The organism is Treponema rectale, assembly GCF_014202035.1.
Classification (GTDB): Bacteria; Spirochaetota; Spirochaetia; order Treponematales; family Treponemataceae; genus Treponema_D; species Treponema_D rectale.
Window position 1 is genome coordinate 403,701 of record NZ_JACHFR010000001.1, and the last position, 461,373, is coordinate 865,073.

General features: G+C 39.3%; 390 protein-coding genes, 11 tRNA genes, 2 other RNA genes, 1 CRISPR repeat array and 1 riboswitch (2 of these 405 running past the window's edge). Of the genes, 232 read left to right on the forward strand and 171 right to left on the reverse strand.

What is annotated here, in order from left to right; all coding sequences use genetic code 11:
* The 12 genes from HNP77_RS01705 to HNP77_RS01760 form a co-directional block, all read left to right on the forward strand.
* Window positions 1-394: the final stretch of a tyrosine-type recombinase/integrase gene (locus HNP77_RS01705; RefSeq protein ID WP_184651430.1), read on the forward strand. The gene continues 533 nt to the left of window position 1, outside the view; 394 of the gene's 927 nt are visible here — the last part of the coding sequence; its start codon lies beyond the left edge, outside the window; the stop codon is at window positions 392-394.
* Window positions 395-460: 66 nt separating this feature from the next.
* Window positions 461-1,003 carry an ATP-dependent protease subunit HslV gene (hslV, locus tag HNP77_RS01710; RefSeq protein ID WP_184651431.1) on the forward strand — a complete coding sequence of 181 codons (543 nt, stop codon included), beginning with the start codon at window positions 461-463 and terminating at the stop codon, window positions 1,001-1,003.
* Between the two features lies 1 nt (window position 1,004).
* Complete coding sequence (hslU, locus tag HNP77_RS01715) at window positions 1,005-2,576, forward strand: ATP-dependent protease ATPase subunit HslU (protein WP_184651432.1); 1,572 nt, start codon at window positions 1,005-1,007, stop codon at window positions 2,574-2,576.
* 58 nt (window positions 2,577-2,634) lie between these two features.
* On the forward strand, window positions 2,635-2,817 hold the full coding sequence (locus HNP77_RS01720) for a hypothetical protein (RefSeq protein ID WP_184651433.1): 183 nt from the start codon (window positions 2,635-2,637) through the stop codon (window positions 2,815-2,817).
* A gap of 274 nt (window positions 2,818-3,091) precedes the next feature.
* Window positions 3,092-4,639, forward strand: coding sequence for a hypothetical protein (locus HNP77_RS01725; RefSeq protein ID WP_184651434.1), 1,548 nt, complete (start codon window positions 3,092-3,094; stop codon window positions 4,637-4,639).
* A 517-nt stretch (window positions 4,640-5,156) separates the two neighbouring features.
* Window positions 5,157-7,004, forward strand: coding sequence for a DNA topoisomerase IV subunit B (locus tag HNP77_RS01730; protein ID WP_343042520.1), 1,848 nt, complete (start codon window positions 5,157-5,159; stop codon window positions 7,002-7,004).
* 28 nt (window positions 7,005-7,032) lie between these two features.
* Window positions 7,033-9,000, forward strand: a complete 1,968-nt coding sequence (locus tag HNP77_RS01735) for a DNA topoisomerase IV subunit A (RefSeq protein ID WP_184651436.1) — start codon at window positions 7,033-7,035, stop codon at window positions 8,998-9,000.
* Window positions 9,001-9,867 (forward strand): hypothetical protein, encoded by an 867-nt coding sequence (locus HNP77_RS01740; RefSeq protein ID WP_184651437.1) that lies wholly within the window; start codon window positions 9,001-9,003, stop codon window positions 9,865-9,867.
* Complete coding sequence (locus HNP77_RS01745; RefSeq protein WP_184651438.1) at window positions 9,864-10,448, forward strand: YigZ family protein; 585 nt, start codon at window positions 9,864-9,866, stop codon at window positions 10,446-10,448. Before HNP77_RS01740 ends, HNP77_RS01745 begins: the two co-directional genes overlap by 4 nt.
* Window positions 10,439-11,212 (forward strand): histidine phosphatase family protein, encoded by a 774-nt coding sequence (locus tag HNP77_RS01750; protein WP_184651439.1) that lies wholly within the window; start codon window positions 10,439-10,441, stop codon window positions 11,210-11,212. The genes HNP77_RS01745 and HNP77_RS01750 overlap by 10 nt, the downstream gene beginning before the upstream one ends.
* 73 nt (window positions 11,213-11,285) lie before the next feature.
* On the forward strand, window positions 11,286-13,532 hold the full coding sequence (locus tag HNP77_RS01755) for a GGDEF and EAL domain-containing protein (protein ID WP_184651440.1): 2,247 nt from the start codon (window positions 11,286-11,288) through the stop codon (window positions 13,530-13,532).
* A complete protein-coding gene (locus HNP77_RS01760; protein WP_184651441.1) occupies window positions 13,529-15,799 on the forward strand; it encodes a GGDEF domain-containing protein in 2,271 nt (756 codons plus the stop codon). The genes HNP77_RS01755 and HNP77_RS01760 overlap by 4 nt, the downstream gene beginning before the upstream one ends.
* A 78-nt stretch (window positions 15,800-15,877) precedes the next feature.
* Here the strand turns inward: HNP77_RS01760 and HNP77_RS01765 are convergent, their stop codons facing one another.
* Complete coding sequence (locus HNP77_RS01765; RefSeq protein WP_184651442.1) at window positions 15,878-17,377, reverse strand: glycine hydroxymethyltransferase; 1,500 nt, start codon at window positions 17,375-17,377, stop codon at window positions 15,878-15,880.
* A 161-nt stretch (window positions 17,378-17,538) separates the two neighbouring features.
* Here HNP77_RS01765 and HNP77_RS01770 point away from each other — a divergent pair, with 161 nt between their 5' ends.
* Window positions 17,539-19,944, forward strand: a complete 2,406-nt coding sequence (locus HNP77_RS01770) for a glycoside hydrolase family 2 protein (RefSeq protein WP_184651443.1) — start codon at window positions 17,539-17,541, stop codon at window positions 19,942-19,944.
* A 169-nt stretch (window positions 19,945-20,113) separates the two neighbouring features.
* Here HNP77_RS01770 and add read toward each other — a convergent pair whose 3' ends face one another.
* Complete coding sequence (gene add, locus HNP77_RS01775) at window positions 20,114-21,169, reverse strand: adenosine deaminase (RefSeq protein ID WP_184651444.1); 1,056 nt, start codon at window positions 21,167-21,169, stop codon at window positions 20,114-20,116.
* Window positions 21,170-21,309: 140 nt separating this feature from the next.
* Here add and HNP77_RS01780 point away from each other — a divergent pair, with 140 nt between their 5' ends.
* Window positions 21,310-21,573 (forward strand): RNA recognition motif domain-containing protein, encoded by a 264-nt coding sequence (locus tag HNP77_RS01780; RefSeq protein ID WP_184651445.1) that lies wholly within the window; start codon window positions 21,310-21,312, stop codon window positions 21,571-21,573.
* A gap of 54 nt (window positions 21,574-21,627) precedes the next feature.
* A complete protein-coding gene (locus tag HNP77_RS01785; protein ID WP_184651446.1) occupies window positions 21,628-22,530 on the forward strand; it encodes a M28 family peptidase in 903 nt (300 codons plus the stop codon).
* Here the strand turns inward: HNP77_RS01785 and HNP77_RS01790 are convergent, their stop codons facing one another.
* The 11 genes from HNP77_RS01790 to rsgA all read right to left on the reverse strand — a co-directional run bounded on the left by HNP77_RS01790 (window position 22,531) and on the right by rsgA (window position 37,940).
* Window positions 22,531-24,267 (reverse strand): methyl-accepting chemotaxis protein, encoded by a 1,737-nt coding sequence (locus tag HNP77_RS01790; RefSeq protein WP_184651447.1) that lies wholly within the window; start codon window positions 24,265-24,267, stop codon window positions 22,531-22,533.
* A gap of 9 nt (window positions 24,268-24,276) precedes the next feature.
* Complete coding sequence (locus HNP77_RS01795; protein ID WP_184651448.1) at window positions 24,277-26,010, reverse strand: methyl-accepting chemotaxis protein; 1,734 nt, start codon at window positions 26,008-26,010, stop codon at window positions 24,277-24,279.
* A complete protein-coding gene (locus HNP77_RS01800; protein ID WP_184651449.1) occupies window positions 26,007-27,869 on the reverse strand; it encodes a methyl-accepting chemotaxis protein in 1,863 nt (620 codons plus the stop codon). Before HNP77_RS01800 ends, HNP77_RS01795 begins: the two co-directional genes overlap by 4 nt.
* Window positions 27,866-29,650 (reverse strand): methyl-accepting chemotaxis protein, encoded by a 1,785-nt coding sequence (locus HNP77_RS01805; RefSeq protein WP_184651450.1) that lies wholly within the window; start codon window positions 29,648-29,650, stop codon window positions 27,866-27,868. Before HNP77_RS01805 ends, HNP77_RS01800 begins: the two co-directional genes overlap by 4 nt.
* Before the next feature lie 9 nt (window positions 29,651-29,659).
* Window positions 29,660-31,549, reverse strand: a complete 1,890-nt coding sequence (locus HNP77_RS12470) for an adenylate/guanylate cyclase domain-containing protein (protein WP_184651451.1) — start codon at window positions 31,547-31,549, stop codon at window positions 29,660-29,662.
* The gene (locus tag HNP77_RS01815; protein WP_184651452.1) at window positions 31,539-33,620 is read right to left on the reverse strand and encodes a hybrid sensor histidine kinase/response regulator; all 2,082 of its coding nucleotides are present in this window, start codon (window positions 33,618-33,620) and stop codon (window positions 31,539-31,541) included. Before HNP77_RS01815 ends, HNP77_RS12470 begins: the two co-directional genes overlap by 11 nt.
* 15 nt (window positions 33,621-33,635) lie before the next feature.
* Complete coding sequence (locus HNP77_RS01820) at window positions 33,636-34,928, reverse strand: CheR family methyltransferase (protein WP_184651453.1); 1,293 nt, start codon at window positions 34,926-34,928, stop codon at window positions 33,636-33,638.
* A complete protein-coding gene (gene cheB, locus HNP77_RS01825) occupies window positions 34,925-35,989 on the reverse strand; it encodes a chemotaxis-specific protein-glutamate methyltransferase CheB (RefSeq protein WP_184651454.1) in 1,065 nt (354 codons plus the stop codon). Before cheB ends, HNP77_RS01820 begins: the two co-directional genes overlap by 4 nt.
* Window positions 35,986-36,378 carry a hypothetical protein gene (locus HNP77_RS01830; RefSeq protein ID WP_184651455.1) on the reverse strand — a complete coding sequence of 131 codons (393 nt, stop codon included), beginning with the start codon at window positions 36,376-36,378 and terminating at the stop codon, window positions 35,986-35,988. The genes cheB and HNP77_RS01830 overlap by 4 nt, the downstream gene beginning before the upstream one ends.
* Complete coding sequence (locus HNP77_RS01835; RefSeq protein ID WP_184651456.1) at window positions 36,365-36,871, reverse strand: chemotaxis protein CheW; 507 nt, start codon at window positions 36,869-36,871, stop codon at window positions 36,365-36,367. Before HNP77_RS01835 ends, HNP77_RS01830 begins: the two co-directional genes overlap by 14 nt.
* A 106-nt stretch (window positions 36,872-36,977) precedes the next feature.
* Complete coding sequence (rsgA, locus tag HNP77_RS01840; RefSeq protein ID WP_184651457.1) at window positions 36,978-37,940, reverse strand: ribosome small subunit-dependent GTPase A; 963 nt, start codon at window positions 37,938-37,940, stop codon at window positions 36,978-36,980.
* A 166-nt stretch (window positions 37,941-38,106) separates the two neighbouring features.
* Between rsgA and HNP77_RS01845 the strand changes: the two genes are divergently transcribed.
* The 5 genes from HNP77_RS01845 to HNP77_RS01865 all read left to right on the forward strand — a co-directional run bounded on the left by HNP77_RS01845 (window position 38,107) and on the right by HNP77_RS01865 (window position 43,263).
* Window positions 38,107-38,188 (forward strand) — tRNA-Leu (locus tag HNP77_RS01845).
* A gap of 150 nt (window positions 38,189-38,338) precedes the next feature.
* On the forward strand, window positions 38,339-39,610 hold the full coding sequence (gene argJ, locus HNP77_RS01850; RefSeq protein ID WP_184651458.1) for a bifunctional glutamate N-acetyltransferase/amino-acid acetyltransferase ArgJ: 1,272 nt from the start codon (window positions 38,339-38,341) through the stop codon (window positions 39,608-39,610).
* Window positions 39,611-39,642: 32 nt separating this feature from the next.
* Window positions 39,643-40,551, forward strand: coding sequence for an acetylglutamate kinase (gene argB / locus HNP77_RS01855; RefSeq protein WP_184651459.1), 909 nt, complete (start codon window positions 39,643-39,645; stop codon window positions 40,549-40,551).
* Between the two features lie 13 nt (window positions 40,552-40,564).
* Window positions 40,565-41,722, forward strand: a complete 1,158-nt coding sequence (locus HNP77_RS01860) for an aspartate aminotransferase family protein (RefSeq protein WP_184651460.1) — start codon at window positions 40,565-40,567, stop codon at window positions 41,720-41,722.
* A gap of 59 nt (window positions 41,723-41,781) precedes the next feature.
* Window positions 41,782-43,263 (forward strand): pallilysin-related adhesin, encoded by a 1,482-nt coding sequence (locus tag HNP77_RS01865; RefSeq protein WP_184651461.1) that lies wholly within the window; start codon window positions 41,782-41,784, stop codon window positions 43,261-43,263.
* Window positions 43,264-43,289: 26 nt separating this feature from the next.
* On the opposite strand, the gene HNP77_RS01870 is transcribed toward HNP77_RS01865, so the two are convergent.
* The gene (locus HNP77_RS01870) at window positions 43,290-43,925 is read right to left on the reverse strand and encodes a hypothetical protein (protein ID WP_184651462.1); all 636 of its coding nucleotides are present in this window, start codon (window positions 43,923-43,925) and stop codon (window positions 43,290-43,292) included.
* 172 nt (window positions 43,926-44,097) lie between these two features.
* Here HNP77_RS01870 and HNP77_RS01875 point away from each other — a divergent pair, with 172 nt between their 5' ends.
* The 27 genes from HNP77_RS01875 to HNP77_RS02005 all read left to right on the forward strand — a co-directional run bounded on the left by HNP77_RS01875 (window position 44,098) and on the right by HNP77_RS02005 (window position 70,712).
* A complete protein-coding gene (locus tag HNP77_RS01875) occupies window positions 44,098-45,441 on the forward strand; it encodes a hypothetical protein (protein ID WP_184651463.1) in 1,344 nt (447 codons plus the stop codon).
* 79 nt (window positions 45,442-45,520) lie between these two features.
* A riboswitch (adenosylcobalamin-variant (AdoCbl-variant) riboswitch) is annotated at window positions 45,521-45,611 on the forward strand.
* A 66-nt stretch (window positions 45,612-45,677) separates the two neighbouring features.
* Window positions 45,678-46,232 (forward strand): hypothetical protein, encoded by a 555-nt coding sequence (locus tag HNP77_RS01880; RefSeq protein WP_184651464.1) that lies wholly within the window; start codon window positions 45,678-45,680, stop codon window positions 46,230-46,232.
* 154 nt (window positions 46,233-46,386) lie between these two features.
* Entirely contained in the window at window positions 46,387-48,225 is a 1,839-nt protein-coding gene (locus HNP77_RS01885; RefSeq protein WP_184651465.1) for a TonB-dependent receptor domain-containing protein, read from the forward strand.
* Window positions 48,225-48,860: a thiamine diphosphokinase gene (locus tag HNP77_RS01890; RefSeq protein WP_184651466.1), complete on the forward strand. Its 636-nt coding sequence runs from the start codon at window positions 48,225-48,227 to the stop codon at window positions 48,858-48,860. Before HNP77_RS01885 ends, HNP77_RS01890 begins: the two co-directional genes overlap by 1 nt.
* A 292-nt stretch (window positions 48,861-49,152) precedes the next feature.
* Entirely contained in the window at window positions 49,153-50,181 is a 1,029-nt protein-coding gene (gene aroF / locus HNP77_RS01895) for a 3-deoxy-7-phosphoheptulonate synthase (protein ID WP_184651467.1), read from the forward strand.
* A gap of 18 nt (window positions 50,182-50,199) precedes the next feature.
* Window positions 50,200-51,096, forward strand: a complete 897-nt coding sequence (locus HNP77_RS01900) for a prephenate dehydrogenase (protein WP_184651468.1) — start codon at window positions 50,200-50,202, stop codon at window positions 51,094-51,096.
* 17 nt (window positions 51,097-51,113) lie between these two features.
* On the forward strand, window positions 51,114-52,673 hold the full coding sequence (locus HNP77_RS01905; protein WP_184651469.1) for a DUF4832 domain-containing protein: 1,560 nt from the start codon (window positions 51,114-51,116) through the stop codon (window positions 52,671-52,673).
* Between the two features lie 115 nt (window positions 52,674-52,788).
* Entirely contained in the window at window positions 52,789-53,331 is a 543-nt protein-coding gene (locus tag HNP77_RS01910; RefSeq protein ID WP_184651470.1) for an adenine phosphoribosyltransferase, read from the forward strand.
* 194 nt (window positions 53,332-53,525) lie between these two features.
* Entirely contained in the window at window positions 53,526-53,783 is a 258-nt protein-coding gene (locus HNP77_RS01915; RefSeq protein WP_184651471.1) for a type II toxin-antitoxin system RelB/DinJ family antitoxin, read from the forward strand.
* A gap of 2 nt (window positions 53,784-53,785) precedes the next feature.
* Entirely contained in the window at window positions 53,786-54,049 is a 264-nt protein-coding gene (locus tag HNP77_RS01920; RefSeq protein WP_184651472.1) for a Txe/YoeB family addiction module toxin, read from the forward strand.
* A gap of 445 nt (window positions 54,050-54,494) precedes the next feature.
* Window positions 54,495-56,219 carry a hypothetical protein gene (locus tag HNP77_RS01925; protein WP_184651473.1) on the forward strand — a complete coding sequence of 575 codons (1,725 nt, stop codon included), beginning with the start codon at window positions 54,495-54,497 and terminating at the stop codon, window positions 56,217-56,219.
* A gap of 174 nt (window positions 56,220-56,393) precedes the next feature.
* Window positions 56,394-57,143: a triose-phosphate isomerase gene (tpiA, locus tag HNP77_RS01930; protein ID WP_184651474.1), complete on the forward strand. Its 750-nt coding sequence runs from the start codon at window positions 56,394-56,396 to the stop codon at window positions 57,141-57,143.
* A gap of 228 nt (window positions 57,144-57,371) precedes the next feature.
* On the forward strand, window positions 57,372-57,767 hold the full coding sequence (gene secG / locus HNP77_RS01935) for a preprotein translocase subunit SecG (RefSeq protein WP_184651475.1): 396 nt from the start codon (window positions 57,372-57,374) through the stop codon (window positions 57,765-57,767).
* Window positions 57,768-57,787: 20 nt separating this feature from the next.
* Window positions 57,788-58,240 (forward strand): PTS sugar transporter subunit IIA, encoded by a 453-nt coding sequence (locus HNP77_RS01940; RefSeq protein WP_184651476.1) that lies wholly within the window; start codon window positions 57,788-57,790, stop codon window positions 58,238-58,240.
* Between the two features lie 11 nt (window positions 58,241-58,251).
* The gene (locus HNP77_RS01945; RefSeq protein WP_184651477.1) at window positions 58,252-58,560 is read left to right on the forward strand and encodes a hypothetical protein; all 309 of its coding nucleotides are present in this window, start codon (window positions 58,252-58,254) and stop codon (window positions 58,558-58,560) included.
* 10 nt (window positions 58,561-58,570) lie between these two features.
* Complete coding sequence (locus HNP77_RS01950; protein WP_184651478.1) at window positions 58,571-59,578, forward strand: V0D/AC39 family V-type ATPase subunit; 1,008 nt, start codon at window positions 58,571-58,573, stop codon at window positions 59,576-59,578.
* Window positions 59,571-61,580 carry a V-type ATP synthase subunit I gene (locus HNP77_RS01955; RefSeq protein ID WP_184651479.1) on the forward strand — a complete coding sequence of 670 codons (2,010 nt, stop codon included), beginning with the start codon at window positions 59,571-59,573 and terminating at the stop codon, window positions 61,578-61,580. The genes HNP77_RS01950 and HNP77_RS01955 overlap by 8 nt, the downstream gene beginning before the upstream one ends.
* A gap of 17 nt (window positions 61,581-61,597) precedes the next feature.
* Window positions 61,598-61,969, forward strand: coding sequence for an ATP synthase subunit C (locus HNP77_RS01960; protein ID WP_184651480.1), 372 nt, complete (start codon window positions 61,598-61,600; stop codon window positions 61,967-61,969).
* A gap of 16 nt (window positions 61,970-61,985) precedes the next feature.
* Window positions 61,986-62,300, forward strand: a complete 315-nt coding sequence (locus tag HNP77_RS01965) for a V-type ATP synthase subunit F (RefSeq protein ID WP_184651481.1) — start codon at window positions 61,986-61,988, stop codon at window positions 62,298-62,300.
* 11 nt (window positions 62,301-62,311) lie between these two features.
* Window positions 62,312-62,950 carry a hypothetical protein gene (locus tag HNP77_RS01970; RefSeq protein ID WP_184651482.1) on the forward strand — a complete coding sequence of 213 codons (639 nt, stop codon included), beginning with the start codon at window positions 62,312-62,314 and terminating at the stop codon, window positions 62,948-62,950.
* Window positions 62,947-64,707, forward strand: coding sequence for a V-type ATP synthase subunit A (locus HNP77_RS01975; RefSeq protein ID WP_184651483.1), 1,761 nt, complete (start codon window positions 62,947-62,949; stop codon window positions 64,705-64,707). The genes HNP77_RS01970 and HNP77_RS01975 overlap by 4 nt, the downstream gene beginning before the upstream one ends.
* 12 nt (window positions 64,708-64,719) lie before the next feature.
* Window positions 64,720-66,114, forward strand: a complete 1,395-nt coding sequence (locus tag HNP77_RS01980) for a V-type ATP synthase subunit B (protein WP_184651484.1) — start codon at window positions 64,720-64,722, stop codon at window positions 66,112-66,114.
* Between the two features lie 5 nt (window positions 66,115-66,119).
* Window positions 66,120-66,743: a V-type ATP synthase subunit D gene (locus HNP77_RS01985; protein WP_184651485.1), complete on the forward strand. Its 624-nt coding sequence runs from the start codon at window positions 66,120-66,122 to the stop codon at window positions 66,741-66,743.
* Window positions 66,743-67,237: a universal stress protein gene (locus HNP77_RS01990; protein ID WP_221266506.1), complete on the forward strand. Its 495-nt coding sequence runs from the start codon at window positions 66,743-66,745 to the stop codon at window positions 67,235-67,237. The genes HNP77_RS01985 and HNP77_RS01990 overlap by 1 nt, the downstream gene beginning before the upstream one ends.
* 87 nt (window positions 67,238-67,324) lie before the next feature.
* A complete protein-coding gene (locus tag HNP77_RS01995; RefSeq protein ID WP_184651486.1) occupies window positions 67,325-68,002 on the forward strand; it encodes a response regulator transcription factor in 678 nt (225 codons plus the stop codon).
* The gene (locus HNP77_RS12475; RefSeq protein WP_184651487.1) at window positions 67,999-69,390 is read left to right on the forward strand and encodes a sensor histidine kinase; all 1,392 of its coding nucleotides are present in this window, start codon (window positions 67,999-68,001) and stop codon (window positions 69,388-69,390) included. Before HNP77_RS01995 ends, HNP77_RS12475 begins: the two co-directional genes overlap by 4 nt.
* A 98-nt stretch (window positions 69,391-69,488) precedes the next feature.
* The gene (locus tag HNP77_RS02005; RefSeq protein WP_184651982.1) at window positions 69,489-70,712 is read left to right on the forward strand and encodes an LL-diaminopimelate aminotransferase; all 1,224 of its coding nucleotides are present in this window, start codon (window positions 69,489-69,491) and stop codon (window positions 70,710-70,712) included.
* Between the two features lie 31 nt (window positions 70,713-70,743).
* Here HNP77_RS02005 and HNP77_RS02010 read toward each other — a convergent pair whose 3' ends face one another.
* Window positions 70,744-72,006, reverse strand: coding sequence for a hypothetical protein (locus HNP77_RS02010; protein ID WP_184651488.1), 1,263 nt, complete (start codon window positions 72,004-72,006; stop codon window positions 70,744-70,746).
* Window positions 72,007-72,156: 150 nt separating this feature from the next.
* On the opposite strand from HNP77_RS02010, the gene HNP77_RS02015 reads away from it, so the two are divergent.
* The 4 genes from HNP77_RS02015 to HNP77_RS02030 are packed head-to-tail and all read left to right on the forward strand — an operon-like array spanning window position 72,157 to window position 76,980.
* A complete protein-coding gene (locus HNP77_RS02015; protein WP_184651489.1) occupies window positions 72,157-74,601 on the forward strand; it encodes a chemotaxis protein CheA in 2,445 nt (814 codons plus the stop codon).
* A gap of 8 nt (window positions 74,602-74,609) precedes the next feature.
* Entirely contained in the window at window positions 74,610-76,013 is a 1,404-nt protein-coding gene (locus HNP77_RS02020; RefSeq protein WP_184651490.1) for a CheR family methyltransferase, read from the forward strand.
* A gap of 37 nt (window positions 76,014-76,050) precedes the next feature.
* The gene (locus tag HNP77_RS02025) at window positions 76,051-76,533 is read left to right on the forward strand and encodes a chemotaxis protein CheX (protein ID WP_184651491.1); all 483 of its coding nucleotides are present in this window, start codon (window positions 76,051-76,053) and stop codon (window positions 76,531-76,533) included.
* Between the two features lie 12 nt (window positions 76,534-76,545).
* Complete coding sequence (locus tag HNP77_RS02030) at window positions 76,546-76,980, forward strand: response regulator (RefSeq protein WP_184651492.1); 435 nt, start codon at window positions 76,546-76,548, stop codon at window positions 76,978-76,980.
* Between the two features lie 71 nt (window positions 76,981-77,051).
* Here the strand turns inward: HNP77_RS02030 and HNP77_RS02035 are convergent, their stop codons facing one another.
* Window positions 77,052-78,335 (reverse strand): deoxyguanosinetriphosphate triphosphohydrolase family protein, encoded by a 1,284-nt coding sequence (locus HNP77_RS02035; RefSeq protein ID WP_184651493.1) that lies wholly within the window; start codon window positions 78,333-78,335, stop codon window positions 77,052-77,054.
* Between the two features lie 28 nt (window positions 78,336-78,363).
* On the opposite strand from HNP77_RS02035, the gene HNP77_RS02040 reads away from it, so the two are divergent.
* Complete coding sequence (locus HNP77_RS02040; protein WP_184651494.1) at window positions 78,364-79,008, forward strand: 5-formyltetrahydrofolate cyclo-ligase; 645 nt, start codon at window positions 78,364-78,366, stop codon at window positions 79,006-79,008.
* Here the strand turns inward: HNP77_RS02040 and HNP77_RS02045 are convergent.
* Entirely contained in the window at window positions 78,998-81,814 is a 2,817-nt protein-coding gene (locus HNP77_RS02045) for a M16 family metallopeptidase (RefSeq protein WP_184651495.1), read from the reverse strand. The two genes, HNP77_RS02040 and HNP77_RS02045, sit on opposite strands and share 11 nt — an antisense overlap.
* Before the next feature lie 93 nt (window positions 81,815-81,907).
* Between HNP77_RS02045 and HNP77_RS02050 the strand changes: the two genes are divergently transcribed.
* The 3 genes from HNP77_RS02050 to HNP77_RS02060 all read left to right on the forward strand — a co-directional run bounded on the left by HNP77_RS02050 (window position 81,908) and on the right by HNP77_RS02060 (window position 88,007).
* Window positions 81,908-84,142 (forward strand): DUF4954 family protein, encoded by a 2,235-nt coding sequence (locus tag HNP77_RS02050; protein ID WP_184651496.1) that lies wholly within the window; start codon window positions 81,908-81,910, stop codon window positions 84,140-84,142.
* 76 nt (window positions 84,143-84,218) lie between these two features.
* The gene (gene fusA / locus HNP77_RS02055) at window positions 84,219-86,258 is read left to right on the forward strand and encodes an elongation factor G (protein WP_184651497.1); all 2,040 of its coding nucleotides are present in this window, start codon (window positions 84,219-84,221) and stop codon (window positions 86,256-86,258) included.
* A 21-nt stretch (window positions 86,259-86,279) separates the two neighbouring features.
* The gene (locus HNP77_RS02060; protein WP_184651498.1) at window positions 86,280-88,007 is read left to right on the forward strand and encodes a B12-binding domain-containing radical SAM protein; all 1,728 of its coding nucleotides are present in this window, start codon (window positions 86,280-86,282) and stop codon (window positions 88,005-88,007) included.
* A gap of 416 nt (window positions 88,008-88,423) precedes the next feature.
* On the opposite strand, the gene HNP77_RS02065 is transcribed toward HNP77_RS02060, so the two are convergent.
* A complete protein-coding gene (locus HNP77_RS02065; RefSeq protein WP_184651499.1) occupies window positions 88,424-90,094 on the reverse strand; it encodes an Ig-like domain-containing protein in 1,671 nt (556 codons plus the stop codon).
* Between the two features lie 580 nt (window positions 90,095-90,674).
* Here HNP77_RS02065 and HNP77_RS02070 point away from each other — a divergent pair.
* The 3 genes from HNP77_RS02070 (at window position 90,675) to HNP77_RS02080 (ending at window position 91,817) form a co-directional block, all read left to right on the forward strand.
* On the forward strand, window positions 90,675-90,857 hold the full coding sequence (locus HNP77_RS02070) for a hypothetical protein (RefSeq protein ID WP_184651500.1): 183 nt from the start codon (window positions 90,675-90,677) through the stop codon (window positions 90,855-90,857).
* Complete coding sequence (locus HNP77_RS02075; RefSeq protein WP_184651501.1) at window positions 90,854-91,435, forward strand: GNAT family acetyltransferase; 582 nt, start codon at window positions 90,854-90,856, stop codon at window positions 91,433-91,435. Before HNP77_RS02070 ends, HNP77_RS02075 begins: the two co-directional genes overlap by 4 nt.
* 205 nt (window positions 91,436-91,640) lie before the next feature.
* Window positions 91,641-91,817: a hypothetical protein gene (locus HNP77_RS02080; RefSeq protein ID WP_184651502.1), complete on the forward strand. Its 177-nt coding sequence runs from the start codon at window positions 91,641-91,643 to the stop codon at window positions 91,815-91,817.
* 99 nt (window positions 91,818-91,916) lie between these two features.
* Here HNP77_RS02080 and rlmJ read toward each other — a convergent pair whose 3' ends face one another.
* Complete coding sequence (rlmJ, locus tag HNP77_RS02085) at window positions 91,917-92,786, reverse strand: 23S rRNA (adenine(2030)-N(6))-methyltransferase RlmJ (protein WP_184651503.1); 870 nt, start codon at window positions 92,784-92,786, stop codon at window positions 91,917-91,919.
* Complete coding sequence (locus HNP77_RS02090; RefSeq protein ID WP_184651504.1) at window positions 92,780-94,780, reverse strand: NAD(+) synthase; 2,001 nt, start codon at window positions 94,778-94,780, stop codon at window positions 92,780-92,782. The genes rlmJ and HNP77_RS02090 overlap by 7 nt, the downstream gene beginning before the upstream one ends.
* A 269-nt stretch (window positions 94,781-95,049) precedes the next feature.
* On the opposite strand from HNP77_RS02090, the gene tyrS reads away from it, so the two are divergent.
* Entirely contained in the window at window positions 95,050-96,294 is a 1,245-nt protein-coding gene (tyrS, locus tag HNP77_RS02095) for a tyrosine--tRNA ligase (protein WP_184651505.1), read from the forward strand.
* A 93-nt stretch (window positions 96,295-96,387) separates the two neighbouring features.
* On the opposite strand, the gene HNP77_RS02100 is transcribed toward tyrS, so the two are convergent.
* From HNP77_RS02100 to HNP77_RS02145, 10 genes are all read right to left on the reverse strand, one after another.
* Complete coding sequence (locus tag HNP77_RS02100; protein ID WP_184651506.1) at window positions 96,388-96,819, reverse strand: ParB N-terminal domain-containing protein; 432 nt, start codon at window positions 96,817-96,819, stop codon at window positions 96,388-96,390.
* A gap of 18 nt (window positions 96,820-96,837) precedes the next feature.
* Entirely contained in the window at window positions 96,838-99,435 is a 2,598-nt protein-coding gene (locus HNP77_RS02105; protein WP_184651507.1) for a penicillin-binding protein 1A, read from the reverse strand.
* Between the two features lie 224 nt (window positions 99,436-99,659).
* Window positions 99,660-100,643 carry a hypothetical protein gene (locus tag HNP77_RS02110; RefSeq protein WP_184651508.1) on the reverse strand — a complete coding sequence of 328 codons (984 nt, stop codon included), beginning with the start codon at window positions 100,641-100,643 and terminating at the stop codon, window positions 99,660-99,662.
* Window positions 100,644-100,790: 147 nt separating this feature from the next.
* On the reverse strand, window positions 100,791-101,705 hold the full coding sequence (locus tag HNP77_RS02115) for a LysM peptidoglycan-binding domain-containing M23 family metallopeptidase (RefSeq protein ID WP_184651509.1): 915 nt from the start codon (window positions 101,703-101,705) through the stop codon (window positions 100,791-100,793).
* Window positions 101,687-101,908, reverse strand: coding sequence for a hypothetical protein (locus HNP77_RS02120; RefSeq protein WP_184651510.1), 222 nt, complete (start codon window positions 101,906-101,908; stop codon window positions 101,687-101,689). The genes HNP77_RS02115 and HNP77_RS02120 overlap by 19 nt, the downstream gene beginning before the upstream one ends.
* Before the next feature lie 233 nt (window positions 101,909-102,141).
* Window positions 102,142-102,309 carry a 4Fe-4S binding protein gene (locus tag HNP77_RS02125; protein WP_184651511.1) on the reverse strand — a complete coding sequence of 56 codons (168 nt, stop codon included), beginning with the start codon at window positions 102,307-102,309 and terminating at the stop codon, window positions 102,142-102,144.
* Between the two features lie 129 nt (window positions 102,310-102,438).
* Window positions 102,439-103,278, reverse strand: coding sequence for an exodeoxyribonuclease III (locus HNP77_RS02130; RefSeq protein WP_184651512.1), 840 nt, complete (start codon window positions 103,276-103,278; stop codon window positions 102,439-102,441).
* A 4-nt stretch (window positions 103,279-103,282) separates the two neighbouring features.
* A complete protein-coding gene (locus HNP77_RS02135) occupies window positions 103,283-104,257 on the reverse strand; it encodes an MBL fold metallo-hydrolase (protein ID WP_184651513.1) in 975 nt (324 codons plus the stop codon).
* Window positions 104,258-104,364: 107 nt separating this feature from the next.
* Window positions 104,365-107,082: a transcription elongation factor GreA gene (gene greA / locus HNP77_RS02140; RefSeq protein ID WP_184651514.1), complete on the reverse strand. Its 2,718-nt coding sequence runs from the start codon at window positions 107,080-107,082 to the stop codon at window positions 104,365-104,367.
* A 41-nt stretch (window positions 107,083-107,123) separates the two neighbouring features.
* Entirely contained in the window at window positions 107,124-108,077 is a 954-nt protein-coding gene (locus HNP77_RS02145; RefSeq protein ID WP_184651515.1) for a tetratricopeptide repeat protein, read from the reverse strand.
* A gap of 231 nt (window positions 108,078-108,308) precedes the next feature.
* On the opposite strand from HNP77_RS02145, the gene rpe reads away from it, so the two are divergent.
* From rpe to miaA, 16 genes are all read left to right on the forward strand, one after another.
* Window positions 108,309-108,941 carry a ribulose-phosphate 3-epimerase gene (gene rpe / locus HNP77_RS02150; RefSeq protein WP_184651516.1) on the forward strand — a complete coding sequence of 211 codons (633 nt, stop codon included), beginning with the start codon at window positions 108,309-108,311 and terminating at the stop codon, window positions 108,939-108,941.
* Window positions 108,932-109,789: a tetratricopeptide repeat protein gene (locus HNP77_RS02155; RefSeq protein WP_184651517.1), complete on the forward strand. Its 858-nt coding sequence runs from the start codon at window positions 108,932-108,934 to the stop codon at window positions 109,787-109,789. Before rpe ends, HNP77_RS02155 begins: the two co-directional genes overlap by 10 nt.
* Window positions 109,790-109,800: 11 nt before the next feature.
* Window positions 109,801-111,177, forward strand: coding sequence for a hypothetical protein (locus tag HNP77_RS02160; protein WP_184651518.1), 1,377 nt, complete (start codon window positions 109,801-109,803; stop codon window positions 111,175-111,177).
* Between the two features lie 11 nt (window positions 111,178-111,188).
* Complete coding sequence (locus tag HNP77_RS02165) at window positions 111,189-112,331, forward strand: tetratricopeptide repeat protein (protein WP_184651519.1); 1,143 nt, start codon at window positions 111,189-111,191, stop codon at window positions 112,329-112,331.
* Between the two features lie 87 nt (window positions 112,332-112,418).
* Complete coding sequence (gene recA, locus HNP77_RS02170) at window positions 112,419-113,666, forward strand: recombinase RecA (RefSeq protein ID WP_184651520.1); 1,248 nt, start codon at window positions 112,419-112,421, stop codon at window positions 113,664-113,666.
* Between the two features lie 2 nt (window positions 113,667-113,668).
* A complete protein-coding gene (gene folK / locus HNP77_RS02175) occupies window positions 113,669-114,202 on the forward strand; it encodes a 2-amino-4-hydroxy-6-hydroxymethyldihydropteridine diphosphokinase (RefSeq protein ID WP_184651521.1) in 534 nt (177 codons plus the stop codon).
* Between the two features lie 25 nt (window positions 114,203-114,227).
* Window positions 114,228-115,013 (forward strand): segregation and condensation protein A, encoded by a 786-nt coding sequence (locus HNP77_RS02180; RefSeq protein ID WP_184651522.1) that lies wholly within the window; start codon window positions 114,228-114,230, stop codon window positions 115,011-115,013.
* 200 nt (window positions 115,014-115,213) lie between these two features.
* Window positions 115,214-115,756 (forward strand): SMC-Scp complex subunit ScpB, encoded by a 543-nt coding sequence (scpB, locus tag HNP77_RS02185; protein ID WP_184651983.1) that lies wholly within the window; start codon window positions 115,214-115,216, stop codon window positions 115,754-115,756.
* 4 nt (window positions 115,757-115,760) lie between these two features.
* The gene (locus HNP77_RS02190; RefSeq protein WP_425506729.1) at window positions 115,761-116,504 is read left to right on the forward strand and encodes a pseudouridine synthase; all 744 of its coding nucleotides are present in this window, start codon (window positions 115,761-115,763) and stop codon (window positions 116,502-116,504) included.
* Window positions 116,505-116,531: 27 nt separating this feature from the next.
* Entirely contained in the window at window positions 116,532-118,889 is a 2,358-nt protein-coding gene (gene rpsA, locus HNP77_RS02195; RefSeq protein WP_184651524.1) for a 30S ribosomal protein S1, read from the forward strand.
* A 20-nt stretch (window positions 118,890-118,909) separates the two neighbouring features.
* Window positions 118,910-120,451, forward strand: a complete 1,542-nt coding sequence (locus HNP77_RS02200; RefSeq protein ID WP_184651525.1) for a sigma-54-dependent Fis family transcriptional regulator — start codon at window positions 118,910-118,912, stop codon at window positions 120,449-120,451.
* 79 nt (window positions 120,452-120,530) lie between these two features.
* Window positions 120,531-121,316 carry a tetratricopeptide repeat protein gene (locus HNP77_RS02205; RefSeq protein ID WP_184651526.1) on the forward strand — a complete coding sequence of 262 codons (786 nt, stop codon included), beginning with the start codon at window positions 120,531-120,533 and terminating at the stop codon, window positions 121,314-121,316.
* Window positions 121,317-121,350: 34 nt separating this feature from the next.
* Complete coding sequence (locus HNP77_RS02210; protein ID WP_184651527.1) at window positions 121,351-122,166, forward strand: hypothetical protein; 816 nt, start codon at window positions 121,351-121,353, stop codon at window positions 122,164-122,166.
* A gap of 64 nt (window positions 122,167-122,230) precedes the next feature.
* Window positions 122,231-122,305, forward strand: a tRNA-Arg gene (locus tag HNP77_RS02215).
* A 174-nt stretch (window positions 122,306-122,479) separates the two neighbouring features.
* Window positions 122,480-123,733: a class I SAM-dependent rRNA methyltransferase gene (locus HNP77_RS02220; protein WP_184651528.1), complete on the forward strand. Its 1,254-nt coding sequence runs from the start codon at window positions 122,480-122,482 to the stop codon at window positions 123,731-123,733.
* Window positions 123,718-124,704 (forward strand): tRNA (adenosine(37)-N6)-dimethylallyltransferase MiaA, encoded by a 987-nt coding sequence (miaA, locus tag HNP77_RS02225; protein WP_246428837.1) that lies wholly within the window; start codon window positions 123,718-123,720, stop codon window positions 124,702-124,704. The genes HNP77_RS02220 and miaA overlap by 16 nt, the downstream gene beginning before the upstream one ends.
* A 3-nt stretch (window positions 124,705-124,707) precedes the next feature.
* Here miaA and HNP77_RS02230 read toward each other — a convergent pair whose 3' ends face one another.
* The gene (locus HNP77_RS02230) at window positions 124,708-124,926 is read right to left on the reverse strand and encodes a hypothetical protein (protein ID WP_184651530.1); all 219 of its coding nucleotides are present in this window, start codon (window positions 124,924-124,926) and stop codon (window positions 124,708-124,710) included.
* Between the two features lie 50 nt (window positions 124,927-124,976).
* Here HNP77_RS02230 and HNP77_RS02235 point away from each other — a divergent pair, with 50 nt between their 5' ends.
* On the forward strand, window positions 124,977-125,756 hold the full coding sequence (locus HNP77_RS02235; RefSeq protein ID WP_184651531.1) for a TatD family hydrolase: 780 nt from the start codon (window positions 124,977-124,979) through the stop codon (window positions 125,754-125,756).
* On the opposite strand, the gene HNP77_RS02240 is transcribed toward HNP77_RS02235, so the two are convergent.
* Together HNP77_RS02240 and HNP77_RS02245 are read right to left on the reverse strand one after the other, a co-directional pair.
* Complete coding sequence (locus tag HNP77_RS02240) at window positions 125,729-126,508, reverse strand: class I SAM-dependent methyltransferase (protein WP_184651532.1); 780 nt, start codon at window positions 126,506-126,508, stop codon at window positions 125,729-125,731. The genes HNP77_RS02235 and HNP77_RS02240 overlap by 28 nt on opposite strands.
* 1 nt (window position 126,509) lies before the next feature.
* The gene (locus HNP77_RS02245; protein WP_184651533.1) at window positions 126,510-126,860 is read right to left on the reverse strand and encodes an Hpt domain-containing protein; all 351 of its coding nucleotides are present in this window, start codon (window positions 126,858-126,860) and stop codon (window positions 126,510-126,512) included.
* Window positions 126,861-126,908: 48 nt separating this feature from the next.
* On the opposite strand from HNP77_RS02245, the gene lepB (HNP77_RS02250) reads away from it, so the two are divergent.
* Window positions 126,909-128,759 carry a signal peptidase I gene (lepB, locus tag HNP77_RS02250; protein WP_184651534.1) on the forward strand — a complete coding sequence of 617 codons (1,851 nt, stop codon included), beginning with the start codon at window positions 126,909-126,911 and terminating at the stop codon, window positions 128,757-128,759.
* A 77-nt stretch (window positions 128,760-128,836) separates the two neighbouring features.
* Here the strand turns inward: lepB (HNP77_RS02250) and secA are convergent, their stop codons facing one another.
* On the reverse strand, window positions 128,837-131,626 hold the full coding sequence (gene secA, locus HNP77_RS02255; protein ID WP_184651535.1) for a preprotein translocase subunit SecA: 2,790 nt from the start codon (window positions 131,624-131,626) through the stop codon (window positions 128,837-128,839).
* A gap of 66 nt (window positions 131,627-131,692) precedes the next feature.
* Here secA and HNP77_RS02260 point away from each other — a divergent pair, with 66 nt between their 5' ends.
* The 6 genes from HNP77_RS02260 (at window position 131,693) to mtaB (ending at window position 137,021) form a co-directional block, all read left to right on the forward strand.
* Window positions 131,693-132,919 (forward strand): LIC_12708 family protein, encoded by a 1,227-nt coding sequence (locus HNP77_RS02260; RefSeq protein ID WP_184651536.1) that lies wholly within the window; start codon window positions 131,693-131,695, stop codon window positions 132,917-132,919.
* Window positions 132,920-132,941: 22 nt separating this feature from the next.
* Entirely contained in the window at window positions 132,942-133,502 is a 561-nt protein-coding gene (locus HNP77_RS02265) for a hypothetical protein (RefSeq protein WP_184651537.1), read from the forward strand.
* A gap of 125 nt (window positions 133,503-133,627) precedes the next feature.
* Entirely contained in the window at window positions 133,628-134,431 is an 804-nt protein-coding gene (locus HNP77_RS02270) for a helix-turn-helix domain-containing protein (RefSeq protein WP_184651538.1), read from the forward strand.
* Between the two features lie 60 nt (window positions 134,432-134,491).
* Complete coding sequence (locus tag HNP77_RS02275; protein ID WP_184651539.1) at window positions 134,492-134,854, forward strand: bactofilin family protein; 363 nt, start codon at window positions 134,492-134,494, stop codon at window positions 134,852-134,854.
* A 6-nt stretch (window positions 134,855-134,860) separates the two neighbouring features.
* Complete coding sequence (locus HNP77_RS02280; RefSeq protein WP_246428838.1) at window positions 134,861-135,499, forward strand: tetratricopeptide repeat protein; 639 nt, start codon at window positions 134,861-134,863, stop codon at window positions 135,497-135,499.
* Complete coding sequence (mtaB, locus tag HNP77_RS02285) at window positions 135,465-137,021, forward strand: tRNA (N(6)-L-threonylcarbamoyladenosine(37)-C(2))-methylthiotransferase MtaB (RefSeq protein WP_184651540.1); 1,557 nt, start codon at window positions 135,465-135,467, stop codon at window positions 137,019-137,021. The genes HNP77_RS02280 and mtaB overlap by 35 nt, the downstream gene beginning before the upstream one ends.
* Here the strand turns inward: mtaB and HNP77_RS02290 are convergent.
* The 14 genes from HNP77_RS02290 to HNP77_RS02355 all read right to left on the reverse strand — a co-directional run bounded on the left by HNP77_RS02290 (window position 137,005) and on the right by HNP77_RS02355 (window position 155,932).
* Entirely contained in the window at window positions 137,005-137,979 is a 975-nt protein-coding gene (locus tag HNP77_RS02290; protein ID WP_184651541.1) for an aldolase catalytic domain-containing protein, read from the reverse strand. The genes mtaB and HNP77_RS02290 overlap by 17 nt on opposite strands.
* Window positions 137,980-138,114: 135 nt before the next feature.
* Window positions 138,115-139,155: a GGGtGRT protein gene (locus HNP77_RS02295; protein WP_184651542.1), complete on the reverse strand. Its 1,041-nt coding sequence runs from the start codon at window positions 139,153-139,155 to the stop codon at window positions 138,115-138,117.
* A gap of 19 nt (window positions 139,156-139,174) precedes the next feature.
* Window positions 139,175-139,876, reverse strand: coding sequence for an iron-sulfur cluster assembly scaffold protein (locus HNP77_RS02300; RefSeq protein WP_184651543.1), 702 nt, complete (start codon window positions 139,874-139,876; stop codon window positions 139,175-139,177).
* 163 nt (window positions 139,877-140,039) lie between these two features.
* Window positions 140,040-144,692 carry a SpoIIE family protein phosphatase gene (locus HNP77_RS02305; RefSeq protein ID WP_184651544.1) on the reverse strand — a complete coding sequence of 1,551 codons (4,653 nt, stop codon included), beginning with the start codon at window positions 144,690-144,692 and terminating at the stop codon, window positions 140,040-140,042.
* On the reverse strand, window positions 144,685-147,330 hold the full coding sequence (locus HNP77_RS02310; RefSeq protein WP_184651545.1) for a hypothetical protein: 2,646 nt from the start codon (window positions 147,328-147,330) through the stop codon (window positions 144,685-144,687). The genes HNP77_RS02305 and HNP77_RS02310 overlap by 8 nt, the downstream gene beginning before the upstream one ends.
* Before the next feature lie 73 nt (window positions 147,331-147,403).
* Window positions 147,404-149,002: a 1,4-alpha-glucan branching protein domain-containing protein gene (locus HNP77_RS02315; RefSeq protein ID WP_184651546.1), complete on the reverse strand. Its 1,599-nt coding sequence runs from the start codon at window positions 149,000-149,002 to the stop codon at window positions 147,404-147,406.
* Window positions 149,003-149,035: 33 nt separating this feature from the next.
* Entirely contained in the window at window positions 149,036-149,638 is a 603-nt protein-coding gene (locus HNP77_RS02320) for a DUF4912 domain-containing protein (RefSeq protein WP_184651547.1), read from the reverse strand.
* A gap of 102 nt (window positions 149,639-149,740) precedes the next feature.
* Window positions 149,741-150,112: a transfer-messenger RNA gene (ssrA, locus tag HNP77_RS02325) on the reverse strand.
* Window positions 150,113-150,190: 78 nt separating this feature from the next.
* Window positions 150,191-150,736, reverse strand: a complete 546-nt coding sequence (locus tag HNP77_RS02330) for an ATP-binding protein (protein WP_184651548.1) — start codon at window positions 150,734-150,736, stop codon at window positions 150,191-150,193.
* Between the two features lie 20 nt (window positions 150,737-150,756).
* Window positions 150,757-151,095: an anti-sigma factor antagonist gene (locus HNP77_RS02335; protein ID WP_184651549.1), complete on the reverse strand. Its 339-nt coding sequence runs from the start codon at window positions 151,093-151,095 to the stop codon at window positions 150,757-150,759.
* Between the two features lie 41 nt (window positions 151,096-151,136).
* Complete coding sequence (locus tag HNP77_RS02340) at window positions 151,137-152,837, reverse strand: GAF domain-containing SpoIIE family protein phosphatase (RefSeq protein WP_246428839.1); 1,701 nt, start codon at window positions 152,835-152,837, stop codon at window positions 151,137-151,139.
* Window positions 152,838-152,913: 76 nt separating this feature from the next.
* Window positions 152,914-153,852 carry a transcriptional regulator gene (locus tag HNP77_RS02345; RefSeq protein ID WP_184651550.1) on the reverse strand — a complete coding sequence of 313 codons (939 nt, stop codon included), beginning with the start codon at window positions 153,850-153,852 and terminating at the stop codon, window positions 152,914-152,916.
* Window positions 153,818-154,567: a metallophosphoesterase gene (locus HNP77_RS02350; protein ID WP_184651551.1), complete on the reverse strand. Its 750-nt coding sequence runs from the start codon at window positions 154,565-154,567 to the stop codon at window positions 153,818-153,820. Before HNP77_RS02350 ends, HNP77_RS02345 begins: the two co-directional genes overlap by 35 nt.
* Before the next feature lie 3 nt (window positions 154,568-154,570).
* Entirely contained in the window at window positions 154,571-155,932 is a 1,362-nt protein-coding gene (locus HNP77_RS02355) for a tetratricopeptide repeat protein (RefSeq protein WP_184651552.1), read from the reverse strand.
* An 83-nt stretch (window positions 155,933-156,015) separates the two neighbouring features.
* Here HNP77_RS02355 and HNP77_RS02360 point away from each other — a divergent pair, with 83 nt between their 5' ends.
* Window positions 156,016-156,732, forward strand: coding sequence for a tetratricopeptide repeat protein (locus HNP77_RS02360; RefSeq protein WP_184651553.1), 717 nt, complete (start codon window positions 156,016-156,018; stop codon window positions 156,730-156,732).
* Between the two features lie 2 nt (window positions 156,733-156,734).
* Here HNP77_RS02360 and mutL read toward each other — a convergent pair whose 3' ends face one another.
* Genes mutL through xseA form a run of 3 tightly spaced genes read right to left on the reverse strand, consistent with a single transcriptional unit; the run spans window position 156,735 to window position 160,186 of the window.
* Window positions 156,735-158,627 carry a DNA mismatch repair endonuclease MutL gene (gene mutL, locus HNP77_RS02365; protein ID WP_184651554.1) on the reverse strand — a complete coding sequence of 631 codons (1,893 nt, stop codon included), beginning with the start codon at window positions 158,625-158,627 and terminating at the stop codon, window positions 156,735-156,737.
* 21 nt (window positions 158,628-158,648) lie between these two features.
* On the reverse strand, window positions 158,649-158,960 hold the full coding sequence (gene xseB, locus HNP77_RS02370; RefSeq protein ID WP_184651555.1) for an exodeoxyribonuclease VII small subunit: 312 nt from the start codon (window positions 158,958-158,960) through the stop codon (window positions 158,649-158,651).
* A 35-nt stretch (window positions 158,961-158,995) separates the two neighbouring features.
* Window positions 158,996-160,186 (reverse strand): exodeoxyribonuclease VII large subunit, encoded by a 1,191-nt coding sequence (gene xseA / locus HNP77_RS02375; RefSeq protein ID WP_184651556.1) that lies wholly within the window; start codon window positions 160,184-160,186, stop codon window positions 158,996-158,998.
* A gap of 63 nt (window positions 160,187-160,249) precedes the next feature.
* On the opposite strand from xseA, the gene HNP77_RS02380 reads away from it, so the two are divergent.
* From HNP77_RS02380 to HNP77_RS02430, 11 genes are all read left to right on the forward strand, one after another.
* Complete coding sequence (locus tag HNP77_RS02380; protein WP_184651557.1) at window positions 160,250-161,896, forward strand: spiro-SPASM protein; 1,647 nt, start codon at window positions 160,250-160,252, stop codon at window positions 161,894-161,896.
* Entirely contained in the window at window positions 161,871-162,839 is a 969-nt protein-coding gene (locus tag HNP77_RS02385; RefSeq protein ID WP_184651558.1) for a hypothetical protein, read from the forward strand. Before HNP77_RS02380 ends, HNP77_RS02385 begins: the two co-directional genes overlap by 26 nt.
* Entirely contained in the window at window positions 162,836-165,277 is a 2,442-nt protein-coding gene (locus tag HNP77_RS02390) for a cytidylyltransferase domain-containing protein (protein WP_246428840.1), read from the forward strand. The genes HNP77_RS02385 and HNP77_RS02390 overlap by 4 nt, the downstream gene beginning before the upstream one ends.
* A gap of 10 nt (window positions 165,278-165,287) precedes the next feature.
* A complete protein-coding gene (locus HNP77_RS02395) occupies window positions 165,288-166,916 on the forward strand; it encodes an ATP-grasp domain-containing protein (RefSeq protein ID WP_184651559.1) in 1,629 nt (542 codons plus the stop codon).
* A gap of 9 nt (window positions 166,917-166,925) precedes the next feature.
* Entirely contained in the window at window positions 166,926-167,969 is a 1,044-nt protein-coding gene (locus HNP77_RS02400; protein WP_184651560.1) for an N-acetylmuramoyl-L-alanine amidase family protein, read from the forward strand.
* Window positions 167,966-168,421, forward strand: a complete 456-nt coding sequence (locus HNP77_RS02405) for a GerMN domain-containing protein (RefSeq protein ID WP_184651561.1) — start codon at window positions 167,966-167,968, stop codon at window positions 168,419-168,421. Before HNP77_RS02400 ends, HNP77_RS02405 begins: the two co-directional genes overlap by 4 nt.
* 126 nt (window positions 168,422-168,547) lie before the next feature.
* Window positions 168,548-169,615 (forward strand): flagellar filament outer layer protein FlaA, encoded by a 1,068-nt coding sequence (locus HNP77_RS02410; protein WP_184651562.1) that lies wholly within the window; start codon window positions 168,548-168,550, stop codon window positions 169,613-169,615.
* A 248-nt stretch (window positions 169,616-169,863) separates the two neighbouring features.
* On the forward strand, window positions 169,864-171,117 hold the full coding sequence (locus HNP77_RS02415; RefSeq protein ID WP_184651563.1) for a tetratricopeptide repeat protein: 1,254 nt from the start codon (window positions 169,864-169,866) through the stop codon (window positions 171,115-171,117).
* 93 nt (window positions 171,118-171,210) lie between these two features.
* Window positions 171,211-171,282: transfer RNA gene (locus tag HNP77_RS02420), tRNA-Glu, on the forward strand.
* An 80-nt stretch (window positions 171,283-171,362) separates the two neighbouring features.
* Entirely contained in the window at window positions 171,363-172,085 is a 723-nt protein-coding gene (locus HNP77_RS02425; RefSeq protein WP_184651564.1) for an AzlC family ABC transporter permease, read from the forward strand.
* On the forward strand, window positions 172,075-172,383 hold the full coding sequence (locus HNP77_RS02430; RefSeq protein ID WP_184651565.1) for an AzlD domain-containing protein: 309 nt from the start codon (window positions 172,075-172,077) through the stop codon (window positions 172,381-172,383). Before HNP77_RS02425 ends, HNP77_RS02430 begins: the two co-directional genes overlap by 11 nt.
* 165 nt (window positions 172,384-172,548) lie before the next feature.
* Here HNP77_RS02430 and HNP77_RS02435 read toward each other — a convergent pair whose 3' ends face one another.
* The 12 genes from HNP77_RS02435 to HNP77_RS02490 form a co-directional block, all read right to left on the reverse strand.
* Entirely contained in the window at window positions 172,549-173,763 is a 1,215-nt protein-coding gene (locus HNP77_RS02435; RefSeq protein ID WP_184651566.1) for an aspartate-alanine antiporter-like transporter, read from the reverse strand.
* Between the two features lie 159 nt (window positions 173,764-173,922).
* Entirely contained in the window at window positions 173,923-175,566 is a 1,644-nt protein-coding gene (locus tag HNP77_RS02440) for an FAD-dependent oxidoreductase (RefSeq protein WP_184651567.1), read from the reverse strand.
* 122 nt (window positions 175,567-175,688) lie between these two features.
* Window positions 175,689-176,378, reverse strand: a complete 690-nt coding sequence (locus HNP77_RS02445; protein ID WP_184651568.1) for a 4Fe-4S dicluster domain-containing protein — start codon at window positions 176,376-176,378, stop codon at window positions 175,689-175,691.
* A 65-nt stretch (window positions 176,379-176,443) separates the two neighbouring features.
* Window positions 176,444-177,274 (reverse strand): FAD/NAD(P)-binding protein, encoded by an 831-nt coding sequence (locus HNP77_RS02450; protein ID WP_184651569.1) that lies wholly within the window; start codon window positions 177,272-177,274, stop codon window positions 176,444-176,446.
* A gap of 58 nt (window positions 177,275-177,332) precedes the next feature.
* Complete coding sequence (locus HNP77_RS02455) at window positions 177,333-178,364, reverse strand: 4Fe-4S dicluster domain-containing protein (protein ID WP_184651570.1); 1,032 nt, start codon at window positions 178,362-178,364, stop codon at window positions 177,333-177,335.
* Entirely contained in the window at window positions 178,364-179,341 is a 978-nt protein-coding gene (locus HNP77_RS02460) for a 4Fe-4S dicluster domain-containing protein (protein WP_184651571.1), read from the reverse strand. Before HNP77_RS02460 ends, HNP77_RS02455 begins: the two co-directional genes overlap by 1 nt.
* Window positions 179,329-179,769, reverse strand: a complete 441-nt coding sequence (locus tag HNP77_RS02465; RefSeq protein ID WP_184651572.1) for a hydrogenase iron-sulfur subunit — start codon at window positions 179,767-179,769, stop codon at window positions 179,329-179,331. Before HNP77_RS02465 ends, HNP77_RS02460 begins: the two co-directional genes overlap by 13 nt.
* Before the next feature lie 72 nt (window positions 179,770-179,841).
* Window positions 179,842-181,857 (reverse strand): CoB--CoM heterodisulfide reductase iron-sulfur subunit A family protein, encoded by a 2,016-nt coding sequence (locus HNP77_RS02470; RefSeq protein ID WP_184651573.1) that lies wholly within the window; start codon window positions 181,855-181,857, stop codon window positions 179,842-179,844.
* A 10-nt stretch (window positions 181,858-181,867) separates the two neighbouring features.
* On the reverse strand, window positions 181,868-182,263 hold the full coding sequence (locus HNP77_RS02475) for a 4Fe-4S dicluster domain-containing protein (RefSeq protein WP_184651574.1): 396 nt from the start codon (window positions 182,261-182,263) through the stop codon (window positions 181,868-181,870).
* A complete protein-coding gene (locus tag HNP77_RS02480; RefSeq protein ID WP_184651575.1) occupies window positions 182,256-183,065 on the reverse strand; it encodes a CoB--CoM heterodisulfide reductase iron-sulfur subunit B family protein in 810 nt (269 codons plus the stop codon). Before HNP77_RS02480 ends, HNP77_RS02475 begins: the two co-directional genes overlap by 8 nt.
* 227 nt (window positions 183,066-183,292) lie before the next feature.
* Complete coding sequence (fumC, locus tag HNP77_RS02485; RefSeq protein WP_184651576.1) at window positions 183,293-184,684, reverse strand: class II fumarate hydratase; 1,392 nt, start codon at window positions 184,682-184,684, stop codon at window positions 183,293-183,295.
* A gap of 161 nt (window positions 184,685-184,845) precedes the next feature.
* Window positions 184,846-185,763, reverse strand: a complete 918-nt coding sequence (locus HNP77_RS02490; RefSeq protein WP_184651577.1) for an L-lactate dehydrogenase — start codon at window positions 185,761-185,763, stop codon at window positions 184,846-184,848.
* Between the two features lie 257 nt (window positions 185,764-186,020).
* On the opposite strand from HNP77_RS02490, the gene HNP77_RS02495 reads away from it, so the two are divergent.
* The 12 genes from HNP77_RS02495 (at window position 186,021) to HNP77_RS02550 (ending at window position 199,812) form a co-directional block, all read left to right on the forward strand.
* The gene (locus HNP77_RS02495) at window positions 186,021-188,471 is read left to right on the forward strand and encodes a helicase C-terminal domain-containing protein (protein ID WP_184651578.1); all 2,451 of its coding nucleotides are present in this window, start codon (window positions 186,021-186,023) and stop codon (window positions 188,469-188,471) included.
* Between the two features lie 102 nt (window positions 188,472-188,573).
* Window positions 188,574-189,278 (forward strand): lysophospholipid acyltransferase family protein, encoded by a 705-nt coding sequence (locus HNP77_RS02500; protein WP_246428841.1) that lies wholly within the window; start codon window positions 188,574-188,576, stop codon window positions 189,276-189,278.
* Window positions 189,279-189,369: 91 nt separating this feature from the next.
* Window positions 189,370-189,543, forward strand: a complete 174-nt coding sequence (locus HNP77_RS02505; protein WP_184651580.1) for a hypothetical protein — start codon at window positions 189,370-189,372, stop codon at window positions 189,541-189,543.
* Window positions 189,544-189,699: 156 nt separating this feature from the next.
* A complete protein-coding gene (gene rpsT, locus HNP77_RS02510) occupies window positions 189,700-189,990 on the forward strand; it encodes a 30S ribosomal protein S20 (RefSeq protein ID WP_184651581.1) in 291 nt (96 codons plus the stop codon).
* A complete protein-coding gene (locus tag HNP77_RS02515; protein WP_281393456.1) occupies window positions 189,911-190,372 on the forward strand; it encodes an HU family DNA-binding protein in 462 nt (153 codons plus the stop codon). The genes rpsT and HNP77_RS02515 overlap by 80 nt, the downstream gene beginning before the upstream one ends.
* A gap of 63 nt (window positions 190,373-190,435) precedes the next feature.
* Window positions 190,436-190,852, forward strand: coding sequence for a bactofilin family protein (locus HNP77_RS02520; protein WP_184651583.1), 417 nt, complete (start codon window positions 190,436-190,438; stop codon window positions 190,850-190,852).
* A gap of 56 nt (window positions 190,853-190,908) precedes the next feature.
* Complete coding sequence (sufC, locus tag HNP77_RS02525; protein WP_184651584.1) at window positions 190,909-191,796, forward strand: Fe-S cluster assembly ATPase SufC; 888 nt, start codon at window positions 190,909-190,911, stop codon at window positions 191,794-191,796.
* The gene (sufB, locus tag HNP77_RS02530; protein WP_184651585.1) at window positions 191,797-193,221 is read left to right on the forward strand and encodes a Fe-S cluster assembly protein SufB; all 1,425 of its coding nucleotides are present in this window, start codon (window positions 191,797-191,799) and stop codon (window positions 193,219-193,221) included.
* Between the two features lie 12 nt (window positions 193,222-193,233).
* Complete coding sequence (locus HNP77_RS02535) at window positions 193,234-194,328, forward strand: SufB/SufD family protein (protein ID WP_184651586.1); 1,095 nt, start codon at window positions 193,234-193,236, stop codon at window positions 194,326-194,328.
* A complete protein-coding gene (locus HNP77_RS02540) occupies window positions 194,318-195,568 on the forward strand; it encodes a SufS family cysteine desulfurase (protein ID WP_343042507.1) in 1,251 nt (416 codons plus the stop codon). Before HNP77_RS02535 ends, HNP77_RS02540 begins: the two co-directional genes overlap by 11 nt.
* 57 nt (window positions 195,569-195,625) lie before the next feature.
* Window positions 195,626-196,096 (forward strand): Fe-S cluster assembly sulfur transfer protein SufU, encoded by a 471-nt coding sequence (gene sufU, locus HNP77_RS02545; RefSeq protein ID WP_184651587.1) that lies wholly within the window; start codon window positions 195,626-195,628, stop codon window positions 196,094-196,096.
* An 89-nt stretch (window positions 196,097-196,185) separates the two neighbouring features.
* Window positions 196,186-199,812: an NADase-type glycan-binding domain-containing protein gene (locus HNP77_RS02550; RefSeq protein ID WP_184651588.1), complete on the forward strand. Its 3,627-nt coding sequence runs from the start codon at window positions 196,186-196,188 to the stop codon at window positions 199,810-199,812.
* A 106-nt stretch (window positions 199,813-199,918) separates the two neighbouring features.
* Here the strand turns inward: HNP77_RS02550 and HNP77_RS02555 are convergent, their stop codons facing one another.
* Entirely contained in the window at window positions 199,919-200,197 is a 279-nt protein-coding gene (locus HNP77_RS02555) for an HU family DNA-binding protein (RefSeq protein WP_184651589.1), read from the reverse strand.
* A gap of 191 nt (window positions 200,198-200,388) precedes the next feature.
* On the opposite strand from HNP77_RS02555, the gene HNP77_RS02560 reads away from it, so the two are divergent.
* The 4 genes from HNP77_RS02560 to rpmE all read left to right on the forward strand — a co-directional run bounded on the left by HNP77_RS02560 (window position 200,389) and on the right by rpmE (window position 202,855).
* Window positions 200,389-200,462: transfer RNA gene (locus HNP77_RS02560), tRNA-Val, on the forward strand.
* Between the two features lie 7 nt (window positions 200,463-200,469).
* A tRNA-Pro gene (locus tag HNP77_RS02565) sits at window positions 200,470-200,542 on the forward strand.
* Between the two features lie 79 nt (window positions 200,543-200,621).
* The gene (rho, locus tag HNP77_RS02570) at window positions 200,622-202,451 is read left to right on the forward strand and encodes a transcription termination factor Rho (RefSeq protein WP_184651590.1); all 1,830 of its coding nucleotides are present in this window, start codon (window positions 200,622-200,624) and stop codon (window positions 202,449-202,451) included.
* 188 nt (window positions 202,452-202,639) lie between these two features.
* Window positions 202,640-202,855: a 50S ribosomal protein L31 gene (rpmE, locus tag HNP77_RS02575; RefSeq protein WP_184651591.1), complete on the forward strand. Its 216-nt coding sequence runs from the start codon at window positions 202,640-202,642 to the stop codon at window positions 202,853-202,855.
* A 79-nt stretch (window positions 202,856-202,934) separates the two neighbouring features.
* Here the strand turns inward: rpmE and HNP77_RS02580 are convergent, their stop codons facing one another.
* Together HNP77_RS02580 and HNP77_RS02585 are read right to left on the reverse strand one after the other, a co-directional pair.
* A complete protein-coding gene (locus HNP77_RS02580; protein WP_184651592.1) occupies window positions 202,935-203,651 on the reverse strand; it encodes a putative ABC transporter permease in 717 nt (238 codons plus the stop codon).
* A gap of 154 nt (window positions 203,652-203,805) precedes the next feature.
* Window positions 203,806-204,939, reverse strand: a complete 1,134-nt coding sequence (locus tag HNP77_RS02585; protein ID WP_184651593.1) for a class I SAM-dependent methyltransferase — start codon at window positions 204,937-204,939, stop codon at window positions 203,806-203,808.
* Between the two features lie 175 nt (window positions 204,940-205,114).
* On the opposite strand from HNP77_RS02585, the gene HNP77_RS02590 reads away from it, so the two are divergent.
* The 13 genes from HNP77_RS02590 to HNP77_RS12525 all read left to right on the forward strand — a co-directional run bounded on the left by HNP77_RS02590 (window position 205,115) and on the right by HNP77_RS12525 (window position 233,712).
* Window positions 205,115-206,707 carry a DEAD/DEAH box helicase gene (locus HNP77_RS02590; protein WP_184651594.1) on the forward strand — a complete coding sequence of 531 codons (1,593 nt, stop codon included), beginning with the start codon at window positions 205,115-205,117 and terminating at the stop codon, window positions 206,705-206,707.
* 40 nt (window positions 206,708-206,747) lie between these two features.
* Entirely contained in the window at window positions 206,748-208,388 is a 1,641-nt protein-coding gene (locus tag HNP77_RS02595) for an ABC-F family ATP-binding cassette domain-containing protein (protein WP_184651595.1), read from the forward strand.
* A 131-nt stretch (window positions 208,389-208,519) separates the two neighbouring features.
* Complete coding sequence (locus HNP77_RS02600; protein WP_184651596.1) at window positions 208,520-209,929, forward strand: hypothetical protein; 1,410 nt, start codon at window positions 208,520-208,522, stop codon at window positions 209,927-209,929.
* Entirely contained in the window at window positions 209,922-224,624 is a 14,703-nt protein-coding gene (locus HNP77_RS02605) for a hypothetical protein (protein ID WP_184651597.1), read from the forward strand. Before HNP77_RS02600 ends, HNP77_RS02605 begins: the two co-directional genes overlap by 8 nt.
* Before the next feature lie 201 nt (window positions 224,625-224,825).
* Window positions 224,826-227,978: a hypothetical protein gene (locus HNP77_RS02610; protein WP_184651598.1), complete on the forward strand. Its 3,153-nt coding sequence runs from the start codon at window positions 224,826-224,828 to the stop codon at window positions 227,976-227,978.
* A 15-nt stretch (window positions 227,979-227,993) separates the two neighbouring features.
* Window positions 227,994-228,926, forward strand: coding sequence for a hypothetical protein (locus HNP77_RS02615; RefSeq protein ID WP_184651599.1), 933 nt, complete (start codon window positions 227,994-227,996; stop codon window positions 228,924-228,926).
* Window positions 228,927-228,951: 25 nt separating this feature from the next.
* A complete protein-coding gene (gspG, locus tag HNP77_RS02620) occupies window positions 228,952-229,386 on the forward strand; it encodes a type II secretion system major pseudopilin GspG (protein WP_184651600.1) in 435 nt (144 codons plus the stop codon).
* A 146-nt stretch (window positions 229,387-229,532) separates the two neighbouring features.
* Complete coding sequence (locus HNP77_RS02625; RefSeq protein ID WP_184651601.1) at window positions 229,533-229,955, forward strand: PulJ/GspJ family protein; 423 nt, start codon at window positions 229,533-229,535, stop codon at window positions 229,953-229,955.
* Complete coding sequence (locus HNP77_RS02630; protein ID WP_184651602.1) at window positions 229,939-230,901, forward strand: hypothetical protein; 963 nt, start codon at window positions 229,939-229,941, stop codon at window positions 230,899-230,901. Before HNP77_RS02625 ends, HNP77_RS02630 begins: the two co-directional genes overlap by 17 nt.
* A complete protein-coding gene (locus HNP77_RS02635; protein ID WP_184651603.1) occupies window positions 230,885-231,889 on the forward strand; it encodes a hypothetical protein in 1,005 nt (334 codons plus the stop codon). The genes HNP77_RS02630 and HNP77_RS02635 overlap by 17 nt, the downstream gene beginning before the upstream one ends.
* Before the next feature lie 103 nt (window positions 231,890-231,992).
* Window positions 231,993-232,580: a hypothetical protein gene (locus HNP77_RS02640; protein ID WP_184651604.1), complete on the forward strand. Its 588-nt coding sequence runs from the start codon at window positions 231,993-231,995 to the stop codon at window positions 232,578-232,580.
* Window positions 232,581-232,675: 95 nt separating this feature from the next.
* Window positions 232,676-233,248: a hypothetical protein gene (locus tag HNP77_RS02645; RefSeq protein WP_184651605.1), complete on the forward strand. Its 573-nt coding sequence runs from the start codon at window positions 232,676-232,678 to the stop codon at window positions 233,246-233,248.
* Window positions 233,245-233,712: a prepilin peptidase gene (locus tag HNP77_RS12525; RefSeq protein WP_425506730.1), complete on the forward strand. Its 468-nt coding sequence runs from the start codon at window positions 233,245-233,247 to the stop codon at window positions 233,710-233,712. The genes HNP77_RS02645 and HNP77_RS12525 overlap by 4 nt, the downstream gene beginning before the upstream one ends.
* Here the strand turns inward: HNP77_RS12525 and HNP77_RS02655 are convergent.
* The 3 genes from HNP77_RS02655 to HNP77_RS02665 form a co-directional block, all read right to left on the reverse strand.
* A complete protein-coding gene (locus HNP77_RS02655; RefSeq protein WP_184651607.1) occupies window positions 233,663-234,742 on the reverse strand; it encodes a type II secretion system F family protein in 1,080 nt (359 codons plus the stop codon). The two genes, HNP77_RS12525 and HNP77_RS02655, sit on opposite strands and share 50 nt — an antisense overlap.
* 130 nt (window positions 234,743-234,872) lie before the next feature.
* Complete coding sequence (locus HNP77_RS02660) at window positions 234,873-236,207, reverse strand: GspE/PulE family protein (RefSeq protein ID WP_184651608.1); 1,335 nt, start codon at window positions 236,205-236,207, stop codon at window positions 234,873-234,875.
* Entirely contained in the window at window positions 236,204-238,327 is a 2,124-nt protein-coding gene (locus tag HNP77_RS02665) for a hypothetical protein (RefSeq protein WP_184651609.1), read from the reverse strand. The genes HNP77_RS02660 and HNP77_RS02665 overlap by 4 nt, the downstream gene beginning before the upstream one ends.
* Before the next feature lie 311 nt (window positions 238,328-238,638).
* Between HNP77_RS02665 and ileS the strand changes: the two genes are divergently transcribed.
* From ileS to HNP77_RS02685, 4 genes are all read left to right on the forward strand, one after another.
* Window positions 238,639-241,851, forward strand: a complete 3,213-nt coding sequence (gene ileS / locus HNP77_RS02670) for an isoleucine--tRNA ligase (protein ID WP_184651610.1) — start codon at window positions 238,639-238,641, stop codon at window positions 241,849-241,851.
* Window positions 241,852-241,924: 73 nt separating this feature from the next.
* Window positions 241,925-242,896, forward strand: a complete 972-nt coding sequence (locus HNP77_RS02675) for a hypothetical protein (protein ID WP_184651611.1) — start codon at window positions 241,925-241,927, stop codon at window positions 242,894-242,896.
* 18 nt (window positions 242,897-242,914) lie between these two features.
* Window positions 242,915-243,967 carry a uracil phosphoribosyltransferase gene (locus HNP77_RS02680; RefSeq protein WP_184651612.1) on the forward strand — a complete coding sequence of 351 codons (1,053 nt, stop codon included), beginning with the start codon at window positions 242,915-242,917 and terminating at the stop codon, window positions 243,965-243,967.
* Window positions 243,968-243,970: 3 nt separating this feature from the next.
* Window positions 243,971-244,624 (forward strand): tetratricopeptide repeat protein, encoded by a 654-nt coding sequence (locus tag HNP77_RS02685; RefSeq protein WP_184651613.1) that lies wholly within the window; start codon window positions 243,971-243,973, stop codon window positions 244,622-244,624.
* A 4-nt stretch (window positions 244,625-244,628) separates the two neighbouring features.
* Here the strand turns inward: HNP77_RS02685 and HNP77_RS02690 are convergent, their stop codons facing one another.
* The 4 genes from HNP77_RS02690 to HNP77_RS02705 are packed head-to-tail and all read right to left on the reverse strand — an operon-like array spanning window position 244,629 to window position 252,102.
* On the reverse strand, window positions 244,629-245,969 hold the full coding sequence (locus HNP77_RS02690) for a hypothetical protein (protein WP_184651614.1): 1,341 nt from the start codon (window positions 245,967-245,969) through the stop codon (window positions 244,629-244,631).
* Complete coding sequence (locus HNP77_RS02695) at window positions 245,959-247,386, reverse strand: motility associated factor glycosyltransferase family protein (RefSeq protein ID WP_184651615.1); 1,428 nt, start codon at window positions 247,384-247,386, stop codon at window positions 245,959-245,961. The genes HNP77_RS02690 and HNP77_RS02695 overlap by 11 nt, the downstream gene beginning before the upstream one ends.
* On the reverse strand, window positions 247,383-248,873 hold the full coding sequence (locus HNP77_RS02700; RefSeq protein ID WP_184651616.1) for a 6-hydroxymethylpterin diphosphokinase MptE-like protein: 1,491 nt from the start codon (window positions 248,871-248,873) through the stop codon (window positions 247,383-247,385). The genes HNP77_RS02695 and HNP77_RS02700 overlap by 4 nt, the downstream gene beginning before the upstream one ends.
* A gap of 28 nt (window positions 248,874-248,901) precedes the next feature.
* A complete protein-coding gene (locus HNP77_RS02705; protein WP_184651617.1) occupies window positions 248,902-252,102 on the reverse strand; it encodes a midas domain-containing protein in 3,201 nt (1,066 codons plus the stop codon).
* 281 nt (window positions 252,103-252,383) lie between these two features.
* Between HNP77_RS02705 and HNP77_RS02710 the strand changes: the two genes are divergently transcribed.
* Together HNP77_RS02710 and HNP77_RS02715 are read left to right on the forward strand one after the other, a co-directional pair.
* Window positions 252,384-252,887, forward strand: a complete 504-nt coding sequence (locus HNP77_RS02710; RefSeq protein ID WP_184651618.1) for an FtsB family cell division protein — start codon at window positions 252,384-252,386, stop codon at window positions 252,885-252,887.
* Complete coding sequence (locus HNP77_RS02715; RefSeq protein WP_184651619.1) at window positions 252,868-253,461, forward strand: L-threonylcarbamoyladenylate synthase; 594 nt, start codon at window positions 252,868-252,870, stop codon at window positions 253,459-253,461. Before HNP77_RS02710 ends, HNP77_RS02715 begins: the two co-directional genes overlap by 20 nt.
* Window positions 253,462-253,482: 21 nt before the next feature.
* On the opposite strand, the gene HNP77_RS02720 is transcribed toward HNP77_RS02715, so the two are convergent.
* Together HNP77_RS02720 and smpB are read right to left on the reverse strand one after the other, a co-directional pair.
* On the reverse strand, window positions 253,483-254,310 hold the full coding sequence (locus HNP77_RS02720; protein ID WP_425506731.1) for a TP0183 family DNA metabolism protein: 828 nt from the start codon (window positions 254,308-254,310) through the stop codon (window positions 253,483-253,485).
* Window positions 254,311-254,775, reverse strand: coding sequence for an SsrA-binding protein SmpB (gene smpB, locus HNP77_RS02725; protein WP_184651621.1), 465 nt, complete (start codon window positions 254,773-254,775; stop codon window positions 254,311-254,313).
* A 115-nt stretch (window positions 254,776-254,890) separates the two neighbouring features.
* Here smpB and HNP77_RS02730 point away from each other — a divergent pair, with 115 nt between their 5' ends.
* A complete protein-coding gene (locus HNP77_RS02730) occupies window positions 254,891-256,522 on the forward strand; it encodes a SpoIIE family protein phosphatase (protein WP_184651622.1) in 1,632 nt (543 codons plus the stop codon).
* Window positions 256,523-256,526: 4 nt separating this feature from the next.
* The gene (locus HNP77_RS02735; protein ID WP_184651623.1) at window positions 256,527-256,928 is read left to right on the forward strand and encodes an ATP-binding protein; all 402 of its coding nucleotides are present in this window, start codon (window positions 256,527-256,529) and stop codon (window positions 256,926-256,928) included.
* Here the strand turns inward: HNP77_RS02735 and HNP77_RS02740 are convergent.
* A complete protein-coding gene (locus HNP77_RS02740) occupies window positions 256,912-257,214 on the reverse strand; it encodes an STAS domain-containing protein (protein ID WP_184651624.1) in 303 nt (100 codons plus the stop codon). The genes HNP77_RS02735 and HNP77_RS02740 overlap by 17 nt on opposite strands.
* Window positions 257,215-257,377: 163 nt before the next feature.
* On the opposite strand from HNP77_RS02740, the gene HNP77_RS02745 reads away from it, so the two are divergent.
* From HNP77_RS02745 to truA, 10 genes are all read left to right on the forward strand, one after another.
* A complete protein-coding gene (locus HNP77_RS02745; RefSeq protein ID WP_184651625.1) occupies window positions 257,378-258,322 on the forward strand; it encodes an SUMF1/EgtB/PvdO family nonheme iron enzyme in 945 nt (314 codons plus the stop codon).
* Between the two features lie 60 nt (window positions 258,323-258,382).
* Window positions 258,383-259,078, forward strand: a complete 696-nt coding sequence (gene lepB, locus HNP77_RS02750; protein WP_184651626.1) for a signal peptidase I — start codon at window positions 258,383-258,385, stop codon at window positions 259,076-259,078.
* 32 nt (window positions 259,079-259,110) lie between these two features.
* A complete protein-coding gene (hemW, locus tag HNP77_RS02755) occupies window positions 259,111-260,310 on the forward strand; it encodes a radical SAM family heme chaperone HemW (RefSeq protein WP_184651627.1) in 1,200 nt (399 codons plus the stop codon).
* A gap of 247 nt (window positions 260,311-260,557) precedes the next feature.
* The gene (gene dxs, locus HNP77_RS02760; RefSeq protein ID WP_343042510.1) at window positions 260,558-262,474 is read left to right on the forward strand and encodes a 1-deoxy-D-xylulose-5-phosphate synthase; all 1,917 of its coding nucleotides are present in this window, start codon (window positions 260,558-260,560) and stop codon (window positions 262,472-262,474) included.
* A gap of 8 nt (window positions 262,475-262,482) precedes the next feature.
* Window positions 262,483-263,319, forward strand: coding sequence for a dihydropteroate synthase (gene folP, locus HNP77_RS02765; RefSeq protein ID WP_246428842.1), 837 nt, complete (start codon window positions 262,483-262,485; stop codon window positions 263,317-263,319).
* The gene (gene cdaA, locus HNP77_RS02770; protein WP_184651628.1) at window positions 263,316-264,119 is read left to right on the forward strand and encodes a diadenylate cyclase CdaA; all 804 of its coding nucleotides are present in this window, start codon (window positions 263,316-263,318) and stop codon (window positions 264,117-264,119) included. The genes folP and cdaA overlap by 4 nt, the downstream gene beginning before the upstream one ends.
* A 7-nt stretch (window positions 264,120-264,126) precedes the next feature.
* On the forward strand, window positions 264,127-265,143 hold the full coding sequence (locus HNP77_RS02775; RefSeq protein ID WP_184651629.1) for a CdaR family protein: 1,017 nt from the start codon (window positions 264,127-264,129) through the stop codon (window positions 265,141-265,143).
* Window positions 265,140-265,526: a holo-ACP synthase gene (gene acpS / locus HNP77_RS02780; protein WP_184651630.1), complete on the forward strand. Its 387-nt coding sequence runs from the start codon at window positions 265,140-265,142 to the stop codon at window positions 265,524-265,526. The genes HNP77_RS02775 and acpS overlap by 4 nt, the downstream gene beginning before the upstream one ends.
* 11 nt (window positions 265,527-265,537) lie before the next feature.
* Window positions 265,538-266,434 carry a DUF2225 domain-containing protein gene (locus tag HNP77_RS02785; protein ID WP_184651631.1) on the forward strand — a complete coding sequence of 299 codons (897 nt, stop codon included), beginning with the start codon at window positions 265,538-265,540 and terminating at the stop codon, window positions 266,432-266,434.
* Window positions 266,434-267,213: a tRNA pseudouridine(38-40) synthase TruA gene (gene truA / locus HNP77_RS02790; RefSeq protein WP_184651632.1), complete on the forward strand. Its 780-nt coding sequence runs from the start codon at window positions 266,434-266,436 to the stop codon at window positions 267,211-267,213. The genes HNP77_RS02785 and truA overlap by 1 nt, the downstream gene beginning before the upstream one ends.
* 3 nt (window positions 267,214-267,216) lie before the next feature.
* Here the strand turns inward: truA and priA are convergent, their stop codons facing one another.
* A complete protein-coding gene (gene priA, locus HNP77_RS02795; RefSeq protein WP_184651633.1) occupies window positions 267,217-269,223 on the reverse strand; it encodes a replication restart helicase PriA in 2,007 nt (668 codons plus the stop codon).
* On the reverse strand, window positions 269,220-270,059 hold the full coding sequence (locus HNP77_RS02800; protein ID WP_184651634.1) for a uracil-DNA glycosylase: 840 nt from the start codon (window positions 270,057-270,059) through the stop codon (window positions 269,220-269,222). The genes priA and HNP77_RS02800 overlap by 4 nt, the downstream gene beginning before the upstream one ends.
* A 59-nt stretch (window positions 270,060-270,118) precedes the next feature.
* On the opposite strand from HNP77_RS02800, the gene HNP77_RS02805 reads away from it, so the two are divergent.
* The 10 genes from HNP77_RS02805 to flgE all read left to right on the forward strand — a co-directional run bounded on the left by HNP77_RS02805 (window position 270,119) and on the right by flgE (window position 282,839).
* Window positions 270,119-271,345, forward strand: coding sequence for a glycosyltransferase (locus HNP77_RS02805; RefSeq protein ID WP_184651635.1), 1,227 nt, complete (start codon window positions 270,119-270,121; stop codon window positions 271,343-271,345).
* 32 nt (window positions 271,346-271,377) lie between these two features.
* The gene (locus HNP77_RS02810; RefSeq protein ID WP_184651636.1) at window positions 271,378-273,090 is read left to right on the forward strand and encodes a hypothetical protein; all 1,713 of its coding nucleotides are present in this window, start codon (window positions 271,378-271,380) and stop codon (window positions 273,088-273,090) included.
* A complete protein-coding gene (locus HNP77_RS02815; protein ID WP_184651637.1) occupies window positions 273,087-274,937 on the forward strand; it encodes a hypothetical protein in 1,851 nt (616 codons plus the stop codon). Before HNP77_RS02810 ends, HNP77_RS02815 begins: the two co-directional genes overlap by 4 nt.
* Window positions 274,938-274,962: 25 nt before the next feature.
* Entirely contained in the window at window positions 274,963-276,183 is a 1,221-nt protein-coding gene (gene thiI, locus HNP77_RS02820; RefSeq protein WP_246428843.1) for a tRNA uracil 4-sulfurtransferase ThiI, read from the forward strand.
* Window positions 276,184-276,187: 4 nt separating this feature from the next.
* Window positions 276,188-277,357, forward strand: a complete 1,170-nt coding sequence (locus HNP77_RS02825; protein ID WP_184651638.1) for a hypothetical protein — start codon at window positions 276,188-276,190, stop codon at window positions 277,355-277,357.
* Window positions 277,358-277,518: 161 nt separating this feature from the next.
* Entirely contained in the window at window positions 277,519-278,811 is a 1,293-nt protein-coding gene (locus HNP77_RS02830; RefSeq protein ID WP_184651639.1) for a hexokinase family protein, read from the forward strand.
* An 18-nt stretch (window positions 278,812-278,829) separates the two neighbouring features.
* Complete coding sequence (locus HNP77_RS02835; protein WP_184651640.1) at window positions 278,830-279,471, forward strand: periplasmic-type flagellar collar protein FlbB; 642 nt, start codon at window positions 278,830-278,832, stop codon at window positions 279,469-279,471.
* A 41-nt stretch (window positions 279,472-279,512) separates the two neighbouring features.
* Window positions 279,513-280,940, forward strand: coding sequence for a flagellar hook-length control protein FliK (locus tag HNP77_RS02840; protein WP_184651641.1), 1,428 nt, complete (start codon window positions 279,513-279,515; stop codon window positions 280,938-280,940).
* 15 nt (window positions 280,941-280,955) lie between these two features.
* On the forward strand, window positions 280,956-281,417 hold the full coding sequence (flgD, locus tag HNP77_RS02845; RefSeq protein WP_184651642.1) for a flagellar hook assembly protein FlgD: 462 nt from the start codon (window positions 280,956-280,958) through the stop codon (window positions 281,415-281,417).
* Window positions 281,418-281,447: 30 nt separating this feature from the next.
* On the forward strand, window positions 281,448-282,839 hold the full coding sequence (flgE, locus tag HNP77_RS02850) for a flagellar hook protein FlgE (protein ID WP_184651643.1): 1,392 nt from the start codon (window positions 281,448-281,450) through the stop codon (window positions 282,837-282,839).
* A 143-nt stretch (window positions 282,840-282,982) separates the two neighbouring features.
* Here flgE and HNP77_RS02855 read toward each other — a convergent pair whose 3' ends face one another.
* Window positions 282,983-283,129: a hypothetical protein gene (locus HNP77_RS02855; RefSeq protein ID WP_184651644.1), complete on the reverse strand. Its 147-nt coding sequence runs from the start codon at window positions 283,127-283,129 to the stop codon at window positions 282,983-282,985.
* 7 nt (window positions 283,130-283,136) lie between these two features.
* Entirely contained in the window at window positions 283,137-284,255 is a 1,119-nt protein-coding gene (locus tag HNP77_RS02860; RefSeq protein ID WP_184651645.1) for a hypothetical protein, read from the reverse strand.
* A 163-nt stretch (window positions 284,256-284,418) separates the two neighbouring features.
* Between HNP77_RS02860 and HNP77_RS02865 the strand changes: the two genes are divergently transcribed.
* From HNP77_RS02865 to HNP77_RS02900, 8 genes are all read left to right on the forward strand, one after another.
* Window positions 284,419-284,491: transfer RNA gene (locus tag HNP77_RS02865), tRNA-Phe, on the forward strand.
* Between the two features lie 280 nt (window positions 284,492-284,771).
* Entirely contained in the window at window positions 284,772-286,073 is a 1,302-nt protein-coding gene (eno, locus tag HNP77_RS02870) for a phosphopyruvate hydratase (protein ID WP_184651646.1), read from the forward strand.
* A gap of 252 nt (window positions 286,074-286,325) precedes the next feature.
* Window positions 286,326-287,483 (forward strand): UDP-N-acetylglucosamine--N-acetylmuramyl-(pentapeptide) pyrophosphoryl-undecaprenol N-acetylglucosamine transferase, encoded by a 1,158-nt coding sequence (locus HNP77_RS02875; protein WP_221266507.1) that lies wholly within the window; start codon window positions 286,326-286,328, stop codon window positions 287,481-287,483.
* On the forward strand, window positions 287,480-287,953 hold the full coding sequence (locus HNP77_RS02880) for a CvpA family protein (protein WP_184651647.1): 474 nt from the start codon (window positions 287,480-287,482) through the stop codon (window positions 287,951-287,953). Before HNP77_RS02875 ends, HNP77_RS02880 begins: the two co-directional genes overlap by 4 nt.
* Complete coding sequence (locus tag HNP77_RS02885; RefSeq protein ID WP_184651648.1) at window positions 287,953-289,197, forward strand: DNA polymerase III; 1,245 nt, start codon at window positions 287,953-287,955, stop codon at window positions 289,195-289,197. Before HNP77_RS02880 ends, HNP77_RS02885 begins: the two co-directional genes overlap by 1 nt.
* Entirely contained in the window at window positions 289,194-290,414 is a 1,221-nt protein-coding gene (locus HNP77_RS12480; protein WP_184651649.1) for a sensor histidine kinase, read from the forward strand. Before HNP77_RS02885 ends, HNP77_RS12480 begins: the two co-directional genes overlap by 4 nt.
* A complete protein-coding gene (locus HNP77_RS02895) occupies window positions 290,411-291,769 on the forward strand; it encodes a sigma-54-dependent transcriptional regulator (protein WP_184651650.1) in 1,359 nt (452 codons plus the stop codon). The genes HNP77_RS12480 and HNP77_RS02895 overlap by 4 nt, the downstream gene beginning before the upstream one ends.
* 12 nt (window positions 291,770-291,781) lie before the next feature.
* Window positions 291,782-292,222 carry a DnaJ domain-containing protein gene (locus HNP77_RS02900; RefSeq protein WP_246428863.1) on the forward strand — a complete coding sequence of 147 codons (441 nt, stop codon included), beginning with the start codon at window positions 291,782-291,784 and terminating at the stop codon, window positions 292,220-292,222.
* Window positions 292,223-292,414: 192 nt separating this feature from the next.
* On the opposite strand, the gene HNP77_RS02905 is transcribed toward HNP77_RS02900, so the two are convergent.
* Together HNP77_RS02905 and HNP77_RS02910 are read right to left on the reverse strand one after the other, a co-directional pair.
* Window positions 292,415-293,710 (reverse strand): glucose-1-phosphate adenylyltransferase, encoded by a 1,296-nt coding sequence (locus HNP77_RS02905; RefSeq protein WP_184651652.1) that lies wholly within the window; start codon window positions 293,708-293,710, stop codon window positions 292,415-292,417.
* Window positions 293,711-293,778: 68 nt separating this feature from the next.
* Window positions 293,779-296,028 carry an EAL domain-containing protein gene (locus tag HNP77_RS02910; RefSeq protein ID WP_184651653.1) on the reverse strand — a complete coding sequence of 750 codons (2,250 nt, stop codon included), beginning with the start codon at window positions 296,026-296,028 and terminating at the stop codon, window positions 293,779-293,781.
* A 162-nt stretch (window positions 296,029-296,190) separates the two neighbouring features.
* Between HNP77_RS02910 and flgF the strand changes: the two genes are divergently transcribed.
* The 8 genes from flgF (at window position 296,191) to HNP77_RS02950 (ending at window position 305,530) form a co-directional block, all read left to right on the forward strand.
* A complete protein-coding gene (gene flgF, locus HNP77_RS02915) occupies window positions 296,191-296,991 on the forward strand; it encodes a flagellar basal-body rod protein FlgF (protein ID WP_184651654.1) in 801 nt (266 codons plus the stop codon).
* A gap of 21 nt (window positions 296,992-297,012) precedes the next feature.
* Window positions 297,013-297,807 (forward strand): flagellar basal-body rod protein FlgG, encoded by a 795-nt coding sequence (flgG, locus tag HNP77_RS02920; RefSeq protein WP_184651655.1) that lies wholly within the window; start codon window positions 297,013-297,015, stop codon window positions 297,805-297,807.
* Between the two features lie 103 nt (window positions 297,808-297,910).
* Entirely contained in the window at window positions 297,911-298,462 is a 552-nt protein-coding gene (locus HNP77_RS02925; protein ID WP_184651656.1) for a rod-binding protein, read from the forward strand.
* Between the two features lie 220 nt (window positions 298,463-298,682).
* A complete protein-coding gene (locus tag HNP77_RS02930) occupies window positions 298,683-299,717 on the forward strand; it encodes a hypothetical protein (protein WP_184651657.1) in 1,035 nt (344 codons plus the stop codon).
* The gene (locus HNP77_RS02935) at window positions 299,707-301,218 is read left to right on the forward strand and encodes an HD-GYP domain-containing protein (RefSeq protein ID WP_184651658.1); all 1,512 of its coding nucleotides are present in this window, start codon (window positions 299,707-299,709) and stop codon (window positions 301,216-301,218) included. The genes HNP77_RS02930 and HNP77_RS02935 overlap by 11 nt, the downstream gene beginning before the upstream one ends.
* 18 nt (window positions 301,219-301,236) lie before the next feature.
* Window positions 301,237-303,030, forward strand: coding sequence for a DUF4959 domain-containing protein (locus HNP77_RS02940; RefSeq protein WP_184651659.1), 1,794 nt, complete (start codon window positions 301,237-301,239; stop codon window positions 303,028-303,030).
* Entirely contained in the window at window positions 303,030-304,826 is a 1,797-nt protein-coding gene (locus HNP77_RS02945) for a phage tail protein (protein WP_184651660.1), read from the forward strand. Before HNP77_RS02940 ends, HNP77_RS02945 begins: the two co-directional genes overlap by 1 nt.
* Before the next feature lie 128 nt (window positions 304,827-304,954).
* Entirely contained in the window at window positions 304,955-305,530 is a 576-nt protein-coding gene (locus tag HNP77_RS02950; protein ID WP_184651661.1) for a hypothetical protein, read from the forward strand.
* A 146-nt stretch (window positions 305,531-305,676) separates the two neighbouring features.
* Here HNP77_RS02950 and HNP77_RS02955 read toward each other — a convergent pair whose 3' ends face one another.
* The gene (locus tag HNP77_RS02955; RefSeq protein ID WP_184651662.1) at window positions 305,677-306,303 is read right to left on the reverse strand and encodes an outer membrane beta-barrel protein; all 627 of its coding nucleotides are present in this window, start codon (window positions 306,301-306,303) and stop codon (window positions 305,677-305,679) included.
* 129 nt (window positions 306,304-306,432) lie between these two features.
* On the opposite strand from HNP77_RS02955, the gene murC reads away from it, so the two are divergent.
* The 6 genes from murC (at window position 306,433) to rhaM (ending at window position 312,424) form a co-directional block, all read left to right on the forward strand.
* Complete coding sequence (gene murC / locus HNP77_RS02960) at window positions 306,433-307,938, forward strand: UDP-N-acetylmuramate--L-alanine ligase (RefSeq protein WP_184651663.1); 1,506 nt, start codon at window positions 306,433-306,435, stop codon at window positions 307,936-307,938.
* Entirely contained in the window at window positions 307,935-308,804 is an 870-nt protein-coding gene (locus tag HNP77_RS02965) for a YicC/YloC family endoribonuclease (RefSeq protein ID WP_184651664.1), read from the forward strand. Before murC ends, HNP77_RS02965 begins: the two co-directional genes overlap by 4 nt.
* A 73-nt stretch (window positions 308,805-308,877) precedes the next feature.
* Entirely contained in the window at window positions 308,878-310,137 is a 1,260-nt protein-coding gene (locus HNP77_RS02970) for a PcfJ domain-containing protein (protein ID WP_184651665.1), read from the forward strand.
* Between the two features lie 62 nt (window positions 310,138-310,199).
* Window positions 310,200-310,763 (forward strand): (d)CMP kinase, encoded by a 564-nt coding sequence (gene cmk, locus HNP77_RS02975; RefSeq protein ID WP_184651666.1) that lies wholly within the window; start codon window positions 310,200-310,202, stop codon window positions 310,761-310,763.
* An 82-nt stretch (window positions 310,764-310,845) separates the two neighbouring features.
* Complete coding sequence (locus HNP77_RS02980) at window positions 310,846-312,099, forward strand: L-rhamnose isomerase (RefSeq protein WP_184651667.1); 1,254 nt, start codon at window positions 310,846-310,848, stop codon at window positions 312,097-312,099.
* 4 nt (window positions 312,100-312,103) lie between these two features.
* Complete coding sequence (rhaM, locus tag HNP77_RS02985; RefSeq protein ID WP_184651668.1) at window positions 312,104-312,424, forward strand: L-rhamnose mutarotase; 321 nt, start codon at window positions 312,104-312,106, stop codon at window positions 312,422-312,424.
* Window positions 312,425-312,517: 93 nt separating this feature from the next.
* On the opposite strand, the gene HNP77_RS02990 is transcribed toward rhaM, so the two are convergent.
* The 6 genes from HNP77_RS02990 to HNP77_RS03015 all read right to left on the reverse strand — a co-directional run bounded on the left by HNP77_RS02990 (window position 312,518) and on the right by HNP77_RS03015 (window position 318,136).
* Window positions 312,518-312,739: an acyl carrier protein gene (locus HNP77_RS02990; protein WP_184651669.1), complete on the reverse strand. Its 222-nt coding sequence runs from the start codon at window positions 312,737-312,739 to the stop codon at window positions 312,518-312,520.
* Window positions 312,740-312,752: 13 nt separating this feature from the next.
* Window positions 312,753-313,928, reverse strand: coding sequence for a diaminopimelate decarboxylase family protein (locus HNP77_RS02995; protein WP_184651670.1), 1,176 nt, complete (start codon window positions 313,926-313,928; stop codon window positions 312,753-312,755).
* Window positions 313,915-315,426: an amino acid adenylation domain-containing protein gene (locus HNP77_RS03000; RefSeq protein WP_184651671.1), complete on the reverse strand. Its 1,512-nt coding sequence runs from the start codon at window positions 315,424-315,426 to the stop codon at window positions 313,915-313,917. Before HNP77_RS03000 ends, HNP77_RS02995 begins: the two co-directional genes overlap by 14 nt.
* 24 nt (window positions 315,427-315,450) lie before the next feature.
* The gene (locus HNP77_RS03005; RefSeq protein ID WP_184651672.1) at window positions 315,451-315,828 is read right to left on the reverse strand and encodes a hypothetical protein; all 378 of its coding nucleotides are present in this window, start codon (window positions 315,826-315,828) and stop codon (window positions 315,451-315,453) included.
* 113 nt (window positions 315,829-315,941) lie between these two features.
* The gene (gene thrC / locus HNP77_RS03010; protein WP_184651673.1) at window positions 315,942-317,357 is read right to left on the reverse strand and encodes a threonine synthase; all 1,416 of its coding nucleotides are present in this window, start codon (window positions 317,355-317,357) and stop codon (window positions 315,942-315,944) included.
* Window positions 317,358-317,467: 110 nt separating this feature from the next.
* A complete protein-coding gene (locus HNP77_RS03015; RefSeq protein WP_184651674.1) occupies window positions 317,468-318,136 on the reverse strand; it encodes a CPBP family intramembrane glutamic endopeptidase in 669 nt (222 codons plus the stop codon).
* Window positions 318,137-318,179: 43 nt separating this feature from the next.
* Here HNP77_RS03015 and HNP77_RS03020 point away from each other — a divergent pair, with 43 nt between their 5' ends.
* Genes HNP77_RS03020 through HNP77_RS03065 form a run of 10 tightly spaced genes read left to right on the forward strand, consistent with a single transcriptional unit; the run spans window position 318,180 to window position 327,188 of the window.
* Window positions 318,180-319,259 (forward strand): PilZ domain-containing protein, encoded by a 1,080-nt coding sequence (locus tag HNP77_RS03020; protein ID WP_184651675.1) that lies wholly within the window; start codon window positions 318,180-318,182, stop codon window positions 319,257-319,259.
* Window positions 319,260-319,314: 55 nt separating this feature from the next.
* Complete coding sequence (locus tag HNP77_RS03025; RefSeq protein WP_184651676.1) at window positions 319,315-320,469, forward strand: hypothetical protein; 1,155 nt, start codon at window positions 319,315-319,317, stop codon at window positions 320,467-320,469.
* Complete coding sequence (locus tag HNP77_RS12485; RefSeq protein ID WP_184651677.1) at window positions 320,463-321,728, forward strand: ComEC/Rec2 family competence protein; 1,266 nt, start codon at window positions 320,463-320,465, stop codon at window positions 321,726-321,728. Before HNP77_RS03025 ends, HNP77_RS12485 begins: the two co-directional genes overlap by 7 nt.
* 21 nt (window positions 321,729-321,749) lie before the next feature.
* Entirely contained in the window at window positions 321,750-322,622 is an 873-nt protein-coding gene (rsmA, locus tag HNP77_RS03035; protein WP_184651678.1) for a 16S rRNA (adenine(1518)-N(6)/adenine(1519)-N(6))-dimethyltransferase RsmA, read from the forward strand.
* 2 nt (window positions 322,623-322,624) lie between these two features.
* Entirely contained in the window at window positions 322,625-323,308 is a 684-nt protein-coding gene (locus tag HNP77_RS03040; RefSeq protein WP_184651679.1) for a YggS family pyridoxal phosphate-dependent enzyme, read from the forward strand.
* A 7-nt stretch (window positions 323,309-323,315) separates the two neighbouring features.
* On the forward strand, window positions 323,316-323,837 hold the full coding sequence (locus tag HNP77_RS03045; RefSeq protein WP_184651680.1) for a hypothetical protein: 522 nt from the start codon (window positions 323,316-323,318) through the stop codon (window positions 323,835-323,837).
* Complete coding sequence (locus HNP77_RS03050) at window positions 323,838-324,812, forward strand: RluA family pseudouridine synthase (RefSeq protein ID WP_184651681.1); 975 nt, start codon at window positions 323,838-323,840, stop codon at window positions 324,810-324,812.
* A 22-nt stretch (window positions 324,813-324,834) separates the two neighbouring features.
* On the forward strand, window positions 324,835-325,578 hold the full coding sequence (locus tag HNP77_RS03055) for a pseudouridine synthase (RefSeq protein WP_184651682.1): 744 nt from the start codon (window positions 324,835-324,837) through the stop codon (window positions 325,576-325,578).
* Between the two features lie 53 nt (window positions 325,579-325,631).
* Complete coding sequence (locus HNP77_RS03060; protein WP_221266508.1) at window positions 325,632-326,681, forward strand: glycosyltransferase family 4 protein; 1,050 nt, start codon at window positions 325,632-325,634, stop codon at window positions 326,679-326,681.
* Window positions 326,682-326,717: 36 nt separating this feature from the next.
* On the forward strand, window positions 326,718-327,188 hold the full coding sequence (locus HNP77_RS03065) for a GNAT family N-acetyltransferase (RefSeq protein WP_184651684.1): 471 nt from the start codon (window positions 326,718-326,720) through the stop codon (window positions 327,186-327,188).
* 118 nt (window positions 327,189-327,306) lie between these two features.
* Here the strand turns inward: HNP77_RS03065 and tnpC are convergent, their stop codons facing one another.
* The 3 genes from tnpC to HNP77_RS03080 form a co-directional block, all read right to left on the reverse strand.
* Window positions 327,307-329,043 carry an IS66 family transposase gene (tnpC, locus tag HNP77_RS03070; protein WP_184651685.1) on the reverse strand — a complete coding sequence of 579 codons (1,737 nt, stop codon included), beginning with the start codon at window positions 329,041-329,043 and terminating at the stop codon, window positions 327,307-327,309.
* 127 nt (window positions 329,044-329,170) lie between these two features.
* Window positions 329,171-329,518, reverse strand: a complete 348-nt coding sequence (tnpB, locus tag HNP77_RS03075) for an IS66 family insertion sequence element accessory protein TnpB (protein ID WP_184651686.1) — start codon at window positions 329,516-329,518, stop codon at window positions 329,171-329,173.
* Window positions 329,515-329,868, reverse strand: a complete 354-nt coding sequence (locus HNP77_RS03080) for a hypothetical protein (protein ID WP_184651687.1) — start codon at window positions 329,866-329,868, stop codon at window positions 329,515-329,517. The genes tnpB and HNP77_RS03080 overlap by 4 nt, the downstream gene beginning before the upstream one ends.
* 143 nt (window positions 329,869-330,011) lie before the next feature.
* Here HNP77_RS03080 and HNP77_RS03085 point away from each other — a divergent pair, with 143 nt between their 5' ends.
* The 4 genes from HNP77_RS03085 (at window position 330,012) to HNP77_RS03100 (ending at window position 334,148) form a co-directional block, all read left to right on the forward strand.
* Window positions 330,012-331,097 (forward strand): substrate-binding domain-containing protein, encoded by a 1,086-nt coding sequence (locus HNP77_RS03085; RefSeq protein ID WP_184651688.1) that lies wholly within the window; start codon window positions 330,012-330,014, stop codon window positions 331,095-331,097.
* Between the two features lie 10 nt (window positions 331,098-331,107).
* Window positions 331,108-333,018, forward strand: a complete 1,911-nt coding sequence (locus HNP77_RS03090; RefSeq protein ID WP_184651689.1) for a sensor domain-containing diguanylate cyclase — start codon at window positions 331,108-331,110, stop codon at window positions 333,016-333,018.
* An 83-nt stretch (window positions 333,019-333,101) separates the two neighbouring features.
* A complete protein-coding gene (locus HNP77_RS03095; RefSeq protein WP_184651690.1) occupies window positions 333,102-333,365 on the forward strand; it encodes a hypothetical protein in 264 nt (87 codons plus the stop codon).
* A gap of 117 nt (window positions 333,366-333,482) precedes the next feature.
* Complete coding sequence (locus HNP77_RS03100; RefSeq protein WP_184651691.1) at window positions 333,483-334,148, forward strand: hypothetical protein; 666 nt, start codon at window positions 333,483-333,485, stop codon at window positions 334,146-334,148.
* 61 nt (window positions 334,149-334,209) lie between these two features.
* On the opposite strand, the gene HNP77_RS03105 is transcribed toward HNP77_RS03100, so the two are convergent.
* From HNP77_RS03105 to HNP77_RS03130, 6 genes are all read right to left on the reverse strand, one after another.
* On the reverse strand, window positions 334,210-335,097 hold the full coding sequence (locus HNP77_RS03105; protein WP_184651692.1) for an SMP-30/gluconolactonase/LRE family protein: 888 nt from the start codon (window positions 335,095-335,097) through the stop codon (window positions 334,210-334,212).
* Window positions 335,098-335,148: 51 nt separating this feature from the next.
* Window positions 335,149-336,165: a DUF72 domain-containing protein gene (locus HNP77_RS03110; RefSeq protein ID WP_184651693.1), complete on the reverse strand. Its 1,017-nt coding sequence runs from the start codon at window positions 336,163-336,165 to the stop codon at window positions 335,149-335,151.
* A 128-nt stretch (window positions 336,166-336,293) separates the two neighbouring features.
* Window positions 336,294-336,890 (reverse strand): M48 family metallopeptidase, encoded by a 597-nt coding sequence (locus HNP77_RS03115; RefSeq protein WP_246428844.1) that lies wholly within the window; start codon window positions 336,888-336,890, stop codon window positions 336,294-336,296.
* A gap of 1 nt (window position 336,891) precedes the next feature.
* Complete coding sequence (locus HNP77_RS03120; RefSeq protein ID WP_184651694.1) at window positions 336,892-337,044, reverse strand: DUF4160 domain-containing protein; 153 nt, start codon at window positions 337,042-337,044, stop codon at window positions 336,892-336,894.
* The gene (locus HNP77_RS03125) at window positions 337,028-337,300 is read right to left on the reverse strand and encodes a hypothetical protein (protein WP_184651695.1); all 273 of its coding nucleotides are present in this window, start codon (window positions 337,298-337,300) and stop codon (window positions 337,028-337,030) included. Before HNP77_RS03125 ends, HNP77_RS03120 begins: the two co-directional genes overlap by 17 nt.
* Window positions 337,301-337,467: 167 nt before the next feature.
* Window positions 337,468-338,124 carry a Crp/Fnr family transcriptional regulator gene (locus tag HNP77_RS03130; RefSeq protein ID WP_184651696.1) on the reverse strand — a complete coding sequence of 219 codons (657 nt, stop codon included), beginning with the start codon at window positions 338,122-338,124 and terminating at the stop codon, window positions 337,468-337,470.
* Between the two features lie 97 nt (window positions 338,125-338,221).
* Between HNP77_RS03130 and HNP77_RS03135 the strand changes: the two genes are divergently transcribed.
* Window positions 338,222-338,956: an ATP-binding protein gene (locus tag HNP77_RS03135; RefSeq protein ID WP_184651697.1), complete on the forward strand. Its 735-nt coding sequence runs from the start codon at window positions 338,222-338,224 to the stop codon at window positions 338,954-338,956.
* Between the two features lie 30 nt (window positions 338,957-338,986).
* Here the strand turns inward: HNP77_RS03135 and HNP77_RS03140 are convergent, their stop codons facing one another.
* Both HNP77_RS03140 and HNP77_RS12340 read right to left on the reverse strand, forming a co-directional pair.
* Window positions 338,987-339,424 carry a 2-thiouracil desulfurase family protein gene (locus HNP77_RS03140; RefSeq protein ID WP_184651698.1) on the reverse strand — a complete coding sequence of 146 codons (438 nt, stop codon included), beginning with the start codon at window positions 339,422-339,424 and terminating at the stop codon, window positions 338,987-338,989.
* Window positions 339,421-339,630 (reverse strand): helix-turn-helix domain-containing protein, encoded by a 210-nt coding sequence (locus tag HNP77_RS12340; RefSeq protein ID WP_184651699.1) that lies wholly within the window; start codon window positions 339,628-339,630, stop codon window positions 339,421-339,423. The genes HNP77_RS03140 and HNP77_RS12340 overlap by 4 nt, the downstream gene beginning before the upstream one ends.
* A gap of 206 nt (window positions 339,631-339,836) precedes the next feature.
* On the opposite strand from HNP77_RS12340, the gene HNP77_RS03150 reads away from it, so the two are divergent.
* Window positions 339,837-340,313, forward strand: coding sequence for a very short patch repair endonuclease (locus HNP77_RS03150; RefSeq protein ID WP_184651700.1), 477 nt, complete (start codon window positions 339,837-339,839; stop codon window positions 340,311-340,313).
* Window positions 340,314-340,404: 91 nt separating this feature from the next.
* On the opposite strand, the gene HNP77_RS03155 is transcribed toward HNP77_RS03150, so the two are convergent.
* The 6 genes from HNP77_RS03155 to HNP77_RS03180 all read right to left on the reverse strand — a co-directional run bounded on the left by HNP77_RS03155 (window position 340,405) and on the right by HNP77_RS03180 (window position 348,574).
* A complete protein-coding gene (locus HNP77_RS03155; RefSeq protein WP_184651701.1) occupies window positions 340,405-340,659 on the reverse strand; it encodes a hypothetical protein in 255 nt (84 codons plus the stop codon).
* 42 nt (window positions 340,660-340,701) lie between these two features.
* Window positions 340,702-344,160 carry a DEAD/DEAH box helicase gene (locus HNP77_RS03160; RefSeq protein ID WP_184651702.1) on the reverse strand — a complete coding sequence of 1,153 codons (3,459 nt, stop codon included), beginning with the start codon at window positions 344,158-344,160 and terminating at the stop codon, window positions 340,702-340,704.
* 5 nt (window positions 344,161-344,165) lie between these two features.
* Window positions 344,166-346,061, reverse strand: coding sequence for a phospholipase D-like domain-containing protein (locus HNP77_RS03165; protein ID WP_184651703.1), 1,896 nt, complete (start codon window positions 346,059-346,061; stop codon window positions 344,166-344,168).
* Window positions 346,054-347,319, reverse strand: coding sequence for a DUF6361 family protein (locus tag HNP77_RS03170; protein ID WP_184651704.1), 1,266 nt, complete (start codon window positions 347,317-347,319; stop codon window positions 346,054-346,056). Before HNP77_RS03170 ends, HNP77_RS03165 begins: the two co-directional genes overlap by 8 nt.
* An 85-nt stretch (window positions 347,320-347,404) precedes the next feature.
* On the reverse strand, window positions 347,405-347,896 hold the full coding sequence (locus HNP77_RS03175) for a hypothetical protein (protein ID WP_184651705.1): 492 nt from the start codon (window positions 347,894-347,896) through the stop codon (window positions 347,405-347,407).
* A gap of 375 nt (window positions 347,897-348,271) precedes the next feature.
* Entirely contained in the window at window positions 348,272-348,574 is a 303-nt protein-coding gene (locus tag HNP77_RS03180) for a hypothetical protein (RefSeq protein WP_184651706.1), read from the reverse strand.
* A 106-nt stretch (window positions 348,575-348,680) separates the two neighbouring features.
* On the opposite strand from HNP77_RS03180, the gene HNP77_RS03185 reads away from it, so the two are divergent.
* Entirely contained in the window at window positions 348,681-349,667 is a 987-nt protein-coding gene (locus HNP77_RS03185; RefSeq protein ID WP_221266509.1) for a helix-turn-helix transcriptional regulator, read from the forward strand.
* A 97-nt stretch (window positions 349,668-349,764) separates the two neighbouring features.
* Here HNP77_RS03185 and HNP77_RS03190 read toward each other — a convergent pair whose 3' ends face one another.
* The 8 genes from HNP77_RS03190 to HNP77_RS03225 form a co-directional block, all read right to left on the reverse strand.
* Window positions 349,765-350,106 carry a phenylpyruvate tautomerase MIF-related protein gene (locus HNP77_RS03190; protein WP_184651707.1) on the reverse strand — a complete coding sequence of 114 codons (342 nt, stop codon included), beginning with the start codon at window positions 350,104-350,106 and terminating at the stop codon, window positions 349,765-349,767.
* A 72-nt stretch (window positions 350,107-350,178) separates the two neighbouring features.
* Window positions 350,179-350,418, reverse strand: coding sequence for a DUF1653 domain-containing protein (locus HNP77_RS03195; RefSeq protein WP_184651708.1), 240 nt, complete (start codon window positions 350,416-350,418; stop codon window positions 350,179-350,181).
* Between the two features lie 277 nt (window positions 350,419-350,695).
* Window positions 350,696-352,464: direct repeats of the CRISPR family, unit length 36 nt; unit sequence ATCTACAACAGTAGAAATTTAATATGAAGTTCAAAC.
* Window positions 352,465-352,582: 118 nt separating this feature from the next.
* Complete coding sequence (gene cas2 / locus HNP77_RS03200; protein ID WP_184651709.1) at window positions 352,583-352,858, reverse strand: CRISPR-associated endonuclease Cas2; 276 nt, start codon at window positions 352,856-352,858, stop codon at window positions 352,583-352,585.
* 4 nt (window positions 352,859-352,862) lie between these two features.
* Complete coding sequence (cas1, locus tag HNP77_RS03205) at window positions 352,863-353,840, reverse strand: type V CRISPR-associated endonuclease Cas1 (RefSeq protein WP_184651710.1); 978 nt, start codon at window positions 353,838-353,840, stop codon at window positions 352,863-352,865.
* An 18-nt stretch (window positions 353,841-353,858) separates the two neighbouring features.
* Window positions 353,859-354,440 carry a type V CRISPR-associated protein Cas4 gene (cas4, locus tag HNP77_RS03210; RefSeq protein WP_184651711.1) on the reverse strand — a complete coding sequence of 194 codons (582 nt, stop codon included), beginning with the start codon at window positions 354,438-354,440 and terminating at the stop codon, window positions 353,859-353,861.
* On the reverse strand, window positions 354,406-355,284 hold the full coding sequence (locus tag HNP77_RS03215) for a BRO-N domain-containing protein (RefSeq protein WP_184651712.1): 879 nt from the start codon (window positions 355,282-355,284) through the stop codon (window positions 354,406-354,408). The genes cas4 and HNP77_RS03215 overlap by 35 nt, the downstream gene beginning before the upstream one ends.
* Window positions 355,271-359,380, reverse strand: coding sequence for a type V CRISPR-associated protein Cas12a/Cpf1 (cas12a, locus tag HNP77_RS03220; RefSeq protein ID WP_184651713.1), 4,110 nt, complete (start codon window positions 359,378-359,380; stop codon window positions 355,271-355,273). Before cas12a ends, HNP77_RS03215 begins: the two co-directional genes overlap by 14 nt.
* A gap of 342 nt (window positions 359,381-359,722) precedes the next feature.
* Entirely contained in the window at window positions 359,723-360,178 is a 456-nt protein-coding gene (locus HNP77_RS03225) for a hypothetical protein (RefSeq protein WP_184651714.1), read from the reverse strand.
* A gap of 180 nt (window positions 360,179-360,358) precedes the next feature.
* Here HNP77_RS03225 and cysK point away from each other — a divergent pair, with 180 nt between their 5' ends.
* Window positions 360,359-361,288, forward strand: coding sequence for a cysteine synthase A (cysK, locus tag HNP77_RS03230; RefSeq protein ID WP_184651715.1), 930 nt, complete (start codon window positions 360,359-360,361; stop codon window positions 361,286-361,288).
* Between the two features lie 10 nt (window positions 361,289-361,298).
* Here the strand turns inward: cysK and HNP77_RS03235 are convergent, their stop codons facing one another.
* Window positions 361,299-364,673, reverse strand: coding sequence for a bifunctional diguanylate cyclase/phosphodiesterase (locus HNP77_RS03235; protein WP_184651716.1), 3,375 nt, complete (start codon window positions 364,671-364,673; stop codon window positions 361,299-361,301).
* 84 nt (window positions 364,674-364,757) lie between these two features.
* Window positions 364,758-368,414 (reverse strand): transcription-repair coupling factor, encoded by a 3,657-nt coding sequence (gene mfd / locus HNP77_RS03240; protein WP_184651717.1) that lies wholly within the window; start codon window positions 368,412-368,414, stop codon window positions 364,758-364,760.
* 32 nt (window positions 368,415-368,446) lie between these two features.
* On the opposite strand from mfd, the gene HNP77_RS03245 reads away from it, so the two are divergent.
* From HNP77_RS03245 to HNP77_RS03265, 5 genes are all read left to right on the forward strand, one after another.
* On the forward strand, window positions 368,447-369,403 hold the full coding sequence (locus tag HNP77_RS03245) for a hypothetical protein (protein ID WP_184651718.1): 957 nt from the start codon (window positions 368,447-368,449) through the stop codon (window positions 369,401-369,403).
* 1 nt (window position 369,404) lies between these two features.
* Window positions 369,405-369,797: a double zinc ribbon domain-containing protein gene (locus tag HNP77_RS03250; protein WP_184651719.1), complete on the forward strand. Its 393-nt coding sequence runs from the start codon at window positions 369,405-369,407 to the stop codon at window positions 369,795-369,797.
* A gap of 63 nt (window positions 369,798-369,860) precedes the next feature.
* Window positions 369,861-369,944 (forward strand) — tRNA-Leu (locus tag HNP77_RS03255).
* A 95-nt stretch (window positions 369,945-370,039) separates the two neighbouring features.
* Window positions 370,040-370,183, forward strand: coding sequence for a hypothetical protein (locus HNP77_RS03260; RefSeq protein WP_184651720.1), 144 nt, complete (start codon window positions 370,040-370,042; stop codon window positions 370,181-370,183).
* Between the two features lie 221 nt (window positions 370,184-370,404).
* Window positions 370,405-371,766 carry a leucine-rich repeat protein gene (locus HNP77_RS03265; protein WP_184651721.1) on the forward strand — a complete coding sequence of 454 codons (1,362 nt, stop codon included), beginning with the start codon at window positions 370,405-370,407 and terminating at the stop codon, window positions 371,764-371,766.
* 207 nt (window positions 371,767-371,973) lie between these two features.
* Here the strand turns inward: HNP77_RS03265 and HNP77_RS03270 are convergent, their stop codons facing one another.
* The 21 genes from HNP77_RS03270 to HNP77_RS03370 form a co-directional block, all read right to left on the reverse strand.
* Complete coding sequence (locus HNP77_RS03270) at window positions 371,974-373,341, reverse strand: MATE family efflux transporter (RefSeq protein WP_184651722.1); 1,368 nt, start codon at window positions 373,339-373,341, stop codon at window positions 371,974-371,976.
* 102 nt (window positions 373,342-373,443) lie between these two features.
* Window positions 373,444-373,884: a hypothetical protein gene (locus HNP77_RS03275; protein ID WP_184651723.1), complete on the reverse strand. Its 441-nt coding sequence runs from the start codon at window positions 373,882-373,884 to the stop codon at window positions 373,444-373,446.
* 20 nt (window positions 373,885-373,904) lie between these two features.
* Entirely contained in the window at window positions 373,905-374,498 is a 594-nt protein-coding gene (gene rpsD, locus HNP77_RS03280) for a 30S ribosomal protein S4 (RefSeq protein ID WP_184651724.1), read from the reverse strand.
* Between the two features lie 95 nt (window positions 374,499-374,593).
* On the reverse strand, window positions 374,594-377,305 hold the full coding sequence (locus HNP77_RS03285; protein ID WP_184651725.1) for a TIGR03960 family B12-binding radical SAM protein: 2,712 nt from the start codon (window positions 377,303-377,305) through the stop codon (window positions 374,594-374,596).
* 4 nt (window positions 377,306-377,309) lie between these two features.
* Window positions 377,310-378,611 carry a rod shape-determining protein RodA gene (rodA, locus tag HNP77_RS03290; RefSeq protein ID WP_184651726.1) on the reverse strand — a complete coding sequence of 434 codons (1,302 nt, stop codon included), beginning with the start codon at window positions 378,609-378,611 and terminating at the stop codon, window positions 377,310-377,312.
* On the reverse strand, window positions 378,608-380,512 hold the full coding sequence (mrdA, locus tag HNP77_RS03295) for a penicillin-binding protein 2 (RefSeq protein WP_184651727.1): 1,905 nt from the start codon (window positions 380,510-380,512) through the stop codon (window positions 378,608-378,610). Before mrdA ends, rodA begins: the two co-directional genes overlap by 4 nt.
* The gene (mreD, locus tag HNP77_RS03300) at window positions 380,509-381,018 is read right to left on the reverse strand and encodes a rod shape-determining protein MreD (RefSeq protein WP_184651728.1); all 510 of its coding nucleotides are present in this window, start codon (window positions 381,016-381,018) and stop codon (window positions 380,509-380,511) included. Before mreD ends, mrdA begins: the two co-directional genes overlap by 4 nt.
* A gap of 2 nt (window positions 381,019-381,020) precedes the next feature.
* A complete protein-coding gene (gene mreC, locus HNP77_RS03305; RefSeq protein WP_184651729.1) occupies window positions 381,021-381,872 on the reverse strand; it encodes a rod shape-determining protein MreC in 852 nt (283 codons plus the stop codon).
* Between the two features lie 2 nt (window positions 381,873-381,874).
* Window positions 381,875-382,912: a rod shape-determining protein gene (locus HNP77_RS03310; RefSeq protein ID WP_184651730.1), complete on the reverse strand. Its 1,038-nt coding sequence runs from the start codon at window positions 382,910-382,912 to the stop codon at window positions 381,875-381,877.
* A gap of 32 nt (window positions 382,913-382,944) precedes the next feature.
* Window positions 382,945-383,913, reverse strand: coding sequence for a tetratricopeptide repeat protein (locus tag HNP77_RS03315; protein WP_184651731.1), 969 nt, complete (start codon window positions 383,911-383,913; stop codon window positions 382,945-382,947).
* A gap of 17 nt (window positions 383,914-383,930) precedes the next feature.
* Window positions 383,931-384,322: RNase P RNA component class A (rnpB, locus tag HNP77_RS03320), an RNA gene on the reverse strand.
* An 8-nt stretch (window positions 384,323-384,330) separates the two neighbouring features.
* Complete coding sequence (locus HNP77_RS03325; protein WP_184651732.1) at window positions 384,331-385,188, reverse strand: zinc ribbon domain-containing protein; 858 nt, start codon at window positions 385,186-385,188, stop codon at window positions 384,331-384,333.
* An 80-nt stretch (window positions 385,189-385,268) separates the two neighbouring features.
* Window positions 385,269-387,344, reverse strand: coding sequence for an RNA polymerase sigma factor RpoD (rpoD, locus tag HNP77_RS03330; protein ID WP_184651733.1), 2,076 nt, complete (start codon window positions 387,342-387,344; stop codon window positions 385,269-385,271).
* Between the two features lie 2 nt (window positions 387,345-387,346).
* Window positions 387,347-389,161 carry a DNA primase gene (dnaG, locus tag HNP77_RS03335; protein WP_184651734.1) on the reverse strand — a complete coding sequence of 605 codons (1,815 nt, stop codon included), beginning with the start codon at window positions 389,159-389,161 and terminating at the stop codon, window positions 387,347-387,349.
* Window positions 389,161-390,243 carry an endolytic transglycosylase MltG gene (gene mltG / locus HNP77_RS03340; protein ID WP_221266510.1) on the reverse strand — a complete coding sequence of 361 codons (1,083 nt, stop codon included), beginning with the start codon at window positions 390,241-390,243 and terminating at the stop codon, window positions 389,161-389,163. The genes dnaG and mltG overlap by 1 nt, the downstream gene beginning before the upstream one ends.
* Window positions 390,240-391,184 (reverse strand): MBL fold metallo-hydrolase, encoded by a 945-nt coding sequence (locus tag HNP77_RS03345; protein WP_184651735.1) that lies wholly within the window; start codon window positions 391,182-391,184, stop codon window positions 390,240-390,242. The genes mltG and HNP77_RS03345 overlap by 4 nt, the downstream gene beginning before the upstream one ends.
* Before the next feature lie 154 nt (window positions 391,185-391,338).
* Window positions 391,339-391,420 (reverse strand) — tRNA-Tyr (locus HNP77_RS03350).
* A 21-nt stretch (window positions 391,421-391,441) separates the two neighbouring features.
* A tRNA-Thr gene (locus HNP77_RS03355) sits at window positions 391,442-391,514 on the reverse strand.
* 116 nt (window positions 391,515-391,630) lie between these two features.
* Window positions 391,631-393,217, reverse strand: a complete 1,587-nt coding sequence (locus tag HNP77_RS03360) for a glycogen synthase (protein WP_184651736.1) — start codon at window positions 393,215-393,217, stop codon at window positions 391,631-391,633.
* Window positions 393,218-393,231: 14 nt separating this feature from the next.
* Window positions 393,232-393,609 (reverse strand): chorismate mutase, encoded by a 378-nt coding sequence (aroH, locus tag HNP77_RS03365; RefSeq protein WP_184651737.1) that lies wholly within the window; start codon window positions 393,607-393,609, stop codon window positions 393,232-393,234.
* Between the two features lie 15 nt (window positions 393,610-393,624).
* The gene (locus HNP77_RS03370) at window positions 393,625-394,458 is read right to left on the reverse strand and encodes a hypothetical protein (RefSeq protein ID WP_184651738.1); all 834 of its coding nucleotides are present in this window, start codon (window positions 394,456-394,458) and stop codon (window positions 393,625-393,627) included.
* Window positions 394,459-394,509: 51 nt separating this feature from the next.
* On the opposite strand from HNP77_RS03370, the gene HNP77_RS03375 reads away from it, so the two are divergent.
* From HNP77_RS03375 to alr, 4 genes are all read left to right on the forward strand, one after another.
* Window positions 394,510-394,875 (forward strand): hypothetical protein, encoded by a 366-nt coding sequence (locus HNP77_RS03375; RefSeq protein ID WP_184651739.1) that lies wholly within the window; start codon window positions 394,510-394,512, stop codon window positions 394,873-394,875.
* A 37-nt stretch (window positions 394,876-394,912) separates the two neighbouring features.
* On the forward strand, window positions 394,913-396,313 hold the full coding sequence (locus HNP77_RS03380; RefSeq protein ID WP_184651740.1) for a CCA tRNA nucleotidyltransferase: 1,401 nt from the start codon (window positions 394,913-394,915) through the stop codon (window positions 396,311-396,313).
* Between the two features lie 82 nt (window positions 396,314-396,395).
* Window positions 396,396-397,487 (forward strand): tryptophan--tRNA ligase, encoded by a 1,092-nt coding sequence (trpS, locus tag HNP77_RS03385; RefSeq protein WP_184651741.1) that lies wholly within the window; start codon window positions 396,396-396,398, stop codon window positions 397,485-397,487.
* Between the two features lie 26 nt (window positions 397,488-397,513).
* Window positions 397,514-398,677 (forward strand): alanine racemase, encoded by a 1,164-nt coding sequence (gene alr, locus HNP77_RS03390; RefSeq protein WP_184651742.1) that lies wholly within the window; start codon window positions 397,514-397,516, stop codon window positions 398,675-398,677.
* Here the strand turns inward: alr and HNP77_RS03395 are convergent.
* Genes HNP77_RS03395 through HNP77_RS03405 form a run of 3 tightly spaced genes read right to left on the reverse strand, consistent with a single transcriptional unit; the run spans window position 398,611 to window position 402,396 of the window.
* Window positions 398,611-399,975, reverse strand: coding sequence for a bifunctional folylpolyglutamate synthase/dihydrofolate synthase (locus tag HNP77_RS03395; RefSeq protein WP_184651743.1), 1,365 nt, complete (start codon window positions 399,973-399,975; stop codon window positions 398,611-398,613). The genes alr and HNP77_RS03395 overlap by 67 nt on opposite strands.
* Window positions 399,972-400,832 carry a hypothetical protein gene (locus tag HNP77_RS03400; RefSeq protein WP_184651744.1) on the reverse strand — a complete coding sequence of 287 codons (861 nt, stop codon included), beginning with the start codon at window positions 400,830-400,832 and terminating at the stop codon, window positions 399,972-399,974. Before HNP77_RS03400 ends, HNP77_RS03395 begins: the two co-directional genes overlap by 4 nt.
* Window positions 400,813-402,396 carry a GldG family protein gene (locus HNP77_RS03405; RefSeq protein ID WP_184651745.1) on the reverse strand — a complete coding sequence of 528 codons (1,584 nt, stop codon included), beginning with the start codon at window positions 402,394-402,396 and terminating at the stop codon, window positions 400,813-400,815. The genes HNP77_RS03400 and HNP77_RS03405 overlap by 20 nt, the downstream gene beginning before the upstream one ends.
* 181 nt (window positions 402,397-402,577) lie before the next feature.
* Here HNP77_RS03405 and HNP77_RS03410 point away from each other — a divergent pair, with 181 nt between their 5' ends.
* On the forward strand, window positions 402,578-402,838 hold the full coding sequence (locus HNP77_RS03410; RefSeq protein WP_184651746.1) for a hypothetical protein: 261 nt from the start codon (window positions 402,578-402,580) through the stop codon (window positions 402,836-402,838).
* A 228-nt stretch (window positions 402,839-403,066) separates the two neighbouring features.
* Here HNP77_RS03410 and HNP77_RS03415 read toward each other — a convergent pair whose 3' ends face one another.
* Complete coding sequence (locus HNP77_RS03415; RefSeq protein ID WP_184651747.1) at window positions 403,067-403,813, reverse strand: ABC transporter ATP-binding protein; 747 nt, start codon at window positions 403,811-403,813, stop codon at window positions 403,067-403,069.
* The gene (locus tag HNP77_RS03420) at window positions 403,803-404,729 is read right to left on the reverse strand and encodes a ribonuclease Z (RefSeq protein ID WP_184651748.1); all 927 of its coding nucleotides are present in this window, start codon (window positions 404,727-404,729) and stop codon (window positions 403,803-403,805) included. Before HNP77_RS03420 ends, HNP77_RS03415 begins: the two co-directional genes overlap by 11 nt.
* A 109-nt stretch (window positions 404,730-404,838) precedes the next feature.
* Between HNP77_RS03420 and rfbD the strand changes: the two genes are divergently transcribed.
* Window positions 404,839-405,795 carry a dTDP-4-dehydrorhamnose reductase gene (gene rfbD / locus HNP77_RS03425; protein WP_184651749.1) on the forward strand — a complete coding sequence of 319 codons (957 nt, stop codon included), beginning with the start codon at window positions 404,839-404,841 and terminating at the stop codon, window positions 405,793-405,795.
* Window positions 405,796-406,015: 220 nt separating this feature from the next.
* Here rfbD and HNP77_RS03430 read toward each other — a convergent pair whose 3' ends face one another.
* The 11 genes from HNP77_RS03430 to coaD form a co-directional block, all read right to left on the reverse strand.
* Window positions 406,016-406,318, reverse strand: a complete 303-nt coding sequence (locus HNP77_RS03430) for a PG0541 family transporter-associated protein (protein WP_184651750.1) — start codon at window positions 406,316-406,318, stop codon at window positions 406,016-406,018.
* Window positions 406,319-406,320: 2 nt separating this feature from the next.
* On the reverse strand, window positions 406,321-409,521 hold the full coding sequence (locus HNP77_RS03435) for an efflux RND transporter permease subunit (protein ID WP_184651751.1): 3,201 nt from the start codon (window positions 409,519-409,521) through the stop codon (window positions 406,321-406,323).
* A 2-nt stretch (window positions 409,522-409,523) separates the two neighbouring features.
* Window positions 409,524-410,459 carry an efflux RND transporter periplasmic adaptor subunit gene (locus HNP77_RS03440; RefSeq protein WP_184651752.1) on the reverse strand — a complete coding sequence of 312 codons (936 nt, stop codon included), beginning with the start codon at window positions 410,457-410,459 and terminating at the stop codon, window positions 409,524-409,526.
* Window positions 410,456-411,880 (reverse strand): TolC family protein, encoded by a 1,425-nt coding sequence (locus HNP77_RS03445; protein WP_184651753.1) that lies wholly within the window; start codon window positions 411,878-411,880, stop codon window positions 410,456-410,458. Before HNP77_RS03445 ends, HNP77_RS03440 begins: the two co-directional genes overlap by 4 nt.
* The gene (locus HNP77_RS03450; RefSeq protein WP_184651754.1) at window positions 411,877-413,124 is read right to left on the reverse strand and encodes a TetR/AcrR family transcriptional regulator; all 1,248 of its coding nucleotides are present in this window, start codon (window positions 413,122-413,124) and stop codon (window positions 411,877-411,879) included. Before HNP77_RS03450 ends, HNP77_RS03445 begins: the two co-directional genes overlap by 4 nt.
* 102 nt (window positions 413,125-413,226) lie before the next feature.
* A complete protein-coding gene (locus HNP77_RS03455; protein ID WP_184651755.1) occupies window positions 413,227-413,718 on the reverse strand; it encodes a deoxycytidylate deaminase in 492 nt (163 codons plus the stop codon).
* Between the two features lie 105 nt (window positions 413,719-413,823).
* Window positions 413,824-413,896 (reverse strand) — tRNA-Gly (locus HNP77_RS03460).
* Window positions 413,897-413,978: 82 nt separating this feature from the next.
* On the reverse strand, window positions 413,979-414,725 hold the full coding sequence (gene rnc / locus HNP77_RS03465; RefSeq protein WP_184651756.1) for a ribonuclease III: 747 nt from the start codon (window positions 414,723-414,725) through the stop codon (window positions 413,979-413,981).
* Between the two features lie 124 nt (window positions 414,726-414,849).
* Window positions 414,850-415,083, reverse strand: coding sequence for an acyl carrier protein (acpP, locus tag HNP77_RS03470; protein ID WP_184651757.1), 234 nt, complete (start codon window positions 415,081-415,083; stop codon window positions 414,850-414,852).
* 22 nt (window positions 415,084-415,105) lie between these two features.
* Window positions 415,106-415,294 carry a 50S ribosomal protein L32 gene (gene rpmF, locus HNP77_RS03475; RefSeq protein ID WP_184651758.1) on the reverse strand — a complete coding sequence of 63 codons (189 nt, stop codon included), beginning with the start codon at window positions 415,292-415,294 and terminating at the stop codon, window positions 415,106-415,108.
* A gap of 157 nt (window positions 415,295-415,451) precedes the next feature.
* The gene (gene coaD, locus HNP77_RS03480) at window positions 415,452-415,937 is read right to left on the reverse strand and encodes a pantetheine-phosphate adenylyltransferase (RefSeq protein WP_184651759.1); all 486 of its coding nucleotides are present in this window, start codon (window positions 415,935-415,937) and stop codon (window positions 415,452-415,454) included.
* Between the two features lie 113 nt (window positions 415,938-416,050).
* Here coaD and HNP77_RS03485 point away from each other — a divergent pair, with 113 nt between their 5' ends.
* Both HNP77_RS03485 and HNP77_RS03490 read left to right on the forward strand, forming a co-directional pair.
* On the forward strand, window positions 416,051-416,608 hold the full coding sequence (locus HNP77_RS03485) for a hypothetical protein (protein ID WP_184651760.1): 558 nt from the start codon (window positions 416,051-416,053) through the stop codon (window positions 416,606-416,608).
* Between the two features lie 59 nt (window positions 416,609-416,667).
* Window positions 416,668-417,396, forward strand: coding sequence for a HEAT repeat domain-containing protein (locus HNP77_RS03490; protein WP_184651761.1), 729 nt, complete (start codon window positions 416,668-416,670; stop codon window positions 417,394-417,396).
* A gap of 81 nt (window positions 417,397-417,477) precedes the next feature.
* Here the strand turns inward: HNP77_RS03490 and HNP77_RS03495 are convergent.
* A tRNA-Arg gene (locus HNP77_RS03495) sits at window positions 417,478-417,551 on the reverse strand.
* Between the two features lie 83 nt (window positions 417,552-417,634).
* Between HNP77_RS03495 and HNP77_RS03500 the strand changes: the two genes are divergently transcribed.
* The 9 genes from HNP77_RS03500 (at window position 417,635) to HNP77_RS03540 (ending at window position 426,532) form a co-directional block, all read left to right on the forward strand.
* Window positions 417,635-418,222, forward strand: coding sequence for a Maf family protein (locus tag HNP77_RS03500; protein WP_184651762.1), 588 nt, complete (start codon window positions 417,635-417,637; stop codon window positions 418,220-418,222).
* A 147-nt stretch (window positions 418,223-418,369) separates the two neighbouring features.
* Window positions 418,370-419,239 (forward strand): 30S ribosomal protein S2, encoded by an 870-nt coding sequence (gene rpsB / locus HNP77_RS03505; protein WP_184651763.1) that lies wholly within the window; start codon window positions 418,370-418,372, stop codon window positions 419,237-419,239.
* Between the two features lie 27 nt (window positions 419,240-419,266).
* Window positions 419,267-420,100 carry a translation elongation factor Ts gene (tsf, locus tag HNP77_RS03510; RefSeq protein WP_184651764.1) on the forward strand — a complete coding sequence of 278 codons (834 nt, stop codon included), beginning with the start codon at window positions 419,267-419,269 and terminating at the stop codon, window positions 420,098-420,100.
* Window positions 420,101-420,189: 89 nt separating this feature from the next.
* Window positions 420,190-420,729, forward strand: a complete 540-nt coding sequence (gene frr / locus HNP77_RS03515; RefSeq protein WP_184651765.1) for a ribosome recycling factor — start codon at window positions 420,190-420,192, stop codon at window positions 420,727-420,729.
* 4 nt (window positions 420,730-420,733) lie between these two features.
* Window positions 420,734-421,444, forward strand: a complete 711-nt coding sequence (gene uppS, locus HNP77_RS03520; protein WP_287282308.1) for a polyprenyl diphosphate synthase — start codon at window positions 420,734-420,736, stop codon at window positions 421,442-421,444.
* A 1-nt stretch (window position 421,445) separates the two neighbouring features.
* Complete coding sequence (locus tag HNP77_RS03525; protein WP_184651766.1) at window positions 421,446-422,330, forward strand: phosphatidate cytidylyltransferase; 885 nt, start codon at window positions 421,446-421,448, stop codon at window positions 422,328-422,330.
* Complete coding sequence (gene dxr, locus HNP77_RS03530) at window positions 422,330-423,439, forward strand: 1-deoxy-D-xylulose-5-phosphate reductoisomerase (RefSeq protein ID WP_184651767.1); 1,110 nt, start codon at window positions 422,330-422,332, stop codon at window positions 423,437-423,439. The genes HNP77_RS03525 and dxr overlap by 1 nt, the downstream gene beginning before the upstream one ends.
* Before the next feature lies 1 nt (window position 423,440).
* Complete coding sequence (locus HNP77_RS03535; RefSeq protein WP_184651768.1) at window positions 423,441-424,553, forward strand: M50 family metallopeptidase; 1,113 nt, start codon at window positions 423,441-423,443, stop codon at window positions 424,551-424,553.
* 8 nt (window positions 424,554-424,561) lie between these two features.
* The gene (locus tag HNP77_RS03540) at window positions 424,562-426,532 is read left to right on the forward strand and encodes a WD40 repeat domain-containing protein (RefSeq protein ID WP_184651769.1); all 1,971 of its coding nucleotides are present in this window, start codon (window positions 424,562-424,564) and stop codon (window positions 426,530-426,532) included.
* Between the two features lie 86 nt (window positions 426,533-426,618).
* On the opposite strand, the gene HNP77_RS03545 is transcribed toward HNP77_RS03540, so the two are convergent.
* Together HNP77_RS03545 and HNP77_RS03550 are read right to left on the reverse strand one after the other, a co-directional pair.
* Window positions 426,619-428,097, reverse strand: a complete 1,479-nt coding sequence (locus tag HNP77_RS03545; RefSeq protein ID WP_184651770.1) for a glycogen synthase — start codon at window positions 428,095-428,097, stop codon at window positions 426,619-426,621.
* 41 nt (window positions 428,098-428,138) lie between these two features.
* Window positions 428,139-429,335 (reverse strand): pyridoxal phosphate-dependent aminotransferase, encoded by a 1,197-nt coding sequence (locus HNP77_RS03550; protein ID WP_184651771.1) that lies wholly within the window; start codon window positions 429,333-429,335, stop codon window positions 428,139-428,141.
* Between the two features lie 99 nt (window positions 429,336-429,434).
* On the opposite strand from HNP77_RS03550, the gene HNP77_RS03555 reads away from it, so the two are divergent.
* From HNP77_RS03555 to HNP77_RS03570, 4 genes are read left to right on the forward strand one after another with little or no spacing between them, the layout of a single operon-like run.
* Window positions 429,435-430,154, forward strand: coding sequence for a DUF6675 family protein (locus tag HNP77_RS03555; protein ID WP_184651772.1), 720 nt, complete (start codon window positions 429,435-429,437; stop codon window positions 430,152-430,154).
* Window positions 430,155-430,178: 24 nt separating this feature from the next.
* Complete coding sequence (locus tag HNP77_RS03560) at window positions 430,179-431,303, forward strand: mannose-1-phosphate guanylyltransferase (protein WP_221266511.1); 1,125 nt, start codon at window positions 430,179-430,181, stop codon at window positions 431,301-431,303.
* 12 nt (window positions 431,304-431,315) lie between these two features.
* The gene (metG, locus tag HNP77_RS03565) at window positions 431,316-433,676 is read left to right on the forward strand and encodes a methionine--tRNA ligase (RefSeq protein ID WP_343042521.1); all 2,361 of its coding nucleotides are present in this window, start codon (window positions 431,316-431,318) and stop codon (window positions 433,674-433,676) included.
* A gap of 7 nt (window positions 433,677-433,683) precedes the next feature.
* Entirely contained in the window at window positions 433,684-434,748 is a 1,065-nt protein-coding gene (locus HNP77_RS03570) for a lipid II:glycine glycyltransferase FemX (protein WP_184651775.1), read from the forward strand.
* Between the two features lie 4 nt (window positions 434,749-434,752).
* Here the strand turns inward: HNP77_RS03570 and HNP77_RS03575 are convergent, their stop codons facing one another.
* Genes HNP77_RS03575 through HNP77_RS03610 form a run of 8 tightly spaced genes read right to left on the reverse strand, consistent with a single transcriptional unit; the run spans window position 434,753 to window position 442,674 of the window.
* The gene (locus HNP77_RS03575) at window positions 434,753-436,720 is read right to left on the reverse strand and encodes an alpha-amylase/4-alpha-glucanotransferase domain-containing protein (RefSeq protein ID WP_184651776.1); all 1,968 of its coding nucleotides are present in this window, start codon (window positions 436,718-436,720) and stop codon (window positions 434,753-434,755) included.
* A 4-nt stretch (window positions 436,721-436,724) separates the two neighbouring features.
* On the reverse strand, window positions 436,725-437,270 hold the full coding sequence (locus HNP77_RS03580; RefSeq protein ID WP_184651777.1) for an RnfABCDGE type electron transport complex subunit B: 546 nt from the start codon (window positions 437,268-437,270) through the stop codon (window positions 436,725-436,727).
* Complete coding sequence (locus HNP77_RS03585) at window positions 437,267-437,818, reverse strand: hypothetical protein (RefSeq protein WP_184651778.1); 552 nt, start codon at window positions 437,816-437,818, stop codon at window positions 437,267-437,269. Before HNP77_RS03585 ends, HNP77_RS03580 begins: the two co-directional genes overlap by 4 nt.
* A complete protein-coding gene (locus tag HNP77_RS03590; protein ID WP_184651779.1) occupies window positions 437,819-438,433 on the reverse strand; it encodes a hypothetical protein in 615 nt (204 codons plus the stop codon).
* Window position 438,434: 1 nt separating this feature from the next.
* The gene (locus HNP77_RS03595; protein ID WP_184651780.1) at window positions 438,435-438,935 is read right to left on the reverse strand and encodes a hypothetical protein; all 501 of its coding nucleotides are present in this window, start codon (window positions 438,933-438,935) and stop codon (window positions 438,435-438,437) included.
* Entirely contained in the window at window positions 438,928-440,010 is a 1,083-nt protein-coding gene (locus HNP77_RS03600; protein ID WP_184651781.1) for an RnfABCDGE type electron transport complex subunit D, read from the reverse strand. Before HNP77_RS03600 ends, HNP77_RS03595 begins: the two co-directional genes overlap by 8 nt.
* Entirely contained in the window at window positions 440,000-441,286 is a 1,287-nt protein-coding gene (locus HNP77_RS03605) for an SLBB domain-containing protein (RefSeq protein ID WP_184651782.1), read from the reverse strand. Before HNP77_RS03605 ends, HNP77_RS03600 begins: the two co-directional genes overlap by 11 nt.
* Window positions 441,283-442,674 carry a hypothetical protein gene (locus HNP77_RS03610; RefSeq protein ID WP_184651783.1) on the reverse strand — a complete coding sequence of 464 codons (1,392 nt, stop codon included), beginning with the start codon at window positions 442,672-442,674 and terminating at the stop codon, window positions 441,283-441,285. The genes HNP77_RS03605 and HNP77_RS03610 overlap by 4 nt, the downstream gene beginning before the upstream one ends.
* A 54-nt stretch (window positions 442,675-442,728) precedes the next feature.
* Between HNP77_RS03610 and HNP77_RS03615 the strand changes: the two genes are divergently transcribed.
* Together HNP77_RS03615 and HNP77_RS03620 are read left to right on the forward strand one after the other, a co-directional pair.
* Window positions 442,729-443,700, forward strand: a complete 972-nt coding sequence (locus tag HNP77_RS03615) for an RluA family pseudouridine synthase (protein ID WP_184651784.1) — start codon at window positions 442,729-442,731, stop codon at window positions 443,698-443,700.
* Window positions 443,701-443,712: 12 nt separating this feature from the next.
* On the forward strand, window positions 443,713-444,645 hold the full coding sequence (locus tag HNP77_RS03620) for a hypothetical protein (protein WP_246428845.1): 933 nt from the start codon (window positions 443,713-443,715) through the stop codon (window positions 444,643-444,645).
* A 10-nt stretch (window positions 444,646-444,655) separates the two neighbouring features.
* Here HNP77_RS03620 and pcnB read toward each other — a convergent pair whose 3' ends face one another.
* Window positions 444,656-445,792: a polynucleotide adenylyltransferase PcnB gene (gene pcnB / locus HNP77_RS03625; RefSeq protein WP_184651785.1), complete on the reverse strand. Its 1,137-nt coding sequence runs from the start codon at window positions 445,790-445,792 to the stop codon at window positions 444,656-444,658.
* A 48-nt stretch (window positions 445,793-445,840) separates the two neighbouring features.
* Window positions 445,841-446,782 (reverse strand): alpha/beta fold hydrolase, encoded by a 942-nt coding sequence (locus tag HNP77_RS03630; protein WP_184651786.1) that lies wholly within the window; start codon window positions 446,780-446,782, stop codon window positions 445,841-445,843.
* Between the two features lie 90 nt (window positions 446,783-446,872).
* On the opposite strand from HNP77_RS03630, the gene HNP77_RS03635 reads away from it, so the two are divergent.
* From HNP77_RS03635 to HNP77_RS03645, 3 genes are all read left to right on the forward strand, one after another.
* On the forward strand, window positions 446,873-448,123 hold the full coding sequence (locus HNP77_RS03635; protein ID WP_184651787.1) for a class I SAM-dependent RNA methyltransferase: 1,251 nt from the start codon (window positions 446,873-446,875) through the stop codon (window positions 448,121-448,123).
* A complete protein-coding gene (locus HNP77_RS03640) occupies window positions 448,120-449,898 on the forward strand; it encodes a PQQ-binding-like beta-propeller repeat protein (protein ID WP_184651788.1) in 1,779 nt (592 codons plus the stop codon). The genes HNP77_RS03635 and HNP77_RS03640 overlap by 4 nt, the downstream gene beginning before the upstream one ends.
* A gap of 89 nt (window positions 449,899-449,987) precedes the next feature.
* On the forward strand, window positions 449,988-451,691 hold the full coding sequence (locus HNP77_RS03645) for a P83/100 family protein (protein ID WP_184651789.1): 1,704 nt from the start codon (window positions 449,988-449,990) through the stop codon (window positions 451,689-451,691).
* A 93-nt stretch (window positions 451,692-451,784) separates the two neighbouring features.
* On the opposite strand, the gene dnaB is transcribed toward HNP77_RS03645, so the two are convergent.
* The 5 genes from dnaB to rpsF all read right to left on the reverse strand — a co-directional run bounded on the left by dnaB (window position 451,785) and on the right by rpsF (window position 455,032).
* Complete coding sequence (dnaB, locus tag HNP77_RS03650; protein ID WP_184651790.1) at window positions 451,785-453,128, reverse strand: replicative DNA helicase; 1,344 nt, start codon at window positions 453,126-453,128, stop codon at window positions 451,785-451,787.
* Between the two features lie 114 nt (window positions 453,129-453,242).
* Window positions 453,243-453,779, reverse strand: a complete 537-nt coding sequence (rplI, locus tag HNP77_RS03655) for a 50S ribosomal protein L9 (protein ID WP_184651791.1) — start codon at window positions 453,777-453,779, stop codon at window positions 453,243-453,245.
* 67 nt (window positions 453,780-453,846) lie between these two features.
* Window positions 453,847-454,170, reverse strand: coding sequence for a 30S ribosomal protein S18 (rpsR, locus tag HNP77_RS03660; protein WP_184651792.1), 324 nt, complete (start codon window positions 454,168-454,170; stop codon window positions 453,847-453,849).
* Window positions 454,171-454,209: 39 nt separating this feature from the next.
* A complete protein-coding gene (gene ssb / locus HNP77_RS03665; protein ID WP_184651793.1) occupies window positions 454,210-454,710 on the reverse strand; it encodes a single-stranded DNA-binding protein in 501 nt (166 codons plus the stop codon).
* A 31-nt stretch (window positions 454,711-454,741) separates the two neighbouring features.
* Window positions 454,742-455,032 (reverse strand): 30S ribosomal protein S6, encoded by a 291-nt coding sequence (gene rpsF / locus HNP77_RS03670; protein WP_184651794.1) that lies wholly within the window; start codon window positions 455,030-455,032, stop codon window positions 454,742-454,744.
* Window positions 455,033-455,213: 181 nt separating this feature from the next.
* On the opposite strand from rpsF, the gene HNP77_RS03675 reads away from it, so the two are divergent.
* The 9 genes from HNP77_RS03675 to HNP77_RS03715 all read left to right on the forward strand — a co-directional run.
* The gene (locus HNP77_RS03675) at window positions 455,214-456,122 is read left to right on the forward strand and encodes a hypothetical protein (protein ID WP_184651795.1); all 909 of its coding nucleotides are present in this window, start codon (window positions 455,214-455,216) and stop codon (window positions 456,120-456,122) included.
* Window positions 456,046-456,840 carry an ankyrin repeat domain-containing protein gene (locus HNP77_RS03680; protein WP_184651796.1) on the forward strand — a complete coding sequence of 265 codons (795 nt, stop codon included), beginning with the start codon at window positions 456,046-456,048 and terminating at the stop codon, window positions 456,838-456,840. Before HNP77_RS03675 ends, HNP77_RS03680 begins: the two co-directional genes overlap by 77 nt.
* Before the next feature lie 9 nt (window positions 456,841-456,849).
* Entirely contained in the window at window positions 456,850-457,419 is a 570-nt protein-coding gene (rsmD, locus tag HNP77_RS03685) for a 16S rRNA (guanine(966)-N(2))-methyltransferase RsmD (protein ID WP_184651797.1), read from the forward strand.
* 25 nt (window positions 457,420-457,444) lie between these two features.
* Window positions 457,445-457,786, forward strand: coding sequence for a hypothetical protein (locus HNP77_RS03690; protein WP_184651798.1), 342 nt, complete (start codon window positions 457,445-457,447; stop codon window positions 457,784-457,786).
* Between the two features lie 11 nt (window positions 457,787-457,797).
* Window positions 457,798-458,949, forward strand: a complete 1,152-nt coding sequence (locus HNP77_RS03695) for a tetratricopeptide repeat protein (protein WP_184651799.1) — start codon at window positions 457,798-457,800, stop codon at window positions 458,947-458,949.
* Between the two features lie 17 nt (window positions 458,950-458,966).
* On the forward strand, window positions 458,967-460,004 hold the full coding sequence (gene rlmN, locus HNP77_RS03700) for a dual-specificity RNA methyltransferase RlmN (protein ID WP_184651800.1): 1,038 nt from the start codon (window positions 458,967-458,969) through the stop codon (window positions 460,002-460,004).
* Between the two features lie 83 nt (window positions 460,005-460,087).
* Complete coding sequence (locus tag HNP77_RS03705; protein WP_184651801.1) at window positions 460,088-460,288, forward strand: cation transporter; 201 nt, start codon at window positions 460,088-460,090, stop codon at window positions 460,286-460,288.
* A gap of 34 nt (window positions 460,289-460,322) precedes the next feature.
* Window positions 460,323-461,273, forward strand: coding sequence for a D-2-hydroxyacid dehydrogenase (locus tag HNP77_RS03710; RefSeq protein WP_184651802.1), 951 nt, complete (start codon window positions 460,323-460,325; stop codon window positions 461,271-461,273).
* Between the two features lie 74 nt (window positions 461,274-461,347).
* Window positions 461,348-461,373, forward strand: partial view of a 3-isopropylmalate dehydratase large subunit gene (locus HNP77_RS03715; protein ID WP_184651803.1) — the 5' end (the start) only. It continues 1,261 nt past the right edge of the window; only the first 26 of its 1,287 coding nucleotides appear in the window; it begins with the start codon at window positions 461,348-461,350; its stop codon lies beyond the right edge, outside the window.

Below are 461,373 nucleotides of genomic sequence, written 5' to 3' on the forward strand. Positions count from 1 at the left end.
AGGAAATAAAAGAAGAAGGGTGTTTTTCAGTGATAAGGCTGTTTCAGCCCTGAAAAAATACATTGCTTCAAGGCGCAGAAGGTTTCCTTCCAGATGGATAGGTGGAGCTGAATACGAGAGCCGCATTTTTCTTAATCAGAAGGGTGGTCCTCTTTCGAAAAAAGGCGTGTGGTTCATTGTAAGTGTGTACAGCGGACCGGAGGGAATAAACAGGCATGTTACGCCCCATACCTTCAGGCATACTTTCGCAACGCAGATGATGAATAACGGTGCCGATATAAGGAAGGTTCAGGCAATGCTGGGTCATGCGAGCATAAGTACTACCCAGTGCTATACCCATGTTACCAGTGAAAGGTTGAGGGAGATATATGATCAGGCTTTTCCTCATACTTAAATATAGATGCTGATCAAAAAAAATAAAGCCTGTGTCTGCAGTCATCGGGGCTTTAATGGAGTTAAAATGAGTGACGAAAACAAAATCAGAAGTACAACGGTAATTGCCGTAAAAAAAGATGGTAAAATTGCCATGGCAGGTGACGGCCAGGTTACCATGGGTAATACGGTAATGAAGGGAAATGCCCACAAGGTTCGTAAAATTTATGACGGTAAGATACTTACAGGTTTTGCAGGAGCCACGGCAGACGCTTTTACGCTTTTTGACAAATTTGAAGAAAAACTTAAGGCTTACAACGGGGATCTTACTCGTTCCGCAGTTGAACTGGCAAAATTGTGGAGAACTGAGCGTTCCATGCAGAAACTTGAGGCTCTGCTTCTTGTGGCAAGTGCAGATAAAATACTCCTTATTTCCGGAAGCGGAGATGTCATTGAGCCTGAAAATGATATTCTTGCCATCGGTTCAGGCGGAAACTATGCTTATGCTGCGGCAATGGCTTATATGGAATCAAGTTCATTAAGTGCAAGGGAAATTGCTGAGAAATCTCTTAAAATTGCCGGACAAATCTGTATCTATACAAATTCGCATATTACAATTGAGGAACTCTAAAATGGAAGGTATTGAAGTAAATCTTGAAGGTTTGAAAGACGGTCTTACTCCTGCTCAGATTGTTGAAAAACTTGACAGTTATATTATCGGTCAGAATAAGGCAAAGCGTTTTGTTGCAGTTGCCCTCAGAAACAGGCAGAGAAGGCTTAAGCTTCCTGAAGAAATCAGGGATGAGGTTGCACCTAAAAATATTCTTATGATCGGTCCTACAGGATGCGGTAAAACTGAAATTGCCCGCCGTCTTGCAAAACTTGTAAATGCACCTTTTCTTAAGGTTGAGGCTACAAAGTACACGGAAGTAGGCTATGTGGGCCGTGATGTGGAAAGCATGGTAAGGGATCTTATGGCGGTGGGAATCAATATGGTTAAGGCAGAAATGCAGGAACAGCTTAAGGAAAAGTGCGGTCCTATGGTTGAGGAAGACCTTCTTGACCTTCTGCTTCCAGGAAGTTCCGTAAAAAAGTCAAAAAATGAAGGCGGAAAAAAAGCCGGCATTCATGTTCTGGGAAATATTTTTGGCGACAATTCTCCTGTGAGGGGAGAACTTATTCAGATTGATATGCCTAAAAAGACAGCAGGAACTGCTGATAATGATTTTATTTCTGCAATGAATTCTTTTGCTGAATCAGCAAGCCGTCAGGCCGAGGATGAGGAAAAGCTTGAACAGGAAAAAGCTTCCGCTCAGGCAGAAGAAATGAAAGGCACCAGAGAAAAATTCCGTACTATGCTCCGGGAAGGAAAACTTGAGGACCGTACTGTAGAGATTACCGTTCATTCTGCTCCGAAGGTCGGTATGTTTGGCAGCGGAAATATGGAAGATATAGAAGAGAGTATTTCAGGACTTCAGGAAATGCTTTCCGGCGGAAGCGTAAAGAGAAAGACTGTTACAGTCCGTGAGGCAAGGGAAATTCTTCTCATGCAGAATCTGGAAAAAATTACTGATAAGGATAAGGTTGCTGAAGAAGCAAAGCGCCGTGTTGAACAGAGCGGAATTATCTTTATTGATGAAATTGATAAGATTGCAACAAGAGGCGGTGAAGGCGGCCGTGCAGAAGTCAGCAGGGAAGGAGTTCAGCGGGATATTCTTCCAATCGTTGAAGGTTCCAACGTAAATACGAAATGGGGCGTAATTAATACTACTCATATTCTTTTTATCGGAGCAGGAGCTTTCAGCGTGTCGGCACCAAGTGATCTTATTCCTGAACTTCAGGGACGTTTTCCTCTGAGGGTTGAACTTGAAGCCTTGAAGAAGGAGGATTTCAAGCGCATCCTTACAGAACCTAAAAATGCCCTTGTAAAGCAGTATGAGGCACTTCTTGCTACGGAAGGAGTAAAACTTGAGTTTGCAGAAGAAGCTGTTGACCAGATGGCGTTTATTGCAGAAGACGTTAATTCCCACGCAGAAAATATCGGTGCAAGACGCCTTCATACAATAATGGAAACAGTACTGGAGGATTTAAGCTTCTCTGCTGATACAAAATGCGGTCAGACTGTTGTTATTGACAAGGCCTATGTTGACGGAAAACTTCATGGCGTGGTTCAGGATCAGAATCTGGAGCGTTACATACTCTAGTCGTTTATGTGGAAATAAAAAAAGTTATTTATAAAAAAACTATTATGGAGGTAAGACTATGCACGTAAAATTTGGACTCAGTCAGGCTGAATTTACCAGTCTCGTTGATGCTCAGGATTACAAGACTCTGGAAGAAAAACTTCGCGGTGCCCTTAAGGCAGAAAAAATCCGTGAAGGAGATTTTCAGCAGTGCTATGACTGGCTTAAAAAAACTGCCAGCATGAACGGAAAGTCTCTGTAATACGGGGAATCTTTTTTAAGATAGACTGTATATTGAAAATCCTGACCGGTAATTTTTATATTGCCGGCCGGGATTTTTTTTATGTAAAATAGTTTTGTGAACATAGCAGAAAGTCTTCAGAGGGTAATGATAGGAGAACAGTCCCGCGCTGATGGAGTTGCTTTGAGGTTTTTTAACTGAGTTTTTTTTAAGAAATGAATTTATAATGAATTATTATCCGCAGTCTTTAAATTTTTAAGGATTAGGTACTTTTGTTTTTTTTATAATTTTTTTTATGAAAACAAAATTATTGATCCTGCGCCTTTTTTTTACAGCGGCAGTTTTTTTTACATTCGCCTGCAAAGAATCTTCCGGCATCAGTTATACGGAATACAGCGGGTCTTATACTCTGGAAGCTGAATCAGATGAACTTACAAATGCAAGTGTAAAGATCAGGCTTGTTACAGACAGTGTATTTTCTGATGCGGTCTGGTATAAGGGAAAATACAGCGGAACTGCATCAAAACTTTTTTCAAATTCCAGTGCGCAGGAAATTACGTATTGCGACGGAGAGTACAGTTTTGAAGTTACGGAAAACGCAACCTATTCTGTGGCAGCGAGGACTTCTGCTTCATCAACAACTTTGCTCAGGTACATAATAATTAAAAACATTGATACTGAGGGACCTCTTCAGGTAAGTAATGCCGGAGCTGTTTATGATGCTTCTTCTGGAACAATGACTGTTTCCTGGACTGACAGTGAAAGTGAGTCTTCGTATGACAGTCCTCTAAGCTGTATCAGAATTTCTTATTCTGTAAACGGAGGGGAATGGTTTTTTGATTCTGTTTCTGCCGGGGTTCAGAGTTATGAGTTAACTGGAGTAGGCGGTTCTTCTTCGGATTATTATACATTTCTGCTGACGGCGGAAGATGAACTTGGAAATTCAGGGCTTTCAAAAAAAATCGTACGATATCTGAAAGATTATTCAGATGCTGATACCGGGGATATTATTCTGGCGGACGGAAGTTTTGTTGAACCGGATTATTTTGATCCGGATACAATGAATGCAGTTGCCGTCGTTGCATTTAAGAATTTCAGCGGGGTTCCGGTGGGAATAGGTCTTTATGATTCGTCTGCAGATGAGTCTTCTGAAAATGGAAATTTAAAGTGGCTTACAACCGAAAGCGGCGGATATACCATGGATTTTAAGGAAACTGTATGTACTCCTGATGTGTCCGGTGGAAATTATCTGTCTGCTGACGGAACTTCAGTTTCAGTTTCTGGAAGCAGTTATGATACGGTAAAGTTTACTGACGTAAGTTTTACGGGAGATACAGATGGAAGTGATAACTGGGAATACATATCTTCAATGGATCCAGACTGTGCTGCGGAATGTGATGTTTATTATCCTGCCTATAACTTTATAGAAAATTACGGCTCGTATTCGGGACTTACAGGAAGTGACTATGAAAGCGGCTGGTACATGCCTTCCATAAGCGAGCTGTTTTCCATCATAAGCAATATGTCTGTAATAAATGAATCCCTTTTACTGTGCGGCGGTATGACGATTGGCGAAAACTGGTACTGGAGCTGTTCTCAGTCTGCTGATGCTGTTTTTGAAATATGGACTTTAAGGGTGTATGAATCTTATGATCAGATAATCACTGTCCTGGGAACAGGTACTGTTCAGAATGAATATGAAGAATCCGGAACTGATGAACGTTATGATGATACTGGTGATTCTGACGGGGATGGAACGGATTATGGTTCTGCAGTAACTTATGATGTGGTTTCATCAACAATGCTTAATGGTTTTTGTATTGCAGTAAGAGCCTTTGAGTGACCTTCATCCGTTCAATGTTGAAAAAAAGGGGTTTATCGTGTAAAATATACGTCTAATCATTAAATGGGTGGGATGTTTAATGGCAACTAAAAAAAGTGATGCTGCATCAAAAAAAACAGCGGCATCTTCTGCTAAAAAGAGTGAATCTAAATCTAAAACTGCCGCAAAATCCGGTGTAAAAGCTTCAAAGACTTCAGTTAAGTCTTCCGCAAAGGCTTCTGCCAGAACAGTTTCAAAAACCGCATCAAAGACTCCGGCTTCAAAAGCAGGAACAAAAGCTGTTTCAAAGACTGCCGCAAAGACGGTTTCAAAGACTGCCGCAGTAAAAACTGCTGCATCCAAAACTGTAAAAAAGGCTGCAAAACCTGTTGCCGGTATTGATGAAAACGGAACTTTCCGTGCATGGGATAATGCAAAGACTGTTGCAAAGGCAAAAACAACTAAAACTGAAAAAGCTGTGTTTGTTCCCGGAACAACTGAGGAACAGGTTGCAAAAAAACTTGCAGCTGCAAAAGCAATAGATCCGGGGGCAAAATCTGCTCCTAAGAAAGTTGCTGCATATACTGATGATCAGATTAAACATCTTGATTCTCTTGAACACATCAGGCTTCGTTCCGGTATGTATATTGGACGTCTTGGTGATGGTTCCAATCAGAATGACGGTATTTACGTTCTCCTGAAAGAAGTTATTGATAACTCAATCGATGAATTCATCATGGGCTTCGGTAAGAAAATAGAAGTTTCCGTAAAAGATAATCATGTAAAGGTTCGGGACTATGGTCGCGGAATTCCTTTAGGTAAAGTCGTTGAGTGCGTAAGCGAAATCAATACGGGTGCAAAATATAATGATGATGTTTTCCAGTTTTCTGTAGGAATGAACGGTGTAGGTACTAAAGCTGTAAATGCACTTTCGTCATATTTCCGTGTAGTTTCCGTGAGGGACGGAGAATGCTGTGAGGCTGTTTTCGAAAAAGGAAAACTTAAAAATCAGAGAAAGGGAAAACTTAAGGAAAAACAGGCTGACGGAACTTTTTTTGAATTTGTACCGGATGAGGAAATTTTCGGCAAGTATACTTTTAATATGGAATTTGTTGAGAAACGCATGTGGAACTATGCTTATCTTAACACCGGTCTTACGCTTAAACTTAACGGAGTTGACTTTGTAAGTAAAAACGGACTTCTTGATCTTCTTGAAAAAGAAATTGAAAGCGAAAGCCTTTATCAGATAGGAAGTTATACAGGAGACCACCTGCAGTTTGCATTTACCCACACAAATGCCTACGGTGAAAACTATTTTTCTTTTGTAAACGGTCAGTATACTTCTGACGGCGGAACTCACCTTAATGCATTTAAAGAAGGATTTATAAAAGGCGTAAATGATTTCTTCCAGTCTAATTTTAAAAGTGAAGATATCAGGGACGGAATAACAGCTGCTGTTTTAGTAAAGGTTAAGGATCCGGTTTTTGAAAGCCAGACAAAGAATAAGCTTGGCAATACGGATGTAAGGCAGTGGATTGTAGCGGAAGTACAGTCCGGTCTTGATGACTGGCTTCATAAGAATCCGAAAGCTGCGGAACGCCTTAAGGAAAAAATCGAGCATAACGAAAAGATGCGTGTGGAACTTTCAAGTGTAAAAAAACTTGTAAGGGATGCTGCAAAGAAAAATTCCATAAGGATTGAGAAACTTGATGACTGCCGCTTCCATCTTGAAGACGGAAATAAGGGTGAGAATTCAATGATATTCATTACGGAAGGACAGTCGGCTTCCGGCGTAATGACTCATTCCCGTGATGCAGATTATCAGGCAATCTTCAGCCTCAGGGGTAAACCTGAAAACATGTATGGCAAAAAGCAGAGCGACATTTATAAAAATGATGAGCTTTATCAACTTATGATGGCACTCGGTATAGAAAATTCTGTAGAGAACCTCAGGTATTCTAAAATTGTAATTGCAACTGATGCCGATAATGACGGTTTCCATATCAGAAATCTTGTGCTTACTTTCTTCCTGGGATATTTTGAGGAACTTATAACCAGCGGAAGGGTATGGATTCTTGAAACTCCGCTTTTCCGCGTAAGAAACAAAAAGGAAAACATTTACTGCTATACGGAAGATGAACGTGATGCAGCTCAGGCTAAACTCGGTAAAAACTGTGAGACTTCACGATTCAAAGGACTTGGAGAAATGAATCCGAGCGAATTCAAGCAGTTTATTGCTCCTGAAACCATTCATCTTACTCCGGTTGAAATAAGCCAGCTTAAGATTATTCCTCAGCTGCTGGCATTCTATATGGGAAAGAATACTCCAGAGCGGCGTAAGTTTATTGAAAATAACCTTCTGTCCAATGCTGAAATTGATGTTTAGGTTTGTCCTGTAGTTTTGTGGAGAAAAAATGGCTTTTGTAAAAAATTTATTTGATAAAAACTTTATTGAATATGCAAGTTACGTTATCCGTGACCGTGCTATTCCTGATCTTGAAGACGGTCTGAAACCTGTTCAGCGGCGTATCATGCACACTCTGTTTGAAGTAAATGACGGATACTTCCAGAAGGTTTCTTTTGTTGTCGGACGTACGATGAAATATCATCCTCACGGTGATGCTTCAATTTACGGGGCTCTTGTAAATCTTGCCAACAAAGAGATTTTCATAGAAAAACAGGGAAACTTCGGAAATAAATATACCGGAGATCCTGCTTCTGCCGGCCGTTACATTGAATGCCGCCTTCATCCTCTGGCAAAGGAATTCTTTGTAACTAATCCTGAGATTACTCATTTTGTTCCTAATTACGACGGTCGTGACCTTGAGCCTGAAGTTTACCGCTCAAAACTTCCGATTGCACTCCTTATCGGTGCTGAAGGTATTGCCGTAGGTATGAGTACAAAGATCCTGCCTTATAACCTGAAGGAAGTTCTGGATGCAGAGATTAAATGTCTGAAAGGTGAAAGTTTTAAAATATATCCGGATGTTTCTACAGGCGGTCTTATTGATGTAAGCGGTTATAATGACGGTAACGGAAAGATTGTTACCCGTGCAAAATTTGATACCAGCGATGAAAAGAAAATAATCATTACGGAACTGCCTGTTGATACTGATGCAAAGTCACTGCTTAAGTCTATTGATGCAGCTTATAAAGCCGGAAAAATTAAGATCAGTTCTGTTGATAACTTTACTACAAACAGCTGTAATATCGAGATAAAACTTCCCCGTGGAGTCTATTCAAAGGATGTAGTTGATTCCCTTTACGCATATACAGACTGTGAAAAGTCCATAACCTGTCAGATGCTTGTGATTAAAGACAATATGCCGGTTGTAATGACTGCTACTGAAATCATTAAGTATTATGCAAAGAAACTTGTAGCAATCATAAAGGAAGAACTTGAGTTTGAGAGGGGAAAGCTTACAGAAGAACTTCATCAGAGAACTCTGGAACGCATATTTGTTGAGGAACGTATTTATAAAAAAATAGAAGATCAGAAAACTGCTGAAGCTGTTCAGGCTGCAGTAAAGAAAGGTTTTGTTCCGTTTAAGAATGAACTCATCAGGGATGTAACTGATGAAGACGTTGAGCATCTGCTTCAGATTCCTATCCGCCGCATTTCGCTTTTTGATATTAACAAGAACAAGGATCAGGTTGCTGCAATAAATGCCCGGCTTAAAGAAATTGCAAAACGCCTTAAGCATTTAACTGCCTGTGCCGTTGAATATCTTGAAGGCATGATTGAAAAATTCGAAAAGCTTGCAAAAACTGCTGCTGAGGAAAAAAGAGATTTTGTTCTTGAACGCCGTACAAGCATTGCTTCATTCTCTGCCGTTGATGTCAAGGAAGTTGCAAAAAGAAATATTGCACTCAGATATGATGATAAGGGCTATCTGGGAACTTCAGTTTCCGGAGGAAGGGAGCTTTTGAAGGTTACTCCGTTTGACAGAATCTTTATCATCAGAAAGAGCGGCCTCTGGAGTGTATGTGACGTACCTGAGAAGCTTTTTGTTGACAGCGGCATGTGGTACTGTAATTATGCTGAAAAAGAAATAATTTCAAAAGAACTGTTCACGGTAATTTACCGGGATCCTAAAACAAGACAGTGCTTTATAAAGCGCTGCAGGGTTGCAGGATGGATCATGAACAGGGACTATAATTTTGCGCCGGATGGAATGGAAGTCCTGCACGTAGACACGAGAGAAAAATTTAAGTTCACCCTTCATTATGTACCTAAGCCTCGTCAGAAAATAAACGAAGCAGAGTTCAAGGCTCAGTCCTATGAAGAAAAAGGTCTTAAGACACTTGGAGTCAGGCTTGATTCCCGTGAGGTTGAATCAATTGAAGTACAGAGTGCTGATGCACAGGGAATGCTTTTATAAATGAGCGAGAAACTTACACTTGAGAATCCTGAGTATTATAAAATGCTTACAGTTACAAGAAGTGCCGTTCAGAAAAATCTGGGAAAGGCATATCTTGCTGCAATAGTACTCATGCTGATAAAGGGAGCTGTCAATTATTTCTGCGCGCGGCCTTTGAGTTTTGCAGCTGCCAGTACGATGCCGGGGATTTCTCTCATAGTTCTTTATGTTTTTGTTTTAATAGTGCTTCAGTTTGTTACAGGGCTTCTTACTTATGGAATGATAAAGGTATGTACTGATATGATTCTTAACAGGGCTGCCTATGTAAAGACGGTTCTTTTTGGTTTTAACAGAAAAGATGCCTGGAAACTTTCTGCATTTACGACTCTGCTGTATTTTATCTCGATTGCAGTTACAGTCGGAATTTCCATACCTGTAATTCTTTATATTTTTAAGCGTTACGGGCTTTCTTTTTCATCAGGTCACGTTTTTTCTTTTACGGTTTTAGCTGTAACGGCACTTCTTTTTATAATAAACATTGCCGTAAATCTTCCGTTTATGTTTGCCGTAAATATTGCTCTTGAAAACGACGGTATTTCCCTAAAAGAAAGCCTGAGACGGAGTTTTGAATTTTTAAAGGGACGAATGATTCATTTTGCAGGATTTGCAGTTTATTCAGTAATAAAAAATGCGGGAATAATCTGTGCCTGTATTTTCGTAACTCTTGCACTTCCTGCCGTTGCTTCACTTCTGGAGTTTATTGTAATAATCGAAGTACTTTCAATTGTGCTTAAACTTTATTTTTCCGTACCGGTGTATTATTATTCGCTGCTTGCGGTAAACGGTCTTCTCAAAAAGGATAATCCTGACAGCAGGGATACGGAATGAAAGTTTTACTGGGATATGAAAGTGCTGAACTTAACATAAAGAATTCCCGTTTTCTGGCAGAGGCTTTTATAGCAGAAAGTCAGGCACAGGCACGGGATATTCTTCATTCGCAGAAGCAGAAATATGCAGATGCAACTCATGTGGTTCATGCTTTTGTAACCGGTAAAAATGCAGAAGTAAACGGAATGAGTGATGATGGAGAACCTTCCGGTACTGCAGGCCGTCCGATGCTTGATGTTTTAAAAGGCAGCGGTATTACGAATATAATGGTTACCGTCACAAGATGGTTTGGAGGAACTCTTTTAGGCACCGGAGGTTTAGTCCGGGCTTATTCAGACAGCATGAAGGCTGTTATTGAAAAATGTCAGACAGAAGAACTTATCGAAAAAAAGAGTTTTTCTTTTACCGTTGATTATTCGCAGTACGAAAACGTAAGGCACTTGATTTCTTTTTATCATATTGGAGAATTAAAGGAAGATTTTTCTTCCGGTGTTGAAATTTCCGGAAATATCTGGCTCTCTGAATATGAAGAGTTTGCTCAGAAACTGAAAGATTTAAGCAGGGGGATGATATGCATCTGATTTTTGTAAGACACGGTGATCCTGATTATGTAAATGATAATGTTACTGAAAAAGGAAAAAAAGAACTTGAACTTTTAGCAGCCCGTACAAAAGACTGGAATGTTGATGAAGTATTTGTATCTCCCATGGGTAGGGCAGATGCCACAGCCAGGGCCTGTCTTAAAAACTGGAATGTAAAGCCTCAGACTGTTAAGTGGCTGAGGGAATTTGATTACCGCATCAAAGATGACAGGGGAAATGACAGAATTGCCTGGGACTGGCTTCCAAGGGATTATTTTTCTGAAAAAAAATATGCTGACATAAAGAAATGGTGGTCTACAAAAAGCATGCGTTCCGGAAATATTCTCAGACATTATAATGAAGTCTGCAACGGAATTGACAACATTCTTTCCTGTTACGACTATTCCAGGGTTTCTCCGGACATGCCGGTTTACAACTGCTTTCCTCATCTTACGGCAGAAGAGGCTGCTGTTGACACTCACCTGATTCCGGAGCAGAAGGATCTTGACTCAAAGAATATTGTGTTTTTCTGTCATCTGGGAGTGATGTTTACAATTTTAAGCCATCTTACGGGTATTTCTCCCGTACAGCTGTGGCAGGGATTTTTTGTAGCTCCTTCTTCCGTAACGATTGTTGGTGCTGAAGAGCGCATTCCCGGTGAAGTTGCCTGGAGAATACAAACCATGGGAGATACTTCACATCTTAAGGCAGGCGGTGAAAAGGTTTCTGCCAGCGGATTTTACGGCAGCTGTTTGAGTTATTAGTAAAAATAGTGTACAATCAACAGTGGAGTCTGAGTTGGTTTTACGTTATCTGTTATCACTGTTGATTTACATTATGATACTTCCTCTGGTTTTCTTCACGGTTTATTCCCTGAAAAAGAAAGAAAACGTATCAGCTTCTCTCGTAATAATGAATTTTATGTGTCTTCTGACCATGTATCTTTATGCATCCTCTTTGTGGGTCGAAGAATATAAATATGTTTTTGGATTTGCCAATTTTTATTATGCAAGTGTTCCCTGGCTCCTGCTGTCAGTCGTAAACTTTATGTTCATATTTACGGGAATCGCCGTAAAATCAAAAGCTTCAATCGTTATAAAAGTTCTCATTCTTATCTGCTGCCTTTTTGACTTGAATGGCTTTATCATGAACTTAAGCGGAAAGAAGACTCTTGATATCATTCAGAAATTTGATTCCACCGGAGAGTTAACCGGATGGGTTGCTTCCTACGGCTGGATTTTTAACATTCACCTTGCGGTTTCCTATATTCAGGTTGTACTTATTGCCGGTCTTCTTGTCAGGAAAATCATTGTATCTACAAAAATTTTCCGCATAAAATATGAGATTATTTTCGGAATGTTTCTGCTGATTATTGCAGTTAATGCAGTTTTCCTTACACTGATGCCTGAGTACGATTTCAGCATTCTCGGCTACGTCATCTGTGCGGTTTATCTTTGCTATTCTGCCTTGTATTCAATGCCTAAATATATGTCCTCCCAGATGATGAAGCTTATTTCAGAAAACATAAACCACGTTGTCGTATGTTTTGATTCTGCAGGAAATAAAGTTTATGCAAATAAAAAAGCTGTAGAACTTTATTCAGACATCGGCTGTGAAAGTCACCTGGATGAACTTATCCTTGAGACTGCCTCAGACAGTTTTATGAACAGTGAGATTTTAAAAGTAAATGGCAGGGAATATTTTTTTGACGAAGAAATTACAAGGGTAAAAGACAGTAAGAACAGGCTTGTAGGTGTATGTGCAAATCTCAGTGATAATACGAAAGTCATGAAGCAGATGCAAAAGGAGCTTTATGATTCGACTCATGATGAACTTACAGGTCTTTACAATAGAAGAAGTTTTTTTGAATATGCTTCGAAGATTCTTAGAAACAGCCGTGATACGGAATTTTATATTGTTGCAACAAACATAAAGGACTTTAAAATGATAAACAGTTGTTTCGGTACGGAACTTGGAGATGAAGTCCTTATTGCGCAGTCAAAGAAACTTCTACTTGCAGATTATCCTGATACGATTCACGGAAGGATTTCTTCTGATAATTTTGCAATGCTGATTCCTAAGAACTGTTTTAATCAGACTAAGGCTGTTGAGAATACCGGCTCTCTTCAGAAACTATTTGACAACCTTCACTATGAAATAAAAGTTTACATAGGAATATATGAAGTCTCAGATATCTATGAAAATGTTTCGTCCATGTATGATAAGGCTCAGATAGCCATGAGAAGTATTTATGGTTCTTACGACAGGACCTTTGCTTTTTATGACCGTTCCCTTATGGATAAGCTTTATGAAGAAAAGAATATAATTGCAGACTTTGATAAGTTTCTGAAAAACGGAGATTTCCAGGTCAGGCTTACGCCCCTCATCACCTGTTCTACAGAAAAACTTTGCGGTGCCCAGACGGTTGTTTACTGGATGAATCCTGTTAAGGGACTTCTCAGGGAGAATACGTTTGAACCGCTTCTGGACAGAACCATGATGCAGCATAAACTGGATTTATATGTATGGGATAAGGCTGCGCAGATTCTTTCAGGCTGGCAGAAAAAGGGAATTAATCTTTATCTTAATATAAAGGTCAGCCAGCAGTCTTTTTATTATACAAATCTTCCGGAAGTATTTACGGGACTTGTAAAAAAATATAATGTTAATCCTGAATTTATGGTTTTGGGTGTAAACGAAAACTGTTTTACAAGAGATGTAAAGATGCATGTTGATGTTCTGAATAAACTCCATGATGCCGGATTCAGAATTGAACTTGATGATTTTGGAAGTCAGTTCTCTTCCCTTAATATTTTGAAAGACATTGATGCTGATATACTTAAAATTAATTTTGACCAGTTTTATCAGACGGAGCAGACTGAAAGGACTCTTACTATAATTGAATCGATGATTACCATGGCAAAATCTGTGGGAATGATAGTAACAGCCAGGTGCATGGAGTTCCAGCATCAGAAGGATTTTCTGCGCAGTGCAGGGTGCGACATAATTCAGGAAAACTATTATGAAAATGTTGTCTCTGAATCAGAATTTGAACAGATGTATGCGGAGAAAAATTTGATATGAGTTTTGAATCGATGAAGATAACTTACATAATAGTCTCCTGTGCCATTCTTGCCGTAATTGCTTTTTACATAAGGCTTGTTTATTACAAGGCAGGTTCCATGCGCAGGCATGTAAACATTATTATGATTCTTGGAGCTCTTGCTGTTTTTTTCTATACATTATTTGCCGTATCGGATAATTATATAATTGCACTGCTGATGTGCAGCTGTTATTTTATATGTACGGATTATCTAACTTATTTTATGATAAATTTTTCCGTTCATTATTCCGGAAATAAGGATTCAAACCGGTTACTAAAGATAAAGCTTTTGTTTAAAATACTGTGTCTTGCTGATACGGTTTCGCTTCTGGTAAATACATTTACCCGTCATACCTTTGATCTTCAGCAGGCCGTTGCCTTTAACGGTGTTATATACTGGCTCGTAATTTTTTCTCCGGTTCATTACATTCATCTTGGTTTCTGTTACATTCAGTTTGCTACAGCCCTGATAATCCTTATACGTGCCTGTATACGGGTTGCTTCTCTCTATAAAGAAAAATTTATTACGGTAATTCTTGCTTACTGTTTTGTTATAATAGTAAACATGATCTGTTATTCTTCCGGACTCATAATTGATTTTTCTGTCTGGCTGTATGCAGTTCTTGCCGGTTTCATAAGCTATTATTCTATTTTTACTTTTCCTGAATCTCTTGTTGAGAAACTTCTTAACCGCATAAATGAAACTATCAGTGAAATAATTATATGTTTTGATACTGCCGGAAACTGTATCTATCATAACAAGGCTGCCGTCTATCTTTTTAATTCAAAGAATCATTTTGATAAGGTAAAGTGTCAGGCCTTTTACAATGAATGGAAGCAGCAGAACGGAACTTATTCATGTACCATCGACGGAGAAACTCATTACTTTATTGTAGAAAAAAATGTAATTGAATATTCCTCTGTTGTAATCGGTGATTATTTTTTACTAACTGATAAGACTGCAGAGATTAATGCGGTAAAGCGGGAGCAGTATAACTGTACTCATGATGAACTTACAGGACTTTTGAACAGGGAAGGATTCTTTAAGAAAGTTGATGAGACTTTTGCCAGAAGTGAAAATGAAGAATGGATTATGGTCTGCACCAATGTTCAGGATTTCAAAATGATAAATGAAATTTTCGGAACTGAAACCGGAGACAGAATGCTTGTAAGGGGTGCTGAACTTTTACGTTCTTTTACGCATAAAGGAACTGTTTACGGAAGAATTGCAGATGATAAGTTTTCCATGTTCTTTAAGAAAAAATATTTTAATGAAACAGAATTCCGTAAGTATTATTACGAAATAAAGAAGATGATTGAATCAGATGCCTATGATCTTCACATGCAGTTTGGTATTTATGAAGTAAAGTCTAAGGATGAATCAGCTTCAGGAATGGTAGAAAAGGCCATGTTTGCCATGGATGAGATTCACGGTAATTACATGAAGCTCTTCAGTTATTTCGATTCTGATCTTATGGATAAGAGGCTTTCTGAAAAAAATATAATTGCAGATTTTGATGACGCCGTAAAAAATGAAGAGTTTGAACTGTATCTTCAGCCTCTGATTACAAATAATAAAAAGGCTTTCGGAGCTGAGGTTCTGGTAAGGTGGAATCATCCCCGTCGGGGCGTAATACTTCCGGATACTTTTGTACGTATTTATGAACAGTGCGGGCTTATTTCAAAACTTGATCTTTATATATGGAGAAAGGCCTGTGCACTTCTTAAAGAGTGGAAAGACAGGGGATTGACCGAACCGTATTTATGCGTAAATGTTTCTCCCGGAGATTTGTATTATTTTGATATATATAAAATATTTACGGAACTCACAGAAGAATTCGGAATAGATCCTTCTCATCTTAATATTGAACTTACGGAAACCGTACTTCTTGCGGATTATAAAAAAGTTATGGAGCTTTTTAAGAGGCTTCAGGATTATGGATTTAAGATAGAAATCGATGACTTTGGTTCAGGTTATTCTTCTCTTAATATGCTTAAGGATATTAATGCTGATATTTTGAAAATAGACATGCTGTTCCTTAATAAAACTGCAAATTATGAAAAGAGCCGCAGAATTTTAAGTTCAATAATTTCTCTTGCAAATGAACTTAATATGAATGTAATTACTGAAGGGGTAGAGAATGAATCTCAGGTAAAGATGCTTACAGATTTAGGCTGCAATACTTTCCAGGGATATTATTTTTCAAAGCCCTTAACCGTTTCTGAATTCGAAAAAAAATATTTCTAGTCAGCTTTAATTTACAGTCAGCTTCAAAAAAAAACGGATTTCTGAAGTTTTTAGATTTCAGAAATCCGTTAATTTTGTTTATTTTACAAATTCTTTTTTAAGGAACTGAAGGTCAAGTTCCGGATAAAGAACATGCTTGCTGAGAAGGGATTGTACGCGCTTTTTAGCATCAGCTTCCACAGCCGGGTCAAGTTCAATCTTTCCCTTTGCAGGTTTGCCTTCTTTTGTAAGGCCTGGTTTTGTTCCTTTAAGTACAAGGTCAATGATTGAAGCAACTTCTTCCATATCCTTTTCGTTCATTCCCAGGGTTGTAAGACCTGGTGTTCCGATACGGATTCCGCTTGTCCACCATGCGCCGTTTTTGTCATAAGGAAGAGCATTTGCATTTGCAGTTACACCGCACTTGAAGAGGGCTGCTTCTGCCTGTTTTCCTGTAAGTCCGTATGTGGTAACGTCTATGAGCATAAGGTGATTTTCTGTTCCGCCTGTCTGGAGAATCATTCCTTTGTCCATGCAGGATTTTGCAAGTGCCTGTGCATTTTTTACGACGTTAGATGCATAGTCACGGTAAGCCTGTGTGTTAGCTTCTTTGAGTGCAACGGCTTTAGCTGCCATTACATGACCAAGCGGTCCTCCAAGAACCATAGGACAGCCTTTGTTTACATAATCAGTGAATTCTTTTTTGCAGAGAATGAGGGCTCCGCGTGGACCGCGAAGTGTTTTATGTGTAGTAGAAGTTACAACGTCTGCCCATTCAACAGGATTGTATTCACCTGTAAATACTTTTCCTGCAACAAGTCCGGCAAAGTGTGCCATATCTACCATAAGGACTGCACCGCATTTGTCTGCAATCTGGCGGAATCTTTTGAAGTTAATTTTTCTAGGGTATGCTGAGAAACCTGTAAGAAGAATCAGAGGTTTTACTTCCATTGCCTGCTTTTCAATTGCATCGTAGTCAAGAAGTCCGGTCTTTTCATCAACCCCGTAAGGATGACTTTCGAACATACGTGCACTGACATTCATTTTATATCCGTGAGTAAGATGTCCGCCGCAGGAATAATCAAGACCCATAAGGCGCTGGTTTCCGAATCTTTTTCTGAGCATGTCAAACTGTTCTCCTGAAAGTTCTGCAAGGGATTTTACTCCCAGCTCTTCAAGAGTCGGCATTTCTACAGTTTTAGAAAGAATTGCCCAGTATGCAACAAGGTTTGCATCTGCCCCTGAGTGAGGCTGAACGTAGGCATAGTCTGCACCAAAAAGTTTTTCTGCTTCACGGGCTGCCGTGTTTTCTACTGCGTCAATGTTAACGCATCCGCCGTAGTATCTGTGTTCCGGAAATCCTTCTGCATATTTGTCAGTAAGCAGGTTTCCCATTGCAAGCTGTGTGCTTAAAGAACAATAGTTTTCTGAGGCAACAAGCTTAAGGTGTGAACGCTGGTTTTCCAGTTCGTTTACAACATCTGCGGCAATCTCCGGAGCAACCTGGCTTACGGTCTGAAGGTTAGCGACATAAGCAGTCATGGCTGCATTCAAAGAAGATCCTGCTTCTTTCAAATAGTTTTCAAGTGGTGTGGACATACAAACTCCCCTTAAATAAAATTGCTGATATTGTAATTTACTCAGGCTAAACTTTCAATCTCTAAGCCCCGGGGTAAAGGTGTAAATTTTTCGGACGAATATCTTAAAGTTTTTTTATTTTCTATGGTAAAAATGGAAATGATTGTGTAGAATGTAAAGCTATGAAGAACAGAATTTATTTAAACAATGACTGGGAATTCAGTGATGAATTTAATGAAAAAATGCTTTCTCCTAAATTTAAGGGAAAATGGGAATCTGTACGCATTCCTCACTCTGTAACGGAAACTCCTTTTAATTCTTTTGATGAATCTATTTATCAGAAAATCAGTTTGTACAGGAAATCTTTTAAAACTGAAACAGAATGGGCAGGTAAGAGAATTATTCTTACAGTTGGCGCTGCAGCTCATATGGCGGAAGTTTATCTTAACGGAGAAAAACTTGCTGAGCATAAGTGTGGTTATACAGCTTTCAGTGTAGACCTGTCTGATCATCTTGCACCGGCAGGAAAGGCCAATATTCTTGCAATAAAAGTAGACAGCCGTGAATCTCTGGACATTCCTCCTTTTGGCTATGTAATTGATTATATGACTTATGGCGGTATATACCGTGACGTTTATCTTGATATTAAGAATCCTGTTTATATTCAGGATGTATTTGTAAAGACTTCATCAAATCATCTTGAATCAGAGATAACGCTCGAAGGCGGTGATGTTCCTGAAGGTTATACGGTTGAACAGAAAGTAGTCAGCGCAGCTTCTTTAGGGGGAGAACCGAGTGCCTGCATTACAACTGCTGCTGCAAAGAAAATCCTTACGGCCTGTGATGCTTCTCCTGTTGTTGCATGGACGCTTGAAAATCCTGCCCTGTATAATCTTGTTACAGTGCTTAAAAATGAAAAGGGAAAGGCTGTAGATACAAAGACTGTCAGGTTTGGTTTCAGGGACATTCGTTTTGATGAAACTGGATTTTACCTCAATAATAAGAAGATTAAGCTCCGCGGACTTAACCGCCATCAGAGCTATCCGTATGTAGGTTATGCAATGCCTAAAAACATGCAGACAGATGATGCGGATATCCTTAAATATGAGCTTGGCCTTAATTATGTAAGGACTTCCCATTATCCACAGAGTCATGCTTTCATTGACCGCTGTGATGAACTTGGACTTCTTGTGTTTACAGAAATTCCAGGCTGGCAGCATATAGGCGGCGAAAAATGGCAGGATCAGGCTGTAGAAAATGTAAGGGAAATGATTCTTGAATATAGAAATCATCCAAGCATTTTTATGTGGGGTGTAAGGATTAATGAAAGCCAGGATAATGATGCCCTGTATACAAGAACAAATGAACTTGCCCATAAACTGGATTCTACCCGTCCTACAGGCGGAGTCCGCTTCCTTCAGCACAGTCATCTTCTTGAAGATGTCTATACTTTCAATGATTTTGTTCATGAAGGAAACAACAGGGGTACCCGCTTAAAGAAGAATGTTACTGACACAAAGAAGGGTTATCTTATCAGTGAATATAACGGTCACATGTATCCTACAAAAACTTTTGATGATGAGCGTCATCGTACGGAACATGCCATCCGTCATGCAAATGTACTTGATTCTGTTGCAGGAGACGATGAAATAGCCGGTTCTTCAGGATGGTGCGCTTTTGATTACAATACCCATAAGGATTTTGGAAGCGGAGACAGAATCTGTTATCACGGTGTTATGGATATGTTCCGTAATCCGAAACTTGCAGCTTATGTTTACGGTATTCAGCAGGATAACAGCGTAACCGGAGACATTCTTGAGATAACAAGTTCCATGGATATCGGGGAATATCCGGGCGGAACAATTGACGGAATCTGGATTCTTACCAATGCAGACAGTGTTAAGCTTTATACCGGCAATACATTTATACGTGAGTACACTTCAGCTGACAGTCCGTATAAGAACCTTAAAAAGGGACCGATACCTCTGTTTGATGTAATCGGAAACCGTCTTGTTGATGAAGACGGAGTTAAACCATCTCATTCTGAGGCAATAAAGGAACTTCTTCGTGCTGCCCAGAAATATGGAATGGAAAAAATACCGTTTAAGTACAAGCTCAAGTTTGTAAAACTTCTTCTGTGCCGGGCTGTTACTTTTAAGAAACTTGAAAAGTTTTACTGGAAGTATATGGGAAGCTGGGGCGGTTCTCAGTCATCTCATAAATTTGAAGCTTATAAAGACGGAAAAATTGTAAAGACTGTCATAAAGACTCCCGGAAAGAAAACCGGAATTGAACTTAGTACCCGCAGGACGGAGCTTCTGGAAGAAGAAACCTATGATGCTGTTTGTGTAAATATCCGTGCTAAGGATGAGCATTTTAATCTTCAGCCATATTGTCAGGAAGCTGTCTCGCTTTCCGTAAAGGGACCGATAGCAATTATAGGTCCTTCTGTTGTTTCCCTTAAAGGAGGAATGGCAGGTACGTATGTAAAAACTCTTGGACGTGCAGGTAAAGCACAGCTTGTTGTTACAGACTGGCAGGGTAATGAGACTTACATGAACTTTACCGTAAAAGTAAAGAAAATATAGTATTATCCCGTGGAAAACTGAAAAAAGCCCGGTAAAACGGTTTTGAAACTGTCTTACCGGGCTTTTTTATTGAGGGGGTAGTACAAACCCTCAAAACGGCGAAGTCAAGGCTTTAAGCGTTAGCGTGCCTTGACTCGACGTATAAAACAAAGGCACATTTAAGTAATTTTTATGAAAGTTCCTTCTGACACTCAGGATGTTCGTCAAACCATTGGTTCCAGGCTTTTTCAACTTCATTGCAGTATTTTTTCTTTGCAGAATCAGAAATAAATGAATTCTTGAAACTGTTTTTTATTAAAGTCTTTAGTTCCTGCAGGGTAAATCCCAGTTCTTTATAAATGTTCCAGTATTCATCGATAAGGGAAACCTTAAAGAAGGTTGGATCATCCGTGTTTATCGTAACGTTTACTCCTTCATCGAAGAGTTTCTTTACAGGATGTTCCTTAAAAGATTTTACTATTGTATTTGTAAATACGTTGCTTGTAGGACAGATTTCAAGACAGGTTTGATTCTGTACCAGTTCTTTTATAAAATCTTCATCATTAACAGCTGTTATTCCATGTCCGATACGTTCAGCTTTAAGAATATTAAGTGCATCTTTTATTGACTGACTGTCGCAGACTTCTCCGGCATGGGCTACAACATGAAGTCCTGCTTTCCTTGCTTTTTCAAATACATCCTTGAAGTCTTTTGCAGGGCCTGAAACCTCATTACCTCCCAGTCCGATACCGATTATTTCTGGACAGTTTTCTTTCAGAACAAGATCCAGGTTATTCATTGCGTTTTCCGTTCCAAAGGTACGGCTTACGTCGATTATCAGCTTTACGGTTCTGCCATGTTCTTTTTTTATTTTGTTAAGGCTTCTGCAGATAAGTTCCATCATTTGTGAAAAATCCCATCCTTTTTTCAGGTGGGAAGTCGGACTTATGAAGGTTTCACAGTATACAATATTGTTTTTTTCAAGATACTCAGAAAAATCGTTAAAAAGAAGTTCAAGGTCGTTTATATTAGTAAAATATTTTTGTATCTTTATGAATGAATCGAGAAAACCAGCCAGATCATCGTATGCAAAAAGCTCGTCATACTCTGCTGCTGTCATTTCTTTATTGAAACTGCGCTTGTAAACGGTTTTTATAGTACTGCGGCTTAATACTGCTTCTTCATGTATGTGAAGTTCAGCTTTTGGAAGTGCAGTAAGCAAACTATAAAATTCTGTCTTTCTCATGCTATTTATTATAACATAAATGGTGGATAAATAACAGTCATTTGAAAAATATTCGGAAAGATATTAAAATAATGCTGTTCAGAAAGCTGCGGGAATGAGTTTTTTGAGTTTTTAATAGTTTTTAGTATGGAGAATGTTTTATGGCTAAGAAAGTTTATGCAGGTAATCTTAATTTTATTACAACTGAAGAATCTCTTAATGCGGCTTTTTCAAAATTCGGTCAGGTGAATTCTGCCGTTCTCATTAAGGACAGGGATACTAATCAGTCAAAAGGCTTTGGTTTTGTTGAATTTGAAAATGATGAAGATGCAGACCGTGCCATCGCTGCAATGAACGGAAAAGAGTTTGACGGAAGAAAAATTCGTGTAAGCGTTGCAGAAGAGAAAAAACGCAGGTCTTTTTAAGCTGTATTTTTTTTCACATTTGCATTTTATGGCACTGAGACTTATACTTTTTATATGAGTTTTTTGCCGGAAGAATTTTTAGAATACATTTCTCCTGACTGCAACCGCATGCAGTTTATCCGTGATTATCTGAAGAAATTCGGCGTTGAAAGTGCCGTATGTGCTATTGACGGAAAGAATCACATACTCGTTCAGTATGGAAGTTCTGCCTATAATCCTCAGTTTAAGATTAAGACTGTAATTGCCCATTATGACAGGGTTTCAGGCAGCCCGGGTGCCAATGATAACAGTGCTGCAGATTTTCAGCTTATGAACTGGGCTGTGACTTTAAAGGATTATCCGGGATTTCATAATGTCAGGATTTTCTTTACGGACGGAGAAGAACTTGGCTGGAATACCGGTGTAAGTGAACAGGGAGCATTTGGTATTGCAAAGACCTTCAGCAGGCTTGGTATAAAAAATGATGATGTCTATGTATTTGATGCCTGCGGTCGCGGTTCCGTACCTGTTTTATCCCGTACTTTAATAAACGAAAAGGCTCCGGCTTCTTTTAAGAAAAGTTTTACTGATCTTTTTAACAGGACTCAGGATTTATTGCGTTCAGTATGTCCTCAGGGATGGATGAGTCTTCCGGTTCCTTACAGTGATAATGCCTCTTTCATTGCCTGCGGAATTCCTGCCGTTGCCATTACGATGCTTCCTGCAGATGAAGCCTCCCTTTATGCAAGGGAGCTTTCTGTGAACCATGATCTGGAAAATGCTGTTTTAAACCGGGAGTCCAGTAAGAAAGAACGCATGGAGTCTCATGTTCCGGAGTATGCGTATAAGGAAAGAATTCCCCTTACATGGAGGCTGTTTCATACTCAGAAAGATAATGCCGCATCCCTTACAAGAGACAGTTTTGGCGTCATGTCGGCAATTCTTGCAGGGCTGGCAGCATTAAAGGTTCCTGTCTGATCAGAGTCTGTCCAGTACGGAAGAAAGTTCCTTCATCTTTTGTGCAGTATCACTTATTGTTTTAGTTGATACGGTAAAGCTTTCTATGCCTGAACTTATCTGCTTGAGGGTTATTACTATCTGACTGAACGAGGAAGTCTGCTGGTCAACGATTTCAGAGATGTTGTTGGCTTTAATGAAGGTAAGGGCCGATGTATCTTTAATCGTATCAAAATGAGATTCCAGCTGATGTGACAGCTCCGTTTCTTCTTTAATCAGGGATGTTTCATTTTGTGAAGAATCAATAAGTTTTCTAGAGGCTTCCTGAATGCTCTGGATGAACTGCTGGATTTCCTGAATGGAATTCATTGTTGAAGTAGCCAGTCTTCTGATTTCTGTTGCAACTATATGGAAATTTTTTCCTTCATTTCCGGCACTTACAGCCTCAAGTTCTGCGTTAAAGGCAATTATACGGGTCTGGTCCGCAATATTATTGATAAGCGTTACCACGTCACCTATGTTTTCTATCTGACTGCAGAGGTTTTTTATTCCGCTGATAATGGATTCATTAGAAACATTAATCTGTTCAAACTGAAGGACGTTCTGCTTGAGCAGTTCAAGACTTGATTCAATTTCTTTTTTTGTATTTTCAGCACCTTCGGAAACATTCAGGATTCTGTTTGCAATGTTTTTTGACAGGGAGTTTGAATCTTCCATGGTGCTGAGGATTTCCTTTACGTCTGTACTCTGTTCAAGAGAATTTTTTGACAGGGTTGTAGAAATTATGGACAGCTGGTTTGTCGTATCAAGTACGTTTTTTCCTACCTGAGATGCTTTTACGACAAGATAGCGGAATTTTCTGAGAATCTGGTTCATGATGTAGACGTTGCAGTCCATTTCGTTTGCCAGTGATGTCCGGGTGTATTTTTCTGATTTTGAATCTTTGAGAATTTCTTTTACAGAAACTTTCAGTTTGTTGAGTTCATTTTTTATGGTTTTGTAAAAGTTAAAGCATACATTAATCGTTATGAAAAGACTTGCGGAAGCAATGGTGATTATCCTGAAAATCTGCATGTAGGGAGAAAAATGCCTGTAGTTTATCGGTTTGTATCCCTGAAGAAGGACAAAAAAGGACAGGACGTTTGTTATAATTACAGGAACTATGATTTCGATGATGACTTTTACAGAGAGACTTGTTCCAAAGTTTTTCTTTGTGTTTATTATATCTGGATTAATGCCTTTTTCTACGATTTCTTCTGCATATCGGTTACATATTTTTTCAGTACAGCGCAGTGATCCTGTTGCACAGATGTATATTCCGAAGAAACATGCAAGATAAGAAAGAAGGGTAGAGCGCCAGTCAAGATTTATTGATGGAAAGTAATGATAGAAAAGGCTTAGAAGAAAAATAGCAATTGTATACAGAAAACTTTGCAGTGAGAAGATTTGTTTAGGAATGTTCATTACATCTTTAAAAAGATTCGTAAGATCTTCCTGATTTACCAGTGCACCGCTTTTGAAAATTTCAAGGCGTTCTGAAACGCTCCGTGTAAGTTTTCTGTTCAGTATCTGAAGTATACCGAAGATAAAAATCCCGAGAGCGATGAAGGTTATGATGGCAGCAGGAATAAGCTGTTCGATTGTCAGAAAGACGAACATCGTTGAGTAGAAGAATGTAAAGAGACTTGAGTAATAGTCATTTTTAACCTGTGCAAAAAATATTTCCCGGGTAAAAGTCTGCTTTTTTTTATTTTTCATGTTCATATTTTATTCCTTGCTTGATGTAAGCGATTTAAGAATCTCTGCATTCATCTGCAGGCCGGAAGTCGTATCTATAATGTTTTTAGTCGAAACGGAGAAGTCCTGGATGCTAAGGTTTATCTGCTGGAGTGTCTTAACAATCTGATCAAATGAAGTATTCTGCTGATTAATAAGATATTTGATTTCTGATGAAGAAAGTGCATTCTGCTGTGCAGATTTTTTTATGTTGGAGAAGGTTTCGCCAAGGAAGGTTGCAAGGTTTGTTCCCTGCTTTATAAGTTTTGTTGAACTTTGAGAAGCCTTAATAAGTTCATTTGATGAGGCCTGAATTACATTAATCTTGTCTTTGATTTCTTTTGTACTGTCCATTGTAGAATTTGCAAGACGGCGTATTTCGGAAGATACGTTCTTAAAATTCCTGTTCTCATTTTTTACATTCGTAGCTTCAAGTTCAGCATTGAATGCAATGATTTTTGTCTGGTCAGCAATGGAGTTAATCATGTTTGTAATTTCCCAGATTCGGTTAATTTTTGAGTTCAGGTCTTTAATTCCAAAAATTGTTTCTTCGTTTGATGAGGCTATCTGTCCGATTTTATCAAGATTCTGGTTAAGGAGTACTGAGCCTCCCGTTACTTTGTCAAAAGTTTCCTGTGCAAAGTCTGATACTTCCTGAATCTGATCTTCAATATCGTGAGAAAGCTGGGTAAGATCGACCATTGTAGCAACTATTTCCTTTGTTCCGGTAGACTGCTCGACAGACGTAGTTTCCGTTTCGTTAGAAATTTTTGTAAGTGAATTACCGATGTTGTTTATGTTGTCACCAATCTCAGTTGTCCTCGTAAGAATGTTTTTAAAGTGGGCGATGAGCTGGTTGATTACATAGTTTGAATAGGACTGTTCATTGGAAAGGTCACATTCAAGAAGTTTAATTCTGTCAATATCGGTAGTAAGAATCGTTTTAAGCGTCTGATTCATTTTTACGTTTACTCTGTAAATCTTGACGTAAAAGAAAACTATAAGGGCGCATTCGATTATTATATTCATGATGCATGTCCACAGCATTCTGTTTATCTGAATATCCTTGCTCTCCCAGAATACAGATTCGTGAATTGGAGAATATCCGGCTATGAGAATTGCACAGGATATTATTGTTGTAAAAATCAATGGCAGAATGACAAAAAGAATTATTTCTGTAAGCAGGGAATTTCCGAAAAAGTTTTTTTCTTCAACATAGTCTTTATCAACTCCTGCAGTAACTATTTTTTCTGCATATTCATTGCAGATTTTACGGCAGTAATTGTCTCCGAAAAGTGAAGCCATGAAGGATGCAAAGGAAAACTGCATGAGGATTAAAATAAGTATGTTTGAATGAAATTGAAATTTGATTGAAAAAAAGATTGCAACGATAATTGCACCGATTATGAAGTAAGTAAATGTCATTACCGCCGTAATGAAAGGCAGGTGATGAAGTTCTTCCAGAAGTTCAGTTCTTTCCTCTACAGTCGTTTCTTTGGTTTCAAAGAAATGGATGCGTTCGGAAATTCCTTTGTATACGAGACTGTCTGTAAAAAGTGCAACTGTAAACTGAAGAATGCAGAAAATGGCAAAGAGCATTATTCCTGTTTTAAAAACATATTGCTTCGATATTTGAAGGGTAATGGAGGTATACATGAAAATAAAAATGGAGGACAGGGCATCCGGTAAAAAACTCTTTACTATTATGCGCTTTCTGAAACTCATATGTTTTCTCCTTGCTGGTCAATGCTCTTTTTATTGATGTTAAAACTCATGTTCGTAATATCTGATGAACTTTTCTGAAGCTGTTCAATTGTTGAAGCAATTATTTTTGATGTCTCGCTGAATTCATTTACTCTTTCACTGGTCAGGTTGATGGAACTGCTTATTAAATTAAAATACTGTTCCTGATTGTTCAGGGAATTCATGATTGTCTGAGTATCTTTTACGCTCTTTGATGCAGAGTCCCTTATTATTGCAAAGTGGTTTATCAGTTCTGCAGAAAGTGAATTTCCTTCCTGAATTTTATTCATGCAGCTTTCTCCGGAGACTATAAGTTCCTCGCTGGAAGTCTGGATTTCCTGTATCTTCTCTTTTGCCTTTCCTGTAAGTTCGATAGTTGTTTCTGCAAGCTGGCGTATCTCTTCAGAAACATTATGGAGGTTTACATTGTCATGATTAAGGCTGTTTGCTACCAGCTCTGCGTTAAATGCAATGATTTTTGTCTGTTCAGCCAGAGAGTCAATCATTGTTATGATGTCATGAATGCTCAGTATTTTTGAAGACAGCTGTTCAATTTCAGTTATTGTCATCTGGTTTGTATCAGTAATTTCTTCAATTTTTGAAAAGTTCTCTGAAAAGTCAGAAAAGTTTTTCTGTGCGTTGCTGAGCGTCTTTTTTGCAACATTTATTACTTCACTCAGTTTCTGTTTAACGTCAGCAGAAACTTCTGTAGTTTTCTGGATTGTTTCAGTTATTTCTGAAAGGGACATGTTCTGCATTGCAACGGTTTCTTTTGTCTCAGCGGATATTTCATTCAGGTTTGCACCGGATTCTATTATCTCATTGTTTGCAGATTCCGTTTTGTTCTGAATGTCTCTGAAGATCATTATGATTTTATTCAGGAGATACATCGTATGAGAAATCTCAGTGTTAAGATCAACAGGGAAAAGCTTTACTTTTGTTATGTTTCCTATACTTATTGCAGTAAGGGCCTTTCCCATGCGGAATATGTAATATGCAATTTTTTTTATGTAAAGCAGAACATGAAGTATTATGATTACTGAATTTATTATTCCTGCCGTAATCATTCTTGAAGATGAAAAATCCTTAGGAAGAAGTCCGAATGTAAAATTACCCGAAAGTTCTTTCAGAGAAAGTTCCAGTGTTGATATTGTTCCTGTAAGAGGATGAATGGTGACAAAGGTTTTGCTGATGATGACAATTCCGAAGGTTGAGGCGGAAAAGAATACAACAGGAAGTAAAATATATAAAAAGAAAAGCGACATAAGGGAATTAACCGGTTCACTTACTCTTTCATAATATCTGGTTCCCTGAAGTTCGTTCATTATTGCTGCAATGTTTTTTCTGCATTCCAGTTCTGCATAACTGAAGGTTGTCATGACCCCGATATAAATTATGTTCAGCTGAAGAAGATAGTTTATTGTAATTATTCTTATATCTATATGATAGAACAGGTAATAAATCAGTGAAGCTGCAATTTGAAATCCATGATACAGGACTGAAGTCTCAAAGCCTTTGCGGGACGGATACATTTTCAGTTTCCGTATGATCAATTCTTTCTGGTGAGGGGTTGCCTTGTGGTTTTTCCAGAAATTGATCCTGCGGGCAAGAGTGAATGAAATCAAATTATTGAAAGTCGGCATTATGAGGATTAAAAATATTGCTGAAAGTATGAACTGCCATACGAAGGTTGGTACCAGATATTCAGCTGGAATATCAAAAAAATAATTGCTGTATAAAAATATAGATATGAACACGATAAAATTTATTATCGTGAACTGTCTTGAATTTTTTCTTTCGGGATTTTCATTTTTTGTAAAAAGGTATTTTTTTAGTTTCATTGCACATTCTCCCTGTTGTTGATGGAAGTAAGAATGTCAGAACTGCGGCTGATTTTATGTGAGATTTCGTATAGCTGCGTTGCAGATTCAGAAAGACTGCTGAAGCCTGAAGTTATTTCCTTTAAGGAAACAGTTATTTCATTAAAGAGATTGTTCTGTACTTCTGTTGTGTTTTGAATTTTCAATGCTGCTTCTGCCGTGATGTCGGAAGACATTTTTACTTCATTAAACTGCTCTTCAACAAGATTTATGTAAATGTCTGAACCTTCCCGTACTTTTTGAGTGCCGGCTTCTGAAGTAATTATAAGGTTGTCGGAAGAGTGCTGCATTGCAAGTATTCTTTCTTTTATTTCTTTAATGGAGTCTGTGATTGTTGATGCGAGCCTGCGTATTTCATTTGCAACAATGTGGAATTTTTCTCCGTTCTCGCCTGCATAGGAAGCTTCAAGCTCGGCATTAAAAGCGATTATTCTTGTTTTTTCTGCAATTGTTTCAATAGTGTTAATGCTGCTCCATACGTTTTCTATTTTCTCACTGAGTTTTTTTATTCCTGTAATTGTATCAAGGTTGGCATCTGAAATTTCCGCCATTTTATTAATGGTTGCCTTTAAAATCTGAAAACCGTCTGCTACAGTTTTCTTTGTTTTTTCTGCATTGAATCTTACGCTGGTAATTTTTTCTGCAATCTGGTTAAGAATGTAATTTGCATTGTTCATGTAATCAAGTGATTCTTTTATATAATCTGACTGCGATACGGATGCCTCCGCATTTTTTTCAGATATTACGGAAAGATTTGAAATACTTGCAGTCAGTTCCTTGCTGTATTTTGTCGTGTCTTTTGAAATTTCAGAAATAAAGTTTATGATTCTGTTTATTAAGAAAAAGTTGTAAGAAATCTCATTGTTAAGATCCACAGGAAGGGTAATTGATTTGTCTAAAGGTTCGCGGGTAAAGTTTTCAAGCAGGCTGTTTATCATTTTAAAAGCGTTTGAAATTCTTTTAATCGTAAAGAATCCTGTGGTAATGCAGATTATGCTGTTTACAAGAAGTACGAGACCCATTTTAAAGAACATCTGACCTGTAAGTTCATTATCAGCCATTGCAAGAACAAAATAAACTGTCTGTGTCAGTGTTGCCGAGTGACAGCAGCCGATCAGTGTCATCGTAACCCGTACGGTAAGTCTCGGACCGTAAAACTTATCGTGAAGAATCTGTTTTTCATCAAGTCCTTTTTTAGAAATATCAGCAGCCTTTTGAGAACATATGGTGCCGGCATAATTCATCGAGTAAATTGCTGCGGTAAAAATACACTGAATTCCAGAGACACATATGAAGGTTATTATTGAAGAACTTATGCTGAATCTTCCCAGCAGTGCAATCAGTTCTCCTGTAAAGGCAAAAATAAAAGTAACTACAGTTACAAAACATGCCTTATGAGGAATTGCTATTATGCTTTTGAGAAGATCAGTTCTTTGAACGGCATTTGTTTTTTTTGTGTAAAAGTTGAATATTCTCAAAGAAACGTCTTTTGTTACAAAGTAATTTGTAAAGGGACCGACGATGAACTGCGCACCAAAAACAACTATTGTTGAAATTAGAATAAAGTCTTTAAAATCCTGCTGTGAAAAACCTGAATCAAGCAGTCCTGAAATATAAAATATATACAGAAAAATTATCAGGCTTAAAAAAATATTTGGAATTATTCCCTTCATGTACATGTCGTGGGTAAAAGTAGAGGGTGTAATTTTTGCTGTAAATGTATTCAGTGTATTTTCAGTCATCAGCACATCCTATTTTATTGACAGCGAAAAACTTCCGTCCCAGTTTTCCGGTACGTTTACTGAAAATTCATCGCATCTTCTAAGCATCAGCCGGGCTGCCCTGTCAGTACTGCAGATTTCCAGAGCTTTGGAAAAATAATTTGCAGCAGTCTGAAAGTTTCTGTCAAAATAAAGATGAAGTCCTTTTGCATAGTTTTCAAGAAATTCATCTGTATATAGATTTACGTCTTCTATGATATCATAAATTTTTGTCGCAACGGATTTTCCCTTTACTTTTACATTGTCCAGGTGGCGCATTATAAAATTAAAGTCGGTGTCCTTTTTTTCATTAACCGGGTATCTGTTTTTTAAGCGGCTGTCAATGTCCCGCTTTACATTTTCCGTTACGATTATTTTTGAGCCGTATATTTTTGTCAGGCTTTCGATTCTTGATGCAAGATTAACAGAATCTCCAATAACTGTGTATTCTTTTTTTTCTTCGCTGCCTATAGCTCCTACAATTGAATCACCGTAATGAATTCCGATTCCTACCGTAAACTTGTAATCCTTCGGAAGAATGAGGTTGCCCGTATCAATTTTTTCGATTTCATTAATCATTTCTACAGCTGCATTTGCGGCTCTGCTTGCATTGAACCGGTAACTTTCCGGAGCACCAAAAAGAGCCATAATTGCATCACCCATGAATTTATCAATTGTTCCGCCGTGTTTTTTTATGATAAGGCCCATTTTCGAAAAATAATAGTTAAGGAATTTTACTACTTCTTCCGGCTTGTTTTTTTCGCTTATGCTGGTAAAGTTTCTGATGTCTGCAATAAGAATTGCTACCTGTCTTTTTTCTTCAATGGATGTCTGCTCGGATTCATTTGTTGAGATGATGTCATCTATGATTTTTGACGGAATGAATCTGCTGAATGCTTTGCGCATTTTTTCTTCAGCATTTGTTGCATTCTGAAACCAGATGGCCTTTTCAATTATCATTGAATAAATTGTCGTAAAGAAATCCAGCCGCTGCTCAAGTCTGGGGGTAAAAGCACCGCTTTTAAATGAGCCTATATGAATTGTTGCCGGATAAATTTTGTTTGAATCAAGAGGAAAACATTCATAGCTTTCAATTTTTGTATTCCTGCTGTTTTCCTCAACTTCGATAATTTCTTCCTGAATGAGATTTGTTTTCCAGTTGAATTTTTTTCTCGTATAGATTCTTTCCTCAAAATCGCTGTGACATACTTTCTTAAAGTCGTCCAGGTCTTCTTTGGACATGTTGCTGGGATAATCATAGTATTCCATTATAGGATCTGTATTAAGTATGATTGCCAGAGAATCATAGTTGTAGATTCCCGAAAGGGTCTGAGCCATTTTTTCAAGAATCTGTTTTAAGTTAAGAACGGAGCAGCTGGCCTGGAATGCATTCTTAATTACAAACAGTTCAAAAAGTTCTTTATCATAAGCCTTTGTAACGATATCAAGAATATCATCCGGAGAAATTTTACTGTGTACTGGTTCTGTTTCTTCTTTTCTTATCTGTTCATACTGTTCCGTTACTTTATTTACAAGTCCCAGTAATTCATGGATGTTGTCGGAACGGGGAATGAAAAATCCGTCACTTTTAGAATTATCTCCCCAGAACTGATAGACGCTGCCGTCTTCCGTAGAGCAGAGTATTATACCTGTGTTTTTGAGATATGGAGTATTCTTAATGATGCGGGCAAAACTGAATCCCGAAATCTGTGGAAGTTCCATGTAAGTAAGTACGCAGACAGGATTTTCTTCGCAGAGAATATTGAGGGCGTCAATTCCGTTGTCTGCCTTCAGAACTTCAAATCCTGCTTCGTCAAGGCAGTCACAGATGAGGGAAAGCATGGTTTTTGAATTAAATGCAACAAGAATTTTAGTTTTCACCTAAAAGCTCCTTTACGGTTCTCAAAAGCATTCCCCGTTCAAACTGTGACTTTACGATAAACGCCTGGGCTCCTGCCTGAATGAAATTTTCTTCAGCCTGTTTGTCATAGGCTCCGGATACAACTACGACTGGTGTTGAATGATATTCTGCTGACCTGCGTATATTATTCAGTAAGGTATTGCCGTCCATTCGCGGCATGTTGATGTCGATTATAAAAATATCAATGTTGTAGGTTTTCATTATTTCCAGAGCTTCAATTCCGTCTCCTGCAGTTTTTACGGTAAAACCGTCAGTTTCAAATATAGTCTGTTCAATCTGACGGGTTGTGCTTGAATCATCTGCAATAAGGATGGTCTGGGTTTTCTTTTTATTTCTGACATTGAATTTCTTCATGTCGTAGGCCAGAAGTCCCTTCATTCTCTGCATTATGTTCGGAATATTAAGGATTGGAATGATGGAATAGTTTTCATCATAAACAACCCCCTGCAGGGAATTCATGTTCCTCATTATCTGCGGAAGTGCCGTAACTACAACATTTTCATACTGTTCGATAGAGCGCACTGCAACAGCAATCTGCGTATCAAGATATTCGAGGACTATGATTGCATTATCCGTTTTGGATTTTTCCGTTCCAAGCAGGGAAGACAGATGGTAAATTGGAATAAACTGATTATGAACGCAGACATAGTTCTGTCCCTGGCTGATGATGAAGTTCAGGTTTTCTCCGTCTGCAATCTCATGAATGTAATGGGAAGGAATCATGAACTTCATGGAACCGCTCTGAACAAAAAGTCCCTGCTGGGTTGCAAGAGAAAGGGGAATCGTAAGCTTGAACTGGGTTCCTTTATTTTCTTCAGAAAAAATCTGAATCTTTCCCTTGATGCGTTCCATGTTGCTTCTTACGATATCAAGGCCCATGCCTCTGCCTGACATTTCTGTTGAAGAATCTTTTGTCGTAAAGCCCGGAAGAAAAAGATACTGCTGCAGCTGTTTTTCTGACATGGCATTTATTTCGTTTTTTTGCTGAGGATAAAGTAAAAGGGCCTTTTCTTTTATGCTTTTATACTGAATGCCTTTTCCGTCATCTCCCACTGTTATTATTATGTGGTTTGAGATCTGAGTTGTATATATGTATATTTTTCCGTTGGGACTTTTTCCTGCGGCAATACGTTCCTTTTCCGTTTCAATTCCATGATCCAGACTGTTCCTCATGAGGTGGAGGAGGATTTCCTTTAATTTTTCAAGAATGATTTTATCCATTGAGAAATTTGTCTGGGGTATGTCGAAGATTATGTTTTTTGAGGCTCTGGCTGCCTCGGTTTCAAAAGAAAGCTTCAGCGGTTCAAGAATAATGCTGAGGGGAAGCATGCGCAGGTTAAGAAGGGCATGCTGTGTTTCAAAAATTGAGTTTTCCGTAAGGAGCAGGTCTTCTTTCAGCTGTTTAGGCAGAATGCCGTTGCCTGCGTCTGAAAGTTTCTGCTCGAAGTGTTCCAGCTGATGCTTGAACCTGAACTGCCTTATGAGAAGGTCATCAAAGGAACGTATGATCGAATTTATTCTTGCAATGGGAATCCTGACGGAAGTCAGGTTTTCTATATCGGTATTTTCATCTGCGGTTTCGTAATCTGCAAAGGTGGTATAAGAGTTCTTGCTTATGGCATTAAGGTTTTCTATGTCAAAGAACAGTCCTTTTGAGGCTCTGTTCAGTGCGTCTGTAAACGGTTTTATGTTTTCTTCATCGGTGGAGGAAGTTTTTATCTTTTCAAGAAGTTTTTTTATCTGGTCTGTAGTGACAAAAGAAAGCTGCAGAAGTCTGTCCGTAAACTCAAATACGTTTTCCCTTACGCCTTTAAATATGTCTTCCAGACCATGCACAAGGGTTTCAATACTGGTAAAATCCATCATTCTTGATGAACCTTTGAGGGTATGCAGGTTTCTTAAAATCTCCGTAACGATGTCCTGACTGCCGGGATTATCTTTCAGCCGGATGATTTCATCCGTAAAGGCATTTATATATTCCTGAGACTCATCTATATATGTCTGTATAAAGTTTTCCCTGCTGAATGCCATTATTACTCCGAGTATTTACCCGTCCTGCATATTCCGGCAAAGTTCCAGTATATATTCCGGCGTAAAATCTTCTATTATTTGATTATAACATAAATTATTCGCTTCTACATATTTTTTAAGAACCTTTGCACAGTTTTTAAAAAGTCCGGAGGCTTCTGCCGTATGTCCCTCTGCCTTAGCAAGAAGGGCGGTCTGAAACAGTGCCGGCCAGAATTCAGGATTAAGAATGGCTGCTTTGTAAAAATTATCCCGTGCCAGCTGAAGGCTGTTTTTGTTCCTGAGGAGAAGTCCCTTAAAATAAAACAGAAGTTCCCTTGCTGTCAGTCCGAAAGGCCAGTTGTCCAGAAGTTCCTGAGTTTCTTCATGCCTGCCGGAATTAAGGCTTTCAAAAAAATCTCTTGAATAGGACTCAATTTTTGCGTTTATAAGCCATTTCTGCTGTAATTCCTGTTTTGCTGAACTTTGGTCAGGTTTAAATTCTTTTTTCAGCAGTTCAGGCTCTGCTTTTTTTTCCAGTTTCCTGAAATAGTAGACCCGGTCTTCGTGTTCCTTTTCCAGCTGTTCGGTAAGTTTTCCCCTGATGCTTACTGATGGAATTTCATTGACGGAAATGAAGAGAAGTCCGTCCGGCTTCAGCATGGAGGTCATGTTCTTAAGTATTTCATGGCGGAGTTCTGGCGTAAAATAGATGAATACGTTGCGTATAAAAATTATGTCAAAATATTCTGCTGTAAACCGGTGTTCCTCAGTTTTTGCAAGATTGTTGGTAAAAATTTCAATCTGCTTGAGGTGCTCTTTTTTTATGGAAAAACCGTCCGGAGTGTAGTTTCCCAGCGGTTCGAGGAGTTTTTTGTATTTTGCTCCGTCATTTCTGAAGGAATTTAACGGGAAAACTCCCGATTTGAATTTTTCAAGGGCTGACGTGTCTATGTCTGAGGCATATATTTTTGCATTTATTCCCAGACTTTTGCAAAGCGCATATATTGAAACCGGTTCCTGTCCTGTAGAGCATGCGGCACTCCAGATTTTTACCTGAGTATTTTTTTCCATGCTGTAGAGTTTTTTTGCAAGAAAAGCGAACTGATCTTCTTCCCTGAAAAAATAGGTTTCATTTATTGTTGCATTGTTTATCAGCATTCTTAATTCTGCCGGATTCTGCCTGAGCATGTAGAGGTAATCCGTTTCGCTGACAGAAAGTTCTGCAAGTCGTTTTTTTGCATAGCTTTCAACAAATGCAGTGTGGGCTGAACCTGTATTTATTCCTGAGTGTTCTTTTATGATGGAAAGAATCTGACGTGTAAAGTTCATAGGCTGATTTTTCTCCTTATGAATGGCGCAATTTCTTCAAGGGAAAGTATCTGCTTTATGCCGCCTTCCTTTATTGCAGCCTGAGGCATTCCGAATACCGTGCAGGTTTTTTCGTCCTGGGCAATAGTCAGGGCTCCGTTATCAAAGGCTTTTCTGCATCCTTCGGCACCGTCTCTTCCCATTCCCGTAAGTATGACTGCAATCAGCCTGTCCCTGTATGCTTCTGCGGCTGATGAGAAAAGTTTATCTACAGCAGGTTTAAGGTAATGAACCGGAGAGTCATCTGTTATTGTAATGATTTTCTGGCTTTCATAGTTTCCTGTTACCGTAAGATGCCGGTCAGCAGGGGCAAGGTAAAAAGTTCCCGGACGGGGAATTTCTCCGTTTTCTGCCAGCTTTATGTTCTGACCGGAATTCTTTTTAAGCCATTTTACAAGATGTACGTCAAACAGCGTGTCTATGTGCTGGGTAATAAGTACAGGCAGGGGAAAGCTGCTTCCGAATCCTGTAAGAAGTTCCAGAAGTGCGGCAGGTCCGCCTGTGGAAGAGCCTACGACAACAGCTTCGTATTGTTTTGAGGTGGAAAGACTTTTAAAATCCGTTAATCCGTAACTTTCTGCATTCTGCTCTATGTGAGTAAGCAGGGATTTTTTTCTTGGTTTCTGAATGTTAAACTTGTTTTTTTCTGCTATAAAATAAAACTGGTCAAGAAAAGACGATATGACGGACTGATTCATTTCTGCAAGGTCAGGTTTCTTTACAACATCCAGGGCTCCTGCTTCAAGGCATTTAAATCCGATGTCGGCAGAATCCTCGGTGGTAAAGGCAATTACTGCAGGTGATGATTGTGAAAGAATTTTTTTTGTTGCAGTGATTCCGTCCATGACAGGCATGTTTATGTCCATTATTATCAGGTCAGGCTTAAAAACTGCATTAAGTTCTACTGCCCTCTGTCCGTTTTCAGCTGTTGCGCACACTATGAAGCGCTCATCGTCATTCATCAGCTGCTTGAGTATTGCCCGGACAATTCCAGAGTCATCTGCAAGAAGAACTTTTATCATTGTACAGCCTCCGCTGTAATTTTTTCAGGATCAATCAGTATTTTCAGTTTTTCCTTATCAAAGCCCAGTGCCGCAATTCCTTTTTTATAAAAAAAGTCCCTTAAAAGTTTTGGGGGAAAATGAAAGTTTTTTATTTCTTCATGCTGTATTTCCGGATTTGACATGCTGGTAATGAAAAAAGTTTTTTTCTGCCTGATGAGGATTGAGTTACGTTTTTGGCTGTCCGGGGAGGGGGGTGTTTCTGAAAATATTTCGTCGATGCAATATCCGGGAATCTGCCCTGGTGGTGAACTTATATCCGAACAGGAAAAGTCTGCCACTGAATCATGAGGAATAAGGACATCTGTTTTTCCAAACGGAAATACCGCAAACCAATCATTCGTTTTCAAAATCCTGTCTGATCCTTGCCGTAATTGATTCAAAATTCAGTACGGGAACTGCAAGATGCTGAATACCGTCATCGTAATCAATGGCATTAGAAAAATATGCAGATTCTGCCGTTCTGGCTATAGTTTGAAGATAGTCTTCCTTCAGAGTCTGGAATTCCCTGACGTCACTGATTTGAATCGCAACGTCATTTTCATCGTTCAGTATAAGGAATAATTTGGAATTCTGCTGTTCATCATTCTGGAACAGGGAAAAGTCAACTGCCGCATATGGTCTTCCGTAGTAGTTGATGACTCCCTTTATGTATTTAGGAACAAACGGAACGGGAAAAATTTCATCGTTACGGAGAATTTCCCTTACTTTGGTCGCATCTGCAGCGTAAGTTCTGTTGCCTGCATCAAAAATGAGCCAGGTTCTGTGTTTTTCGTCTGCAGTGTTTTCTTCCTGAGAGACAGTGTCATTTTCTTCAATAGTTTTGAGTATGTCTTCATCCATAATACTAATAAAATTATACACTCAAAAAACTGAAATTGCCACTTAAAAGATTTGTAAATAAGGAGAACTTAAGGAATGAGAAAATAGGGAATACTGAAACAGGAAGTCAGTCTTCAAAACTTCCGCTTTTCATTTCTTCACATATGCGCATCCAGCTGTCATATCTGAGGGGACTGATTTTACCTTCTTCCACTGCCTGTATTATGGCACAGCCCTTTTCATGGGTATGAGAGCAGCTCATGCCGTAATTGCATTTTCCGATAAAGGGAACGAATTCCCTGAAGTAAAGGGCAAGGTTTTCCGGAGATATGTCATTAAGTAAAAATCTTCTTACCCCCGGAGTATCTATTATGTTTGCAGTAGTTCCTTTTATTCCGCCTACAAGGGCTTCGTCAATCTGCAGGTGAATGAGGGTGCCTTTTGTAGTAGTATGACAGCCTTTTCCGTATTTTTGAGAAAGGCTTCCTGTTTTAAGGACTACCGTATTGTCAAGGACGTTTATAATTGAACTTTTGCCGACTCCGCTCTGTCCTACAAAGGCACTCAGATGATTTTCTATAAGGTTTGCCAGTTCTTCCATACCTTCACCGGTTCTGGCACTGGATCTGATTACTTTATAGCCGGCGTTTTCCCATACTTCAAGACGGTCTTGAAATTCTTCTTCCCTTGCTGCGTTTATGTCATATTTGTTGCAGACAATTACCGGGGTTATTCCTTCATACTCTGCCTGGGCTATGGCTCTGTCTACAAAACGGGGCCTGAAGGGAGGATTATCCGGTGTGGTAACGATAAGAAGGTAGTCAAGGTTTGCTGCCAGAATCTGAGGTTCCTTTTTCTTTATGTTCCAGCGGACAAATCTGTTTTTTCTTGGTACCAGGTCAGTTATCATGCCTTTGTCGTCTTCAAGAGTTGAATCGTCAAGGGTAACTATATCGCCGGGTGCAAGAGGATTGTAATATCCTTCCGAGGCTTTGAGAATTTTGCCTTTTATTGCACAGTCCCTTATATAGCCGTCATCGCATTCGACTTCAAAAACATTTTTACTGCCACTGAGTATAAGCCCGTTCATATATTGCTGAATTCTGAAATAAATACTCTCACGTGTCAAGGGTTCCCTAGTGCTGCCGGTTAAAAAAAAATTCAAAAAAAAATAAAAAAAATTAAAAATCTTATTGACATAAAATCCTCAAAGATGTACTCTATTTAAGCATTCAGCGCTTAACGGTACTGAATATGCGGCGATGTTGGAATTGGTAGACAAGCAAGGTTGAGGTCCTTGTGCCGAAAGGTGTGCAAGTTCAAGTCTTGTTCGCCGCACATCTTTAATAAGGAATCAGTTTAACGACTGGTTCCTTTTTTTTTTGCCTGCGTTTATTTTTTTTCTGATAGATATGTATCCGCTTATATTGTATAATTAGTCAAACTTTATTATAATTATGCAAAAATTTGCAAAAGGAGTGCATAAAAATGCAGTTTATAGACGGTGGAGTTACAGCTCCTGAAGGATTTACGGCCAACGGAATGCTTTGCGGAATTAAGGCCGGAAGAACAAAGAATGATACTGCCCTTATTTATAGCGAGAAACCATGTACTGCGGCAGGTGTATTTACTCAGAACCGTGTAAAGGCAGAAAGCGTAAAACTTACTAAGAAACATCTTGAAAACGGAAAGGCTCAGGCGGTTATTGCTAATTCCGGAAATGCAAATGCATGTACCGGTGCCCAGGGTGCTGAAAATGCCCTCCGCATGGCAAAGGCTGCAGCCGGTGTGCTTGGAATTTCACCTGAGGATGTAGTTGTCTGTTCAACTGGTGTAATCGGACAGCAGCTTCCGGTTGAAGTTATTGAAAAGAATATTCAGACTCTTAAGGACGGATTGAGTAAGAAAGGTCATGCAGAGGCCCGCACTGCCATCATGACGACAGATACTCATTACAAGGAATGTGCCGTAGAAACCGAAATCGGAGGAAAAAAAGTCCGCATCGGTGCAATGTGCAAAGGTTCCGGAATGATTCATATTAATCTCGGTACCATGCTCAGTTTCATGACTACAGACTGTGCCATCAGTTCTGCCATGCTCGAAAAGGCTTTGCGCATGAGTATTGAAGGAACCTATAACTGTGTTTCCGTTGACGGTGATACTTCTACTAATGATACCCTTACCATTCTTGCAAACGGTATGGCCGGTAATGCAGAAATAGTTTCAGAAGGAAAGGATTTTGACGCTTTTTATGAAGCCCTTAATGCAATCAATACGCAGATGGCTAAAAAAATTGCAGGGGACGGAGAAGGGGCAACCCGCCTTATTGAATGCAATGTCAGTGGAGCCTGTGATGTTCCGACAGCCCGCCGTCTTGCCAAGTCAGTAATTTCTTCCAGTCTTGTTAAGGCTGCTTTTTTCGGTAAAGATGCAAACTGGGGAAGAATTCTCTGTGCTATGGGATATTCCGGAGAGCAGTTTACTCCAGAAACAACTACTGTTGCTTTTGAAAGTGCCGAGGGAGCTCAGCGTACAGGATTTACGGACTTTGTTGGTGAGCAGACCGGTAAAAAGACTTCAATTACAGTGTTTGAAAATGGAGTTCCATTGAATTTTGATGAGGATCTTGCAAAAAAGATTCTTTCAGAAGATGAAGTTGTAATCAATGTTACGCTTAAGGACGGAAATGCCTGCGGTACTGCATGGGGCTGCGACCTTACATATGATTATGTAAAGATTAACGGTGATTACCGTACATAAAAGGCTGTTTTAAGCCGGAAAGAGGTATTTTTATGGAAAATATTGATAACGAAATAGAAAAAAAATCGATTGATCCGAGACTTGATAATGCAGGATGGGCAAATGTTCTTGTTCAGGCACTTCCTTATTTCAGGCACTGGGTCGGAAAAGTCGTAGTTGTAAAATACGGCGGAAATGCCATGCTTAACGAAGACCTGAAACATGACGTTATGGAGGATATTGTTCTTCTTAATACGATTGGTATTCATGTTGTTCTGGTTCATGGCGGCGGTCCTGAAATTAACCACATGCTTGACCGTGTCGGTAAGGAAAGCAAGTTTATAAACGGTCTCCGCTACACTGATGCAGAAACCATGGAAATCGTACAGATGGTTCTTACAGGAAAACTGAACAAGGATATAGTAGGTATACTTCTTCAGCAGGGGGGTAAGGCTGTCGGTCTTTCTGGTGTTGATTCAGGTCTTTTAAGGGCTAAGAAAATCAGTAAGGACGGTACGGATCTTGGTTTTGTCGGTGAAGTTACTGAAGTTCATCCTGAAATAATTCAGTCGCTTCTTGCACAGAATTTCATTCCTGTTGTTTCTACTGTTGCTTTGGGTGAAGACGGTGATGATGCCCGCTATAACATTAACGCTGATACAGCTGCGGCAAAAATTGCCATAGCTCTTAAAGCAGAGAAATTCATTCAGCTTACAAATGTTCCTGGAGTTCTTAAGGATGTAAATGATCCTTCTTCCCTTATTCAGCGCATTCACATTCAGGATGTGGATTCACTTATAAAGGACGGAATTATTGCCGGCGGTATGATTCCTAAGATTGAGTGCTGCATGCTTGCACGTAATGGCGGCGTTCCGAGAACTCATATCATTGACGGCCGTGTTCCTCATTCCCTTCTTATAGAGATGTTCAGTGACCGCGGTATCGGAACTATGATTTATTAATGGAGAAGTTAAAATGGGAAATCCAAAAGTTCTTAATAATTACGGAAGTTTTGACGTTACTTTTGTAAAAGGGCAGGGCTCTGTTCTTACTGATGTTAATGGTAAGAAATATATCGATTTTCTTGCAGGTATTGCCGTAAACTGTCTGGGACACAATTACAAGCCTCTTGTAAAGGCAGTGGCTGCCCAGGCAAAAAAGCAGATTCATGTATGTAACTATTTTACAAGTGATGTGGGACTTGCCTTTGCAGATGAACTTCTTGCTGCAACAGGTTTTGAAGGTGTGTATTTCGGTAATTCCGGGGCAGAAGCAAATGAAGCAGCCATAAAACTTGCCCGCAAATATGGTCAGCTTAACGGCGGTTCTTCAAGAAAGACAATCGTTACACTGAATAAATCTTTTCATGGAAGAACGCTTGCAACCCTTACTGCTACAGGTCAGGACAGGTTTCATCCTGAGGATTTTGCACCTTACGTACAGGGGTTTAAAACAATAGAGCCTAATGATTATGAAGGGCTTGAAAATGCTTTTGACGAAACTACTGCAGCCCTTTTCTTTGAACCTGTTGAATGTGAGGGCGGAGTTATTCCTGTTGAAAAGGAATGGGCTCAGAAAGCTGCGGAACTTGCTCGTAAGGCTGGAGCTATCGTAATGTGTGATGAAGTTCAGACCGGTATGGGAAGAACTGGTGCCCTTCTTGCCAGTGATGCCCTTGGTATTAATCCGGAGGTTGTAACTCTTGCAAAGGCAATTGCGGGCGGTGTTCCTATGGGCGCATGTCTTTACCGCGGAAATGGAAATGTCTTTAAGGCGGGGGATCATCAGTCTACTTTTGCCGGAAATCCTTTAGCCTGTGCAGCTGGAAGAGTTGTACTTAAAACCCTTACTGCTCCCGGGTTTATGGAAGACGTTCTCAGAAAGGGTGAGTATATCCGTAATACCGTAAAAGGCTGGAATCTTCCGTGTGTAGTTGACGTCAGGGGAAAAGGTCTTGTAATTGGAATACAGGTTAATAAAGATCCTGCCGCAGTTGAAAAGAAATGTCTTGCTGACGGTCTTCTTTTTTCAACAGCTGGTTCTGATGTAGTCCGCCTTGTTCCTCCCCTCAATATTACGATGAAGGAAATTGATGCCGGTCTTGCAATTCTGAAGGCCGGGCTTGAAGCTTAAGTTTTTTAACTTTAATAAAGGCTGTTGAAAAATACACATGGGTCTAGTATTATTTGCTCATGCGTAGAAGATTAGCAGCCTTTTTGATTGTTATGACGGCAGCCTGCGCGGCTGTCGTTTTTTTTATAACAAAACAGTTTTCTAAAGATGATGCTTCATATAGATCCAGCGGTTTCTCTCTCAGTGACGGAAAATCAAAGTCCTCTGTAAAGTCACTTGATTCAGTTTCCTCTGTAGAAGAAACTGCCTTAGTTTCCCTTATTCAGCTTAAAACAGACGAAACGCTTATCGGAGTCGTCAGTATGGATTTTAACGGAGACGGGCTTGAGGATCAGGTAAATGCCGTAAAGTCTTCTTCAAGTCCTTATATTCAGCTTATTGTAGGAATATATAATAAGGCTGTTTCTGAATATGAACGCAAGGCTGTAATTGCTACACCGATAACACAGACAACTTCCTTTACGTATACCGGAATAGATCTTGTAGGAGAACATAAGAACGTTCTTGTTTATCAGGGATTTTCTGAGAATTCTGAAGCAGTCCTTCAGGCATTCATTATTACTGACAGAAGCGTAGGCGGAATAAATGTAAATCAGATTGCCGATTTAAGGGGTGACGGAACCATTTTCATACAGCAGGCGGACCGTTATGAAAACTATGACAGGTCCAATGCAAACGGTGCAAGTTATCCTATATGGGTTTATACTTCGGACAGTGCGCGCCCTGGCAGTATGGATCAGCTTCAGATCTGCTATGACTGGGACAGGGAATCCCGGCAGTATGTTCAGATAAAGACAATAAGGGTTGCAGGAAGCAATATTACCCGTAAGGAACTGGCAAAAATTCAGGATGGCACTGTAGAGACTTTTGCAGGATTTCTTGAGGGCCTCTGGTATAAAAGTGACAGTTCTTCCTTATATTATCTTTATTTTGATTATCTTCAGAAAGAAATTATTTTTGTCCGCTCAGACATAGAGGAAGTGTATAACTGGATTCGCAGCGATCTGCGCAGGAACGGAATTTATCTTTCCAGTGTAAATCAGGAAATTCAGAATCTTCAGAGGCGCATTGATATTTCTTTAAGAAGTGTTGATGAAATTAATATCCGTATTCAGGATGACGTGCGCATGCTTATTTCAGAAAACAATGTCTGGGATGGAGTTTATAAAAAGTTTTCTCAGGACAGAACCTATGATATGAATGTGTCAAAAAAATCCGAAAGCTTCATAAAGATTCTTGAAAGCGTTCCTTCCTGGAGAATGGCAGATGATACTGTTGTCGTGTTTAAGAATGGCTCCTATACTGCAGAAGGTGATATTATAAGTGACAGCGGCTTTTATACAAAAGTTACCCTGAAGGAACAGGATTACATTCAGTTCCGTTCCTCAGGAGCTTCTCCTTTATTTAAGGGAATGTATAAAATAACTTATACAGATTCTTCTAATTCGTCTCTTCTGTTTAAGCCTTACCGTGTGCTTCCGGATTCAGCCTATGCTACAGATGAACGTTCGGTTACCCTCCTGAAAGATTCGGGAGAGTAAAAGAAACTGCATTTTTGCGGGAACTGCTACCGGACAAGACGTATATTGTCAGTAAATACACTTCCGGTTTTTGTTTTACCCATAAGGATTATGCTGAGTTTTCTGACGTTTGTTATTTCCTGAATCTGAGGAATGGAATTTCCCTCAAGATCGGTAAGCTGGTGTTCCAGATCAAAATAGACATTTGTGTTTGTTCCTGTTCCGATTGCAACAGGGGCAGTAACGGCATATTCCACGGGACGCCTTCCGGAATCTATTTTCAGGTAAAGTTGAATTGTCTTTGATGTCGTATTGTTTATGTCAAGGATTATGGCCTTTGCACCTTCCCAGTTTCTGTCACTGAGGGCATCACAGTAATAAACTGCGGTTTCTGTTTTAGGTACTGCCTTGAAATTCCATTTTGCACTGGAAGCGCCTTCTGAATACCATTCTGAACTGAGGTCAGTTTCCATTGAATAACCGTCATCTGTAGAATTCTGCCAGAAGTTACCGTCTTCAAAACTGTCCAGAAGTTCAATTGTACCTTCAGGAACAGGATTGTTGATGGCAATTGCAAAAACTTCATCTTCTGTCTGAATTACATTTCCGTGACTGCCGGATGCACAGGATGCTGCTGCAATTGTTAAACTGAGAACTGCTGCTGTCTTGATTACGTTTTTCATTTTTATAATCCTTATTCGGTTTTTTAGATGGACTTTTAACTTTCCTTCGAATCAGTATACAGTATAAGATTGACTATTTCCAATAGAAACGCTTAAATTTGAACGTATTTGCAAAAAATTGCGGAAGTGATTTTATTGCACTGCTTTAAACTATAATTTCTGGAGTATTGAAATGAAAAAACTTTTACTTTGTGCTGCTCTGGCAGCTGTGATTTCTTCAGCTGTTTCTGCTCAGGTAATGACGGAAAAGGGAATGAAAAATACTGCCTGGACAGGTTTTGGATCTCCTCTGAATGCAGATACCATGTTTCATGGATTTACAGATACTTTTCAGGCAAGATTTGATGTAGCAAGCTTCACTATTGAAGGAATGCTAAACTGGAGTTTTCTTGCAAACTATGATAATGAAGGAGATGTAGATAATTTTGTATTTGGAACTTCAAATGCAAATCCTCTTACCCTTCATTACGGAACCCGCGGAGGAACCGCTTATGCCGGAGACAACAAGGTTTCTGCAGCAGCCCTTCTTTTAGGTTACAATGATCAGGTAAATGTAAGCAATGTCATTCAGGATTCATATTATGTAAACTTTATCTGGCATCCTTCAAAAAATTTTGATTTCGGTGTGGGAACAAAACTTAACTGGAAGGTTGGACCTGCTCCAAGTTACGGCGGCTGGCTTTGGGAAAGTTCCGCACATGTACGTCAGGGAGGATTTTCTACAACTTATGATGACCGCTCCGGATCAAGAGCCCAGACTTCTTCAGAGACTGCAAATTCCTATAAGTATTCTGTTGATGCACCGGGAAGTGCTGATGTTGTAGGTTTCGTTCACTATGCAAACAAATATGCAAAGCGTGCCATGGGTATCCGTTATTTTTATAACGGAGATTTTACATTCCAGCTTGGTGCTGCAATTCCTAACGGATTTAATACAGATGATCCTGCCGTTAACTTTGGAATTGAAATTGCTCCTGTTGACTGGCTCAGCATTTCTGCTGCATATGAAGGGGCTTTTGATGATCACGGAAACTTCTATACCGGAGTTACTTTAGGACATAAAAACTTTATTCTTGAAGGATATTTTGCCGCTGATTCCCTTAATACTGATGAAGATGAGGATCAGGCATACGGAACCGGTGCTGCAATTACTTTTGTAATTCCTAATACAGAAATTTCACTTCGTCCTGAACTTGGCGTAAACTTCTTTGAAAATGATAATTATACTTTTGCATGGTACACTGGAGCCCTTCTTTCTTTAAAGATTAACCGCGATTTTGGTTTGAGCGTATGGGGATCATTTGCAAACGGTTCTGATGACAAGAGATGGGAAGATAATGATGCTACAAAAGACTGGGACGGAGGTCACGTAATAAACGTACGTCCTGCAGTTGACATTGCCTTTGATGCACACACAAGCTTTACTGTTTACCTTAATCTTGAAGAACGCACTGCCTTTGACGGAGTAAGCCGCGGCTGCTGGTCAAGCGGTGTATATGTTACATATCTTTTCTAATCTGAACATATTTGACATAAGAAATTAACCGTGACAAAAAACACAGTGTTTTCAAACACTGTGTTTTTTGTTATATTGACCGTGCACTCAGAAAGGGAACAGTGTGAAATTCACTGGCTCGACGCGGAACGGTAACTGTTTTAAGCAGAAGTCCGAATGCTTTCTGACGGCAGCCTTTTGTATGAAAGGTTATTTTTCTTTATCCCTACGCAACACTCTGGGGAAATGAGGTTATTATGAAAAACGCACTTCGTGCTTTTGGACGCGCATTTTTGTCTGCGCTTGCTCTCTCTTTAGTTTTTGGTTTTGTCAGCTGTAAGACTGATGATGACAGTGAGATTGAAAATGTTTATGTATATGTAACTCCATTACAGTCTGACAGTCTTCTCTATGGAGTAAAGTGGGCTGATTCTGTTAAAAAGTGGAATACATATTCAACTTATGATGCTTATTGTTGTGCTGATTATATTCAGACTTCAAGTTATGGTATGCAGGAATCAACAGTTTACCAGAGGAAAATTTCTGATACAGAAGGATTCCTTTATTACAAGATTACTAATACAAGTAATTTTACATATTCAGATAAAGATGCATCAAGTTATCTTGGAAAATGGTATGGTGTTTACTATAAGAATTTAACATCTTCAAGCGTAACAATGTGTGATGCATATTATGCTGCAGACAGCAGTGACTATTATTGCTTTGATTCTCTTGAAGAAGCTGTTAATGGATTTACTCCGGATTCAGGTTATTTTACTTATCTTACTGATTTCACAAAAGTAACAGAATAATCAGCCAGCTTTGCGTATTTTTTCTCATAAGTCCGCCGTATTTTTCTTTACGGCGGCATTTGTTTTTTATCCTTTTTTTTCTCAGGAAAATTCTGTTTCTGCTTCCGTTTATGCTCAGAGGGGCGTTGAGGAAAATTCCTCCACAGAGGGGGTAGTGGCAAACGACGTGGACGCGCAGGGGGATTCGCAGCGTACCCCCCTTGAAGAAGAAGACATAAATCTGGGACACATTTATACATTTATTGAATCTCCTGAAGTGGAGCAGAGGCAGGTATTTAATTCACAGGACATACAGAAGTCTCATACGGAAAGTCTGGTAGATTTTCTTCAGTCTGAAGGAATGCAGCTTTTAAGTTACGGTCCCTATGGACTTGAAGCAAAACCTCAGATCCGGGGCTTTACTGATGAGACTGTACGGGTTGTAATAGACGGAATCTGCGTAAACAATGCTCAGTACGGAACTTTTGATTTTACTTCAATAGACATCAATGATATTGAGCGGATGGAAATTGTCCGCGGCGGATTTACTGAAGGGGTCAGTGACGAAGGCTCTGTTGCAGGAACAATTTATATTACTACAAAAAAACAGGCCCTGGGTACTTCCGTAACGACTGATTCTTTTGTTAAGAGTTTCTTTAATGAAAAATCCTTTGCCGATACCTTCAGCCAGAGTGCCGGAATTTCCCATCAGTTTTTAGACAGTACTTTTCTTAAGCTTAATCTCCGGGGTACTTATGCTCAGAACAGGTTTCAGTTCAGAAACTATATGAATAAGCTTGTTACAAGAGATAATGCTCTGGTAAAAGATTTTCACGGAGATGCAAAAGTTTCTCATTTTTTTGGAAACGGTTCTTCTTTTACAGGTGGAGTTCTTTTTTATGACGGAATAAAAAACTGTCCCGGAACTTCGACATCTGTTTCTGAAGGCGTGCAGAAAGACTTAAATGCAATGGTAAATTTTTCTCTCGTTAATCCTGCCGTAAAAAATGTTTTCCGGCTTGAAAACAGCGGGGCATGGATTTTTAACCGCAGAAACTATGATGAAAGCAATTCTTCCAGCCTGCATTTAATAAATACGTTCCGGTATGCTTCTTATGCGGAGGCTGATTTTAATGACTTCTATACCCAAAGTGCCGGCCTTACTTTAGATGCAGTTAATCTTGATTCCACTGATGACGGAAAGCATCTTCAGTTTTCTTTTACGGTAAAAGAAACATCTGTGTTCCGTTTTTCAAAACATGTAATTTTTACTCTTCCTCTTGCGGTAAAAACCTGCGGTTCAAATGCTGCCTTCATTCCTAAAGCAGGGGTTAAGATTGCTTCAGAGTATGCTGATTTTATTGTTAATGCATACCGCATGGTGCAGTTTCCTAATATGGACGATCTGTACTGGGAATCTTCCTATGCCCGGGGAAATCCTGATCTTAAGATTGAAGAAGGCTGGGGAGGAGAATTTACCGTTAACTGGAAAAAATTTATTCCTTTAAGTGCATGTTTTTTTACGAATTATTATGAGAATAAAATTCAGTGGGCTTCAAGTGAAGGAATATTGACTCCGCAGAATGTAGCCAGTGCTTTTTACTGCGGTCTTGATTTGAGGACTGAAAAAATTTTCTTTGACGGCATTCTTGAAGTAAAAGCCAGTGGAGAGTACCTGTATTCTGCTCTTCTGGATAAGGACAACGAACTCACATATAAAAAAAGAATTATGTGGACTCCTGACTGGACATGTGCCGTAAGTACTGTCGTTAATTTTTTTGATTTCCGTTTTGCTGCCGAATGGAATTACATAGGAAAAAGATATAAGTCAAATTTGAATGTTTCTTACATGGAGCCTTATTCACTGGTGAATTTAAATCTATCCTATGAGGGATTTGAGCATTTTACAGTTTATTTCAGGGCAGAGAATATTCTTGATACTGAATATGAAGCCGTGGACTCCTATCCAATGCCTGGAATAAGTGCTACCCTTGGACTCAGGACAAAGTGGTAATGAACAGGTGTGTTATAGTTTCAGCAGGCATTATAAACGATTATGCTTTTATCAAAAGCCTGCTGAAGAAGGATGATTTTTTTATATTCTGTGACGGCGGTCTCCGGCATGCAGATTTTCTCGGCGTAAAACCTGATGTTATGACAGGGGATTTTGATTCCGTTTCAGATGAGGATTATAAAAGGTGGTCATCTCAATGCAGGGTTATTTCTCTTCCCAGAGAAAAAGATGATACTGATACTCTTGCTGCTGTAAGGTTTGCTCTCTCTGAAGGATTTGATGATTTCCTTCTGACGGGAGCAATGGGATTTCGCTTTGACCATGCTTTTGCAAATATTGGAGTTCTTCTGTACCTGGATGATCTTCATAAAAAGGCTGTGCTGGCAGATGATTATTCATTGATGGAGATTGCAGGAAAAAATCCAATTTATATAGAAGATAATTATTCTTTTTTTTCCGTACTTACAGTGGATGGGGATGCAGGCGGTGTATGCATAAAAAATGCAAAATATCCTCTTGAAAATGCGGTGCTCAAAAGCAGTTTTCAGATAGGGGTAAGTAATGAAGTTCTTCCCGGAAAGACCGCATCGGTAAGTGCAGGGCAGGGGCGCGTTCTTGTGGTAAAAGTACGGTGATAAAAAATTCTTTACTTGACAAGTGTTACTGTCTTTAGTATCCTTTTGACTATGAATAACACAACGACCCGTCGGGCTCAGTCTAACTTTCTCTCCATGCTGGCTTACTTTTACTTTAGCTTTTATTATTTTCTCGGCATTCAGGAAGGTTTCCTTGCTAAAAGGCGGACTGCATAAAGGCTTGTGCGATTCTTAAAGCAAGAAATTACAGGAACCTTCCTAAAAAGAAGGTTCCTTTTTTTTTATTTGTCTTTGTTTCTAAGGCTGTCATGTAAATTAACGGAGGTGCAAAATGATAGTTATTTTGAAAAGCGGTGTGAGTCAGGACAGGATTGATTCTTTCATCTCGGATGTAAAGGAAAAGAACCTTGACGTACATGTTTCTAAAGGTGTGGATAAAACTGTACTTGGTCTTTTAGGTGATACTTCAAAACTTGATCCGGAAGATTTTCTGGCAAATGAGATTGTAGAAAGTGCAGAGCGCGTTTCTGCTCCTTATAAAATGGCAAGCCGTTCCTTCCATCCTGAAAATACAGTAGTAAAGATTGGCGGAGACGGCAGTACTGCATGTTTTATCGGTGACGGAAAAACAGTTCCGCTTATTGCCGGTCCGTGTTCTGTAGAAAATGAAAAACAGCTTATCGATGCAGCACTGGCCGTAAAAAAAGCCGGTGCCCGTATTCTCCGTGGCGGTGCCTACAAGCCGCGTACTTCTCCGTATTCATTTCAGGGACTGGGACCTGAAGGAATCCGTATTCTTGAAAAGGCAAAAAAAGAAACAGGACTTCCAATCTGTACAGAACTTATGAGTGCTTCGGAACTTAAGTATTTTGAAAACGTAGATTTAATTCAGGTTGGTGCCCGCAATTTTCAGAACTTTGATCTTCTTAAGGAAATCGGAAAATTCGGAAAGCCGGTCCTGCTTAAAAGAGGACTTTCCGGAACTATCCAGGAACTTTTGATGAGTGCTGAATATATTATGGCAAACGGAACTGAACAGGTTATCCTCTGTGAAAGGGGAATCCGTACTTATGACGGATATACAAGAAACTGTCTTGATGTAAGCGCCGTTCCTTATCTGCATAAAGTTTCTCATCTTCCGGTTGTTCTTGATCCAAGTCATGCCTGCGGAATCAGGTGGATGGTTGGAACTCTTGCATGCAGTGCAGTTGCAGCCGGAGCAGACGGTCTTGAAATTGAAGTTCACTGTAATCCTGAAAAAGCCCTGAGTGATGCAAGTCAGCAGCTTCCTCCTGTAATGTTTGAGGAACTTGCCGTAAAACTCAATAAATATGCAGCTGTTGAAGGAAAAACAATATAAATAGTAAACTGTAAAATCATGAAAAACTTAAAAGATCTTACTTACGGTATCGTAGGTCTCGGAATAATGGGCGGCTCTTTTGCAAAGGCCATAAGACAGAATATTCTCAGTCAGAGCGGTTCAAAGGGTAAAATTCTTGTATGCAACAGAAGTACGGCCTGTCTTTCCATGGCTGTTAATGAAGGTATTGCAGATGAGGCTTTTACTCAGGATAAAACTTCTGAACTTTTGAAGAAAAGTGACATTGTCTTTGTCTGCCTTTATCCTCATGCCACTCTTGAATTTCTAAAGAATTATAAAAATGATTTTAAGAGCGGTGCCATCGTAACTGATATTTCCGGAGTAAAGGGAATTTTTGAAAAGTCCCTTCCTGAACTTCTTCGTCCTGATGTTGATTTTATAATCGGTCATCCAATGGCCGGCGGAGAAAAGGAAGGCTATGCCGCAAGTAACGCAAAGTTTTTTGTCAATCATAATTATATTTTCTGCCGTCAGACATTTAACTCGGAAGAAAATTATAATCTGATGAAGACCCTTGTTACCGAACTGGGATTTACAAGGATTACTGAAACAACCTGTGATATTCATGATAACAAAATAGGCTTTACTTCTCAGCTGTGTCATGTTATTGCCAGCGCTCTGGTTCAGAGTGCCCGGGATCCTGAAATTACGGCATTTGGAGGCGGCAGTTTTGAGGACCTTACACGGATTGCAATGATAAACGCTCCTTTATGGACAGAACTTTTTATCAGTAATAAAGAAAAACTCTGTGCCCACATAGACAGTTTTCAGAAAAAAATGGAAGAGTTCAGAACTGCCATAATGGAAGAAGATTCTCAGAAATTAAAAGAAATGCTTGAAGAAACAAGAGAGAAGCGTCTGATGATGGGATCTGTCTGTACTGTAGCAAAATGATATGGCGTGAGGAAATCATGAAAAAGGTTTTGTTTTTTTTATCTTCAGTTTTACTCTGTTTCTCCTGTAAAACACAGGATTCTTCTGAAAAGGAAATTGTTCAGGAGAATACGACTTCAGTTTCTTTTGTCTGCGGAGAATTAAAAGACTGCAATGAAGTTATTTTTAATCCGGACATGGGCTTTTATTCGGTAATTAAGGTTAAGGTAACTCAGACTGGCGTTCAGGATAAAAGTGAAATAATTTCTTCAATAAAAGAAGATTCTAATCCTCTTAAAGGGGATTATCCTGAAAGTGATGAAGCTTTATGGGATTTATCCTATAATCTTCTGCATCTTGAATTTGACATAAGCGATTATTCAAAAGCTGTAAACGGCTCTTCCGACATTATGGAACTTTCTGAAGAGTCATTAAAAGGTGTAAGGGAAATCCTGTCTGCCTTCCGCGGAACAGAAAAGACTGCGGTTGTTCGTTTTGCCTATGATTCAGGTTTTGCCGGTAACAAAAATACTGAACCGGAGGATTTTTCCGTCATTCTTAATCACGTAAAGCAAATTTCTAAAATATACTCAGAATATGAAGATATCATTACGGCAATTGAGTGCGGTATTATCGGCCCATGGGGAGAGATGCATACTTCAAGTTATGCAGTTTCCGTTAAAGAAGGTACTGAGTGGAAACCTGATTATTATATCGTACAGGTCATGCATGAATATCTGGAAGGCTTAAAATCGGCAGACATTCCTTTTCTTGTCCGTCAGCCTAAGTTTATTTATGCATATCTCAATACGTATTGTGATGTTGACTATAATTTTAAGCTGGACAGTAAAAATGAATCGTATCCTGCTGCAATTCCGACATACATTCCTGTAACCGGAAGTGATGAATACAAATTTGGACTTTATAACGACGGATATCTGGGAAGTGAAAGTGATTCCGGAACTTATAAAAGTTCTGACAGAAGTGCAGAAATTGAATTTCTTTCGGGCTTTACGGACCATACCCCGTATGGAGGAGAATTAATCGGAAATTATGGTATCGGGAACGGAGAAAGTGTAAGTGTTGAAAATTTTACCAATGTTCACGCTTCGTTTCTTAACATCGGATGGAATACCTCTTATTTTTATCAGTTTAACAGTCTGAATTATTTCGGAGAAACGCTTTTTCAGTATCTGTACAGGCATTTAGGCTACCGCTATTTATTAAAGGATGCGGTTTTTACTCAAAAGGATGGGCTTAAATCTGTTCAGATGGACTTCACTTTTGAAAACACCGGATTCGCATCCCTTCCTTATCATCGCAAAAAGAACGTACAGCTCTTTTTTATTCCTTCTGAGTCAGCTGTCAGCGGAAATGAAGAACCTTTGAATATATCTTCAGAGCTGTTTACCGGTCAGAAAGTGCTGACTGTAACTGCAGATTTAAGTTCTTTAGACAGCGGAAGCTATGCTGTGTATGTAAAGTTTTCTGATTCAGACGGAACTCATGTCATCCGTCCGGCAAATACAGGCTGGAATTCACAATTAAAGGCTGTTAAAGCCGGAGTCTGTACTTTGAAGGCTTCAGAGACGAATTAGTTTAAATATTCTTTCTGCTGAATTGCATAGTTTTTGCTTTCGTTTTATACTAGGGAGCATTTGTGTTTTTGCATGGCTATGCATGAAGTGCACATAAATTTTATGGAGCTTTTTTATGGAAAAAAAAGATTTTGAAGTATTGGACAAAGTAATAGGCCGTGTGCCTGATTTTCCGAAGCATGGTGTTCTTTTTTATGACATTACGGGAATTCTCCGTCATCCGGAGGCTTTTAAGTATTCCATCGACCGTATGGTAGAGATTTACAAGGATAAGAAAATAGATGCTGTTGCCGGTATTGAGAGCCGCGGTTTTATTTTTGCAGCACCTTTTGCAGAACGCATGGGAATTCCCCTCATCCTTATCAGAAAAAAAGGAAAGCTTCCTGCAAAAACCTATCATTGCAAGTATGACCTTGAGTATGGAAGTGCAGAAATTGAAGTACATTGCGCTGATATTCAGGAGGGACAGAACATTCTTCTGGTAGATGATCTTGTTGCTACCGGAGGAACCCTCAAGGCTGCCATAAATCTTGTGCAGCAGGGAAAAGCCTGTGTTACTGACGTATTCGGTGTAGTAGGGCTTCCGTTCCTTAAATACGAAGAAAAACTCGGTACGGATGTTACAGTTACTACTTTAGTAAACTACGATAACGAGTAGTACTGATACTTAAGTATGAGTCATTGCCGTGCTCGACAGTTTGTCATTGCCGCACTTGATGCGGCAATCTCTTGCATTGTAATTAAATAGATTTTCGGGCAGCTTCCCAAAAGGGGAAGCTGCTTTTTTTGTCATTATGCAATTTTATTGCTTTTTCATTACTTTTGTATTACATTGTAAACATGGAGGCATATATGAGAACGGCAGTAATTCAGACAAGGGTTGATACAGCCTTAAAATATGATGCAGATGCTTTTTTCGAATCCATAGGAATGGATACAACAACGGCAATACGCATTTTTCTTAAGCAGACTTTAATCCAGCACAAAATCCCCTTTGAGATTGTTCAGGACAGCTCATTTTATTCTGAGAAAAATATAAAGGCTCTGGAACATTCAAAACTGCAGATGGAAAACGGACAGCATTCAATCCATGATCTTGTCGAGGTATAAGAATGCACAAGGATTTTTCAGATGATGCCTGGGCAGATTATACCTATTGGATAACGCAGGACAAAAAGACGCTCAAGAAAATAAATCAGCTTCTTGCGGATATTGAGCGAAACGGAAATGATGGAATCGGTCATCCAGAGCCATTGAAAGGCAATTTAACCGGATATTGGTCTAGAAATATAGATGAGAAAAACAGATTAGTTTATAAAATTGAAGATGAACTTATAAAGATTATTCAGTGTAAAAATCATTATGATGATAAATAAAAAGTGACAATCGATTTAAAGAGGGCTTGTCTTATGTACCGATTCTGTCGGTGTCTCGCCTGTTATATGTGTGCCGTCCGGGCTTTCAATTAGCGCAACGAAGTGGAACGGATTTAACAATTCAACTATTTTTCCGAAGGGGATGACCAATAAGTTCAAAAAGTGTCATTTTCGGGTTTGACCCGAAAATCCATTTAATTGCAATACAAGAGATTGCCGCATCAAGTGCGGCAATGACAAACTGTCGAGCACGGCAATGACTCATACTTATTGGACAGCCTCGCAACGATTTTCGGGCAGCTTCCCAAAAGGGGGAGCTGCTTTTTTTATGTGGTAGAAAAACTGACAGTCACTGCGGATTTTTTTTTTATTAATTTTTTTTAATAAAATTGTGTTATAATTCTTTAATGTACATTTTTTTTATTTTTTTAATTAGGAGGAAAAAATGAAAAAATTTATTAAGGCGATGGCTGCAGCTGTTGCTGTAAGTCTTGTTTTTGCCTTTATTTCCTGTGACGGTAACGGGGATGACGGTACAGATCCTGAGGTTTCGGCAAAGACAGATCTGGAACTTGCCTGTGATGCACTTTCTGTTACTGATGAAATTGCAACTGATTCTTTTGTGCTTCCGACCATTTCATCTCAGTATCCTTCAATAACAATAAGCTGGACGTCTTCTGATACTGAACTTATTACAATTGATTCCAACGGTTCTGCTTCTGTAACGCAGAAGGATGCTACTCTTGAAGAACAGTTTGATGTAGTTACACTTACCGCAACCCTTCAGAATGAAGAAGGGGAGATTTTAGAGAAAAAGATTGATGTAAAGGTTTATAGAAATGGTGCAGATCTTCCTGCCTCAAAGATTTTTGAAATTGCCGAAAGCCAGTTCTTAAATCTTGTAAAGGCACCGGGACTTGCCTGGGCTGAATATGATTTTGGAACGAAATTAAGCATCGGATCAAAGAATGTAACTGTAGTAGTTACAACAGAGAATGAAAATGCTGCAAAAATTGACGGAAATGGAAAAATTTCTGTTTACAGGGGACTTACAGACAGAGAAGTAAAATTTACCCTGAACTTTACAATTGATGGAAGCCAGTATGCAAAGACTTATGAGGAAACTCTGATCCTTCCTGCTCTTACAGAACTCAGTATGGATAGAGAGTATGAGGATTCTTATGGAAATACTTCCACTCATTATGTAAGCAGCCTGATTTTTAATCCTAAGGATAAGACTTTTGTGTATCAGTATGATAAGACTGAAAAATATCTTAAGAATGTCAGTGGACATACTGCAGGAGAGGTGAAAGAGAAATCAGACGGTGCAAAGGGAACTTATGTTCTTGATGAAAATGGTGAAACAGTTCGTCTTACTTTTTCTGAGATTTATACCGATGGACATGGCATGATGGAGGAATATCAGTGGGTGACTTCTAAAAAACTTATTGGAATGGTTTCTTCAACATATATCAGTGTATTCAAGATAATGGAAGCGTATGAAACAAATCCTACTATAGAGACTTTCTATGAATATATGAGTTTTATGAATGAAATGCAGGAGGGCAAGGCTCTCAGTGAAGAGGAGTTCTTTACACTTCTTGGAACGACAAAAACCGACTATGAGGCGATGACGGAAGAAAACAAACAGGCTGTGATAAAAAGTGGTCTTTCTAATCTTGCAGAGATGAAAGCACGGGCTGTCAGTATGTATGGTCTTCCGGAAGGTTCTGATTATAAGGATTTGTATGCAGCTCTTGAAGTGCAGACTGCAAAAATGATTGGAATTGACCAGATGTTCCTGAAAGATACTTTGTTCAGTGTTGATTTGGACTATAAGGCTCTGGATAAAAAAGATGATTATGCTTCCCTCGCATGGGCAACTTTTACCGGTATGTATGATTCGTCAAAGCCATGGTATTTGAATTACGGCGAGTATAATAACGGCAGCATAATGTATCAGAAACAGATATACATCAGATATGATCTGGGATGGATATGCTATTTAACTGAAGATTATGACGAAGGCAGCTGGAATGACGACTATACGGAATATAAACAGGATTCAACAGTTCTGACTGTAACTGATAACCATGACGGAACAATCCTGCTTAAAAGGAATGATGATGATCCTGTTACCCTTAGTTTTGACGGAGAACCATTAAACTGATTGTTACCTGTATGATTTTCAAATAATCAGCTGTATAAAGAAGCGGTGTTCTTAAAGAATGCCGCTTCTTTTTTCTGCATTTATGTTGAAAAATGAGTGTCAATTCATTAAAATCGTTTTCTGAAACAAACAGGGGCTGCAATGATTATTCTACGGCCCGCATAGGAGTAAAATATGGCACGTACACATTATATCGCCGGAAACTGGAAGATGAACACAACTAAGGCTGAAGCCGTTAAACTGGCTCAGGATCTTGTTGCAGCCCTCAAAGGAAAAACAAATAAATTCATGATTGGTGTTCCTTTCGTATATCTTGATGCAGTTGCTCAGGTTGTAAAAGGTTCAAACATCCTTCTTGCTGCACAGGACTGTGCTGCTACAGACAACGGAGCTCACACAGGTGAAGTTTCTACAGCAATGCTTAAGGATATCGGATGTCAGGCAGTAATCCTCGGTCACTCAGAACGCCGTCACGAAATCGGTGAATCTGATGAACTTATCAATAAAAAGGTTCGCAAGGCTCTTAATGACGGTCTTGAAGTAGATCTCTGCATCGGTGAACTTTTAAGCGAACGTGAAGCCGGTGAGGCAGAACAGGTTTGTGCATTCCAGCTTTCTGCAGGTCTTGCAGGTGTTACTGAAGAACAGATGAAGAACGTAACTATTGCCTATGAACCTGTTTGGGCTATCGGAACCGGTAAAACTGCAACTCCTGAAGATGCACAGGCAATTCATAAGTTTATCCGCGGATACATCGCTAAACTTTACAATCAGAAAGTAGCTGATGAAGTTATCATTCAGTACGGCGGTTCAATGAAAGCTTCAAATGCTCCTGAACTTCTTGCACAGCCGGATATTGACGGCGGACTTATCGGTGGAGCTTCCCTTAAGGCAGAAACATTCGTACCGATCTGTGAGTGCTAAGTATAGCTCTGAGATTTTATAAAAGGACGGCCGGATGCTGTTTTTTTGAATTACCTCTGCACTGAGCAGGGAATTCAGAAGGCAGACCGGCTGTTTTTTTTTCTGCTGATAATCTTCATTAATATATACTCTCAAAGTTAATTGACTTGTGAAGGATTATTGAGTATTATTTCAGCTACATATAAATAAATTAATTTTTGTCCGTTATGCTACGGATGGGAGAAGAAAATGGATATTGTAAAGGCAATATTGGTTGCAGCATTTGTTATTGTATGTATTCTGCTTGTTCTGCTTGTTCTTATTCAGAATGAAGACAGCAATGGCATGGGAAGTGCTTTTGGCGGCGGACAGAGTACAGCTTTTGGTGCACATGGAGCAAGTGTACTTACAAAGACAACAGGTGTATTGGTTGCATTGTTTTTTGTCATTACAATCGGAATTGCTTTGATTAACGCAAAATTCGGCACAAAGAAGGCTGCTGAAGAACTTGCCGGTTCACAGACTGCAGAAAGTACAGCAACAGAAACTGCAGAAGATTCCGACTGGGATACACTTCTTGGTGATGGTGCAGAAGCTTCTGAAGCTGCAGAAGAAAAGGCTGAAGCTGCTGTTTCTGCTGAGTAAGTAATACGGAGTTTTACAGCATGGTTTTGCAGCAGATTTTTTCAGAAAATACCATTATAATGAATCTTGAGAGCGAATCTAAGGATGAGCTTTTTCATGAAATGGTTCAGAAGATTGTAGATGCATGCCCTGCTGTGGACAGAAAAGCAGCCCTTGAATCTTTGTTTTCAAGAGAAGAAAAAATGACGACGGGCATTGTGTATCAGGTTGCCATTCCTCATGGGGTAATGGATAGCATTGATACTGCCTGTGGTGCCGTTGGTATAAGTAAAAAAGGTATTGAATACGGCTCTCTGGACGGTAATGCCGTTCATTATGTGTTTATGTTTTTGTTCAGTGCAGATGATAATTCCGGACACTTGAAAGCTTTGAAAGAACTTTCCTGTCTGCTTCAGAAGCCTGACTTCACTAGAAAACTTTCAGATGCTTCTTCACCGAAAGAAGTGTTGTCTTTGCTCAGGGATACTGAGTAGAGGAGATTTGTATGGCTGATAATCAGGATGATGTAATTCAGCATCTTCTTAAGATTGAGGACGAAGCTTCCGAGATTGTAAAAGAAGCTCAGGTGGAAGCAGAAAGTATTATTGCTGCTGCCAGAGTTCGTGCAGATTCTGCGTTTAAGGCAGGATTTGAAAAGATTGCAGATTCAATTGAAAAAAATGAAGTTTCCCTCCGGGAGCGTATTGCTTCTTCCCATAAATTAAAAATACAGGAATATCAGGATAGTCTTTCTTCCTTTAATAAAGATACGGATTCTTTTTCCAAACTTATGGATGGTCTTTTAAAGGCATAGAGGTGCAGGTATGGCAATGGACAAAACTGCTGCGCGTTCCTATGTTTACGCAAAATCATGTGCCGTTCTGTCACGTTCATTTATCGGAGAGAATGCGAGAGTATTGTTTAGTGCCCGATCTCTTTCAGATTTATGGTCCCTGGTGTTTAAATCAGAAATTCCAGCCGTACCTCAGGTTTTACTTACAAAAAAACTTCAGTCTGAGGCAGCTTCACGCTTTGTAAAGGAATTCCGTTCCCTTCTTTCCAATTATTCTGAACCGGATCCCCTTCTTGTAAAACTCATACAATCCTTTGAATATGAAAATTTTAAGACCGTAACAGGAGCCTTGTGCTACGGAGAAACTAAGCTTCCTGAACTTACGGATATTTCTCCTTTTGGATTCATAAAATATGGAAAATGGCCTTCTCTAAAAGAAATGACTGAAGAAACTGAATTTTCATGGTATAATACAGTACCTGAACCTCAGAAACTTCATGAGCAGGATTTTAAACTTGACAGTCAGTATTTAAAAACACTGTGGCTGCAGGTAAAAAAATCTTCTTCTGAATGCCGTTCAGACCTGATGAAGCTTATTGGGACAAAAATTCAGATTGATAATGCAGTCTGGGCTTTAAGACTTAGGATTTATTATAAGATGACTGATGAAGAGATTCTTTCTCATCTTGTATACGAGGATGAATCAAAAGGAGAGAAAGATTTTTTTGTCAGGGAAGCTGTTAATGTTTTAAGTTTTGAGCCGGACGATTATGAGCAATGGCGGAAATGGAAGTACAGGGAACTTCTGAATCCTCATGAGGACGGAGTTGTATGGACTGTAGATTCCCGCTGGATAAGTAATGCTTTTAAAGTCAGTTATGCCGGTTCTGCCAGAAAACTGTTTCATAAGCATCCTTTTACTGAATGTCCCCTTGTGTGTCTGTATATATTAAAGCGTCAGGAACTGGATAATATCTGTATGGCGGCAGAAGGTCTCAGGCTTAATGTAAATCCTGAAACGGAGGAAAAAAATGGCTAAGACAACACCTATGCGTCTTCTTGAGCTTATGGTTCTTAAGGATGACATTGATTCTGTTCTTACTTATCTTGGAAAACTGGGTGATTTTCAGTTCCAGCAGGATTTTAATGATTCAGCTGCAGAAGAAAAAAAGCAGAATGCTGATGCAGATATATTTGCAAGACTCCAGAGTGCCCGCAGCTTTCTTAATATAAAGGATCTTGATCATTTTACTGAGGCTGTGAGCCTGCCGACAGAAGAAGACAGGTCTGAGGCTGTAAGGATTTATACTGCGGCAGAAGATCTTCATAACCGTGAGATTGAGTGCGGCGAAAACGTAAAGAGGGTTTCTTCTTCATATAAGGAAGCAGCTTCGTTTTCTAATCTGAAAGTACCATATTCCCAGCTGGAAAGTTTATCCTTTTTGACCCTTAGAATCGGCCGTATCGAAGAGGGTGCTTATGACAGCCTGGCTTCTTCCTTTGGTTCGAATGCAATTCTTACGACTCTGGGAAATGACAAGACAAAAATTCTTGCTGCATCTTCGAAAAAAGGCCGCTTTTTTATGGACAGTGAATTAAAAAAGGCTGGTTTTGTTGAAATAAATCTTCCAAAGGATTTTAAAGGTGTACCGGATGAACTTCTTGGTGCCCTTGAGGGAGAAGTAAATTCCGTAAAAAAAGAACTTGAGGAAATTCAGGAACAGAGAAAAAACTTTGCTGAAACTCATAAAGACATGCTTCTTCACCTTCTGCAGGTTTTTTCAGTTTCCAGTCAGCTTAATTCAGTTAAGAACAAACTGGAATCTACTGATTTTGTATACAGGATTACGGGATGGATTCCGGCATGGGAAAGCCGTACTCTTATTCGTACTTTAGATGATCTTACTAAAGGCAGGGCAGGCATCAGGGAATTCTTGCCTAATGAAGTGCGTTCCGTTCTTGAAGGCAGGGAAAAGGTTCCTGTTCAGCTTAAGCACGGTTCATTAATAAAATCTTTCCAGAGGCTGATTTTCAGCTATGGTTCTCCATTATATGGTACCGTTGATCCTACACCTTTTGTAGCTGTATTCTTTACTGTCCTGTTTGGAATAATGTTCGGTGATGCGGGACAGGGGCTTGTGTTCTTTATTCTCGGCATCCTGATGACCCTTAACAAGATGAAACTTGCCGGATGGGAAAAGTTCGGCAGGATTTTCATATGTATAGGCGTGTCCAGCATGATAATGGGACTTCTTACCGGAGAATTCTTTGCATCTGAAGAAGTGCTCAAACCGTTTAACCGTTTTGTACATTCACTTTTCGGGGTTACGGATTATGAAAAGGCATCTGAACCTATACTCAAGCTTATGCCAAGCGGTACGGATCCGGGCTCAGTATTGAGAATGTTTATTTTCTTCGGCTTTACTATCGCTGTTGGTTTTATAATCAATACCTGCGGTATTATAATAAATATTGTAAATCAGTTTTCACTTCATCATACGGGACGTGCCCTTTTTGGAAAAACCGGTATTACCGGAGCTCTGTTTTTCTGGTATGTAATTATTTTTGCAGTACTTACTGCAGCCGGCATTCATCAGCCTGCGCCCTATGATTTCATAATAATTGCCGTTACATTGTTTTTTACGGCTTTTGGTGAGGTGTTTGAACGGCTTGTGGAAGGAGAGAGACCTGTTTTTGAAAACGGTCTTTTCAGTGCCATTATAGGTGCCGTAGTTGAAGTAATTGAAATTATTTCTTCATATCTTTCAAATACCGTCAGTTTTGTTCGTGTAGGTGCTTTTGCCCTTGCACATGCAGTTCTTGGTTCCATTATTGAAACTATGATGAATCAGGTACCTGCTGCTGCCGGAAAAATCGGAGTTCTTATTGCCGGTAATGCGATTGTTATTGTTCTTGAGGGAATGATTGTAGCAATTCAGGTTGTAAGGCTTCAGTATTATGAATTCTTCAGTAAGTTCTTCAGTGAGACCGGACGGGAATTCAAGCCTTTTGCATTTGTATATAACTGTCAGGGACAGTAATTATAGTGAGGTATATTATGACTAAAAGAATTATCGCTCTTGCTGCTTCTTTTTTAATTATGGGTGCAGCATCACTTTTCGCACAGGAAACTGCAGGTTATGAAGCAGAGGCTCAGGCTGCTGAGACTCAGACTGTTGAACAGACGGAACAGGCTCCTGCTCAGTCAGATTCAGGACTTTCTGGTGCCATTAAGTATATTGCTGCTGCTATTGCAGTTGGATTTGCATGTATCGGTGGTGCAATGGCCGTAGGAAAAATCGGTGCTGCAGCAATGGGTGCCATGAGTGAGAATGCAGAACTTTCAGGAAAAGCTTTGCCGTTTGTTGGTCTTGCAGAAGGTATCTGTCTCTGGGGATTCCTGGTTGCATTGTTCATTATAATAATGTAAACGGAATTTTTTTGTTTTGGAATATTATGTAATCGGAGAACGGGAAATTGTTCTCGGATTCATGCTTGCCGGCGTTAAAGGCTCTGTTGCAGATAACAGGTCTGCAGCTTTAGATGCCTTTAAAGCTGTAACAGATGATTCATCCGCAGAAAAAATAAAGGTTCTCATTCTTACAGAGGATGTGTCTGACATGCTGTCAGAGGAGGTAAAACTCTGGCAGATGAAGAGTAAGGCACCTCTGATTGTTGAAATTCCAGGTCTTCACGGTCATATTCCAGGCAGAAAGTCTCTGTCTGATTCTATCCGTGAGGCTGTTGGCATTCAAATATAGTGGTAAGGCTTATGGAAGAATTACGTTCAACAGAAATTCTTGATAAAGAAATACGTACTGACAGCGGGAAAAAGGCTGAGCTTATAAAGACTAAGGCTCTGGAAGATGCCAGGGCAATTGAAGAAGGCGTTGACTTACGTATTGCAGAAGCAAAGAAAAAAGCAGAAGAAGCATCGGCTCAGCGTATTGAATTGTTTGAAAAAAACACACGAAGCGCTCTTCCTCTGGAAAAGCAGCGTTATCTGGTTTCATATATATATTCTTCAGTTATGGAGGCCATAAACTCCTATTTTGATTCCATCGGTGAAAAAAAACGCATGGATGTAATTAAGTCTATGGCAGAACATGTAAAGCCTGTATGTAAAGGTAAAAAACTGAAGGCTGCTGTTTACGGCATGGCGTTAGAACCGGCAGAAAAAATGCTGAAGGAAGTATTGGGAACTTCTGTTACGGAAGTTTGCGAAGGTTCTGTGTCTGATTTGTATTCAGAAAGTGTCAGCGGCTTTAACAGAAGGGAAGGTATTGTTCTTAAGGCAGAAGATTCTTCCCTTACATGCCGCCTTACTCTTGATCAGAAAGTCAGGGAACTTCTTGAAAAACACAATTATGAATTGTCAGAAACACTTTTTGGCGGAAGGTTACCGGAATGATTAAAGGAAAAATTACTCGTATTTCAGGACCTATAGTTTATGCTGAAGGTCTGGAAGGCTGCGGTCTCTATGATGTAGTTGATGTAGGAGAAAAACGTCTCATCGGTGAAATTATCCGTCAGAAAGAGGGAATGGCAACTATTCAGGTTTATGAAGATGTTACCGGAATGCACATCGGTGAAGAAGTTGTCAGCAACGAGAGGCCTCTTTCCCTCAGACTCGGTCCTGGTCTTGTAGGTACTATTTACGATGGAATTCAAAGACCTTTAAAGGCAATGTATGAGGAATCAGGGGCATTTCTTCTTCCAGGTCAGAGAACTGAACCTATTGATACTGTCAGAAAATGGGAATTTACTGCTGCCGTAGAAAATGGTGCGGCTGTAAAGCCGGGCATGGTTCTCGGTACCGTGCAGGAAACTTCATCCATCCTTCATAAGGTAATGGTTCCTCCCTACATTAAGGGAACTGTCCTTAAGTCTTTTGCCGGAAGCGGAACTTATACAGTTGATGAGGTTATTGCAGAAACGGAACTTGGGGAACAGATAAAGATGAGCCAGTACTGGCCTTTGCGTAAGCCCCGTCCTTTTTCTCAGAAACTTGAGGTAAGCCAGCCGCTTGTAACAGGATTAAGAGTAATTGATGTGTTCTTTCCTTTAAGCAAGGGTGGAACAGCTGCCATACCTGGAGGATTCGGTACCGGAAAAACCATGACCCAGCATGCCATTGCAAAATGGTGTGACGCTGATTTAATCGTATATATCGGCTGCGGGGAACGCGGTAATGAAATGACTGATGTTCTTACGGATTTTCCGAAACTTATAGACCCGAGAACCGGCCGTTCCCTCATGGAAAGAACTATACTTATTGCCAATACATCAAATATGCCTGTCGCAGCCCGTGAAGTTTCCCTTTATTCAGGAATAACTCTTGCTGAATATTATCGTGATATGGGCATGCATGTTGCCATTATGGCCGATTCAACATCAAGATGGGCTGAAGCTCTCCGTGAACTTTCAGGCCGTATGGAAGAAATGCCGGCAGAAGAGGGATTCCCTGCTTATCTTCCAACCCGTCTGGCTGAATTTTATGAAAGGGCAGGCCGCATAACCTCTTTAAACGGACAGGAAGGTTCTGTTTCGGTAATCGGAGCAGTTTCTCCACCGGGAGGTGATTTTTCAGAACCTGTAACTCAGCATACAAAACGCTTCATCCGCTGTTTCTGGGCTTTGGACAGGGAACTGGCAAATGCAAGACACTATCCTGCAATCGGGTGGATAGATTCTTATTCAGAATATGCGGCAGAAATCAGGCAGTGGTGGGACAAATTTGATCCCCGCTGGGCTGATATACGTGTCAGGGCACTGGATCTTTTAAAGAGGGAACAGAGGCTTCAGCAGATTGTACGCCTTATTGGTGCGGATGCGCTTCCTGAGGCAGACCGTCTTGTACTTACAGTATCAGAAATGATAAAGAACGGATTTCTTCAGCAGGATGCCTTTGATAAAGTTGATCAGTTTTCAGTTCCTGAAAAACAGGTTCAGATTCTTCTTCTGATAATGAGTTTTTATGAAAGGGCTGCTGCTTTGATAAAGTCCGGCTGTCCTCTTTTAAGGATAAATGAACTTGCCGTTAAGAATGAAATCATCCGTGCAAAGGGTGTAGTAGAGAATACTCAGCTGGATAAGCTTTCTGTAATTCACAATCATCTTGAATCTCAGATGGGTGAACTTGAGCGTCTTTATCAGCGAGAATCTTAAGGGGTATCTGCAATGAAGGGAATTGAATATACAGGGCTTACTAAAGTTGACGGACCTATCATCGCCGTAAAGCGCAGTGAAAACTCAAGCTACGACGAAGTTGTCTATGTCCGTGATAAGAACGGAGAAAAACGTACAGGCCGTATCATTGATTTAAATGAAACGGCTGCCATTGTTCAGATTTTTGGCAGCACGACCGGCCTTGATCTTGAAAATACTACCGTTGAATTTCTTGAGCAGCCTCTCGAACTTACTGTAGGCAGAGGACTGCTGGGAAGAATTTTTAACGGACTTGGAGAACCGATAGACGGATACCCGCCTGTAATCAGTGATAAAAAAGTAAATGTCAACGGAAATCCTATAAATCCTTACGCCCGTGTATATCCGAGGGACTTTATTCAGACAGGAATTTCTTCTATTGATGGTATGAATACTCTTATCCGCGGACAGAAACTTCCTATATTTTCCGGTAACGGACTTCCTCATAATAAACTTGCAGCTCAGATTATACGTCAGGCAAAGCTTTTGAATAATGATGAAGAATTCGTAATGGTCTTTGCAGGTATGGGTATTAAATATGATGTTGCACAGTTTTTTAAGCATACTTTCGAAGAATCAGGTGTACTTTCAAAGGTTGTAATGTTTCAGTCTCTTGCAGATGCTCCTTCAATTGAACGAATTATTACTCCCCGCTGCGCCCTTACTGCAGCAGAATACCTTGCCTATGAATGCAACATGCATGTTCTGGTAGTAATGACTGATATGACCAACTACTGTGAAGCCCTTCGTGAAATTTCTACTACAAGGGGAGAAGTTCCGGGACGTAAGGGATATCCTGGATATCTTTATTCCAATCTTGCGGAATTATATGAGAGGGCCGGTAAAATTCAGGGCTCGTCAGGTTCAATTACACAGATTCCGATTCTTACAATGCCAAATGATGATATCTCACATCCGATTCCTGATCTTACAGGATATATTACGGAAGGACAGATTGTTCTTGACAGGGAAATGTCTGCAAAAGGCATGTATCCGCCGGTTTCCGGGCTTCCATCCTTAAGCCGCCTTATGAAAGACGGTATCGGTGAAGGCATGACCAGGGAAGACCATGCGGCTGTTTCAAGCCAGCTGTTTGCTTCGTACAGTAAGGTAAAATCCATCCGCAATCTTGCTTCGATTATCGGAGAAGAAGAACTGAGTGAACTGGACCGGCTTTATCTGAAATTCGGAAATGAACTCGAGGCAAAATTTTTTACTCAGGGTGAATATGAAGATCGTTCCATTGACCAGACTCTGGATTTGGGATGGAAACTGCTTTCAATTCTTCCCCGTGAGGAACTGTACCGCATTAAGGATGAGCTTATTGATAAATATCTTCCTTCTGAAACGGAAGGGGAGGCTCTGTAAATTTTATGGCTAAACTTAATGTCGCACCTACAAAGTCTAATCTTCTTGTAATAAAGGAGCAGCTTGCCATAAGTACGGAAGGATATGATCTTCTTGAACAGAAGCGCGAAATCCTTGTAATGGAACTTATGAAAGTTGTGGAGAGGGTCAGACTTTTAGAGGCTGATATTGATAAATGCATTGCTAAGGCATATCCCTCATTAAAAAACATGCTCATGAATGTTGGCGGAGAAAAAGCCGAGCGTATTGCAAAAAGCGTAAGCTATGATTTTCATATAGACAGTAAGCCTGTTGTTATAGGCGGAATGAATTTTACTACTCTGGATGTTGTTCTTCCTGAACGAAAACTTTTTTCATCCATAATCGGATCATATCCTGACAGTGACCAGGTTATGGAAGATTTTTTTAAATTGCTTTCTCTTTTGACTCAGCTGGCTTCTGTACGAACGATAGCCTGGCGTCTTGCGATGGAAGTAAAGAAAACCCAGAGGCGCGTAAATGCTCTTGATAAAATGGTAATTCCTCAGAATACGGAAACAGTAAAATATATAGAAAGTGTACTTGAAGAACGGGAGCGTGAAAATGTTTTTGTTCTCAAGGCCTTAAAAAACCGTCAGGATTTTGAATAATGAAAAAGCTTTTAGAAAAAGTTCTTGTTGCCTGTAACGGCTCTGATTCATCATTAAGGGCTGTAAAGTACGGGATAATTCTTTCCAGACAAACACAGGTTCAGGTGAAGGTTGTTTATATTGTTGACAGTGCTTCAATAAAGCAGCTTACATTATCCAGGTTTATGGATCCGGATGAAGCCAGAAAAATTTCACAGAGGCTTGAAGAGGATGGCAAAAATATTCTTGAGCATATAAAGCTTCTTGCAAAATCAAAAAAAGTTAATATTGAAACTGAACTTAGGGACGGGGCTGTATGGTCTCAGGTAATTTCTGCTGCTGATGAATGGGATGCAGATCTTATTCTTTTGGGAGGAACTTCAGAAGGAAACAACATGAGGGCATTGAACAGGGCTTCCGTTACAAAGCAGGACAGTGAAATAATCGGAAGTGCCCATTCCAGTGTCATGGTTGTCCGGGAACCCCACATCGATCAGTTATTTAAAATTTTATAAGAAGGAAAAAACAAATAATTATGAGAGATATAACAAGATTTTATAAATTTTCAAGAATTTATCAGTCCTCAGGTGTATAATTTAGTTATGAGAATATTACTTGTAGAAGATGAGGTCCGCCTCTCACAGGCGCTGGTTGAGATTTTTCAGAAGAATCGTTATGGAATTGACGCTGTTTATAATGGTGCCGATGGACTTAAGTATGCAAGATCAGGAATTTATGATGCAATCATTCTGGATATGATGCTTCCTGAAATTGATGGAATTACAATTTTAAAGACACTCCGTGAAGAAAAAAATCAGGTTCCGGTTCTTTTCCTTACAGCAAAGGATGATATTGATACAAAGGTAAGGGGACTGGATTGCGGAGCCGATGATTACGTTACAAAGCCTTTCAGTACGGAAGAACTTCTTGCAAGGGTACGTGCCCTTACACGCCGCAAGGGAGAAGTTATAGATTCCAGTCTTACTGTTGGTGATCTTGTCCTTAATAAAAGAAAATGCGAGCTTCAGAAAAAAGACGGAGAGTCGATTAAGCTTTCCCTTAAGGAGTTTCAGATTGTAGATCTTCTGTTTGAAAATCCCGGACAGATTATCAATAAGGAAAGAATTATTGAAAAAATCTGGGGCGGTGATTCTGATGCAGAATACAATAATGTTGAAGTTTATATTTCCTTTATTCGCAAAAAGATGGAACACCTTCAGGTTTCTACAGTTATTCGTACAGCCAGGGGCATAGGATATTCGCTGGAAGCTAAAAAGTGAAAAATTCTTGCCATGACCCTATATTCAGAAAGGTACACTTCAATCTCTTTATGACGGCGGGAGTTGCCGTCAGTCTGTTGTTCGCAGCTTTTTTTCTGCTGTTTAATATCTACATAATTGGAAATAATTATGCAGATACGGACGATTATTTTGAGGCTGTTTCACCTGAGAATTTTTTTCCAAAGTATCTGGATAATCCTCCCTATCAGAAAGATATAAGGGAAAATTTTGTTCCTGGTAACGGAGAACGAAGACGGCTGGACAAATTTGACAGTAAGGACTTCTCTGATGAGGAACCTTTGGAAGAAATGTCTGATACGGGGCCACGGCGCAGACCTCCTTTAAGGGAGGCCCGTCCTGTAGAATACAAAGATCATTTTGTTGCTCATGTAAATCAGGATGGAGATATTGTAGTTAATTTTCATAAATTTTCTGATGATCAGACTTTTTCTGATGAATATGTACAGGCCCTTGTAAAAAGGATGATGAAAGAAGGGCGCATTCAGAATTATAATTTTGAGGGATTTGCCTACAGATTTACCCCTCACGGAAACGGTTTTTCTGTCGTAATTATTGACAGAAGAAACGAAGTTTTTAATGAACACCATTATGCAGTTATTTCCATAATCATTTTTATCATGGCGTCAGTTTCAGGTTTTTTACTTGCATGGAAATTTACCTGGGACGCTCTTTCCACGGCAGAAGAATCTTACAGCAGTCAGAAACGCTTTATTGCTGATGCAAGCCATGAATTAAAGACCCCTATCAGTGTTATTGGTGCAAATATTGATGTTCTTGAACAGGAAATTCCGGATAACAAATGGCTCGGTTATATAAAAACTGAAAATACAAGAATGAGTCAGCTTGTAAAGGATCTTCTGTATCTTGCAAAAAATGATGCAGGTCAGATTGAATACACGAAAATGCCTTTTGATCTTGTAAATGCCTGTGCCTGCTCGGTTCTTGCATTTGAAAGCATTGCCTTTGAACAGAATAAACGGCTTGAACTTGATAGTCCAAATGAAAAAATATTCATTACCGGGGATGAATCAAAAATCAGGCAGGTAATAATCATTCTTACGGATAATGCCCTTAAAAACTCAGAAAAGAATGCTCTTGTAAAAGTGAGTTGTTATATAGAAGGAAATTATGCCTGTGTAAGGGTATGGAATTCCGGACATGGAATTGCTGCTGCTGACATTCCGAAGATATTTGACAGGTTTTTCAGAAGTGATGTGTCCCGCTCAAGAGTTACCGGCGGTTCAGGCCTTGGACTTCCTATTGCATTGAGTATAGCTAAAACTCATGGAGGAACGATTACGGTAGAAAGCAAGGTAAATGAATATGCCGTATTCATTCTGAAACTTCCACTCGAAAAGAACAGCTGATTTTTTTCTCATTTGTAAAGCATTGCTCTCAATATACTTGTATAATTTGATTCATTACTGCTATATTCTAATAGACCTAATTATCGAGAGGTGAAATGATGATAGAAAGAAACAAAGGTTTTGCAAATCTTGCAGCCGGTTATCTTTTTCCGGAAGTTGCAAAAAGAAGACGTGAATATCAGGCAAAGCATCCTGATGCAAAAATAATCAGCCTTGGAATAGGAAATACAACGGAGCCTCTTACTCCTCATATTGCAAAGGCTATGGCGGATTATGCAAAATCTTTGGGAACTGCAAAAGGTTATTCCGGTTATGGAGATGAGCAGGGAAATGCTGAACTCCGTGCAAAGATTGCAGAAGTTCTTTATCCAAAAATGGCAAAAGCTGATGAAGTGTTTATTTCTGATGGCGCAAAATGTGATATTGCCCGTATTCAGACTTTATTCGGCCGCAATGTAAAGATTTCAGTTCAGGATCCTGCATATCCTGTTTATGTTGATGGAAGTGTTGTTGTCGGTGCAGCCGGTGCTTCATCAAAAAAAGGATATAAAGGCGTAACTTATCTTCCATGTACTGCAGAAAACAAATTCTTCCCGGAACTTGAAAAAATTCCTGCAGATTCAATTATCTATTTCTGTTCTCCTAATAATCCGACAGGTGCCTGTGCTACAAAGGCTCAGTTAAAGAAACTTGTTGATTACGCAAATAAAAATGGCTGCATTATTATTTTTGATGCTGCATACTATGCTTTTATCCGTGATGACAAGCTTCCGCGTACAATTTACGAAATTCCGGGTGCCCGCAAGTGTGCCATTGAAATAAATTCTTTTTCAAAACTTGCAGGATTTACCGGAGTACGTCTGGGATGGTCTGTCGTGCCTTCTGATGTAAAATTTGCAGATGGAACGCCTGTAAAACAGGACTGGAACCGCGTAATGACAACTCTGTTTAACGGAGCAAGTAATATTGCCCAGGCTGGCGGACTTGCTGCTCTTGATAAGGAAGGACAGAAAGAAACAAAGGCTCTTGTTGATTATTACCTTGAAAATGCAAGGCTTATGGAAGCAGCCCTTACAGGAGAAAACTTTAAGAAAGCAGGCGTAAAAGTTTATTATACCGGAGATTCTCCATATCTTTGGGTTAATTTTCCAGGATGGAAGAGCTGGGACATATTTGACAAAATTCTTGATGAATGTAATGTAGTTACAACTCCTGGATCAGGATTCGGACCTGCAGGTGAAAGCTATCTGCGTTTCTCAAGCTTCGGTCATAGAAAAGACGTTCAGGAAGCCTGCAAGCGTCTTTCAAAGCTTGTACTCTAGTTCAGGCTTCCCTAAATAACTGCCGTTGATTTTAGAATCTTGTCTTAAATCCAAGACTGAAGTCAACGGCAGATTTCCAGTCATCCTTAAAGTCAAGAATGCTGGCGGCTAAACTGGCATTCATTGTTCCGCCAAGTACAGGCATGCTTACATACGGCGTAACATATATTTCATAATTCCAGTCCAGAACAACCTTAGGATCATCTTTAAGTGCCTCAAAGTCACTGTCAGTCAGTATAAGTGTTGAGTGAATTCCGAAAGTGAAGTTTGTGTTTCCTAAATATAAGTGATCTGTAACTACGTTGGCGTTTAATCCTAATAAATTAGTGATGTTTTCATCTTTGTCAGTTGCCCTCTTAAGGTACATCATATGTTCTGCGCTTTCTCTTGGAATGTTGAAGGCTGCAATGTTAAGCTGGAAGAGTCTGAGGGTAAGGCGTGGTTCTATGAGGAAGTATAAGTCTGCAAAGGTGATTTTGTGGGAAGTTTCATTATCCGATGAAAGTACGAATTTATTGAATCCTCCCTGCATGAAAAATGAAGTAGTGTAGCGGTTGCCCAAAAGAAAGTTCATACCTGCATGAAGCTGGATTTCCCTTACAAGAAGGAATACTTTGTTACCGTTTTCATCAGTATTTTCTACAGGGAATCCAAGACCGGCAGAAAAATCTACTGTCAGGTTTGAAAAAAGCTTTGCAAGGCGGAGGTCAAGGTTCATGACGTTTTTGGTCTCATCTTCCTCAGTCTGTTTGTTCATGTAAAAATAAAGTCCGAAGGCACCGCTTGATTCAGGATGATAGACATAGGAAATTCCTGAGCCGTAGAAAGGGTATACTGAAGCTCCGCTTAAACTGTGCCAGCTGGCTGTAAGTTTTGAAGTTATAGGCTGAATACCGAATTGTCTCTGAAGGAAAATATCAGAGCCTATAGGTTCGAAATTTCCGAGAAAGGCGGAAAAGTAATGGGAACTTGCTGTGGTGCTCATTTTATATGTGGCAGAAAGTTCTTCGATTCTGAAGACTGCATTGTTCTGTGTTGTTTCTTCAAAAAGATCGTTTTGTAAAAGATCTTCGCTGGAGATGTAGAATTCTCCCCTTGCAAGGAATTTTCCGCTGAAGTCAAGCTGTCCGGAAAAGAATGCTTCAATGTCTATGTCCGGGTCATAGCTGTCAGCATCCTTTTTACCCGTCATATTGCCTAGAAGTCCTGCATAGCCGTTAAAAAAAGGCATGTCCAGGGCAAAAGCGGCAGTGGTCATAAATGCTGCCATTAATATAGAAAGAAGTCTTTTCACGATGTCCTCCGGAAAAACTGTTTGATTGTATTTTACCCTTTGTATATCGGTTTTTTTAAGGCTGCACTTTATATGGTTTTACCTTTTTTACTCCGGGAAAAAATTTGCTTTTAACTTGACTTTGTTAAATAACGGATTAAAATATATTGTATGAGTGATTATCTTGACAGTAATAATGAAGAACTTCTCAAGGATTTTTTCGCTGAAGCTGAGCAGCAGGTGGAGACTCTGGAGAGCAATATACTTGTTATCGAGAACGATCCGTCTAATCACGACGCTATAGATGAAATTTTCCGTGCAGCGCATACATTAAAAGGTGGATCTGCTACAGTAGAGATGACGGAACTTGCAGAATTCTGTCATGATGTTGAAGATTTGCTTGATGCGGTGCGAAGTGATCTTGTAGAGGTTAACGAACCGATAGTAGACGTACTCCTTTCAGGTATTGATACCATTAAGGCTATGCTTGAAGCAAGAAGCAATGGTACTGTATATCAGGAAGATGTATCTCCTATTGTTGAAAAAATAAAATCATTTATTCCTGAAAAGGGTGGTAAAAAGAAAGAAAAGGCTCCTGTTCAGCTTCCGGCTGGAATGCTTGGTGCAAAACCGGCTCCTGCTCCTGCTGCAGCTCCGGCACCTGCTGCCGGTAACGGTATGCCTGCTTTACCTGCTCTTTCTGACAGTGATTACAATGAGCTTAAGGGTGCCCTTGAGGAAGGACAGCAGCTTTGGGCAGTAAACGTTACTTTTGATGAATCAAATCCTATGAATTCTGTAGGTGGTATTCAGGTTTTTGCAGCCCTTAAAAACTGTGGTTCAGTTCTTAAAACTGTTCCTGAGTTTGAAGCTCTTTATGAAGATGAATTCCATTTTCAGGTTGTATATTATCTGGCTTCGGCTTCTGAAGCTTCGGCTATCGAAGACGCAGCTTTTCTTGATGACGTAACGATAGGTGTTGATGCTTCTCTTGTTAAGGGTGGAGCAGCTTCATCTCTTCAGGCTGCGGAAGTTCAGGCACCTGCACCTGCTGCAGCTCCGGAACCGGTTGTTGAACCTGTAAAACAGGCTGCGGAAGTTCAGGCTCCTGCACCTGCTGCAGAAAAAGAAGAAGCTGCGTCAGAATCTGTTCCTGCTACTACAGCAAATGTTCAGCAGGCAAAGAAATCTGTTGCTCCGGCACATTCAGCAGTTCAGACTGGCTCCATACTTCGTGTAGATTCAAAGCGTGTTGATAACCTTATGAATCTTGTCAGTGAGACTGTTATTACTAAGGCTGCCTTTAACCAGAATGGACTTCAGATGGCTGACCTTCAGGTAAAACTTGCCAGCCTTAATTCTCAGTTTAAGGAAAAACAGAGACAGCTTCTTGATGCAATTCCAAAAATTGTTGAAGAAGTGCAGGGGGGTGCTTCCGTTAAGGATGTCCGCCAGAAATTCTCTGATGAATACGGTTCAATGGCATCATGGTTTGATTCCTTTGAAACTGAATTTAAGACTTCTTCTACAAAATATCGTGCAACTACGCAGAATCTTGGACGTATTTCCAGTGAACTTCAGGAAGGCGTAATGAAGATCCGCATGGTTCCTATTGGAACTATCTTCAACCGCTTCCCTCGTGTTGTACGTGACCTTTGCCGTGATTTAGGCCGTAAAGTAAACCTTATCATTGAAGGTGAAGATACGGAACTTGATAAGACTGTAGTTGATGATCTTCTTGATCCGATTATGCACTGTATCAGAAACTCAGTTGATCATGGTGTTGAACCTCCTGAAGTTCGTGTTGCAGCCGGTAAGGATGAGACAGGTACTGTAATTCTTCGTGCAGCTAACGAAGGAAATATGATTGTCATTGATGTTATTGATGACGGTGAAGGTATTAACGTAGAAAAGGTTAAGGAAAAGGCAATCAAGAAGGGACTTATCAGTCCTAATAAGGTTCTTACTAACCAGGATGCCTATAATCTTATATTCCTTCCTGGATTCTCTACAAGCGATAAAATCAGTAACGTTTCCGGACGTGGTGTTGGTCTTGATGTCGTTAAGACTATGGTAGAAAAACTTAAGGGTACGATTACTGTAACTTCAGAAAAGGATAAGGGTACGAAGTTCTCCATCAGGCTTCCGCTTACTCTTGCAATCATTCAGGGTCTGCTTGTACGTGTTGGAAAAGAAGTTTATTCAATTCCAATTACAAACGTTATTGAAAGCCAGCGGGTAAAACTTGATACAATAAATACTATCGATAATTATGAAGTACTTAATGTCAGAAATGAAGTTATTTCTATTCTCAGACTTAACCGCCTTTTCGGCATAAAGAACTCTCATAACGGCGAATATTGCTTCATCGTAATTGTTGGTTCTCAGGAAAAGAAAATCGGCGTTATGGTTGATGCTCTTATTGGTGAAGAAGATGTTGTTATTAAACCGCTTCATGATCAGTTTACTTCTTCTCCTGGAATTGCGGGTGCTTCAGTTTTAGGTGACGGTTCGGTTTCCCTTATTATTGATGTCAGCCAGCTTTTGGATTTGGGTGTTAAGCAGGAACTTAATGCACAACAGATTCGTGAAGAAGCCATTAAGAATTCTAACTGAGGTAAAGTATGGGAACTATACAGGATAAACTTAGCGTATTAGCCAGTACAACCGAAAGTGCAGAAAGCGGCCTCACAAACGAACAGCTCGATGAAGAAAAAAAGAAGGTTGCTGTCGTTGACTATAAGATGGTTACTTTCTCTCTTTGCGGAAAGGACTATGCAATCGACATTATGAAGGTTAAGGAAATTGCCAAGGCAGGTCGTTTTACTTATGTGCCTAACACTTTGCCTTTTGTACTTGGCGTTTATAACCTTCGCGGTGATATTATTCCGATTATTGACCTCAGGCTTTTCTTTAACATTGAAATTCCTGAGCGTGATGATAATGCACTTGAAAACATGCTTATCGTTACGGTTGGTGAACAGACTTTTGGTGTCGTAGTAGATGCAATTGATAAGGTTGTCGGTATTCAGAAAAGTACCATTCAGCCGCCTCATCCTCTTTTTGGAGATATAAACATTAAGTATATCTACGGTGTTGTTGAGGCAGAACGTCATCTTTACATTCTTCTTGACATTGACAAGATTTTTGGAGTCAGGACACCGGAAGAAGAGCGCGAAATGGCAGAAACAGCTACTGCGCAGATGAAAAAGCGTCAGGCAGCAGCTATTGCTATACAGCAGCAGAGAACGGCTTCTCCTGAAGGAGTGCCTGCACAGGCAGTTCCAGAAAAGAAAGAAGTTGATCTGAATTTCATTGCTGATTCATTGAAGAACTTTAAAAAGTTTTACCTTACAGACGTTAACAGAGACTGGGTAAAAAAGCGTTATGCAGAATGGGAAAAGACAAGAGGTGAGGATAAGACTCAGCTTCAGTCTGATTCTGATGCAGAACTCTTTTTGAAGCCTTTCTATTCAAGATGCAACGAAACCTGGTGGACGGAAGATTTTGCTGAGAGTGTTGCAAAGGCACTTCCTGAAAACAGTGCAAAAAATATTGTCGTATGGAATCCTGGATGCGGTAAAGGTTATGAAAGCTATTCTCTTGCCTGTCTTTTAAAAAAGCGTTATCCTAATGCTAAGATAAAAGTTTACGGACATGATGTAGACCTTCTTAGTGTTTCTAATGCACCTTTGATGAATCTTACTGATCAGGCCAGTGCAGACTGGTACCAGCCATATACTACAAAAACTGTGAGTGGTGATTTTACATTCAGTAAGGAAATCAAGGATTCGGTTATGTTTGAATATCATGATTGTGTTCATACTAATAACCTTCCGCCGATTGACATCATTTTTGCAAGGGACGTACTTTCGTTCCTGTCAGAAGACTCTCAGAAAACAGTTTTAACTGATTTTAACGAGAAAATGAAAGGAAATGGTGTTATAATAGTAGGTGATAATGAAAATATTGCTATCCCGGGCTGGAATAAAAAGCAGTCAGGTAGTGTTGCAGTATATTCAAAATAAATAAAATAAAATAGGAATACACTTAGGGGGATATTTAATGAGAGTAGAGTACATTAACCCATTTGTAGAGACTTCATACAAAATATTGAAAGAAGTTTTGGGTGGTGCTGACGTAAAAAGAGGTGATTTATACCTTAAATCTACTGCCATGCCTGTAATGGGTGTTGCTGCATTAGTCGGACTTGCTGGAGACGTTGAAGGTCGTGTTCTTTTTGACATGACTTTTGAGACTGCAATTAATATTGCTTCTCAGATGAACGGTGAAAAGCTTGCTGAATTTGATGATCTTGCAAAGGCAACCATCAGTGAACTTGCAAACTTGATTACAGCCCAGGCAGTAACGAAGTTGCACGAACTTGGATTTAAATTTGACCTGACCCCACCGGCATTGTTTGCAGGTGAAAAAATGGAAATAGCAGCTTTAAGCGGTACGAATCAGAGTGTAGAAGCTCTTATCGTTCCTCTTATTACTGAATTTGGTAAAATTGAAGTCAACGTCGCTATTCGCGAACGCGCATAAGGAGTACAAAGTATGAAAACTAGAGAGGATTTCCCGTCAATCAATGAACGTCCGCCTGAGGGAGTTAAACTTGATGGTACCAAATTCCGTGTACTTGTTGTCGATGATTCTATGTTCGTTGCAAAACAGTTGACCCAGATTCTTACCAGTGATGGTTATGAAATTGTTGCAACTGCACAGGATGGAAAGGACGGAGTTGACAAGTATAAGGAACTGTGCCCGAATGTTGACCTCGTAACGATGGATATTACTATGCCTCGTATGGACGGTATTACAGCCCTTGAGCAGATTATGGCATTTGATAAGAATGCTCGTGTTGTAATGGTTAGTGCTCTTGGTAAGGAAGAACTTGTTAAGAAGTCTCTTCTCAGCGGTGCAAAAAACTATATCGTTAAGCCATTGGATCGTAAAAAGGTTCTTGAACGTATTGCAGCAGCATTGAAATAGACGCTGCCTTATAAATGGTTTTATAATCCCCCTGACACTGGATTTCTGTCTGGTTTCAGGGGGACTTTTTTTTAGAAAGAAATTATTTCGTGATAAACCGTAATTGCAAACTGGTCTGTCATTCCGGATATGTATTCAATTACGCATTTTTCATAACTTTCATCATTGTTAATGTCAAAAACTTCTTTCGTACAGAAACGCATTATGCTCTTTTTTTCTGGATCGTAGTTTGAATATTTTGTGAGCCAGTCAATGAAAGTCTTTTTCAGATTAGGAGCATATTTAAAACACTGTTCCATTTTTCTGTTCTGTGCATAAACCTGAGTTTTCATCAGGGTGCGGTATATGCAGCCGAGAATATCCTGGGCGTAATGCTGAAATTCAATAAGCCGCCAGTTGTTGTAAATATTTGCATAGCTGAAGCGTTTCAGTTCTGTGATGAATTTGAAGTAGGGCTGACTGAAACAGATTCCGCTTTGAGGATCTGAATTCTGGGTTAAATCAACAATCATGTCGTTTATGAGGACGGTTGTATTTACGGCACGGCCTGATCTGTGGACTCCTGAAGTTGTATGTACTGAGTTTTTTTTATCCGGACCAAAACCTAATGTTGATGCGACAATTTCCCTCAGCTGACGGTAGCTTGCCATGTCAAGAAGGTGATAGGCTCTTGCGTCTTCTATATCCCTTCCTAAAAATGCAATTTTATCGCTGATTTTTACTATGCAGCCTTCCCATGTAAAAGGAGCTGTCATTCCAGGACGACGTATGTCATAAAGATCCATAGCCTGGTCTCTTGGTTTTAATCCCTGCTGGTCGATTTCTCCGCAGTGACAGATAAGGCCGTCCCTTACGGCATATGTAAGGTCAAGATTCTTTTCTGTTCCTTCCGGATCCTGAAGTGTTTCTATGAAATCAGCAAAAAAAAGACTGTTTCTTTCATGCCAGAACTTTTTAGGAGAATTCTGTCCATCGGATTTAAAACTTATAAGTGAATTCAATATGTCTTCACCTGTATGTCCGAAAGGGGCGTGTCCTATATCATGACCGATGGCTATAGACTGAGTAAGTTCTGCATTCAGTCCCAGATGTTTGGCAATTGTCGTACTGACGGAGGCAACATGCATTACGTGTTCCATTCGCGTGCATACGTGATCATTTTGAGGAGCAAAAAAAACCTGGGTTTTATGTTTTAACCGCCTGAAAGCAAGGCAGTGCAGGAGTCTTGTATAGTCCCTTTCAAATTCACTTCGTATTCCATTTCCCCGCGAATAGAGGGAGTTTTCACGCTTTATGCAATCCTTCCATTTAGGATTGTTTTCGTCTGTCCGTACTTGAATAAAAGAATCGTTCATGGTTTTATTTTAACTGCTGGAAAGAAAAATGGAAAGTGACGCTAAATTAAATTTGACTGCAGAATTAAAAAAAACTCTCAGAAAGAAATCAAAAGCTGCTGTGGCACAGTTGACTGAAAAAGAAAAATCAGAAAAAAGTACAGCTGCCTGCAGTTTTTTTTTAGAGAGCAGTCTTTATAAATCATCAGATGTAATTCTTTCTTACGCAGCCCTTAAATCAGAAATATCAACAGATCTGATAAATGCTGCCTGCAGTGAAAGTTTAAGAAAAATTGCTTTTCCGAGAGTTCATGAAAACAGTACCAGCATGGATTTTTACTTTTGGGATTCCCGCCTTAAAGAAGAGGCATTTGTAAGAGGAAGTTTCGGAATAATGGAACCGGAAGAAAATGAGCATTTTATTCTGGCTGGTGATTCATTTTCTGCTCAGACGAATGTAACGATGATTGTGCCTGGTCTTGCCTTTGATAAATCCGGCGGCAGGCTTGGAAAGGGAAAAGGTTTTTATGACAGGTATATTGCCCGGCTTTGCAAAATGCTTGAGGTTTCTTCTTCATCATTGTTTCTTCTTGGCATGTGTTTTGACTGCCAGGTGTGCAATTGTATTCCTTCAGAAGAACACGATGTAAAGATGAACGGCATTCTTACAGAATCAGGCATTGTTATTTTTTAGTATCTGCAGAAAAAACTTTTACTGCTTCTTCTTCGTTAAAATACTTATCAAGAATTTCCGTAAAGTCAGCAGCCGTTGCCTTTTCTATTGTGGTGTAGCTTTCCAGGTATCTGTAAGGATTGCCTGAAATCAGCCCTTTATGCAGGAGTTCAGCTGTTCCTTTCTGCGTACTGCATTTTTTCAGGGCTGTTACGGCCCACTGGGATTTTAGCAGCAGCAAGGTTTTATCAGATGTGTTTGCGTCAGTAAGGGAGGCTTTAAGTTCCCTAAGTGATTCGGTAAAAGCTTTTGTCAGCGTTGAAGTTCTGTCGAGTTTTAATACCGTTATTATTCCGGTTTTCAGTTCTGATGTAGAAAACTGCACGTCTGTCTGTGATCCGGTTTTTTTTGACATACGCAGGGAAATGTCTGTAAGCAGTGCATTAAAAATATCTTCTTCCATAGACGGTTCCGGTCCTTTAAGAACTATAAGTCCCGGATCTGTAAAAATTTTTGTAGGAACAAGAACCGGCACGTCTTTTGGCGCATCAGCTGATGTCTTGTCTGTGGTATAGTTATGTGAAAGCTGGATTTTGAAGCTTTTCTTCTTCAGGTCAGGTTTGGGAATAGAGTTTTCTTTTATCGTACTCTGTTCCTTTAAAAGACCGAAAGTCCGCTCAAGCAGGATTTCACATTCTTCTGCAGTTGTATCTCCTGATATTACTATTGAATATAATGATGCATCCAGCAGTTTTGTATAATTAAGGGCAATGGAATCATAAGTTGTGTTTTTTAATGCTTCTGATTTCAGGTCAAAGATTTTTTCATAGTCAGTTTTTCTGTATGCCTGATACAAAAAAGAAGATTTAAGCTGAAAATCAAGATACTGTTTTTTCATTGACCACTGGTAGTTCTGCTCGCTTACAAGGTGGTCTGCAGTAAGGGGTTGTATTTCTGCCCATATAAGTGAAGAAATAAAACTGTCAAGAACTTCATTCAGATCCTGCGGCAGGAATTCTATCTGGATGAATGATGAGGTTTCTTCCGTCCATGCTGAGATTTCTGGCGATGAGATTATCTGTCCCTGCATTCTTTTTTCATTCAAACTGCGGCTTATATTTATTGAAAGTGCATTTATAAGAACTGTCCGCAGCTGGTGTTCGTTTTGGGGAGATGCCGCTTCTCCTCCCTGTATTGCAACCGACAGTATGGCAGAAGAAGTTCCTTCAGTCTGTTTTACGGCACATCTGATTCCATTTAAAAGGGAAAAATTTTTTATTTCGGAATAATTCTTAAAGTAAAATATGTCGCCTGGAGAAAAATCTTCAGAACCTGTAATTGCGGCAAGAGTCTGCTCTACAGGTGTCAGCCGGGATTTTTTCTGTTCAAGGGCTTTTGCTTTTAAGAGTTCCTGATCGTACCAGAAGCCGGAGTTTTTTTCCATTCGTTCATATCCTGCTTCAGTAAAATCTTTTTCAAAACTGTCCCACAGAGAATCATTTATAATCAGAAATACATAAGGTTCTGCACTTAATATTTTTTTTGTGATTTCCCTTTCATTTTTTGTATAGACGGAGTGTGAGAATTCTGAAAACCGGGAACGAAAAGTCTGTGCCGTAACTTCGCTGTCCAGGGCCCAGAAATCTGCCAGCAGTTCCATTGCTTTAATTGAATTTCCTGCAGTTTCAAGGTATCTTCCGTTGACTGCATCCTGTGCATTGATGAACAGACTCCGGTCCATCAGGGCTGCATGTTTTACTTTCTCTGTAAAAAGTTCGGCCTGTTTTACCGGATTATTTTCTGTACTTTTTTCAAGAAGACTCTGTATTATAAGTCTGGAAGAGGAATTTTTTCTTGCAGATGAAGAAGATATGTAGGCTTCACTTCTTATGGCCAGGAGTTCTTCCTTTAACAGTTCTTTTTTTAGTGGTGATGGAACTGCATTGAAGGCTGCGCTTAAGATATCGCATTCCGGAGCATCCAGGTTAGTGTACTGAACTACAATTTGAGAAAGTTCCGGAGAAAAGTCTTTTGAAGTAATTGCAAATTTTCTCTGTGACTGAAGGGGAAGTTTTTCCGTGGAGTTTAAGTTTTTTACGGAACCTGTATTTTTCCAGTTAAAGAAGTTTTTCTGGCAGAGTTCATAAACTTTGTCTGCATCAATGTTTCCGGTTATGAAAAGGGCGCAGTTGTCCGGTACATAAAATTCTTTCTGTATGTTTTTAAGGATTGTACGGACTTCGCCTTTCGTGTATCCCATAAAAAGAGCAGGGTAAATACCGCTTTCCTGTTTCCACGGCTGTTCGGCAAATACTTTTGAGTCAATTGAAGTATTTATGAAACCGCTTAAGCTTTCCGCATATTCATTTATCTGTTCCCGGAATAAAGAAAGAGTCTGGTTTAACTGGGCATCAGTGAAGTATGGAGAAGACAGGCAGAGGCTCAGTGTGTTCAGGTACGAGTCAAGGCTTGCTTCCGGAACGTCGGCCGTGTATGTAGTACTGTCTGCATTGCAGAGGGACTCAACCTGAATGTAATCAAGAGGACTGTTTTCTTCAGAGGCGGCTGTTTTTGTAAATAACTGGGCATAAAGCGAAAAGAATCCCGTATTGCTTAAGTCCTGGCTGGAATATCCTGCCCTGCATATTAATTCAGTGTGAATCAGGGGAATGGAACTGTCCGTACGTACAAATACCGTAAGTCCGTTGGAAAGGGTAAGTATGCTTACGTCTTCTGAACTGCCTTCCGGCCTGAATTTTTCCTGAGTAAATGCTGCCGCCGTAATAAAAGCAAGTATGAAAAAAAATAGAAACCTCTGTCTTGTCATGTAATCAATAATACCTTCTTTATTAATCTGTTGAAAGTCTGATTAAAGGATATACTTTTATATTTTCATGTATTGGTCTATAATTCTATAACTATGTTGAAAGTAAATGTTTTGTCGGAAAATTTTAAGAATTCACAGCCGCCTGAAGAACTTCTGGTAAATAAAAGACATCTTACTCCAAGCGAGATTTATGTTCTTATCCAGAACAGGAATATTTCTTCAGATTCAGACTGGCAGAATGTTTACGTTTGTGATGGAGAAGGTGAGTTTAATCCTTCTCAGATTGTACAGAGTGAATTTTCAGGATGGGTAATTCTTGGAAAGATAAGAAAGGCCAGCCTTAAGTTTCATGATCTTGAACTTATGACGGGAATTTATTTTTCTCATCTTGAGAACTGTGTTACAGGTGATGACTGTGTCATAAAAAACGCAAGCTTTGTCAGCAATTATCATATCGGTAACAGGGTCATGCTTTTTAATATTCAGGAAATGAGCTGCACCTGTCATTCAAAATTCGGGGAAGGGCTTTTAAAAGAGGGAGAAGCAGAAAAGAACAGAATCTGGATTGGTGTGGGAAATGAAAACGACCGCAGGGCCGTCCTTGCCTTTAACCAGATGATTCCTGCAGATGCTTATTTCTGGAGCCGTTACCGGGATGATCCTGAGCTTATGAAAAAATTCATTGAGCTTACGGAGTATAACAAGGATAAGGCAAATAATACTTACGGTATTATAGAAGATGACTGCGTAATAAAAAACTGTACCTTGCTTAAGGATGTAAAAATCGGAAGCTGCGCATACATAAAGGGGGCGTTCAAACTTAAGAACATTACCGTACTTTCATCGGAAGATGAGCCAAGCCAGATTGGTGAAGGTGTAGAAATGGTAAACGGAATAATGGGATATGGCAGCCATGTTTTCTATCAGGCCATAGCGGTACGCTTTGTAATCGGAAGAAACTGTCATTTAAAATATGGTGCCCGTCTTTTAAACTCTGTTTTAGGAGATAATTCCGTAGTTTCCTGCTGTGAGCTTCTTAATAATCTCATATATCCTTTTCATGAGCAGCATCATAATTCTTCCTTCCTCATTGCATCAACTGTAATGGGACAGAGTAATATTGCCAGTGCTGCAACTATAGGTTCAAATCATAATTCCCGAAGTCCTGACGGAGAGATGATTGCCGGAAGAGGTTTCTGGCCGGGATTATGTTCTGATTTTAAATATGACAGCCGCTTTGCTTCTTTTGTTCTTGTTGCAAAGGGAAGCTATGAATATGAACTTAATATTACTTATCCGTTTTCGCTTGTGGCTGAGGATAAAAAAGATAAGGCTGTACACATTATTCCTGCTTACTGGTTCCTTTATAATATGTTTGCCATTGTCAGAAACAAGTATAAGTTTAAGGCAAGGGACCGCCGCGTAATTAAGGTTCAGCATATAGAAACAAATCCTCTTGCACCTGATACCGTACAGGAAATCGTAACTGCTCTTGAACGTCTTGTGGAACTTACCGGACGTTACCTGAAAAGTCCTGAAGAGAATTTTCAGAAAATGACCCTGGATAAGGGGGAAGGAAGTGTTTTAAGCGATTTCAGAAAAAAGGCGCTCAGTGTTTCTGATGATCAGATAAATCAGGTGGCAAAAGATTTTCTTCACCAGTGCAGGAATACGGAATTCATTTTAAGTGATGACCGCTGTCAGAAAAGATATGGAGCACTTATTTTTAAGGCAGCCCGTGCATATAAAGAATACCGCCGGGTCATGAAGTATTTTATTGCAGAAACATTCATGCAGTGGACTGAATCCCAGAATAAAGAAACTCTTGATTATGAGGATCTGGATGTAATTGCAAGCATTCCGCTGTACAGAAACTGGGTGAATGCAGGCGGTCAGATAATACCGGAAGAAAAAGTTAATGAACTGTTTTTCAAGATTAAGACAGGTGCTTTGAAGGATTGGGATGAAGTTCACGGTTTTTATGACGACTGTCAGAAGAACTATCCTGCCTATAAGGCCAGATACTGTCTTTATCTTCTTGAATGCCTCTATGAAAAATCCTTCAGGGAATTTACTCCTGAACTGTATACGGATTTCATGCAGGATGTTGCCTATGTTTCAATGAACATGTTTGAATCTTCCGTTGCTTCAAGGGAAAAAGACTATACTGATTTTTTCAGGTCGATTACTTTCAGAAACTATAAGGAAAAGGAAGCTGTGCTGGGGCCTTTGAGTGAAAACACCTTCCTGAAGGAACTCCGGGAATCAACTTCTGTTTTTGATTCAAATCTGGAAAAACTGTTCAGAAGACTTGCGGCAAAAGAATGATTATATGAAGAATAATTGCAACAGTAGTTTTTTTTCTTTATAATCAGAAAAGTTTATTTTTATTCAGGATTATATCATGTCATTAGAGAAAATGAGAAACATCGGCATTATGGCTCATATTGATGCCGGTAAAACAACAACAACAGAACGAATTCTTTATTATTCAGGAAAAATTCACAAAATCGGAGAAATCGATGACGGTGCTGCCACCATGGACTTTATGAAGCAGGAACAGGAGCGTGGTATTACAATCGGTTCTGCTGCCATTACGACAGAATGGAACGGTCACCAGATAAATATAATTGATACTCCGGGACACGTAGATTTTACTGCAGAAGTTGAGCGTTCCCTTCGCGTTCTTGACGGAGCTGTTGCCGTTATCTGTGCAGTAGGTCATGTTCAGCCTCAGACAGAAACTGTATGGAAGCAGGCTGATGAATTTAACGTACCGAGAATCTGTTTCGTAAATAAAATGGACCGTACCGGTGCTGATTTTTTTGGAGCAGTTGAAGACGTAAAAAAGAAATTCGGCTGTGAAACTGTTGCCATGCAGATTCCTCTCGGTCAGGGAAGTGATTTTGACGGTATAATTGATCTTCTTGAAATGAAAGAAATCCATTGGGATGCAGCAACGGAAGGTGAAAAATTTACCGTATCAGAAATTTCAGAAAATAACAGGGAACTTGCTTCTCAGTGGCGTGAAAAACTTATAGATACAGTTGCTTCCAATGATGATGAACTTGGAGAAATCTATCTTGAAGGCGGAGAAATTTCCAATGCACAGCTGAAGACTGCCGTAAGAAAAGCAACCATCAGCCGTACTCTTGTACCGTTCTTCTGTGGAACTGCACGGCGCAACCAGGGAATCCAGCCTCTTATGGATGCAATCATTGATTATCTTCCTTCCCCTGAAGAAATTCCTCCTGCAGAAGGTGTTCATGTAAAAAAGAATGCAGAAGAAAAAGTCAGCGTGCCTTGTGATGTTAATGCAAAGGCTCCTGTAGGACTTGTATTTAAGATTCAGTACGATCCTCAGATGGGAATGCTCTGCTATGTCCGCATGTATGCCGGAAAGATTTCTACAGGAACGATGATTTATAATGCAGGCAAAAAGAAGCGGGAAAGAGTTAACCGCATCCTCCGGGTAAATGCAAACCATATGGAACAGATGGACAGCGTAAGTGCCGGTGACATTGCTGTTTTTGTAGGTTTCAAACTGGCACAGACAGGAGATTCCATCGGCAGTGAAGGTTTCCCGGTTCTTCTTGAAAGCGTAAAATTTCCGGAACCTGTCATTTCTGTAGCCATTGAGCCGGAAACAATGAGTGACCGTGATAAGCTCATGGAAACTCTTGATGTTTTAAGTCATGAAGATCCGACCTTTACATTCAGGGATGATTCGGAAACCGGTCAGCTTGTCATAAGCGGTATGGGTGAACTTCACCTGGATGTTCTTGTTACAAGAATCCGTGATGATTTTAAGGTTCAGTGCCGCGTTGGTGCTCCTCAGGTTACATATCGCGAAAGCATCTCTTCTTCCTGTGATTATGCAGAAGATTACAGCCGTACTCTTGCCGGTAAGGATGTTACAGCTTCAATTAAAATTCATGTTGAACCTGCTGCAAACGGTGAAGGAAACTCTTATGTCTGCAATGTTAGGAAACAGGCAGATGTTCCTGATGAAATATATGATGCCGTTGAGCACAGTATTACAAGCTGTTTCGGCGGCGGAATAAAATACGGTTATCCTTGTGCAGATGTTAAAGTTTCTCTTGAAGACCTTAAGTATTCTCCAGAAACTTCTACGACCTTTGCTTTTGAAGCTGCGGCTGCTGAAGCTTTTGACAATGCCTGTAACCAGGCTCAGCCCCTCATGCTTGAACCGGTAATGGCTGTTGATATTGAATCACCTACAGAATTTGTAGGAGATGCAATGAGTGCCCTTACACAGCGTGGCGGAATCATTAACAGCATGGAAGATAAGGCTGATTCCAGTGTAATTCATGCTGAGGCTCCAATGGTAAAAATGTTCGGTTTTACGACTGCTCTCCGTTCTGTAACTCAGGGAAGGGCAAGTTTTGGAATGACATTTGCACATTTTCAGGCTAAGGCCTGATCTGTAACTGATCTTATTTTAATGAAAACGATACTTTGCTGTACGGCACTTGTAGAGACTTCGCCTCAGGCACTTCCTCTTGGAGCTGCCTGTATAGCAAGTTCGCTTTCTGCTTCTTCCGATATAAAAGCCAGTGCTTCAGTTAAGCTTGAAGCCTTTTCACTTGAAGACATAGGGGATTCTGTTCCAGAAACTGCGGCTGAGTTTATAGCTTCTTCCCTTCAAAAAAAATATAAGTCCATTGATTTTATACTTTTCAGCGTCTATGTCTGGAACAGACAGGTTCTTGAAGAATGTGCCGCTTTATTAAAAAAATCCTGCCCGTCTGCAGTAATTATCGCAGGGGGATGTGAAGTTACGGCTGATCCTCTGAGTTTTAAGAATTTTGATTTCTGTATAAGTGGTGAAGGTGAAGTGTCTTCTGTTTCTCTTATGAAAGAATTATTGAGACTTACTTCTTCTGAACTTTCTGAAAAAATAAAGGCCGGCTGTGATTTTGAAATACAGGGAGTTTATAATCTTAACCACTCTTATTCATCTGGAACATTGAGGTCTGTAATGCCTGATGTTTCCGTGCTGCCATCTCCCTATCTTGACGGTACTATAAATCTTTCTGAATACGGAGGCGCGCTCTGGGAACTGGCAAGGGGCTGTCCTTTCAAGTGTTCATACTGTTACGAAAGTAAGGGAGAAAAAAAGATACAGAGATTTTCCAGGGAACGTCTTGTAAAGGAACTGGAACTTTTTTCTAAAAGCGGTATTTCTCAGGTTTTTGTTTTAGATCCGACTTATAATGCAGATAAAAAAGCAGCTCTGGATATGCTGAAAGAGATAAGATTAAAAGCACCTGATATATTTTTTTATTTTGAAGCAAGGGCTGAGTTTATCGACAGGGAATTATCCCGTGCATTTTCAAAAGTAAACTGTGCCCTGCAGTTCGGTCTTCAAAGTTCAAACCCTGATGTCTTAAAAAAAGTAAACCGTACGTTAAACAAAGAGAAATTTACAAGGAACATAGGGTTTTTAAATCAGGATGGGGTAGTGTTCGGATTTGATTTGATATACGGTTTACCTGGAGATACCCTTTCCGGGTTTAAGAACAGCGTTGATTTTGCCCTGAAACTTTATCCTAATAATCTTGAGATGTTCTGTCTGAGTGTTCTTCCGGGAACAGATCTTTCGGATTCTGCAGAGTCACTGGGACTTGTCTGGCAGAAGGAAGCTCCTTATCATGTTATTAAGACTTCTGGTTTTTCTCAAAATGATATGAATGAAGCCGGTCTTTTTTCTTTTGCAGCTGATTTGTTTTATAACAAAGGGCGGGCAGTTCCATGGTTTATGTCTATGATTCAATACCTGCATATGAAGCCCTCTGTTTTTTTTGAAGAATTTGAGGCTTTTCTTAAACTTCAATATCCGGCTGCCATGGCAGAAAGAAACTGTTCAGCCTATTCTTTTGAAGATGTAAAGAAAATACAGAAAGAATTTATCAGTGATTTTTTCAGCAAAAGAAACTTCCTGAAGGCTGTTAAACTTGCCTTTGATCTTATTGAACTTAACGGTGCCTTCAGTATTCTTACGGCAGAAGGAAAGGAATCTTCCGTGAGTCTTTTTTATCACAGTGATGATCTTATGAGTGAAGCAGTATTGGACTGGAATTTCTTTATAAAGAATGCCCGGCCTTATAAGAATATCACCAGGGTATTTAAAACAAAAAACGGACCGGATTTTAAAATTGTAAAAAAATGATTGTCATCTTTAGATCCGATAAACTATTATTCAGATCATGCATAACACTCCCGTTATATATGCTCAAACAAGCAGCTCCCCCTTTTGGGAAGCTGCCTGAAAATCGTTGCGAGGCTGTCCAATAAGTATGAGTCATTGCCGCGCTAGACAGTTTGTCATTGCCGTGCTAGACAGTTTGTCATTGCCGTGCTAGACAGTTTGTCATTGCCGTGCTAGACAGTTTGTCATTGCCGTGCTTGTCTCCCCTGTCATTGCCCGGCTTGACCGGGCAATCTCATGCAGGGGGGATTTTCGGGTCATGCCCGAAAATGACACTTTTTGAACTTATTGGTCATCCCCAGCTGTGCCCCCCCGCCCGTGAAGGCGGCTTTCTTTCCCATGCCGTGTTTGCCTAAGAGTGCTGTGAGCCCGCGCCGCTAAAAAGCACGAACTGCACAAACCAAAATGCCGTTGTCCTTGGAGCTGGTGTTCAAGTAGTCGGGGTCGAAGTATACAGTCCAGGCACTGCTATTGTTGGAAGCGGCCTGACTAGATGACCAATAGTCTGCGTCCGCGATTTCCGTTCCGCCCGCCGCTTCGATCGAGGCGTTCACCGTGTCCTTTGCCCTGTATAGCATGGAAAGTTCTGCGACCGTGGGAAGATACCAGCCGCTTGCGTAGTCGTCTGTGAGATTGGCGGTCGTAGCATAGGCGTTCACCCATTCCCACGCGGGATAGTTTCCGCTTGTTTCTTCGTCGCTTACCGCATCACAGAGAGCCTGCCAGTTGTCGCTTCCGTCTGTGTCGCCCTTGAATGTCGCTTTCGCTGTTCTTCCGATTCCCGATTCGCTAGGCGTACACTGTATTGCCGTGATGTTCGTGCTGTAGCCGTTTACGCCATTCTTCGCCCATGCAAGAAAGGTGCTGTCAGTTACCGAGTTCTTCAAGCCCACGCCGAGTGTTTTTGCTCCGAGCGTGTCGCTTGCACTTCCAGCGTAGAAAATGACGGCGACCGCTTTTGATTTCTGCTCCTCGGTAAGGGTGAGGTCTTCCTCGGTAAGGGTGAGGTCTTCACTGTAAGGGGTGGCAGAGCCGTCCGAGAACACGATGTCGCCCACGGCTTTTGCCTCAGTCGGGGCTTTGGTGCCAATATAGGTTGTTGGGGTTGTGGCCTGTGTCACCGTAAGAGTGTAGCTTGCGGTCTTCGTGGCGTATGTGTAGCTTTCGCTGTCTGCTACAGTTGCTGTGATGGTCGTTGTGCCAGCCCCCTTGATGGTCACTAAGCCGGTTTGGGTATTTACTTCGGCTATATCTGTTTTGCTTGAAGTGTAGGTAACCGTGCCGTCGCCTGTCGTTGTAAGCACGTTAGTGAAAGCCCCGTCGGCTGTTGTCTTTTCTACGCTCGTGACGGCATAGCTGATGCTTCCTGCCGTCTTCTGTGGTGTGATATCGGCTGCCGTTACCGTAAGCGTGTAGCTTGCGCTCTTTGTCTCGTAGGTGTAGGTGTCGCTGTCTGCTACAGTTGCTGTGATTGTTGTTTCACCTGCTCCCTTGATGGTTACTAAGCCGGTTTGGGTTACTTCGGCTACATCTGTTTTGCTTGAAGCGTAGGTAACCGTGCCGTCGCCTGTCGTTGTAAGCACGTTAGTGAAAGCCCCGTCGGCTGTTGTCTTTTCTACGCTCGTGACGGCATAGCTGATGCTGCCTGCGGTCTTTTGCGGTGTGGTATCGGCTGCCGTTACCGTAAGCGTGTAGCTTGCGGTCTTTGTCTCGTAGGTGTAGGTGTCGCTGTCTGCTACAGTTGCTGTGATGGTCGTTGTACCAGCCCCCGCGATGGTTACTTCGCCAGTCGTTGCGTTTACGGTGGCTACAGTTTCTTTGCTTGAAGCGTAGGTAACTGTGCCGTCGCCTGTCTTGGTAAGCTCGTTAGTAAAAGTCCCGTCGGCTGTTGTCTTTTCTACGCTCGTGGTGGCATAGCTGATACTGCCTGCGGTCTTTTGCGGTGTAACCGTCGGGTCATCATCAACATTTTCCTTACACGAAGCAAGGCCAAAAGCAAGTGCAAGAATTGCACTCATTATTGTGAAAACTTTTGGAAATTTCTGCATAAATGCCTCCTGAAATGGTTTAAAATATACGTTGGTCAAGGCACGTACGCCTACGGCTAACTTAAAGCCTTGACTCAGCCGTTTTGCAGGTGGAAAAAAAATTATCCACTTGCAATTAAAGGCCCATGAGCAGTGTATAATTTTTCCTGCATCATGGGCGGTTTTTCTGTGTGAGAAAGTTGTAATGTCTGATTTAAAATGCATGCAGCCGAAATTTTGTTTTGGGCAGAGTTATAGCCGGTGCTGGTCGCAAGCTGCGCTTGCTTACTGTGCTGTGCTGTGCTGTGAATTTTGCGACAGTGCTAACTTATTGTCAAGCCCTGTCGGGCTTGTTGCGTAAGAGGAAATTATTGACCTTTGCGCCTTCGGCGCAGAAGCATCAAGCGGTTGTGAGAAAATTTGCTTTTTTCTGTGCAAATTACAGCTCATATCAGATATTATAATACGGAAAATTTGATTTTCGAGGAAATTTAAAAAAATTAAGGAAAGTGCTGATGGTATTACGGTTTTTCATCTGTCAATTGACGGCTTGGCAAAATCATAGTATATTTTTCTTAGATTAAGTCAAGGAGGTACGACAATGGCAACTTCAAGCATTTTTGCAAATTTCAACATAACAGACTCGAAAAAAGCTGAAAACTTTGTAAATGCACTTGATATTTCTGCAAAGGAAACATCAAAGAAATCAGCAGTGTCTAATAAATCTTTTGTTGTACTTCCGAATGACATAAAATCTTTGTGGGCTAAACGAAAAAGCAAATGAATTTTAATGTCGTAAACATAATTGATTTGCTTAAATCTGTTGGCGAAAAAGAAGTTCGTTCAGCTTTACAGGAATTTGAGTGTGAAAGAAATTCCGAAATTGAAATTTTTCTCAAAAACAATGCAATAGATTTTACAAAACGAAAGATTTCTGTAACTCACTTGATTTTAGATGATAACGGACAGATTGCGGCATATTTTACCCTGACTCATAAACCGTCAAATATATCATCTTTATCTTTAAGTAAGTCTGCGATAAAAACACTTTCCCGATATGCAATACTCGATAGAGATTCTAATTCTTTTAATATTTCAGCTTTTCTTATTGCACAATTTGGAAAAAACTCTGCCTATAATGGTTCCAGAAATATTTCAGGAAATAAATTGATGGACTTCTGTTTTGAAATCCTTGAATCTGTGCAGAAACAAGTCGGCGGTGGAATCGCCTTTCTTGAATGTGAGGATAAAAAACAACTTCTAAATTTCTATCAGAATGAAAACAACAGGTTCCGTATTTTTGGAGAACGTTTTTCTGAAAGTGAAGGGAAAAAATATATCCAGTTGTTAAGATTCTTTTAATAGCAGTATTGTTTTTGTTTGTGCCGAGTTCATCGTTGAGTACGGACATTACGTCTGTCATTGCGTTCATAGTGTGCGTGTGAACTATACAACCTTCCGTTTTCGGAAGGTGATACACCCGGTTTATTTTTTTCTTGCAATAGGGAACAGGGATTTATGAGAACAGCTTTTAATGCTATTCTATTTTTATCAAGGGAGGTATTTATTGAAGATAAAAGTTTTCATAATGAAAAACGGAATTTCTAAAGAAAGTTTTTATGAAAGGGAAAAATTTGATAAAAAGAAATTTAAATTTACCCTTGACATGGGACTGAAATTTAACAGATTCAATTCTTACCTTGTTATTGATAATGACAGCGGAAAAGAACTTTTAAGAAGTTAGTTTTTTGTTTCCAGCCTGACAGAAAAAAACTTGCAGGTGCTAAAGACATAGGGACACTATAAACTTATACGAAAACATCAGCCTGTATTTTTTACTGTCTTATCTGAATATACCGGTATAAAAAGCTGCGGCTTCTTCCAGATTTTCTTTCAGCTTCCACGGCGGATTCATGATGAAAATTCCCGAACCGTACATATGTGGACCGTCTTCCTGCTGCAGAGACTCAGGATCTTTCGTGATGAGTTCAGTTTTAAAACTTTCTGCAGGATTATTTCCAAGCTTTCCGAAGTCTTCAAGTTCCGTAAGCATTTGGGCTGTTTCATTTTTACGCCGTTTTAAAAGTGGATACCATAAAGCAATGACTGCAGTATTCCATTTTCTGCGCACGTTTTTTAATGCTTCCGTAACGTTTTTATAATCTTCTCCGTCTTCAAAACTCGGATCACAAAGAACCAGTCCTCTTTTTATAAGGGGCGGAATCAAAGAATTCAGGTTTTTAAATGCATCTTCACTGTGAATGTTTATTTTTTTTGAAAAGGGCAGGACTCCGTCTTCTTCTAAAAGAGGAAGAGCCATGTTTGTTTTAAGTTTTTTCATTGCCTGAGGATGAAGGTCATTTACATGAAGCTGGTCTGATTCCCTTAAAAAAAGACGTTCCAGTTCAGGACTTCCTGCATAAAGTCCGTGTTCAAGATAGGGGAACTCTTTTTCGATGTAAAGCCGTACTCCGTATGGTAAGACTGAATCAGCTTGAATTGAATCTTTCAGCTTGAGGATACCGTTTTTACTTTCTTCTGTTTTAAGACTTCGTTCGTCATTCAGTTCAAAACGACCTGCACCGGAGTGAGTATCAATAATTGTAAAGGGTTTATCTTTTCTGCACAGTGAATCAAGAATAAGGCAGAGGGCTGTATGCTTGAGGACATCTGCTGAGTTTCCGCAGTGGTATTCGTGCTGGTAACTTAGCATTCTTCTGCTTCCTTAAGCCATATAGTAGCCATTGCATCACTAGGCATTCTCCAGTCTCCCCGTGGTGAAAGATTTACGGTACCGACTTTAGCTCCGTCCGGCATGCAGCTTCTCTTGAACTGCTGCGAGAAAAATCTTCTGTAAAAGTTTATGAGCCATTTTTTTATGATTTCTTCACTGTAAACAATATCCGTTCCCTCGGCTTTTTTTCCGAGAAGAGACTGGCATGCAAGGAAAAATATTTTTTTAGGACTGAATCCGTAACGGAGGACATGATACAGAAAGAAATCATGAAGTTCATAAGGTCCGACCAGTTCTTCTGTTTTCTGACTTATTTTACCGTCTGCGTCCGGTGGAATTAATTCCGGGCTTACAGGAGTATCAAGAATGTCTGCAAGAACGTCATGGAGATCCTGCTGATGTTTTTCTTCAGCTTCTTCTGCAAACCATGAAACAAGATAACGCACAAGGGTTTTTGGAATTGAAGAGTTTACTCCGTACATGCTCATGTGGTCACCGTTGTAGGTACACCATCCCAGTGCAAGCTCGCTTAGGTCCCCGGTTCCGATTACGATGCCATTGGTTTTATTGGCATAGTTCATCAGGATAAGGGTTCTCATCCTGGCCTGACCGTTTTCGTAAGTTACGTCATGCTTATTTTTATCCTGACCAATCTGATCAAAATGAAGTAGTACGGAATCCTTTATATCAATTTCCTTTAGTTCTGCTCCTGTTTTTTCAGCAAGAGTGCAGGCATTTTTATAAGTCCTGTCCGTAGTGCCGAAGCATGGCATTGTGATGCAGGTGATGTTTTTTCTTTCGATACCGCATTTGTCAAAGGCTCGTGCAGTTACCAGAAGTGCAAGGGTAGAATCAAGCCCTCCGCTTAATCCTATGACTGCACTTTTTGCATTAATGTGGCGCAGTCGTTTTGCCAGTCCTTCTGCCTGAAGTTCTATGATGGAACGGCTTCTTATTTTTCTTTCCGCCTGATTTTCAGGAACAAAAGGATGTAGTGGAATAACTGCATAGAGTCTGTCATTTTTCATCCTAGAAGAATCACTGCTGAATGTGTTGTCTTCCAGAGAAACAAAAAGGGTAACGTAGGAAGAAGACTTTTCTTTTCTGGCTGCATCTGCAAAGGTTACAGTCCTGCATCTTTCGTTATCAAGTTTTTCTATATCAATGTCACTTATTATAAGAGTGCTGTCGTTTTCAAAGGGTGCTCTTTCTGCCGATATTGAACCGTTTGAAGCAATTATGCTGTGGCCTGAAAATATCATGTCAGTAGTACTTTCATCATGACCGGCATTTGCATAAAGGTATGCGCATATATTTTTTGCTGACTGCATGCTTACTAAGGAGCGTCTGTATTCAGCTTTCATTGCAACTTCATTTCCTGCACTTAAGTTGGCGATTACTGTAGCACCGTTTAAGGCATGTTTTGTTGAAGGAGACAGGGGAACCCATACGTCTTCGCAAATTTCTGCTGCGATTTTTATGCGGCTGTCATTTTCATCCTGAATAAGTATTGAAGTTCCGAAGGGAATGCTTTCAAAAGAACCTATGTCTATATATTCTACGGAGTCTGATTCATAAGCCGTAAACCATCGTTTTTCGTAAAATTCCCCGTAATTAGGAATATAGCTTTTTGGAATTACCGCAATGAGGCTTCCCTGATAGATGAAGGCTGCGCAGTTGTACAGGGCTCCGTCTTTTCTCATTGGGAATCCAACTGCACAAAGAACATCAGTTTCTCTTGTGGCATCGCAAATTTTTTCTATTGAATTGAGGGCACTTTCAAGAAGTTTTGTCTGAAGAAACAAGTCTCCGCAAGTATAACCGGTTACGGATAATTCAGGAAAAACAAGTACCCTTATGTTTTTATTCTGAGCTTCCTCAATAATTTCAAGTATCTTCTGTGTATTGAATTCTGTGTCTGCAACTTTAAGTTCTGGTACAGCGCAGGCACAACGTAAATAACCATATTTCATTCCTTCAGTTTATCACAAATCCCTTTATCGTGTCGAATGCTGATTGAAAATATCAGGTGGTTATAGTAAAATCCTCTATGTTTATTTTGTTCAGTAAGTAGCAGTATTTTACTTACAGAACTTTTGATTGAGGGGGTAGTACAAACCCTCAAAACGGCGAAGTCAAGGCTTTAAGCGTTAACGTGCCTTGACTCGACGTATTTCAGGATTATGTAATTCCTGCAGGTAAATAAAATAATAAATATTGCATAAATAAAAAGAGGATGATTATGAATAAGGCAATTGAAACATTAAAGGAACGCGGATTTTTTAATCAGTGCACGGATCTTGATGCGCTTTCTGCAAAAATGGATAAAGGTCCTGTTACATTCTATGTAGGATGTGATCCTACCGGTCAGAGTCTACATATCGGACACATGGTGCCTTTTTTTGCACTTAAATGGCTTCGTTCTTTCGGACATATCGGAGTAGCCCTTATCGGCGGCGGTACAGGAAGAATCGGTGATCCTTCCGGAAAAACTGAAATGCGTAAAATGCTGGATTATGATCAGATAGATGCAAATGTAGAAAACATTAAAAAGCAGCTTGATAAGTTCATCGGTTTTGACGGTAAGACAGCCTTTGCCGTAAACAATAAAGACTGGCTTGAAAACCTTAATTACATTGATTTCCTCCGGGACATCGGATCCTGTTTCAGCGTAAACAAGATGCTTACTTTTGAAGAATACCGTCTCCGTCTTGAAAGGGGACTTTCTTTCCTTGAATTTAACTATCAGCTTCTTCAGGCATATGATTTTTACATGCTCCATCAGAAGTATGGAACCTGTCTTCAGATTGGTGGTGCTGATCAGTGGGGTAATATTACAGCCGGAGTAGATCTTATCCGCCGCAAGCTTGGGGGTACAACTGAACTTAATGAACTCCATCAGTCTTTCGGACTTACATTCCCTCTCATCATGCGTGCAGACGGCAAAAAAATGGGTAAGAGTGAAAAGGGTGCAATCTTCCTTGATCCTTCCCTTACTTCCGTATATGACTTTTTCCAGTACTGGCGCAATGTACCGGATGCTGATGTCCGTAAATTCTTCCTGCTGTTTACATTCCTTCCTGTTGCAGAAATTGATCAGATTCTTGCGGGAGATATTAATGAGGCAAAGGCCCGTCTTGCTTTTGAAGTTACAAAAGAAATTCACGGAGAAGAGGAAGCTGTAAAGGCCCGTGAAGGTGCAAAAGCTGCTTTCTCCGGAGAAGGAGATAAATCTTCGATGCCAACTGTTGAACTTTCAAAGGCCGATGTAGAAAAGGGAATGGGAGTCCTTAATCTTTTCTCTTCTGCTAAGCTTTGTTCTTCTAACGGGGAGGCACGCCGTCTTGTTGAGCAGGGAGGAGCTTCCGTTAACGGAAATAAGATTACTGACGTTAAGGCCGTCATTACTCTTGCAGACTGTGATGCTGATGGAGAACTTACTTTAAAGGCCGGTAAAAAGAAATTCTGCCGTGTTGTTTTAAAATAGTTAATTTACAGAATATCATATAAAAAAAGCTTCTGACTGCCGGATACAGTCGGAAGCTTTTTTTGTCTGTTTTTTTATTTATTTTGCAACAGATTATTTTTTTGTTTTATTTGTTATTTTAGAAAACAGTCTCTTAAAGAACTGACCGATACGTACGAATATATCGCAGAGCCATTTAAGTATTTTCATCAGAAGTGAGGGATTTCTAAGGCGTTCAAGCCTTTTATATCCTTCCATAAGCTCTTCATCAGTAAATTCCTTGCGCTGATTATTTTCTTCTATTTCCATTTCAAGCTGGTGGACTTTATCAATTGGAGATGCAATAACTATGGCGTTTATGCTTTCCCAGCCTATGGCTTTTGCTGCTTCCAGCCGACGTTCTCCTGCGATAAGTTCGTGGTTGGAATTTATCGTAATAGGATTAAGCAGTCCAAATGAGCGCAGACTGTCTTTTAAAGAGGACAGATCCCCTAAATCTTTTCTGACTCTTTTTTTTACTTTTACGTCGCTTATTTTTATCAGCATAATCTCTCCGATTAGATTCTATTGCAAAAGCCAGTTATACATCAAGTCAGCATCTTCACTTTCTTCAGAAAGGTCTCCTTCATAAGAAGAAGCACGTTCTGCTGAAGTCAGGTCGTAATTAAGGAAGTCAATGTCATAGCCAAGTTCTTCGCCTGCTTCAAACTGGAACTGATATCCTGCCTGCATTCCCTCAATCTGAAGACGGGTTATACCAATCATGTTTGCCGTATTATTTGTATGGTATGTACATAATTCTCCCGGTTCCGTACCTGCAAGATAGTAGGCAGTAATTTTATGATCACCGCATTCAGGAGTTATAAGCCCGCCGCTTTTTGTACATACATCGTATTTTACAACACCTTCCGGAATGTCATTATTAAATGCTTTCCACCGTAATCCTTCATGTATGTAATTCATAAAGTCTCCCCATGCAACACCTGCAAGGGTTGAACCTGTGAGCCTCAAGCCAAGGGATTGTCCCGGTCTGTCAAATCCAAACCAGAATACTGAAGTGTAATATGGAGTAAAACCGACAGTCCATGCATCTGCCCAGTTCTGGGTTGTACCGGTTTTACCGGCGGCAGGCATAAGGAAGGTTTGACCTGTCTGTGAATCTGTAAAGCGGAATTTATTTCCTTTGCCCCTGCGTTCATTAAGGCAGTATGCTGTTGATTCCCAGTCTGAACCGAATCTAAGCGTTCCGGAATCAACAGTCTGTTTCAGCATTTCCTGCATGATGAAGGCTGTCTGATGTGAGATTACCTGGGCAGCGCTTCCTTTTGCCTTCAGGGCGATTTTAGCATCTTTTTCAGGATTGAGTATAATGTTGCCGTTCTGATCTTCTACAGTGCGTATTGCAATCGGAACTACTTCATAGCCGTTATTTGCGATTGTTGAGAATGCTTTTGCAACTTCTATAGGACGTACGGAACATACGCCAAGACCAAACGGATAGACTGGTTCAAAATTGCGTTCATCCAGTTCCTTCTGAGGAATTCCGTAGAGGGCGCTTGTTCTGCTGATTGCGGCACTGAAACCTATGCTGTCAAGTACTTTAAGTGAAGGAACATTCATGGAGTGAGCAAGGGCGTACCATATTTCTACGTCACCTTCCCAGACTCCCTTGAAGTCCTGAGGAATGTAAGGAGAGCCGTCTTCTTTATGGAATACTACCGGAGTATCACTTACAATCGTACTCCAGGTATACTGTCTTGAATCGATTGCTGCAGAATAGTAAAGAGGTTTTATTGTCGAACCCGGCTGGAGTTTAGCCTGAACAGCCCTTATGAACTGATTCTGCTGGTCATATTTGGAACCGCCTACAAGAGCGTTAATGTATCCGGTTGAATTCTGAACGGATATCATAGTTCCTTCAATAGTTGTTTTTTCGTCATTCTCACGTATCAGGGCATTTCCCTTTGTAACGATATTCGTTTTAAGAGATTCCATGCCGTTCATGAGGGCAACGAGGTCTATTATAGGATTTATATCTGTGCGGTATTTTTTAATTACAGTGTTTTTTGCCCGCTGGTCATTAACGTGAAGGTCAGGAAGATTGAATACGAGCATGCAGAGTTCTGAGAAAGGTGTATATTTTTTAAATGCATCCCTGTCTTTTACAGCCATTGAGTCCCGGTACCTGTCATTTGCATAATTTATATATTCATGCATTATTTTTTCAGCTTCCCGCTGATGAGACAGGTTAAGGGTAGTGTTAACGACAAATCCGCCTGAATACAAATCATTGCTTCCGTAAAGCATTCCGCTGAGTTCACGGCGTACATACTCACTGAACCACGGTGCCTCGTCCGTCCTCATGTCATAGGCAGATGTACTTGTACGCGTATAGTCAAAGGATCCCCAGTACTCTTCAAAAGAATCCTCGCTTTCCTGTTTTGTAATGTATCCTTCTTCAACCATCGCATTGAGGACGCTTATCTGCCTCTGCTGGGCTCTGTTCGGATGTTCAAAAGGATTATAGTAAACCGGGTTAGAAAGCTGAATAACAAGAATTGCTGCTTCTGCAGGCGTAATTTCCATAGGGCCGTGTCCGAAATAGTATTTACATGCTGCGTTTACTCCGTAGGTTCCTCCTCCGAAGTAGATTTTGTTCATGTAAAGTTCCATTATTTCATTTTTAGAGAAGCGGCGTTCCATCTGAATGGCCCACCACAATTCCTTCAGCTTGCGTTTTGCAGAAATTTCCGTACGGTCACAGTAAAGGGTTCCTGCAATCTGCTGAGTGAGTGTTGAACCTCCTCCCAGTGAAGAGCGGGTAAGTACACCGAATACTGCGCGGAAAAGAGCCTTTGTACTGAATCCCGGATGTTCGTAGAAAATGTGGTCTTCCCGGGTTATGAGGGCATCCTTCATAAGCTGAGGAAGATCATCCAGGGCTATAATCTCTCTTTTTTCATCGCTGGAAAACTCTGTAATAAGTTCTCCGTTTATATCTGTGATTCTTGTAGGAAGTGCTGTTTCGAATTCCGTGAAATTTTCAATATTTTCTATATTTTTTGTGGCAGAAAGAGCTAGTCCGAGCATTGAGCCTATGAGTAATGCGTTAAAAAACGAAAGGAAAATAACTGCATAAGGCCATATTTTTCTTTTATTCATAGTAAGATATTTTAATGATTATTGTGTTTTTTAGCAATATTCAGCAGCTTCTGCAAAAAAAAGACCGGCTTGAATAAGCCGGCCAGTGCCACTTGTGGCGCTTCGGGTGCCAATGGGTGGGAGGGGATATATTGACACCCGACATTTTTATTATCGGCCTTAAGTGCTGAAACTTTAATTATTTTTATGGAATTTATAAAAAACTGCTTGACAGAATTAAGAGGTTATTCTTCTGTTATCAATGCTTCCATGTTGATGAGGAATGTATAGCTCCTGCCGTTTACAGCTGTAAGGGTTTTTATTATTTCGTAGCCGCCCATCTGGAATTTTATGGTATGTTCACCTGCAGAAAGTATGATGTCATGGGTGAAGTCTTCTATCTGTTCGTCATCCAGGCAGATTATGCTGTCTTCAGGTACTGCAAGATGAAGGAGAGGCTTTATGTCATGAAATTCTATGGTAAGCTCCGTAGTTTTTGCCTGCTCAATGTTTATGGTACGCATTTCATTCCGGTAAAAATCACTGACGATGCTCACATTGTGCATGCCTGTTTCAAGTGTATACAGGTTTTTTATGGAAGGACAGGGAGTACCGTCAATGAAAACCGAATAGGGCAGTTCTGCCGAATCAGGGGGAAAGACTATGTTCAGATGCAGTTTTCCGGAATCCCTGTAGACAGGCCGTACGAAGACTTCTATTTTTTTCTGTAAGAGTTCCGCTGCAGTTTTGTCTGACACGGCAAGTGCAAGAAAAACATATCCGTCGTCTATGGACTGGAGCTTTTCTGAAAGGGCAGAAAGAGCGTCCTTTTTCATTGTATTTTCGTTTTCGAAAGGAATTCTGATTGTCAGTCCCAGCGAGTTTTTCAGCGTACCGCTCAGTGACGTGATTCCGCTGTAGTCAAACCTGTCTTCTGATGGAAAAGGTTTTACGCTTGAGTACAGGTTCCAGGTTATACTCTGGCTCATGGATGCGCATTCCTGCGGTACCTGAATATAAAGCTCCATTCCCTTTAAGAAAGTATCAGGGGAGGGAAGCGTCACCACCAGGGCTTCGTTTGCACTCATGATTATATGCTTTCGCTGGCTTCCGTTTTCGAGGCTGAGGGAATGTGTTTTCTGAACTCTGAAAGATTCTCCGGCTGCAAAAAAGGTTATCATGAAGGCTGCAATCGTAGTACAGAGTTTCTTTTTGTGAATGTCCATCATTTAAAGTTTATACTCATAAATTGAAAAATACTATAGCCAAGTTCGAAAAAACATTCATTTTTTTGAATTGTCTATAAAAAAATACCTGTGTATGCATTATTCTGCATGAATTTTTGTTTTAAAACCTTAAAATTCTGCCAGTTTTCTTTATTTTTTCAGTTCATGAAGATAATCTGACGGATCTCTGCTTTTGCCTCCGTTATGAACTTCAAAATGAAGGTGAGGTCCTGTTGTCAGTCCGGAAAGACCTACTTCGCCTATTTTTTCTCCGCCAGATACAGACTGTCCTTCCGTTACGGTGATTTTTCCCAGATGGGCATAAAGGCTTTCGAATGAATAGTCATGGCTTATTACTATATATGAGCCGTATACCGGGTCTTCCGATATGGTTTTTGTAACAGTTCCGTTTTTACAGCTGTATACGTCAGAGCCTGCAGGGGCTGCAAGATCAATTCCCTCATGTTTTTTCCATTTTCCGCTGATAGGACTGATGCGCATTCCATAGGAAGAGGTAACCGTAGCCGAACTTAGCGGAAGCCTCATTCCTGATATAAGAAAAAAAGCACGTGTAGAGGGAGAAAACTTCTCTCCTTCTAAAAACCAGTATTTTTTTCTGCCGACGGTGCATACCGGTGTTCTGTCAGTGAGTTTGCTGCTGTATTCTCCCCTCAGCAGTATTTCCAGTGTATTGGAAGGATTCTGATTTATGAAGATGCCGTTTATTGTTGGAAGTATAAGAGTCATTCCTTCTATATTTTGCTTTGCATCCAGAATTCCGTTTACGGTGGCAAGCGTTTCCTGTCTGAGCATGCATCTGGATGAAACTGTAAAGAGCGTATCCTTTTTCTTACATGTATACGTGTAAAATGAAAGCTCTGATTCCCTGTCGTTAAAAAAAGCCGTATTGTTGTCTTCTATCTGTTCCTGATACTGTTTGAAAATCAGGTTTCTGGAGGAAAGTTCAGGTATAGAAATGTACTGCTGGGCTGCTGTCTGTAATCCTGCAAGGAAAGTTACTGCCGTGATGGTCAGCAGCCGGAGTTTTAACTGTTTTTTCTGCATTTATTTCTTTTAATTTTCTTTATGATGGAGACTGCGACTGCAATTGCAGCGGCAGATGCTATGCCTGCAGTATAGGTTTCAGGTGATGCTGAAGCCCATTTCCAAAGGGGAAAGGTTATTAAAAGAGAAAGGACTGCGCATGATGCAAGAAAAAGAATTACGGCAGCAAGTCCTGCACAGGCTTTTTTTAAGGAAGTAAACATACTGATGATGATAACATTGCCGGATGAAAATTAAAAGTAGTGATGTGTAAAAGGGGTATTTTTAAATAAAAAAAATCAGCACCACTAAAACATCCGGAGTTACATCTTTTAAGCCCTGAGGCACGTAAAACCGAATAAATATTTTAGTCTGCTGATTATTTTGTGAAGTGTTCCCGGATCTTAATCCTTAAAATGAAGAACACTCTCTTATTACATGTGTAACAGACTTACTGTTACTCAGTAATTGCACCTACAGGACAAACTGAAGCGCATGAACCGCAGGAAACACATTTTTCTGCATCGATGGTTCTTTTATCTCCAGCTTCGCTGATTGCTTCTGAAGGGCATTCGCTTTCGCATGCACCACAGTTAATACATTCACTTCCAATTTTGTAAGCCATAATCTAACCTCGCTTATAAAGTATAATGAAAATTTATCATATAATCTGTCGAATTACAATTATTATTTCGTTATATGATAAAGAATTAGCTTATGCTAATATTAGTTAGTCATAACTATTGCCCTGCTGTCAGTCCTGTATTTCGAGAAGTACGGGGCAGTGGTCGCTTCCGGTAACTTCCTTCAATATGGTGCTGCTTTTAACTTTAGGTACAAATGAATTATTTACACAGTGATAGTCAAGTCTCCATCCGATGTCTTTTTCCCTGGCATGAAAACGGTAACTCCACCATGTGTAATGCTTCGGTTCCTTGCAGAAGATTCTGAAAGTGTCCGTAAAACCGTTTTGTGTAAAGAAATCCATCCATGCACGTTCTTCCGGAAGGTATCCTGCGTTGCCTTCATTCGCTTTCGGATTTGCAATGTCGTCCGGAGTATGGGCAATGTTATAGTCTCCGCAAAGTACGATATTATAGCCTTCCTTTACAAGTGCAGTACATTTTTTATATACCGCGTCACAGAAGGCAAGTTTGTAGTCCAGTCTGAGTCCGGGACCCTGACTGTTTGGAAAGTATGCGCTGATTATTACGAGTTTTCCGAAAAAAGCTATCGTAGTGCGTCCTTCGTCATCAAACTCCGGTATGCCCAGAGTTTCTACTTTATCGGGAGCTTTACGGGAATATATGGCCGTTCCTGAATAACCGGCTTTTTTTGCTGATGAAAAGTATGATTTATAGCTTATTCCCGTGTTCCGGGAAGAAAGGGCAGAGGCAAAAAGCGGGGTGTCTTCATCCGTATCTTCAAGGCTGTTGCTTGCACCCGGGTTAAGCAGGTCCGGGCCCAGCTGAGACGGGGTTGCCTTTGTTTCCTGTATGCAGACTACATCGGCACCACTTTTGAGAAGCCAGTCTGTAAATCCTTTTTTTTCTACGGCTCTTATTCCGTTAACGTTCCAGGATATAATCTTCATTTTCTTACTCCGAAGTGTTTATTGCGCTGTTTATAAAATCGCTGTCGCTGGTATTTTCATTGAACCAGAGCATCTGATTGTTTTCAAGTTTATATTTGATGAGCCCCCTGTCATGCAGGCATGAAAGATAGGACTGTATTGTAGTTCCAATAAGAAGGTACTGGATGAGCTGAGGTTTCATTCCTGCAAAGTCAAGAATTTTTTTCAGAAGCTGTTCATGAGTCATCGGGGTGTTTTTCAGAAGTTTTAGAATTTTCAGTTCTGCCTCAAGGGTCACGATTATGTTGAGCTCTGCAGCGGCATGGACAGTTTCTCTTGTGTATATTCCCCCGTGAGCTGCCACATAGAAATCACAGTCCGTATATTCTATTTTCTGAACTGATTTTCTGAATGCGTCTGCATCATATATGAATGGAAGCCAGGCTTTCTTCAGCATGTCTTTTCCAAAAAAGCCGTCTCCAAGATAGTAAACTTTCTTTTCTCCGTCATCGGCTATTATGCCGTAATGTCCAAAAAAATGGCCTTCAAGGGGAACGAAAGTAAAAGTAACTTCTTCACAGGTTATGGATGTTTCTTTCAGAAATTTATCTGCTTTACAGGGCTCGCTTTTAACCCTGCCATGTTCCTGGATTTCGAGGAGAGGTTTACCCCCTGAATATAAGTATCCCACAAGTTCCGGAAGTCTCAGTATGCAGTCTGCTTCCCTGGAACACCATACCTGGGCACCTGTAAGGCGGACGATTGCTGCGTTTCCGCCTGAATGGTCATTATGGGAATGGGTGTTTATTACTGCAGCAATTTTTTTGCCCGGAAAGAGTTCCGTTACCGCAGATACAATGTCTTCTCCGTCTTGTGGAGTAACGCCTGAATCAATTATATATACGGATGTTGATGTGCAGACAACGCCTGTTGCATTGGGTGTGTTAAAGTATCCGCAGCAGGCAGAAAGCTTTACGTAGTTTGAAGCCGTTACTGACATTTTAAACCTCCATAAAAAAGGGCTGCCCGTAAAAATCTGTGGACAGCCCGTAGTTTTTCATTATCTGCGCAAAATCATTTCAGGCATAAGTCTGAATGTCTTTAATCTTAGAATTTTGCAGCAGCGATTGCCTTTACGGTGTAGTCGTAATGGTGATCGTTGATTGTAAAGGTCTTCTCATCTCCTGCCTTGAGGTTGAGGAGAGAATCTCCCAACGGTGAAAGGTAAGAAATGATTCCTTCCTCAGAGTTTGATTCCCAAGGACCGAGAATTGTAAGAACTTCTTCTTTTCCTTCGATGTTGTTGAAAAGTGTAACTGTTGTACCGAATGATACGAAAGAAGTTGTAACTGTTGTCGGATCAAATACTGTTGCACGGGCAAGTTCTTCCTTGAGTTTGGCAAGCTTGCTGTTCATGCGGCTCTGAGCTTCTCTTGCGGAAATGTATTCAGCATTTTCCTTAAGGTCGCCTTTTTCTTTTGCATCACCGACTTCTTTTGCAATTTTCGGAAGCTGAACTTTTTCAATGTCTTCTGCAAGTGCGCGTTTGATTTCAAGCATTTTTGCAGTAACAAGAGTTCCTTTAGGTGCTTCCTGTTTTGTTTCAGTTTCCTGGAATTTAAAGTCAGGATAAGCTGCAAGAATTCCGTTGCGGAGCTGAGACTTGAATGTTGAATCAAGGTCGCGTACGTCATTGATCATTGTATACATTCTTGTAATGGTGTCACGGTCTTTAGAAAGCATGAACTCAAGCATTCTGTTTTCTACATCTCCGTTAACTTTATCTGCAAAGAGGAGTGTAGTTGCATTCTTGATAGTTTTCTTGTTGTCTACAGTGTTTACGTGATTGTTGATTTCGCGGTAACACAGAGAAATGATGTTTACCATTGTTACAAGCTGTTTTTCTTCGCTTACTGCAGCTTCCTTAAACCATTCCGTATCACGGCACTGGTCGTAAAGGTAGATTGCTGCGTCACGATAATTGCGGTATTCATTGAAGCAGTTCTGAACCATGTGAATGACTCTGTCTTTCTTTCCGGCGTTAATCATTTCATCAAGGAGACTCTTCTTAAGTACTACAGGGAAAAGGTGTGTATACTGTTTGTCCCAGTCTTCAAGCTGACGTACGTTGCTGAGGAACTGCTGCCTGAGGTTTGTATTTTTTGAATCCTTAAGTTTAGCATACATACCGCGGCGGCTGGAAATTTCTGAGTAAAGGTCGGCGAATGAGAATTTAATTGGAGATTCGATTGCCGGAACTTTCTTAGTGATATCCTGAATTATGAGGAATGAAGCAGTAACCTGTTCCGTGATATTTGAGAAGGCCTTTACATAGCCTGCAAAGTAGCTGAACATGTCGGCAAACTGTTCTTCCGTAGGATCAAAGTCATCAAGGTTGATGTAACGGGTGATGATGTCTACTTTTGCAAAGAAATTCTTTTCTGCCTTGAATTCATTTGCAAGACGTTCTGCCTTGCTGATTTCGTGGTCACGTACTGTATAGAAGTTGATGTCATTAGGATTTACGTCAAATACCGGATTTGATTCGAGAATCTTAACTGCCTTTGTGTGCCAGCTGGTCCATTCACCCTGAGTAAGGATTGAAGGTACGAGTTCAGCCTTAATCCTTTTATCGTCACAGTTATTGTTGAAACTGCGGATAATAGTCTTGAGGGTTCCTTCAATGTCATTTTTAACGAGTTTTACGAGTTCTTCCTTCTTTTTAGTAGCTTTAAGAACCCAGATGTGACCGCGGTCAAGAGGCTGAAGTGCTTTTACTGCCATTTCAAGATTCATCTGGCGTACTCCGGTTTTCTTTCCGAAGTTAATTGTAAGCATGTCGCCTTCAACCTTCATGATTTTTCCAACACCCCAGGTTCTGTGGAAGATGAAATTCTTTGCATCAAAAGCAATGTGCTTCTCAAAGTCATTGATTGCTTCGAAAACGTCGCGGTATGCCTGATTGAGGTTTGAAAGACGAATGTAGTCTTCAAGATGAGTATGATCGGCATATTTTGCACTGTAGCATTCCGTAATTTCCTTTCTTGCCCATGTGTCCTTTGGATCATGCTCAAGAATGATTTTAAGAATGGAGATGGCTGTATCCCACTTAGCAATATCCTTGTAGTACTGGTAAACTTCCTGCATGAGGGATGCTGCTTTGTATCCGTTGATGCTCTTTGTAACCTTGCGTTCTACACGGAGGAAGAAGTCAAGGTCTTCAGGAATGAGTTTTACGAGTTTTGACCATACTTCTTTTACTGCATTTGAATTTTTAGCAGTAACATAGCGGAGAAGGGCTTTTTTATAATAGCTTATGGCTGTTTCTTTGTTTTCCTGAGATTCATATCTTTCTGCAAGAATCTTTGCAATGTCAGCTTCTTCAAAATCTGCCTTAACTATTCTTTCGTAAAGTTCCCATACTTTGTCGTTGTTGGAATTCTTATAGAATTCGGCAAGCTTTCTGAGTGCAAACTTATTCTGGGAGTCTTCTTCGAGAATTGAATCACAAAGGTATTCAACAAGAGAATCCTTCAGGTTTTTTTCGAAAATTTCAATAAGAGTAACAAGTGAACTTGTATCTACGTCTCCGGAGCGTAATGCAATCATGCCTGAAAGGTAGAGTGCAACGATGCTGTCCTTTGAATGTGCGAGCTGTTCGTCACAGATTTCCTTTATCTGCTTCTCACAGTTTTCGGCCCTGGCTTTTTCAAGTGTTTCTGCCAGTTCCATAAGATTGTTTTTTGTAAAATCGTTGATGCCCGCTCTCGTCCATGATTCCTTTTTAAGCATTTCACGAACGGAATTTTCAAGTTCTTCAGCCATGTTTTTACTCCTGTTTATATGGTTGTGTTTTATATTGACTCTTACTCGTTTATATAAATCTTCCAGATGTTTCTGTCATGATCCCTTATTTTGAGCAGAACTTCATTTATGTTTGCCATGCTGTCCTTTGAAAGGGCATAGTGGTCAATCAGCCAGAAATAAAGGTTGATCAGCCTTGGCGTAATTACAGCACTGTTGCATGAAGGGTCTTTGAGCTCGTTTTCCCGTGAATATATTTCCTGCTTGAGACGAAGAACCTCAAGAAATTTCAGTTCACGTTTTTTGTTGAAAACCCCCAGAAGGACTCCGTATACAGGAATCCATTCATGAAGTGCATCTCCCTCATAACCTTTAGCCCTTACTTCATTTATAAGAAGGTTTATAAGCGGGGAATCAAGAAAATCAAAGTCTATCTTTCTGGCATTCATGAAGAATGCTTCCCTGAAAAGAAGCTTTGCATATTTTGTTTCTCCGCAAAGGGCAAAACAGTCTGCTTTTTCTGCTACGGCCGCTGCATTGTTCGGCAGTAACTGTACAGACTGAGTAAGACAGTCCAGTGCGTTTTCATAGGAACCAAGCTTCTTGTAGCACAGACCTCTTTTTCTGTTTATTTCTGCACTCAGGCTTTCATCTCCTGCAGTCCGGTCCAGTGCTTTTGTATAACATTCAAGAGCCAGTGAAAAAACTCCTTTTTTAAGGGAGTAAACTGTTTTTCCTAAGAATTCTGATTCCTTGAGAACCTTTTCAGGCTGTACGACCGACATGAAGTCTTTCCAATGATTCACCAGGTATTCTCCCTGGTCGAAACTGTCCAGTTTTGGAAGCTTTTCAAGGGTTTTCTGCCAGAAAGCGCAGTACTGTATGGAATAAACTATGTCTTTGTTGTCAAGATCCGAGGTGAGTGTGTCGTTTAACACGGCTCCTGCCTGATCCAGACAGCATATTTCCATAAGTTTGTATGCCTGTTCAAAGGCAGACTGCGACTGTATTCCCATGAAGAATATTATACTGAATAGAATTATTTAGTCAATGTAGGGTTTTTGATTTTTGGGGAATAGTTTATAATGGTTTTAAATATATTTGTCAACATTGTTTCTATGTAAAAAAACAAAAAATATGAAGCTTTTTGAGATTGTTTTCAGATTGCAGAAGATGCGGAAGGCTGTCTTTAATATTCTCTTCATTATATTGTAAAAATACGGCTCTTACGTTATCATATTTTTATTATGGATAATAAGATTGTTTTATCTCCGTCTCTTTTATCTGCAGATTTTTCAGATCTTGGCGGGGCATTGAAGGAAATAGAAAAAACAGACGGTTCCTGGGTTCATATTGATGTTATGGACGGACATTTTGTACCTCAGGTAACTTATGGTCAGCCGGTAATAAAGTCCATCAGAAAATGTTCCGCTCTGCCTTTTGACGTGCACCTGATGATAGAAAAACCGGAAATGTCAATTCCTTCATATATTGAAAGCGGGGCTGATTATATAACTTTTCATGCAGAGGCAACGGCACATGCTGATCTGTGCATTCAGATGATTCATAATGCCGGAAAAAAGGCGGGAGTAGCCCTTTGTCCTTCTACACCGGTTTCTGTTCTGGAAGAACTTCTGCCGTATATTGATCTTGTTCTGGTTATGACGGTTAATCCGGGGTGGGGCGGTCAGAAACTCATTCCGTATACAGTTGAAAAAGTCAGAAAACTTGCCGATATAAGAAGAAGGGAAGGCTTGGGCTTTCTCATTTCAGTAGATGGCGGCGTTAATTCAAAGACACTTCCGCTGGTACTGGAGGCCGGAACTGATGTTGTTGTTTCCGGATCATCTTTCTTTACAGGGGAACTTAAGTGGAATTAATAAAAAAAACATTCCGTTTTATAATTGTACCGGTACTCATCTTTACTTGTACTGCAGCGGCTTTTTCCCAGGAACTTGATGCCCGTGGCCGTTCGTATGTTCAGGGGCTGGAATCCTACAGAAACGGGGACTGGACGGGAGCAAGCCTTTTTTTGAGGCAGGCTGTGGCTTCTCCTGTTTATTCAACGGCAGACAGCTGGTACATACTCATTCTGAGTGAGATGTACGCAGAAAACTATACCGGCGTCGTAAATGATGCGGATTACTTTCTTTCGACTTTTGAAGATTCAGGACTTGGTCCTTATGTTTCATATCAGAAAGGCCGTGCCCTTCATTATCTTGGACAGAATGATGATGCCGTGATTGTTCTCAGTGATTACTGTCATCAGAATCCCGGAGATGCAATGTATCCGTCGGCTCTGTTCTGGCTTGGTGAGTGTTTTTATGATGATTATAATTTTGAGACGGCCAGGGCTCTGTATGAAAAGGTTGTGGCTGATTTTCCTGAAAATGAAAAGTCTCCTGACGCTCAGTTCAAGCTTGATCTTATAGCCCAGAGGGAACGGGAGCAGAAGCTTCTTTACCTTCTTAAAATGACGGGAGAGGAATATCTGAGTTCCCGTGAGGAATATGAGAAACAGCTTCGGGAGTATCAGACGGAAGATCTTGTTTCCCTTAGAAGGCAGTTGAATGCTGCAAACCAGCGTATTAAGGAACTGGAGGCCGGTGCTGCAAAAGTTCAGGTTCCTTCTGCTTCAAACGGTGTTTCTGATGAAGAAATGGCAGCACTGAAGGCAAAAGCCCGTCAGATTCAGGCTCTTCTTGATGAAAAGAACGGCGGCATGTGATTGGAGGCTTTATGAAAAAAACAGTAAAGATACTTTGTGCCGTTTTAGCGGCTGTATTGTGTTCACAGATATTTCTTTCCTGCTCAAGTTCCGGTCTTACGCCGGAGGAAAAAAGGCTTAAGAAACTTCAGGCAAAGCAGCGGAAGGATGCCTATACAGGCTGGATTTATGTTCCTGAGAGAAAGTTTTCAATTACTAAGGATGACATAAAAATTGATATGAACGGAAGTACGGGAACATTCGGTCTTTATGCAATTCCTGAACAGGGAAGTCCCGTACCGCTCCTTTCAAATTATGATTCATTTACCTCAACGTTCGTAAGCGTAAAAATCGGTCGCAAGGAATACCGCCTTAACAGGGAAAACGGTGTAAAAAGTGAAGCCCGCCGTACACCTTACGGGGCCCAGATGTGCTATACGATAGAAAAACAGGCTCAGGTTGTTGTGGATTTTAGTTTCCTGCCGTCCATTGCAACTTCATCCAGGGTAGACATGCTTCGCGTAACGATTTATACGATTAACCTTGGAAGAAGTACTCAGTCTTTTACCGTAAAGAGTGTCTTTGATACTGTTCTTGGAGAAAATACTGTTTCTCATTTTTCTACGGCTGCAAAGTCAAAAATTAATTCTGAAGTTCAGTATCTTTCCATGTCAAATGATTTATGGGTACGTTCATCGAATGAAAGTACTTCAGTTCAGTTCCTTCTTGATGGAAAAGGCATAACTTCACCGTCTCACGTAACGCTGGCCAATAAAGATTCACTCTCAACTACAAACTGGATTCCTCAGACTACAGAAGCAAAGAGTTTTAATTCTGTAATTTCATACAATAATTCTGCTGTTGGCATTAACTGGAAAACGGCTTATCTTGATCCGCTTAAAACCAGTGTAATTACATTCTATATGTCTGTGGGAATCAGCGGAAATGAACCGGCGGGAAAAGATTTCCTTAAGGCTCTGGAAGAAGGTCGTACCGCCCTTGCCGCATCTCTTCCGGATTTTGCACCTTATACGAATGTAGCTCCAAGTCCGTCTGAAATTTCTGAGGATGAACTGAAGACTCCTTATTATGAGAATATGCCTGTAATTCCGGGGCAGCAGGATACTGTTGCGGATCCGGAAACTTCTGCATCCGGTGAAAGTGATTCTCCTGAGGATTCTGCAGGACTTTCTCCGGAACCTTCGTCAGATTCTTCTAAGGAAAATGAAGTAACTGTGCCGGAAAAAGTTGTAGTTACAAAGATGCAGCTTAATCCTGAATATATACAGCAGCTTCTTGACCATATTGCAGAACTGGAAGCTGATGATCCTGGCATAAATAAGGCGGAAATAGATGCTTTGAATGCAGAACTTGACGGAATCCTCCTTATGCTTAAGTCAATGGAATAAGTTGAGGTTACATGGCCCGGTCTGCAGTTGAAAGAGCTCGTGCTCTCCTGAAACGAAGAAAGTTTTCTCTTGCCATAACTCTTCTGGAATCTTATGAAGAGTATTACAGGGATGATTTTGAATTTAATCTTGTCATGGGACATGCTTTTTTATATTCAGGGGATTTTGGATCTGCTTCTTCTTTTTATAAACGGGCAAGAAATATTCGTATCAATGACTCAGAATTAATTCTCGGACAGGCTGCGATTTTTTTACAGCGGGGGGATACTCAGAAAGCCATAGAATATTATCTTGATGTTCTTGATATAGATCCTGAGAATGCAGTAGCAAAAGCTGCCCTTGATTTTATAAGGGACTACGGGGAATATCCTGTTATTGTCAGATGGTATGAAACCGGAAAACTTCAGCGGTTTTTTCCACCTCTTGGACTTAATCCGCTTATTATAATTAAGTCCTGTGCGGCAGGAATTCTTGCAGGAATTGTTCTGGGGGCAGTTATATATGGGTTTGCTTCCGTTAAGCCTGCACGGGATTATATAAAGGGTCCCCGTATGAATTTAAGTTCTCTCGGACTGGAATTAAGCAGTGATGAAAGAGAATCTGCCCTTGCTCAGGATCTGTCGGGAACGGTGGTACATTTTATGCTCAGCAGGCAGGAGGCAAACAGAGCCTATGATGATGCCGTCATGTATTTTCAGGATGGCAGGGACAATGCCTGCCGGGTGGAAATAAACCGTCTGCTTCAGTCTAATGTTTCTGCGGAGTTTAAAGGCAAGGTCAATGTTCTGGAGTCGCTTTTGTTTCCTGAACCGCCGACTTTTGATAATCTTCTTGATAATGTTTCTTATGATACGATTGTTTCTTCAAAAGTTCCTGAGCTTTATGAAGGTTGTTACGTTGCATGGAGCGGCAGAATTTCAAGGGCTGAACTGCACGATAACGGAGACTGGTCCTGCACTCTTCTTGTAGGATATGAAAATCTTGAGAATTTTGACGGATATGTTCAGGTTAATTTTTCAAAAGGGCTTAATCCTGTTCCGGACGGAAAGAAAGCCGTTCGTTTTTTGGGAAGGGTAAAGTTTGATGACGGAAAATTAAAACTTGACGGTATATCTGTTTATCAGCCGTTAAAAGACGGTGTTCTTAAAAATTAATTTTTTTATTATTATTTTTGATAATTTGTGTAGATTTTAAAAATTTGATGAAAATATATATACGTAATGAATAATCGGGAGGTCATTATGGCTAAAGCGGCAGAAGAAAAAATGCCAGTAGAAATGTCTGAGAAGTTAAAGGCTCTTGAAGCTGCACGACTTCAGATAGAAAAGCAGTTCGGTACGGGCTCACTCATGAAGCTTGGAACAAAAACAGATGCAACTGCAATTGACGTTATTCCTTCGGGATCGATTCTTCTTGATGAAGCTCTGGGAATCGGAGGATATCCGAGGGGAAGAATTATAGAAATGTATGGTCCTGAAAGTTCAGGAAAGACGACTCTTGCCCTTCATGCTGTGGCAGAAGCACAGAAACTTGGCGGTATTGCGGCATTTATTGATGCGGAACATGCTCTTGATCCTGTTTATGCAAAGAACCTTGGTGTTAATATTGATGAACTTTATGTATCCCAGCCGGATACGGGAGAACAGGCTCTTGAGATTTGTGAGCAGCTGGTACGTTCCGGTGCTGTTGACATTATCGTAATAGACTCTGTTGCTGCCCTTACTCCGCAGAAAGAAATCGAAGGAGAAATGGGTGATTCTGTAATGGGTGTACAGGCTCGTCTTATGAGTCAGGCTTTAAGAAAGCTTACTGCTATCGTCGGAAAGAGCAAGTGTCTTGTAGTTTTCATCAATCAGATCCGTATGAAAATCGGCGTTATGTTCGGAAATCCGGAAACGACAACCGGTGGAAACGCACTTAAATTCTATTCATCAATCCGCCTTGAAATCCGCAGAATAGAATCAATTGACGGAAAGGGAGATGAAGATGCAATCGGAAACAGAGTACGCGTAAAGATTGTAAAGAATAAAGTTGCTCCGCCATTCAGAAAGGTTGAACTTGACATCTATTTCGGAAAGGGAGTTTCTGCTGCCGCTTCGATTCTGGATTCTGCCGTTAAGCATGGTCTTATTGACAAGCGCGGCGCATGGTATACCCGCGGTGACGAAAAGGTAGGTCAGGGTAAGGAAAATGCCGTAAATTATATAGAAAATAATCCTGAATACCGCATTCAGCTTGAGCATACTCTTCGTGAAAAAATCTTCCCGGGACAGGTTCTCCGTACGAAAGAGGGAGAAGTTGTAACTGAGGAACAGATAAAGGCTTACGAAAAAGAAATGCGTGCAAAGGGAGTTGGAGTTCCTGCCCAGACGGATGAGGCGGAACCTGCTTCTGAACCTGCTCCGGTAAAGGAAACTAAAACTGCTTCCAGGGCAGCAGGGCTTGCAAAGGCTGCCGCAGAAAAACCGTCAGTAGAGGATTTGTTCTGATTATGACTTGTACAGTGCTTGGTCTTGGCTCAAATAAAGGTTTTCAAAATCTTGCTCCCGGAAAAGTTCTGGATGAAGCCTGCAGGGCACTGTCGTCTGTTCTTAAAAATGCTGTATTTTCTTCAGTCTATGTAACAAAACCTATGTATTATGAAGATCAGGATTACTTTCATAACATGGTGTGTGCAGGCTGGTATGAGGGTACGGCATTTGAACTTCTGGATGAAATACATAGAATTGAGGCTTCTTTCGGGCGTGACCGTTCGAAAGAAATTCGTTACGGATGCAGATCTCTGGATATAGACATTGAACTTTTCGGAAAAGAAAAAATTTCTGAAGAAAATCTTGTCGTTCCCCATGAAAAATTTCTTGAAAGAAGTTTTGTTTTGACACCCTTTCATGAAGTTTTAAAAAAATATGCCGATATTGAATTTGAGGGTTGTCTTTTAAAAGACAGTCTTCCATTTTCAAAAGAATATATAAAAACACAGCTTGATTTGTTGAAGACTCAGGAAGTTGTACTGGAGCGGTCTTAAAACAGAATCAGCAGGGAGCATTTTTATGGAACAGACTCAGGTTTTAGAAACATCAGTAACGGACGATGTTCAGTCAAGACGTCAGAAATTCAGTGCAGGTATTTTTGAAGGGCCTCTTGATCTGCTTCTGAGCCTTATACGTGAAAATAAAATAAATATTTATGACATTCCTATTGCAGAAATTACAGATCAGTTTCTTGATTATCTTGACTATGCAGTGGAACTTGATCTTCAGGATTTGAGTGATTTTTATGCAATGGCATCCAAACTTGTTCATATAAAAAGCCTTATGCTTCTTCCTGTTGAAGTAAAATATGAAGAAGGCGAAAGCATGGAAGATCCTCGTGATGAACTTGTAGCCCAGCTTATTGAGTATCAGAAATTCAAGAAGCTTTCGGTTCTTATGGAAGAGCAGGAGGAACAGAGCGAGTGGAGCTTTGAGCGTAAGAAGATTGAAAGACTTCTTCCTTTTGATGATGAGGATTCAATGTGGGAAAAGGTTGATTCCTGGGCTCTTCTTCAGGATATGCAGAAGATTTTTAAGAATCTTACGAATGTTTCTCAGGACGACAGGATAATCAATATGAATGAGAGCATTACACCGAATGAAAAAATTGCGCTTATGAATGAACTTCTGGAGCGTAACGGTGAATGCATGTTTACTGACCTTATTACCCGCCGGGGTAACGAACTTGACGTTGTATGTGCATTTATGGCAATCTTAGAGGCCGTTAAACTCAAACTGGCAGATATATTTCAGAACAGAATGTTTGGAGACATAAAGATATGCAGGAAGAAGCAGGCAGCGTAAGCGAAGTTACCGAATCAGAAAATCTGGAAAAAAATAAAGAAAGTGCTGCTGAAAATACTGCAGTGGAAGAAAAATCTGAAAAACAGGTTTCTGAAAACGAGACGGAACAGGAAACTGCTGATGATGATTCCTATGAAGAAGAATCTGAAACGGAACTTTTAAGGGAAGAACAGACGGAACTTGATATCCGGCGCGAAAACATGACGCTGGATGGAGAAACGGCATTGCTTGAAACAGTACTTTTTCTTGAAAGTGAACCGCAGAATGTTGACAGTCTGTCCAGAATTACAAAATTATCACCTGATGTAATAAAAGAATGTCTTGAAAATCTTAAGGCAAAATATTCAGCCCCTGATTCGGGAATTGAACTGTCTCAGATAATCGGAGGCTGGATTCTTACGCCAAAAAAAGAGTGCTTTGATTTCGTAAAAGAGCGTTACGGCAAGAAAAATGACGGTAAGCTTAGTAAGGCTGCCGTTGAGACTCTTTCGATTATTGCATACAGTCAGCCTATTACCCGTGCAGAGATAGAAAGTATCCGCCATGTAAGCGTTGATAACATGATGAGGATTCTTCTTGAGCGTAATTTTATAAAGGAAGTCGGAAAAAAAGATATTCCTGGTAAACCTACTCTGTACGGAACTACTAAAGAATTCCTTGAATTTTTCCATTTGCAGAGTATTAGTGAATTACCGCAGCTTGATGAAAAAGAAAACGAGAGGTTTATTGAACTTGCAAGATAGTATTATGCGTTTACAGCAGTATATGGCCCGCTGTGGTGTGGCAAGCCGTCGCGCCAGTGAGGCAATTATTCTTGAGGGAAGGGTACAGGTAAATTCACAGGTCGTAACGGAACTGGGAACAAAAGTTGCTCCCGGTGATGTCGTTCTTGTTGACGGAAAGGAAATACATCTGGAAGAAACTAAGCGCTACGTGCTGCTGAATAAACCTCAGGGGTATGTATGTTCCCTGGCAGATGAAAAGGACCGGCCTGTAGCCGCAGATCTTCTGAAGGAAACTTATTCTGAGCGCCTTTATAATGTAGGCCGTCTTGATATGTTTTCCAGCGGACTTATTATTTTTACGAATGACGGGGATTTTGCTGCAAGGCTTTCCCATCCGTCTGCTGAACTTGAAAAGGAATATATAGTTGATACGAGTACGAGTCTTCCCCGCGGACTGGCAGAAGATTTTATGAAGGGAATCCGTATAGATAATGTTTTTTACCGCTGCAAGCAGGCTGTTGAACTTAACAGTCACCGCATGAGGATTGTTCTTGTAGAGGGAAAAAACCGTGAAATCCGAAGGGTTTTTGAAGACCGCCAGGTTGGAATAAGAAGCCTTATGAGAATCCGCATTGGAAGCGTAGGGGTTGGAGAACTTCAGTTCGGACAGTTCAGGGAACTTACGGCTCAGGAAGTAAAGACCCTTTTAAGCCTCTGCCATAATGAAGGAAAAAAGTTTAAGTCGGCTAGTTTTCAGGAATATTGATTATTCCTGATTCATATAGGAGATAAAATGGTAATCGCCATCGACGGACCGGCAGGAACCGGTAAAAGTACAGTTGCCCACAGGGTAGCTGAGGATTTAGGAATTGTTTATCTGAACAGTGGAAGTTTTTATCGTGCCCTTACGCTCGCACTTCTTGATGCAGGGGTAAATATTGATGATTCTGAAGCTGTAGTTGCTTTTGCTAAAAAACAGAAGCTTGATTATGTGAATGCCCGCCTTATTCTTAACGGAAAGGATGTGGACGACCTTCTTCATCAGGATAAGGTTGATGCAAATGTTTCAAAAGTTTCTGCTGTTGTAGAACTCCGTCACATGGTGAATGAACGCATGAGGCAGATTGTAAAGTCCCTCAGCATTATCTGTGAAGGCCGTGACATGACTACGGTGGTTTTTCCTGATGCGGAATATAAGTTTTATCTTGATGCCAGCATTGATGTTCAGGCACAGCGCCGCTTTGATCAGGGAGTAAGCAGTCTTACACTTGAAGAAATAAAAAATGCAATCATCGAACGGGACAAAATGGACAGAAATAAGGCAGAAGGTTCTCTTAAACAGGCACCTGATGCGGTCTATGTTGATACATCTAACTTGACCATTGATGAGGTTTGTGCAATAATCGAAAACAAAATAAAACATAAAGGGTTTGCTATGGAACAGAAGGAAGTGGTACAGAATGTTGGAAATGGTTCCGACGACATTCACACACAATTGGAAGCATCTATCAACAAGATGGAACCTGTTGAAAATGGATCAAATGTTCAGGGTACTGTAGTTCAGGTTACTGATGACCTCGTATTCGTGGACGTAAACTGCAAGTCAGAAGGAAAGATTCCTGTATCTGAATTTGCCGGAGAATTACCGTCAGTTGGCGATGTAATTACTGTTTATCTTGTGAATCAGTTTGGAAAGTATGGTCCAGAAGTTTCAAAGATCAAGGCTGACGAAAGAAGGCTTTGGGATGAATTTAAGGTTGCATTTGAAAAGAAAGAACCTGTAGACGGAACTATTTCTTCCGTTACTAAGGGTGGATATATGGTTAATCTTGGAGGTGGAATCAGTGCATTCCTTCCAATTAGCCAGGCAGACAGCCAGAAAGTAGAAAAAGAAGAAAAACTTGTAGGTCTTAAAGGTAAGTTCTATGTTGAACGCCTTTATTCAAACGGCAAGCGCAATGTTGTTGTTAATCGCCGCAAGTATCTTGAAGAACAGATGAACGTTAACCGTGAAAAGTTCTTTAACGAAGTAAAAATCGGTGATACTGTAAAAGGTGTCGTAAAATCGTTCACAAGCTTCGGTGCTTTCATTGATCTTGGTGGTTTTGACGGTCTTCTCCACATTAATGATATGTCTTGGGGTCATGTTACCCGTCCTAAGGATTTTGTAAAGAAAGGTCAGGAAATTGAACTTAAGGTTATTCGTCTTGATCAGGAAGGAAAGAGAATTAATCTTTCTCTCAAGCATTTCACTGAAGATCCTTGGATGCACTTCGAGGAAAAGTATCATGTTAATGATATCGTAAAGGGAAAAGTAACAAAGCTTACTGATTTCGGTGCATTCATTGAACTTGAAGAAGGAATTGAAGGTCTTGCACATATCTCTGAATTCAGCTGGACTAAGAAAATTAATAAGCCTTCTGACATGGTAAAAGAAGGGGACGAAGTTGAATGCATGGTATTGGGTTATGATATCCAGGCCGGCCGTGTTTCAATTGGTCTTAAGCAGGTTACTGCAAATCCTTGGGATACAATTTCAGAAAAGTATCCTGTTGGAACAAAAGTAAACGGTAAAGTTGTTAAGATTACAAACAGCGGTGCATTCGTTCAGCTTGAAGAGGGAATTGATGCCTTCCTTGCCGGTGAAGATCTTTCATGGACAAAGAAAGTTAAGCATCCTGGCAGTGAAATCAAAGTTGACCAGCAGCTGGATGTTGTTGTAATTGAATGTGATCCTGAAAATCACAGAATCCGTGTTGGTGTAAAACAGCTTACTGACAATCCTTGGATTGCTTTTGCAGAAGAAAATAAAGTTGGAAGTACACTTGAAGGTGAAGTAACTTCTATTACTGAATTTGGTATTTTCGTAAAAGCTCCTTGTGGAATTGAAGGTCTTGTAAATAAAGTAAACCTTTGTGAAGATCGTGAAACTCCATACGAAGAAGCTGTTAAAAAGTATAACGTTGGCGACAAGGTAAATGTTTACGTTGTTTCTGTTGATGTTGAACGCGAGAAGGTAGGCTTCTCTGTAAGAGAATATAAGAAGGCTCAGGCTCGTGCTGAAATTTCTCAGTACATGTCATCAAACAATGATGATGATGGAGCTTATACTATCGGTGACAGTTTGAAAGATCAGTCAGAAGATAAATAAGAGCCTTAAGTGTATCGTAGATGAGTGATTTAGAAGTAAATTTTATTGACAGATTAAAGACACTCATTTACGCAAATACCAGAATATCAGCTTCATATGAAAGTCCGAGGAAACTCCTTAGCGTAATCCTTGAGTCTGTAAAGACCGTGCTTTCGTGTGAAGCTGCTTCTGTTTTAACCGTAAACCAGGAAGATGGAAGTCTTACTTTTGATGATGTTCTTGGTCCTAAAGGTGCAGAAGTAAAAAAAATTCATGTCGAAAAAGAAAGCATTGCCGGCTGGGTTGCAGAACATATGGAACCTCAGATTGTAAACAGTGCTATCGATGATGAACGTTTTAATCCTTACGTTCAGAATTCCACAAATTACATAACTAGAAATATGATGGCTTATCCTGTCGTTGTAAACGGACGGAGTGTTGCCGTCATAGAGGTTCTAAATAAATCAGATAACCAGGATTTTACACAGGAAGATCTGGATGTTCTTGAGCTTATAGGAATGCAGGCTTCTGTTGCATATAGAAATCTTTCTGACTATCGTGGAAAGATGGATCAGATTGATCAGATGCAGCATTCATTTAAGAATGGTACGGAGTATCATTCTTTTGTTGCCAAAAGTCCTGCCGTTCTTGACATACTTAAGGTTCTTGATTCTGTTGCAAAAATGAATTCTTCCGTTCTTATTGTTGGTGAAAGTGGAGTTGGAAAGGAACTTTTTGCAGAGCAGGTTCACCTTCGCAGTGACCGTAAGGATATGCCTTTTGTTCGTGTAAACTGTGGAGCTCTTTCTCCGACACTTCTGGAGAGTGAACTCTTTGGTCATGTAAAAGGTGCTTTTACGGATGCCGTAAGCAATCATATGGGACGTTTTGAAGCTGCAGACGGTGGAACTATATTTCTTGATGAAATTGGTGAACTTCCCCTGGATCTTCAGGTAAAGCTTCTTCGCGTACTTCAGGAGAGAAAGTTTGAGCGGGTAGGTTCCAGTGAGACAATCAGCGTCAATGTAAGGGTTATTGCTGCAACAAACCGTAATCTTGAAGAAATGGTGGAAAACGGTTCATTTAGAAGTGATTTGTATTTCCGTCTGAATGTAGTTCCTATTAACGTTCCTCCGCTGCGTGACAGAAAAGAGGATTTAGAGGTTTTAAGCCAGCACTTTCTTGAAAAATTCAGGATGGAAGCCGGAAAGGATTTTAAGGGCTTTTCAGAAGCAGCTATGGAGGCTATAAATTCATATTACTGGCCGGGTAATATCCGCGAACTGGAAAATGCTGTAGAAAGGGCCTGCATTTTAGGAACGCCTCCGTATATTGAACCTTCTGACCTTCATCTTCCAACAGGTCTGGACAGGCATGAGACTCAGGAAAGTTCATGTGGAACTTCAGTTCTTTTTGATTCCGGACTTGAATTAAAAGATGCCGTAAATGAATTTAAGAAAGAATATATAACCAAAGTTTTAATAAAATCCAACTGGAATCAGACGGAAGCAGCCAGAAGGCTTGGAATTCAGAGAACATATGTTTCCCGTCTTCTGAATGAGCTTGATATAAAGCGTGTCTGAACGGTGCCATAAGTTTAGGTTTTGACAAATATCTATATTTGATATATAGTACGTTTCTAAATATATATTGGAGAAAAAAATGTCTGAAACAGTTCTTACTCTTAAGAAGTCAAACAAAGAAAATACAGGGGATTCTGCTCAGAAGGTAGAGTCATTCATTTCAAAATACCGCAAGATTATACTTGTTTCCTTTGCGGCTGTAGTTGTTGCTGCCGTAGCTGTATGTACAGTTGTTCTGTTAAGGAATAAGGAAAAGAATGATGCCCTTGCAGCAATTTATTCTGTAGAAACATCTTATATCGAGGATGTTGCTGCTGTTGAATCAAAATATACAGTTAAGGAAGAAGCTTCAGAGGATGAAGGAGAACCGGCTGTAAAAGAACTTACAGAAGAAGAGAAAGCTGCAAAAAGTGATGAACTTGCTGCTGCCGCTGCAAAAGCTATCGAGGCACTTGGTTCATATGTATCTGAATCTGGTGTAGTAGGCGTACGCGCAAATCTTCTTGCTGCAGAAATTCATTATGCTGCTAAGGATTATCTTAGTGCTCAGGACTGTTATCTTGCTGCTGCAGAAAAAGACGTTAAGGCATATACATATCCTGCCTGCTATTCAAATGCCGGATCCTGCGCCCTTGAACTTGGAAAATATGCAGATGCTGCTTCTTATTTTGAAAAAGCTTCATCTGTGAAGGGATATATTCTTGCATCTCATGATATGTTCCGCTTTGCAATGGCTAAGGAACTTTCAGAAGATTATTCAGGTGCAGTGAAAGTTTATCAGGAAGTTGTTGATAAGTATGATGATGAATGGGCAAATCTTGCACAGTCAAGCATTATCAGGCTTTCTGTAAACGGAAAGAATTAAGTTAAATACAATATTTATATTTTAAGATAGCTCCATGAAAAGAAGTGTAGGCGTTTATTTAATCAGAGTTTTGCTTGTACTTTTTGGAATGGGGCTCTTTTTTTTCTCTTCCTGTGGTCTTGAAACTTATTATTATCTTGATCCGCCGAATGTAGAGCATGAGCCTATTTACTCATCTTCAGATCCGCTGCAGTTTTATTTTTCTTTCAGAACTAAGGAAGATGGTGACAATAATACGGATCAGGGAACCTTTAAGTTTTTAGGAACTTATATTTATTACAAGATTTATAATAGTTATACGGAAATGAAAACCCGGGAAGATGCTGTATCTACCCTTAACAGCAGTACTAATTATACAGCAGCAGCGGATAAGATTATTTCTTCCTACGAGTATCAGGTTTTAGGCTTCAGTGCCGTAAGTTATGATCCTGATCCTACCATTGAAAGTTCCGGTTCAAGCCGTTATGTATACATCCGTCTTAATGATTATGGTGATGAAGAAGCTTATAAAGCCTCAATATGTGTCGGCAGCGAGCTCCTTTCTTCATATGACAGCAATTATGCCGTCAAGCTTGCAGATGGAACTGTTGTTGTTCCGAAGCGTAAAGATGGTGCAAATGTAAAGCACGGGTTTAATTTTAATTCTGCGGATTCCTCTTCTGATGAAAATCCTGTTCCTGTGTCAGGTGATCCTGATGTTTATTTAAATACATCTGCTTCAAGTGAGGGAACCTGGTATGTTGATATGTACGCCATTTCTGTAGGTCAGGATGAATCTCTCAGTAAGTCTTACAGTCAGGTTGCTTTTTTAGGTTCTGTTGCCATATATGAAAGTGATTATGAAGACTAACTCTGGTAAATTTTTTCAGACACCTATTGAAACAAAAATTACTTTGTAGTAATATCTTTGCCATGGCACTTTAGCTCAGCTGGATTAGAGCATCTGCCTTCTAAGCAGAGGGTCGCCTGTTCGAGCCAGGCAAGTGTCATTGATCTAAGTCTTTATTATGTAAAGATTTAGATCTTTTTTTTTGTTCTTTGTAAAAACATGCTGCAAATATGTAACGGCAGTGTTATTCGTATTGTATTGAGTAATGTTTTTTTTATGTTTATAATGCATTTCCTGTGGTGTAAAATCAGCCTTTAAGTATTCGGAGAATTATATGAACGATGTAACTCGTGTTTTTTTAAATCCAAAAGAGGATCTGGAAATTTCTCAGGGGTTTCCCTGGGTATATGATAATGAAATAAATTCTGTAAAATTTTATGATAAGAATTCGAAATCAGTAAAAACATCTTCCCTGAAGGATTGTTTGGTAAAGGACGGAGATGTAGTGGAAGTTTATGCTGCTGCCGGAGGGTTTCTTGGTACCGGTGTGATCAACCGTACATCAAAGATAACTGTAAGGATGATAGGCAGTGAACACGCCGACAGAATTTTAGAAAATCCGGCTGCCTACTGGAAAAATGTCGTTTTGAATGCCCTTAATATTCGCCGCGTTAATTTTTCTGAAACTGACAGCTATCGCCTCATTTTTGGAGAAGCTGATTTTATTCCGGGATTTATAGTTGAAAGGTTTTATTCTGATGGAAAGGTTTATCTTGTAGTTCAGTTCCTTGCCCTTGCCTGTGAAGTCTTTAGAAAAGAACTGCTTGATGCCCTGGAAGAGACTGTAAAGCCCTATGCGGTTTATGAGCGCAGTGATGCCTCAATCAGGGAAAAAGAAGGCCTTGAAGAGCGTGCCGGATGGATTGGCAGGACCGGAAGTGAAGTAATAAAAATCGAGGAAAATGGAATTTTTCTTGAAGTTGATATTGCCAGAGGCCAGAAGACCGGGTATTTTCTTGATCAGAAATTCAATAGAAGAGAAGCTGCCCGTTACTGTAAAGGAAAAAAGGTTCTGGATACTTTTACCCATACAGGAGCTTTCGGATTAAATGCATATAAAGCCGGAGCAAGGGAAGTAATCAGCGTTGATATTTCTCAGGAAGCTGTTGATATGGTTAATCGAAATATAACCATTAACGGCGCTCAGGAAAAGATGAAAGCAGTTTGTGCTGATGTATTTGATCTGTTGAAAAAATATGAAGCAGATGGAGAAAAATTCGATGTAATAATTCTTGATCCTCCTGCATTTACAAAAAGTGCAAAACTCATTCAGAAAGCATATGGCGGCTATAAAGAAATAAATCTTCGTGCCATGAGGCTTTTAAATGAAGGTGGAATCCTTATTACCTGTTCATGTTCTCATTATTTTGATGAGAATAATTTTTATTCAATGGTCATGCATGCAGCAAAGGACAGTCATAAGAAGGTTCAGATTCTGCAGAAACGGGGAGCAGCTCCTGATCATCCTGTTCTTTCCGGTTATCCAAAAAGTGAATATTTAAAATGTGCAATATGCAGAGTCCTGTAAATTGTGTTGTCCTTTTAGGACCGACTGCCGTAGGAAAAACTTCTCTTGCTGTTTCTTTAGCAGATTATTTTGACTGGGATATTATATCTGCTGACTGCCGGCAGGTTTATAAAGGACTGGATCTTGGAAGCGGAAAAGACCTTGATGAATATGTTGTTGAGAAAAAGAATCCTGACGGAAGTATAACAAAAAAAAGTATTCAGTATCACCTGATAGACGTAACTACTTTGGATACTGAGTATAATGTGTTTAATTTTCAGAGTGATTTTTATGAGCTTTTCAGAGACATTAATTCCAAAAATAAAATTGCTTTTGTTTGTGGCGGAACAGGAATGTATGTTGATTCCATAATACGGGGATATGATTTTGTACCTGTAGAGGAAAATAAAGAGCTTCGAAAGGAACTTTCTGAAAAGTCTCTGGAAGAACTTGATTCTATTTTGCTTAAATTAAAACCAAACCTTCATAATAAAAGTGATCTTCTGATAAGGGAGAGGGTTGTAAGGGCCATAGAGATAGAAACCTTCATGAAAAGCCCTGAATGTGAAGAATTAAGAAAAAAACTTCCGAAGAGACCGGAGTTAAATGTGCTGGTAATCGGTACGACACTGGAACGTCCGGTTTTACGAAATAATATTCTTATCCGCTTAAATGAACGCATCCGTAACGGTATGATTGATGAAGTTAAAAGACTTCATGATGAAGGATACAGTTGGGAACGGCTGGATAAACTTGGGCTGGAATACCGTTATATAAGTGACTATCTTCAGAAAAAAATTCCTACAGAAGAACAGATGACATCTTCTCTGTATCATGCAATCTGCCAGTTTGCCAAAAGACAGGAAACATGGTTCCGTGGAATGGAAAAAAAAGGCGTTACTATACACTGGCTTCCTGAAGTTACTGATAAAGAAACTCGGTTCAGTAACGCACTGGAAATACTTAAAAACTCAGGGATTCAAAAATCCTAGTTTTTATGCTCCGATTGCAATTTCTTCAGGATTTGCTATTTTTTCGATGTAGCCGGTCCTGAGACAGCTTTCAAATAATGCCTTCGAGATGAAGTCGTTTGTGATTTCGTTGTAACCGTCTTTGTCCCGAACGATACGTACTGCGTATCCTTCCTCTGTTTCGCGGGTGATTGTCATGTAATCAGTTGATTTGCCTATGCTTTTTAATGTGTAACTTTCCATTTGCATACTCCTTAAAACATGGTACTTTTATTTTCGGAGAATAAAAAAAAATGTTTAGACCTTTATTTTGTGATGCACATTTTCATCTTATTCCTTCCATTGAGAAGCAGACTGAATTGTGGACTTCCGGTTCCTCTTTTTACGGTGTTACCTGCGCTCATAGCCCTGAAGAGTATTTTGTACAGCATGACAGGGTTTCTTTATTAAAAAATGAAGGTTTTTGCATTTATGAAGCTTTTGGCATTCATCCCCAGAATCCTGTTCCGGAATATGCAGACTTTCTGGAAAAACTGCTGATGCAGAGAAAAATAGCTGCTGTAGGTGAGTGCGGATTCGATTTTTACGATGAATACTTTAAGAAAAACGAAATCCTTCAGAAAAAATGTTTTGAACTGTGTACTGAACTTGCTTTAAAATATGATGTTCCGGTAATTATTCATGATAGAAAAGCTCTAAATGAACTGTTTTTCTATAAGAAGGTTTTAAAAAGACTTCCTTCCTGCATTTTTCACGGCTTTGGTTTTAGTAAGAATGAAGCTTCTTCCCTTCTTTCGAATGGGATAAACGCATATTTTTCATTTGGAAAGAACCTGCTGCGAAACAGCCGTCGCAGTATTGAATGTTTGTGTTCGCTGGAACGGAAAAGGATTCTGCTGGAAACTGATGCTCCCTTTATGACTTTAAGGGAACAGGATTTTACGCCGTTGAGTGATATAAAAAAGGTATATGACGCTGCGGCTAAATATCTTTCTCTCGAAGCTGCAGCCCTGGAAGAACTTATACTGGAAAATTTCTCTGAGGCTTATTTTCTGAGGACGTCAACAATATGAGAGGACGCTCCTAAAAGTTCTGGTCTCAGGCAGTTCTTTTTCTGGTATTCGATGAACAGCCTGAAGGTTTCTTCATCCATAGCATTTAATTCCCGCCTTATGTAATCTGAAGGTCCGTCCGGAGAGAATATTTCTGTCTGAATAAGACCGGCATCGGAATCAAGCTGTTTTATGTCTTCCAGTGAAGTGTAGCTGTACAGTTCGTTTTCTTCATCCCTGCAGATAAATTCTTTTGATATGGAACCGTTTTCCAGGCATTTCTGTATGTTCCCCTGAATGAATCCATAGGTAATTACTGCATATTCATTGAGCAGGTGTGCAGTAAAAATGAGCCCGCCTTTTTTTGTAATTCTTTTGGCCTCGTTCAGTGCTTTTAGTTTTTCCTTTCCGTGAAGATGATACAGCGGACCGAAAAGTATAGTTACGTCAAATTTTTCACTGTCCAGAAACGAGAGGTTTCTTGCATCTCCCTGCCAGCATTTTACTTTTTCATGCCTGTTAAGGAGTTTGTTCAGGTTGTTTTTTACGAGTTCTACAGCCGTAACGTCATAGCCCATTCTGCTTAATGCGATGCTGTACCTTCCTGTTCCTGCTCCTATATCTGCAATCTTTATACTGTTTTTTTCCTGATTAAGCATTTCAAGGTGTTTTGTAATTCTGTAAAGGGCAACTTCAAATTCTACCGTTCCATGACGGGTTGTGAGACGGTGGTCTTCATTAAATTTATTGTAGTATTTTTCAAGTTCCGTCATGTTAATGTCCTTTACTGAGTGCTTCAACTGCTTTTTTTAATGCTTCCACAGCTTCTTTATGGCATTCAAGAAATTCTGAATTCAGTTTTGATATGTCGCCCTCTGTTTTTTTTCTGAGTACATCTTCCAGTTTCTGACCTGTGTGACTCAGCTTCTGAGCGGCCAGCTGTCTGGCAGCACCTTTGTAATAATGGACATAAGATGCGGCTTTGGATAAATCTTCGGCTTCCAGTTGCTGCAGTTTTTCAGCTTCAGGGGGAATATCGTTAATGAAGGCTTCTGCCAGTTCAATGAAAAATTCCGGTTCACCGCCTGTAAATTCAAGTGCGGCTTCTATATCAAGTATTTCCATGATATTCAGAGTGTAGTATAAGTAAAAAAAAGTTGCTATAATCTTTTTATGGAAAAGTTAAGACGTCTGATTGTAATCAATCTTTTTTTGAGCACTTTTTTTACATTACTTTGCATACCTTTTCATTTTGATGTGTCGGTTGCAGCGCTTCCTGTTTCTGCTGCATTTACTTTTCTGCTGTATGAGTTTTCTTTTAAGAAGCTTTTTAAGGAATCTTCTCCATCTGTCATCGGAATGGTGAGGAGATTCTTTCAGTATGAGCCTTTTGTATTTATAACGTCATTTGTACTTCTCAGGGCCGGTAATTTTGATGTTTATCTTGCTTTAGATATAATTTCGGCTGTTGTATGGACTGTACTTACAGTCTTTTCTTTTGTAATTCTTTTTTATCTTTCAGAAAAAAGGGTATGGAAGCTTTCTGAAAACTGGAAGCTTTATCATGAGAGTCATCCGTCTGTAAAACCCCAGGGGGCTGCCCGCATAGGCATAGAAATTCTTGAATGGGTTGATGCCCTCATTCAGGCAGTATTTACTATCGTCCTTATAAATATTTTTCTATTCCAGCTTTATGAGATTCCTTCAGAAAGTATGGTTCCGGAATTTCTCGTAAAAGACAGGGTCGTAGTATTTAAAACTCTTGCCGGTCCTAAGTTTCCCTTAAGCCGTGCCGGACTGCCGTATATCGAAAGCTATGACAGGGGTGACATTGTTGTATTCCGCAATCCTCATTATTCAAATGACAGAAAAAGTGAAGTAAAGACATTCATGAGTCAGTTTGTTTACATGTGTACGCTGACTCTGGTGAATATAAATACTGATGACAGGGGTGAAATAAAGGCTGATCCTCTTGTAAAACGCGTAACAGGTCTTCCCGGTGAGCAGATTATGCTTGTTGACGGGGAACTTTATGCAAGAAAGGACGGAACCCGTTTCAGTGCAGTAGGTGATTCTTCTTACGCCTGCTGGAATGCTGCTGCTGACAGAAAACTTTATGATTTGAATAAATCCATTCTGAAAATAGAAAAGCTTCCAATGTCTGGAATTACAAGAGAAGATATTTTTGATAAGAAGCGTATAACGCTGTCTGATGCTCTTCAAATTGAAAATTCCCTGGTGGAAATGACGGAAGAGGTAGAACGGCTCAGACGGAATCTTGATCTTGAAAGTGCAAAATTGGAATGCATGAGTCTTTCTGCTGAATTTTCAAGGTATGCGTCAGGTGGAAATGTAAAAGGAGATGTTTCATCTGTTATTGATTCATCAGCACTTTTAATGAATAATTTTTTCGATAATTCTTTTTTGTCATCCCTGGTCATAAAACTCAGACAGGTTGACGGCGGAAAAGAATGGTTTGATGCCTATATGAACAGCTGGCATAAGAATTTTACAAATCTTAATGAGTATAGGGAACTTGATGATAACGGTGAGCTTATTCTGGAAGGTCCTGCTCTTGCAGGAAGCAATCTGTATACGGATTCACTTTTGAGGCTTGACGTTATGATGAAACTTACAACAGGCCGTATAATGCTTGCCCGACTTAATGGAAATGTTTCTGTTTTAACAGAGAATATTAGCGTTCTTGAAAAACTTTGCAATTACATACTTTTTATGGATCAGAGAAATATGGGACTGTTCCCTGCAAATAATGGTTCGGAAAGAAAGTACATACCGGAAGACTGTTATTTTATGATGGGAGACAACAGGTATAATTCTTTAGACATGAGGCATAGTTACGAACATACGGAAAAGCCTCTGTCAGAATTTGATGAATATTCTATCCGTTATATGTCTAACCTGGAACCTCAGTATGTTCATCGCAGCAGGATTCTTGGAAAAGCCAGTTTCCGCTTCTGGCCTATAAATAGAATAGGCTTTCCTGGCAGTTCATTGAGAAAATAAAAAAAATCCGCAGTGAAAAGTTTTATTTTCATTGCGGATTATTTTTTATACTTTTTTTACACTAATTACAAACAGTATTAAGCATTCTTTCCATGACACTGCTTATACTTTTTACCGCTTCCGCATGGACAAGGATCGTTTCTTCCTACTTTTGGAAGTGTTCTCATTATAGTTACATTCTGTCCCTGTCTGCCGGTTTTCATGGCACTGTTTGCTGCCTGTGACCTTGCATCTCGTGCATTGAAAGCCCTCTGCGGGGTAATTGCAGACTGAGCTTCTTTATGCTCTGCATTCATATTCTGAATTGTTTTAGGAGCCTGTCTCTGCATTCCTGCCGGCTGAATCTGAACTTTAACCTTAAATATCCTGCTTGTAACTGAATCGCGGATGTTGTCAAGCATGGCATCAAACTGGTTGAAACCATCAATCTTATATTCTGTAAGAGGATTTTTGCTTCCGTAAGAGCGGAGATGAACGGCTTCTCTGAGGGAATCAAGATATTCAAGCTGGTCAAGCCACTGTTTATCGATACGCTGTACATACTGGTATCTGATGAACATATTGAGGTTTGCCTTGCCTACAAGAAGTTCCTTTTGTGTTATATCATTCTGCAGGGCGGCAATGACGGTTTCTTCATCGGTTGGAACAGTTTCGAATTCAAGACCGAATGTATTCTTAAGGTTTTCTGCAAGTGCGTTTTCTGCAGAACCGTCTTTAGAACCTCTGCGCTCGGATTCATAAATTTCAAATATTTCTGAAACTTTATCACGGGCGTTATTCATTACACGAGTGCTTAAATCTTCATCGAGAAGAATTTCATCCCTCTGTTCATAGATAAATGAACGCTGCTTGTTAAGTACGTCATCATAGTCGAGGAGGTTTTTACGGATCTCAAAGTTACGTTCTTCAACTTTATGCTGTGCGCGGGCAATTGATTTGTTGAGCCAAGGGTGATTGATAGGTTCATCATCCTTCATGCCGATACCGGCCATGATTTTTTTCATGCGTTCTCCGCCGAAAAGCCTCATGAGGTCATCATCCATGGAAATATAGAACTTACTTCTTCCCGGATCTCCCTGACGTCCTGAACGTCCTCTGAGCTGGTTGTCAATACGTCTTGATTCATGTCTTTCAGAACCGATGACATAAAGACCGCCGAGGTTTTTAACTTCCTCATAATCTTTCTGCCACTGTTCCTTTTCTATTGCCAGTGCTGCCTCATACTGTTCCTGAGTTGCTCCTGTACCGGCTCTCTTGCGTGCCCTCATTTCAGGTGAGCCGCCAAGTTTAATGTCTGTACCGCGTCCGGCCATGTTTGTAGCTACTGTAACGGAACCTTTTGCTCCGGCTTCTGCGATGATAAGGGCTTCCCTTGCGTGGTTCTTTGCATTGAGGACTTCATGCCTGATGCCTTTTCGGGTAAGGAGGGCAGAAAGATGCTCTGATTTTTCTACGGATATCGTACCTACAAGAACCGGCTGTCCTTTTTTATGAGCTTCCTCGATTTCCTTTACGATGGCATTCCATTTTGCATCTTCATTGAGGTAAACTTCATCATTTTCATCAATGCGTGCTACAGGCTTGTTTGTCGGTATAGCAACAACATCGAGATTATAGATTCTGCTGAATTCCACAGCTTCTGTCTGGGCTGTACCGGTCATTCCGGAAAGCTTGTCGTACATGCGGAAGAAGTTCTGGAAGGTTATGGTAGCAAGGGTTCTGTTGCGCTGTGCAATCTTAAGGTGTTCTTTTGCTTCGATTGCCTGGTGGAGACCGTCACCGTAACGTCTTCCTTCAAGAATGCGTCCGGTAAATTCGTCTACAATCTGAACCTGACCGTCACGGACTACATAGTCAACATCTTCATGATAGAGAACATGAGCACGCAGGGCCTGTGTAAAATAGTGTACGTATTCAAAGTTTTCTTCATCAAAAACACTTGTTCCTTCCGCGATAAGTCCATGTTTGTGAAGGATGTCGTTGATCTTGTTCATTCCTTTGTCAGTGAAAGAAATGCGCTTCGATTTTTCATCAATTTTGTAGTCCCCTTTAAGGGCAGCCCTTTCTTCAGGCAACATCTGGACTTCATCCGGATAATCCTTGGTCTTAGGGTCCTTTTCCATTTCCTCAAACTGATCAACGTATTTATCAACTTCGTGATACTTGTATGTATCATCTTCACCCTGACCGGAAATGATGAGAGGAGTTCTTGCTTCATCTATGAGTATGGAGTCGATTTCGTCAACGATACAGAAGTTGAATCCCCTCTGAACTTTACGGCTTGCATCAACCTGCATGTTGTCACGGAGATAGTCAAAGCCAAGTTCATTGTTTGTTCCGTAGGTAAGGTCGCAGGCATAGGCTGCTTTGCGGGCTTCATAGTCCATGTTGCTGAGAATGCAGCCGACGCTCTGTCCGAGGAAGCGGTATACCCGTCCCATCCACTGGCTGTCGCGTTCTGCAAGGTAGTCGTTTACGGTAACGATGTGGACTCCTTTTCCGCTTAAAGAATTAAGGTATGCGGCACAGACGCACATGAGGGTTTTACCTTCTCCGGTTTTCATTTCAGTGATGCGTCCGGAATTCAATACGAGGGAACCCATAAGCTGGCACGGATAGGCTCTTTCGCCTAAAACTCTTTTTGCAGCTTCTCTGGCAAGGGCAAATGCATCTATAAGGATATCGTCAAGGGTTTCACCCTTAGAAAGGCGTTCTTTTAAAATTTTAGTCTGTTCCGGAAACTGGTCATCCGTAAAGGACTGAGCCCATGCTTCACGTTTTTCAATCTCAGCAACCACAGGTCTGAGGGCTTTTACATCGCGTTCATTTTGTGAACCGAAAATCAGTGTAAGTAACTTATCAAACATAATGAAGAAATATACTCGATTTTATCTGAATTGACAATATAAATAGGTTTCTTTATTCTCTATTATATGCAATTAAAAATAAATGCGCTGTCAGTGATCGTAGTTCTCAGCTGTACATTTTTTTCCTGCAGCAGGGAAAAGGTTGTAGAAAATGTTCCCAGGGAGGAGCTGTTCAGCCTGAATTATGGAAATTTTGAAGATGAAATAAACCTGTTTTCTCTTTCTGATGTAGGAGAAATAAATACTTCCCTCGTTATGCACGAAGGTTTTTTCTATATTGCAAACGGTGAAGCCGGTAAAATAATGAAAATGAACAGTTACGGTGACCTGCTTACCCTTTATTTTAATGAAGATATTAATCCTGTTCCTTCAGTTCAGGCAGGAATTTCAGGATCAAATGCAACCAGAAAATCCATTTCATATCCGTTTAACAGCATTTCTTCAATAGCAGTTGATTCAAGACAGTATCTTTACGTTGTGGACCGTCTTCCTCCTGAAAGAGTTGAATATGATTCCAATACCAAAGAGATTCTCGGACAGGTTGTCCTCAGATTTGACGATGAGGGAAACTTTCTTGATTACTTCGGTCAGCAGGGCCGGGGTGCACTTCCGTTTGCTTATATCCGGAATATTTATGTAACACGGCATCGGGAACTTGTAGTTATCTGTAAATCTGACGACAGTAATGTGGGAGAAACTGTATACTGGTTTTCTTCGGAAGGCTTTCTTCTTACAAAGCTTCAGATAAATTCAAAAAATGTCCCTAACCCGGTTGATCCTGAAGGAAATGAATCTTTTGTAGCCATTGAAAATGTTGTTCCTGGATATGATGACAGGATGCTTTACCTGAGCATCAATTATTACCGTAATTATGTTGATGAAGCCAGTCGCGTTCAGTCTGGAATTGAATATATTTCCACGTATCTCTATTCCCTTGACGTTGAGACAGGAATCTTTGACGAGGGAATTGAAGTGCCGAGTGATTATTACGAAGTAGCCGGTGATTATTCAAAGCATGAATTTAACGTTCCCTATGAGTTTATGGGGGTAACTGCTACAGGCTGGGCTTTTTATGTTAACAGCATTGATGCCGGCCTTAATGTTCAGATGGTGCAGCTTAACGGCCAGCATATTCTTAAGCGCGTGCTGACATTTGACAGGTACAGAAGTCTTTTCTATGCCCTGAATCTCAGTGAGACTGGAGTAATATCTGCACTGATTGGTAATAAGGAAAAAGCTTCTTTCTGCTGGTGGAGGACGGATTCTCTTATAAAGGCTGCAATCAAGAATTGACGGCTTATTGAACGGATGTCTGATGGAACGAAAATCTGTTATAGAACAACGGGAAACATCGGAAGATGTTGTTTTTCACTATAAAAAAGGCTCTTTCAGGGAAAAGGAAAGCGAGGAAGTAAGGAATCTTGCTACCGGTAAAACTGCTATAAGCAGCGGTTTTTTTAAATCTCTTGTTGCAACGAAGGGAAACCGGTTTATGTTCATAGCTCTGGTTATAATGTTTGCCTTAAGCGGAATTATATGGTTTTTTAATTCTTCACCGGAAACTGACGTACTTGAAAAATTTACCGTAACAGTGTCTGCCTTCTCCTATGAGGATAAAGTTTTTGCTAAAGTTGAATTCAGACCGTCCCGAAATGGTAAGGTAACAGAGGATCAGAAGTTTTCAATTCATTATGATGCTGTTAATGTTGATGATGCCCTTCAGAATTCAGGCGACTGTGAGTTTGTATATACAGCCGGCGGTGAAGGCAGTCAGTATGCAACTTTCTGGCTCATGGATTATGACATAAAGAAAGTGCTTTGTACTGTATCAGACGGAGAAAGAAAAACAAATGTAAGCTGTACCGTGGTACGCTGAATCGTGGAGATTTTTATTGACAAGGAATATTGTTTTATTACATACTTTAAAGTGCACAACGACGTGAACGCCAGATATCAGGTCTGGTGTTTTCGTCGTTTTTTTATTTTATAAGGAGGTGAGCCATGTACGACGATGATGAGTTTCATATTGTTTCAGTTCAGCCTTACGTTGTATTCTGCGCTGGGCAGCTGTATCGTCATGTTACGGACTGCATAGGGCTCACGTATTTTTATTCCTTTGCAGCTGCCGAAAAAGACCTTCATATTCCTGTTCTGGCAGATGGCTGCAGTGACATACTTTTTATTTACAGGGACGGAAAAGTTTTTACTGAAGTTTTATATACTGCAGGCGGTACAAAGTTTATCGATGTAAAAAAGGGCAGTGACTGCTTTGGCGTCAGATTTATGCCTGGAGAAAACCCGTGCCTTGATTATTCCTCCGGAGAAAAACTGAAGGATTCAGGGCTTCTTTTAAGGCTTGAACAGAAAATGTCTCAGGAAACGACTTTTATTCCCAGAATGTGTGCTTTTCTTGAGGAGTACCGTACTGAGTTTAAGGATTCTGTTCCTGCTCAGAAAAAACTCTTCCGTCAGATAATCAGGCTTATTGCAGAAAAAAAAGGTATTCTTAAAATAAGCGAGCTGGAAGTTCTTACCGGATATTCTGCCAGGTACATAAACCACATTTTTGAAAATCAGGCCGGTATAAGCGCCAAACAGTTCTGTAAATGTATAAAAATGCACCTTATACTCCAGGCTTTAAGCACCGGAACAGAAATTTCATTTTCTAAAATTTCTTCTGAATATAAATTTTATGATCAGGCTCATTTCATTCATGAATTTAAGGAGTTTACCGGAAAAACTCCCGGAGAATATGCATCAGCCGTAGAAGAATCTTTGTATTCTGACTGTATAGTTGATGTATGACATACTGTCTGAGAGCCGCATTTAATTGACTTCAACGCTGATAACAATTAGAATGAATCTATGTTTGATGAAAAAGATATAGCACAGTTTGAGATAGAAGAAGAAGATTTTGATACGGTCATGGCAAGTGACATTACTTTTAACGGCCGCATCAGGTTTTCAAGACCTTTTATGATTAAGGGTAAAGTTACCGGTATCATAGATGCTACAAGTAATCTCCTTATAGATACAACTGCGGAAGTTAATGCAGATATTACGGCTGAGCGAATTCTTGTCCGGGGTAAGGTAAAAGGAAACATAACTGGAAATTCTCTTGTTTATGTAACTTCGTCAGGTTCTGTGGATGGTGATATTTCTTCTGCACAGGTTGTTCTTGAGCCGGGAAGTCAGTTTTCCGGAAAGTGTACGATGTCTTCAAAATAGGATTGCATGATGAAAATTAATTTCAGAAAGTTAGTATTGTCAGTTGTTCTTGTTTCTGTTGTTTCTGCCGCTTTTGCTCAGAATAAGGCAGATGCCCTTAAACTTTATAATGACGGTAAGTATAAGGAAGCCATTTCAGTCTGTGAAGATGAGATTGCTGTTAATCCTAATAATATGAATTCCTGGGTAGTCCTCTGCTGGGCTCTTGTTGCCAACAGACAGTATGCGGAAGCTGAGAGACGCTCAACGGAAGCCAGGCGTATTAATAATTATGACCTTCGTGTAATTGAAGTTCAGGCTGAGTCAAAATACTATATCGGAAAATATAATGAGGCTCTGGTTCTGTTTCAGCGTTATGTAGCTACGGTTCAGGAAAACGGAAACAACCGTCTTGGCCGTGCATATTATTTTATGGGAGAAATATATATAAAGCAGGAAAAATACCATCATGCGGATATTTCCCTTACGACAGCTGTTCATATAGAAGAATTGAGGGATCTGTGGTGGGGCAGGCTTGGTTATGCCCGTGAAAAAAGCGGCGACTGGAAGAATGCCATTGCAGCCTATGACAAGGCGCTTCAGCTGAATCCTTACCAGCAGATTGCAGTAGATGGAAAAGCCCGCTGTAAGACCCATGTACAGTAATACAATTCATTTTGAGACTCTCGGCTGCCGTCTTAATCAGGATGAAAGTGAAGGGGCTGCCCGTTCTTTTTTTAACTGCGGCTATTCCTGTACGATGGAGGCTGTTACTTCTTCTGCAGAAACTGATGAGAGTACGCTGCTGTGTATTATCAATACCTGTACTGTTACAAATAAGGCAGAGCAGAAAGCACGGCGTATAATAAGGATGTGTCTTGAAAAGTATCCCAACAGTGTAGTTTGCGTTACAGGCTGTTATGCAGAACTTGACGGAGACAGCATAAAGGCGATGTGTCCTGAACGTATTTCTATTATTCCCGGAACAAAGAAATATGTCCTTAATAAGATAGCAGAGAATTTAAAAAAACTGGTGGGAGCTGCCGGTTTTATTGATGATATAAGCAGGCTTGATGATTTTATTAAATTGCACTGTTCTGTATCTGCTTCACCTGTGCAGTCAGCACTTGTCAATCATAAGGATACTGTCGCTGGCAAAGTTTATATTCCCCTTCCGTTTACGCTTTATACTCCCGTATTTGAAAAACACAGCCGGGCTTCCCTTAAAATTCAGGATGGATGTAACAACAGCTGCACTTTCTGCAGAATTCATTTTGCCAGGGGAAAAGCTGTTTCTCTTGGAGTAGATGAAGTTCTTAACCGGGTGCGGGAAATAGAGGCTTCCGGTAAGGATGAGGTTGTTTTTACAGGCGTTAACCTCAGTCAGTATGCAGGAGATTTTTATGCCGGAGAAACACCTGTAAAAAAGGATTTTGCTTTTCTTTTAAAATATCTGATAGAGAATACAAAAAAAATTAAATTCAGGATTTCGTCTTTTTATCCTCAGAGCGTAACTGATTCCCTGTGTGAATCATTAAAAAGTGACAGGGTACAGCCGTTCTTTCATCTCAGTGTCCAGAGTGGAAGTGATTCTGTCTTGAAGGCAATGAAACGTCCTTACGGTCATGATGATGTAGTAAATGCCGTGAAAAAAATTCGCAATGCAAAAAAAGACTGCTTTATCAGCTGTGACATAATAGCCGGATTTCCCGGAGAATCGGATTTTGATTTCAACGAAACTGTCAGATTGTGTGAAGAGTGTTCATTCTCCTGGATGCATGTTTTTCCTTTCAGTCCCCGTCCTGGAACTGAAGCTGCCGTAATGAAACCTCAGATTACTGAAGCTGTAAAAACCCGGAGAGCAGCTGTTCTTGGTAAAATAGCTGTTGATTCTAAGATTAAGTATATAGAATCAATGAAAGGAAGGGAGTTTACTGCAGTAGTGGAGAATTCCCGTGCCCTCAGGCTTTCCCTCAGGATTTTGAAGAATACTTCTGCCGGCTCAGAATCTGGAATTTACCACGCAGTTACGGATAACTTCATTCATGTTGAATTTAAGTCGTCCCGATATATCGAAAGTTCCCGTTCTGTTCGTGTTAGAATTGACCAGGTTCTTGAAGATAATATCAGGACTGGAAAAGAAATAGAATGTCTTTCTTCTCTTGTTTCTGTTAACTCTCAGATGTAATTTCTTTGTAAAAGTTTGTAATGTCCTTGCGGTTGTCCTTTGTGTAGGCAATTGCTGTCCTTGGATGCTGATTGAGAATTCCTGTAAGAAGGTACTGCCAGTCGTAGCCCCATTTGCACTGTTCTTTAAGTGGAGCCATCTGTTCCTCAAGAAATTTTATTACCGGATATATGTTGAATTTAGGGTTTTTAAGGAAGCCTATAAGGTTTTCTATCGAGCAGTTTCCAGCGCCACGTCCCATTGAGGCATATGTGGCATCAAGATAATTTACACCGTCTCCGCAGCATTCAATTGTATTTGCAAAGGCGAGTTTCTGATTATCATGTGCGTGTATTCCGACCTGCTTTGAGTATTTTGCAGCAATATTCAGAAAAATATCCGCCAGACGGGCCATCTGTTCCGGGTAAATTGAACCGTAACTGTCAACAATGTACAGGATGTCTGCCGGAGATTTTGCTATTGTTTCAAGTGCAATTTTAAGATCTGCTTCCTGAGCATTTGATACAGCCATGATATTGCAACTTACTTCATATCCCTTGCTTTTTGCATCTTCAATCATTTCTACTGCTGCCGGAATCTGGTGAAGGTAACAGGCTACCCGGATAAGATCAATAGGACTGTTGCTTTTTTCCTGTATGTCTTTTCTGAAATCACAACGGCCGACATCTGCCATTACTGCTATTTTGAGAGGGGAGTTGTTGTCTCCTGTGATTTCTCGAATATGGTCGTCATCACAGAATTTCCACTTTCCAAATTTATTAACGTCAAACAGCTCTTTAGAGGCTTTGTAGCCGAATTCCATATAATCAACTCCGGCCTTTACATTTGTCTGATAAAGTTCTTTTACAAATTCATCTGTAAAATAAAAATCGTTTACAAGACCTCCGTCTCTAAGTGTTGCATCAACGACTTTAATTTCGGGACGAAATCCCATGAGTTTGGAAAGTTCTTTTTCCATACGGAACCCCTCTGCAATTTAAATTTTTGCAGAATACTAGCATTTAATGATTTTTTTGACAATACTATTGATAGAAACAAAAAAAAGAACCGCCCGATTTTCGAGCGGTTCTAATATTCAGCTTAACAGGTTATTTTAGAAACTTCCTGCTACAGCTACTGCACATGCTACAGTACATCCAACCATAGGGTTGTTTCCCATACCCATGAAGCCCATCATTTCAACGTGAGCAGGAACTGATGATGATCCTGCAAACTGAGCATCTGAGTGCATGCGTCCCAGTGTATCTGTAAATCCGTAAGAAGCTGGACCTGCAGCCATGTTATCCGGATGGAGTGTACGACCTGTTCCACCACCAGAAGCTACAGAGAAGTATTTCTTACCTGCAAGGAGACGTTCCTTTTTGTATGTTCCTGCAACTGGATGCTGGAAGCGGGTAGGGTTTGTTGAGTTTCCTGTAATTGAAACATCTACATCTTCATGCCACATGATTGCAACGCCTTCGCGAACATCGTCAGCACCATAGCATTTTACGATAAGACGGTCTGGATTGTTTCCGTATGGAACTTCCTTTACAACTGTAAGGGCTTTGTCTGTTCCTTCACCGTTGAAATAATCAAACTTTGTCTGAACGTATGTAAATCCGTTGATACGGCTGATGATCTGAGCTGCATCTTTTCCAAGTCCGTTAAGGATAACGCGGAGCTTGTTCTTGCGAACTTTGTTTGCATTTGCAGCGATTTTGATTGCTCCTTCAGCAGCAGCAAATGATTCGTGTCCTGCAAGGAATGCAAAACACTGTGTTTCTTCAGAAAGAAGGCGTGCACCGAGGTTTCCGTGTCCAAGACCTACTTTGCGGTCATCAGCTACTGAACCTGGAAGACAGAATGCCTGAAGTCCTTTACCGATGTTAGCAGCAGCAGTAGAACCTGTTTTGTCTCCTGTTTTTTCTGCTTCTTTGATGGCAATAGCGCTTCCGAGAACGTAAGCCCATTTTGCATCTTCAAAACAAATCTGCTGTGTTGACTGACAGATTTCATAAGGATCAAATCCCCGTGCCTTGCAGAGGTCACGTGCTTCATTCAATCCTTTTTCTCCTTCTGAGAAACCATATTCTTTAAGAGCCTTATTCACCTGAGGAATGCGGCCTTCGAAATCTTCAAATAATGTTGCCATGATATAAATTCCCCCTGAATTACTCTTTGCGTGGATCGATAAGACGAACCATACCCTGATCTGCAGTTACGCGACCGTAATGTGTACGTGCACCTTCGATAGCTTCCTGAGCCGGTTTTCCAGCTTTGAGAGCGTCCATAAGTTTTCCGAAGTTAATGCAGTTGTAACCGATAATCTGGTTGTCTTTATCAACAGCACATGTTTCTACGTAACCTTCTGTCATTTCAAGGTAGCGTGGACCAGTTTTGCGTGTTGCAAACATTGTTCCTACCTGTGAGCGGAGGTTCTTTCCAAGATCTTCAAGGGATGCACCAACTTTAAGACCGTTCTTTGAATATGCTGACTGTGTACGTCCATAAACAATCTGCATGAAAAGTTCACGCATTGCAGTGTTAATTGCGTCACAAACAAGGTCAGTGTTCAATGCTTCAAGAAGTGTTTTACCAATAAGGATTTCTGAAGCCATTGCAGCTGAGTGAGTCATACCTGAGCATCCGATTGTTTCAACAAGTGCTTCTTCAATGATACCGTCTTTAACGTTCAAAGAGAGTTTGCATGCTCCCTGCTGAGGTGCACACCAGCCGATACCGTGTGTGAATCCTGATACGTCTTCAATTTTCTTAACCTGAACCCATTCGCCTTCTTCAGGAATAGGAGCCGGTCCGTGATATGCGCCTTTTGCTAAAGGACACATATGTTCTACTTCTGCAGTGTAGATCATTTCTTTACCTCGAAAAAAGATATGATTAAGATTGCCTTTTACAAAAAAAACTTCTCTAAAAAGGCACGGTGAGTATAACACTAAAAACGAGCTAATTCAATATAATATAATGAGTTAGCAATAGCTAATATTTATTGACTATTGCTAACGTTATGAGGAGCACTTAAAGTTTTCTGATGCCGATTAAGGTAAGGTCATCATACTGCGGATCTTCAAGAATTCCTTTGTAAAGGATGCTGGTTGAATCATTTTCCACTTCCTGAACGGCAGAACAGTAAGTCGTATATTCGTTGAAATGTTCCCTTAAGAAGGCATCGATGTTTTTATCAGCCTTTACATGGTCTGTAGGTTTTGAATTTTTCTTGCAGTACATTCTGAATGCTTTTTCTACGGAAACCAGTGCCATGATTGCATCTTCAGCAGTGCCGGTACAGGTTGAGAAATCAAAATGCAGCTCTTCATTTTTATCTGCATTATGTTTTATCAGAGTGTATCTGCTCTTTGCGTAGACTGCTTCAATTATCTGGCTGACACGTTCTGCAGACAGTTCCTCGTTTGTTTCTTCTGCTGACTGACTGTCATTTAAGGAATTTACTGTTTCTCCGTTTTCATTTCTGAAATTTCGTTTGGCTTCTTCAATGCCGTCCGTGTAAAGGAACAGAACGTCTCCTTTGTTTAATGTAACTTTAGTAACCTGATAGCCGCCCTTCATTTCAATAAGGTCTGTACTGAACATTCCTGCGGCTGGAGTTTCCTGAAGCGAAATTGTTTTTTTCATTTTTGCCGCATTATCGTAAATCTGAATAAGATTGTCTCCTGCATTACAGAACCAGCATTCTCCCGTAATCGTATTCATGATGCAGAGGGTAAAGGCTGCAAAACGTCCTTTGAAACCTCTTGATTCCAGAAGGTCGTTTATCTGGCCGACAACAGGTGAAAGGTTTGTACCCTGACGTGGATTTTTCATGTCCCACTTCTGGAAATAGTTCAGGAAAAGTGTTGCAACCTCGACCATAATAAGGGCTGCCGGTACTCCATGTCCTGATACGTCACATTTTATGATTGCATAGTGACTTTCATCAAGTTTTTTGTAGTCAAAATAGTCACCGCTTAAATCATCGGCTCCGCTGTAAAAACTGAAAAAGTCTGCACCGTCGGCATGAAGCTTACCTGTAGAGAGGGTTGCACCGGCTTCGTTTGTCTGCAGCGGAATGAATTTTGTCTGAATGTCTTTTCCCAGCGTAAGATTTTTTGCCTGCACGGCAGCTTCTGCCAGACCTTCCGTCATTTCGTTTACAGTGTCTCCAAGAATTCCAATTTCGTCTTTTGTATTTATTTTGATTGTTTTACCGCTTAAGAGGGTTTTATCTGCTGTATCCCTGATCATTGCAACATGGGATGAAAGTTCAATAATAGGTTTTGTGATTCTTGAAGCAAGGATATATGTGCTTATGAAAGCAAGGATAATTGCAACTACAAGAAGAAGGAGTCCTGTCTGGAAAATAATGTTTCTCTGTTCCTGTATTGTTTTCAGGAGTTCTTTTGTTGATACTTCAATCAGTATTGTGCCGTGTACAAAGTTATTGTCGTTATCCTGTCTGTAAAGTATCGGCTTGTAAAAGATATACGTAGTGTTTTCTTCATTTATGTTTTCGCTGTCGAATACAGGGTAACTTCCGGAATGTTTTTCAGAAATCTCATCAAGTACGCTGTTGAGCTTAAGGAGCAGCTGATTTTTTTGAGTTTGAATTTCAGAGCGTCTCCATGAACTTTTTGAATCGATTTTTCCTGCCAGTGAATATGACTCAGTAAGCAGTTCACGGATCTGATTGTTTATATCTCTGGATTCTTTTGTGATTTCTTCATTTATATTCAGCAGTTCAGAGAAAATTTCGTTTAATTCAGGAATTGTAAGCCGGCTTGTTCCATTTTCAAATTCTGTGTCGTTGATTTTAGAATTGATGTTTTCGTCGTTTGTTGCCCATACAGTATTGAGGCTTCCTCCGTTTTCATCCGTCATAAAACCTGTCATGGTGGCATATCTGGCTTCATTAAGGGCATTAACCTGATTTGTAATGTCAGAAAGATCTGCTATAGACATCTGGTCATCCTTTCGGGCAAGCGGAAGATATATTTTTGCACCCCGTGAAAGAGAATCAAGCATTACGTTTACCCGCTGGGAAAGACTCTGACTTAGAATTCTTTTCTGGGAATGAATGATGTAAACACCTATGGTGATGAAAATAAGGATATCCATTATTGCGATAAGAAGGGTGGTGTTTAATATGAGCTTTGATTTCAGGCTTTTTCCTTTGTGTGAGAATAGGATGGCCTTTGATTTTTTTTCTTCAGGCATAATGTCTCCTTCTATAAGTGCATGAACTTCTTCTTTTATTTTTATCGATTCTTTCAGAGAACTTATAAGTCCTGCAAGGCATACTGCAAACCACACTGCTGCCAGTACGGAAAGTCCTGCTGCCAGAAGCTTTACGATATTTATTCCTTCTTCGTTAAGGCGGGCGGCTGCTTTCCAGAGCGGCTTGAATACATGCGCAATTTTATTTTTTATTGTTCCGTTTTCTTTTATGAATATGGTTTTATCTCCGGAAAAGTACAGGCCTCTGTCCGTGTGGAAGAGTCCTACCTGATATGTTCCGCTTTTTATGTTTGAAAGTTCAATTTCTGTGATTTTATAGTTTGAAAGAACTTTGTAATCTTTTCTGTCAAGCTTAAGTGTATAATCGTACGGGTAGCGTCCGTCTTCATCAATGTATATTTCTTTTATTGTACCGTCATATGTAAATCCTGTTCCGGAAATTTCTACGGCTGTATCTCCAAATTCATCAGTAGAAGTTTTTAATTCCGTAATGGCTGTGAAAGGATTGTATTTATTCAGTATGAAATAAATCTGATCACTGGCTTCTGAAATGTTTCCGCTGGAATCGACGGCTGTAACGGCAAAAACATATAGTCCGTTTCTTAAGTTTGAAATGCCGGCACTGTTTTTTGAAGAATTGATTTTTCCTGACAGAATGATTTTTTCTTCTATGAGTTCTTCATTTTTATCGAGCAGTTCTGAAACCATCTGCTTTTTCTGTTCTGTTCCTGCTCTGGAACGGTGGAACTTATTATCTATAAGAAGCTGAGGAATATCATCGATTTTTTTTATCGTCCATATGTAGCCGCTTACATCTTCATCCCGGGGACTATCCCATTGAATTGAAAAAGTATTGGAAGGAAGTAAGCCCTCTTCTGTTTCTTCCGGCGGAATAATACTTACAGCTCCAGGTGGAACTGTATCAAGTGTATAGGTGAGTCTGGATGAAGCAGACCAGTTGCCTGCATAATCGCATTCCCTTACTTTTATGAACCAGAGGCCGTCCCTGTTAAGTTCAGCTGTAATGTCGGTTGAGGAAGGATCCGCATTTATTACTGCAGGCGGTTCTTCAGAAGGATTTTGCGTAACAATCCAGGAGCAGCCTTTTATTCCTGAAGGATCTGCTGCATGAGTAATTTTAAAAGATACAGTTTTTTTACTGGAGCGCTGCCCGTCCTTAAAATCTGAGGCTTTCAGCATCGGTGGGTTTACGCTGTGATCCCATGTAAGAATTTCTATGGAGGAAGCCTTTGTTTTTAGATGGAATTTCTCCCAGATGAAGGCAAGATTTTTTTCTGCGTCTGAAATTACAGGATATGCGGCGGTTGAATTTGATTCGGAAATTATTTCTGCTTCGTTCCAAAGGTTTCCGTGTTTTTGAGACAGAAAGACTTTTTTATTTTCATTTTGATTCGTAAACCAAATGATGTTTGCCGTACCGTCAAAATTAAAAACAACCGGTTTTGAACAGAATCCGGTAGTGCTCAGTTTTTCTGAACTTGATGGTATGACCGTTCCGTTTTCAGACAGAAGCATCGTGTAGATATCGGAGTTTGTATATCCGGAGGCTGAACGTTCCCATGCCAGGATAAATGAACTGCCGTCATAGGCAAGACTTGGAGCCTGGTTAGAAAAGTTGTAAAAATCCTCCCTTCCGTTTTCAAAAGAACTGCTTCCTGTAATTAAAACAGGCTGAGACCAGCTTGAAGCCCCGTCTTTACTTGTACAGGCATAAAGCTGAAGCGAAATGAGGTTTTCCCTGTGATATTGAACCATGAATACGAGCAGGTCGCTCTTCTTTCCTGCTGCAAGAACCGGAACAATTGGATTTCCTGTTCCTGCAATTGATGATGCTGCATTAAGTTCCTTGAGGGGAGACCATTTTAGTCCGTCTTTTGAAAGTGAATATTTTATTATGAATCCAGCAGAAGAATTTGCCGTAGAGGAAGAACTTACAAACAGTATGAAGTTCCCGTTTGAAAGAGTGTAAAGACGTGGTGCTGCAAGAGTGAGGGTGGTATCTTTTATAGAGGAAACTTTTGTCGTGTTGAAGGAATCTTCTGAAGTGTATATTTCTATTTCATTTTCGTTTTTAAGGACAGCACACAGCTGCTTCTTTTTTGAAGATGTACAGCTGTAAAAAAGATGGGGTGTTTCATAAAACGTAATGCCTTCTGCAAGAAGTTTTTTTTCTGTCCAGTTGTATCCGTCTCTGGAGTTACGGGTGTATAGGGAAACTTGAGATTTTTTTTCATCTGCTTCTTCCCAAAAAACAACAGATTCTGAACTCTGTCCAGATGGCAGAGAAAAAGGATAGTAACAGTTTTTTTCTGACAGAGAAAAAGATTTTGGTGTTTCAAAATAATATGCTGCAGAATTAAAAATTCCATATGAGAAAATAAATAGTAATGCAAGAAGTTTTTTTATATTTTTATCCATTCAGTTTTCTCTCTATGTTTTCTTTAAGGCGTATTATTTTTGCAGACAGAGAATTGTTTTTATTTTCAAGCAGCCGGTTTAATTTAATTTTTGCATCGGCAAGATTTCCGTCACGATAGTCTTTAAGGGCTTTCTGATATAAATCTTCATCTGCTGCACTAAGAATCACTGCAGGTTTTTCGCCCCTGCGCCGTGCTATTTCATCAAGAACTTTTATGGCCGTATTATCATCGCTGTTGACGGCGAGCGCCTGGTTTGCAAGACTTCTTGCATGCTCAAGGAGAATTTCATCCCTTCCTGCTTCGTTTAAGGCTTTCTGTGCCTGCAGTGAAAGTTCTGATGCTTTTTTTATCTGAGAATTATTTGCAGGCCGCTGCCTGTATCCCAGTGTATATTCTGCTTCTGTAATTATTTTTTTCAGTCCCGGATAAGCAGGATTTAGTTCGTACATATCAAGCAGGTCACTGTATGCCTGCTGCGAAGAAATATCAGATGATTTTATTTCTGCTTTCAGTCTTTCGATTTTCTCCGGGAATGTTGCATCAAAACTTTCCTTATCGGTCAACTGGTCTATTTTCAGCCTTAAAAGGCCTGCCTCTTTATTTCTCGGGTAAAAGTTTTTTACAAGCTGAATTTTTTCTTCTGCAGTTTCAAGATAGGGAACAGCTTCGTTTTTCTTTCCTTCTTTGAAAAGAATTTCTCCTTTTTTGAAATTCATCTGTGCATCTGCAAGGTTCTGGAGAATTTCAGGAGCTTTTGAATCGTAGCGGGAGATTTCACGACCTTCCTTTATTGCAATGGCTGTATTTACAAAATCTTTAAGCCGTTCCAGCTCCATATCTGATTCAAGTTCATAATCCATCATTTTTGACCACAATCTTCTTTTTTCTTCTGCCTGTGAAAGAATATAGAAGGCGTTTTCAAAATTGCCTGAATCATAGGCTCTTCGTGCATCGGTCTTGTATTTACGCTGCTGGATTACGAACAGAGGTTTTTCCCCATTGATGATATCCTGCTTGAGTTTTGTAAGTTTCTGATAAAGATCGTTTCTTAAGTCTCCGTCATTTTTCAGTTCTGCTTCAAGGCTGTTGTAAAGAGCATCTGCTTTCTGGTATTGATTGAAGGCTTCAATAAAGTCATTCTTTTTATAAAGTTCATAGGCTTTGTCAAACAAAACTGTCACGGAATTTTCTGCAATTTTTGCAGTAAGGTATTTTTTTTCTGCAGTTTTTGAAATCGTATGTATCTTTTCCTGCAATCCGGATATTTTTTTTATTGATTCTTCAATTGAACGCTGCTCAGATATGAAATTTGTTCTGTATCCATAACCTGCATTCAGCTTTTTTATTCCGTCAGAAAGAATCTGGATGTCAGTGGTAAAACTCTGTAATGCATTTGCACATTCTGTTTTACATTTTCCGGCATATTTTGTTTCTTCCGTTTCATTTATATATGAATTGAGTACTGCTGTAATGCCTTCGTCTTCGGAAGTTATAAGGCTTGCAGCTTCTGCATAATATCTGGCGGTTTCAATCCATAAGTTGATGGAGCCTGATGTAGAAATGCGTTCGATTTCACTGCAGGCGGATGAAATACTGTCTGTGAGTTCGGATATAAATTCTGTCTTGCCGTTCAGGTTTTTCAGTGTGATTAAATTCTGTGAGGATTTTATGGATGACACGGTTTTTCCGTAGGTAAAAAGAGCTTCTGCATTTTTTACCAGAGTATCAGAGTAGGCATCATTTCTTGTCCGTAAAGAAAGCTTTATGTCTTCCGGTTTTTTTACAGTAAGATTCAGACTTGCTTTTATTTTCTGAATGATTTCAGAGAGCAGGTTTACGTCAGAAAGCAGCTGTTCTGTCATGTTCATCTGCTTTTCGTATTCTGTTTCTGATTTTTTTATAAGGGAACTGAGGGAATTTAATCTTTTGCACTGTTCGATATGAACATTAAGTTTAGAAACTGCATCTGTGACTTTTTCGTTGTCAAACTGAGTAAAAATATTTTCGGAAGAAAAATTATGCTTAATGTTTCTGGCACAGTCCAGGGCTTTCTTTTCCAGAGGATTAAGTGCGGATTTTAAAATATAATCAAACTGGCAGTCCATGACGCCGCAGATTCCTGAGTATTCTGCTTCTGGAACACCGTTTATAGAGGCTGAGAGATGCCTTATGTATACAGAACTGTCTATTTTTGAAACTGAAATTCCAGCCTCGTAAACCTGATTTCTGACTGATGAGATTTTTTTAAGTTTTTCAGTAAGGTCCGTTATATTGTAGTCACTGGAGACTTCTTTTTGTATCTGAAGATTAGCCTGAAGTGCTTCATAGTCTTTTATAAGTGATTTTATTTTTTCGATGTAGGGAGCAGCTGCTTTTACAGAAACTTCTGATGCTTCTGACTGAAGAATGCCGAATACGTCCGTCTTATTTTTTTCTGTTTTTGTGAACTGGGAGATTGCTGAGGAAAAATCCGCAGCTAACGCATCCGTGAGGGCAGCAGAGTGAATTTCCTGAAATCTTTGCGGATAAGACTTAAATAAGTCCCTGGCCGTGTTTTTCTTAGGTGCAGACGAAGCCATGTTCACTGCAGCAATGAGGAAGAATAAAAGAAATGAATACTTTTTAAACCACGACATTCCCTAAGAGAATACCATTTATTGATAAAATAAACAATAAAGTTCAGGTTTCGTTTTTTTTAAGCAGGATTTGTTACTTTTTGCGGCTGAATATCCTGTAATTCATCCATGGATACAGACAGTCTTCCTTTTCTTTTTCTGTCAGCCACTGCGTACTTACAGAATTGCTGGCGAGAGAATCATATATAGTTGTAAATGAAAGGATTGCTGACTTGAATCGTTCTTTTATGTATTCAGGAAGCTGGTTTGAGTGCAGCATGGCAGGCCATTCTCCGGACTGGGCGAGAAGTATTTCTTTAGCTGCCAGATTAAGCATTCTTCCCTTTAAGCTTGTTTCTGAAGGCAGGCGTTCTGTTAAGTCTATCATTCTTTCGCTGGCTTTTTTTACATAACGCATCATCCAGCTGTTTGTGATATCAAGCAAGTCTTCTCCGTATCCGGAATCATCTCCGGAACATGGATAGAGTTCTGCTTTAGGAAGAGTGTACTGATTTGAAATCAGGTTCTTGCAGGTGTTAAGCTCTATTTCATTTTCTTTTGAAATTATGCGGATTACCTGCTCAAGAAAGTCAATTCCCTCAAACCATTTCTGGCCGAAGAGTTCTGCAGAAAGGGGACATACGAGAACTGCATCATCTTCCGGAAGATATTCTTTTGCAGTATTCAGTTTTTCAGTTTTTGCCTGTACAAATTTTTCAGCATCTTCTTTTATCTGTTTTTGTGCGGCTTCATTATCGTACAGCGGCGCATCTTCATATTCATCTTCATCTTCAACATTGCACCAGTATCTGTAGCCGGTCAGAAAGCGTACGTTGTTTTTTCTTTCCAGAACAGTCAGATCTTCGTCTTTTAATTCAAATCCAATGTCTTTGTGCACAGAAAGATATACCGGATTAGAGACAAAGCCGTCATCTCCTGTAAAGCATTTTTCACTGTCTGGTTCTGCTGCAAATATTGCAAGAGAGTTTCCTGTTCTTACAGGACAGAAAATACCCGTCTCAATTTTTGGATTTGAGAAGAGAAGTGAGCGTGGATCAACTATAGTATAATTGACTCCATAGGGTTTTAAAATTTTCTCCAGTCCTTTTGTCCATCCCATGTATGGAATGTAAAAACCTTCTCCTGCTTCACCGAAGAAATATTTTTGTGAGTAAAGACCTGTTTCTACCTGTGCATTAATCGCTTCCGTCAGATCCTGGTAATGAGGAAGATAAGCGTATGTTGCTGCTGTAGGTATCAGTTCCAGGTATTCTTTCTGGGCAAGACTCTTAAACTGTTCTATAAGATTTCTGTGGTACTTTACAATGAAAGATTCTTTTATTTTTTTAAGTCTTTTAAGACAGTATTCTGCATTTTTTGCTTCAGGCTTTCCGTTAAGTCTTTTGAGTTCGTTTTCTCCAAGACTGATGCAGTTTTCAAGATAGTTTTCGTACTGCTGGATTATTTTTGAATCAGAAATAAGGGAACATAATGTTGATGAAAGAACAAGTCCTATTTTGTAGTTTATCCCGTCATCTGCCAGATTATTGAACAGATCCAGTAATGGTATGTAGGTATCGGTCATGGCAGAGAAAAGTATTTCATTTTCTGCTGAAAAATCTATTTTTTCATTAATGTTGCGTATGTAGCCCTGGTGTGCATTTATTATAAGTACAAGATTCTTTTTACACATTTTGTTTTCCTTTTTTACATCTGTATAATTTTTTTAATTTGAAAATGACTGACGGTGTGTCATATAGTGCTTGTAAAGTAAGTCATCCATACCAGAGATTTTTGTTAATTCGGACATCGGAAATTTCTTTCCCGGCTGAAGGTTTCTTACAGCTTCATCTTCCTGCGGAATCTCAAGTTTTTTTGTGAATGCCAGTGTTCTTGGAGCCTCACCAGAAACACGATAGGCGAGGGTTGCCATTACGAAATGCCTGTTTGCAGGAATAAGAATGTAAAGTTCGTTGTTGTCAAAATTCAGTTTTACATCAAAAGAATCAGATGATTTTTCATCGTTTTCGTTTTCAAAGAAGGAAACATGAATGAACAGTTCTTCAAAATCAAACTCTTCTTTCATAGTTTTTAAATCTGATGCTTTTATATCCCAATATGCAAAGAGCCATACAGGATTTCTCATAAAAATATGTATTGTTGTATCGTTGTAGGTTTTTGGAAGGACAGTTGCTATTCTGATGTCTGAATCTTCTACTGGAGTTGCTTCTTCAGGTTGAGCTGCTTCTTCAGTAATTTCCAGCAGTTCTCCGATGATAAAGTTTCTATTCAAATCGGAAGGAACGTTTATTCCATATGTTCTTGCCATTGCAATTAAATCTGCTGTTGACAATGTCTCTAAGTTTTGACGTGTTAAAGTAACTTCTTCCATAATCGTGTTTATAATTACGAAAAAAGCACTTTGTGTCAATATTGGAGATGGGGGGAATTGAACCCCCGTCCGGATAAGCTAACCAGGCACCTCTACAGGCTTATTGAAGCGAGGTGATTGTCGGGAAACGGTAGCAGCTTCAAAAGCGTCGTTTCCGTATCCTGAAAAAAGTCCTCCGTATAACTCAGGCGAAATACAGAGCAAGTCCCTGTTTGTGACAGCAGTTTATGATGTTAGGAACAGCACACCATAAGTGCCGGTCTCGCATTAAGCAGCGAGGCTAACTGCTTCGGAAGATTCCTCTTCACGACGTTTTGCAACTTTTGCAGTTATTGTGTTGTCAGTTCAAGGCACCTTCACGCCTGCCTGCAGTACAAGACTACTCTTAACCGTCGAAACCGGTGCACCCCCGATTTTGGTTCCCATGAAATTACCGCAAAATCCTGTAAAATTCAAGTCTCAGGATCTGCAGCTCATGGTTTTATTTTCTTACTCTACAGTAACACCGTGTCTTTTCTGCTGGAAATGCTTGAGCATGGCTACACCGTTGCGTTTGTCATTATAAACAAACCCGCCGTTCCAGTATTCCATTGCAGCAAAAAGGGCATTACCACCGTCCTGATCATCGGACTTCTTTGTTCTGAAGGTTACATAATTTGCAAGTTCTTCAAAATTTGAATTGTGAAGACATTCAAGACGCTTAGTATTAAACTCATTCCATTTTTCCAGATCTTTAAATCCTTCACCTTCGTCTTCTACAATAATATGAGCATGGGACGGGCTGAATGAGTACCATACATGGATTTTTTTGTTAATGTCGCAGTTGTTTCCGTGCTTTACACCATTCTTAATGATTTCGCTTATCTGCTGTTCAAGAAGGTTAATTTCCTTAATTTCAAGAGGTGCAGACTGAACTATCAGAAGAGTAAAGTATCTGATCTGACGGAAGTCTGAAGGAAACTCCTTGTAAAGCATGTTTGACTTATCGAAAAGCGGATCGTTGCCATCTGATCTTAACTGTTTAATTTCTTCCATAAATGCGAATTCCTCTGTTTTTATTCGTTAATCATAAGAAGTGCTTCTTCAACACTGTTTGCAATAGGGAAGTATCCCATAAGCTTTGTAAGTTCAATAACCTTTTTTACTGAACCATGGATATTTGAAATGTAAAGCTTAAGGTTCATTTTTTTGATTGTAGAGCAGATGTAAATAAGGGCACCGATTCCGGAAGAGTCGATGTAGTCTACCTGCTCAAGGTTGATGATGAACTGTTTTACATTTTTCTCAAGCATCTTCATTACGAGTTCCTTGAGTTTGTAAGAATTGTACAGGTCCATTTCACCATTTACATCAATGATATAGACGTCTCCATTCTTTCTGATTTTTAGTTCCATAATTTTTGCTCCTTAGACAAAATTTTCTATCTTATACAAAATTAAAACTTGATAACTAGAAGTGTCTGGTCATCATGCTGTTCAGTTTCTCCACAGAAATTCTGAATATCAGCCTTGACAAGGTTTGCAATGTCCTTGCCTGAAGAACCACAGTTCTTCTTAATTACATTAAGCAGTGATTCTACAGAATATTGCTGTCCCTGTCCATTCAGTGATTCAATAATACCGTCTGAGAACGAGACAAGTATATCACCTTTTTTGATTTCCTGCACGTACTCTTTATATTCACTTGCTTTTTCAACACCAATAGGCTCTGAAGTATGTGAGATACAGCTGAAGGTTTTTGCCGTACTGTCAAAGTAATAAACTGGTGTTGTTCCACATGTAGAATACTCGGCTTTATGGCTTACCGGATCATAATTTATGAGTGCACAGGAACCGAAATGGTCTGTACTGAATGATTCGGAAGCAATTCCTTTGTTAACCCAGGTAAGAATTGTTCCGGCTGTCTGCTTAGTGTTAACTACAAGCCTTGTCATAGCTCTGATCATTGTCATGATTATTACGCTGTTGATTCCTTTTCCGGCAATATCGCCTAAAACAAAGGAAATTCTGTCTTTTCTGGAAGGAATCACATCGTAATAGTCACCGCATACACCTTCGTTCTGTTCAAAGATAGTTCCAACCTGTATTCCGGGAAGAGGAGGAATCTTTGCAGGACGGAGAGTGTTCTGTATATGAGAAGCAAGGTCTGTTTCTTTTGTAATACCGTTCTGTTCAATTATTTCTTTTACGGAAATAACATTTTTTACTGCCGTTGCAGCAAAATCCGAAAGTTTTGTTGCTTTTTTAAAGTCATCTTCCGTAAAGCGTGGACTTGAGTGGTTTCTTGAGAGAGCTACAAGTCCTACTACAGAATCTTCAACCTTCATAGGAGCTATGATGTAACTTCCGCATTCAAGGAATTCTTCCGGTCCGTTCTGGAAAATACGGTCATCAAGTTCAGGTTTTGTTATGAGCTCTGCCTTTCCTGAAGATGCGATTTCACCAAAGAGGTTGTCTCGTAAAGGAAATGACGCAAATTTAAAGTTCGTAGCTACGCGAATCGGTTTGTGAGGCATGTCATTCGGCAGTTTATATGGTGGCGGAAAGTCGCCGTCAAAAGATTTTACTGCAATAACGTCTTCGAAATCGTCAACCATGAGGATTGCTCCTCCGTCGGCTTTTGTTTCTTCCCTGACAGTTTTGTTTATATAATCAAGGAGAAGGTTCATTCCGTTTTCGTCATTAAATGAAGAGGCAGCCTGATTCATGAATGCACGGCTTATGTTAAGTATTGTTTCATCGCCAGCGGACAGTTCTGCACGTTTTTTCTCTTCAATTGCATTTTCAGCAGCTTCTTTTGCCTGCTGTGCCTTTAAGGCTGCTTTATTTACGAATACAGGTACAAGTTTTTCAAACTTTTTCGGTTCAAAGGTGCAGAGCATGAGTGCATAGGGAATAAGAAGGAAGGATGCTGCAGCGATAACTGCAGTGAATATGAAAACTGCATCCGTATTGCCCCTCTGGTTAATTTTATATGCTGCATAGAGGCTTCCGATAAGGACAGTCAGGTCTGAAAGGAAGAGTATGAAACTTACTCTTGCCGTTTTCCGTTTTTTTATAATTATCAGCATTACAAAAAGAAGTGCCGCAACTATTGCAGTAGCTGCCATCGGTATGTATGCAACGTTGTTGTTCAAAATAAAATCTCCCTAATTTTGACCATTTTAGCATTGAAATATTCAGCAGTCAAGTTCACTTTTGTTTCTGGAAAATTCACGCCTGAGTGTGTTTTTTCAGTAGTTTCATCATTTGTATTTTTGCCTTGAGGTTTTTGATTATATGAAAAAATGTTTTTTTTCCGTATTTATTCTTGAAATCTTCTGCCGCTGCGTCCAGACTGAAGTCATTTCCAAGTTTCTGTTTCAGTTCATCCCAGTATTTTATGAGGAAGACATATATGTCAGATTCTGTTTTTCCTTTGAATTTTTTTCCTATCCTGTGTTTCCGCACGGCTTCAATTACGGGGAGGTAAACGTTTTTGTACCATGAAAGAATGGCATCTTCAAGAGGAATCTCCTCTTCTTTGTCCATGTTTATATAGTATTTGTGAATGAGAATATGGTTATAAATCAGGTCATACTGTCCCGGACTGGTAAAATCCAGACACCAGCAGTCCGTTATGTCTCCGAAATTCGTCTCGCTGTAAAAAACACGCTTTTCGTAGTTTATTACCTGGTGAATCATCTCATCTTTTGTTGAGCCTGGTTTCAGTTTTATTTCGCTCTGCAGGCTTACGACTTCTGCATCAATTGCTTCTATACCCTTCATTTTTGCAACGGAAACTCTGTGGTTTCCATCCCTTACAAAATAAAGGCCTCCCAGTTCGTAAAGAGAAATCGGGGGAAGGGTAACGTCTGTCAGGTGGGCCATGTCTACCCGTTCCCAGCGGGCTTTCAGGAAATTGCTTTTTGGCAGGAAATGATTGTCAAAGTCATTGTAGCGGCCTTCGCTTCCTGCAATAAGGTTTACCGGTACCACCTGCATGCCTTTATAGACTTCATTTTTTGGCTTTAGAAGTTTTTTTATATCTGTAAAAGAAATGAGGGTTGCCTCTTCGGGATTAAGTATGTGCTGAAGTTCGTTGAAAAATGCCTTGTTTCTTGCCCGATAGAAATCTTCATCTGTCTGAGATGATAGATATGTCTGACTCATGAGCGGCTCCTTTTGTGAAGTTTTTTTTCATTTCGACAACAATATGACTGTAGGCATTTACCACGGTTGTTTTTTCTGTTTTAGTACATCGTACGGCCTGAAGGTCGTAAAGGTGAATGTGTCCGTGTATCATGAGGGCCGGTGAAAATTTTCTGATGAACCAGTTGAAGCACTCGAAGCCTTTATGACACGGATCTTCCCTGTCATGAATATGGCGGGGGGAAGCATGTGTAAGGAATACATCCAGATATCTTCCGTACCTGATTTTGTTCCACAGGAGTTTAGGAACCATTTTCAGAAGGGTTCTGAACATCTGTCCTTCAGTAAACTGACATTTTCCGTTGTTGTAACGCATTGAACCATCTGCACCGGCGATAAGCAGCGGTGTTTTTTTACCAGAGGAATCGGTAAAGAAAAGGTGCTTTGAGGCAAATACTTTTTGCCCGGAATGGTCTCCTCCATGGCCGCGTGATGCCTGCTGAAACGGAGTCATGCTGTTGTTATGATCGCTTTTTGTATATAAATCATAGTCTTCAAGATTGTGGTTTCCGAAAACAAAGAAAGTAGGCTTTCCCAGGGCCGTGACGATAAAATCTACGTATTCAAGGGAAAGGTCTCCTGCACAGAATACTGCATCAACATCTCCATAGCGTTCCTTAAGGGTTGTTGAGTAGACTAAAGGATCTATCTGATCAGAAACGCACAGAAATTTCATTTATTAAAGACCGATTTTTGCAAGTACTTTTTCGAACTGTTCTTTCGGAACAAGTACGAGAGGGCGGTTTTCTGCAAATTTTACAGCTGCGGCAGAAAATTGTGATGTAGAACAGATGATTCCCTTTGCATGTCCCTGCGCTTTTATCATGTCTACAGTCTTCCGGACGACGGCTTCTTCGATAGGTTCTGTTTCCCTGTGATATTCAACAAGGGTAAGCTGCTGCCTGACGTTCATCCATGAATCACTCTTAGCCTCTGTTGCAAGAACCGCACAACCATAGCGGGTAGGCTCGATTTTCTGACATTCAAGCTTAAGACCTTCCCTTGTAATTTTTTTGCAGAGCTCAATAAAGTCTGCCCTTGAGGCTGTAAGAAACTCTTTTACACCGTCGTTTGTCTGAAGATCCTTGTACTGGCTTAATTTTGCACTTACATCCCTGAACTGGCGGTTTTTCTTGAATATGATGTTCCACTGTTCCAAAGCTTTGTCGATGAGCCTGTTTTTTTCGTAACAGGCAGCGAGAAAATAGCGGGCGTAAAGGCTTTCATTTGAGCTGTCATTTTTTGAAAGCTGAACTGCGTGTTCAAAATCTGCCTGAGCCTGGTCTACCTGATTTGCAATCATCAGGCATGAGCCTTTCTCAATCAGGGCTTTCTGTCTGTAAGAAGGATCTCTCTGTGCTTTTTCAAAGGCTTTGACTGCAGCCGGAAGTTCCTTGCATTCCTTGAATATCTTGCCCAGGTAATAATAGTTTGAGTAGTTTTCCGGAGAAAATTTTATTGCTGTCTCAATTTCTTTTTTTGCTTCATTATACTGCTTGCTTCTGAAAAGAAGATATCCCATTGCAGTATGGGCCTTGCCCATTCTTTTGTCGACAGTAAGTGCTTTCTGATAGAAACCCATGGCCATAGGAGCCTTTCCCTGGGATTCATAGAGTTTTCCGACGTTATAATCGTGTTCTGCATTTGAAGGATCAAGTTTTGTAAGAAGAAGGTACTGTCTTAAAGCATCTTCTGTCTGATTGTATTTCTGGTGAAGGGCACCGATCTGTTTTCTGAATTCAACTTCAGGAATGTCACCGTTAAAAATTGCATTTTCGTCTACGGTTTTGAATTCAATATACGCAAGTTCCGGTTTATTGTCTGCCATGTAGGCTACACCGAGCCAGTAATGAGCTACATAGTTTCTAGGTTCTTTTGCAAGTACAGATTTTGCAGTCCGCTGAGCCTGCTGTATTTTTCCTTCACGGATAAGTTTTCCAAGCGAATCAACTTTCTGAGGTGAAGAGAAAGTTTTAACAACAAAGACTGCTATTGTTATGATGATGGCGATTAAGATACCTATTAAGGCTGCATATAACATCTTATCTGAAAACTCCCATATGTCTATTATTGAAAGATTAACTTCTTTGTGAGATTATGTCAAACAAAGCATGGAGGTGCCGGATGAAAAAGAAAAACCTTTTTTATGCATTGGTTGCAGGCGGAATATTCTTATGTGCGGCTTTACAGTCCGGAGCTCAGACGGTCATGGATTCTCTGAAGGAAGGAGAACGGCTTTTCCGCCTTGACAGGACTGATGAGGCCATCCCTTTTCTTCAGAAAGCCTCTTCTTCAGGAACTGCACCTCAGGCTTTTAACTATCTGGGGCTCTGTTACCATAAGAAGGGGGAGCTGAAAATGGCACTTGATGTATTTGTCAGGGCTATGGATGTTCCCGGTACGGACCGCCGCGTTCTTGCTTTTAATGCAGGAAATGTTTGTTTTGACATGCTTGATTTTGAAAATGCGGAAAAGTGGTATGATTCTGTACTTTCAGCAGATGAATCTTATTCACCTGCAGTTCTCAACAGGGCAAACTGCCGCCTTAATATGGGAAAAATCAGGGAAAGCAGGGATGATTATAAAAAATATCTGGAACTGTGTCCTGAAGACGTGCAGAAAGAAGAAATAACCCTGCTGCTTTCCGTACTGGAAGAAGAAATCGTCAGGCTGGAACTTGAAGAAATGGAGAAACTTTCTCAGGAACAGCGCCTTAAGGAGGAAGAAGAGCGTCTGGCTGCAAAGAAAGCTGAAGAAGAAGCCCTTGCAGCGGAAAAAAGGCGTAAACTTCTTGAACAGATGGCTGCTGCCATTCAGGAAGCTGAAAACAACGCAAAGTAGACTCAGGTTCTTTTGACGAGGGCAAAGAGCTGATTCCTTGTTATTGTCGTGAATACAGGCCTTCCATGAGGACAGTGGGGGTCTGGAAGCTGAAGCGCTTTTTTTGCCAGGTCGGCTGCAGTTTCTTCATCAAGTACGGTTCCATCCATTACGGCCTGCCTGCAGGCTGTAGAGGCAGCCGTTGCATTGAGTATGTCTCTGGGGTTTATTCTCTTTGCAAGAAGATCGTTTTCCAGGTCTTTTTCAGTTCCCTTCCATCTGAGTGGTACGGTTGTAAACTGCCATTCTGATTCTCCCGTTCTTTTTACGGTAAAACCTGCTTCGCAAAGGCTTTCTTTTATTTCTTCCAGATAATTGTCATCCTGAGGACCTGAGGTTTTTATTACATATGGCACCAGCAGTTCCTGTTTCTGGCTTGCGTCTTCGAGAATCTGGTTGTACAGAATCCGTTCATGAGCTGCATGCTGGTCTATTATGTAGAGCGTATTGTTTTTTTCTGCAATTAAAAATGTTCCAAGTGCACTTCCTGTAAAATGAAATCCGTCATCTTCATCCGTTTTGGACGGAAGCCAGTTTTTCTTTGCGGTGATACTGTTTTCATATGTGGAATTCAGTTCTTCTGCCAGTTCCCGGGCATATGAGGAAGCCGTACTTTTCTTTTCAAAAAAAGAAGACCTGGTATCTGTACGGGAAGCAGTGTAGCTGTGCTTAGTTGAAGTTCCGGGGCTTGTAATGCTGTATGGAAGCCGGGTATATGGGGAATTGGAATTGTAACCGGAGGTAGAAGGAGTTGCAGAAGGAAATGCAGAGTCTTTTTTTTCTTCTGATTCTTCAGACTGCTGTTCCGGTTCTGAAAACTTAAGACTGAGGTTTTGAGGTGTTTCGCTTTCAGCCTGGGAATACATGCTTTTTACTGTATAATGACGGTAAAAATTTTTTACAGTCGTACTTACTCCATGATGGAGGGGAGCTATGTCCTTGAAACGGGCTTCTCTTTTTGCAGGATGAATGTTGAAATCTACCAGCGAAGGGTCTACTGTTGCAAAAAGGCATGCTACAGGATGGGTTCCGTTTGGAAAGTATCCGGTTGCTCCGTATTCAATTGCCTGAATCAGGGAATATTCCTGAATCCGTCTTCCATTGACGTAGATGTATATGTCTTTTCGAGAACTCCTGCAGACGGCCGGGTCTCCGAGTATTATGGTAAATTTCCAGGAACCGTCAGGGGCGCCTGCATGTTCTTCGTAAAAAAGATTTTCAGACTCAAAAAGTTCCATAGCCTGAACAAAACGCTGGGAAAGGCTCTGTCCTGAAGGAAAATTAAACTTTTCCTCTCCGTCAGAGGTAAAGGAAAATGCAATGTCCGGACGTGGAAGTGCTTTTTCCAAAAAAGTAGACCTGCACATCAGAGCCTCACTGGCAGGACGTTTTAAGAAGTGGCGTCTGGCAGGAAAATTTTCAAAAAGTCCTGATGTCTGAACGATTGTGCCGGCAGCAGAAGGGGCCGGTGTTATTATATGGTCTTTTGTTATCGATGCCTGCATTTTATATCCGCCGGAAATTATTTCAAGACGGCTTACGGCAGCCATGGAACTTAAAGCTTCTCCCCTGAATCCCAGTGTAGTAAGGTTCATCAGGTCTGTTTCTGTGGAGATTTTACTTGTTGCATGAGGCCGTGCACAGTTTTCCAGATCTTCCCTGGTCATCCCGCAGCCATTATCAATAACCCTGATCCGTTCAATTCCTCCCTGTGAGATTTCTACTGAAATTCTGTCTGCTTTTGAATCAACGGCATTATCCATAAGTTCACGGATAATTGCATTGGGTCTGTCTATTACTTCACCGGCTGCAATTTTTCTTGCAACTTCAGGATTAAGGGGTTTTACTGCGCTCATATTACTCTGCCATGAATAAATTTAAGATCTTGTTCCGATAATTTCTGTATTCGGCGTAAAAAGATCAAGAACAGGCTGTTCATTTTTCTTTGCCCTCGGTTTTTTTACGGACTGTTCTTCACTGGTATCGTCTGAAGGTTCTTCCTCAAGTTCAGGGGAATTCATAAGGATCTGAACTTTTGCTTCAATTTTATCAAGAGTTTTTTCAAGTCCTTTAGCAAGTTTTATTCCTTCCTCAAAATCTTTCAGTGCGTCTTCCAGAGAAATGTCACTCTGTTTTATTGCCGAAGAAAGCTCTTCAAGTCTCTTAAGATCCTGTTCGAAATTGTTCATGTTTTACTCCTTCCTTCAAAAATAAAAGTGCGGTATTAAAGCACTTTTGTCTGTATTGAGCCCTTTGCCGGACGTATAGTCAGTATTTCTCCGCTTTTTAAGGTGGAAGCATCCCTTAGGATTTTTCCGTCAGCCGTCGTTACCATGGAATATCCGCGGTCAAATATTGTCTGAGGATTGCAGTTTTCAAGATCCTGAATGCATTTTGCAACGGTCTGTTTTTTTTCTTCCACGATACGCTGCATGGAATCTTTCAGGCTCCTTACTGCATCATCAAACCTGTTCAGGTAAGGCTGTTCGATATTCCTGAAATACAGTTCCAGATTTTGAGGTGTAAAAGTTCTCAGGGTAAGCCTCAGTCTGGAAAGTGAATCAGTTATTTTGTGTATGAAATCATTTTTATACCATTGTATTGTTTCCGTAAACTCTGTAAGGACTGGAACTGCAAGTTCTGCAGCGGCACTTGGGGTAGGGGCCCTTACATCACAGGCAAAGTCACAAAGAGACCAGTCTGTATCATGTCCAATGGCACTGATGATTGGAATGTCAGATGCGGCAGCTTCCCTGACGACGTTTTCATCGCTGAACGGAAGAAGGTCTTCCAGAGAGCCTCCTCCTCTTGCAATTATAAGGGTGTCACACATCTTATAGGCGTTTGCAGTTCTTATCTGCCGTATGACGGTAGGTGCTGCATCTTCTCCCTGAACGATGGCCGGAAGGATGGTTACGTTTACTTTAGGGTTTCTTCTGGAGATTACATTGAGTATGTCGCGGAGTGCTGCCGTATTTGCACCGGTAATGACTCCTACCGTATCAGGAAAGAAAGGCAGCTTTTTTTTATTTTTTGAATCAAACAGACCTTCTGCTGCAAGTTTCTGTTTACGCATTTCAAGCATTTCCATGATTGCACCGGTGCCGGCTTTTTCCATGGAAGTAATGATTATCTGGTAATTACCGCGCTGGTTGTAAACTGATATTCTGCCGCGAACCTGAACAACCATTCCGTCTTTAGGTGTGAATTTGAGGGAAGCTGCATTTCCCCGGAACATAACGGCACTGATTACTGAATCTGCGTCTTTCAGGTAAAAGTATAAATGTCCCTGTCCGGAAGGCCTGTAGTTTGATATTTCTCCCATAAGGGTAACTGAGCTGAAACTGCCTTCAAGAAGTGTTTTTATGAGGTTTGTAAGCTGTGTTACGGTGAGAATATTGTTTTCCTGCTCCATAATTTTGCACTGATTCTAAACATTGTCTTTATTTTACTCAAGAGAATTCCGATAATGGTAAAGATGAAAAGTATTGTATTTTTATATGCAGGTTTTTGCACGAAAAGTGCCTTTGATAAAATTTTTGACTCACAGTCTGCTTTTGACCGCTGTATTGAATGGGCCGGAGCTGTTGAATTTTGTTCCAGAATTGTAGTGTTTGCTTCTGCCGTTACAAAAGACTCCGTTGAGAAGGCTGTAGCAGGAAAACCTGATATACAGGTGGAAGTTCAGGATGAATGGAACGTTGCAAAAGTTATAGAAAAGATGTCCGCCCTTACTCAGGAAAATGAATGCGATTTTGCCGTTTATTCTTTTGCAGACAGACCTTTTCTTGATAATGCCCTTACTTCTGAAATCATTTCAACTCATCTTAAGTATATTGCAGAATATACAACTGCGGATGGTTATCCTTCCGGTTTTGCCCCTGAAGTTATTGATGCAGGTGCCCTTAAAATAATGGCTTCTTTTGCCGCCGGCGTAAAAAAAGAGGAGGCGGAAGGTTTCGTTTTGCCTGGTAGTCTGTTTGAGATAATGAAGGGCGATATAAACTCTTTTGATATTGAAGCTGTTATTGCACCTAAAGACTGGCGTCTTCTTCGTTTTGAGTTTTCTGTATCCCAGAAAATAAAAAGGGAAGCCTGTGTTGCTCTTTATAATGCTGCGAAATCAGAAAACATCAGTTTTAAGGCAGAAGATTTGAGTATGCTTGCTGAACGTACGGAAAGCGTTCATAAAACGGTACCTGCATTTTATAACATTCAGATTGCAAGAAACTGTGCCGTAATAGACGACTTTACGCCTTATGCATATCAGTTTAAGAAAAAGTACGGGGCTCTTCCGCTTAAATACGGAAAAGGACACGGACAGAGGGATATGAGTCTTGAGGATTTTACTAAAATTGTTTCTCAGATTGCAGAATTTTCCGAAACTGCCGTAGTTTCTTTAAGCGGATGGGGGGAACCTCTTACTGTTGATAATATTGCAGATTATGTAAGTGCAGTTCTTTCATATACCGGACTTTCTGTATTAATAGAAACAGATGGCGTACTTCTCACTCCTCAGATTGCAGAGAGCATTGCTAACATTGCCCATATTGTTCCGGTAAGGGAAGATAAGGGCCCGCCTGTAAGCTGGATTGTACGTCTGGATGCTGCTACAGAAGAAAAATATGCAAAAATGCATATTAATACATCAGATTTTGATGAGGAAGGTAAAAGCGCATTTTCTAAGGCTAAAGATGCCGTTGCTGTTCTGAACAGTCTGTTTCCGGGAGATGTATATCCTCAGTTCATAAGAGTGAATGAAAATGAAGATGAACTTGAGCAGTTTTACCGTTACTGGCATGAAAAAAAATCACCGTCATCCGGAAACCTTATTATTCAGAAATATGATTATTTTTGTGGAAAACAGCCGGACAGAAAACCTGCAGATTTATCTCCTCTTCATAGAATTCCATGCTGGCATTTAAAACGGGACATGACGATTCTTGCAGATGGAAATGTTCCTTTATGCCGTGAATATGTACTGGAATCTCATGTAGGAAACGTTCTTGAGGAAGGTCTTGAAGCTGTATGGAAAAAGTTCAATGACAGATTGTCCGGTCATATGAAATGTCAGTATGAGGACAAATGTGAGTTGTGCGATGAATATTATACCTTCAATTTTTAATCAGAATCAGGTCGATTATACTCTTATCGGCGGAGGTGCAGACAGCGGAAAACAGGCGCTTCCTGTAACCTGTGTCCTCTTGAATTCCCATACTTCGACATTCAGGAATATTGTTTTTGAAAATCTGCTGTCAATAAATTTTGACAGCATAATAAGCATCGAAGAAAGTTCCAGAATGTTTAATACGGATCAGCTTGCGCATCAGTTTCCGCAGGTAAAATTCATGATGTTTCAGGAAGAAGTAACTGTTGGAGACAAGATAAATATTGCAATGAGCGAAGCTGTTACACCTTATGTTCTGGTTTTGCATTCAGATTTCTGTTCACAGAAATTCAAAGTTACTGAGAAACTGTTGAAGAGTCTTATAAAGCAGGACAATTTCTGTATCGTGCCTAAACTTAATGATTATGACGGTAAAACCATTCCTGTAAAATTTTCTCCAGATGTGAACAAATCTGTTTTTAACGTCCGTCCTGAACTCAGCTTTAATGACGGGGATCCGACATTATTTGCTTCAGACTGGTGCGGTCTTTATAACAGACAGAAGTTTACTCTTACCGGTGGATTTGATTATACGATAACAAGTCCATACTGGCAGAGACTGGATCTTTTTATGCGCAGCTGGCTTTGGGGAGAAAAGACCGTGATTTCATCCCAGCTGGAGTTTTCTTATTCTCAGGAATATGAAAGCTGTGAAAATACTATAGACCTTTCATATCTCAGGTTTTATTTAAAAAATCTTATGCCGGTTCATAAAGGAAACGGAGCTGTAATTCCGAAACTTAGTTTTATTCCATTTAAATTCAGAAATAAATGCGGTTTTACAGAATCTTTAAGTCAGTTTTCTGATGCACGACGCTGGGTTGCAGAGAACAGTACTCTTTTTAAAACTGATGCTGCAACTCTTATTCAAAACTGGTCATTGACGGGAGTACAAAGTTGAAAACAGTAGTTATTGCTCAGTGCAGGCTTTCTTCTACAAGACTTCCCGGTAAAGCCCTGCTGCCTCTTGCAGAAAAACCGGTTCTTGAATGGGTTCTGTCTGCAATGAAGAAAGTTCATGCGGATGATTATTATGTTGCCGTTGATTTTGACAGTGAACAGGCGCTCAGGCCTGTAATAGAAAAATGCGGCTGGAAAGTTTTTGCCGGTCCTCTTGAAGATGTTCTTGAGAGGTATTTGAAGGCTATAGAAGTTTCCGGTGCAGATCTTGTAATCCGGGCAACCTGTGATAATCCTTTTCTGTTTTATGAAGCTGCAGATTCTCTTTTGAATGAATTCCTGAGACGGGAACAGACTGTACCATGTGATTACATAACGTATTCCGGTCTTCCTCATGGAAGCGGTGTAGAAATATTCAAGGCTTCATCATTAAGGAAGGCTGCGGAAAATACGCAGGATCCCTATGATCATGAACATGTAGGTCCTGCCCTTTATAATCACAGGGAAAAGTTCCGCTGTGAGTTTATAAAAGCTCCAAAGCGCTGGTATTATCCTGAACTGCGGACAACGATTGATACTCTGTTTGATTATTTTAAGGCAGAAAATCTTGCTGAAGAAATAATTTCAAAAACAGGAAAAACAGGTCCGTTTACAACCGAACAGATTCTTGAAGGCCTGAATGCGGAAAGTGTAAAGAATCCTGTTCTTTTCGTTCCATGCGTAAAAAAAGGCTGCGGAACCGGTCATTTACGCCGGTGTCTGGAACTTACACTGGCAGTAAAAGGACGCATCTGCATTCCTGAAGATTCCGGACTGGAGGAAATTGCTGCTCTTGTGGATGAGTATAAAGCCAGGGGATTAAGGGACAGTCAGATAATTTCAGTTCTGTCTGATATTCATAATTATTCTCTTGTAGTGACAGATCCTTTTGTTTCTGATTCCGGAATGCTTAAGAAATATGCTTCTGAAACGAAACTTGCATGCATAGATGACGGAAATCAGAAAGCTTATGAGGCTGATTATCTTCTGACTGTGCTGCCTCCGCTTGATGTAAAAAGTGAAGTAAACTTTTCAGAACCGGCATTCATTCCCCTGCCTGAGAATAAACGCGGTAGTGCTCCTGAAAAAATAAGAAAAGTGATTGTTACTGTTGGTGGAGAGGATCCTGCCGGGCTTGCAGAAACTTCAGCTGCCATTATGGCCGGAGAAGGTTATGATGTAACGCTGGTAAAAAATTGTGCTGCCGGTGAAAACCTTTCTGCCGTAAGAGTTCTTGACAGGGTGGAAAATCTGAAAGAACATCTGGCGGAATATGATCTGTGCATTACTCATTTTGGATTTACTGCATTTGAAGCTTTGGGAGCCGGTATAAAAGTCGTGCTTCTTTCTTCTTCAGACCTGCATGAGAAACTTGCAGTACGCTATGGTTTTGCCTGTGTAAAAAAAGGACAGCTGAATAAAGACAGTCTCCTTAAAGCTGTTCATTATTCCTTTGATGCTTCTGTTTCTTTTAATTCTTCTGAATCAAAAAAGCTTTCATCCTTTATACGGGAACTTGCTGCCGGAAAGAAATACCGCTGTCCGGTATGCAGAAAGGAAGGAGCCTTTGAGGATGAGGTTGTATTCCGTACGGAGCACAGAACCTTCAGAAAATGCAGGCATTGCGGAATGCAGTATATTTCATATACGATGCAGAACATAGAAACTGAATACAATCATGACTATTTTTTTGATGACTATAAGAAGCAGTATGGAAAGACATATCTTGATGATTTCAGTTCCATAAAACAACAGTGCGTGCGGAGAATGCAGATTATTGATTCAATTTATAAAAAACGCCGTTCTTCTTCTGCACCGATGATACTGGATGTGGGCTGTGCCATGGGACCTTTTCTTTCTGCTGCAGCTGATTCAGGATGGTTTTCTTATGGAACTGATGTTTCCAGTGAAGCCGTAGAATATATACAGCAGAAACTGAATTTTCCTGCTTCCTGTTCAAGGTTTCCGGATTTTGATTCTGTACAGGAATTTGGAATAGAGCAGTTTGATGCCGTTACCATGTGGTATGTTATTGAGCATTTTCAGGATCTGGACAGCGTCCTTAAGGCTGTTTCTTCCCTTGTTAAGAAAAACGGAGTTTTTGCATTCAGTACGCCTTCTGCATCTGGAGTGAGTGCAAAGTATAGAAGGGAATCGTTTTACAGGAATTCTCCGGCTGATCATTATTCGCTGTGGGAGCTGGATAAGGCCGCTGGAATTTTAAGAAAGTACGGTTTTAAGATCGTACAGGTTGTATCGACAGGTATTCATCCTGAACGTCATCCGCTGGTTGAAAAAAACAGATGGACGGAAAAGAGTTTTCAGTTTGGAATGCTCAGGGCCGCAATGAAACTTCGTAAAACCGGTGATACGTTTGAAGTATACTGTAAAAAAATCTGAGGAAACGATTATGAATCAGGATAACGGATATATACTTGTTTTAGGTGCCGGACTTATGCAGCTGCCGGCAATTGAGGCTGTAAAGGAATTGGGCTACAAGGCTCTTGTTATTGATGCTGATCCTTCTGCAGTATGTGTACATGCTGCTGACAGGTTTGAGAACATTGACCTGAAGGACAGGGAAAAAATAGCAGAACTGGCTCTTTCCTTAGGTTCTTCATTGAAAGCCGTTTTTACTGCAGGTACTGATTTTTCTGCCTCTGTTGCCTATGCAGCAGAAAAATGTTCTCTTCCGGGACATTCTTATGAAGCATGCCTTAATGCCAGTAATAAAGTCAGAATGCGGAAATGTTTTGAAACAGCCGGCGTTCCTTCACCTTCTTTCATGCAGATAACCCGCGGAAGTATTGCTCAGTTTCTGTCTGAGGGAAAGCTTGAGGAAATGACTTTTCCAAAAGTAATAAAGCCTTCTGACAATATGGGTGCAAGAGGCTGCCGCCTGATACGAAGTAAAAAGGAATTCCTTCCTGCAGTAGAAGATGCCGTGCGGAATTCAAGGACTGCATCTTCAATTCTTGAGGACTATATGGAAGGACCTGAATTTTCCATAGATGCTCTTGTTTATGACGGTACGTTTACGATTACGGGATTTGCTGACCGTCATATATTTTTCAGTCCTTATTTTATTGAATTAGGGCATACCATGCCTTCTGCCGTAGCTGAAGAGAAAAAAACAGAACTCATAAAAACTTTTGCCCGTGCTGTAAAGGCGCTGGGACTTACAAGAGGTGCGGCTAAAGCTGATATTAAATTTACATCGTCAGGTCCTATGATAGGTGAAGTTGCAGCCAGACTTTCCGGGGGATACATGTCCGGATGGACATATCCTTATTCATCGGGACTTAATCTTACAAAAGAAGCCTTGAAACTTTCTCTGGGATTGAACCCGGATGAACTGGAAAAACGCCGGGTACCTGTAAACGGGATAACTGACGGGGATTTTAAGATTTATGAGGTTCCTTCTGAAAAGGTAAGTGCAGAAAGGGCCTGGATTTCCATTCCTGGAACTATAAGTACTGTGAATCAGGTTAATAAAATAGAAAGCCTGCCATTCGTAAAGAATGTTTTTTTTAGAAATCACGAAGGGGATCATGTGGATTTTCCCCGAAACAACGTATCAAAATGCGGAAATGCCATAAGTGTTTCAGCAGATTACAGTCTTGCTGTAAAGGCTGCGGAATATGCCGTGTCAAATATGGTCCTGAGGCTTCTGCCGGATTGTCAGGAAACTGAAATCTTTCTGAATGGCTATGAAAGACCTGATGAAGAAGGTTTTCCGTACAGTGCCTTTAGCCTGTCTGACACACAGAAACTTACTCTTGAACATTTTTCTGAATCTAATCCTAAGCTGAGGTCTTCTTCCCTCGGCAGTGTTTTTGAAAGTGAAGTTTCCAGTGATATACTCAATCTGAAGGATTTTAATCATAGAACTGTTTCAGAAACTTTAAGGATTTTCGGTTTGTTCTCAGATCCTGAGATGGAGTTTGATACTGCTGATTTTTGCAAAGCATTAATCAGGGGCGGTATTCAGGGAATCCTTTATCTTGCCGATTGTAAAGTAAGTAACAGACTCAAATAAGGAATTTAAATGTCAGTGAACGGTCGTATTTTTACAGCATCGGTTTCTCTTCTTCTTTTGTTTGCAGGAAATATTCATGCTTCAGACGTGAATGTTCTTGAGTATGCAGAAAAGTCCGGGGTTGAAGTATATTATAATCCTCTGAATGCAACCGGGGCTCTTGAAAAGGAAGGGCATTTCATCAGTTTTTCTACGGCAGGAGGAATTCCTTCTGTAAAAGATGAAGGAGAATTTCTGGATGGCGCAAATCCGAGGCTTGAAGGCAGTATTCTTTTAGCCGGTCAGAAGTATCTTGATAATGCTCAGGATTTTTTTAATGTTGAAGAAACCGGAAATCCCTATAGAATCGGTGCAATCCTCATAGATCCGGGACACGGCGGAAAAGATCCGGGAGCAAGTGCGACCCATAAAATAAACGGAAAAAACATAAAGGTTGTCGAAAAAGACGTGAATCTTTCTGTCGGACTTAAGCTTTATGACCGGCTTAGAAAGGCTTATCCTTCAAAAAAAATACTTATGACCCGCAGTACGGATGTTTTTCTTTCCCTGAGTCAGCGTACGGAGATTGCTAATTCCGTAAAGCTTGGAGAAAATGAAGCTATTCTTTATGTTTCAATTCATGTAAATGCCAGTCTGGACAAAACTGCCTCCGGATATGAGGTCTGGTATCTTTCTCCAGGCTACAGGCGTTCGGTCATTGATTCTAAAACCGTTGAGGGAGACCAGTCCCTGATACCTATCCTGAACAGCATGATGGAGGAAGAATATACTACGGAATCAATACTGATTGCAAAGTTTATTCTTGACGGAATTGCTTCTCAGGTAGGAAAACTCAGTTCTTCCCGGGGAATTAAGGCAGAAGAATGGTTTGTCGTCAGAAATGCAAAGATGCCGAGTGTTCTTATAGAAACAGGTTTTCTTACAAATCCTGAAGAAGCAGCCCTTCTTGCAGATGACGAGTACTTGAAAAAGCTTTCTCTTGGTATGTATAATGGATTAGAGGCGTTTGTAGAACATTTTGAACGCTCAAGAGGATTTACCGGAGTAAAATGAACGGTCAGAAGATAAAAAAAATGATACCCCTTGTTGCAATAGGGGTATTTGCAGGTTCGCTTATTTATTCTCTCATACAGTTTGGTTTTTCACCGCGCAGGGACAGAAGAGTGTTTTATTTTAATTCCTATGATAAAAGCTCAAGGATTGTTGAAGTTCGTTACCTTGCGGATAAGCCCGTGCAGGGGGAAATCTGCTGTTTTATCGATGACCTGCTTCTTGGTCCCCTTACAAACCGCAGCAGGCGCATTTTTCCAAGGGGAACTTCCGTAGAGTTCTGTCTGGAAAAGGGCAGGGACCTTCATGTAGGACTCAGCAGGGAAGCCTTGTCGTATTCCGGCGAGACTTTTGATGTTGAAAGCAACATCAGCCTGTTCAGATACAATATTGTGAAGAATTTCACAAATTTGGATAAAATTTATTTATATATTGATGGGCATGAAGTTCCTTAATCTGGAATTCAGCTTTTTTAGAAGTGCGGCATTTGATTCGGCTTCAAAAATAAGTTGACAAAAGTTTTCAGTTAAGAGATACTTACATAACAAGGCTACATCAATGTGTAATAAGAGGAGCTTCGAATGAAGAAGATTTTAGTTTTAACTGCCGCTGCTATGTTAGCAGGTTTCGGTTTCGCAAAGGAATCAACACTTATTGATTTCACACAGCTTGACGCTGATTGTTGTGCCGATGAAAACGGAAACTCTAAAGAAAATAGCAGAACTGTAATGGATTTTTCTGTAGCTGCTGGTGCAACATTTACCAGTGATCAGAAAGCACTTATGAGAACTTCTTTGGCTTTGCCTAACTGGGAAGTTGTTCTCAATTCATCAGCACAGAATGTTACAAGTGTTGCTCTTTCACAGGTTGTAGCAGCACCAGTAAAAGAAAGTGCAGATGTTCCTTTCGCAGGAAAGAACGTAATGGGTGTACGTGTTCTTTTCCCGACATGGAACAATAACGCTAATGCAAAAATCGTTCCACCGTTCGAAATTCAGGCATATGAACCATTAGCAGATGCAGATGCTGACGGAAACCGTGGTGAGCCAACTGATGAACAGAAAGGAAAATACCTTTTTGAAGATGGTTATGGTCTTGTAAAGAATGTAGGAACATTGAAATCTATAGCTGTAACAACAATGGGTATGAATTATCCACACCAGCTTTATGTTCTTCTTAAGGATAATGATAACGTTGAACGCCGCTATCTTATGGGTAACCTTTTCTTTGATGGTTGGAAGACTCTTGTATGGAACAACCCTGATTATATTTCAGAAGTTCGTACACGTGAAATCAGAATCTATCCAATCTATCCACGTGGACTTCCATTTGTAAAGTTCTGCGGATTCCAGGTTACACGTGATGCAAGCGATGATGGTGATAACTACATCGGTTACTTTAAGGATGTAAAGATTATTTATGACCTTGCAGTTCTTTCATCTGATCGTGATATTGATGATGAAGACCTTTGGAAGATCGTTACAAAGAAAGAACGTGATCGCCAGAGTTCAGAAATGAACAAGTTCGGTAGCAAGCAGGTTAACCGCTATATTGAAAAAGAAAAGATGGCTACAGAAAATGAATTCTCTTCTTCACTTGAAGAAAATTCAGATTCTAACGCTCAGTCTTCTACTGGTGCAGCAAAATAAGTTGTAATTTATATAAAGCCGTCCTTCCGGACGGCTTTTTTTTGTATCATCTGCATTTTAGCACAGACACTTTTTTTATTAAAAAATAAGTATTTTAAAAACAATATTTTTCTTTGTAGAATTAATTTCTTTTTGCAGTGGATTTTATTCTGAATTAGGTTATAATTTATTTTACCTGATAAAAATATAAGCAAATCATTTTAATCCGGTTATATAAAACCGGGTATTTTATTACGCGAGAAATAAATATGGACAGAAAAATTCCAAATAAAGAACGGCTTTCTTTAATTTACAGTTCTTATAATACCGTTTTTACGGAAGTTCTTACTAAAATTGAAGCACGGTTAAAGGACGTAATTCATTTAAATTCGAAACCGACATATAAAACCAGAATTAAATCTTTTGGAAGTTATTATAAAAAGATTTTGCGTCAGAAAAATGATCAGATTGGAGATGATAATCCAAATTTTGTTACGCTTACGGACATGATGGGGATTAGAGTTATCTGTGCATTTTTGGAAGATCTGGCTGATGTTCAGAATCAGATTTGTAAGAATTTCGACGTAAAGGAAATAGAAAAAAAAGGGGCAGAGCAGTCTTTTAGAGAATTTGGTTATGAATCAATACATATTCTGGTAAAGATTCCGGAAGACTGTATGCCTGATACCAAACAGCCTGTTCTTCCTGAAGATACAGTTTGTGAGATTCAGATAAGAACAATTCTTCAGGACGCATGGGCAGAAGTTGAACATGAACTTATTTATAAATCAGAGTTTAATCCTTTTGATAAACCTTTAAGAAGAAAACTGGCATCAATTAATGCAAGTCTTACACTTGCCGACATGATATTTCAGGAAATTCGTGACTATCAGAATAAGTTGCAGTATGAAATTGGAACAAGAAGGAATACTTTTTATGAAAAGGCAGATGATCTTACCAGTGAGGTACTGCTTCCTGGAAGTTCTGCTTCAAAGAGCAGTCCTTCAGATTCTGATGAGGTTAAGATAGATAAAAATGCCAGTATTGATGATCTTGTCCTTTCTGCACTTCACGAACACAATATCGGTAATTTTTCTAAAGCTCAGGTTATTTATACAAGGATTCTTGAGTCAGTTCCCGTACCTCCGCCAGTTGTTATGGGGGTCATCTTTAAACACAGGGGAATGGCGTATTTTGCTCAGGGAAAGTATGATGAAGCGCTTTCTGACTTTAAGCAGAGTATTTTAAGCGATCCAAAAAGTTTCCGTTCTTTATATTATGAAGGAATCGTCTACAGCATTCAGAATAAGCATGAAGAGGCAATAGACTGTTTTAATCGTTCTCTTGAGATTGATTCTTATCAAAGTCATGTTTATTACAGACGTTCTCTTGCATATTTTAACCTTGGCAATTATGTAGAAGCTCTGAAAGATATTGATAATGCAGAAAAGTTAGGCCTGAAGGATGATGATATTGTAAATCTTAAGAAGAAGATAATTGAAAAGTTTGATATGGGCATGTAAAAAAAAATGAAAAAAAATTTAATTTTTTTTCATTTTGCTATTGACTAAAATTATTAGAAAGTATATTATCTAATCATTCAGCAAGCGCTGTATGTCTCCTTCGTCTAGTGGTTAGGACATCGGGTTTTCATCCCGACAACATGGGTTCAATTCCCGTAGGAGATGTGATTACCGCTGGTTCTTTATTGAATCAGCGGTTTTTTTATTTTTATCCGGTATTACCTGAACTCTATTTTCGGTTTAATATGAAAGATAATGTACATTTTTATGTTAAAGGCTTAAAAGACGGTATTCCTGTTGCAGCAGGTTATTTTGCCGTAGCATTTTCACTGGGAATTGTTGCACGTAATTCAGGCCTGTCTGCTTTTCAGGGCTTTCTTGCAAGCCTTCTTAATACGGCATCTGCCGGTGAATATTCACTGTTTGCCTCGATCAGAGAAGGTGTTACATATGCAGAGCTTGCCCTGTCTATTTTCATAATCAATATCCGTTATTTTTTAATGAGCTGTTCTTTAAGTCAGAAGTTTTTGCCATCTGTATCTGTTATTCATCGGTTTTTTACAGGGTTTGGAATTACAGATGAGATTTTTGCACTTTCTGTTTCACAAAAAAACTTCAGTCCGTTTTATACATATGGTGTAATATCCCTTACTGTTCCAAGCTGGTCTGTGGCTACGGCACTGGGGGTCTGTGCAGGAACTGTATTACCTGTAAGGATTGTAAGTGCACTGTCTGTTGCGCTTTTTGGAATGTTCCTTGCTATTGTTATACCTCCTGCAAAAAAAGATCGCGTACTTGCTTTATGTGTTTTTTCCAGTTTTCTTTTAAGTTATTTATGTGGAGTACTTCCGTATATAAGGAATATAGGAGCAGGCATGAGGACTGTAATCCTTACTGTTACGGTTTCTGCCGTAATGGCTCTTGTAAAGCCTCTGAGAAATGAGGAGAATACTCAGGATGAAAAATAATATTTATGTATATATAATGGTTTCAGCAGCAGTTACATATGCAATTAGGGTACTTCCACTTCTGTTTATGCGGAAAAATGTTACAAATACTTTCATAAAGTCATTTCTGTATTATGTACCTTATGTAACACTTTCTGTTATGACTTTTCCGGCAATGATTGAAGCTTCAGCTTCTCTTGCTGCAGGTATAGCTTCATTTGCAGTTGGAGTACTTCTTTCTTTTTTAGGAGCAAATCTTTTTATAACTGCAGCCGGTTCCTGTTGTGCTCTTTATGTTCTTGAATTAATCTTGTGCTGATTTTATTAAATTTTATTTTCTAAAAAAAAAAGCCCCTGAAAACCATTTTCATAAAAAAAGTGGTTTCAGGGGTTTTATTGAGGGTTTAGTACAAACCCTCAAAACGGCGAAGTCAAGGCTTTAAGCGTTAGCGTGCCTTGACTCGACGTATTTATGTCAGGTATTTTAGAACACCATTATTACAATTTTTGCTGCAAGTACGATTGATACAAGAGCAAAAGGATAAGTTGCAGCGTAGGCAGAAGATACTTCATCTGTTCCTGCTGTTGCAATAAGCGTTCCTAATGCAGGTGTTGATGTCATGCCTCCTGTTATTGAACCAAGATTGTTAAGGATACTGAGCTTAAATACATAGCGTGCAATTATATATCCTACGATCATTGGAACTGTAGTCATAACTGCTCCATAAATGAAGTAAATCCACTTGAACTTAGAAATGAAGTTTACTCCTCCAGGAACTCCTGCACCAATAAGGAAGAGAACAAGACCAAGTTCCCTCATGAAATTAAGTGTTTCTTTTTTTATTCTGCAGTCAATTCCGCCTAAATGTGCAAAATGTCCTACAATGAGTCCACCTATAAGACAACCGCCGGAATTTCCAAGTGAAAAATTGATTACAGGAATCTTGATTGCTCCTATAAGGCATCCTAATGCAACTGCAAAAAAGAATGCAAAGAAGCCGAAAGGATCAATTGCTGTAAGTGCTTTTGCTGGCTGTGGGATCTGAATCTGATTTGCTGCCTGAAAGTGTGCTACTTCTTCAGCCATATTTACTTTTAAGATTTTTGGAACAAGCTGAACGAATAAAACTACACCCAATACACCATAAAGATATGCAATACCGTAACCAGCCGTTACATCATCTTCTATTACACCGATAACTTCCTTTCCGGCACTGAAACCAGGGGTTGAAGTAAGTCCTCCTGTAAGAAGGCCTACAGCCATTGAAGAACTCATGTTTTTATCGAGAAGAACAAAGAGAATTGCTGTTCCTGCACCGATTGCTATAATCAAAACTCCAAGAATAATGTAAGAGAGGGTACTTCTGTTGAATGAACGGAAGAATTTAGGCCCTGCAATAAGTCCTACTGCGGTAACGAAAAGTGCTGTACCGATTTTAGAAACGATTCCAAAGTTGTTTTTTACGGAATCTGACCACAGTGTAATTGTTCCGCCTCCATTGGAAGCTCCTATTGAAAAATGCGGGTAAAAATTTATAAGGACACCGTAAAGAAGGGCAATTAAAAGTACACCTGCTGTTCCAAGTTCAATACCTTTGATTTTTATTCCACCGATAAGGTAACCTAATGCTCCGATTGCGAAAACAATAAATATGAATCCCAATGCAGCATTGCATAATTGATACAAATAAGCTGTCATAATATAACCTCTGCAAATTATTATATATATATGAAGATTTTATTCAATAAGTGCTTTTTTTTACTTTTTTAGAGCCTGTGAATCTTTGATTTACATAAAAAAAATCCGTGAAGCATAGTACATAACCTGCTTCACGGATAAATAAATCATTTATTTATTTTATTTGCTTGCACCTGGAATTACTTTTTCAAATTCAGGATTTCCATGTGTATAGCGTGGAAGAAGTTTTGGAGAAACAACATCATCATTGATTCCTGCTGCTTCTCTTTCTTTTTCGAAAGCTTTTACATGGTCAAGATTCATTTTTGAAGTATCAGCAAGTTTAATTCCTGAGAACATTTTTCCTGCTTCAATACCTGCTTCACGTCCAAATACTACTACATCAAGAAGGCTGTTACCCATAAGACGGTTTGTTCCGTGTACACCTCCAGAAGCTTCACCGGCAACAAGAAGGTTTGCAACGTTTGTATGACAGGTCTTGTCGATTTCTACGCCACCGTTCTGATAGTGAAGTGTAGGGTAAACAAGAATAGGTTCCTTTCTGATGTCAATGCCGTATTTAATGAACATGTTGTACATTGCAGGAATTGATTTAAGGATAGTTCCTTCTCCATGAATCATTTCAATCATTGGAGTGTCGAGCCATACAGCAGGCTGTACGGGATTATCTACACCGCGTCCTTCTTTTACTTCACGGATGATGCCGGATGCGTTTACGTCACGTGTTTCAAGAGGGTGAATGTAAACAGTTCCATCTTTGTTAATAAGCTTTGCACCGAGGGAACGTACTTTTTCTGTTACAAGTTTTCCGAGAATCTGGCTTGGATAAGCAGCACCTGTAGGGTGATACTGAAGAGAGTCCTGATAAAGAAGTTTTGCGCCTGCACGGTATGCCATTACAAGACCGTCAGCTGTTGCTCCGTAGTGGTTGGAAGTTGGGAATCCCTGATAGTGCATGCGGCCGGCTCCACCGGTTGCAATAATTACAACCTTTGCTTTTGCAATGCGGAGTTCTCCTGTTTCCATATTGATGAGTACTGCACCGCAGGCTTCACCTTTCTCATTCTTGATGATTTCGATTGCAGATGTAAAGTCAACAACTGTAATTGAATCCGGACGGTTGAGAACTTCATCACGAAGGGTACGCATGATTTCTGCACCTGAATAATCTTTGCAGGCATGCATGCGCTTGCGGCTGGTTCCGCCTCCGTGAGTTGTAACCATTGTTCCGTCTTCAGTCTTATCAAATTCAACTCCAAGATCATTAAGCCATTTGATTACAGAAGGGGCTTTATTTACAAGTGTGTATACAAGTTCCGGTTTACCGTCAAAGTGTCCGCCTCCAAAGGCATCAAGATAATGCTGAGCTGGTGAATCATTAGGTTTGTCAGCAGCCTGGATTCCTCCTTCTGCCATCATTGTATTTGCATCACCTACGCGAAGTTTTGTAACGAGAAGAACTTTTGCACCTGCTTCTGAAGCCATGATTGCAGCTGAAGTTCCGGCTCCGCCGCCACCGATTACAAGAACGTCTGATTCGTAATCAACGTGGGTAAGGTCAATCTGTTCCGGTTCAAAACGTGGTTTTGCCTGAAGCATCTGTGTAAGTTCTACAGGTGCTTTCTGTCCTTTGTTTGGACCTATTTTAAGTTCAGAGAACTGGGAAGCAATGCGATCCGGATGGAACTTCTTAAGAAGATCATCCTTTTCGTCTGCAGTAAGACGTGCATGCTCGAATTTAAGGTTTTCATCGCGCTTTGCAGCTACGATTTTAGCTGCTTCGTCTAATTCGTTTCCGTACATAATGTTTATCTCCATAATGCGGGTCATTGAGCTCCACACTTCCTGTAAAGTATTTTGTCAGGAATGTCGAAATGACCGTTTGTATATCATTGTGGTTTCGACCTGCTCAACCACTGAAACATTTATTTTTCGATTTCCCTGTTATTGTACAGATTTTTAATCTGTTCCAAATCACCTGTGGACATTTCAACGAACTTCTTGATTGCTTCTTCGCATGCACCTGAATCAATTTCTGCAACGCGGTCAAGAAGATGCTGGCTCTGTGGCTGAAGATATTTACCGTTGATACGGCGGGCAAGTTCAGCAACCTGTGGATGACTGATTCCTGCAGGGCAGCGTGATGAACAGCATCCGCACATTACACAGTCAAATGAAAGGTCAGCACAAGCCTTGAAATCACCTCTCTGTGCATATGCAATATACTGCATTGTGTTAAGACTCTGAGGACATGCTCTGGTACATGCATTGCATCCTACACATGAGTAAATTTCAGGGTAAAGCTGCATCATTAGCTGCTGTTCCGGTTTAATCTTATTAATATCGTAAATCTGCTTTACAAGAGGGAAGAATGGAAGTGTTGCAACATACATTCCGTCGATAACCTTCTGTGAACATGCAAGACATGTCTTAAGTTGGTTGTCACCTTTTACACGATAAATTGTAGCACAAGCACCACAGAAACCGTTACGGCATCCGCATCCTCTTTTAAGCTGGTAGCCGGCATATTCCATTGCGTTCATAACAGTGAGTGCAGCCGGTACCTCATATTTTTTTCCAAAAAAATAAACAGTAGCCATTTCCTGTTCAGCCATTTTTATTCTCCTTACATAACAGATAGTTTTTCAGGTATTCAGCAACCGTGAATACCCGATATGGATTAATATTCTGGTGGAAGTTCTCCTAACTGGTCAAAACTGAATACCGGACCGTCTTTACATACGAACTTGTCACCGATATTACATCTTCCACATTTACCGATACCGCACTTCATTCTCATTTCCATCGTAGTGAAAACCTGCTCGTCCTTAAATCCGAGTTTTTTAAGTGCGTCCAGTGAAAGATGGATAAGAATTGGAGGTCCACACATGATAACGGTCATGCTTGGGTCCGGATTGCATTCTGTTACGAATGGAGGAACAAAACCAACGTGTCCGTCCCATCCGTCTTCTGCACGGTCAATTGTAAGATCAATGGAACAGTTCGGCTGTTTCATCCATACGTTTTTCATTTCATCAAGACGTACGAGGTCAGCCATTGAGCGTGAACCGTAAATAACCTGAATTTTTCCGTAGTCTGCACGATGATCCATCATGTAATTTACTACAGAATGAACAGGTGCAATACCGATACCTCCGGCAATAACAAGAATGTCCTTGCCTTTAAGCTTTGTATCTACAGGGAATCCGTTTCCGATTGGTCCGCGGAGACATATTGTCTGACCCACTTCTGCATTGTGAAGCCATTCCGTAACGTGACCGCATTTCTTGATTGAAAATTCCATATGAGTCGTAAGAGTAGGAGATGATGTGATTGAGATCATTGATTCTCCTACACCAGGTACGATGAGCATCGCACACTGACCTGGAATGTGTTCAAAGAGTTTTTTTCCGTCAAGACCTACGACACTGAAAGTTTTAACATCCGGAGTTTCCTGCCTGATGTCGATGATTTTTCCTACATAAGGAATAAATGATTCTTTAGTTTCCATACGCATTTCCTTAATTCAGTCAACGCATTCCCACTTTAACTGTGGGAATTGCAGCAGACTAAATGTCATCGGCCTCCTGTACAGCTTTGATAACCTTTACGATGTTCATGTTAATAGGACAGCTTTCGAGACAGCGTCCGCATCCTACACATGCAAATACATCTTCATGTGCCATAGGGTAGTACATGAGCTTGTGCATGAAGCGCTGGCGGCTTCTTTCTTTCTGTGTAAGACGTGGATTTGCAGCAGCCATCTGGGTGAAATCATGATACATACATGAATCCCAGCAGCGTACCTGCTTTACTTCATTTCCATTCTTGAAATCCCGAACGTCAAAGCACATACATGTAGGACATACATAAGTACAGGTTCCGCAGCCAAGACAAGTTTCTGATACTTTATCCCATATTTTTGAGTTAAAGATTTTAAGCATGTCTTTGCCCTGGAATTTTGACATATCCAGATGTGCAAAAGGAAGTTTTTCGATTTTAGCCTTGATGTCTTTTTTAAGCGTATCAACGGCTTTTTCATCTGCATCACTCAAAAGTGATTTTGCATTTTCAATGAATGCTTCACCTTTCTGTGTATTTGCCTTGAAATAGTATTTTCCATCAGCAAGCCATGCACTTACATCTCCGGCCGGTTCTGCTGCATCAATATTGTAGGTTGAGCAGAAACAGGTTTTTGCCGGTTCATTACATGCAAGGGTGATTACAGTGCCATGGTCACGGCGGTTCTTATAGTAAGAATCAACCGGATCCATGTTGAGGTAAACTGCATCGATGACAGAGAAACTTTTTGCATCACAGGCACGTACACCGAATACAACGAAGTCTTCTACTTCTTTTCTTGGATCAACAACTTCGAAGGTTGTTCCGTTTTTCTTATATTCAACAAGTTTTTCTGCTTTAGGGAAAAAGAAATCCTTTGCAGAACGAACGGTTTTAAGGGCTGATGAAAGTTTTGTTCCTGCAGACCATCTTTTGAAATCTGCAGTACCTTTGTCTGAATCAACCGGAATATAGAGTGCTTTTGAAGCTGAAATAAGCTCAAAAAGTGAATCGATTTTATCTTGCTGTAAAGCAAACATTATTCGTCACCTCCTTTTATAGGATCACGATCTGCAACAATGCTTGGTTCTGCGTCACCTGTTGTAAAGGTAAGCATAGGCGGTTTTGTTTCCATGTCACTTCCTGCCTGATATTCACCATAGATTTCATTTATGTCTTTGATGAACTTACGGTTGAGAAGATAGAGAGGAATGTTCTGAGGACATACTCTTGAACATTCACCGCAGTCTGTACAGCGTCCTGCAACATGCCATGCGCGGATGATGTGGAACAGATTTTCCTCAAAATCAGTCTGTGCAACTTTCTGGGATGTATACAGGTCATTATTGTCAAATACACATTTTTCACATGTACATGCAGGACAGATATTACGGCAGGCATTGCACCGGATACAGCGGGAAAGTTCGTTTCTCCAGAATTCAAATCTTTCTTTTGGATCCATAGCTTCAATGCGTGCAACTTCATCAAAGCGGTGTTCGTCTGCAACAATTCCATCTTCTCCGATGAGTTCATCATAGAGAATATGTTTCTTGTTGTGGCAGTGATCACAGCCTTCACCTTCCTTAACATTCTCATCAAGGGTACAGCTGCACGGAATACCGATTACGTAAACATCATCTCTTGAAATACGGTTTTCTTTAAGAAGCTGGGTAAATGAGTAGGTGTCACCCGGCTTAAGGAATACAGCTGCAACTTCCTGTGGAATAGGTTTGTCTTCTGCATTAGGATCACGCTGTTTAGCCATAGTGTTGTTCATGCGTGTCGTTGATTTTGCAGTTTCAATGTCTCTTGTAATCTTAACAAGGTACTTTGAAAGGTTTGCAGTACAGTACTTATTGAAAACAAAACCGTTTTCAAGTTCTTCTGCAGTTGTAAATGCTGCAGGTGTAACATCTTCATCAAAAAGACCTTTTTTCCATCCGATTACTTTCTGAACTTTTCCGGAAGAAAGGAGTTCTTTTGCCTTAGCGATTAAAGTTGAAGTTAATTCTTGCATCTTAAATCCTCCAGGCGTTTGTTCTCTCCGAGAGCAGTGATTTTTGCTACAAAATCGTTCATAAGGCCGGCAAAGCGTACGCCTTCTGCAGCTGAACACCATTCAACACGGGTTCTTTCCTTTTCTACACCAAGGAAATTAAGCATGCTGAATAAAAGAGTCATTCTGCGGCGGGCAAAATAATTACCGGTTGAGTAATGGCAGTCACCTGGATGGCATCCGCACAAAATTACTCCGTCTGCGCCTTTCTGAAATGCCCTGAGAATAAACATAGGGTTAAGACGACATGAGCATGGAATTCTTATGATTTTTACGTTGGCAGGATATTCAAGACGGTTGTTTCCTGCCAGATCTGCACCGGCGTATGAACACCAGTTGCAGCAGAACGCTACGATTTTAGGCGTCCAGTTTTTGTTTTCGTTTTCCATAATTTTCTTACAGAAATCAAACTGAGTAGGAAGCTGCCCTTTTGGAAAATACCATAAGGGCAGGGCTCACTGTCAGTTGAATACTGCATCAACCTCCGACATGATTTGAGCGTTGCTGAATCCGTGAAGATCCATTGCACCGGATGGACAGGCAACTGTACATGCACCACATCCATGACACATTGCACTGTTTACCTGTGATACGTGGCGCGTAATCGTTGTGCGGTTAGGGCCGCGGAAGTCCTTGTCAACGTAAGAAATTGCTCCGTAAGGACATACATTTGCACACTGTCCGCATCCATTACACATGTTTTCGTTAGGATGTGCAGTGCAAGGGTCACTCTTAAGCTTATCCTTAACAAGGAGGCAGATTGCTTTTGCTGCAGCTCCTGATGACTGAGCAACAGTTTCAGGAATGTCTTTAGGACCCTGGCAGCATCCGGCAAGGAATATTCCGGCTGTCGGAGATTCAACAGGACGGAGTTTTGCATGAGCTTCAAGGAAGAAGTCATTGTTGTCCATTGATGTGGTAAGCATCGTTGCAAGAGGGCGTGCACTCTTGTCAGCTTCAATTGATGCTGCGAGAACTACCATGTCAGCCTTAATGTGAACCTGGCGGTTGAGGATAAGGTCTGAACCCTGTACGTCTAAAGTTCCGTCTGAAAGCGGTGTTACTTTTCCAACCTGACCCTTGATGTAATGTACGCCATACTGCTCAACGGCACGGCGGTAGAATTCATCAAAGTTTTTACCAGGAGTACGTACGTCAATGTAGAATACATAACAGTTTGTATCCGGATAATGATCTCTGGTAAGGATTGCGTGTTTTGCAGTATACATACAGCAGATTTTAGAACAGTATTCATGTCCCTTTGTAGAATCTGCAGAACAGCGTGAACCTACGCACTGTACGAATACGATGTTCTTTGGTTCTTTTCCGTCTGACGGGCGGAGAAGATGTCCGTTTGTCGGACCTGATGCATTGCACAGACGTTCAAATTCAAGGGATGAAACAACATCAGGGCTCTGTGAATATGCGTATTCATCAAATTTCTTGAGATCAATAGGATTGTATCCCGTTGCGACGATGATTGCACCGTATTTTTCAGTAAGGATTTCTTCCTGCTGGTGGAAGTTAATTGCTCCTGCGGCACAGGCTTTTTCACAGAAACCGCAGACATTGTCTTTTCCGTTTGCAAGTCCTTTCATATGAAGACAGTAAGATGCATCAATTGCTGCAACTTTAGGTACTGCCTGGGCAAACGGAATGTCGATTGCTTTTCTGTTATTAAGGTTAAGATTGAATGCGTTAGGAACTTTTTTATTAGGACATTTTTCGATACATGCACCGCAGCCTGTACATTTTGTTTCATCTACATAGCGCGGATATCTCTTAATGTCAATTTCAAAGTTACCGATGTATCCCCTTACACCTACGACTTCAGAATAAGAGAGAATACGAATGTTCGGATTCTGGCTTACTTCCGTCATTTTTGGAGTAACGATACATGAAGCACAGTCAAGGGTAGGGAATGTCTTGTCGAGCATAGCCATTTTACCGCCGACTGTAGTTTTCTTTTCTACGATGTCTACAGGGAAGCCTGCGTCTGCAATATCAAGAGCAGCAGTGATTCCTGCAATACCGCCTCCGATTACCAGGGCGCGTTTTGTCATCGGAGTTTCACCTTCTGTAAGAGGTGTATCAAGAATAGCTTTTGCAACTGCAGCTTTACCTAATGCAATAGCTTTTTCAGTTGCTTTATCCATGTCTTTGAGAACCCATGAACACTGTTCGCGGATATTTGCAACTTCTACCTTGAACGGGTTCAATCCGGCTCTCTGCGCACAGGCACGGAATGTTTTTTCATGCATACGAGGAGAACATGAACACAGTACGACACCTGTGAGTTTGTCTTCCTTTATGCGGTCTTCTATCATTTTCTGTCCGGCAGAAGAACACATGTAAGTATAATGAGTTGAGTAAACAACTCCGTCTACTTTTCCAAGTTCTTCAGCCACTTTTTCTACGTCAACTGTTCCGGCAATGTTTGTACCGCAGTGACATACGAAAACACCAATTCTTTCCATCTGTCACTCCTTACTTCTTGTATTTCCTGAATGCACTGACAATAGCCTGCTGCGGCATATCTTCATCAAGTGCCGGCGGAACCATTTCTGCCTTAAGGTGAAGGTTTTCCTTCTTTCTTTCTACAAACTGTCTTACGGCTTCAATAAGTTTTACCGGTTCAACCTGACGCGGGCAGCGTTCAAGGCAGGCAAAGCAGCTCATGCATGCATAGATTGATTTTGATTCAAGGAGTTTTTCTATTTCTCCATTTTCAACCATTTGTACGAACTGATGCGGATGATATTCCATTGCATCATAGTTAGGACATGTACCTGAGCACTTTCCGCAGACCATGCATTTTTTTGGATTAACACCGCTGATTTCAAGAATCTGGCTTTTTGCAAGTTCGATTTCGCTTTTAAGCATTTGCAGCCTCCTTTACACCGAGTGCTTCAGCAAGAAGTTCAGTAAAGTAAACGACCTTGAGATCTGAGCCTTTTGAATTCTTTATAAGGTTGTAACGGCACAGAGGACAGCTTGTAACAAGAAGTTCTGCACCCTGATCCTGTGCGTTTGTAAGGATTGCATCTGCACGTTTTTCCGGAATTGAAGGATCTTCAAACATTGTATAAGCACCGCAGCATTCATTGCGCTGTGCATAAATTACCGGAGTTGCACCTATGGCTTTAATGAAGTCTTCGAGAAGCTGAGGATTTTCAGGATCATCCAGCTGAAGGACTTTTCCAGGTCTGAGGAGAAGACATCCGTAGTATGCACCGATTTTCTTTCCTTTCAGCGGATTTTTTACGGCAACCTTTACATTGTCCCATCCTACTACATCGCGAAGAATTTCAAGGAAGTGACGTACTTTTGTTTCGCCGTTGTACTGAATTCCGTCAGTTTTAAGATAATTGTTAACCTTAAGGATTACGTTTTCATCCGTAACCATGTCATTGTTTACCTGCTTAAGCACGTTGTAGCATGCTGAGCAAAGGGTAACCAGTTCCTGTCCTGCATCGCGGGAAGCAGCAAGTGCCCTTACAGATGAAAGTTTTGTTGCAATTTCATCTTTTGAGAGAGGGTATTCTCCTCCACAGCACTGCCAGTCAGGAATTTCCTGCAATGTAAAGCCTAAAGCCTCTGCAGATTTTCTTGCATACATGTCAAGATCAAGAGCTTTGTTTTTAAGCGTACATCCAGGGAAGTAAGAATAAGTGATGTTTTCCATCTTTTACATCCTCATAGATAATACTTGTGTATTATGCATATAAGGACATAACACACAGCCACATTATTTTTTTTACCTGAAAATGTATCCTTCTCCTTAGCAGATACAAAATCAGTTTATCCTTTTTCTGCCAGAGTTCCGTTCAGCCGGAGCGGAACAGACATGAAAGGAAAGTCAAGAAAACCTTTTCTCAGGCTTTGTACCGTAAAAAAGGTTTTCTTCAGGTATTATTTTTTAACACCAGCCATTTCTTCCGGATGGAATACTTCATCAAACTTTTCCGGTGTAAGGAAACCGAGCTGAACGCAGGCATCCTTCAGGGAAATGTTCTTTTCGTATGCCAGATGTGAAGTTTTGGCAGCGTTCTCATAACCGATATAAGGGTTGAGAGCTGTAACCAGCATAAGTGAATTATAAAGGTTATCATGCATTTTTTCTTTGTTTGCAGTAATTCCCACAGCACAGTTCTTATTGAAACTGATGATTACTTCAGCAAGAAGGCGTACTGACTGAAGGAAGTTATATGCAATAACAGGCATGAATACGTTAAGTTCAAAGTTACCCTGAGATGCGGCAAATCCTACGGCTGCATCGTTACCCATTACCTGTACGGCAACCATTGTCATTGCCTCACACTGAGTAGGGTTAACTTTTCCAGGCATGATTGAGGAACCCGGTTCATTTTCCGGAATATGAATTTCTCCAAGTCCGTCTCTTGGTCCTGAAGCCAGCCATCTTACATCATTTGCAATTTTCATGAGGTCAGCTGCAAGTGCCTTAAGAGCTCCGTGAGTAAAAGTGATCTCATCCTTTGAGGTAAGAGCATGGAATTTATTCGGTGCAGTAACAAAGTCTTTTCCTGTAAGTTCAGAAACTTTTTCTGCTACTTTTACATCGAATCCTGCAGGTGCATTAAGACCTGTTCCTACTGCCGTTCCTCCGAGAGCCAGCTGCTTGAGGTAAGGAAGACTTGCTGCAATCATTTCCTTATCTCTTTCAAGAGAAGTTCTCCAGCCGGAAATTTCCTGACTGAACTGAATCGGTACGGCATCCTGAAGGTGGGTACGTCCTGATTTAACGATTCCTTCATTTTCTTTTTCAAGGCGTTTGAAGGTTGCAACGAGAGTATCAATTGCAGGGAAAAGCTTGTCTTCAACTTCTACAACTGCAGCAATATGCATTGCTGTAGGGAAGGTGTCGTTTGAAGACTGGCTCATGTTAATATCGTCATTCGGATGACAGAGTTTTGCTCCTGCAATCTGGTTAGCCCTGTTTGCAATAACTTCGTTCGTATTCATGTTGCTCTGAGTTCCAGAACCTGTCTGCCATACAACGAGCGGAAAGTTTTCATTAAGGGATCCCGAAATTACTTCATCACAGGCCTGTGAAATTGCCTTGAGTTTTTCATCCGTCATTTTTTCAGGCTTAAGGGCATTGTTAGCCATTGCTGCAGCCTTTTTAAGATAGCCGAAGGCTTTTGTTATTTCCCTTGGCATGGTTTCGATTCCAACTCCGATTTCGAAGTTTTCATGGCTGCGTTCAGTCTGAGCTCCCCAGAGTTTGTCAGCAGGAACTTTTACTTCTCCCATGGAATCATGTTCAATACGATAGTTCTCCATAAAATTACTCCCGTTTTCTGAATCGTATTCATATACGCTAAAGAGGCTGTCCTGTATGAACAACCTCTCTGAGACTTATTGTTTATAATAGAATGCAGGCAGTATTAAAATCAATTGAATAATTTCTTAAAAATCTTAACATCTGCTAACTTTTCCCGGCTTTAGAAAGTAAGCTGCTTGATAACGTCTTTAAGACAGTCAGCGCTGTGTCTGAGGGAAGCAAGCTCTGTATCTGTAAGAGGTGCTTCAAGACGGCCCTGAACGCCTTTTCCGCATACTTTTGTAAGAATGCTGAGTGCAACATCCTTAATGCCGTATTCACCGTCAAGAACAGTTGAAACGCTTGTTACGCAGGTTCTGTCGTGCTTAATGATTTCACAAAGTTCTGCTGTCGTTACGCCGATAGCATAGTTTGTGCATCTTTTTGCTTCGATGATGATTCCGCCTGATTTGCGTACGTAAGTCTCAACATCATCTTTTTTTACCTGTGCAGGGAATCTGTCTACAGGAATTGATGCGATGTTTGCAAGGGACCAAGGTACGAATGAAGAATCACCGTGTTCTCCGAATACGTATGCGTGTACGTTTGGCTGTGCAACACCACAGTCGTCTGCAAGACGGGTACGGAGGCGTGCTGTATCAAGAAGGGTTCCTGTTCCGATGATGCGGTCTGAAGGAATGCCTGATGTTTTTGCAAACTGATATGTAAGAACGTCTACAGGATTTGCTACGAATACAAAGATTGCATCAGGACAGGCTTTTGTTACCTGAGGAATGATGCTTTTCATTATGTCTACATTTGTCTGAGCCAGTTCAAGACGTGACTGTCCAGGTTTGCGGGCAACACCTGATGTGATTACTACAATATTTGAACCTTTTGCGTCTTCATAGGAACCTTCGTGAATGTTTACAGGGTTCATGTAAGGTGTTCCCTGACGAATGTCCATTGCTTCTCCCATAGCACGTTTTGTATCAATGTCAATCAAAACGATTTCTGTGGCAGTTCCTTTAAGTGAAAGTGCATAAGCGATTGAGCTTCCTACCTGTCCTGCACCGATGATAGTAATTTTGTTAGCCATAAAATATCTCCTAAAACCTCATGAAATGTCGCATAATAAATAAGCAAACAACACCGCTATTGTAATTCAAAAAATGACGATTGTTAAGGGTTTAGTTGAAAAAAATGAACTTATATATCCCGCCTGACGAAATACTGAGGTTTTATGTGATATATTTCACAATGATAAATATTTCTTGTGAATATTATCACAGAATTCTTTTTTATTTTAAGTAACTCGACATTATTTTAAGAATAGATGATAATCATCTTTGAATTATGAATGTACACGAAAGGTTTGCCCGCCCGGTCATAACAGCGATGCAGCGGGATATTAAGGAAGCCGGAGGAAATGAAGTTTTCTGGTCCGGCATTATAAATGCTGATGGTCTTATAACTGGAGTCAGGGTCGGCTCAAGGGGAAATTCAGATTCCGTGATAGTCAACGATTCTGTTGCCAGGGAAGGTCACGTACTCATTCATAATCATCCCAGCGGAGTTCTGTTTCCCAGTGAGGCAGATCAGAATATAGCCCTTAATGCGAATGATACGTCTTTAGGTTTTTATATTGTAAATAATGATGTTTCTGATGTTTATGTCGTTGTAGAGCCTGTAAAGCCAAAAAAAACAGAGTTTCTTGATGAGGAACAGACTGCAGGGTATCTTTCAGAAAACGGACCTCTTGCAGCCTTGTCTGATCATTATGAAAAACGTCCGAGTCAGACGGAATTACTGAAAAGTATTGTCAGGGCCTTCAATGAAGCTAAAACCGGAGTTTTTGAGGCAGGTACCGGAGTAGGAAAGAGTTTTGCGTATCTGATTCCTTCAATTCTCTGGGCTGTAAAGAATAAAGAACGGGTTGTTCTTTCTACAGGAACTATTAATCTTCAGCAGCAGCTTTTTGAAAAAGACATTCCCATGGCTCAGAAAATCCTTGGAACTGATATAAAATCCATCCTTCTGAAAGGCCGGCAGAATTACATCTGTCTCAGAAGACTGGGGGAAGCCGGTAAGGAAAGGGATCTTTTCAGTGAGGATACTGAAATTTTTGACAGGATTGCAGATTGGGCTAAGACAACTTCTACGGGAAGCCGCTCTGATTTAAGCTTCATGCCGCCGGATTCTGTATGGACAAGGGTGAACAGCGAAAGTGATGCCTGTTTGGGAGGAAGGTGTCCGTACAGGGAACAGTGCTTTGTAATGAAGGTCCGGAAAGAGGCTGCGGATTCAAATCTCATTGTCGTAAACCATCATCTTCTTTTTGCAGATATTGAAAGCCGCATGAATGGCGTAGGGTATGAAGATGCCGCCGTTTTGCCTCCATACAAACGCATTGTTTTTGATGAAGCCCATGGAATAGAAGACAGTGCAACTTCTTTTTTCAGTGAAACGATAAACAGATTTAAAATCAGTAAGCAGCTTGGTCTTCTTCTGAGAAATTTCAGGGGAAATTCCGTCGGGTTTCTCGTACAGGCATCTGCTGTTGTTCCTGATCCTGAGTTTCTGGCCCAGGCAGGTGAGGATATTGAAAAAGTCAGGACAGCCCTGACAGCCCTTGATCAGTGTTCCATTTCTGCAATGAACGGTGAGTACACATGCCGTATAAATGAATCAGATTGCGGGCGTTTTACGGTTGTTTTCAAACAGATAGAAAAGCTTGCCTCTTCAGCTGAAATTTTTATTGCAAATATAAGGAAGGCACTTGAGGACCTGGATGACGATGAAAAGGAACTTCCTGCGGTTTGGGAAACAAAGACTGTATTAAGGCGTATAGAAGACATGGTTACGCTATGCAGGAATTTCATTTCCTGGAATGAGCATGATGACCAGGTGTTCTGGCTTCAGTTAAAAAAGATTCCTCCGAGAAATGCCGGTGAAGATATGCTGGAGTTCGTTCAGTTTACCCAGACTCCTCTTGATATAGCTCCCCTTATGAACGGAGGTGTTTTTGAACCTATGAGCAGTGTTGTATGTACAAGTGCAACTTTGCGGATAGGAGATACTTTTGATTACTGGAAACGCCGGACTGGTATTTCTTTCCTTGAAACAGATAAGGTTTTGGAAGGAGAGTTTCCGTCCCCTTTTCCTTACAGTACTAATGTTATTTTTGCCGTGCCTAATGATGCTCCAATGCCTGATGATCCTGCTTTTCAGAGTTATGTGGAGATGACTGTTCCCCGTTTGATTTTTGCAGCGGAGGGAAGGACTTTAGTTCTGTTTACTTCTCATGATTCTCTGAAAAATACTTATAACAGTGCCGGGCTTAAATTAATGGAAGCCGGTTTTACTGTTTTAAAACAGGGAGATGATGACAGGTTCAGGCTGCTGGAAAGGTTTAAGAATGAAAAAGAAAGCGTGCTGTTTGCCACTGACAGTTTCTGGGAGGGGGTTGATGTGCCGGGAGACAGTCTCAGTCAGGTAATAATAGTAAAACTGCCTTTTTCTGTTCCGAATGATCCTGTGTTTGCAGCCAGAAGTGAACTTGTCGAAAAAAGGGGCGGGTCGTCTTTTATGGAGCTGAGTGTTCCTCAGGCTGTCATTAAGTTCAGGCAGGGATTCGGACGATTGATGCGCAGGTCTGATGACAGGGGAGCTGTAGTTGTTTTAGACAGAAGGATAGTAGAAAAACGCTACGGCAAACTTTTTACACGGAGCGTTCCGCAGACAAGGCGGCTTTATAATCCTTTAGAATATATTGTAAAGGAAATAACGAAGCTTCTCGGAAACTAGGGATTCTATGTACTAAAAAACAGATTTTTGATAGGATTGAACATCATGATTTCATTATTCACATTGATTCTGGCATTTTCAGCGTTGAGTTTTCCGACTTTTATGCTGTGTTTATGTTATCCCTTCAGCCGCAGGGCAGCTGTTTTCTGGTCTGATTTCATAACGAACAGAACCTCCCGTATTTTTTTTGCCATCCTTAAAATGTATCGGAAATTCAGTTTTATCGGCGGGCCAAAGGATAATCTGCCTGAGCATTTCGTAGTAATTTCCAATCATCAGAGTCTTCTTGATATTGTTGTATTCCTTAAGTATTTTTATCCTGAACGGATAGTACGCTTTGTTGCAAAGGATGCTCTTGGAAAAGTTCCAATGGTTGGAAAAATGCTCAGAAGTCAGGGACATTGCATGATTCCGAGAAAAGGCGGAGCAGGAATTGCAATGCGTTCTATTGAAGATTTTGGAAAAAGAATGCTTGTAAGAAAGCAGAACCCGATAATTTTTCCAGAGGGAACCCGAAGTCGTGACGGTTCTTTGGGACAGTTTTATTCAGCCGGTTTTAGAAGGCTTGAAGAAACTGTACGTCTGCCTGTTGTAGTCTGCGCACTGGACGGAGGATGGAAACTTTCAAGAATAGATGATATTTTTAAGAACCTGCACAGAGGTGCGTATAGGGTGAAAATTCTTAAAATTTATGATGCACCTTCTTCTAAGGATGAGGAAAAAAAGATACTTGAGGAAGCTCCGGTTCTTATTCAGGCTCAGCTTGATAAGTGGCGGGGTATGGCAGAAGATTCTGCAGAACTTTAGGTATGGTATAACAGGGGCAGGATATTGACGAGGGTTCTTTAATCGTGTATATTCTGACGCAATATCGATATTTTTATTTTGGAGGATAGTCATGGCAGGAGCCAGTAAAAACTCTCGTACAACTGTTGCAACTCAGAAATTTATCTGTCCTGATTGTGGTGGTGAAATTGTAATGAAGACAATTTGTGACAACGGCAGGGTTAGAAATATTGCTGAATGTTCAAAGTGCAAGCGCACAGAACGCAGACCTAAGGATTTTAAATAATTCTTAATCTTTTACTAAAAGAAACAGATTGCAAACTGTAGAAAAGCCTTCCGTGATTAGGAGGGCTTTTTTTATTGTGGCCGGGTGCATGTTTGCTACTTGACCATACTTTTGCATTATTATATCATCATTAAAGTTTTTTATGGGGGTATTCCTTTGGCTACAAAAAAGACTTCTGCTGAAAAGAAACATGCTGAAAGTGAAGTTCGTCACCTTCGCAATAAGGCAGTTAAATCTGAAGTGCATACAAGCGTAAGAAAATATCTTGAAGCAGTTCAGAAGAAAGATCAGGAACTTGCTCTTAAAAATCTGAGAGCCGTAGAATCTGAACTTGATAATGCCGGACGCAAAGGTGTTATGAAGCGTAATGCTGTATCACGTAAGAAGAGCCGCATGGCAAGACTTTACAACGTTACATTCGCTGCTTCAGCTGCAGCAGCTGAGTAAGAATGAGAAGGATGCTGGTAACACAGCATTCTTTTTTTTTTATCCGGAATGGAGATTTGCAGTCGTTATGGCAGGAAAAAAGATAACCAGGGCTGATCTGGTTGAGTCAGTTTATCAGAATACATCCTGTGAGCGTAAAGTCATTCAGGTTATTGTAGAATCATTTATTGAACAGTTAAAAATCAATCTTGCGGCTGCGAATACTGTTGAACTTCGTGGATTCGGTTCATTTGACATTCGCCTCAGAAAGGGACGGGAAAAGGCCAGAAATCCCAAAACTGGGGAAATACTTTCTGTTGCTTCCCGATATACGGCTGTTTTTAAGCCCGGGCAGGAATTAAAGAAACAGTTGTCGGATATTCCTGTAGATTCTGATATTTGAAATATTTTAGTCCTTATATAGGGCATTATTGAAAGAAAAGCTGTAAATTTGTAGAATAGACTCATGTTAAAAGAAAGTGGAAATATAACCGTATTTGGGGAAGAAACTGATTTTGAAGGTGAACTCGAATTTACGGATAATCTCGTTATAACTGGAAAATTTACCGGTACTATAAAAGCTACGGGAGCTTTGGAAATTGACAGAAATGCAGTCTGTAAGGTTGATAAAATTTCTGCAGCTTCCGTTATTGTTTCAGGAACTGTAGAGGGAAATATTGAGGGTTCTGAAAGTGTTGAGTTGTGTTCCGGCAGTTCAGTAAAAGGAGATATCAGTACTTCAAGAATCCGTATTGCAGAAAATGTTGAATTCGAAGGTCAGGTTTCAATGCTTGAAAACGGAAATCCTGATGAAGATATATTTTCTCTTGCATCAGATGAATATAAAAATTCTCTTGTAATAAAAACATCTGATATTCACTGAAAAAAAATTGCTTGATGTTGTTTTTTTAGGTAAATTTCATGTGTAAGGAAATTAAAATGGCAGAAACTCTCTTAAAAATTGATAATTTGAGTACAAATATAGGTGATAAGTCTATTCTTCACGGAATTTCTCTGGATATTGCACCCGGGGAGACTCATGTATTGATGGGACCTAATGGTGCAGGCAAGTCAACTCTCGGTTATACCCTGATGGGAAGTCCTGAGTATTCTATTGCCGGCGGAAAAATTTTTTTTAACGGTGAAGATGTTACGGAGCTTTCTGCTGATGGACGTGCAAAAAAAGGAATTTTTTTGAGTTTTCAGGAGCCTCTTGAAGTACCGGGAATTTCTCTTGAAAGTTTTATCCGTTCATCCATGACTCAGGTATCCGGAACAAAGGTTAAGCTTTTTGCATTTCAGAAAGAACTTGAGCGCTGCATGGATATTTTGAATATGAATCATTCCTATGCGGAAAGAGACCTTAATGTCGGTTTTTCCGGTGGTGAAAAAAAGAAGAGTGAAATTCTTCAGCTTCTCATGCTTAAACCTCGTCTTGCCATTCTTGATGAAACTGATTCCGGTCTTGATGTTGATGCCGTACGTACGGTTTCAAAGGGAATTGAGGAATATCAGAAATCAACAGGCGGTTCGCTTCTGATTATTACTCATTCTACACGTATCCTTGAGAGCCTTAAGGTTGACAGAACCCACATCATGGTAAAGGGACGTATTGTTCATTCTGGAGACGGTTCTTTAGTTCAGAAAATAAATGAAGAAGGTTTCGACCAGTTTATTCCTCAGGAAATTAAAGATGCTGAACGCAGGGAAAAGCTGGCTGCTGCTGCAAAGAATGCTATGGATGCCGTAAAGGCAAATGCAGCCCGTGAACTGGAGGGCCTTTCTATGGATGAGGTTAAGAAAAGTATTAACGGAGGCTCAAACTAAATGAGTGAAACTCCTGAAAAAAAATCTCAGGTTGCTGATATAGACAGATCTTTGTATGACTTTCGTTATGAAGAAAGTGATGAAGATTTTTATAAGATTCGTGCAGGACTTGATGAATCTATAGTGCAGAAAATCTCGGAAGAAAAAGGGGATCCTGAATGGATGAAGGAATGGAGGCTTAAGTCTCTCCGTCTTTATAATGAAATCAGGGAACCTGACTGGGGTCCGGATATCCGTGATCTTGATATTCAGAAAATCGTAACTTATGTAAAACCTAAAACGGACATGGCTGCAAAATGGCAGGATGTTCCGGATGATATAAAGAATACTTTTGAAAAACTGGGGATTCCTGAAGCAGAGCGCATGAGCCTTGCAGGAGTTGGAGCTCAGTATGATTCAGAACTGGTATATCATAACGTAAAGGATGAAGTTCTTAAGCAGGGCGTAATTTATACAGATTTTGAGAGTGCCCTTAAGAGTGAAGAATGGGGACCGATGGTTAAGGAATATTTCATGCATCTTGTTCCTCCTTCTGATCATAAATTTGCAGCCCTTCATGGAGCCCTCTGGTCTGGCGGAAGTTTTGTGTATGTTCCAAAAGGAGTAAAAGTAGATATTCCTCTGCAGTCTTATTTCCGTCTTAATGCTGCCGGAGCAGGACAGTTTGAGCATACCCTTATTATCGTGGATGAAGGGGCAGACCTTCACTTTATTGAAGGATGTTCAGCTCCTAAATATAACGTTGCAAATCTTCATGCCGGTTGTGTTGAACTTTATGTTAAGAAGAATGCCAGATTAAGGTATTCAACAATAGAAAACTGGTCTAAGAATATGTATAACCTTAACACCAAGCGTGCTGTAGTAGAAGAAAACGGCCGCATGGAGTGGGTAAGCGGAAGTTTTGGAAGTCATATTTCCTATCTTTATCCGACAACAATACTTAAGGGAGATAATGCTTCCTGTGAATTTACAGGGATTACTTTTGCAGGAGAAGGCCAGAACCTTGATACCGGTGCAAAGATGATTCACATCGGAAAGAATACTTCTACAGTCATAAATACAAAGTCCATATCAAAAAGCGGCGGTATATGTACTTACCGGTCATCGATTCAGGTTATGGAAGGGGCGTCTCATTCTAAAGCCAGCGTTGACTGTTCCAGCCTTATGCTTGATTCTGAAAGCCGTAGTGATACTGTTCCTGCAATGGATATCCGTACTGATGACTGTGATATAGGTCATGAAGCAAAAATCGGACGTATTTCGAATAAGGCTATATTTTATCTTATGAGCCGTGGAATTCCTGAGGATGAAGCTCGTGCCATGATTGTTTCTGGTTTTGCAAATCCTGTAAGTAAGGAACTTCCTCTGGAATATGCTGTAGAAATGAATAATCTCATTCAGCTTGAAATGAAAGGTTCAATGTAGGGAGGCGGGAAAATGAGTATTAAACTTGACGTTGATGTAAACCAGTTTCCGAGCCTTACCTGGAATTTTTTAAAGATAAACAGGGCTCATCTTGATTCTTCCCTTGAGAGTGATGCAGGATTTACAGCTGTCGTATCTAATGATGAACTTTCTCTTTCAGAAATACCTTTTAAATCTGTTTCTTCCGAAGTAAAGGCTGTAGAAACCGGTTTAGGAAGCAGTTTTGATGAGTCTTTTGATAAGTTTGCATCTGACGGAAAGACTGTTCTGGTTGAAATTCCAGAAAGCAGGGGATGTTCTTCCTGTCAGAAAATAAAGATAGAAATGGTTCATCATGATGGAGAATCAAAAGCAAAAGATTATGTAATTCATGCCCGTGAAGGTTCTGATGCCGTTGTAATTTTTACATTTAAAGGTGCGGAACTGAATGAAGGTGTTCTTGGTGCCCGTATTCGTGTAATTGCTGATGAAAATTCAAAAGTCAGGCTTTCTGCTGTTAATCTTTTAGGAAAAAAGGCCCTTCATTTTTTGAGTATCGGATCTCTCGTAAAGGATAATGCCTGTGTTGATGTAACAGAACTTGAACTGGGAGGGGCAAAAGTTTATTCAGGAAACAGACAGTCTCTTTCCGGTTATAAGTCGGTCTGCTCCGGACATACCGGTTATGTTGTAGAGCAGGGCTGTGAAGCAGACTTTAATTACGTAGCCCGTCATACAGGAAGGGAATCCGTAAGCATGATGGCCGTAGACGGGGTATGTCGTAATTCCTGCCGTAAAACATGGCGTGGAACAATTGATTTCGTAAAGGGATGCATTGATGCTAAAGGTGATGAACAGGAAAATGTTCTTCTTCTGTCTCCTGATGTTGTAAATAAAACCCTTCCGGTAATTCTTTGTGATGAGGAAGCTGTTGAAGGACGTCACGGGGCTTCCATAGGCCGTCTTGATAAGGATATTCTTTTTTATCTTCAGAGCCGCGGGGTAGACGAAAAAGAAGCAGGCAGACTGATGGTTTCGGCAAAAATCCGTTCTGTGTGCAGGTATATTCCTGATGAAGAGGTAAATGCCGGTGTAAATGCTTTTTTGGAAAGGGAGTTTGGAAAATAAAATGGGTTCTATAGATTTTAGAAAGGATTTTCCTTTTTTTGAAAGCAGTATTAATAAAGGTCTGGTTTATTTTGATAATGCAGCTACTTCCCAGAGACCTGCCTGTGTAAACAGGGCTGTTGAAGATTTTAATAATTTTAATAATGCAAATCCTCTCAGGGGACTTTATGATCTGAGTGTAAGGGCTACGGATCTTTATGAGAATGCCAGGGCAAAAGTTGCAGCTTTTTTAAATGCACCTTCTGATTCTCATATTATTTTTACCCGTAATGCAACGGAAAGCCTTAATCTTGTTGCGTATACTTATGGAATGGCTTTTGTTGAAGAGGGAGATGAGGTTGTAATATCCGCAATGGAGCATCATTCCAATATCCTTCCATGGCAGATGGTCTGTTCTGCAAAAAAAGCAAGGCTTGTCTGGCTGGAATGTGATGCTTCCGGAATAATTCCGGCTTCTGAATGGCAGACAAAAATAACTGCAAAAACAAAAATTGTTTCTGTTGCCCATGTTAGCAATGTATTTGGAATTACAAATCCTGTTAAGGAAATTGCTTCCTATGCCCATAAAGTCGGAAACGGTGGAAAAGGTGCCGTGATGATTGTAGACGGTGCTCAGAGCGTTCCCCACATGAAAGTTGATGTTCAGGATATCGGGGCTGATTTTCTTGCATTCAGCGGACATAAGGCACTTGGACCTATGGGAATCGGTGCACTTTATGCCAGGGAGAAGTTTCTTGAACAGATGCCGCCTTTCCTTCGCGGTGGAGAAATGATTGAATATGTTACCAGGGAGAGTGCGACATATGCAGAACTGCCTCACAAATTTGAGGCTGGTACCGTAAATGCCGGTGGAGCTGTAGGCCTTGCCGCTGCTCTGGATTATATTGAAAAGGTTGGCTTTGACTTCATAGAAAAAAATGATAATGCTCTTGCAGCTTTTATTATGAATGGCATGAAGACTATACCTCACGTGCATGTAATTGGAAATGATGATCCTGACAGGCATTGCGGTATAGTAACTTTTACTATTGATGATGTTCATCCTCATGATATTGCTTCCATGCTTTCCAGTGAGAATGTTGCAATCCGTGCCGGACATCACTGTGCCCAGCCTTTAATGCAGAAGCTTGGTGTTGGTTCTACTGCCCGCGCCAGTGTCTATTTTTATAATACTCAGAAAGAAGCAGAGGTTTTTCTTGAAAAACTTTCTGGTGTCCGAAAATGGATGGGGCTCAGTTAAAACTGCCTGAGCCTGCTGAAAGTGGCAGCAGTTATATTTTTTTTACAGGAAGCGGATATGGATTTAAAGTCTTTATATCAGGAAATATTAAACGAACATAATCTTCATCCTACTCACAAGGGAATTACTGAGAATGCAACCCTTACTCTTCAGGGGGTAAATCCAAGCTGCGGAGACAATATTTATCTTCAGCTTAAAATTGACGACAACGGAATTATTACAGATGGAAGCTTTAACGGTTCCGGTTGTGCCATTTCTCAGGCAAGTGTAGATATGATGCTTGATGATATAATCGGTCAGCCTAAGGAAGAAGCTCTTCGTCTTGCAGGTCTTTTTATGGATATGATTCAGGGAAAAGAGACGGATGATTCAAAAATAGAGGAACTCGATGAAGCGGCGTCCCTTAAAAATATCCGTACCATGCCTGCCCGTGTAAAATGTGCCGTTCTCGGCTGGAGAACAATGAAGGACATGCTTGAAAAAAATCATACAGAAGGTGAAGGCAGTCAGAGTCATTGTGATCTGTAATTTTTAAGCTTGTTTTTATACTTTATTTGCTTTTTACTTTCTGGCGTGGTAGTGTATTACATCATATGCAGCCTTGTCAGGAGTAAAAAATGGCTTCACTTAATCTTAAAAAGTATTTCTTTTTGTTTACTATTTCCTTTATCATGCTTTCCGGTCTTTCTGCCGGAGATTTTAGGGGAGATATAAAAAAACTTGATTCCTATATCCTTAAATGCCGGGAAGGAAGTCAGGAAAAGCCTGAAAAATATCAGATTAAGCCTTCTTCCGGTAATATTGATGCTTCTTTCTGGAGTAAACTTTCAGAATCTTTAAAAGCAAAATCTAACTGTATTTTTTATATAGATCTTTCAGCCCTGTCTGTTGCTGACGGGCAGGAAAATGATGACATTCCATATGAATCAATTAATTCAGTTAAAAGCCTTGGTGGAATAAAGCTGCCTTCCGGGCTTACATCTGTTTCTTCCAGATCTTTTGCAGCCTGTCCAAATCTTGAATATGTTTATTTTCCTCAGAATACAATTCATCATATAGGGTACAGAAGTTTTTCGTCCTGTCCTCTTCTTAAAGAAGTTTATCTTTATGATTTTGACGGGTATCTGGACGAAGCATTTAAGGACTGCGACAGCCTTAAGGTAATTCATATGCCGGATCATCCCATTTACTGTTCTTCTTCAGGGGGCTATTATCAGTATTCTTTTGGAAATACGCCTGTAGAAACTGTTGTTACCGCATCAAAGACCTTTACTTATGATGAATGGGTTGCTTATAACAGGATTATGGTTCCTGAGTATGTGAGAGTAAAGGAAGTCAGGGCAAGTTCTGCTCTGGAAGATAAGTATAAGGCAGATAATATCTGTAATGCCAGTTATGAATGCTGGGTAGAAGGTTCTTCTGGCGACGGAAGGGGTGAATGGATAGAACTTATTCTTGAAAAGCCTGTTACAATTGAGATGATTACAGTTAAAAACGGCTTTGGAAATCTTGCCTACTACTGGAAAAATAATCGTGTAAAAAAAGCCCGCTTCATTTTTGATGATGATGAAAAAAAATCCGTTTCTGTAGAGTTTAAGGACGATCCTTCTGCCGATAGTATTTACTTTGGAAAATATGATTCCCTTTGTTCTAAGGTTAAAATCGTAATCGAAGAGGTTTATCAGGGTAGTCTTGCTGATAATGACTGCTGTATTGATGAAATCTGTATTAATGCTGCAATTGACAGGCAGAGGGAATATGGAGCTTATTATTCAAGTGCTGAAATGATTTTCCGTTATGATCCTGAACGTAAGAGAATGCTTAAAGGCCTTTATGAGCTGGATGTTGGTTCTGAAAATGTAATGGAAAAGGATGGATTTATTCTTGCAAGGGCAGTTGACTGGGAAAGCGGAGAGAAATACTGGACAAGACCGAATTTTTCTTTAAGGGGCACGATGCTTGATGATTTTTTTCCAGGAACCGGAGCAGGTCATTCTACAAATCAGTATGCAATGTTCCTGAATCCTGACGGCAGGCATTATCTTTTTACCTGGCATGAGGAAACTGCCGGTTTGCCTGTCTCTTATGATCCCCGTCTTAAATTTTATGTGTGGGAAAATCAGAACTGGAATATAAAGGAATCTCTGGCCGGGGAAAAGTCTCTGGAAAATGTTCTTTACGTTCTTAAAAAATTAGAGGGCCGTTCCCTTAACTTCAGGTTCGATATTTCTGACATCTATTATTCCGGGGATTATTCCATGATTTTTAATGTTTATCCTTTGGAAAAACCTTCTTTTGCAGTTACCATGGAAATACCTTATGAGGATAATATTTTTATGCCTTATAAAAAGACTGCTGAATCCATTGCTGCTTTTGGAAGTCCGGAAGAGTTTAAGAAAGATGACAGCCTTTATAAGGAACTTGAAAAGTGTAAGGCAGAAAATACAAATCTTCTTCTCTATTCTGCAGCCTTTAATGAAGACCCTGCTATGAGTGAATATCTCATTAAGTGTGGTTTTGCAGTTGCAGGCAGGACTGTTGAGGATGATTATTATGGGGAGAAGGGTATGTCTGCCCTGGAAGCTTGGAAGTATGGAGGTAATAATGAGCAGGTTGCAGCCATTCTTTTAAAACATGGAGCTTCCTATTCAGAAAAAATGCTTATTTCTGCCTTTACCATGGATGACAGGGCTGAGTTTGAAAAGACAGCTCCCCTTGTAACTTCCTACAATGAAACCCTGGATCATATTACCTTCCAGATAGGCCGGGAGGATAATGAAAAAATTAAGTATTATTTTTCAGTCCTTAATAAGCTTGGCCTTGATTTTGAAGGGGAATGTAAAAAGAATTCTTCGAAAAAGGAATATTCCAGAAGTCCAATGGGAGCTTCAATTAACATGCTCGACCTTGATATGGCAAAGTATTTTCTTTCTTTAGGAATGAAGATACCTGAAAATATTTATGATTATACCCCTTTGTTTTATCTGGCTGAAAGATATACAGAGTGTATGCGGGAGCGGGATTATTATCTGGCTGCAGGTTATTCAGCAGATGCAGCCTCTTATGCAGAGTCCGGTAAAAAAGCTATGGACATGATTTTCTGGCTTTTTTCTGAGGGAGTTTCTGCCGGAAGCTGTAATTCATCGGGTGAAAATATCCTTCATAAATTTGCGGAAGAAGAAATTAATGGCTATGTGCTTGAAATAGTCCGTCTTTATATTAAGCATGGCCTGGACCTGAATGCAGTTTCTAAGGCAGGAAAACATCCTCTTGAAGTATTCCTTGAAGAAACTTACAGGAAAAAGGTTTACAACTGGGACAGTGATGAAGATGATGATATTACGGAAGACAGTCAGGTATGGACAAAGGAAGAAATGGAATTTCAGAATCTTCTTCTTGATTCAGGAGCCTGGGCTGAATATGCCCTCTATTACCTGATTAAAGAATATGATGCAGCTGATCTTGTTAATAAAAACTGTATTACCGGCAGAAAATTTAACTGGTATTTTGATAAGGCTAAGGGAAGGAATATAATTGCTAATTCCATGCATTATAATGATACAAATGAAAAGTCTGTACTGCTTATTCTGCTGGAGAAATACAGATCTGATCCTGTTTCTTCTTCCATCTTAATAAAAAAATTCCTTGATGCAGGATATTCAACGGATGGAATTATATATTACAACAGGGAATGGACCTGCTTTGAGTATTTTTTCTTTAATAGTTTTAGTTTTTGTGATCTGACTGATGAAAATTCTTCACTTTACAAGGAAACATTCAGTCTTCTTATGGAACGTGAAGATAAAGCTAAGGTACAGGCTGCATTAGATAAAGTTTTTGAAGATTTACTGTCAAATATTTATTTTGATATTCTGCCTGAAGACCTTTTTGAAAAAGTTTCTTTTTTGATTGAATGTGGTGCAGACTGGAATAAGACTGTTGAAAAAAAGTATGAGGACAGAAAGGTTAAAAAATGTCCGGATCTTCTTGTATCCTGTGGTCCTGACATCTGGGATTTTCCTTTTGAGTATCTTGAAGAAATTGCCTATGATGACGATTACGAGTTTTATTATGATGAATCAAAAATGACGGAAGAGGATTTTAAACTTCTTGATGAAGGAGCCCTTCCTTATATAAAGACCTGCCGCTATCTTATAGAGCTTGGGGCAGGGGATGTACTTACGGAAAAGGCATTTAAAAAAGCCGGGGTTCCAGAAAGGGTTTACAGACGTATTTTTGAATAGGTTTTATCAGGACAAAAAAAAGCTGCAGATGTTAAAGTGTCCGGCAAAGGGGGCACTTCAAAAACATTACTGCAGCTTTTTTTATATATCTGTTTACAAAAGGTAATTATTTCTTGTTTACAGCATCCTTAAGAGCTTTTCCTGCCTTGAATTTTGGAGCTTTTGCTGCAGGAATATGAATCTTTTCTTTTGTGAGAGGGTTGATTCCGTCTCTTGCTGCACGCTCTGATACTGTGAAGGTTCCAAAGCCTACGAGAGCAACGTCATCACCTGAAGATATAGCTTTTGTTACGTTTTCGATAAAAGATTTAATAGCTGCGTCTGCATCTTTTTTTGTAAGACCTGTGTCTTTTGCAATAGCGTCAACTAATTCTGTTCTTTTCATTTTATTCTCCTAAATTATTAATTCCGGAAGAATCCTCCGAAGTCTGATTTTTCAATTATACATCAGTGCGGGCTAAATTTCTAGTCTAATTATAGATTTTGATATGATAAAACTTTTATTTATTTATAAAAAAAATAGTAATTGCTATTGACAAAAAAAATATAATTTTATATATTCTTCTTACTTCATTTGGAGGATTAGCTCAGTTGGTACGAGCGTCTGGTTTACACCCAGAATGTCGGGGGTTCGATCCCCTCATCCTCCATCTGTTACGGGATGTAGCGCAGCTGGTAGCGCATCTGGTTTGGGACCAGAGGGTCGCAGGTTCGAATCCTGTCATCCCGACTTTTTTTCCTTTCTTTTTTTACGGAATTTCTTTAAGTTTAATCCCATTAGATATTTTTAATTTTTAGATGGAGTTTATATGGCTATTATCAGACGCCGCTCTACGGAATCAAAGGAAACTGAAAAATCTCAGACTGAACAGGTAAATGGTTCTGAAACAGCAGATGCTGTGGAAGAAAAACAGGAAGAAGTAAAACCTAAGCGCCGCAGGGTTGTAAAAAAAGCTGCTGCGGAAACAGAAGAGGCTGCAGCTTCTCCTGAACCTCAGGAAGAATCTGTTGCTGCTGATTCCCCTGCTGTTGAGCCGGTAAGTGAACCGGTTGCAGTTGAAACTCCCGCTGAAGGAGAAAACACATCTGCAGAAAATACTGCTCAGGCAGAACACACGGAACATGCTGAACGTTCGGAGCAGGGAGAGGCTTCAGCAGAACCTGTCAGGGAGTATCAGCCCCGCCGCTGGCAGAATAACCGCTATCAGAATAACGGATATCAGAATAATTCTTATCAGAATAACGGACGTTATAACAATCGTCGCTATAATAATTATAGAAATAACGAACGGAATCTTCAGGAGCGTTTAGAGGCTGTTGAAGCTGCACAGAAAATAGAAAATCCTGAAGAATATGAATCAAAACCACGTCTTGAAATAAATAATCTGACAAAAATGAGTATGCCGGAATTGAGAAATCTTGCTACTCAGTATGGTCTGCTTGCAGATGATCTTGCTCCTATGAAAAAGCAGGATTTGATTTTCTGGATTCTGAAGGCTCATACAGAACACGGTGGAATTATTTTTGCCAGCGGAGCTCTGGAGATTCTTCCTGACGGTTATGGTTTCTTACGTTCGCCGCAGAACAGTTATCTTCCTGGATCTGATGATATTTATATTTCTCCAAGTCAGATCCGTCTTTTTAATCTTAAGACCGGAGATACTATTTACGGTCAGATTAGAAGTCCTAAAGAAGGTGAAAGATTTTTTGCACTTCTTCGTATTGAGACTGTAAATTTTGATGATCCAAGGGTTGCTCAGACAAGAGTTCCTTTTGAGAATCTTACACCTCTTTATCCGAATGAAAAACTCAGCCTTGAAACGGTTTCTACGGAATTAAGTACCCGTATAGTAGATTTGTTTGCACCTATAGGTAAAGGACAGCGTCTTTTGATTGTTGCTCCTCCTAAAGCAGGAAAGACAACCCTCATGCAGAAGGTTGCAAATGCAATAACTACAAACAATCCGGAAGTATACCTTATCGTTCTCCTCATTGATGAACGTCCTGAGGAAGTTACGGAAATGGAAAGAGCCATTAAGGGAGAAGTTATTTCTTCTACATTCGATGAACAGGCTACCCGTCATGTTCAGGTTGCAGAAATGGTTCTTGAAAAGGCAAAGCGTCTTGTTGAGCATAAAAAAGACGTTGTAATTCTTCTTGATTCCATTACACGTCTGGCACGTGCTTATAACCAGACGGTTCCTACATCAGGAAAGGTTCTTTCCGGTGGTGTTGATTCAAATGCACTTCATAAGCCGAAGAGATTTTTTGGTGCTGCCCGTAATGTAGAAGAGGGTGGTTCCCTTACGATTATTTCTACATCCCTTATTGAAACCGGAAGCCGTATGGATGAGGTTATTTTTGAAGAATTCAAGGGAACCGGTAACTCGGAAATCGATCTTGACAGAAAACTTGCTGAGAGAAGGCTTTTCCCGGCAATTAACATTAAAAAGTCTGGTACAAGACGTGAGGAACTTCTGCTTACTGAAGCTGAACTTCAGAAAATGTGGGTTCTCCGTAAAGTGCTGAACCCTATGGAAGATGCAGATATTCTTGAACTTATAATGGATAAAATGCGTAAGTCAAAGGATAATAATGCGTTCCTTTCAATGATGAATACCGGCACGGCCGGTGAATGACGGTCAGGTTTCTGACAGGCATTTATTGACTAAACGGAATGTTTCCCTTATATTTTAGGGAACAAATAAATTTTCTTGTGGCTGCAATTTGCTTCCTAACAGTGATGGAATGATAGATGTGCCTTTTTTTTGCACAAGCTAGTGGTGACTGGGGTTGCTTTGCTGTCGGGCAAGACAGGAGTTACATTATGAAAGAGGGAATCCACCCTGAGTACAAACTTACAAAGATTACTTGTGTATGTGGCAACGTAATCGAAACACGTTCAACTGTTGAGGATATCAAAGTTGAAATCTGTTCTGCATGCCATCCTTTCTATACAGGAAAGCAGAAACTTGTTGATACTGCCGGACGTATCGACCGCTTCAACAAGCGCTATGGCATGAAGACTGCTGAAACAAAATAAGTTTGTCTTGCATGACATAAGACCGCCTTTTATGCAATTATTCTGCGTAAAGGGCGGTTTTTTGTTTTAAAACATTTTTTTACTGCTTTGCATTGAAAATTTCTGCGAGCATTTCCCTGAGGGGCTTTTTTTCTGATTTTAGAGGGAAGAGAAATCTTGTTTTCTGAAGGAACTCTTCGTTTTTCTTTCTGAATGAGTTTTTGAGGTTTTCGTAACGGATGATTATTTTTTCTTCCTTTGCGTATTTTCTTATTTTTGCAGAGAGATTGAATGTATAGCACAGATCCATGAAGAAAATTCCGTAGAAAAATCCTACTGTAAAACTGAAAGTCAGATGGTTTGTAAACCAGTAAAGCCAGGAAAGAATCTTCGGGTGAATCAGAAAGTAATAAACTGCGCTTAGAATTATCCAGTAAAACGAATACTGAAGGCAGATGATTCCCTTTATGTTGAACCGGTTTCTGCTGTAATCCCAGAGTTTAATGTTCATTCCCTTGATGAAAATAAGACCTGCAACGTATTCGATACAGGTTATGCAGACTGCCATGAATATGAACAGTACGGTTTTCTGTAATCCTGGGGATTTAATGAAACTTACATCAGTGAAGGAAAGCAGAAAAAGAATTATAAGGCTTAGTCCGTAAAGCGGGAGGTATGGTCCCGTAAGAAAGCCGGGGTTTATCCATTTCTTTTCCGGGTTATTTTTTGAAAAGAATCTGCGCCAGAATACTTCCAGTATCCATCCCAGCGTGCTGCCGGTAAAAAAGAGAAAGGCCAGTACAAGTAAAATATTCATATTTTCTCCTTTAAAGCCGCAACGGCAGTTGTGCGACATGGATGTCGCAGACAGCGAATGCAGGCTTTAGAATGCATTCGCACAAGATAAAAAGTACAGGGAAGTACTTTTTATCTTGCCTCCTTATAAAGCCACAACTAAAGCAGTGCAAATTTTATTGAAGCGAGAGTTTCCAGCATCTGTGGATTTTTTTATTTCTGTAGTCTTCAGGAATGGTTGAAGCCGTTATGTCCTGTGTTTTTGTTTTTTCAGGAAGAAGAGTTTCATCAAAAATAAGTCGCCTGCTGTTTGTAGAAAAATATAGAATTCCGTCTTTGTTGAGAAGGTTCAGGCATTTTTTTACAAGTTCACTCCAGTCCCGGTTAATATCCAGGGTATGTTCCGTCCTTTTTGAATTGGAAAATGTCGGCGGATCAAGAATTATTATGTCAAACCTGTTTTTTCTTTCTGAATCAGGAACTTCTGCATTCATCTGGTTCAGAAAGCCATTTACGTCCTGTCTTATGAATGAGAAGCGGCTTTCGTCTGTAAATCCATTAGCTGCCATGTTTTTCTTCGCCCATTCAAGGTAAGTGTTGCTCATGTCAACGCTTGTTACTCTTTTTGCGCCTCCTTCTGCCGCATATACGGAAAAACTTCCGGTATAGCAGAAAAGGTTGAGGACTGTTTTTCCTTTGCAGGTTTCCCGTACTGTTTTTCTTAAAGGCCTGTGGTCAAAAAAAAGTCCCGTATCCAGATAATCTTCAAGATTTATAAGAAAAAGCTGCCCCTGTTCCTGGGTAAGGCGTAAAATGTTGCGGGACTGTTCTGTTTTTTCATACTGACTGCGCTTTTCGCCGTCACTTTGCTTTCGTCTTGTTTTTATTATTACTGATTCCCTGTTTATTTCCAGAATTTCAGATGCTGCTTCCGCCATGGTGTCAAGCCATACTTCTTCTTCCGAATCGTCTTTTTCGTAGGGACGTTCATAAAGGTAGAGGAGAAGGTATGTTCTCTGGTTTTCTTCCTGTATTATTCCTGCAGCCTCAGGAGAATTGTCAGAAATCATCTGGTTTCGTTTATTTATGTAAAGAAAAGCGTCTTCCTTTGATTCTGTATCCGGAGGAAGAAAGGTGTAAATATCTGCAGCCAGAGGAATTTCCGGTATGTCCCGGTCATAAAGTCTGTAGCAGCTTATTCTGTTTTTGCGGGCCCACTTTTTTAAGGTCTTGAAGTTTTTTGCAAGACGGTTTTTGAAAAGTTCAGCCTGCTGCCTGTTTTTCTGTTCTGTTTTTACGCTAGTATTCACACCGGTGATTATATCATATCAGGGGATTTTTGTTACAGTGGCTGCAGTAATATATGTACATAATGTGCTTAAAATGCTAAAATAGAAGCGGTGGGTAGTGAATTAGACTCAATTTTTTTTAATATATTCTGTTTGTTTATTTATTTTTTTGACCAATAAATTTTTAGGAAAATATATGAAATTTAGTGAATTTACGTTGAATGAAAATCTCCAGAAGGGGATTGACGGTGCCGGTTATGTTGATTGTACTCCGGTACAGGAACAGGTTCTTAATGCCAGTCAGCAGGGGCGGGATCTGTATGTTCAGAGCCAGACTGGAACTGGAAAAACAGCGGCTTTTCTTATTTCGGTTATCAATGAAATGCTGACGAGAACGGATCTTGCTGCCAGAAAAGCGCTTATCATGGTTCCTACAAGGGAACTTGCAGTTCAGGTGGAAGAGGAATGTGTAAAGCTTTCAAAAGATACAGGCCTTACATGTGCAAGTTTTTACGGTGGTGTCGGTTATGACAGGCAGGTAGCACTTCTTAAAAAAGGTGTGGATATTATCATAGGAACTCCTGGTCGTGTCATAGACCTCCATGAAGGTAATCAGATGAATCTGTCTGATATAGGTTTTCTCGTTATTGATGAAGCTGACCGTATGTTTGACATGGGATTTTATCCTGAACTCAGCAGGCTTATAAAGGTTCTTCCTTCAAGTGAAAGAAGACAGACCATGCTGTTTTCGGCTACCCTGAACATTAATGTAAAGAATCTTGCGTGGGAATATACCAGAAATCCTGCAGAAATTACCATTGAGGCTCAGAATATCACTGTAGATGAGATAGATCAGGTGCTTTATCACGTTTCCAGTGATGATAAGATGAAGCTTCTTCTTGGAATAATTTCCAGAGAAAATCCTGAAAGTCTTATTATTTTCAGTAATACTAAAAAATCCTGTGAAATCATTGCAAAGCGCCTGCGCATGAATTCCATTGAAGCAGAGTTTATTATTGGTGATCTTCCTCAGAAAAAGCGTCTGGCCATTATGGATTCGTTTAAGGCCGGAAAGACAAAATGTCTTGTTGCTACTGATGTAGCAGCCCGTGGAATTGATGTAAATGATCTTGCAATGGTTATTAATTATGATCTTCCGAATGAAGCTGAAAATTATGTACATCGAATCGGACGTACAGCCCGTGCCGGAAAATCAGGAAAGGCATATACTTTCTGCAGTGAACAGGATGTTTATTCTCTTCCTGCCATTGAGCGTTATATTGAAAAGCAGATTCCTTCCCAGGTAGCTGATTCATCTCTTATGGTTGAAGATAAAAGTGCCGGAACTTATATAAAGCTTGATTCATATCATGAAGACTATAATGATAAAAGCGAGTTTGGAAAGAGACGGCAGCGGGAATATGAAAAAAGCGGAAGAAGCCGTAACCGCGGTAATGACCGTTCTAAGGGAACCAGGGGAAGCGGCCGTTATTCAGCCAGAAATGATGATGCCAGAAAAGAATATAAACGGGACAGGCGTGTATTTAGTGAAGAAGAAACTGCAGCTCTTGCTTCTATGACTACGGAAGAAAGAATGAAACTGTACAAAGAAAAATTTGGAAAAGCATCATATTCTTCTGCCCGTACTTCAGGTAAAAAGAAGGGCGGAAACTATAAAAAGAATGGCGCTGCAAGGAAATCTTCAGAGAAAACTGTTTTGAAGCCTGTAAAAAAGACAGAAAGAAAAGGTCTTTTTGGCAGAATCAAATCTTTCTTTTCAAAAAAATAAAAAAAGATTCATCAGAGTTATTCAGGAGTAAAATAAAAAAATGATTACAGTAAGTGACGTAAGTCTTAAATTCAGTGAAAAGCCTCTTTTTAAAGATGTTAATTTAAAATTCATGAAGGGAAACTGTTACGGAATTATCGGTGCAAATGGTGCCGGTAAATCTACTTTCCTTAAAGTTCTTTCCGGAGAAATTGAGCATGATTCCGGTGAAATTTCCATGTCTGCAGGTGAGCGTATGGCAATCCTCAGTCAGGATCACTTTAAATATGATGAGTATTCCGTAAAAGAAACAGTCATGATGGGATTTCCTAAACTTTATGAAATCGGAAAAGAAAAGGATGCCATTTACGAAAAACCTGATTTTTCTGAGGAAGACGGTATAAGGGCTGCTGAACTTGAGGCTGAATTTGGTGAACTGGGCGGATATGAAGCTGAGAATCAGATTGAACAGATGCTTTCAGGTCTTGGTCTTGAAGAAGAGAATCATGATAAAATGATGAGTGAACTGGATGAAAGCCAGAAGGTTCGCGTTCTTCTTGCTCAGGCACTTTTTGGAAATCCTGATTATCTTATTCTTGATGAACCTACCAACGGTCTTGATCTTGAAAGTATCGGATGGCTTGAGGAATTCCTTCTTGAATTTGAAAACTGCGTTATTGTAGTAAGCCATGACCGTCACTTCCTTAACGCTGTATGTACTTATATATGTGATATTGATTACGGTAAGATTACTCAGTTTACCGGTAACTATGATTTCTGGTATCAGATGAGCCAGGTGCTTCAGAAGCAGGCTAAAGATCAGCAGAAGAAGCGTGAGGATAAAATGGCTGACCTTAAGGCATTCATTCAGCGCTTTGCTTCAAATGTTTCTAAGGCAGGTCAGGCATCCAGCCGTAAGAAGGTTCTTGAGAAGCTTGAGCTTGAGGAACTTCCTGTAACAAGCCGCAAGTTCCCTTTTGTTGGATTTACACCGGACAGGGAAATCGGAAACTTTGTTCTTACTGCAGAAAAAATCAATTCAAAGGATTCAGATGGAACTGTGCTTCTGGATAATTTCAGCATTACCGTTCATCCTGGCGAAAAGATTGCATTTGTAGGTATGGAACATAATTCCATAACTTCTTTCTTTGATATTATTGCCGGCGTAAAAAAAGCTGATTCCGGTGAATTTACATGGGGTCAGACAACAAGCCAGACTTACATGGGACGTGACAACTCTTCATATTTTACAAACGATATGAATATAACTGAATGGCTTAAACAGTTTTCAAAAGAACAGGATGATTCATATGTCCGCGGTTTTTTGGGAAGAATGCTTTTTACCGGTGATGATTCCCTTAAGAAAGTAAAGGTTCTTTCCGGAGGAGAGAAGGTTCGCTGCATGCTTTCTAAGATGATGCTTTCAGGTGCGAACGTTCTTATTCTTGATGATCCTACAAATCATCTTGATCTTGAATCAATTGAGAGTCTTAATGAAGGCCTTGTAAAATTCCATGGCGTTGTTCTTTTTTCAAGTCATGACCATGAGTTTATCTCTACGATTGCAAACAGAATCATTGAAATTACTCCTAAGGGTATAATTGACCGCATGATGAACTTTGATGATTATCTCAAGGATAATCAGGTTAAGGAACTTCGTAAGGAATATTATGCCGGTACGGATAAGAAAATACGCATCTGATTTTTTTATACTATAAAATATTTTTTTACTTTAACCGTTCTTTTCTTAAGAACGGTTTTTTTTTATTTAAAAATTAAAAAAAAATTTGAGAATTGTGTGGATTTTGAAAAAACGATTCAAATATATATGTAATGAAAAATCATTTTTTTAAAATCATCCTCATCATGCTTTATGGCATGATTTATGCAAATGAAGCTTCTTTTTTTGCGGGAAGTTCTTCTTCTGAAGTTATTTTAAGTCAGAATCTTGTTGCCGTCGTACAAAACGGAATGCCGGATTTTTTTGAATATAAAGGGAAATCTTTTGACAGAAAAATGGCTTGTTTTTACGATGGTAAAATTCTGTGTGGAATTAATGAAACTTCACAACCTTCATTTCTTGCTTTTCAAAACGGCTGCTTTGTAATTATTTCTTTTTCTGAAACTTCATATAGCGTTCAGAAAATAAAGGGTACTGAAGAAATAAAACTTTCTTCAGAAATAAAACTGTCTTCTTCCGTGAATGACATCTTTTTTGATTCGTCTCTCAGTGATTCTGGCATATTAAGATTTGTTTACAAAGATTTAAATCGCACCGGATATTTTGAAGTTGAGACCGGCGGTTTTAATTTGACGGCTTATTATGAACTTAATGAACCTTCTGAAAATATTGACCGGATTGAATGTAAAAAAATAAACGGACATCGGCTTATTTTTATTGAATCGGTACGGGATGAAAAAAAGTGTATCAGGGTATTTGAAGACGGTGTAAAGATTTTTGAGGAATATGGATTTGAAGGAAAATATATTTGTGAAGGAGAAACAAATATTTTTGTTTGTCTCTGTTCTGATTCCCTGATCCGTATATTCCCGCTTTATGTAACTGAGGAAGACGCGATTAGTGAAGGTTTTGAATTCCCTTCTGCCGGGGTCGTTAAGAAAATTATTTTTTATAAGGGATACTTTTATTCCGTTGTACGCCCTGATTCCGATGATTTTTCTGAAAAAGTCATTTCATTTAATGATTCTAAGGTTTTTGAGTTAGCAGAAGGTTTTAACTGTGATTTTCTGACTGGAGAAAAAGGCATTATCTGTTTTTATAGAAATGAAACTGATGAACTTTCGTTAGGTTTATGGCCGTATGTAAACGAGGGAAAAGGATCGGATTGCTTTAACCGCGTTTCTTTGGGAAAGTTCTGCTATCTCCTAACATTATATAGAAATAAATTTGTGTATATTGATATTAACGAACGTAAGTTAGTTACTGCTTCTTTTGAAAATGGACTGGTTAACAAATTATCGGAAGTAAGTATTTTCTGTTCTGAAGAAGCCTTTTCTTTATGCAGGAAAGGTTTTGAAGCTGATTTTATTTTTGTAAATGAATCTGTTCTGGCAGCCGGGATTAGTAGTGACGAAATTCTGTTTGCAGATCTGAATAACCAAACGCTGGGTATATATAAAGGAAAGCCTTTCTGCAAATGGGGCGACTGTGAAAACGGATGTTTTTTTATTTTGAAAAATAACGAAATTTCTGGATATAAAGGAGAATATTACGGTGAATAGTAGGAAAGTATTTTTATCTGTCTGTTCTTTTTTTCTGTGCTTATATTTAAATGCAAAGGATTTTTCAAGTTCCTGTTCGGCAGGTAAAGTTTGGGTTGATTTTGAAAACTGTACTGAAAAACTGCTTAGGTCTGAACCGGGATTTGTACGGGGAAAAAATGTTACTGTAAAAGGTCATTACAGTTCAGAATCTTCATGGAAACATAATTATACTGACGGCCCTTCTTATGATGAAAAAACCGGAAGGTTTTATTTTAAAGTCGGTTTTAAAAAGAAAGTTTCTTCAAAGTGGAAGAATAACGCTTCTGTTTCAGGTACTGTTTTTATTGATAATTCCCTGCCAGAAATATATTTTGAAGGCCTGGAAAATGTTCAGAATAAAAATGGTGCGTGGTGTTCTTCCTTTCCTGTATCTTTTCGTGCAGTCATTCCACCTGACGTAAGTGATTTTTCGGAAACAGGATGCGGACTTTCTGTCGTAAAATATTCTGTTGATGGAGGATCCTATACTGAGGTTTCTTTTGACAGTGACGGTGAAACTCCTTATTCATTTGAATTTGAAAATGAAGGAACTCACAGCATTAGTTTTTATTTGAAAGATAAACTGGGAAATGAAAGAAAATCAGTTTTTAATTTTGTAATTGATGTTAAGCCTCCTGAGATTACATTAAAGACTCTCCATGATGAAACGAAATGGTCAAGAGAATGCATTGTTGCTGCAGAAGCATTTGATGAAGATTCTGGAATTGATGAAGACAGCTGGTGCTATTCACTTGACGGAGGATTAACGTGGTCTGAAAAAGCAGCAGGCAATAATACCGTTTCAATAAAAAAAGAAGGTATAAATCTGGTTAAATTCAAAGTATCAGACAATGCCTCGAACGAAAATCAGAATGCTGTTCCTGTAAAGGTAATGATTGACAGAAGCGCTCCAAAAATATTTTTTGAAGATTATAGTATTTTTTCAATCTGGAATTCCAAAGACAGTATAAAAATAAAACCGAAGGCTGTTGATGAATTATCTGCTGTAGAAATCTCTTCATGGAAATATTCTTCAGACGGTGCTCAGATATGGAAAGCCTGTTCTTCCGGAGGAAGTGTGGAAATCTCGGAGGAAGGTAAAACTGCATTAATTTTCAGTGTTGAGGATAATGTCGGGAATATTGCCATAAGCGATGAAGTAGAAGTTTTTATTGACCGTACTCCTGGAAATATAATTGTTGAAAATCCTTTTGCTGGAAAATGGATTTCGAAGGGTTCTGTCAGTGCGGTTATGCATGACGATAATTCCGGATGTAATGACTGTTCATGGAAGTTTTCTCTTGATGGGGGTAAAACATGGAGCCTGAGTTCCCGGGAAAACAGCGTTGTTGATTTCTCTAAAAACGGTATTTATCAGCTTGTTTTTGCTGCAGAGGACAATGCAGGAAATGAATCTTATTCTGATATTCATGAAATAAAAGTAGATACTACGGGATGTAAGTTTTATACGGATTTTGATTTTGACAGGGTTTATTCTTCTGCTAATAATATTTCGGTAAAGTTTAGTGCAGAAAACAATATTTCTGGAATTGATGCAGGGAAATTTTTTGTAATACTTGATGATGAGAAAATCTCTTTGAAGAAAAATGAGTTTTCAATTGCCCCTGAAACTGGAAATGGAATTCATCAAATAAAATTCGGTGCCGTAACTAATGCCGGTGTCCTCTGTGAAAGTGAGGTTTTTACTTTTGAAAATGACGCCTCTTCTCCGGAATTATTTTTAGAAGTAGAGCCGGATGAGGAGCAGGTCAGGATAAAAATGTTTTTTTCTGATTCTGAGTCCGGCATAAAAAGTGCTGCTTATTCATTGAACGGGGAAGACAGTGTTCCTGTAATGCTGACTGACTGTTCTGTTCGTGACGGAAAATACGTTTATGAAATTTTGCTTCCTGCGGGGGAGAAAATAGATTTTACCGGAAGCTGCTGCGACTGTGCAGGTAATAAAAAGTTCAGTTATGTAAATGCAGTTTATCCGGTACCTGAAGTTGACATTGAAGTAACTGCTGAAAATAACTGTGACTGGGCTAAAAAAAATATATTAAAGGCTTTTTCTACCTCTGATATCATTGATGAATCTACCTGGAGACATGAAGTATTTTTAAACGACAGTTTTAGAAAAAGTGCACCCGGAAATACTCTCGTTCTTGATGAGCATGGCAGTTATGATGTCGTGTTTTCTGTGAATGATAAAAAAGGAAATAAATATTTTTCTCAAAAAACTTCGCTTTTAATAGATTGCAGGGGACCTGTTTTTGAAAACAATTATGTTCTCCAGGAGAATACACTTTCTGTCTGCATAAAGGATGATGAAAGCGGGCTTAATGAGAGTTCTGTCTGTTATTCTCTGGATGACGGAGCCACTTTCTTTTATGGAAGTACAGTTGAACTTGATGACTGTAAAAAAATTCCTGTTCTGTTTAAGGCTTCTGACAATGCCGGTAATGAAAGTATAAAAAAATATCTGGTAGATGTTGATACAACTCCGCCTGAATTGTACTGGTCTGATATCATCCTGTTTAAGAATAATATTCTTAAAATAAAGGACTTTACTTGTGCTGATAAAGTTTCAGGTATCAGTGCTGTAAAAGCAGCTGTTGATGACAAGTATTTTTTTGATATAAATGAAGCATTGTTTAATAAGGATAGTCCGTATGTTGAAATTGTGCTGGAAGAAAAACTGAATTCAGGTAATCATATTCTTAAAGTAAGTGCGGAAGATAATTTCGGAAACACTGGTGAAAGGACTTCAGAGTTTTATTGTGATTTAATTCCTCCTGTAATAAAAGGGGCAGTTTTCTCCTGTGGGGATGAGATTCTGAAAGAGAATTCCTTTGTTCCTGTATATAAATTAAATCATTGCGGTGAGATTACTGTTGATGTTGATGCAGTTGATTTTTATGATGATTCAGGGGACACCAGTTTAAAAAATTATTCATATATAGAAATATGTATTTCAGATGAAAATGTATTTAATGAGGATAACTCAAGTGTATTTTATCCTGATGAAAAAATTATAATTAATGGAAAGAAGATTTCTTTTGCTGAAGGAAAAAATTACGTACTGATAAAAGCCTTTGATGATTGTGGAAATGAAAGTGAATTATATTCATCTGTGTTTTATGGAGATCCGGTTGTTCCCGGAAAAGCGTTTCTTACTTCGGTAACACATAAGAAGGCCGTATGTAATTCAGACTCTGCAGCTAAATCCTCCGCGGTATTTTCAGTATTTCCGTCATGCAGCGGCGAGGGAGGAATTAAAGGATTTAACATTTCTATTTATGACTGTGTTTTCTCCGGTTCAGGCTATAATGTTCTTGATGCTGTACGGGAAGAATACTTTTTAGAAGAAAGATTTTCTGAATGTTTTACAGTGGATATTCTTCCTGATTCTAAAAAAGATCACTGCTATCTTTTATGTGCTGCAGCAGCCGGTAATAATGGTCTTACCGGTGAACCCGCATACTATTCGTTCAGAATAGATACAGGTGTTCCTGAACAACTTACTCTGGAATCTTTTCCATGTTTTGGTGAAACCTATACTAATGAAGAGGATATTATTCTTGACTGGAATATACCTGATGATTCTTCCGGTATCAGGGAATTTGAAATAGCTTTATTTGATAAAAATAATGTTCAGATTGCTTCTAAGACCTTTAACGGAAATACAAGATCCTGCATTCTGAAAGTCAGTTCTTTTGTAAACAAACTTGACGATGGAAAAGTTGTATTAAGACTTACAGCTGCTGATTATGCCGGAAATAAAACTTATGATGAAGGAGTTCTTTATTTTGATTTTGACAGTCCGGTTTTAAAAGATGAACTGACGGTTATGGAGGAGGACGGAAAATGTGCATTTAACTGGAAACGTCCCTATGATTTAAGAAGCGGCTTATGCAGAGTAGAGCTTTTAATTGAATCTATTGATGAAAAGGATTTTTACAGAAATATTACGCTTCCGCCTGATGCAGAAAGTTATGTTCTGTCTGATATACCGGGGAATGGTGCATTTTATGTACAGTTGAGCGTGTCAGACTTTGCCGGAAACTGTGCATGCGTTGAAAAAAAATTTACCTGTGGAACTGGAAGTATTCCTGAGGTTTATGAAAAGAATTTTTCGGAAGAAGTCAGGGGCTTTACTTTAAGCGGAACAATGATAATAAATGAAAAAAAATCTACAGCATATGGTAAGGACATGCTGCTTGGATTTTCCGGAGATAATGGCTTTTATGTAAGTGAAGACGGAAGTTTAAAAGAAAAGGAAAATTTTTATCTGAAAGACATGCTGTTTGAAAATTCACTGAAGTATTACGGTTCATTAAAATCCAGAAGTACAGGAGACTATATCTGGAAAAATGAATGTATCTCCATTTCATTTAATGATTATGAATTTTCAGATAGCGGAATGCTTTTATTGAAGCCGGAGATGGAATTCCCTGACGATGGCTTTAAGCTGCCTTTTGATTCCGTGCTTTTTTCTGATATCAGAAATACTTTGCTGTATTCATCAGTGCAGAATGACCGCGTTAGTCTGAGTAAACATGGATTTTCATTTGAGGGAATTGAATTCTATTCGCTTTCCGGCAGATATGTTGAATTTTCAGGGTCGAAGTCTAAGGGAATAAGGGTAAAATCTGACAGAGTTAATCTTTTTAATGAAGATGGTTCAGATTACACGCTGAAAGAAACTTTGAGTCTTTCTGTTCTGACAGATGAGATGATTGCCGATGTAAAAAATGCCGTCGTCCTTTTGAATGATCAGAAAATATATATTCTTGAGGGACGGATAAAAAACGACAGACTTTTTATTTTTGACTCTTATCTTGAAGTTAATGAATCAGTCTGCAGCAACGAAAAGGATGCCTCAAGGCTTATACTGAGAAATTATTATATTGATTCTCTGACAGGTGAGGTTTGTACCGGTACAGATTTTTATGCGTCAAAAGTTTCTGCGGATGGCGGTAAATATTTTTCTTCCGTGAAGTTTAATTCTTCAGGATGTTTATTAACGGACGGAAATATTGATCTCGGTGTATACGGACATTCAGTTCATGCAGAGGGATTTATCCTTACGGCAGATGGCTTTTCTCTTGATTCAGGAGTACCTGTTCCTCCGTTTGAAACTACTTTATTCGGATTCAGAATCTTCTGCGATGAGGCGGTGTACGGTTCAGAATGCCTTTTAGTAAAGAAAGGAAGAGCCCTGATACAGGAAAAGGAATTTAATTTTTCAAACCTTGGACTTTATGTTACTAAAAAAGATTATGTATGCCGGGAATGTTCGTTAGGAGATGTCACTCTTTATTTTGATTCTTATGGCGGAAACGGGCAGCTGAAAAATCTTTCAATAACAAAGAAAGGATTTATTTCTGTAATGATGTATCTTGACGGACCGGAAGGAAATGATCCTCTTGTTTTTGACTTTGTACAGCTTTATGGGGATGGAAGCGTTAAGGCATCCTCCTGTTATGAGCAGATGCTTGTATTTGGGAAAACAATTATTTATGCAGATGAAGCGGATTTTAACGGAAAAAAAATTGTTTTAATTAATCCAGAAATAAGTCTGCCTTCAGGTTTTACTATTGAATCCGTTCAGGTGAAGAAAATTGAATGTGATGCCGGAGGTATTATTTCTGATATAAAAATCAGTAAAGATATTACATATTTGTTTAGCGGCTGGAAGATTTATTTTGAGAGCCTTTCTTTATCATCAAAAGGGTTTTATGGAAAAAGCCGTATTGAAGGTAACGGTAAACGGAAAAATACTTTCTGGAATGTATTGTTCCCGAAAATATATGTGGGATTTAATGGTGAAATTGACGGGGAATCTGAATTTGACAACAGTGATTCTTTCTTTGTGTATTCCGGATATAAACTGAATATGGAAGGAGCGTATTTCATTCAGGAAAAAGAAAATCTCTGGAATATGAAATGTAAATCTCCTGAAGTTATTTTTCCAGGATTTAAGGTTGCAATCGGAATGCTGGAGTTTTCTTCAGACGGTAATCTTGTATGTTCGCAAGAGGGCGGTGAATCCTATGAATGTGTTACCCCTCAGGGAATTTCTGTTTTGCCGGAGAAAGCATTTTTTTCAGATGGTCTTTTAAATTTTACAGGAAGTATTAAAGCAGAATTTCTCGGGGATTACATTCCACTGGATGGAAAGGTTCTTCAATTTACTGAATCTGGTTTTATCGGAGGAGAGAAGATAGAGAGAGAGTTCGGTTTTACATTTGACAATCAGCAGATTAAGTCCCGCAGCCTGAAAATTGACGGATTAAAACTTACCCTTGGAGATTCTGAAGTCTCCTATAACGGGGAAGGAATTGAACTTGGCAACATTGCTTTATTCAGTGATGGACGGATATGTGATTCGTCCTGTGTCATGCAGAACAGAAGCATAATTATTAATGGAGTTGAATCAATTTTATATCGCGCAGGAATTGACAGTGAGGGTATAAAACTGGGAGTGAAATATCTTGCAGACACTTTTTTTGTAGCCGCCATATGTTTTGAAAACGCACGTTTTACAGAAGACGGAGGTATATTTTCCGATTATGTTTATGATGAACTTGTATATGATGCCGCCTTTGGTCAGGTAAAACTAAAAAATCTCAGGCTTGGACGTAAAGGTGTGGAGGCGGAGGAATTATCTCTTATTTTTTCTTCATTAGATGATGCCTGTATATCAGTTCATGGAGTTTCTTTTGACAGGAATGGAAATTTTACTTTAAAAGGACTTGAGTCTTCCGTTTTTGAATTATGGAATATGAGTTTCTGTATTAAAAACGTCAGTTATAAAAATTCAAAGTTTTTATTTTCAGGAACAGTTATTCTTCCTTCTGAACTTCCAGGAATTCTTGCCGGAAAGAGAATAAACCTGAAGGAATTCATAATTACTAAAAACGGAAATATTGAAAAGTTTGAGGCAACGCTGAATCAGAAAATTGTTTTCAACATTTTTGATAAATGGAATGTAGAAACTCAAAATTTAAAACTGGATATTAATGATGAGCATGCATGGATTGTATTTGGTTCTGCAAGACTTCGCTTTCCGCCGGGATTCGCATTGGCTTCAATAGGTGTTAAGGGACTTCGCTTTGATTTGAAAAATATGGATTATGACCTTGATAATGTTTTTGTTGAATCTGAATCAGAAGTGGAATATTGCGGTATAAGTTTCAAACTGGATAAGGTGACCCTTGGAGATGGAATAATATTCAAGGGCAGTGCGAGATTTATTTCTGAAAAATTTCCGCCATTTTTGAAAAATAAAAGCTTCAGGGTAAATTCTTTCCAGATAAAAAAGGACGGAAGTTTTGGTGATATTGATATGGAAATACAGGGCCTTTCCGGAAAAATTGCTGAAGGCGTTACGGCTCTGGAACTTTATGATGGCAGAATAGGGTTTGCAAATTCCAGAGATTCCGGACTTGAACTGTGTATTGGAGGAGATCTGGTTTTTACACAGAATGCACCGGATTTTCTGCGGGGTACAAGACTTTCCGTCAAGGAATTTGTTATTGACGTGAAATCCAGAAGCATTAAAAAACTTTCTGCATCCTATGCTCAGGAGAAGAATGTTTCTTTTTATTTTTCAGGATGTGAATTGAAGAATCTTTCGGCATCTTTTGATTTGAAGAATACTTTTTCAGAATCATTTATTGATCTGGGCTGTGTACTGGTTTTCCCGGGAAGCCTTCCTGAATGTGATTTAATAAACCAGGTGAAGGTAAATACTTTCAGAATAGGAATGGATGGTTCTATTATAGCCTTTAATTTTAAAGCTCAGATTGAAAAAATGGAGTGTGAGGCATTAGAGCTTTTTGATTGTGTTCTTTCTGCTGAATATGAAGATCAGCTTGTTTTTAATCTGAACAGCAGGGCTAAATTAAGTGAAGAGAAATTTCCCCGGGGAATAGGAGGATTAACTACTTCAGTAATGATGAAGTTTAATTCCCATGAACTTCTTGATGCTTCAGGAGAATTTTCATTAGGAAGCCGGATTGTTTTTGATGCAGTAGAAATCAGAAACGGAAAGATTTCTTTTGAAAAAAAGAAAGGCCAGAGTGCTGTTTTAAAAGCCGGTGGTATCGTATCTCTGGGAAATAGTTTTCCTGAATCCCTCAGAGGCTTATCAATGGATATTACAGAACTTTCATTTAATATGAATGGCGAAATTCTGTATATGGATATCGGTGCATCTGAACTTGATTTCTATATTTTTCCTTCCGTTCACTTATGCGACGGGTTCCTGAAATTTATAAAATCAGGAAAAAATGATTCATTTATTACTGCAGGAGGAGACATTGTTCTTGAGGGGGAAAATATTCCTGATGGATTAAAAGGTATACGGCTTGAAATTGATGAGTTCCTTATGGATTCATCGGGAGATGTAAAATGCTTTTCTGCCGGTTTGTGTTCTTCTGTTCGTTTTTCACTTCTTGGCGGAATGGATTTTGTTTTGGAATCACTTGTATTTGATAAGGATGGATTTGATATTGGTGCTTCGGTTTCATTGAACATACCTCTTTTTGTTGTAAAGGATGCAGGATTTGTTCTTAATAAACTCAGGATGGACTGGAATGGAAATATTAAGGAGTTCTCCGGAGGAATTAAGCATTGTGAAATTCTTCTTGCAGGTTTTAGCGGTGAGATTTCTGAATTATGTATTCAGAATGAAAGCGGATATAGAATCGGACTTGAAGAATGTATGTTGAAGCTTCCGGAGAACTTTGGAAGTATTGGCGGAAAAAAACTGGGAGTGAAGGATGCTTATTTTGATCCTGTAACGATGGATTTCCATGGAGATTTTTCTATAGATTCTGTCTCAACAGAAATTGCAGGATTTACTCTTAACTGTAATGATCCTGTGATAAATATGACGTCAATGAAAATTCAATTCAGCTCTGTAGAACTAATCATGCCGGATTTTTTAGGTAAAGCAAGTCTGAAACTTGATGGAGTATATATTTCATCTACAAACGGATTAAGGTTTTCCGGCGGAAAATTCAGTCTTCCTGATTTTTCTATCGGTCAGGCAGGATTTAAGAATATTGGTGCTGCTTTTTCTGTTGATGAAAATGGAAGATATTATATTTCAGGTTCTGGTGGAATTATTATTCCGAATGCCGGAGAAATTTCTGCATCTCTGAGTTTTACAAATGTATGCAGGGAATATCCTGTTGGAATACGTCATGCATATTTTTCGTATGAATCCTATGTTACCGGTATACCTCTTGGGACTACAGGTTTATGTCTGTGCGGAATACGAGGTGGTTTCGGCTTTGGTTATCCGGAAGAAGTGCCGGAGAAATACCGTAATATTTTCGGGAATAATGGAAAACGACTTGAGTTGGGATTGACGGTCAGGGATCAGGAAACAATGGGAAGTCTTGCAGTGATAAAAGCTGACTGCTGGATTGATATAACAAAGATTGCCTGGGTATTTGAGGGAAACGCAACTATTCTAAGCGGAACCCTCGATATTTCTGCATCTGCTGTTGCAGTTTTAAAATCAAATGCATTTGCAACAGGTATGCAGATTCGAATCCTGTTTATAAGCGGTAAATTTGAATTTTATATATTTGATTTAAATGGCAAAGTGAAGTTTTCCGGAAAGGGTAGTGTCGGAATAAGAATACCGAAAGGATTCCTTGTGGATTCATTCCTTTTGACTTTACCTTCCCACGACATGTGGCTTCTCGAAACGGGTACCATGTTTGGTGATTTTACAAACGGTAAGCGGGGATTCCTTGGTTATATAGAATTAAATCTCTGCGGATGCAGGCTGGGACGGATTGGAGCCTTTATTGGATCCGGAGGACTTAGTCTGGATGTAAAGAATTATGAAATACTTCGCCCTGAAGGAATCTCCTTTAATAAGCGAGGCGTAAAAGGAACAAACGGTAGTTTGCCGCTAAAGAACCGTATATTAAGTTTTGAAAATAATAAGGCTAACGAACGTTCAGTTTATGTAGAAAAAGGGGACAGGTTTATGTTTGCCGCAGGGTATGCTGCAGCTGTTCCTGATTTTGAGATTATTTCGCCTTCCGGTTTAGTTTATACCCGTTTGAGTAAGGAAATTGAGTATTCATATTTTGATAAAGGGTTACTTGTTGCTGCAGATTCTGATGAAACCGGATATTGGACTATGAAACTTCTGGGGGTTCAGGATGGTACTTATGAAGTGGTTGCTTTTGGAGCAGAAAAGATTCCTGAGGTAAGTTTTGACAGTTCTGATACAGGTGTTATTGCGATTGATGGCAGGTTTACTGTAACCGGACATGTTGAAGGAGAATGTACTGGCGTTGAGATATTTTCTGGAATAAATCTTTCTTCTCCTCAGTTCAGTTTAGGTGAATGTAAATGTCATGAAGATGGAAAATTTGAATTTGAGCTGGATGAAAAAATGTTTGAAGACGGAGAGTTTTGTATTTTTGCACGGGCACAGCGTAAAAATGGATTTCCAGGAACTGAATGTCCTGCTCCGTGGAAGGTACGTGTTGACCGCAGCTTAAAAAGCATGGCCGCTCCGGAAGATGTTTTACTAAGCATGTCAATGGAAGGAAAACTTGTATTTTCGTGGAAGGGCATGAACGGAAAAAGGGATATGGGATTCTATATGTATTCAAGAAATAAGAAAACCGGTTCTGTAATGAAAGATAATCTTGGAAATATAAGATTTCTTACTCTGGACGGTGCTTACGCAGAAGATTATGAGTTTGCATTTTCTTCTTACGATTCAAATGGTATTGAAAGTCCAAAAACGGATTTTGAAAGCTATTTGCCTTATCATCAGGGAGATGTTTTGAGGAATAATCTAATTTCATCTTTTGATGGGGAGATTTACTGTTCAATCGAGTCCGGAGAATGCAGAAATGTTTCTTTAGCTTTCTGTGTGGAAAGTTTCATGAAAGAAGGAAGCGTTCAGGATTTTGTCCGTGCCGGAGTGATAAATGAAACTTCTGTGGAGAACATTCATATTTCATTTGAAGAAAAATATGAAATTAACGATTCCGAAAACAATATAGCATTTTCTGTTTATGCGGATCCTTCCTGCATTGATTCAGAAAAAGAAATTCATTTGTATTTATATAATATGGCTTATCCGGATGATGTAAAGTCAATATGCCTGCATGTAACTGTGAAATTACCTTCAATAGATATTACAGGAGTCTTTCCTTCCGTTATTGATGGCAGTGTAAGTAACAGGGTTTGTGTTACAGGAACTGGTTTTATGCATGGAGTGACGTTTTATTTTGACGGTATTGAAGTTCCTGTCAGTGTGGAGGATGTTTGTAATAATGTATCCTGTTCCCTGATTCTTCCTTCTGTCAGAGAAAATGGAATTCATGTTCTTTCTGCTGTTAATGCAGCCGGTGAGAAAAGTGAAATACCTGTTACTGTGAACTTACCGTATTATTCACTTGTGATTTACTCAATGGAAGAAAAATGCTGTGCAGGAGAAAAGTCTTTCTTCCCTGTAACTGCAGTCGGTTTCTGTGGTTATGATGAAGACATCGGTATTTATCAGAAGAATACCGTAGAGGGAATTAATGTTGAAATTCCTGCAATTCATTCAGGAGATACAGCCTGCATCACGGTTTCTGTTGAGAAAAATTGTGCTCCCGGTGTATATACGCTGGATTTTATTACGGATAATAATTTTGAATTTTCTGTAAGCGTTAGTGTTTCTGCTTCTACAGTCAGGGAGGCGGAATATAATCTGTGTAAAATAAATGCAATGAGTTCGTTGTGCGGCTTTCCCGGAGCCTGCGTGACCGTGTATGGAAATAATTTTGGAAAAAACGGATCACTGTTTATTGCCGGTAAAAAAATTAAAGTAAAGAAATGGACTGATAGTTTTATTGAGTTTATTATTCCTGATTTTAAGGAACAGGTAACAGATTCTCTTGTCGTAAAAACTAAGAAAAATGGTTCCGCTGAAATTTCTTTTACCGTATTGTCTGCAATGTTCGGAATTGAAATTGAAAAAACTGAAGTTGTTCTTGAGGAAGAACAGAATTGCATGCTTAAACTGTCGGCATTCGGACAGTCTCCACGCATAGAACTGAGTATTGATTATGATGAAACCTGGCCTTTTAAGGTTTATTTAGATGATTCTGTAATTGCCGGAGGCGGAAGAACGAACCTTCATATTGTTCCAGGAGAAGAACTTTTTAACGGGGTATTTGACATTTCCGTTAAGGCTTACAACGGATTGTTTTTCTCAGAAAAAACTGTAAAGGTAAAAATTCTTAATGTTGTTGAAATCGAATCGGAAGATGTTCTTAGTGTAACTGCGGGAGCTTATTTTGAACGGAAAATGAAACTTACAGGATTTGAAAAAGGAATCTGGGCTCTGGAAGCAAATTATGCCGGCGATGGAATTGTTCTTTCTGAAACAGGAATTCTATCCGGAAAAATTGAAGAAGCCGGAGAGTACTATATTATTATTACCGCAAAGAATGAAAAGAAAGTGTATAGAAAGCGGGTTGAAATAAAAGCCTTTGAAGATACATGGAACGGCAGACATAAAAATCCGTTCAGAAATATCCGTTCGTATTGTGATGTTCCTGCACTGGAACAGAAATTGTGGCATAAGAAATTTGATAAAAACATAAGTTATATACTTGCTGCTTCTGGATGTGAATGTGTTGTCTTTGATGATTCGTTTCAAGTTCTGGATGTAAATGGCGATGTTTTATGGAATGCGGAGGATTTGTCTTCTGATGTATTTATAACCTCTGATAAAGTGGTTTATATAAGTGGAGACAGAAGTCTGAAAGTTCGTGATTTGCATACTGGTTATGTTTTATATGTCAGGGAAAATGCAAAAGATTTCTTCTGTACGGACGAATTACTTTCAGTGTGTGAAGAAGGTGGAGTTGCTGAAATATCTCTGTCTTTATTGAAACTTACAGGATTTAACAAAGAAGAAGTTTTTGATTCTTCTGTTGCTGTACAGTATGGCGGTAAAATTTTATTTGCAGAAGAAAACTGTATTTTAGACTGTAATAGAAAGGTTCTGTTTAAGGCAGAAAATAGAATTATGACGTTAGCCGCAGATTCAAGATATCTTTTTGCAGTAACGAAAAACAGAATATATGTAACGGATGAAAGCGGAATACCAGTCTTTGAAATCGACTGCTATACTGACGAAAAAACGCTGGTAGCTTCTGATGAAGAGAAAATGTATGTTTCTTCTGGAAATGGACTTACTGTATATAATTTGAGTAATGGTGAATTGATTTCAGTACTTTCCCGTAACGGAAACTGCATTATTGCAAATGAAAAGATTGTTCTTTATGACGAGAACGGTCTCTTTGTGTTTAATCCATATTCATTAAAGGAAATATGGAAAGCTTCCGGCTGTTTTGATTCTGTCTGCATTTATTGCTCTAAAATTTATGCATCTTCCGGAACTGAATTAACCTGTTTTAGCGGTCAGGCAAATGTAAACTCTCCTGAAGTTTCCATTATCTTTGACATGAATGAGCCTGACGGTAATAATGGCTGGTATAGAAGTTTACCTCATGTATCCGTTGATTTTTCAGATGCCGAAACTTTTGTCGTACAGAAAAATGTTGTTGTTAATTCAATATCGCAGGAAAATATGGACTGTCTGCTGTTGAATGATGGTGAAAATCGTATTGAGGCATGGGGAACGGATTCCGGTAATTTAAGGTCAGTGCCTGTTTTGAAGAAAGTTTTCATTGATAGGGAAAAGCCTGAATCTGAACTTTATTTAACTTCCGGTGAATGTAAAAACGGATGGTATAATGAAAGTGTTGTCCTGGGAATTCGGGCAGAAGATGGTATTTCTGGAGTTGCCGGTTCTTTCTTAAACGGCAGAATTTATGAACGGCCTCTGGTAATTGAGGAAGATGGGATTCACAATATAGAAATTTACTCTGTTGATAATGCCGGTAATTTCAGTGAAAAAAGAAATTATGTTTTAAAACTGGATCATAACCCTCCTTATGTTGACGCAGCTGTTATTGCCCATGAAGGACTGTCGCTGGTTAAAATGAATGCTTTTGATGCTGTCAGTGGTGTCAAAAAAATTGAGTACCGCATTAACGGGGGAGAAGTCATGAAGTATGATAATCCGGTTCCGGTGTTTAATTCTCCGTCAGATGTTTTTCTTGAATACAGAGCCTTTGATGAAAGCGGATTGGTAAGTCAGTGGCAGAAAATCAATATTCCGGGCAAACCTGTTTTATCAGGACGTTGCATTGTATTTGCTGAAATTAATGGAAGTGAACGAAAGATTATGAAATCTCTGACACCAGGATGCAGACTTTATGATTCAACATCAGCTGAAAATTTCATTACAGATTTTCCAGAGGAAATGAGTTTAAGTGAATATGTTTTATTAGATGAATCTGATATAAAAAATGTAAATGAAAAATATCTGGAATTATATGTTCAGAAAAACTGCAGGGTATTTTTATTGACGGCTGATGAGGATTTATATGAGGAACAGAAAGGTGAATGGTCTGTAATCAGGGAAAATTTCGAAACCGGTTCTTCATATTTTGGAGGAAAAACAATTCTGTATGAGCGGAAAGTGTCTACCGGAGAAAAGGTAGAAATAAAGTTTACGGATAAACAGCCATTAGTTGCTGTAATTCCAGATGAAAATTCCTGAAATTACAAAAATAAGTAAAAAAAAATTGTCGATTTGTGTAGATTTTGAAAAAACAGTTCAAATATATATATGATGAATAAAAAGAATTTATATATGTTTTTGTTTCTGATTCTACACGGAATCCTTTTTGCGGAAAGTAATTTTAGAATTTCTAAAGTTAAATGCGGTTCGTCCTGTGGAATCCGGCTGGAGGGAATATCAATGGAAAAAGCATCTGTATATTTTACGGATGCTTCTTCCGTTGTGTATTCGGCTTATATTTCCGATGGAAACATTCATTGGAAAACTGTATCAGATTCTGGCAATTTGACAATCCCTCAATGTATCCGGGAAGGTATTTCAGGAGAATATTCAGAGGAATTTTTTGATACGGAATCTTTATCTGCTGTTCTTTATAACTGCATTCCGGACAGGGAAATGGATTATGGAATAAATGTTCTTACAGACGGAGCCTTATATCTGCCGGAGAACAGTGACGGCGTATTAGATGTGTTTTTTATTGACGGTGAAAAGAGTTATCTTCTTGAAATTACTGTTACAAATTTAATTGAGTTTTTACTTGAAAGCAAAAAGGATTTGTTTTCGAATAGAAAAGCTTTTATTGAATTTTTGGGAACAGATTTTAATGAAGAAACACAACATGAGGATTTTGTTTTAAGAAATTATATTGCCTTTATTATTGATGAATATTTAAGTAATGAAGCGAATATTGCCAGACTTTATGCTCAGGATAATGTTTTCATAAGATATTATTTTGAGGAACTTTTTGAACGTAAACTGAAATGGGATTTTGAAATCCGTGAAAAAAATATTGAATCGGGCTTATATGAAAGTGCTGCCGTATTGTTAGAAAAAACAACTGGTGATTTTGTATTTAAGAAGGATTCAGATTTTTACGGTTTTAATGATCTTGTAGAAACGGACTGTAAAGATTTGCTTTCATTCATTGATGATTTATATGGCTTAAAAAGCTCAGAGGATATCCTTTTGACCTATGGAGCTGTCGTTCCTAATGCAGAAAAAGTTCAGGCTGGAGATTTTATTAAAGTATTTAACGGTTCCGGTTTATCTTCCGTATACATAGTTTCTTATATTTCAGAGGGAGAAGTATATGCGGCAGGTTTTACTTGTCCGGGGATAATGTCAAAGAGAATCAGCCTTAAAGATATCCTGTCTGAAAATGACAGTTTCTTTTTTCAAAGAGTTTTTCCGGTGAAAAATTTTCCTGTAATCAACAGGTGGAATGTTATGAGTTCTGTCAGGGCTGCAAGTATTAATTGCGGAAAGATATATGAAAGTGATCAGACTGTAAGGGATATTGAATGGCTCTGTATACCTAATACAGGAGAATATCTTGTCTGTTCTCAGATAAAAATGGATCTTGTTAAATCTAACAGGATGCCATTTGTAAAACATGAGTTTGATAAGTATTTCGTAAGGCTGTCTGGTGCTGAGGATCCGGATTCAAAATTTTATGATGGAAACGGTAATTACAGACTGAATGTTTCCCAGCAGGTGGAATTAAACCAGCGGCAGAATTGGGAAGTAAAAAATGAACTGGTGTATTCTTTAAATAAAAGTGATGCTTTTGAAGTTGTGTTTCTGGATTCTGGTAATATGCCAGTGTGCAGAGGCAGCCTTATAAAAAAATTCTCTGACGGATTATATGTTTTTACAGCAGATGAAGAAAATTCCTGTGATGTAAAAATGTATTTTAATCATGAAGGTGTATTGAAATATGAAAATGGTGAAACTGTAAGTATCGGTATCAGACCATGTTCCTATGAAGCCGCCTGCCCGGGAGATGAAATAAAACTTGTTTTTGAAATATGCAGTAAAGACTCCGGTATTGTTTTATCAAGTAATATCTTATCTAAAACTTTCAGAGTTTATGACAAGAAAATGATATGGCGTGCAAATCTTTATGTTGATGAAAGGGCAGGCAACTCTAAATCCCGTGACTGGAATGATGTACATCCCTGGAACGCTCCCTGTGATGAAAATGACAGTGAGCAACCATGGTGGTGGTCTCCGGAATGGGGCTTTAATAATTGGAATCGTTTTGTTTTTGGAACAGATTTTGACTGTGCGATGAATGCCCTTCCGAGAGGTAACGGCATGCAGGTAGTAACCTTTGCTGAATATACATCCTTTCGCAGTAAAGGTACGTCTTCATCTGTCTTTAATAATGTTAGTTATGACTATAATGAGAAAGATGTACATGCATGGGACAGTCCTTTTGACTTTTTGTATAAATTAAAAAAACAGAATGAAGTTTTAAGGAGTCATTTTAAGAAAATAATTCAAGAGAAATCTGATCAGAATGAATCGGATGATGTAACAGAGAATGCCGTGCAACAGGAAATTATATCAGAAGTTAATAATGCTCCCGGAGAATTTCCTGATGGTAATGGAAATAATATCGAAGGAACAGATGTTACTGTTTCAAATCTTGCTGAATGGAATCTGACTTCAGCCCCGTCCGGAAAGTGGCGGTTTTACTGGAAAGAATCAGCTGATAAGATTTCTTCGTTTATTCCAGGACTGGGATTTCTTTTTCATTCTGTTTCAGACTGGTATTATGACGGAAATTTTGAAGAGGCAAAAAACTATCTGTATCCTGATGGAGTGGGAGCAGGAACTGACTGTATAGGAATGATTGTGCGTGCTGCTTCTTATTATGACAGCAGATACAGATGGCTTAATTATAATAACATGACACCTGATAAAGCTGAGTGTGACGAACTTTCTTCAGTAAAAAGAAGGCTCAGCTATCCGGAAAGTTCAGGTTCTGCTGCTTCAAGCTATGAAATTGTAAACTGGTCTACGATGACATTTGATAAATATAATGACGGTAAAACTGAAACTGTAGAGGAACAGCACGGAAAATATACAAAGTATGTTTATAAGGATGATGAAAGTCCTATGAAAATTTCTGTTTTCAAACAGAAATATGAGCAGCTCCCGTTTTATCGGAAAGTATTACTTAATGCGGCAAAGAGATATTTTGAGAAAGTTGTTCCAGGGGATGTAATTGCTTATGGTTCCTCCGGCTCAATGGAAAATAATTTTTTATACAATGAAAGAATAAGATGTCATATAGGTGTTATTGCTGATATTGATTACGAAGCTGTTGAAGCGGCAGAGAGTTTTGCAGATTTGGGAAGGACAGTGAATGTTCTTGAAAGTGTATATGGACAGCTGATTTTTGGTTCCGTTAAAAGAAATTTAATTCAATCAGGATCTGCTGCAGGCAGAACAGTTGTAGAAAATCCTGATCTGTCCGGGTCCTGGTTTTCAAAAGACGGTTCTACGCAGCGATGCTGGTCCATTCAAAGACTGCTTTTAAAATAAGGAAGTTTTATAAAAATGAAATTGTATATTGCAATATTAAATTCGTTCATTCTTTCTTTGTTGTTTTCCGGACAGCATGTTTATGCGGACAGTCTGGATATCAGAAGCGTAAGGAAATTTTCTCAGGATGATTTTTTCTGTTTTGAAACTGGAAAATTCGATGAAGAAAAGTTATTTCTTTCTGGACCTGGAGGAATGTATTTTGTTGGGGAAGATGTGTTTCATTTATACAGTAAAAAATGTGGTGAAGACAGATATTTTAAGATTACGGATTTTGAGAATTCTTATGTTGAAATTTATAAATCCGCTGATACTGATTTCAGAACAACCAGGGGGTATTATAAAAACGAATATTTTCTGAACAGAGATATTATTAAAGATATAAAGCCTGAAGATAAGTATTTATTTGAAAATCTCCATACAGAATCAAATCGATATGTTTCATTTACCGATGACTGTAAGGGACTTGTATATTATTTTTTTATCGCCTTTTTTCCAGATGAAAGCAATGCTGAAAGATTTGATGAAGAAAAATCCCGGGGAGTATTGATTATTGAAGATATTTTTTCCGGAAACTATGCATATAGGGTTTTCAGTTTTAATTCAGAACTTTTCAATAAAGAAATTTTTTCAGAAAATACAAAGTTTCTTCTTGAAGCAAGACCTTCATGTGCTGCAAATACAAACGGTGATTTTTATTTTTTTAATCTCGGGCTGACGGAAAATGAAAAATATTATGAGCTGTTTGTATTAAAAAATACATGGTGGCAGGAACTGAATGTTAAAGAAAGAAATATCCGTTACATAACCGAAAGATTTGATTGGGAAAATATTGTTTATGAGAAAGATACTCCGGTTGAAATAATTTCCTGCAGTGGAAAGGAATGCTTCGTAAAGTTTCCTGATGGAAATCGGGTAAACCTGCTTACAGAAAAACTGTCGAGTTAAATAAGTTGCGTGGAGGAAAAATATTATGAAAAAAAACAACCTGCATCGGGAAGGGTGGACATTTATAGAAACCCTGATTGTCATGACAATCGTACTGATTCTTACAGCTTCTGTCGGCTTTGGAGCTGCAAAGCAGCTTGACAGGGCAAGAACGGTATCTGCAACCAGTCAAATTGAGACGTTTTCTCTTGCTCTGGATTCATATTATATGGATAACGGGTTTTATCCTTCTGAGTCCCAGGGACTAAATGCATTATGGCAAAAACCTTCTTCTGTTCCCTTTCCCATGAACTGGAACGGACCTTATGTGTCAAAACCTGTTCCATCTGATCCGTGGGGAAATGAATACCTTTATAGGGTTCCAGGTGAGAATGAACTTCCATATGAAGTTTGTTCTTACGGTAAAGACGGGATAAAAGGAGGAACGGGAGCAGATGCAGATGTTTCATCGTGTAAATGACGACAGAGGTTTTTCCATGATAGAAAGCCTTATATGTATTATTACAGTCATGCTCGTGGTTTTCGGTTCTGTTTTTTTAGTGAAAAGGATGTACTCATGTTCTGATGAAATTATGAAAAAAAGTATGGAGTTACTGGAGAAGAAAAATGCAGCATTATCTGTATCATGAAGAAGGTTTCAGTTTGCTGGAATCACTGCTGGCAATGTTCATCATGTCAGTATTAAGCATAAGCTTTTTTCAGATATTTAAAAGTTCTTATACAGGAATTAAAAAATCTCTGGAACTTTCCGATGATGCCCTGGAACTTGTGTCAATCGATAATGAATTAAGGGAATGTGTTTCAGCTGTTTCAATTTCATGGTGGAAAAAATACCAGGTGCGTTCTCCAGCGTGTTTTGAAAAACTTAAGAATTCAGATTCTTTTTCAGGAAACATTATTGAAGCGAACATTTGTATGGATCATAAAGTTCCTTATATGAAAATAATATGGTGTCATAAAAATAAAAGATATATTTCTGATGTTCCTTTTTCTGAATATTACTGGGGAGAATATGAAATCACAAAATGACGGGTTTGTTTTTATCGAGGTTCTTGCACTTGGCATTTTTTTATCTGTTGTGTTTTCTGCCGCTGTATACCTTATGAAAGTTCGTCAGCGGAATTTAATTTCATTTCAAAATGAAAACATATATAGAAATGAAATTGAAGTTACAGTAAATGCTATTTTCAATGATTTTCTATCAGATAATACGCCGGAGGCCGTCAGTTATCATGATCCTGTATTCCGTAATGCCCGGGACTTTAAGAATGGAATGAATGTAAGCATTGAATGTGTTTCAGACAGAATGAATGTTAATTTTATCGATGCCTCATTTGTAAATTCTCTGAAGTCTGAACCTGGAGTTTCATTTCAGGAAGCTGCACTTAAATTAAAAAAAATCAGGCAGAAGCGGCAGTTTGGAAAAGCTGAAGATTTTGATTCTGTTTTTTTTACGGATATTGGCTTTGCTGATATAAATACAGTCAGTCCGGATTCTCTGAATTTATTGTTAGATGAATACGGCTGCATGAACCAGTCAGCTCTTTTTTTAGAAAGACTTAAGTCTTATAGAAAAAATGGAACCTGTATAAGAAATTTTACTGGTTATAAAATGTTTTTTGGAGTTTCTTATGAAGACGTCTGGCCGTTTATAGTCTGGGAACCTCAGATAAATGTAAATTGTGCTGATGTAAGGCTGCTTGAGAAATTACTCGATAAAAGAAAATGTTCTGAAATTGTGGCATTAAGAAAAACAAAAGAGATAAATCCTGTAATGCTTTCTGAAATTCTTGGTAACAGAAAAAAAACATATGGTGAACTTTTACTTGGTACAACAACAAGTTTTTTTTCTATAAAAGTCCGTAATAAATGTTTATTGCTGTCAGTTATTATCGGTAAGGTTCCTTCTGAAAACAAATCCGAAGAAAAAAATAGATTTTATATTTTGGAGAAAAAATATGAAAAAGAAATCTAATGTAAAAATCGTATCCCCTTATGAAGTGCAGCATTATTTATTCAGCTTTCCCGGAATAAGAAAACGCAGCGAGGAAACTGCCGTCAGAATGGCTGTAAAATCAATGTATCCCGGAAATACTGATGTCTGTACTGATTATATATCCGGTAAAAACAGTGCCGTTGCATTTGCAGTATCTAAAGACAAACTTTCAGAATACTTGAAATCAGATTCTGTTATATTTGCTGCTCCCCAGCTTATTCAGAAAAAGGTTCCGACGGGAACAGTACTGTGCATTTTTGAAGACTGTATCCTTGTGCAGGTAACAAATGACAGGAATATAGTATTCCTTAAGACTTATAACAGAAATGAAAATATATTGGATGCTGTAAAAGAAGAATTAAGCGGAAAAAAAATAGATTTAGGAGAAATCCGTATTTTTTCTGCTGCAGAACATGTATGGCCGGAGATACAGGAATATGCTTCTGATAATGGTGTTCTTATTGAACCAATGGAAAAGCTGCTTTCTAAGAAAAGCAGGAAAATTCCTTCTCTGTTCTCCGTGAACAGAACTTCATCTTATGCCGGAATCATTTTTTTTATTTTTACCTGTGCTTTACTCACAGCCTGCATTCTAACATTTATTTATAGAAAACACAGAATGCAAAGTCTGGAAAATGTTTTTGTAAATAATTCGAGAATATTGGAAAAACTGCAGAAACAGAAAATAAAAGTTTCAGAAACTGATGAAGATTACAATACAAAAGAAAAGCTAATATTTGGTGCTGGATGTGTTCTAAGTGAATTGCAGAAAATTGATAATACTATGGTTTTGGATTCATTCAGATTAAGGGAAAACTCGTTTACAGCCGAAGGCAGATGTGGTTCTGCTGCAGTTCTCATGAAAAGTATAAAGTCATCAGTTTTATTTGACAGTGTTGTACTTAAAAATGTCAGACCGGGGGAATCCGGGGATAATTTTGTTCTGGAGGCAAAAATTGCGGAGTGACAGCTTTAAAAAAACAGGAATCTTATTCTTATTTTTTTCATTACTTGCAACAGCCTTTTCATTTTCACTTGACTGCGAAAATCTTGAAAAAAAGAACCTTAATATGGAAATCCAGATTAATGAATTAAAGGCTTTACTTTCAGAGCTTAAGGGTAATGAGAGTCAGACGGAAGTTTTTTTTGAGAATGATGAATTTTCTGAAACAACTGCCATCGAACATATTACTGAAATATGCAGAATGTCAGCAGCCCTGCCGTTATCTTATACTGTAAATGACGGTGGAGAAGTTCAGATAAAAATACAGGGAAGTGCAGAAGCTTTCTGCAGGTTTATTAGTTTTATTGAAAATCAGAAACAGCCCTTTTTTATTGAGGAACTGGGCTTTAACTGCAGGGAAAGTGATGTTCTGGTTGATATGAAAACTTTACAGAAACAGTCGTTATTCAGATCCTTTGAACGGTTGACGCCTGATTTTCTCGGATGTGTAAAGGAAAAAGACCGTAATGATTATTCTGCTGCAGCTGATATAGAACGATTAAATTCGTTATCTCTTGAGCCTTCAGAAAAGAATTCTGCTGAGTCCGATGTTCCGATTCCTCCGGTTGTAATTGGAAAAATCTGTTCAGCAGACGGCTGTTTTCTTTATGTTAGGGAAGGGGCTGGAAAATTAAAAAAAATCAAGGCGAATTGATAAAAAAAAGAATTTTACGGCAATTGCATTTTAAATGGGAATCTGCCGTTTATATCATTCATGATTGCCGGAACGGCATTATTAAGGAGTACAAAGTGGGTAAAATTAAGTTTTTAATTGTTCTGTGTGTTTGTCTGGTGCAGTTTTTTTCTTCCTGCAGGTCTGCAGAGATTGCCGGTCCAAGAATTGAGGGAATAGCTGCTGATGAAAATGGAGAAGCTCTTTGTGGTGCTTCCATTTTTCTTGATGAAGAATGTATCTGTATTACAGATATGTACGGACATTTTTCCATAAACAGGACTCTGCCGGAGGGAAGTACGATTCGATGTGAAAAAGAATCTTATGTCAGTGCAGAGTGTATTATGGAAGGCAGCGGAAAATATAAGGTTATTTATTTTAATTTAAAATCTGCTGAAGGGTTGTTTGCTCAGGCTCTGAAGTCTGTAAAAGAAGAAGACTATAAAAAAGCTCTCAGTATTATTTCGGAACTAAAAACTGGATTGATAAAACCTGAGGAGTTTGTTTCTTCATTATATCTTGAATCGGTTGTTTATCTGAAACTTCATGAGGAAGATAATTTTTTTAATGTGATTGAGGACTTAAAAAAACATGAGGTTGATTATGAATGTATAGAACAGCTTGTAAATGATTTCGGTAGGAAAAAATGATTTTTTCAATTCTGATTTTTTTTATTTTTCTAATATCCGGAATTGTTATTTCTGTGCAGGATATACGTACATTTCATCTTCCCCTTTCCGTAATTTATTCTGCGGCAGCCTTAATTTTAATTTTTAGATTCTGTTATGAAGTTAATGCAGGAATTCTTTTTGCCGCAGGAGGAATTTCTGCATTTTTATTTTATTTTTTCATTAGAATGATTACAGCAGGGGCTTTGGGAATGGGGGATGTACATTTAGCTTTTTTATGCGGGTGTTATAATGGCATTTATGATTTCTTTCTTTCTTCTTTTTTATCCGCTTTAACGGGAAGCCTTTTTTTCTTGTTTCAGAGGATTTTTTTTAGGAAATCCATCAGAAACCTAAGGCTTCCCTTTGCACCTTTTATGACTGTTTCATCCCTGTTTATAGAACTGTTCCGTATAGTGAAAATACCGGAAGTATTATGGCAGTAATCATAATTATCATGAAGGTTCCTATAAGGAGTGTCATGGCAGGTTCCGTAAAAGTCATTATTTTTTCCAGCAGATATTCAAGTTCTTTTTCAAAGTAGTTCCTGATTTTTGCAAACATAGACCAGCTGCTTCCTGATTCTTCCCCGGAGACAATCCAGTTTTTCATCTGTTCCGGGAAGATATTTTTTGTCATAATCGCTTCTGAAAGCTGCATCCCCTTAATGATATCCGAGTGCACGGAATTGATTTCTTCTTTATAAGCCGCATTTGTACCAGCCTGTACTGCCTTGTTCAAGCTGTCTTTTACACTGATTCCTCCGGAACACAGGGTTTCCATAATGAAAGCAAAGTTCATTGTTTCATAAAAAATCACCAGTTTTCCCAAAACTGGAATTTTTAAAATCAGGCTGTCTGTTTTCAGTTTTATGCTGTAATGTTTTTTCCTGAGCTTTTTCAATATATAAAAGAATGGAATCAGGAGTATCAGGATGATAATGAAAACAGATATGAAAGACTGTATGAAACCTATGCTTCTGTTGATTTCATTTACTGATTCAGGATTAAATTGAGAAAACATGTCTTTGAGTTTCGGGAAAATAAATGCAGCCATACAGACTGCACATATTATAACGGAAGAAAACACGATTGAAGGATAAATAGCTGCGGAAGAAATTTTTTTTCTTATACGCATTTTAAAATCAAGGGCAGCTTGAAGTTCCTTAAATATTTCGTTTAATTTTCCGCTCATCTCCCCGGCTTCCAGCAGTTTTATGCAGGTTGCCGGGAAAAAACTTTCCTGCGCTTTTACTGCCTGAGAAAAACTTTTTCCTTTTTTAATTTCTTCAAGGAGAAGTGCTGCCGGATTATATTTTTTTTCGGTCCAGGATCTTCGGCATATGTCCAGGGCATTCTTTATGTGTATTCCGCTTGATGTCAGTCTTTCCATCATTGTCGTGAATTCCAGCAGAAGTTTTCTTTTTTGATTGTTAGACAGTGTAATATGCCTGAGTTCTTCTTCTTTAATATCCACGACATTACCATAAGCTGCAGCAGCTGAATACGCCTGAGTTTCATTTTCCGAACATAAACTCAGTTTCAGGTATCTGCCTGATTCTGTCAGTATCTTGAATTTATAGTTCTTAATTTTTTCTCTCCTTAATTTATGGAATAAGCTGAATTTCGTGTTCAGCAGCTTCTTTTTTTACAATCCGGTTTTTGATTTTAAATAATGCAATATCCCTGAGAAATTTTGTATTTCTGTTTTTAAGAAAGTTCTTCAGTTCTGTCTTAGGAGGATCTTTCATAATCAGATCAGACATGGCTTCATCTACTAAGAATTCTTCTGCAATTATCGTCCGTGTGTTTTTTATAGTTGTAACCAAACGCTGGGAAATTGCTCCTTTTAATACAGATGCAATCATATACGGTGGTATTCCCATGTTTTTAAGTCTGTCTATGGCAGAAACAGCATCGTTTGTATGAATCGTTGATAGTACAAGATGTCCTGTAAGTGCAGCCCTTACTGCAAGGGAGGCTGTTTCCGAGTCCCTTATTTCTCCTACCATTATTACATCAGGATCCTGCCTTAAAACCCGTCTGAGAATTGAACTGAATGTAAGACCGATTTCCTCATTTACCTGTATCTGATTTACTCCTTTGATTTTATATTCAACCGGATCTTCAATACTGATTATCTTTATTTTTTCATCAGTAATTTCTTTCAGCATGGAATGAAGCGTCGTCGTTTTTCCGCTTCCTGTAGGCCCCGTTACGAGAATCAGCCCGTGAGGAATCTTAAGCATGTTTTTTATGTCATTTATCTGAGTATTTAAAAACCCCAGTTCTTCGATATTATTAAGGGTTGAATTTCTTGAAAGAATTCTCATTACGATTGATTCTCCGTCAGACGATGGAATTGATGAGACTCTTATGTCCGTTGTCCTGGAATCAACATTTACACTCATTCTTCCATCTTGAGGAAGCCTGTGCTCAAGAATATTCATGCCTGACATGAGTTTTATTCTTGAGGAAATTTTAGCAAAAATCTCTTTTTTTATATCGAAAGATTTTTCCAGAAGTCCGTTCATTCTGTAGCGCACGGATGCCGAGTTTTCAAAAGATTCTACATGAATGTCCGATGCTCCTTTTTTTATTCCTTCTATGCAGATGGAGTTAACCAGATTAACGGCAGGTGCATCATTTGAAAAATCATCTATTTTATTTTCATTTTCTTCCGGAATTATTTTTTCATCATCATTAAGACCGTCTTTTTTTCCGATCCAATATGCGAGTTTTGACTGCTCGACTTTTATGAATTCAATTTTCTTTCCGTGATATGTACGTATGGATTCCAGTGCACTTTCCGGTGTTTTTTCCGTATAGCCTGCCGTCACTTTTTCACTGTCCTCAGATATGAAAAAGGCATTGTTTTTTCTTATGAAGTTCAGGGAATACTGTCTTTCATCTGAAGGAATGTTCAGTTCTTCTTTATTCATGCTTTCTCCATGGTCATTTTATAAATTTCCCTGCAGTCAGGAATTTTCTCGTTTCCGTCTTTTATCAGGTGCGGAATAATGTAAATTACAATTTCTGTTTTTTCTTTCGTCATGTTTTTATGTGTGAAGAATCTGTTAATCAGCGGAATTCTTCCTAAAACCGGCGTTCTGGTTTCCTGAAGCGTTTCATCTTCTTTAATGAGGCCTGAAATTACAACAGGCTTTCCGGATGGAGTCCGTACCTGTGTATTGACAACCCGTTCAGATGTTGAAGGAATTGCTGTTTTTGCTGAGGAATCGGAGTTTTGCTTTGAAACAGTTGCATTAATGTTCATTGTTATCATGTCATCACCGGAAGTCCATCCTTTCAGATTAACAATCAGACCGGAAGTTATCTGCTGGGTTATTCCGGATGTGGTTGAACCGCCTGCTGTCGTTCCGTATTCATATTCGATGTAACGGTAAGTATCAGTGTTCTGAAAGCGGACTTCTTCTCCTGACAATGCCGTAAGAACCGTATCAGTAAAAATTGATGCCGTGTTTGATGCAATCTTTTCATTAAGATTTGCCGCAGCCTGAAAACCGAAAGCGCTTATTATATTAAATGAAAGGGACATTATGTTTGAAAGTTCACCTTCATAAGAAAAGCTGTTTTTTGAACCGTTTTTTGAGAAAGATAAAGAGGTGCCTGAGGATCTTGCAGTTCCATCAGTATATTGTACGACAAGAAGTTTATATTTTAACTGGGGAACAGGCCGGTCAATAAGTTCAAGTTCCTTTTTAAACATTTCAAGGTTTTCTTTTGATCCTTTAAAGAAAATCAGGTTCGGAAAAAGTGAATCACATACGGTATCCTTTCGTATTGAAGGCGGCAGTTTTTTCAATAATTCCTCACTTTTAAGATATCTGAGTGTAACGGGAACGGCAGACTTCTTTTCATCAAGGGTATTTATGACATTAATGATTTCATTTACCGCTGCAGGCGTTGCCGTAATCAGAAGAGCGTTTTCATCTTCAATCAGCCGGCATTTTGCTGCTGTTTCCTGAGACAAAAGTGAAAGCAGGTTTTTTGCTTCCGTATGTTTCAGATAATGCTTTCTGCTTAATATGGAATTTTCTTCTGCATCAATTTTTTCTATAAACTCAATAACAGCCTTGTTTTCTTCATTTGTACCTGTAAGAATTATGTTTCCTGAATCAGGGTCTCCTTTAAATACTTGCGGTGATGAAAGTTCCGGGGGCAGGAGAGAGACCGCCTGCTGTACGGAAATATGCTTGAGGGGAACAACCTGAATTTCCTTAAACCGCTGCTGTGTATTTTTTCTTGATTGTTCTATAATATAGTAGATATTATTCTTAACCGTATAATCCAGTGCGGCTTTTTCAAGAATAAGGTTAAGGCTCTCTTCAAAAGTTTTATCTGTAAAATAAAGGTTTTCTATCTTGTCATTTGCCTGAGAAAGGCAGGAATATTCTTTTCCTTCAATAGAAAACAGTAATTTAACAGCCTCCTGAATTATGATTGAATCAACGTTTATTGAAAACAGTCCGTTGTTTTTTTTAATGCTGCGATTTAAATTTGCAGTTTCCCTGTTTGTTTCTTTCTTCAGGTAAAACCACCCGTCTTTCTTTATGACGCTGCAGTCAGGCAGTTTTGCCGTAAGAATGTCAAGAATCTGTTCAATCGTAAAATCCCTGACATCAATGCTTATTTTTTCATCCGCCATTCTGTCATGAAGAATTGTCATTCCTGTTTTTCCGGACAGAATCTCAACAATTTTTTCAATGCTGCAGGATGAACATTTCAGGCTGACAAGTGAATCTTTTACGCTGCAAAATACTTTAGAAACGTACAGGATTCCTTTTTTTTCTTCACAGTAAAGTCCGTTGCTGTTCAGAAAGTTCTCCAGAATTTCCTCAGCATCAGATTCGGCAAAGAAAAAACTTGCGGTGCCTTCAACAGTTTCATCAGGAATAATGGATCTGCCGCTTTCCTCCCCAAGGGCAATGAGAATATCCGTAATTTTCTGAGAGTTGAATTCCATGCTTTTGATTTTCTGAGCATGAACAGAAACAACTGGTAATAAAAGGATTGGAATGAGTTTTTTTAAATTAATCATCTGCCACATAAAATACGGATGAAAACCTCAGGTCGTCAAGAAAAATAAAGTAATTTTCTAGGGAATCTCTAAAAATTGCAATTTTTAGAGATAACTCTGAAAGAGCGATGTTTTAAGTCGTGACATTACAACGACTTAAAATTCGTCGGCATTCTCTAGAAATACACATTAGTGGATTTCTAGAGATGCCCTTTATTTTCTTTTATGTGCCGTAAAGCAGAAGTGCAGACATAAAATTTCAGACAGTGGACGATTTTTATTTAAAATGGTAGAATCTGACACGAATTTTATTATCAGAGGAATGAATTTATATGTACAAATCAGTTGATTCAAAAGCAGATTTCCCGAAACTTGAAGAAGAAGTGCTTTCTTTATGGGAAAAAAATGACACATTTAAGAAATCTGTAGAGCAGAGAGACGGTTCTCCTGAATTTACTTTTTATGACGGACCACCTTTTGCAACGGGACTTCCACATTTCGGACATTTTATTCCTTCAACGATAAAAGACATTATTCCTCGTTACCAGACAATGCGCGGTAAGAAAGTAGAGCGCCGCTTCGGATGGGACTGTCATGGACTCCCTGTAGAAAATCTTATTGAAAAAGAACTTGGAATCAATTCTAAGCATGAAATCGAACAGTATGGAATTGATAAATTTAACGATAAGTGTAAGGATTCCGTTCTCCGCTATACGTCTGAATGGCGTAAGACAATTACCCGTATGGGACGTTGGGTTGATTTTGACAATGATTATAAGACAATGAATCCTGAGTTCATGGAATCAATCTGGTGGGTTGCAAAGACACTCTGGGATAAAGGACTTATTTACGAGGGAAAGTATATTCTTCCTTACTGTCCGCGCTGTTCAACAGTTCTTTCTACCCATGAACTTGCCCAGGGGTATAAGGATGTTACTGAAACTGCAATAACAGTACGCTTTAAGATTACAAAAGCACCTTCTTCCTTCAGTGATCCTGATATGGAAAACGGAAAGACTTACTTTGTTGCATGGACAACTACTCCGTGGACCCTTCCTTCAAATCTTGGCCTCTGTATGGGACCGGAAATCGATTACGTTAAGATTCAGGATAAGGAAAGCGGTGATTTTTATATTATGGCCGCAGCCCGCCTCAGTGCATATTATAAGAGCGAAGAGGATTATACAGTAATTTATACCCGTAAGGGAAAGGAATTTATCGGTGCAAGATATGAACCGTTGTTCCCTTATTTTGCCTCTTTAGCAGATTCAAAAGTTTGTGCTGAAAAATCCGGACAGAAATGTGAAGACGGTGCCTTCCGCATGTTTAATGCTGACTATGTATCTACGGAAGACGGTACTGGTATTGTTCATATTGCACCTGCCTTTGGTGAAGATGATAACAAAGTATTCCGCGGCTCAGGCGTTCCTAATGTTGAACCGATTGATGCTGAATGTAAGTTTACTTCAGAAGTTTCTGATTATACAGGACGATTTGTAAAAGACTGTGACAAAGACATCATCGCCCGCCTCAAGGAAGAGCGAAAACTTGTAAAGAAAGACCAGCACAAGCACTCTTATCCTCACTGCTGGAGATGTGGTTCACCTCTTATTTACCGTGGAATCGGTTCATGGTTTGTAAAAGTAGCAGATCATCATGAAGCTCTTCTCAGGGCAAATTCCCAGATAAAATGGCAGCCGGCACATATTAAGGAAGGCCGTTTCGGTAAGTGGCTTGCAGGAAGCCGTGACTGGGCCGTAAGCCGTAACCGTTACTGGGGAAATCCTATTCCTATCTGGAAGTGTGAGGATCCTGAATGCGGACATACGCTTTGTGTAGGAAGCCGTGAAGAACTTAAGAAGTTAAGCGGAGTTTACCTTGAAGACCTTCACAAGCAGTTTGCAGATAAGGTTACTATAAAATGTCCGAAGTGCTCCAAAACGATGCACCGTATTCCGGAAGTATTTGACTGCTGGTTTGAGTCTGGTTCCATGCCTTATGCACAGCAGCATTATCCTTTTGAAAATAAAGAAGCTTTTGAAAAGAGCTTCCCTGCTGATTTCATTTCTGAAGGACTTGATCAGACCCGCGGATGGTTTTATACGCTTACAATTCTTGCCAGTCATCTTTTTGACAAGCCTGCCTTTAAGAATTGTGTGGTAAACGGAATTGTTCTTGCAGAAGACGGCCGTAAAATGTCAAAGAGTCTCCGTAACTATACTGATCCTGTAGAAGCAATCAATAAGTTTGGAGCAGATGCAATCAGGCTTTTCCTTATGCACAGTGCAGTAGTACGTGCTGATGAAATCAGATATTCAGATGATGGTGTCCGGGATGTTATAAAGAGCATCATTCTTCCATTGTGGAATTCATACAGTTTCTTCGTTCAGTATGCAAATATTGATAAGGTTACCTGTACGGGACATGAGTTTGATTCAAAACTTCCTGAAAATCCTCTTGACCGCTGGCTGCTTTCTGTAAGCCAGAAAATGATTACTGATGTAACGAAGGCTATGGAAGATTATGATTTAAGCGGTGCCATTGATCCGATGCTTGATTTTATTGATCAGATCAACAACTGGTATATCCGCCGTAACCGCCGTCGTTTCTGGAAGTCTGGAAATGATGCAGACAAGCTTGAAGCTTACGGCTCGCTTTATTATGCACTTAAAACTTTCTGTCTTGTTGCAGCTCCATTTATTCCGTTCCTTACTGAAACTATGTGGCAGAATCTTAAAACAGACGGTGACAGGGAATCCGTACATCTTATGGATTATCCTGAATATAATGAAAAATTCCGTGATGAAGCCCTTGAATTCAAGATGGCTACAGTTCAGAAGGCTGTTTCCATGGGCCGTTCACTGCGTAATCAGTTTAACCTGAAGAACCGTCAGCCTCTTGCTGAAGTTGCCCTTGTAACACGTAATGCTCAGGAAAAAGCTGTCCTTGAAAGCATGAAGGATACCATTGCTGAAGAGCTTAATGTAAAGAACGTTATATTCCACGATCAGGAAGCTGATCTCGTTGAATATAAGGCTAAGGCAAACTTCAAGGTTTTAGGAAAGATTCTTGGCGGAAAGATGAAGGCTGCCGCAGCTCAGATTGTAACTCTCAGCGGTGCTGATATTGCAAAGATTGTTGATGGCGGAGTTCTCAGCATTAATGTTGACGGTACAGATGTGGAACTTAACTCAGAAAGCGTTATAGTTGAACGTCTTGAAAAAGAAAATCTTAAAGTAATAAATGACGGAACTCTGACAGTCGGTCTTGATACAAAGATTACTGATGAACTTAAGAAAGAGGGATATGCCCGTGATGCTGTCCGTGGAATTCAGAATCTCAGAAAGGAAAGTGGTTTTGAAGTAACGGATCGCATTAACCTTAAAGTTTCAGGAGATGCTTCCCTTAAGTCCGCATTTGAAATGTTCAGGGATTTCATTGCCGGAGAAACCCTTTCTTCTAAAATTGAATGGGTTGATTCACTTGCTGGAACAGAAATTGATGCAGATGATGCAAAATGGACTGTTTCGGTAGAAAAAGCATGAATTAAAATCTAAAATTAAAGCAGTGTGCAGCTTTTATATAAGGCGGCCGCTGCTTTTTTTTACAGGATGGAACGTGAAAAGAAGATTATTATTATCAGTATTTTGTACTTTTATTCCGGCTCTGTTTTTCAGCTGCCGCTCCTCATCCATTGAATTAGAGGAAGGTTCTGTAAGTCCTCTTGCACTCCTTGATGACCAGTCCAGCATTTACATCAATATACCGGTACAGAAGCACCAGAAACTGTTTGCAGACATCTTATGTTCTCAGGTTGAAGGGCTTGCAGAAAAAGATGCCATGTCCCTGGCTTCAAGAACAGGACATCTTTATGCAGGACTTGGCACAGTAAAAGACCGCTCCCGTCTTGAAGCGGCTGCAACTGTTGATATTCCTAAAGTTGGAATCAATTCAGTTTTTAAGAAGAAAAACGGATGGTATTCTGCGGAATATGTTTCTGCCGCAAAACCTGAGAATGGAGTTTCAGCTGCAGGGGTTCCTTCTAAATACACTGTTTATTCACGGAATGATAATCCCCTTAAGATTTCATTTCCTGTAAAACAGATTCTCTGCGTTTCTAAAAATGTTGAGGTTATGCTGGATAAGTATTCATCTCAGGCTGCACTTGCAGATAATGATATGAACGCGTATCTTACACAGGACAGTGACGATATTCTTTTCTATGTTACAAGACCCGGACAGTACCTGCGTAATATGATTGGAGTTACGGTTCAGGGAGCTGACAGAGTTTGGGGAACCCTTGCCTATGTTCCTGATGAAAAAAAGCCTAAAAATGATACAGGCAAATACAGTATGTCTTTTTACATGCATCTTCAGGATAAAAAAACAATGAAGGCTTTTCAGGGATTACTGGCCCTTTCTTTTGCCATGAGTGACGGCAGTGTGGAGCAGATTGATGAGCTGACGATAAAGGTCAGCGGTGTTGAAGTTTCGAGAAAGCAGATAAATGAAATGTTCATCAGAAAACCAATAACCGGAACTCATTACAGAGTTGAAGGGGATAAGGTTTATGCTGAACCGGACAGATGATTTTTAACGGAGTATTCTATGAGTGATGAAAAGAGTGATGAAAAAGTTATATTAAAGGCAGAAGATCTTGACGGATATCTTACTGAAGAGGATCAGAAAGACCTGCAGACTCTTGAAGATATGTATTCAAAAACATATCAGTATTTTGCCAGTGAGGATAAGGCTCAGATCATACAGAGTTTTGATGCTATGGGTCATAAAATGCAGGAAATCTGTGCAAAACATCCTAACATTAAGGTATACAGTTTTGAAACTGATTATGGCGCACAGGCAGAAGCAAGTCGTGTCATATCAAAATTAAGGGACTTAAAAACCGAGCATGCGGAGTTTCTTTATTATACTCAGCGTGCCTTTGAGATGCTTTTCCGCCTTGCATATACAGATGAGCATTCCGTAAAAAAGAATCATATTGTGGTAAAGACGCCTGTCGTTAATCCTGTTCAGAATTATGCCGTACATAAAATTCCTGATATTGACAACAAAATTGAAAATTCAGTTATGTGCGTAATGCTCAGAGGTGCACTGCTTCCGAGTATGATTATGTCGAAAGAGATAGAAGAATATTCTTCAAAAGGTTATGTAACTCCATTTGCACTGTTTAAGATTTCCCGGGATGATAAAAGACAGGAAACGGACATGCAGTATATCCTTAATCTTAAAAATTCTTTTTTTGATATAAAGGAACTTGACGGTAAAGACCTTATATTTGCAGATCCGATGAATGCTACGGGAGGTTCTCTCGTAACAGTCGTAAAATATCTTCAGAGCAAGGGTATTAAACCTAAAAGCATTAAATTTTTCAACGTGATTTCTGCCCTTAAGGGAAGCATGAGGGTAACCAGAGCTCTTGAAAACTGTACCTGCTATACTCTATGGATGGACCCTGTTTTGAATCACAAGGCTTACATTATGCCGGGACTTGGTGATGCAGGAGACCGTCTTAATGGTTGTGACAGTCATGAGACACCACGCAACATTATTCAGCTTATAGCTGACTATGGCAGTAATATTGCTGCCCTTTACAGAAGCCAGCTTAGAAAAATAGAGCAGACGGTCCTTGGGAGAATTTAAGGCATGAAGTTGTTTTCACTTACAGCAGCAGCTGTATTGACTGTTATTTTTCTTTCAGGCTGTACAACCGTGTCCTCTCTGCCTGTTCCCGGTGAAGAGGCTGTTCGTGAAAGCAATATTTGCAGAGAGTATTATTCAATCGCTTCTTCTTATGAGGAGTTGAAGAATTATTCAAAGGCAGTAACTTATTATAAACTTTCAATGTCGGACCCTGAACTGCATAATGCTGCTTATTATAAGCTTGGCCGTTGTTACGTAATGTCAAAAGATTACAGCAGTGCGCTTGTTATTTACGAGGCATTACTGAAAAAAGATCCTGAAAACATTACCTTAAAATCCTGTACTGCCTATGTTCATGCAATGAATTCTGATTTTCCTGAAGCAGAAAGACTGTACAAAAGCCTTTATGAAGAAAATCCCCAGAGTGAAGATATTGCCGTAAATTATATTAATGTCCTTCTTATTCAGGAAAAATACGAGCAGGCTCTTCCTGTTTTTGAAAGTTTTAAGGAAATTTTTCCTGACAATGATAATGTAAAAACCTTCCAGACCAAATTTGATTCCGTATTAACAATTGCTGAGCCTTTGTCTGACCAGGATGTTTTGCCGGCAGAGATTTCAGAAGGTCAGCCGGCTGAAAAATCTGAAAAAGAATAAGGTTTTAATTTTCCGTTCTTGAAGCAAGGTAGTTTCTGTATTTTTCAGAGTCTGCCTTAAATGCAACGATAGGTGATTCTTCGTCATCGAGGGCATGGAACAGAGACTGTTCACTTTCATTAAACAGTCTGTTGCCTGATATGAGGCGCAGTGCCCTGGTTGAAATTCCGATACAGCACCGGAGGCTGCTTTTATTTTCAGCAAGTATTGTATTTACCTGTTTTAATATTTCCTGAGCCTTTGAAATTGACTGGGGAATGTTGAGTTCCTGTATTATTGCACAGCAGCCGTCTTCCTTGTAATTAAATACAAGATCGTTAAATTTTACGGCCTGAAGAATTACTGAACTTATTTTTTTACCGTAACTGCAAGTCCAGTCCAGGGATGGTATGCGTATGGTAAAAAGAGCCAGATCCTGTTCGCTGGAGGCAGCCCTTATAAGTTCACTGTCCAGACGGGGCAGCATGTAAGATTCCCATCCGAAGCCTGTATCCGGTGAAAAAAGTCCGGCAGGTTCTTTTTCTGAATCACTGCTGAAAACGTTTTTCTGCGCTTTCTGTTCAGTATTTTCTTTTTCAGCTGCTTCCTGCTCCGTATCATCCATAAGGATTTCTTCTTCAAAAAGATCTTCCTCTGCTTTTTTTTCTTCCGCTTCAGCTTCTATCTGTTCCGTAATATCTTCTTCGTAAACTTCATTTTCTGCTTCAGTATCAGTTTCTTCAGCGTCAGCTTTTTCCTGACTGCTGACATCCGGTTCAGATTCAGGAATACGGTCTGTTATAAGTTCTTCCTGTTTTTCGTCCTGTTCAGGCATTTCATCCGGAAGTTCTTCCTCATATTTTTCCTGTACGATGTATCTGTCTGCAAAGAACATGAGGTGGAATACGATGAAAAGTGTCACTACGAATATAACGATAAAGGCAAGACGTCCTTTTGAGAAAACAGAAGACGGTTTAATTGTGTATATCGCAGCTTCTATTTCAATTCTGTTTCCGTCCGGTGTTCTGATTGAATCTTTTTTAAGGGTAGTAAAAGTCTTTTGCTTTCTATTATCATTCAGGTCTGCCGGATAGCGGAGTATTTCTTTTCCGTTGTAATTGAGTTTTATCGACTGAAAATTTTCAAGAGGAGAAGAGTTCAGAAATTCTTTGTTAAATGCTCTTGTTCCGGCTTCTTCTGTCCTGAGGGTTACGTTTATCTGGTGTACGAGACTGCTGAAAATTTCGGGAGAATTCTGTTTTCCGTTCTGGTTTTCTGTGTAAATGGAAACGATAAATGTAATTACGGTAATTATATATATAAATGCAGCTGACAGTGCAACCAGAAGATTCTTCTTAACTTTCATAGATACGATTATATCGGAGGGAATAGGCTAGTGCAAGTTTTAAAATTTCTTCCTCCGTTTTTTCTCCATTATATTTTTTTAACCATGCACATAAGGGCAGGTACGATGTTTTGTCAGTGCATTCCGCCAGAGAATGTCTTTTACCGGTACAGGAAATACTTCCTGTGTTATTATCGAGCCGGTAAGTTCTTCCATGTTTAGTGAATCCGTTTTTACTTATCCATTCCTCCAGGGAGTTTCTGTATGTTTCCATTACTTCAGTCGTAAGGAACCCTGGATTTTCCGTATGTTTAAGTTCCGTTCTGTACATAAGGCCACAGTATTTTGTTTCTGCAGTTGACAGTTTCCGTGAACTGGAATTATAGCCGCGTTCCAGATAGGTTCCGCGGGCGTAAGGTTTGCCGTTTACATAGGCAAAGTCTGCTCCTGTAAAAGTAATTGAAGTGAAGCCTGCTTTTAACGCAAAGTCTGCACAGGCAGCTGTAACCGTTCCTCCTGCCGCTGATATCAGGGGCAAAGAATCCGGAAACAGGGTCTGGGCCAGAGGGTGTCCGTTTTTATAAAAGACGGCTTTATGTCCGCGTTTTACAACGGTTTCTGCAATGACAGGATTTGTAGAAATATCCAGAACAAACAGTATTGTTTTTTTACATGCTGACTGAACCGGACAGTTAAAAAAATGCTCTGCAGAAATTTTTTGAGGATCCGTGCTGACCGTAACATCAGGTATTATTCCGTATTCCAGAAGTGTAGAAAATGTAGTGTCGGCTGCAATTATACAGCTTTGAGCGGAATTTTCCTTTATATAGCCGATGTCATCTTCAAGAGTCGGACCTGCTGCACAGATAAGGGCTTGTTTTTTTTCCGGTGAAGAATATGACCAGGGAGCAGTCCGTGCAGAATTTATAATTATATTATGGTGCCATATTTTTCCAAAATGGCTTTGAACTGAAAAATCTGCACTTATTCTTTTAAGGGTCTTTTGAACCGTGTCGTGAATTTTTACAGAAAGTTCTTTATTTTCTGCTTCCCATGCTCTTATGAACGATAAAGAAAAGTTTTTATACTTTACAGGAATATAGTTTTCAAGAAGTTCCTTTTCGAGCTTATCCTCAGTTATAAACCTTACGTTAGGTTTTGATTGTGCCTCAATGAAGGCCGGAAATGTTCTGCAGAACTCAAGACTTTCCTGATCTGCCTCTACAGCAATTATAAAGGAATCCGGATTTTTTTTTAAAAGTGCAAGAATATGAAGGGCACAGCCTGCTCCTCCTGTCACAATGAACCCGTCAGAAACACTTTCTGCAAAATTCATTGCCTCCAGTGAAGGATTATATCTTGAATTCATCGGCTTGCCGTCTTTAAAGACCGGTATTTCTTCTCCGGTTTTTGCTGTAAATTTATTCTGGTAAATCAAGATTTAAGTCCTTTTTCAAAGGTTGCCTGAATTTCCCTTGCAAATTCCTCCATGCTTTCTTTTATCTTTTTTTCCAGAACTTCCTTTTCCTCAGGCTTTGAACGTTCATAGAGGATCTCCTCATTTGGAAGTACGCTTTTTATCCATTCTTTATCATTAAGGTTATGCCAGGTTTCTTCCAGAAGCATCTTGATTCTTTCGTTTTTTACGATTTCGTGGGTTAAAAAAAGAGATGTCGGCTTTGTAAGAAGTCCTGTCGGAATGTGCTGCTTAAAAACTTTCCAGTTGACATCTGAAATCTGTCCGAGAGAATTATTGTATTTGAAATCATCACTTAATCTGAAAACTCTGTGAAAAAAGTTATTGCTTGAAAACCAGGCTCTGTAAATATCAAGAGCAGGTGAATTGAAGGTATGAGGTGTAACCCTCGTTTCCTGAGTTCGTAATCTGTTGTCATGGATGCTGTCGTTTATTTCAAGTTCATTAGGTTGTGTATGGGCAAAACCTTTTGACGGACTTAAATCCAGCCCGCAGAAAAAAACTTCTCCGCTTGTTATGCTGAGTGCAAAATCTGCCGCAGTTCCGCTGACAGTTCCGTTGCGAATTGCCTTTACGTTAATGTAATTGCATTTGTCTATAAGTTTTTCTCCGACACCGTCTCCATATGCAACCGGTACGACAGTGTGTTCACTTAAAATTTCTCCGTAGCAGGCTCCTTCCAGTGGAAGGACAAGGGGAATATTGTGCCGTTTAAGTCCGAATTCCAGATGAAGCTTTGCCCAATAGCCTCCGTCAGTTGAAATACATACATCTGGAATTATTTCTGCATCAATAAGCGGGGAGAGTGCTGAAGAAACAGCAACCAGAAAATACTGCTCCCGGTATTTTTTCAGGAAGGGAATTGATGAGCGTAAACTCGGGCCTGAAGCACATACTATAACAGGAGAATTTCCTTTGAGTATGTACGCATTATATTTAGAAAAGAGACAGAACCGCAGGGCATTCTTCGTCCAGCGTTTAGCAAAGTAACGTCTCGTATTGAGTATTGATTTTGTTTTGAGGACTGCTTTTTTAATCTCTTCCCAGACTTCATTGTTCTGTTCCCTGAGGGCGTTTTGAGCTCCCGGCCATGTCCAGAAAAAACAGGCGATTATGCCTTCATCCCCCATGTAATTAAAAATATCAGAGTCCAGACTTTTTGTTGAATAGAAATAAAAGACCTTATCCCACTGACTGTCAGAGTCTGAAAATTCATTGCAGAGTCTGACGCAGCATATTTTTGAATCAGGAAATGTCTGTCTGAGATATGGAGCACAGTATGAAAGCCCGGGTTCTACAACAAGAACAAACTTTGGCTTGAATTTGCATACAGCGTTTTTTACATAGCGCTCTGCTTCTTTTGACGGCTCATATGCAGAATGAAGAGGTAAATTATTTATCTTACAGGTTTTTTCTCCGTTGCCTGCCTGAAAGAATTCAACTGCCATAGGTGTAAATAACTATCCTCTTCAATGATTATGCAAGACCGAGTTCTTTGAAAAGTTTTTTATAAGTTTCAAACTGTTCTGACTGAGCAAATTCAGTAATTTTTTCTTCCGGAAGGCTTTCAAGAAGCTGATCCATGTATGAAAGAACTGACTTAATCTCTTCCTTCATTCCTTCTGGAATAGAATCTGCAGATGAAGCATTGTCTTCAGACTGCTGAACAGGAGCTTCCTCAGTTTCTACGGCCTGTTCTGCATCTTCGTCAACAGAATCTGCATCAGATGCCGGTTCATCATCTTTGGAATTCCACTGGTCAAATACCTGTCCTACAGGTTCCTCGCTGATTCCTTTTTCAAGCTCTTCATCCTCTTCTTCTTCCTTGAACAGTTCAATAGGTTTTGAAAGGGATTCGATGGATGGAGAAAGATCATCTTCCTCTTCTTCTTCAGTATTTTCTATTTCACCAAGCCCCGGCTGGTCTACTGTTATAAGGTCAGAGAAGTTTTCTTCTTCATCCGGAGCAGCAGATTCTTCTTTTTCTTCTATAAGGTCAGATGCTGAAGGTTCTACTATGATGTCATCAACTTTAGGAACTGAAATTTCTTCCTGAGGTTCTTCTTCCGGTTCAGTTTCTTCAAATACAGGCTCTTCAAGTTTTTCATTTTCAAAATTCATTGAAAGTGATTCTTCAGCTTCTGAAGGAGCAACGGCTTCTTCCGGAGGTGTAAGTTCTGCTGTATTGAGGATATTGTCAAGTTCTTCTCCACTGAGAGCAATCGTGTCGTCTTCATCATTATCTGAGAAGAATCCGGAATCATCATCTTTTTCGCTGCCAGGAACCGGCAGGTCAATATCATTGTTTTCTGCAGCAGCAGAGACTGTTTTTGCAGCTCCCTCATTGTTTTTAAGTTCTTCGAATTCAGTTTTAAGTGAGGAAATTTCAGTCTTCAGGCTTGCAATCTGTGCCGCAATGTCTTTAAGGAGGCTTCCGGCATCAAAACCTGAATCAGAAGGCTGTGGTGCAGGAGCAGCTTCCTTCTGCTGTACAGGAGCAGTATTCTGCATCTGAACTTCATTTGCTGTATCTTCCGTTACAAATTCTTCTTTAATGAAAACACTGTATGCCTGTTTTTCTTCGCTGTCATTTACTGGTGCCGTAACTTCATTCATCTGTTCTTCCGCTTCCTTATCCTGAGATTCAAGAGACGCAGCCTCTTCTTCAAATGTATCTGGAATAGATTTATCTTCCGTGCTGATTGATATCGGAGCAAAATTCAGTGCAGGGAAACTTTCTTCAGCCTGAGCCTGAATGTGAGTATCAAGGTCATCATCTGCTTCTGTTTCAGAAACATCTGAATCAACTTCTGTTCCGATTGCAGCTTCAGAAATTTCTGTTTCTTCAGTGCTTTCTTCTCCGGCTGCAGGTTCTTCAAATACCGGTTCCTCAAATGCAGGCTCAGTTTCTGTCATTTCTTCCTGAACAGATTCTTCAGCAGGTGCTTCAAAGTCTGTATCGGAGAACACGTCGTCGGTTGCGTCTGCAATGCTTGGCTCCTGAAAGGAATAGCTCCCGTCTTCGGATGTCTCACTGTCATCTGAAGTAGTAACTGAGAGGTTTTCGTTCTGTTCCTGATTGTCTTCCATAGTGTCTGCAAAAGCGTTTTCAGTTTCATCATCTTTTACAGCCGGACCGTCAAGCAGGGAAGTATCAATATCATCAAGTTCAAGACTGTTTTCTTTTACTTCTTCTGTTTCAGTAACCTCATCATCTGCCTGTGGTGCTTCAAGGCTTGATACGTCAATATCAGATACATCTTCTTCTGATACATCTGCAGTTTCGCCGGAAGGAGTTACATCAACCACCATATCTTCGAAATTAAAGTCACTATCTTCTTCCTGAGACGGCTGCGGTTCTTCAAATACAGGTTCATCAAGATCAAAGGTTCCGTCTGTCTGAGTTTCTGCTGCCTGAAGGTCAGTTTCGTCATCAGCAGTAAAAGGATTTTCTGTCTCTGCATCAGGTGCTTCTGCGGTAAAATCAATATTTTCTTCCTGAAGCGGAACATCTTCTGAAACAGTATTATCTGCTGCAGCATCCTGTACTATGTCAGTTTCGTCCTGGAAAACAGCTGCTTCTGAATCGTCATCCTGAACTGTTTCCGTTACGTCTGCATTCTCTGAAACGGTATTTTCGCCTGCATCAGAAGAGGTCTCATTATCACTGCCGAAATCTACGCCGTCAAGAAGACTGTCTACATCAAAGTCATCATCAGGTGCAGAAACCGGTGCGTCAGAATCTGCTGTTACAGGAGTCTCTTCTGCCTGCATTGTCGTATCAACAGAAATTTCATCTTCTTCATCAGAGGCTGTTTCTGCAATTACAGGAGCCTGGGTATCAGAATCTGTTTCTACATTCATTTCATAATCTACAGGACCTTCTTCTTTTTTTGTTTCTTCTATCTTGTCAGCCTGTGTTCCTGCATCTGTATCATCAAATCCAAATTCTGAAAGGTCAACGCTTTCATTTGAACCCGCGCTTTCTTTCTTTTCAGAATCATCTCCAAAGCCGAATTCAGAAAGATCTACGCTTTCTCCTTCCGAACCTGCTGCGGAATTGTCGTCTCCAAAAAGGGTGTTAAAGTCATCATTGGCAAATTCTTCTGTATTATTGTTTTCCTGAGGAATATCTGCAAATTTTTCTTCGTCCGGAGTATCATCAAAACTTAAATCAATATCAAGGGTTTCTTCGTTCTCAACATTATTATCTGCCTGTGCAGGTTCTGCCGGTTCTGATTCAAAACCACCGTCCAGGAAATCATCAAGGGAAACTTCGCCTGATTCATTTGCAGCCGGAGGTTCTGCAGCCGGAGGTTCTGCAGCCGGAGGTTCTGCAGCCGGAGGTTCTGCAGAACCGGCGGATGAATCAGATGCCTCTGTCTGAGGAGCAGGGGATAAGCTTTCATTAGGATCAGTAAAATCAGAGTCCATGAATTCATCCAGAGAGATTTCTTCGTCAGCCGGACTGTTTTCTTCTTCTGCTGTTTCTGCAGAAGCTCCGTTTTCCTGTTCAAAATCAGACTGTGCAGTCTTGTCAAGGAAAGATAAATCGGAAAGTTCATCCGGGATATTATTTGTATTTTCAAAAGTGGCATTATCATCAGCTGGTGCTGTATTTTTTATCCAAACGCCGTATTCGTCAAGTTCTGTTTTTTTATCTGATGATTCGCTCATAAAATTATCCCCTTTATTCTTTTGATCCTTGTGTTTTCATTGAACTTCAGCAGTTCTAAAAAACTCCGGTACATCATTCTTAGTTTCGGCATTCAGTTTTAAAATCTTAAGGCATAAGTTTTTAAAATATTAGAATCCTATAATACAGAAACTACACAGCAGACATCATTTTATCATAAATGTGTGAAATTTTCCACTTAAAACACTCATTCATTTTTTTTTACCTGCGGTAGTTTAAAACATTTCATCAATTCTGATCCTCTGCCGATAATCTGAGCATAATGAAAAGGTTAAGATTACTGTCTGCTGCTTTTGCCGGAACTCTCTGTTATGTCCTCATTTCTGTATGTGCAGGCCGTTACGGCATCTGGGCTCAGGGACAGCTTGAGGAACAGAAACGAATACTAAGTATTCATGAGGCATCTATAGAAAGGATTCATAATGAACTCTTTATGGAAAAAAATGCACTTCTTAATGATGCCAGTGTGATTGCAGCTCATGCCCGGCGTCTCGGTTATGTAAGCGACGGGGAAATCCTTGTCAAGATAAGGGGGCTTTCTTCCTATCAGAATACCGTAAAAGATCCCGGATTTGCAGTTGAGGAAGGAGAAATCCGCTATCTTTCAGAAAGAACCTGTAAGTCCATAGGCTTTATTATTTTTGGTCTTCTCTATATAGTACTGCTGCTGGGGGATTTTGCCCGTGGAAGGATATCTCTTCCTGTCCGAAAAAGGCGTTTTACGGTACTGAATGGAGCGGTAGTTTATGACATGCAGCAAAACTGATTCTGAATCTATAGAAAAAATTTCTGATGTTTTAAAAAATGGCGGAATTGTGATTCTTCCTACTGATACTGTTTACGGTTTTTCCGGAGTTGTAGATTTAAAGGGTAGAAAAGAGTTCTTCTGTGATGACAGAATCCGTCAGATAAAGGGACGTTCTGAGACGAAGCCTCTGATTCAGCTTATTGCAAAACCTGAAGATATTAATCTTTATACTGATGCAGCCATTGATCCTGAGCTTCTGTCAAAATGGCCGGGCCCCCTTACTGTAATTGTTCCCCTGAAAAAAGATTCACCTTTAAAAACTGACCTGAAGACCATAGCTTTCCGCTGTCCCGGGGATGAATGGCTCAGGAAAATAATAGAAAACTGTGGTGTGCCGCTTTACAGTACCAGTGTAAACAGAAGCGGTTATCCCGTTTTATGTACTGAAAAAGAAATCATAAGTGAATTTGAAAACGAATGTGACCTTATAGTGCTTGCCGGAGACACTGAAAATGCCCTTCCTTCTACGATTGTTAAGGTTGAAGAGGGAAAACCGTATACAGTGGTCAGGCAGGGCGCCTTAAAACTGTAGAAACCTTATCTCCGGACGCTGTTATTTTCTTCTCTGCCAGACAACGTTTACCGTTCCTTTTTTTACTTCGGACGGAGAGTTCCCGTTCTGAATGAGGGTCTGCTTTGAGCCTTCAAGACTTCCGCCTGCGGTAAGGACAAGATTCCATTCTACAGGAGGGGCAGAAGCTGCATTTTTCAGGGCTGCAGCACGGGGAAGTTCCGGGAAGTAAGAGGCATTACTCCTTCCTGTCTGAATTATATGGACGGATGAGCCGTCTATTGATACGGAAACGTTCATGATGGCACCGTTTTTGTAGATTATGACGCCCTTTCCGCTGCGGAGAATGAGTATTTTGTCTATGAATTCTTCTCCGGCCCATGTTCCTGCAAGAATTTCTATGTCAGTATGCCGTTCGTCCTCATGATTATCTTTCTGTTCCGGTTGTGAAACTGAAACTTTTGAATTTCCAGAAAGATTTGACAGCAAGTTTTCGAGGGAAGGTTTTGCATCAAGGAGAATCATGTAATAAGATTCGTATTTTTTTGTGGAACTTACGTTTTTGTTTTCGGCTGCTTTTATTGCATTCAGCGTACAGATCCAGCCGCCTTCCGGAGATTCCTGAATTTCTGCATAAAAGGAAATGTTTGACGTAGCTTCTTCCATGGAGAAGTGGTCTTTTCTGTGGTCAATGACGATATAACCGTCTATTGTCTGGAATTGTGAATAAAAATGGTCTGTAGTCATCTGGATCATGCCGGTATCCTGTGAAGAAGATTCCGTGGCATAAAAATCCACTTGTGTGGCAGCATGGCTGAAGGCTGCCGCAGTGGAGAGAATAATTAACTGCAGAAAAAATCTGGTTTTCACTTATCCTTTCAGTCCGTTTCTGAATTCTCGGGCAATATCGCGTTTTACGTCCCTGTCTTTTATATCGGCACGTTTGTCAAAGAGTTTCTTTCCTTTACACACCCCGAGATTTACCTTAACACGGCCATTTTTAAGGTAAAAGTCAAGGGGAATGAGGGTAAAGCCTTTTTCTTCAACTTTCCGTCTCAGTCTTTTTATTTCATCTCTGTGGAGGAGAAGTTTCTTTTTTCTGTCAGGGTCATGATTGAAAACAGATGAATATGAGTATTCTGAAATATGAAAGTTTTGAAGCCAGATTTCATTATTTTCTATCAGGGCAAAACTGTCCGCAAAAGAGACGCTTCCTTCCTTTACGGATTTTACTTCCGTACCTTCAAGGGCAATTCCGCATTCGATAGAGTCTTCTATTGTGTAGTTAAACCGGGCCTTTCTGTTTTCGGCAATTATTTTTTTACCTTCAGACATATACGTAAATTATATTGAATAAAAATTATGTAGTCTACTGTGTGAGGATTCTTACTGAGAAAGTGAATTTCTTAAATTCGTGGATTTCGAAGAATTTGTGTTTTATACTCTAGATATGCAATCAGAAGGCAAAACTTATAAAACTTTTCCTCTCTCAAGTCTTACGGTAAAACTCCCGTTTTATCTGGCATTGTTCTGTACAATCCTCATTCTGGCTAACGGAACCCTTGGTTACCGTGTTTTCATGCATCTGTTTGAAAAACAGTACCGTGCGGTTACGGAACAGATAGCTAATACTGCACTGTCATATATTGATGCGGACAGGATAACTTCCTATGCTCAGGGAGCTCCTGCTGATGAGGCATGGATGGAAAGTGACAGGATGCTTGATGCCCTTACGGTTTCTGCCCAGCTTGCATATATTTACGTAACGATTCCTGATGAGAAATATGAATCCAGGGTTTATGTTTTTGATACGGTTCATCCTCAGGTTGTAAATGGAAAAAAATATCCTCTCGGGCAGGTCAACAGTCTTTTAAAGTATGATGATGATTACATAGAAAATCTCCGCAGGGTAATGGAGCACGGGGAACCCTATATCCGCTTTGTGTATAATGAAAGGGGCGGGCATGTTACGACTTCCGTTCCTGTAATTGATTCTCATGGAAAAACCGTTGCGATAATGAGCATAGTAAAACCTATGAGTGAGGTTAGTGAATTTAAGGAAAGTTACCGCAGGTCTGTTACCATAAATTCTTCAATTATTACCGGAATTTTTGTTGTTATTTTCATTATTATTCTTTTATTCATGGTTGTCCGTCCTGTTTCAATGATTACCCATGAAACTGCGCATTTTGCAGAACACGGAGGAAAGATTTCAAATAAACTGAGCCGGATAAAGGGAAGGGATGAACTGGGAATTCTTGCCCGCTCCGTAGAAAAAATGAGCGTCGATATGAATTCCTATATCGATGTTCTTACCAGAACTACGGCAGAAAAGGAGAGGCTTTCTGCAGAACTTGATGTTGCAACTCAGATTCAGGCAAATATGCTTCCGCGGATATTTCCTCCATATGCAGACCATCCTGAACTTGAATTGTATGCCAGTATGGAACCTGCAAAGGAGGTCGGCGGTGATTTTTATGATTTCTTTGTAATTGATGATGATCATTTTGCCGTCGTAGTGGGAGATGTCAGCGGAAAGGGCGTTCCCGCAGCTCTGTTCATGGTTGTTGCAAAGACTCTGCTGAAGAATGTTGCAATGCAGGGATTTGGACCGGCAGAGATTTTTACGATGGTCAATTCCCAGCTTTGTGAAGGAAATGATGCCGGGCTTTTTGTAACGTGCTGGCTTGGAATTCTTACCATCAGTACCGGAGAATTGAAATTTGCCAATGCAGGACACACAAGTCCTGTTTTAAGGCATGAAAATAAATGTGAATTCCTCGTGTCTAAGCCGGACCTTATGCTGGCTGCAATGGAGGGAATAAAATACAGTGAACATTCCCTGCAGTTTTATGGCGGCGACAGCATTTTCCTTTATACAGACGGAATTACAGAGGCTGTGAACGGAAAGGAAGAACTGTATGGAGAAGAAAGGCTGCTTTCCTGCCTGAAAAACTGTGACTGTATGAATTCCCGGGAGCTTCTTAAGGCTGTCCGCGCAGATATTGACAGGTTTACGGATGTAACCCCTCAGTTTGATGATATTACCATGCTTGAGTTTAAACTGAAAAATGGAGAGTGAAGGTATGGTGAGCAGAACTTTTAAGGCCTGTGATGAAAACATGCAGGCTGTAAATGATTTTATTCATTCGAACTTTCCTGAAAACATTTCTCCTAAGGCAGCAGGAGAAATAGATCTTGCAGTGGAAGAAATATTCGTAAACATTGCCCATTACGCATATCATCCTGAAACCGGTACAGTTGAAATAGAATGCAGCGTAGACGAAGAAGGTTTTCTTAAAATCGTATTCTATGATTCAGGCATGCCTTATAATCCGCTTCTCAGAAAAGACCCGGACATAACTCAGTCTGCAGAAGAAAGAAATATAGGCGGTCTGGGAATATTTCTGACAAAGAAATTTATGGATGACGTAGGTTATTTTTTTGCCGGCGGAAAAAATGTCCTTTACATCAGGAAGCGATTGTAAGGACACCGTCCATTCCGGTTGCTGCAAATACCTGCATGCAGAACTCGGAAGGCTTCTTTATGCGCATCTTTCCTCCAGCCGCACTCATTACCTTGTGGGCAAGAAGTACTACACGAAGCCCTGCACTGGAAATATAGCTTACTTCTGCAAGGTTCAGAACAAGGGTAGTACATCCGGAAGTACATTCCTTCAGTTTTGTTTCAAGCTGAGGCGCCGTAGTGGTATCAAGCCTTCCTGAAATTATAATTTCCGTAGTATCGTCGATTTTATTTTCTGAAATTGTCATTTTTTCTCCGGATAGATTTTTCGGGAAGCGGGAAATGCTCCTGTTCCTGAATATAATCCTGTTTCTGTTCTTACATATATTTTGGTTCAAAATTTAAAAAAGTCAAACAGTTTGTTTTGTATTTATAAAAAAAACGTTTTACAATGGTATGTGGAGAATTTGTATGAGGTGTAATAATTGCGGAACTGAACTGGAAGGAAATTTTAAATTCTGTCCCAGCTGCGGTCAGAATGTTGAAGAACAGATCCTTACTCAGACTCTGGCTGAAATAATGCGGGAAGGAAAAACTTGTGATTCCGGAACGGGAGAAGATCTTAAACTGAACCTGAAGGAAGACCGTCCTGCCGTAAAGTCAGATACTGTTCCTAAAATGATATATATCGAAGGCGGCTCTTTTTTAATGGGTATGTCCGAATTCAACAGGAGCGTTATGATAAACGGTTTTGCTGTATCAGAAACGCCTGTTACGCAGCGGCAGTATGAAGCCGTAACCGGTAAGAATCCTTCAAAATTAAAGGGTGCAGACCGTCCTGTTGAATGCGTAAACTGGTGTGAAGCCTTGATTTTCTGTAATCTCCTCAGTATTTCCCAGGGGCTTCTTCCGTGCTATTCAATAGGAATGAATGCGGATCTTTCGGCTTTTGAGACTTCAAGTCCGGTATGGAAAAGAGTTAGCTGTAATTTTGCAGCTCCCGGATACAGATTACCTACGGAAGCTGAATGGGAGTACGCTGCGAGAGGCGGCAAAAATCACAGTCCTGCTCAGTTTGCAGGCAGTGATGACATAAATAAGGTTGCATGGTTCGGAGAGAACAGTGATGTTCATACCCATTCTGTGGGATGCAAAAAGCCCAACATGCTCGGCCTGTATGATATGTGCGGCAACGTGGCGGAATGGTGCTGGGATTATATGGAAGAACTTCCGATTATGCCGATGACGAATCCATGCGGGCCTAAAAGCGGTAATTTTCATGTAAAAAGAGGGGGAAGTTGGCTTGATGACATGCAGCAGTGTACCGTCTGCTATAGAAGCGGAAGTGCGCCGACCGGAAAAAGTTCCAGCCTTGGCTTCAGGGTATGCCGCTCCGTAATCGAAGGAATCATGTAGGGACAGCCTGTGTTTTTGTAATTGTTATAACTGATTTTTTCTGATATGATGTGACGGATTATGAAACAGAATATTTATGATTACTCTTTTGAAATGAGCCGTCAGCGTAAACATAACATTACTGTTGCCCTGATTGTTTCAGTTTCAGTTTTTATATTTCTGAATATCGTCGTTAATTTTATCCTTTTTCCTGTACTTGTACGTTCTGATTCAATGTCGGAGGAAATTTCTGCAAACAGTGTCGTATTTGTAACTCCCCTGACCAGAACTCCAGAGCGGGGGGACGTTGTTTTAGTGAAGAGGCTTGACGGAAAAAAACTTTCTGCCGGAGAAAACGTCCTTAATCTCGTGTTCAGTTTTTTTACGGCACAGACTTTTGCTCCCTTCGGTCATTCTTCAAGAGCTACCGGAAAAGAAAGTATCCGCCGTGTTCTTGCTCTGCCGGGGGATACAATCTACATGAAGGATTATGTGCTTTATGTAAAGCCGGCCGGTCAGAGTCAGTTTTTAAGTGAATTTGAGGTTTCTGACGGAGATTACAGTATTCTGAGTTTTTCTGTTCCTGCGGAATGGGACTGCATAGGTTCAAATCCCCAGATGGAAGAAACAGTCCTTAAGGAAAATGAATATTTTGTGCTTGCTGATAACCGGGTTGAGGCAGTGGATTCAAGAAGTTATGGTCCAATAACTGCTGATAAAATCGGTGGAAAAGTCGTACTTGAATATTTTCCGTTAAGCAGATTCAAGGCTTTTTAGTATTTTCAGCTGATATTTCAGGATTCCCTTTTATGAAGGAAGCTCTTCTTTACGTTCACGTTCCTTTTTGTACGTCAAAATGTGATTACTGTGATTTTTACAGTGTTCCGGTTTGCGGAAAACCTGTTGATCCTTCCTATGTTCAGGCCCTGCTTAAGGAAGAAACTTACTGGCGGCAGAGGTATTCTGTCTCATCCTGGAAAACTTTGTATATCGGCGGTGGAACTCCTGCACTGATGCCGGCAGAACTTACGGTTCGTCTGGTAGAAGGGCTTTTGTGCGGCAGTCAGGGAGTGCCGGAAGAGATAACCATAGAAGTAAATCCTGAAGTACTGACGGAAGAAAAAATTCTTGCCTATAAGAAATGCGGAATAAACCGGCTCAGCATGGGAATTCAGTCTATGAATGAAAAGGCCCTGAAATCCGTAAACCGTCATTGTTCTGCTGAAAGCATAAAAAAGGCCCTTTCCCTTATAGACAGGTATTGGGAAGGAAAGCTTAACCTTGATCTGATTGCAGGACTTCCCGGACAGTCGGATGCAGAATTTGAAGATTCCGTACGTAAAACGGCAGCTTTCGGGGCTGACCACATATCTTTGTATACCCTTACTCTGGAAGAGGGAACTCCATTGTATAAAAAAACGGCCGGTGGAACCGCTTTTGATTATGACAGGGCGGATTCTCAATGGTTTGCAGGCCGGGACATTCTTGAAGAAGCGGGTTATGCTCAGTATGAGGTTTCAAATTTTGCTAAAAAAAACTGCCAGGGCATTCACAATACGGGATACTGGCAGCAGCAGGATTATGCCGGGCTTGGATGCAGTGCCTGCGGTACTTTTTATGATTTTTCATCAGAGTCTGATGTCCGTGGAATCCGGTGGAGCAATACAAGAAATATTGATGCATACGTAAAATTCTGGAATGATTTCAATTTTAATAGAAAAGAAACCTTTCTGCCTGAGTTTATTCCTCCCGTAAGCGAAAGGGAACTTCTTGATTCTTCTACGTCGGAGTTTGAGTTTTTAATGATGGGACTTCGTACTTTAAGGGGAGTCAGTGAAAAACTTTACGAAGAAAGATATTCTGATGTTGAGCCATGGCATGGAAATTTAAGGAAACGTCTTGAGTCTGTGGATAAAATAAAAATAAGCGGCAGTGAATCTGAAAGGTATTTTCATTTTGACAGGGACGGACTTTTGTTTTTAAATTCTGCACTGGAATCCCTGTTATAATGCTTGACGTAAACAGTAAAAATCCGCATAATAAGTGAACTTATTACTAGTAAGGAGTACTATCGTGCCTTGTGGAAAGAAAAGAAAGCGCGCAAAGATAGCGACACATAAGCGTAAGAAGAAGCTTAGAAGAAATCGTCATAAGAGCAAGTAGTCTTACTCTTAGTATGACTTTTTCTAAAAGGACCGTGGTTGTTTTTATTGACTGCGGTCTTTTTTTTTACTCTTTTCAGGAGGCATAAAAGCCGTGATTCTTCAGTCCATACATTCTCCCGGTGATCTTAAAAAACTTGATGATGCAAGTCTTACTCTGCTTGCCTCACAGATGAGGGAGTGTATCATTTCTACAGTGTCTGAAAACGGCGGTCATCTCGCAAGCAATCTTGGTGTTGTGGAACTTTCCATAGCGCTGCACAGGGTTTTTGACAGTCCTAAGGATGCAATAGTGTGGGATGTAAGCCATCAGTGTTATCCTCATAAAATTTTGACCGGACGTTACGGAGAATTTTCTACAATCAGAAAAGAAGGCGGAATTTCAGGCTTTACCCGCATAAAGGAAAGTCCTCATGATTATTTTGATGCCGGACATGCATCTTCTTCAATTTCATCTGCACTGGGACTTCTTGCTTCCTGGAAACTGCAGGGGCGTGACGATAAGGTTGTTGCCGTTATAGGAGACGGCGCCCTGACAGGAGGAATGGCTTTTGAAGCTTTGAGTCATGCCGGACAGCTCAGTCAGAATCTCATCGTAGTTGTAAATGATAATCAGATGTCCATAAGCCCTAATACAGGTTCCCTTTCCAGATATCTTTCCAGACTGACGACAGGGGCTGCCTATCAGAAGTTCAGGCGCCGTATTGACCATGCAATAGACAGAATTCCGTATTTCAACCGGCATATCGGAAAATTTATATACAGAATTAAAAGGGCCTTAAAGGGCTTTTTCCTTACAAATAATCTTTTTGTTGATCTTGGATTTGAATATGCGGGACCTCTGGACGGCCATAATATCAGGGAACTGGAGAAAACCTTCAGAAGGGTAAAGAAGATTCCCCGCCCGGTTGTAGTTCATGTTGTTACAAAAAAAGGTAAGGGATATTCACCTGCAGAAAACAATCCTTCTGCTTTTCATGGAATAGGTCCGTTTAATATAAGTGATGGCTCTGTAGAAAAATTTAATGCCCTTAGTTTTACGGAGTGTTTTAGTAATTATATCGTTCGCCTTGGAGAAAAGGACAGTCGTATATGTGCAATTACAGCTGCCATGTCAAAGGGAACCGGTCTTGATGCATTTTCAAGAAAGTTTAAGGACAGATTTTTTGACGTTGGAATTGCCGAGGAGCATGCAGTAACTTTTGCGGGTGGCCTTGCTGCCGGAAACCTTATTCCTTTTGTAGCTATATATTCCACATTCATGCAGCGTTCCGTGGATCAGATTATAGAAGACATAGCCCTTCAGAACCGTCATGTAATCATGGTAATGGACAGGGCCGGTGCAGTTCCCGGTGACGGAGAAACTCATCAGGGAATTTTTGATATTTCACTTTTGCGCTGCATTCCTGACATAACGTTCATGACCGTGGTCAGTTCTGCGGATATGAAACTTTGTCTGGATTATGCGGTTTTCTCCTGTTCAGGACCTGTCTGCCTCCGATGGAGTAAGAACTCCTGTCCGTCTGAAACACCAGCCTTTTCTGTTCCGGTTGTGTCCGGAAGGGGTATTTTGGTTGAGGCTTCTGAAATTTCTCCTTCTCTTGAGGTGTCTGTAAAAGACAGCCGGAAAAAGCCGAAGAAGGTTCTTCTTGTATGTACTGGAAGCATGTATGGAGAAACTCTTGTTGCGGCAAGAAATCTGCTTATGAACGGCATATACTGCAGCATTTATGTACTCCGCTTTCTTAAACCTTTTGACGGAGAATACTTTGCCTCTGCAGCTTCAGATTATGACTGTGCGGTAATTATAGAAGACGGCGTAAGAATAGGAAGTTTTGCGGAATATCTTGATATGTATATTCATAAAGATCCTGTTCTGAAAAAAATAAAGACATCCGTTCTGGCTTTTCCTGATGAATTTCTTGCAAACGGAGAGCGGGAGTATATTTTGAAGCAGGCGGGACTTTCTCCTGAATGTATTACGGAAGCAGTTTTTAAACTTGTGAGGTAAAAATAAAATTGAAAAATTATGGACTTGAACTGTCCGGCAGGACTATAACAGCAAAAAGAGATGTTTTTATTATGGGAATAGTAAACTGTACCGGTGACAGTTTTTATTCAGAAAGCAGGGGTGGAGCAGAAAGGGCTTTTAAGCTTGAGCAGGAAGGTGCGGACATAATAGATCTGGGGGCAGAATCTACAAGACCCGGAGCTGATTATGTCAGTGCGGAAGAAGAGATAAAAAGACTGGTTCCTGTTATACGGGAAATACGAAAGAAAAGCAGCATTCCCATTTCAATAGATACCCGGAAAAAATCAGTGATGGAAGCAGCCTTTAACGAGGGGGCAGACATGCTGAATGATGTATCTGCTCTTGAAGATGATGAGGAGATGGCTTCTTTTGCAGCAGAAAAGGGAATTCCTGTATTTTTGATGCATAAAAGGGGAATTCCTTCTGACATGCAGAATGATACATCCTATGAAGACGTTTTTGCTGAAGTGGATTCTTATCTGCGTTCCAGGGCAGATTATGCCGTGTCAAAAGGAATTTCTCCCTCAAAGATAATAGTGGATCCGGGAATAGGATTTGGAAAGGACCTTGAAGCCAATAAATGTCTTACCGCCAGGTGCGGACAGTTATGCGGCGGTAAATATCCGGTGCTGATGGCTCTGTCCAGAAAAAGCTATATCGGTGCGATTACCGGCAGACAGACGGAAGACAGGCTTTACGGAACGATTGCCTGCAATATTCTCAGTATTCTTTCCGGGGCTTCATTTGTAAGGGTGCATGATGTTGCGCCTTGCGCTGATGTGCTGGCAGTGTTAAAATCATTTAGGGAATCCGGACTTTTATGAATGCTTTTGAGATACTGACGAAATTTTATAATTACCTGAGGCCTTTTTTAGATATAGCCCTCCTTACGTTTGTTCTGTATAAAGCCTATGAAATTATTTTAAAGACAAATGCCCTTCAGATTATAAAAGCAGTAGTTATAGTAGGCATAGCTTACGGTGTGGTAGTCCTTCTTAATCTTGTAACGATGCTCTGGATTCTGAATGTCCTTGCTCCTGGCCTGATAGTTGCATTTGCAATTGTATTTCAGCCGGAATTAAGGCTCCTGCTTCTGAAAATCGGACAGAAGGAATGGTTTGCATTCGGGTCCAGAAGTAAGCATACCTATGTAGATTCTGTACTCATAGCTGCGGAATCCCTTTCGAAATTGAAAAGGGGAATGCTTGTTGTTTTTATAAAGCATACGAAGCATGATAATATCGTTGACACCGGTACAAGACTTAATGCAGACCTGTCGTCAGGACTTCTTGTAACTATTTTCGGACATGATACGCCTTTACATGACGGAGCCTGTATTGTTCAGGGCGGAAAGCTTGTTGCGGCCGGATGTTTTTTACCGTTAAGCGAGCAGTATGATATAAAAAAGACTTTCGGAACCCGTCACCGTGCTGCTTTGGGAATGAGTGAGATTTGTGACGGAGCAGTACTTGTCGTAAGTGAGGAAACGGGAGCCATAAGTCTTGCCTATGATTCCAAGCTTTACTACGACCTGAGTCAGGATCAGCTTAAGAAAATCCTTGAAAGCCGTCTTGAGATTACGGCTCAGGACCAGATTATTGAGGATACCATAGATGAACATTAAAACTTTTATGAATAAGTTACTGGAAAACTGGCCGGTAAAGATTTTGTGTTTTATTGCTGCAGTGCTGATTTTCTTTTTTCATGAAATGTCTACACTGTCTTCAAAAAGCTATATGATTCCCGTTACGGTTCTTGAAAATGGAGAGATGACCCTTGCTTCAGAGGCAGATGAATCCCGCATGGTAAAGGTAACGGTAAAAAGCCGCCGGGAAAATCTGGCAGACATTACGGAAGGTGATTTCAAGGCTTTTCTTGATATGAACTCAGTAAAGGAACCTGGAAGGGCTGCCGTTGACATTAATGTAACTCCTGATTCCAAAGTCATGCTCATCGATCCTCTGGAACTTTCTTTTTCTCCAAGAACGCTTTATGTACCAGTGGAAGAATATGTTTCCCGCTATGTTCCTGTGAAGCCTACTGTTACAGGAAGTGCAGCTTATGGATATGAGATGGTTAATTACAATGTAGTACCGGATGTTGTTCTTATTGAGGGGCCTGAAAGTTCCGTTAACTCCATTGAATACCTTTCTACGGAAAGCGTTTCCCTTAATGGTGCTTCAAGAGATGTGGTTGCGGTGTCTTCCATCCTTCATACCAACAGGCGAATAACGGTTCCCTCAGCTGAAAACTATAAGGTTGTACTGTATGTCCGTCCTGTGGGAACAAGTCGTATTATTAAGAATATACCGGTAGTGTTTAAGAATATTCCTGAAAGTCTTTTTGTTACAAATCAGGAAGAGATTGTTGATGTTACCGTTGAAGGCAGCATGCTTGCCCTCGATAAGCTTTCTTCTTCTGACTTTGTCTGTGCTGCAGATTTGAATTCTGTTGACAGTGAAGGCAGCCATGTTGTCCGTCTTTCGGTTACAGGACCTAAGGATATAGATATAATTAAGGTCAGCAGGTCTGAAATTACAGTTTATCTTTCTTCAGGAGAACCTTCTGCTGTTGAAGATGACGGAACTTTTACGGAAACAGAATTTCCAGCCGGGGAAGCTGCCGTTGAAATTACGGAGGAACAATGATATTTGGAATCGGAACGGATATCGTTGAAACCCGAAGACTGGAGAAGTGGATAGAAAAGTCCCTTATCCGCCGTTTTTTTAATGAAAAGGAAATTGCTGTTTTGAACGAAAACTCTTCCATGCAGCGTAAATGTGAATACTATGCCAGCCGCTTTGCTGCCAAGGAAGCTTTTTCCAAGGCTTTGGGAACAGGCCTCAGTGGTTTTGATTTAAAAGATGTGTATACTATAATTGATGAGACCGGAAAGCCGGCTCTCGCACTTGAAGGAAGGGCTCTGCAGCGGGTAAAGGAACTGTGCGGAAAGAATTTTGTTCTTCACCTGTCGCTGACTCACGAAAAAGAGTATGCCCTGGCGTTTGTCGTAATGGAAAAACTTGATTAAGGGAGAATGTTATGCCGGTAAAGAAGTTTGTAGAGTCTGATGATAAAAAACCTGCCATTTCTTATTGGGCCAAAGAAAAAATCATATGTCCCGTATGTCATAAGCCTTTTGAAAAGGAAGTCATGCATAAGGGAAGCGGCCGTATGATTGCAGGCAGTCTTACTGATGAACTTCACAGAAATTTTGAACCGTCAAAAAAATACGGAAGGGTTTATCCGCTTATTTATGATATCGGCTGCTGTCCTAAATGTCACTGTGCTTTTTTCTGGAAGGATTTTACGGATATTAAGGATGCTTCTTCCCTGGACAGAATTATGAGTGATGAGGATCACCGCCGTGAAGCTGTAGAGGCAATTTTCCCGTATTATAACCTCAGGGAACAGAGAAGTCTTTATGACGGGGCAGCCATGTATTATCTTGCCCTTCTTTGTTATGAAAAAGTAGATATTGCCTATGCTCCTACCTTCAAAAGGGCCATGCTCTGCCTCAGGCTTGCGTGGTTGTGCAAGGATATAGAGAGGGTTTGCCCCGGACACAACTATAATTATGTAGCGGATGTTTTTTACCGCAAGGCACTGTTTTTTTATCAGCAGACCCTTATAAACGAGACGGGCCGCATAGAATCCATTGAGACTGTAGGTAATTTTGGTCCTGACATGGATAAGAATTACGGCTATGACGGTGTAATTTACCTCTGCGGTCTTCTGGAATATAAGTACGGTCAGCATGAAGATGAGGAGCTCCGCCTTAAAAAGCTGGATGAATCAAAAAGATCGATTGCAAGAATTTTCGGTCTCGGAAAATCTTCAAAAAGCAAACCTGGTCCGCTTCTGGATGTTGCCAGAAGTCTTTATGACAAGCTGACTGCAGAACTTTCTGCAAATAATATTTTTAGTGAAGACGACTGATGCAGAATATTCTTCTTACAGTTTCATATGACGGAACGGACTTCTGCGGATGGCAGAGACAGGATAAGTCTGACGGCGGAAAGCCGGTGCGCACAGTTCAGGGGGAGATGGAAGCTGCCCTTGAAAAAATGTTTTCTCAGAAAATCAATCTTTACGGGAGCGGACGTACTGACAGCGGTGTTCATGCCATGGGGCAGGCTGCGAATTTTATTTCTCCTGCCGACGGAATACCTGAGGAAAACTATATCAGGGCATTAAACGGAATGCTTCCAAGGGACATAAGGATTCTTGATGTAAAGAAAGTTGCTCCGGATTTTAATTCAAGATTCTGCGCGACTTCAAGAAAATACAGGTATTTCATTTCTACAGCTGCTGCGGTTCCTGCCGACCGAAGCCGGTATGTATGGTGTATAGCCCGCAAACCTGATCTTAGTGTACTCAACGACATGTGTTCCTGCCTTAAAGGAGAGACGGACTGTGCGACTTTTGCTGCAGCAGGAGATCAGAGCCTTTCTACTAACCGCTATATTGACGGGGCCCGTTTTTACGCTCAGGATGAAAATACCATTGTTTTTGAAATAGAGGCAAATGCTTTTTTATGGAAAATGGTCAGGTCACTGACAGGAAGCCTTATTATGGGAGAAAAAAAAGGTTTTGACGGACAGTGGTTTAAGGAACTTCTTGAAAGCAGGACAAGGTCAAACAGCCTGTTTACAGCTCCTCCGGACGGTCTTTTTCTATGGGAAGTAAGATTTGACGGTATCAGGCGGCATGTCTGAGCCTTACATCATGCTTACGGGATCCATGTCGATTTCAATATAGACATTTCTTGGAGGGGCGTACTGCCTTATAAGTGCAGAAGCCAGTTTCTGCAGGACTTCCGCCTTACGGCTCCTGAGCAGAAGCTGCCATCTGTAGTTGCCGGATACCATGACAAGAGGGCATTCTGCAGGTCCGAGAATATCAGCAGGAGTATTTTCGTCTGTCATTTCATTCAGAATCACAGCTGCCTGCCTGCAGGTATTTTCCGCTTCTTCTTTTATCTGAGACCTGAATACGAGGCGCAGAAGCCTGCTGAAGGGTGGAAAAGACAGCATCTGCCTTTCTGCAAGTTCATTTCTGTAGAAAGTTTCAATGTCGTTTTCAGCGGCCAGTTTTACGGCTTCCCGGTCAGGACTGTAACTCTGTATTATTACTTTTCCGTCAGGGGAGAACCTTCCTGCCCGTCCTGCAACCTGTGTAAGCAGGGCAAAGGTTTTTTCTCCGGCCCTGAAATCCGGCAGGTGCAGTGAAGTGTCTGCCAGCACTACGCCTACAGTTTTAAGGTTTGGAAAATTCAATCCTTTTGCAACCATTTGTGTTCCAAGCAGAATGTCATATTCGCCTTTTCTGAAGGCATCTATTTTTTCTTCCAGCTCGCCTTTTTTCTTAAGGGAGTCCGTATCAACCCTGATGATTCTGGCATTGGGAAATTTTACCCGTACCGTGTTTTCTATGTATTCCGTTCCGAATCCGAAATATCCGACGTCAAGGGAACCGCATTTCGGACACTGCTGAGGCGGCTGTATGCTGTATCCGCAGTAATGGCATCTGAGACGGTTTTCACTTTTATGGTAAGTAAGGCTTACGGAGCACTGCCGGCATTTGATTTCGTAGCCGCAGCTGTTGCACCTGAAAAAATGTGTAAAGCCCCTTCTGTTGAGAAAAAGAATGACCTGCTTCTTTTCTTTGAGTGTTTCCCTGATTTCCTGTTCAAGTTCGCCTGAAATGCAGTTCTGGCTCTGTTTCTGAAGGCTTAAGTTTACGGTTTTTATTGCAGGAAGGCTTCCTCCCGCAAGTCTTCTTGTAAGGGTGTGTTTTATGATTGTTCCCTGCTGCATTGAATGCCAGCTTTCTACAGAAGGGGTTGCTGACCCCATAACCAGCGGAATCTTATTCTTAAGGCTGCGGAACATGGCTACCTGACGGGCATGGTATCGCGGTGAAGAACCTGATTTGTATGAAGAGTCATGTTCCTCATCGATTATTATCATTCCCAGATCCGGAACAGGTGCAAAAACCGCCGTTCTTGCTCCTATAACGACTCTTGCTTCCTTTTTGAGTATGCGGTTCCATTGGGCAAGTCTCTGGCTTGGCGTAAGGGATGAGTGCAGTACGGCTGCCGTATTTCCGAACCGTTTTGTTACAGCCCTGACAACCTGAGGAGTCAGTCCTATTTCCGGAACGAGATAAATAACGCCTTTACCTTCCTGCAGTTTTTTTTCTGCGGCTGTCAGGAATACTTCCGTTTTACCGCTGCCGGTCATTCCGTAAAGATAATGGAAAAGTTTCGGATTATCCCCGGTTATTCCCCTTACAGCTTCTTTCTGTTCTTCGCTGAGTTCTTTTTTTTCAAAACTCGATTCATCATCAGAAAAGGCAAATCCTGCTTCAGAACTTTCCCTTTTTCCTGAGGGAACCATAACGGAAACGCATTCTCCTATGGTGCAGATATAGTATTTTCTCATCCACTGTGCGATTGAGTACAGTTCCTGAGTAAGTAAAGGTTCTTCGTCCGTCCATTTTACGGCACTTCTTATTTTTTCAAGGGGAACACCGCATTCCTGCGGATATTCATCGTAGCTTCTGACTGCAAATCCCGTAAGTTTTCTGTTTCCGAACCTGACTTCAACCCTGCGTCCGAATACGTCTTCCGGAGGAGTTTCGTTTTCTGAGCATTCAGGCTCTCTGTAGATGAAGGTCTGGTCAAGGGGAACGTTAAGGACTACATCTATAAAACGCTGTTTCATTTCTGTCCTGAAATCATGTTTCTGAATGAAGCGTCATAGTCCGGCTTTATTTCCTGAAGCTTTGCCCTGACCATTTTAAGGTCTTCCCATACGGGACGCTTAAGGCCGGCATCCTGAAGTACCTGCTGGGGAGAGAAGGTTACTGCAAGAGGAGTTCCGTTGAAGTCATGGAATTTTCCCCTGATGCTGTTGATTATCTGGTCAGTTTTCAGCATGTGCTGGGCACTGGTTCTTCCCATAACAAGTATTACGGAAGGTTTTAAATAGCATATCTGGGCCTGTAAAAATCCGTAGCATGCATCCTGTTCATCTTTCATTGGTGAACGGTTTTGAGGAGGCAGGCATTTTACGGATGTCGTAACAAAACAGTTTGCCCGTACGGAAAGGTTTATTGCAGACAGCATTTTTGAAAGAAGGACGTCTGTTTCTTCTGCAAAGGACAGCAGGTTCTTTTCCCGGTCTTCCATCGGGGCTTCTCCGATTACCAGCACGGCAGGATTGTTTACGCCGTTTCCGGGAAATGGAATTGCAGAGGTGCGGCTTAAAATGCAGTTTGTGCAGCTTCTTATTTTTGAATTCAGTGCCGGAAGTTTCTGCTCCTCCTGATCCTGTTTCTGAGATGGCGCAGACTGAGGATTATTACTGGCTTCACGGACAGGAGCTTTATTTTCAACGGGCTGTGAGTGTATATTTTTTGCCGGAGATTCAATTATTTCTTCAAAATCGTCTTCAAAAGGCGGAATTTCTCCTTTAAATTCCGGAGCTGTACATCCGCAGACCCATGATGATGCATTTTTGAGTAATTCGTAGATTCTTTCTTTTTCAGCTGCTTTCATTAGGATGACATTTTACACATATATTGTCGTAAACTCAATAATCAGTTAAAATTATCTTTATGAACATTGCATTGTTTACCGACAGCTATCTGCCTACAAAAAGCGGAATAGTTACTGTTGTGGTACAGTTAAAAAAGATATTAGAGGAATACGGGCATAACGTTGTAGTGATAACAGTCAATTGTCATGAAATTGATGAAGATGCCCCGGAAGAAAAGAACGTCCTCAGAGTAAAATCGATAAAGACAGTTTACGGAAATCATCAGTATATAGGGATTCCCTCCAGGCATAAGGTTGTTGCTTTCCTGAAGGAACATAATGTTCAGCTTATTCATGCCCACACGGAATTTTTTGTCGGACACTGTGCTACCGTTGCGGGAAAAAAACTTGGGATACCGGTAATTGCAACTACCCATACAATGTGGGAGGATTATTACCGTTATTATCTTAAAATCGGAAAAGTCATTCCTAAAAAAGCAATCAGAAAAATAGTCCGCGTTCTTTACAAGCGCTTCTATGCATTCATAAACGTATCGGAAAAGGCCAGAAATTATTTTAAGCAGCCGTTCATGCTTCCGGAGACTCCAAGTGCAGTAATTCCCAATGCCATTGATGCCTCCAGGTTTTCTCAGCGCAGCTGTTCTGAAGAAGAAAAGACTGCCTTAAGGAAAAAACTGGGTATTCAGGAAGGGGACAGGGTCGTGCTCTATGTGGGCCGCATAGTGGAGGAAAAACGCCTTAAGGAACTTTATGAGATAATGAAGCATGTCGTACAGAAAAAGGACGGCATAAAGATGCTTTTTGTTGGTTCCGGAGCAATGGAAGAACCTTTAAGGGAACAGTGCCGGAATGAAGGACTTTCTTCCAGAATAATATTTACGGGATTCATTGACTGGACTGAACTGTACATGTACTACGACATAAGTGACCTGTTCGTTACGGCATCCCTTTCTGAAATGCACTCCATGACCATTCTTGAAGCCCTGGTATCAGCAAAACCGGTGGTATGCCGCAGGGACACTAGTTTTTCTGATACTGTATTTGACGGAAAGGACGGTTATTACGCGGATACTGACAGGCAGATGGAGGATAAGATACTGAAGCTGCTTGAGGATACTGAACTTATGAAAAAGATGGGGGAAGAAGCTAAAAAAGTTTCTGAATCCTTTACCCTTGACATACACGGAAGGCGGACTCTTGCTTTTTATGAACTCGTAATGAAGACTTTTCCGAGAAAAGTAACTTCTGAGATGCTGAAGAAAGCCGTAGAAAGCGTTTCCCGTTAAAATAAAAACACAGAAAAAAATATGGTGGAAAAATGAAAAAAAGTTTTATTGCAGCATTGCTTTTTATTTCAGGAATTATGGCCCGGGCATTTGAGGTACCCTCTGCCGTAAGGGGAAGTCAGGAACTTCTTGAAAGCGGACACTGGGTTTATGATTCTCTTGCAAAAATTTCTCTTGAGCAGGGTAGAATTGATTTTAGTGACAGTTCGCCCCTTTCCATTTTTGAAATCAGGTCTCTTCTTATGGAAGCGGATTATGATTCTCTTTCAGATACAGGCAAAAAAGAGTTTGACCGCGTGCTTTCCTATACCAGAGAGAAGAATATTGCTTTCAATGCCTCTGTTTTTTCCCTTACTTTTGAACCTGAAGTAAACATTGAGGGTTATTATAAGGCCAATGATGACCTTGATTATGTATATGACAGGTATGAGCGCAGGGATTTTGTAAAGGTTCCTTTTGCAGTTCAGGGCGGTGACTGGTTTACCATGAAGATGGACCTTGCCTTCAGACAGAACAAGGGGGTTATGGCCCATGACGATAATTATGTGAACATTCCTCTGGAAGCCGGCGCTGTTGACGTTAATTTTCCTGATAACGGTTATTTTTCTACCGGATACTCATTTACTGATGATGCAGGAGTTAATTTCAGGCTTGGTACCGGAACCCAGAGTGTGGGACGCTCGCTTACTGGAAGCGTCATAATGAGTGAATACCTTACCGGTACTTCATGGGCTAATCTTGAGCTTTACAGCAGGGATTTCCGTTACAACATGAATGTTACTCAGTTCAATGTAGACAAGTACATGTATACACACCGGCTTGAAGCCAGATTTTTTAAGAAGATTTCATTTATGGCACAGGAGAGCGTACTTGTTTATGCTCCGATGGAACTCAGGTTCCTTAATCCCCTTACGATATATCACGGCATGAGTCCGTGGAGGGATTATCAGCCGGAGGAGGATGACTCGGAAACAAATGTATGTGCCTATCTTGCCCTTAAACTTAATGTTGTTCCGGTAAAATATCTCAGGTTTTACGGAATGTTTGCCATGACTCAGTATCAGACTCCCTATGAACTTGAAAACTGGCCTACGGACTGTACTCCTAACGGACTTGGTTTTCAGGGAGGTGCGGAAGCTTACATTCCCTGCAGAAACGGATATTTCCATGCATGGCTTGAAGGCTACTGGGCTGATCCGTACATGTATGTAAAGGAAGATCCTAACTGGAGTATGGTTCGTACATATGCGGAAAACATAGGAGACATGGCTGTCTTTTATGAATGGGTAGGTTCTCCTTTTGGTCCTGATACCATTGCCGGGGAACTTAATGCCGGTTACGAAGTTCCTGACAGATGGAGCGTTACAGGTTCTTATCTGTTCATGGCCAGGGGGGAATATTCCGGAACGAATATCTTTACGGAAGCTCTTGACTGGGGCGGAGTTGACACTGTCTGTGATCCTAAAGAATGGGTTTATCCGGATCCTTATAATGAAAAATATGGAGAGGATGCAAGAGCTGTTGCAAAAAAACAGCAGAGCCTTACCTGTCCGTCCGGTACTCCTGAATATGTAAACAGAATGAGCCTCAGGGGAACGTTGTGTGCTTCTTCTGCCGTAAAGTTTACCGTTCAGGGAGCATTTACATTTATATTCAACCATGATAATAACGAGGGCGATTTTGAATATGGTCCTGAATTTGCGTTCGTTACCAGCATAAAGCTGAAGGAGTTCCTTTTTAAATGAAAAAGTTTTTAGTATTTATTCTCAGCATTTTTATTGCAGCTGAGATTTTTGCCCAGATGAGTGTAAATCCTCAGCATGATTTTTATTCTTATGCTCAGGAATGGTATTTACGGGGCTATGTAGAGGAACTGCCTCCTTTACGTCCTTATCCTGTGTCTAAAATCAAGCAGATTCTTACATCCGTTCTTGAAAAGACTGAGGATGACGGGGTATCAGACGGGGATTTCCTTATTGCTTCCCGCCTGTACGAGGAACTTACCGGAAAAAATTATCATGTGGAACTTTCAAGTACTCTGAATGTTGTTCATGACATTACTGATGACGGTAATGAGGAACTGGATTCCGGAACCAACAAGCTTCTCAGTATTTATCCGTCAGTTCAGGGAGACCTTTCTTTTAAGGATGATTTTGTTTCCATGGGATATAAACTCGGCTTTACAGCAAGAAATTCAGAAAATGAACTGGATTTTCTTCCTGTATATTACCGCTCGGAACATGATTCAATTCAGGATCCTGCCTCTGTAGGTCCTGCAAAGGTTTATCTTGATGCAGATAATGTAATAACTGTGGGGTATAATAATCTTTACCTTCAGGCTGGAATTTACCGGAGTGGTTACGGCAATTTTATAGGACAGGGACTTGCCCTTAATGATTCAACCTATCATTCAGGAAACATTTCTTTTACATATATGGGAGACCTGGTAACTTATGCCCAGCAGCTTTCCGTAATAGGAGCTACTTCCAGTTATAACGGAGATAATCTTAACCCGAATAAGGTTCTTGCCTTTCATCAGATTTCGTTCAAGCCTTTCAGCTTTCTTGAAGTTGCGTATTATGAATCAATCGTGTACGGACACAGGTTTGATTTAAGCTATGCTCTTCCTGTTCCTTACATGGTTGCCCAGGGGGTAGGCGGCTGTTCTGATAATCTTCAGATGGGACTGAGGTTTGATGTCCGCCCGTATAATGAACTTCTCTGGACTACAGATATTTACGTAGATGATTTTTCTGTCAATGATATCGTAAAGCTTCACGTTGACGCAAAGTACAGAATCGCATTTCAGACGGGACTTCTGTATACTCCGTCAAATTCTTTTTGTGACGCCCTCAGCCTTAATTATACACTTGTAACTCCTTATACGTACAGTCACTGGCAGTATGATTCAGACAGTGTTGCTTCAATCGGAGCCGGCACCATTAACTATCAGGATTACAGCAATTCCGGCATTCAGATGGGAGCAAACATTCCTCCTAATTCTGATGCCATAAACATGAGTATTACTTTTAGCCCGTTGAAGAGTCATAACCTTAAGCTTTCCGTTCATACGAATTACCTTCGCCATGGAAATGTAAGCGAAAGCCTTACGGATGAGGAAGCTCTCCGCTATCTTCTTGCAGATGCAGGGGTGTATGCTACAGACGGAAGTTACAGACAGCATTCCATGTATGAATCTGCTGACGGAGACAGTTCCGGAGATCATGTTGATACTGCATGGAATCATCTGAACTTTCTTTCTCAGGATAATCAGATGTATATAATTCAGATTGGAGCAGATGCGGAATATAAATTCCCGTCTTCAAAGAAAGGTCATAGTCTTTCCTTAAAATTTGGTTATATGTTTGAATATATGCATAATTATGGTGTTGATAACAATATGTATCCGGGCGGACTTGTAAAGGAAGAATCAGAAGGAGTTTATCTTTATGACGGTAAAAAATATTCTGATACTGAGACAGTAGACGGCAGTGTTTCTGACCTTGTAAACATCTTTAAGGATGAATGGAAATCAGGGCTTGTCAACAGACTTTCCAATTATGTTACGGTTGGATTCTGCTATCGTTTTTAATTCAGCTGTTTAGGGAATTACGTTAATGAAAAATAATCAGGTTAATCTTGAAGTATACAACCAGATGTATCTCGGAAAACTTGGAGAACTTACTCTAAAGGGTTCCAATGTCAAAGTTTTCGAAAAGCAGCTTTTAACTAATGTAAAGTATGCTTTATCAGGACTTCCTGCAAAAATGTGGCTTTCTTCCGGAAGACTCTATATTGCATGTAAGGAAGAGTGTTGTGCTGCTGTTGAATATGCCCTTGATCACCTTATAGGAATAACAGGCTGGGCTAAGGTTCGCTGTGTAGAAAAAACAATAGATGCCATTAAGGCTGCCGTCAGGGAAGAAGGTCTGGCTGCAAAGGCTTCAGGGGCAAAGTCCTTTAAGATTGATGCAAGGCGTGAAGATAAAGCTTTTGAATTGAACTCCTATGAAATTGCCATCCAGGCAGCAGGGGTACTTTTTGATGATAATACTCTTGCAGTAGATGTTCATCATCCTGATGCTGTAATAAATGTGGAAGTTCGGGATAAGTGCTATGTTTACTGTGCTCAGAAAAAGACCTGCCGTGGACTTCCTGTTGGAGTAAGCGGAAAGGGACTTCTTCTTTTAAGCGGAGGAATAGACAGTCCTGTTGCCGGTTACCGCATGATGCGCCGGGGAATGAAAGTGGACTGTATTTATTTTCATTCATATCCTTATACATCTGAAGAAGCTCAGAAAAAGGTTGAGGATCTTGCAAAAATAATAGGTCAGTTCGGAGTAGAAACCTATCTGAATGTCATTCCGTTTACTCAGGTTCAGATGCACATAAAGTCTCATTCTCCGGAAAACTATTCAACCCTCATGCTCAGACTCTGCATGATGAAGTGTGCAAATCTTCTGGCTCCAAGAACAGGTGCCCAGGCAATAATTACAGGAGAAAGCCTCGGTCAGGTTGCAAGTCAGACCAACGAAAATATGGCCTGTACGGAAAGTTTTGCAGAATATCCTCTGTACAGACCTCTTATAGGACTTGATAAAGAAGAAATTATTAACACTGCTGAATTTTTGGGAACTTATCCGATTTCCATACTTCCTTATGAAGACTGCTGTGTTCTTTTCAGTCCGCGCCATCCTGTTCTGAGGGCTCCTGTAGAAGAAGCTAAGAGAATTTATGATGAGATGAAAATTGATGAATTAGTTCAGAAAGCATTTGACGAACGTAAGATAATTCATTTTTCAATTCAGGATTCAATAAAGGAACAGTTTGGACAGTAAGTAAGTGTTTTTTTTCAGATTTTCTGCTGCATTAAAAAAAATCCTCATTCCTGCAGCCGCCCTGGTTCTTACGGTTCATCCTGCAGCACAGGTTCCGGGAACCTTTGTGGAAGCAGAACCGCTTTTTGAGGAACCTGCGCAGACTTCTGAAAATACAGTTCCTCTGCTGCTGAAGGGAATCTGGTCAAATAAAAACCGTTATGTTGTATTTGATACAGGTTATCTTTCTGCTCCGGATTCTTCAGTTCCTCAGATAGTCCTCAGGGTGTTTTACGGGCTTTATGATGACAGGGCTCAGGAAAGTTCTGAGTATACGCAGTCTCATGAGAGGAATGTAAATGACGTTACTCCTCAGGCTAAGGCTCAGGAAAATTCAGTGACCTATCATCCTCTTACCCAGCAGCTTTTTCCCCGGGAGTACGGTCTTGACGTAATCAATGAGAACGGAAATATCTATTCGGCGGGGACTGCAAGCAGTGGTGCCTGGGATCTTGAGATAAAATATGAGGGCTACGGTGATAAGTATCATGTTCCGGTATGTGTAATAGGGGACAATATTTATCTTGATTTCGTAATAAAAACCTATTCTCCTGAAGATGAATCAAATCCTGTTCTCGGTTTCTGGCAGGATGCAGGCAGTGCTTCCGGAATTCTTATAAGTCCTCCAGTGCTGAAGAAAGAACTTGTTTCTTATTTTGTTACGGAAAATGCCGTATATCACATAAGGTACTGGCGAACGGACATGGAATATGAACCTTCGGTACTTGCCGTATTTTCTGATGGGAATGAAACCTATTCCGTTCCGAAACATCTTCTTTCCGGTGGAAAAGTCTATACCTGCGTAAACGGAAGGGGAACAAAGATACGGAATATTGAGAAAAGCCAGGATTTTCCTTTTGAATATACCCTTAATTCCGTAAAAATAACCAGAGAATCTGATGACGGCGGGGAAGATTCATTTATGACGTCTACATTATGTGCTTTCGGAAAACCTTATCTGACCCGAACTGACGGTACGATGACTCTTGAGCAGATTCTTGAAAAAGATGCGTCCAGACCTCCATTGCCCCGTAAACCTCTCTTTCCTCCTCACGGCATCCTTGATTTTGACTGGAGCATTATTGAAGATCCTCCTTCTGACTGGAACCGGCGCATGCAGGATTTGGGAAAATAGATTTTATTCTTTAAGAATTCTTAAAAAAATTTAAAAAAAATTGACATAACAGTAAAAAAAGTGTGGAGAAAACATGCTGAAATGGTGTATTATATACGGGTATTTTATGAAGTTCAGATATTTCAGTCTTCATTGATACGTATATAAAAAAGGGAGTTTTTATGAACAGAGCCGCACAGGCCTTTTTAGGCGCTCACAATTTTCAACATCACATTGACATTAATACCGTTGCTGAATCAATTCTTTATGACATGCACGAGGGTCTCTGCCGCAGACCGGCCGGACAGGACATGATTCTTACTTATTCCAATCCTCCTGAGCATTCACCTGTTAATAAGACTGTTATCGTAATTGACGCCGGTGGAACTAATTTCCGTTCCTGCCTTGTTACTTTTGACGCTGAGGGCAATCCTTCAATCTCCGAAATGGAAAAAACAAAGATGCCTGGAGTTGAGAGGGAACTTTCAAAAAAAGAATTTTTTGATCAGTTTGCAGCTAATCTTGAGCATTTAAAGGATAAGGCTAATCATATCGGTTTCTGTTTTTCTTATCCTATGACCATTACAGAAGACGGAGACGGCGTTCTTATCGGTTTTGCAAAGGAAGTAAAGGCTCCTGAAGTTAACGGCTGTCATGTAGGCGCTGAACTTAAAAAGGTTCTTAAGGAACACGGCTGGAAAAATAATCTTGATGTTGTCCTCATGAATGATACTGTATCGGCCCTTCTTGCCGGAGCTGCAGGCTGTGCTTCAGGAAAGAAATATTCTTCTTACGTAGGATTTATTCTTGGAACCGGTATGAACGGTGCGTATATTCAGAGTGAATGTGACTGTTATCCTGGAGTAAAAAAGCAGATTGTTGTATGTGAGAGCGGAAAATTCATAAAGCTTCCGTCTTCTGATTTTGACAGGGCCTTTGATGCTAAAAGCCAGAAACCTGGAACTTCAATTCTTGAAAAACAGTGTTCCGGTGCATATTTTGGACCTGTTTCTTATGAAATGCTTATGTGTGCGGCAAAGGAAGGTCTTTTTTCTGAGAATTTTGCAAAAAAACTCCTTTCCCTTGAAAACCTTACACTTATTGAGGTTGATAAATTCCTTCACGGACCTTATAGTGATTCTTGTGTTCTCGGAAAAATCGCTTCTGAGAGTGCCACACCACAGGATTACGAGATTCTTTTTGATCTTCTGGATGCTGTGGCAGAACGCTGTGCCCGTCTTGCAGCTGCAATCCTTACGGCCTGTGTCGTAAAAAGCGGCAAAGGAACATCTTCTATTGAACCTGTATGTCTTCTGTGCAACGGTACGACTTTCTTTAAAACTTATAAGGTTTATGACCGTGTAAAGGGTTATCTTGAAGAAGTTCTTGTAAAACAGCGTAATCTTTATTTTGAAATTGTCGAAAAAGATAATGACATCACTTTCGGAACTGCTATAGGTGCATTCCGTCAGTAATTTTATTCAGGAAGTTCTATGGGTGCAAAAAAGGCTTTATTAAAATCGCTGCTATTGATTATTTTGATTATTATTCTTTCTCTTTTCGGAATACTCTGGTTCGATTTTTTGGGCGTAATACAGGCAAAGTCAGTTTTTGCTCCGCTGTACAGGCTCATAGGTCTTGCACCTCAGACTTCCCGCTCAGTTTCCGGTCTTGATGATCTGGAACTTTTTGATAAAGACGACGATATCCTTAAAAAAAGAGCTCAAGCCCTTAATCTTGAAAAAGAAGCCCTCTCAAAACGTGAGTCAGATGCGGCAGAAAAGGAACAGGCTAATATTCTTGTGGCTCAGGAACTGGAAGATGAACGGCTTGCCTTTGAAGAAGAGAAAAAAACATTCAACAACCGTGTAAAAAAATACGATGATAAATATATAAGAATCGAACAGCTGGTTTCGCAGTTTAACGGAATGGCTCCTGCAAAGGCAGTAGATATTCTTGTTGAAATGTGCAGTACGGACAAACAGTATGTTGTTGATGTCCTTCGTGCAGCTGATGATATTGCAGAACGTGACGGTACGGCTTCTAACGTAAGTTACTGGCTCAGCCTCATGCCTAAGAATATCTCAGGCGAACTTGCCAGACTTCTGGTTGTAAAACCCGCCAATCTGGAATAGGGAATGCGGCCTTCGGTTCTTAAATAAACACGGAGGCCAGAATGCAGAACCTAGCGGTTATTTCAGCACCTAAAGAAAAGTCTGAAATTCTCAGTGTAAATGCACCCGGTACAAAATCTCTACAGAAAAAAAACGTCAGTTCAGGTTTTTCTGAAATGCTTTCTGAAATTTCGTCTGCAATGGAAAAGAAAGACGTTACCGAAAGTACTGTTCAGAAAGAAAGTCCTGCCGCTGACAGGAAGGTAAAGAAGGATGTCTCCGGTGAAGAAAGCCGGAAAGAGGTCTCTTCTGAAAAAGAACGTTCCATATCCAGAAAAGCAGACTTCCCTGATGACGGAAAAGTTCAGGACACTGTCGAAAAAGAAATTTCCCAGAATGCATCATTCTTTGTTGAATCTGTACTTCCAGCATCAGATACATCTGATGTAATTCCTGATTCAGAAAACCTTATGCCTGAAATGTCTGTAAATAATACTGATGTTTCAGAAGATGAAGGATTAAATCTTAGCAGTGCACAGATTGATTTTCTTTATAAGACAAAAAAAACAGATGATTTTGAATCTCTTATAGATAATGCTGAAGATTTTGTAGCAGGTGACAGGACTCAGGAACTTTTAAATAATGCCCAGAATCTTTCTCTTGAAAATCCTGATAAATTTCTTGTAATGGCGGAACAGGTTAATGAAAATGTGATGGCTTCTGAAATCTCAGAAGAAAGCCTTATGCCTTTTAACCTGAATGCTGCAGATGATAAAGCTGCTGAAGGTGAAGATGTTCTGGCAGAGGGGCTTAAGACCGGGGTACAGAAGAAAGACGGAGTTTTTACTGTTTTCGATAACCGCAGTAATGATGAAAAAGCTGCCGCTTTAGAAGAAGCTTCACCCCTTAAAATAAAAGTTTCAGAAAAGGATTCTTCCTCAGTTGATATGACTCTTAACCTGGGTCAGCAGCATGCCGCTCAGAATATTACATCTTCTACTTCACAGGCTGCTGCAGCTGACGGATCTACTTTTCAGCAGATGCTTTCCCAGACCATTCAGCATAATGCTCCTGAATTCGTAAAAGCAGGAAATATTGTTCTCAGGGATAATACCAGCGGCTCGATAAACATGATTCTTAAGCCGGAGAGCTTAGGAAATGTTAAGGTCAGCCTTCAACTTTCCGATAAAGTAATTACAGGGCAGATTGTCGTTGCCACAAAAGAAGCATTCGAGGCCTTCAAGGAGAATCTCGATACTTTGCGGCAGGCTTTCCAGCAGAGTGGATTTGAAAATGCGCAGTTTGAACTAAGCTTTGCAGATAATTCACAGAGTGGAGCTTTTGCCGGGCAGCAGAACCCTCAGCAGCAGATGAATCAGTTTCTTTCGAACAGGGCGTATTCCCGCTTTGTTCCTGTAGAAAATGATTCTTCTTCAACGGACAGCAGGTATTATGATACCGGTGATTCCAGAGTAGACGTGGTTGCATAATTTTAGGAGTAATACATGGCAGTTAACAATGAGACAGTAAGTCTGAATACCAGAATGTCCCCGGAAGAAATTTCTGCATTAGACATGACGGTGGATTTTGAAAACAAGAAAAATACCATCGGAGACAGACAGGTAAGTCAGTCATTAGGAAAAGATGATTTTCTTAAACTTCTGATTGCCCAGCTTACAAATCAGGATCCTACATCGCCAATGGAAAATACTGAGTTCATTGCACAGATGGCACAGTTTTCTTCCCTTGAGCAGATGACAAACATGAATCAGGAATTTTCAAAACTGAATTCAATGCTGGTTTCTTCACAGGCTGTAGGAACAATCGGAAAGACTGTTGATATAGACCTTAATGGTGCTGTTGTAAGCGGAACTGTTGATGCCGTTACTTATGGAAGTAATCCTCAGGTAAAGGTTAACAACATGTATTACGATATGAAAAAGATAACCGCTGTTTACGGTGAATGATTAGAGTAAATAAATAAAGAGGGTAGTTATATGATGAGATCACTTTATGCTGGTGTTTCAGGTTTGCAGAATCATCAGACACGTATGGACGTAATCGGAAACAACATTTCCAACGTTAATACATACGGTTTTAAGAAAGGACGCGTCAGCTTTCAGGATATGATCAGCCAGCAGATCGGAGGTGCATCTAAACCTCAGGAAGAGCTTGGCGGCGTTAACCCTAAAGAAGTTGGACTGGGTATGAGTGTTGCAACTATTGATACGATTTTTACCCAGGGTAACCTTCAGTCTACAGGTAATACGACTGATATTGCCATTTCCGGAAACGGTTTCTTTGTACTTAAAAACGGAGATGAGACTTTCTATACAAGAGCCGGTGTATTTGGTGTTGATTCCAACGGAACTCTTGTTAATCCTGGAAACGGACTTCGCGTACAGGGATGGATGGCTCAGAATGTAAACGGACAGCAGGTTGTACGCACTTCAGCAACTCCTACTGATCTTGTAATTCCTGTAGGTCAGAAAGATCCTCCTCATGCAACAGAAAATGTTCACTACTTCTGTAACCTTGACAAGAACATGCCTGAGATTCCGGAAAATCCTACTGACGAACAGATTGAAAACGGAACCTGGCCAACAACTGTAAAGATTTATGACAGCTTCGGAAATGAACATATCATGGCAATGAATTTCCGTAAGGTTCCGGGTAATCCAAATCAGTGGACTGTAACAGTAGATGTAGATCCTAACGGAGAATTCAATACAAACACACGTATCGGAATGGGAACTACAGACGGTGTAGAAAATACCTATACCCTTAATTTTGACAATACAGGTAAACTTGTATCAGTAATGGATAGTGCCGGAAACGTTTCTAATGAACAGGGAGAAATTATTCTTCAGACTTCATTTGAAGTAGCTGATGCAAATCCTGACGCAGACGGAAATCCGTACCGTCAGACTTTTAACCTTAATCTTGGAACAATCGGCAGCATGGAAAACACTGTAACCCAGAGTGCTTCCAAGTCTACAACAAAGGCAAATTTCCAGGACGGATATAAACTCGGTTATCTTGATACTTTCAGAATTGACAACAGCGGAATCATTACCGGAGTTTATTCTAACGGTTCTACCCGTACAATCGGTCAGATTGCAATGGCAAGCTTTACAAACCAGGGCGGTCTTGAAAAGAAGGGTGATAATACTTACGTAGAAAGCATTAACTCAGGTATGGCAAACATTGGTGAAAGCGGTACTGCAGGAAAGGGAAGTATGATTTCCGGAACACTTGAAATGTCAAACGTTGACCTTTCTGAACAGCTTACCGACATGATTGTTACACAGCGTGGATTTGAATCAAATGCAAAGACTATTCAGACAGGTGATTCCATGCTTGAGACAATCATTAATCTTAAGCGCTAATCCTAACGTAGGGTTATTATCTTAGTCGTCAGACCCCGGTTTCTTAACTGAAGCCGGGGTATTTTTTTTATTATGACTTAAGTAAAAAAAAATCCGGTCTTAAAACAAAACTGTCTTAAGACCGGATAGTATAAAAACAGAAATCAGTCTTTTCTGTTTTTTTCAAATTCTTCCTTGGTACAGTATTCGATTTCTATTTTACCGTTATTTTCATTGACTTTGTATATTGCAAAATCCTGATAGTTTGCGATAAGCCAGTCATCGTATTCTGTCCAGCTGTTAAAACTCATCGTCATATTAAAGTTTTACGTGGAAGCTCAGAGCTCCGCTCCAGAGTGCGCTGTCGTAGTTGTCAGAATCCATGAAGGATCTTACGTCAGCACAGATGTTTGCTGTTGCCTGGAACACAAGGAAGTTGAGGCCTACACCTGCATAAAGCTGAGGCTGAATTCCTGAGAAGTCAAATTTTCCATGTTCATAGCTTGCACTCTTTCCTTTTGCAGTGCGGGAACCGCTGCCTTCTTCATAAACAGTGTAAGCTGTTCCTAAATAGTTATATGTGGTGGAAACATCCCATGCCCATGAAGTTGTTGTGTTTGACAGAAGAGCTCTTCCGCCTGCAAATACTGTTGCGAGAAGGAAGTTTTTAGAAACCTGTGCTTCAGCAAAGATAACGTGCGTGCTGTAAGAAAGGTCAAGGTTTGCTTTTGTGCTGCCTTCAGATGATTTTACGCCTACCTGTCCTCTTGTGTATACGTAACCTGCACCTACAGAGATTTTTGGAAGAACAAGGTTTCCTTCCCAGATAGGATAGCGTACGTCAAGACCGAGAGTTATGTAATCAAGGGAACCGTCAAAGCCCATCCAGTTGAATTTCATTGCCTGGCTTGCATCTTTTATAGAATCAGGATCACTGAAATCTACTCCTGTAAGGGAAGGATTTGTCATCATGAAACTGAATCCTACGTCAAACGGAAGTATTACGCCACCGATGCGTGCATCAATGCTGAGTGTAGGAAGGAAGAAACTTGATGGAATCTTTCCGAAGTCAACATTGCTGCTGCCGACAACAGATGCTACTGTTTTTTCCATTGCGCTTGCAGCATTCTTAAGACCGCTCATGTCAAGCTTTGTTCCGCCTAATGAAAGACCTACTCCAAAGTGAGGTGGAAGAGACGGAAAGAATTTTCCGATGTAAGCGTCAGCCCATACATTCTGCTGAACGGAAGACTGTGGTGCTGCAACGAGAAGACTCTTGCCGAATTCATCCATACCGTTGTTGATGCCTTCTGTTGAAAAATCTGTAATACCTAAATTACTTGCAAGATCTGTAAGAGATATTTCTGTCTGTGCAAATGCAGAGGTTGAGAGCAGTGCTGCAGCAGAAACTGCAATAATCGATTTAGTAAATTTCATATATCCTCCTAAAGGTAAAAGACGGAAAACCGCCTATAATATAAAAGTGTATTGCGTACGCCGTAAAAAATCAATGCAAAAAAATTAAGTAAAAAAAATTGATAAAATTCTTAAATTGCTGTTGACATTTTTTTTAGCAAAGTATATATTCTACTCATCACTTGCCGGTGTAGCTCAGCTGGTAGAGCGGAGGACTGAAAATCCTTATGTCGTCAGTTCGATTCTGACCGCTGGCATGTTAACCTTCCGATTTCCGGAAGGTTTTTTTTATTTAAATCCCACTTAATTAATGTTTTATACTGGCAGTCGTAGTTTCAGGCGTTCTGCCGTAATTTCTGTTTGAACTGCTGCTTTTATCCGGTTCTTTAAGGCTGGTTTTATTTTTCTTATAATTCACCATATTTTGATAAAACTTAAGGGCGGTTACCTTAAACTCTATTGAATAAAAATGCTTTTTGTAGTTAGATAATGCTAATATAAGTTAGTGATAACTAATTATAAAATAACGGAGGAAATATGAAATCCACTAAAATCGTTAAAGTAATCGGAAGGGAAATTATTGATTCCCGCGGTAATCCTACTGTAGAAGCAGAAGTTCATCTTGAAGACGGAACCGTTGCTTTAGGTACAGCTCCAAGCGGTGCCTCTACCGGAGAATTTGAAGCTCTTGAACTTCGTGACGGAGATAAGTCAAAGTTCGGCGGAAAGGGAGTTTCTAAAGCTGTAAACAATGTAAATACAGTAATTAACTCTGCGGTAACAGGGCTTGATGCTGCTGACACTTATGCCGTTGATGCTGCCATGCTTAAAGCTGACGGTACAAAAGATAAGTCTAAACTTGGTGCAAATGCAATTCTTGCCGTATCAATTGCCTGTGCAAGGGCTGCAAGTTATTCACTCCAGATTCCACTTTACCGCTTTTTAGGCGGTGTTCAGGGAACAAAACTTCCTGTTCCTATGATGAACATTCTTAATGGCGGTGCTCATGCAGATTCTGCCGTTGATACTCAGGAATTCATGATTATGCCTGCAGGAGCTCCTTCCTTCAAAGAAGGCCTTCGCTGGTGTACGGAAGTATTCCACAAGCTTCAGGCCCTTATTAAGGAAATGGGGGATGTTACCGCTGTAGGCGATGAAGGTGGTTTTGCTCCTAACAAACTTAAGAGTGATGAAGAGGCAATTGAAAAGATTCTTGAAGCTGTTAAGGCTGCCGGTTATGAACCTGGAAAGGATTTTATGATTGCAATGGATGCAGCTTCTTCTGAATGGAAATCTCCTAAAGGCAAAGGTTTCTATCATCAGCCAAAATCAGGAAAAGATTTTACGACCGATGAACTTATTGCTCACTGGGAAGCACTTGTTGACAAGTATCCTATCATTTCAATTGAAGACGGTCTTGATGAAGAAGACTGGGAAGGCTGGGTAAAGATGACTCAAAAAATCGGCCATAAGGTTCAGCTTGTAGGTGATGACCTTTTCGTAACTAATGTTGAACGCCTTGCAAAAGGAATTAAACTTGGAGCAGGAAATTCAATCCTCATAAAGCTTAATCAGATCGGTTCGGTTTCTGAAACTCTTGAGGCAATTAAAATGGCACATAAGGCAGGTTATACGGCAATTTCTTCACACCGTTCAGGTGAAACTGAAGATACTACGATTGCAGATCTTGCAGTTGCCCTTAATACCTGTCAGATAAAAACAGGTGCTCCAAGCCGTACGGAACGTGTTGCAAAATACAATCAGCTTCTCCGTATTGAGGAAGAACTGGGGGACAGTGCCTGTTATCCTGGTTTTGGTGCATATAATATTAAAAAATAAATTTTCGGGGTGAAATTCCCCGTGATGTTCTTCAGGGCTGTCAGAGGAGAATTACAGTGAAGTGCGGTTCACTTCAGTTCTTTTCCGGCAGCTTTTTTTATTTGCTGCAGTTTTATTGAGGGGGTAGTACAAACCCTCAAAACGGCGAAGTCAAGGCTTTAAGCGTTAGCGTGCCTTGACTTGACGTATTCCATATATAGAAATTTTCTGCATTAAGCTTTATACTGTGAGTCTCAAAAAGGTTTTGCAGTTATGAAAAAAAACAATGACATTATAAAAATAGTATTTGCAGGCGGCGGAACAGGCGGCCATATTTATCCTGGAATTGCAGTTGCTGATGAACTTAAGGTTCTTGCTGAGAAAGAAGGTAAAAAGATAGAGCTTTACTGGATGGGAAATTCTTCCGGCATGGACAGGGGAATCGTTGAGAAGAATCTTGTATCCTGCGGCGGAAGCATAACTTCATTCATCGGAATTCCTTCCGGAAAACTCAGACGGTATTTTTCTTTCAGAAATTTTCTTGATCTTTTTAAAATAGGTTTTGGTTTTATAAAATCCATATTCGTTTTATTAAAGCTTAAACCGGACTGCCTTTTTTCTAAGGGCGGTTTTGTAAGTGTTCCTCCCTGCAGGGCTGCGGCTTTGCTTAAAATTCCTTATTTTACTCATGAATGTGATTTTACTCCGGGACTTGCGACACGGCTTAATGCCGGACGGGCAAAAAATATTTTTGTTTCTTATGAAGATACAAAAAAATACTTAAAGGGCGCACTTGCCTCAAAATGCCTTGTAACCGGTAATCCTGTAAGACCGGTTTTTTATGAAGACAGAAAAACTGATGGATTAAAATTTCTTGGAATTTCGGAGAATCATGAAAAGCCTGTACTTCTGGTTCTCGGGGGCAGTCTTGGAGCTGCTCAGGTTAATTCCCTTATTGTTTCTGAACTTGAGTATTTAAAGGAACGTTTTATTGTCGTTCATCAGACAGGTAAGGCTTTTGCAGAAGAAAATCCTGACATCATGGCTTCGGGAGATGACAGTTACAAGCCTTATGCCTTTATTTACGGAGAAATGCCGGCTGTAATTCAAAGTGCGGATGTAATCGTTGCCAGGGCAGGTGCCAATTCTTTATGGGAATGTGCTGTCTGCGGAAAGCCTATGATTCTTATTCCTTTATGCGGAGCCGGAACAAGAGGGGATCAGGTTGATAATGCCCGTTATTTTGAAAGTAACGGTGCTGCCGTCGTTCTTGCAGGTGAAGATGCAACTGCAGAAAATCTTCGTAAAGGCGTAGAAAAGTTTTCTGAAAAAGAAGTGCGGGACTCTTACGGAAAATCCGCCCTTTCCATGTGCAGCCGTAAAAGTGCACTTGAAATTGCTACAATCATTCTTTCGGAGGTCCGTTCTTGACTTACGATATAATCTTTCTCCTTGTAGTTTTTTTCTGCATGATGATGGGGCTGATAAAAGGTTTTATTAATTCTGTATTCGGTATGGGAGCTCCTGTAGCTGCAATATGGGTATCGGTATTTTTTTACAAGAAACTTGCCGTTTATCTTGCTGAATTCATAAAATCAGATGCTGCCGTCCTCATACTTGCTTTTCTTATTATTTTTATACTTGTATTCCTTATGCTTAAGGTTTTTCAGCAGCTGGTCAATAAGGTTTTCGGAGGAGAAATATTCCGGTCCCTTGACAGAATTCTTGGAGTGCTTTTCGGGTTTGCAGAAGGAATTGCCCTTGTGATAATGATTATTTTTGTGATTTCAATCATACCGGAACAGAAATTTAATGAAGGGGTAAAGGAATCACATTCATATCATATGGTCGGAAAATTTGTTTCATTTCCGAAAGTTCATATTCCTAAGGTGACAAAGTAATGTTTGAAAATGTTTTATATCAGAATGCTGCGGATCTTCTTATTGAAGACATTGCAAAAGACAGGCTTCCCCGTTCCATTCTTTTTTACGGTCCCTCATCTTCTGCAAAAACAACTGCAGCCCTTGAACTGGCCAGGGTTTTGTCCTGCAGGGGAACTCCAAAAGGTGAGTGGAACTGTACCTGCGAAAGCTGTTTGAGGCATAAAGCTCTTGTCTCTCAGAACATGCTTCTTCTCGGAGCCGGAAACCGCACTCTGGAAATAGCTGCTGCAAAAAAATCCCTTCTTACTCAATACCTGCAGAATTCCAGTCATCTTGAGTCAAGCAGATATTTTTATGTACGTGCAGTCAGAAAACTTACGGCCCGCTTTTCTCCTGTTCTATGGGAAGGGGAAGATAAACTTTCAAAATTTTCTCCTTTAGTTCAGTCTATTGATGAAGATCTTGAGCTTCTGAATCCCGGACGTACACTTCCTGAAGAAGAGGAGTTACGAGGCATTCTTGATGACATAGAAAAAAACTGCGAAAAACTTGAAACTTCTTTTCTGTATGAATCGCTGCCTGTTTCTCAGATCCGTAATTTTTCTTCCTGGGCGCATTTAAGTGCAGCACACGGGAAAAAAGTTTTGATTATAGAAAATGCAGACCGTATGCAGGAAAGTGCTAGGAATGCCCTTCTTAAAATTCTTGAAGAACCTCCTGAAGACGTTCTGTTTATTCTTACGACAGCAAGACGAGCGTCAATCCTTCCGACAATTCTTTCCAGGGTCAGAACCTATTCCTTTTCAAACCGTACGAAAGAGCAGCAGGAAGAAGTCCTTACAAGGGTATTCCATGTGACTCCTTCCTACAGTCAGTCAATGCCTGAAGGAATTGATGCTTATCTTTCTTCTTTTCTGCCGGTAAATTTGAATACTGTAAGAAAATGCTCGGCAGATTTCTTTGCTGATATTTCCAACGGCCATGTTCCGGATATTGCGGGAATTGTCAATGTCTGCGGAAGTTTTAAGCCGAGAATGATATTCAGGATTTTTTTAGAGGGAATAATTGAGGCACAGAAAAAACTCCTTCATTTTCCTGCCGGTGCGGTATGCTCTGAGGGAATCCTTAAAGAGTTAAAAGAAGCGTACAATAATGTAACGGTTTATAATGAAAATCCTGCCGGTGCACTGGAAATGCTTTCAAGAAACCTTATGCAGATAAATCATGTAAACGGCGGTGCATTCAGGGAGGCTTTGCAGTGAATGATTTTTTTAAGAAAGCTTCTTCCAAGATAACAAAGCTTTCTCCGGAGCAGCTTACTTCCCTTATTGAAGCCCTTTATTCTGAAAACAATGGACTTCATTCCATACTTGAGAGTCTGTCCACCGGTCTTATTATTGTTGATAACGACTGGCATGTGATTCAGAAAAATAAAGCTGCGGACAGGCTTCTTCTTTTAAAGCACCGGCCTAATGAAAATTCTGACGGCAGTTATGTCTGGGACTGTATAGAAAATGAAGACATAGCACAGTTTCTTAAAAATTCTTCCAGAAACAGAAACACTAATGTGAGTGAGGAGTTTTCCCTTTCTCTGGAAACGGGAGTAAGGTTTGTCACCGTAACAGTTCTTCCTCTTGTTCAGAAAAATATTCAGGAAAAAACAAAGGTCTGTACTTCAATTACAGGTTCAATAATTACGATAGATGACATTACTGAAAAACGACAGCAGGAAATTATTCTTCACCGCATGGAAAGTCTTGCAAGCCTTACAAATCTTGCGGCATCCGTAGCTCATGAAATAAAGAATCCTTTAGGTGCCATAAGCATACACATTCAGCTTTTGCAGAAGGCGATAAAGAAAGCCAGGACCGGAGACGGACTTTTGCCTCAGCCTAAGTTTATGGAAAACTATCTGGATGTGGTAAATGAAGAAATTTCAAACCTGAATAAAATCGTTCTTGATTTTCTTTTTGCAGTCAGACCCGTTCATTCAAATATGGAACTTACAGATGCAGATAAAATTACGGAACGTACTGTAGAATTTTTTATTCCTCAGTTTAAGGAAAACGGAGTTGAATTAAAAACTGAACTTTGCAGAAAGCAGCAGAGAATTCTAATTGATGAAAAACTTTTTAGGGAAGTACTGATTAATATTCTGCAGAACGCACTTCAGGCAATAAAATCTGCTTCCGTTAAGGAAGGCCTGGTTCACGTAAGTTCTTTCTGCGATGCAGAAAAGTATACCCTTAAAATTTCTGACAACGGCTGCGGTATGGATGAAAATACTGCATCCCATGTTTTTGAACCGTACTATACTACAAAGGCTGATGGAACTGGTCTTGGCCTTACAATGGCATATAAAGTAATAAAGGAATTCAGGGGAGATATTTCCGTTGATTCTAAAACCGGAGAGGGAACTGAGTTTACGATAACTATTCCGGTTCCTCAGAAAAGCACTAAACTTTTAGGTGAGAAATGAAATTTACAATTCTTATTATTGACGACGAAAAAAATATTCGGGAAGGGCTTGCAGCGAATTTTGAACTGGAAGACTATAACGTAAAAACTGCGGCTTCTGGAGAAGAAGGTCTTGAGTATGTTTCAAAGGGAGACATTGACCTTGTAATCAGTGACCTCCGTATGAACGGAATGGGCGGTGAGGAAGTTCTCCAGCGGGTTACTGCCCAGACTCCAGGGGTTCCCGTTATTATTCTTACAGGTCACGGAGATGTAAATTCTGCAGTAGATGCAATGAGGCACGGAGCCTATGATTTTTTACTTAAGCCGGTAGATCTTGATCAGCTTACGATGATTGTAAAGCGTGCCCTTGAAAACCGACAGCTTCGTCTTGAGCACCAGCAGTTGAAGAAGGAAGTGGAAGATTCATCTGCTTTCAGTACTATGATCGGAAAATCCTCTGCAATAATGAAAATGCAGGAAACCATCCGTAAAGTTGCGGAAAGCAGGGCCAGCGTCCTTATCACGGGAGAAAGCGGCGTCGGAAAAGAACTTGTTGCCCGGGCAATTCATAATTATTCTTCCCGGAAAGCAAAAGAAATGATAAACGTTCATTGTGCTGCTTTAAGTGAAACCCTTTTGGAAAGCGAACTTTTCGGACATGAAAAAGGTGCGTTTACGGGAGCAGATCATTTAAAGAAAGGCCGCTTTGAACTTGCTCACGGCAGTACGATTTTTCTTGATGAAATAGGAGAAATAAACCAGAGCGTGCAGATAAAGATTCTCCGGGTGTTGCAGGAGAGGCGTTTTGAAAGAGTAGGCGGTGAGCAGACCATTGAAGTTGACGTCAGGGTTGTTGCTGCTACAAACAGAAATCTTGAAGAAGAAGTAAAAAAAGGAAGGTTTAGGGAAGATTTATATTACAGGCTGAATGTAGTTCATATTCATGTTCCACCTCTCAGGGAAAGAAAGGAAGATATTCCTCTTTTAATACAGAGTTTCCTTGATGAGTTTAACAGGGAAAATTCTAAGAATATTACTGGACTTGATTCAAAAGCCAAGTCTGCTATGTTTAAGTATGACTGGCCGGGAAATATCCGGGAACTTCGTAACTGCATGGAAAGTGCCGTGGTAATGTGTTCCGGGGATCATATTACTATTGATGATCTTCCTCCAGGCATTGCAAAAAAATCTGAGGGAGAAGTAATAACAGTTCCTTTAGGTCAGACTCTTGAGGAAACTGAAAAAACAGTCATTCTTGAAAATCTTGCAGCAAACCGTAACAATAAAAGTAAGACTGCTGATCTTCTTGGCATAGGAAGAAAAACTCTCCAGCGTAAACTTTCGGAATGGGGAATTGATAATTCAGGAGAGTAAAGTTTGGAAACAATGTATGACCGTTTGGGAGAATTATTGAATGAGACTCTTAAGGACGGCTATGTAAAGTCTTCTGAGCCGCAGAAAGAAACTGAACGGTTTACAGAAACAGAAACACAGGCCTCGTCTCTTAAAAATAAAAACGGTTTTACCTGGCCCAAAGGAAAAAAGAAAAAAAGTTCATCATTTGAAAAAAAATCTGTAGAAAGTAAAAAAAAGGTTAAGAAGATATTTTCTGCTGAAGCAGAGAGGGCATTAAGACTCTTTTCTCTTGACGGGAATTATACGGAAGAGGAATTAAAAAAAGCATATAAAGAAAAACTGAATGTATTTCATCCCGACAAGAATAAAAAACTGCCGATAGTTCAGAAAGTAGCTGCGGAAAAAACAAGACAGGTGGTGGAGGCTTTCAGGCTTTTGTCAGATCTTTTGAACGAAAGTTCTTTAAAATAAAAATCCCTGAAGTTCAAAAATGCAGGAGCACTTAAAAACTTTAGGGAACAGTTAAGACACTGGGGTTGTCCAAAAAGTATTGTCATACTGAACTTGTTTCAGCATCTACATCACATCTAGTTCTATAGATTCCGAAACAAGTTCGGAATGACACTAGGATGTAAACTTATTGGTCATTCCCTAAGTCTTATATCAGATAACGGTTCCGTCCGGAATTACTGCACCCTTGCGGATTACGATAATGCCGTCTGCACTGTAGAACAGACCGTGATCACCATCGTCATAATGTTTTCCGCTTACGTTAATGCAGCAGTTTTCTCCGATGCGGGCATCCTTATCAATGATTGCCTTGTTGATTTTGCATCCCCTTCCGATACCCATGTTAGGAATGCCTTTCTTTTTATTGTAAGCTTTGTTTGTGTCATCTTCGTAATTGTCTGCACCCATCATAATTACGCCTTCAAGATCGCAGCCTTCATTAATGATTGAGCGGACACCGATTACAGAATGCTGAATACGGGCATTCGTGATAACGCATCCTTCGCTTGTAAGAGAAGCCGTCATGTCAGCATTGTTGATTTTGCTTGGAGGAAGGTTTCTCATGTGTGTATAGATAGGTTTTTCTTCTTCGTAGAAATTAAAGTGCGGTACCGGTGTAGTAAGATCCAGGGTTGCATCGTAGAATGATTTGATTGTTCCGATGTCTTCCCAATAGCCGTTGAAAATATATGAACTTACTTTTTTTGTCTTGATTGCCATTGGAATGATTTCTTTACCAAAATCAGTAAAGTCATTGTTTAACATTTCATCCATTGTTTCTGCATCAAAAATATAGATACCCATGGATGCAAGATATTCAAGATCCGGAGTAAGGTCTTTTGTTCTTGATTTTGCAGGAATCTTCCAGTCATCGATGTTCTGGTCCTTTGCTGGTTTTTCCATGAATGCAGTAATCTGATTCTGGTCGTTTACCTGCATGATTCCGAAGCCTGAAGCATCACTTCTGTTTACGGCCTTGGCTGCAATTGTAATATTTGATCCGCTTGCGATATGCTGATCCATGAATTTCTTAAGATCCATGCGATAGAGCTGGTCTCCGGAAAGAATTATGTAGTGAGTCGGATTCTGACGGTGGAAATGTCCGAGATTCTTGCGGACTGCATCGGCAGTTCCTTCATACCATCCTGAATGTTCCAGAGTCTGTTCTGCTGCAAGAATTTCAACGAAACCTTTGCTGAAGCGGTCGAAATTATACGAATTGATTATGTGAAGATGAAGTGAAGCTGAGTTGAACTGAGTTAAAAGATAGATTTTCTTAAATCCTGAATTGATACAGTTTGAAATAGGAATGTCAACGATTCTATATTTTCCGCCGAAAGGAACGGCCGGTTTTGAACGTTCTTTTGTAAGCGGATAAAGTCTTGTTCCTTTTCCGCCGCCTAAAATGATTGCAAGCACGCGAGGTTCTTCATATTTTTTTTCAGCCATATTATTAAATCCTCCAAGATTTTTTATCTATTGAAAATTATAAACCCGTAAATTCAATTTTGCAAACTTTATATGTATTTTTTTAGAAGTTCCATAAATGCTTCTCCCGGCATAGGCCGCGCAAAGAAGAAGCCCTGGGCAATGTCACAGCCGATTCCTGCAAGAAGCTTTGACTGCTGTTCTGTTTCAATTCCTTCTGCTACAGTCTGCATGTTAAGTTTTTTTGCCATACTGATTACGGATTCGATTATTATGCTGTCTTTTTCATCCAGCTGGGCATTTGGCAGAAATTCTTTGTCGAGTTTTATTACATCTGCAGGCATATTTTTGAGAATGTTCAGTGAAGAATATCCGGAACCGAAATCATCTACGGAAATTTTGAACCCGGCTTTTTTTATGTCGTTCATTACCCGGACAAGACGCTTCATGTTGTCAAACATTATGCTTTCCGTAAGTTCAACTTCAATGTAGGACGGATCGATATTGTATTCCCTGCTTATTCCCGTAAGTTTCTCTATAAGGTCTGAATCATAAAGATGGTAGCGGGACAGATTGAAGGAGATTGTAATAGGGTAAGGGCACTTTCCGTCCATGCATTTGTTCCATTCATTCATAAAGCGGCATACATCATTGAATACATAGATGTCAATTTTTTCTATAAAGCCGTTGTGCTCAAAAAGAGGAACGAATCTGTCTGGTCCCAGAAGTCCTGTTTCCGGTTTGTTCCATCTTATGAGGGCTTCTGCACCTATTATTTTTTTTGTCCGAAGGGAAAACTTCGGCTGATAGTAAACGACAAATTCTCTGTTTTCCAGAGCTTTATTCATGGAAAGGGTTATCTCACGGTTCCAGTCGTTTTCTTTTTTCATTTCCAGTGTATATTCAGCCGTTCTGTGGGTTATGAAATTCTTTTTATTCATTTTTCTGGCAATGTTGGCTTTTGTAACCATGCCGGTAATGTCCCTGTCATTGTTGTCCGTTACATAGTAAACGCCGGAACTGAAAGTCATTACGTATTTTTTAGGAAGCAGCTGTGCTATGTGGTCAGAAACATCCGTAAGCTTAAATACCCTGTCTTCAATAAGGGGCATTGAAAGCGGATCCTTCATGAAGAAAATGAAAGTATCTGCATAGTAACGGCAGTATTTTTCTCCTTTTGTGCATTCTTCTATAAAATGCTTTGCAATCAGAGCAAGTATTCTGTTTCCGTAATTAAAACCGTAACTGTCATTTATAAATCCAAAGTCGTCGATGTTTAGTGAAAGAAAAAGATAGTTTTCGCTTTTATGATTTTTGAGTATTTTCAGAACATCCCGCCTGAATCGGCTGTAGGTGTGCAGTCCTGTAACGTCATCGTAAGTGATTTCATGGAGCTTATGTCTCAGAACGGTCATCATGCACATGATTATTACTAAGGCAATGATGACGGAGTTAGACAGGAATGTAATGCTCATGTTGTGTCTCTGCTCGCGTTTTTTTAACTGTTCCTGTTTTTCATTCTGATGCTGGCTCTGGACTTTATAAAAAATAAGGTTGAGGTTGGAATAGGAGAAGGTGTTTATTGCTTTGTTAAAGGCTGAAATAAAGGAATCTTCCATATTCTGATTGAATGCAAACTGCTGTGAATAGGATAAAGAAAGATTGTAGGCTGTATGCTTCGGAAGGTTATCTGCATAGGAAAGTTCTGCCTGACCGATTATTATGTATTTATATTTTCCGTTCCTGAATCGCTCCAGGGTAATTTCCGGTTTCTGGTTGGTGTCGAATTTAAGGTCTTTTATACCGATTTCGTTGTGGAGTCGTTCTAAAAGAGCCTGGGGAAATTCCGTTATTCCTACGGTATCTCCTTCTTCCGGATAGTGACCGGTGGTGGAAATCATCAGAAGCTGTGATCTGTAGGTTTTGGAACTCTGTTTTATCTGGGGGTACTGGTCAAGAAGACGTACGTAACCGCTTATTATGTCAGCCTTACCGTTGAGTATGTACTGAATGCTTTCTGCGTAGCTTCCGGTAGGAATGAAGTTAAGCTTTATGTCATATATGGCTGCAAGTTCTTTCAGAATCTCGATATTGATTCCTTTTTCGTTAAAACTGCCCGGATCAGTGCTGCCATTGAATTCAAGAGGCGGCCAGGCTGGATCGATGACAACCCTCAGGGTTTTGTGTTTTTCGACAGCTGCCTTTTCCTGTTCAGTCAGTTCAATCTGGACAGAAGAATCCGTTATATTGAGGAGTTCATCAGAAACTGTATTCTGTGCATTTAGTGCTGCAATGGTGAAAATACTAAAAATAGATGCAAGATAGCGCCTGATCTTCATTCCCTGAATTATAAGTCAAATTTTCGTATTTTCAACTTTTAAAACAAAGTCTTTACATGTAAAAGGAGTTCCGCAGTAAATGAAGCACAGATGATTCTTTTTCAGATGTTTCCTTAAGAAAAAAAATCAGATACCGATAATAAAAACAGGAGATTACAGACTATGATACGCGGATGGTATATCGGTGCAAGCGGAATGACCGCACAGCAGAACAGGCTTGATGCTATTTCCAATAACCTTGCAAATGTAGATACGACAGGTTTTAAGAAAGATATTCCTGTAAGTAAGGAATTCAGCGAGCTTCTTTTACGCCGTTCCCGTGCAGACGGTGTCTATCCGACTGTTTTCGGTTCTGCAGACGTAAAGCCGATTATCGGTACCATCGGTCTTGGTGTAGAGACAAACGAGCTTTACACGGATTTTTCTCAGGGGTCTTTTAAAAATACAGAAACTAATACTGACATGGCATTGAGCGGAGAAGGTTTCTTTACGGTAAAAACTCCTATGGGAGAACGCTACACCAGAAACGGAAACTTTATTCTCGGAAAAGAGGGAATTCTCCTTACAAAAGAAGGATATCCGGTACAGGGAGAAAACGGCGACATTCACGTTGAAGATGATAAATTCATGGTTAATAAAGACGGAATGATTTATTCCAGGGAAGACGGAACTCTTGTTGACCGTATTAAACTTGTTCGTTTTGACAATGAACGTTACCTTCAGAAAACCGGTTCTTCCCTTTATAACACCAGCCGCTGGTCAGGAGATGCCCATATTGCAGAAGGTGATGAACGTCCGCAGATTGTGCAGGGATTTACAGAGACTAGTAACGTTAACGTTGTTAATGAAATGGTTCAGATGATTGAAGTTAACCGTGCCTATGAGGCAAACCAGAAGACTGTGCAGACACAGGATTCCATGATGGATACCCTCTGGTCTAAGGTTGTAACTGTAAATAGATAATAATAGGGGCAGGATAGAATTATGGTAAGAAGTTTATGGAATGCAGCAACCGGAATGAACGGACAGCAGGCTAATATTGATACTATCTCTAACAATCTTTCCAATGTTAATACGACAGGTTTCAAACAGCATCGTGCTGAGTTTGAAGACCTTGTATATCAGAATGTAAAGATGGCAGGAACTCCTGCTACTGAAGATACAGTTACTCCTGTAGGACTTCAGATGGGCTGCGGTGTAAAAATCGGTGCAACTCAGCGTATCATGAGTCAGGGTTCCCTTCAGCATACCGGTGTAGATACTGATATTGCAATTGTGGGAGAAGGTTTCTTCCGCGTTCAGCAGTATGACGGAAGCTGGGCTTATACCCGTGACGGTTCTTTTAAGGTGGATTCTACAGGCCAGATGGTTACGGCAAACGGACTCAGGCTTATGCCGGAAATTATTCTTCCTGAAGGTTTTCAGATTGAGACCCTTAATATAAATGATCTTGGTAAAGTAAGCGTAAAGGTTGACGGTCAGGTGGAACCTGTTGAAGTAGGGCAGCTTGAACTTTACCGCTTTCCGAATGCAGTAGGTCTTGAAAACACCGGAGACAATCTTTATAAGGTTACAAATGCTTCGGGAGATCCTGTAGCTTCCCGCCCGGGTAAAGACGGTATGGGTATTACAAGGCACCGTTATCTTGAAATGAGTAATGTAAGCGTTGTAAATGAAATGGTTCAGATGATTGTTGCCCAGAGAGCATACGAATTTAACTCAAAGGCAATACAGACCAGTGATTCCATGCTTCAGACTGCAAGTCAGTTAAAACGTTAAACCGTGATTTAATCTGAAGATGCTTAAATAAATAGAATTAATGTATGAAGGCTGTTTTTCCGATTTTTAAAGGGAACAGCCTTTTTTTTTGGAGGAAAAGCAGATGGCAGTCAGCGGAATAGGTGGAACTGGAATTACAGGAACTCTGTCAGACGGCTCATATATGGTTAATTCTGCAAGGGATAATCTTAAGCACGATGAATTCAAGCGGCTTGTAGAAGATGCAAGAAAAAATCTTGATGCTCCCAAAACCTCTGTGGGAGGAGTGTCTTCCAGCCAGATTGCCCGCAATCACCGTCTTAATGGGGATTATACTCAGGGATTCTACGGAACTTTTACTTCTGAAAAAGACAGGACTGCATCTCCACGGGGATTTGCAGCAAATTCTGCCTCTTCTTCCGGTAAGAAAATCGTAATAGACAGAACTTCTGATCTTTATGCTCAGAGCATGGAAATGGAAAACTATATGGTAAAGATGATGCTTTCTTCCATGAGGAATACCATTCAGCATACAAGTCTTTCCGGTGATGGAAATGATTATGCAAGAAACATGTATGAAGACATGATGTATGATAATCTTGCCGAAAGCCTGACTAAGAATTCTGGTTTCGGTATTGCCGACCAGATTTACATTGAACTTTCCGGTCAGCGCTAATTCTGATTGCGGCTAAAAAACGGCGTCATTTTTTTTTGATGCCGTTTTTTTTATATAAAATTTGATTACAGATAGAAAAATTAATAACAGATTATAGAATATATATCAAAAAAGGTGTCATTTTTTAAATAAATGTAGATTTTTTGGAGATTTTGGTCGAGAATGAAATTATAATATTATTGAAGTTGTTATTTTAAAACAAATTTTTGAGGATTTTAAGATGAAAAAAATAAGCAGCTTTTTTTTGTTGTCTGTAATTTCTGTTGTCTCACTTTTTGCCCAGGATTTCACTGAGCTTGAGACAGCATTAAAAAATGAGGACAGTGACGGACTTTTAACTGTTCTTGAAAACTCCGGTTCTTATTCAGAGAAGTTTGAGCAGCGGATTCTTGATGTTGCTGCAGAACTTATAATGAAGGGAAATGTCGATCTTGCTGCAGATTATACGGAAACCGTGCTTCTCTTTGATATGGACAATAAAAAGGCACAGGAAATGTACACGGCAATTGAAAAGGCCCGTAAAGATAAAATAAAAGAGCAGCAGGAAGCCGCTGTTGTGGCAGAAAAGAAAAAGGTTGAAGAAAAAGCCCGCCGCCTGCAGGAATATAAGTTTTCTGTTGCAGAGTACTATAGAAGCCTGAGAAAAGTATCGTACAGGAATTTTCCGGTGGAAATCGGATTGATTCCTCTTGCATTTGATTATGAAGCTTCTTCCTTTACAGAAACTGATTCATTTCTGCGCTATGGTTTTGGAGGAGAAGTTAAAGCAGCTTTTGTTCATCCAGGAATAAAATTTGACCTTAATCTTGATTATGTATATTCACCGGTTATGATTTCGTCAGAGGAAGGCGGGAAAGGTGAATTCAATTTAAGGGCTGCCGTTACCTCTCCAGTGTTTCCTGTTCCTCTTTCTCTTTCTGCCGGATACAGGAACCGTACTGTAAAAAGTAATGCTTCACTTTATAAAAGTATATCCAGTCCTTTGATCGGTATAGGAGTAAATGATTTTGAACTTATGCCGGATTTTTTCCTGACGGCTTTTTTCGATTTAGATCTTGCTTCATCAATGTCTGATTCCATGCAGGATTTTGCTTTTGGAGCAGAAGTTGACTTTAAGTATATTTTCCGGATTAAACCTATGCTGGGAATATATGTTGCAGAAAAAAACAGGTTTAATGCTTTTTTTATAGGGCATGAAAGTGAATCATACCTTGATTGTTTATTTAGTGCCGGGATAGTTTTAAATGGACGTTAAGCTGAAAAAAATCTGGATATGTTTATTTCTGTCTCTTTTTGCAGTTTTTACCCTGTTTTCCCAGGCAGCGGTAAACAGGGCTGCGGAACTTATAAATAAAAATATTATTGTCGGCAATACGGAAAAAGCTTATTCCTACGCTCTCTTTATAATTAAGTTTTACAATGGAGAGGAAATTCCGTATGAATATGAAACTGCCGTAAAGAAGGCTGTTGTTTCTCAGGCGGAATCCTATGTTAAGGCAGAAAACTGGGAGCTGCTTCTTGAACTTGAAAAGGAGGTTGCTCCCGGAGGTAAAGAAGTAAGGGCTGCTGCTGCACCTTATGTAAAGAAAGCAAGAGATTATTTTGAACAGATTGAAAAAGAAAAGGAACTTAAGAAAAAACAGGAGGATGCTCTTGTTGAAAAGATAAGGCAGACGGAAAAAACTCTGGAAGAAGAACAGGAGGTCTCCGGCGGAGGTGAAAATGCCGTTTCAGAAAGTTCCGAGGTTTCATCAGGGGGAATTTCAGCCGCGGAACTTGAAAAACTCCTGCAGGCTTTTGAATCAAGCAGAAAAGCTGAACTGGAACAGCAGGCCCGTGAAAGTGCCCGGCTTGAGCAGATAAGGCTTGAGCAGGAAAAGAAAATTGCAGAAAACGATGAAAGACGTCATGCAGAAATGACTGAACTTATTCGTTCAATGAATGAAAATTCTGAAAATGTTAAAAATACTGCAGCTGCAGAAAAAGACTTTAACAGATTTTTTATTCTTGTTCTGGTAACTGCAGTTTCTGCAGTAATTATTCTTCTCATAGTTTTTTTCAGCAGACAGCAGAAAATTCAAAGTGAACAGTTAAAAACAACTGTTCAGACAATGCAGGCCATGAGGACACAGCGTGTTCCTGCCATAACTGTAAACCCTTCCTTACTTACAGGCAGTACTTCAGATGCCGGGGCAGAGGCGCAGGAAGTCATGAGCTTAATAGAAACCTGCCGCAAGTATGGCAGTCAGATAGACAGTGTTACTCAGCGGAAAAATGTAACGACTCAGGTTGCAGAACTGGTTGTAAAAATCTGTACGGAGATGGGATGCAGCCGGAAAGATATTCTTTTAAATTATGCAGCGGCCTTAGTTTATGATATCGGATTTCTGAGTATTGATTCATCAATTTTAAGGGCGGATGTTCTGTCAAAGGATCAGTTTGAGGTTTTAAAAACTCATACTTCAAATGCAGAGAAGATGATTTTTTTTGTTGATGAAGAATATCGTCCTCTTTTTAAAGACGCGGTCAGCAAGCATCATGAGAATATGGACGGTTCAGGATATCCTTTCGGTCTGAAAGGAAAAGAGATTCCCTTCATTGCCCGTGTGCTTCGCGTTGCAGAAAGTTATGTCGCTCTTATTTCCAGCAGAAATTATCGGGAAATAATGGACAGAAACATGGCTGTTTCAGAACTGGAAAATTCATCAAACCTGTATGATCCGGATATCGTGCAGGCATTGATTGCAGTAGTTTGAAAAGGTGGTGATAGTTTTATGCAGTTGAAATCAGTATTTACCGGAGTTTTTTTATCTGCGGCTGTATTCTTTTTTGTTTCATGTAATGAAGAGTATTCTTCAGCAGTTTATAATTCTAATTTTAACAGACAGCCTGCGGACGTAACGAACTTAACCCAGTCGCAGATAAAGGATACCGTTGTTTTGAACTGGAAACTTCCTGAAGATTCTGAAATCAAGTATCTTAAAATTCAGGCGGAACCGGCTCACGGAAATCTTGAAACTCCAAAAACAATGGAAAAGACTACTTCTTTTACTGTATACGGACTTCAGTCAAATAAGAGTTATAAATTTACAGTATATACTGTAAATAAAAGCGGAAGGGAATCATCCGGTATAAGCCTTATGTATCGTCCTAATATTAATTCGGATCTTATTCCTTATAAATACAGCAATGTTGCCCTTGATTTCGGGTATTCTTCTGTATCCGCTGATAAGTCTTTTGTATATACGTCTGTTTTTGATGAACAGCTTGATCTTTCATCAGCAGAAATTGAATATGTTTCAGGTACGGAAAATGCATTCAGTGTAAAGAATATAAGCGTCATAAAAATTAGTAACGGAGAGACAACTAATATCACTATAACTTATTCTCCGGAAGAAAGTCCTTCCTGGGATGAAAGTGATCTGGTGCTATGCAGGAATCCTGAAATCAGGATAAGGCTTATAGCTTCAAATTTTAAGCAGCCGTCAGATATTCAGAGTGAGCATTTAAGACTGTGGTTACGGCCTGATTTGATTTCGGAAGATGACATTGATGAATACGGAAAGGTTATGAGACTTCCTGATTATAGCGGTAACGGTTTTGATGCAGTTGAATTTGATTCTTATCCTCCTTTGTACAGGGAATCTGTTGCTGCATTGAATTCGCAGCCGGCAGTTTTGTTTGAGGGAATACAGAGGCTTAAAGCTGCGGGAGATATCGTTAAGGCTAAGGAAGCTACTACAACATTTGCTGTCGTCCAGCGTACTGCAGCTTCGAACGGTGCTCATTATTTTCTCTTGTGTTCAAACGGCTATTCGACTTCTTATCCTCAAATGGGATATGTAACCCGATATTATGATGAAACGTCAGGAACTTCAACAACCCAGCGCTGGGCTCCGTATTATTATGGAAGCGGAATTTCAGGAAGCTATCGCTTTATGTTTGATGATAATGAATCTGATGATAATACTTTAAAACTTAGTGAAGCTAACGTTCCTCAGATTCTGTGTACGGTTATGGACCTTAGTCAGAGCGATTCGAATATTTTTGGCTACCTGGACGGAGAAAAACAGCTTTTGTCCTATACTCACAGCTTTAACGGCAAGAACTATGATTTTTCTGAATCTGGAAAAAACTATACGACGAATAACGGATTTGCTTATGGAAAACCCTGGAGTGACGGAGCCGGACATTTATATAAAACTCTCTGGAATATGGAACTTGAAGACAGCGATGAAAATACAAAGGAGCTTTATTATCAGGAGAATCCTGGTGAACATCCCACAAGACCTTATGACTACGCCTTACGCTGGTATTATTTAAGGAATATTATTGGTAACACTACTCAGAGTGATCTTACTGAATATCTTAAAAATATTGTAACACCAAAAAAAGAGACCATGGGAACAGTTTCCAATGTCTATCTTGGTGCTTCAATTGTTAATTCTACGGTACTTTTACATAATTATCTTGAAGATGTAATTATTTATGATACGGCTTTGACTGATGAAGAGATTGCTGAAGTCAGTACTTATTTGAAATACAGGTATGGAATAGGAGAGGAATGATGAAGAATAAATTTTGTTTTTTTATTATGCTGATGGTCCTGTTCATTTCCTGCGGCAGTGAATATTCAACAGAAGTTTATGAAAGTAATTTTAATGTTCCGCCTGCGGAAGTAACTTCTCTTGCCCAGAATGTCATTTCAAATTCACAGGTGCTTCTTTACTGGGTTCTTCCTGATGATCCTTCCGTTAAGAAAATACGTATTTCTTCTGCCGTTAAGGGAGAGGCTGCTTTTATGACGGAAACTGTAGATAAAAGAGATTCCTATTCGATTTATGGACTTGATTCAGGAAAAAACTATGTCTTTACCGTTCAGACCGTCAATAAAAAAGGAACGGTTTCTTCCGGAGAAAGTATTGAATATACTCCTAACATCAATACAGACCTGATTACGTATAAATTGAATTATAAAACTCTTGACTTCGGATACGTAAGAGAATCTTCTGAAAAAGCTTTTCTGTATACTTCGGACCTTACGGAAGATGTTTCTCTTGAAAATATAACAGTTTCTTATGTGGAAGGAGAAGAAAATGTCTTTTCTTTTATAAAAAGTGATGTGTCTCTTTTAAAACCGGGAGAAACTGCCTGTATTACTGTTAAATATACACCTTCTTCAACGGAATCATGGGATGAAGCAGATCTTATTTTAAATGAAGAGGCAGGAGTTTCAATAAGGCTTATCGGTTCCGGTTATCCCCAGCCTGCAGATATTCAGGGTTCTCATCTTACTTTATGGCTCAGGGCAGATCTTGTTACTTCTTCTGATTTTGATTCTTACGGTAAAGTAATACGCATGCCGGATTATAGTTCCAGCAGATGTGATGCCGTAGCTTTTAATAGTGAAGTCCCGTCTTATGTTTCCCTTGCTACAATAAAAAATCAGCCGGTTCTTTATTTTAAGAATTATGAACGGCTTACTGCACAGGGAAATTTTGCTAATAATGTGGATGACGGTACTACAACTTTTATAGTTGCTCAGAAGGGAACATCGCTTACTTCTTCGTATTATTATACTGCAACAAACGGTTATAACCTGTCATTTCCTTCTTTCGGGACAGTTGACAGAAAATACGATGTAAAAACCGGCTGGAAGACAAATTCATTCTATGCCCATATAGTTGCCGGAAACGGCTATTCCGGAACATACCGCTTTTTATTTGATGATTCAGAAGAAGAAGATAATTATGTAAAGCTTGCTTCTTCAGGAGTTCCTTTTACTTTATGTGCCGTTGCAAATTTTAAATCAACAGGAGTGTCAAACAGTTTTGCATATCTGAATGGAGAAAAACAGCTTGTAAGTTATACTTCTACAAATAATCTTTCTACATTAGGCGAAACTTCTCTGGGCTATGCTTATGGACAACCCTGGAGTGACGGAGAAGGGCATCTTTACAAGTCTTTGTGGAATATGGAAATGTCAACGGATGCAGAAAGGGAATCCTATTATAAATTTGCGGAAAATCTAAAAACACATCCGTCCCGGCCAGAGGATGCAGCAATCAGATGGTGGGGATTAAAATCAGGAAGTAATTATTTTGATCTTTACGGTAATGAATATGGCTCTGCAAAAATTACTACAGATTATTCTAACTATTATGTTAATACCCTTTCTACTGTAAGGGGAATCTGTAATACAGTGACTAATGTCTATCTCGGTACCAGAATTGATACATCAACGACACCTGGAGATACTTATATTGCCTGTGTAATGGTTTATGATACCGTGCTTTCAGAAGAAGAAATTGATACTGTCAGCAATTATATTTATTACCGCTATGGAATCGGTTCAAAAAGATAATTCTGTTAACAGTTAAATCTTTAGATTGAAGACAGCGTTTTTTTGCATTATACTTATAAAAGTTTAATATCTATCTGGGAGCAGGTTAATAAAAAGAGTGCCTGTTCCCTGAATTTTAGGAGAATCTTATGAAAAAAATTTTTGGATTGCTTACTGCAGCAGTTCTTTTTGCCGGAAGTTTTGCTTTTACAGGATGTGATGAAGTTGCAGATGAACTTTCAGGTCCTGAAAACACCTGGTGTGAGCTTCCTGTTTATGTAGTTTCAAGTAAAGAAAATGGTGGTGATCCTGATCTTTATTTGGACATTATTTACTGTCCTGAAGACTATACGGGTACAACTGGCGACTCTAATCTTGATAAGAATATTACCCTTCCTGCCGGTATTACAATCCTTGCTCATGCTGCAGTTAAAATTGAATCTCTTGGAATGAATGCAGGGTCTTATACTTATAAAACATTCCCTATTGATGCTGTAGATAGTGATTCAAATGAAAATAGCACTTATACTTTTGCCGGAACTAAGACAAAGTTTACGGCTATTTACTGGGCAAAAAAGGAACTTCGTGATTCTGATACTCAGCTTGCCCTTCCAAAAGCTCCGGCTGCTATGAGCAATACTAAAACAGGTTATACAGAACTGACAGATTTAACCAATTTTAACTGGAAGACTCTTCTTGCAAATTACCTGCTTAACGGTCTGTAATAGTTTTATTCAGATACAAAAATGGGGCTGTCCAATAAGTATGAGTCATTGCCGTGCTCGACACGGCAATCTTTTTGTAATTAAATAGATTTTCGGGACAAGCCCGAAAATGACACTTTTTGAACTTATTGGTCATCCCCGTTTTTTTAGAAGTCAAGTTTAAAGCTTGCTGCAACCCTGAGGATTGTCGGGAAGCCGGCTTCAACGTTTACTCCGAAGAAATCATTGAAGTAATATGTGGCGCCTGCATTTATCCCGAAATGAAGGCTCATCCATTCATCAGATTCTGATACTGTAGTTGTTGTTCCCTCGAAAGTGGTACTTACTTTTTTGTCCTCATTTTTAAAATCCAGTCCGATTTTTGCACCTGCGTAAAGATCCAGTTCATCTACAAGATTGAAGTGATAGTTTGCAAGTCCTCCAAAATAGAAAACGTTTCTTTCTTTAGTTGTTGTTATGTAAGTAGCAGCGGCATTTACGCTTTCTTCCGTTTTATAGCCTGTATAGCCGATAAAACCTCCGAAGCCGATCGGTACACCGATAAAGGTTGTATATTCCCCACTTGCTTCAAAAGGAGGAATGTAACTTGAAAGGTCTCCTCCCTGTCCCAGGTTACCGTTTATACCCATTCCGACGTTAAGAAGAAGATTGTTTTCCTGTACTGCGCGTCCGTAGGAATTCCACCATTCACCCTTCTTTTTCTTTTTTGAAGCACCAAAAACAGATGCAACTGAAGCAGCCAAAAGCAGTGAAATGATAATCGTTTTTTTCATTTGTTTTCTCCTGAATTATATTTTGATGCAAAACTGTAAAAAAATCTTAATTTTAATTTAATTTACTGTCAATGATTCCGTATGTATGCCCTGAATGACAAGAGATGTAAAAAACGGTATTATGTACCTATGTCAGATATTAGATTGCCTCAGGATTTGAGGGGTGTTCATATTCATTTTGTAGGAATCAAGGGAACCGGTATGGCAGCCCTTGTAGAAATTTTTCATCATAACGGTGCCGTAATTACAGGCAGTGATGTAAGCGAACGTTTTTATACTGATGAAATTCTTGAAAAGCTTAATTTGAAGGCTCTTGAATTCAGCGGAAAAAACATAACTGATGACATTCAGTATGTAATATATTCAAGTGCGTATAAAATTGATAAGAATCCGGATCTTATTGAAGCGGTGCGCCGGGGAATTCCATGTCTTCTTTATACTCAGGCGTTAGGCAGTTATTCAGCCGGTGCATATTCCTGCGGAGTGTGCGGAGTTCACGGAAAAACAAGTACGACTGGACTTACAGGAACTATATTAAAGGAACTTCCTGTAGCAGCTCAGACTCTTGCCGGAAGCATAATCAATTCTTTTGGAGCAACCTGTACATATACATCACCAATGATAAAGAATCTGAGCGAAGATTCAAAAAAATACTTTGTTGCCGAAACCTGCGAATACCAGCGGCACTTTATGTCTTTCTGTCCTCAGAAGATCATACTTACTTCCGTAGAAAGTGATCATCAGGATTTTTATCCTACATATGAATCAATACGGGATGCTTTTGTTGATTATATATGCCGTCTTCCTTCCGGCGGTGAACTTATATACTGCGCCGATGATCCGGGCGCTGTAGAAACTGCAGGAATTGCAGCAAAAAAAAGAAATGACATCGTGATGATTCCTTATGGAGTTAAGGCAGATGGAGATTTTAAACTTGTTTCTTCTGCTGTGGAAAATGAATGTCAGGTATTCAGCTGTTCCCTGATTCCGGAATTAAAGATTACTGTTCCCGGAAAACATGAAGTGCTTGATGCCCTTGCTGCAACAGCTCTTGCCTGCCGTATTCTTGCTGCTGATAAAAAGAATCCTCTTGATTATGTTGAGCAGATAAAAAAAGGCCTGCTGAATTTTACCGGAGGAAAGCGCCGCAGTGAAAAAATCGGTTCATTTAAAACTTCGTCTGGAAACAGCGTCCTTGTAATTGATGATTACGGACATCATCCGACTGCCATAAAAACAACTCTTGAAGGCTACAGGCAGTTTTATAAGGGAAGAAAAATCATCGTTGATTTTATGAGCCATACATATTCCAGAACTCAGTCTCTGCTTAAAGAGTTTGCTTCCAGTTTTGAAAATGCGGATGTTGTGGTTCTTCATAAAATATATGCCTCTGCAAGAGAAAATATTGCCGACTTTAATATCACCGGTAAAACACTTTATGAACAGGCAAAGCTTTATCACAAAGACGTAAATTATTTTGAGGAAATTCTGGATGCAGTTCCGTTTGTAAAGAACCTTCTTGAGCAGAATCCCGGCACTAATTATCCTGACGGATATCTTCTTGTCACGATGGGTGCCGGTGATAACTGGAAACTTGGAAAAACAATTATTGAAAGCTATGGAGTAAACAGATGAACAGCATGACCGGCTACGGCTTTAAGGAAGTAATTCAGGATTCAACTCAGATAAGTGTAGAAATAAAATCTGTCAACAACAGGTTTCTTGATCTTAACATAAACATGCCTTCCTATCTTAATCCTGTAGAAAGCAGAATCAGGGAAGAAGTTACAAAAAGGGCAGTGCGGGGTAAGATAGATCTTTCTATCAGAATACGTGAATTGAATTCCAGTGCAAAGGTAAGTGTTGATACTGCCGCTGCCAGAATGTATTTTGACGCAATGAAGACAGTTGCTTCTTCTCTGGGAATGAAAGATGACAGCGTAAGTCTTTCTCTGGTAGTAAACCAGGACGGGGTCCTTAACGTAACTCATGAGTATGATGCAGAAGCAATGTGGATAAAAATAAGTCCTGTTCTTGAAGAAGTTCTCAATCAGTTTGCAGCTGACAGAATTCGGGAAGGGGAAAACCTTAAAAAAGATCTTCTTGAAAAACTTGACGTGCTTGATTCCTGTGCAGAGTTTTTTGCAATGTGGCAGCCAAAGATGGAAGAAAAATTTAAGGAACAGATTACAAGCCGCTTTAATGAACTTTTAGGAGATCATGTGGACGAAAACCGAATCATGACGGAAGTTGCAGCAATGCTTGTAAAGTATACGATTAATGAAGAAATCATCCGCCTTAAGAGTCATCTTGAAGCTTTAAGAAAAGAGATAACTTCTTCTCCGGTTCCCGGCAAGAGACTTGATTTTATCTGTCAGGAAGCTAACCGCGAAATAAATACCATCGGTTCTAAAAATCAGTTTGCAGAAGTCGGGGCAATGGTTGTAAATGCAAAGGATGCCCTTGAGAACATCAGGGAGCAGAGTAAGAACGTAGAATAATCAACTTTTTTTCTTCTAAACCTGAAGCCGTTTTTTTCCGAATATTGTAGTAAGAAAATTTATTTGGAAAAAAATGGCTTTTTCAATTTTTAAGAAAACTTATTTTTTACAGGATCCTCGTTCATTTTCTTTTAGAAGGCTTCCGGCCGGAAGTCTGCCCCATGAAGGTTTTACAAACGTTCGTAAGTTTGCTTTTCCTTTTAATATTGCCTGGATTTGCATTGAAGAAGATTATATTGAAAATACACTGGCTTTTAATTACGTAGTACGGGAAAGTTCAGGAGAATTATCAAAAAACTACCGGACGGTATTTGATTTTTATCATGGAAGGGTAATTGATTATTCAGATTACGACCGTTCGTTCTATAATTACTGTAAAAAAAATACATCTTATGCTTCTTCTGTCCTGTCTTTTGCTTCCGTACAGCTTCTGAATATGATAAATCAGTATTCCGGATTGCAGATGCAGGAGTGCAGGCTTCTGAAAGGAATTGAGCTTCTGGAAAGTCTTGTAAAATTTCCTTATGAACCGCTGCTGAATAAAATTGCTTCTTATTCCACTAAAGTTGACAGGCTTTCTTCTGACTGCTACAACCAGTTCTGTTCCTGCATCGGAATAAAAAGTTTTAGAAAACTTCGCCTCATGTACCTTGAAAATCCCCAGGTTCTTCTTGACTATCGTTTTCTTATGGACTGCGGCTTTACTGATGTAAACATAATGCTCCGTATTTTAAAATCACCACGTTTTAAAAGAGATCCTGCTTTTATGGATTTTATGAAAATAGCAATCCCTGCAAGAGGCGAACTTTGTGCCTGGAATACAGCCAGCCGGTTTGACTGGAAGAGCGGAGATATTGAACTGTTTGACTGCATGAGAATGTTCTGCCGTTACAGTGACAGGCTTCCGGAAAGTTTCTGCAGTCAGGTAATAAAGGATGGTCCTACAAAATACAATCATGACATTCTTTCAAAATATGCCTGGGAACTGGAAAATGTTAATGTAGAATTCGGCTACACAGAATTTGAAAAATCTCTGGCTGATTCAATTGAAGGCTATGACTTTTTACTTCCTAAGGACTCTGCAATGCTCAGGGATCTTGGGGCTGAACTTCATAACTGCCTCTCTTCTTATAAGGATAAGGTTCTTAGAAAAGAGTGTACTGTAGTTTACGTTATCAGGAATAAAGAATATGTTGCCTGCATTGAAGTTCGTGATAATATGATTTATCAGCAGCGCGTTGATTATAATGAAACTCCTTTCGGAGAAATGGCAGAACTGTTAAAGACGTGGCGGCTGAAACATAAACTTAGTTTTAACGGCAATAATTTTTAGGAATGTTTTCCTGTTTATAAAAATATTGTATAATCTCATCATATAGTTTTCAGGAGAGTTTCATGGCAGAATATAAAATTCCGGAAGGAAAAGAACTTCGTATTGCAATCAGCGGAAAAAGCGGCTGCGGAAATACAACAGTAAGTACGCTTCTTTCTCAGCGGCTTGGTGTAAATCTTATAAATTTTACGTTCAGACAGCTGGCACAGGAAAAGGGACTTACCCTTGCCCAGGTAATTGAAAATGCAAAAACAGATGATTCCTATGACATTGAAGTTGATACAAGGCAGGTAGAACTTGCAAAAAAAGAATCCTGCGTACTGGGAAGCCGTCTTGCCATATGGATGCTTAAGGAAGCTGACTTAAAGGTTTATCTTTATGCCAGTGACGAGACAAGAGCTCTGCGCATACTTAACCGTGAAGGTGGGGATCTTCAGCAGATAAAGGATTTTACTTCCATGAGGGATCGGGAAGATTCTAAGCGCTATAAAAAACTTTATGACATTGATAACAGCATTTATGATTTCTGTGACCTCATAATTGATACAGCTGACTATAATCCTGAACAGATTACTGATATTATTCTTGAAGAAGCTGTAAAACGCGGTCTGACGGAAAAATGCTAACTAAAGAATGAATCATTAAGGTATGCTTTTAACCATCTGATATTCTATAAAAAATAAAACCTGACTTTTATGGGGGTATCAGATGGAATCAGATTATTCTTCTGCAAAAGAACAGTATGCGGCACTGGGGGTTGATACTGACAGAGCCATACAATTATTGAAAAAAATTCCTGTTTCTATGCACTGCTGGCAGGGGGATGACGTAGGCGGTTTTGAGCATGCCGGCGCTTCTCTTGATGGTGGCGGAATACAGGTAACAGGAAACTATCCTGGAAAAGCCCGCTCAATGGAAGAACTCCGCAGTGATATAGAAAAAACGCTTTCCCTTACACCGGGAAGCTATCGTCTTAATGTGCATGCAAATTATGCAGATTTTTCATCTACCGGTTTTGCAGACAGGGATGCACTTGAGCCTGAACATTTTAAAAGCTGGGTACAGTGGTCTAAAGAAAATAAAGTTCCCCTGGATTTTAATTCGACTCTTTTTTCTCATCCGAAGGCCTCAGGTCTTACTCTTTCTTCAAAAGATAAAGGCATCAGGGATTTCTGGATTGAACATGTAAAACGCTGCCGTAAAATCGGTGAATATATGGGTAAAGAACAGGGCAGCGCCTGCATTCACAACATATGGATTGCAGACGGTATGAAAGACATTCCTGTTGACCGTCAGGGGTACCGTGAAATTCTTGCTTCATCCCTTGATGATATTCTCAGCGTAAAAATTTCCAAGGACTATCTTAAAGATTCTGTAGAATCAAAAGTATTCGGAATCGGAACGGAAAGTTATGTTGTGGGAAGCCATGAGTTTTATATGGGATATGCCGTAAAAAATCAGATGCTCTTAACTATTGATATGGGACATTTTCATCCTACTGAAAATGTTGCAGACAAGCTTTCTTCCGTACTTATGTTTGTTCCGGAAATTCTTCTTCATCTCTCAAGAGGCGTAAGATGGGACAGTGATCACGTAACTCTTTTTAATGATGACATGAAGGCTATGGCTGAAGAAATGGTCAGAACCGGAAAACTTGATAAGATTCACATTGGTACCGATTATTTTGACGGCTCAATTAACAGAATCGGTGCCTGGGTTATCGGACAGCGGGCAACTCAGAAATCACTTCTAAGAGCTCTTCTTGAACCTTCCGAAAAACTTATGTCTTACGAAAATGACGGTAATTATTTTGCACGTCTTGCACTTCTTGAAGCAGAAAAAACACTTCCTTTCGGTGCGGTATGGAACCGTTACTGCGAAGAATGTTCTGTTCCGTCTGACCTTCAGGTTATTGATGAGATAATGAATTACGAAAAAAGCGTAACTGCTTTAAGGGGATGAGCATATGGGTGAAATTCAGTGTGCATTTAAGATGAAACTCAAGCCTGGAATGGCAGAAGAGTATAAAAGACGTCATGATGCAATCTGGCCGGAACTGAAAAAAGTAATATCAGACAGCGGTGTTTATGACTATTCGATTTTTCTTGATGAAGAAACAAACATTCTGTTTGCATATCAGAAACTGAAGCCGGGTAATAAAGCTGATGAGCAGAAAAACGATCCGGTTGTAAGAAAATGGTGGGATATGATGGCTGACATCATGGATGTAAATCCTGATAATTCACCTGTAAGTATTCCGCTGAAGCAGATGTTCCATATGGATTAAAAAAAACGGCAGCCTTACTGACAAACTTCCTTTGTTTTTCATCAGATGTGTCAGTGTGCTGCCGTTTTTGTTTTTATATAAGCTTTTACTTTTTTACTGAAGCTTTTCTACCATTGCCCAAAGGCTTTCTGCTGAGTTAAAGTTTTCCGGTACAATTTCTGCCGGGGTGATGTCAATATCAAAAGTTTCCTTGAGACGGTTAATAAGTTCTACAATGTCAAAGGAATCAAGTACTGCATTATCAATAAGTCCCTTTTCATTTTCAAAATCAACATCCGGTTTAAGTTCTTTAAGTATGTCCATCAGTTCGTCCATAATTTTCTCCTTTTTAACGACTATCCTTTGAGTTGATTATAAAAGTTTCTTTATGATTACGCAACAACGTAAATACAGAGTTTTGTTTTAATACAACAGCCGGAAGAGGATGACTTAAAAACAGGTAGATGCCTTCTGTTATTGAATAGGCTCCTATGTCTTTAAATGCAAGAAGATCTCCATATTCAGGTGCAGAAAGTTCAAGTTTTCTGAGAACAACATCTGCTGTGGTACAAAGGGAACCGCAGATTGTACATGGAGTACTGTCTGTGGAATTCTGTATTTCTGATGATTCTTTTATCTGAATAACTTTCGGATTTTTCATACCCATCATCTGACCGTAATAATTGATGTGGTTTATTCCGCCGTCAATGATGACATAAGTTGAGTCTCCGTCTTTCTTTACATCCATTATTTTTGTAATGTAGGTTCCGCAGCAGGAAGCAATGTAACGTCCCAGTTCTATTACAAAAGTCCATGGGGATGTCTTAATCTGGTCAGCAAAGAACTGTACTTCAGAAAAGTTTTCGCTCTGATCGGTATCAGAAAAATATTCATAGCTTAAGCCGGGACCGTATTCAATCTGTGAAAAATCAATTGAATGTTTTTCTTTCAGGCTGCTGCAGTAGTCCTGTATGAATACTGTCTCTTCCTGAATTTTTTTCTGTTTTTTCTGAGTACCGGTAAAGTAATGTATTCCCCGGATTTTTACGGAAGGTTCTTTCTTAATTTCCTGAATGCAGGCATCTATGTCTTCGCTGCTCATTCCGAACTGATTTCCGCTTGTAAGGCGGAGTATTACTTCCTGAGAATGAACCGGAAGTTTCTTTACCGCATCAAGGAGATATTTACAGTGAAGGGAAGATTCAAGGGTAATGGTTTTTACCTTCAGTTTATAAGCCCTTTCAACATCTTCTGCAGTCTTACATACTCCTGAAAATACGATTTTATCAGGAGAAAGGCCTGCCTTTTCGCATATGGAAAGTTCACCTGGAGAGCATACTTCAAAAAGAAGGTCTTCATCCTTTAATGGTTCTACTAAAAAAGGATTTGCCTTTATTGCGTAACAAAGTACTGTGTTTTCCGGAAGAACTTTTTTTATTCCCGCAATTCTTTTTTTTACTGCATCAGAGTCAAAGACGTACAGCGGGCTTCCGTATTTTTCTGCAAGTTCCTTAAGCTGATTCATTAAGCATAGCCTCCAGTGCTTTTTTGTCTGTCTTTCCGTTTTTTGTCATAGGGAATTCTTTTACCCATATAAAGTCGGAAGGTACCATATAGGCAGGAAGAGTCTGCTTGATTAAAGTAACTATTTCCTTTTTTTCTGTTTCTGTACCCGTGTAAAATGCGGTAATTTTATTTTCTGCAAATATGCAGCAGGTTCTGGTAATGTTCGGATGTTTAGAAACGGCTCCTTCTATTTCTCCAAGCTCAATACGGTGTCCCATATGTTTGATCTGAGTATCTTTACGGCCGATATAGTAAAGAAGTCCGTCATCTCCGTATTTTGCAAGATCTCCTGTCCTGTAAATGCGTTCAAAGCGTTTTTTCTGTACAGGATTCTGAGTGAATACAGAAGCAGTCTTCTCTTCGTTATTTATGTATCCGAGAGCAACGCAGGTTCCGGAAACACAAAGTTCTCCTTCCGTATTTTTTTCTGTAACGAGAGTATCGTTTTCATCCAGCAGGAAAACCCTTTCATTTTTGAAAGGTATGCCGATTGGAAGAACCTCATAATCTGCATCTGCCGGTATTTTGAAATAAGTACAGTTGCAGGTTATTTCTGTAGGTCCGTAAAGATTTACGTATTGTGCTGAAGGTACGTACTGCTTCCAGATATCAAGCTGCTTTTTAGGCATTACTTCTCCGGAGAACATTATTTTTTTAAGACTGGTCGGAACTTTATAAGAAAAACCGTTCAGGGTAGAAACCATGCACAGTGCGCTTACGGCCCATATAAGTGTGGTAATCTGTCTTTCTTCAAGATAGTCCAGAAGTTTTACCGGCATTGAAAAGAACATTTTCGGAACCAGATGAACTGTTGCGCCGGTAAATACTGCAGAAAAAATATCTTTTACTGAAACATCAAAATCAAAAGGAGCCTGGTTTGCAATGTTTTCTTCCGGTGAAATCTCAAAGGTTTCCGTAAAGCACTGTATGAAATCTATAACCGAACGGTGGGATACGGCGACGGCTTTCGGAACTCCTGTTGAGCCGGAGGTAAAGTTTGCATATACGGCATCTGTATCAATTATTGAAAGACGGCGTTCAGCGGAATATGCATAGTTGTTTTCAGAAAGAAGCTGTTCAACCTGGTCTGTAAAAACCGGAGTAACATTAAGGCCTGAAAGTTTTTTTTCAAAACGGCGGTCTGCAATTACACTGGATGCGTCAAGGGTAGTAAACATTGATGTAAGGCGGGTGTCCGGAAATGTTGCATCAAAGAAGGAGTAAAAGCATCCTGCATAAAGGGCTGCAAAAAAATATGTAACTGTTTTGACGTTTTTATCTGTCATTACCGGAACGGCTTCTCCCGGCTTAAAGTGTTCTGCAATAACGCAGGAAAGTGCCTTTGCTTTTTCTGTAAGTTCTTTCCACGTAATTGAGGAGGTAACATCTGCAAAAGCTGTTTTATCAGGAAACTTTTCTGCTGTTTCTTCAAGATAATCAAGTACTGTATATTTCATAAATTCCCGTCCGGTGAAGTTTAATTATTTTTTTATTGAAGCCTGAATGCTGGCAACTGGCAGAGGAGGAAGATTAACGTCTTTCAGCATGGAATTGAAATCCTGCCAGTATAAAAGGTATGTCTGCCGGAAGATTTCATTTGCTGAAGCGTCCTGATCATAAGTTTCTCCCGATTCAAGTGAAGCAAAAATAAAATATGCAAGGCGGGCTGAAGCAATGTTTTTCTGTTCTTCGTTTTCAATGTTAAGGTCGACTTCTATTACACATGAGAATTTATCAAGGTTATCAGCAGGAGGGGGCATAAGGTTAATCCTGTTTACCTTCATATGGAGTTTACTTGTCGGCTGAAGGTCATTTCTGCTTATGCTTTTTTCTTTAGTGATGATGTGGTCAATTTTCATTTATGCTGTCCTTATAAAAAAGTGTACTCCAGAAAACGCTGAGAAATTCTGGAGTACAGTCCGCTTTTTTTTACGAACACTTTCTTTTTAGTTTTATTTTTACTGACTGCTGATTAAAGGGAGCTCATGAGATATTCCTTGAAGCTCTCATAATCCTTTTCCATAGGAATGGCATTGTCAGGAAGGGACATTACCTTTTCAAGTCTTTCCGGCATGCTTGGTTCTCTTCCGATTGCCTTTACGACAGTTGCGCCGAATTTTGCAGGAGCGGCAGTTTCAAGAATGATGCCTACTGCTTTTTTATCAGCTGCAGCTTTTCCCCATTCAGGAACATTTGCTGTAAGTCCCGGTTCATTTATGTCTGTTTTTAATGTTCCATTGATGAGTTCAGCCATTTTACCGCCGCGGATATCGTTCCATGCTTTCCAGCCCACTGCTCCGTGAGGATCAATGATGTATCCTGTATTTGAATGGCAGGAACGTATTGCATCAAGAGTTCCTTCATCATCAGTCCAGTAAGAAGCAAAGAGAGAGCGAACCTGTTCCAGTGAATACATTGCGCTGATTCTTTCGTAGTTACTTGGTGCACCTACATCCATTGCATTGCTGAGGGTAGAAACTGAAGGACGTGCTTCATAATTACCGGTAGCAATCCAGTCAGGAACCGTGTGGTTTGAATTTGTAGCGGCAACGAAACCTGCAATTGGTGCTCCCATTTCGCGGGCGATAAGTCCGGAAGTCAGGTTTCCGAAGTTTCCGCTCGGTACAATACAGATTATTGATGGATTTTCAATCTTGCTGTCCTGAGGAATGCGGTTCTTAACTACAAGGGAAGAATACATATAATAGAAACTCTGAGGAAGAAGACGGGAAATGTTTATTGAGTTTGCAGATGAAAGGCGGAATTTGTTTCTGAGTTCAGTATCTGTGAATGCTGTCTTTACAAGTTTCTGACAGTCATCAAAAGTTCCCTTTACTTTAAGGGCACGAACGTTTCCTGTGAAGGTTGAAAGCTGTTTTTCCTGAAGAGGAGAAATCTTTCCGTCCGGATAAAGAATGGTTACGTCAATGCCTGGTACATTATGGAAGGCGCTTCCTACAGCAGAACCGGTATCTCCGGAAGTTGCAACAAGAATGTGAAGATTGTCATTTTCGTTTCTGTTGAAATAAGACATTACGCGGGCCATGAATCTTGCACCGAAATCTTTGAAAGCGCATGTAGGACCGTGGAAAAGTTCAAGGACATAAGTTACCGGATCAACAGGTACAACCTGGGATGTAAACGGATAGGCATCGATTATGAGAGATTCAAGGTCTGCATCAGGAATTTCTCCCTCAACATAAGGTTTAGCCATATTGAAGGCTACTTCCCTGAATGAAGGTTCCGGAATCCTGTTGATGAATGAACTTTCAAGTTTCGGGAATTCTACAGGAATGTAAAGTCCACCTGTAGAAGCATTCATTCCGTTCATTACGGCAGTCTGAAAATTTACTTTTACGCTTTTATCACGGGTATCTGTGTAAATCATGTTCTTCCTCAATACATTCAATAGTTCTTTAAATAAGAACGCAAGTAATATAGCAGAAAATCATATATAGTTCAATCTTTTGAACTTCCGGCGATGACTCCGGCTTAAAATCAGGACAGGAGTATGAAAATAAACAGTGTCATGTTGTAGATGAAGTGGGCTGCCGTTCCGCTTGAAACACTTCCGGTTTTTATCCTGCAGAGTCTCAGGAAGATTCCGCATATGAATGCGTTTGCAACTGCCGCAATTCCCAGATAAAGGTGTCCGAGGGCAAAAAGCATCAGGGTAAGCAGTTCAAATAGAATTTTAATGTACTTATTTTCTGTAAAGGAAAGCAGGCTTTCCGGAACAGTCTGACGGTATATTACCTCTTCGTAATAGGAGGCACAGAATACGTTTATTATCAGGAAGAGGATGTTTGTAATTCCCGGCGAGATGTTCTGAAGGTTCTGATCTGAGTGGGAAAGAAGCTGGGGAAGAAAGAGGGACAGTACGGTTATGGCTGCGTAGGTGAACATAAGCAGTCCTATTGTAATGCTGGTCCACTGAAGGTGATTCAGTATGACGGAAAAGAAATTTTTTCTGGCAGGGACTTCCCGGGGTTTGAGGAATATTCTCCATTCGGCGTCAAGAATGAGGGCAAGAAACAGCTGTACAAGAGAAAAAAAAGAGAAGGAAAAGATTGCAGACATCTGTCCTGAAGAGGAGACCGTGAGCGTAGGCAGTACAAGAAGGATAAGTACTGCACATAATTGAATCAAGATGTATTTTTTTTTCATTTGTGCTATCATACAGAAATACTAAAAAAATGGCGAGGACAATGTGATTTATTTATTACCGCTTCTGTCGGCTATGCTTCTTACCCTGGTCCTTATAAAACTCAGCAGCATATTCAAGAAGAAGACTGCTTTTTTTTCACTTGGAAAGGATTACGGATTTACTTTTACGGAGATGGTCACTTTATGGAAACTTGCGGAAAGATGCGCTCATACTGCTCCTGAAATCCTTTTTGATTCTCTTCCTGAACTTGACAGATGTATAAAATTGTATATAGATACTGCAAAAAAGGACGGACGTTACGAAAGCTTTACGACCCAGAAGTTCCTTGAAAAGCTTTATTCCTTCAGGTCAAAGGTTTCCGTTGAATATGACCGGAAACAGGGAATCCGTTCATCAAGACAGATAAGCAGGGGACAGAAACTCAGGATACTTGTTCCGGGATCAGGAATTTTCAGTTCCAGAGTTGTTGATGTTTCCAGGGAACTTGTCGTGTCTCTTCCGGTTCAGGCAGGTACGTCAGTAAAAATGACCAGTTCAATGAAAAGGGCCTGGTGGGAAGGAAAAAAAATTGCCGTTTACTTCTGGCGTAAAAATGATGCTGCTTATGTTTTTGATTCAACGGTGTTCGGCTCCTCCAGTAAAAACGGAGAAAGCTGCCTGTTCCTTCAGCACAGCGACAGTCTTGAGCGGACTCAGAAAAGGCAGGCCATACGGTCATCCTGCGAACTTCCTGCTTCAATGTATTTTACCGGTCCTTCGGCTCCTTATGAACCGGCAGGTGACGGAGAAGAAGGATACAGGTGCCTCATAGAAGACATCAGTGAAAAAGGTGCCATGATAAGGGTTGGCGGTAAATGCCGGGGTAATTCCTTTCTCAAGCTTCAGTTTGATATGGACGGAAATTTTATCCTGATGCAGGGAAGCGTAAAGTCTGTTGAATACAACAAGTATATGAATCAGTCCCGCATTCATTTTGAATGTTCCAGAATTTCATCAGACATGAAAAAAATGATTCTTGCCTATGTATACCGTCTTGATGTGATGAATGAAGAACAGAAAGAAATTATGACGTTCATTAATGAAGATGAGAAAGAGGAAGAAAAAAAGGCTTCTGACACTTGAAAATATAGGGTGTACCATTAAAATGGATGTGAAAGATATTATTAAGGAGAGGGTAATGAAAAAAACGGAAATAAACGGAATCAGGAAAATTGCAGTTTATGGAATTATGTTTTTAAGCTCCCTTCCTTTTTTTTCGCTGGACAGGCAGCTTGAAATTGATTATGTAAAAGGCAGCATAGAGGATAAGGTTTCTGCCGTAAAACAGAGTGCGCTTCTGGGAGATTATACCCTGAATGTACGGGCCATAGATTTTTATATTGAAAATAAAGAACTTCTTGAACAGGATGAGGAACTTAAAAAGCTTCTTCTTGAATCTGTAAAAACTCTGGGACCTGCATATTCAGGTGATGTGGCATCAAAACTCTGCCGGATATTTAAGGAAAATTCTGACTCCGAGGTCCGTAAGGCTGTGATTGAAAAATTTTCTGATTACAGCAGCGCCAACAGTGTTTCTCTTGTAAATTCATATCTTTCAGAGCAGATAAAGAATAATGCTCCTGCAGATGATGTCGTTCTGGCTTCAGTCAAATATCTTCAGTTAAAGGGAAACGTTACTTCTTTCAGGCTTATTTTTGTTGCAGACATTCTTGGAATGTGGGAAGAGCATTCTTCAGAACTGGCGCAGGCCTGGGGACCTCTTGCAAATAATTCAGAAAATGAAGTGCTCCAGGTACTTCAGACTTCTTCCTTTGACCAGAAACTTTTGATTTTAAGGGCGGTTCAGAAAAATCCATATGTTTCAAAAAAAATCAGATCAGAAGTTGCGGAAAATGCATTATCGGAGGCTATATATAATATAGGGGAAACTTCTGATGTGATCATTGAACTGCAGAAGGAATCGCTTGAAGTTATTTCTGCTTCCCAGTGGACAAGGGCAGCTTCTCTTGCCACGGATTATTTTTCTGTTGCAAGAACGGAATATGAAAACGGCCATATGACTGCAGAGGATTTTGCTTCAGTCATTACCAATGTTGCTGCCATAGCTTCTGACGAAACCGGACGCGTGCTTTCTGAATATCTGGACTTTCTCAACAAGAGCAAGGAATTTTCAAATGCTCCTGTTGAAGCCGTCGTGCTTTCCGTCATTAATGCTCTCGGAGGTTTAGGGGATAAGACAGCCTTTGATTACCTTCTTTACGTAACGTATCTTGATTATTCTCCGGAGGTTATAACGGCTGCCAGAAATGCCCTTGCCAAACTTAAGTGGTAACATTTCGTTTAAGAAATCCTTTTGTCCTTAGTGCTGCTGTCGTGGCGGCACTGATTTACTGCGGTTCGTTGAAACTTTCACCTTCACAGCCATTTATGTCCTCCATACGGGAATCTGATTTAACCGGTGTTGAAGGTTCTGTCTGTTCAAATCCTGTAATGATTTCATCAGGTAAATACTATTCCGTCAAACTCAGGACTTTTTCATGTTCAGGATATTGTGGCGGTTCTTCAGTGACAGGCTCTGCTTCCGGAATACTTACAGTATTTTTGCCGGATGAATATGTGGAAAATCTTTATCCCGGAAAACTGTATTCAGACAGTGACAGCGGCGGTGTCCTTGCAGAAGCCGGGGAAATTCTTTTCGTAAAGGGAAGGTTTTCTGACTCACGCCGTGTTTTTTATGCAGCGGAAGTTTTTGCTCATGGACACGAAAAATCTTTTGCCGGTCACATAAAGCATTTCAGGGCATTGTGCCGGCTTAATTTCAGGCGACTCATGTATTCCTGGGGAAAGGCTGGAGGCCTTGTCCTGTCTCTTCTTTCCGGTTCTCGGGATTTTCTTGAGGATGGAATTGCTGAAGCGTTTATGCTTGCAGGACTTTCTCATGTTCTTGCCTTAAGCGGAATGCATCTTTCTTTCTTTTCAGGAATAGCGGGATTTACAGGAAAACTCATACTGGGAAAACGTTTTTCTTTTTTTTCAGGAACGGCAGGAACTGTTTTCTTTATTTGGTTTGCAGGATTTTCTCCGTCGCTGTTCCGTGCCTTTTTATGCTTCCTCATACTGGCAGCCTGTAATTTTTCTTCCTGCAGGGAACCTGATATGTTCTGCATTTTATGCTGTGCATTTTTAATTCATGTATGTATTTTTCCTGAGGATGTATATTCCGCTGCATTCATTCTGTCTTATGGAGCTTTAGCCGGAATACTTTTGTTTTCTGATTTCTGCAGAAAACCTTTTATGGCCTTTGCCGGTGAAAAGCTCTCTTCTTCATTAGGTGCATCCGCCGCAGCTCAGAGTGCAACGGCACCGCTGTCTTTTTTACTGTTCAAAACCTTCAGTCCTGCAGGAATTGCCGCATCAGTTATTGTTTCTCCTCTGATAAGTTTCTTTATGACCTTTTCACTTTTTTCTGTAGTTTTAAGCCTGGCAGTACCTTTCCTTTCATCATGGTTTGGCATTATAATGAACGGGCTTTATTATGGAATAGTTTTAATTGTAAAGTTCTTTGCGATTATTCCATGTGTACGGCTATAAATCAGTCATTGAGGTTTTGAAGTGGGACATCCAGATTATAATTCTCCGTCAGAGTTAAAGAATTTTCTTGACAGCCATGAAATGGGAATGCAGAAAAAATTCGGACAGAATTTTATGATAAATGAAGCTGCAAGAAAACGTATTATTGAAAGTTTAAAACTTACGGCTTCTGATTCTGTCTGGGAAATTGGTCCCGGTTTAGGATGCATGACTGAACTTATTCTTGAAAGCAATGCAAAACTTACTGTCTTTGAAATTGACAGGGGGTTTATTTCCTGCTTAAAGGAATTTTTTTCTGATAAGCTTTCGTCAGGTTCCTTTTCAATTGTTGAAGGGGATGTTTTAAAAAACTGGAAGAAACAGAAAAATGAGAATCCGGCCGTAAAACTTTTCGGAAACCTTCCATATAACATTGCAGCTACCTTTATTGCAGACACCATAGCAGACGGCCTTGTTTTTGACCGATGTGTTTTTACCGTACAGAAAGAAGTTGCAATGCGGATGTGGGCAAAACCGAAGGAGGAGAATTATTCCTCATTCAGCGTATTGTGCCAGTATTTTTATGATGTGGAAAAAGGCTTTGAATTAGGTCCTGGAAATTTCTGGCCTAAACCGAATGTTTCTTCTCATTCAGTAATTTTTACAAAAAAACAGGATTTTAAAAGTACCTGCAGTACAGCAGCTTTTGTAAAAATGGTACACGCACTTTTTTCTGCAAGAAGAAAAACCATTGCAAATAATATAAAGTCAATTTTAAATTCTGATATTAACGCAGATGATTTTTTTGAGAGGGCTGGTATCGATAAAGGCCTGCGTGCAGAAACTTTAAGTACTGATGATTTTATCCGCCTTGCAACGGTATATGAAAAAATGAATAACAAAAAAGGAGAGTAATTATGACTGCTGAACAGATAGCTGAAAACATAAATAAGATACGCGCAACCCTGCCTGAGAACGTTGAGTTGTGTGCCGTAAGTAAGTTTCATCCTGCAGAAGATGTTGAAGCTGCATTGAAGGCAGGGCAGGTACTTTTTGGAGAAAACCGGGTGCAGGAAGCTGTAGAAAAGTTTGGACTGATAAACAGAGATTCCAAAAGAGCCAGACTGCATATTATCGGAAGCCTCCAGTCAAATAAAGTCAGGAAGGCAGTTCTTGTGGCAGACTGCATTCAGTCTGTAGACAGAACTGAACTTGTTGAACTTATTGAAAAAGAATGTAACCGCATTAATAAAACCATTCAGATTTTTTTTGAACTTCATACTGGAGAAGATTCAAAAAGCGGATTTTCTTCTGAAGAAGAAATACTTGCCCTTTGCAGTCGCTTTTCGGCAGGAGAGTTTCCTCATGTGATTCCTGCAGGATTGATGACAATGGCTCCTTTTACTGATGATGAATCCCGCATTCGAAAAAGTTTTTCAACCCTGAGGCTTCTCCGGGAAAAAATAAATTCCCTTTATCCTGAACTTCCTGTAAAGGAATTAAGTATGGGAATGAGCGGTGATTATAAGATTGCCGTAGAGGAGGGCAGCACGATCGTCCGTATCGGTACTGCAATTTTTGGAGAAAGACAGTACAATTGATTCTGCGATGAAAAAACTATTGTGCATCCTTTTAATGATTATAACCGTCTCTCCTGCAGCAGTTTTTGCAGCGTCTGATTCAACTACGCCTGAACCATATAAAAAGGAAGAATTTAATCCGGTGCTCCATGACATCAGGCGGGCAGAGATAATAACATTTGGTTCTCTTCCTTTTGTTACTCTTGGTGTTACCGTTGCTTACGGTGCCTACGGTTATTTTTCGGGGGAGTTTTCTTCTTTTCCTAATCCTCTGGATAAAAGTGCAGATTCTTTTTCTTCATGGCAGCAGGCAAAAATTTTTGGCGTTTCGTTAGGAATCAGTGCCGGTCTTGGACTTATTGATTTTGGAATCAATTTTGCAAGGCGGCGGAACAGGGCTAAGCGGGAAAAGTCCCTTCTTGAAAATTCCAGACAGATTCATGTTATTCCTTACAGGGAAGAATTCATCAGGTCAGGGGGACTGGAGAAAATAGAATCTGGTGAATTTGAATATGTTGAAGAAACTGAAAACTTATCTGAAGTAAATTAGATGGCAGGTTTTTCCATAAAGGTTCCGGAGGATTATTCCGGAGCTGAACGTCTTGATAAATATGTAGCTTCTCTTCCTGACGGCATGAACCGCAGCAAACTTAAGGCCGGGTTATGTTCCATCACTGTAAACGGCAGAAACCAGAAAATTTCTTATAAAGTTAAGCCCCGGGATGAAATATACATTCAGTGGGAAGATAATGTTCCGGATGATATTGAACCGGAGAATATTCCCCTGGATATTATTTTTGAAAATGATGATGTTCTTGTAATAAATAAGAAGCAGGGAATGGTTACTCATCCTGCTGCAGGAAACTGGAGCGGTACTCTTGTCAATGCTCTTTTATATTATCTTGGACGGCAGAAAATACATCAGGATAAAACTTCCGGTGGACAGGAGGCGCTTGTCCGCTGCAGACCTGGAATCGTTCACCGGCTGGATAAGGATACATCAGGTATAATAATTACTGCAAAAAACCGTGATGCAGAAGAATTCCTCAGCAGGGAGTTTAAAAGCCACAGGGGTATAGTTAAGGAATATATCTGTATCTGTCAGGGACGGCCTCAATTCAGTACCGGAATCATAAAGACAGGAATGATACGGGATGTAAGGGACAGACAGAGGTTTAAGGCAGTTGAAGAACTTTCTCAGGGAAAACTGGCGGTCAGCGTTTATAAATGCATAGCCTGTTATGGAGATTATTCTTTAATGAAGGTAAGGATTAAAACCGGAAGAACCCATCAGATAAGGGTACACATGAGATACCTTAACTGTCCTGTTTTAGGTGATCCGATTTATTCAAAGGGGGACAGGCTTTTTCCGAAGGCAACTTTAATGCTTCATTCCCGTTATCTTAAGATAAAGCTTCCCGGAAGTAATGAGCCTGCTGTGTTTAAAACAGAAACTCCTGAGAGATTTAAGAAAGTTCTTGCCGTACTTCATAAAAAATACAGTAAAACTATTTTATCAGACTGAGAATTGCGGACGGTCAGCAGAAATGGAAAATATAAGAATTATTGCAGAGCCTTCTGAAAAGAATCCCTTTGCCGTCATCTATAAACCCCGTGGACTTGCAAGTGCTCCTTTAGTCGAAGGGGATGACAGTGCTTTTACCAGGGCTGCAGGGATTTTTCCGGAATTAAAGGACGTTCATGGAATAAAAGCTGTTGAAGGCGGACTTGTTCATAGAATTGACACGGTGACAGACGGTATTCTTGTAATTGCCTCAACGCAGCAGTCTTATGATTCTTTTATCCTTCAGCAGAAGGAAGGACAGTTTATAAAAGAATACACAGCTTTGTGCCGGTATCAGAAAAATCTTCCGGAAGGGTTTCCTCCATGCACGGCTGACAGGGAAAAAATCTCTGCCTGTATGCAAAGCCGCAGTTTTTTTAAATTAAGCTCTCTGTTCAGGCCTTTCGGAAAGAAGGGCAGTGCGGTAAGGCCGGTACGTACTGACGGAGTTTCAGGACGGGCTGAACAGAAAAAAGCCGGTACGAAGATTTATACAACAGAAATTTTACTGGAAAAGGGTACAGACCATGATGTTTTTAAGGCGACCTGCAGAATAACAGCAGGCTATCGTCATCAGGTAAGATGTCATTTGTGCTGGTGCGGCTTTCCTGTAACGGGAGACAGGGTATACAGTTTATCCGGAATTGAAGAAGACTTTAGTTTTACTGCCAGTTCCCTTTCTTTTTTGCACCCGGTTTCTTCTGAACGTATATCCTTTTCAGTGTAAAACTGCAGCGGGCAGGGTTTGTCACTAATCTGTTATAATGCTATAATCCCATTATGCTTTTTTGTATAGCCGGTGCATTTCTTTTTAATGTTTTTTTGACTCCGTTAATAATTCATTTCTGCACCAGATTTGGATTTTATGATTCTATGAATCCCAGAAAAATGCACAATGGAAAAGTATCCCGTTTAGGCGGAATCGGAATAATGGTTTCTTCTACGGCTGCCTTCTGCGTTTATGTTATTTTCTTTTCTTCAAGAGATTATTCCAGTCTCATGCCGGTTTTTATTTCAGGGCTGATTGTTTTTTTTGCAGGAGCTGTTGATGATTTTTTTAATCTGCCTGCAAAAATTAAGTTTTTATTTCAGATAATAGCCGCTGCGGTTGTTGCTGCAGGACCTTTGTACTTTAAGGAATTTTTTATTTTTGATGTGAGTGAAATTACCGGAAGGTTAATGACATTTGTGTGGATTATTTCCCTGGTAAATTCTTACAATCTGATTGACGGGCTGGATCTTCTTTGCAGTGGACTTAGTTTTCTGACTCAGCTTACCTTAGGAATTCTCCTTATATTCTGCAGCGAAGAATGTGCCGTTCTCTGTTTTATTTTTGCAGCTGCAACTTTTGCCTTTATGCTTTTTAACCGGCCTCCTGCAAGAATTTTTTTAGGAGATTCAGGAAGTCAGTTTCTTGGGTATTCAATAGCAGTGATTCCTCTTATTTATGATTTTGCATCTTTTGAAGACGTAAAGGCTGCTGTAATGGCTGTCCTCGTTTCCATACCTGTTATTGATGTTTTTGCGGCTATATGGAGACGTACAAGAGAACACCGTTCAATTTTCAGTGCAGACCGGGCTCATATTCATCATAAACTCATTAACATTGGTTTTTCTAAAACTACATCAGTATTAATTCTTTTAATGATTCAGTTTGTAATTTCTGTTTCTGTACTTTCTCTTCTGCTGATGAAAACTTTTACCCAGCGTTTTACGGTGCTGGCAATGGAAATGATGTTCATCTGCCTTGTCTTCATCATTCTTCATTTTGTTAACAGGACTGTAAATCGCCGTCTCCACGGGCACTTGTCTGAAGAACCGCAGGAATAACTTGAAAATTATATAATAATTTATGATACTGTTTTCATGGGTATATCAATTCGACCTGTAATAATAGATGATTATGATGAAATCTTTAAACTCTGGAATAGTACAGAACAGTCTAAAAAGGCGTTGAATCCGGTAGATGATAGTCGTGAAGGTATTGCACGTTATTTACGCCGGAATCCGGATACCTGCTTTCTGGCTGTTACAAATGACGGCTTTGGAAATGCTCCGGAAGTTGTGGGAGTGATTCTTACAGGACATGATGGCAGGCGCGGAATAATTCATCATATGTGCGTTCATCCGTCTTTCAGAAGACAGGGAATTGCCGGAATGCTTGTAAAAAAGGCAGAAGATGCTTTAAAAGCCGAAGGCATTAATAAGATTTTTGGACTGGTCTTTAAGGATAATGATCCTGCAAATTCTTTTTGGGAAAGTCAGGGATATACTTTGCGGACAAATTTAAATTACAGAAATAAAAGCCTGAATGATAAAGTTCCTCAGGGAGAATAAAAAAATAATAAGAAAGACAAATTTTATTATTGTTGCCTATAATCGGGATTCTGTCTACCAATATATATTTCCCGTCATTTGAGGCAGTTTGGAATGTAAGCGTCAATTTTCTGCCCTATCAGGCTATTAGAACCGTTGAAACATCAGATTTTTTAATCAATTTGATATTCCAAGGAAGAAGTTCAGACCAGTTTGAATCAGTCCAGCCGCTTGTGTCTGCGGCTAATTCAAAGATTGAAGAAAGATATTCTTCAGGATTGATATTGTTTATTCTAGCACATTCTATTAAAGAAAACAACAGGCATGTTGATCTGGCGCCGTCTTCAGAACCACAGAATAAGAAATTTTTCCTTGATAAAACATACGGACGTATTGAGCGTTCTGCGATTGAATTGTCCAGATAGATTTCAGGACAGGCAAGATAGTTCATAAGATGAGGCCAGGCTTTGATTGCATAATCCAGAGCTTTTCCAAATTTAAGGCTTTCAGGAACTGTCGGTTTTATTTCAGTCATCCAGTCATAGAATTCATCCATAATCGGCTTGATGATTTTCCTGCGTTTTTGAATAAACTCTGAATCTGGAAGATGCTTCTCTCTCAGTCTGTTTTCTTCGTAATACATTCGCTGGATGTATTTAATGGCAATGGCTGAGTTCTTTGATTTTCCGTTGAGCAGTGCATCGTAAAACTTTCTGCGGATATGTGCAGCACAAGCTACATGAACAATCTTGTCCTTTGGATGGAGAATCTTATGTTCTTTTAATGCAGCTTCATAACCTGGATATTCATCAGTCTGAAGCCATCCTTTGAATCCGTTTATGAATGGCCGGATGTGTTGAGGACTGCGGCTTTCAAAATATCTGTAAACTGCCAGCGGCTTATCTTTGGGACCGCCATGCGCAAGCCAGATGTAGGATTTCTTTCGCTCGGTATTCCCGTTTTCATAATGCAGGATTTGAGTCGTAGTCTCATCCATGTTTAAGACTTTCCCTGTCTTTATATGCTCCAGCATTATCTTTTCAAGGGGCTTAAGCTTTTCATAAACTTCAAGCTGCCATTTATCCATTGTAGCCCTTGAAAGATCTATTCCTTTTCTTTCAAAGTCTTTTGACTGTCTGTAATACGGCATATGGTTGCAGTATTTGTTTATGAATATATAGCTCAGAAGTCCTGGAGTTGCGATTCCATGAGGAATGATGTTCTCTGCTGCAGGAGCCTGACGGAAAACTGGATGTTCTTCATCGCCGCTTCCTTCACATACTCTGCAGGCATATACAGGATAGATATGTTTTTCAACATAGATTCTTTCCGGAATGATGTTGAGTCTTTCTGTGAACCTTTCCCCTACTTTTACAAGCTTTGCTCCGCAGCCGCATATCTTTTCTTCTTCAGGAATATCGTGATAAACAGGTACGCGTTCAAGATTGCCGGCAATCTTTTTTCGCCCGCATTTTCGTCGTTTATAGGCTTTTACTGTAAGTGTATTTTCTTCAAGGACTTCTTTTAATTCTTCACTGGTAAGCATTTCTGCTTCAAGAAAATCATCATCAAAATTATTAAATAATGAAAGCTGTTCGAAGGATTTTTCTGAACGGGAGCCGAAACGGTATGCCAGCTGTGTCTGAAGCCGTTCTTCCAGTCCGAGAATCTTAAGGTCTTTTTCCTTACCCTCTTCCTTAAGTTTCTTTATTTCTTCGTCCTTCTCTTTGATTGTAAAAATCTGAAAATTAATCTGTTCATCTTTTGAGGAAAGTAACTGCTCCTTTAAAATCAAAAGCTGCTGCATAGATTCAAGTTTAATCTTTGCAGCAGCAAGTTCTGTCAGTGCTTCCTGTATTGTCACTTCCCTTTTCATGTTTTAAATGTTAACAGATTTAAAAACATTTAAAAAGTAGGTTTGGGAAGTTTTTTATTAAGATCAAATGTTAATTATTACTTATTAATGATTTAATTTTATTTTTTACTTCTTCTAAAGCACATTTTTAGTCAAATTGTTCATATTTTAGTGGTTCATAGGCACAGAAAAAATCAATCCCTTTAAGCAGCATAATGACTTCATCAAGTTTTATTTCCTTTGCCTGTTCAATCGTATCCGGCCATGGCCATCTGCCCTTCTCCAAAGTTTTCTGGGCTATCCAGAATCCGTTAGTTTCCCACCATATCAGTTTCAGCAGTTTATGCTGACTGTTGCAGAACATGAAAACTGCACCGCTGAATGGATCCTGTTTCATTAAGTCATTTATTATATGGAGAAGTTCTTCCTTGCCGGTTCTCATGTCTGTTGTTCCAGGTCTCAGAAAAATACGTGCATTGCTAAAATCAAACATCATATGCTGGCCGCCGTTTGTAAGATTTTGAATAAAGTTGTTTCTTCTGTTGTAATGGGAACATCAATTTCAATTCCACCTGCCCTAACGGTAATTAATTCTTTACGGTCTATACCGACTGTAATTTGATGTTTTGATGCATGTGGAATATCCAGTTCAACAAATTCAGAAGCCTGGAATTTATCTGGCGATTCAGATTCGGGATGCTGAGATCTGTACATTTTTTCCTGAATCCAGGATCTCAATGCTTCCGGCTGGATGCTGTGCATCTGGCTGAATGTTTCGATATCCATATTTGAAACTGCAAACTCATTAATTAATTCTTCTTTGACTCGTTTTACTGGGAATATCATAAAAAAATCTCCTCGCTGTGAGGAGATTGTATATCTAAATTTATTCGCTTTTTAGGGGGTGTTAATTAGACGCTTACTTTGGAATACCCTATTTTTCTGCTTTACTTGTTATTTTATTTTTTTGAATTACAATCATATTCAGAATGAAGCATCAATTGAAGATTTTTTTCTTTTTTTTAGTATTTTTCATCACAGGCTGTTCTTACAAAAATCAACAGAATAAAAATCTCAAAAAACAGATTACAGGGGATACTGTTGCCCTGGACGCAGAAAGATTTCATTTAAAACCTGTTCTGGATTCTTATATTCCTCAAAAAAAAAGCTATAATTTTTATCTGACTTATAAAACTGCCCATCCCTGGTGGAATGCGGTTGCTCTTGGCATAGAAGACGCAGTAAAGCAGTTTGAACAGGCGGGGGTTTTTATTACCTATGACTATCTTGCCCCTGAAAAAATGTCGGCAATGGACCAGATTGAACGGATTCAGAAGGCTGCAGCTTCTCATTCTTACGATGTAATCGGAGTTGATGTTGCGGACATTCAGATTGTAACTCCCGTAATTAACAGATTAATGGATTCTGGACAGAAGGTTATGACTTTTTCCAGTTCAGATTCCGGAAAAGAAAACAACTGTAAAAGAATAGCTTATGTTGGAAATACCCATAACTATGAAGATGGAAAAATTCTTGTAGAAAGTCTCTGTAAAAGACTGGATTATACAGGCAGAATTGCCATGCTTGTAGGTAATCATGGAGCTCCCTGTCATGAAGAACGGGCTTTAGGCGCAAAAGCTGTTTTTGCAAAATATCCCCGGATTGAACTTGTGGCAGTAGAATATGATGAAGATCTTGAAGACAAGGCCTATGAGTTTTCAAAAGTGTTTATTGCAGAATATCCTGACTTAAGTGGAATTATCTGCTGTAACATGAGTAATTCAGTTGGAGCCGGACGTGCGGTTAAAGAAGCCGGCAAAGCAGATGAAATTATAATAACAGGTATGGATCATGACAGACGGGCATTAGAGTATCTTCGTGATGGAGTAATTTATGCCCTCGCCCTTCAGGATTGCTATGCCATTGGATTTGATACAATTACTACTGCTGTAAAAATTGCAGACGGGCTTCTTCCGGGAACCCTTTTTCCGGAAAAAACAGAAGAAACCACTACAGTTTTCTTTCAGAAGGATGCAGACTGGCTTTTACGTTCTCTTTATGGTGTAACAGAATAGGTGGATCTGAATGAAAATAAAAGAAAATATCATCGTTTTTACAGGTGGAATCATTATATTATTTTTGACGGTCCTGAGTACTCTCTGGAATGTTAACAGTGCACAAAGGCAGACTCACCTTGTTGCAGAGAGTGTAAGTAATTTTTATGTAGAGGAACTGGCAAACCGGCGGGTTACAATTATTTCTGATGCCTTAAAGCAGAATTTTCAGTATATGCACAATGCCATTGATTCAATTACGAAGGAAGACATATCTTCTGTTTCTTCCCTTCGCAATTATCTCGGCCGGATTAGAAAACTTTATGGAGTTGAAAGATTTTCTTTTGTAAATGAAGACGGACTTATCTACACCGCTCATTCTACAAGTTCAGGAAAAAGCAGGTATCCCTTTCTGGCAGAAGGGTTTTCTGAACCTCTTGTTACTACAGTAGTTAATTATGGTGGCGAAAAACAGCTTTTTATTGCCCTGCCCGTTTCCGGAATTACTTTTGACGGCAGGCAGATTACGGCATGCTTTGCACAGGTAAACATTGATCAGATGGTACGTTCCAAGACTTTCAGGACGGAAAACATGGAAACCTATTTTAACATCTATCTGAAAAATGGAGAAAGTCTTACGACAGTTCCTTTTGGAGGTGTTGAACCGGGCCGCAACATTCTTTCTGTAATTAAGGAAAATGATGAAAGCCGGGAAAGTTTTATTAAAATTACGGATGATTTTTTACATGAAAGAAAAGGCATGATTCATGTTCCTTACAGAAGGCAGGATGCCCACCTTTATTATACTCCCGTTGAAGAAACCGGCTGGATGCTTTCAATCCTTGTTTATGACAATGTAATTACCAGCCAGATAAGAGAAGGAAGCCGTACGATTGTAGCCCTTAATTACCTTCAGATTTTAACAACACTGCTTTTTGTTATAGTTCTCTTTGTTATCTTCGCCATCACCCTCCGAAAGAATTCAAGACTCGTTATAGAACAGGAAAAAAGAATATCTGAAGAAACAAAAAAAGCCTACGATAAATTACATAAAGAAACTCAGGGAATGCAGATTATCCACTCAATCATTCATTCAGGACCATGGACAATTGAATTTAATGAAAAAGGAGAAATTGAAAAATGTGTCTGGTCTCTGCCTTTCCGCAACATGCTGGGCTATCTTTCTGAAGAGAAATTTCCAGACAGGCTTGATTCCTGGGAAAATCTACTTCATCCGGATGATAAAGAACGGGTTCTGAAGGCCTTTTGGGATTCTGTAAATGATTATTCAGGCAATACAGTTTATGATGTAGAATACCGCCTTTTAACAAAAAATGAAGGCTATAAATGGTACCATGCTGCAGGTAATCTTATCCGGCGGGAAGACGGCTCCCCTGCTACTTGTGTCGGACTCTTTATTGATATTGATGAAAAGAAAAGTCTGAAGATTCTTTCTGAAACTGATCAGATGACAGGGCTTTTAAATCGTGTCAGTGGAGAAAAACAGGTTTCTGAGGAATTGCAGCATGGAAAAGGCGGGCTGTTTATTCTGCTTGATGTTGATCATTTTAAATTCTTTAATGATACCTTTGGTCATGGAGTTGGCGATAAGGTAATCATAAACGTTGCTGCCTGCCTTAAGACAGTTTTTCGTGATGATGACATTATTTTCCGTCTTGGAGGAGATGAATTTGCAGCTTTTGCCAGGAACATTAATAAAATAGATTCGGCTGATAAAATTATCAAGCGTTTTATTGACAGTCTTAAAACCATTTCAATTCCGGAACTTGAAGGAAAGTCAATAAATGCAAGTATAGGCGCCATAGTACTGCCGGAAGGACTGGTAAGAGATTTTGCAACCTGTTACAAGCTTGTAGATGACTGTGTTTATGTGAGCAAAAAGACCGATGGCCGTTCAGCTGTAACTTTTGCCCAGATATAGTTTACTGTTTACATATTTTTTATATAATAAAATCAAGGTATAAAATACTCTTAAAAGTTTATGTAAACAGAGGTTTATTCAAAATGAAAAAAGCAGTAAAAATTTTTGCAGTATTATCTGCAGCTGCCGGACTGGCGTTTTCATCCTGTTCAACGGATTCTGGAAGTTCACCGAAGAATGAATCAATTTTAGAAAAAGATGAATTGGATGGGAAAGTTTTAAAAAGAGAAAATCATTTAACAGATGCAACATATGGTGGTTATACTGTTATACAATCATACGTCTTTAACGATGGAGAATGTGAATATACAAAAGAACAGAAAGGTGATGAAGGTTCACAAATTTAAGATTCAGTATCAAAAAAGTATATTTACAATTATTCCTATGATTCAGAAAATAAAACTTTAACTTTTTCTCTAAAAAAAGCATTTCTGGATAATTCCTGGATAACTACTCCCCAGGAAATGATGCAGTTTAGAATTAATTCTGTTTCAGAGGCAGAACTTAAAAATAAGTTAACAGCTAACGATACTTTCATCTTAGCTGAAGACGATGAAAACTCGCTTAATAATTATCATTCGTATTTTGAAGAAGCTGCAAAAAGATTTGGCGAAAATGAGTTTGTGCCTTTCAAGATTCTTGTTGAAGAAGTTGAAGATGATTCAACTAAAAGAAATTTAATCTGGTATAAGCTGCCTTCAAAACTTGATGATGCAAATGCTAATTTTGCTTATAAAGAAATTGAAAGTTACCCGGAATATGATCTGGAGTTTGAAACCGTCAGCTGCATTTTTGATAAAGGTGCAGATTTCATGTTTAATGATAAAACTGATGATGAACAGTTAAAAAATATAACCGGTGCCTTTTACATAGAAAATGATAAAATTGTTGTAAAAAGTCCTGTTCTGGCTTTATACAACTGGAATGATGATAAAGAGACATACATTGTTTCCTGTGAAAAACTTTCCGAAAACATCAACCTTGATTATGTTGAAAACTCTGACGGATCATACAGTATTACTCCTTTGAATTTCCCGGAAATTCTCAGCAGTTACAATAACAAGGCATTTACTGTAAAAAATACAAATGAACCGGTAAGTGTTACATACAGCCTGATTACCGGGGAGTAAGGAAAATTTGCAATCCGCTGCCGGCAAAATATAAAGGTAAAAGTATGTATGCAGACTGGAATTATTTTGCCGACAGTTTACAGTAATCGCACTCCAGGCCTTTTACGTCAACCTTGCAGGTAAAGAGACAGCCGTCCAGTTCACCGGTCTGGCTGGTAGCTGCACTTGTGATAAAAAGAGTATCCAGCTTGTCTCCCGTAAAGCAGCAGGAGGTTACGTTTTTAGCAGGCACATTTACAACTGCAAGAAGAGAGCCGTCTTTTGTACTTCTCTCTTCTATGCGGCTGCCACCCCAAACGGCTACCCAGAGATTATCTTCAGAATCAATGCACATTCCATCTGTAATGCCCCGACCTTCTTCCATCCTGAACAAAATCCTGCGGTTTGAAATTTTGCCAGTCTTCAGATCATAATCATATTCAAAAACTGCATACTGTAGCGAATCAGAAAAATAGAACTTCTTCCGGTCTGAGCTCCAGGCAAGTCCATTGGAAATTTTAGTATCAGACTGCTTTACAGTTACTTTTCCATTTTCAAGACAAAACAGATTTCCGCTTGCGTCATGTATTCCATCATCAACGGAAGAACCAAACCAGACTCGGCCTTCAGGGTCAGCCTTTACGTCATTTGAACGCTGCCAGGGTTTATAATATTCAGAAAGATTTTTGATAAGAAGAGGTTTAGTGCCATCTGCATTTTCAAGATAAAGACCATCTGTTCCGGCAATCAGATAAGTGCCGGGTTTTTCAGCCGGAACCGCAGAGCCGATTGCCTGTCCGTAACTAAAACACCTTCGGGTTCCATCTGCTCCAAGGGTAAAAAATTTTCCTTCCGTAATATCAACCCAGGAAAGGGTTTTTGTGCGGGCATCATAAAAAGGAGACTCTCCGAGCGTGTGTTTTTCTTTTAAGAAAAGTTCAGCTGTATAAGTTTTGATTTGGTTTATCATAAAAACATCCTGTCACAAAATTTTACATAACTCATCAGTTTGAATATAGCTTTAATGTTTTAAAATCATTTCTTTCAGTTTCAGTCCGTTTTTAGCCCCACTGCCGTTGGGATGATTGTTAAAGTATACCTGAACTTTTTTCCCTTCCCGTACTGCCGCATTTATTATGGGAACAAACTGAGTCAATTCATTTTCCGAATAATCATAGCAATATCGGGCACTGCCGCCAGGAGATTCACCTGCTGCAGACGTCGCTTTCGCGCCGTTTGCATGAGTGGAAATTATTGACGTTTGCGCCTTCGGCGCATGCGCATACATCGCTTTCGCTCCGTTTGCATGAGTGGAAATTATTGACGTTTGCGCCTTCGGCGCATGCGCATACGTCGCTTTCGCGCCGTTTGCATGAGTGGAAACTATTGACGTTTGCGCCTTTGGCGCATGCGCATACCAGGCACTGGCATTCCGCCCGTGAAGCCGGAGATAAGCCTTGTTTCCAATAAAGGGAGTTTTTGTCAGCGTTCCATCCGGAAGGTTTTTAAGCCGGGGCATGTCACAGAACACGATTCCTGCATTCCGTTTTTCGAGCCCTTCAAAAACGCTGTCCTTTATCCATTCCTTGTGACGGAATTCTATCATCACCGGAAAGCCTTCAAACTTTTGAATCAAGTTTGCAAGGTAAATGCGGTTATCTCTGGTGTAATGAAAACTCTCCGGCATCTGGAACAGCACTGCAGAAAGACAGCCTTTCTGCTCCAGCGGAATTAAAGCGGTTTTGAAATCTTCAGCGGTGGTCTGCCAGGTTGAATCTGTTTCGTGGGTCAGAAGCCTGTTTGCCTTTATGCTGAACTGGATTCTGCCTTCACTCCGCTGGTAAAATGAATAAAGCCGTTCTGCCGTGGGCATGTTGTAAAACGTACTGTTCAGTTCCAGGGCATTGAACTGTGTGGCGTAGTAACTGAGAAAATCTTTACGTTTTAAATCCTGGGGATAGAAAACACCCTTCCATTCAGGGTAATCGTATCCGCTGGTACCGATTAAGACGGGGAACATTTTATCTTCTTTAAACAATTATTCCGGATTATATGATACTTTACCAGTTTATAATAGAGTCATAACATCGAAAAAAAAGGGTTTTATTATGGAAAACACAATTAATGTATTAATCTTCGTAGGAGGAATCGTTGATGCAGTGTAGTTCATCTGGCTAGAGCGTTTGAATGGCATTCAAATCCAAAGTTTTCAATTCTCTTAAAATAAACTCCCCCGTTCTGCTTGAGCCACTTATTGCAGCGTTTATAATCCGGGAAAATCCGCAGTACTTCATCATAAAATTCTTTTGAGTGATTCATGTGGTGGCGGTGGCAGAGTTCGTGCACTACTACACTATCAAGAATTTCCGGCGGCATCAGTACCAGAAGACAGTTGAAATTGAGATTCCCGTCTACAGAACAACTTCCCCAGCGTGACTTCTGCAGGCGGATAAAGATGCGGTTGTAGGAAATGTCTGCCATTTTGGCGTAGTACTCTACCCTTTGCGGAATTATTACCCTCGCCTTTTTCTTGATTTGTCTGATGTCTTCTTCTGTGAGAGGGCCCATGAAGTCAGCCAGTTTCGACTGCTTTTCAACCTTTTCGATCTGCTTTGTAATCCAGTCCTTTTTTTCGCGGATAAAGTTTTCTGCAACAAATGTCGGCGTTCCAAGCGGCACTTTTACGATGATTTTTCTGTCATCTGCCACCTGGATACTCATTGATCGTCGTCGTGATTTCTGGATTACGTAGGTTATTTTCATTTTACGAATTTCTTACGGACTTTGTAATCCAGATTTTTGTTGCGTTTTTTTCAGGCTTGCCTTGTGCAACATGAACATGAATTGGTTCAAGAGGTTCATTTTCATCTGCCCAGAAATATACCCAGTAAGAACCAATCTTAAAAACCTGAGGCATTTTCGAAACCACCTTTCTGGGCAAAATTCAAAATTAAATGAGCTGTTGATTCTATTATTTCCTGATATTTTTTTATTTCATCATCGGTAAAGCCGTTTATATTTTTCCATTTGTAGCCGGGAATAAAACAAGATGCGTTATGAAAACAGTCTTTTTCATCTGGCTTTTCAATATAAACTTCTACTTTTCCGTCTGGAAGCATTTCTGAGTGTACAATTTCTGTTTCATCATCTAATGTAAGAAAAGGATATTTCATATACTTGCCTCCCATTGATAATTATAACACAGGAACTTAATAGAGTCATTAGCAATGTCCCCGAGTTCTTTTGTTACAACATGGTCGCGGTAGCTAATTTTCATTCATAATTCAGCTGTATGTTTCAGTTCTTCATCTGTTTTTTCGTATGTAAAAATTTGGTGAATCTAATCCAGATGTAAAAGTCTAAAATGATTTTTCCAGTAATCAATCAGGCCGTCAGTTTTCATTTTGCTGAGTTCGGCACTTAAAGCAGAACGGTCTACCTGTAAATAATCTGCAAGTTGCTGCCTGTCATAAGGAATATCAAATTCTGCATGGGGGCTTTTTGCAGGCAGGCAGGATGAAAGATATGCCAGAAGTCTTCCTCTGATTGTCTTAGCATTTGTATGAAAGATCCGCTGTGAAAGATGAAGATTTTTATTCATGCTGATCTGCAGAATATTTTGAAGCAAAATTGAATTGATTTTATTGTCATCCTGTAAAAAAAGCTTTTTAGGTTTTAAGAGCATAATCTTGGAATCTTCAACAGCAACAACATCTACCATCAAAGGTTTGCCTGTTAAGGCATAAGTCTCTCCGAAAACCTTTCCGCTTCCAAGATTATCAATAATAGTTTTATTTCCCCAATAATCTGTGCTTTCTATTTGAATTCGTCCTTCAAGTACAAAGCCCATTACTTCTGTTATGCTTCCTGATTTAAAAATACACTCCCCTTTCTTTAGAGACTTTTCTGAACTTTCAAAAAGCTTTAATGCCTCTGGCAGGCTTTTTTCATCAAGGCCGGTAAAAAGAGGATGTTTAATCAGTTCAAGGATATTCATATTTTTAGTTTATTTGATTTTTGTTGTTTTAACAACATTCTTTTTAACCTCATACTGATAAATTAAATCCATAAAAAAGATTGAATCGAGGTTAATTATGATTAGAAAGATTGTTAAGATTGATGAGGAAAAATGCACTGGCTGTGGTTTATGTGCTTCTGCCTGCCACGAAAATGCAATTGTTATGGAAAATGGAAAGGCTCATCTTTTACGTGATGATTTTTGTGATGGATTTGGAGACTGTCTTCCGGCCTGCCCTGCAGGTGCAATTACAATTGAAGAGAGGGAAAGTGCAGAATATAATCCGCAGGCAGTTGAAATGCGAAAGCAGATTCTTGCCCGGCAGCAGGAGGAAAGTCCGATGCCACATCCTCATTCCGGAGGCTGCCCTGGAAGTGCAATGCATACGTTTAATCGATCTCAGGCCTCAGTCTCAGAAAATGAACCCTCAGCGAAAACATCAGTACAAAGCGAACTGATGCAGTGGCCGGTTCAAATCAAACTGCTTCCTGTTCAGGCACCTTTTTATGAAAATGCAAATCTTCTGATTGCCGCTGACTGTACAGCCTATGCATACGCTGCTTTCCATAGGGATTTTATCAAGAATCACATTACGCTCGTCGGCTGTCCAAAACTAGATGAAGGCGACTACACAGAAAAGCTTACAGCGATTATAAGTCAGAACAATATAAAAAGCCTTACTATTGTGAGAATGGAAGTTCCCTGCTGCGGAGGACTTGAACGTGCTGCAACAGATGCCCTTAAAGCAAGTGGAAAATTCCTTCCCTGGCGAATTGTTGTAATCAGCCGGGATGGTGAGATTTTGGAATAATGTCTGTTACTCTTTGTGCATCACAATAACTTAATTGTGTGATAAATAGTCATCAATATCTTCAATATCCAGCACCTTGTATCCGGCCTTAATGCAGAGATTTGCAAAAAGTCCATGTCCAGGGATTTTCTTACCAGAGAAAGTCCCGTCATAGATCTGCTTAATCCCACATGAAGGACTTCGACTCTGGAGAATAATCAAATCAGGATTTTCTTTCTGTACAGTTTTAAAAGCTTTTTGAGCACCGAGGGTAAACTCTTTTGTGATGTTTTTCCCTTCAGTGTTCATAACGTTGCCGTCTACAATTTCTGCAGAAGGACGTGGGGTTGGCAGTCCGCCTAAAACTTCAGGGCAGACTTTTATTATTTCGTGAGCCTGGAGAAACTCCATCATTTTCTGATCGAGGTTGTTTCCGCCGTTATATTTGCAGTTGTCCCCGGCAAGACAGGCGCTGACTATTACTTTCATATAATTTCCCAATGCCCGTTTTTGTCGGCACCAACTCGTTTAATAATTTTTTGATTCTGAAGTTTCTTCATATTCTCAATTATGCTCTTGCGAGTAATACCAATAATCTCTGCTAATTTTTCCTGTGTTACAAACGGTTTTTTCTTTATTTCTTCAAGAATCTTTTTCTGATTTGCAGTGAATTTTACAGTAACGTTTACAGTCACCTTTGGAGTAACCTCATTTACTGTATTTCGATTTGCTTAGTGATATCTTCGTTCATATTAAGTAATCCTCTTTTTAATAAATTTTATTATACCACAGTTTTATATATTTCTGAGCAATAATTTCATTTCTATATAAACTCTCATAACAATGATTTATACAACCGGTTCTTTTTATAGTAAGCTTTATAAGTTATAATATTTATAATATGGATGTCCTTAGTCCTGAAAACCGCCATAAAAATATGTCTCATATCCGTTCTAAGAACACTAAACCCGAAAAACAGATTCGTTCTGCTTTATTTAAGGCCGGTTTACGTTATCGTATCTGTGATAAACGCTATCCTGGAAAACCTGACCTTATCTTCCCCCGATACTATGCAGTAGTTTTCATAAACGGCTGCTTCTGGCACGCTCACGAAGGCTGCCGTTATTTTGTTTTTCCAAAATCCAATCAGGAATTCTGGAAAAAGAAATTTGAATCCAACAAAAAGCGGGATGCAGACAACCTCAAATATTACCAGGAACAATGCTGGAGGGTTTGCTTTGTATGGGAATGCGCCATACGAGGTAAAAACTCCAGACAGAAAATTGAATCTGTCAAAGACCAGATTATTCAGTGGTTAGAAGAACCAGAGGAGCCTTTTCTTGAAATTAAGGAGATTCCTTTACAGGCCTCTCTTTAAGCTTAAATCAGTTTTAAGCATCACTACTATTAGTATGATTACTGCAACAGACTTGAGCTTTTCAAACTTCCTTAGTCGAATCATTTTTAAATCAAAGCAAATATAAAGTTACAGTTTTTCTTGTACCGTTGTTCCTATCATCTTTGCACGAATTCAGTAAAGTCTTCATGGCCTTGTAATAATCAACAGTACGTTCAATGTCTTCTTTGTGCTCGGTACTTAAGCCAGCATGAAGCTTTATATCTTCCACAAGAGCCGCTGTATCTACAAGCCTTTCATTAAACATAAGCCGTGAAGAATCCGTATAAACAAACCCTGAAAATGAAGGACTATAAAACAGTTTCATATATGTAACTCCCATTTTTAGATATTGTAACATGTTGTGGTGTCACTGAACGGCACTATTTTTATTTTCTTTACTCCAAGGACTCAAATTAATAAACAAATCTTTCATTTTTTGTATTTCTGAATCATCACAATTTGAGAAGACATATTCCAATAGCTCTTCCTGCCGAGGCTGACCTAAAGTCATACGATACAATGATAAAATCTTTATCAAACGTTCATAACGAGTAATATCTGAACTCATAGGATAAATTGGAACTATGCGTTCTATCTTTATTTTTTGATTTTTACCAAAAACCCAGAATGGAATAAGTTCTGAGAAGTTTCCACCATTTTCTTTTTCTTTGGCTTCTTCAAACATTTGATCCCAAACAGTTTTATCTTTATTAAAGATAAGGTTCCCATGAAGTTCTACAACATTTTGACGGATAGAAAGACATTTATATCTATTTATTCTTCCTTCTCGTTGTTCCAAATCTACCGGATTGCTTGGAAGGTTCCAGTGCATAATTTTTCTGCAATAATTATGGAAATCAAGTCCTTCCTGTCCGATTGAAGTAGAGGCCAAAACAAAAGGCCTCAAAGGAGAATTGAATGCGTTACGAAGATTTTCTTTACGGTCACCAGTTCCTTTATCTGTAGATTTTGAAAAACATACGGCAAAATGAGAACGCATTTTAATTCTTGAATCTCTAAACTTATCTTTACCCGTAACTTCTTTTTTAAATGCTTCAAAAGTATCAATTTCATAAGTTGCTGTATCAAGCATATTTAGGTTCTTGATAATATCTTCCTGAAAATTATCTTTTCCTCGATACATTAGATGTATATATTCATCCAGCATTCCTTGGAAACAGCCATTAATACAGTACCTATATACTCTGCTCAAATAATTTCCTGTATCGTCTTCTTCGTTACTTTGATCTACATAATCTAATACTTCCATTGCTTCTGGAGTATTAAAATTCCTGATGAAAGCACGGCCAAATTCTGTAGCATTATACGATGGAGTCTTTATAAGCTCTCTGTTACTATCTGAATAAGGTCTGAAATTCTTACAAGAACGGTAGTAACAAGTTGAGAATGACCCCATGGCAACGTTTACCAAAAAATCACTTAAATCTTCTGGTTGTTTACCAAGATTCATATTATTAAAGAGTTTTTCAACTTTTGCTATGCAGTTTTTATATCGCTTATCAGAATCCTTTTTTTCTTTGTTAGAATCTGATATATCTTCAGAAGAATCTTTTTCAGGTTCATCAGAGCCTTCATCAAAATCATCTATAATTTCATCAGGTTCATCATCTGATTCTTCAATTTCTATATCTTGTATAGAAGCATTTATTGTACTTAGCCAGTCATTCACATATTCTTTTGAATCTAAAAGAAAAAGCACCGCAACATACCAGTCATTACTATCTCCAGTTGATTCATATGATTTTAAAGTATTCAAGCGTTCAGAGATAATAGACTTTAATTCACCTTTTATTTCATTAATTGTTTTATTTGAATTCAGACATTCGATAGGATTGTATATCGATGCCAAATAATTTGATGGATATAATTCCGAAAAGAGTTGTTTGCCTCCTAACTTTTCAATTTCCAGTTTTAATCTGCCTGTATGTTTACTGAATGCTGAATACTTTTTTTCATTCTCTTTTTTCCATGAACGGATTTTTCTTTCTTCTTCATAAGAAACTAATGTACTAATCATTTTAGGCACCATTTCCCATGATGAAAATACTAGAGTTTTAGAAAAGTTTTTTATATTTTTAAAGGCTCCATCAAGCTCATAATATGGTTTAGTTGGAGGACACCATAAAAGCATTTCAGCAGATTGTTCAAATACTTCTTCTTTTAACATTTTTAAACGAGCATTAACTTCTGGAAGCTCTTCATAGTTTTCAATTTGCTTCTTCTTTAGCCAAAGTAAAGGTTTGTTTGCTGCTTCAATATTTTTTTCTTCATTTTCACAGGCTTCCTTTATATTTTTCTTCAAAACATAATTTTCCATAAAAGACATAATGTATGGGCAACTTTTTATGTAATCAACTGGAACATTCTGGGATTTACCACATTCCATTATTAATGTTTGAGCCTGTATATAAGACTGTATGTCTTCTTTTGTAACTTTAAGATATTCTTCTGGCTTAACACCTTTTACATCAATGAAATCTTCACCAGACATAACAGACAGTCGCTCTGTACGACATACGCCTTTGTACATTTCATTTTCCGCGATTTCTTTTCTGTTTACAAGTAATTCAAAACCATTTGCCTGCGCAGTTTGCAAAGCATCTGAATATTCTTTCCATACTTTTTGGAATTCTTCTTTGTTTTTTTCAAATAAGAAATCCATTACCGTAAAAAACTCTTTATAGGGGTCATCATCTGAGCCATCATTCAGTTCTTCCATTGTTGAAAAAAGTTTATATGGTGTGGCTGATAACAAAAGAACTCTTGTTCGCGTTTTTTCGTCTTCATAATGCTCTTGCAGGAATCTTTGCGCCAACATACCTGCATCACTATCATTATCAATTTGAATAAGAGTATTAAATCGCTGGAATTCATCCATTATAATTAAATCAGGATTGAGCATGTCTGTGCTTATTCGAGCAAATGCTTTTCTAAGAGCAGTAATAATCTGAATACGATAACACTTATTCTTGTCTGCACATTTAGAACACTTGGAGCGTAATTGACAATGATTCTTATTTATTAGCTTTACTGTTCGTAATATTACATCAAATAGATTTTCAGTTTTGGAATCAATTTCTATTTTATCTTTACGAAGCTCAGCAATAATTGAGTACGGATAATTTTTTTTATATTTACAATTATCTAATCTAAAATCAGATTTTTTATAATCTTTAAGGACTTCTTTCAATGCCTCCTTTTTTTTCGTGACTTGATTACGCCATGTCTTTGGAGAGCACGAGAGCATTAATAATTTTCCTAATTCGTGATTAAATTTATATTCACTAAACTCTTCTGCATATAATAAAGTTGCATAAATCAATGCCCTTTCATTTACATTACCACCACCTGAAGTTTCAAACGATGTTCCAGGTGTTAATGGAATTAATTGAATATATTTATCTAAAACTTCGGGTTTTGTTTCTGATTGCATAACACTTAAGTGCTGCATTGATAGTCTTGTATCTTCTACCTGAGGATTTGTATTTAAAATATCCAGAGTTTTAATATTTTGTTTTGCAATAGCCTGATTTGAACATATATACACTACCTTAAAAAGGGGATCCTCTTCTTCTAATCTAATTTTGGCAACTTTGGCAATTGTTCCCTTAGCTATCATGGTTTTCCCCATGCCAACTTCATCTGCAACTAGAATTCTATTCTGAGGTTTTATTTTATTCCTATAATGAAAATCTATGCGAGATACCGTTGCCTTTTGAAAATCCTTCAACGAATTATAAGTTTGTTCTTCAACTGTATTTATTAATTGAATTTTATCCTGCATTTCTTTCTGAAACTTTGTCATAATACCTACTCCGAAATAGCCTGCTTGAATTCATTATAAAGCTGCTTAAAATCTTCACTTATTACTTCTGGATTTTTTATAAGTTCTAGGTCTTTCTGCAAACTTAATACTGCCTGAGGATTAGAAACGCTTGCCTTTAATAAAGTTTCATATAGAGGCATTTGCGTATTAGTTATCTTCCAAGCCGATGATGTTTGTCTTAAATCATTCAATTCCAATTGAGTTGAAATAGAATCTGAACTTAATAATAAAGTTACATATTCTGTAAAAGATTCTTTGTCTTTAATAATCTGATTTATAAGAAGACTGTCTCTTTCATCATAAGGAATATTATCTGTAGGAATTTTAATAAGACGTTCTATGCGAATAGCACCGTTACTATCTTTTTTTTCTGCTGATAATACATAGAATTCAGATATATTTGAAACCTCCAAATTTTCAAACAAGATTTCTGATGTTATTTCCTTAAAGATTTGAGTTGAAATTGGACTAATCATTATTTTTATACCATCAATTTGAGGATTTGAATCAAAATTTATCTTAATAGAATATTTATCCTCTACCTTAATAACATTTCCTTTTGCTTTGATATGCGAAATCTTTCTAACAGCTGATTCTATATCTTTCTGATTTTTTGAATCTTCAGATTCTGCCACGTGCAATTCTGCTGGTACAAACATATTCTCTTTTTCTGTATTTAAATTCTTAAAGAATTTATCTACTGTCATAGAGCTGTGTGAAGTTCCTAATCTAATCAATAATTCATTATTCCATTTGAAAGCAGAATTTGTTGCATTTGCTGACCCAATAAATAATTCTTTTTCATCTTTTGATTCAGTGAGAAAGATTTTTGCATGAATATCGTGGAGTTTTTCTTCATTGGAAATACTTTCTTTATTTTGTTCCTCTTGTTCTACTTCAAGATCATCATTTATTTTTGAAGTTTCTCCAGTAATTGCATTAGGATTAAGTACATAAAAATCGATATCAGATAACTTGTCTGTATCTATTCCGTTAATAGAGTCCTGCCTTGTAATTAGTTTTATCCGTTTTTCTGTTGAATTCTTTTTTAACAAAGCCTTTTGAAGAGAAGTTAAAGTTTCTTTTGATAAGAAGGGAGACATAACAAGTATCTTTTTATATCCTTCTTTATTATTTAAAATCGTTTTCTCAAATAATTTGCCATCTTTACGGAAAGTGTTTTCATAAAAAGGATAGATATCCCAGTCATCTTCATCAAAAATAGGATTATCAATACTAAATCCTACTTGTTCATTTTCCATATCTTTTATTAGTTCATCTATGATTTTTAATTGTTCTTGAGATATTTCAGATACTGTTTTCAAATAAAGCAAATAATCCAATATTGCCCTTGTTTTCTTAAAACTTCGTTCTGTCGCTCCTTTTCCTCTTCGTTCAGTAAAACTTTCTAGAACCAAAGAGATATCATAGCAGCGGTCATAAGAAATATTTCGACTAAGAACGATTAAACGATAAGAGTGTTCCTTTTTCTCGTTTGAAAACTGAAGAAGCCACATTTTTGGATGAAAAGACGGATATATGTCTCCAATTTGTTTTAACATTACAGGAATAATCATTTTCTCAAGAAGAATGGCAAATTCCTGATTTCTTGTTTTTAAGGTTTTTATTTGTCCCGGATCACAAAATACAACAAGTTTTTCAGAAAGATTTCGTAATGCTGTTAATGTACTTACTTTATTCTGAAATAAGCGACTGTTTACATCATCTGAAAATGCTAAAGGAACCATACACGATACTAATGCAGAAATATCCAGAGAGTATGTTGTTGCTATAGCTTTTTCTAAAACAGGAAAATCTGATGGAGGTGTTAAAATGTCACCATAAATAAGATGCTCTGATTTATTTCTGGGATTAAGCATTGTTTTCCCCCTCCTGAATATCCTGTACATGTTTCTGAACATTATTAAAACGATAGTCAAAACGTTCATATGTAAGTAATTTTTTTACATCATATTTATCTGGATGATTGATTTTTGCTCTTGTAGTTTTAAGGGATTTTTCTCTGTTTGTAATTAATAAATCAACTACAGAATAATCTCCTGTTGCACTTGCTTTAGGTAGTTCTGTTTTTAAATTTCTAAGAAAATCCCTCAGATTCTTGTTTTGAATCTTCATTACAAGAAAAGTCTTTTCAAGATTGAAATTAGTACATATTTGCGAAATTAGAGGTTCTATTTCTTCCCATTGTTTTCTTACATCAATATTACAATTTTCAAAGTCTGCTTTTGCAAGAAGATAGTTATAGCGAAGCATAATAAGATAATAAAATTCATTTACTGCATTTGCCAAATCCAGCTTTTCTTTAATCTCTGCAGGAAAGCGTGTTTTATATGCTTCTGTAAAATCCTTAAAAGATAGATTTTTCAAATTAAGATCTTCCTTTAAGATAAAGGCTAATAAACTATTCTTGGAATTTTCATTAGAGATTATTCTTTTTCTTAAATCTTTTGCTTCCTTTTTTGTTAGACCAATATTAATGTTATCCCTCCATTTGGGATTATGAAAGTCCTTACTTATAGGATAATAAACTGAACCTCCTGCGTCTGAATCGTTCTGTTCATCAAAAGAATCTGTTGCAGCTGATTTTGAATTACTCTTGTTTTGAGCAATTCTGTAAAAATCTGCTAATAATTCAGAATATGTATAATTAGTAGAATATTTTGAATTTTCGAAAAAACCAAAAGTTCTTAATCCTGACCAATAGATTACAATTGGTGTTCGTTCGACCCAATATTTTTCATCATCCTTTGATGAACCAATAACACCTTCTATTTCACTACTATCTTTAGCAACCTTCATCAGTAAATTCTTGGTTTTCTTTTCTTCATCATCAATGTCTTTACGGATTTTCTTAATGAATGCAGCTGGATTCCCATGTGCAATCTCTTTACCCTCTGCATATTTTTTCTGAAACTCGAAAAGCATGTAAGGAATTAAATAAAAATATTTTGAACGAGTATGAAGTGTCGATGTGCCTGGAAAAAAATCATTTGCAAATGCATTCCTTATAGCACCAAACCCTAATTCATCTAATACACCAGGCTCATTTAATGAATGAATTATATTCATTGCATTACTTTTATCTTCTTTTGAAAAATCAATCCATCCGAGTTGCATTTTTTAATATTCTCCAACTTTGTTATTATACCACGACTTTATTCTTCTGTGGTCTTAATTCATACAAGCTACAATTCAATATAGCTTAGATTTCTTTTAAGACTCTAATAATGTTTTCAATTTCATCAAATATTTCTGGCCAATTTCCTCTGAATTCAAAAATATTACCACCAGCTTTCTTAAATGGATCTAGAGATTTTTTTCTATCGTCTAATAACCATGAATCTGAAGAAGCATATTTTGCCTTGTCTTCTGGATTTTCAACGAAGATTACATTCTCCATCGGAAAATGTGTATTCTTTTGTATCCATCGCATTTTTCCTTTTTTACCATCTTCAAAATCAATTGAGCTTAAAATGTATAATTCAATAACTTTTTCTTTTTTCCAATTATAAAGCCATTCAAAATATTTGCCTGCATCTGGCATCCAGTCCATTTCTTCCCAAAAACGTGGTCCCATTGCTTTAACTTTTTTCCAATCAACTTTGTTTTCTTTATCTGTACGCCAAAAGTTATATTTGTTCACTTGTGAGACAAAATCAACAATAGTTCCATCCATATCTAAATATAATTTCATAATTTAATCCTTCTTCTTTCTAATTGCTCTTACTCTAAATTTTATAGATTTATTCCCGGTAATTCTTTCTGTAAAATAACATTCCCAACTTTAACTTTTTCATCTCGGGTATAGCAAAGATAATATCCAAATTGTAATCCTGATTTTTATCTGTTGTATTGTTATTGAACTCATATTAACCTCTATTATTATAGGACTTGAAATTAAAATATTGCTAATTTCATACTAAAATAATTTTAATACACCCCCTGTAGTAAATAATACGACAGGGTAATTATTTTTTAATTAGAAACTGTAAAACTTCTCAATCATTGTTACGCTCATATTCTCTATACTATCTGTAAAACATAACATTTTGTTTGAACCACACGTTCGTTAAGCATAAACGCGTTTTTGTCTTCTTTCGTATTCTCTGTAAAAAACAGCTTCCCAGGCATAATTCTGAGAATCCATATCATACAAAGCCAAGTGGGTTACATGATAGAAACCGCAGTTCTTGCAGTAATACTTACGGCGGGGAATTGATTTGGAATTGCCGTGTGCTGATTTTGCCCAGCGGCGATTTCCGACATAGACATGCCGCTTGCAACCGTTTATCACAAGACCTGCTTCACGTTCTGTGTAGCATCTCTTTCCTGAGAAACCACAAACTACATAATTTCCATCAATTGTCTTCATGTTAAGCCCCCTTTTGCAGCTTTATGATTTACAGTTTAACATGCAATAGTGTCAATAAACGGCATTATGATTTGATTCTGGCAAAATTCCATGATAAAATATTTCCATGAGAAAAGAAAAAAAATCCAGAGAAAGTCATGTAAAATCCCTGAGGCTTCTGCAGCTTGAAAAAGCAATTCAGTCTATTCCATACCCTGGTGTAGAACGTCTGGTAAAAGAACTGGAAGTTTCACGCCGCACTGTCCTCCGTGATATTGATGAACTAAAACTTTATTACAATGCGCCGATTGAATATGACCGGCTTCACAAGGGCTATTATTATACTGATGAAACTTTCTTTGTAAAAAATGTACTGGTAAGCGAAGGAGAACTTGTTGCTATGGCAGGAATTCTTCCGCTTCTGGAACGATACGACAATACGCCGCTGAAAGATACAATTTCAAAAGTTTATAATACTATTTCCCAGATGCTGCCGAACCAGGTGCAGGTCCAGTCTTCACTTCTGAATGATGTTCAGTTTATCGCTGATCCTCTTCCGAATATCGAACCTGAGGTTTTTAAGAAGCTGTTTGAAGCAATAAAGACTCACAAGTCCATCAGTTTTGGTTACAGGAATCTTAGCAGCACAGAACATATTCCTCATTCAGATATTGATCCGTACAAAATCTACTGTCAGAAAGGTGACTGGTATGTTATTGCCTATTCCCACAGTCACGAAAAATTCAACACCTATAACCTTTCCAGAATGAAGAATATCGTTTTTCTAAAAGAGTTTACGCCGGACCAGGATTATGACAGAAAGGTTCACATAGACCCGAACTTTGGAATCTGGAACAACGATGCACCGATGCAGAAAATAGAACTTCTTTTTGATAAATCCATCAACACTTATGTCCTGGAGCGAACCTGGCACAAAAATCAGGAATGTCATCAGAATGAAGACGGTTCTGTTTATTTGAGTTTTGAATCAAATCAGATTCAGGAAACGCTTTACTGGGTACTTCATTTTGCAGATTCCGTTCAGATTTTAAATCCGCCGGAGCTTAAGAAACTTTACAAAGAAAAACTTAAAAAGATGATGAAGAGAATTTAAATTTCTGACTGCTGACTGCAGCAAGGGTAAACGGCAGGCAGTTCAGTTTACGACATTTTCTGTCATATTCTTTTCTGCCGGACTTTGTATCTGAATCCTAAAAATTCCCGCCGTTCCATCCCCAGCTGGCCGTTCCCCAGTAAGAAACATAAACGGAATTTCCGGGAATTCCCAGTTCCTTCTCCAGAATCTCGCACAGCTTTGCAGTCATTCTGTTGCCTGCTCCCCCGTCAATGTTTCCGAGAACTTTAACTTCAACATATGCACCTTTATCAAGTCTTTTTCCGCCAAAGTACAGATCCTGTTTATCGACCAGATTAATCATAAGGTATGATTCCGGTTTTCCCATAATGCTGATAGCCTTTCCAAACTCAGCTTTCAGTACATCTCTTTTTTCTGCAGGCAGCTCCATGGTTACCTTTGCTTCAATCATTGGCATACAATTCCTCCTGAATTTTTTTTACAGTGTCCTGTGCTGATTATATCAGATAAAACCGAAATCTGACACAACTTACAGATTTTCTACCAGCTCAAAACGCCACTTCTGTTTTACATCCGGATATTTCTCGTGATCAACTTCACTTAAAAACATACCCTTTTCCCGAATCCAGAGCGAATTATCTCCGTAAAGCCTGCGGTAAACCACATACTCCTCTTTCGTCTCCGAATGAAAAGCGACATCTTCCACAATATAAAACTTGTTTTTAAAATGTCTGTAGATTCCGTGAATTTTCACTTCCCGTTTTTCCATAAAACTTCACCTTCTTTTTTTGAAAATATTTTTTATACGGGGCCATTTTTGCCGCCGGCAAAAACCGCGCTATTCAGGGTTTCGCCGTCTTACGCGGCTTCATTGCTCCACTCTGTTCCGCAACTCGCTTACGCTCGCCCTTACTATCGCTTGTCCGTCAGTTAAATTTCCATTTCATACACCAGTGATATTTCATTCCTCCGGTCACACCACAAGTTATTATAGTGTTCAAGTATATAAAATTAACTTTGCTTTTTTATTATAGTATTATATCTGCGTGTTTAACAGTAGAAATTTAATATGAAGTTCAAACTAATGCAGGCACATGACTTTATAAAATCTACAACAGTAGAAATTTAATATGAAGTTCAAACTATAATCGAGTACAGAAAAGGCGAAAGATCTACAACAGTAGAAATTTAATATGAAGTTCAAACAACTACGACACGATATGGACGACAAATCTACAACAGTAGAAATTTAATATGAAGTTCAAACCTTTACGGCTCCGGAAATCGCACCCTATCTACAACAGTAGAAATTTAATATGAAGTTCAAACCTGGCAATGGTGCGGTAAAAGACATTATCTACAACAGTAGAAATTTAATATGAAGTTCAAACGATGACGACGGACAGATTATCAGCTGATCTACAACAGTAGAAATTTAATATGAAGTTCAAACCTTCAAGTTCTTCTGCAAAAAAAACTATCTACAACAGTAGAAATTTAATATGAAGTTCAAACAAAATACAGTGTCAAGTATTGGCACTGATCTACAACAGTAGAAATTTAATATGAAGTTCAAACCTTTCCGGTATAATTAGAAGGAACTTATCTACAACAGTAGAAATTTAATATGAAGTTCAAACATCTTCTGAATCCTATCGCTCAGAAATCTACAACAGTAGAAATTTAATATGAAGTTCAAACTTCCCTACCCCGTTTATTAGTCTGCAATCTACAACAGTAGAAATTTAATATGAAGTTCAAACTCTCTTGCGTAATCGGATTATATAACTATCTACAACAGTAGAAATTTAATATGAAGTTCAAACTACCTGCTCATAACTTTTCAATCCCCATCTACAACAGTAGAAATTTAATATGAAGTTCAAACCGTCTGAGGGCATTTTTAGAAGGAAGATCTACAACAGTAGAAATTTAATATGAAGTTCAAACTGTTTTGACACAGAAACAACAGGTTTATCTACAACAGTAGAAATTTAATATGAAGTTCAAACTCTGGTGATACTATTGATTTATACATATCTACAACAGTAGAAATTTAATATGAAGTTCAAACGCAATAATCAAGATTCTTTTTGACCGATCTACAACAGTAGAAATTTAATATGAAGTTCAAACTCTATTCGGATGAATTTGGAGTTTCTATCTACAACAGTAGAAATTTAATATGAAGTTCAAACTTTGTCAATGTGTGATGGCGATTATATCTACAACAGTAGAAATTTAATATGAAGTTCAAACAGATACATATCCTTCAACATATTGATAATCTACAACAGTAGAAATTTAATATGAAGTTCAAACAATAACTTTGTCAACACATTTTTCACTATCTACAACAGTAGAAATTTAATATGAAGTTCAAACAATGAAGGAACAGTAACATCCTTATATCTACAACAGTAGAAATTTAATATGAAGTTCAAACAAGACTACGCAACACTCAATAAATGATCTACAACAGTAGAAATTTAATATGAAGTTCAAACAAAAAAGAAGTCCGTCAGCTGCTCATATCTACAACAGTAGAAATTTAATATGAAGTTCAAACAAGAATTCTTCCAGCAGTCTTATGAATCTACAACAGTAGAAATTTAATATGAAGTTCAAACCATAGTTTACCTCGACCGCATTATTATCTACAACAGTAGAAATTTAATATGAAGTTCAAACGCACATTTGTCGTCAATGTCATTAGAATCTACAACAGTAGAAATTTAATATGAAGTTCAAACTTGTTCAGCAGGTAGAAACAAATCTTATCTACAACAGTAGAAATTTAATATGAAGTTCAAACCCTTATTGATGTACAACAGTACTGTATCTTGCTGTTTATCGCATATAATGCGGCCAAAATTGATAAAAAAAGCAATTTTTTCATCAAATTCTCCAGTAAGACCTAAGGTTTGCAACTGCTAGCCAATTATGAATACTTCTTTTTCTTCATTTCTGGCATAACCATAACATGTTTTCTTACATGTTTCTGATAAGTTAAATATAATGATAGAATCTTCTTCTGTAAAGGTCTTCATGTAAGTATTCTGAATTTCTGCTTCTATATTTTTTAGCACTGTATCACTGTTGGTAATTTCAAAAACAGAATATTGCAGACGAAATCCGAATTTTGAAAGATATTTTGAGAATTTAGTTCGAATTTTATCATTACTTATGTCATAACTGATTAAAAGCATTGTTTTATTCCTCCTCGCTGTACATGTTAAAAACAGGAAAATCTTTTATAGCTCGATTTCTCATAAAAGCACGGTAATAAGATTGTAGATATATAAAAATTTCATTTTTGTATTCCATAATCGCATTTAGAATCACTTCTACATATTTCTTTGAATTTTTCCATGGTAAAATATATTGATTCTGATTTTTCCAGAAATCTTTTTCACTCACCTGTCCTAAGTTTAAAGCTTTTAAAATTGCAGCATCCACAATAGGACGAAAAGGTTCCTCTAGATCACAAACGAGAGATTTACGATGAAAAAACTGTGTGTGTAAAATTCCTGCGTATACGTCAAAACCATACATTTCCAGAAGTGCATTTACAATATTAAATAAAATCGTGTAACCAATATCCATAAGAGTATTTGTCATATCACACTTAGTACGCGGTTGTCTGCTTTTCCAATTATAATCCGTGAATAAAGATTTAAAATATAGTTTTGCACTGATTCCTTCTATTCCCATAATTTCCTGACCACTTAAATCCGACTTAAGCACATCATTTTCAAACTGTTCCAGCTTTTTTATAACTTCTTTTTCTTCTTCTGATTTTTGTCTCTTTTTCTTTAGTAAAGCACATTGATTATGAATCTTATTTGAAATTACATGAGATGCAATTTCCGTTTTATCATATTCATACTGTTTTTTTCTAAGCAGAACATTTCCTTCTGCTTTTGAAGGAAGCATTGCAGTAACACGAAGATTTGGCGTCATAAAAACAATGGAAAATCCAAATTTTTTAGAACGCTCAAGCAGTCCTGTAGTAAGACAGTAGTTTCCGCAGATAAAAAGTATGAAGAGTCTGTAGCAGGTTGATTGATGCTTTATATTGCCGTCTGCATCAGTGATGACAATATTATCATTTTTGAAACTGATTTTTTCTCCTTCATCAGTAAAGACAAAGGCAATCTGTTTAAACTCAAAATCCCTTGTACTCATCATAGGCTTTCTCCTTTGTACCTAGAAACCTTCACAATATACTTTTGGAGCTAAAGGTCTGTCACAAAAATCATTGTATATGCAATGGCGGCATTTTACGGCTGTTTTTGGTTCATAAGAGTTTGGGTTGAAAGTCTGCATTGCTTTATTAGTCGCCTTAAATTTTTCAAACATTTCTTCATTTGCTTCAGGAAGATTAATTGGATAGATTTTATTATCATCACTTGAATAAAAACGCATGAGTTTTACGGTATATCCCATTTCTCGAAGGCAAAAACACTGAGCATACAGCTGAAAAACATATCCGTCATAAACTGTTTCAATATGTTTTTTTCGCTCAGTCAATAAACCTTTTGCTGTGTCGAACAGATCTATCTTTCCGCATAAGTTATATTTGCTGGAGTAAATATCCATTCCCTGCAAAATATTTTTGTGGGTTGAATAACGTTGTTCATCTATAGCAGCATGAGCCGCTTTTCCATTCAGCTGGGCGCTTCCATAATACATTCGTTCTGAAAGGTCACCGTAAAGCTGATGATAGTAAATGGAAAGAGGACAAAAGATAAAATCATTCAGATAACTGATTTTCAGGTAAAGTTCCATCTTGGTCACCTTCCAAATCAAGATAGTTTTCATTTGAAATTATAGAATGTCCCAATTCTTTTTCTGTTTCTTTTCGGGCAATTCCTGCAACTTTCCCTCCCCGGCGGGCAACTTTTTTGTTTTTATCAAAGGAATCTGGTTTTTCCTGCTGGCTGATTTCTGTCGTTACCCGTTCACCCAGCATGGTAAAAATCAGTTCCAGATCAGACATGTGATCACGAAGGTTCTGATTTTTTTTTGTAAGTCCCTTTACAGTTTTGTATTCACTTGGAGTTAACCCAAAAGTTGCTTTTGATATTTCAGCAGTTAAAATTGCATAATCTTTTTCTTTTGTTATTCCCCGCTCTTTCCATTCATCAGTCAGATTCTGTCTGATTGCAATTCCCCGGAGCCTCTTGTCTATCCAGTCTTTTGAATAACCTTTTTTTTCATAGAGTTCTTTCATTCTTTCCTGAGCAAGTTCTGGATTTTCAATTTCCAGAATACGTTCATATCCAACTTGAGCAAGCCATTGCTTAAAAGGTTCTGCCTTTGGAGAAGGAATTGACTGAATTATACGTAGAAGAGCTTTTACATTTGCTGCATCTGTATTATAAAACTTTCCGTCTGCAGATTTCATTTTCAGTTGTCGACAAATTGTCGACAACTCAATTCCGTCTTCCGAATGGACACGTTTTTTCATCTTGAACCAGTAATCTCTAGAATTTACACTTTCTGTAAGAACAGCAACTACATCAACAACTGAAAAATACCACTGCTCTTCTTTTTCATCCCAAACAGAACGAATTTTGCTGTCTTCAAAAAGTTTAATCTGCTGATGAGACTTATTTTCATCCTTTTGCATAGTTTTTCTCCTGAGCAAACTGGAACCAGTCGGCATTGCTTATTGATATTTTCATTTTTTTAAGTTCATTTTCATCAGTAAGATTTATTTTATTAATCAACTCCAAACCTTTAAGTGCAATATGATAAGCTCCGTTTGCATCTGCATCTAAAGGTAATTTTGCGTCTTCCCCTTTTTTTAATTCTTCCCGCGAATCAAAGAAAGTTCCGGTATCTGCCATTACCGGAGATATAATGTAATCCTCACCTGTTCGTGCATTTGAATTACGCATTTGCAAAATAAGTTTGAAGTTATACAAAAGTCCATCCCAGAATTCTGCAATTTCTTTTGATGGCTTAGCACCTTCTTTAAGATCTGCACCAATTGTCATTATAGAATCAAGGATTGGATTACCAGATTTATAATCTATTCCTGCAGTTTCAAACAAAGCTTTTAGTTTTTCTGTTGGCTGAATATCCTCATAAGATTTTACTTTTGGAAAATATACAATTCTCTTATCTCTAGAATATACAGACCATTTTGTCTGCTTCATTTCTTCTTTTGCTTTACCGTCATAATTTTTATAATCGAATGTGAATACAAAAGAGCCTGTTGCATCATCAAAATGAATATCATTAAAATTACTGAAAAAATTCCGTTTTTTATGAACATTAGTCAAATCTTTAAAGTTCATCATGCTGACAAATCCTGTCTTTGGATCAATTTTTGAAGTATAACCGGCTGGAACATAAAAGAGCATTCCGGACTGTTTTCCAAGCTTCTGGAAACTTTCGAACTGACCTGTAAGCTGATATCCGTTTAAAACACCACTCGGCTCATTTAAACCTCTATCTTTAAATACCAGATAATTCAATTTATCAATAAGCATGTGCTCAAATTTCTGGTAAACCTGCTTTTCAACATGGAAACGACCCCGCTTAAATCCAAAGTTCAAATCCTCCATAACTACAATGGCATTATATTCAACCATAAGTTTTGTAAGCTGATGAATTACAGCAGATAGATAACCTTCCTTGAGTTCAGCAATTTTTCCGACTGTCTGCCAGCTCTTTCTTGCCGAATCTCTTTCCTTTTCCCTCTGGTCGAGTTTTTCATGGTAGTTTACTTTTACTGTCTGACCATTTTTATCTCGTTCTACTTCATTAAAAGTAAACTGCTTTAAAATTTCTCCCTTCTGATTTATGAGGGAAAGATAAATAAGATGACGTTCTCCACGATCCAATCCTATGATATTCACATCCGGATTATTCTTAAGGAATCTGCGGACATTTTCATTTATAGAGAATGAATTTCCAGAAGCCTTAAAGTTGATTGTAATCGGAACATGGAAAAGGAATTTTGCCTCTGTATAATGACGATCTTTTATAATTTCGTGTGAAGCCTTCTTTATTACAATTTTGTGATTTTCCTTGTAAGATTTTGCTTCATCAGAAAGTGAATCTAGTTTTCCATTTGCATTTTTATAAATCTCTAAATAAATTTTTTCAGGAATTGATTCACCATCTTCTGTAGTTCTGTTTACAAGGTATGAACCTTCTTTGTGAACAACCGGATCCTTAATTCCCGCTGGACGATAAAAAAGTTCTGCTTCTCCATTAAGTTTAAGGCAAACATTCTTAAGATTTTCATCGCTAAAAAGATTTTTCCAATAAAGAGTATGCATATTAGGTCTTCCGTTTGCCCCTGGTGCAAAATCCTTGTTGTAAATCTGGAAAAGATAGAGCTTACCTTCTGAAACCATTTTTTCGATTTCTGATTCTGGAATGTTTATGAAAGTGAGTTTGTAACAAGTCGCATTTAAGTAGTTATAAAAATCATCCAGACCTTCATATTCATCCGATTTCTTGAAATTATAATCATATACAGTAGAACTTATATATGATTGTAAAAACTCTTTACAAAAAGATATCCATTTGCTTAAAGCATTTTTGTATCCATCAAAATCTCCTGTCTGTTTAAAATAACCAATTTGAAATTTTTTAGGACGGGTTTCATTATCTCGCTTAGGAACAAACTTTTCCCCATTCCAAACATGATTATTCATGAACCAAATATCTTTTGTAATAATCAATTCTGATTTAAACGATTTTTTATCATTTAAAATATAAGGCTCTGTCGCACCTGATAAAAAGTACTTTTGAACTTCTTTCTTTTGTGTAGAACACTTAGGAATTTGTTTAGTAGCATCAAACTGTTTATAAATCATCTTTTCATAACAAGACTGCCCATCAGCAACTTCGTATTTTTCTGCAAATTTTGGCTTATTTTTAGGATTCATAATTCCCAGATAATACATTCCGTCTTTTCTCAATAATACAGAAGTATTTGCCTGTTCTTTATTCAAATCCCATCCGTCAGCTAAAGTCGGATTATCAAAATTCAACTTATACTTTTCAGGACTGGCAGCCTTTTTTGTAATGTAATTTCTGGTCTTGTTATAAACAGAAATAACTTCGCTTAATGCAGAATAAATCGAATCATAAATAGCATAGAAAGAAGAATCTCCCACACCGTTTACTTTAAGCGGTTTTATTCTATGGAGTAAATTCTGAACTGCAACAAGATAATTTTTTATTACGGCAATATCCTCAGTTTTTTCTTTCAAGAGTTTTTCATCTGAAAGATTTTCTAAAACTCTATCCATTCCTTTTCTTTTTGTCTGGATATCATCACACATTTCTTTTATAGAAAGAGCAATTAATTCACTTCCCTGAACAAACCTTTCACTTTCTTTTTCTATATAGTATCTGCATCTGTGTTCAAAATAATCAGTTATACGAATATCTGTTTCTGTAACATTTTCGCTCGAATATTCAAGAACTTTATTTAATTCTGCAAGGCTATAGAATCCCTTAGATTTATTCTCCCCTTCATCATCTAAAGATTTTTGCCAGCGGGCTTTTTCTGCCTTTGTTGTAAACTTCTCCTCCGCATAAACATTCATACGGGTCTGAAGCCATGACCAGTCACCAGTAAGAATTCTTGAAACGGTTTTTATATCTTTTCTGTTGATATAAATTTCCTGTAAATTTTGATTTTTCAAAGATTCAAATAAATCACAAGTATCTTCAAAAACAGATTTCTTTTCTTCATTTTTTCCTTCTAGTTTATCTGCACATTCTAAAAGGGCAATTTTTAATTCTTCATCGTTTTCAATACTTTCAATTTTAAATGAAAGACTTGAACGGTCACTAAGTATCTGTTTATACAGAGGAACCATCTTTATTCTGCGGTTTTCTTTTGCAAACTCTGGATTCTGTTGCCAGTAAAGGTTTAAAAACTGATTAATTCCTCTAAGATTCTGTTCACCTTCTTTTTCCGCAATCCCACCAATAATCTGATTATAAAAGTCTATTCCACGCTGATTTTCTTTTCCACCCTGACCTAAATATTTATTAAACGATTCCAGAGTAAAAATATCAGCAAGTTTTTCTTTACCTAAATATGATGAAAGTTCTTTTTCTACATCATCAATTACCTGAGGACATTTTTCCTGAATAGTTTTGAAAATAGAAATATTCTGTAAAAATTTTGGGAAATTATCGTTTACAATTCGGTAAGGAACCGCTGTTGGAATTGGCTCTGCTGAATATACATTTTTTCTGTTTTCCTGAAAGCCTGTAAAATACGAAGTGAACTTTTGAAAAGTTTTCAGGGCAGTCTTATTTAAGTCTGGATTAGAATTTTCTCCAAACCACTCTGGTAAAATTGTATCAAATAAATCTTTTGGAGTTGCCGCTGTAAGTGCTTTATATCTCTTATCTGATGTAAATAATTTTAGTATTTCTTCTCTTAATTTTTTCTGCTCATTTTCTACGACAGAATCATCATTTCGATTTTTATTATATTCTTTTATTGCTTCTTCAAGTTTTGTCCAGGTAAAGGAGGCATTTTTTAAAACATCATCTATGAAATACTTATGATAATTGTCAATTATCTTTTTTACAGCTTTATAATCTGCTGCTTTCTTTTTGTCTGATTCAAGAAATTTTCCTTTTTCAATATTTTCTTTTGTCTCGGCAATTGGTTTCAATTCAAAACGTAAGGTTTTTGAAAGACTATAAAGATTTGTAAAATCATCCATTGTTTTTTCCATAAAAATAGCTCCTCCAACTAAAATATTGATTTATTATATCATATAAAAGTGTCAAATAACGGCATTGAAAATAAATTTTAATTATATTTCGTGTAGTTTTTAGATTTTTGAACGGGATAATAGTCATATCCCTAAATCTGACAGGATTTTAGAAGAGTGTTTAATATTTTAAGTTTAGTTTTGAACTGATCCGAAGTTAATTCATGTAATTCTGTTTATTTAATCCTGGTTTAAGAAGTTTTTTTATTACATTAATCATCACTATTTTTTTAAGTTAAATTTCAACATTTCAAGTAGGGCAATTTTTGGGAAGGCCCAAGATTTTTACTTATCCTCCCTTACTCAGTACTCCTCCACATCCCTAAAACTCAACTTCTTCCTTTCATTCCGTTTCTGCAGCCCTTTCCCGCCGGAAGCCTTCTGCCGTAAATCTCCGCTGGTTAAAACAGAAATAGCCTTCTCACTGGACTGACGTCTTTTTTTTGCATCCCCATCCAGTAATTTCCAGGTTTCTTCCTTCTTTATTAAAATATCATTCGCACTGTTAAGATGAAGTGTATAAGGCAGCTGATTATTTTCTCCAAGATATTCAACGCAAACTTCCAGATCCTTCAGACAGATTCCGGCTTTGTTTTTTCCGGATATTTTTGCATTTTCCCGAACTTTCTTGGCGAGGTTGGCTTCTGTAATAAGAGACTTTTCTTTCATCTGCTCAAGGGCAGTTACTATTTCTTTTTGAATCGGTGTAAGTGTTTTCATTTTTACTTTATCCTTTACCTTACTTTCCTGCTTTGCCACTTGCAATAAAATATACGTTCTCATCTTAACATCTTTGTTCTAAGTGTTGAAGATTCTTTTAAAGTAATCTGCCTGTTTTTCGCTGATTGAATTTGCCTGCCACCTTAAATTGAAACTAAGTGTTATGTGTGGTATCATTGAAGAACATTATTTTATGAATTTGTTCTGGAGGAATTAAAAATGTCTGTTTATACTTCAATTGATCAGGTTATCGGAAAAACTCCAATGCTTGAACTTAAAAACATTGAACGCAAATATGAATTAAAAGCAAAGATTTTTGCAAAACTAGAAAACCTTAATCCGGCCGGCAGTCTTAAAGATCGCGTTGCAAAGGCAATGATTGATGATGCAGAAAAGGAAGGACTTATCGGACCAGGTTCTGTCATTATTGAACCGACTTCAGGCAACACTGGTATCGGTATCGCAGCAGTGGGTGCATGCCGCGGATATCGCGTAATAATCGTAATGCCTGATTCAATGTCTGTAGAAAGAATTAACCTTATAAAAGCTTATGGTGCAGAAATCGTACTTACTCCAGGTGCTCAGGGAATGAAGGGTGCGGTAGAAAAAGCCGAAGAACTTCATAAAGAAAATCCGGGCAGCATTATTGCCGGTCAGTTTGAAAATCCTTCAAATCCTAAAGCTCATTATCTTACTACAGGTCCTGAGATTTATGATGACCTTGACGGAAAAGTTGATGTCTTTATTTCCGGTATCGGTACCGGCGGAACAATAACCGGAACAGGAAAATACCTTAAAGAAAAAAATCCTCAGGTTCAGATTATTGCCATTGAACCTGAAACTTCCCCGCTTCTTCTTAAAGGAAAAGCCGGCCCTCATAAGATTCAGGGAATCGGTGCAAATTTCATTCCTAAAGTTCTTGATACAAAAATTTACGATAAAATAATTCCTGTTTCAAACGAAGATTCATTTGCCTTCGGAAAAGAGCTTGGAAAGACAGAAGGAGTTCTTGCAGGAATTTCAAGCGGTGCCGTTTTGTGGGCTGCCGTTGAACTTGCAAAGAAAGAAGAATATGCCGGAAAAAATATTGTAATAATTCTCTGTGATACGGGTGACCGTTATCTTTCTACTCCGCTTTTTTCAGACTGAAACTGAGATTTTATTCTGAGTCTTTTACATAGAAAATTGCCGCAGCAGGCAGTCCTTCTGTCTGCTGTGACTTTACGAAGGTCCATTGCAGAAGCCGGTTGTCTTTTTTAACGACACGGATGTCACAGGAAAAGGATTCCTTCAGTTTTTTTCTGAGGGTTGTACTATTTGCAGTAAGAATGAAGTTTTCAATATATTCATCCCTGAGCCTCTGTTTTGCATACTGCTTTATAAAATCATCATAATCTGCTGCTTCAACAAAAAGTTTATCCATTCCCATTGCGGATTTTAAAATCTTAAAGCTGTTGTCAAGAAAATTTATAATTCCCAGAACATGATACTCTGCAGCCAGCTGCTGTATTACGGTACTTATTTCATCCTGATAGTTCTGCTGTTCCGGTATCTCCCGGAATTCAGGGTGGGCGCTGTAAAAATTTTTTTTGTCATGGTACATTGAAAACTCTGCTTTTTCTACAGTCTCTTCAATAGTTTCTGCATTTTCCTTCCAGTACCATCCGCAGGACGCAGCAGGATTTTCATCTTTTTTAAGAAGGTCCCTGAATTCTGATGCTTTTTTTATAAACTCGTCTTCCGGAGTATCCATAATCACTGCTATGAATTCATCTCCCGAGATTCTGAAGCAGTTTGAACTTCCAAAATTGTTTTCAAGAATTTTAGCAAAATTGCACAGAGTAATGTTACCGGCTTTATGACCCCTTGTTTCGTTTATCATTGAAAGTCCGTTTATGTCACAGAACACAACTCCGATGTCTGTTACGGAACTTTCCGTTTTGTATGCGTGGCAGAGGGCATTAAAATAATGAAAACTGTAAAGTCCGGTAAGGGAGTCCTTGTTGCAGAACTGCTCAAGTTCTTTCTGACTTTCAAGCACTGCCTTGTAAGAATCATTTATGTCCTGTACGTAAAGCATCAGGCTCTGATTATTCTCTTCATAATCTTTTGCAGGAATTATTTCAAGAAGGACCCATCTGTATTCACCGTTGGTAAGTCGTCTGTACCTTAATTTCAGGCTGCCTTTTTTTACGTTGAAATATTTTTTCAGATAATTTACGTCTGTCATCAGCCTGAAGGTTTTGAGGTCATCTGCATGAATATTTCCTGAATCAGCAAAGCCGGAAATCCATGTAGAAAATTTCTGTGAATATCCTGCCTGCCTGCTGTTTTCAGCAGAGTAAATCTTCACTATCTGATAGGAGTCTGTCGTAAGGTTTATTTTCATGATTTTATGAAACGAGCCTACAAGAAGTTCAAGGGTTTCAAGATAAAGGTTGTCTACTCCGCTTTTCTTTCTTCTTGATACAACCACCGGCATGTCTTCTACGATTTTTACCATGCCGAGACTCTGTTCAAAATCTTCAAGGGGAAGAGGCTTTGAATAGTAGAATCCCTGAATGCTGTCGCAGTCAAGATTGTTTAAGAAATCAACCTGTTCCTTTTTTTCTACGCCTTCTGCAGTTACATGCATACCCAGTTCTTTTGCCAGTGCAATGGTATGATCCAGAAGTCTGTCTCCACCGTAGTTTCCGATATAATCAACGAGGCTTTTGTCCAGCTTGAGGGTGTCAAAATGCATTGTGTTGAGCAGTGCAAGGGAGGAGTATCCTGACCCGAAGTCATCCATATGGAGTGAGAATCCGGCGTTATGAAATTCTTCTGCAATCTGCTTTATTTCTGCAATTCCTGCTGCGGCACTTTCTGTAATTTCAATAGGAATGTATTTAGGATCAATGTCTTTTTCTTCTATTATTCGTCTGTATATTTCAACAATGTCAAAATAATAAAGGCTGACTCTTGAAAGATTTATGGATACCGGTACAATCTTTCTTCCTTCAGAAAGCCATTTCTTCTGCTGGTTTACGACGGTTCTGAAAACATATTCATCAAGCTGCCTTATCATTCCGTTCCGTTCAAAAAGAGGAATGAAGGTCATTGGAGAAATAAGGCTTCCGTCATTCTGCTTCCATCGTATAAGAGCCTCAGCTCCTATCATGCGGTTGTCATCAGGACTGCATTTTGGCTGATACCAGACTTCAAATTTATTATTCCTCAGGGAGCGTTCAAAAGAATCTTCCAGCTGTTTTTCCTGAATGCGTTTTGCATCATCTTCATGGGAATAAAATTCATACCAGATGTTCTTTTTATCCCTGATGGATTTTTTTGCAGAGTTTGCTTCTCCAAAACAGAGTTCGATTTTTTTATCCGGAGTCCATCTTGTGATTCCAAAATAAGGAAGAAGCTGCGGCACGGATTTTTCTCTGGAGAGGACCGAAAGTTCCCGCATTATTTTTTCAAGGACATCAATTACTTCTTTGTTTGATGAAGAGTTTATGAACAGGGCAAAATAATCCCCGTTTATGTGACCTGCAATATCTCCGCTTTTTATTTCGCCGGATATTATTTTCCAGGTTTCCTTTAGAATCTCATCTCCAGTTTTTATTCCGCATACAGAATTAATTATCTTGAATGCATGAATGTCCATGGAAACGATGAAGCCGGATTTATTCTGGTCTATTATCTTCTGTTTAAAATAGTTGTAGTTGTTGCCGTTTGTAAGCGGATCCACGTAGGCATATTTTTCAAGTTCCCTGACTTTTTCGCTGGAAATATCTGCAAATCCCATTACTGCAATGTTTTCTTCTTCAGAAAGCCGTACGACTTTCATTCTGCAGTATATAGGCATTCCGTTATGTACAGCCGTAAAATCCTGAATGTACAGACCTTTTTCTTTCAGATATTCAATAAGAAATTCTTTTCTGGAGCTTCTGGTCATTGCATCTTTATCATCGACTGCAACGGAGTTTTTTATGTACATATCCATTACTACAGAATATTTTTTTAAGTTTTCAATGGAATAGCCGTATTCTTTTTTTATAAAAGGATTCATTCTGTAGGGTTTTACAAAATCTCTGTCCAGGTCGATGTAATAGACGCAGCTGTAATCCTGTGAAAGTGCCTCTATAAGCTGGTTTGAAAAGATATATTCATTTATGTTTTCTACTGTGCCGGAACATATAAGGGCTTTTCCAGAGGAGTCTTTTTTTATGACTCTCAGTTTTATGCGGTAGTTGGTATTTTTATGGGTAGAACGGACCATAACTGAGACTGAATCATGTCCGGCATCTATTTCTGTTGCAATGTTGAGTATTTTATTTGCGTCTTCAGGGCATACAAGGGGAGTAATACTATGAGGAGTATTTGTAAAGAATTTCTTGCAGGAAAAATCCTCCGCAAAAAGGTCGGAAGCAATCATCAGGCATTCCTGCGGGTAATACCTGAATGTATGGACTTTTATGTCCTGTAATGCCAGTTGTGTTTCCAGAGGAGGCTCGTAGTAGTATTTTCCGTTGTATTCAATATCTGACATCGCCCTTTTTTTACCTTCATAAACTTTTTTACTTAAGGCATATTATAGCAGTCAAATTTGAATCTGTCGAATAATTTTTTTTAATTATTTTCCAGTCAGGCTCTGGAGTTTTTCCCTTATAAAGTCTCCCTTGACCTTTAAGTCTATTGAATCTGTTTTCATGAACAGGCTGTTTGGATGCACAGGATCCAGCTTTATACGGCCTGCACTGGATTTTACAAGAGAAAGCAGTCTGTCTATGCTTACTTTTGTTTTCGGACTGAATACTGCTTCCACATTGCCCCTCTTTTCTTTTAGCGAGAGAATTCCAAGTTTTACGCAGAGTATCCTTATCTGAGCAAGGCTTAAAAGACTGGCGGCTTCATCAGGTACCGGCCCGAATCTGTCGGACATTTCTTCATAAATGCCGTTAAGTTCCTCTTCTGTCTGAATTGCGGCAATTTTCTTGTACAACTCCATTTTTGTCTGGGCATCACTTATGTAAGTGTCAGGAATGAAGCCCGTGTATTCAAGTTCAAGAAGAACGTCCTGTTTTTCGCTCCAGTCAGACTGGGTAAGCCGTTCGATTGCGGAGTTAAGGAGGTTAAGGTACATTTCAAAACCGACTGCATATACTTCTCCGCTCTGGTCTTTTCCCAGAAGGTTTCCTGCCCCGCGGATTTCCATGTCTTTCATGGCAATCTTGAAGCCTGAGCCCAGTTCCGTAAAGTCTGAGATTACCTGAAGCCTTTTCATTGCAACTTCACTCAGGGACTTGTTTTCTGGATACAGCAGGTATGCATATGCCTTTTTGTCGCACCGGCCTACACGTCCCCTTAACTGATAAAGCTGGCTGATTCCGTACATGTCAGCCCTGTCTATGATTATGGTGTTTACGTTTGGAATATCGATTCCGTTTTCGATTATTGTCGTAGCAACCAGAACGTTGAAGCCGCCCATCTTGAAACGTCTGAAAATGTCATCAAGCTGTTCACTGGTCATCTGTCCGTGGGCCGTGTCTATAATCATTTCAGGAACGATTTTTTCAAGTTTTTTTCTGGTTTCAAGAAGAGTCTCTACCCTGTTATGCAGGAAGAATACCTGTCCACCCCTTGCAACTTCCCTTCTTATTGCATTTGCGATTCTTTCGTCGTTAAAGGCTTCTATTACTGTTTCTACACTCTGCCTGTTCTGGGGCGGTGTGGTAAGAAGGCTCATGTCCCTGATTTTCAGAAGGCTCATGTGAAGCGTACGGGGAATCGGTGTCGCACTCATGGCAAGACAGTCAACGTTGTGCTTCATTTCCTTGAGTTTTTCTTTGTCCTTTACGCCGAATCTCTGCTCTTCGTCTATTATCAGAAGTCCAAGATCCCTGTACTGAATTGTTTTCTGCAGAATCTTATGGGTTCCGACAAGAATGTCAATTTCTCCTTTCTTGAGTTTTTCTATCGTTTTTTTCTGTTCCGCAGGGCTTATGAATCTTGACAGCTGTGCAATCTTAACCGGAAAGTTTTTGAATCTTTCTACGCAGTTTTCATAGTGCTGTTCTGCAAGAATTGTTGTAGGAGCAAGAAATGCAACCTGCTTTCCGCCCATTACGGCTTTAAATGCAGCCCTCATGGCGATTTCTGTTTTACCGTAACCGACATCACCGCAGACAAGTCTGTCCATCGGTACAGGTCGTTCCATGTCAGCCTTTATTTCCTGTGTAGCCGTATACTGATCAGGGGTGTCTTCATATGGAAAGGCTGCTTCAAAAGCTGCGTTCCATTCATTGTCTTTAGGAAATGCAAAGCCCTGGGAAGCCTTTCTTTTTGAATAAAGGTCGATGAGTTTTTCTGCAATTTCTTCAACTTTCTGCTGAACCTTTGATTTTCTTGCGCTCCAGCTTTTTGAACCGATTCTGTCCAGCCGGGGTTTTTCGTTTTCACTTCCTATGTACCGCTGAACAAGATTTACCTGTTCAATAGGAACAAAAGCGGTTTCGTCGTCTGCATAGAGCAGCTTGATGTAGTCCCTTTCCGTTCCCATGGACTTAACCCGCTCAATTCCCTGGAAAAGTCCTATTCCGTAATTTACGTGTACAATGTAGTCGCCGGGATTAAGTTCAACAAAAGTATCGATTACTTTGGATTTTGCCTTGCGGATTGACTTAGGAGTATTCTGCCGCCGTCCGAAAATTTCGTTTTCCTGTATTACGACAATTTTTTCATCAGTAACGGAAAAACCTTCCGAAATGCACTCTGGAATTATTTCTACGCTGTATTCCTTTACGATTTCGTTTATGCGCAGAGCCTGATTGGGATTGTCGGCATAGATGAATACCCTGAAGTTTTCGTTCTGCCAGAAAGAAAGCTGCTCTTTAAAATAATTGATGTTGCCGAAAAAGCTGACTGCTGCCTCACATTTAATTGTGCAGGAATTAAGCTCTGATTTTTCATCAGTATTTTCCAGACTTCTGAATCTGATTGTTTTTTCGTGCCCTGCAATAAGTGAATTAAAATCCAGAAGCATGTATTTCGGCATGAGGACCGGAAAGTTCTGTCTTGCAGTTCTGTAAGAAACTGAATATTCATTTTCGAGCAGCTGCACCGCGTTAAGGAGCCTGTCATAGTCAAGGCAGAAAACCGGAGTCTGTCCGTCTATATAATCCAGAACTGAATAAAGCCTGTCAAAAAGTACTCCGTAGAAAAGCTCTTCTCCTTCGCTTTCAAGGTTTACGCTCAGTTCCGTTAAAAGCCGTTCTTTTTCTGCCCTTCCTTCTTCCGTAAGGGCAAGATGTACTGTTTTTGAGCTGAATCTGTCTGTTGCAGAAGCGGAAGGGTCTTCTTCTCCTGCATTTTCCGGTTCTCCGTTATTCTGAATTTTTCCGTTCTTACGGTTTGTATCCCAAGCTGCAAAATCATTAATGATTCCGTCTGAATCTTCCTGTTCAAGAATTTTTTCTAAACGTCCTGTCAGTTCATCGTTCCAGACCACTTCCTTAAGGGGGTATACGATAAGAAAATCCAGGTTTTCTTTTGAAGTCTGGGTTTCAGGCTCAAAAGTCTTTATCTGTTCAACAGTATCAAAATCAAAGACAATTCTGTGGGCTGTTTTTTCACCGCACATGTAAAGGTCAAGAACTTCTCCCCTCAGGGCAAATTCGCCTTTCATGCTGACTCTGTTTACCCGTAAATATCCCTGTTCTGTCAGTTTTTTTGCAAACTCTTCCATATCAAGGGTCTGGCCTTTTTTTATACGGATAATCTGCTTTTTTGTATATTCCGGAGGTGGAACAGGAGTTACAAGAGATCTCTGGGGAATTATGAATACTCTCGGAAGGCATCCCCGCGGGTTTTTTGCTGAAAGTTTTGCAAGTACGCTTTCCCTCTCTCCGAATACGGCACTTCGTTTTGAAATGCTTCTGTATGGAATTGTTCCCCACCATGGAAACTTTATTATTTCTATGGAATCTCCTGCAGCAGAATGCAGGTCTGTTTCAAATTCATCCGCTTCTTTCTGGCTGGCCGTGATTACGATAAAATCTTTCTGTGTAGAAAAAGTTCTGCCTTCAAACTGTTCTGTATGAATTGTGTTTACTATGGTCCGGCTGATGAATTCTCCGGTAAAAAATGCCGGTAAGGCGCCTTTTAAGCCGTATATGTCCTGCAAAGGAGCTGAAGTTCCTTCCGTATCTGCTGCAGAAATTACAGCCTGATGAAAATCTTTCCATGCCCTGATAAGAGAAAGTAGTGAATTTGCTTTTAATGTATTCTTCATTTTTGTCCGATATAAAAATAAGGAGTATTATTTTGAAACGTATTCTTTTAGGTATTATATCTGTTATTTGTCTTTTTGCCCATAGTCTCTATGCTCAGGAAAATAAGGCAGAAGTATCAATAAAATTCTATGACAGGACTATGTATTATCCCGGCGACGTAAAGGATAATCCTGTTTATGTCCATGTTACTATAAAAAATACCGGCAGCGATACCTACAGGTTCAAGCTTGCTGATGACCGGGCTTTTTCCATGGATTTTTTCGGTTTTAACGTAAAGAACAGTCAGCTTCCTGCAACTTCTTCCCTTACAAGAAAGCGTACTACCAATAACAGCGTTTATTTCAGGGAAATTGCCCTTGAGCATGATGAAGAGTATTCTTTTATTGAAAATCTTAAGGACTATCTTGAAATAACAGAACCTTCTATATATTACATAGAACTTAAGTTTTATCCTGAACTTTATAAGCAGAAAAATACTTCCATCGTTTCAAACCGCCTCAGCCTTGAAATCAGACCTTCTCCGGCAGCTGCAGCATCTACCCTTATTCCTGTAGAAAGTAAGACACAGGCTGTGCTTCAGCCACAGGAAATCAGTCCTGACAAGGTAATTGAACAGACAATCATAGCAAGACAGAAGGCTCTCTGGGATCAGTTCTTCCTTTATATGGATCTTGAAGAAATCCTTAAGCGTGATCCTTCCCGCAACAGAAAATATAATTCAGTAAGTGCAAGTGAACGTGCAGACATGCTTGAATCTTTTAAGGCAGACCTTATGCTTTCAAGAATTGATCAGGATGTTGTTGCCATTCCATCTAAATTTGTGCTTGAAACTACAACTTATTCTCAGAATGAAGGTACTGTAAAAGTAAAGCAGTGGTTCAAGAATGATACCTACTACGAAGTAAAGAGATATACTTATTATGTACGTCAGAGAGACGGAATCTGGCAGATTTATGATTATTCAGTAGATAATCTTGGAACTGAGTAAAATGGCCGAAAAAAAGAAAGCTAAATATTTTTGCGAGAACTGTAACTCTGAGGTTGCCTGGAATGCCCGTTTCTGTCCAAAGTGCGGAAAATTCTTTGCAGCCGTACGCTGTCCTGAATGCGGTCATGTAGGTTCACACAGGGATTTTAAAACCGGCTGTCCTAAATGTCATTATACTTTTGACGGGGATACTTCTGTTCATCATGTGAATGCTGACGGTACTAAAGGCAGGCCGCGTCTTTCTTTTAAGTCCCGCAGGCGCATAAAGGGAGCTTTTGACACTTACAACAGCAGGAGACGTCACGAGGAAGACAGTGCCCCTTCATGGCTTTTTATTCCTTTTCTTGCCGTTCTCCTGGGAATTTTTGTCTTTATTTTCTTTAAATGCCAGTAATTGCCGCAGTCTGTTTTGATATTGACACAGCGGCAGGTTTTTAATATACTTTTTGCGTTGTTTGCCCGGGTGGCGGAATTGGCAGACGCGCTAGGTTCAGGTCCTAGTGTTCGCAAGGACATAGGGGTTCAAGTCCCCTTCCGGGCAGTTGCTAACTCTATATAATATAAGGAATTAGCAGGTTTAAAAAACGGACGTGACAGCAAGTTTGATAGCAATTCTTGTTTTAGGAGCGTTCCCCTATGAGAGTTACAGAACCTTATATTATCTTTCTTCGTGAATTAAAATCAGGCAAAATCGTGTATTATTATCATTTTCGGGATGAAAACGGCAGGCGTTCAGCTGCAAAATCTACCGGATGCACAAACCTTTATGTCATACAATAAGTTGAGAAGAATATAATTAAGTTTAATCCTGCCCTCGGCCTTTCATTCCGGAAAATAGAAAAGAAAAACCGTATACTTCTTACTGTAGCAGAAATAAAAGATATATATTTTTCTTCTAAATGGCATTTGGGAAATTTTCCTGGATATTTAGGGAAATATTCCCAAAGAATTTTTGGCGTTATGAAGTAAAATAACTTCAAAACAATTTTAGGAGAAACACAGTGAAAACTAAGCTTTTAAAATTACTGGCATTATTATTTGCAGGGGTAATGTTTTCTGGATGTCATGGAGAAGAAAAAAAAGAAATCATTACATGTAAACCTGAAAATTTTAAGGAAAAGATTTCCAGCCTTGAATCAGGCGGTACTTACAATGTTGCTGTAAAAGGTACAGTAAGTAATTATAATTCTTTTATTAAAAATGTACAGGCTGCCTTAAGCCAGGATAAGAGTGTCAAAATTTATCTCGATTTATCAGAGACAGAAGGATTAAAAACTTTTAACTCTGCTGCTTCTAATTTGCTCGGTATATCATTGCCGGCATCAATAAAAGAATTAAATTATAATAGTCTGAAGGGAAAGAATTTACGGTATGTTGATTTTCCAAAAGGCAATCAATATTATACGGTTGTAGATAAAAATTCTATTTATAATACTAAATATAAATCGCTGATTGCTGTTTTACAGACTGCAAAAGAATTGGATGTTCCTGAAGGAACGAACAGTATAGAAGGTTTTGTAATTTATTATTTAAATTCACTTGAAAAGGTTTCTTTACCATCTACTATAACACAAATACAAGTGGGAAATTTTGATTATTGTAATAATCTTACTTCCGTAACAGGAAAAATAAATACTTCATCGATTTATAGCATCTTTGAAGAATGTCCTAATCTAAAATTAGTAGATCTTAGAGGAAGTACTTTTAAGGATGTAGATTCATGTTTTTTAGGATTAGGAAAGGTTCAGGTAAAACTGCCGGAAACTGTTGAGAGAATTTATTCATCATTTAATGGATTGGCAGATACAGAAATTACTCTGCCGAAAAATGTATCCTGTATAATTAAGTCCTTTGAAAAGACTGAACTTTCAGATATTAAATTGCCTGAAAATCTCAAGGAACTTGTTCATTCATTTAATAACTGCAGCAAATTAAAGACAATTGAATTTGGAGAAAATCTTGAACTTTTATTAGGAGGATTTGATTCTTGTGCTGAATTAAAATCTATAACACTTCCGGCAAGTATTAAACGTATTACTCCTGAATGTATGATAATTGGCAAAGATCCTGTAAAAAGAAGTGAATGGAATTTTAATATAGACCTTGAAGATAAAACTAAATGGTTTTATATGTCGGAAAAACGTGTATATGATTTGGGGGTTTCGTACAATGTTATTTTGGAAAAACCTGTAGAAAGTGAAATACTTTCTTCCCCTGAAGCTTTAGGAAACTTCGTAAATAACCTGAAAACTGCAGAAGGAATTAAAGAAAACGATAAGATTTATGGAGATAGTTATCAGATTAATGGTATCTGGAAAAATGGGTATGACATTTATGTACATGGATATGATTATTATCGCTGATAAATTATAATCCTGATTTTATAAAGCTGGGGATGACCAATAAGTTCAAAAAATGTCATTTTCGGGTTCGACCCGAAAATCTATTTAATTACAATACGTCGAGTCAAGGCACGCTAACGCTTAAAGCCTTGACTTCGCCGTTTTGAGGGTTTGTACTACCCCCTCAATACAAGGGATTGCCGTGTCGAGCACGGCAATGACTCATACTTATTGGTCATCCCCTTCTTTTTTCTTAAAACAGAAAAGCCTGAGCATGAGGATTATTCCCCTGAAACAGAGCTCGGCAGTCATTGCAATCCATATTCCTGTCAGTTCGTAGTCTGTTATAAGAAGTGCAGACAGCCCCAGCCTTACCACCCACAGACTGAATAAAGCCATAAGCCCTGGAATAAAGGTGTCCCCTTTTCCCCTTAATGCTCCGGAACTTACAATTGCCGCAGCATAGAAAGGTTCACAAAAAAGTTCAATGCGGAGAACTTTAATGGAAAGTTCCTGAATTGCCTTATCAGGAGTAAGAAAAGAAAATACCAGTGGACATGCAAACCACATAACTACGGCTGCAAGACTCATCAGGCTTACTCCAAGGAGCAGCGTTATTACAGAAAAGGATTTTGTCAGGTCTTCCCTTTTTGCTCCGGTACTCTGGCCTACAAGGGTAATTGCTGATTCCTGAACTCCATAACCCGGCATATAGCACAGGGCTTCCGCTGTAGTTGCAAAAGAGTTTGCAGCAAGAGCCGTACTTCCTAAAGGAGCAATCATTCTTGCTACAATAACAAGTGCGCCGGTAAAAGCCGTGCTTTCAAGTCCAACCGGCAGGGCAATTCTTACTGCTTTTTTTATAACCGAAAGTTTTATTATCATTACTTTTCTGTTGTTCAGTTTAAGGTATTCATTTTTGAATACTGTATAATAAAACAGTCCTGCTGCAGTTACAAAAGCTGATGCAGCGGTACCCAGTGCAGCGCCTTTAACTCCAAGCTTAAGCTTGAATATAAACAGCCAGTTAAAGGCAATATCCATAAAACACATGAGGGCATTCATTATGGCTGGCAGTTTCATGTTACCGGAACACTGCAGCATTCCGCTCATAAGGTATACGGTTATGAACAGCGGCGTAGAAAGACCAAAAATTAAAAAATACCAGGAGGCATCAGTATTAATTGCAGAAGAAGACCCGAGCCAGAAAGGCAGTCTGTAACTTATGGCTGCAGAAACAGCGGCCAGTAAAAAGGAAAAAGCAAGACAGGTAAGAATAGAGTTAAAGAAAGTTTTTTTTGCATCTTCTTTATTTCCTGCTCCTGTAGCATGAGAAACCTGAACTGTAAAACCAAGACACAGTGCATTTGACAGGCTGCCTAAAACCCATGTAGAAGATGCAGTAAGTCCAATGGCGGCAGAAGCATCCGGACCAAGTCTTCCTGCCATGGAAGCGTCTATGTACTGCATGATTATTGAACTGATCTGGGCAATGATTCCCGGAATACTTAGTTTTACTGTATAGGAAACCTGCTGCCTTAAAGTGAGAACTGGATTTGTTTTTAGTATTTTAGATAGATCAAATGTCGAAGCCATAAATGTGTACAAACTTTATCAGAGTTTGTACAAGACTTCAATAAAAAAGACTGGCCCGTGATATGTCTGGCGGATGACTTACTGAGTTCTTTATTATGATTTTTACCCTGCTGCCGTCAGAGTATATTTTGCCATGCAGAATTTTTTATGTCGGTCTAAAATCGTTTCCGCATCAGCCGGAATAGTTGAAAATCTGTCAAAGAAATCATCAGGATCCAGTATTCCTTTTTCAAACTTTTCTTCTATAACGTCATCCATGTCATAGCCGCTTGTAAAGTCAGCAGCACTTTTGTAGAGGGCATGTTTGTTTGTAAAAATTACAATAAGAGCCTCTTTCAGGTCTGACGGAAAATTTTTTCCTGTATATGAAGCTTCAAGATCAGTTTCCAGATAGGAACACATATCCTGGAATGAATCATTCAGCAGCCTTCTGTCAATAACTGCATCTTTTTTGCTGAGTTTTAAGAGAGCTGCGATTTCTTTGTATTCCATAAGTGTATCTTTTGAAGATGTATATCTTGGTTTTGCTTTTGAAACTTTCATTGTCAGACCCTTTTGCTTTTTTATTTTGAATAGAATTCAACAACCAGCTGGTCATTGATTTCTACCGGTATTTTTTTTCTTTCCGGATAAGAAACAAGTTTTGCACTGAAGCTTTCTTCATTTCTCTGAATGTATTCCAGAGGAGCTTTGTTCAGTTCCAGAAAGCATTTTTTAAACTGCGGATTTTTTCTGTCTTTTTCTACAAGGCAGATTTCTGATCCCACCGGTACTTCAAAAGAAGGAATGTTTATTTTCTTTCCGTTAACAGTAAAGTGTCTGTGGGTAACCATCTGTCGTGCCATGCGTATTGATGAAGCAAACCCTGCCCTGTATACAATGTTGTCCAGTCTTGTTTCAAGCATGCGGATAAGTTCTTCGCCGGTTTTCCCCTCTTTTTTTAAGGCCAGGGCATAGTATCTTCTGAGCTGGCGTTCGAGAATTCCATAGTAGGCTTTGATTTTCTGCTTTTCGATAAGCTGAAGTCCGTATTCTGAGATTTTGTGCTTTTTCTTAAAAGCCGGTGCGTTTGCACGGTTCATTGCTTTAGGGTGTCCGCACACATTTACCCCAAGCCGTCTGCATTCCTTGAACCGAGGGCCTCTTCTTGTTGCCATAAATATCTCCTTGTGTTTTACAGTTAGTTAATGCTAACTTTTTTTACAGGAGTATTTATAGCATGCTGAAGGGATAAAGAGAAGATATTTGAGATTTATTCTCCTTTGTGTTTTTTCAGGACATCAGGATGGTCTTTATAAAATTCCTTTCTGATTTTTGTCAGGTCTTCCCTTTTATTTATCAGGTCAAGATTTATTTTTGCAATCTGACGGTACAGTTCCATAAATGAAACGACTGGTCTGGATGAAATTTCGGCTTCCTGTTTGACGAAGTTTTTATTGTCATTTCGCCATTTTTCTTCATCCTCTGCTGTCCAGCCTGAAACTATATTTTTAGCCAGGGTATGCAGTTTTTTTATTTTAAACACTTCAAACCATTTTTTACCGGTATAGTTTTCCACTGATGTTCTGAATGCCTTGTCACTTACAGGAAGGGCTGCCGTAAAACATCTGTTCTCTTTAAAGTTAAAAGATGCTTCCGTGTATTTTTCTTTAAAGTCCTTAAAATCCTGAGAAGAAAAATATTCAGAGACAGATTCATCTGTTATGGTATATTCGAATTCTCCGCCCCAGAGCCCCTGAGCCAGAGTTTCCCTCTTTCTGAGATTTGTAACAGGAAAAATGTATGCCTGTGTAATTGAAAAACCTTCCGGAAGGCTTTTATTCATCTGTTCAATAAAAGTTTTTTCATCAGTGTCTTCATGAAGATAGAAGGTTGCAGTTTCTTCCAAAGATTCAATTCCTAAAGTCATTGCGGTGGCAAATTCCAGACGGGGAATCGGATTGAATCCTGCCGTAAATACAAACGGAAGTGAACTTCTTAAGACAGCTTTGTGAAAGATTTCTACCTGTGCCAGATATGCCGTGTATTCTGCTCCACGGTTTCGTGTAAAGTATGCGATGACTCTGTAAAGTACCGGAATATTGCAGTCGGGATAAACCGGGGATTTTTTTACAGGTTTCAATGGGGTTTGGGCAGAGATTTTTTCTGCTTCTTCCTTTGTGTGAACTTTGACATTTTCTTTTGTGTTACAGATACCGCATTTATGATCACAGTCAGGACTGCATTTTTTTGTCAGTATATGTTCCTTTGACTTCTGCCATTCTTTCTGGAAAAATGCTTTTGAGGTTCCCAGTGTAACTGAATCCCATGGCAGTTTTTCATTTTCGTCCCAGTTCCTGTAGATCCATCCCTTTACGTCATATCCGGATTCAGCCATTGCTTCTTCCCATAAAGGCATGTTCTGCTTAAGGTGTTCATCCCAGGCATCAAGCCGCGCACCTTTTTTGTAAGCGTTGAGGATTACTTTTCCTGCCCTGAAGTCTCCCCTGCTTAAAAGTCCTTCCAGTATGGTCGAATTGAAGTTGTGTCTTCCGATTTTGAATTTTCCTCGGGGAAGATGTTCGTGAACATAGTCTATTTTTTTCTGAGCTTCTTCGATTGTAATCTGCCTTACCCACTGATAGGCTGTATGAGGTTTTGGAATAAAGATACCGATGTTTACGTTGCACTGTATTTTTGTTCTGGCCTGAAGTTCAATAAGAAATTTACAGATTTCTTCTTCCTCAGATTTTTCATCGTTTTTATTGAAATAATTTCCAAGAGGCAGGCCTATCATAAAATAAAATTTTGCACTGCTCCATCCCCTGCTTTTTGCTTCACGGATGATTGATTCAAGATGCTGCGCGTAAACTTCTTTATTCAAGCTGAGCTGCCACATTTCGTCCGGAGTTTCTACTGCAAAAGTAAGGCCACTTTTTCTGACTACAGAGAGTTTTTCCAGAATATCAAGAGACATGCTGTTTACTTTTAGTGAAGGCAGCTGAAAAGAAACATTGTAGCCTTTATAGCGTTCATTTAATATGTCCAGAAGGGCTCCCACATCCGGAAAGTCTGCGGAACTGAGGGAATTCAAACTTATCTCCCTGTAACCGCAGTCAAATACCAGTCTGTCGATTTCATCAATTATCAGGTTAAGGCTTTTTATTCTTGACGGACGGTAATAAACGCCGGCATGACAGAAACGGCATCCGTTAGGACAGCCCCTCATTATTTCCACAACACCGTGATCCTGTACGGTTTTTACGGAAGGCATAGGATACCAGTCCGGTACTGACGGTACAAGACCAAAGTCTGCCTGAACGGTTCTTCTGGCTTTTGATCCAGGAGTATTGTCTTTTGTCCACATAAAGCTTTTTGTTTTTATGTGGCGGATAAGATCGTTTCTTGAAGCTCCTGCATTCCTTAAATCTTTTAATTCTCTTACAAGATTAAAAAGAGCATTTTCTGCTTCACCTATAAAAAATGCATCAAAAAAATCTGCAAACGGGGCAGGATTTGTAACTCCACATCCGCCTGCAATAACTATCGGGGAGTTTTCAGTTCTGTCTTCCGACAGCAGTTCAACACCGCCGGTTTCAAGCATTGCAAGAACCTGAGTAATTCCAAGTTCATACCCTATTGAAAAACCGATCATCTGGCACTGGTTCAGGGGGATTCCTGTTTCAAGGGTATACAGCGGAATGTTTTTTTCGCGGAGAAGGTTTTCAAAGTCTGTATCAGGAGAAAATACTCTTTCACAGCGGATTCCGTTGATTGCATTCAGACCGTTGTAAATTATTTTTACCGCAAGGTTTGACATTGCAATTTCATACAGGTCCGGAAAAGCAACTGCAAAATTAAAATTTTTATCGTTTTCTGTATGCGGCTTTACTGTAATGCCGTATTCTCCTCCAGTATATCTGGCAGGAGACTGAACCTTATTAAGGTCACTTCCAAAGTCGTTAAGAGGTTTTACAAGTTTCATTAGTTTAAAAATCCAGTCGTCTTGAATTAATGTTCATCAGAAGTCCCATGGCAATCATGTTTGTAAAGAGCGCGGAACCTCCGTAAGAAAGAAACGGCAGAGGAATACCGGTTACAGGCATGATGCCTATTGCCATTCCGACATTAATTATGAAGTGATAAAAAAACATTCCGAGAATTCCGGCACAGATATATGTGGCAAAATTATTTGAGGATTGTTTCATTATAAAAATTATTCTGATAAATATAAAAAGGTAAAGCGTAAAAATTGTAATTCCGGCAATAAAACCGAACTCTTCAGAAATTACGCTGAAAATAAAGTCTGTACTTTTTTCCGGAAGAAACTCTAAATGAGTAATCTTACCGTTTAAATATCCCATTCCTAAAAGACCTCCGGAACCTATGGCATTTTTTGACTGAATAAGATGGTATCCGGTATATTTAGGATCTATTTCTGGTTTTAAGAAAATTATGAGGCGTGTAATCTGATAAGGTTTAAGTACGATTGAACCTGCCAGAGAAAAAAACAGCGCCATGGTAATTATTCCGAAAAAATATGTAATCCAGTAGTAATAGTTTGTTTTAAAAAGAATTCTTCCCAATGCTGCAATTATTGTAATGATCAGGGAAATGAGGGCCATCAGGATATGGTACCTTCTGTTAGAAAGCAGATGTATTATCGGAATAGACTGGCGTGCAATCTGTGTTTCCCATATCGGCAGAACAGTAAATATAAGAGTCAGTACTATTGTTGAAAAAATAAGAAGAAGAAAGCGCAGCGGAATGTTGGCAAGAAAACACATTGTAAGGAAAATCGGAAGAAATACACTTGCGGTTCCCATGTCCGGCTGTATCAGGATTATACCCATCGGTATAAAAAGCAGGATTGCTGCCATTATAAAACGCCTGCGTTCATTAAGCTTTTCAGTGTTGTCTAAAAACAGTGCAAGCATAAGGATGAAGGAGATTTTTGTAAATTCGGAAGGCTGAAGCCTTACCCTCTTTCCCAGATAAATCCAGCTTGTTGCACCGTTTGTATTTTTTCCAAGAATAAATGTAAATATAAGGACTATAATAGATACTGCAAAAATGTGAGGAATGAATTTCTTGTATTTTCTATAGTCTATCATTGTAATGGCAGTCATCAGTATTAAACCTGCTGAAAACCATATTATCTGTTTTATGAATTCATTATTTTTATCCGAATTGATTCCTGCTGAATAAATAAAAAGAATGCCGATAAACGAAAGCATCGTCATGCAGAAAATCAGCGGAAAATCAAGTCGTTTTATAAAATTAAGTTTCATTCCTGTCTTCCTCTGTTTTTTCTTCCGTGTTCAAGCTCGTATTTTACATGTGGAAGTGCTTCAAGAGCTTCTTCATAGCTCTGATCATTAAAGATTCCCTGAATTATAATATTTGAAGCATATGGAGCCCACCACTCCCAGGTATTGACACCGTCAACAAGTACTGCTACTACAACCTGATCTTCAGGTTTAGCATCAAACGGAGCGTAGGTTACCATCCAGTTGTGCCAGTGACCTTCTTTAAGGCTTGAGTCTTCACCGGTACCTGTTTTTCCGGCAATCTGCACGGTTTTGTTTTTTAAAGGATATTCCGGGGTTCCGTTTGTAATTACGTATCTCAGGTCGTTCTGAACTTTTTTCCATACTTCCGGAGAAACGTCATCCGCTTTCTTTAATACTTCAGGCTTTATATTCTGAATGATGTCATCTGTTACAGGATCCCTGATTTCTTTAAGAAGATGAGGTTTATATATTACTCCTGAATTACATACCATTGCCATCATGTTTGCTATGTGAAGAGGAGTTACAAGGTCATCTCCCTGTCCGATAGACATGTTCATGGTATCTCCGCCAAGCCATTCACGATGATAACGTCGTTCATGAAGCGCCGGGGACGGAATGAATCCGGATTTCTGTGTGTCTGCAGGTAAATCAATCTGAAGTGGTTCTCCAAGACCGAATGAATGAGCATATTCTGCTATAGTATCAACTCCAAGATAGTCACGGCCGGCAATCCAGTAGTAGACGTCACATGACTGTGCAAGTGCGTCCTTCAGGTTAACGTTACCGTGTCTTCCTCCGCTTTTATATACGTGACATTTAAACAGGCGGTTTCCGTAGTTTATTGATCCTGGACAGAGAATCGGTTTTTCTTCAGGATATGCATTTTCATTAAGGATTGCAGTAGACATTACAATCTTAAATGTAGAAGCCGGTGGATATTCAGCGTATATTGCCCTGTTCAGGAAAGGTTCATTCGGCATCTGCGAAGTTTTTGTGAAGAGCTGACTGTAATCATCACTCGAAAAGATATTATTATCGTAGTACGGGTAAGAAACCATTGCAAGAATCTCTCCGCTTGCAGGTTTTAAAACGACAACAGCTCCAACTCTTTCTCCCAGTGCTTCTTCTGCCAGATGCTGAATTGTGGTATCAATTGTGAGTACAAGTTTTTTTCCGCTTTCAGGTGGATCTATGTCCGTCAGTGAGTTCAATACCCTTCGCTGTGCATCTACGGTTTTTTTTATTCTTCCCTTTTTTCCCCTTAAGAGAAGATCGTACTGCTTTTCTATTCCGGTTTTACCGATTACGTCATTATCTTTGTAGCCTTCATTATAGTGAAGGTTAAGTTCTTTCGGGGTGATGATTCCTACATAACCTAAGACATGACTTATGGATCCGCTTTCAACGTAGTTTCTGTTGGGTCTGTTTTTCCATGTTACACCTGGAAGTTCAGTAATATTTTCTGCAATATTACTGATTATGTTCAGAGGTACATTTGTCTTTACCGTTACGGGAGAATAGCTTTTTTTATTTTTTACTTTGTCATCAATATTTTTTTTGGAAATCCCAAGATATTCTGCAAGTTTAGTTGTTACCGTATCATAATAGTCTTTCGGAATGTTACCCGGAATGAGCTCGACGGCAAAAGAATCAGTGTTAATAACCATAGAAACATTATTGTTTCTGTCATAGATTTCTCCGCGCTGAGCAGGAATTTCATCGTAGTCTGTAGAAATTTTATCTGTATCTTCCCTGTACTGCTTTCCGTTTATGATTTGAATCGTAAAGAGCCTGATGGAATACAGTGCAAGCGTAAAGCTTATTATTATTGTAAGTATTGCAAGCTTTATGTTTTTTTGCTGTGTATTATCCGTGTTTCCGTAATTTCCGAACATCATAATCTTGTCTCCGGCGAAATGATTACGGAATTTCTGAAGAACTTAAGGAAAGAAAAAACAATAGGTGCAAAAATCGTATTTAGAAGTATTTCTATAAGGGTTTCGATTTCAAATATGGAGTAAACTGTAATTTTTGAAGGATAGAGGAACGAAAGAAGAAGCAGGAACAGGCATTTATAAATGGAGGCAATAAATCCCTGTATTGCAGGAACGATAACACCTTCCGTGTTAAGGCTTTTTGCAAAGAGTCCCGTAGTATATCCCAAGGTCGTCCTTAACAGACAGTTTAATCCGAATGGAGCTGAACTTAAAAAATCCAGAAATAATCCGGAAATAAAACCTGTTATTTCTCCTGCAAGTTTTCCATTGTGAAGTGAAAAAAACAGTACGCACAGCATTAAAAAATCAGGAGCTGCCGGAAGGATTGTAAGGTTAGAAACAATGGCGGCTTCAAAAATTGCCGTACACAGAAGAATGATTGTGCTTACAAAAATTGATTTTCCCATTGCTATTTCTCCACTGTCTTTGACATGTCAATTACAATAACATTCTCAAGCCTTCCGAAGTCGATAATAGGATCAACGTCAATATCAAGGGAGGAAGAATAATCAAGAGGCGTTATCATCGAAATACGGCCTACAGGAATGTCCGGAAGATAGTTTCCGTTTTCTCCGCTTGTAACGACAATGTCTCCTGTATGAAAGTCAGCGACAAAACGCTTTCTTATGTAATTAAGCTTAAGGTGTTCATCCTGAGTGCCTGTTCCTGAGATGATTCCGATGTCTCTTGTATTCTGAATCCTTACGGAAATATTGCACATTGAGTCATACACAGGCATGATGATGCTGGCTCCGTATCCGACTGTTACAATTTTCCCTACAATACCTTTATCTCCGTTCTGAACGGCAATAACACTCATTCCCTTTTTGATACCATGCATGGAACCTTTATTAATCGTTATTCCTGAATACAGCGAGTCAGGATCCCTGCCAATTATACGGGCCGGTATGTTTTTATATTCAAGGGTTTCCGTAAATTCAAGAAGAGATTTAAGCCTGTCATTTTCTTTCTGAAATTCGGAATTCTGTCTTTTCAGAAATTCATAGTTTTCAAGCTGTTCTTTCAGAGCGGTATATTTCTTCTTAAGGTCAGAAAGCTCCCTGATTCCATTTATTTTATCAGTAAAAAAATAAACAACGGAATTTACGCCTTTTTGCAGTGAGGAAAAAACTGTAAAACCAACGGAATTAAAACTTACGATGAATCTGCCGGAAGAAAAACCCAGCGTTATGGCACTGAAAAGAACCATAACGACAAGGAGTATTTCCGCAAGATGAAAAGTAAACGGCCCTTTTTTCATAACTAGTTGTTAAGGTTGTCGTATACAGATCTGATTGAAGACATATTCTTGAAAAGTTCAAAGGCTTCGCCTGCACCGCGGGCTACACATTCCAGAGGTTTCTTTACTCTTGTAACAGGAACTCCGGTTTCTTTAGATATAAGGGTTGTAAGGTTTTTAAGCATTGAACTTCCGCCGGACATGATGATACCGCGTTCAACGATATCTGCATTAAGTTCAGGAGGAGTTCTTGAAAGGGTCTTTTTTATTTCTTCTACAATTTTGCTGACAGGTTCTTTAAGTGCTTCCCTGACTTCTACTGAATCTACTTCAATTCTTCTTGGAAGTCCTGTTATGGAATCTGTACCCTTTACTTCCATTTTATCATTTGTCTTGTCAGCCATGGCATTTCCAATCTCAACTTTGAGGCGTTCTGCCATCTGCTGTCCGATAATGAGATTATGAATATTCTTGATATGCTTTATAATTGCTTCGTCAAAAGAGTTTCCGCCTACACGAATTGAACTTGTAACAACCATTCCTCCGAGGGAAATAACGGATACTTCTGTTGTTCCTCCACCGATATCACATACCATATGTCCGGCAGGTTCATAAATAGGAATTTCAGCACCGATGGCTGCGGCAAGACTTTCTTCGATAACTTCGACTTCCTTTGCTCCGGCTTTAAGAGCAGCTGCCATTACAGCATCACGCTCAACCTGAGTAATGCAGGAAGGAATACCGATTTTCATTCTTATAGATTTAAATAAATGACGTTTAGGAATAACTTTTGAAATAAAGTATTTAATCATTTTTTCTGTAGAAATACTGTCTGAAATAACACCGTCAGCAAGAGGTCTTATTGCTACAATATTTGTCGGGGTTTTCCAAAGCATTCTTTTTGCTTCAGAACCTACGGCAACTACTTTTCCTGTTCCCTTTTCAACTGCAACTACAGAAGGTTCATCAATTACAATTCCCTGACCGCGTACGTAAATCAAAGTGTTACAGGTACCAAGATCAATACCGATGTCAGTTGTAAAATTATCAAAAAAACCCATATATAATATTCCTCCCAGAGTTTACTTTATTTTTATTTTCGAGCTTCAAGAAGCTTTTTTGTTGCACCAGGGTGATTAACCTGTATTTTGCGGCATTGGCGCCACTCATACCTGGCTTTTACATAATCACCGAGTTTTTCATATAATACACCAAGTTCGTAATGTGCGTCAGCAGAATTTTCATTTTTTTCAAGAATTGAATTAAATTCATTTTCGGCTGACTGGTATTCACCTTCATTTATATAAATCTGTCCCAGAAGAAGGCGGGATTTTTCTATGAGTTCGTCATTTTTTGAAATATGAATGACTCTTGCAAGATACTGTCGTGCCGTCATTCCCTGCTTGTTCTTAAAATACTGCCTTCCAATATCATAAAGCAGTGTGTCTGTTTCATTGTTTATAAGAGCTTTTGTAAGGGCGGCAATGGATTTATCTGTTTCGCCCAGGGCATCATAGCTCAAGCCGAGAAGATGAGGAATATCAGGTGCAGAAAAACCGTAATCAAGAGCTTCGTTAAGATATTTTACGGTAAGATCTGCATAGAAATTATAAGATGCTGCCTTATCCCTGTAGTAATAGGCTTTTCCCAGCATATAACATACCTGAGGATAGGTTTCCCTGCTGCATCCTATGAGAGCTATCCTTAAATTTGCTATTGCTTCGTTAAGGTAATTTTTTGAAAGATTATAATCCGGTTCCGATTCTGCAAGCATGAAAGCACTGTATCCCCGGAATGTTCTTGCTGTATTGTTAAGAGGATTTTTCTGTATAAGGACGTCTGAGATTTCGTAAGTTTTTTTAAAACCTTCAGTAGTTTTCAAGTTCCAGTTATCGTAGAGTGCGTTTTCTGAGTATTCACTGTGAAGTCTGGAATAAATTACGTTATATGAAATGATAGAAACAGCAGCTATTGCCGTGAGAATTACTGCAAGGATAATTAGGTTTTTAAATAGCCTGCTCTTTCTTCTCTTTATTCTGTCGGATTTGTATCCGGATTTCATAAGCTGTATTCCCACCTAAAAAAAAGGATACGGTAAGCCGGGTTCTGGCACATCTTTCGATGTATGGTCATCTATCCACGGCATCTGTTACCAGATGTCTCCAGCAATCTACCCGCAGTATAAGACCGGAATGTCAAACTGCTGCATGATCTTGCTCCAGATGAGGTTTGCTTATGCCGGAACTGTTACCAGTTCCGCGGTAGGCTCTTACCCTGCCTTTTCACCCTTACCCTGTAACAGGGCGGTAATTTTCTGTAGCACTTTCTGTTAGTCAAGGGGCTATGCTGAATGTCAGCAGCTACCCTTTTCTACCCGGACGTTATCCGGCATCTTTTCCGGTGGAGCCCGGACTTTACCTCACGGAAGTTCCGTATCATCACAGAAAATCCGAGCGGCCATGTATCCTCAATTAATTACTTATTCATCATATCCCATTGATTTCATGTCAGAAGAATCCTGATCTTCATCATCTTCGATAAGATCTTCATCATCCTCGATAAGATCTTCATCATCAAGATCAGAAAGACTTCCTGCTTCATCCATAGAATAATATTCTGATTCGTCTTCTGTTTCTTCATATGTCAGAATGCGGCTGCAGTATGGACAGAAAAGAATCTTTTCATTTTTGCGTACTTCGTTAGCGAACTGTGCAGGAAGAATCATATGACATCCTGAGCATACATTTCCGCGTACTGCAACAAGACCTTCCTTATTACGTTTAATGATGCGCTGAAACTTGATTATTGTCTCGCCGTCAATTCCTTCAGAAAGATCAGCTTCTTTACCTTCAAGTTCTGAAATCTGTTTTTTGTATGATTCAATTTCGCTGTCAAGGCTTGATTTATTTTCGTTTACTTCTGATTCTGTAGACTGGATAAGCTGAAGGGAATCCTTAAGGCTGTCTTCCATTTCTGCAATGAGTTTTTCTTCTTTCTGAATCTCTTTACGAATTTCAGTTTCATGTTCCTGTGCTTCAGTAATCTGCTTGTCGAGAAGCTCGTATTCACGGTGGGTACTGATGTTGTCCATGCCTTTTTCACCAGCTTCACGTTCTTTTTCTGCTTCAGCAAGGTCTGCTTTCAATGCAGTGAGCTTTTCCTTTTCAGTTTCAAATTCAGCATTTTTCTCGATGTATTCTTTTTTAAACTGTTCAAGACTTTCAAGGCTTCCTGAGAGTGACTTTGGAAGCTCTTCCATCTTTGCTTCAATTCTGTATTTTTCAGCAAGCACTTCCTGTAAATCTTTCAGCTTGCTAAGTATTTCTGTCGTCTGCATGATCGTATCCTCATCTACATATTTATCGTAGGGTAAAATATATCCTATTTACCCTGTTGTGTCCATTGGTGAATTTTACATCAGGTATCAATATAATCCCTGAGTCCGGAAGCTCTTCTCGGATGGCGGAGTCTTCTTAAAGCTTTTGCTTCAATCTGTCTGATGCGTTCACGGGTAACGTTAAAGCACAGACCGACTTCTTCAAGGGTGAGTGAATATCCGTCGTCAAGTCCAAACCTCATCTTAAGAACTTCCTGCTCTCTCTCCGGAAGAGTATTGAGTACAGTATGAAGCTGTTCCTGCAGGAGAGTGTATGCAGTCTGATTTGCCGGATTTTCAACATCCTTATCTTCGATGAAATCTCCCAATGATGAATCTTCCTCTTCTCCAATTGGAGTTTCAAGGGAGATAGGTTCCCTGGCAACATTTTTAACCTGTTTTACACGGCTTACAGGCCATGAAAGCTGCTGTGCTATTTCTTCATCCGTCGGTTCACGACCAAGTTTCTGAACAAGCTGTCTGCTTTCCCTTACAACTTTGTTTATCTGTTCAATCATATGTACAGGAACACGGATTGTTCTTGCCTGATCAGAAATAGAACGGGTAATGGCCTGACGAATCCACCATGTAGCGTAAGTAGAGAATTTATATCCCTTGCGGTATTCAAACTTTTCTACAGCCTTTATAAGTCCGATATTTCCTTCCTGAATGAGGTCAAAAAGCTGAAGTCCGCGATTGGTATATTTTTTTGCAATAGATACAACGAGACGAAGGTTAGCCTTGATAAGCTTGTTTTTGTGATTTTCAAGCATTATGCGTCCGCGTTCGATTTCTTTTTTCATTCCGATGATTTCATCAATGGAATTTTCAAAATCATATTCAAGTTCCCGAAGCTTGCGCTCGATTTTCTGAATTTCAGTATAGTCTGAGCGTATTTCATCTGCAGAAAGTGCCAGTTCCTTCTCAAGCTTTACGCATTCTGAATGAATTGCAAGACGGCGCCCTATGCTTCGCAGTGCTGCTGCATCAGGAATATGAAGTTTCTTCATGCGTCTTTCCTGAATGAGCCTGTTTTCTTCAATTTTTACAGATGCATCAATGAATTTTGAACTGAAACGTTCTATTTCTTCAGTCTGTATGTCAAGTTTCTGAAGGTTAGGCATTATCTTTTCACGGAGTTCAACAAGCTGCGGATCCTTAAAGATATTGAGAGTCTGGTCATTTTCGCTCAGCTGCTTTTTAAGGGCCATGTACTGCTTGATGTCCTGAACTGCAGGCTTAAGGTGTTCGCTGTAGGCTGCCTTAAGGCGGTGTTTTTCTGCCATTTCTTCATTAAGCTCTTTTCTTGCCCGTCCAGGTTCATGCATGTCGATTCTTGTAAATGCTTTATGAGCAATATTATAGAATTCAGGAATCATCATTCCGGAATTCTTGATTACATTCTTGATTATGTTCTGACCTTCTTCCATCTTCTGAGAATGGAAAACTTCCTGTTCTGCAGTGAGAAGGTTTTCTTTACCGATTTCGCGGAGGTAAAGCCTGATTGGATCGTCTATGCTTGAATCTTTGTCGTTTGCAATGAGTCTGTGTCTGTCTTCAGAAGTGTCATCCAGTGCACCTTCTGCATCATCCTCAACATCCTCATCATCTGCTTCTGCATCAAAGTCATCTTCGTCATCAGCAGTTTCTTCCATTACCTGAATGTTGTTGGCCTGAAGAAGCTGAAGGACGCCTTCCATTTCTTTTGAATTTACGAAGTCCTGCGTAAGAATATCTGTAATTTCATCCCATGATATAATCTGTTTGCTGGAAGCATATTCAAGCAGTTTCTGAACTCTAGGATCAAGATTCTGAAGTTCTGCATTCTCTTCGTCTGAATCGTCGATGATGTCATCAACTTTTTCATTTTCCTGAGATACAGCTTTTACTTCTTCGCTTTTCTTTGCTTTTACCGGTGTCTTTTTTTCTGCTTCAGAAGCCTGAGACTTCTCTTTTTTTGCAGTCTTTTTTTCTGTATTATCTGCTTTTTTAGCGGTTTTGGCTTTTTTTTCTGCTGTTTTTGCAGTTTTATCTGCTTTTACTTTTTTTTCTGCAGACTTATCAGCCTCTTTTTTAGACTTTGTTTTTTCAGATGTTTTTTTTACTGTAAGAGCCATTGTTAATCCCTTTTCTTAAGATCTTCCAACCGCGAAGATATTTCCATTCTTCTTGAAATCAGTTCCATAAGCTGAGCTTTGTCTTCCGGAAGCTGGCTTCGTTCTAGCCTGCATATCTGTACCTGAAGCTCATCATTCTGCTTTTTCAGTACATTCCTTTTCAGCAGCTTTATGCTTTCATTGACACTTTGTTCTTTATTAGCGGAGTCTGTCTGCAATGATTTTATTATCAGGTTCTGCAGTTCCGGATTTTCACAATGATTAAGTATGCTGCTTACTGAGAAATTATCGTTTCTGGAACATTCCTCCAAGATAATGAATATTTTCTTTGCCAGAGAATCACTAAGATCATCTACCGTAATTTCGTTGCGCAGTTTTTTGAAAAAGCTTATGTCATCGTCAATCACACTGAGAACGGCTGCTGATTCTGCCGTAACTTTGATTTTCTCTTCCTTTACATTCTGATCTGACGGTAAAGTCTTTTTCATTTTCTGCTCAATCTGACTGCGGTTCAGATAATCGTTTCTGATTGCATCCAGGCTGACTTCGTATGTCCGGCAAAATTGCTCCAGACATGCGTTTTTCTGTATGTCTGTCTGAAGGGCATCTATATATGTAAAGAATTCCATGGCGGCTTTCAGTTTGGCGTCAGGGGAATCCTTTCCATAAGTTGCTGTCAGAACGGACAACAAAAAATCATTGTCCAAAATAGCGGAGTTAACTTCATTTGTCAATACTTCAGGACCGTAGTTTATCATTATTTCTGCAGGATCTTTTCCCCCTGAAAGCTTTATGACTTTTACGGTAAGGTCATGCTGCCGGCACATAATTATTGCTCTTTTCGTTGCTGCAAGACCTGCTCCGTCAGAATCAAATGACAGCATTACACAGCCGTCCCTGACATAGTTTTTTACCAGAGAAATCTGTTCCTCAGTCAAAGCTGTTCCCAAAGGTGCCACTGCATAGGTAAGTCCGCACTGATGATATGCAATGCAGTCCATGTAGCCTTCACAGAATATTACTTTATGATTTTCATGAATTGCCTGTTTTGCAAAATTGAAGGCATAGAGAGTGCTTCCCTTTTTGTATTGAATCAGGTCTGAAGAGTTAAGGTATTTTGGTGATTTTGAAGGATCTCCCCGTAAAAAACGTCCACCCATAGCCACGACTTCGCCGTTTTTGTTAAAAATAGGAAACATGAGCCTGTCATTGAAAAAAGAAATGTCCGGATATCTTTTACTGAAAAGTCCGGAATTTGCCAGAAATTCATCGCTGTAATTTTTTCCTTTCAGAAATTTTTTCAGCCAGGTTCTGTCTGCCGGACTGTATCCCAGCTTGAATTTTTCAAGAGTTTCTTTTGTCAGTCCTCTTGCGGTTATGTATTCGAGGGCAAATTTTCCCGCCTCAGTTTCCATCAGCATGTAGTGAAAGGAATTTGCAACTCTGGTGTACAAGTCCGTATATTCTGCCTTTAATTGAATTGATGGATCTTTTCTATACTCTTCCCTTCCTGTTGATGTGTATTCAACCTGAACTCCGCTTTTTTTTGCCAGAGATTCTACAGCTTCAGAAAAGGAGCAGTTTTCCATTTCCTGAATGAATTTAAAAACTGTACCTTTTGCGTGACATCCGAAGCAGTAGTAGAATTTTTTGTCAGAAGATACACTGAATGAAGGAGTTTTTTCATGGTGAAACGGACAGCATCCCCACCAGTCATTTCCTTTCTGGGTCAGCTGTACGTATTCTCCTATGACGCTGACAATGTCAGTTTTATTTGAAACTTCGTCAATGGATTCCTGCTTTATGAAACCGGCCATTATCTGCTCTTTGAAGTATAATTGATGGTTTCTGCAGCTTTGTGCTGGTCAAAGTTTGAACTGAAAGTATGTGCACCGCGCTCAGGATCAGTAAGTACGAAATAGTAATAGTTTGTTTTTGCAGGATTACATGCTGCATCAAGAGCAACCAGTCCCGGATTTGATATAGGTCCCGGTGTCAGACCTGCCCACATATAGGTATTGTATGGATTATCAATTTTAAGATCATTGTATGTTATGCGCTCAGGATGAGGTTTATTGAGGATTTCAGTTATGATGTATTCAATCGTTGCGCATGAATAAAGTCCGATACCGTTTCTGAGTCTGTTTGTAAATACGCTTGCGATAAGAGGAGCTTCGTCTTTAAGCCTGTATTCCCTTTCGACTATTGAAGCCAGCGTAAGTGTTTTGTGAAGGTTTTCCGGTGTCATTTCTGAAAGTCCGCTGATTTCTTTTATTCTTTCAAAAAAATTGTCCGTCAGTTTCTGTACTGCATCGTAAGCCTTCATCTTTGGTGTAAAGAAATAGGTGTCAGGAAAAAGGTATCCCTCGAGGTTTTCTGCCGGAACAGAATATGCTGCTATAAGTTCAGGATCTGCAAAGGCTGTCATAAAATCCTTTCTTGAGCAGACTCCCTTTTCTTCAAGTATCGTGCCTATTTTTGATGCAGTAAGGCCTTCTGGAATTACGACTGTTATGTAAATCTGAGTTCCGGACTGGAGAAGATTGTAGATTTCTTTCAGCTTCATTGAGCTGGATACCGTATATGTTCCGCTTTTTAATTCAAAAGGATGTTTTCTGTCAAAAATACTGAATCTTGCAGCTATGTAAAGTGCTCTGGAAGATTTTATGAGGCCCTTCTTTTCAAGGAGTGATGCTGCATCCTTTACAGTCATTCCCTCAGGAATATCAATCTGCATGGTAACTGCATTTTCAGTTCCTGAAACCGGTGATACTGCAGATTTCCATATTGCAAGAAGAATAACGATTCCGATTGCAGCTACAGCAATAATCCATAAAAGTGCAGCAAGAATTATATTTGTTTTTCTGTGCGTATTTTTTTGAGATGTTTTGTCTTTCAAAGTTCTATTACCTTTCCTTCCCGGGCGAGATGCAGCTCAGGAATAAAATTCTGTTTGTAATTCTGATAGATTTTACCTGCATTAAGGATAGAGTCAAGTTTTTTATCATCGTAGGTAGGATCATGATGAAACATGTACAGTTGTTTTATGTTCCAGAGTTCTGCAAAATCAATTGCGTAACTGAAACTAGAATGTCCCCAGTTTTCTTTCTGTATGGCTTCAGGATTCGTGTACTGACAGTCAAATATGATTATGTCTGCATCCTTAAAAAATTCATTGCGTTTTTGTGTTCTGTCAAAATCACTGTTCTGAAGTTCAACATCCGTTGAGTATATTAATTTTTTCCCGTCTTCCTCGAAGGAAAATGAAAAGGAGTCACCGGGATGAGTCATTTTGTGGGCTTCTATTTTAACACCTTCAATTTCGTATTTTTTTTCTTCCTCAAGATAATTGAAGTGTATGTGGTCTTTTATATTGTCCCATTTTGCATTAGGTGGAAAATAAGGGGTGGTATTCTGGCCTGCCATAAATTTTTCTGCATCTTTAAAACAGGAATAAATTTCAAGTTTAGCATTGTGGTCATAAATTTTATCAAAAAAAGGAAATCCCTGTATGTGATCCCAGTGATAGTGTGAAAGGAAAAGATGATAAGTGTTGTTTTTTGTTGCCGGAAGTTCTTTTCCCAGCAGCCTGATGCCGGTACCGCTGTCCATTATAAACTCAGTACCGTTTTTTGATCTGACCTCTACGCAGGGAGTATTTCCACCTGTAGTTCCGAATAACCATTTTGGCAGATTGGATAGAAATTTCGTTTTTGTATCTTCATTTTCAATATCCTGTGGAGTCAGACGTTCAAGAACTGCGGAAATTTTTGCCTGAATCTGATCCGGTGTGACGGGAGCAGGAAGTGAACCTCTTACTCCGAAGAATTTTATATACAACTATCCCTCCGAAAATCCTCTAAATTATAATACATTGTATTTAAAAAAACTAGAGTTTTCAAAGATTTTACTGTTACAGAAAGTTGAAAATTTTTAATAATTTGAAAAAAAAGGAGAATAAAAAAAGTGCCAGCTCTTTAGAACTGACACTTGCTGGGGAGTGAAGGATTCGAACCTACGAAGGCGGAGCCAGCAGATTTACAGTCTGTCCCCTTTGACCACTCGGGAAACTCCCCTGACTCCTGTTTAAGGAGATAAGCCGCCAGTAGGATTCGGACCCACGACCCCGAGATTACAAATCACGTGCTCTACCAACTGAGCTATAGCGGCTTGTTTTTTTTTGTTGCTTACCGTCGCGCGGTAAGTGATTGAGATATTACAGGAAACACATAATTGTGTCAACAGGATTTTAAAAAAAAATCAAAAAAAATTAAAATTCTGTTTTTTTATTTTTTTTCATCGCCTGCAAGTTCTGTGTAAAGCGGCAGGTAATATTTTTCAGCTACATTTTTCCAGGAGTAGTTTTCCTTAACATATTTTGCGGCATAGGCAATCATAGACGTAAAAATATTCGTTTCCGGAATTGCCCGTATTTTTATCAGGGAATAGAGAACTTCTGAAAGTTTTTCTGCAGTATTCGGGCTGTAAAGAAAACCTGTTTCTTCATCAAGTATTTTTTTTAAGCCGCCAGTGGCATTTGCAACAGGAATCGTTCCGAAAAGCTGAGCTATAAAGTCTTCCAGACCGCAGGGTTCAAAATAGCTCGGATGAAGTGAAAAATCTGCGGAAGCGACACTGAGTCTTGCCATCTGCTTTGTATAGCCTTTTATGTACACTGCCCTTCCCGGATAATCTTTTGCAATTGCTGCAAACTGCATTTCCAGTTCAGGGAAGCCCTGCCCTGCAAAAATAAAACGGACGTTAAGTTTTTTATCCAGTATCAGTCTTGCGGCTTTTGAAGCAACGTCAATTCCCTTCTGATGAGCAATTCTTCCGTGATATGTTATGCAGACTGTAGAGTCATCCGGTTCATCAAGATATCCGTATTGAATCAGAGTTTCATTTTCAGCATGTTTTTTTGCATTCTTTGCTGCGTAATTTTCAAAAAAGTATTTTCTGCAAAGATACTTTCCCTTAAGGTCATGCCGCTCCGGACAGAATGTGTAAGGTAAAAGGGAAACTTCCGGATTTCCGGTATCATATTTTTCTGCATCAATTCCGTTTATTATTCCCTTTACTTTAATTTTTTTTGCTTTAAGTGCTTCTGAAAGACCGTCCGTATCTGTATCACCGGAATTTATTTCATCCGCATACCAAGGAGAAACTGCAGTAAGGGTGGAGGTTCCTGCAGCCAGGAGGAATGGTTCTATCCGTTTTCCGGACATTCCGCAGGAAAGAATTTTTTCACTAAGCCCGGTAAGGAATTCTGCTTCCCTGATATCCTTAAAATTATGATGGTAGCCCGGTCCTGCATTATGTATTGTAACAATGCATTTTGTATTTCCGTAGTATTTTTTGTCTTCAGCAGACTGTCCCTGTGCCTGTTTTACAAATACCGGAACGAGGGCTGCCGTTGCGTCATGACAGTGTATTATGTCAGGGGAATCTGTAATTATTCTACGTGCTGCGAGGACAATACCCTTTTGAAAGAGAACGTTGAGTTTCAGTACGTCTTCATGTCCTTCTCCCTTTGAATGTCGGGGATTTTCAATCTGTTCCTGTTCTGTATAGGTATAAACACCCTGTTTTTCTGCAAAAGCCGGGTGATGAAGAAAAACAATATGTACTCCGTTTATGATACCTTCCGAAAACCTGACGGATTCTTTTTTTCCTGCAACGGTAAAGGAGACTTCTTCCCTGCAGTCATGGAGATTTTTTACTGATGAAGTATCTGTACATGCGTAGTACGGTATGAAAACCGTAACATCACAGCCGGACTTCAATAAAGTTTCTGACAGAGAACATACGACATTTTTTACGCCACCGGCTTCGGCTATTCCTGCATATTCTCTTGAAACAACAAAAACATTCATCCGGTGTACTCCCGTCAGGACTGTGCAAAATCAGGCCTCAGTGCCTGTGCTCCGTTTATATATACAGGTTTTACCTTTGTGCCTTCAGGCAGGTATGCGGTAATCATTACACGTATTACTTTCGGAAGCATGCCCTTTATTGAAGCTTCCTGAGCCGTAAAAAGAGGTACTGATGAAGTGTCCGTTCCCGTATCAGCACGTCTGAGAGCTGTTGCTGCATTAAGGGCATCAAGATCAGCCGTCATTGAAAAAATAATGTTTACGATGTCATCTCCTGAAATACTGTTTTCCCTGAATAGTTTCGAGCACATTTCCCGTACGGCATCTGTTATTGATTCTGCCGTATTCTCTGCACAGGATGCACCCCGTATACTGTATAGTCGTTTCTGCATTTTTTACTCCGAGGATTATTTTATGTCACTCAGGACTTTCATTACCTGTGAAATATCTGAACTTTTTGATATTTCTGCAAGGGACGGGTATTTTTCCATAAGTCCTGCAAATTTTTCAAGCCTGTCAAGAATCCTGCTGTCATCCAGAATATCCTGAGCATGTTCCTGGGCTTTCAGTTTAAGAATGCCGTCAAGTTCCGACACAAAAGTAAAGTAGCTGTCTTTCAGCCTGCGGTAAAGTTCAACGTCAGGAATGCGGGAAGAAGCAATTTTTATTGAATTGATGTTTATGTTTTTAAAATCTTCCGATGCTGATTCTTTAAGTGAAAGAAGTTTTTCTTCGTTCAGGAGGTTTATTTCATCTCCCGGAAGGAGCCCTTCTGAAAGTATTGCTGAAGTTATCCTGTCTGCAAGAGACTGGGCTTTCTGTTCCAGGTACGCGTTTAATTCTTCCTGTGAACTTATTACTTTTCTGCTGTAAAGATTCAGAATTTCTTCTTCACTTGTATTTAGTGAAATTAAGTATGTTACCTGATAAGAAAAATCCGGATTTTCAGGAACCTGACTGCTGTATACGTCAGCACTGGCAAGGGTTCCGCTTGAAGTTACGCTGAATGTTTTTCCGCAGCTGTCAAATTCAATTATTTTTGTATTTTTAGGAATGAGGTGTTCCCACCTCCAGGTAAAGTCTCCGGTTTTTATAATCTTTTCGTATGTTCCGGAAGTTTTTGAGACCATTATTCCGCATGAATCTGCCTCAATGAAAAGCTGCAGCCATCCGAATGCAAAAACTGCTGCTGCAGCAGCCACAAATATGAATAAACTTAAAAATCTTCTCTTTGACTTCATGGAAAAATGATACTATATTTTGTAAAGATTTCCAACATCAAGAAAAGGTTTATGGAACGTAAATTTAATTCGCTTAAAAATAACAGCAGTACCTCTTTACTCTTCAGAATTACGTGCAGGTTTGTTCTGTATCTTTTTCTTCAGGCCGGGGCATTTTTCATGCTTTATGTAAGTGGAAATTTTCAGGGCTTCATGGACAGAACCCAGAATTTCTTACTTCTGCTTTGTTTCTTTAATCTTGCAGTATTATTTCTGTTTTCCGCTGCCGGATGCATTGAGTGCGTTGCACTGAGGGTGTTGAATAATCAGCGCCGTTACTGGCTGTATTTTATCTTATTTCTGCTTATTGCACTTCTTTCTATGGGACTCGTACTTTTTATAAGCGCCCTTTCGTTTATTTCAGGCGGACTTCACTGAAAGAATTAAGGGAGTATGTAAATTTAAGGATCAGGATATGGGAAAAGGAAAAATAAAAGTTCCGGAAAAACTTCATAAGGTCTGGGAAATTTTCAATCAGCATGGTTTTAAGGTTTATCTTGTGGGCGGTGCCGTAAGGGATGAGCTTTTAGGAAAAAAAAGTCATGACTGGGATCTGGCAACTGACGCAACTCCTGCACAGGTCATGAAGATTTTCAGGAAGGTTATTCCTACGGGAATAGCTCATGGAACTGTAACGATTCATATTTTCGGACTTGAACTTGAAACTACTACTTTCAGGACTGATTCTTCGTATTCTGACGGCCGTCATCCTGACAGTGTCCGTTTTACCGGTGATATAGTTGAGGACCTTTCCAGGCGCGATTTTACGATGAATGCCATAGCCTGCAGTCTTGAAGACGGTTCTTTGACGGATCCGTTCGGAGGTGAAGAGGATATAAAGAAAAAGATTATATGTACTGTAGGCAATCCGCTGGACCGGTTTGATGAGGACGGTCTCAGGCCTGTAAGGGCCGTGCGCTTTGCAGGACAGCTTGGTTTCGATATTGAAGACTGTACGCTGAAAGCCCTTTCTGATAAAAATGTCCTTAAAAAAACTGCGGGTATTTCTGTAGAAAGATTTCGTGACGAATTCATGAAAATAATGGCCAGTCCCAAACCATCTGTAAGTCTCAGACTTCTTGAAAGTACCGGCATGCTGAACCTGTTCATTCCTGAATTTCAGTCCTGCAGAAACTGTATTCAGAATGACGGACGGGGTTTTCATGAATTTGATGTGGCGGATCATATTTTTTATTCCTGTGACGGAATTCCTTCCGGCAATGTTCTGGTACGGCTTGCTGCATTTTATCATGACATCGGAAAACCTCAGTGCAGGACCGTGGAGTCTAAAGACGGAATGAATCTTTTTCATTTTCATCATCATGAGTCCGTTTCTGAGAAAATTGCCGTTTCAAGCATGACAAAATTGAAATTTTCCAATGATGAAATAAAGAAAGTCAGCCATCTTGTAAAGGAGCATATGTTTTATTATGAAAGCAGCTGGAGTGATGCTGCAGTCAGACGTTTCATCATAAGGATCGGACTTGAAAATATTGATGATCTGTTTGCCCTGCGGCTTGGAGATGTATACGGAATGCACCGTATTCCGATGGATCCCCTTTCGCCTTCATGGAAACTCCTTCTTGAGCTTAAGGAACGCATAGCCCGCATTACGGAAGAGAATAATGCCCTTTCTCTCCGGGATCTTGCTGTTTCAGGAAATGACCTGATGGATGCCGGAATTCCAAAGGGAAAGGTTCTTGGATTTATCCTGAAGGAACTTCTGGAATGCGTCATTGATTCTCCGGCAATGAATGACAGGGAAAAACTCCTGTCTTTAGCCGTCAATATTTATGATGCAAAATACAGGTGTTAACTTCATATTGTAACGAAAAATAAAAAATGATAGCGTGTACTGCAAATTATTTATGTAAAAGAAGACAATAAAGGGGATTAATATGGCAGAAAATGAAATTGAATACGAGGCAAAAGGAACTTATGAGGCAGCTCTTGAAAAGAGCCGTCAGATTGAAGAGGATATAAAGGTTAATCCGTCAAAGTATCGGGTTCTTACAGGGGACAGACCTACAGGACGTCTTCATATCGGACATTATTTCGGTTCACTTCAGAATCGTGTACGGCTCTCAAAAATGGGTGTTCCGACCATGGTTCTCATTGCAGATTATCAGGTACTTACGGATCATGATGCTTTTGATCAGATAAGTCAGAATACCAAACAGCTGGTAATTGATTATCTTGCAGCAGGAATTGAGCCTGGAGAAAATACCATTATCTACCCTCACAGTTACGTTCCTGAATGTAATCAGCTCATGCTTCCGTTCCTTACTCTTGTTTCAAATTCTGAGCTTTCCCGCAATCCTACTGTAAAGGATGAAATTACAAAGTCTGATCTTGCTGTTGTTAACGCAGGTATGTATACATATCCTATTCATCAGGCATGTGACATTCTTTTCTGCAAGGGAAATGTTGTTCCTGTTGGAAAGGATCAGCTTCCTCACCTTGAGCTTACCCGTACGATAGCACGTCGATTTAATAAAAAATTCTGTAAAAAGACTCCTCCTGTATTTCCGATGCCGTATGCCCTTCTTTCTAAGACTCCGAGCATAAAGGGACTGGATGGAAGTGCTAAAATGAGTAAGAGCCTCGGAAATGCCGTTTATCTTTCAAGTACGGCAGACGAAACTGCAGCACTTATAAAAAAAGCAAAAACTGACGGGGAACGCGTAATTACTTATGATCCTGTAAACCGTCCGGAGGTTGCAAATCTTCTCATGCTCATTTCTTTATGTAACGGACAGGAACCTGAGGCAATTGCTGCTTCAATCGGTGACGGTGGAAGCGGAAAACTTAAGAGTGTTCTTACGGAAGCCCTTAATGAAGAGCTCCGTCCTCTTCGTGAAAAGCGTGCTCAGCTTGAGAAAGAACCTGATTATATCCGTCAGGTACTTACGGAAGGTGCAGGACGCGCCCGTGAAATTGCAGTAAAAACTCTTGATGAAGTTCGTTCTGCAATGAACATGGTAATATAATAAATAAAGAATCGGGAAGCATTGTCATGAGAGCTACCAGAGCTTTAATTCATCTTGATAATTTAAGGAACAACATACTTCAGATAAAGTCCTGTGTTGCTTCTGACGTAAAAATGTGTATTGCCGTTAAAGCTGATGCTTACGGACATGGTGCTGTTGAATGTGCCAGAACTGCCTGTGAGTGCGGGGCTGATTTTCTTGCCGTTGCAACAGTTGATGAAGGCATTGAATTAAGAAATGCGGGAATAAAGGTTCCTTTGCTCATGCTTAGCCTTTGTGCGCCGGAGGAAGTAAAAAATGCCGTTGCATATGATATTACTCCTTTGGTTTTTGATGCTGAGTACGCAGGTCTGTTTTCCAAAGAATGCACGCTTCAGGGAAAAAAAGATTTTTCCGTACATCTTGCTGTGGATACGGGAATGGGAAGAATAGGCTGTCTTCCTTGTGAAGCAGCTCAGACTGCTGCCGGTATTGCTGCGCTGGATAACATTGTTCTTGGAGGAATGTGCACTCACTTTGCAGTAAGTGATTCTCTAAAAGCTTCGGACTGTGAATATACAGAACGTCAGTTTAAGCTTTTTAAGGATGCTGTTGAAAGTGTCCGTAAGGCAGGCATAGATCCGGGAATATGCCATTGCTGCAATAGTGCCGCAACCCTTAATAATCCGGAAATGCATCTTGATATGGTACGGCCCGGCATCATTGTTTACGGTTATTATGCAGATGAAATTTCTAAAGAGTTTCTTGAGGCTAAGGGAATCAGAATTGATTTAAGACCTGTAATGACTTTTGAATCAGAGGTATGTGCCGTAAGAAGTTTTAGGGCCGGAGCTTCTATTGGTTACGGATGTACATGGACGGCAGACAGAGATACCAGAATTGCTGTCATTCCGGCCGGTTATGCAGACGGAATGCTTAGAAATTTTTCTACTGCAGGAGTTAAGGTAAGTGTGAATGGAAAAAACTACCCTATCCGAGGCAGAATATGCATGGATCAGTTTATGATTGAACTGGGTAATGATACTGAAACCTGTCGCTGGGATAAGGCAGTCATCTTTGGAGACAAGGATTTCGGAGCCCTGCAGACAGCTGATGATGTAGCCCGTCTTACAGGTACGATTTCTTATGAAATAACCTGCGGTATTTCTAAGAGGGTTCCAAGGGTCTTTTTAACTTCACATACAAGATAAAAACTTCCTGTTACAAGCAGAACGGCATTCTGCCGTGCTGCATTTTTTATTGCTGCAGGAATTGCTTTTGAAAAGTCTTCCGTAAGGATAAAGTCAATTTCCTTTTTTTCAAATGCAGTGCATATTCTTGAAATGTTACAACTTTTAACATTCCCTGGCTTTGTTACTGTAACTTCTGAAAATTCTTCCTGAAAGAAATCTGTCATGTCTTCGACGTCTTTATCAGCTGCACATCCGAACAAAAGGTGACGCGGGTGTTTTGTAAAAATCGAACGCAGGGTTTCTGTTGAGAAATTGATTGAGTTTACTGTATGAGCTCCGTCGAGGATTACAGGAACATCTGCAAAAGGATTTTTAATTATTTCAAACCGTCCTGGAAGAAATGCCGCAGACAAGCCTTCGGCTGTATTTTCAGCTGTAATTTCTTTTTCAAGAAGTTTTGCGGCAATTGAAGCCAGAAGAGCGTTTTCTCCCTGATATTTTCCAAGAAGACGGAGACTGGCCGTTATTGGTCTGTCATACAGACTGCATTTGATTGTAACAGGCATATAAAAACTGTAGCCGTCCTGTACAAAATCTGATGCAGTTACATTTCCCTGCTTTGAAGAGATGTAAACCGGAGCTTCTTCTGCTTCTGCTTTAAGACGAAATACATCCAGTACTTTTTTATTCTGGTCAAGAATAACTGCCGGTGTTTTATTTTTAATAATTCCGGCCTTTTCATAGGCTATTTTTTCAACTGTATTTCCTAAAAATTCCGTATGTTCCAGCTCGATTCTTGTTAAGACGGTTACAGAGCTTTTTATAATGTTTGTTGAGTCAAGGCGTCCACCTAATCCTGTTTCAATTACTGCATGAGTGCAACCTGCATTCTTGAAACATAAAAATGCATAGGCTGTAACAATTTCAAACCAGGTAGGCTTTCTTTGCCCCGGTAAAGTTTCTTGAGGTATGGAATTCAGACATTCCATAATCTGTATTGCTGATTGTTCGTAGATTTCGTCTGAAAAAAATCCCGACGGAGTACAGATTCTTTCCCTGAAATCAGTAATGTGGGGAGAAGTATATAATCCGGTTTTGAATCCCGAATGTTTAAGAATTGCTGCTGTCATTACGGCAACAGATCCCTTGCCTTTTGAGCCTGCAATGTGTACGGTCTTAAAATCATCCTGAGGATTACCAAGTTTCTCACAGATATATTTCATCGTATCAAGCCAGAAAATGTTTTTTACAGGAGTTTTCTCAAAGTTCAGGTAGCTGTCAAGCCAGTTAAAAAATGTTTCAAGTGTCTTTTTCATTTTTTCAGTCCGTTGTATGTTGTCTGACTGATTCTATAGCTGTAGTTAAAAATTGAAAAGTACTTCTGTTTTTCGGTGCTGTATGCTGTAAATGAAGGCCTTATAAGATACGTATCGTCCTGTTTTGTTATATAAAGTGTTGTCATGTTTCCGTTTTCTGCTGTATATCTTAAAATACTATCCGGATTCTGTTCTTTTGAAGAAAAGTCAGCTTCAGTAAGCCGGCCCCTTCTTAACGAACGTTCGCTTTCTTCCTGATTACCGGTAATAAATACTGGCTGTATATACGGATCGCACCAGAACGAACGGTCGGTAGTTAAATATGTGCCGGGAACTGCTGCATCGTATATTTTATCCTGGTTTTCCATTTTGAAAGGAATTTTCTGTTTGAATGTATCTTCTTTACCGAAGGTAATGTAAGTCAGAATGTTTCCGTTTTGTTTTGCCTGCAGGCAGATTCCTTCATCAGAAGAAATTCCGTATGCAGAATGAAATTCTCTTGATGAGGTAAGCAGTGTAATTTTTTTTATTTCAGAAAGATCTTCAATTAAAAGTGACAGTCTTTCCATGTCACAGGGAAAAACTTCCTTTTCTTTTTCAATGTCATTTTTTTCATTAACAGTACCATACCAGAATATGTCATTCTTTTTCAGGCTGATGCTTTCTCCTGTACTCAGATCAGTTATCTGGAACTCATCAATCTGCGAAAGATACTTTGTATTAAGTATTACAGAATCTTTTGACTTTGGTGAATTTTTTTTTGGAAGTAATGATATCACTCCCGCAATGATTGCCAGAAGAATAAAGTCAATAACATAAAAAATAATTATTCCTTTTTTAGTACTGATTTTTTTCATAAAATCTTCTCCTTCTGTAGAATCTTACTGCACAGTATGCTGCTATGTTTAAAATGACCGGTAATATTATTATGAGTGTATAGACTCTGTTTTTTGATTCAGATCTGTTTTCATTCTGCATTTTATTCAGAGTATTAGTTTGTGTGAATTTATATTTTAACTCTGAGAGTTCTTCCCTTCCGGTCAGTTTTAATATGGAATCAGATAAAAAATTCAGAGTACGGAAATCAGGAACGGAACTGGAGATGACATTGAGGATCTGTGTGTTGAATCCATATTGATCACCGTAAACAATCAGGTCAGGAACTTTTTTATTGGTTTTAGTAATCACTGCAGAGGTTACGGCAGTAAAATATTTTTCATCAGGTGTATATCGCGCAGACGTACTCGTCGTATATTTTCCGTCATAAGGTTTTAAATGCCATGACTTCTCAGATGTGTAAAGATATGGTTCTGCCCTATAGTTTTCCAGTTCTGAAACTTCTTCATCAATAACGATTCCTGACGGCCAGAATTGAATAAGTCCAAGAGGTGCATTTTTCTGTCTGCTTAATTCTGGCCAGAGGGGGTATCTTAATGATTTGCTGTTAATTGCATTGAGAGATGTTTCTGCCTGCCCTGCAGAAGAAATCTTGAGGCTCTGCTCATCACAGACCGGATCTTCATCCAGGTAAATACCGAAGGTAAAAAGCATCCGCTTAAAATATTCATTGCCTTTTATTATTTCCCATCCGTCAAGAATGTTTACTGTATAGTTTTGTGTTGCAATGAATGCTTTACCACCGGAAAGAATGTATCTTTCTAAAGCATCTGTTTCTTCTTTTGAAAATTCTGATGTTCCCATTATTATCAGGGGAGCTTCCGGTATGTTTCCAGAATTAAGAATATCTGTTATAAGAGGCTGAGTTTCCCTGTCTGAGACAGCAGATGAAATGTAAAATTCTACAGGTGTAAATCCCTGGTTTATAAGATATGACATCATGTATGAATAATCCTGATCAAGTCTTGCTCCGTTTCCGCAGACAATCATTACATAGTCAGTTTTTCTTTCCGTCAGGTTTGCTGTATATCTGGTAAGATTGTATTCAAGAGAAGATGGATCCAAAAGATAAGGAATTATGCTTCTGTCTGCACCGTAATCCATGACTATTGCTGAATAGACAGTCGTAAAACTTTCTGATTCTGATGTTGTTGTTTCTATCTGCTGAGCAGGAATGCCTTCAGTCTCAAGAAGTTTTTTTGTCTTAGTGTCAGAGGCTTCCTTTATTTCCAGTGAAATGTTTGAGTTTAAGGAAGCCCACTGGCGTAAAAGATATTCGGTATCTTTTAAGGTCGGATATCTGTCTAAAAGTGTCTGGCTTCTGTAGTATGTTACGGACAGCGGTTGAGAAACTGACTCTGCTGTATTTTCAGTTAATTCTGAAAAGGTATATTTTTTTGAAGATGTAAAGTCAAAGCGGTGAATCAGAATTATACTGAGAATAAGTAAAAGTACTGCGGTGATTATTGTGACTGCAGTTTTATGAAAGAGGTATCTGTCAGAAGGCTCCCTTTTTCGTTCCATAATGACTGAGGTCAGAACTGTAAAAGCTCCGGCTGTGATCAGAAAAAATGATATGTCTGAAGTATCAGCAATCCCCTTTCCTGCTGCATCAAAATGCCATGCAAACGAAAAATAATTAAGTGCTGAATATGAGAAAATGAAATCTGTGTATTGAGGCAGAATGTGAATTATATTTGTTATTATGAGTATCAGTGAGGATACTGTAAATGAAACAGATGCCCGTGAAAAAAAAACTGAAGTAAATACGGTGAATGAAAAGCATGCGGTACTGTATAAAAGCATTATAATCATGCTGCAAATAAACGAATTCAAATCAGGAGTACCGAATAAAAAAACACAGAAAGGTATCAGCATTGCCTGCAGGAGGGTAAAAAGATATGCTGCCACACATGAGATTATTTTAGCGGCAGTAACTTTAAGTGATGAAAAAGGAAGCCTGTAATCATCTTTTGAGAAAGCTGCATATGATGTACACAGTGGAAAATAAAGAATGTTCAGTGTTGAAAGCGCAAGAAAGAATCCCTGAAGATCAGAGGTTCCGGCAGGAGTAAAAAAACGGGAGCTTATAAAAAAATAAAGTCCTGAAGAAATAACATAGACTGCCGTAATGAAAAAATATGCGGGAGAAATCAGGAATTTGAAAACATGATATTTTATCAGGCTGATCATTTTATAGTTCTTCTCCCACTGTTTTTATAAATGCATTTTCCAGTGAATCAGTTCCGGTTTGTTCCTGCAGTTCTTTTTGCGTTCCGTTGGCTGCAATAAGTCCGTCTTTCATTATATAAATCCTGTCACATAAAAAGGCTGCTTCTTCTATACTGTGAGTTGAAATTATAATTGTTTTACCGGCAGAAAGTTTTTTTATTTCCATTCTTAATTTTTTTGTCTGAACAGGATCCAGACCTCCTGAAAATTCATCAAGGACAAGAACGGAAGGATCTGTACATAAAGTCTTTGCAAGATTTACTCTCTGGGCATAACCTTTTGAAAGTGCAGATGCTTTTACGTTTACAACGTCTTTAATTTCTGTAACTTCCACGCTTTTTTTTATGCGGTTATTAATTTCTTCCTTCGAATTGCAGTACAGGGACGCATTAAAGTAAAGAATTTCATTTACTGTAAGATTCTGTTCAAGACAAGGGGTTTCACTTACATAGCCTGCATTACGTCTTATTGATACAGGATCTTCCGTATTGCAGACAAGGACTTTTCCTGTTGTGGGATATTGAAATGCACAGATAATTTTTATTAGCGTAGATTTTCCGGCCCCGTTTTTTCCAAGAATACCGGTTATTTCACCTTTTGACGCAGAAAAATTTATGTTCCGGCACGCTGTTTTTTTTCCTTCGGGAACGGAGTATGTTTTTGTCACTCCGTTAAGGATTACTTCCGGTTGTTTTGATTCAGTCTTCATAGGGAATTTCAAAGTGCATTCTGTCCTTAGTGAGTATGGTTCCCGGATAAACTTCTCTGGCCTGTGCTGCAAGAATCTCAAGATCTTTATCCGTATATCTTGGACTGTAATGAATTAATGCCATTTTCTTTGAGCCCGAATCTCTTGCAATTACGGCACTCTGTCTTGAGGTCATGTGTTTTTTTTCTTTAGCCTGGTCTGCACAGTCATCTGCAAACATTCCTTCACAGATAAGAAGATCTGAACCCTGTACTTCTTTTGCTATGGAAGGAAGATACATAGTATCAGTTACGAAACTGAATTTTCTCCCGCTCCTTGCTTTTCCGACTACCTGTTCCGGTTTTATTTCTATTCCGTCTGAATTTATTATGCTTTCACCTTTCTGCAGTTTTCCCCACAACGGTCCCCTGGGAATATTAAGCCGTTCAGCTTCTTCCGGATTGAATTCCCCCGGGCGGTCTAGTTCTTCCAGTGTATATCCGACACAGACTTTTGTATGTTCAAGGGGAAATGCCCTGACATAAAAACCGTCGCCTTCATACACAACACCAGGGGCTGTTATTTCTTTTACGATTATCGGATAGTTTATGTACATGTCTAAAACTTTCCGGGAAGTTTCAATGTATTCTGCAATTTTCGGAGGTCCAAAAATATACAGCGGTTCAGTCCTGTCTACCTGGGCTGAAAGCATAAGTATGCCTGGAAGTCCAGTTACGTGATCTGCATGAGTATGGGATACAAATATGGCATTTATTTTTTTCCATTTAAGATTAAGACGCTTTAATGAAACTTGAGTTCCTTCTCCGCCGTCAAATAAAAACAAATCTCCATCACGGCGCAGAAGCACCGAAGTAAGGTGTCTGTATGGTAAAGGCATCATTCCGCCGCAACCTAAAACAAAGGCTTCCATGTTCATAATGAGAGAACTTTAACCGAAAAAAGCCTTTTCTTCAACAACGCTTTTGTTTATAATTACGTCTCTGAATAAAGTTTATATCAGAGTCTTTGTTTTTGCGGGAGGAAAAATGATCTGGTTAATCGGTTCCAGAGGAATGCTTGGAAGTGAAATTGCAAACATTCTTACTCAGAAAAATATACCGTGGATTGGCAGTAACAGTGAGGTTGACATAACTGACGTAAATGCCCTGAATAATTTTGCAGACAGTAATGATACTTCTGCCCGTCAGACTGGAAAATCTGTTTCAAAAGGGACAGTTCCCGGAAAAATTAACTGGGTTATAAACTGTGCTGCCTATACAAATGTGGATAAAGCTGAAGAAGAGTCTGAGACAGCCATGAAAGTTAATGCAGAAGGAGCTCTTAATATTGCCCGTACGACCCGTCGAATCGGTGCAAAACTCATACATATTTCGTCAGATTTTGTTTTTGGCGGCAATAAAAATACTCCGTATACGGAAGATGATATACCTGATCCCGTTAACGCATACGGAAAAAGCAAGGCTTTGGGAGAAGATTGCGTTACCAGCGAGATAACCCGGTATTATATTATCCGGACAGGATGGCTTTACGGATTCAACGGAAAAAACTTTGTATACACAATGACTTCCCTGATGAAAAATAACTCTTCTGTAAAAGTTGTCAACGATCAGAAAGGAACTCCTACAAATTGTATAAACCTTGCTTCCTTTGTGTACAGAATAATTGAAACATCAGAAAAGGCTGCCGGCCTGTTTGGAAAAAAATCTGCCCTTCCCTATGGCATTTATAATTTTTCTGATGGCGGAGAAGCCACGTGGTATGATTTTGCAAATGAAATTTACCGGATTGGAAGGAAGCATTCTGTTATTGAAAATGAATGTTCGGTAAATCCTTGTACTTCTCAGGAATTTGAAACTATTGCCAGACGTCCGTCATATTCTGTCCTTGATAAAACTCTGATTCAAAAATCGCTGGGATTAAAACTTTCCGACTGGAAGGACAGTCTTGAACAGTTTATAAAGGATAAGCGCTTTAATCCTTAAAAAAAAGGGGATGACCAATAAGTATGAGTCATTGCCGTGCTCGACACGGCAACCTCTTGTATTGAGGGGGTAGTACAAACCCTCAAAACGGCGAAGTCAAGGCTTTAAGCGTTAGCGTGCCTTGACTCGACGTATTGTAATTAAATAGATTTTCGGGTCGTGCCCGAAAATGACAGTTTTTAAACTTATTGGTCATCCCCAACCTTGTTGAATGTCTTTTTTAGAATTCTGAACTTTCAGAAACGAAACATGCAATACCTTCAGTAATGTAAAGTTTTCTGAGTTTTTCTACTGTTGCAATAAGTTTTTCAGCTTCGTTTTCATCACAGAAGATTATGTACATAATGTTAAGCTGCGGCCATACTGAATCTCCAAGGTGAGGATTTGAACAGCCTGCTCCCATTACCGGGTTTATTTTGGTAAATTTTTTTCCGATGCCTGCAGTAATAAATTCCTGGGTAAAATCTTCTTCAAGAGCCTGCGAACAGATTATTTCAACCCTGCAGCATTTTTTTCCGTCCATAATCATTTACCTCCGTTTATTCTGTCATAGGCTTCAATCTTCTTCTGATCCATAAGTGCTTTTTTAGCAGCCCGTTTCTGAGCTTTTTTGATTCTGCGTGAATTTACGATATAGTAAATTGTCGGCATAAGGAAAAGTGTCATGATTGAACCGAATGTCATTCCTCCAAATACAGTAAGGGAAATAGGCTGCATTGAAGCAGAACCTTCTCCCGGGAAGAATGCCATAGGCATAAGGGATATTACTGTTGTAAGAGTAGACATGAGAATAGGTCTGAGTCGGTTTTTGGCTGCCTCAACACAGGCTTCCATAAGTTCATAACCTCTTTTTCTGAGAAGGTTTGTGTAATCAACAAGAACAATACCGTTATTTACGATAGTTCCGATCAGAACAAGTACACCCATGATTGTAATTACGTTAAGCTGTGTACCTGTAAGGGCGTAGATTGCAATTACACCGATGAATGACAGAGGAATTGTAAGAATAACGATGAACGGATCGACCAGTGATTCAAACTGTGATGCCATGACTACGAATACAAGAATTGCTGCCATGAGCATGATTGCACCGAAGGCAGAAACAGCTTCAACTGTATCTTCGAATGCACCGCTGAAAGAAATGAGTACAGAATCATCTTTCGGAATATTGTCATTGATAAGTTTAGATATGTTTGACTGTACTACATCAAGAGACAAACCGAACTTTGGGTTTGCTGTAATCGTTACTTTTCTTGACTGGTTTTCGCGGAAAATCGTTACAGGTGCTTCATTCTGTTCATAGTATGCAAAGCTTGAAAGAGGAATTCTCTGTCCCTGCGAGTTGATTACAGAAAGCTGATCCAGATCTGCAAGTTTTGTCTTGTCCTTTTCTGACAGCTTTACTATTACATCAATGTCATCTCCGTTGTCTGTATAACGGCTTGCTGTAGTTCCATTGATTGCTGCCGAGATTTCAGCTCCTACATTATAAATGTTGAGTCCAAGTTCATACATGCGGTTTCTGTTTACAATGATTTCTGCCTGTGGAAGTCCGTCTTCCTGATCAGATGAAACTTCCGTTACCCATTCTCCGCCTTTTTCTTTAAGGAGTTTTTCGATGGCAGCTCCGGTTTCTCTTAAAGTATCAAGATCATCACATTTAACGTCTATGGAAATTCCTGAAGAACCTACGCTGTTCATGTTTGTAGAGAAAGAAAGCTTTGCTCCCGGATAGTCATTGAAGAATTTTCTCAGTTTTTCTTTTGCAGTTTTATCAGAGTCCCATCCTGCCTTTCTTTCTGATTCAGGGTATAAAGTAAATGTAACGGCACCTTCGTTTGTAGACGAACCTGCAGACATGACGCTGGTTCCTCCTACTGTTACGGAAGTATATTTTACTCCGGAAAGTACCTGAAGGGCTTTCTGTTCAAATTCTTTTACCGTTGCTTCCGTTGCTTCAAGAGTTGACCCTTTTGGAAGTTCAAAGGTTACACCTACAGATGTCGCTGCACTTTCCGGCATAAAGATGAATCCGATCCACTTAATGGAAACAATACTGATGACAAAGATTACGATAAGCGAAGCAATAAAAGATTTTCTGTGGTTCAGAACAAAGTTTACGCCTTTTGCATATGCATTATCCATACGGAGAAAGAAATTATTGAAAACCTTGTTTATTCCGTATGTTATTCCCGAGCCTTCTGAATTAAGCTTGTCAATCTTAAGGTAAGATGATGAAAGAACAGGAACAAGGGCCATTGCAACTATAAGGGAACAGGTCAGTGAGAAAATAATGGTCCATGCAAGGTTGTCAAACATCTGTCCCATGATTCCAAGTTTACTTTTGAATAAAAGCATCGGAAGAAAGATACAGATGGATGTCAGTGTACTGGAAGTGATAGAAGAAATCATTTCCTGAGAACCGAGAATTGCTGCAACTGTAAGTTTTGCATCCCTCTGCCTGTAGGCATAGATATTTTCAAGTACAACGATTGAGTTGTCTACAAGCATACCGATTCCAAGGAGAAGTCCGGCAAGAGAAATCATGTTAATGGTAATTCCCTTGAAGTACATAAGCATGAGGGTTACGAATACGGAAATCGGAATGCTGAGACCGATGATGAATGTACTCTTGAATGAGCGCAGGAATACGAAGAGAACTGCGATTGCAAGAAGTGCTCCAGTAATTACAGATTTTACGACTTCCCAAATTGTCTGTTCAATAATGTCAGTGGTATTTGAAGTTTCGACGATCTTTATATCTTCTGGAAGTTCAAGCTTAAGTTTTTCGAGAGCCTTGCGTACGTTTTTTGCAGCAGTAACGGAATTTTTTCCGCTCTGTTTCTGGATGTTAAGCATAACGCAGGCACTGCCGTCAAGAAATGCAAGTGTACTCTGATTTTTATAACCTTCATAAACATCAGCAACGTCACGAAGTCTTAATGTAACAATCTGAGGCGCAGACATGGAATTAACCATCTTTGTCTTATATGAAATTACTGTATTCTTAAGATCTTCAATACTCTGGTATTTTCCGTTTGTCTTGATGGTATAGTTTTTTTCATCACTTGAAATTGTTCCGCCTGAACTCTGAATGTTCTGAGCTCCAATCATCTGTGCTACCTGACTGATTGAAAGTCCATATGCTTCGAGTCTGTCTCGTGGAATTTCTACGTTTATTGACTTTTCACGACCACCGATTACATTTGCAGATGCAACTCCGTCAAGCTGTTCAAGCCTTGGCTGAATCACGTCTTCTGCATAGGCCCTTAATTCTTCCGGAGTCCGGTTACCTTCAAGTGTAAGCATCATTATAGGCATCATTGAAGGGTCCATTTTTATGGTTATAGGAGATGCTGCGTCATCAGGCAGATAACTTCGCACCATATCTATTTTGTCTCGTATCTCATTTGCAGCGGAATCAAGGTTTACTCCGTAGTTAAGCTCGAGAATTATCAGACTGAGCCCTGACATTGACCTGGACTGAAGCTTTTTAAGACCAGAAAGACCAGAAAGAGAGCTTTCGAGTGTTCTTGTCAGACTCTGCTCTACTTCTTCAGGACCGGCATTCGGATATGTTGTATATACAACCATGTATGGAAGTTCCATGTCAGGGAACATATCTACAGGAAGATTAAATGTACAGTAAATTCCCAGTGCAACCATTACTATAAATACAAGGAGGGTTGTTACTGGTTTTCGTACGCATTTTTCTGAAAAAGTCATTGTTAGTCTCCGTTTGCAGTTGAGATGACATTTACTGCTGCTCCGTCATTGAGAAGCGTCTGTCCCTTTACTATGATAACGTCTCCGGCTTTAAGTCCTTCTGTAATTTCTGTCTTATCATCAACGGTAATACCCTTCTTTATTGAAACAAGTTTTACAAAGGATTTTTCTTCCGTAGATTTTTCACTGTCAATTATGAAAATATAAGGTTTACCGTCTCTTGTAATAATCGAACTGTCCGGTACAACTATTGCATTGCTGATGCTCTGCGTAATAAGACGGACACGTGCATACATTCCGACTTTAATGAGGGAATTTTTTTCTGTAATGCGGAGTTTAATCTGCATCGTACGTGATGTGGTATCAAGTACTGGACTTACTTCAAAAACTTTTGCCTTAAACTCTTCACCAGGGTATGAATCAAATGTAAGGACAGCATTCTGGTTTTTAGAAATACGGCTTATAAAGCGTTCCGGTACGTTAACTTTTATTTCAAGATCATCCGTATTGCTGATTTTTGCAATTGACATTGATGGAGCAACCATGGTTCCGACTGTCGGGGCAAAAGATGTAAGTCTTCCGGCTATCGGTGCTTTCACAGGAGATTCGCTATATATATATCCTGGTCGGCTTGCATCGACATAACAGATAACTTCATCCTTTGATACCAGTTCTCCGATGCTTACTTTTATGCTTGAAATTTTTCCGGATACATCAGGAAGTACATCAACGGCAGAAACTGAGTCTACGTCTCCTCCGAATTCAAGATAACTGTCCAGATTGTCTGCTGAAGTTTTATATGCATTCACAGCATATACAGCATCATTCTTTTCTGCTCCTGCAGCCGCGTCTTTTTTACTGCAGGATGCTGCGATACAGCACAGCATTAAAATTACAGAAGCTGTAATAATCGTGTTTAATGATCTGTTCTTTTTCATTTCTTGTCTCCATTTCCGTCAGTACGGGTTAAAGTTGTATTAAGTGTATTTTCAAGATCAAGTAAAGCAGAAATATAGTTGAATTTCTGGTTTGCAAGTCCGAGTTTTGCCTGATTAAGAGAGTTTTCCGCATCCCTGAGGTCAAGAAGTTCTGTTGTTCCGCTTCTGTAAGCCTTAAGGGTAGCATCGTATGCTCTCTGTGCAAGGGAAATATTCCTGCTCATATTTTCAATCTGGGCCTTAGATTCAATAAGCGTATCTACAGCTTTCCTTACCTGAACTTTCTGATTTTCAGAAAGTGTTTCCCTTGTCATGGCAAGCTGTTTTTTTACCTGCTTAAGGTCTTTTGCCTGCTGCTGGTTTGTAGACCATGGAAGCATGTTTGTCAGATTCCAGGCAACTGTAAGACTGAGGGAACCTGAATCGTACCACATGTCATCCTTTCCGATGTCTCCTGCAAAGCTGAATGCTTTTCCCATGTAAGCAGGCTGCCATGAATAGTTCAGGCTTAATGCCGGAAAATAAGTTGCAAGGGTAAGTGTTTTCAGACCGAGGTTTGTAAGGTGAATGTTTTCATTGAGAGACTGAAGGTCAAGTGATGAATAACCGTACTGCTCAATGAGAGTGTCATAATCAACCTTTACGTATTCCGGTTCAATGGTTCCGTTAAGAGTGATGTTTGTTCCTACCGGAAGGCCTATGAGGAATGCAAGCATATCAAGAGACTGACGGTAAGATCTTTCTGCCTGCTCAAGATCAGGTTTCTGATTTTCATAGCTTACCTGAGTCTGAAGGAGGGAAAGTTCAGGAATAAGACCGTTCTTGTAGTTTGCTTCTGCCTGTTCTGCTCTTTTACGCGCATTCTCAAGGGTTGTTCTCTGAATATTCAGACTCTGTTCCTGAAGGAGAAGACCGTAATATATTTTTTTAATGTTTATTATTGTATCACGTCTTGTCTGTTCCCATGTTATTTTCTGCAGTTCATAGTTTGCATGACTCTGCATGATCTGTCCGATGTATGCAGGTGTAAAAGTCCACCCGAAAGTAAAACCTCCTACAACTGCCCATCGGGATTCTTCGTCTGCGAAATCTGATGCAGCTTCAGTGTGTGTAATTGACGAAATCAGCTGATTCATTGCTGCTGAACTTGGAGAATACTCTGTTGAACGGTTCATGGTTCCGGTAAGGGACATATTTGGAAGAAACACGTTCCAGCTGTTTGCTGAAGCTCTTTTTTTCATTTCCAGATCTATATCTGAACTTTTCAGAGTTTTGCTGTGTTCAATTGCATATTCTACTGCCTGTTCAAGAGTAAGTGTTACCGATTGTTCGGAAACCCTTTCCTGTGCATGAATGACAGGATGTAATGCTGCAAGCATCAGACATGTTCCGGCTGCAATTTTTTTGAGATGGATGATCATTTTATACCTCCCTGACTGTTTAATTCTTTATCAAGTACAAGTCCCTGTTCTATCATTTTAAATGTTTCCCTAAGGGCTGCACGGGTTATATTGTCCGTGAAACCGTGTTTTTCACCATGAAAAATTGTGAATACCGGCATTATGAATATCCAGTTTGTAATTATTTCATAGTTTTTAGTTCCGAATCCAAGTTCCGGAACACTTTTTGTTACGGGATTTTTTTTGAAGAAATCTTCGATAATCTGCTGCATGTTGAAATTTGGATTTGTACAGATTTTTTCACCGAAGTTTTCTGTAAGCTGCAGCCATTGAAATACGTTTATAAGCTGCGGGCGTGACAGGAGAAATTCCAGGCTTGTTGACATTATCAGAAATACTCTTTCCTCCATTGTCTGACCGCAGTACTGGTTTTCAATTACTGCTGTTAAAAGCATGTCCAGTTCTTTATAAATTATTTTTGAAAAAAGATCGTTTTTATTTGTAAACCATGTATAAAGACTGCTTTTTGCCATACCCAGTTCCCTTGCAATTTCTTCAAGGGTGACATTTTTGTAACCGTTTTTCTTTATGGCTGAATTCAGTGCGATTATTATTCTGTCAGGAGGATCAAGGTCTTTTATTGAATCTCGTACAGACTGTTCCAGCTCGGCAAATCTGAGTTCTGTAATCTGTGAAATTGAATTTTGAAGTCCGTTCAGAATTAGTGTTCCTGCGGCCTTATAGAAATCTTCATCAGAAAGTGATATTTCAGGACATTTTTTTCTGGCAGAAACCATGCAGATAATAGTTGCAGTTGAAAAAATTGTTTTGACGTAAAAATCAAGACTGTTTATAGACCCGTCACTGGTCAGAATTTCATTAAAAATCGGAAGCTTTCTTTTTTTCATTTCTATGATCAGATTATCCTGACTGTTTTCTGCAGCTGAAAGCATGTAAAAAGATACGAATGATGTGTTTTTATGTATGAACTCAAGTATCAGTGCAAAAGCTTCAGACGGCTTATCTTCTTTTATTTTATCTGAAAATCTTTTCAGTACGTCGTAGAATGAATCGTAAACAATCCTGAACATTTCTTTTTCAAGAGAATTTTTATCCCTGAAATGTCTGTAAATGGCAGTCTTTGTTATACCTGCTTTTTTTGCAATTCTGCTTAAAGAGGCATCTGAGAAATTCATCTCGTAGAGGGAGAATGCTGCGCTGAGGATTTTGTCTCTTGTAGTTGATTCAGGTATTTTGTTCGTCATATTTTAGTTACCGAACAATCGGTAACTAAAATGTATAGCAACGGCTACATAATGTCAATATTTTTATATTTGTTTTAAGAAATTTTATGACTGATTGAATTTTTACATATCTGCATAAGTCTGAACGGAATCTTCCAGGTGTTCAATTCTTATTCCAGCCTCACTGAACATCTTTATGGAATCTTCTTCATCATGGTAGTGTTTTTCGCAAACTACCCTTTTAATTCCGCAGTTTATGATGAGCATTGCACAGGTGCGGCAGGGAGTCATTTTGCAGTATAGCGTTGCACCGTCAATGGCTATTCCGCGTTTTGCAGCCTGGCATATTGCATTCTGTTCAGCATGAACTGTGCGGACGCAGTGATTTGTGATGGAACCGTCTGCATGAATTGATTTTCTAAAAAGATGCCCTGCTTCATCACAATGGGGTAATCCGGCAGGACTGCCTACGTATCCTGTAACTAAAATCTGATTATCCTTTGCGATTACACAGCCGCTTCTTCCTCTGTCACATGTTGCTCGTTTTGCAATAGTGCGGCTTACTTCCATAAAGTATTCGTCCCATGTAGGACGTATGTATTTTTCTTCACTCATAATCAGAATATAGCGTAAAAAACATATTTTAAGGAAGATGTAAAAATTAAGTATAAATATTTTAAAATAAAAAAAGTTCTGATTAATGTTAATCAGAACTTTTAGAGCGGCAGAAGGGAGTCGAACCCTCGTCTCCAGCTTGGAAGGCTGGGGTAATGAGCCGTTATACGACTGCCGCGTTGATGTTTAAGACTATATGCTTTTGTAAAAAAAATGTCAATAGCATATTCAAAAAAAATTAATTTTTTTTTTGATTTTTTTTATTTTATCTGCAAAAGCATACATGCAGATCTTGCAGCTTCCTGCTCTGCTCCTTTTTTTGATTTTCCGGTAACCGGACCGTAAATGGTGTTTCCAAGTTTTACCTGTACTTCAAAAGTTTTGTCACAGTCAGGACCGTAAGTTCTCAGCAGTTCATAAACCGGAGTTTTCCTGCATTTTTTCTGGTAGTATTCCTGAAGTATGGTTTTATAGTCTTTGTTGCCCGTGTTTGTTTGTACTTTTCGTATTTCAGGCACTATGAGCCGGTCGACAAGTTTTTCTGCACTCTTATATCCTGAATCAAGATACAGAGCTCCTATTACAGCTTCAACTGCATCCGCAAGAATAGCTTTCTTATGCCGGCCTCCTGTTATTTCTTCTCCTTTTCCCAGTACAAGTACAGAATCAATATGCATTTTTTCAATTGCAATTGGAGCAAGCGTCTGTTCACTGACGACATTTGATTTTATTTTTGCAAGATCTCCTTCTGCGTTGTTTTCCATGTCATCATACAGAAAAGCTGCCGTTGCCAGTCCGAGAACACTGTCTCCAAGGAATTCCAGTCTTTCATTATTTCTGTATTTATACGCTTTATTCTCATTTGAGTAAGAGCGGTGTGTCAGTGCCAGGTCCAAAAGGGTTAAATCCCTGAATTTTATTTCGAGGTTCCTGCAGAATTCAAGAAGGACATGTTTTCTTTCTTGAGACAGGGTATGTTTTTCAAAAAAATAATCATCAAGTTTCATTTTGTATAACTGTGAGGTTTCTCCCGAAGGTAAAGTTTATGAAGTGGTTTTATTATAACCTAATTTAAACAAAAAAAAACACAGTATGTAAATACTGTGTTTTATAAACAACCTTACGGTTTACTTATTTCTGTGATTTAATGTAATCGTAGGCATCTTTTACAGTTTCGAATTCGTTAGCCTTGTCATCTGGAATCTGAACGCCCATTTCTTCTTCAATAGCATAAACCAATTCGTAAGTATCGAGACTGTCTGCTCCAAGGTCTCCGCGGAATGAAGATTCCAATGTAACTTTTGCTGGATCGATCTCAAGTTTTTCAGCAATAAGCTTCTGCATTTTTTCGAACAATTCGTCCATTTTTTTGCTCCTAAAGTTTTTTTTAGCCGTTAACTTCTGGTGTGATCACCTGACGTCCGCGGTAGAAACCGCATTTCTGACATACATGATGCTGGAGAACAAGGTTTCCACAGTTGCTGCATTCAACAAGATGCGGAGTATCAAGATGCATGTTCACGCCTCTTCTTCTTTTAGTTACAGCTTTTGAAGTTTTTGATCTAGGTACTGCCATAATATATCCTCGCTATAGTTTTTAGTTATCTGTGTATAACGTTTCAGATACTACAACAGATTACCGAATCATGTCAAGAATTATACTGCCAATTTGGAATATGTCAATTATTTTTTCTTAACATTTTGTCAAATTTTGTCATTTTGTCATAAGAAATTCAAATTTTTATGTTGTATTTTTCTTTAAGTGCTTTTTCAACTGCAGGAGGAACCATCAGGCTTATGTTACCTCCCAGTCGCGCAACTTCCTTTATGCTGCTGCTTCTGATCAGAAAATACTTTTGTTCAGTAGGCATGAAAAGTGTTTCTACCTCACTGTCAAGAGAACGGTTCATGAGTGAAAGGTCAAACTCATAGGAAAAGTCTACGGTGTTGCGAATTCCCCTGAGCAGGACTTTCGAACCTGCTTTGGCGCAGTAATCAACAACAAGGCCGTTCCATTTGTGCACCGTTACATTGCTGAAGTCTTTTGTAAGTTCCGTGAGAAGGTTAAAACGTTCTTCTTCTGAAAAAAGTGTTTTCTTGTCAGGGTTTACCGATATGAGCACGTCTATGCTGTCAAAAAGAAGGCTTGCCCTTTTTATAAGGTTCAGGTGACCGTAGGTAGGCGGATCAAAAGTTCCCGGAAATACTGCTTTTGACATATAATCTCCATGATTCTTGCTTATTGTATCTTGTGCCTGGATTTTATCAAACGGCAGAATGTTTAACAATATAAAAATTGACGTAAAATATGATTAGTAGTAGACTGAAGAATATGAAAAAGATTATTTTTAAAACACTCTCAGCTATCGTATGTGCATCAGTATTTTTTATTTCATGCGCAGGTACTAAGGCGGAGGGAGGCTCTCAGGTGGAAAATGTGCCGGCTGCAGAAACTCCTTCAGTTCCAGGTGATGCAGAATATCAGCGTTCAAAGGGTAATGTTGATGTTTCTGAAGAAGAATTCACGAATGATAAAAAGCAGATTCTTGTTACCATTACAAAACTTGAAGCAATTATGGCTAATATGGATTACAGCGGATGGTACTCGTATCTTGATGAAGAAAGCATTGAGTACTGGTCTAAAAGCGTTAATCTTAAGAGGGCTGCCGGTCGTCTTCCGGTTAAAGGCCTGAAACTTAATTCTCTCAGTGATTATTTCAAGTTTGTATTTGTTCCAGCCCGGGCCGGACGTACCATTGATGAAATCCGTTATGAGACAAAGGATACGGTTAAAGTAGTTCAGTTCCAGGAAGATACGGATACTATTTATTATAATTTTAATCGTATAGACGGAAAGTGGAAACTGCACCTTCCTGCTCTTGATGACTGATTGATTTTTTAAGGTTTTTACTATAAATTAATTAATTGAGATATTATTTGGAGGACAACATGAAAGTGTCTAAAATTTTGTGCGGATGTTTATTCGTACTGACCGCTTCCTACATTTCAGCTCAGAATTCGACAAATCAGAATACATCAAAGCGTTCTGAAACGACTGTAGAACAGGATTATCTTAGTAACGTAGAAGATGCAATTATTACGGAACTTGCTGCTTCAGATGATTACGACAATAAGCTCGTTGCGTTGGAATATCTTGAAAATGCAGTATCAGCAGGACGTGCTTCTCCTGATATGGTAGCAGCCCTTGACAGTCTTGCAGGAGAAGGAATCAACAAACTTTCACGCAGCAACGGCCGCGTAATGAATAATTTCCCTGATATCCGTGCAAAAGCCTGTGATCTTCTTGGAGAGATTCCTACGGAAGCCTCAAAGAATACACTTGTGGGAATTGCAGCAGAAGACAAGGAGCCTATGGTTGTAACTGCAGCTATCCGTTCTCTTGGTAAGATTGGTATAAATGAAAATGATGAAGTTATTTCGACAATCGAATTCATTCACAGAAAATATGCAGCTTTGAATCCGACAAGTTCACTTGCCCTCGAGGTTCTTAATGCATATGAAAGTCTTGCTCCAACAGTTCAGGATAAATCAGCAATGATTCAGTCTATTTCTGAAATTGCAACAAATTATCGTTACGTAACTCCTGTACGTCAGAAGGCACTTAACCTTCTTCGTTCCATGCAGAGTAACGGAAGTTCTTCTGGAAAATCAAAATAATTTGTTGTTTTCTGAAACTTTATAGATAAAAAAAAGGAAAACTGAAGTGCTTTTCTGCTCTTTAGTTTTCCTTATTTTTTTTGGGAGATACGGGATTCGAACCCACAGTCTTCGGCTCCGGAGGCCAACGCTTTATCCAGTTAAGCTAATCTCCCCTGCTCTTACTTTCCTGCAAAGATATCGGTTTGCAATGATTTAGTCAATTAAAATCTAAAACTGAAACAGAGTATATTTAATTATGAAAAAAATAATTCTTGCTTCATCTTCTCCTCGCCGCATGGAACTGCTGGACAGAATGGGTATTCCTTATGAGGTTTTCCCTGCAGATATTGATGAATCTTACCCCCATGATATTGATATTCTGGACGTGAGTTCTTTTATTGCAGAAAAAAAAGTAATGGCAGTTAGTACAAAAATAAAGGAAACAGATAAAAAATCTCTTGTTTTAGGTGCTGATACAGTAATTTGTACTGAAAATTTAATTTTAGGAAAGCCATCTGACAGAAATCAGGCTGTTGAATACCTCCATCTCCTTCAGGGAAAGATGCATAAAACGGTCTCCGGCATTGCACTCTTTAACGGTGAAAATGAAACGGTTACTGTAAGAAAGAGCGTTAATAATGTTTTTTTTAAGTCTATGACCGATGATGAAATTGAATGGTACGTGAATACAGAGGAATGGAAAGATGCAGCCGGAGGATACCGTATACAGGGTAAGGCTTCTTTCTTTATAGAAAAAATTGAAGGAAGTTACAGTTCTATTATGGGCTTGCCTCTTTTTGAGCTATATGATATATTGCGCTCGCAGAATTATTCCTTTCTTTAAGGAAAGTGCCGGGTACTGAAAAAAAATGGTTGTGTGCCATCTCAGTACTACGAAATCATCCGGGCTGCTTTTGCAGTCACGAGAATTAAGGTCAGGTGGAAGAATTCACCTTTTCAGGTAGAAAATCTTCCGGTGAAGGAGTTGATCATGGCAGTTGTAACCATGAAGAGTCTTCTTGAGTCTGGAGTACATTTCGGACATCAGGTAAAGCGTTGGGATCCACGTATGAAGAAGTACATTTTTGCTTCTCGCAATGGAATTCACATCATTGATTTGCAGAAAACAATCACAGCTATTAAAGACAGCTATGAAGTTATCCGCAAGGTTGCCGCATCAGGCAAATCAGTTCTTTTTGTTGGAACAAAAAAACAGGCACAGCAGGCTATTGCAAAAGAAGCAGAACGCTGTGGAATGTTCTATGTAAATAACCGCTGGCTTGGCGGTACCCTCACAAACTTTGCAACAATTAAAAAGTCTCTTCTTCGTCTTAAGAAAATTGAAAAGATGGAAGTTGACGGTACATTTAACAATCTTACAAAGAAAGAAGTTGCTAACCTTCTCAAAGAAAAAGATAAGCTTACAAAGAATTACGGTGGAATGAAAGATATGAAGGAACTTCCTGGAGCTATCTTCATCATCGATACTCATAAAGAACAGATAGCTGTTGCTGAAGCTCGCCGCATGGGTATTCCTATCGTAGCAATCGTTGATACAAACTGTAATCCGGAAGGAATTGATTATCCTATTCCTGGTAATGATGATGCAATTCGTGCCATCAGCCTTTTCACTTCAATCATTGCAAATGCTGTTATTGAAGCTGATAATGAACAGGGTCTTAAGATTATTGAAACTCTTGGTGATGAAGATGATGTTCGTACAGATGCTTCAACAAAGAGTGAAGATGAAGAAATCGTTGACTATTCAAACTATACTCCTACAGAAACAAAAGAAGAAGACCTTGAAGCTGATAAGAGAGATGAACAGGAATTTGTTGACGAAGACAAATATACAAAATAATTCAATTTCAATTAATCGGAGATACATATGGCTGTAACTGCTGCTATGGTAAAAGAACTGCGCGAAGCTACTGGCGCAGGTATGTTGGATTGTAAAAAAGCTCTTGCTGATACAAATGGCGATTTTGATGCAGCTGCTAAACTTCTTAAAGAAAAGGGTCTCGCAGCTGTTGCAAAACGTGCAGAAAGAGCTACTTCTGAAGGACGTATTTTTGTTCGTCAGGTAGGAAATAAAATTGCTGTTGCTGAACTTGTTTGTGAAACTGACTTCGTTGCAAAAAATGCAGAATTTGTAGCCAGCGGAGAAAAAATACTTGATGAAGTATTTGCAAAAGGATACACAAAAGTAGAAAAAGAACTTAATGACATTCTTCTTGATTTTGCAACACGCACACGTGAAAACATGTCTCTTTCAAAAGTTCTTATTGTAGAAGTTCCAGAAAATGCTGTTGCAGGTATTTACGTACATTCTGACTTTAAGTCTGGTGCCGTTACAGTAATAAAGGGTTCTACAGATGATAGAGTAAAGGAATTTGCACGCGACTGCTGTATGCACCTTGCTGCATTTACACCTGCTTACATCAAGAAGGAAGATGTTCCACAGTCTTATATTGATGAACAGAAAGAAATCTTTACTGCTCAGATGGCTCAGGATGAAAAGATGGCATCTAAACCTGAGAACGTTAAGGCTGGAATCCTTCAGGGAAAAATCAACAAGCATCTTGCTGAAATCTGTTTCGTTGACCAGATGTTTGTTAAAGATGACAAAAAGTCTGTTGCAGCAAAACTTGATGAAGTTGCAAAAGAAGTTGGAGCAAAACTTGAATTCGGTCAGGTTGAGCTTCTTATTCTTGGTAAATAATTAAATTCATAGAATGGCGGTCTGCCGGCAGGCAGATCGTCTTTCTTGTTTTAAATGAAATGTAATGATATTTCTAAGGGGGATTCAAAATGGCAGATAATGAAAGCCGTATGGAAAAAACTGTAAATGCACTCAAGGATGAATACAATACAATCCGCACAGGAAGAGCAAGTGCATCAATTTTTGATAAAGTTCGCGTGGATTATTACGGAACTCCTACTCCGCTCAGCCAGGTTGGAACGATTTCAATTCCTGAAGCACGTATGGTAGTGGTTTCTCCTTTTGATAAGTCACTTATTACTGAAATTGAAAAAGCTATTCAGAAAGCAGAACTTGGTCTTAATCCTTCAAATGATGGAAAGGTTATAAGAATTTCAATTCCGCCTCTTACAGCAGACAGAAGAAAGGAACTTGTAAAACAGGCAAAGACTACTGCTGAAAATTACCGTACAACTATCCGTAACATTCGTCGTGATGGTAATGATGAACTTAAAAAGCAGCAGAAAGCTGGAGAACTTACAGAAGATCAGCTTAAAACTGAAACTGATAAGCTTCAGAAACTTACAGATAAATACATAGAAGAAATAAATAAAGTTTACGAAGCAAAAGAAAAAGAAATAATGGAATAATACGGTGGTAGATTCATTGGAAAAAGAAGGCTGTGTTCCTGTTCATGTAGGTATAATAATGGACGGAAACGGACGCTGGGCAAAACAGAGAGGCGGTATAAGAACAAACGGTCATTCTGAAGGACTGAAGCGTGCAAAGGAAATTGCAAAAGCAGCCAGTGATTTGAAAATCAAGTATCTTACTCTCTATGTTTTTTCTACTGAAAACTGGAAGCGTACTCAGCAGGAAGTTGGTTTTCTGATGAATCTTATCCACGGACATTTGCTTGGTGAACTTAATTTTTATAAAGAGAACAAAATCCGTGTAAAACTTTTAGGTGATATAACAGGTCTGCCTAAGGGAATTCAGGAAGATATCATCGAATGTGAAAAAGAAACTGAAAGTTTTGACGGAACTACAATAAATCTTGCAATTAATTATGGCGGACGTAATGAAATATTACGTTCTGTCAGAAAGATTGCCGGACTTTCCCTTAAACCTGAAGAAATCCAGGAAAGTACTATTTCTGATAATTTCGATGTTCCTGAACTGCCGGATATGGACCTCCTGATCAGAACCGGTGGAGAAAAGCGCCTCAGTAATTTTATGTTGTGGCATGCTGCATATGCAGAATTAATTTTTTGTGATACACTATGGCCTGATTATAAAAGGGATGAATTTATAGGCCATATAAATGAATTTCAAAATAGAACCAGACGTTTTGGAGCTGTATAAAATGAGTAAAGTTATTTCCAGATTAGGCATTTTTTTTATAGGTATACCTTTGGTTTTATGCCTTGTCTTTCTGAATTATTTTAATCACCTTCCCCTTCATGTTTTCTTAATACTGTCTTCTCTGCTTGTATGTAATGAGCTTTATAATATTTTTTCGTATAAGACAAAACTTCTTAACAGGGCTTTAATACTTGTGCTAAACACTGTCCTGCCTTTTTGTGCTGCCTTGATTGCAGTCCTGCCAGTATTTACAAAGCTTACTTTTTATTCTGCTGAGCATATTCTTGTGCTTGTACTTGTTGTAGAGATATTGATTGTCCTTTCTGTTGAAGTATTTTCTGCATCTGATTTTTCTGATTCATTAATGAAAATGGCTGCTTCTTCATTAATTCTTGTTTACAGCGGTTTTCTTATGACTTATATTTCACGTTTTTCAATTGCAAGAATGGGTGAAAAGGATATTTCCAATCAGCTGATCGTTGCATTTCTTTTAATGGTGTATTTCTGTGACAGTTTTGCATGGTTTTTTGGAGTACTTTTTGGAAAAAATAATCGTGGAATAGTAAAAGCAAGTCCAAATAAAAGTCTTGTAGGTTTTTTTGGCGGAATTGCAGGATCTATTGGTGCAGGGATTTTAGTGCGCTATATATGGCCGGAGATTTTTTCCGGAAATATTATAAAAATTATTATTACTGGAGCTGTAATTTCCGTTTCATCGATTACCGGAGATCTGACAGAATCTGTATTTAAACGTTCTGCCGGTGTCAAAGATTCCGGTACAATGATTCCTGGACGAGGAGGAGTTTTAGATTCGTTTGATTCCCTTCTGATGTCTGCTCCTGTGTTCTATTACCTTATAAAAGTGTTTTATGGGTTTAGTTTCTGATGAAAAAGAAAATACTTGTTCTTGGATGTACTGGTTCAATTGGCTCTCAGACTCTGGATATTGCACGTAATTTTCCTGATAAATTTGAAATTTGTGGCTTAAGCTGCGGTTCTAATGAAAAAAAAATGGAAGAACTTTGCAGAGAATTTAACTGTAAAGGAACTGTTTTTTCAAAAGACGGAATTTCAGGAATAGAAAAACTTATAAAAGAAAGTTCTGCTGATATTGCTGTAAATGGAATTGCCGGTGCTGCAGGACTTGAACCTTCTGTTCTTGTAATAAAAAATAAAATAGATCTTGCCCTTGCAAATAAAGAAACGGTAGTTATGGCCTGGCCTATAATCAGGCGACTTGCACAGGAAAATCATGTACAGATTCTTCCCGTCGACAGTGAACATTCTGCCATTTTCAATCTTACTCAGAAAATCGGTACAAAAAATATAAGTGAAATAATAATTACTGCCTCAGGCGGTCCTTTCAGGAATTACACAAAAGAACAGCTGCAGAATGTAACTGTAGAACAGGCTTTAAACCACCCTACGTGGAATATGGGACCAAAAATAACAATTGACAGCGCCAGCCTTGCTAATAAAGGACTGGAAGTTATAGAAGCTGTAAGGCTTTTTGATTTTGATCCTTCAAGGGTAAAAGTTGTTGTTCATCCACAAAGTCTTATTCATTCCCTTGTGCGAACAAATGATGGTGTACTTTATGCACAGATCTCTGATCCTGATATGAGACATCCGATATTTGGCGCCCTCGTATGGCCTGAATATGAAAAGAATTATCTTACCCCTTTTGATCTTGCTGATCATGAAATGACATTTTATAAGCCAAGAATGGAAGATTTTCCTCTTCTTGGTGCAGCTTATGAGTGTGCTAAAAAAGGTGCTTCCTATACAGTGGCTTTTAATGCTGCAAATGAGGTTGCCGTTCATGCCTTTTTAAATAAAGAATGTTCATTTATGGATATTGCAAAGATAGTCAGTCGTACACTTGAAGCTGACTGGAGTGAAGTCCCGGATTCTCTGGATAAAGTTTATGAGGCAGATAAAAAAGCAAGGCTGTCTGCATCAGAGATTCTTAACTCAATACTCCGGAGCCGGTAATATGACGATTGTTATAGGTCTTTTAGCTCTAGGAATCCTTGTCCTGCTTCATGAGCTTGGACACTTTATAGCAGCCAGACTGAACGGTGTCGAAGTTGAGGCTCTTTCCATAGGAATGGGACCGGTTCTTCTTCATAAGAAAATTGGCAGTGTTGATTACAGGCTTTCCCTGTTCCCTTTCGGAGGCTACTGTGCAATGAAAGGTGAAAATGAATTTAAGGAAGCTGTTGAAAACGGTTCTTCAGTTATAAGCAGTGATTTAAAATCATTTTACGGCACATATCCTTTAAGAAGACTTATAATTGCATTTGCAGGTCCCTTCACTAACTTTTTACTTGGATTTTTGTTTTTCTGTATGATAGCAGGCATTGGTTATGATTATTATACTGCCGGAACTACGGTTAGTATGGCAGATGAAAAATATGAAAACATCAGATCAACGGCTCATGAATCAGGAATGGAAAGTGGAGATACTGTGATTTCGATAGATGATGTTCCGGTAAAAAATTTTTCTGAAATGGCTGAGTACATAACTCTTCATCCTGATGAAGATGTCAGTATTACCGTCCTGCGTAACGGAGAAGAAAAAAGATTTAATGTATACGTTCTTCTTGATAAAGATACTGGTGCCGGAAAAATAGGAATAATAAGTGATCCGTCTTCCATAACAAAAGAACATTATGGCGCTTATTCTTTTATTGATTCAATAAAACTTGGCGCTGAGCAGACATGGAATGTTGCCTCATGGACTATAAAAAGTGTCGGCATTCTTTTTAAGGGAATAAACTTTACAAAAGCACTTTCCGGTCCTGTAAGGATATCTTCAATTATGGGTGATACTGTAAAAGAAGGATATAAAGAGAGTTTTTCTGTAGGAACTGTTTCTACCCTTCAAATTTTAGCAATTATCAGTATTTCACTTTTCTTTACAAATATGCTCCCGATACCCGTCCTTGACGGGGGGCTTATTCTCTTTGCCCTGATTGAATGGATTTCAAGAAGGAAAATGAATCCTAAAGTTCTTTTATACATACAATACGCGGGAATTGCCCTGCTTGTATCTTTGATGGCTTTTGCCTTTATATGTGATTTTATGTTCTTTATTAAAAAATGAGGTTTGATATGAAAGCTTTTAAGAAAATTTTATTTACATGGATGTTTTTTACAGGAACCTTCATATGGGCTCAACCTTTTATTTCGACACAGTCTCACGAAGGCGCTGTTACATCAATTTTTTCCTTTGATTCAAAGGCTTCTTCTGATGGAAGTTTTTATTCAGCAGGAAAAGATGGTTTTATAATAAAATGGGATGCGGTAGATGGAATCGGAGAACAGTATCAGATTACTGATTTACAGATTCAGACCATCGTAAGAAATCCCGTAACTTCAGATATTGCAGTTTATGAGACTGATGGAATTTCTACATTCAGAATAAGCGTTCTTGATTCAAAATCATTTTCGAGAAGATATACAAAAAGATATTCAAGTGCAGTAAGCATGCTTTCTTTTTCTGAAGGCGGAACTTATCTTTTTGTAGGAACAACCAGCGTAAACGGAATGTACATTCTTGATGCAAAAACAGGTGTTACAAAAAAACAGCCGTCTGATATTTCAGGTATAATTACCTTCGTTAAATCCGGACCATCTGAAAAAACAGCATTGTTTTATTCAACTTCGGGATACCTTTATTATTATGATCTGGAAAACATGGGAGTTTTTAAGAAATTTTCTGTTGAAAACCAGCTTAATCAGATAAAACTTTTTGGTAACAGCCGCTTTTTTGCCGGCGTACGTGGAAACAGCATAAGTATCTATGATGCAGCATCAGGAAAAAAACTTATTCAGGAGTCTGCTTCATCTCCGTTACTGTGTTCCAGTGATACAGATTCTGAATCAGAGGGACTTTATTTTGTTACTTCCATGGGAAAAAATAATGTAATCAAGATTATAAAAAGCGAAGAACTTCTTGCCTATTCAAGGGCTATGCAGAAACGGGAGACTTTACCTAAAACTCCTGCTGACAGTGTCGTAAAAACTTTTACATCATTGAGAAACAGGGATTCTTTTACGGCTATAGGAAAAGATTCCAGTAAAATAATTCTTGGAACTTCCAGTGGAAATATTTATACCGTAAGTGACATTCCTGAAAGTGAAATGTTTACTCTTGAGGCTATTACTGAAAAAATGTACCGCCGTATTTATGACATTACAAATGACGGAGAGGATTTTTATATGCTGACTGAAGATACGATTTACAAGTCTTCATTTGACACGATGAATATTGAAAGCGTAGCCCGTAATCCAGGATATGAAAATATCATTCATTATGGTTCTTCTGTAATTCTCTGGACAAAAAACAGCCGTAAAAATGTTCAGATTATTGATCTTTCCCAGGAGGGAGCATCTGCGAAACTTCTTTTTACTCCAAAAAGCGAATTGAAGACACTCAGGCTTTGTTCAGACAGTCTTGTATATGTTGCAGGTAATAAAACAGTAGGAATTTATAATTTTAATACAAAACGAAATACTGAAGTTTATTCCGGTATTTCAGTACAGGATGCAGTTTTGACATCTGAAAACATGCTTTACATTGCTAAATCTGCAGTTTCAGAAAATGATTCTCCTCTTGTAACAATGAATATTTCTACAAAGGAAATAGTTCCTGCAGCATTTGAAGGTAATGTTGTATTTTCTTTAAGTTTTGATGAAGAGAATACGGAATTTCTTTACGGTATCGTCGTCAGCAATTCAAACGGAACATCAAATTCAAAAGTATTTTCATATAACTTGAATTCTAAGAAAACTACGGAACTCCTTCGTCTTGCAGATGAAGACAGTTCTGCATTTACAGTACTTTATACCCCTGTAATTTATACAAATCTTGGAAAAAATCAGGTTTATGCATGTAATACGGAAACAAAAAAGAATATGCTTTACAGACGTTCTTCCAGTTTGCCGTTAAAAGTAGAAAGAATTGGAAGCAGAATTGCTGTACTTAACAGAAACGGAAGCATTTCATGGTATACAACTACATCACAGGCTGCAGAAACTGACTGGTATCTGACAGTTAATAATGAATGGTTTGAACGTTAATGTTTTTTTAGAATAGAAAAAACCGGCTATAAATTCTGCAAAAAGCTTCAAAAGTTATAGCCGGTTTTTATATTTATTCATAGTTATTAAAAGCGGCTGCAGCCTCTTGCAAGTGCTTCTTTATAAACCTGAACGTATTTTGAAGATGCTTCATCCCATCCGAAGGTTTTTTTCATTCCAGCCTTCTGCATCTTAAGAATATGATCTTTTTTGTTATAGTAAGCCCATACTGCCCATCCTACCGTGTCGTAAACGGCACCTGGCGTCAGCTGATCAAAAACAAAGCCTGTACCGTCCCCTGTCTTTTCATTGTAATTATCAACAGTATCAGCAAGTCCACCAGTACGTCTGACAATAGGAAGAGTTCCGTAAAGCATTGAATAAATCTGGTTTAATCCGCAGGGTTCATAGCGTGACGGCATAAGGAAAAAATCACTTCCGGCTTCTATAAGATGGCTGAGTGCATCATCATAGCCTATGTAAGCCCTTAAATTAGGAAGCTTGGACTGCAGGGTATTGATTTCATTTTCACACCATGTTTCTCCGCTTCCTAAAATTGCAAACTGAACTTTCATGTTTGCGCATATGTTGAATATGGAACCGTAAGTCGGTGCAAATACTTCTGCTATTCCTTTCTGATCAACAAGTCTTGTAACAATGCCTACTACAGGAATATCTGGATTTACTTCAAGACCCATACGCTTCTGAAGTTCAGCCTTACATTTTGTTTTTCCGCTCAAATCTTTTGCAGAATAGTTTGCAGGAATTTTTTTATCAATTTCAGGATTCCACTGTCTTAAATCAGCTCCATTTAGAATTCCTCTTATTACATCGCTGCGAACACGCAGAAGACCGTCCATACCGAACCCTCCTTCTGCTGTTTGAATTTCGCGGGCGTATGTCGGAGAAACAGTTGTAATCATGTCCGCACAGGAAACTCCTGCCTGAAGAAAATTAATGGCCCCGTTATGTTCAAAACCTGCACCGTAATAAAGTCCCCAGTCTATGCCGAGAGCTGGAAATTTATCTTTTCCATATACTCCCTGATAGCCCTGATTATGAATTGTAAGTACGGATGCAGTATTTTCAAATCCGCAGTAGCGGCATACATTTTTTAGAAGCACAGGTGCAAGAGATGTTGACCAGTCATGGGCATGTATTATATCCGGATACCAGCCGAGCTTTCTGCATAACTGAAATGCTCCATGGTTTAATACTGCAAATCTGTAAGGATTATCATGAAAATCTGTTTCTCCCGGGACTCCATAAATACCATCCCTTCCGAAACACTGTTCATGATCAATAAAATAAACGCTGACTTTTTCTTCACCAGGCATTTTTGTCGTATAAACCGCACTCCAGGTTTCTTCATTTCCTGCAGCTATTGCCATTGGGCCGGGAAGAAGTTCCAGCTTCTTCCTGTCGATTTTATAGTAGCGGGGCATTACAATTTTTACATCATGACCTTCTCTTGCAAGCTGAATTGAAAGGGCACTTACCATGTCTGCAAGTCCGCCTGTTTTTGCAAACGGCACTGCTTCTGCTGTAACCATAAGAATCTTCATATATCCACACTCCTGTATCAGAAATGACAAAAGCCTTTTTATTATTTTAAATCATTCATTGCCTGAATGAAGGCTTTACGGCTGTTGAGAATTGTTTTTTCACTTACACAGTATGCAAGCCTGAACCAGCCTTTTCCTCCGAAACTTGATCCCGGAGCTCCGAGAATCATATATTTCTTTAAATAATCACAGAAAGCCATGTCATCATTGTTAAAACAATCCGGAGCCTTGCACCACATATAAAATGCTCCTTCCGGAACCAGATGTTTGATGCCGGCTTCATCAAGAATTTCCATAAGTTCGTCACGACGTTTTTTATAAAGTGAATAATCACACGGAGCGTCATAACTTTCTGCAACAACTCTCTGGAACAGAGCCGGTGCATTTACAAATCCCAGTACACGTGTACAGAAAATAACTGCTGAAACAAAATCATCTTTATCAGGACAAGCAGGATTTACACAGACGTATCCTATTCTCTCTCCAGGAATACTGATGTTTTTTGCAAAGGAAGTTACAACCACACTGGAATCATAAAGAGGAAATGCTGCAGGTACTTTTGTTCCGTCGTAAACGATTGCCCTGTAGGGTTCGTCAAGGATGAGATACGGTTTTCTGCCACATTTATTTCCATGTTCCTCAAGAACTTTGCACAACTGTTCAATATTAGCCTGGGAATAAACTCTTCCAGTAGGATTATTAGGAGAATTAATAAGTACCGCTGCTGTTTTTTCATTCAGGGAATTTTTTATTGCCTCAGTATCAATAGAACAGTCAGCTGCTGCCGGAACTTCAATAAGTTCTCCCTGATAGTTTTTTACATAATGGCGGTATTCTGTAAAAAAAGGAGAAGGCACTATAACATTATCACCAGGGTTAAGAACAGCCTTGAACACTGCATTCAACGCTCCTGCTGCACCTACAGCCATTACAACGCAGTCTCCGGAAATTTCAACGCCCTGTTCCAATGATGTTTTTTTTGCCATTGCGTCACGACAGAATTTGTATCCCGCATTAGGCATGTAACCATGAATATTTTTTGATTCGTCGGCTGCACATTTTTTTAATGCATCTGTTACTTTTTCAGGAGGATCAAGGTCAGGATTTCCGAGACTGAAATCAAAAACGTTGTCTTCTCCATATTGTGCCTTAAGTTTGAGTCCTTCCTCAAACATTTTCCTGATTACACCGGCACTCTTATTGCTCATTGTTTCTTTAATGTATGCTGAAATCGGCATAAAACACCCCGCTTTTTAAATTTTAGTTTTATAGTGTAATTATACATCATTACCTTTGTTTACACAAATAAAGATTACAACTATAATGGAGGAATGATTATGAAAAAAACATTATTTTTAACTGCGATCCTCGTTTTATCCATGAGTTTCATTCATGCCGGTTCGTTTAATTCCAATCTTTCGTCATCAGAGAAAAAGACTGTTGACAGTGGCAAAACCCTTTTAAAGAATACAGGTAAAGCAAAGAAAATGTGCATTACGGATGAAACAGACCTTGGTAAAAGAGTTCGTTCCGTAATGAATAAACTGGATCCTTCATACATGGCAGAAGCAATTCAGAAATTTCCATATAAAGGATATGAAGACTTACCTGAAGTAATGGAAGAGATTATAACTGATTTTGATTCTTACATTGGAATTCCTTACTGGTCTGAAGAGCATGACAGATATTTTGACCTTTATTCTGCAGCAGAAAAAATATCTGATGAAACAAAAAATGGAACAAGAAGAATTGTTGCAGATCTTAAAATGAGTCCTTTTGGCGTGATAAAAACAGACATCATCATAGAAAAAACAGAGGATTCTTTTTATTATGAGTCAACAAATCTTAATCAGCTTCGTTATAAAGACAAGATGGATTGCGTAAGTCCTAAGCATCAGAAATCTGTAATCATAGCTTTCCGCGAAGGAGACAGCTGGATTGTTTATGGAGCCGGTGCTGTTGATGCTCCGAAAATTCCTTTCCTGAGCGGTCGTGTTGAAACATCATTTATTAACAGAATAAAAACATTCTGCAAATTCTGTATAGACAGAGTTTAACATTTTATATTTTGGAGAACTGTGATGAGTTCTAATTTTACTGATATCGTTATACTTGCAGGCGGTTTTGGAGAAAGGCTGTGGCCTGCATCAAGACCAGACTTTCCAAAACAGTTCCTTTCTCTTCAGAACGGACAGTCATTTTTGCAGAGTGCCGTACTGCGCTCACTTGCCGTAAAGCCTTCGGGAAAAATTCTTATCCTTACCAGAAGAGATATTCTTGAAGAAATGACCAGTCAGTGTGAAAAGATGAAAACTTTTGTATCTGAGGCAGACTGGAAAAAAATCTGCAGTGATCTGATTATTGTTGCAGAACCATGTGCAAGACATACAGCCGCACCTCTTCTTTTAGCCTCAAAGTATCTTAATAACAGTGATCCGGATAAAGTTCATAATATTCTTGTCCTTGCAAGTGACCATATAATTACTCCTGTAGAAAGATTTACGGAAGACTGTAAAAAAGCGGCAGAAGCTTCAGAAAAAGGAAATTTTGTTTGTTTTGCAATTAAGCCTACAGAACCTTCTACAGGTTACGGATATATAAAAATGGGTGAATCTATGAAAGAAATTCAAAATCTTTCTGAAGATGTATACAAAATTGAACAGTTTAAAGAGAAACCTGACCTTAAAACGGCTGAGTCTTATCTTTCTTCCGGCAAATACTGCTGGAACAGTGGCATGTTTGGCTTTACGGCTGATTTTTTTGAAAACGAAATGGCTTTGTATGAACCTGCAATCGCTTCTGATTTTTCTGTATTTAATAAAACCAATCTTCCGGAAATAAAACTGCTTAATGGTATCAAATATGTAAAGGAATGGCCTGCTATGGAAAAAGCATATGAAAACGTTAAATCCATCGCTGTAGATAATGCCATTGCTGAACGCACGGAAAAAGCCGTCGTAGTAAAATCTACTTTCGGATGGGATGATGTGGGCAGCTGGGATGCCTTTGAAAAATTGTTTGATAAAAACGAAAACACAGTTCAGATTGAAGCAAAAGATAATTTTGTTTATTCTGATATTCCTGTTGCTTTGTGCGGGGTTGAAGGTTTATCTGTAGTTATTAAAAATGGAAAAGCCCTTGTCATGAAAAAAGGAACCAGCGGTTTTATGCGTGAAGTCGTAAAACAAGTTAAAGAAAATTTTTAGAATTATTTTAAAATTAAGTATTTTATAAATAAAAGAAGAGACTGGAGAAAAAAAATGAAAAGAAAACTTATAACCTCTGCCCTGCCTTATGTAAACAATATTCCTCATCTGGGTAATCTCATCCAGATGCTCAGTGCTGATGTATTTGCAAGATTTTGCCGCAGCCGCGGTTATGAAACAATGTATGTATGTGGAACAGATGAATATGGAACGGCGACAGAAACCCGTGCCATAGAAATGAAAAAAACTCCGAGAGAATTGTGTGACTATTATTATGGTGAGCATACAAAAATTTATGACTGGTTTCATATTAATTTTGATAAATTCGGACGTACTTCTAATGAAGAATGTACTGAAATCACACAGATGCTTTTTAAGGATCTGGATGCAAAAGGATTTATAAAAGAACATACAAACAGTCAGCTTTTCTGCCCGCATTGCAATATGTTCCTGGCAGACAGATTTGTTTATGGAACCTGTCCTAAGTGCGGTTCTACTAAAGCAAGAGGAGATCAATGTGATGACTGCGGCTCCCTTCTTGATCCAGTTGAATTGAAGGAACCGAAATGTGCAACATGTGGATCTACTCCGGTTGTAAAAGAAACAAAACATCTTTATATAGATCTTCCTTCAATCAGTTCAAATCTTGATTCATGGATGAAAAAAGCCAGTATTGAAGGCCGCTGGTCTGATAATGCAATAAATATAACAAAAGCATGGATCCGTGACGGACTGAATGAACGTGCTATTACCCGTGATTTAAAATGGGGAATTCCTGTTCCAAAAGAAGGATACGAAAACAAAGTATTTTATGTATGGTTTAATGCTCCTATAGGTTATATTTCAATTACAAAACAGCTGGCTGATGAACTTATTCAGAAGAGCAAGCCGTCCTTCGACTGGAAAAGCTGGTGGATTCCTTCAGAAAGTAAAGAGGCAGAAGGAAAAGATGAAGTTGAACTGTTTCAGTTTATCGGTAAGGATAATATTCCTTTCCATACAGTTATTTTCCCTTGTACCCTTCTTGGTTCTAATCACGACTGGACTAAACTTTATCACATGTCTTCAACGGAGTACCTTAACTACGAATCCGGTAAATTCTCTAAGAGCCGTGGCGTAGGTGTTTTCGGTACTGATGCTATCGAAACAGGAATTAAAGCTGACGCATGGAGATTCTATATATTCTATAACCGTCCTGAAAAGCAGGACTATCAGTTTACGTGGAAGGATTTCCGTGAGAAGTATAATGGTGAACTTATCGGAAACCTCGGTAATCTTATAAACAGAACCCTTTTATTTGTAACAAAATATTATGACTCAAAGATTCCGGAAGCACCTGTTGATGAAGAACTCTGGTCTAAAATCAGGGAACATGAGTCTAAAATAACAGAATATCTTGAATGGGCAGATTTAAAGGATGCTTTCCATGAAATTTTTGCAATTTCAGATATTGGAAACAAAGCCTTCCAGGATGGAGAACCATGGAAAACCCGTACGGAAAATCCTGAGGCTGCTGCAAAACTCATTCATAATCTGTGCTATATGATAAAGGATCTTATGATTCTTGCTCATCCTTATATGCCTCAGTTTACAGAAACCATTCTTTCATATTTTGGCAAAAAGATTAATGAACCGAAATATGGAGAAGCTTCCGTGGCAGATGGACTTTGCTGGAAAGATATAGGATGTACGGAAGGACTTTCTTCTGTAGAAAATCCTTCTGTATTCTTTACACCTCTTGATCAGAAAACTGCTGATGCTTTTAAAGAAAAGTTTTCAGGTTCTCAGAAAGCAAGGGAAGAAAAAAATAATAAGAATTCTAAAAAGGAAAAGAAATCTTCAGAAAAGGCAGTACCTGTTCTTGCAGAAAACCAGGCTGATTTCTTTAATAAGAATATAGAACTTATTGCTGCTAAAATAGTTAAAATTGAAAATAATCCTGACAGTGATAAACTGTACGTTGAAACTCTTGATGATGGAAGCGGTACGGAACGTATCATTCAGTCCGGATTAAGACCATACCTTAAGAGTGAAGAACTTCTCGGCAAAACAATAGTTCTTGCTGCAAATCTTGCTCCAAGAAAAATGAGGGGAATCGAAAGCCGGGGTATGCTTCTTGCTGCTGATTATAAGGACGCTTCTGGAGCTGATAAGGTAGAGCCCCTTGATGTATCCTGGGCAAAACCTGGTACAAAAATTATTCTTGCAGGAAGTGATGTTAATGCAGTTAAACCTCAGGAAATTTCTGCTGATGATTTCTTTAAGGTGCAGATTAAAGTTGTCAATAAAACTGCTGAAATAAGTGGAGTAAAACTTCTTGCTGACGGTAAAGAGATAACAACAGTTCATGCCGTTAATTCAGAAGTAAACTGACGTATATATGGCAAGCAGAAGATTTTTACAGGACAAATTCTGGGTAAACTTTAAGGGAGAACATGGATGGACTCCTGTTTTCTATGAAAATAAGGACATCCATGTTTCTCTCATGACAAGAAGATTCTCGTTAAAAATAAAGAAATTTTCCATAGCCTATGTTCCTATGGCCCCTGAGTATGAAGGAGAAGTTTCAGAAGAAAATACTGAAAAGTTTTTTAACAGGGTAAACTTGATTTCAAAAAACCTTCTTCCTTTACTGCCATCTGATACAATATGTATACGTTATGATTTCCCGATTGATTTTGATTCAATTGAACAGAGAAATGAATTTATTTTATCTTCCAGGAACTCAGCGGTAAAAGCAGGCTGCCCTGCCCTCAGGCACAGTCCGGTAGCCGTTCAGCCTCCGGATACGACTGTATTGGACTTATCAAAATCTGAAGAAGAAATTCTTGCAGGAATGAAAAACAAGTGGCGATATAATGTCAGGCTTGCAGTAAAGAAAAATGTATCTGTAGAAAGCCATGATGCTTCAGAAGAAGATTTCGGCAGGTATTTTAATATATTTTACTCACTTTTTGAAACAACCTCAAAGAGAGACGGTGTCAGTTTTCACGATAAGAAATATTACACTGACCTTTTGAAAATGAGTGCTGCTGATAAAAATAATCCGAAAGTAACGCTCTATCTTGCAAAACATGAAGATGATTATCTTGCAGGTATAATTACACTGTTTTGTTCCGGTGAAGCTGTTTATCTTTATGGAGCAAGCGGAAACATTAAGCGCAACCTGATGCCGGCCTACCTTTTACAATGGACTGCAATACGTGATGCAAAAAAATATGGATGTCCGTATTATGATTTTTATGGCATGCCTCCTGCTGCTGATGAAAAACATCCGATGCACGGGCTTTATCTTTTTAAGACTGGCTTCGGCGGAAAAATAATACATCGTCCCGGCAGCTATGACTATGTCTTAAAAAATAACTGGTACGCTTTTTATTCTGCTGCAGAAAAATTAAGGGCCTGGTGGCATAAGGTCTTTTTGAAAAAAATAGCAGGAAGATAAAAAATTATTTTTTATTTTTCTTTACACTTATAACACTGAGGTTTATGTTTTTTTCCATTTCCATTCCCGGACCTAAATCTACATTCCAATACAGGGATGCAACCAGGGTTCGGGAAGTTTTTCTGACAGTTTGATCATCATCAGTTGGTCTTACAAAATCGATTACATCAGACGAAAAAGAGCATTCTTCATTTGGTTCTATAACAAAACTTAAGCCGTTCTTTTTATCTTTTATAAGAATGTTGGAAACATCTTCCTTATTAAGACAACAGCAATCCTGAACAGTACCTTTCTTAGTTCCGCTTTTTTCTATAAGTTCCAGAGAATATTGCTGTTCACTGTCTGCAAGGGAAAAATTTGTCTGCGTAAAATTTAATTCAGAAACAAAATTGCCTTTCAATGACAAAGGACTTTCATTTTTCAGAATGTACTGTACCATAAATCCGCTTGAAGTTACGGTAAAACTTTTTCTGAGTGATACCGGTGTCTTCAGGGAAGAATAATTTCCTTTGCCTTCCAGGAGCAGAAAAAATCTTTTTGTTTCAAGTTTTTTTTCTTCAAATAGAGTCTGACTGAATACCTGTGATGTTGTTTTTTTATCCTGAAGATAAGTCTGAAATTCTGAGTCATCCAGAAGATGTTCTATAAAAAGTCCCCTGTTGTATAAGTCTCTTGACCCGTCAAAATTCTCTATTCTGGATAGACTTGCAGCATAATTTGCAAGCGAAACCATTGAATCAAATTCTTCTACAATTCCACCCTTTCTGTTGATTACAGCATTAAGTTTTTCCATCTGGAACACATATTCATTAAGACCGTCCGTATTGTAATCAAACGATGTAAAGGATTCATGAAAACTGGTATTCTTACAGTCCCTTATGAGTTTCTCTGCTTCATTAAGAGCCTTGTAGGCATTCTGACGCTGTTCTGCAATTGCCGGACTTCCTGAAGGTATATTTAGAAAGTTAAAACCGCTTTGAGCTTCCCAAAGTTTATTGCTTGCTGCATTACGCCTGAGTTTATCTCCGCCGTGACACTGAGAAATAAGCATACTGATAAACATCATTTTGTCACACAGTTTTTTATTCTCAGTGTAAGTATTAAGGTAATCATGAATTGTAAAAGGAAAACGAGATTTATTCTCACTTTTAACGAAAGCTTTTTTTGCCCACTGGGCTGCATCATAATTCATGCCGGCCGGAATGTAAGAACGGATAAAATTAACGGCATTTTTTATATATAACCCTGGCAATGTAAAATTAACATCACTTTCATTCTGTTTATCAAGAAGAGAGGCTATGTACTTTCCTATGTCGCTTTTTATAAATTTTATGAAATCAGAAAAAGTAAAGGAAATTACTGCAATCTGGCTGGAATTGTTTTTTTCAAGACTCTTAAGACGATTAATATATTCCTCTGGAGTTTCTCCCTGTGCAGGAAGAAGATTTTTACAGGAAGAAATTACCTTTAATGATTTTCCCTGTTCACTGACAATAAGGGGAAGATATGATGATTTATTAGACGGAATTAAAGTGCTGTCTAAAATAAGGTATTCCATTCCACAGGATTGAAATGTCGTAATGAGAGAAGGATCCCATATATCATAAAAAATAGAAATACCGTTAGGCCTTTTTCCTATGCAGTCCTTCAGGGTTGTGGTGTATTTTTCTATCTGTCCGCTTCTGTCTACAGGAAATAAAAGCGGAAATACAGGAGAATAATACCCTCCTCCAAGAAACTCGATCTGTTTTCTGGAGATAAGTTCCCTGAACACTTCAATTGCTTCCGGATGATTTTTTTTAAGCCATGACAGAACGACCCCGTTAAGACCAAGGGTTACTGGAAAATTCGGATGAGAATATAGAAAACTTACTGCTGTCTTAAAACTCTGCTGATATTCTTTTTCTATTTTTTGAATATCCATGTAGCACGCTTCATCAGCAGAAATTTTAATACAAATATTAAAGGCCATGGTTTTATGCGCGATCCTGTCCTAAAATTTTATAACATTTTAAAAGCAATTTAAAGAGCTTTCCCCTATTATTAGAAGTTTCCTCTGATATTTTGTTTCTGTCAACAAGAGAAATTAATTTTTTTGGGCAGGAACTTAGACATTCTCCGCAGCCGTCACAAAATGGCGTAATTTCCGCCATATTATTCCTTATAATAATTGCATTTCTGGAGCAGCTTTTTATACAGCTTCCAAAACCGATGCAGCTTGAACTGTAAATTCCGCCTTTTTCAAAGGTTTCAAAATAAATGGAACAGTCCTGAATACCTTTATAAATAAAATTCTGAGTATCAGCAGTTTTTTTTGTTTTTATTACCGCAATATAACGGGCTTTTTCCATTTCAGGTTCTTTTATTCCGGTAAGTACGTTTTCTTCAAGCCTGGAAAAAACCAGAGAAGACGTATTTACATTCTGATCTTTTAACGACGGAATAAAGAATAAAAAAATAAAGAACAAAAGAGCAGTTATAAGAAGTATAAATAAAAATGAAAGCAGTATATGAACTATCATTTAAAGACCTCTCCATTAAGCCATGATGTATTCCACCACAAAGCTATGATCATGATTATTGCAATTGTAAGAAGTACAATGAATATATCCTTTGGAGTTTTTCCGGTTGCAGCAGATCTTTTTCTGATTGTATTTACAACCGGCACCAGAATAAATATCGAAAGCATGCAGGCAACTGATATTAATACGCATTCACTTAAAGATGTACTTTCATATAAAGCTAAAAGAACACAAAGAAAGGATATGGCAAATTCAGCAGTACTGGTTTTTGCACTTAAACGCAGGATTGTTTCTATGAAGCTTGAAACTGAGATAAGTATCAGTACGGTTACAAAAGGTATCATATCCGTAAGCTGTTCTTTTGTAAGGAGATTTACAGAAAAAAGATAGCTTAATGATGATGAGGCACTTACGCTGCAAAGAAATTTAAAAAGTTTTATTAAGTATAACCTTGGTGACTGAGAATAAAATGTAAGCCGCGAAAGACCGATTCCATATATAAAAACGGCGGAAGATAAAAATGTATAAAACAGAACAGTCAGAAGCATTTAGTCCTCCACCTTTTTTAAGATTATAAATTTATCATATATAAGGGAATAAACAAGAATTGTTACGGCAAGCATTATGACTGCCCCCGGTATCGAAGCCCAGAATATTCCTGAAGCATATGCTGTAGAGCGGCTTATTACAAGTTCAAATATGCCGGAGGGACAGGGAAAAGAAACGGTACCATATCCAAAAATATCCCTGAAAAGTGCAAAGCATAATCCGAAAACTGTAAAAGAGCCGGCTGAAGTAAAATTTGCTGTCAGTTCTTTTTTTAATGAATCTATTTCCGGAATATAGAGCTTAGTAACAATAAAAGAACAGGTAGCGGCTATATAAAGTGCAAAAGAAAGAACAAATGAGGAAAGCGGACTGTATAAATTCAAAAACTGTTTGAATAATATGGCTGATGTTATGACGGTTGAAACACTTATTGGGATCTGCAGTTCCTCAAGGTGAAGAATAAGTATAAGCTTTCTTATTAATGTGCCTGTGAGAATAAAAAAATTATATGCAAGAAGTATTAATAAAGCGTATGCAAAACGTCCAGGGATAAAAACCAGTAAGGCAAGGGATTGGATGAGTATATTATAGATGCAGGATTTTTTTAAAAACATTTTATTTAACTTCCTCCTTAATGGCTTCTTTCATAAAACCAGGTATTTTCTTTTTCCAGTAGGAAATTTGGTTTGCAATACCGGTCTGTCTGATGCTCCGTTCTGCTTTTTCTGAAACACCATCAAACGCTACAAAAACTGCCTCATCCTCAGAAGCGTTATATGTAAAAATACATGGAACAGATGAATAAATTGTAGTAATGCGTATGATTACTGCATAGACATCATTATTTCCTGAAAGTTTCCATGCTGCAGCTGTAGCAGAAAGAGCTGAAGGAAGAGCCAGTTGAGTTTCTGCAGAAGCTTCTATGGAATTTTCATTGAGAATTTTGTTTACCCGCTCTTTCAGTCCCTGATTATAGGAGTTTTTTGAAATAAGACAGAACAAAAGGATAAGGCCAAAAAGAACTGTAATTATTGCTGCAAAAAATCCAAGTTTAATGAGCTGTTTTTTATAAAATTCAAGCTGTTCGTTAGGAACTTCAATAATTTCATCAGACATTTTCATTCTCCCTTACGGCATTTACTTTTGGAAGAAGATACTTCTTAATTGATGATAATGCCTTTCTGTTTTCAAAATACTGAATCATCGGACTAATAAGATTCATTATGAGAATTATAAAAATAAAGCCGGCTGAAGATGTTCCGAATCCGATTATGATGAATGCAAAAACTGCGGCTGTGAAAGCATAGAAAATCTTCCCTGCTTTTGTAAGGGGGGTAGTTCCATACCACTGAAGAAGATACGTAGAATAAAAGATGGTTCCGCTCGTAAGGAGTGCGAGCAGCATATCTCCCTGCAGAGGCGTACCGTTTATAAAATTCGGAAGAAGAAGTCTTACCAGCAGAAGATATGCAAGTAAAAATATGGAAGGAATAATGAAATCCAGAATTGAATATGATATGAACAGGATAAGTGAAATCAAAGAGAGAAAATTAAATCTGAAGGCCGGAATTAATGAACCGGAATCAAGAATCATGCTTATATATCCGTTAGGAATTGAAATCTTAAAGAATGAAAAAATATTTTTATTAAGAAAATCAGTTATTTTATAATCGAAAGTGAAAATTTTTACGCTTCCATCCTGTATAAGCGAAAGAGCAGCATTTCTTGCCTGAAGGGAATGTGCAGAAATGGTAAAACTCGGAAAATATGACGGATCAAGAAAAAACAGAACTGCAACTGTAAGGGCAGCTGGATTCACCCAGCTTGAAGCGAAACTGCCAAAAACATATTTACCTGAGAGAAAACAAAAAAAAGTAATTATAAATACAATCAGGAACGGATAGTTTTGAGGTATGAGAAGTCCTGTAATCAGTCCCTGAATTACGGCAACAGGATAATTTGTCCTGAAATTATTCTTACCCGTTTTAAATACAGTCTCACAGGCAACAGACGCTGCAAGAGCACTGAAAGTTGTTACGAGAGCGGAAAAACTTTTTGTTGCTGCAAGCAGTATTACCTGCAGCAAAAGCATTGCAATCATAATCTTGGATGAAGTTGCTACAGACGGAGTAAGAAATGTATATGGAGTAAGCGTCATGCTGTTTTTACTGGAAAAGGTTTTAAATTGCATTTTTTCCCCTCACTAAAGAAATTGTCTGACTTAAAGCAATTCTGGACGGACAGACTGTATTACACAGATTACAACCAGAACACAGCATGGCTGTATTAATAAGATCCCTGTCATTTCTGTTATGAAAAATCATATCCGGATAAAGATGCTCTGGACAAATACTTCTGCACCTTCCGCAGTGAATGCAGCTGCTTATGGTTGCATCATTAAATTCTGTTCTCTTTGTAAATTCAATACTTTTAATTGATTTTGTGACAGTGATATCAAGGGATGGAACTGCACTTCCCTTCAACATTCCGTTGATTATGACAAGATTACTGTCAGTCTTTAAGCCGCCGCACTGATTTACAAGATCCTTAAGAGGCGTTCCTATCCTTACGCGGAGCACGGCAGAAGCATTTATACATTCACCGCATACATGAACAAAACGTTCTACTACAGGAATACCTGCTGCACATGCTTCCCATGCAGAATATGCGGTAACGCTGTCTATGAATATGCAGTTTGTATTTACATTGCGGAACTTATCATTTATGGAAGATTCTGCTTTTTTTATTGTTTTAATGAGATCCTGTTTTGATCCTGACGGATATTTACCTGTATCTGCTTCACATAAAAGACATGGAATATCTGTTATATATGAGACGTCAGGCCTTTCAAATACGTTTTTAGAGACAACAAATATAATTCCGTCTGCTTTCATTGCATGAGAGACAACATGGGCTCCCTTTACAACTTCTGCAGTGTAATTCTTTGAAACAAATAAATCCGTATAGATTCCTGGATCTTCATCAAAAAGTCTTACTATAAGGAAACGGTTTTTCTGGATGGTATAGTTTTTAATCTGGTCTGCCAGAGAAGAGGTACCGTTAAAAGTATTAACTACACCTTTATCCTTAAGTTCAAAAACAATATTTTCCGGTGACTTGGACTTCCAGTCGGTTTCCTGAAGTTTTTTTCCCAGATATTTAAAGCTTCCGCCTGTTTTTATTTTAACAGCCTTAGAAATTTTTCCACTGGGAAGCAGTATTTCAGTAATAGAATCTATTTTTCCGGAAACAGATGCATTTACATCTGCTCCATAAGAACCGTCATTCTCAGTAAGGACGCCAATTGTCTGTCCTTCTTTTACAGAATCACCGGCTTTTACAGTAGGTTCATAAAGACCGGAGTCAAGCTGGCTCAAAGGAATTGACGCATAAAGCGGTAAAAAAGATCTTACGCTTTTTTTAATTTCATGTTTTTCTGTCTGAACAAAATATTTTATATTTTTCATTTACTTCTTCCGGAAAGAAAATGGAATAACCAGATAACTGGTACAACAATAGCACTTATAATTATAAGAATCAAACTCCATGTGAAATTTTCAGTTTCTGAGTGTCCGGCCCTGGAATATCCTGCCTTAAAATCATTTTTCTGCTCTATAAGTACGTTTTCAATCAGTAACGGGGAGGATTTTTTTATCTGCTCCGCCATTTTACGAATGAAATCACTGTCATACGTAAGTACCGTTCTGGAAAACTCAATGATACCTGAAGAAGATTTTTCGTACGCAGGAACAGAAACACTGTCTCCCGGTTCAGGATTTTTATCAAAAACATCCGTATTCAAATTTTTGTATGGAAAACTCACGGTATTCCAGGCCCAGTTATAATAATCTTTTGCATCCGGCAGTTCCACTGTCTCTTCATTCTTATCAGTTACAGGAGAAGGAAGCTCAACCGGAGCTGAGGTTTTTACATCAGCAAAAGAAGAGTTCGTAAGAAAAAAAATCATTATAACGGCAATAATTACCGGTGCGGCAAGAATTCTATTTATTGATTTTTTTGAAAAAAGCACCAGCTGACCTGCTGAAAAAATAGGAACAAAAGTAAACGAAAGTTTTGATTCCCTGAAGCAGATGAACTGGCGGTAAAGATAAATCATGGATAAAGAAGAAAGTACAGTGCATGCACCTAAAAGCGCAGAGCGTATTGATGAAAGAAGCATTACGGCAAGGGCTGCTGCCGCTAAGAATCTTATTGCTTTATCCCCAAGGATTTTTTTTATGCTGCCTTTTCTGTTCCACAGCCTTTGAGAAATAAAGATAATGCACAGAAACAGGATTACGGAACAGGCAGTGGAATATACCGGTATTGCTGCGGAATAAATTAAAAACATGATTCCTGACAGTAAAAAAAGAATTCTGTTTTCACTGAAATATAAAAAAAAGAAAAACAAAACAGCACATGCCAGAGGAACGATAATCGGATAGCCGCCAGTGGAGTCAATTCCTGACTCAGAGGTCAGATCATGGGAAATAACTTTCAGAGCTTCAGTCAGCTGGCGTTTATACTTTTCCGGAACATAATACAGCCTGTATTTTCCGCTTTTATCATAAAAATAGTTCAGTCTGAGGCCAAGATAACTGTTCATTGAAGAAGGAAGTACGGGGGTTACCGGAGAAATAAGTGGAGAAAACTGTACTGAAAGAGATATGACATCCGTACAGCCCTGTTCCTTTAATACCTTAAGAATTTCACCTTCAGTAACAGAGGTATCTGCATAAAGTACTGAATAATTATTCCATATTTTTCCCCCTGGAATAACTCTGAAAACAAAGAGCATAATCAGAGTAAATACAATAATAAATACTGGAAGAATCAAATTTTTTACGTACTTCATGGGAGTGGACAGTATAGCATATTGTTTATTTTAATTCTATAATAAATCTAAAATATGGATTTTAAGGTTTTTACAGCCGGAAAAGATGATGCCGGCCGGCGGCTTGATCGTGTAATAAAAAAGATTTTTACAGAATCACAAATTAATTCAAATATCCACGGGCTGATCAGAAAAAAACTGATTCGTCTTAACGGGGTAAAAACAGAAGCATCCGTTCTGCTTCAGGAAGGTGACAGAATTGAAGCAGCAGCCTTTTTGTTCAGCAGCAATGATTCCGCTAAAGAAAAATTAACTGCCGTGAAAACTGATTTTCCATATAAAATACTTTTTAAGAATCCTGACATTCTTTTTATAGGAAAACCTGCAGGGATAAATGTACAGCCGGCTGCTTCCGGAGAAACTTCAGTTTCATCAGTAATAAAAGATTTCTTTTCTTCTGCAGATTCCCTGGCCTTTACACCTGCCCCGCTTCACAGACTGGATAAGAATACATCAGGTGTTCTTGCTGTTTCCATGAGCATGAAGGGAGCAAGATGGTTTTCAGAAAACATTTCCTCTCACAAAGTACAGAAAATTTATCTTGCCGTATTAAACGGAGTTATAGACGCAGAAGAAACCTGGACAGACAGCATGGAAGATTCCGGTGAAGAAAAAAACTTCAGAACAAGTAAAGTATTTTTAAACAAAAAAGGCCAGACGGATACCGCAAAGGAATGCATCACTACCGTAAAACCAATAAAATCAGGACTCTTTTGTAAAAAAAATGTAACTTTTTGCCAGATTACGATTTTAACAGGCAGAAAGCATCAGATCAGGGCTCAGAGTGCAGCAAGAAATCATCCCCTTACAGGAGATTCTGCTTACGGTGGCGGCAGTGGAAAATTTTTCCTTCATGCATGGAAAATAAAGTTTCCGGAGGATAATCCCCTGTTACTTCCGGAAGAGATATGCTGTCCCCTTCCGTCTGATTTTGATGAATTTCTAAAAACAAACTTGAAAATACAAAGTTCAGCAGATATAATTTAAAAAAGGGTTTTCATGAGTATTTTTCACAGATTATTAAATCATTCCATTTCAGTTTATGCTCTTGTCGGTGAAAGCGGAACCGGAAAAAGTTTCAGGGCAAAACTTCTTACTCAGAAGTACGGAATAGAAGCCATCATTGATGACGGTCTTCTTATTCAGGATGAAAAAATTCTGGCAGGCAGATCTGCCAAACATGAAAAAACATATCTTGGTGCCGTAAGAATAGCCCTTTTTGATGATAAAGAGCATAGAGATGAAGTTGCAAAAGTTCTCCTGAAGTCAAAGATAAAGAAAATCCTTCTCCTTGGAACAAGTGAAAAAATGGTGACAAAAATTGCAACAAGGCTTCAGCTTCCACCTCCTGAAAAAATCATAAAAATAGAAGACATTGCAAGCCGTGAAGAAATTGAAAAAGCAATCCGGAGCAGGCAGATTGAGGGAAAACATGTCATTCCTGTCCCTGCCATAGAAGTTAAGAAAACTTATTCACAGATTTTTTATAAATCCATCAGGGAAATTATTTCAAAAAGTTCACATAAAATATTTAAGCGAAAGGAAAGTTCCCTGTCTGAAAAATCTATTGTTACTCCTGAATTCAGTAAAAAAGGAAGAATAGAAATCTCAGAGGCTGCTTTAAGCCAGATGACCATGCACTGCATAAATGAATTTGATCAGGCTGTAAAGGTTAAAAAACTTAATATAAAAACAGATTCTCACGGATACAGGCTTATTGTTACAGTTGATGTACCATTTGGAAAACAGCTTACCGGTGAAATCAGAAACATGCAGCAGTACATTGTGGAAAACATTGAACGTTTCACCGGAATCCTCATCGAGGAAGTCAGCATAGTAATCGACAAGATAACTATGGTTAAAGCAGAAACTCCAGCTGATTCTCCTGTACCGGCATTTAAAAAGATTTTCTCAAAAAAAAATAAGGCGTAATTCTTAGAAATCAGCTGACGGTACGTTTTTTTCTTGCTGATACCTGATTTTCACTACTTTCCTGTGAGCGGCGGCGACGCTTGCTTTCTTTAAAACTTACTCCCAGGGATTTCAAAATCTTTACTACAGCATACTCCAGTTCAGTTCTCTGGGGATTCATTGGAAGAACGAAATTACGGCAGCGGGCCCATGTTCTTTTAAACAGTTCAGAAGATTCCGATGCAGTTTTAGGTTCCCTGCTCCAGTCTGTAAGGGAAGAAACAAAATCTTTAAGTATGAAATAAAGTTTGTCTCCCAGTTTCATATTTGGATTTTCTGTTACTTCTTTATCAAGTTCTTTAAGACTTTCAAGGTATGCGGCTGCATATTTTCTGTTCTCAAGCATGAGATTTGTTGCTGCAGGCTGAAGATAAATATATAAATCCGTATCAAGTGCGGCAGAAACTACCTCAAAGGAATGTCCGCAGTTAATTATCTTCAGAACTTCTTCTGTAAGTCTTGAAGGAGAAACCGGAGAAAGAAGAGATGAAGACTCACGTATTTTTTTCTTGAGTGAACGGGGAAGAGAACATTTTGTAGTTGAGGAATATTTTACGGCCCTCAGCATCCGGACAGGATCTTCTACAAAAATTCTGTCCAGTGGAATAATAGGTTTAACAACCCCTGCCCTTATATCTTTTACACCGTTTACGTAATCAATAATCTGCTGACGGAAGGGATCGTAATAAAGCGCATTAAGGGAAAAATCCCTTCTCATTACGTCCTCATCCATAGTGCCGAAAGTATTTCCTACAGAACCTGCAACTGTAGAACGGAAGGTTGATACTTCAAAAATTTTCTGGCCGAAAAAAACATGTACCAGACGAAATCTTTTTCCGATTATGCGGGAATTACGAAAAATACGCTTAATCCTGCTTGGTGTGGCATCTGTTACTATATCAAAATCTTTTGGAGTCTTACCTATCAGAAGGTCTCTTACAGCACCACCTACAATGTATGCTGAAAATCCGTTATCTCTGAGTCTGCTTATTACAAATAATGCATCGCTGTCTATGGACGACAGCGGAATATTATGCTCTTCTTTTGTATATATGACGGCTTTTTTTACAGGCCGTCCCTTTTCATCAGTTCCATATCTAAATAACACAGTGTGCTAATATTAGTATTGAAGGCAAATTTAATCAAGAACACAGCACTATTCAATGTGTTCACTTACCCAGTTTACGCTGTCATCCATAATTTCTTCACCGTTGATTTCATTATAAAGTTCATGCCTGCAGTCTTTCCAAAGACTTATACTGAGATCTTCTATACCGTTTTTATGATAAATCTTAAACAGGGAACTTACTGTTTTTGAATAAGAACCTACAGGATCTGCAGTACCTGCAATGAGATAAACAGGAAGAGTACGCGGGATTTTCTTCATTGCCTTTTTTTTGTGAATCATTCCGAGCCCGTTAAATAAGTCACAGTAAAATCCGATGGTACAGTCAAATCCGCACCAGGGATCTTTTTCATATTTTTCAATTTCAGCATTATTTCTGGACAGCCATGCAAATTCCGGACAGGGCTTTTTTATACGTGCATTATAAGAACCGAACGCAACTTTTCCCATAAGCCGTGATATCGATTTTTTTCCAGTAAATATTTTAATGATGTTTCCTATAGTTCTGGCAGCTGCGATTGTAAGCGGTCTTGGTCCTGCACTTCCACAGATTATAGCGCCGTCTACATCATTTCCGAAATTTTCAATAAAACACTGGGTTATAAAAGAACCGAAACTATGGCCGAGAATAAAAACTTTCTTTTGAGGATAACGTTTTCTGACAAGACAGACTTCCTCATGAATATCCTTTACTACCCTCAGAAAACCGTCCTTATCAGAAAGATACCCGAACATTCCGCTTCCATTTTTTTCTGCAAGTGCAGCAGTTTCTCCGTGTCCCCTGTGGTCTTCACCAAAAAAAGCAATTCCTTTAGAACAGAATTTTTTTGCGAGGGCATCATATCGGAAAGCATGCTCCGTCATTCCGTGACTTAATACGACGCAGGCTTTTACATCTCCGTCCGGAATCCAGCTGTGAAATACATTGATATTTGAGTCGCTCATTACGATCTGCTCTTTCTGATAGTTCATTTTTCGCTCCATGACAGTCCTGAACTACCGGCATAACCGGAGAAAACAGGGTCTTTAAAATTAAGAAATCATCTGCTATATTCAGAAGATATGACTGAAACAATTATAACAGAAAAAATGGTTTTTGGTGGAGACTGTATTGCAAAAATTGACGGAAAAACTGTTTTTGTACCCTATTCAATACCTGGAGAGAAATTAAAGATAGAAATTACTCAGGATTGCGGAGATTTTTACAGAGGAAAAATTCTTGAAGTATTAGAACCGTCTCCCGACAGAGTAATGCCGTTCTGCAGTTACTACGGACGCTGCGGAGGATGCAATCTTCAGCATATAGATTCTTCAGCACAGCAGAAATACCGTACTCAGATTTTAAAGGATGCTTTTTTAAGGGAAGGAATAGAAACCGGTGATATAGAGGTTATTTCAGGAGCTTCAAAAGGCTACAGGTCAAGATTTCAGTTTCATGACGGGGGCCTTATGGAAAAATTCAGCAACAACATTGTTCCCATTGAAAACTGTCCGTGTGCAGAAGAAGAAATAAATCATTACCTGAGAGAAATTCCTTTTGACCAGAGACCTGAAGGAAGAGTTCACGTTTTTGGTTCTGATAAAATTACTTCAGTTCCGGACGGATATGATAAACTTATAATTGCAGAAGAAATTCATACAGCAGCAAAAAAAGAAACTGTACGTAAATCAGACAGAACACCAACTGGAAGAAAACTGCCTAAGGTTAAAAAAATACAGAAAAGATTTGCCGGAACATCAATAAATCCTTCAAATTTCTGTACTGTTGAACTGAACGGAAAAAAAATAAGTTTTGACGTACAGGGATTTTTTCAATCCAATCTTGAGGTTCTGGAAAAAACAATTCCTTACGTAACCGGCGGCATATCAGGAAAAAATGTACTGGACATGTATGCGGGAGCCGGAACATTTTCTGTTTTTCTTGCAGATAATTTTGAAAAAGTTACTCTTGTCGAGCATAACAGAGATGCCATTGTATATGCGGAACAGAATCTTGCCGGCAGAAAGCATGAAAGTTTCGGGCTTAGCGGTGAAGTATGGACAAAATATCATGCTGAAAAATATACGTCATCCATAGGCGGATTTGATGCTGCCGTAATAGATCCTCCCAGAAGCGGAATGGAAAAAAGCGTATGCCAGTGGCTTTGTTCCTCAGGAATTCCCCATATAAGGAGCGTTTCTTGCAATGCAGCTACTCATGCAAGGGATGCAAAATTCCTGATCAGGGCCGGCTACAGGCTGTCTAAACTATATTTACTGGATTTTTACCCGCAGACATGTCACATAGAAAGTCTTGCATGGTTTGAAAAATGAAAAAAAAACTGACACCGTTTTTTCTGCTGATTATTTCTGCCTTTCTTACAATTTCAGCTCAGGAATATTCTTTTTATGACCTTAATAAAGAAAATCCCGGGTGGACAATGGTACCGGGGGGAAATATTCTCTGTCCACCACAGAAAACATCCTACGGATATGCAGCATTGTGTGAAGGCAAGTCTTTTGCCGGTTTCTCTGAAAAAGGTAAACTTCTATGGCAGAAAAGCGTAAGGGAAAAGCCTTCACTGTTTTTTACTACGGGCTGCGGCGATACGATATGGTTTATTTCAAAATCAAAAAAAATCAATCTTCTGAACCCGGAAGGTCAGCTTCTATGGACTGCAGACTGTGGTTTTGAAGTAAAGGAAAATCCCCTGCAGGGAAAAGACGGACGGGTTTTTTTAAGGGGAAAAAATGATGTTGCCTGCTATGCCCTGAACGGAAGCCTCAGATGGAAAAAAGAAATAAAAGACCAGAATGTTTCCCTGCCCCTTGGGGAATTAAATGACGGTTCCATTCTTGTATTTTTAAGTGAACTGGAAAACAATAAATCAAAAGCAGTGCGAATAACCCCCTTTGGAGAAATAAAAGAAACAATTCTTTTTTCAGGAGAAGCTGTACAGCGGACAGTCTGCCAGGAAGGAATTATTATGGCATTTACAGACGGAAGTGCGGGATTGTGTACGGTACGGAACGGACAGTCAGTTTCCGGCTGGGTATATAAAAATGATGCCGGCGGTATTCCTTATATTTCAGAAACGGTGAATGATTCTGCCCTTACAGGACTTGTCTATACATCAGAAGTCGTTTTTTTAAAAAGTGCCTCTGGAGAAAAAGTATATTCCGTAAATTTATCAGGGGATAAACACCTTTCAAGGCAGAATATAAAGTTTGCATTTACATCAGGAACTGATTTTTATGCCTGTGACAAAGAAAACGCATTCTGTCTGAATCAGGCAGGAAACCTTCTGTGGAAAGCCAGACTGCCTCTTAAAACAACACCTTTTATTTTCCTTACAGATTCAGATTATCTTGTAACCTGTACATCATCATGGAGTGTTCTTGGCTACAGAATGCAGATGGGAGTATCAAAAAAACAGAAGCCGCAGTCAAAAAAAAGAGAAACTGCCGCATACAGCTGTTTTTACGAAACTGTCTCACCTTCAGATAATATTACAGGCAGAGCTTTATCAGATACGCAGATTGCAGAAATGGAGATGTTTTTTTCTACAGAAAAAAAGAAAAATAGTGATAGAGATTCATCTGCAAAAGAAGCATATTACCTTTCTGTACTTGATGCAGAAATTACTCAGATTCTTGCTGAAAGTATGGTACGGGATACAGGACATTCAGAAATTCCTTATTTCAGACAGAATGCCGCCTATACACAGAAAATAATAAATCTGGCTTCAAAAACCGGGCTGAACGTTTTCCAGAAAAAATATGTGTCCCTGTTAAGAAAGACTTCTGCTTCAGGTGATAATCTCCTGCTTTTATCCCTGGTTTCTTCTGCAGGAAACTTTGGTCTTGATACCGACGGTGAACTGCTTGATGCACTGGATTATGTACTTTCAAAAGCAGATTTACGGGATACTTCTGTTTTAAATTCCATATGTGATTCCGTATTCAAAATATGCAATTTTATGGGTAAACCGATGCTGCTGGAAAAAGGACGACATATTATTTCCCGGATAATGAACGGAAGGTACCAGCAGGAATCCAGAGATTATGCCCGAAGCATTCTGGAAAAAATCGTAAAAGCCGGCAGGTAAACAACTGTTCGTAAAAAAATATCTGCCGGATACCATTTTTACTTTATTAAATAAACTTTGAGTGATAAAATTAAGACTCTGGAGGAATTATGAAAAAAATTTTTCTGGCTCTTGCAGCTGCATTAAGTTTCAGTGCTTTTGCCCTTGAAGTAAATGAGGAAGAACTTCAAAGTGCAGGTTCTGAAGATATTGTACGTTTTGAAAACTATACAGGGCCTCACTCTGTAGTAGAAAGTGCCGCCAGTATCAGTGCAATCGGAACAGGACTGGGAAGACAGGTTGCATCTTCTGTAAACAGTTCTGCCACTTTCGGTAAAAATCAGAAATATACTGTAATTCATGCTGTTGATCCTTCCGTAAAAACGGGACTTGATGCAGACATCATTATTATAAATTCAAACGCTTCTGTTGATCACATAAAAAACCTCCGCAGGATTATTGCCTCTTATCTTGAGAGTGCCTACGGTTATTCCCGGAAAGATGCATCCACCGTTGCTGTTTTTGTAACGGTTTATAATGCCGTATACCGCGGAAAGCTGGATGTTTTTCAGTCTAAATATAAGAAGGCTGTAACAGATAATCTTTCTTCCGATAAATGCGGACTAAGCGTAAAATACAGTGACTGGCCGGGAAATTCCCAGATTGTAATTCCTCTTTATGATGTAAACGGAGGACTTTCTACAGTTGATACTTCTGTTATAAGTGACAAATCAGTCGTTCAGTCCATGCAGGAAGAAGATAACCGTGGCGTTGACGAGCGCAAAAACATGGTTGACATAAAAGAACGTGAAGCAGAAAAAGCCGGCGAAAAAGCACAGGAGTCTGCAAAAAAAGCACAGGAAGAAAACGACAAGCTTGAAAAGCAGAAAGCTGCAGAAAAAGCAGCTCAGGAAAATGCTGATAAAAAACAGGCCGTTGCTGAAGAAGCACAGGCACAGGCTGATCAGGCAAAAAAAGAAGCTCAGGAAAATCCTGAAGACAGCCAGAAACAGCAGGAAGCTGAAGAAGCACAGGCACAGGCTGATCAGGCACAGGCTGAAGCTGAAGAAGCACAGGCACAGGCTGATCAGGAAGCTGAAAAAACAGAAGAACAGCAGCAGGCTGCAGACACAGCACAGGCACAGGCTGATGAAGACCAGGCGTTTGCTGATAAAAAGGAAAATGAAGCACAGAATGAAAGGCAGGAAATTGCCCGGGATCAGCAGGAACTTATTCAGGAAGCCATAAAAGAAGCTTCAAATCCAAACATTGTTGTTGGACTTAAAATTACTGATGCATCACAGCAGTTGAGTAAAATGGTACGTGTAGACGGAAACGACGGTTCAACCTTAAAAGAATCTCCTGTTACAGTAATCCGCGGAAGAACAATTCTTCCTGTAGAGGGTGCAGTTATAGAAGATGCTCCAGAGGGACTTGATCTTTCACTTGTTTATGCAGCAATCTGTGGTGAAAATACTGGTAATGGTGCAGTAAAACTTTGCCTTCTGGATGCCTTTAAAATGGAAATCCAGAAAGAAAGCAATGAAGCTGTAAGTCCTGATTCCGTTCTTGTAAATAATGGAAATGATTATTACTGCATACTTGATGAAGGCGGAAAATACTATCTTGGAAAATTTGATAAAAACCTTAAGCTCCTTCTTAAGAGTCAGATTGAAGTTAACAGTGCAACTCCTGTAACTGTTACTTCTCAGGGTATTATCGTAACAAATGCTAAAGGAAGTATTTCCCTTCTTAAACTTTCTGATCTTTCAGAAGTAAATACGTCCTCATCAGCAGCCGGTTATCAGAAATAATAAAGCAGTTATATAATGAATATACAGCCCCTTTTACCTGATAAAAGTAGAAGGGGCTTTTTTAGCAGAAGATTTTTTTACTTGTAACAGTTCCTACTCTCTTTCTCTGGATTTATTCTCAAATTTCGTATAACTTGAAATAAAAAGAACATCTACGTCTCCGATAGGACCGTTTCGCTGTTTTGCAACAACTAGTTTTCTATCAAGTACACCGGCATTTTCTTCACCATCTGAATCGGCACCGGCTGTCTTTTTTCTGTCACCATGAATAAACATAACCATATCCGCATCCTGTTCTATAGAACCGGAGCCCCTCAACTGATTCAAGGTTGGTTCATTTCCTTCTGCGTCACGGGCAACCTGACAGAGAACTACAAGAGGAATTTCAAGTTCACGGGCAAGACTCTTCAAGGATTTTGAAATAAGAGACTGCTGTTCATATACAGGAAGTCCGTCCTGTTCACTGGAAATAAGACCGATATAGTCTATGAAAATAATTTCAACTTTCTGATTTGCCTTTAACCGGCGGGCCATTGCCCTAAGGTCAAGGAGTTTCATATTAGGCGTATCAACTATATAAAGGGGTGCATTAAAAGTTCTGCCAGCAGCATCCTGTAATTTCTTAAAGTCCTCTATTTTGAGGAAGCCGCTTCTAAGTTTCTGACTTTGAATTCGTGCAACCTGAGAAAGAAGACGCTGACATATCTGTTCGGCAGACATTTCAAGAGAAAAGAAACCGCAGGGAATATTCTTTTCAATGGCAATATGCTCCATCATGGAAAGGGCAAGCGCTGTTTTACCCATTGAAGGGCGCGCACCAATAATAGTCATTTCACCTTTCTGAAAACCGTTTGTCATGGTGTCAAGATCATTAAAACCGGAAGGAATACCGGACAGAGCATTATGATTTTTATATCTGGCATCAATCATTTCTATGGATTTTGTAATAACATCCTGCATGAATTTGATCTGTGTCGTCTGATTTGCATCCGTAATATCAAAAATCTTTTTTTCACAGTCCTCAAGAACAGCACGGCAGGATTTTGTTTCATCAAAACTTTCAGCCTTTATTTCCTGAGAAATAGTAATCAGATTACGTCTAATAGCCAGATCATGAACAATATGAGCATAACTTTCAAGATTTGCTGATGTCGGTACAACATCAAAAAGAGATGAAACGTAAGACATTCCCCCAGCCTTTTCAAGCTCGCCGGATTTTTTTAACTCTTCAATAATAGTAAGAAGATCCCCCCTTACTCCATCAACCGAAAGCTTTTTTATTGCTTTATATATAAGCTGATTCTGCTGGTTATAAAAATCTTCCTGATTTAAAAAAGAAACAACATTACCTAAAGCATCCCAGTTTATAAGAATTGCCCCCAGTGCGGCCTGTTCTGCATCAAGATTGTGAGGTGGAATTTTGTCTTTAAGTTCCATAAATGGCTCCCATAAAAAAAAGGCTGTCTAAAAAGAACTGACAGTCATTATATCATTAAAATGACTGCATTAAAGCCTTTTAGACAGCCTTTATTATAAATTACTCAGACTGAATTACTCAGACTTTGTTTCTTCAGCAACAGGAGCTTCTTCTTTTTTAGCTTCTTTTTTTGAAGCCTTTGCTTCATCAGCTGTATCGTCAGTCTTCTGAGCAACGATTGTAAGATTTACTTCTGCAACTGTTGTTTCATAAAGATGAACTTTGAATGTGTATTTTCCAACCTGTTTGAATGTAGCACCAGGGATTTCAATCTTCTTTCTTTCGATTTCATATCCGTTTGCATCAAACCAGTTAGCGATTGTAAGGTTAGTAACGGCACCGTAAAGTTTTCCGTTGTTACCAGCAGGCATTGTAAGTTCAATTGTAAGAGCTTCAAGCTTTTCCTTGAGGGATTTGCTTTCTTCTCTTTTCTGAGCCTTGCGTGCTTCAATTTCTTCTTTCTTAGATTCGAAGTATGCTACTGTTTCTGCATTGTATGGTACTGCAAGTGAACGTGGAAAAAGGTAGTTGCGTGCATATCCTGCTGCAACATTTTTTACATCACCCATTTCACCAACATGTTTAACGTCTGTATAAAGAATAACTTTCATATTTTTCAAGCTCCTATTTTATTCTGGCCTGTGTTACCAGGAGTAAGCCACGGCCATGTTTTTTTTATTAGTCAGCAACGAACGGAAGAAGACAGATTGCACGTGCACGTTTAATTGCAACTGCAAGTTCCTTCTGGTGCTTAGCGCATGTTCCTGTAATGCGGCGTGGAAGAATCTTACCGCGTTCTGTAGTATAGCGGCGAAGTCCGTCACTGTCTTTATAATCAATTGTGCCTTTGTTAGCACAGAAACGGCAAACCTTCTTGTGGAAGAAAGCCTTACCTTTACCATTGCGTCCACCACGAACTTCGTCTTCACGACCAGAGTCCTGAAGCTGTTCCTGTGTAACTTCTTCTTTCATTTCTACAGATTCAATTGTTTCGTCTGCCATAGTATTTCTCCTGAAATTTTAATGTAGCGGGTAAATTAATTAAAACGGTATATCCTCTGAAAATCCGCCGTTATCACCGCCAAAAGATTCCGGGCCTGCAGAACCATCATAATAGTCGTTCTGTGGCATAGAAGTTGCCTGAGGTCTCTGAGTAAATGCCGGTCTTGCCTGATAGCCCCCTGAAGACGACATGTCTTCACCATCAGCACGTCCACCAATAAGCTGGACTGAATCAGCAACAATACGAACCTTGCTGAATTTCTGACCGTCTTTTTCCCATCTGTCCTGTTTAAGGGAACCCTGAACCGCAATCTTTTTACCTTTCGTGAGGTATGGCTTTACAGCCTCAGCCGGCTTTCCGAAGTAAGCAACATCAAAATAATTTGCTTCACTTACCCACTGATCGCCTTCTTTTTTGCTGCGGTTAATTGCAATTGAAAAATTGACGACTGCATTTCCTGTGTTCATAAAACTCATTTCTGCATCTCTCGTCAGGTTTCCAATAAGTATAACGCAGTTTAAATCTGAAACTCTTGCCATTTTTTACTCCGAAAGCATTTATTTTATCAGATTAAGCCTTTTTTTCTTCTTTCAATACGAAAAGGTATTTGATAAGGTTTGTGTTGAATTTAAATGCTGCATCAAGTTCAGCAATTTTTGAAGGATTTGCCTTAATGTTAAGAAGAACAAATCTTCCGCGGTTAAACTTCTTTACTTCATAAGTAAGGTCGCGGTCTCCGTAAGGTTCTTCTTTTTCGATTTCAGCACCGAATTTTGCAAGATCTGCTTTTACTGCAGCAAGACCTGCATTGTACTTTTCATCCTCAACAGGATAAATTGTCATAAGTTCATACTTTCTCATCGTATGTTTCTCCTTATGGTCTAAAATGGGAACGGCATACGCTGTTCCAAGGGGAGCTTGAATATAGCAGAATCAGGGGATAAAGTCAACGAGATTCAGGTCTTTTTACCGAATGAACCTTCTATATTATGCATTTCAGAGGTTGTTTTTTGCAATAATCTATTCTATACTGAAAATAATCATGAAAAAACTTATTTCAGTATTATTAATGTCGTTTCTTACTCTGCTTTCAGTACAGGCAAAAGATGCTGCAGTTGATTATGTTAAACTTGCACGGGAAGGAACTGCAGAAGAAATAAAAGATGCCGTAAAATCAGATTCCAGACTCTACACAAGGCTTTTTGGTTCCAACAGAGAAAATTTTCTCATGCTTCTTCTTCACGGAAACCGTTCCCTTGATATAATCAAGCTCGGCGTAATGAGCGGAATAGACGTAACTACCCTTTCAAAAGACGGACGTTCCTCCGTAATGTATGCCTGCCGTTACGTAACTGATCCGAAAGCTGTTAAATATGTCATAAAAAGCGGAACTGTTTTCGGCATAGGAATAGAAGACCGTCTTACAAAAAAAGATGATTCCGGAAAATCCTGCTTTGACTATGTAAAAGATAATCCTAACTACTCAGAAATTTATCCTGTACTTACATCATTTGCAGATGATCCTGAAGTTATTGAAAAAAAGAAACAGGAAAAAGAAGCTGCTAAAAAAGCAAAAAAAGAAGCTGAAGAAGCAAGAAAGGCAGAATCAAAACAGCAGAAGGATATTCCTGCCGCTCCGGAAGAGAATTCAGGAACAGAAGAAAATACTCCTGTTTCTGAAGATGAAAGTTCCGGGGAAGGACATCAGGAAGAAGTTCCCCAGTCAGAAGATGATTCTGATGAAGTAAAAAGAATAAGTGCCTCCCCTGCTGATAAGGTTACATATACCGTTACTCCGGTAATTGTTGCTGATGATCAGGAAAATACTCCGCAACAGAATACGGAACCGGAAAAAACAGCGGAACCTCAAAGCGTTGCTTCTGAGATTCCTGAAACCGCTGCCGCTATGGAAGAACCTGTCAGAAAAGACCCGGTTAAAAAAAACTTCTGACAACTATAAAACTTATAAAAATACTTACTTATATGATTTTGCCCTTTCTTCGGAAGAAACAGCTGCAGAGGAAGAAAAAAAGCCGTTTACCGTTGCAGAGCCAAATTCTGCTGATAAAAACGGGGTTACCCTTCTTATGAAGGCAGCAAAAGCAGGAAATGACTGGGATGTTGAAAACCTGCTTAAAAGCGGTGCAGATCCAAATTTAAGGGATAAAGACGGATGGTCTGCCTTAATGTATGCCTGCCGCTATCAGAACAGCCTGAACATCGTAACTAAACTTATTGATAAGGGTGCACATATAAGGGTTCGCAACAAATATAATGCTACGCCTTTACTCATGGCTTCAGATTATTCCCAGAATCCGCAGATACTTAAAATTCTTTTGAAAGACCGGACTATTACTGAAGATGAAGTTTACAGAGCATTTATAATGACCGTTACCAGTAACCAGGGAGAAAACCACGTAAAAGAAGCAAAAATGCAGGTTTTTCTTGATATGGACATTCCTCTCAACAGACTCTGGAAAGGAAAAACACCTCTTATGTATGCCGCTCAGTACGGAACTTCAACGCATATCATAAAACTCCTCATGGACAAAGGTGCCAAGCCTGGAATACAGGATCATGACGGCAAAACAGCATTTGATTACGCAAAGCTTAATTCAAATTTGACTCATGATGACATATACTGGTCACTCAACAGTTCAGCCCGTTAAGGAAACGCAATGAGAATCACAGGTGGAAAATTAAAAGGCAGGCTAACCCGTACTCCCTACGGAAAAATGGCAATAAGACCGGCCATGGACCGAATGAGGGAATCTATTTTTGATATAATAGGACCTTTTCTTGAAGGAAAATCTTTTCTTGACCTGTTTTCAGGATCAGGTACAATCGCAATAGAAGCTGCTTCTCATGGTGCTGATAAAGTTACTCTGTGTGAAATGGATAAATCAAAGGCAAAAACTGTTTTTGAAAATGTAGCGATGACGGAAGAATTCGGAGTAAGGATTAAATGCCATTTCATGGCTGTAGAACTGTTCCTGAAACGCTGCAAGGATTCATTCGACTATATATTCCTGGATCCGCCCTTTCCCTATAAGTTCAGAAAAGATCTTATTGAGACGATAGACAGGCGGGGTCTCTTAAAGGAAAACGGAACCCTGTTGATTCATTTTCCGGCAGAAGATCCTCTTCCTGAAGAAACGGAAGGACTTGTTCTGAAAGATAAAAGAATTTACGGAAGATCCATAGTTCATTTTTATACAACTAAACAAAAACTTGACAAATCAGAATAACAAGTTAAACTTTAATTATAGTTATATGGATGATAATTTAAAAAAACGGATTGAACAAAAACAAGGCTCTGCAGGTTTTATAAAAACCACTGATTTTCAGACCGTTCCCCTTTCTGACCAGCAGAAAGTAGCCCTGAACAGAAGAGCTAACGCCCTTTTTAACGAGGGTAAGTTCGATATGGCTGAACGCATCTATGTTACTACCGGATATTCTGACGGATTAAGCCGGACCGGCGACAGGTATCTTGAAAAAAAAGATTATCTGAATGCCATCAGAATGTATACTCTTGCACATAATCAGAGAAAAAGCGCTCCTATTATTGAAAAAATAGCGTCCGTCGTTTCTGTCATGCTGAAAGACGAATAGCGAGGTAAAAAATGAAATCAGAAAATGAAGAAGAATTCGGCATAAGCCAGGAAGATTTTATTGAACAGAATACAGCTGACGATTCAACAGCAAAAGAAATTAGTGAACTTTCTAAAAGAGGTTATCAGCTTCTAAAGGAAAATCTTACACAGGATGCAGTAGATGCTTTTTCACAGATCCTCGATATAGAAGCTAACAACAATTATGCCCTCGTCGGTCTGGGTGACTGTGAACGTAAAAGAGGGAATTTTAATCAGGCCATAAAGCATTATACGAAATGTCTTGCCTGTCATCCGGGTAACAACTACGCCCTCTTCGGTCTGGCAGACTGCTATAAAGCCCTGAATCAGTTTCATAAAGCAATTGAAATCTGGGAACAGTATCTTATTCATGATGACAGGAATATTACAGTCCTTACACGTGTTGCTGATGCATACAGAAAAATTCGTGATTTCAGAAAATCAAAGGAACTTTACCTTCAGGTTCTTGACATGGAGCAAAACAATGCCTATGCACTTATAGGTCTGGGACACCTTCATTACGATTTCAAGGAATATAAGGATGCACTGTATTACTGGACAAGAATGCTTGATGCACCTCCTTCTCATGTTGATATTCGCGTACTTACTTCCATTGGTAACTGCCATAGAAAACTCAAGACTTTTGAACAGGGACTTCCTTATTTTGAAAGGGCTCTGGAGATGGATCCTAATAATTTTTATGCCCTTTTTGGAATTGCCGACTGCTACCGTGGAATGAACCAGCAGTACAGGTCAATCGATTACTGGAACAGAATTCTTAAAATTGACCCGAAAAATAAAGTAATCCTTACAAGGACTGGAGATGCTTACCGCAATCTCGGTGACTATAAAACTGCAGCAGAATATTATGACCGTGCAATGAATATCGATTTTGATATTTATGCAGCAATGGGACTGGCACTTATCTGTAAGGGAGAAGGAAACTACGAGGAAGCAGCCAGACGTTTTGCAGGACTCATTCGCGATGACGAAAAAAATTACCGGCTTTATATTGATCTGGCCGACTGTTATATGAAAATGAACCGTAAGGCAGATGCTGTCTCTACTTTGGAATCATTTCAGCGGTTCGGAATAAAAAATCAGAATGTAAATGACCTGCTTGCAAAAATAAAGGGGGAATGATTTAATCATACCCCGTTATGTCAGAAAAAATAATTCTTTCAGGTCTTTTTCCTCAGGAAATATGCGAAAAACTTTCCCTTAAGCAGGCTTTTCGCGCAAAGCAGATTTATCAATGGATTTACAAAGGTGCTTCTTCTTTTGAACAGATGAAAAACCTCGACAAAGAAACAAAGGCTGTTCTGGAAGAAAAAGCTCAAATATATTCCTCAACAATATCAAAAACCCTGCGGGATCCGGACGGAACTATAAAACTTCAGATTACACTTAACGACGGCCGTGCCATAGAAACAGTTCTTCTTACAGACAAGGAAGGCCGGAAAACTGCCTGCGTTAGCTGTCAGGCCGGATGTGCCATGAAATGTGCTTTCTGCCAGACAGGCCAGCTCGGACTTGGAAGAAACCTGACTGCAGGAGAAATCGTAGAAGAATTCATGTACATGGAAAAAGAAGCCGGTACTTTAGACAACATTGTATTTATGGGCATGGGGGAACCCATGCAGAATCTTGATGCAATAAGAAAAGCTGTCGCCGTCCTCACTGATAAAAACGGAAGGGCTTTGAGTTCAAGACGAATTACCTTAAGTACCAGCGGAATAATCAGCGGAATCTATGATCTTGCTGACAACGGCCCGAAAATGAGACTGGCAATATCCCTTACAACTGCAGATCCAGACCTGAGAATGGAACTGATGCCTGTAACAAAAGGAAATCCTCTTCCTGAACTGAAAAAAGCAATTTCTTATTATGCACAAAAGACAGGACAGAGGGTAACTCTTGAAGCGGCACTGCTTTCCGGAAAAAACACAGGTGAAGAAAGTGCGGCAAGAATGATTGAATTTGCAAAAGGTCTTGACGTTTACATAAACCTTATTCCCTGGAATCCTGTTCCCGGACTTGATTTTAAAACTCCTGACTACAAAGAATGCGAAAGATTTGTTTCTATTCTGGAAAAAAACAGGATAAACGTTAATCTTAGAAAAAAAAGAGGCACAAAAATCGGAGGTGCCTGCGGCCAGCTGGGAAGATCAGCGGTGGAGAAAGATGAAATTTCTTAAAAAAAACTCCAATATCTCAAGACTTGAAAGATTACAATTGTCTTCATATAATAGAACGAATATATAAATTAGTGAGGTGAGCCATGCAGAAAAAAATTTACGTTGCTGGAATGGATGATGATGGAACGGCTGCAAAAGTTGATGCTGCAGTAAAAGCAGTTGCAGGAGTTACTTCTTGTGTTTCTACAGCTGCAAAATGTCAGGTCTGCGTAGACTTTGACGGAGCATCAGAAGATGCAATCAATGCTGCCATTGAATCTGCCGGCGTAACTGTTTTAGGCTGATTTAATTACTATTTAATAAAGATTATATACAATCATGAAAATTACAATTCTTGATGGAAACGCCCTGAATCCCGGAGATCTCAGTTATGAGGTTTTTGAAAAATTCGGGGCTGTTTTTGTTTATCCACGAACAGAAGAAAAAGATATCATTAAGCGCATAGGTGACAGTGATGCAATCCTTATGAATAAAATCAGGATTACGGAAGAAATATTATCTGCCTGCCCTAACCTCAAATATATTGGAATTCAGGCCACAGGTTACAATGTTGTTGATCTGGATGCCTGCAGAAAGCACAATGTTACGGTAACTAATGTTCCTTCCTATTCTACCGCAGCAGTAGCCCAGCATGTTTTTGCCCTCATAACCGCCTTTACAAACAGAGTTAAAGAACATTCAGATTCAGTTTTTGAAGGAAAATGGTGTACTTCAAAAGATTTCTGCTACTGGAATTCACCGCTGTATGAGCTTGACGGAAAAAAGATCGGAATTGCAGGCTATGGAAACATCGGCTCACGTGTTGCTGCAATTGCAAAAGCTTTCGGAATGAAGGTTGTTACGGTAAATAAAAGTTCCCGCTCTGACAGGGACGGAATTGAAGCCGTAGGTCTGGACGGTCTTGCAGGTTGTGATTTTATAAGTCTTCACTGCCCCCTTACAAAAGAAAATGAAGGTATGTTCGATAAAAAACTTCTCTGCAAAATAGGAGGGCCTTCTACAATCCTTATAAATACAGCAAGAGGCGGATTAATCAATGAAGAGGATGTTGCATGGCTTTTAAATAATGACCTGCTGAGGGGCTACGGAGCTGACGTTGTAACGGAAGAACCTATGAATCCTTCTAATCCACTTTTAAAGGCTAAAAACTGCATTCTGACGCCTCATATTGCATGGGCTCCCTTTGAAACCCGGCAGAGGCTTCTTGATATAGTTTTCTCAAACTTTAAAGCCTGGATTGACGGAAAACCTGAAAATACCGTTTCCTGAAAAGGCTTGTCATACTTGCCGAAAAAAAATACAATAAACAAGTTATTTTTAATAGAAACATTCGAGGTAGATTTATGGGAAAGACAATAGCTCAGAAAAT

Coding starts and splice junctions, on each gene's coding strand:
- hslV (WP_184651431.1), top strand. CDS start 461: ATGAGTGACGAAAACAAAATCAGAAGTACAACGGTAATTGCCGTAAAA.
- hslU (WP_184651432.1), top strand. CDS start 1,005: ATGGAAGGTATTGAAGTAAATCTTGAAGGTTTGAAAGACGGTCTTACT.
- HNP77_RS01720 (WP_184651433.1), top strand. CDS start 2,635: ATGCACGTAAAATTTGGACTCAGTCAGGCTGAATTTACCAGTCTCGTT.
- HNP77_RS01725 (WP_184651434.1), top strand. CDS start 3,092: ATGAAAACAAAATTATTGATCCTGCGCCTTTTTTTTACAGCGGCAGTT.
- HNP77_RS01735 (WP_184651436.1), top strand. CDS start 7,033: ATGGCTTTTGTAAAAAATTTATTTGATAAAAACTTTATTGAATATGCA.
- HNP77_RS01740 (WP_184651437.1), top strand. CDS start 9,001: ATGAGCGAGAAACTTACACTTGAGAATCCTGAGTATTATAAAATGCTT.
- HNP77_RS01745 (WP_184651438.1), top strand. CDS start 9,864: ATGAAAGTTTTACTGGGATATGAAAGTGCTGAACTTAACATAAAGAAT.
- HNP77_RS01750 (WP_184651439.1), top strand. CDS start 10,439: ATGCATCTGATTTTTGTAAGACACGGTGATCCTGATTATGTAAATGAT.
- HNP77_RS01755 (WP_184651440.1), top strand. CDS start 11,286: ATGATACTTCCTCTGGTTTTCTTCACGGTTTATTCCCTGAAAAAGAAA.
- HNP77_RS01760 (WP_184651441.1), top strand. CDS start 13,529: ATGAGTTTTGAATCGATGAAGATAACTTACATAATAGTCTCCTGTGCC.
- HNP77_RS01765 (WP_184651442.1), bottom strand. CDS start 17,377: ATGTCCACACCACTTGAAAACTATTTGAAAGAAGCAGGATCTTCTTTG.
- HNP77_RS01770 (WP_184651443.1), top strand. CDS start 17,539: ATGAAGAACAGAATTTATTTAAACAATGACTGGGAATTCAGTGATGAA.
- add (WP_184651444.1), bottom strand. CDS start 21,169: ATGAGAAAGACAGAATTTTATAGTTTGCTTACTGCACTTCCAAAAGCT.
- HNP77_RS01780 (WP_184651445.1), top strand. CDS start 21,310: ATGGCTAAGAAAGTTTATGCAGGTAATCTTAATTTTATTACAACTGAA.
- HNP77_RS01785 (WP_184651446.1), top strand. CDS start 21,628: ATGAGTTTTTTGCCGGAAGAATTTTTAGAATACATTTCTCCTGACTGC.
- HNP77_RS01790 (WP_184651447.1), bottom strand. CDS start 24,267: ATGAAAAATAAAAAAAAGCAGACTTTTACCCGGGAAATATTTTTTGCA.
- HNP77_RS01795 (WP_184651448.1), bottom strand. CDS start 26,010: ATGAGTTTCAGAAAGCGCATAATAGTAAAGAGTTTTTTACCGGATGCC.
- HNP77_RS01800 (WP_184651449.1), bottom strand. CDS start 27,869: ATGAAACTAAAAAAATACCTTTTTACAAAAAATGAAAATCCCGAAAGA.
- HNP77_RS01805 (WP_184651450.1), bottom strand. CDS start 29,650: ATGACTGAAAATACACTGAATACATTTACAGCAAAAATTACACCCTCT.
- HNP77_RS01815 (WP_184651452.1), bottom strand. CDS start 33,620: ATGGCATTCAGCAGGGAAAACTTTATACAGACATATATAGATGAGTCT.
- HNP77_RS01820 (WP_184651453.1), bottom strand. CDS start 34,928: ATGAACTTTACACGTCAGATTCTTTCCATCATAAAAGAACACTCAGGA.
- cheB (WP_184651454.1), bottom strand. CDS start 35,989: ATGATAAAAGTTCTTCTTGCAGATGACTCTGGAATTGTCCGGGCAATA.
- HNP77_RS01835 (WP_184651456.1), bottom strand. CDS start 36,871: ATGGATGAAGACATACTCAAAACTATTGAAGAAAATGACACTGTCTCT.
- rsgA (WP_184651457.1), bottom strand. CDS start 37,940: ATGAACGGGCTTATACTCAGTGGCAGTAAAAATGTTTTTGAAGTCGAA.
- argJ (WP_184651458.1), top strand. CDS start 38,339: ATGCAGTTTATAGACGGTGGAGTTACAGCTCCTGAAGGATTTACGGCC.
- argB (WP_184651459.1), top strand. CDS start 39,643: ATGGAAAATATTGATAACGAAATAGAAAAAAAATCGATTGATCCGAGA.
- HNP77_RS01860 (WP_184651460.1), top strand. CDS start 40,565: ATGGGAAATCCAAAAGTTCTTAATAATTACGGAAGTTTTGACGTTACT.
- HNP77_RS01865 (WP_184651461.1), top strand. CDS start 41,782: ATGCGTAGAAGATTAGCAGCCTTTTTGATTGTTATGACGGCAGCCTGC.
- HNP77_RS01870 (WP_184651462.1), bottom strand. CDS start 43,925: ATGAAAAACGTAATCAAGACAGCAGCAGTTCTCAGTTTAACAATTGCA.
- HNP77_RS01875 (WP_184651463.1), top strand. CDS start 44,098: ATGAAAAAACTTTTACTTTGTGCTGCTCTGGCAGCTGTGATTTCTTCA.
- HNP77_RS01880 (WP_184651464.1), top strand. CDS start 45,678: ATGAAAAACGCACTTCGTGCTTTTGGACGCGCATTTTTGTCTGCGCTT.
- HNP77_RS01890 (WP_184651466.1), top strand. CDS start 48,225: ATGAACAGGTGTGTTATAGTTTCAGCAGGCATTATAAACGATTATGCT.
- aroF (WP_184651467.1), top strand. CDS start 49,153: ATGATAGTTATTTTGAAAAGCGGTGTGAGTCAGGACAGGATTGATTCT.
- HNP77_RS01900 (WP_184651468.1), top strand. CDS start 50,200: ATGAAAAACTTAAAAGATCTTACTTACGGTATCGTAGGTCTCGGAATA.
- HNP77_RS01905 (WP_184651469.1), top strand. CDS start 51,114: ATGAAAAAGGTTTTGTTTTTTTTATCTTCAGTTTTACTCTGTTTCTCC.
- HNP77_RS01910 (WP_184651470.1), top strand. CDS start 52,789: ATGGAAAAAAAAGATTTTGAAGTATTGGACAAAGTAATAGGCCGTGTG.
- HNP77_RS01915 (WP_184651471.1), top strand. CDS start 53,526: ATGAGAACGGCAGTAATTCAGACAAGGGTTGATACAGCCTTAAAATAT.
- HNP77_RS01920 (WP_184651472.1), top strand. CDS start 53,786: ATGCACAAGGATTTTTCAGATGATGCCTGGGCAGATTATACCTATTGG.
- HNP77_RS01925 (WP_184651473.1), top strand. CDS start 54,495: ATGAAAAAATTTATTAAGGCGATGGCTGCAGCTGTTGCTGTAAGTCTT.
- tpiA (WP_184651474.1), top strand. CDS start 56,394: ATGGCACGTACACATTATATCGCCGGAAACTGGAAGATGAACACAACT.
- secG (WP_184651475.1), top strand. CDS start 57,372: ATGGATATTGTAAAGGCAATATTGGTTGCAGCATTTGTTATTGTATGT.
- HNP77_RS01940 (WP_184651476.1), top strand. CDS start 57,788: ATGGTTTTGCAGCAGATTTTTTCAGAAAATACCATTATAATGAATCTT.
- HNP77_RS01945 (WP_184651477.1), top strand. CDS start 58,252: ATGGCTGATAATCAGGATGATGTAATTCAGCATCTTCTTAAGATTGAG.
- HNP77_RS01950 (WP_184651478.1), top strand. CDS start 58,571: ATGGCAATGGACAAAACTGCTGCGCGTTCCTATGTTTACGCAAAATCA.
- HNP77_RS01955 (WP_184651479.1), top strand. CDS start 59,571: ATGGCTAAGACAACACCTATGCGTCTTCTTGAGCTTATGGTTCTTAAG.
- HNP77_RS01960 (WP_184651480.1), top strand. CDS start 61,598: ATGACTAAAAGAATTATCGCTCTTGCTGCTTCTTTTTTAATTATGGGT.
- HNP77_RS01970 (WP_184651482.1), top strand. CDS start 62,312: ATGGAAGAATTACGTTCAACAGAAATTCTTGATAAAGAAATACGTACT.
- HNP77_RS01975 (WP_184651483.1), top strand. CDS start 62,947: ATGATTAAAGGAAAAATTACTCGTATTTCAGGACCTATAGTTTATGCT.
- HNP77_RS01980 (WP_184651484.1), top strand. CDS start 64,720: ATGAAGGGAATTGAATATACAGGGCTTACTAAAGTTGACGGACCTATC.
- HNP77_RS01985 (WP_184651485.1), top strand. CDS start 66,120: ATGGCTAAACTTAATGTCGCACCTACAAAGTCTAATCTTCTTGTAATA.
- HNP77_RS01990 (WP_221266506.1), top strand. CDS start 66,743: ATGAAAAAGCTTTTAGAAAAAGTTCTTGTTGCCTGTAACGGCTCTGAT.
- HNP77_RS01995 (WP_184651486.1), top strand. CDS start 67,325: ATGAGAATATTACTTGTAGAAGATGAGGTCCGCCTCTCACAGGCGCTG.
- HNP77_RS02005 (WP_184651982.1), top strand. CDS start 69,489: ATGATAGAAAGAAACAAAGGTTTTGCAAATCTTGCAGCCGGTTATCTT.
- HNP77_RS02015 (WP_184651489.1), top strand. CDS start 72,157: ATGAGTGATTATCTTGACAGTAATAATGAAGAACTTCTCAAGGATTTT.
- HNP77_RS02020 (WP_184651490.1), top strand. CDS start 74,610: ATGGGAACTATACAGGATAAACTTAGCGTATTAGCCAGTACAACCGAA.
- HNP77_RS02025 (WP_184651491.1), top strand. CDS start 76,051: ATGAGAGTAGAGTACATTAACCCATTTGTAGAGACTTCATACAAAATA.
- HNP77_RS02030 (WP_184651492.1), top strand. CDS start 76,546: ATGAAAACTAGAGAGGATTTCCCGTCAATCAATGAACGTCCGCCTGAG.
- HNP77_RS02035 (WP_184651493.1), bottom strand. CDS start 78,335: ATGAACGATTCTTTTATTCAAGTACGGACAGACGAAAACAATCCTAAA.
- HNP77_RS02040 (WP_184651494.1), top strand. CDS start 78,364: ATGGAAAGTGACGCTAAATTAAATTTGACTGCAGAATTAAAAAAAACT.
- HNP77_RS02045 (WP_184651495.1), bottom strand. CDS start 81,814: ATGACAAGACAGAGGTTTCTATTTTTTTTCATACTTGCTTTTATTACG.
- HNP77_RS02050 (WP_184651496.1), top strand. CDS start 81,908: ATGTTGAAAGTAAATGTTTTGTCGGAAAATTTTAAGAATTCACAGCCG.
- fusA (WP_184651497.1), top strand. CDS start 84,219: ATGTCATTAGAGAAAATGAGAAACATCGGCATTATGGCTCATATTGAT.
- HNP77_RS02060 (WP_184651498.1), top strand. CDS start 86,280: ATGAAAACGATACTTTGCTGTACGGCACTTGTAGAGACTTCGCCTCAG.
- HNP77_RS02065 (WP_184651499.1), bottom strand. CDS start 90,094: ATGCAGAAATTTCCAAAAGTTTTCACAATAATGAGTGCAATTCTTGCA.
- HNP77_RS02070 (WP_184651500.1), top strand. CDS start 90,675: ATGGCAACTTCAAGCATTTTTGCAAATTTCAACATAACAGACTCGAAA.
- HNP77_RS02075 (WP_184651501.1), top strand. CDS start 90,854: ATGAATTTTAATGTCGTAAACATAATTGATTTGCTTAAATCTGTTGGC.
- rlmJ (WP_184651503.1), bottom strand. CDS start 92,786: ATGCTAAGTTACCAGCACGAATACCACTGCGGAAACTCAGCAGATGTC.
- HNP77_RS02090 (WP_184651504.1), bottom strand. CDS start 94,780: ATGAAATATGGTTATTTACGTTGTGCCTGCGCTGTACCAGAACTTAAA.
- tyrS (WP_184651505.1), top strand. CDS start 95,050: ATGAATAAGGCAATTGAAACATTAAAGGAACGCGGATTTTTTAATCAG.
- HNP77_RS02100 (WP_184651506.1), bottom strand. CDS start 96,819: ATGCTGATAAAAATAAGCGACGTAAAAGTAAAAAAAAGAGTCAGAAAA.
- HNP77_RS02105 (WP_184651507.1), bottom strand. CDS start 99,435: ATGAATAAAAGAAAAATATGGCCTTATGCAGTTATTTTCCTTTCGTTT.
- HNP77_RS02110 (WP_184651508.1), bottom strand. CDS start 100,643: ATGATGGACATTCACAAAAAGAAACTCTGTACTACGATTGCAGCCTTC.
- HNP77_RS02115 (WP_184651509.1), bottom strand. CDS start 101,705: ATGCAGAAAAAACAGTTAAAACTCCGGCTGCTGACCATCACGGCAGTA.
- HNP77_RS02120 (WP_184651510.1), bottom strand. CDS start 101,908: ATGTTTACTTCCTTAAAAAAAGCCTGTGCAGGACTTGCTGCCGTAATT.
- HNP77_RS02125 (WP_184651511.1), bottom strand. CDS start 102,309: ATGGCTTACAAAATTGGAAGTGAATGTATTAACTGTGGTGCATGCGAA.
- HNP77_RS02130 (WP_184651512.1), bottom strand. CDS start 103,278: ATGAAGATTATATCCTGGAACGTTAACGGAATAAGAGCCGTAGAAAAA.
- HNP77_RS02135 (WP_184651513.1), bottom strand. CDS start 104,257: ATGTCAGTAACGGCTTCAAACTACGTAAAGCTTTCTGCCTGCTGCGGA.
- greA (WP_184651514.1), bottom strand. CDS start 107,082: ATGGCTGAAGAACTTGAAAATTCCGTTCGTGAAATGCTTAAAAAGGAA.
- HNP77_RS02145 (WP_184651515.1), bottom strand. CDS start 108,077: ATGGGAATACAGTCGCAGTCTGCCTTTGAACAGGCATACAAACTTATG.
- rpe (WP_184651516.1), top strand. CDS start 108,309: ATGGATAATAAGATTGTTTTATCTCCGTCTCTTTTATCTGCAGATTTT.
- HNP77_RS02160 (WP_184651518.1), top strand. CDS start 109,801: ATGAAAAAAACAGTAAAGATACTTTGTGCCGTTTTAGCGGCTGTATTG.
- HNP77_RS02165 (WP_184651519.1), top strand. CDS start 111,189: ATGGCCCGGTCTGCAGTTGAAAGAGCTCGTGCTCTCCTGAAACGAAGA.
- recA (WP_184651520.1), top strand. CDS start 112,419: ATGGCTAAAGCGGCAGAAGAAAAAATGCCAGTAGAAATGTCTGAGAAG.
- folK (WP_184651521.1), top strand. CDS start 113,669: ATGACTTGTACAGTGCTTGGTCTTGGCTCAAATAAAGGTTTTCAAAAT.
- HNP77_RS02180 (WP_184651522.1), top strand. CDS start 114,228: ATGGAACAGACTCAGGTTTTAGAAACATCAGTAACGGACGATGTTCAG.
- scpB (WP_184651983.1), top strand. CDS start 115,214: ATGACGCTGGATGGAGAAACGGCATTGCTTGAAACAGTACTTTTTCTT.
- HNP77_RS02190 (WP_425506729.1), top strand. CDS start 115,761: ATGCGTTTACAGCAGTATATGGCCCGCTGTGGTGTGGCAAGCCGTCGC.
- rpsA (WP_184651524.1), top strand. CDS start 116,532: ATGGTAATCGCCATCGACGGACCGGCAGGAACCGGTAAAAGTACAGTT.
- HNP77_RS02200 (WP_184651525.1), top strand. CDS start 118,910: ATGAGTGATTTAGAAGTAAATTTTATTGACAGATTAAAGACACTCATT.
- HNP77_RS02205 (WP_184651526.1), top strand. CDS start 120,531: ATGTCTGAAACAGTTCTTACTCTTAAGAAGTCAAACAAAGAAAATACA.
- HNP77_RS02210 (WP_184651527.1), top strand. CDS start 121,351: ATGAAAAGAAGTGTAGGCGTTTATTTAATCAGAGTTTTGCTTGTACTT.
- HNP77_RS02220 (WP_184651528.1), top strand. CDS start 122,480: ATGAACGATGTAACTCGTGTTTTTTTAAATCCAAAAGAGGATCTGGAA.
- miaA (WP_246428837.1), top strand. CDS start 123,718: ATGCAGAGTCCTGTAAATTGTGTTGTCCTTTTAGGACCGACTGCCGTA.
- HNP77_RS02230 (WP_184651530.1), bottom strand. CDS start 124,926: ATGGAAAGTTACACATTAAAAAGCATAGGCAAATCAACTGATTACATG.
- HNP77_RS02235 (WP_184651531.1), top strand. CDS start 124,977: ATGTTTAGACCTTTATTTTGTGATGCACATTTTCATCTTATTCCTTCC.
- HNP77_RS02240 (WP_184651532.1), bottom strand. CDS start 126,508: ATGACGGAACTTGAAAAATACTACAATAAATTTAATGAAGACCACCGT.
- HNP77_RS02245 (WP_184651533.1), bottom strand. CDS start 126,860: ATGGAAATACTTGATATAGAAGCCGCACTTGAATTTACAGGCGGTGAA.
- lepB (WP_184651534.1), top strand. CDS start 126,909: ATGGAAAAGTTAAGACGTCTGATTGTAATCAATCTTTTTTTGAGCACT.
- secA (WP_184651535.1), bottom strand. CDS start 131,626: ATGTTTGATAAGTTACTTACACTGATTTTCGGTTCACAAAATGAACGC.
- HNP77_RS02260 (WP_184651536.1), top strand. CDS start 131,693: ATGCAATTAAAAATAAATGCGCTGTCAGTGATCGTAGTTCTCAGCTGT.
- HNP77_RS02265 (WP_184651537.1), top strand. CDS start 132,942: ATGGAACGAAAATCTGTTATAGAACAACGGGAAACATCGGAAGATGTT.
- HNP77_RS02270 (WP_184651538.1), top strand. CDS start 133,628: ATGTACGACGATGATGAGTTTCATATTGTTTCAGTTCAGCCTTACGTT.
- HNP77_RS02275 (WP_184651539.1), top strand. CDS start 134,492: ATGTTTGATGAAAAAGATATAGCACAGTTTGAGATAGAAGAAGAAGAT.
- HNP77_RS02280 (WP_246428838.1), top strand. CDS start 134,861: ATGATGAAAATTAATTTCAGAAAGTTAGTATTGTCAGTTGTTCTTGTT.
- mtaB (WP_184651540.1), top strand. CDS start 135,465: ATGGAAAAGCCCGCTGTAAGACCCATGTACAGTAATACAATTCATTTT.
- HNP77_RS02290 (WP_184651541.1), bottom strand. CDS start 137,979: ATGGAAAAAGAACTTTCCAAACTCATGGGATTTCGTCCCGAAATTAAA.
- HNP77_RS02295 (WP_184651542.1), bottom strand. CDS start 139,155: ATGGCAACATTATTTGAAGATTTCGAAGGCCGCATTCCTCAGGTGAAT.
- HNP77_RS02300 (WP_184651543.1), bottom strand. CDS start 139,876: ATGATCTACACTGCAGAAGTAGAACATATGTGTCCTTTAGCAAAAGGC.
- HNP77_RS02305 (WP_184651544.1), bottom strand. CDS start 144,692: ATGGATAAAAATATAAAAAAACTTCTTGCATTACTATTTATTTTCTCA.
- HNP77_RS02310 (WP_184651545.1), bottom strand. CDS start 147,330: ATGTCGTGGTTTAAAAAGTATTCATTTCTTTTATTCTTCCTCATTGCT.
- HNP77_RS02315 (WP_184651546.1), bottom strand. CDS start 149,002: ATGTGTAAAAAGAATCTTGTACTTATAATAAATGCACACCAGGGCTAC.
- HNP77_RS02320 (WP_184651547.1), bottom strand. CDS start 149,638: ATGGCAAGAACATATGGAATAAACGTTCCTTCCGATTTGAATAGAAAC.
- HNP77_RS02330 (WP_184651548.1), bottom strand. CDS start 150,736: ATGGAAGAAATTAAACAGTTAAGATCAGATGGCAACGATCCGCTTTTC.
- HNP77_RS02335 (WP_184651549.1), bottom strand. CDS start 151,095: ATGGAACTAAAAATCAGAAAGAATGGAGACGTCTATATCATTGATGTA.
- HNP77_RS02345 (WP_184651550.1), bottom strand. CDS start 153,852: ATGAGTCAGACATATCTATCATCTCAGACAGATGAAGATTTCTATCGG.
- HNP77_RS02350 (WP_184651551.1), bottom strand. CDS start 154,567: ATGAAATTTCTGTGCGTTTCTGATCAGATAGATCCTTTAGTCTACTCA.
- HNP77_RS02355 (WP_184651552.1), bottom strand. CDS start 155,932: ATGTTATATGCAGCCTTAATAGGTATCTTAATCGCCATCATCATAACA.
- HNP77_RS02360 (WP_184651553.1), top strand. CDS start 156,016: ATGAAAAAGAAAAACCTTTTTTATGCATTGGTTGCAGGCGGAATATTC.
- mutL (WP_184651554.1), bottom strand. CDS start 158,627: ATGAGCGCAGTAAAACCCCTTAATCCTGAAGTTGCAAGAAAAATTGCA.
- xseB (WP_184651555.1), bottom strand. CDS start 158,960: ATGAACAATTTCGAACAGGATCTTAAGAGACTTGAAGAGCTTTCTTCG.
- xseA (WP_184651556.1), bottom strand. CDS start 160,186: ATGGAGCAGGAAAACAATATTCTCACCGTAACACAGCTTACAAACCTC.
- HNP77_RS02380 (WP_184651557.1), top strand. CDS start 160,250: ATGAAAAGTATTGTATTTTTATATGCAGGTTTTTGCACGAAAAGTGCC.
- HNP77_RS02385 (WP_184651558.1), top strand. CDS start 161,871: ATGAATATTATACCTTCAATTTTTAATCAGAATCAGGTCGATTATACT.
- HNP77_RS02395 (WP_184651559.1), top strand. CDS start 165,288: ATGAATCAGGATAACGGATATATACTTGTTTTAGGTGCCGGACTTATG.
- HNP77_RS02400 (WP_184651560.1), top strand. CDS start 166,926: ATGTCAGTGAACGGTCGTATTTTTACAGCATCGGTTTCTCTTCTTCTT.
- HNP77_RS02405 (WP_184651561.1), top strand. CDS start 167,966: ATGAACGGTCAGAAGATAAAAAAAATGATACCCCTTGTTGCAATAGGG.
- HNP77_RS02410 (WP_184651562.1), top strand. CDS start 168,548: ATGAAGAAGATTTTAGTTTTAACTGCCGCTGCTATGTTAGCAGGTTTC.
- HNP77_RS02415 (WP_184651563.1), top strand. CDS start 169,864: ATGGACAGAAAAATTCCAAATAAAGAACGGCTTTCTTTAATTTACAGT.
- HNP77_RS02425 (WP_184651564.1), top strand. CDS start 171,363: ATGAAAGATAATGTACATTTTTATGTTAAAGGCTTAAAAGACGGTATT.
- HNP77_RS02430 (WP_184651565.1), top strand. CDS start 172,075: ATGAAAAATAATATTTATGTATATATAATGGTTTCAGCAGCAGTTACA.
- HNP77_RS02435 (WP_184651566.1), bottom strand. CDS start 173,763: ATGACAGCTTATTTGTATCAATTATGCAATGCTGCATTGGGATTCATA.
- HNP77_RS02440 (WP_184651567.1), bottom strand. CDS start 175,566: ATGTACGGAAACGAATTAGACGAAGCAGCTAAAATCGTAGCTGCAAAG.
- HNP77_RS02445 (WP_184651568.1), bottom strand. CDS start 176,378: ATGGCTGAACAGGAAATGGCTACTGTTTATTTTTTTGGAAAAAAATAT.
- HNP77_RS02450 (WP_184651569.1), bottom strand. CDS start 177,274: ATGGAAACTAAAGAATCATTTATTCCTTATGTAGGAAAAATCATCGAC.
- HNP77_RS02455 (WP_184651570.1), bottom strand. CDS start 178,364: ATGTTTGCTTTACAGCAAGATAAAATCGATTCACTTTTTGAGCTTATT.
- HNP77_RS02460 (WP_184651571.1), bottom strand. CDS start 179,341: ATGCAAGAATTAACTTCAACTTTAATCGCTAAGGCAAAAGAACTCCTT.
- HNP77_RS02465 (WP_184651572.1), bottom strand. CDS start 179,769: ATGGAAAACGAAAACAAAAACTGGACGCCTAAAATCGTAGCGTTCTGC.
- HNP77_RS02470 (WP_184651573.1), bottom strand. CDS start 181,857: ATGGAAAGAATTGGTGTTTTCGTATGTCACTGCGGTACAAACATTGCC.
- HNP77_RS02475 (WP_184651574.1), bottom strand. CDS start 182,263: ATGCTTAAAAGCGAAATCGAACTTGCAAAAAGCCAGATTCTTGAAATC.
- HNP77_RS02480 (WP_184651575.1), bottom strand. CDS start 183,065: ATGGAAAACATCACTTATTCTTACTTCCCTGGATGTACGCTTAAAAAC.
- fumC (WP_184651576.1), bottom strand. CDS start 184,684: ATGGAGAACTATCGTATTGAACATGATTCCATGGGAGAAGTAAAAGTT.
- HNP77_RS02490 (WP_184651577.1), bottom strand. CDS start 185,763: ATGGCTAACAAAATTACTATCATCGGTGCAGGACAGGTAGGAAGCTCA.
- HNP77_RS02495 (WP_184651578.1), top strand. CDS start 186,021: ATGAATGTACACGAAAGGTTTGCCCGCCCGGTCATAACAGCGATGCAG.
- HNP77_RS02500 (WP_246428841.1), top strand. CDS start 188,574: ATGCTGTGTTTATGTTATCCCTTCAGCCGCAGGGCAGCTGTTTTCTGG.
- HNP77_RS02505 (WP_184651580.1), top strand. CDS start 189,370: ATGGCAGGAGCCAGTAAAAACTCTCGTACAACTGTTGCAACTCAGAAA.
- HNP77_RS02515 (WP_281393456.1), top strand. CDS start 189,911: ATGCTGTATCACGTAAGAAGAGCCGCATGGCAAGACTTTACAACGTTA.
- HNP77_RS02520 (WP_184651583.1), top strand. CDS start 190,436: ATGTTAAAAGAAAGTGGAAATATAACCGTATTTGGGGAAGAAACTGAT.
- sufC (WP_184651584.1), top strand. CDS start 190,909: ATGGCAGAAACTCTCTTAAAAATTGATAATTTGAGTACAAATATAGGT.
- sufB (WP_184651585.1), top strand. CDS start 191,797: ATGAGTGAAACTCCTGAAAAAAAATCTCAGGTTGCTGATATAGACAGA.
- HNP77_RS02535 (WP_184651586.1), top strand. CDS start 193,234: ATGAGTATTAAACTTGACGTTGATGTAAACCAGTTTCCGAGCCTTACC.
- sufU (WP_184651587.1), top strand. CDS start 195,626: ATGGATTTAAAGTCTTTATATCAGGAAATATTAAACGAACATAATCTT.
- HNP77_RS02550 (WP_184651588.1), top strand. CDS start 196,186: ATGGCTTCACTTAATCTTAAAAAGTATTTCTTTTTGTTTACTATTTCC.
- HNP77_RS02555 (WP_184651589.1), bottom strand. CDS start 200,197: ATGAAAAGAACAGAATTAGTTGACGCTATTGCAAAAGACACAGGTCTT.
- rho (WP_184651590.1), top strand. CDS start 200,622: ATGGCTATTATCAGACGCCGCTCTACGGAATCAAAGGAAACTGAAAAA.
- rpmE (WP_184651591.1), top strand. CDS start 202,640: ATGAAAGAGGGAATCCACCCTGAGTACAAACTTACAAAGATTACTTGT.
- HNP77_RS02580 (WP_184651592.1), bottom strand. CDS start 203,651: ATGAATATTTTACTTGTACTGGCCTTTCTCTTTTTTACCGGCAGCACG.
- HNP77_RS02590 (WP_184651594.1), top strand. CDS start 205,115: ATGAAATTTAGTGAATTTACGTTGAATGAAAATCTCCAGAAGGGGATT.
- HNP77_RS02595 (WP_184651595.1), top strand. CDS start 206,748: ATGATTACAGTAAGTGACGTAAGTCTTAAATTCAGTGAAAAGCCTCTT.
- HNP77_RS02600 (WP_184651596.1), top strand. CDS start 208,520: ATGAAAAATCATTTTTTTAAAATCATCCTCATCATGCTTTATGGCATG.
- HNP77_RS02610 (WP_184651598.1), top strand. CDS start 224,826: ATGGAAAAAGCATCTGTATATTTTACGGATGCTTCTTCCGTTGTGTAT.
- HNP77_RS02615 (WP_184651599.1), top strand. CDS start 227,994: ATGAAATTGTATATTGCAATATTAAATTCGTTCATTCTTTCTTTGTTG.
- gspG (WP_184651600.1), top strand. CDS start 228,952: ATGAAAAAAAACAACCTGCATCGGGAAGGGTGGACATTTATAGAAACC.
- HNP77_RS02625 (WP_184651601.1), top strand. CDS start 229,533: ATGCAGCATTATCTGTATCATGAAGAAGGTTTCAGTTTGCTGGAATCA.
- HNP77_RS02630 (WP_184651602.1), top strand. CDS start 229,939: ATGAAATCACAAAATGACGGGTTTGTTTTTATCGAGGTTCTTGCACTT.
- HNP77_RS02635 (WP_184651603.1), top strand. CDS start 230,885: ATGAAAAAGAAATCTAATGTAAAAATCGTATCCCCTTATGAAGTGCAG.
- HNP77_RS02640 (WP_184651604.1), top strand. CDS start 231,993: ATGGAAATCCAGATTAATGAATTAAAGGCTTTACTTTCAGAGCTTAAG.
- HNP77_RS12525 (WP_425506730.1), top strand. CDS start 233,245: ATGATTTTTTCAATTCTGATTTTTTTTATTTTTCTAATATCCGGAATT.
- HNP77_RS02660 (WP_184651608.1), bottom strand. CDS start 236,207: ATGAATAAAGAAGAACTGAACATTCCTTCAGATGAAAGACAGTATTCC.
- HNP77_RS02665 (WP_184651609.1), bottom strand. CDS start 238,327: ATGATTAATTTAAAAAAACTCATTCCAATCCTTTTATTACCAGTTGTT.
- ileS (WP_184651610.1), top strand. CDS start 238,639: ATGTACAAATCAGTTGATTCAAAAGCAGATTTCCCGAAACTTGAAGAA.
- HNP77_RS02680 (WP_184651612.1), top strand. CDS start 242,915: ATGAGTGATGAAAAGAGTGATGAAAAAGTTATATTAAAGGCAGAAGAT.
- HNP77_RS02685 (WP_184651613.1), top strand. CDS start 243,971: ATGAAGTTGTTTTCACTTACAGCAGCAGCTGTATTGACTGTTATTTTT.
- HNP77_RS02690 (WP_184651614.1), bottom strand. CDS start 245,969: ATGAAAGTTAAGAAGAATCTTCTGGTTGCACTGTCAGCTGCATTTATA.
- HNP77_RS02700 (WP_184651616.1), bottom strand. CDS start 248,873: ATGGCAGTTGAATTCTTTCAGGCAGGCAACGGAGAAAAAACCTGTAAG.
- HNP77_RS02705 (WP_184651617.1), bottom strand. CDS start 252,102: ATGAGCGAATCATCAGATAAAAAAACAGAACTTGACGAATACGGCGTT.
- HNP77_RS02710 (WP_184651618.1), top strand. CDS start 252,384: ATGAAAAGGTTAAGATTACTGTCTGCTGCTTTTGCCGGAACTCTCTGT.
- HNP77_RS02715 (WP_184651619.1), top strand. CDS start 252,868: ATGACATGCAGCAAAACTGATTCTGAATCTATAGAAAAAATTTCTGAT.
- smpB (WP_184651621.1), bottom strand. CDS start 254,775: ATGTCTGAAGGTAAAAAAATAATTGCCGAAAACAGAAAGGCCCGGTTT.
- HNP77_RS02730 (WP_184651622.1), top strand. CDS start 254,891: ATGCAATCAGAAGGCAAAACTTATAAAACTTTTCCTCTCTCAAGTCTT.
- HNP77_RS02735 (WP_184651623.1), top strand. CDS start 256,527: ATGGTGAGCAGAACTTTTAAGGCCTGTGATGAAAACATGCAGGCTGTA.
- HNP77_RS02740 (WP_184651624.1), bottom strand. CDS start 257,214: ATGACAATTTCAGAAAATAAAATCGACGATACTACGGAAATTATAATT.
- HNP77_RS02745 (WP_184651625.1), top strand. CDS start 257,378: ATGAGGTGTAATAATTGCGGAACTGAACTGGAAGGAAATTTTAAATTC.
- lepB (WP_184651626.1), top strand. CDS start 258,383: ATGAAACAGAATATTTATGATTACTCTTTTGAAATGAGCCGTCAGCGT.
- hemW (WP_184651627.1), top strand. CDS start 259,111: ATGAAGGAAGCTCTTCTTTACGTTCACGTTCCTTTTTGTACGTCAAAA.
- cdaA (WP_184651628.1), top strand. CDS start 263,316: ATGAATGCTTTTGAGATACTGACGAAATTTTATAATTACCTGAGGCCT.
- HNP77_RS02775 (WP_184651629.1), top strand. CDS start 264,127: ATGAATAAGTTACTGGAAAACTGGCCGGTAAAGATTTTGTGTTTTATT.
- acpS (WP_184651630.1), top strand. CDS start 265,140: ATGATATTTGGAATCGGAACGGATATCGTTGAAACCCGAAGACTGGAG.
- HNP77_RS02785 (WP_184651631.1), top strand. CDS start 265,538: ATGCCGGTAAAGAAGTTTGTAGAGTCTGATGATAAAAAACCTGCCATT.
- truA (WP_184651632.1), top strand. CDS start 266,434: ATGCAGAATATTCTTCTTACAGTTTCATATGACGGAACGGACTTCTGC.
- priA (WP_184651633.1), bottom strand. CDS start 269,223: ATGAAACAGCGTTTTATAGATGTAGTCCTTAACGTTCCCCTTGACCAG.
- HNP77_RS02800 (WP_184651634.1), bottom strand. CDS start 270,059: ATGAAAGCAGCTGAAAAAGAAAGAATCTACGAATTACTCAAAAATGCA.
- HNP77_RS02805 (WP_184651635.1), top strand. CDS start 270,119: ATGAACATTGCATTGTTTACCGACAGCTATCTGCCTACAAAAAGCGGA.
- HNP77_RS02810 (WP_184651636.1), top strand. CDS start 271,378: ATGAAAAAAAGTTTTATTGCAGCATTGCTTTTTATTTCAGGAATTATG.
- HNP77_RS02815 (WP_184651637.1), top strand. CDS start 273,087: ATGAAAAAGTTTTTAGTATTTATTCTCAGCATTTTTATTGCAGCTGAG.
- thiI (WP_246428843.1), top strand. CDS start 274,963: ATGAAAAATAATCAGGTTAATCTTGAAGTATACAACCAGATGTATCTC.
- HNP77_RS02830 (WP_184651639.1), top strand. CDS start 277,519: ATGAACAGAGCCGCACAGGCCTTTTTAGGCGCTCACAATTTTCAACAT.
- HNP77_RS02835 (WP_184651640.1), top strand. CDS start 278,830: ATGGGTGCAAAAAAGGCTTTATTAAAATCGCTGCTATTGATTATTTTG.
- HNP77_RS02840 (WP_184651641.1), top strand. CDS start 279,513: ATGCAGAACCTAGCGGTTATTTCAGCACCTAAAGAAAAGTCTGAAATT.
- flgD (WP_184651642.1), top strand. CDS start 280,956: ATGGCAGTTAACAATGAGACAGTAAGTCTGAATACCAGAATGTCCCCG.
- flgE (WP_184651643.1), top strand. CDS start 281,448: ATGATGAGATCACTTTATGCTGGTGTTTCAGGTTTGCAGAATCATCAG.
- HNP77_RS02855 (WP_184651644.1), bottom strand. CDS start 283,129: ATGAGTTTTAACAGCTGGACAGAATACGATGACTGGCTTATCGCAAAC.
- HNP77_RS02860 (WP_184651645.1), bottom strand. CDS start 284,255: ATGAAATTTACTAAATCGATTATTGCAGTTTCTGCTGCAGCACTGCTC.
- eno (WP_184651646.1), top strand. CDS start 284,772: ATGAAATCCACTAAAATCGTTAAAGTAATCGGAAGGGAAATTATTGAT.
- HNP77_RS02875 (WP_221266507.1), top strand. CDS start 286,326: ATGAAAAAAAACAATGACATTATAAAAATAGTATTTGCAGGCGGCGGA.
- HNP77_RS02885 (WP_184651648.1), top strand. CDS start 287,953: ATGTTTGAAAATGTTTTATATCAGAATGCTGCGGATCTTCTTATTGAA.
- HNP77_RS02895 (WP_184651650.1), top strand. CDS start 290,411: ATGAAATTTACAATTCTTATTATTGACGACGAAAAAAATATTCGGGAA.
- HNP77_RS02900 (WP_246428863.1), top strand. CDS start 291,782: ATGTATGACCGTTTGGGAGAATTATTGAATGAGACTCTTAAGGACGGC.
- HNP77_RS02905 (WP_184651652.1), bottom strand. CDS start 293,710: ATGGCTGAAAAAAAATATGAAGAACCTCGCGTGCTTGCAATCATTTTA.
- HNP77_RS02910 (WP_184651653.1), bottom strand. CDS start 296,028: ATGAAGATCAGGCGCTATCTTGCATCTATTTTTAGTATTTTCACCATT.
- flgF (WP_184651654.1), top strand. CDS start 296,191: ATGATACGCGGATGGTATATCGGTGCAAGCGGAATGACCGCACAGCAG.
- flgG (WP_184651655.1), top strand. CDS start 297,013: ATGGTAAGAAGTTTATGGAATGCAGCAACCGGAATGAACGGACAGCAG.
- HNP77_RS02925 (WP_184651656.1), top strand. CDS start 297,911: ATGGCAGTCAGCGGAATAGGTGGAACTGGAATTACAGGAACTCTGTCA.
- HNP77_RS02930 (WP_184651657.1), top strand. CDS start 298,683: ATGAAAAAAATAAGCAGCTTTTTTTTGTTGTCTGTAATTTCTGTTGTC.
- HNP77_RS02935 (WP_184651658.1), top strand. CDS start 299,707: ATGGACGTTAAGCTGAAAAAAATCTGGATATGTTTATTTCTGTCTCTT.
- HNP77_RS02940 (WP_184651659.1), top strand. CDS start 301,237: ATGCAGTTGAAATCAGTATTTACCGGAGTTTTTTTATCTGCGGCTGTA.
- HNP77_RS02945 (WP_184651660.1), top strand. CDS start 303,030: ATGAAGAATAAATTTTGTTTTTTTATTATGCTGATGGTCCTGTTCATT.
- HNP77_RS02950 (WP_184651661.1), top strand. CDS start 304,955: ATGAAAAAAATTTTTGGATTGCTTACTGCAGCAGTTCTTTTTGCCGGA.
- HNP77_RS02955 (WP_184651662.1), bottom strand. CDS start 306,303: ATGAAAAAAACGATTATCATTTCACTGCTTTTGGCTGCTTCAGTTGCA.
- murC (WP_184651663.1), top strand. CDS start 306,433: ATGTCAGATATTAGATTGCCTCAGGATTTGAGGGGTGTTCATATTCAT.
- HNP77_RS02965 (WP_184651664.1), top strand. CDS start 307,935: ATGAACAGCATGACCGGCTACGGCTTTAAGGAAGTAATTCAGGATTCA.
- HNP77_RS02970 (WP_184651665.1), top strand. CDS start 308,878: ATGGCTTTTTCAATTTTTAAGAAAACTTATTTTTTACAGGATCCTCGT.
- cmk (WP_184651666.1), top strand. CDS start 310,200: ATGGCAGAATATAAAATTCCGGAAGGAAAAGAACTTCGTATTGCAATC.
- HNP77_RS02980 (WP_184651667.1), top strand. CDS start 310,846: ATGGAATCAGATTATTCTTCTGCAAAAGAACAGTATGCGGCACTGGGG.
- rhaM (WP_184651668.1), top strand. CDS start 312,104: ATGGGTGAAATTCAGTGTGCATTTAAGATGAAACTCAAGCCTGGAATG.
- HNP77_RS02990 (WP_184651669.1), bottom strand. CDS start 312,739: ATGGACGAACTGATGGACATACTTAAAGAACTTAAACCGGATGTTGAT.
- HNP77_RS02995 (WP_184651670.1), bottom strand. CDS start 313,928: ATGAATCAGCTTAAGGAACTTGCAGAAAAATACGGAAGCCCGCTGTAC.
- HNP77_RS03000 (WP_184651671.1), bottom strand. CDS start 315,426: ATGAAATATACAGTACTTGATTATCTTGAAGAAACAGCAGAAAAGTTT.
- HNP77_RS03005 (WP_184651672.1), bottom strand. CDS start 315,828: ATGAAAATTGACCACATCATCACTAAAGAAAAAAGCATAAGCAGAAAT.
- thrC (WP_184651673.1), bottom strand. CDS start 317,357: ATGATTTACACAGATACCCGTGATAAAAGCGTAAAAGTAAATTTTCAG.
- HNP77_RS03015 (WP_184651674.1), bottom strand. CDS start 318,136: ATGAAAAAAAAATACATCTTGATTCAATTATGTGCAGTACTTATCCTT.
- HNP77_RS03025 (WP_184651676.1), top strand. CDS start 319,315: ATGAAAAAAACGGAAATAAACGGAATCAGGAAAATTGCAGTTTATGGA.
- HNP77_RS03040 (WP_184651679.1), top strand. CDS start 322,625: ATGACTGCTGAACAGATAGCTGAAAACATAAATAAGATACGCGCAACC.
- HNP77_RS03045 (WP_184651680.1), top strand. CDS start 323,316: ATGAAAAAACTATTGTGCATCCTTTTAATGATTATAACCGTCTCTCCT.
- HNP77_RS03050 (WP_184651681.1), top strand. CDS start 323,838: ATGGCAGGTTTTTCCATAAAGGTTCCGGAGGATTATTCCGGAGCTGAA.
- HNP77_RS03055 (WP_184651682.1), top strand. CDS start 324,835: ATGGAAAATATAAGAATTATTGCAGAGCCTTCTGAAAAGAATCCCTTT.
- HNP77_RS03060 (WP_221266508.1), top strand. CDS start 325,632: ATGCTTTTTTGTATAGCCGGTGCATTTCTTTTTAATGTTTTTTTGACT.
- HNP77_RS03065 (WP_184651684.1), top strand. CDS start 326,718: ATGGGTATATCAATTCGACCTGTAATAATAGATGATTATGATGAAATC.
- tnpC (WP_184651685.1), bottom strand. CDS start 329,043: ATGAAAAGGGAAGTGACAATACAGGAAGCACTGACAGAACTTGCTGCT.
- tnpB (WP_184651686.1), bottom strand. CDS start 329,518: ATGATGTTTGATTTTAGCAATGCACGTATTTTTCTGAGACCTGGAACA.
- HNP77_RS03080 (WP_184651687.1), bottom strand. CDS start 329,868: ATGATATTCCCAGTAAAACGAGTCAAAGAAGAATTAATTAATGAGTTT.
- HNP77_RS03085 (WP_184651688.1), top strand. CDS start 330,012: ATGAAGCATCAATTGAAGATTTTTTTCTTTTTTTTAGTATTTTTCATC.
- HNP77_RS03090 (WP_184651689.1), top strand. CDS start 331,108: ATGAAAATAAAAGAAAATATCATCGTTTTTACAGGTGGAATCATTATA.
- HNP77_RS03095 (WP_184651690.1), top strand. CDS start 333,102: ATGAAAAAAGCAGTAAAAATTTTTGCAGTATTATCTGCAGCTGCCGGA.
- HNP77_RS03100 (WP_184651691.1), top strand. CDS start 333,483: ATGATGCAGTTTAGAATTAATTCTGTTTCAGAGGCAGAACTTAAAAAT.
- HNP77_RS03105 (WP_184651692.1), bottom strand. CDS start 335,097: ATGATAAACCAAATCAAAACTTATACAGCTGAACTTTTCTTAAAAGAA.
- HNP77_RS03115 (WP_246428844.1), bottom strand. CDS start 336,890: ATGAAAATAACCTACGTAATCCAGAAATCACGACGACGATCAATGAGT.
- HNP77_RS03120 (WP_184651694.1), bottom strand. CDS start 337,044: ATGCCTCAGGTTTTTAAGATTGGTTCTTACTGGGTATATTTCTGGGCA.
- HNP77_RS03125 (WP_184651695.1), bottom strand. CDS start 337,300: ATGAAATATCCTTTTCTTACATTAGATGATGAAACAGAAATTGTACAC.
- HNP77_RS03130 (WP_184651696.1), bottom strand. CDS start 338,124: ATGAATATCCTTGAACTGATTAAACATCCTCTTTTTACCGGCCTTGAT.
- HNP77_RS03135 (WP_184651697.1), top strand. CDS start 338,222: ATGATTAGAAAGATTGTTAAGATTGATGAGGAAAAATGCACTGGCTGT.
- HNP77_RS03140 (WP_184651698.1), bottom strand. CDS start 339,424: ATGAAAGTAATAGTCAGCGCCTGTCTTGCCGGGGACAACTGCAAATAT.
- HNP77_RS03150 (WP_184651700.1), top strand. CDS start 339,837: ATGGATGTCCTTAGTCCTGAAAACCGCCATAAAAATATGTCTCATATC.
- HNP77_RS03155 (WP_184651701.1), bottom strand. CDS start 340,659: ATGAAACTGTTTTATAGTCCTTCATTTTCAGGGTTTGTTTATACGGAT.
- HNP77_RS03160 (WP_184651702.1), bottom strand. CDS start 344,160: ATGACAAAGTTTCAGAAAGAAATGCAGGATAAAATTCAATTAATAAAT.
- HNP77_RS03165 (WP_184651703.1), bottom strand. CDS start 346,061: ATGCTTAATCCCAGAAATAAATCAGAGCATCTTATTTATGGTGACATT.
- HNP77_RS03170 (WP_184651704.1), bottom strand. CDS start 347,319: ATGCAACTCGGATGGATTGATTTTTCAAAAGAAGATAAAAGTAATGCA.
- HNP77_RS03175 (WP_184651705.1), bottom strand. CDS start 347,896: ATGAAATTATATTTAGATATGGATGGAACTATTGTTGATTTTGTCTCA.
- HNP77_RS03180 (WP_184651706.1), bottom strand. CDS start 348,574: ATGAAGACAATTGATGGAAATTATGTAGTTTGTGGTTTCTCAGGAAAG.
- HNP77_RS03185 (WP_221266509.1), top strand. CDS start 348,681: ATGAGAAAAGAAAAAAAATCCAGAGAAAGTCATGTAAAATCCCTGAGG.
- HNP77_RS03190 (WP_184651707.1), bottom strand. CDS start 350,106: ATGCCAATGATTGAAGCAAAGGTAACCATGGAGCTGCCTGCAGAAAAA.
- HNP77_RS03195 (WP_184651708.1), bottom strand. CDS start 350,418: ATGGAAAAACGGGAAGTGAAAATTCACGGAATCTACAGACATTTTAAA.
- cas2 (WP_184651709.1), bottom strand. CDS start 352,858: ATGCTTTTAATCAGTTATGACATAAGTAATGATAAAATTCGAACTAAA.
- cas1 (WP_184651710.1), bottom strand. CDS start 353,840: ATGATGAGTACAAGGGATTTTGAGTTTAAACAGATTGCCTTTGTCTTT.
- cas4 (WP_184651711.1), bottom strand. CDS start 354,440: ATGGAACTTTACCTGAAAATCAGTTATCTGAATGATTTTATCTTTTGT.
- HNP77_RS03215 (WP_184651712.1), bottom strand. CDS start 355,284: ATGCAAAAGGATGAAAATAAGTCTCATCAGCAGATTAAACTTTTTGAA.
- cas12a (WP_184651713.1), bottom strand. CDS start 359,380: ATGGAAAAAACAATGGATGATTTTACAAATCTTTATAGTCTTTCAAAA.
- cysK (WP_184651715.1), top strand. CDS start 360,359: ATGTCTGTTTATACTTCAATTGATCAGGTTATCGGAAAAACTCCAATG.
- HNP77_RS03235 (WP_184651716.1), bottom strand. CDS start 364,673: ATGTCAGATATTGAATACAACGGAAAATACTACTACGAGCCTCCTCTG.
- mfd (WP_184651717.1), bottom strand. CDS start 368,414: ATGAAGAATACATTAAAAGCAAATTCACTACTTTCTCTTATCAGGGCA.
- HNP77_RS03250 (WP_184651719.1), top strand. CDS start 369,405: ATGGCCGAAAAAAAGAAAGCTAAATATTTTTGCGAGAACTGTAACTCT.
- HNP77_RS03260 (WP_184651720.1), top strand. CDS start 370,040: ATGAGAGTTACAGAACCTTATATTATCTTTCTTCGTGAATTAAAATCA.
- HNP77_RS03270 (WP_184651722.1), bottom strand. CDS start 373,341: ATGGCTTCGACATTTGATCTATCTAAAATACTAAAAACAAATCCAGTT.
- HNP77_RS03275 (WP_184651723.1), bottom strand. CDS start 373,884: ATGAAAGTTTCAAAAGCAAAACCAAGATATACATCTTCAAAAGATACA.
- rpsD (WP_184651724.1), bottom strand. CDS start 374,498: ATGGCAACAAGAAGAGGCCCTCGGTTCAAGGAATGCAGACGGCTTGGG.
- HNP77_RS03285 (WP_184651725.1), bottom strand. CDS start 377,305: ATGAAACTTGTAAAACCTCTTAACGACTTTGGAAGTGACCTTAATAAG.
- rodA (WP_184651726.1), bottom strand. CDS start 378,611: ATGAAACTTAATTTTATAAAACGACTTGATTTTCCGCTGATTTTCTGC.
- mrdA (WP_184651727.1), bottom strand. CDS start 380,512: ATGATGTTCGGAAATTACGGAAACACGGATAATACACAGCAAAAAAAC.
- mreD (WP_184651728.1), bottom strand. CDS start 381,018: ATGGGAAAATCAATTTTTGTAAGCACAATCATTCTTCTGTGTACGGCA.
- mreC (WP_184651729.1), bottom strand. CDS start 381,872: ATGAAAAAAGGGCCGTTTACTTTTCATCTTGCGGAAATACTCCTTGTC.
- HNP77_RS03310 (WP_184651730.1), bottom strand. CDS start 382,912: ATGGGTTTTTTTGATAATTTTACAACTGACATCGGTATTGATCTTGGT.
- HNP77_RS03315 (WP_184651731.1), bottom strand. CDS start 383,913: ATGAAATCCGGATACAAATCCGACAGAATAAAGAGAAGAAAGAGCAGG.
- HNP77_RS03325 (WP_184651732.1), bottom strand. CDS start 385,188: ATGCAGACGACAGAAATACTTAGCAAGCTGAAAGATTTACAGGAAGTG.
- rpoD (WP_184651733.1), bottom strand. CDS start 387,344: ATGGCTCTTACAGTAAAAAAAACATCTGAAAAAACAAAGTCTAAAAAA.
- dnaG (WP_184651734.1), bottom strand. CDS start 389,161: ATGGCCGGTTTCATAAAGCAGGAATCCATTGACGAAGTTTCAAATAAA.
- HNP77_RS03360 (WP_184651736.1), bottom strand. CDS start 393,217: ATGAATGTTTTTGTTGTTTCAAGAGAATATGCAGGAATAGCCGAAGCC.
- aroH (WP_184651737.1), bottom strand. CDS start 393,609: ATGCAGAAACGACTATACAGTATACGGGGTGCATCCTGTGCAGAGAAT.
- HNP77_RS03370 (WP_184651738.1), bottom strand. CDS start 394,458: ATGAAGTCAAAGAGAAGATTTTTAAGTTTATTCATATTTGTGGCTGCT.
- HNP77_RS03375 (WP_184651739.1), top strand. CDS start 394,510: ATGGAACGTAAATTTAATTCGCTTAAAAATAACAGCAGTACCTCTTTA.
- HNP77_RS03380 (WP_184651740.1), top strand. CDS start 394,913: ATGGGAAAAGGAAAAATAAAAGTTCCGGAAAAACTTCATAAGGTCTGG.
- trpS (WP_184651741.1), top strand. CDS start 396,396: ATGGCAGAAAATGAAATTGAATACGAGGCAAAAGGAACTTATGAGGCA.
- alr (WP_184651742.1), top strand. CDS start 397,514: ATGAGAGCTACCAGAGCTTTAATTCATCTTGATAATTTAAGGAACAAC.
- HNP77_RS03395 (WP_184651743.1), bottom strand. CDS start 399,975: ATGAAAAAGACACTTGAAACATTTTTTAACTGGCTTGACAGCTACCTG.
- HNP77_RS03400 (WP_184651744.1), bottom strand. CDS start 400,832: ATGAAAAAAATCAGTACTAAAAAAGGAATAATTATTTTTTATGTTATT.
- HNP77_RS03405 (WP_184651745.1), bottom strand. CDS start 402,396: ATGGAACGAAAAAGGGAGCCTTCTGACAGATACCTCTTTCATAAAACT.
- HNP77_RS03410 (WP_184651746.1), top strand. CDS start 402,578: ATGAGTATCAGTGAGGATACTGTAAATGAAACAGATGCCCGTGAAAAA.
- HNP77_RS03415 (WP_184651747.1), bottom strand. CDS start 403,813: ATGAAGACTGAATCAAAACAACCGGAAGTAATCCTTAACGGAGTGACA.
- HNP77_RS03420 (WP_184651748.1), bottom strand. CDS start 404,729: ATGAACATGGAAGCCTTTGTTTTAGGTTGCGGCGGAATGATGCCTTTA.
- rfbD (WP_184651749.1), top strand. CDS start 404,839: ATGATCTGGTTAATCGGTTCCAGAGGAATGCTTGGAAGTGAAATTGCA.
- HNP77_RS03430 (WP_184651750.1), bottom strand. CDS start 406,318: ATGGACGGAAAAAAATGCTGCAGGGTTGAAATAATCTGTTCGCAGGCT.
- HNP77_RS03435 (WP_184651751.1), bottom strand. CDS start 409,521: ATGACTTTTTCAGAAAAATGCGTACGAAAACCAGTAACAACCCTCCTT.
- HNP77_RS03440 (WP_184651752.1), bottom strand. CDS start 410,459: ATGAAAAAGAACAGATCATTAAACACGATTATTACAGCTTCTGTAATT.
- HNP77_RS03445 (WP_184651753.1), bottom strand. CDS start 411,880: ATGATCATCCATCTCAAAAAAATTGCAGCCGGAACATGTCTGATGCTT.
- HNP77_RS03450 (WP_184651754.1), bottom strand. CDS start 413,124: ATGACGAACAAAATACCTGAATCAACTACAAGAGACAAAATCCTCAGC.
- HNP77_RS03455 (WP_184651755.1), bottom strand. CDS start 413,718: ATGAGTGAAGAAAAATACATACGTCCTACATGGGACGAATACTTTATG.
- rnc (WP_184651756.1), bottom strand. CDS start 414,725: ATGAAACTTGATGATTATTTTTTTGAAAAACATACCCTGTCTCAAGAA.
- acpP (WP_184651757.1), bottom strand. CDS start 415,083: ATGGACGAATTGTTCGAAAAAATGCAGAAGCTTATTGCTGAAAAACTT.
- rpmF (WP_184651758.1), bottom strand. CDS start 415,294: ATGGCAGTACCTAGATCAAAAACTTCAAAAGCTGTAACTAAAAGAAGA.
- coaD (WP_184651759.1), bottom strand. CDS start 415,937: ATGTCAAAAGCAGTATTTCCGGGAACTTTTGATCCGCCTACCTACGGT.
- HNP77_RS03485 (WP_184651760.1), top strand. CDS start 416,051: ATGAAAAAGATTATTTTTAAAACACTCTCAGCTATCGTATGTGCATCA.
- HNP77_RS03490 (WP_184651761.1), top strand. CDS start 416,668: ATGAAAGTGTCTAAAATTTTGTGCGGATGTTTATTCGTACTGACCGCT.
- HNP77_RS03500 (WP_184651762.1), top strand. CDS start 417,635: ATGAAAAAAATAATTCTTGCTTCATCTTCTCCTCGCCGCATGGAACTG.
- rpsB (WP_184651763.1), top strand. CDS start 418,370: ATGGCAGTTGTAACCATGAAGAGTCTTCTTGAGTCTGGAGTACATTTC.
- tsf (WP_184651764.1), top strand. CDS start 419,267: ATGGCTGTAACTGCTGCTATGGTAAAAGAACTGCGCGAAGCTACTGGC.
- frr (WP_184651765.1), top strand. CDS start 420,190: ATGGCAGATAATGAAAGCCGTATGGAAAAAACTGTAAATGCACTCAAG.
- HNP77_RS03525 (WP_184651766.1), top strand. CDS start 421,446: ATGAGTAAAGTTATTTCCAGATTAGGCATTTTTTTTATAGGTATACCT.
- dxr (WP_184651767.1), top strand. CDS start 422,330: ATGAAAAAGAAAATACTTGTTCTTGGATGTACTGGTTCAATTGGCTCT.
- HNP77_RS03535 (WP_184651768.1), top strand. CDS start 423,441: ATGACGATTGTTATAGGTCTTTTAGCTCTAGGAATCCTTGTCCTGCTT.
- HNP77_RS03540 (WP_184651769.1), top strand. CDS start 424,562: ATGAAAGCTTTTAAGAAAATTTTATTTACATGGATGTTTTTTACAGGA.
- HNP77_RS03545 (WP_184651770.1), bottom strand. CDS start 428,097: ATGAAGATTCTTATGGTTACAGCAGAAGCAGTGCCGTTTGCAAAAACA.
- HNP77_RS03550 (WP_184651771.1), bottom strand. CDS start 429,335: ATGCCGATTTCAGCATACATTAAAGAAACAATGAGCAATAAGAGTGCC.
- HNP77_RS03555 (WP_184651772.1), top strand. CDS start 429,435: ATGAAAAAAACATTATTTTTAACTGCGATCCTCGTTTTATCCATGAGT.
- HNP77_RS03560 (WP_221266511.1), top strand. CDS start 430,179: ATGAGTTCTAATTTTACTGATATCGTTATACTTGCAGGCGGTTTTGGA.
- HNP77_RS03570 (WP_184651775.1), top strand. CDS start 433,684: ATGGCAAGCAGAAGATTTTTACAGGACAAATTCTGGGTAAACTTTAAG.
- HNP77_RS03575 (WP_184651776.1), bottom strand. CDS start 436,720: ATGGCCTTTAATATTTGTATTAAAATTTCTGCTGATGAAGCGTGCTAC.
- HNP77_RS03580 (WP_184651777.1), bottom strand. CDS start 437,270: ATGATAGTTCATATACTGCTTTCATTTTTATTTATACTTCTTATAACT.
- HNP77_RS03585 (WP_184651778.1), bottom strand. CDS start 437,818: ATGCTTCTGACTGTTCTGTTTTATACATTTTTATCTTCCGCCGTTTTT.
- HNP77_RS03590 (WP_184651779.1), bottom strand. CDS start 438,433: ATGTTTTTAAAAAAATCCTGCATCTATAATATACTCATCCAATCCCTT.
- HNP77_RS03595 (WP_184651780.1), bottom strand. CDS start 438,935: ATGTCTGATGAAATTATTGAAGTTCCTAACGAACAGCTTGAATTTTAT.
- HNP77_RS03600 (WP_184651781.1), bottom strand. CDS start 440,010: ATGCAATTTAAAACCTTTTCCAGTAAAAACAGCATGACGCTTACTCCA.
- HNP77_RS03605 (WP_184651782.1), bottom strand. CDS start 441,286: ATGAAAAATATAAAATATTTTGTTCAGACAGAAAAACATGAAATTAAA.
- HNP77_RS03610 (WP_184651783.1), bottom strand. CDS start 442,674: ATGAAGTACGTAAAAAATTTGATTCTTCCAGTATTTATTATTGTATTT.
- HNP77_RS03615 (WP_184651784.1), top strand. CDS start 442,729: ATGGATTTTAAGGTTTTTACAGCCGGAAAAGATGATGCCGGCCGGCGG.
- HNP77_RS03620 (WP_246428845.1), top strand. CDS start 443,713: ATGAGTATTTTTCACAGATTATTAAATCATTCCATTTCAGTTTATGCT.
- HNP77_RS03630 (WP_184651786.1), bottom strand. CDS start 446,782: ATGAACTATCAGAAAGAGCAGATCGTAATGAGCGACTCAAATATCAAT.
- HNP77_RS03635 (WP_184651787.1), top strand. CDS start 446,873: ATGACTGAAACAATTATAACAGAAAAAATGGTTTTTGGTGGAGACTGT.
- HNP77_RS03640 (WP_184651788.1), top strand. CDS start 448,120: ATGAAAAAAAAACTGACACCGTTTTTTCTGCTGATTATTTCTGCCTTT.
- HNP77_RS03645 (WP_184651789.1), top strand. CDS start 449,988: ATGAAAAAAATTTTTCTGGCTCTTGCAGCTGCATTAAGTTTCAGTGCT.
- dnaB (WP_184651790.1), bottom strand. CDS start 453,128: ATGGAACTTAAAGACAAAATTCCACCTCACAATCTTGATGCAGAACAG.
- rplI (WP_184651791.1), bottom strand. CDS start 453,779: ATGAAAGTTATTCTTTATACAGACGTTAAACATGTTGGTGAAATGGGT.
- rpsR (WP_184651792.1), bottom strand. CDS start 454,170: ATGGCAGACGAAACAATTGAATCTGTAGAAATGAAAGAAGAAGTTACA.
- ssb (WP_184651793.1), bottom strand. CDS start 454,710: ATGGCAAGAGTTTCAGATTTAAACTGCGTTATACTTATTGGAAACCTG.
- rpsF (WP_184651794.1), bottom strand. CDS start 455,032: ATGAGAAAGTATGAACTTATGACAATTTATCCTGTTGAGGATGAAAAG.
- HNP77_RS03675 (WP_184651795.1), top strand. CDS start 455,214: ATGAAAAAACTTATTTCAGTATTATTAATGTCGTTTCTTACTCTGCTT.
- rsmD (WP_184651797.1), top strand. CDS start 456,850: ATGAGAATCACAGGTGGAAAATTAAAAGGCAGGCTAACCCGTACTCCC.
- HNP77_RS03690 (WP_184651798.1), top strand. CDS start 457,445: ATGGATGATAATTTAAAAAAACGGATTGAACAAAAACAAGGCTCTGCA.
- HNP77_RS03695 (WP_184651799.1), top strand. CDS start 457,798: ATGAAATCAGAAAATGAAGAAGAATTCGGCATAAGCCAGGAAGATTTT.
- rlmN (WP_184651800.1), top strand. CDS start 458,967: ATGTCAGAAAAAATAATTCTTTCAGGTCTTTTTCCTCAGGAAATATGC.
- HNP77_RS03705 (WP_184651801.1), top strand. CDS start 460,088: ATGCAGAAAAAAATTTACGTTGCTGGAATGGATGATGATGGAACGGCT.
- HNP77_RS03710 (WP_184651802.1), top strand. CDS start 460,323: ATGAAAATTACAATTCTTGATGGAAACGCCCTGAATCCCGGAGATCTC.